Raw genomic sequence first — 461,373 nt, 5'->3', positions numbered from 1 at the left:
AGCGATTCGCCGCCGGGCATCAGCACCGTATCCGGCTCCTCGCGCCAGGCCTGCAGGCGCGACGGATCCTTCTCGTGGATCTCGCTGGCGAGCAACCCTTCCCATTCACCGTGGGCGATTTCCTGCAGCTCCGGCTCGGTCAGCAGCATGTCGGCGCGGGCGGCGCCAAGCGCCAGCTGCGCGGTGCGCTGCGCGCGCGACAGCGGCGAGGCGACGGCACGGGTGATGTCCACCGAGGCCAGGCGGGCACCCAGTGCCTGGGCCTGGGCTTCACCGATCGGCGAAAGCGGAATATCGATCTGGCCCTGGTAGCGGCCTTCGGCGTTCCACGGCGTTTCGCCGTGGCGGGCAAGCAGGATGCGCATGCGTGCAAGGGGTCCTGGGGGGAGGAGGTTTCCGCGTTTCGTTCACATCCTGTGAAGTACGCGGAACAGGGATGATACCTGTTCGGCGCACCGGGCCGGGCCGGGCATGAAAAAACCCCGCGACGTGAGTCGCGGGGTTTGGGAAACTCCGGCTATCTGGTCGAGGTTGCCGGCCAGCGGCCGGCACTACCTCACTTCGCCAGGTTCAGTTCCTTCAGCAGCTGCGGCGCCGGCGCCACTTCCTGCATGATCCACTGCATGTAGCGGCTGTCGACGGCGATCATGCGGGTCATCACCGGGTCGAACACCCAGTTGGAGCTGACCGATTCCCAGTTGCCATCGAAGGCCAGGCCGACCAGCTTGCCGTTGGCGTCCAGCACCGGCGAACCCGAGTTGCCACCGGTGATGTCCAGGTTGGACAGGAAGTTCACCGGCACCGAACCAATGCGCTTGTCTTCCAGGCCGCCGTAACGCTTGGCCTTGACTGCATCAAGCAGCGCCTTCGGCGAATCGAACGGATCCTCACCGGTTTCCTTCGCCGCCACGCCTTCCAGGGTGGTGAACGGGGTGTACTTCACGCCGTCCTTGCCATAGCCCATGACGTTGCCGAAGGTGATGCGCAGCGACAGGTTGGCGTCCGGGTAGACGAACTCACCCTGGCTCTTCTTGTAGTCGGCCACGGCCTGCAGGTACAGCGGGCGTGCGGTCAGCGATTCGCCTTCGCGGATCTTCTTCTGCTCTTCCTGCTTCAGCAGTGCCGGCATGACGGCCACGGCGTACTGGATGGCCGGATCGTTGCTGGCCTCAAACGCGGCGCGGTCGGCTTTGAACCATTTCAAGCGTGCGTCCAGGCTGCCCAGCTCGGTGCCCGACAGCTTGCCCACCAGCGACTTCACCGCAGCGGCATCGCTGCCGGCCAGCCACTTGTTCAGCACTTCGTTGTCGCGCTGTGCGGCCGGCAGGGCCACGTACTGGTCCAGCCAGTAGGCCTGCAGCTGCTGGTCCATCTTCGCCACGTAGCGGCGGTCCATCTGCTTCAGGCCGCCTTCGATGGTGGTCAGGTCGCGTTCCTGGTAACCGGCTTCGCGCTCGGCATCCGGCTTGCTGCGCTCGATCGACAGGCGGTACAGGGTGATCGCCGCGCCAACGGCCGAGGTGTTGTTGAACTGACCGACGAACAGGTCGCGTTCGCGGGTCGACTTGCTGGTATCCAGATGCTTGAGCAGCTGCGAGTGTGCCGCCAGGGCCGGCTTGCCGGCAGCGCCCTGCTTCTTCAGCCACGCCAGCACGGCGGCTTCTTCAGCCTGCTTCTGGCCAGCGGCGTCGATGCGCTTGAAGCCTTCCAGCTGGCCCAGGTAGTTCTTGGCCACGTTGTTCATGCTGGCGGCGGTGGCGGCGTACTTCACCTTGACGTCGGCGTCGGCCTTGCCGGCGTCGGCGATCATCTTCAGCACGGCGTTGTAGTGCTTGGCGATGGTCGGGTAGGTGAAGCTGGCGGTTTCGTTGAATTCACCGGCCAGTGCATAGCGGTTGGTGCGGCCCGGGTAGCCCGCCACCATCACGAAGTCGTCGGCACCCAGCGGCTGGTCGGCGAACTTCAGGAAGTGCTTGGGCTGGTACGGCACGTTGTCGGCGGCGAAGGCGGCCGGCTTGCCGTCCTTGCCGACGTAGGCGCGGTAGAACGAGAAATCGCCGGTGTGGCGCGGCCACATCCAGTTGTCGACGTCGCCGCCGAACTTGCCGACGCTGCCCGGGGGCGCGTAGACCAGGCGCACGTCCTTGATTTCCATGTTGCGGAACAGGCGGTAGGTGTTGCCGCCGGAGAAGCTGTACAGGCGGCAGCGGAAGCCGGCATCGGCTTCACAGGCGGCGACCTGGGCCTTGTCGAAGGCGTCCAGCGCGCGGCTGCGGGCCAGCGGGTCGTTGCCGGCGGCAGCGATGGCGGCCTTGGCCTGGGTGGTGACGTCGGTGATCTGGTCGAGCACGAACACGCGGGCGTTCGGGCCGGCGCTCAGTTCGTCCTTCAGGGTCGGCGCGTTGAAGCCGTCCTTGATCAGGTTCTTCTGCGCGGTCGAATTCAGCTGGATGGCGCCATAAGCGCAGTGGTGGTTGGTGACCACCAGGCCCTGCGGCGAGACGAAGCTGGCGGTGCAGCCGCCGAGGGCGACGACCGCGCCCATCGGGTCGCCGGTCAGGTTGGACAGCTGTTCCGGGGACAGCTTCAGGCCGGCCTTCTGCAGCGGGCCGGCGATTTCCGGCAGCTGCTGCGGCACCCACATGCCTTCAGCGGCATGGGCGACCTGGGCCAGCCCGAGGCTGGCGACGATGGAGAATGCAAGCAGGTTCGAGCGCATGGAGCGGCCCCTGGTAGTGGAACCCTCGATTGTAGCCCGCCGCCCTGCCCCGCCCCGAACCCCGGAAGTCATGGGCCTACTTCTCGCGCTGCCATGCGCACGTCGGCCGCGCACATGGAATCGTCCAGAGGGGGCGTGGTCACCATGGCCGGGACCGTTGGCGCCATGGGCCGGGCGCATGCGACTGGCGGGTTGGGCAGGACGCCCAACCCCGGTCTTGCCGTGTGCGCAGGACAGCGCGCACGAGCAAGGCGCCATCGAGCACCATGGATGGGCTTTTGCGTGTCCCGGCCAGGGTGACCACGCCCCCTCCCCCGGAATCAAGGAGGCGCTGCTGTTTGCGGCACGTTCGAAACGCCCGCCTGCGCACGCCTTTCGTTCCGCCACTGCACCCGCAGCGCAACATGGGAAATCCGCGCGGCACCCTATAATCCGCGCTTTCCCCCTGATGAGTTCCACCCCGATGGCGCAGCAAACGATGAAGGCCCTGGTCAAGCGCGAAGCGGCCAAGGGCGTCTGGCTGGAAGAGGTTCCGGTGCCGACCCCGGGCCCGAACGAGGTCCTGATCAAGCTGGAGAAGACCGCGATCTGCGGTACCGACCTGCACATCTACCTGTGGGACGAGTGGAGCCAGCGCACCATCAAGCCGGGCCTGACCATCGGCCACGAATTCGTCGGTCGCGTCGCCGCACTCGGCTCGGCCGTGACCGGCTATGAAATCGGCCAGCGCGTCTCGGCCGAAGGCCACATCGTCTGCGGCCACTGCCGCAACTGCCGTGGCGGCCGCCCGCACCTGTGCCCGAACACCGTCGGCATCGGCGTCAACGTCAACGGCGCCTTCGCCGAGTACATGGTGATGCCGGCCAGCAACCTGTGGCCGATCCCGGACCAGATCCCGTCGGAGCTGGCTGCGTTCTTCGACCCGTACGGCAATGCCGCGCACTGTGCGCTGGAGTTCAACGTGATCGGCGAGGACGTGCTGATCACCGGTGCCGGCCCGATCGGCATCATCGCCGCCGGCATCTGCAAGCACATCGGTGCGCGCAACGTGGTGGTGACCGACGTCAATGATTTCCGCCTGAAGCTGGCCGCCGACATGGGTGCCACCCGCGTGGTCAACGTGGCCAACCAGTCGCTGAAGGACGTGATGAAGGAACTGCACATGGAGGGCTTCGACGTGGGCCTGGAAATGAGCGGCAACCCGCGCGCGTTCAACGACATGCTCGACTGCATGTACCACGGCGGCAAGATCGCCATGCTCGGCATCATGCCCAAGGGCGCCGGCTGCGACTGGGACAAGATCATCTTCAAGGGCCTGACCGTGCAGGGCATCTACGGCCGCAAGATGTACGAGACCTGGTACAAGATGACCCAGCTGGTGCTGTCCGGCTTCCCGCTCGGCAAGGTGATGACCCACCAGCTGCCGATCGACGACTTCCAGAAGGGCTTCGACCTGATGGAAGAAGGCAAGGCCGGCAAGGTTGTTTTGAGCTGGAATTGACCCTTCGCCGTGCGCGATGGGTGGGTGCCGAGCCTGCTCGGCACACCTTGAAATTGAAAAAGGCGCCCGATGGGCGCCTTTTTCTTTGGTGTTGCCGGCCAGCGGCCGGCACTACCCGTAACGCCTGCCGCGTTACTTGCCTACGGCGACGCTCAGCATCACCCGGCTGTGGGCCAGCTTGCCGGAATTGTCACGGCCGTTGCCGTCGGTGCCGTAGTAGCCCAGGCCGACGTTGAACAGGCCGAACTGGCGCGCGACGCCGACGTTCCAGTCGGTGTAGTCCTTGGCGATGCCGTCCTCGAAGGTGCTGCGACCGACGTTGGCATTCAGGGTGAAGTCCTTCGGCAGGCCCCAGCTGCCGCCCAGGCCGAAGTACCAGCCATCGGTGCTGCTGTTCCAGACATCGTTGGTGTAGGCCACCGTCAGCTTGTAGGTGTCATCCAGCGTGGTGGTGGTGATCAGCTCGTTGTAGTTCTGGTGGCTGGACTTCAGGTAGGTGTAGCGGTTCAGCAGCACGTCGAAGTTGACGCGCTCGGTGACGTCCACGCCGTAGCCGATCAGGTAGTCGACCTCGGTCTTCGGGTCACCCGCACCAAAATCCACGCCCGAGCCCCACACGCCTGCGTACAGGCCAACCGGGCTGGTGTAGGTGAAACCGGCCTGCAGGGTCGGATCCTCGTCGGTCTGCGACACACCACGGAACAGGTAATCGGAAACAGCGGTGACGTTCCAGCTGTACGGCGATTCGTTTTCCTGGGCGCTGGCGGCGAACGGGGCGGCCAGGGTCAGGGCAGCGGCAATGGCGAGGCAGGCACGGGCGTGCTTCATGGGCGTCTCCGAGGGTGGCGGGGGCGGGAAGGGGGAGCGGGCAACCGGCGCCAGACAGGCGCGTTTCACGAATTTTTAACCCGTTTGCTATTGCGATGCAACATGTGCCACCCGTGGCGGTGCCCTGCCCGGCCCGGTCGAAGGCCGTCGTAGCCCGGTAGAATCAACGGTTTCCCCGTTCAGAGCCGTGCCCACGCCATGACCGACGCCTCCTCCGCCCTGACCCGCCACTACGCCGAGGAACTGGACGCCATCCGCGCCCAGGGCCTGTTCAAGTCCGAGCGGATCATCACCAGCCCGCAGTCGGCCGAGATCACCCTCGAGGATGGCCGCAAGGTGCTGAACTTCTGTGCCAACAACTACCTGGGCCTGGCCGACCATCCGGACCTGATCCAGGCCGCCAAGGATGCGCTGGATACCCACGGCTTCGGCATGGCCTCGGTGCGCTTCATCTGCGGTACCCAGGACCTGCACAAGCAGCTGGAGAAGCAGATCGCCGACTTCTTCGGCAAGCAGGACACCATTCTGTACGCCGCCTGTTTCGACGCCAACGGCGGCCTGTTCGAACCGCTGCTCGGTGAGAACGACGCGATCATTTCCGATGCACTGAACCACGCCTCGATCATCGACGGCGTGCGCCTGTGCAAGGCCAAGCGCTTCCGCTACGCCAACTGCGACATGGCCGACCTGGAAGCCCAGCTGCAGGCCGCCGATGCCGCCGGCTGCAAGACCAAGCTGATCACCACCGACGGCGTGTTCTCGATGGACGGCTTCATTGCCCCGCTGGACGAGATCACCGCGCTGGCGAAGAAGTACAACGCGCTGGTGCACATCGACGAATGCCACGCCACCGGCTTCCTCGGTGCCACCGGCCGCGGCTCGGCCGAAGTGAAGGGCGTGCTGGAGAAGATCGACATCATCACCGGCACCCTGGGCAAGGCCATGGGCGGCGCACTGGGCGGCTTCACCTGCGCCAGCGCCGAGGTGATCGAGCTGCTGCGCCAGCGTTCGCGGCCGTACCTGTTCTCCAACTCGCTGCCGCCGCATGTGGTGGCCGCCGGCATCAAGGCGTTCGAGATGCTGGCCGCCGCTGACGACCTGCGCGACACCCTGGTGGAGAACACCCGCTACTTCCGCGAAAAGATGGTCGCCGCCGGTTTCGACGTGAAGCCGGGCGTGCACCCGATCAGCCCGGTGATGCTGTACGACGCACCGCTGGCGCAGAAGTTCGCCGAGCGCCTGCTCGAAGAAGGCATCTACGCGATCGGCTTCTTCTTCCCGGTGGTGCCCAAGGGCCAGGCGCGCATCCGCACCCAGATCAGCGCTGCGCACAGCCGCGAGCACCTGGACCGCGCGATCGATGCGTTCACCCGCATCGGTGTCGAGCTGGGCGTGATCAAGGGTTGATCCCAGCGGTCAAAGCGTGCCGACCAAGGTCGGCACCTACCAGAGCTTGAGGGCGTGCCGACCGAGGTCGGCACCTTCCCGGCATCACTTCTTTTTCTTCTTGCCCTTCGGCTCGTCCTTGCTGGCCACCACCACCGGCTTGGCGGCAGCGTCCTGGCCGTTGCCCTTGGCAACGCGGATGCCGTTGGCCTTCATCCAGGCATCGAACTCGTCGGCGGTCATCTTCTTGTCGCCGTTGCTCATCAGGAAGCGGTAGCTGCCGCGGCCATCCAGCTCCGGGGTCTTCACTTCCACCACCGGGGTTTCGGCCGGCGTTTCTGCCTTGGCCACCTTCTTGTGGCCACCACAGGCGGTCAGCAGCACCATCGGCAGCAGCAGGCCTGCGCAGCGCAGGGTTTGGTTGAGGGTCGGGTGGTACATGGGCAGGCTCCGTTCGGGAAGTTCAGCAACCAGGCGCCCCCTACGCCTGGAACGGTGGCCGGCAACCGCCGGCCGCGGGCGATGATCAGCCCGGTGCAGCGGCCCCCAGCCGCTGCTGGTCATTGACCTCCAGCATCCGCCACTGGCCCTTGCCGAGATCGCCGAGCTGCAGCCCGCCGATCGCAACCCGGACCAGGCGCAGCACCTGCAGGTCGAAGGCCGCCAGCAGGCGGCGGATGTGGCGGTTGCGGCCCTCGTCGAGGACCACCTCCAGCCACGCGGTCTTGTCGCCGCTGCGCAGCACGCGCACGGCCTGGGCCACGAGGAACTCGCCCTCGTCATCCACGCCAGCCTGCAGGGCCGCCAGCGTGGCGTCATCTGGCAGGCGGTCGACCTGCACGTGGTACGTCTTCTGCGGACCGGTTTCCGGATCGGTCAGGCGCGCCGCCCACTGCGGATCGTTGCTGAACAGCAACAGCCCTTCACTGGCCTTGTCCAGGCGCCCGACCGGCGCTATCCACGGCAGCCCTGCACCATCGAAACAGCGGTAGACGGTGTCGCGGCCACGCTCGTCCTGCACGGTGGTCACCACCCCGCGTGGCTTGTTGAGCATCAGGTACAGGCGCTGCGGTGCGCCCATCGGCTGGCCATCGACCTCGATCGGCGGCGCCGGCTGGCCAATCGGGAACTCGGGATCCCGCACGATGCGGCCGGAGACGCGTACGCGGCCCTCGGCAATCCAGCGCGCGGCCTCGCTGCGCGAGCAGACGCCGGCCTTGGACAGCACGCGCGCCAGGCCATGACGGACACCGGCGGCTGTGGCAGCGGGAGTCGCACGCCCACGCGATGCGTGGGAGCGGGCGGCGGGGGCGGCAGGTGGGCGGCGCGTGCGCAAGCCTCTGCTCCCCGCGGTGCTTACTTCTTGTCGACCGGCTTGGTCTCAGCCGGTGCTTCGGCCGGGGCCGGAGTGGCGGCCGGAGCCGGACGCGCCTTGACCACACGCACGCCACGCGCCTTCATCCAGGCGTCGAACTCTTCGGCGGTCATGCGCTTGCCGTTCTGGCTCATGTCGAAGCGCCAGGGCGTGTTGTCGAATTCGGTCTGCGGCTTGTAGGCCGCCGGATCGTTCGGCTTCACCGCCGGTGCGCTCGGAATGGCCTTGGCGATGTTCTGGCAGCCATCGATGCGCAGGCGCTGCAGCACCTGGTCCAGCGACTGCGACGGATCGTAGTTGCTGCTCAGCACGCCGGCCGGCATGCCCAGCTGGTTGCCACGGATGTAGAGCTCGTCGGCCACCGGCGCGATGGTCGTGGCCGGCAACGGCAGCGGCGAGGCGCTGGTGTTGACCGAGCAATCGACCGCAGCGTGGGCGGCGGGAACCAGGGCCAGCGCCAGAACGGCGGCCGATGCAGAGCGCAGCATGAAGGGCATCCAGGAAAGGAAGTGACGCGGCGAGTTTAGCAATGCCGCGACAGCTTTCAAGCGCCACTTTCAATGAATACGGCAACCCATTGGTTTTACGGACAAAAACCCGACGAACGGTTACCCCCGGACCGGCAGGCACCGGATTCCGGGCCGCAGAAACAACAAGACCCGGCCGAAGCCGGGTCCTGCTGTGTCCTACTGGCAGAGCGTCAGAACTTAGTTCTGGACGTTCAGCTCGGTACGACGGTTCTTGGCGCGACCTTCCGGGTTGTCCGAACCATCCGGGTTGGTGTTCGGAGCAATCGGACGGCTCTCGCCGTAGCCGATCGGGCCGACCAGGCGACCGGCGTCAACGCCGTTCTTGGTCAGGTAGTTGTACACGGCGGTAGCACGACGCTCCGACAGCTTCTGGTTGTAAGCGTCGGTACCCTTCGAGTCGGTGTGACCGGCGACTTCAACGCGCAGATCCGGGTAACGCTTCAGGATCTCGGTGGCTTCGCTCAGGATCGCCACGGCGTCCGGACGCAGGTTCGACTTGTCGAAGTCGAAGTTGACGCCCTTCAGGTCGATGGAGACCGGCACCGGGCAACCGTCCGGACCGATGGTCTGACCCGGCTGCGAGTTCGGGCACTTGTCGTCGCAGTTGTTGACGCCGTCACCGTCGTCATCCAGGTCGGCGCAGCTCGGGGCAACCGGAGCCGGAGCCGGAGCAGCCGCGACCGGAGCCGGGCCCAGCGGGATCACGACGCCGACCGAAGCCAGCACGTCGCCGAACCAGCTTTCATCGTTGCCGGCACGCTTCGGGTTCACGCTCTGGTCGTCGAAATCAGCGCGGTAGGCGACTTCGGCACGGACAGCGACGCGCTTCTCGAAGGTGGTCTGCAGACCGACGCCGACCTTGGCGGCAAAGTTGCCGTCCTTGCGGTCAGCCAGGCCACCGCTGATCGGGTTGTACTCTTCTTCCGACTTCTGGTAGCCCAGGCCGGCCAGCAGGTACGGGTTCCAGCCGCGGCCTTCCTTGATGAAGTGGCGACGCAGGTCCAGCGAGACGCCGTACTGCGACCAGTTCATGTCCTTGTTGGCGTCGAAGTTCGGGTTCTGGTAGTTCAGCTCACCGTCCAGCGACCAGTTCGGGCTGATGAACTTGCCCAGGCCCAGGGTGACGAACGGAGCGTCATTGGTCAGGCGGTCGCTGTCCTGGAAGTTGAAGCCGGCCGAACCGGTCAGGTACCAGCGGTCATCGAACTCCTGCGCGGACGCAGCCTGGGCGAAAGCCAGACCACCCAGCAGCGCGGCAGTAAGGATCTTCTTGTTCATTGAGTACAGCTCCTATTTCGGGGGTATGAAACCGGTAGAGGCATGGGCCAGCACTAGTGCGTCGATGTTCGACAGCCGATTCAGCACGCCACCGCCGCGAACATTATGCTCAGGCGGGTGAAGGTCATGTTAACAGTCCCGTAACATGTGAAGTATCGCGCCCGACCCTCCACCGGTCCGACGTTGAAACCCTATACAGGATGATGAAAATCCGCAAGACCCTCACGCTGCAAGGGTTTGACGGGGTTTAAGTGCGGAATACGACATATTGCGCAACAGCTTGCTCCACCCGATTCAGCGTATCTGCTGAAACGTGAGGAACTCTATGATGGAGCCACGTACCCAGCCGGAGCCGAGATGAAAGCTGTCGCCCTGAGTCGTGAATCCGCCCCCGCCCTCTGCGATATCCACCTACCCCCGCCGCTGCCTCCGGGTGGCCGCGACCTGCTGATCCGGGTCGAGGCCGTCTCGGTAAACCCGGTCGACGGCAAGCAGCGGGCGGCCACCGATCCGGCCACGCTCGAAGCACCCCGCGTACTCGGCTGGGACGCCGCCGGGGTGGTCGAAGCGATCGGCGAGGACGCCAGCCTGTTCGCGTCCGGCGACGAGGTCTACTACGCCGGTGATGTCACCCGGCCGGGCTGCAATGCGCAGTTCCATCTTGTGGACGAACGGCTGGTAGCGCGCAAGCCGACCACGCTCGACTTCGCCGAAGCGGCCGCACTGCCACTGACCACGCTCACCGCATGGGAACTGCTGTTCCAGCGCATGCCATTGCAGCTGGATGATCGCCGCCATGCCGGCCAGCACCTGCTGGTGATCGGCGGAGCAGGCGGCGTTGGATCGATGGCGATCCAGCTGGGCCGGCATGCCGGATTCGAGGTGATCGCCACCGCCTCGCGTGAATCATCGATCGACTGGTGCCGGCAGATGGGTGCCCAGCATGTAATCGACCACCGGCAGCCGCTGCTGCCCCAGCTGCAGGCATTGGGCATCGACGCAGTACAGGTCGCGCTCAACCTGGCCGACACCGACCATTACTGGGATGCGTTGGGTCAGCTGCTGGCGCCGCAGGGCCATGTCGGCCTCATCGTCGAACCGCGCGGCGCGCTGCGCATCGGTGATCCCTACAAGGCCAAGTGCATCGGCATCCACTGGGAGTTCATGTTCGCGCGTTCGCGCTTCGCCACGGCGGACCGCATCGAACAGCACCGCATCCTCAGCCGCGCGGCCAGCATGATCGACGCTGGCCAGCTGCGCGGCACCCTCAGCGAGACGCTGGGCGCGATCAATGCGGCGAATCTGGACATCGCGCATCAGCGCTTGGCCAGCGGGCGCACGGTGGGCAAGCTGGCGCTGGCCGGCTGGGGCGACTGAGCCAGGCTGGAACGCCGGTGCAGTGCCGAGCCATGTTCGGCTGGCGGTGCCAGGCAAAGCAGCCGGAGCATGGCCCAGCTCCACAGAACGGCCCATGCGCAGGATCGACGACTCCTGTAGCGGTGGATCGGCCGGCATCTGTATCTATGGGAGTGACTGAATCGGGATTACGGTGGAAACAGCCCCCCCTCCCTCCGAGCGCCACCATGCCCACCGCCCCGCCCCTGCGTCTGCTGCAACTGATCATCGGCCTGTTCCTGTACGGCTTCGGCGCCTCGCTGATGATCCGTGCAGCAATCGGCGTGGCCCCCTGGGACGTGTTGTCGCAGGGCATCGCCGCACAGACGCCGCTATCGTTCGGCCTGGCCACCAATGTGATCGGTGCGCTGGTGCTGCTGCTGTGGTGGCCATTGCGACAGAAGCCGGGCGTCGGCACCGTGCTCAACGTGATGTTGATCGGTCCATCCGCGCAGTTCGGGCTGTGGTTGCTTCCCCCGGCGGTCGGCCTTGGCTGGCAGCTGGCGATGTTCTGCGCCGGCATGCTGCTGGTCGCCCTGGCCACCGGCCTGTACATCGGCGCCAAGCTCGGGCCCGGCCCGCGCGACGGCCTGATGACCGGCCTGCATGCCCGCACCGGCTGGCCGATCTGGAAGGTGCGCAGCCTGATCGAGGGCAGCGTGCTGCTGCTGGGTTGGTGGCTCGGCGGCAACGTCGGTGTCGGCACCCTCGCCTTCGCCCTGCTGATTGGCCCCCTGTGCGGAGTAACGCTGGGCTGGTTCGGGATTGGGCGTCCCCCGGTAGTGCCGGCCGCTGGCCGGCAACCGCAATCACCCTGAGCTGATCGAATGCCGGCCAGCGGCCGGCACTACCGCCCCCGGAGTTCGGGGGCAGCGCCGCAGGCGCGGGGTTGGAGGCAGATAAGTGGGGCCCGCGGTTCGCGCAGCGAAATGCGGGAGCGACAGCACGCATGTGCCGAGCGTACCCGGCCAGCGGCCGGCACTACCGCCCCCCGGAGTTCGGGGGCAGCGCCGCAGGCGCGGGGGTTGGAGGCAGGTAAGTGGGGCCCGCGGTTCGCGCAGCGAAATGCGGGAGCGACAGCACGCATGTGCCGAGCGTACCCGGCCAGCGGCCGGCACTACCGCCCGCGCCCCTTGCCCCGGCCGCCGTTTCCCGGCACGCTTCGCGCTTCCGTACGCAAGCGTATCGATCATGTCGCCAGCCAACGAAAGCGCCTATCCCCACCTGTTCGCCCCGCTGGACCTGGGCTTCACCCAGCTGCGCAACCGCGTGCTGATGGGTTCGATGCACACCGGCCTGGAAGATCGCGCCCGCGACTTTCCGCGCCTGGCCGCCTACTTCGCCGAACGCGCCGAAGGTGGCGTCGGCCTGATCGTCACCGGTGGCTTCGCGCCGAACGTGGTCGGCTGGCTGAAGCCCTTTGGCGGAAAGCTGTCCTGGCCCTGGGAAGTGCGCCCGCACCGGCAGCTCACCGCGGCCGCGCACCAGCACGGCGCGAAGATCTGCCTGCAGCTGCTGCATGCCGGCCGCTATGCCTACCATCCCCTGTCGGTGGCACCGTCGAAGCTGAAGGCGCCGATCAACCCGTTCACCCCCCGTGCGCTGTCGGCCAGCGGCGTCGAGCGGCATATCGCCGACTACGCACGCAGCGCGAAGCTGGCCCGCGAAGCCGGCTACGATGGCGTCGAAGTGATGGGCTCGGAGGGCTACCTCATCAACGAGTTCATCGCCCCGCGCACCAACAAGCGCTCCGACCGCTGGGGTGGCGACGCCAACCAACGCATGCGTTTTGCAGTGGAGATCGTGCGCCGCATCCGCGAGGCCTGCGGCCCGGACTTCATCATCATCTACCGCCTGTCGCTGGTGGATCTGGTTGACGACGGCAGCAACTGGGAAGAGATCGTGCAGCAGGCCCAGGCCATCGAGGCGGCTGGCGCGACGATCATCAATTCCGGCATCGGCTGGCACGAAGCGCGCATCCCGACCATTGCCACCTCGGTGCCGCGCGCCGCCTTCGCCGGTGTCACCGCCAAGCTCAAGCCGCATGTAACGGTGCCGCTGGTGGCGACCAACCGCATCAACATGCCCGACGTCGCCGAGCACATCCTCGCCAGCGGCGGCGCCGACATGGTGTCGCTGGCGCGCCCGCTGCTGGCCGACCCGCAATGGCCCAACAAGGCCCGCGCCGGCCGCGCCGAGGCGATCAACACCTGCATCGCCTGCAACCAGGCCTGCCTGGACCACGTGTTCGAGAACAAGCTGGCCAGCTGCCTGGTCAATCCGCGTGCCGCACACGAGACCGAGCTGGTCTACCGCCCGGCTGCCACGCCGAAAAAGGTCGCGGTGGTCGGCGCAGGTCCGGCCGGCCTGGCTTGCGCCACGGTGGCCGCCGAGCGCGGCCACCAGGTCACCCTGTTCGATGCCAACGACGAGATCGGTGGCCAGTTCAACGTGGCCAAGCGCATCCCCGGCAAGGAAGAGTTCCACGAGACCCTGCGCTATTTCCGCCACAAGCTGGCTGAAACCGGCGTGCAGCTACGCCTGGGCACGCGAGCAGACGCGGCCAGCCTGGCCGGCTTCGACGAGGTGGTGCTGGCCACCGGCATCACGCCGCGCAAGGTCGACTTCCCCGGCGCCAACCACGCCAAGGTGGTCAGCTACCTGGACGTGCTGCGGGGCCGGGTCGAAGTGGGCGCCAGTGCGGCGATCATCGGCGCCGGCGGCATCGGCTTCGATGTCGGCGAGTTCCTCAGCCACGCTGGTGAGTCCCCCTCGCTGGACCCACAGCGCTGGATGGCCGAATGGGGCGTGGACAGCACGTTCGAGGCCCGCGGCTCGCTGGCCAGGCCGCAGCCCGAGGCATCGCCGCGGCGGCTGTGGCTGCTGCAGCGCAGCCCCGGCAAGCCCGGCGCGCGGCTGGGCAAGACCACCGGCTGGATCCACCGCGCCAAGCTGAAGGCCAAGGGCGTGCGCATGCTCGGCGGCGTCGAGTACCTGGGCGTGGACGACGAAGGCCTGCGCATCCGCGTGGAAGGCAGCGAACAGCTGCTGCCGGTCGACCATGTGGTGGTCTGCGCCGGGCAGGAACCCAACCGTTCGCTGCAGGCCGAACTGCAGGCCGCCGGCATCAACGCGCAGCTGATCGGCGGTGCCGATGTAGCGGCCGAACTGGACGCCAAGCGGGCCATCGACCAGGGCAGCCGGGTGGCCGCCGCGCTCTGATGAGCGCATGAATGGGGGACGGAATGTGATTTCCGTCACCCCTCCCGAACCTGAATGTCAAGCCGGACGGTTCACGATGCGTTCGGCTACGCCCCCCTACCTTGCGCCATCTTTCCGCTCACCAGCCAGTTTCCGGTGAGCCGGCGCAGCCCCCACGATCGGTACTGGTCGTTTCTTTTGGGGCTGCCCACGGGGCGGCCCCGATGGCCGCCTCCCCATGACGCCAAGTCGTCCCCCGCATCCTGTCGCCCCCGCGACTGGAAGCGGAGAGTGCGGCCCATACGGAGCAAGGAGTTATATGAAACTGGCCTGGATTCTCTGGCTGTCGCAGTTGTTGCCGCAGCCGGCCGCTGATTCACTGTGTCTGAGCACCACCGTTTACCTGGAAGCCCGCGACCAGACCCTGCGCGGCCAGCAAGCCGTTGCCGAGGTCGCCCTGCGCCGCCTCGACAGTGGCCTGTGGGGCGACTCGATGTGCCAGGTGGTCACCGCGCGCAAGCAGTTCGCGCCGACCATCGTCTCCCCCGGCACCCAGCTGGGCAATGACGCGGCCTGGAGCGAGGCAATGAACGTGGCCTTCGACGCCGAGCGCAACTGGGCGCTGCCGGCCGGCGAGCGCCGCGAGATCGTGCCCGGAGCCAGCCACTTCGCCGCGTTGTCCATCGCCAGCCCGAACTGGCGCAACGCCTACCAGGTGGCCACCATCGGCGATCACACCTTCTATAAGGTGCAGAACCTCAAGCCGCGGCAGTCGTAACGATCCGTGCTGGCGGCAGCGTTGCCGCCCGCTGGCAGGCTCTGGGATAGTGGGCGTTTCCCGCCCGCATCACCTGGAGTTCCCATGAAGCTGTACAGCAAGCCCGGTGCCTGTTCCACCGCCGACCACATCGCCCTGCAGTGGACCGGCCAGCCGTTCGAGGTCGAACTGCTGAACAAGGACACCCTGAAGGGTCCGGAATTCCTCAAGATCAATCCGGCCGGCGCCGTTCCCGCGCTGGTCGATGGCGACTTCGTGCTGCTGCAGAACGCCGCGATCATGGGCTATATCGCCGACACCTACCCGCAGGCCGGCCTCGGCGGCGATGGCAGTGCGCGCCAGCGTGCCGAAGCCACCCGCTGGCTGGCCTTCGTCAATTCCGACGTGCATCCGGCCTTCTCGCCGCTGTTCGCACCGGGCAAGTTCATCGCCGACGAAAGCCAGTTCGATGCGATCCGCGCCGCCGCACACAAGCGCCTGCGTGGCCTGTTCGAGACCGCTGACAGGCAGCTGGCCGACAAGCCCTGGCTGGCCGGCTTCCGCAGTTTCGCCGATCCGTACTTCTACATCACCCTGCGTTGGGCCGCCGGCACCAAGGTCGACCTGTCGGGCCTGGACAACCTGGCCGCCTACAAGGCACGCATGGACGCCGATGCCGGCGTGCAGGCCGCCCTGAAGGCCGAAGGCCTGGCCTGAGCCTGACCCGGGGTCGGATCCGTCTGCACAGCAGGCGGCTCTGACCCCACCGGCGCCATCACCACACTCAGCCGATCTGGCGGATCACTTCACCGTTGGCATCGCGCAGGTAGGTCGGCACCACTTCGATGCGCAGCGCTCCCGCCACCGGGTAGATGCCACGTTCGGCACGCACGCCCGCCAGGGCCTGCAGCCCCGTCTCGTCCAGCACCCAGCGCGCGCTGTCGGCCGATACCTCGCCGGTTTCACCGCGCGCTGCCGGAATGAATTCCCACTGCCGCTCGCGGCTGGCCAGTTCCAGCGATTTGCCGTGGCGCAGGCGCAATGGCAGCAGCTCGCACACACTGGCCACCTGGCCGGCGCCGAGCACCAGGGTGGTGACGCCCGCCTCCTGCCGCCAATCCAGTGTCTCGATGAACAACATGCCGGTGCTGGAGCCCTCGCGCTCACTGCCGGCCCGCACCTGTGCGGCGAGTGTCGGATCCTCCAACAGGTTGCCGCGATGCAGGTCGCTGATCCACAGCGGCATCGCCGGTTGCAGCGCCTGCAGCACGCCGCGCGTCGACCAACGCTTGACCGCTTCCATCTCCTCATCGGTCAGCCCGACCAGCTGCAGGAACTGCAGGTGGCCATTGGCGGTGTCGCGCGCAGGCAACTGCGGATCGGCGATGAAGGCCAGGTGGCACAGGCGCGTGCCGGTCTCCAGCGCAATCGGGCCGTTGGCGTTCAGATGGTGACCATCCTCGAACACGTTGCCGCTGCCAAACACGTAGCGCGCCAGGTTCTGCAGCAGGTTCATCGGCCACACCGGCGGGGTACTGCCGGCGTGCTCACCGGCTCCAGCAGCCAGGCGGAAGGTCAGCTCGAAACCATAGCCGCTGGCGGCGGCATCGCTGCTCTCCTTGGTGTACAGCTCGGAGAAGCCGTAGGTGATGTAATGCCAATGCGGTACCGGTGCATCCACCCAGTACACGCTGATGCCATCCAGTGGATCCTGGCCACCCAGCGTGTACGGCAACGCCGTACCGTAGTGACGGGGTTCCTGGCCGGCATACAGCGGCGCCAGCGCCGCATTGATCGCGTCCCAGCCTGGGGTGTCGGTGTCGTCGTGGTCGTCCTGCACGCGGGACTCCTTGTGGGGAAGTGAACCGATCACTTTACGCGGTGGCTCAGGCCTGCACGACCTCGCCGCCACCATTGAGCACGGCGGCCTGGGTTTCCTGCCACCAGCGCTGCGCCAGCGCCGGGCTGCGCGCCTTGCCCACCGCCGCCAGCAGTTCCGGGCACAGGCGTTCCAGTGCAAGTGCATCGGTGCAGCGTTCAATCTTCAACTGCATGAAGTAGCCCTTCAGGCCCAGGTGGCGCCGCACCGCCTCGCTCATCGCGTCGTACAGCTGCTGGTACAACGCCGGATCCTGTTCGCGGCCGGTGCTGATGCCACGTACCGGTGCCACCTCGGCATTGCCACCGATCACTTCGATCAGGCCCTGCGCTTCCAGCTGCTCCAGTGCATCGGCCGGCGCGCGCAGGCCTTCGAACAGGCCACGCAATTCAGTGTCATCGCGATGCCCGTCGACCATCAGCAGGATCGAACGCAGTGCCGCCGGCAGGCGCCGGCCACGGTCTTCGATTTCCTGACGGCCAGCAGCCGTCTTGGCGTGCAGCAATGCCATTGCCTCCCCCTCCCTCGATGCGCAATGCCGGCGCGCCCTGACGGGCACGCCCCCCTGTGTGCCATCCCCGGACGGCACGCGCCTTCCCCGGCGCGCGCCGCGTATTGCAGGTCGATGACAGGCCGAGCTTAGCGCAAGTGCCGCGGGTAGTGCCGGCCGCTGGCCGGCAACCTCGGGATTGAGTGGGGGGGGGCCGGCCAGCGGCCGGCACTACCGGATCAGCGCCCCAGCGCGCGGCGGATCTCCTCCAGCGCGCTGGGATCATCCAGCGTCGACAGGTCGCCCGGATCACGCTGTTCGGCCAGCGCCTGCAGCGAGCGCCGCAGCAGCTTGCCGGAGCGGGTCTTGGGCAGTGCATTGACCACGTGTACGTGCGCCGGGCGTGCGACCGCGCCGAGCGAGGTGGTCACCGTCGCCATCATCTCGGCCACCACCCGCGCCGGATCCTCGCCATCGAGCCCTTGCTTGAGGGTGACGAACACCAGCGGCACCTGCCCCTTCAGTTCGTCCTTGACCCCGATCACCGCGGCCTCGGCCACCCGCGGATGGCTGGAAATGGCCTCCTCGATCTCGCGCGTGCCCAGACGGTGCCCGGCTACGTTGATGACATCATCGGTGCGACCGAGGATGAAGGTGTAGCCATCGTCGTCGCGGATCGCCCAGTCCAGCGAGCTGTACAGCAGTTCCTTGAAGTGGCTGAAGTAGCTCTGCAGGAAGCGGCTGTCATCATTCCACACGGTGCTCATGCAACCCGGCGGCAGCGGTGGCGACACCACCAGCACGCCCTTCTGCCCCGGTGCGACTTCCTCGCCAGTGTTCTCGTCGATCACCTTCATCCGGTAGCCGAGATTGGGGAAGCCCGGCGAACCGAAGCGCACCGGCTTCATCTCCAGGCCCGGCAACAGGGTCAGTGCCGGCCAGCCGGTTTCGGTCTGCCAGTAGTTGTCGATGATCGGCTTGCCGAGCGCTTCGCTGATCCAGTGCGCGGTCGGCTCGTCGAGCGGCTCGCCGGCCAGGAACAGATACTTCAGCGCACGCAGGTCGTGGCGATGGATGAAGTCCGCGTCGTGCTTCTTCAGCACGCGGATGGCAGTGGGCGAGGAGAACATCGTGCGCACGTTGTACTGCTCGCACAGCGCCCACCAGATGCCCGGGTCCGGGTTGGTCGGCAGCCCTTCGTACAGCAGCGACGTGCAGCCACCGATCAGCGGGCCGTACACATTGTAGGAGTGGCCCACCGCCCAGCCGACATCGGAGGTGGAGAACATCACCTGGCCCGGCTTGCAGTCGAACACGGTCTCCATCGACTGCGCCATCGCCACTGCATAGCCGCCCACATCGCGCTGCACGCCCTTCGGCTTGCCGGTGGTGCCGGAGGTGTACAGCAGGTAGCTCGGCTCGCTCGCTTCCAGCCACTGCACCGGCACGTCGACTTCACCGATCTGCGCACGCAGCGTGGCGTAGTCCACGTCACGGCCCGGCACGCGGGGTTCGGCGGCATCCAGCCCACGCGACACGATCAGCACATGCGGTGGCGGCGAAGCCGCTTCGGCGCAGGCGGCGTCGACCATCGGCTTGTACGGAATCAGCTTGCCACCGCGCATGCCGGCGTCCGCCGCGATCAGCAGCTTGGGCTTGGCATCGTCGATGCGCAGCGCCAGGTTGTGCGCCGCAAAGCCCCCGAACACCACCGAGTGCACCGCACCGATGCGCGCACAGGCCAGCATCGCAAACACCGCTTCGGCCATGTTCGGCATGTAGATCACCACGCGGCCACCGTGGCCGACGCCGAGGTGCTTGAGTACCGCGGCGAAGTCGTTCACTTCGCGGTACAGCTGGTGATAGGTGATCTCGCGTGTGCTGTTGGTTTCGGTGGAGATGGCGACCAGTGCGAGCTGGTCGGCGCGCTCGGCCAGGTGGCGGTCGACGGCGTTGTAGCAGAGATTGGTTTCGCCGCCGACGAACCAGCGCCGGAACGGCGGGTTGCTGTAGTCGAGCACCTGCTGCGGCGGTTTATGCCAATGGATGCGCTTGGCTTCCTCGCCCCAGAAGGCCTCCGGCTCGTCGATCGAGCGACGGTAGGTTTCCTCGTAGTTCATGACGCAGCCCTCCCAGACAAAGTCATGGGTTCGAGGATAGTCCGGCGCTGCCGCGCGGGCCGCCCTACCTTGGTAGGGGGTGGGGTCTGTTATGCAGGGCTTGCAGCCCTGCACCCGCGGTAGTGCCGGCCGCTGGCCGGCAACCTCAGAAGCAACAGCCGAAGCAACAGCGGGTTTCCCGTGGGATGGCGGGATGGGTTCGGTGGCGGGAGACGCCGTAAACCCGTCCATGGGGGCTTGGCCGCGGCATCCATGCCGCGGACACTCCCGCCACCGGACCCACCCCGCCTTCGACAGATTCCGCGATCTGTCGGAACGGCATATTGTTCTGATCGGTGTCGACCTTGGTCGACACGGTAGATCCACGCCATGCGTGGATGACTCATTCGATATCTGAAAGAAAAATCGTGTCGACCAAGGTCGACACCTACCAACAGCCGTGCGGAACAACGTCGCAGTTACCAACAGCCGAGTGAACCTGTCGAAGGCGGGGCGGTGTCGGAGTGCGGGGTGTCAGCCGCATGGATGCGGCTGCCAAGCCTACAGGGAAGTACTTGCGGCGCCCCCGCACTCCGACACCGTCCCGCCAACCCACGGATAGCCCGCCTTTGACGTTGACGTTGACGTTGCTCTGGCTCGTAGCAGGTGCAGGGCTGCAAGCCCTGCCGACCCCCTAGAACGGAGCCGCGGACTCGAACGCGAGCACCTCGCCCGTCAGCGGATGCGTGAACCGCAGGCTGCGTGCATGCAGATGCACGCGGTGCGCCGGTGCCGCGTCATACAGCACGTCGCCAACAATCGGATGGCCAATACTGGCCATGTGCAACCGCAGCTGATGGCTGCGGCCAGTGATCGGTTCCAACGCCACGCGCGTGCGCCGCGCTTCTACATCACGCGCCAGTACGCGCCAGCGGGTCAACGCCGGCTTGCCGCGTTCGTGATCGACCATCTGCTTCGGCCGGTTCGGCCAGTCCACGATCAACGGCAGGTCCACTTCACCGGAATCACCCTCGAGCAGCCCCTGCACCACCGCTTCATACCGCTTGCCAACCTGGCGCTGCTCGAACTGCATCGACAACGCCGCCTGCATGTCCTTGCCACGCGCATGCAGCAGCAGGCCGGAGGTCACCTGGTCCAGCCGGTGCACGGTCAACGCATCCGGATACAGCGCCTGCAGGCGCGCGACCACGCAGTCCTGGTTCTCGGCGCTGCGGCCGGGTACGGACAACAGGCCAGCCGGCTTCTCGGCCACCAGCAGTGCGTCATCGATGTAGTGCAGGTGGATCATGCGGTTCCAGGAATTCCAAATGAAAACGGGGAAGCCGAAGCCTCCCCGTTTTCTGCGTACCAACCAACGGTCGGTACCTACCTTGATGGAAGACGTACCGGCCGGAGCCGGTACCGCCTGCATCAGCCCAGCAGGTGGGCGACGCCGGCGCGCTCTTCTTCCAGCTCGGCCAGGGTCTTGTCGATGTACTTCTGGCTGAAGTCGTCGATCGGCAGGTCCTTGACCAGGGTGTACTTGCCGTTCTCGGTGGTCACCGCGAAGCCGAAGATCACGCCTTCCGGAATGCCGTAGGAACCGTCGGACGGCACGCCCATGGTGACCCACTTGCCGTTGCTGCCCAGCACCCAGTCACGCACGTGGTCGATCGCTGCGTTGGCGGCCGAAGCAGCCGAGGACGAGCCACGGGCTTCGATGATCGCCGCGCCGCGCTTGCCGACGGTCGGGATGAAGGTGTTGGCGTTCCACTCCTGGTCGTTGATCGCATCGGCGATCGACGCACCATCGGCGGTGGCGAAACGGTAGTCCGGGTACATGGTCGGGCTGTGGTTGCCCCACACCACCAGCTTCTCCATGCCACCGACCGGCTTGCCGAGCTTGGTCGACAGCTGGCTCAGCGCGCGGTTGTGGTCCAGGCGCAGCATGGCGGTGAAGTTTTCCGGCTTCAGGTCCGGGGCCGACTTCATCGCGATGTAGGCGTTGGTGTTGGCCGGGTTGCCGACCACCAGCACCTTCACGTCACGGCTGGCGACCTTGTTCAGCGCTGCACCCTGGGCGGTGAAGATCTTGGCGTTCTCCAGCAGCAGGTCCTTGCGCTCCATGCCCGGGCCGCGCGGACGTGCGCCGACCAGCAGGGCGATGTCGGCGTCCTTGAACGCGACTTCGGCGTCATCGGTGCCGACCATGCCGGCCAGCAGCGGGAAGGCACAGTCTTCCAGCTCCATCATCACGCCCTTCAGGGCGGCCTGGGCCTTGTCCACCGGCAGTTCCAGCAGCTGCAGGATGACCGGCTGGTCCTTGCCCAGCATTTCGCCGGAGGCGATGCGGAACAGCAGGGCATAACCGATCTGGCCGGCGGCGCCGGTCACGGCAACACGAACGGGTGCTTTCATGGGGGTTTCCTCTTGCTTGCAAGCGTTTGATGGGACGCCGCGGGCAGAGCCACGCAGGCCAGGCGGGCGGCGGGGAACAGGGAAACGGCCACCCATGGGTGGCCGTTTCGAAGGGGGATCAGGCGGCGAGGTGCTTGTTCCACTCCGCGACGCGGTCGGCCTGGGCGGCCAGCACGGCGTCGACGTCGCCTTCCAGGGTGATCGAATGGATCACGTCGCCCTGCTTGACCGAATCAACGATGGCCTGGCCTTCCAGGACCTTGCCGAAGACGGTGTGGCGGCCGTCCAGCCAGTCGGTCTTGATGTGGGTGATGAAGAACTGGCTGCCGTTGGTGTTCGGGCCGGCGTTGGCCATCGACAGCGAGCCGACCTCGTGCTTCACGCCGTTCTTCTCGTCTTCGAACTTGTAGCCCGGGCCGCCGGTGCCACGACCCTGCGGGCAGCCGCCCTGGATCATGAAGTCGGCGATCACGCGGTGGAAGATCAGGCCGTCATAGAAGCCGTGCTTGACCAGGTTCACGAAGTTGGCCACGGTCAGCGGCGCCTTGTCGGCGAACAGCTCGACCTTGATCGGGCCCTGGGTGGTGTCGAAAGTGGCGATGAGGGACATGAAGATCCTTGATGCAGAGGGGAACGCGTCTAGCCACCTAGTTTACACCTGCCTCGTGGCGGCGGCGGCTTCGACCATCGGTGAAGAACCCGGCTTCAGCCCATGGACGGGAAGCCGCGTCTCCGGGCGCTGGCGGCCCCGGCCGACGCGGCGGACAGCCAGCTGAATGGGCCCCGCGACGGATGTGAAATCCACCTTTTCGCGAATCGTCAAGTTCGACGTATAATGTTGGACTTCTTTTTCCAAATCCGGCGCCGACTGGCCCCCTTTCGTATGTCCATCGAAAATCTTCGCAACATCGCCATCGTCGCCCACGTCGACCATGGCAAGACCACCCTGGTCGACCAGCTGCTGAAGCAGTCCGGCACCCTGTCCGAGCGCACCGTCCTCGCCGAGCGCGTGATGGACAGCAACGACCAGGAAAAGGAACGCGGCATCACCATCCTGGCCAAGAACACCGCCATCACCTGGGAAGACAAGAGGACCGGCATCAAGAACCGGATCAACATCGTCGACACCCCCGGCCACGCCGACTTCGGTGGTGAGGTCGAGCGCGTGCTGTCGATGGTCGATACCGTGCTGATCCTGGTCGACGCGATGGACGGCCCGATGCCGCAGACCCGCTTCGTGACCCAGAAGGCCTTCGCGATGGGCTTCAAGCCGATCGTCGTGGTCAACAAGGTCGACCGTCCGGGCGCCCGTCCGGAATGGGTGATCGACCAGGTCTTCGACCTGTTCGACAAGCTCGGCGCCACCAACGAGCAGCTGGACTTCCCGATCGTCTACGCCTCGGGCCTGAACGGCTATGCCGGCCTGGAAGACACCGTGCGCGACGGCGACATGACCCCGCTGTACGAAGCGATCATGCAGCACGCGCCGAAGCCGGAAGTGGATCCGGAAGGCCCGTTCCAGATGCGCATCAGCCAGCTGGACTACAACAACTTCGTGGGCGTGATCGGCATCGGCCGCATCCAGCGCGGCACCCTGAAGAAGAACATGCAGGTCGCGGTCATCGACCGTGAAGGCAAGAAGCGCAACGGCAAGGTGCTGCAGGTGCTGGGCTTCATGGGCCTGGAGCGCATCGAGCAGGATTCGGCCGAGGCCGGCGACATCGTGGCCATCTCCGGCATCCAGGAGCTGACCATCTCCGACACCATCTGCGCACCGGACTTCCCGGAAGCGCTGCCGGCGCTGACCGTCGACGAGCCGACCATCTCGATGACCTTCCAGGTCAACAACTCGCCGTTCGCCGGCAACAAGGACCTGTCCGGTGGCAAGTTCCTGACCAGCCGCCAGATCAAGGACCGCCTGGACCGTGAAAAGGTCCACAACGTGGCCCTGAAGGTCGAGCAGCTGGAAGACGCCGACAAGTTCCTGGTCTCCGGCCGTGGCGAACTGCACCTGTCGGTGCTGATCGAGAACATGCGCCGCGAAGGCTACGAGCTGGCCGTGTCGCGCCCGGAAGTGATCATCAAGGAAATCGACGGCCAGCTGATGGAGCCGATCGAGCAGCTGGTGGTGGACATCGAAGAAATCCACCAGGGCGGCGTGATGGAAAAGCTGGGCACCCGCAAGGGCCAGCTGAAGAACATGGAATCGGACGGCAAGGGCCGCGTGCGCCTGGAGTACCAGATCCCGGCCCGTGGCCTGATCGGTTTCCAGAACGAGTTCAAGACCCTGACCCAGGGTTCGGGCCTGCTGTTCCACGTGTTCGACCACTACGGTCCGAAGGAACAGGGCGCGATTGCCAAGCGCATCAACGGCGTGATGATCGCCAATGCACCGGGCACCACGCCGGCCTACTCGCTGGGCCCGCTGCAGGAGCGCGGCAAGCTGTTCGCTGCTGAAGGCGACAACGTGTATGAAGGTCAGCTGGTCGGCATCCACTCCAAGGACAACGACCTGACCGTCAACGCGATCAAGACCAAGCCGCTGACCAACATGCGCGCTTCGGGCAAGGACGATGCGATCCAGCTGACCCCGGCGATCAAGTACTCGCTGGAACAGGCCCTGGACTTCATCGAAGACGACGAGCTGGTCGAGATCACCCCGAAGGAGATCCGCCTGCGCAAGAAGTTCCTGACCGAGAGCGATCGCAAGAAGGCTTCGCGCGGCGGCTGAGCCAGCACCCCGTGAACCAGAGCGGCTACAACCCGGATCCACACCGGCATCCGGGTCTGCACGTCATCGCCCTGCTCGAAGCGAGCAAGGCGATGCTGGCGCTGTTGGCCGCCACCGGGCTGGAAGTGCTCGGACCGCAGCCGCTGCGGCACGGCATCATGGCCCTGATCCGGCGTTTCAGCCTGGATCCGGACCATGGCACCCTGCCCTCGCTGCTGCACATGATCAGCCCCGACGCGGTCCACCTGGCCGCGGCGGGGATGATCGGCTACGGCCTTCTGCACCTGGTCGAAGCCTGGGGCCTGTGGCGGGCCAAGGCCTGGGCGTCCTGGCTGGGCTGCCTGACCGCCGCCCTGTACCTGCCTTTCGACATCTTCGCGATCATCCGCCATCCCGGCTGGCCGTCATGGACGATCCTGGCGATCAACCTGATCGTGGTCTACGTCCTCGCCCGCGACCTGCGCAAGCGCCACCGCTGAGCACCGGCTACACTGGGGATTGGAGCCGACCAAGCCGCCCCATGCGCCCGTCCTTGCCGCCTCTGCTGACCTGCCTGCTCGCCGCGCTTCCGGCGCTGCTTTCGGCTGGCTGCAGCCCGGCCACGCCCAGCGCGCATGCGGCCGAACCTGCGAGCCGCAACGTGCCGTTCCCGTACGCCGAAACCGATGTCGCCGACCTGCAGGCGCGGATGACTGCCGGAGATCTGGACAGCACCACCCTGACCCAGGCCTACCTGCAGCGTATTGCCGCCCTGGACCGCACCGGGCCCCGCCTGCGCGCGGTGATCGAGCTCAACCCCGACGCCCTGAAGGAAGCCGCCGCACGCGACCGCGAGCGCCGCGAAGGGCGCCTGCGTGGGCCGCTGCATGGCATCCCCCTGCTGCTGAAGGACAACATCAACGCCGCACCGATGGTCACCAGTGCCGGCTCGCTGGCCCTGCAGGGCTTCCGTCCGGACGATGCCTACCTGGTACGCCGGCTGCGCGAGGCTGGCGCCGTAGTGCTGGGCAAGACCAACCTCAGCGAGTGGGCCAACTTCCGCGGCAATGACTCCATCTCCGGCTGGAGCGCGCGCGGCGGCCAGACCCGCAACCCCTACCGCATCAGCCATTCACCGTGCGGCTCCAGCAGCGGCAGCGCGGTGGCCGTGGCCGCCAACCTGGCCAGCGTGGCGATCGGCACCGAAACCGACGGCAGCATCGTCTGCCCGGCCGCGATCAACGGCGTGGTCGGTCTGAAGCCGACGGTCGGGCTGGTCAGTCGTGATGGCATCGTGCCGATCTCCTTCAGCCAGGACACCGCCGGCCCGATGACCCGCAGCGTCGCCGATGCTGCCGCCGTGCTGACTGCGATCGCCGGCCGCGATGACGCCGATCCCGCCACCGCGACCATGCCCGGCCGTGCGGTCTACGACTACACCGCGCGCCTGGACCCGCAGGGCCTGCGCGGCAAACGCATCGGTCTGCTGCAGACGCCGCTGCTGAAGTACCGCGGCATGCCGCCGCTGATCGATCAGGCAGCGACCGAGCTGCGTCGCGCCGGCGCCGTGGTGGTGCCGGTGGAGCTGCCCAACCAGGGCGCGTGGGCCGAGGCTGAGCGCACGCTGCTGCTGTACGAGTTCAAGGCCGGGCTGGAGCGCTACTTCAGCGCCCACCGCGCGCCACTGCGCAGCCTGGCCGAACTGATCGCCTTCAACCAGGCGCACAGCAAGCAGGAACTGGGCCTGTTCGGCCAGGAGCTGCTGGTGGAGGCCGATGCCACCACCGGCCTGGCAGACCCTGCCTACATCCGCGCGCGCAGTGATGCGCGCCGGTTGGCCGGTCCGGAAGGCATCGATGCAGCCCTCGCCGCCCATCAGCTCGATGCGCTGGTGGCGCCGACCACCGGTGTGGCGTGGCCGATCCGCAGCGAAGGCGACGACTTCCCCGGCGAGAGCTACAGCGCCGCTGCCGTGGCCGGTTACCCGAGCCTGACCGTGCCGATGGGCCAGATCAACGGCCTTCCCGTCGGCCTGCTGTTCATGGGCACCGCCTGGAGCGAGCCGAAGCTGATCGAAATGGCCTACGCCTACGAGCAGCGCACCCGTGCGCGGCGGCCGCCACACTTTGATACCGATGCGCTGATCGACGCCGGCGAGCCCTGAGCTCCGGTGACGCCGCGACATCTTGCTTCCGGTAGTGCCGGCCGCTGGCCGGCAGCTCGATCGCTCCGGCGTTGCCGGCCAGCGGCCGGCACTACCGATCCTGTGGCTCCACCGGCACGATCGCCGCCTCACCATCTTCAGCACCTGGCGAACGCACATCCGCAGTGCGTGCACGTGGACCACGCGGCATATCCAGCTGGTCTTCGTGTTGCAGCCGCGCACGCACCTGCGGCAGCGACTGCGGATGCTCACGTGCGAGGAAATCGAGCATGCGTTCGCGCACCAGGCAGCGAAGATCAAAGGCATCACCGGAACTGCGCGCGCTGACCAGCAGGCGCACCTGGATCGCGCGCTCGTTGGTTTCGGTCACCTGGGTCACGCAGACGCGCCCATCCCATAGCGCCTGGCCATGGCAGATGCGCTCCAGCTCGGCACGGATCGCCGCGATCGGTGCCCGATAGTCCAGCCACAGAAACGCAGTGCCGAGCAGATCGGCACTGCGCCGCGTCCAGTTCTGGAACGGGTTCTCGATGAACCAGGTCAAGGGCACCACCATCCGCCGCTCATCCCAGATCCGCACGACCACGTAGCTGCTGCCGATCTCCTCGATGCGTCCCCACTCGCCTTCGACGATAACCACGTCGTCCAGGCGGATCGGCTGCGTCAGTGCGATCTGCAGGCCGGCGATGAGGTTGCCGAACACCGGCTTGGCGGCGATGCCCGCCACCAGCCCGATCAGGCCCGCCGACGCCAGCAGCGCCGTGCCGATCTTCTGCACCATCGGGAAGGTCAACAGCACCAGCGACGCACCGAGCACGATGATGCCACCCATCAGCACCCTGCTGAGCACGCGCGTCTGGGTCTGGATGCGGCGTGCCTCCAGGTTGTCGGAGACATCGATGGGATGGCTGCGCAGGATCGCGCGCTCGCCCGCCGCCACCGCGCGTACCAGCAGCCAGACGAAGCAGGCCATCAACGCAATGTGCAGTCCGTGCTGCAGATGGCCCAGCAACGGATCCTGCAGCGGCGTCGCCTGCAAGGCGGGAATCAGCAGCAGCAGCGGCCACGCGGTGGCCAGCGGCAACCCGAGTACTCGACCGATACGCGCACGTCGGCGATCACGCCCTTTCAGTCGGTGATAGATCCACAGGATCAGCCACGCGCCTATGCCGCCCACCACTACGGCCAATCCCAACGGCCATGCGTAGGCCTGTGCGCTCTGCCAGTGCACCGTTGCCACCTCCAGTCGAACAACCAGGTGGACAGCCTCGCGCATGGCGCATGAGCGTCACGTCAGTCGTTTGTAAGGAGGGTGTTGGTCGGCAGGGCTTGCAGCCCTGCACCTGCTACGTGCCGGAGCAACAGCCGAAGCAGAAGCAGAAGCAGAAGCGGATTTCCTGTGGGATGGCGGGGTGGGTCCGGTTGCGGGGGTCGCTGCAAGTCCCCCTCCGGGGCCCGGCCCAGCCGCCGGCGGCTGTGCGTTCGGGCGCTTGCAAAGCAGTGCTTCGCAAGCAAAGCGCCCTCACCCATGTAAGCTCGGTCGCCGCTTGCTCGTGTGCGCAGTCCTGGGCACACGGCAAGACCGGGGTTGGGCGTCCTGCCCAACCCGCCCGAGGCATGCCTCGGGCCCATGCGGCTCGCGCCCCCGCAACCGGACCCACCCCGCCTTCGACAGTTTTCTGCGATCTGTCGGAAGCTGCTGCTGATGGTGGGTGCCGACCGTTGGTCGGCACGGGGTCGGAGCCCATTTTGAATACTGCTATCTGACAGAAAAATCGGGTCGACCAACGGTCGACACCTACCAACAGCCGCGCATGCCAATCGCCGCAGTTACCAGTAGATCCACGCCATGCGTGGATGATTCATTCGACATCTGACAGATGTGCCGACCAACGGTCGGCACCCACCAATAGCGACCTGAACCTGTCTAAGGTGGGGCGGTGTCGGAGTGCGGGGTGTCAGCCGCATGGATGCGGCTGCCAAGCTTACAGGGACGTACTTGCAGCGTCCCCGCACTCCGACACCGCCCCGCCAGCCCACGGAATGCATGCTGTTGCCGCTGCTTCGGCTTTTGCCGTTGACGTTGATTGCACCAGGTGCAGGGCTGCAAGCCCTGCCGCAACACACTTACCGCACCTGCTCCTGCTTGCGCACGATCGCCATCGCGATCTCCAGCGACTGCTCGTAATTCAACCGCGGGTCCACCGTTGAGCGATACGCACGCTCCAGGTCACGCTCGGTCAGTTCGCGCGCACCACCGGTGCATTCGGTCACGTCCTCGCCGGTCAGCTCCAGGTGCACGCCACCCAGGCGCGTGCCCGCGGCCGCATGCAGATCAAACGACATCTCCACTTCGCCACGCACATTGTCGAAGCGACGCGTCTTGAAGCCATTGGCAGTGCTTTCGGTGTTGCCATGCATCGCATCGCACACCCACAGCACGCGGCGGCCATCACGCTTGACGGCATCCAGCAGCGGCGGCAGCTTCTCGGCGATCTGCGCCGCACCCATGCGGTGGATGAAGCTCAGTCGACCCGGTTCGTCGTGCGGGTTGAGCACATCGATCAGGCGCAGCAGCTGGTCCGGCGTCACCGACGGGCCGACCTTGATCGCAATCGGATTGCGCACGCCACGCAGGTATTCCACGTGCGCGCCATCGAGCGCAGCCGTGCGCATGCCGATCCACGGGTAATGCGTGCTCAGGTTCAACCAGCCCTGCTGGCGCGGCACCTGGCGGGTCAGCGCCTGCTCGTAGGGCAGCAGCAGTGCTTCATGCGAGGTGTAGAAGTCGATGCGATTGAGGTTGTGCACGCGGGCCCCGGCCAGGGTCTCCATGAAGTGCACCGCATCGCCGATCGAGGCCACCATCTTCTGGTACTCGGCCGCCAGCGGCGAGTGGCTTACCCACTCCAGGTTCCAGTATTCGGGGTGGTGCAGGTCGGCGAAACCACCGTCGATCAGCGCACGCACGAAGTTCATCGTCATCGCCGAATGCGCGTGGGCCTGCAGCATCCGCTTCGGGTCCGGCAGACGCGCTGCTTCAGTGAAAGCGGGGGCGTTGATCACATCGCCGCGGTAGCTCGGCAGGGTCACGCCGTCGCGGGTCTCGGTATCGGCCGAACGCGGCTTGGCGTACTGGCCGGCGAAGCGGCCGACGCGGATCACCGGCTGGCGCAGGCCGTGCACCAGCACCAGGCTCATCTGCAACAGTACCTTCAGCCGGTTGGAGATGGTGCCCGATTCGCAGTCGCTGAAGTTCTCGGCGCAGTCGCCGCCCTGCAGCAGGAAGCGCTTGCCTTCCTGGGCCTCGGCCAGCTGCTGCTTCAGCGCCAGGATCTCCCAGGAGGTGACCAGCGGTGGCAGCCGCTTAAGCTCGTGCAGGGCCGCCTCCAGGGCTACCGGGTCGGGATAGGTCGGCATCTGCAGCGCGGTCTTGCCCCGCCAGCTCTCCGGCGACCAGGCAGCGCCGGCGGCGGTCGCGGCGGGATCGGGCACGGGCGGAACGGCGGACAGGCTCATTGCAGACTTCCGGGATGGGGGGGCGGTCATGGTCGCAGAGCCGGCCGCTGACGCAAAGGGCCGGTCCGGCCTACCGGCTCGCCTGAACGGCAGAGAAAGGCCGACGCCAGCGGCCAGATCCTGCATGGTCAGCCGCCCGGGACAGGCGCATGATTTGTTACGAAGTAACACTTCAATGTCATGGACCGGCCCCTTCCACATCCAGCCGCCACCTCTCCCACCATGAAGCCCTCGCCCCTCGCTACCGGCATCACCTTCGCCCTGGCCCTGGCCAGCCTGCCCGCCTTCGCCTCGGCAGCCGACGCCCCCGCTTCGTCCGTCAAGGATCTGGATGCGGTCACCGTCCACGCCCAGCTCGACCAGGCCCGCAACACGCTGTCGCCGGACATCGGCAGCAGCCAGTACCAGATCACCGCCGAGGACATCCAGAAGCAGCCGCTGGGTGCCTCCGCGCCACTCAGCCAGGTACTGCTGCAGGCCCCTGGCGTGGTCCAGGACTCCTATGGCGGCGTGCATGTGCGTGGCGACCACGCCAACCTGCAGTACCGCATCAACGGCGTGCTGCTGCCCGAATCGATCTCCGGCTTCGGCCAGACCCTGGACGCGCGCACCATCAAGAGCATCCGCCTGATGGACGGCGCACTGCCGGCGCAGTTCGGCGAGCGCACCGCAGCGGTGGTCGACATCACCACCCGCAACGGTGCCGAGCTGGGCAATGGCGGCAGCGCGGGGCTGACCACCGGCTCGTTCGGCAAGATCAATCCGAACGCCTCCTGGTGGGGCAACCAGGGGCGCTGGAGCTGGTTCCTGACCGGCAACTACGACCAGCATGAGGTCGGCCTGGAGAACCCCACCAACTCACGCAAGCCGCCGCACGACGATACTCACCAGGGAAAGGCCTTCGCCGACCTCACCTACCTGGTCAACGACAACACCCGCCTGAGTGTGTTCGCCGGTTTCGCCAACAACCGCTTCCAGATCCCGGTCAACCCGGGCCAGACGCCAAAGTTCGGATATCTGGACACCACCACCTTCGACTCCAGCCAGCTGGATGAGACCCAGCGCGAGACCACCCGCTTCGGCATGCTGGTGCTGCAGGGCACGCTGGGCAGCACCGCGTACCAGCTATCGGCCGGACAGCGCTACAGCGACGTGGCGTTCAACCCGGACGTGGTGGGCGACCTGGTGTTCAGCGGCGTCGCCTCGCAGGTCCAGCGCAGCAACCGCGCCAACACCCTGCAGGCCGACTTCTCAACGCCGTTGGGCAACGACCACACGCTGCGCTATGGCCTGTACGGCAATTACGAGAACGCGCGGGCCAGCAGCAACAGCTGGGTGTTCCCGGTTGATGACGGCGGCCAGCAGTCCGGCACGACACCGCTGTTGATCCCCGACCGCAGCGCGTTCCACGCCAGTACGCTGGCACTGTACGCGCAGGACGAGTGGAAGATCGGCGACGACTGGACCGTGAACTACGGCCTGCGTGGCGACCGCTACAAGGCCTTCGGCCGCACCGAAGGCCAGCTCAGCCCGCGCGTGGGCGTGGTCTGGAATGCCAGCGACAGCACCACCATGCACGCCGGCTATTCGCGCTACTTCACGCCACCGGCCAGCGAGTTGATTGCCAGCAGCGACATCGCGCTGTACGACGGCACCACCAACCAGCAGCCCAGCGGCGGCAACAACACGCCGCTGGCCGAGCGCAGCGACTACTACGACATCGGCGTCTCGCAGCAACTGGGCGAGCACCTGACCCTGGGCCTGGACGCGTATGACCGACGCGTCGCACGCCTGCAGGACGAAGGCCAGTTCGGCGCTGCCTACATCTATTCGACCTTCAACTACCGCCGTGGCCACATCCGTGGCCTGGAGTTCAGTGCCGACTACAGCAACGGTCCGTTCAGTGCCTACTTCAACGCCGCGCTGAACAAGGCCATCGGTACCGACGTCATCACCGGCCAGTACAACCTCGATCCGGAAGCGCTGGCCTATGTGGCCAACCACTGGATCCACCTCGACCACGACCAGAAGCTGACATCATCGGGTGGTCTCAGCTACGCCTTCGCCGGACACAACCGGATCGGTGCCAACTACGTGTTCGGCAGCGGCCTGCGTTCGGACATCGAAGGCGTACCCAACGGCGGCGAGCTGCCGTCGTACCTGCAGGTGAACCTCAGCGCCGGGCACGACTTCAATGCCGACAGCGGCCATCCATTGCACGTCCAACTGGCCGTCATCAACGCACTGGATCGCAGCTACCAGCTGCGCGACGGTGGCGGTGTCGGCGTCTTCGCCCCGCAGTGGGGACCGCGCCGAGGTGCTTACCTGAGCCTGCAGCAGGACTTCTGAGGTAGTGCCGGCCGCTGGCCGGCATCCTCACGGTGTGCCGGCCAGCGGCCGGCACTACCCTGCGTCAACGATTGGGGTCAGAGCCCTTTGCGATGCCAAGGGACCCGACCCCGTTTCGCTTTCAGCGCTTGACCTTGCCCAGCGACACCACGAGCGCCCACAACGCCAGCAGCACGAACCACGCGCCCGACCACATCGGCATGGTCAGGCCCAGGAAGGTCCAGTCGATGTTGCCGCAGTTGCCGGTACCGGTCAGTACCGTGCGGAATACTTCCAGCGGCCCCATGGTCTCGCTCAGGAACGCCAGCGGCGGGCCACAGGTGGAACCCATTTCCGGGGGCAGCATCTGCACGTAGACGTGGCGCGCGGCGATGCCGGCCCCCACTGCGGCGGCAATGAACGCCAGCACGCCATAGGTCGCGCGTCCCGGGCGGTTGGAGGGCCCGTGCAGCGCACCGATCAGGAACAGCAGGCCGAGCGCGGCAAAGGCCAGACGCTGGAAGATGCACAGCGGACACGGCTCCAGGCCCATCTTCAACTGCAGGAAGATCGCGTAGCCAAGCAGGCCCGCGCAGATCAGGAAGCCCAGCAAGAACTGGGCGCGGAAGGGCCAGCGCAGTGGATTCATCGTCAACGCTCAAATGGATCAGGCGCCAAGCGTAACCGAGAGTGCGTGCCATTCGAACCGCCACAGGTGACGCCTGTCGGAACGGTGCGGGTCAGATCCCAGTGCGAATGCAAAGGGCTCTGGCCTGCGGTGCTGCCTGCCCGGGGTCAGGGCCCTTTCCTGCGGAAAGGGATCCGAGCCCTGGAAACGCAAAAGCCCGGCAGAGGCCGGGCTTTCGCTGTGTCGCGTTGGAGCGGTCCGATTACTCGGCCACTTCCTCGGCCACGACCGGACGGTCAACCAGCTCGACGTAGGCCATCGGCGCGTTGTCGCCGGCGCGGAAGCCGCACTTCAGCAGGCGCAGGTAGCCGCCCGGACGGTTCGCGTAGCGCGGGCCCAGGATGGTGAACAGGTTGCCCACGGCTTCGTTGTCGCGCAGGCGGGCGAAGGCCAGACGGCGGTTGGCGACGGAGTCGACCTTGGCCAGGGTGATCAGCGGCTCGGCAACGCGGCGCAGTTCCTTGGCCTTCGGCAGGGTGGTCTTGATCAGCTCGTGCTTGAACAGCGAGGCGGCCATGTTCTTGAACATCGCTTCGCGGTGGGCGCTGGTGCGGCTGAACTTACGGCCAGACTTCTGGTGACGCATGGTGATATTCCTTGGTTAATGATGTGGCTGTGTGGATCGTTGTCGCCATCCTGGCGTTGCTGCGCGGACTGCGGATGGTCCTGGCCGCCCGTCCTGGACGACCTGCCGCGCGAACCTGCGGTTCGTCATGGCATGGTGTGTTGCGTTGAAGGCCCCACCGCGAACGGTGGAGCCTTCAGGCATTACCGATCTCAGCCCAGCATGCCGTGGCTGGCGACACCGGCCGGCGGCCAGTTCTCCAGCTTCATGCCGAGCGACAGGCCGCGCTGAGCCAGCACTTCCTTGATCTCGGTGAGCGACTTCTTGCCCAGGTTCGGGGTCTTCAGCAGCTCCACTTCGGTCTTCTGGATCAGATCGCCGATGTAGTAGATGCTTTCAGCCTTCAGGCAGTTGGCCGAACGCACGGTCAGCTCCAGATCGTCGATCGGGCGCAGCAGCACCGGATCCACGCCGTTGTTTGCCGGCTTGGCCGCACCGCGGTCGCGGTGGGTGAAGTCACCGAACACCGACAGCTGGTCGCTGAGGATGTCGGCGGCGGTGCGCACGGCTTCCTCGGCGTCGATGGTGCCGTTGGTCTCGATATCGATGACCAGCTTGTCCAGGTCGGTACGCTGTTCGACGCGGGCCGCTTCCACGGCATAGGCGACGCGGCGGACCGGCGAGAACGAGGCATCCAGGACCAGGCGGCCGATGGCACGGGTTTCTTCGTCCGGACGACGACGCGCGGCAGCCGGCTGGTAGCCGAAACCACGTTCGATCTTCAGACGCATGTTGATTGCCGTGTCCTTGGTCAGGTGGCAGATCACATGGTCGCCGTTCAGGATCTCCACATTGTGGTCGACCTTGATGTCGGCAGCGGTGACAACGCCCGGGCCCTGCTTGGACAGGGACAGGGTGGCGCTGTCGCCGGAGTGCATACGGATGGCCACGTCCTTGAGGTTCAGCAGGACTTCGAGCACGTCCTCCTGCAGACCTTCGACCGTGGTGTACTCATGCAACACGCCGTCGATTTCGACTTCCGTGATGGCGAAGCCCGGGATGGACGACAGCAGCACGCGACGCAGGGCATTACCCAGCGTATGCCCGTAACCCCGCTCCAAAGGTTCGATAACGACCTTTGCACGGGTGTCGGTAAGGCGTTCGATCTGCGGACCGCGAGGACGCAGAACCTGGTTGGCGGTAACCGTCATGTTGCGGGTTCTCCTAGTGAACCCCCGGCCGTCGCCGGGGGCTCTCCAATGTGAATTACTTCGAATACAGCTCGACGATCAGCGCTTCGTTGATGTCCGCAGGCAGATCCGAACGATCCGGAACAGCCTTGAAGATGCCGGTGAACTTGCCGGAATCCACTTCAACCCACGACGGGCTCAGGTCATGCTGGGCGGCGACGGTCAGGGCTTCCTGGACGCGCAGCTGCTTGGCAGCCTTTTCAGACAGAGCGATGGCGTCGCCAGCCTTGACCTGGTACGAAGCCAGGTTGACCGACTTGCCATTCACGGTGACGCCGCGGTGCGACACCAGCTGACGGGCAGCCGGACGGGTCACGGCGAAGCCCATGCGGTAGACGACGTTGTCCAGGCGGGTTTCCAGCAGCTGCAGCAGGTTCTCGCCGGTGTTGCCCTTCTTGGTCGAGGCCTTCTTGTAGTAGTTGCGGAACTGACGCTCCAGCAGGCCGTAGATACGCTTGACCTTCTGCTTTTCACGCAGCTGGGTGGCGTAGTCGGACAGCTTGCCCTTGCGGGCAGTGGCGCCGTGCTGGCCGGGCTTCTGCTCCAGCTTGCACTTCGAGTCCAGCGCACGCGCCGGGCTCTTCAGGGACAGGTCGGCGCCTTCGCGACGGGCGAGCTTACAGGTAGGACCGATATAACGAGCCATTTCTTATCGCTCCCTTTAGACGCGACGCTTCTTCGGCGGACGGCACCCGTTGTGCGGGATAGGCGTCACGTCGATGATGTTGGTGATCTTGTAGCCGACGTTGTTCAACGAACGCACGGCCGACTCACGGCCCGGACCCGGGCCCTTGATGCGGACTTCCAGCGACTTCACGCCGTAGTCCAGCGCAGCACGACCGGCCTTTTCAGCGGCCACCTGGGCAGCGAACGGGGTCGACTTGCGCGAACCGCGGAAGCCAGCGCCACCGGAGGTCGCCCACGACAGAGCGTTGCCCTGGCGGTCGGTGATGGTGACGATGGTGTTGTTGAACGAAGCGTGGACGTGGGCAACGCCGTCGGTGACGACGCGCTTGATCTTCTTCTTGGTCTTAGCAGCGGGCTTAGCCATTTCTCAGTCCCTTACTTCTTGATCGCCTTGCGCGGACCCTTGCGGGTGCGGGCGTTGGTACGGGTGCGCTGGCCACGCAGCGGGAGGCCACGACGGTGACGCAGGCCGCGGTAGCAGCCCAGGTCCATCAGGCGCTTGATCGCGATGCCGATCTCACGGCGCAGATCGCCTTCCACGATGTACTTGCCGACTTCGGCGCGCAGGCGCTCGATTTCCGGCTCCGACAGATCGCGGATCTTGGTGGTCGAAGCAACGCCTGCGACTTCGCAGACCTTCTTCGAACGGGTACGGCCGATGCCGTAAATGCTTTGCAACCCGACCCAGACATGCTTCTGGGCTGGCAGGTTGACGCCTGCAATACGCGCCATGACGCGGTTCTCCAGCTGAGTGATGGCCGACAGCGCGCCTCGGGCACGCCAATCCGGCAGGATGGATCAAAAAAGTGAACTAGCGATACTAACAAGGTTCCGGTTTACATGGAAGCCCGTGAAACCATTGGTTTCATGAACCCGGCCTGGGGAGTGTGCCCAGGCTCCGGCGCCGGATGGGGTTGGACCTGGGGTTTCCCCCGGGGCCGCCCGCGCTACTCCAGCGCGGGACCACCTCATCACACCCCCACCCGGAACCGCTGCGGGGGCCGCCCTTCGTTTGTGTGGCCGGAGTCCGCGAAGCGGAGGGACCATCACGTCAGGAAGACGAAAGTATAACAGGCCAATCAGCCGCGGGCAAAACCGCCGCGGTTGCCGCCCTTCAGGTTGGCCTTCTTCAGCAGGCTCTCGTACTGGTGGGACATCAGGTGCGCCTGCACCTGGGCGATGAAGTCCATCACCACCACCACCACGATCAGCAGCGAAGTACCACCGAAGTAGAACGAGGCGTTCAGCTGCGTGCGCATCAGTTCCGGCAGCAGGCAGACGATCACCAGGTAGGCCGAGCCGGCTGCGGTCAGGCGGGTCAGCACGCCGTCGATGTAATCGGCGGTGGCCTTGCCCGGACGGATGCCCGGAATCAGCGCGCCCGACTTCTTCAGGTTGTCGGCGGTTTCCTGCGAGTTGAACACCAGCGCGGTATAGAAGAACGCGAAACCGGTGATCAGCGCAGCGAACACGATCATGTGCAGCGGCTCGCCCGGGCCGAGGGCATTGGCGACCTTCTGCAGGACCTGGCCGAAGCTGCTCTGGTTGGCAGCCTGGCCGGACCACATGGCCAGGGTGGCCGGGAAGGCCAGCAGGCTCGAGGCGAAGATCGCCGGGATGACGCCGGCCATGTTGAGCTTCAGCGGCAGGAACGAGGTCTGGTTCATGTACGCGTTGCGACCGCCCTGGCGGCGCGCGTAGTTGACCGTGATCCGGCGCTGGCCACGCTCGACGAACACCACGAAGAAGGTGAAGGCGAGCACGACGATGGCGATCAGCAGCAGCTGGATGAACTGGATGTTGCCGTCGCGGTAGGCGTCGAAGGTGTGGATGATCGCACCCGGCAGGCCTGCGACGATACCGGCGAAGATGATCAGCGACACGCCGTTGCCGATGCCGCGCTCGGTGACCTGCTCACCGACCCACATCAGGAACATGGTGCCGGCGGTCAGCGCGACCACGGCGGTGAGCACGAAGCCCATGCCCGGCGCGTACACGACCGGAGCGCCCGACGGCGAGACCTGGCCCTGCAGGGCCAGCGCGATCGAGCCGCCCTGCACCACTGCCAGCAGCACGGCGCCGATGCGCGAATACTGGGTGATCTTGCGGCGGCCGGACTCACCTTCCTTCTGCATCGCCTTCAGGGCGGGGAAGATGTGCACGGCCAGCTGCATCACGATCGATGCCGAGATGTACGGCATCACGTTCAGCGCGAAGATGCTGAAACGGTGCAGGGCGCCGCCCGAGAACATGTTGAACATGTCCACGATGCCGCCGCCCTGCTGTTGCATCATGGCAAGCATGGCATCGGGATTGACGCCCGGCACCGGCACGTAGCAGCCGATGCGATAGACGATCAAAGCCCCGACGACGAACAGCAAACGTTGGCGAAGTTCAGTGAACTTGCCCATTCCGCCCGCGAGGTTACCGATGCCAGCTTGCGCCATGATTTTCTTACTCCGTTACGCTGCCGCCGGCAGCTTCGATCGCGGCCTTGGCACCCGCCGTGGCAGCAATACCCTTCAGGGTGAACGCCTTGGTCACTTCGCCCTTGACGACGACCTTGGCCTTCTTGGCAGTGCTCGGGACCAGCTTGGCAGCACGCAGGGCGGCGAAGTCGATCTCACCGGCCGGCAGCTTGTCCAGCGCGTACAGCAGCACTTCAGCGGTGTCCTTGGCGATCGGCGAACGGAAGCCGATCTTCGGCAGACGACGCTGCATGGGGGTCTGGCCGCCTTCGAAGCCAGCCTTGATCTTGCCGCCACCCTTGCGGGCGAACGAACCCTTGTGGCCGCGGCCGGCAGTCTTGCCCAGGCCCGAGCCGATACCGCGACCGACGCGGGTACGCTCGGTGCGGGCGCCCGGTGCCGGGCTCAGTTCATTGAGACGCAGAGTCATGGTCGATTACTCCTCAACCTGGACGAGGTACTGAACCTTGTTGATCAGGCCGCGCACCTGCGGGCTGTCCTTCAGTTCACGCACATCGTTGAGCTTGTTCAGGCCCAGGGCACGCACCGACAGGCGGTGACGCGACTGGGTGCCACGCAGGCCACGCACCAGGCGGACCTTGACAGTCTTGTTGGACTCATTAGCCATGGTTGAGTTCCTCCACCTTCTTGCCGCGCTTGGCCGCGATGCGGGCCGGCGACTGCGCAGCAGACAGGCCCTTCACGGTGGCACGCACCAGGTTGATCGGGTTGCGCGAACCGGTGGCCTTGGCCAGCACGTTCTTCACGCCAACCGCTTCCAGCACGGCGCGCATGGCACCGCCGGCGATGACGCCGGTACCTTCCGAAGCCGGCTGCATGAACACGCGGGCTGCGCCGTGACCATCCTTGATGGTGTGCCACAGGGTGCCGTTGTTCAGGTCAACGCTGACCAGGTTCTTGCGGGCCTGTTCCATCGACTTCTGGATGGCGACCGGCACTTCGCGGGCCTTGCCATAACCGAAACCGACCTTGCCTTCGCCGTCGCCGACAACGGTCAGGGCGGTGAAGGTGAACTGGCGGCCACCCTTGACGGTCTTGCTGACGCGGTTGACCGCGACCAGCTTTTCGATCATGCCGTCGTCGATCTTCTCTTCGCGGTTACGGTCGCGATCGCGACCCCGCTGCTGACGCTCTTCTGCCATGTTGATTCCTTGGTTGTTTGGGTATGTACGGCTCGAAGCCGCTTATGGTTGTGGCGTGACGCGGCGTTCCGGTGGGCCGCTGCAGAAGAGCGGCGCCGTCCAGCCTCACTCAGGCTGGCGAGCAGGCAGGCAGGAGGCCAATGGCCCCCTGCCCTTGTCCCTTAGAACTGCAGGCCGGCTTCGCGGGCCGCTTCTGCCAGGGCCTTGATGCGGCCGTGGTAGCGGTAGCCCGAACGATCGAAGGCAACCTTCTCGACGCCGGCGGCCTTGGCGCGCTCGGCGACGATGCGGCCAACCTTGGCGGCGGCATCGGCGTTCTTGCCGTTCTTCAGGCCTTCCATGACGTCGGTCTGGGTGGTGTTGGCGGCAGCCAGCACCTTGGAACCGTCGGCGGTGAAGACCTGGGCGTACAGGTGCTGACCGGTGCGCAGCACCGACAGGCGGGCGACGCCGAGCTCACGGATGTGGGCGCGGGTCGACTTGGCGCGACGCAGGCGGGCGATGTTCTTGTTCATTTTGATTATTCCTTGAAAGCTGAAGGAAGAGCTTTTCCCTGAGAAGTCCGCACAGGGATGTGCGGGCTCTTGCGAGGGACTCGCGCTTATGCCTTCTTGGCTTCCTTACGGATGATGACTTCGTCGGAGTACTTCACGCCCTTGCCCTTGTACGGCTCCGGCTTGCGGAACGCACGGATCTTGGCGGCAACTTCACCGACGACCTGCTTGTCAGCGCCCTGGACCAGGATCTCGGTCTGGGTCGGGGTCGACAGGGTGATGCCTTCCGGCGCCACGAACACGACCGGATGCGAGAAGCCCAGCGACAGGCTCAGGTCCTTGCCCTGCATGGCAGCGCGGTAACCCACGCCGACCAGCTCCAGCTTGCGCTCGAAGCCTTCGGACACGCCCTTGACCATGTTGGACAGGATCGCACGCACGGTACCGGTCAGTGCGACCAGGTCGGCGTTCTCGGTGCTCAGGGTGGCAACGCCGTTGTCGACGTTGATGGCAATACCGGCCGGCTTGGCCAGCGACAGGGTGCCCTTCGGGCCCTTGGCGGTGACGCTGTCCGACTGGACGTTCAGTTCAACCTTACCCAGGTCGATCGGCTTCTTGGCTACGCGGGACATAGTTCTACTCCTTTCGCCTTAGGCCACGAAGCACAGGACTTCGCCGCCGACGCCCAGCTGGCGCGCCTGCGCATCAGTCATGATGCCCTTGGAGGTGGAAATGATGGAGATACCCAGGCCGTTCATGACCTTCGGCAGCTCGCTCTTGCCGCGGTACTGGCGCAGGCCCGAACGCGAGAAGCGCTTCAGGGTCGCGATGACCGGCTTGCCTTCGAAATACTTCAGCACGATTTCCAGCTCGGACTTGTTGTTTTCCAGCTGGGTCACGCGCAGGTCGGTGATGTAACCCTCGTCCTTCAGGACCTGGGCGATCGCAACCTTGATCTTGGACGACGGGGCTTTCACCGTCTGCTTGCCAACCGCGGCCGCATTCTTGATGCGGACCAGCAGGTCGGCGATGGGATCAGTCATGCTCATATGAGTACCTTTGAGTGCACCGATATCCGCTTTCGCGAAAATCTGTTGTCTCCTGGAAACGGGCCAGGTCCCTTGTTGCAGTGGGCCGGAAGCCCACTCCTACAACCCCGTCTGCACAGGGCAAGACGCGGGAGTATACGCCAAAAGAGCCCGGCTTGCGCCGGGCTCTTCGGTTTTTTTGCGTCGGGAAGGCTGAATGCCTCCCCTGCCCGGTTCAGGAACCCCCGAAGGGGCTCCTGATCGCAGGGCCGGCTGGGATCACCAGCTGGCCTTGCGCAGACCCGGGACGTCGCCACGCATGGTGGCTTCGCGCAGCTTGTTACGGCCCAGGCCGAACTTGCTGTAGACGCCACGCGGACGACCCGACAGCTCGCAACGGTTGCGCTGGCGGCTCGGCGACGAATCGCGCGGCAGCTTGGCCAGCTTGGTTGCGGCGTCGATCTTCTCTTCGTAGGTCGCGTCCACGGAGGACACGATCTTCTTCAGAGCTGCACGCTTTTCAGCGTACTTCTTTGCCAGCTTTTCCCGCTTGATGTCGCGGTTGACCATGGAGGTCTTTGCCATTTCGGTTTCCTCGACAGATCAGTTACGGAACGGGAACTTGAACGCTGCCAGCAGCGCCTTCGCTTCCGCGTCGGTCTTCGCAGTGGTGGTGATGGCGATATCCATACCGCGGATCGCGTCGACGGCGTCGAAGTCGATTTCCGGGAAGATGATCTGCTCCTTCACACCCATGTTGAAGTTGCCGCGGCCGTCGAAGGAACGACCGGAAACACCACGGAAGTCGCGCACGCGCGGCAGCGAGATGTTGATCAGGCGATCCAGGAACTCGTACATCTTGTGGCGACGCAGCGTGGTCTTGCAGCCGATCGGCCAACCATCGCGGATCTTGAACGACGCAACCGACACACGCGACTTGGTGACAACCGGCTTCTGGCCGGAAATCTTGGTCATGTCGCCGACGGCGTTTTCCAGGATCTTCTTGTTGGTGGCCGCTTCGCCGACACCCATGTTCAGGGTGACCTTGACCAGCTTCGGCACTTCCATCGGATTGGTGTAGCCGAACTGCTTCATCAGCGCCGGCACCACTTCGTCCTTGTAGAACTTTTCGAGACGGGAACTCATCTTCTCATTCCTCAGGCGTCGAGCGCCTCACCGCTGGAGCGGAACACACGCAGTTTGCGTCCATCCTCCAGCACCTTGAAGCCAACGCGTTCGCCCTTGCCCGAAGCCGGGTTCAGAACATTCACGTTGGAGATATGGATCGAAGCTTCGCGCTCGACCACGCCGCCGGCAACACCTGCCTGCGGGTTCGGCTTGGTGTGGCGCTTGACGATGTTCACGTTGGCGACGACCACACGGTCGCCGTCGACGCGGACGACTTCGCCCTGCTTGCCCTTGTCCTTGCCAGCGTTGACGACAACCTGGTCGCCCTTCTTGATACGGTTAGCCATGATTATCTCCTGTCGCTCACAGCACTTCGGGAGCGAGCGAGACGATCTTCATGAACTTCTCCGAACGAAGTTCACGGGTCACCGGCCCGAAGATACGGGTACCGATCGGCTCCTGCTTGCTGTTCAGCAGAACGGCAGCGTTGCCGTCGAAGCGGATCAGCGAGCCGTCGGCGCGACGCACACCCTTGCGGGTACGCACCACGACGGCGTCATACACTTCACCCTTCTTGACCTTGCCGCGCGGAATCGCATCCTTCACGGTGACCTTGATGATGTCGCCGATGCCGGCGTAACGGCGCTTGGAACCACCCAGCACCTTGAAGCACATCACCTGCTTGGCACCCGAATTGTCCGCGACGTCAAGGTAGCTCTGCATCTGGATCATGATTCAGCTCCTTATTCAGCCGCGCGCGTGATGACTTCCACCACGCGCCAGTTCTTGGTCTTGGACATCGGAGCAATCTCGGTCACGCGGACGACATCGCCTTCCTTGCAGGCGTTGTCGGCATCGTGGGCGTGCAGCTTCGTCGAGCGCTTGATGTACTTGCCGTACAGCGCGTGCTTGACCTGACGCTCAACCAGGACGGTAACCGTCTTGTCCATCTTGTTGCTGACGACACGGCCTTCGACCGTGCGCAGCGTCTTCTTTTCAGTATTGTCGCTCATAGCGGCCATCCTTACTTCGTGCTGCCGAGCAGGGTCTTGACGCGAGCAATCTCGCGACGGACCCGGCGAATGTCGTGGGTCTTCGGCAGCTGGCCGGTGACCTGCTGCATACGGACAGAGAACTGTTCCTTACGCAGGTCGATCAGGTGGGCCTTGAGTTCGTCAGCCGACTTTTCACGGAGAGTTTTGATATCCATCAGCGCACCGTACGGGTCACGAAAGTGGTGGTGACCGAGAGCTTGGCGGCGGCCAGGCGGAACGCCTCGCGAGCCACTTCCTCGGAAACACCCTCGATTTCATAGATCATGCGGCCGGGCTGGATCTGGGCCACCCAGTATTCCACGTTACCCTTACCAGAACCCATTCGGACTTCGATGGGCTTCTTGGTGATGGGCTTGTCGGGGAACACGCGGATCCACATCTTGCCGCCGCGCTTGACGTAGCGGCTGATCGAGCGGCGGGCCGCTTCGATCTGACGCGCGGTCAGCTGACCGTGTGCGGTTGCCTTCAGGCCGTATTCGCCGAAGCTGACAGCGTTGGCGCTCCAGCTCAGGCCATCGTTACGGCCCTTGTGTACCTTGCGGTACTTGGTTCGCTTGGGTTGCAACATTGTCGTTACCTCGCTTCACGGGCCGGGCGCTGACGGTCACCACGGTCGCCGCGATCGTGACGATCGTTGCGCGACGGGGTGTCGTCCTGCTTTTCCTGGCCAACCTGGGAGAAATCGAAGACCTCGCCCTTGTAGATCCAGACCTTGATGCCGATGATGCCGTAGGTCGTCTTGGCTTCAGCGAAGCCATAGTCGATGTCGGCACGCAGGGTGTGCAGCGGCACGCGGCCTTCGCGGTACCACTCCGAACGGGCGATTTCTGCACCGTTGAGGCGGCCACCCACGTTGACCTTGATGCCCAGGGCACCCAGGCGCATCGCGTTGCCGACCGAGCGCTTCATTGCGCGGCGGAACATGATGCGACGCTCCAGCTGCTGGGCGATCGACTCGGCAACGAGCTGCGCGTCCAGTTCCGGCTTGCGCACTTCGGTGACGTTGATGTGCGCCGGGACGCCCATCATCTCGCTCACTTCCTTGCGCAGCTTCTCGATGTCCTCACCGCGCTTGCCGATCACCACGCCCGGACGGGCGGTGTGGATCGTCACGCGAGCGGTCTTGGCCGGACGCTCGATCAGGATCTTGCTGATGCCGGCCTGAGCCAGCTTCTTGCGCAGCATTTCGCGCACTTTCAGGTCGGCTGCCAGGTAACCAGCGAACTCGGCCTTGTTGGCGTACCACTTGGAGTTCCAGTCCTTGGAAATGCCGAGGCGGATACCAATCGGATGAACTTTATGACCCATGGTCTTTTCCTTATCCGCTTACTTGGCGGCGCCCACAACCACAGTGATGTGGCTGGTGCGCTTGAGGATGCGGGTACCGCGGCCTTTCGCCCGCGCCATGAAACGCTTCAGGGTCGGACCTTCATCAACCATGATGGTCTGAACCTTCAGCTCGTCGACGTCGGCGCCCTGGTTGTTCTCGGCGTTGGCAATAGCCGACTCCACCACCTTCTTGATCAGGTGGGCAGCCTTCTTGTCCGAGAACTTCAGCAGGTTGACCGCACGCTCGGCCGGCAGACCGCGCACCTGGTCAGCGACCAGACGAGCCTTCTGCGGGGAGATGCGCGCAGTGCGCAGGATGGCTTTCGCTTCCATTGTCATCTCTCCTTACTTGCCCGACTTCTTGTCACCACCGTGACCCTTGAAGGTCCGGGTGATGGCAAATTCGCCGAGCTTGTGGCCGACCATGTTCTCGTTGACGAGAACCGGGATGTGGTTCTTGCCGTTATGCACGGCAATGGTGACGCCTACCATGTCAGGCAGGATCATCGAACGGCGCGACCAGGTCTTGATCGGCTTCTTGCTGCCCGCAGCGGCCTCCACCTTCTTGACGAGGTGGTGATCGACGAACGGGCCCTTCTTGAGTGAACGTGCCATGGTCGATTAGCCCCTACGATCGCGGACGATGAACTGCTGAGTGCGCTTGTTATGGCGCGTCTTGTAACCCTTGGTCGGGACACCCCACGGGGTGACCGGATGCGGGTTACCCTGGCCGGCCTTCGCCTCACCACCACCGTGCGGGTGATCAACCGGGTTCATGGCAGCACCACGAACGGTCGGGCGGACGCCGCGCCAACGCTTGGCACCGGCCTTGCCCAGCTTTTCCAGGCTGTGCTCGTCGTTGCCGACTTCACCGATGGTGGCGCAGCACTCGACCGGAACCTTACGCATTTCACCCGAGCGCAGGCGCAGGGTGGCGTAGATGCCTTCGCGAGCCACCAGCTGCACGGCCGCACCGGCGGCGCGAGCGATCTGAGCGCCCTTGCCCGGCTTCAGTTCGATGCAGTGGATGGTGGTGCCGACCGGGATGTTGCGCAGCGGCAGGGTGTTGCCAGCCTTGATCGGGGCATCCGAACCAGCGATCACCTGATCACCGGCCTTCAGGCCCTTCGGGGCGATGATGTAGCGACGCTCACCGTCGACGTAGCACAGCAGAGCGATGTGCGCGGTGCGGTTCGGATCGTATTCGATGCGTTCCACGCGCGCCGGGATGCCCAGCTTGTTGCGCTTGAAGTCGATGATGCGGTAGTGCTGCTTGGCACCACCACCGACGTGACGCACGGTGATGCGGCCATGGTGGTTACGACCACCCGAGCGGCTCTGCGACTCGACCAGCGCAGCGTGCGGAGCACCCTTGTGCAGGTCGGGAGTGACCACGCGCACGGCCGAACGGCGGCCGGGGGAAGTGGGCTTGAATTTCATCAATGGCATGGGATGTACCTCAGGCCTTGGCCGTTACATCGATCGACTGGCCATCGGCCAGGCGAACGTACGCCTTGCGCCAATCGCCGCGGCGGCCAGCACGGTTACGGAAGGACTTGTTCTTGCCCTTGACGTTGACCACGTTGACGGCTTCGACCTTGACGTCGAACAGCTGCTCAACCGCGGCCTTTACATCGGCCTTGGTGGCTTCGTTCGAAACTTCGAAGACATACTGGTTGGAGAGTTCCTGCAGGCGCGCGGTCTTTTCGGAGACACGCGGGGCACGCAGCACGCTGAAGATTTTTTCGTTGCTGTTCATGCCAGCCACTCCTCGACCTTCTTGACCGCGTCAGCGGTGATGACGACCGTGTCGGCACCCACCAGCGAGACCGGATCCAGACCCTGGACGTCACGCACCTGCACGTACGGCAGATTGCGGGCGGACAGGTACAGGTGCTCGGACGCTTCTTCGGTGACGATCAGCGGGCGCTTGCCCACTTCCAGGCCGGCCAGCTTGGCGATCAGACCCTTCGTGTTGGTCACTTCGACGTCGAAGGACTCCACGATGGTCAGACGGCCCTGACGGTTCAGCTCGGACAGGATCGCGCACATGGCGGCACGGTACTGCTTACGATTGACCTTCTGCTCGAAGCTGCGCGGCTTGGCCGCGAAGGTGACACCGCCGCCGACGAAGATCGGAGCCGTCAGTGCGCCATGACGCGCGCCGCCGCCCTTCTGCTTCTTCGACTTCTTGGTGGTACCAGCCACTTCGGAGCGAGTCTTCTGTGCCTTGGTGCCGGCGCGACCGGCGTTGCGGTAGGCAACGACGACCTGGTGGACCAGATCTTCGCTGAAATCGCGACCGAACACGGCGTCGGAGACCGAGACCTTGTTGTTGCTACCCGTGATAACGAGTTCCATCGTCATCTCTCCTTATGCCTTGCTCGCCGGACGGACGATCACGTCGCCACCCGCCGCGCCCGGAACGGCGCCGCGAACGGCGATCAGACCGCGCTCGACGTCGACCTTGACCACTTCCAGGTTCTGGGTGCTCTGCTGCACCGCGCCCATGTGGCCCGACATCTTCTTGCCCGGGAAAACGCGACCCGGGGTCTGGCGCTGACCCAGCGAACCCGGCGCGCGATGCGACAGCGAGTTACCGTGGGTTGCATCGCCCATACGGAAGTTGTGGCGCTTGATGGTGCCCTGGAAGCCCTTACCCTTGGTGACACCCTGGACGTCGACGATCTGGCCGACTTCGAAGATGTCCGCCTTGACTTCGCCGCCAACGGCGAAATCGCCGAGCTGCGCGTCTTCAACGCGGAATTCCCACAGGCCACGACCCGCTTCCACCTTCGCCTTGGCGAAGTGGCCGGCTTCCGGCTTGTTGACCAGGGCAGCGCGACGCGCGCCGACGGTCACCTGCACGGCGCTGTAGCCGTCGGTTTCGACGGTCTTGATCTGCGCGATGCGGTTCGGGGTTGCTTCGATCAGGGTCACCGGGATGGAGCGGCCATCTTCAGTGAACACGCGGCTCATGCCAGCCTTGCGGCCCACGAAGCCCAACGAATACTTCTTCGTCATGGTCGTAGTCCTCAGGTCAGCTTGATCTGAACGTCGACGCCGGCAGCCAGTTCGAGCTTCATCAGCGCGTCCACGGTCTTGTCATTCGGGTCAACGATATCGAGCACGCGCTTGTGCGTGCGGGTCTCGTACTGGTCACGCGCGTCCTTGTCGACGTGCGGGGAAACGAGAACGGTGTAACGCTCGATCTTGGTCGGCAGCGGGATCGGGCCACGCACTTGCGCGCCGGTCCGCTTTGCCGTTTCAACGATCTCGCTGGCCGAACGGTCGATCAGACGATGATCGAACGCTTTCAGCCGGATCCGGATCTTTTGGTCCGCCATGGCGGTAGGTTCCTTCGTTAAAAGAGCGACAGACAAAGCCTCTGGGTTGCTTTGCCCCATGAAATTCCTGAATACGGACGGCCCGCACTCCTGCAGGCCGCCAAGGTCAATCCATAGACCTCAAAAACGTAGGCAGACCAGTTTCCCGGCCTGCCCAGACGTAGAAGCATAATGGCACGCAAGGCAGCTGTCAACAGTCGCCTGTTGACGCCGCCTGAATGGCATTGACCCTTCCTGGTCCGGGGAACACAAGGCACATCCTGTGCCTGCTTTCCCATTTGATACGCCCCGATGCCCTACCCAGGCAACATCGGGGCGCAGATACTACCAGATTACTCGATGATCTTCGAGACCACGCCGGCGCCGACGGTACGGCCGCCTTCGCGGATGGCGAAGCGCAGGCCTTCGTCCATTGCCACCGGGTTGATCAGGGTGACGACCATCTTGACGTTGTCACCCGGCATCACCATTTCGACGCCTTCCGGCAGAGCAGCTGCGCCGGTGATGTCGGTGGTGCGGAAGTAGAACTGCGGACGGTAGCCGTTGAAGAACGGGGTGTGACGGCCGCCCTCGTCCTTCGACAGGACGTAGACTTCGCCTTCGAACTTGGTGTGCGGCTTGATCGAACCCGGCTTGGCCAGGACCTGGCCACGCTCGACGTCGTCACGCTTGGTGCCGCGCAGCAGCAGGCCAGCGTTGTCGCCTGCCTGACCCTGGTCCAGCAGCTTGCGGAACATTTCAACGCCGGTCACGGTGGTCTTCTGCACCGGACGGATGCCGACGATTTCGATTTCGTCGCCAACCTTGATCACGCCGCGCTCGATACGACCGGTCACCACGGTGCCGCGGCCCGAGATCGAGAACACGTCTTCCACCGGCATCAGGAACGGCTTGTCGATCGCGCGCTCCGGCTCCGGAATCCAGCTGTCCAGGGCGTCGACCAGCTTCAGGATGGCCGGCACGCCGATGTCGCTCTGGTCGCCTTCCAGCGCCAGACGGGCCGAACCAGCGATGATCGGGGTGTCGTCGCCCGGGAAGTCGTACTTGCTCAGCAGCTCGCGCACTTCCATCTCGACCAGCTCGAGCAGCTCGGCATCGTCCACCATGTCGGCCTTGTTCAGGAACACGACGATGTACGGCACGCCGACCTGACGCGACAGCAGGATGTGCTCGCGGGTCTGCGGCATCGGGCCGTCAGCGGCCGAGCACACCAGGATCGCGCCGTCCATCTGGGCGGCACCGGTGATCATGTTCTTGACGTAGTCAGCATGGCCCGGGCAATCGACGTGGGCGTAGTGACGGACCGGGGATTCGTATTCGACGTGCGCGGTCGAGATCGTGATGCCACGCGCCTTTTCTTCCGGAGCGGCGTCGATCGAGGAGTAATCCTTGAACTCGCCACCGAAGCGCTCGGCACCGATCTTGGTCAGTGCGGCGGTCAGCGTGGTCTTGCCGTGATCGACGTGACCGATGGTGCCGACGTTGACGTGCGGCTTGGTGCGCTCGAACTTACCCTTTGCCATTGTTCTATACCTTGATTGTTCGTAAGTGGTTTCAAGAGAGGCTGAGCGAGGCTCAGCCCTTCTTCATGACGGCTTCGGCGATGTTGGTCGGAGCCGGCTCGTAGTGATCGAATTCCATGGTGAAGGTGGCGCGGCCCTGGGTCTGCGAACGCAGCGCAGTGGCGTAGCCGAACATTTCACCCAGCGGGATCATCGCGTTGATGATGCTGGCCGAACCGTCACCGGTGGTGTCGGAACCCTGCAGCACGCCGCGACGACGGCTGACGTCGCCCATCACGTCACCCTGGTAATCCTCCGGGGTCACGATCTCGACCTTCATGATCGGCTCCAGCAGCACCGGCTTGGCCTTGGCGAAGCCCTGCTTGAAGGCCATCGACGAAGCCAGCTTGAACGCCATTTCCGAGGAGTCGACGTCGTGGTACGAACCGAACACCAGCTTCACCTTGACGTCCACGACCGGGAAGCCAGCCAGCGGACCGCTGGTGATGGTTTCGCGCAGGCCCTTTTCAACCGACGGAATGAATTCCTTCGGGATCACGCCGCCGGTGATGTCGTTGATGAACAGGAAGTCGTCCTTGATGGCCGGAGCCAGCTTCGGATCGGCACGGTCGGCAGCGGTGATCGGCGACAGTTCGATCACGACGTGACCGTACTGACCCTTACCACCGGACTGCTTGGCGTGCTTGTAGTCCGACTTGACGTCGGCCAGGGTGATGGTTTCGCGGTAGGCCACCTGCGGCGCGCCGACGTTGGCTTCAACGTTGAACTCGCGCTTCAGGCGGTCGACGATGATGTCCAGGTGCAGCTCGCCCATGCCCGAGATGATGGTCTGGCCGGATTCTTCGTCGGTCTTGACGCGGAACGACGGATCTTCCTGCGCCAGACGGCCCAGGGCCAGACCCATCTTTTCCTGGTCCGACTTGGTCTTCGGCTCGACGGCCATCGAGATCACCGGCTCCGGGAACGTCATGCGCTCCAGGATGATCGGGGCGTCCACGGCGCACAGGGTGTCACCGGTGGTGGTGTCCTTCAGGCCCACGGCAGCGGCGATGTCACCGGCCAGAACTTCCTTGATTTCCTCGCGGTTGTTCGAGTGCATCTGCAGGATGCGGCCGATGCGCTCCTTCTTGCCCTTCACCGAGTTCAGCACGGTGTCGCCACCGTTCAGGGTGCCCGAGTAGACACGGAAGAAGGTCAGCGCGCCGACGAACGGGTCGGTGATGATCTTGAAGGCCAGCGACGAGAACGGAGCCTTGTCGTCGGACTTGCGGGTCATTTCGACGGTGTCGTCGTCAACGTCCACGCCCTTCACGTCCGGCACGTCGACCGGCGACGGCAGCAGCTGGATCACGCCGTCCAGCATGGCCTGCACGCCCTTGTTCTTGAAGGCCGAGCCGCAGTACATCGGCACGATCTCGGTCGCCAGGGTACGGGTACGCAGGGCGTTGATGATTTCGGCCTCGGCCAGCTCTTCGCCGCCCAGGTACTTTTCCATCAGCTCTTCGCTGGCTTCGGCAGCGGTCTCGACCATGAACTGGCGAGCCTCTTCAGCCGGACCCTGCAGTTCGGCCGGGATTTCACCGTATTCGAACTTCATGCCCTGCGAAGCCTCATCCCAATGGATGGCCTTCATCTTCAGCAGGTCGACAACGCCCTTGAAGTTGTCTTCAGCGCCGATCGGCAGCTGCATCGGCACGGCAACCGCGCCCAGCTTGGCCTTCAGCTGGCCGACGACCTTCTGGAAGTTGGCACCGGTACGGTCCATCTTGTTGACGAACGCGATGCGCGGCACGTGGTACTTGTTGGCCTGGCGCCACACGGTTTCCGACTGCGGCTGCACGCCACCGACGGCGCACAGGACGAAGACGGCACCGTCGAGCACGCGCAGCGAGCGCTCCACTTCGATGGTGAAGTCGACGTGCCCGGGGGTATCGATGATGTTGAAGCGGTGCTCCGGCAGGGACTTGTCCATGCCCTTCCAGAACGCGGTGGTGGCAGCGGACTGGATCGTGATGCCACGCTCCTGCTCCTGCTCCATCCAGTCCATGGTGGCGGCGCCGTCATGCACTTCACCGATCTTGTGGCTCTTGCCGGTGTAGAACAGGATGCGCTCGGACGTGGTGGTCTTGCCGGCATCGATGTGAGCCATGATGCCGAAGTTACGGTAACGCTCGATGGGAGTGGAACGGGCCACGGGAGCCTCTCAGATTTCTTGGATTTCGGATGGCCGAACGCCGCCTTTCGGCGGCCTTCGGATTGGCGCAGCCCTTCTGGGACCGCGAGGCAGCACGCACCGAAGTGGTGCTGCCCTGCCTGTTTTACAAGGCCGTCAAACTCACCAGCGGTAGTGGGCGAATGCCTTGTTGGCTTCGGCCATGCGGTGGGTTTCTTCGCGCTTCTTGATGGCGCCGCCACGGTTTTCCGAGGCGTCGATCAGTTCAGCAGCCAGCTTCTTCGGCATGGTGTTCTCGCCACGCTTGCGCGCGGAGTCGATCAGCCAGCGCATGGCCAGGGCCATCTTGCGCGACGAACGCACTTCGACCGGCACCTGGTAGGTGGCACCACCGACGCGGCGCGACTTGACTTCGACCGCCGGAGCGACGTTGTCCAGAGCCTTCTGCACCAGTTCAATGGCGTTGGCGCTGCTGTTCTTCTCGGTGATCACGTCCATGGCGCCGTACACGATCTTTTCGGCGACGGACTTCTTGCCGCTCTGCATGACCATGTTGATGAAGCGGGCGATGGTTTCGCTTCCGTGCTTCGGATCGGGCAGGACGGAACGCTGCGGAGTATTACCCTTACGCGACATAGTGCTCTCTCCTTATGCCTTCGGACGCTTGGCGCCGTACTTGGAACGGGCCTGGCGACGCTTGGCAACGCCGGCGGCGTCGAGCGAGCCACGAACGGTGTGGTAACGCACACCCGGCAGGTCCTTGACGCGACCGCCGCGGATCAGGACCACGGAGTGCTCCTGCAGGTTGTGGCCTTCACCACCGATGTAGGAAATCACTTCTTCCTGGTTGGTCAGGCGGACCTTGGCAACCTTGCGCAGAGCCGAGTTCGGCTTCTTCGGGGTGGTGGTGTAGACACGGGTGCAGACGCCACGGCGCTGCGGGCACTTGTCGAGCGCCGGCGAGGCACTCTTGTAGGTGGTCGCTTGCCGCGGCTTGCGGACCAGCTGGTTGATCGTCGCCATCAGTAGGTTCTTCTGATTGGTGGCCGGAAAATCCGGCCAGAGATGCGGAAATGTTAAAGCAGGCCAAAATTCTGGCCTGCTGAGACAGACGATTGTAGCAACCTGCCAGGAAAGCAGTCAAACGCCTCCTGTCAAGCCCGTTCCTGATCCCGGAACGTTACTGGGGGGCCTCCATGTACCCCGTTCAGGTTGGCGGGGTGAACCGCAAGCGGTCCACCCTGCCCTGCACCGGTAGAGTCGACTGTCAGTCGACTCTCGATAGCAGTCGACTGACAGTCGACTCTACCCGCCCGGGTGGTCCGGCCCTGAGGCCGGACCCGTGTTTCAGTCTTCCGAGGCCTGTTCAGCTTCGGCTTCAACCACCGGTGCCTCGACCGCGGCCGGGGTGCCGGCAAGGGTCTGCATTTCCGACTCGGTGAGGCCGGAAGCGCCGCGACGGCGGTTGCTGTGGTACGCCAGGCCGGTACCGGCCGGAATCAGGCGACCCACGATGACGTTTTCCTTCAGGCCACGCAGGTTGTCCGAGGTGCCGCGGACGGCCGCTTCGGTCAGCACGCGGGTGGTTTCCTGGAACGACGCGGCCGAGATGAACGATTCGGTCGCCAGCGAGGCCTTGGTGATACCCAGCAGGACCGGATCGAAGTGCGCCGGCAGCTCATTGCGGGCTGCAAGGCGGGCATTCTCCTCGATAACGCGCTGGCGCTCCACCTGTTCGCCGTTCAGGAACTTGCTGCTGCCCTGGTCGGTGATCTCGACCTTGCGCAGCATCTGGCGGGTGATCACCTCGATGTGCTTGTCGTTGATCTTCACGCCCTGCAGGCGGTACACGTCCTGGATTTCCTTCACCAGGTAGGCGGCCAGCGGTTCGACACCCAGCAGGCGCAGGATGTCCTGCGGGCTCGGCTCGCCGTCCACGATGGTTTCACCCTTGGTGACATGCTCGCCTTCGAACACGATGACCTGGCGGTACTTCGGGATCAGCTCTTCGTGCTCCGAACCATCGGTGTCCTTGATGATCAGGCGCTGCTTGCCCTTGGTGTCCTTGCCGAAGCTGATGATGCCCGAACGCTCGGCCAGCACCGCCGGATCCTTCGGCTTGCGCGCTTCGAACAGATCGGCCACGCGCGGCAGACCACCGGTGATGTCGCGGGTCTTCGACGCTTCCTGCGGGATCTTGGCGACCACGTCACCCACGCCGACGGCAGCGCCGTCCTGCAGGTTGACGATCGAGCGCGGCGGCAGCAGGTACTGCGCCGGCAGGTCGGTGCCCGGAATCGACAGGTCGTTGCCCTTGGCGTCGACGATGCGCACGATCGGGCGCAGGTCCTTGGCCTGGGTACCACGACGCTTCGGATCGGTGATTTCGCGCGACGCCAGGCCGGTCAGCTCGTCGGTCTTCTCGATGACGGTGATGCCGTCGACGAAGTCGATGAAGCGGATGAAGCCGGCCACTTCCGACACGATCGGGTGGTTATGCGGATCCCAGTTGGCCACGGTCTGGCCAGCCTTGATCGCATCACCGTCCTTGGACGTGATGGTCGCACCGTACGGCAGCTTGTAACGCTCACGCTCACGGCCGTGGGCATCGAGCACCGAGATTTCGCCCGAGCGCGACACTGCCACCAGCGAGCCGTTGGCATGCTCGACCGACTTGAGGTTGCTGAACTTGACCGAGCCGGTGGTCTTGACGGTGATGTTGTCGACCGCAGCAGCTCGCGACGCCGCACCACCGATGTGGAACGTACGCATGGTCAGCTGGGTACCCGGCTCACCGATGGACTGGGCGGCGATGACGCCGACCGCTTCACCGATGTTGACCAGGTGCCCACGGGCCAGGTCGCGGCCGTAGCAGCGCGAGCAGACGCCGAAGGCCGATTCGCAGGAGATGGTCGAGCGGACCTTGATGGTCTGCACGCCGGCATCTTCCAGCTTGGCAACCCAGGCTTCGTCCAGCAGGGTATTGCGGGTGACGATCGGGTCTTCGTCGTTGCCCGGCAGGAACACGTCCTCGGCAACCACGCGACCCAGCACGCGGTCCTTCAGCGGCTCGACCACGTCGCCGCCTTCCACGATCGGGGTCATGATCAGGCCTTCGGTGGTACCGCAATCCACCTCGGTGATCACCACGTCCTGTGCCACGTCGACCAGACGACGGGTCAGGTAACCCGAGTTCGCGGTCTTCAGCGCGGTATCGGCCAGACCCTTACGGGCACCGTGGGTGGAGTTGAAGTACTCCTGCACGTTCAGGCCTTCGCGGAAGTTCGCCTTGATGGGCGTCTCGATGATCGAGCCGTCCGGGCGGGCCATCAGGCCACGCATGCCGGCCAGCTGACGGATCTGCGCCTGCGAACCACGCGCACCGGAGTCGGCCATGATGTACAGCGAGTTCATCGACTTCTGGTCGATGGTCTCACCCTTGGCATTGACCACCTTCTCGGTACCGATGGTGTCCATCATCGCCTTGGCGATGCGCTCGTTGGTGCGCGACCAGATGTCGACCACCTTGTTGTAGCGCTCGCCGGCGGTGACGAGGCCCGACTGGTACTGCTCCTGGATTTCCAGCACTTCGGCTTCGGCCTCGGTGAGGATGCCCTTCTTCTCGTCCGGGATCAGCATGTCGTCGATGCCGATCGAGACGCCGGCGCGGGTCGCGTACGCGAAGCCGGTGTACATCAGCTTGTCGGCGAACACGACCGTGTCCTTCAGGCCCAGCTGACGGTAGCTGGAGTTGATCAGGCGGCTGATGTTCTTCTTGGTCAGCTCGGTGTTGGCCAGCGCGAACGGCAGGCCTTCCGGCAGGATTTCAGCCAGCAGGGCGCGACCGATCGTGGTGTCCACGATCGAGGTCTTGTTCTGCTTGTTGCCGTCTTCGTCGGTCACCACCTCGGTGATGCGGACCTTGACGCGCGCGTGCAGTTCCACCACGCGGTTGTCGTAGGCACGCTTCACTTCGGCGATGTTGGCGAAGGCCATGCCCTCGCCCTTCTTGTTTTCCAGCGAGCGGGTCATGTAGTACAGACCCAGCACGACGTCCTGCGACGGCACGATGATCGGCTCGCCGTTGGCCGGCGACAGGATGTTGTTGGTCGACATCATCAGCGCACGCGCTTCCAGCTGGGCTTCCAGCGAGAGCGGCACGTGGACGGCCATCTGGTCACCGTCGAAGTCGGCGTTGAACGCGGTGCAGACCAGCGGGTGCAGCTGGATGGCCTTGCCTTCGATCAGCACCGGCTCGAACGCCTGGATGCCCAGACGGTGCAGGGTCGGCGCACGGTTCAGCATCACCGGATGCTCGCGGATGACCTCTTCCAGGATGTCCCAGACTTCGGCTTCTTCGCGCTCGACCAGCTTCTTGGCGGCCTTGATGGTGGTGGCCAGGCCACGACGCTGCAGCTTGGCGAAGACGAACGGCTTGAACAGCTCGAGCGCCATCTTCTTCGGCAGGCCGCACTGGTGCAGGCGCAGGTACGGACCGACCACGATGACCGAACGGCCCGAGTAGTCGACGCGCTTGCCGAGCAGGTTCTGGCGGAAGCGACCCTGCTTGCCCTTGATCATGTCGGCCAGCGACTTCAGCGGGCGCTTGTTGGTGCCGGTGATGGCACGGCCACGACGGCCGTTGTCCAGCAGCGCATCGACCGACTCCTGCAGCATGCGCTTTTCATTGCGCACGATGATGTCCGGCGCGCTCAGTTCGAGCAGGCGGCGCAGGCGGTTGTTGCGGTTGATGACGCGGCGGTACAGGTCGTTCAGGTCGGAGGTCGCGAAGCGGCCGCCATCCAGCGGGACCAGCGGACGCAGGTCCGGCGGCAGCACCGGCAGCACGGTCATGACCATCCATTCCGGACGGTTGCCCGATTCCAGGAAGGCTTCGATCAGCTTGATGCGCTTGGTGAGGCGCTTGAGCTTGGTTTCCGAACCGGTAGCGGCGATTTCCTCGCGCAGGCGGGTCATTTCCGACTGCAGGTCGATCGTGCGCAGCAGTTCGTACACGGCCTCGGCGCCCATGGCGGCGTCGAAGTCGTCACCGTGCTCCTGGCGGGCCTGCAGGTACTGTTCCTCGGTCAGCAGCTGGCGGCGCTCCAGGGCGGTCAGGCCCGGCTCGGTCACCACGTAGGCTTCGAAGTACAGCACGCGCTCGATGTCGCGCAGGGTCATGTCCAGCATCAGGCCGATGCGCGACGGCAGCGACTTGAGGAACCAGATGTGCGCGACCGGCGAGGCCAGGTCGATGTGGCCCATGCGCTCGCGGCGCACCTTGGCCAGGGTCACTTCGGTACCGCACTTTTCGCAGACCACGCCGCGGTGCTTCATGCGCTTGTACTTGCCGCACAGGCACTCGTAGTCCTTCACCGGGCCGAAGATGGCGGCGCAGAACAAGCCGTCGCGTTCCGGCTTGAAGGTACGGTAGTTGATGGTTTCCGGCTTCTTCACTTCGCCGAAGGACCACGAACGGATCAGGTCCGGCGAAGCCAGCGCGATCTTGATCGCGTCGAAGTCCAGCGTCTGGCGCTGCTGGTTGAAGAGGTTGAGCAGGTCTTTCATGGTGTTCTCCAGAAGGAGGAATGCTGTGTCGATGGGCTTTCAGTTCACTGCCAGCGGCGCGGCGGCGTTGACCGCCGCGCCGGCATGGATCAGTTGTCTTCCAGTTCCATGTTGATGGCCAGCGAGCGGATTTCCTTCACGAGCACGTTGAAGGATTCCGGCATGCCCGCGACCATCTCGTGCTCACCGTCGACGATGTTCTTGTACATCTGGTTGCGGCCCTGCACGTCATCGGACTTCACCGTCAGCATTTCCTGCAGGGTGTAGGCCGCGCCGTAGGCTTCCAGCGCCCAGACTTCCATTTCACCGAAGCGCTGGCCGCCGAACTGCGCCTTGCCGCCCAGCGGCTGCTGGGTGACGAGCGAGTACGGACCGGTCGAACGGGCGTGCATCTTGTCGTCGACCAGGTGGTTCAGCTTCAGGTAGTGCATGTAACCCACGGTGGTGTGGCGATCGAACGCTTCACCGGTGCGGCCGTCGTACAGCTGGGTCTGGCCACTGCTCGGCAGGTCGGCCAGTTCCAGCATGCGCTTGATTTCCGCTTCGGTGGCACCGTCGAACACCGGGGTGGCCATCGGCACGCCGTCGGTGAGGTTACGGGCCAGGCGCAGCAGTTCCTCGTCGCTGAACTGCGACAGGTCGACACGGTTGGCCACGTTGGTGTCGTCGTGGTTGTAGATGTCGTCCAGGAACTTGCGCAGGTCGGCAACCGCCGCCTGGGCCTCCATCATCGCCTGGATCTTGCGGCCCAGGCCCTTGGCCGCCCAGCCCAGGTGCACTTCCAGGATCTGGCCGATGTTCATACGCGACGGCACGCCCAGCGGGTTCAGCACGATGTCCACGGTTTCGCCCGAGGCCATGTACGGCATGTCCTCGACCGGCACCACGTTGGAGACCACACCCTTGTTGCCGTGGCGGCCTGCCATCTTGTCGCCCGGCTGGATGCGGCGCTTCACGGCCAGGAACACCTTGACCATCTTCAGCACGCCCGGGGCGAGGTCGTCACCGGCGGTGATCTTGCCGCGCTTGTCGGCGAAGCGACGCTCGAATTCCTTCTCGTGCGCCTGGATCTGCTTCTGCGCGCGCTCGATGGCTTCCGAAGCGTCCTCGTCCTTCATGCGCAGGGCGAACCAGTCAGCCTTCTTCAGGCCGTCCAGGAAGGCGTCGGTGATCACGTCACCCTTCTTCAGGCCAGCGCCACCGTTGACCACCTTGCCCACGATCTGCGAACGCAGACGCATGTAGATGGCGGCTTCCAGGATGCGGAACTGGTCGTCGAAGTCCTTCTTGACGCGCTTGATTTCAGACTCTTCGATCTGGCGGGCGCGCTTGTCCTTCTCGATGCCGTCGCGGGTGAAGACCTGCACGTCGATGACGGTGCCGTCCATGCCCGGCGGAACGCGCAGCGAGCTGTCCTTAACGTCCGAAGCCTTCTCGCCGAAGATCGCGCGCAGCAGCTTCTCTTCCGGGGTCAGCTGGCTTTCGCCCTTCGGGGTGACCTTGCCGACCATGATGTCGCCGGCGCGGACTTCCGCACCGATGTACACCACGCCGCTCTCGTCCAGGCGGTTCAGCGCCTGCTCGGAGACGTTCGGGATGTCGGCGGAGATTTCCTCCGGCCCCAGCTTGGTGTCACGCGCGACGCAGGTCAGCTCTTCGATGTGGATCGTGGTGTAACGATCCTCTTCCACCACGCGCTCGGAGAGCAGGATGGAGTCTTCGAAGTTGTAGCCGTTCCACGGCATGAACGCGATCAGCATGTTCTGGCCCAGGGCCAGTTCGCCGATGTCGGTGGACGGACCGTCGGCCAGCACGTCGCCGCGGGCGATGACGTCACCCACCTGGACCAGCGGACGCTGGTTGATGCAGGTGTTCTGGTTCGAACGGGTGTACTTGACCAGGTTGTAGATGTCCACGCCTGCATCGGTAGCGCCAACGATCTCTTCCTCGTTGACCTTGACCACGATGCGGGCCGCGTCGATCTGCACGATCTCGCCACCACGGCGGGCGTTCACGGTCACACCGGAGTCACGCGCCACGGCGCGCTCGATGCCGGTACCGACCAGCGGCTTCTGCGCACGCAGGGTCGGCACCGCCTGACGCTGCATGTTGGCGCCCATCAGTGCGCGGTTCGCGTCATCGTGCTCCAGGAACGGAACCAGCGCGGCCGCGATCGACACGGTCTGCATCGGCGAGACGTCCATGAAGTGGACTTCCGCCGGCGGCTTCAGCAGCGATTCGCCCTGGAAGCGGCACGGAACGAACTGCTCGGTCAGGGTGCCCTTGGCGTCGGTCAGCGCGTTGGCCTGCGCAATGACGTACTCGTTTTCTTCGATCGCCGACAGGAACTCGACTTCGTCATAGACCTTGCCGTCCACGACCTTGCGGTACGGAGTCTCGAGGAAACCGTACTGGTTGGTGCGGGCGTACACGGCCAGCGAGTTGATCAGGCCGATGTTCGGGCCTTCCGGGGTTTCGATGGTGCAGACGCGGCCGTAATGGGTCGGGTGCACGTCGCGCACTTCGAAGCCGGCGCGCTCACGGGTCAGGCCGCCCGGGCCCAGGGCCGAGACGCGACGCTTGTGGGTCACTTCCGACAGCGGGTTGTTCTGGTCCATGAACTGCGACAGCTGCGAGGAGCCGAAGAACTCCTTGATGGCAGCGGCAACCGGCTTGGCGTTGATCAGCTCCTGCGGGGTCAGGCCTTCGGACTCGGCCATCGACAGGCGCTCCTTGACCGCGCGCTCGACGCGGACCAGGCCCACGCGGAACACGTTCTCGGCCATTTCGCCGACCGAACGCACGCGACGGTTGCCCAGGTGGTCGATATCGTCGACCACGCCGCGACCGTTGCGGATCTCGGTCAGGACCTTGATCACGTCCAGGATGTCGGAGCTGTCGCCGTGGGCGGCGACCAGGCGCTTGGACTCTTCGTCGTTGCGCTCACCGAAGTACTTGCTGTCGTACAGCACGGCTTCGCCGGTGGTTTCCTTGCGGCCCACGCGACGGTTGAACTTCATGCGGCCGACCGCGGACAGGTCGTAGCGCTCGAAGGTGAAGAACAGGTTGTGGAACAGGTTCTGCGCAGCGTCCTTGGTCGGCGGCTCGCCCGGACGCATCATGCGGTAGATCTCGACCAGGGCTTCCAGCTGGGTCTTGGTCGGGTCGATGCGCAGGGTGTTGGACAGGTACGGGCCACGATCCAGATCGTTCACCCACAGGGTGCCCACGGCATCCACACCGGCCTTGCGGAAGGCCTGCAGCTGCTCGTCGGTGATCTCGTCATTGGCCTGGGCCAGCAGTTCGCCGGTCGAGGCGTCAACCACGTCGTGCGACAGGATGCGGCCGACGATGTAGTCGTCCGGGACGGCCAGGGCGGCGATGCCCGAGGCTTCCAGCTGCTTGATGTGGCGCGCGGTGATGCGCTTACCGGCTTCCACGATGACCTTGTCGCCGTCGGCGAGGTCGAAGCCCAGGGTTTCGCCACGCAGGCGCTCCGGCACCAGCTCCAGCTGGACGCCTTCATCCGGGTTGATGTGGAAGGTGTTGATCTCGAAGAACTCGGCCAGCATCTCTTCGTTGCTGTAGCCGAGCGCGCGCAGCAGGATCGACACCGGCAGCTTGCGGCGACGGTCGATACGGGTGAACAGCGCGTCCTTCGGGTCGAACTCGAAGTCCAGCCAGGAGCCGCGGTAAGGAATGATGCGGGCGCTGTACAGCAGCTTGCCCGAGCTGTGGGTCTTGCCACGGTCGTGGTCGAAGAACACGCCCGGCGAGCGGTGCAGCTGCGAGACGATGACGCGCTCGGTGCCGTTGACGATGAAGGTGCCGTTCTCGGTCATCAGCGGGATTTCGCCCAGATAGACCTCCTGCTCCTTCACGTACTTGATGGCCTTGGTCGACGACTCACGGTCGTAGATCACCAGGCGCACGGTCACGCGCAGCGGGGCGCCGTAGCTCATGCCACGCTGGCGGCACTCGCGCTCGTCGAAGACCGGTTCGCCCAGCTTGTAGCCGACGTATTCCAGGGCAGCGTTGCCGCTGTAGCTGGCGATCGGGAAGACCGACTTCAGCGCAGCGTGCAGGCCGTGGTCCGTGCGCTTGGCCGGATCGACGTTTTCCTGCAGGAATTCACGATAGGAATCCACCTGGATGGCGAGCAGGAACGGCACTTCGAGAATCGAGCGCTGCTTGCCGAAATCCTTGCGGATACGCTTTTTTTCGGTGAACGAATAGGACGTCATGAGGTCTTCCACCTTGTTGTGCGGATCGTGCGCCCACGATCCGAAGGGAACTTGAAATTGTCAGTTGGAAGTCGCTGGTATTGCCGGCACCAGCACGCCTTCTCCCGCTACTTCCAACTGCCAACTCGTCTGCTACCACGCCCCTGCTGCCGCGCACTGCGCTGGCCGGCGGGGTTTGACTGCAGCCCGTGTTGGGCTTTTTGCTGCATTTGAAACGGTAGAGTCGACTGTTAGTCGACTTCCTTCACAGCAGTCGACCAACAGTCGACCCTACCGACACCGCAACAACGACCAAAGGCCGGGGGCTTACGCCCCCAGCCTTGGCTGCATCGCCGTGAATCGGTGACGATGCAAGGTAACTGCTTACTTGACTTCGACAGTCGCGCCAGCAGCTTCCAGGTCCTTCTTCATCTTCTCGGCGTCTTCCTTCGAAGCGCCTTCCTTCAGGACGCCACCGGCTTCGGCCAGGTCCTTCGCTTCCTTCAGGCCCAGGCCGGTGATGGCGCGGACGGCCTTGATGACTTCGACCTTCTTGTCGCCGGCCGACTTCAGGGTGACGGTGAACTCGGTCTGCTCTTCAACAGCAGCGGCCGGGCCAGCGGCAGCAGCCACGGCAACCGGAGCAGCGGCGGAGACGCCGAACTTCTCTTCGATGGCCTTGACCAGCTCCATCACTTCCATCAGGGACTTCTCGGCGATGGCGTCGACGATCTGTTCGTTGGTAAGGGACATGATTAATACCTTTGGATGATTTTCTGGGTTGAGGTTCCGTCAGGAACCACGGTAAGTCGAAACTCAGGCGGTCTCGGCGGCCGGTTCGGCAGCGTCGGCGGCGACGTCGCCACCACCCTGCTTCTCGCCAACGGCCTTGATGGCGCGGGCAAACATCGTGACCGGCTCGGTCAGGACGCGGGCCAGCATGGCCAGGGCCTGGTCGCGGGTCGGCAGCGAGGCCAGCACGTCGACGTGGCTTGCCGGGAACACTTCGCCACCGATGGCGACGACCTTAGCCTTCAGCTTGTCGTTGCCCTTGGCGGCTTCCTTGATCAGGCGACCGGCAGCGCCGGGCTCCTCGAGCGAGAACGCGTACAGCAGCGGACCAACCATCTGGTCCTGGGCGACTGCGAACTCGGTGCCTTCAACGGCGCGCGAAGCCAGGGTGTTCTTGACAACCTTCAAGAAAACACCGGTTTCACGAGCCTGCTTGCGCATCGCGGTCATCTGGGCGACCGTGGTGCCAGCGTATTCGGCTGCGATCAAGGAGTGGGCCTTGGCGGCGACGTCTGCCAGCTCGGCGACTACTTCTTGCTTCTGGGACAGATTGAGAGCCATTGCACTCCTCCTATTGAACTCCGCTTACGGCTCCTGCCGTGTGCGGTCCTGTGCGGCATCCGTCCTGGACGCCGGGAACATCGGGATGATGTTCCGGGGGTGGGCCGTTCCAGACCTGGAGGCAATCAGGGAAATCCCAGACGTGCGTGAACCAGAAAAACTCCAGAAGGGCACCATCTACGCAGGGTGATTCCGGGGAATCGATTAAGCGCTCATGACTGCTCCGGCGGCGACTCCTTGCCAGATCGAGCTTCCGTGCCCGTCGCCGGTATTGCCACGACCGCGCCTGCGGTCTTTGACGGCTACCGCGGGCGATGCACTGCCAACGATGCCTTCAAATGTCACGGTCACGGCACCGAAGGTACCGTGACCGCTTGAAACAATTACTTCAGGGTCAGCGACGACTGGTCGACGGTGACGCCCGGGCCCATCGTCGAGCTGACCGAAACCTTCTGCAGGTAGGTGCCCTTCGAGGTGGCCGGCTTGGCCTTGATCAGGTCCAGCAGCAGCGCGGTCAGGTTCGACTTCAGCGCGTCTTCGGCGAAGTCGGCCTTGCCGATGGTGCAGTGGATGATGCCGGCCTTGTCGGTGCGGTAACGGACCTGACCCGACTTGGCGTTCTTCACGGCTTCACCCGGGTTCGGGGAAACGGTGCCGACCTTCGGGTTCGGCATCAGGCCGCGCGGGCCCAGCACGGTGCCCAGCTTACCGACGACGCGCATGGCGTCCGGGGTCGCGATGACGACGTCGTAGTTCAGATCGCCGGCCTGCATCTTCTCGGCCAGATCATCCATACCGACGGCTTCGGCGCCAGCGGCCAGGGCTTCATCAGCCTTGGCACCGGCCGGAGCGAACACGGCGACGCGGACCGACTTGCCGGTACCGGCCGGCAGCACGGTGGAGCCACGGACCTGCTGGTCGGACTTCTTCGCATCGACGCCCAGGCGCACAGCGACGTCGATCGACTCGACGAACTTGGCCTTGGTGGCGCTCTTCAGGATGTTGATCGCGTCCTCGAAGGCGTATGCCTTGCCCGGAACGACGGCGGCCTTGATGGCCTTCTCACGCTTGGTCTGTGCCATCTTATTAACCCTCCACCACGAGGCCCATGGAACGGGCAGAGCCAGCGATGGTACGCACGGCGGCGTCCAGATCGGCGGCAGTCAGATCCGGTTCCTTCGCCTTGGCGATCTCTTCCAGCTGCTTACGGGTGACCTTGCCGACCTTCTCGGTGTTCGGGCGCTTGGAGCCCGACGAGATGCCAGCGGCCTTCTTCAGCAGGGTGGTGGCCGGGGTGCTCTTGGTGATGAAGGTGAACGTACGGTCCGAGTAGGCCGTGATGATCACCGGAACCGGCAGACCCGGCTCGAGCTTCTGCGTGGCAGCGTTGAACGCCTTGCAGAATTCCATGATGTTCAGACCGCGCTGACCCAGCGCAGGACCGACCGGCGGCGAGGGGTTGGCCTGACCGGCCTTCACCTGCAGCTTGATGTAACCGACAACTTTCTTTGCCATGTGAGTACTCTCCGGGTGCTAGCGCCTTTCGACAACAGGCTCCCCATCGGACCGGGAATCACGCGTCCCGGCATCGCGTTTTGAAATCATGCTGAAGGCCACTTTGCGGCGGCCTCGTCCTGCTGGCTTCCCAGCGGGGAGCCGCGCACTATATCAGGTTTTTTCTTCACATGCCTGAAGCAGCATATAAACGGACGAAACCGGGCAAGGCCCGGTTCCTGGTTCCGTAGAGTCGAGCTTGCTCGACCGATCAGCAAAGTCGAGCAAGCTCGACTCTACAGCTGGATCAGACGGCCTTTTCGACCTGGCCGAACTCGAGCTCGACCGGAGTGGCACGACCGAAGATCAGCACCGAGACGCGCAGACGGCTCTTCTCGTAGTTGACCTCTTCGACGACGCCATTGAAATCGTTGAACGGGCCGTCGGTGACGCGGACCATCTGGCCCGGCTCGAACAGCACCTTCGGGCGCGGCTTCTCGACACCTTCCTGAACGCGGTTCAGGATGGCTTCGGCCTCGGAATCGGCAATCGGCAGCGGACGGTCGGCGGTGCCGCCGATGAAGCCCATCACGCGCGGGGTTTCCTTGACCAGGTGCCAGCTTTCGTTGTCGATGCGCGGAATACCGGCTTCTTCGTGGGTCTCGATCTGGACCAGCACGTAACCCGGGAAGAACTTGCGCTCGGAGCGGCGCTTCTGGCCAGCGCGCATCTCGACCACTTCTTCGGTCGGGACCAGGACATCGCCGAAGCGCTCTTCCATGCCGTCACGGACGATGCGATCGCGCAGAGCCTGCGCCACCGACTTCTCGAAGCCCGAATAGGCGTGAACGACGTACCAACGCTTCATGCAATTCTCCTTAGCGGCTCAGGAACAACTGAACCAGCCACTGAATGACGTAATCGAACCCACCCAGCAACAGACTGAGAATGGTCACCACCACCATCACGACCCAGGTCATGCGGATGGCTTCCTGGCGCGTCGGCCAGACCACCTTGCGCAGTTCGAAGCGCGACTCGGAGAGGAATTCGCGGGTGTCGCGCCCCTTGCCGGTCAGCATGAACACGCCGATACCGCCAACCAGACCGACCACGACCGCCAACGCACGCAGCTGACCCGCCCACGCACCCAGCTGGGTGGCGCGACCGGAGTCGGCGGAGAACCAGAACCAGACGAACAGACCGGCCAGCACCAGCAGCGATGCGGCGACGTACTTGACGATATCCCCGCCGTTGGCGGAGTTGTCCTTGGAGTGTTCGATCTTGCTATTCATCCGGCTGTGTCTGCTTTAGCGGCCCAGGCCGCTGGATAAGGTGGGCAGATGGCACGCCAGGAGGGACTCGAACCCCCAACCTGCGGTTTTGGAGACCGCTGCTCTGCCAATTGAGCTACTGGCGTACGTGTTGAAACTTGCCTTCCCTTAGACGGCGAAGGCGGACCGAGGTTCCCGGCCCGCCATTCGCGTAACCGGCGGCGCTATGCAACCACCGGTACTGCAGGCTTACTCGATGATCTTCGAGACCACGCCGGCGCCGACGGTACGGCCGCCTTCGCGGATGGCGAAGCGCAGGCCTTCGTCCATTGCCACCGGGTTGATCAGGGTGACGACCATCTTGACGTTGTCACCCGGCATCACCATTTCGACGCCTTCCGGCAGAGCAGCTGCGCCGGTGATGTCGGTGGTGCGGAAGTAGAACTGCGGACGGTAGCCGTTGAAGAACGGGGTGTGACGACCGCCCTCGTCCTTCGACAGGACGTAGACTTCGCCTTCGAACTTGGTGTGCGGCTTGATCGAACCCGGCTTGGCCAGGACCTGGCCACGCTCGACGTCGTCACGCTTGGTGCCGCGCAGCAGCAGGCCAGCGTTGTCGCCTGCCTGACCCTGGTCCAGCAGCTTGCGGAACATTTCAACGCCGGTCACGGTGGTCTTCTGCACCGGACGGATGCCGACGATTTCGATTTCGTCGCCAACCTTGATCACGCCGCGCTCGATACGACCGGTCACCACGGTGCCGCGGCCCGAGATCGAGAACACGTCTTCCACCGGCATCAGGAACGGCTTGTCGATCGCGCGCTCCGGCTCCGGAATCCAGCTGTCCAGGGCGTCGACCAGCTTCAGGATGGCCGGCACGCCGATGTCGCTCTGGTCGCCTTCCAGCGCCAGACGGGCCGAACCAGCGATGATCGGGGTGTCGTCGCCCGGGAAGTCGTACTTGCTCAGCAGCTCGCGCACTTCCATCTCGACCAGCTCGAGCAGCTCGGCGTCGTCCACCATGTCGGCCTTGTTCAGGAACACGACGATGTACGGCACGCCGACCTGACGCGACAGCAGGATGTGCTCGCGGGTCTGCGGCATCGGGCCGTCAGCGGCCGAGCACACCAGGATCGCGCCATCCATCTGGGCGGCACCGGTGATCATGTTCTTGACGTAGTCAGCATGGCCCGGGCAATCGACGTGGGCGTAGTGACGGACCGGGGATTCGTATTCGACGTGCGCGGTCGAGATCGTGATACCACGAGCCTTTTCTTCCGGAGCGGCGTCGATCGAGGAGTAGTCCTTGAACTCGCCACCGAAGCGCTCGGCACCGATCTTGGTCAGTGCGGCGGTCAGCGTGGTCTTGCCGTGGTCGACGTGACCGATGGTGCCGACGTTGACGTGCGGCTTGGTGCGCTCGAACTTACCCTTGGCCATGGCTGCTTATCTCGAATTCGTCTGAGAGGTGATGCTTAAGATGGTGCTCACGAAAGGAATCGAACCTTCGACCTCTTCCTTACCAAGGAAGTGCTCTACCGACTGAGCTACGTGAGCCGAGTTTTGCATTATGACATGAACTCGATAATATTCAAAGTTCATTCAATGGAGCGGGAGACGGGAATCGAACCCGCACCATCAGCTTGGAAGGCCGAGGTTCTACCATTGAACTACTCCCGCGCCGGGAATGTCACAACGTGAAACTGGTGGAGGGAGGTGGATTCGAACCACCGAAGGCGTAAGCCAGCAGATTTACAGTCTGCCCCCGTTGGCCGCTTGGGTATCCCTCCTTACCACCCCATTCCGTTGCCGCCGAAGCGTTGCGGTGTGTGGTGGTGAGCCGCTTATTCTGCTGATGGGACGGGGGGCTGTCAACGCTTTTTTCCATTTTTTTCACACGCTGTCGCAAACCCATTGATACGCAAGGTTATTGCCCGGGAACCGGCAGGGTCTCGTTGGCGAAAATTGCGACATGAGGGACGCCGTCGCCGCCGATCCAGCCCCGATACATGCCCTGGGTGTTGAACGGCGTGGCCATTTTTCCGTCTGCGCCGAGCACGATCGCACCGCCGTCGCCGCCCATCTGCGGAATCGTCTCGTTGATCACGCCCTTGCCGGCCTGCTCCGGGCTCTGCCCCTGGTAGCGCATGCGCGCGCAGATCTCGTGCGCGGCCGCAGTGCGGATGTAGTACTCGCCCCACCCGGTGCCGGACACCGCGCAGCGTGCGTCGGCCCAGGTGCCGGCACCGATGATCGGCGAGTCACCGACCCGGCCGTAACGCTTGTTGGTCATGCCCCCGGTGGAGGTGCCGGCGGCCAGATGTCCCTGCGCGTCCAATGCGACCGCACCAACGGTACCGAAGTGCTTTGCAGTCTCCAGGTCGGCATGCGCCTGGCCGCTGGCCTCTTCCTTCAGCGCGCGCTGCAGCTGCTGCCAGCGCTTCTCTGTACGGAAGTAGGAGGGATCGACCAGAGGAATGCCCTGCTCGGCCGCGAAGGCTTCGGCGCCCTGCCCGACCATCATCACGTGGCGGGATTTCTGCATCACGGTCTGCGCCAGCAGGATCGGGTTGCGCACCCGCTGCACGCCCGCCACCGCGCCCGCCGCCTGGTTCGCGCCATCCATGACCGCCGCATCCAGCTCGTTGTGGCCGTCGTGGGTGAACACTGCGCCCTTGCCGGCGTTGAAGGTGGGATCGTCCTCCAGCACGGTGATCGCGGCGGTGACTGCGGCCAGCGCGGGGCGCCCCGCCGCCAGTTCCGCATGACCCTTCAGCAGTGCCGCCCGCAGCGCGTCACGTGCGGCCTTTTCCTCGGCCGGCGACAGGTCCTTGCGCTCGACACCGGCGCCGCCGTGGATGACCAGCAGCGGTGAAGCGGCCGGTGCGGCCTGGGCAAGCATGGGCAGGGACAGCAGCGCAGACAGCGCCAGGCGCAGTTTCATCGGATACGTCTCCAGCAGTAACGGGGAATGGATTGCAGGGTAGTGCCGGCCGCTGGCCGGCGAGGGGCGCATCAGGGAATGTGGGTTGCCGGCAAGCGGCCGGCACTACCGAAGCGTGAACTCAAGCTCACCGTCGCTGACGTCGGCCACGGCCTGGTAGTCGGCCTCGGCCTGGACGTCATCCAGGCGCATGCGGCTGCCGCTGGCGACCACCGTTACCGGCACCGCGCGGAAGCGCAGCGGCTCGCCCTCGACCAGGCGGTCGGCATCGCGACCGGGGCTGACCACCCAGACCTTGCCCTCGCCATCAGCGCTGTAGACCTGCGCCTGGCCATCGGGCTCCACGCACAGGGCGGTGTCCTCGTCGACGCCGATGCCGACGATGTCGGGGTCGCCGCTGTCCTGTGCGGCGCGCGCCACGAACACGATCAGGCGACCGAGCCGGTCCCGCTTGTCGAAGTGGGTGTCGGTGACCACGCGCTGCAGGTAGGGCATCTGCAGGAAGCCGCTGTCCATGGTCACCGCGCTGCCCATCGGGTCCGCCAGGGCACCGGCAGAGGTGATGCTGCCGCCGTCCATCGCGCCGTAGGCATAGCCACCGAGGATGGCGAGCCCCGCACTGGTACCGGCAATCGGCTTGCCAGCGCGCACGTGGGCGTTCAGCGCGCGGTTGAGCGCAGTGCCCTTCCAGAAGCGGATGTAGCGCGACTGGTCACCACCGGCAATGAAGATGGCATCAGCTGCGGCAACCACGCGCAGCACGGCCGGATCGTCGGCGCCGCGGCGGCTGTCGAACACCAGCGTCTGCACTGCGGTGGTACCGCCGATCTCGCGGTACAGGCGGTCCTGCAGCTCATCACTGCCAGAAGCGCGCAGGATCAGCACGCGGCCATTGCCAGCCTGCTTCAGCCACCAGTGGAAGGCCTCCGGCACCCATTCGCCACCGCCCATCAGCATCATGGCCGGTGCGCGCGGACCGGGCCGGGGCGCGTCGAGATCGCCGGCTTCGTAGTAGGCGAAGCCCGGGCCCTGCAGGTCCTGCGCAAGGGCGACCAACGGCACGGCCAAGACCAGCAGCGCCAGCCAGGCGAAGGGGGCACGCAGGGTCCGATGGAGGCGTCGCATCTTGATCTCCCTGAACAAAATCGACTTGCAAGCGTTTCCACTCTTTGCCAGATAGGGACCCAGTAGTCAAGGACATGAAAAAGGCGTTAAATGCGCGCGCCCGTTCCGGAAATCTGAATGGGGGACAGGGCCCCTCCTCTGCGGGCCGGCTTCATTTCCGAGAATTCCTCATGCGTAGAAAGGCGATGGCGTGGTCGATCCAGCTGGCGTTGATGGGCGTGGCTGCTTCCGCGGCGGCCCAGGCACCGGCTTCCTCCTCGGTTCAACAACTGGATGCGGTGCAGGTCACCGGTTCGCGCATTCCGCGCGCCCAGGTGGAAGGCCCCGCCCCGATCACGGTGATCAACGCCGAACAGATCCGCTCCAGCGGCTTCACCAGCGTGCCGGACGTATTGCGTGCAATGACCCAGAACGGCGGTGAGACCCAGAGCCAGCAGTCTTCCAGCGGCGCCGACTTCTCGCCGGGCGCCCAGCAGGTGGACCTGCGCGGCCTGGGCCCGAACCACACGCTGGTGCTGGTCAATGGCCGCCGCATCGCCGACTTCCCGATGCCGTTCAAGGGCCGCAGCAACTTCACCGATGTCTCCAACATCCCGCTGGGGATGATCGAGCGCATCGAAGTGCTGACCGGCAGCGCCTCGGCCATCTACGGCTCGGACGCGATCGCCGGCGTGGTCAACTTCATCCTGAAGAAGAAGGCCGACAGCACCACGATCGACATGCGCATGGGCACCACCAGCGAAGGCGGTGGCGAGTCGTTCGACATGAGCCTGGCCAGCGGCTTCAGCCGCGGCAACTTCAACGCCGTGTACAGCGTCGAGCTGCAGTCGCAGACCCCGCTGTGGGCCTATGAGCGCGACATCCAGGATTCGACCCAGGACGGCCCCAGCGAGGGCTCGCGCATCGCCCGCCGCGCTTACCTGCGTACGGACTACAACGACGACTACCTGGATCCGGGCGCGGCCACCTGCGAAGCGCTGGCCGGGCAGAACCAGGGCAGCACCTACCGCGCCTACCGCCCGCGCTACGGCTACTACTGCGGCAGCGACAGCTCGATCGGCTACGGCACCATCCTCAGCAAGCGCCGCGGCGCCAATGGCTACGCCTCGCTGAGCTACGACTTCGACAACGGCCAGCAATGGTTCGCCGATGTGCAGCTGGGCTACCACACGATGTCGCTGATGCGCGACGTCACCAAGTGGGGCCGCATGGACGCCAATGGCGATGAGTCGGGCTATTTCAACAACCAGGCCACCGGCGAGATCGAGTTCTGGCAGCGCCAGTTCTCACCCGAGGAAATGGGGGGCCTGCGCAATGCGATGGTACGCAGCACGCAGAAGACCTTCAGCGTGACCACCGGCTTCAAAGGCAATCTGGCCGGCAACTGGGACTACGAAGCGGCGCTGAGCCATTCTCAGTACCAGTCGCGGATCAGCTGGGCGCAGATCATCGCCGCCAAGGCCAATGACCTGTTCCTGGGCCCGCAGCTGGGCGTGGACGACGACGGTTTCCCGATCTACAACGCGGACCCGTCGCGGCTGTACCGGCCGCTGACCCGCGCCGAGTACGATTCGATTGCCGCACGCACTACCTATTCGCCGAAGTCGCGCACCGAGACGGCTGCATTCACGCTGACCAATTCCGCGCTGTTCGGCCTGCCGGGCGGTGATGCCGGGTTCGCCGCGACCGTGGAAGTGGGCCAGCAGGCCTATGCGCTGAATCCCGATCCGCTGGCCACCCAGTACTACTACTACAGCTGGAAGGATTCGGACGGCCAGGGCTCGCGCAACCGCTGGGCGACCGCCGCCGAGCTGCGCATGCCGCTGCACGAGACGGTCAACCTGAGCGTGGCCGGCCGCTACGACCAGTACCGCTATTCCGGCAACACCATCGGTAAGGCGACCTGGAGCGGCGGTCTGGAATGGCGCCCGATCGACACGCTGCTGGTACGCGGTTCGTATGGCACCGCGTTCCGCGCGCCGGACCTGCACTACGTGTTCGCCGGACCGGGCAACGACGAGACCACCGCCGAAGACCTGTACAGCTGCCGCGCCGATGGCGCCAGCGACTGTTCCGACTACGAGCGCAACCTGATCCGCAGCCGCACCGGCAACCGCCAGCTCGACCCGGAAACCAGCACCTCGTGGAGTGCAGGCTTGGTCTGGTCGCCGGCGATCGGCCTGGACCTGTCGGTGGACTGGTTCGACATCGACATGCGCAAGCAGGTGCAGGACATGGATGTGCGCACCCTCCTGGCCAACGAAGCGAACTGCCGACTCGGCAGTGCCGACATCAATTCGCCGACCTGCGTGGACGCGCTCGACCGCATCACCCGTACCAGCGACGGCCGCCTGTACGGCGTGCGCGTGGCGCCGATCAACGTCGCCCGCGAGTCGACCTCCGGCATCGACGTCGGCCTGCGCTACCGCCTGCAGACCGGTATCGGCGACTTCATCCTCAATGGCACCCACACCTGGGTGAAGAAGCACGATTTCCAGCGCTACCCCGGCGATCCGACCCTGGACCAGTTCGCGGTCAACAGCGGATTCGACATCCCGCGCACCAAGACCAGCCTGAGCGTGACCTGGGAAAAGGACGCGTGGTCGGCCACGGTCTACGGTTCGCGCCTGGGCAAGCTGCCGACCTCGGACAACTACGACCAGTCGTTCGACTGGGAAAGCGGTGACAGCCCCTACGTGAAGGCGACCTACCGCTACAACGCCTCGGTGCAGTATCGCTTCGACGACCATTCGCGCCTGTCGCTGTCGCTGGTCAACGTGTTCAACAAGATGCCGCCGAAGGATGCCACCTACACCGCGTATCCCTACTACGACGTGTCCTGGTTCGACAGCGTCGGCCGTACCATCAACCTGCAGTACACCCGCAAGTTCGGTGGCAGCGCGCTGTAAGTGCCCGGCCAATGTCGGTACAGGAAACCCCCGCTTCGGCGGGGGTTCCTTTTTTTGCCACCTGAACGGTGCCCGCGTGCAGGCTCCGGGCCGGTCGGCCAGCCGGGGATTTTAGGAAACAGCTGATTCCGCGCCGTCCGCGCCGCTTCCTAGCATCGTTGCATGTTCCGCTTCCCCCGCCCTTCGCTGCAGAAGACAGTGCCATCGACCACCGCGTCGGTGCTGTTGCGCTGCCTGACCGTCTGTGTCTTCATCTGCCTGGCCGCCGCGGCCGGGTTCTACCTGCTCACGGCATTCACCGAGGACATCTCGACCCATCGCCGCGAGATGAATGCAGCGGCCTACAGGGCCCAGATCTATTTCGACCAGCGCGAAGCCCTGCTGCGCTACCTGGGCGATTCGGTGCTGGCCGGCCGCCCGGATGCGCCAGCTGCGGACAGCGAAGGGATGCGCCAGGTGCCGCTGGATGGTCCCGGTGGCCAGCCGGGACAACGGCTGCTGTTGTCAGCGCGTGCCGAGCGCACGCTGCAGGCGCTGCAGACGCACCTGCTGCTGGTCGATGCGCGGGGTGCGCATTGGCTGGCCGGCGACGCGGTCGACGTCGACCTGGCGCGCCTGCCGTCGCTGCGTGCACTGCAGGCGCGCAACGGCAGCCTCGAGGGCGCTGACCGGGTGTACTGGCTGCGCCCGGGTGACCGTGGCGTCGCACTGGCGCAGCCGGTGCAGTCCGGTCCCCATCCGGCGCAGTGGCTGGTACTGCTGCTTGATACAGATGCAGCGGCGGGCATGATCGATGGCCAGGGCATCGGCGGTTATGCGTTGCTCGACCGTTCTGGGCAGCCTGCATTGTCCAGCCAGGCGCCGCGGCTGGATCGCGCGGGCTGGACAATCCTGCGGGAACGCCAGGACGACAGCTTCGGTACGTTATGGAGCGGCGGCCTGCCGCGCGGCGTAGCGCTGGTGAAAAGTGTCGGCAATGACGGCTGGCGGTTGGTCTACCACCTGCCGCCGCAGCTGCTGCTGGGCGACCTGGCCGTGCCCCTGCTGGTCTGCGTGCTGTTGCTGCTGCTGGCCGGTGTTGCGCTGCGCCTGCTACGGCATCGCGTGGACCTGCAGCTGATCCAGCCGGCCCTGCAGCAGCACCGCCGCCTGCTGGAGAACCTGGACTTCAGTTCGACGGTGATCGACATGGCGCCGGTCGGCATCTGCGTCCTGCGCCGCAACGACCGCGCGCTGCTGCTGTCCAACCAGCTGCTGCGCGACTGGCTCGGCGAGGAAGGCGAACATAGCGACTGGCAGGCGCCATGGCGTGGACATGCCGGCGAGCGCGGGCGCGGACTGGAATTCACCACCCGCGACGGGCGCCAGCTGCAGGTGCTGCACGCGGCCTGCCGCTACCAGGGCGATGATGTGCTGCTATGCGTCTTCCATGATATTTCCCGACACCGCCAGGCACAGGCCGCACTGTCGTCGGCACGCCAGGCGGCCGATGCGGCCAACCAAGCCAAGAGCGCGTTCCTGGCCACCATGAGCCATGAAATCCGCACTCCGCTGTACGGCGTGCTGGGCACGCTGGAGCTGCTGGGGCACACCTCGCTGGACGCCCGGCAGTCGCAATACCTGCGCACCATCGAGAGTTCCTCGTCGGTCCTGCTGCAGTTGATCAGTGATGTGCTGGATGTGTCCAAGATCGAGTCAGGGCAGCTCAGCCTGGAGCCGGCTGCGTTCTCGCCGCGCGAGCTGACCGAGAGTGTGCTGCGCAGCTTCGCCGCGTCAGCCACCTGCAAGGGCCTGCAGATCCTGGTCTGCACCGATCCGCGCCTGCCGACGCGGGTGCTCGGTGATGCCGACCGCATCCGCCAGGTGCTGGGCAACCTGCTCAGCAACGCGATCAAGTTCACCGAGCATGGCCGGGTGGTGTTGCGCGTGCGCCAGGTACAGCGCGAAGGTGAATCGAGCGTGCTGGCCTGGCAGGTGACCGATACCGGCGTGGGTATTGCTGCGGAGGAACAGGCGCGGCTGTTCGAACCGTTCCGCCAGGTCCGCGGCGCGGCCAGCGCGCAGGGTACCGGCCTGGGCCTGTCCATCAGCGACCGTCTGGTGCGCTTGATGAGCGGCGAGCTGCAGGTGGTGAGCGAGCCGGGCCTGGGCAGCAGCTTCAGCGTCCGCCTGCCATTGCCGGTGCTGGCCGCTGCCGAGGATGGGCCCACATTGCTGCCGGAACCACCGATCCTGGTGCGCGGCCGCGACCGCGAGCTGGTCGACAGTGCCTGTGGCTGGCTGTGTCGCTGGGGTGCCAACGCGCAGCCCCTGCTTGGTGACCCGACGCTGCTGGACCATGACGGCGCGATCCTGATGGATGGCGAAGCAGCCACTCCGCTGGCATGGTCGGGCCCGCGCGTGGTGGCATCGATCGAGGGCGGTGACCAGCCGATCACTGCCGCCGATGGCAGCCTGGTCGTGACCCTGCATGGCATGACCGCGATCGGCAATGCGCTGGCCAACGTGCAGCAGCAACGTGCGGCGCAGCCGGAGACCACGCGCTTGGCACCGCCCGTGCCGCTGGGGCTGCGCGTGCTGGCGGTCGAGGACAACCCGATCAACCGGGTGATCCTGGCTGAGCAGCTGCGCACCCTCGGCTGCGACGTGGAGCTGGCACAGGATGGCATTGAAGCGCTGCAACGGTGCCGCGAGCAGTGCTTCGATCTGGTGGTGACCGACATCAACATGCCGCGCATGGACGGCCACGCGCTGGCCCGCGAGCTGCGCGATGACGGCAACCTGGTACCGGTGATCGGCGCCACCGCCAATGCCACCGCCGAAGAGCGCGAGCGCTGCCTGGCCAGTGGCATGCAGGGCTACCTCAGCAAACCTATCGACATCGCCCGCCTGCGCAAGGCACTCACCGCCCTGCGCCAAGGAGATCCCGCATGACCCAGCGTGTCCTGATCCTGGAAGACCAGCCCTTCCAGCGTGGTTTCCTGGCCAATCTTTTCGGCAGCCGCGTCGGCGTCCAGGTCGATGCCTGCGAAGACGTGGATGCCGCCATCGCACTGTGTGCCTGCCAGCCCTACGACCTGGTGGTCAGTGACCTGCTGATGCCCGGGCAGGACGGCATCCAGTTCATCCAGGCGCTGGCGGCGCAGCCACGCCCACCCCGCCTTGCCGTGGTCAGCGCGGCCCCGCGGCGGATGATGACCTCGGCACGGCTGATGGCCGAATCGCTGGGGCTGGAGGTGGTCGGCCTGCTGCCCAAGCCGGTGGCGGCCGCTGACGTGGACGCGCTGTTCGAGGCCCTGGCTCAGGCGCGTCCGGTCACCGGCAAGGCACCGTCAAGCGCGGCGGCGGCAGCCCCCGAACCGGATGCATCGCAGCTGCGCCAGGCCATGGCCGATGGCAGCCTGACGGCCTGGTTCCAACCGAAAAAGTCACTGCAGTCAGGGCGGGTCGTGGCGGCCGAGGCACTGGTGCGCTGGCGCCATCCGCAGCTGGGCACGCTGGCCGCTGGCAGCTTCCTCCCGGCGATCTGCCGATACGGGCTGGAGGGCGATCTGCTGCGGATGATGCTCAAGGCCAGCATCAGCGCGCAGGCACGATGGCGCATGCAAGGCTTCCGGGTACCGGTATCGATCAACCTGCCGCCTCATCTGCTGGAGCAGTCGGACCTGCCCGATGAGCTGCTGGCGCTGACCCTGGCCCACGGCGGTACCCCCGGTGAGTTGTGCTTCGAACTGATGGAAAACAGCACCACACGGCACGTCAGCGACTTCTATGCCGGTGCCTGCCGGCTGCGCATGAAGGGCTTCGGCCTGGCCCAGGATGATTTCGGGCAGGGCCTGAGTTCGGTCCACAACCTGGTCAATACCCCCTTCACGGAGGTCAAGATCGACCGCGCGCTGGTCAGTGGCTGCGCCCGTGACCCGGCCCTGCACCTGACCCTGTCGACGGTGATCGCGCTGGCCAACCAGCTGGGCCTGACCATTGTGGCCGAGGGCGTGGAAAGTGATGCCGACCTGGCCGCACTGCGGCAGCTGGGGTGCAGCCAGGTGCAGGGTTTCCTGATCTCGCAGGCGCTGCCCTCAGACGAGTTCACCCGCCTGCTGGACGAAGAAGCACCGCAACTGGATGAAAGATCGCGAGCCGCCCTGAGCTGACACGGATTCCACAGCGACTTCACAACATCATCAAGTCGCATTGACGATCCTGTCTGTGCAGTGGCGGCGGACTTTGCGCTGCCGCCACCGGTGCCTCTGTCCGCCCCCACCCTGAGACCCGCCATGCCGGCCGAGGCCGCCCCTGTTCGCCGACTCGCTCGCCGCTCACTGCGCGTCCACGCCCTGCTGATCGGCGTGGTGGTGCTGGCGACCCTGCAGGCCGGACTGCTGCTGTCGGCCGGCTCGCAGCTTTTGAACGAAGAGCGCAGCAAGATCGAGTACCACTTCCGCCGCCTGGACGGCACGCTTCGCGAGCAGGAGCGCTTCCTGCGCCAGTGGCGGCTGCACGATGTCGGCGCTCGAGGACAGCCGGTTGCCGATGCCAGCGTGGAACTGCAACGCGGCCCGTTGTTCGCCAACTTCGCGGCGATCGGGAGCGAGGGAGCCAGTCTTTCGCTACCGAACGAGCTGGGCGATCGTTTCCTGCGCTTCTACGGCACGTTCTGGTCGGCCTCGCACTACCCACCACCGCAATGCCTGCTGGTCGATGGCCAGGGCACGCGCGGGCTGCTGGCACCGGTGCAGATCGGCGTTACCGATGCGAGCCAGAACAGCCCGCATCACCTGCGCCCGGCGATCGCCGACATCCACCGGGTCATGGGCACGCGTCCGGCGCTGCAGCGCGGTGGCATCGTCTGGGTGAGCGTACCGTGGCGCGACCGGCAGACCCGTTTGCTGGCCATCGCGCATGCGCCGCAGGATGCACGCCTGTGGGGCGAGGACGACAAGGATTCACAGGCCGCGCTGGCCTGCCTGCTCGATCCGGGACGTGTCGATGACTACCGGCAGGTGCTGGGTGTTCCGGTGTTCCAGCGGCTGTCGCTGTTCGATACCGATGGCCAGCGCCTGCTGGGCGATGCAGCAGACGCCAGTGACGCTGGCACCTCCTGGAAGGCCGGCCTTGCAGGCCTGCAGTTCCGCATGCGCAGCGAGCGCGGCTGGCTGGCGGTGTACCACGTCAGCTGGCGGCAGGTGTTCCAGCACCCACAGGGGCCCTTGCTCGGCGCGACCGTGGTGGCGCTGCTGCTGGCGTTGGGTGGCACGCTGCTGCTGCGCGCGTATCGGCGTTCGGTCATCGAACCACTGCGCAGCAACCACGCGCGCCTGCTGGAAAGCGAGGCCTTCAGCCGCACCATCCTGGACAACGCGCCGATCGGGCTGTGCCTGCTGCGCCGTACCGATGGCAATGTGCTGCTGGACAACACCCTCGCCCGCCGCTGGCTGGGCGAAGACCACCACAGCGGAGGCTGGCATGGCCCTTGGCGGCGCAGCGTGCTGGCCGCTGGAGGCACCACGCTCGGCGATGGGCTGGCCTACACCACGCCCGAAGGCCGCCACCTGCTGGTGACCGCGACGCCGGCGCGCTATCGCGGCGAGCCGGCGGTGCTGTGTCTGTTCATCGATCTCAGCAGCCAGCATGAAGCCGAACAGGTGCTGCAGCAGGCGCGCCGTGCCGCCGACCAGGCCAACCGGGCCAAGAGCCAGTTCCTGGCCACCATGAGCCATGAAATCCGCACGCCGCTGTACGGCGTGCTCGGCACCCTCGAACTGCTCGGACTCACACCACTGGATGCGCGGCAGCAGGACTATCTGGCGACGATCCAGCGTTCGTCCTCGACCCTGATGCAGCTGATCAGCGACATCCTCGACGTCAGCAAGGCCGAGGCCGGGCAACTGAGCCTGGAGCCCAGCCCGTTCGATCCGGTGCGACTGACCGAGGATGCGCTCGACTCGTATGCTGCCGCGGCCGCCAACAAGGGGCTGCGGTTCTACGCCTGCATCGATGCCGACGTGCCACCCGTGGTGTGCGGTGATGCCGCGCGGATCCGCCAGGTCCTCAACAACCTGATCAGCAACGCACTGAAGTTCACCGACAGCGGGCGCGTGGTGGTGCGCGTTTCGGCACGCTGGCAGGAGCAACGCTGCTGGCTGCAGTGGCAGGTCGCCGATACCGGTATCGGCATTGCCAGCGAACACCAGGCGCACCTGTTCGAGCCGTTCTTCCAGGCCAACCCGGGCACCGATGCGATGCGCGGCACCGGCCTGGGGCTGGCCATCTGCGCGCATCTTGTGGCGTTGATGGAAGGCCAGCTGCGTGTGGTCAGCGAGAGCGGCCTGGGCAGCAGCTTCAGCGTCGAACTGCCGCTGCCACCGGCGCCGGCGGATCCGCAGCAATCCCCTGCGCCGCAGCTGCCTGCGGGCCTGCAGGTCCAGGTACGGGGCAGCGTGCGCGAGCTGGTGCAATCGCTGTGCGAACGCCTGCAGCAGCGTGGTGCACAGGCCAGCGTGTACCGGGAAGACAGCACGGCAGACTTGCCATCGCCCACCGTGCTGCTCGACCTGGTCCTTGACGACCCGCTGCCCCGGTGGGCCGGTGGACCGCGTGTGGTCGCCTGCCGCGAAGGCGGCGTGCGCCCCCGGCACATTGATGGCTTCTGGCAGGTTGGCCTGCACCGGTTCGATGCGATCGTGCTCGCGTTGGCCGCGGCCAGTGGCCAGCCACTGGCGGCGAGCGCCGAAGGGCGCCTGCCGGCGACGCGTCGTTTCGGCCTGCAGGTGCTGGTGGCCGAGGACAACCCGATCAACCAGGCGATCCTGCGCGACCAGCTGGAACAGCTCGGCTGCCGTGCCGTGGTCGCCAGCGATGGCAATGAAGCGCTGGGCTACTGGCAGCAGGGCGCGTTCGCGCTGGTGCTGACCGACCTGAACATGCCCGGGATGGATGGCTATGGCCTGGCGCGCGCCTTGCGGGCGCGCGGTGTCAGCGTGCCGATCCACGGAGCCACCGCCAACGCCGATCCGGCCGAACGCCAACGCTGCCAGGAATCGGGCATGCAGGGCGTGCTGGTCAAGCCGATCACGCTGGAAGCGCTGCAACGCCTGCTGATCCGGATCACCCAGGGCGATGTGGCGGTTTCCGCGCCGCCGCAAAGTCCTGTATCCACCGATACGCGCGATGATGATCCGCCGCTGCAGGTTCCCGCAAGAATGCAGGCATTGTTCGTGCAGACCATGCAGGCTGACCTGGACAGCCTGCGCCAGTCGATTGCCACCGCCGATCCCGCGCGCGTGGTGCAGGTACTGCATCGCATCCGCGGCGCACTGGTCATCGTCGGCGCACCTGCGCTGGTGGACAGCGGCCTGCAGATCGAACAGGGCCTCGCAGGCGGCGATGACCTGGTCACCCAGGAGGCTCCGCTTGCCGGCTTCCAGCGACGCCTCGAACAGCTGCTGCATCCGCTGCTCGGCGCGGTATCTCCTTCCTCATCTGACGACCCGAACCCGCCATGACCACACGGATCCTCATCGCCGACGACCACCCGATCGTGCTTGCCGGCATCCGCGACGTACTGGCCGGGGAGCTGGACCTCGAGGTCGTGGGCGAAGCGGCCGACCCGGCGACGCTGATCGAGCTGATGACCCGGACCCGGCCACAGGCGGTGATCACCGACTACAGCATGCCAGGGGGCGACCGCTTCGGGGACGGCATCAAGCTGATCTCGTTCCTGCGCCGCAGCTTCCCGGAGACGCGCCTGCTGGTGCTGACGATGGTGTCCAACCCGTCGTTGGTTGCGGCGATGTATGCCGCTGGTGCCGGCGGCGTGGTGCTCAAGAGCCATGGATTGGGCAGCCTGGTACAGGCCCTGCGCGTGGTGCTGGCCGACCGCGTCTACCGGCCCCCGGGCCTGCTGCCGGTAGCGGCGAGCGAGCCGGCCGATGCCGATGCGGTGCGTGCGCGGCTGTCGCCGCGCGAGCTGGAAGTGATCCGGCTGTTCACCGGCGGCATGAGCGTGGGCGACATTGCACGCCAGCTGCAGCGCAGCGCCAAGACGGTCAGCACGCAGAAGATCAGCGCGATGCGCAAGCTGGGCGTGGACAGTGATCAGGCGCTGATCGAGTACTGCCTGCAGGCCTCGTTGTTCGCCTGAGGTCCACTCCAGGCTGAACCCTGCAGCCCCTGTACAAGGGCCTGCACCGGCTTTAGGAAACGCCTGATTCCATAGGACAGCGCCGATTTCTAGGCTGGACGCATCCCGCCTTGGTGCGCCTGCCGGCAGTAGCTGCGCCGCCCTGGGGGACGGAAGTCCGATGGCGCCTGCAGCTGCCATCGCGTGTGGCTTCCGCAGCGACGCGGCACTGCCGCGCCAGTTCGCGCAGCCGTGCTGCGCCCTGCCACAGGAAGTCCAACAGAATGTACGCCTCCCCCACACGGTACCGCCGTGCGCCCGGGCGCGCGCGCCTCGCGCCTGCCCCCCTCCTTCCCAGCCTGCTGGCCACCGCCCTGTGGGCGGCGCTGCCGGTCCACGCTGCCGATCTGACCGGGCCGCTGAAGGTCATCAATGGCCAGACCCTGCAGCTGGGTGCGAGCGATACCCTGCTGCACTCCATGGGCGGCTTCGCCCTGGACGTGAACGGAGCCGGCAGCACGGCAACGCTCGATGGCACGCGCGTCGATGTCACCGGCGGCGGCAGCGCAATCCAGGCCTCCGCAGGCGGCAGTGTTCTTGTACAGGGAGGTCGCATACAGCTTGGCAATGGAAGTTCAGGCGTCGGTTATGCGCTCAACGCAACCGGCATCGGCAGTGTCATCCACGCCAGCAACCTGGTCATCAATGCCTATCGCAACAGTTCCGGCTACGGCACGGTCAACGCCACCAACGGCGGCAAGATATGGCTCGATGGCGGCAGTGTAAGCAGCGATGGTCATGCCCTGTATTCCAGCGGACGTGGAAGCGAGCTGCATGTATCGGGTACCACGATCAGCAACGGTGCCGGCCGCGCCATCTATGCCGACGGCGGCGCACTGCTTTCGTTGGAATCACTGGCGATGACGTTCGCGCAGGCGACCAACGGTTCCAGCGGCCGCCTGTCCGCAAGCGGCAGCGGAAGCGTGTTGTCGCTGCGCGACGTGGATGTCATCAATGGCTACTTCGACATTGACAACGGGGGGATCCTCCGCATCACCGGGGGCACCGCCACCGCCAACGGCAGCAGCATCCGACTGATGGGAAACCGGACCAGTCGAACGTTCGCCACAGCGGAAATCACCAATGCCCGCTTTGAAAGCACCGGCGGCTACGGCGTCAACGTCAACAGCTGGGGCAAGTTGACCGCCGAGGGCGCGCACTTCACCGTGCGCGATGGCAATTCCGGGATCTGGCTGTCCGGTGCCGATTCGCTGGCGGACCTGAGCAACACTGTGATCAGCACCTTTGGTGACAACGGGTATGGCCACGGTGTGGACGTATGGGGTGGCACCGTGACGATCGCCGGTGGCAGCATTGATACCCATGGCGATGGCGTCTACGGCCTGCGCGCTTCCGGCAGCAACCCTCCAACGCCCTACTCCCGGATCCGTGCCAGGAATCTCGACATTGCGACCTACGGTGCGGTGTCCGGTGGTGTGTTCCTGGGCGGCAGTACCGCGGACATACAGCTGGACGGCGGCTCGATCACCACCCATGGCGCAGCCTCGTTCGGCATCGTGCAGATGAACACTGCAAAGCTCACTGCGGACGCCCTGCACATCCAGGCGCTGGGAACGAACTCGGGCGCCTATCGTTCCTACATCACCGTATTTGGTCCCTACTGGGATCGGCTGGTGTTCAACGACAGCCAGATCGAGACCCTGGACGGCCCTGCGTTGTGGCTGCAGGGAAGCAACCACGAACTGACACTCAACAATACCGCCGTTGTCGCCCGTCAGGGAGGTGACCTGGTTGGCGGCCGACTGCTGAGGGTCAGCGATACCGTGTTCACTGATGGCAGCTCGGTGGCAACGTCCGAGATCCGCTTCACCGCGGACAACAGCCGCCTGAGCGGCGACGTGATCGTCGACAGCGCGACCGCGGATGTTCGCATGGTGCTGCGCGACGGCACTTCCTTCAGCGGTGCCCTGCGCAATGACTCCGGCTACCAGGTCGCACAACTGGCGCTGGATGACAGCAGCCAGTGGAACGTGCGTTCCAGTTCCAGCGTCGGTACGCTCGAACACGCCGGCACCATCGCTTTCGATGCGCCGGCGGCCGGCGATTTCAAGACCGTTACCGTCAGCGGCGACTACGTGGGCAACGGTGGCCAGTGGATCTTCAACCGCGCGCTGGGCGACGACACTTCGCTGGGCGATCAGCTGGTGATCAACGGCAACAGCAGCGGCACTGCCAACGTGAGCGTGCGCAACGCCGGCGGCGCCGGTGCATTGACCCAGGAGGGCATCCGCCTGATCACCGTGGCTGGCCAGTCGGATGCACAGTTCAGCCTGCAGGGGCGCGCGGTCGCCGGTACCTACGACTACTTCCTGTTCAAGGGCGGCGTGTCGACCCCGGATGATGGCAACTGGTACCTGCGTTCGGAATACGCGCCGCCGGTCGATCCACCGGAGCCACCGATTGATCCGCCGCAGCCACCAGATCCCCCGGTCGATCCGCCGTCGCCGCCGGAACCGCCGGTCGATCCACCATTGCCGCCGGAGCCGCCGATCGATCCGCCGCGCCCGCAGGTGGAACGCCCGGAACCGGCGGCCTACCTGGCCAACCGCAGCGCCGCGCTGGGCATGTTCCGGCACAGCCTGCACGACCGCGCCGGTGATCCCGCCGCCGAAGCGGGCGTCAGCGGCGACGCCGTGGCCTGGATGCATCTTCGCAGCGCGCAGCCCGACAGCCACGACCGCAACCGCCAGGTCCAGGTCGATGGGCAGATCAGCAGCGTGCTGGTCGGCGTCGGCCGCCGTTTCGAGGTGGGTGGCACGGGCGAACTGCAGGCAGGTGCGATGCTCGGCCACGGCCGTGCGCGCAATGACAGCCGATCGCAGGTGACCGGCTACACGGCGCGTGGCGTGGTCACCGGCACCAGCGTGGGCGCCTTTGCCACCTGGCTGCAGGATGCACGCATGCAGGGCGGCGCCTATGTGGATGGTTGGCTGCAGTACGGCCGCTTCCGCAACAGCGTGCAGGGCGAAGGCCTGCAGAAGGAGCGCTATGACGCCCGCAACTGGAGTGCGTCGGCCGAAGCCGGCTATGTGCTCCCCCTGCGGCGCACCGCGCAGCGCGGCATCTACCTGGAACCGCAGCTGCAGGTGGTTCATAGCCGCTATGACAGCGACCGCGTGGTCGAGGCCAACGGCACGGTGGTCGAGGACCGCGGCGGTAGCGAGACCAGCAGCCGCCTCGGCCTGCGCCTGTACAGCCGCGGGTTGAGCCCGGCGCAGGGCCAGGTGCACCCGTACGTGGCGGTGAACTGGTGGTCCGGCGGCAATGGCGCAGGCCTGGCGATGGACGGCGAGCGCCTGCAGCGGCAGCTGCCGCGCGACATCTACGAAGCCAAGGCCGGTGTGCAGGTGAATCTGTCCGGCGGTTGGCGAGGCTGGGGTGAATTGAGCCGGCAGAGCGGTGGCATGGGCTTCCGCGATATCAGTGCGCAGATGGGCGTGTCGTACACCTGGTGATGCGGGAAGTGCCCGGCAAGGGAGTGCCGGGCGCTTTTTCCACATGCCGCGTGGAAAGCGATGGGGGTTAGGTGTGGACAAGTGCCTGCGAACCGCATGGAGCAAGCGTTTCAGGACGTGGCTATTTTTTATCCATGCCTCTTCGCGGTTTTCCACACCCCTCGTGGAGAGTGGTTGGGATTTGATGTGGACAAGTAGGTGGGAGTGTTGCTGCGCAAGCGCTTCGAAGCGTGGTCAAAATTTGTCCACGCTGCACGATCGAGGCAGGTAGCGCCGAGCCCGCGCTCTGCTCACGTCCATCGCAGCCGTGCATCGGCTCGGCGCTGCATCAGGTTCGCCGGTTTTCCACACTCGACGTGGAAAGCGATGGGAGTTTGCTGTGGACAAGTACCGGCGAACATCACACCGCAAGCGTTTCGCAGCGTGGTGTTTTTTTGTCCATCGCCGGAAACGCGAACGCCCCGCACAGGGCGGGGCGTCCGGGGTCGATCCGATGCCGCTGGATCAGACGTTGAAGCGGAAGTGCAGGATGTCGCCTTCCTGCACGCGGTATTCCTTGCCTTCCAGACGCAGGCGACCGGCTTCCTTGGCGCCGGCTTCGCCCTTGTACTTGATGAAGTCGTCATACGCGATGGTTTCGGCGCGGATGAAACCCTTCTCGAAGTCGGTGTGGATGACTGCGGCAGCCTGCGGGGCGGTGGCGCCCTTGCGTACGGTCCACGCGCGGACTTCCTTCACGCCAGCGGTGAAGTAGGTCTGCAGGCCGAGCAGGCTGTAGGCCGCGTTGATCACGCGGTTCAGGCCCGGCTCGCTCAGGCCCAGGTCGGCCAGGAAGGTATCGCGGTCTTCGTCATCGAGCTGGGACAGCTCTTCTTCGATCGCGGCCGACACCGGCACCACCTGCGCGCCTTCGGCGGCAGCATGCGCACGCACGGCTTCCAGGTGCGGGTTGTTCTCGAAGCCGTCTTCCAGCACGTTGGCGATGTACATCACCGGCTTCAGGGTCAGCAGGAACAGGTCGCGCACCAGCGCCTTCTCTTCCTCGTCCAGGCCGACCGAGCGACCGGCCTTGCCGTCCGACAGCGCAGCCTGCAGCTTGGCCAGCACCGGCTTGCGCGCCGCTGCGTCCTTGTCGCCGCCCTTGGCCGCACGCTCGGCACGGTTCAGCGCCTTCTCGACACTGTCCAGGTCAGCCAGCGCCAGCTCGGTGTCGATGGTTTCGATGTCCGAGATCGGATCGACCTTGCCAGCCACGTGCACGATGTCGCCGTGCTCGAAGCAGCGCACCACGTGGGTGATCGCGTCGACTTCGCGGATGTGCGCCAGGAACTTGTTGCCCAGGCCTTCACCGCTGGCGGCACCGGCCACCAGGCCGGCGATGTCGACGAACTCGACCGCGGTCGGGATGACCTTCTGAGGGTTGATGATGCCCGCCAGCTCGTTCAGGCGCGGGTCCGGCACCGGCACGATGCCGACGTTCGGCTCGATGGTGCAGAACGGGAAGTTCGCCGCGGCGATACCCGCCTTGGTCAGCGCATTGAACAGGGTCGACTTGCCGACGTTGGGCAGGCCGACGATGCCGCATTTGATACCCATGGGTGACAGCTCTCTGGGGTGAAAGTGATTGGGGAAACAGCGGCCTGGGCGCTGCTTTTCCAATCATTCTCCGTACCGACCAACGGTCGGTACCTACCGGATTGGTTGGTTCCGTACCGACCAACGGCCGGTACCTAGCGGATTGGATGGTTCCACACCGACCAACGGTCGGTACCTACAGCTTACTTCGGGGTGTGCAGCCGCTTCATCGCTTCGCTGAAATCGCCCTGTACCGCCAGCGGCATCACGTCGATCGCATCATCGATGGCGCGCGCGATCAGCACGTCGTCCTCCTTGGACGGGCGCCCCAGCACCCAACCCACTACGCGGTCCTTGTGGCCGGGATGGCCGATGCCCACGCGCAGGCGATGGAACTTGCCGTGGCCGAGCAGGCGGATGGTGTCGCGCAGGCCGTTCTGGCCGCCGTGGCCACCGTCGAACTTCAGCCGCGCCACGCCGGGCGCCAGGTCCAGTTCGTCGTGTGCGAGCAGGGTTTCTTCCGGTTCGATCTTCCAGAACCGCTGTGCGGCGGTGACCGACTTGCCGCTGAGGTTCATGAAGGTGGCGGGCTTGAGCAGCCACACCGTCTGTCCGGCGATCTCGACCTTGGCGGTCTCACCGAACAGCTTGCTGTCCACATTCCATCGCGCACCGGCTTTCTCCGCCAGGGCCTCAACGAAATGAAACCCGGCATTGTGCCGGGTCCGGGCGTGTTCCGATCCGGGATTGCCCAGACCGACGATCAGTCGCAGTCCTGCCATGGTTCCTTCCAGTACGGTGCCTGCCCGGAGGCAGGCACCGTAACGGTATTACTCGGCGGCAGCCGCTTCTTCGTCAGCCTCGTCGGCCTTGCCGGCCTTGGCGGTGACGATGGCGTCGTCGTGGTCCTTGCCCAGCGCCAGGGCCGGGATTTCCACGCCCTTCGGCAGCTTGATGTCGGACAGGTACACCACGTCACCGGCCTTCAGCTCGCCCAGGTCGACTTCGATCGACTCCGGCAGGTCCTTCGGCAGGCAGGTGATGGTCACTTCCTTCAGTTCGTGGGTGACCACGACGTCGGCAGCCTTGCCGGCCGGCGAGGTGTCTTCGTTGACGAAGTGCAGCGGGACCGAAGCGGTCAGGGCTTCGTTCTCGTTCACGCGCTGGAAGTCCAGGTGCATGATCAGCTGCTTGTACGGGTGGCGCTGCATGTCACGCAGCAGGACCTTCTGCACCTGGCCATCCAGGTTCAGGTCCAGGATCGAGGCATAGAACCACTCGTTCTGCTGGGCCAGCCAGATTTCGTTGTGGTCCAGGCTGATGGCGACCGGCTCGGCGTTGCCGCCGTACACGATGGCCGGGATCACACCGGCGTGACGCAGGCGGCGGCTCGCACCCTTACGCTGCAGTTCACGCTTGGTGACCTTGATTTCATGGGTCTTCGACATTTTCGACTACTCAGGTTGTTGCCGCGCCCTGCGGCGTGGCGGTTGAAGATGCTTCCGCGACCAGAAGCATCCGGGTATGCCCCCGCCGTTGCCGGCAGGGGCGAAAAACTCAGTCGACGTACAGCGAGCTGACCGACTCGCCGAAGGCGATGCGACGCATCGTTTCGGCCAGCATTTCCGCCACGCTCAGCTGGCGGATCTTGCTGCACACCCGCGCCGCGTCCTTCAGCGGGATGGTGTCGGTCACCACCAGCTCGTCGAGCTGGGAATTGGTGATGTTGTCCACCGCCGGGCCCGACAGCACCGCGTGGGTGCAGTAGGCGGCGACCTTGAGCGCACCGCGCGCCTTCAGGGCAGCAGCAGCGGCGCACAGGGTGCCGGCGGTGTCGACGATGTCATCGACCATCACGCAGGTCTTGCCTTCGACGTCACCGATGATGTTCATCACGGTGGAGACGTTGGCGCGCGGGCGGCGCTTGTCGATGATCGCCAGGTCGGCGTCATCCAGGCGCTTGGCCACGGCACGGGCGCGGACCACGCCGCCCACGTCCGGCGACACGACGATCAGGTTCTCGGTGCCGTAGGCGCGCCAGATGTCGGCCAGCAGCAGCGGGGACGCATACACGTTGTCCACCGGAATATCGAAGAAGCCCTGGATCTGGTCGGCGTGCAGGTCGACGGTCAGCACGCGATCAGCGCCAGCGGTGCTGAACATCTTCGCCGCCAGCTTGGCGGTGATCGGCACGCGCGAGGAACGCATGCGGCGATCCTGGCGCGAGTAGCCGAAGTACGGCACCACGGCGGTCACGCTGGCCACCGATGCGCGCTTGAGCGCGTCGATCAGCACCAGCAGTTCCATCAGGTTTTCCGCGCTCGGCGCGCAGGTCGGCTGGATCACGAACACGTCCTGCTTGCGGACGTTCTCTTCGATCTCCACCTGCACTTCACCATCGGAGAAGTGCGAGACCAGCGCCTTGCCCGGGCGAACCCCCAGTTCCTTGCAGATGTTCTGCGCCAGACGTTTGTTGGCGTTGCCGGAAAAGACCAGCAGGTTCGGGGACTCTTGCATCATGATTGTCTCGGGCGGGGACGAGTGGCGGGGATCCGGAGTCGGCAAGGACCCCGATGGACCCTTGCTGCTGACAACACCGCGGTTGTTTCCACGTCCCGCGCGGGCGATGCGCTGGAAGGCGCGGACACAGCCGCTATTGGCAGGGGCGGTAGGATTCGAACCTACGAATGCCAGGATCAAAACCTGGTGCCTTGGGCCTCTTGGCGACGCCCCTGCATTGATAAATCAGTGTTGCTCGAGTGCATCCAGCAGTGGCGAACGCGCAACGCCCGCTGCCACCCTTGCCCGCAACTCCTTCGGCAACTTCGACCGTCCCTGCTCTGCGGCAGACTGCGATGCGAACTCGACGAAACAACCACTTCCCGAACCGGTCAGCCGCGCCGTGCCGATGTCGCTCAACGCGGCGAACGCTGCCTCGACGGCAGGCTCACGGCGGCGCAGCACCGGTTCGAACGCGTTCCCGACCAAGGTCCCGGAAGCGAAGTCCTCTATTTTCGCCACTGGGCTGCCGCGCGTCAAATCCGGGTCTGCGAACAGAGCCGGGGTGGGAACATGAACACCCGGTTCAACCACCACATACCAGGCCGGCTCCAGCACGATCGGCTGCAGGCGCTCACCCACCCCTTCGGCCCAGGCATTGCGCCCGCGCACGAACACCGGCACGTCGGCGCCCAGGCGCAGGCCCAGCGCAGCAAGCGCGTCCTCGTCCAGACCGGCACGCCAGAGCCGGTTCAGCACCACCAGTACGGTGGCCGCGTCGGACGAACCGCCGCCAAAGCCACCACCTGCAGGAACGTTTTTTTCGACGATGATGTCTGCGCCTTGCACGATATTGGCTGCATCTTTCAGAAGCCGCGCGGCGCGGACCGCCAGGTCATCCGCCTCGGCCACGCCAGCCAGCCCCTCGCCCTGCCGGCGCACCTGGCCGTCTTCACGCAGGCGCAGACCGATGCGGTCGCCCCAGTCCAGCAGGCGGAACACGGTCTGCAGCTCGTGGTAACCATCGGCACGGCGGCCGGTGATGTGCAGGAACAGGTTCAGCTTGGCCGGGGCCGGCCACCAGGACCAGCCCGTGTCATCGCGCCCGGCACTCATGGGGTGCCCTGCCCCCATTGGTCGACCAGCAGGCGCACCTTGGCGTCGCCATTGCCGGCCTCGATCCGGCGCGGCAGCGCCGGGCGCCCGGCCTCGGCCGGGTACCAGTCCAGGTACTGCACCTGCCAGCCCATCTGCTGCATGCGACGCGGCCGGCCTTCACCATCACGCTCGACCTTCTCCGGACCGGCCGCATCACCGGCCACCAGGCCACGGATCCACGCCGGCAGCTGGTTGACCGGAATGTCCCAGCCGGTCGCTTCCAGCAGCAGTTGCTGGGCGTCCTCGCCGGCACGCGGCCCACCGGCCAGTCCCTCCAGGCGACCGGCTTCGGAATGGGTATCGCCGGTCAGCTTCCAGCTCTGCCGGGTCACCGGCGCGCTCAGCTCGACCACATAGCGGCGTCCTTCCTGCTTCCAGTCGATGCGTCCGCTGCCGCCATCCTTGCCCTTGCTGACTGCGACCCGGCCCTGGAAAGCCCAGTCCGGCTGTGCCTGCAGCGCGGCCACGCGCGCCGCCTCGGCCTGCGCCGCTTCGGCCGAAACAACCTCGACCACCGCCGGCGCCGGGGTCTTCTGCGTGCCCACGCTGGTACAGGCGGTCAGCGCCAGGGCCGCGGTTGCCAACAGCAGCGGCCGGATCAGGGAAACACTCATGGATTGAATTTCTCGCGGGCGCGCAGCAGCGCGCGGTTTTCAGGGTCGAGCTTGGCCGCTTCGTCGAAGAAATGGCGGGCCTCGTCATGCTTGCCCAGCACCCACAACACTTCGCCGACATGGGCGGCGATCTCGGGGTCCTTGGCCAGGGTCCAGGCACGGCGCAGCTGCACCAGTGCTTCTTCCTTGCGGCCCAGGCGGTACAGCACCCAGCCATAGCTGTCGACGATGGCAGCGTTGTCCGGTTCGGCCACGCGGGCGCGGTCGATCAGCTCCAGCGCTTCCTGCAGGCGACCGGTGCGATCGGCCAGGGTGTAACCCAGCGCGTTCAATGCCGGCACGTTCTCCGGGTCGGTCACCAGGATCTTGCGCAGGTCGGCCTCGGCGCGCGGGATGTCGTCGCGGCGTTCCCAGGTGAGCGCACGGGCGTACAGCAGGCCGTTGTCATCCGGGTAGGCGGCCAGGCCGCGGGCCAGCGCATCCAGCTCCCCGGCACTGTCGTCAGCGCGCTGGCGCAGTTCGGCCTCCAGCAGGTAGGCATCGCGGCGCACATCGTCGTCGACCACCGCATCGGACTGGATCGCGTGCACTTCATCCAATGCCTGCGGCAGGCGCCCGGCCAGGGCCTGGGCATTGGCCGCGCGCAGGCGCGCCTCGCTGAGTTCATCGCCGCCGGGCACGCTGTGGTACCACTGCACCGCCTCGGGATAACGCTTCAGGTACTCGGCGATCTTGCCCAGCAGCAGGCGCTGCGCCGGGTCCGGCTTGGCCGCCTGCCGCGACAGTTCGTTGTAGAGGTTGGACAGCGCCGCCTTGTCGCCCTGCTTGGCCAGCAGCGAGGCGCGCATGCCCCAGGTCTGCACGTCCTGCGGGCCGAACGCCAGCACGCGCTCGGCGGCGGCGGGCTGGCCGAGGCTGTCATAGGCAATGGCGACTGCATTGCGCAATTCCGGGTCCTGGCGGGTCTTCGGCTCCACATCGTGCAGCAGCGACAACGCCTTGCCGGTCTCCCCGGCCTGCTGCAGCTGGCTGGCCCGCAGCAGCGCCACACGCGGTTCGTCGGGGAAGCGCTTGACCACTTCATCGATCATGCGCCGCGCCAGCTCGGGCTTGTCCATGCGCAGGGCAAGGCGTCCGAACTCCTGCCACGCCTCGATCTTCGGCGGAATGGCGTTGGCGTCGACCAGCTCGCCCAGCACCTGCGCCGGTACTGCCGGGTCGCGGCCGCCGCCGATCAGGGCGGCCAGGGCGAACTTCCAGCCACGTTCATCCGGGTCGGCCAGCAAGGCCTGCAGATCGCCACGCGCTGCCTTCACATCGCCCTGGCGCATGGCCAGCGCGGCAGCGGCACTGCGCATGGTCAACGAGCTGGGCGCGCGCTGCTGCCACAGGGCCAGGCCCTTGGCGGCGCTGGCGTCATCGTTGGCGAGCATGGAAATGCGGGTCGCGCGCTCGGCCAGGCCGGCGTCGCCGTCGGTCTGCTGGGCGGCCTGCAGGTACCAGCGGGCCGCCTCGGCCAGCTTGCCGGCCTGCAGCGCGAACTCACCGGCCATCACCGGTTCCAGCGCCAGTTCCTCAGTGGCCGGGGCCCGTACGGGGGCCTTGGCCGGCACCGCCGCCAGGGCCTGGCTGCAGGCCAGGGACAGCAGCAGAACACTGGGGATGCGAATCAATGCGGGCATCGTCGGCATCGGGGCCTTAAAATGTCGTCCAATGGCCAGCAGCTTATCGCAAGCAACTGAACAATGACCCTGTGGGTGCTCGGACTGAATCACCAGACCGCACCGGTGGAGCTGCGCGAGCGCGCGGCCTTCGCCGGTGAGGCGTTGCCGCGCGCGCTCGGTTCGCTGCGCGATACTCCGCAGATCGCCGAGGCGGTGCTGCTGTCCACCTGCAACCGCACCGAGCTGTATGCCGTGGCCGATTCGGCACAGGCACTGGACCAGTGGCTGCAGGCCCAGGCCGGCGACCTGCAGGGCTACCTGTACCAGCATGCCGATGCAGAAGCCGTACGCCACCTGTTCCGGGTCGCCACCGGCCTGGACTCGATGGTCCTGGGCGAACCGCAGATTCTCGGCCAGGTGAAGGACGCATGGTCGACCGCGCGTGACCACGGCCTGCTCGGCCAGCGCCTGGACCGCCTGTTCCAGCAGACCTTCTCGGTGGCCAAGCGTGCGCGCACCGATACCCAGGTCGGCGCCAACCCGGTATCGGTGGCGTCGGCGGCGGTGCGCCTGGCGCAGAACGCGTTCGCGCGGCTGGACGATTCCACCGTGCTGCTGGTCGGTGCCGGCGAGACCATCGAACTGGCTGCACGGCACCTGAGCGAAGGCAAGGTACGCCGGCTGCTGATCGCCAACCGCACCCTCGCCCACGCGCAGGAACTTGCCAGCCGCCATGGTGGCGTAGCCTTGCCACTGACCGAACTGGACCGCCACCTGGGCGAGGCGGACGTGGTGTTCTCGGCCACCGCTGCGCGCGAACCGGTGATCCACCGCGAGATGGTGGCCAAGGCCCTGCGCGCGCGCCGGCACAAGCCGATGCTGCTGTTCGACCTGGCCGTGCCGCGTGACATCGAGGCGGAGGTCGGCACGCTCAACGACGCCTTCCTCTACACCGTCGACGACCTGGAGCGCGCGGTGGAAGACAACCGCCGCGGACGCCGCGAGGCGGCCGCCGAGGCCGAGGCGATCATCGACCTTCAGGTATCGCGTTTTATCGAGACCCAGCAGGCCAGCGCCCACCAGGCGCCGCTACGACAGCTGCGTGCGTTCGGCGAGGCCACCCGCACTGAACTGCTGGAACGCGCGCGCCAGCAGCTGGCCAACGGCAAGCCGGCCGACGAAGTGCTGGAACTGCTGGCGCACGGCCTGACCAATCGATTGCTGCATCCTCCTACCGCTGCCCTGCGCGCTGCCGCACTGAGCGGCGATGCCGACCTGACCCGCGCCGCCGAGCGCCTGTTCCCGGCTACGCCGGGTTACCGCCACCCACCCGTGAGACCCGATGACGCCGACCCTGCGCCGTAAGCTGGAAGCGCTGGCCGAGCGCCGCGAAGAACTGGAACGCCTGCTCGCCGAACCCGACGTGGTCGCCGACAACACCCGTTTCCGCGACCTTTCGCGCGAATTCGCCCAACTTGAACCGGTTGCCACTGCACTGGCCGATGAAGCACGTGCCAAGGCCGATCTGGCCGCCGCCGAAGGCATGCGCGCCGACCCCGACCTGCGCGAGCTGGCCGACGAGGAAATCGCCGCCGCGCAGGCGCGCCTGCTGGAACTGGAGCAGGAACTGGCGCTGCTGCTGGTACCGCGCGACCCGCGCGACGAAGGCAACCTGTTCCTGGAAGTGCGCGCGGGTACCGGCGGCGATGAAGCGGCGATCTTCGCCGGCGACCTGTTCCGCATGTACGCCCGCTATGCCGAGCGCCAGGGCTGGAAGGTCGAGATCGAATCGGACAATCCCGGCGAGCACGGTGGCTACAAGGAAGTGGTGGCACGGGTGGTCGGCCGTGGTGCGTTCTCGCGCCTGAAGTTCGAATCGGGCACGCACCGTGTGCAGCGCGTGCCGGCCACCGAATCGCAGGGCCGCATCCATACCTCGGCGGCCACCGTGGCGATCATCCCGGAGGCCGACGAAGTCGATGACATCGTCATCAACCCGGCCGACCTGAAGGTGGATACGTTCCGCTCCTCCGGCGCCGGTGGCCAGCACGTCAACAAGACCGAGTCGGCGATCCGCATCACCCACGTACCGACCGGCGTGGTGGTGGAATGCCAGACCGAACGCAGCCAGCACGCCAACCGCGACAAGGCGATGAAGCGCCTGAAAGCGCAGCTGCTCGACGCCGAGCGCCAACGCCAGGACGCGGCGCAGGCCGAGTCGAGGCGCCTGCAGGTCGGCAGTGGTGATCGCAGCCAGCGCATCCGCACCTACAACTTCCCGCAGGGGCGCATCACCGATCACCGCGTGGAGGGCCTGACCCTGTACGACCTGCCCAACATCCTGGCCGGCGACCTCGATCCGCTGCTGCAGCGGCTCAGCCACGAACACCAGGTCGACGCCCTGGCCCAGCTGTCGGCAGGCTGAGCACGATGTCGGCCTGGCAGCAGCGACAGCAACTGCAGCAAGCGATCGCCCGCCAGCCCGACGACTTCGTCGCCTGGGTGATGCTGGCCGACGTGGAACTGGAAGCCGGCGACATCGCTGCCGGCGAACAGGCCGCGCGACGTGCGCTGCAGCTGCGCCCGAATCACCCCGAAGCGCTGGCACGGCTGGGCCGCGTGGCGTGGATGGCCGGTGCACATGGCGATGCGGCCAAGCTGCTCGGCCAGGCCTCGGCATTGGCACCGCAGCATCCCGGCATTGCGCTGTGGCTGGGCCATGCACTGGAAGATGCCGATGATGCCGAAGGCGCGTCGGCGGCCTATCGACGCGCGCATGGGCTGATGCCGGCCGAGCCGTACATCGCCGCCCAGCGCCTGGCCTGGCAGCGTCGCCTGTGCGATTGGCAGGACCTGGACACGCTGGCGGCACAGGTGCGCGCCGCCGTTGCCAGCAGCCAGGGCGTGGTCGAGCCGTTCGCCTTCCTCAGCGAGGACGCCAGCGCTGCCGAACAGTTGGCCTGCGCGCACACCCGTGCGCTGGCCGTGACTGCCTCGGTGCGGCCATTGCCGCCGGCAACGGTGCGCCCGCACGGCCCGCTGCGCGTCGGCTTCCTCTCCAATGGGTTCGGCGCACATCCGACCGGATTGCTGACCGTGGCGCTGTTCGAGCAGCTGCGTCGCGACCCCGCACTGCAACTGCATCTGTTCGCGCTGAACCGCGACGACGGCAGCCGCATCCGCCAGCGGCTGCAGGCAGCGGCGCAGCTGCATGATGTGGCTGGCCTGCGACACACCGATACCGCCGCACGCATCCGCGCACAGGGCATCGACCTGCTGTTCGACCTGCGCGGCTGGGGCGGTGGCGGCACGCCGGAAGTGTTGGCGATGCGCCCTGCCGCGCTGCAGCTGAACTGGCTGGCCTATCCGGGCACGTCGGGGGCGCCGTGGATGGACGCGGTGGTCGGCGATGCCTTCGCCCTGCCGCCGGCACTGGAGCCGTGCTACAGCGAACGCGTGCTGCGCCTGCCACGAGCCTTCCAGCCGTCAGACAATACGCGCGTGCTGGAGCCTGCGCCGACCCGTGCGGACTGCGGACTGCCCGCGCAGGGCGTGGTGTTCTGCTGTTTCAACAACAGCTACAAGCTCAACCCGCGCAGCATGGGCCGTGCCTTCGCAGTGCTGCAGGCAGTGCCCGGCAGCGTACTGTGGCTGCTGTCCGGACCGGGCCAGGCCGACGCCCGCCTGCGCACTGCCGCGCAGGCTGCCGGCCTGGACCCGGCACGCCTGGTGTTCATGGCCAAGCTGCCGCATCCGCAGTACCTGGCGCGCTATCAGCTGGCCGACCTGTTCCTCGACACGCATCCGTACAACGCGCACACCACCGCCTCCGATGCGCTGTGGGCCGGCTGCCCGGTGCTGACCTGCCCGGGTGACACCTTCGCCGCGCGCGTGGCCGGCAGCCTCAACCACCATCTGGGAATGGCACGGATGAATGTCGCCGACGATGCGGCGTTCATCACCACCGCCAGCGCGCTGGGCAACGCCCCTGCAGCACTGGCGGCGTTGCGCGCTGAACTGGCACAGGCGCGCGAGCGCAGCGGGCTGTTCGACATGGACGGGTTTGCCCGCGATCTGTCGGCGTTGGTGCAGCAGCTGGCGCGCGAACACGGCTGGCTGGGAACAACCGAACCGACGGGGTAATGTCGGCTGGGTAATGTCGGCTGGGTAATGTCGGCTGGGTAATGTCAGCTGGGTAATGTCGATTGGATGACGTCGACTGGGTAGAGTCGACGGTCAGTCGACTGCCCTCGGCAGGAAGCCGAAACCCCCGCGCTTCGCGCGATAGTCGACTGACCGTCGACTCTACCCGGCGTCGACATCGCCTGGGCAGCCCCTGCGCTACGCTCGGGCTTCCTCCCCGCGTGGTGTGACGATGGCCAAGCTCAAGCGCAAGGACTACGACGAACTGCTGCTGCCGCTGCAGCTGGAGCTGACCGCCATGGCGCGCTGGGTGCAGCACAGCGGACAGCGCCTGCTGGTGCTGTTCGAAGGCCGTGATACCGCAGGTAAAGGCGGCGCGATCCAGGCCATCAGCCAGCACCTCAACCCGCGCCAGTGCCGGGTGGTGGCGCTGCCCAAGCCCACCGACCGCGAAGCCACGCAGTGGTACTTCCAGCGCTACGCCTCGCACTTGCCCGCCGCCGGCGAGATCGTGCTGATGGACCGCAGCTGGTACAACCGCGCCGGTGTCGAACGGGTGATGGGCTATTGCAGCGAAACCGAGTACCAGCAGTTCCTGCATCAGGCGCCGGTATTCGAGCAACTGCTGGTGGACGACGGCATCCTGCTGTTCAAGTACTGGCTGTGCGTGGACCAGGAACAGCAGGAAAAGCGCTTCGCCGAACGCCACCTCGATCCACTGAAGGGCTGGAAGCTCTCTCCGGTCGACCTGAAGTCGCGCAGCAAGTACAGCGCCTACACCGAGGCCCGCGAGGCGATGCTGCGCGCGACGCATCGTGAGGCGGCGCCGTGGACACTTGTGGATTTCAACGACCAGCGGCTGGGCCGGCTGACACTGGTGCGCAACCTGCTGGACCGGTTGCCGGACACGCGGGTGGATGCACCGCTGCCGGAGCTGCCGAAGTTGAAGGGCAAGCTGCATCGCGAGCACTACGATGTGCTGAAGCCGATCGAGGACTTCCCGGTCGAGGATTAGGGTGGGTCGGCAGGGCCTGCGGCCCTGCACCTGCCGAAGCCAGAGCAACGGCAACAGCAACAGCGGGCTTCCTGAGGGATGGCGGGGCGGGTCCGGGTGCGGGGGGCGCTGCAAGTCCCCCTCCGGGGCCCGGCCCAGCCGCTGGCGGCTGTGCGTTCGGGCGCTTGCGAAGCAGTGCTTCGCAAGCAAAGCGCCCTCACCCATGTAAGCTCGGTCGCGGCTTGCTCGTGTGCGCTGTCCTGCGCACACGGCAAGACCGGGGTTGGGCGTCCTACCCAACCCGCCCGAGGCGTGCCTCGCGCCCATGCGGCTCACGCCCCCGCACCCGGACCCACCCCGCCTTCGACAGATTTCCGCGATCTGTCGTTGATCCACACCATGTGTGGATGCTCTTCGAATTCAATTCGAAATATTCGATTTGTCTGGAGAATCATCCACGCATGACGTGGATCTACCAGACATGAGGAATCTGTCAGAGGTGGGGCGGTGTCGGAGTGCGGGGTGTCAGCCGCATGGATGCGGCTGCCAAGCTTACAGGGACGTACTTGCAGCGTCCCCGCACTCCGACACCGCCCCGCCATCCCACGGATAGCCCGCTGTTGCTGTTGCTGTTGCTTTTGCTGTTGCTGGGGTTGCCGGCCAGCGGCCGGCACTACCGCGGGTGCAGGGCCGCAGGCCCTGCCGACCAACCCGCTACTTGGCAGCTGCGATCTGCTTTTCGATGTCGGCGGCCGTCACCGGACCGAGGAACGTGTGCGCCAGCTTGCCTTGCGGATCCAGCAGGTGCGTCAGCGGCAAACCGCGCGGTGTGGCGAAGTCCGTCGGCGGATCGAACGGATCCACGATCACGATCGGATAGGTCACCGGATGCTTGGTCAGGAACGACTGCATCTCCGGCACCTCGATGTCTTCATAGGCCAGGCCGACCACCTCGATGTTGCTGCGCATCGCGTGCAGCGCCGACAACTCCGGCATCTCCTTGCGGCAGGGGGCACACCAGGTCGCCCAGAAGTTCACCACCACCCACTTGCCGCGGTGCGCGGCCAGGTCGTAGTCGCTGCCATCCACCGCCTTCATCTTCAGCGTCGGGAACTCGGCGGTGGTGCGCTCGGCCGGGGTTTCCTCGACCGGCGCCGGTGCGGTCGGCGTCGGTGCCTGCGCCGGCGGTTGGCTGCTGGCCGGCGTCGGCTCCTGGGCCGGCTTGCAGGCCGACAGTGCCAGCAGCAGGGCCAGCGGGAGCAGCGACGGGGTCTTGCGGGTCATGGCATGTCTCCAGAGTCGGTATAGATATCGCTGACCTTGCGCTTCAGGCGTTCACGCAGGGGCAGTCGCAGATCATCCAGCGCCGCCAATGCGGCACGGCCCAGGCTGTCGTCGCGATACGGCAGATGCTGCTCGGCTACCGGAATGCGCAACTGGGTACATTCGTAAAGATCGGCCAGGCTCACCTGGTCCAGGTCGCGCGAGAGCAGCCATTCGCCACGTTCATCGCGGCGCAGCAGGCCGATCTCCTGCAGGTTGCAGGCCAGGTCCTGCAGCAGCGAATCGGTCAGCATCGGCTCCAGCCGCAGGATTTCATCATCGGCCAGGCCCTTGCCCTTGGCTCGGGCATGGTGGAAGCGGCCGAGCAGGCGCAGCAGGCCATAGAACTCGTAGCCCTGCGGCAGGCGCAGTTCCACCGGCTGGTAGCGGAAGGCCGCCATCGACGAGGACAACGACGCGCCCAGCAGCACCGCCACCCAGCACAGGTAGATCCACAGCAGCAGGATCGGCACGAAGGCGACCGTGCCATACAGCTTCTGGTAGGACTGGAAGCTGCCCAGGTAGGCGCCGATGCCCCACTTCACCAGCTCCAGGATCACCGCGGCCAGAATGGCGCCAGGCACTGCATGCCGCCACTTCACCGTGTGGTGCGGCACCACCCGGAACATCAGCGTGATGCAGACGAACTCGATCAGGATCGGCGCCAGCCGCAGTGCCAGTTCGGCCAGCCAGCGGCCCTCCTGGGTGCCGAACAGCGGCATCGCGAACACCCGCGCCGACACCGCCAGCGAAGCCGCCGCGAGCATCGCGCCCAGCGTCAGTACAGTCCAGTAGACCAGGAAGCGGGTCAGCTTGGGCCGGGTCGAGCCGACCCGCCAGATCTGGTTGAAGGTTTCTTCAACACTGTTGAGCGTGATCAGCAGCGACACCACCAGCGCGATGAAGCCGGCGGCGGTGAGCTGACCGGCACTGGCCGAGAACTGCCGCAGGTAGCCCTCGGCCGCGCGCGCGGCATTGGGCACGAAGTTGGAGAAGACGTAATCGCTGAGCTGGTCGCTCCAGCGGTCGAAGACGGGGAAGGCCGAGAGCACGCCGAACACCACGATCGCCAGCGGTACCAGCGCGAACACCGTGGTGTAGGCCAGCGCCGCCGCTGCCTGGAACAGGCGGTCGTCGAGGAAGCGATGCCACAGGAAGCGGCCGAAACTGATGGCCCGTGCGCGATCCCGCGCGCGCTCCATCCACAGGTTGAGCGTATCCAAAGGTTCCATCGGTGGAAGGGTACCCGATGCGGAATGCTGGCAGGATAGCCATACTGGCGACCACACGACGAGGAGAAGCGGGCACGATGGGCGAGATTCTGGTGCTGTACTACAGCCGGGGCGGTTCGGTGGCACGGCTGGCGCGCCAGATCGCGCGGGGCATCGGCGAAGTGCCGGGCATGAGCGCGCGCCTGCGCACGGTGCCGCCAGTGGCCGCCGTGACCCAGACCGCGCAGCCGCCGGTACCCGACGACGGCGCCCCCTATGTGAGCGTGCAGGACCTGGTGGAATGCCAGGGCCTGCTGCTCGGCAGCCCCACCCGCTTCGGCAACATGGCAGCCCCGGTCAAGCACTTCCTGGATGGACTGGGCGCCGAATGGGTCAATGGCACCCTGTCCGGCAAGCCGGCCGGCGTGTTCACCTCCACCGCCTCGATGCACGGCGGCCAGGAATCGACCCTGCTGTCGATGCAGGTGCCGCTGCTGCACCATGGCTGCGTGATCGTCGGCATCCCGTTCACCGAACCGGCGTTGAGCCACACCACCAGCGGCGGCACGCCCTATGGCGCCAGCCACGTGGCCGGTGCCGCCGATGACCCGCAGCCGACCGACGACGAGGCCGTGCTGGCCCGCGCGCTGGGCCGCCGGGTGGCCGACATCGCGCAGCGGTTGGCCCGATGAGCCGCCCGCCGCGCACGGTCCTGCTGCTGGCCCTGATGGGGCTGGCCGCGCTGTTCGCCGGCTGGTTCATCAATGACAAGCACTGGCTGGCCACCCAGCTGGTGTTCACCGCGCCGCCGCTGGCGCTGGCCTTTGCGCTGCGCCTGGGCTGGCGCAAGGCCGGGTTCTGGGCCTCGGTACTGGCGCTGGGCTGGTTCAGCCACGGCGTGATGAGCGCCTGGAGCCACCCGGAAACACGCTGGCTGGCGCTGATCGAAATCGCGCTGGCCCTGCTGGTGATCTTCAGCGCCAGCCTGCCGGGGCTGCGCGCCCGCTTCGGCAAGCGACGCTGACGCTGCACCCGCCGGGCCGTATCATCTGTGTCCCTGGCCCCGCGCCGCTGTACCTGTCCTGGTTTCGCGCATGCACATGATGGAAGAGCTCCTGGTCGTCACCACCGGTGGCACGATCGACAAGATCTACTTCGACGACAAGTCGGACTACCAGATCGGCGACCCCCAGATCGGCATGATCCTGCGCGAGCTGGGCGTGACGTTCCGCTTCAACGTGATTCCGATCCTGCGCAAGGATTCGCTGCACATCAACGATGAAGACCGCGAACTGATCCGCGCCACCATCGCCGCGCAGCCGACCCGCCACGTGCTGGTGACCCACGGCACCGACTCGATGGTGCAGACCGGCAAGGTGCTGGCGACGATCCCGGACAAGACCATCGTGATGACCGGCGCGCTCAGCCCGGCGCGGTTCCGTGGGTCGGATGCGGAGTTCAACATCGGCTGCGCGATCGGTGCGGTGCAGTCGCTGCCGAGCGGCGTATACATCGCCATGAACGGTCGTATCTTCGATCCGCAGCACGTGCGCAAGAACGTGGCCGCCAACCGCTTCGAGTCGGTCTGAGGAACAGCGTGCCGACCAAGGTCGGCACCCACCAAAGCGCTGCCCTTGCAAGGCCGGTACCTACCCAAAGAAAAACGCCCCGGCCTGAGCCGGGGCGTGCCCATGGAGAGGGGCTTGGGCTCAGTACTGGGCGTTGAGGGTCAGGCCCGAGAAGGTGCTGTAGGCCTTCACCCGCACATACCAGGTGCCGGCGGCAGGACTGTTGATGGTGCAGGTCTCGCTGTTGCCGCTCAGGTACGGACGGCAGGTGTAGGTGGTATCGGTCGGGGCACTGCCCTGGCGCACATACAGGTCGGCATCACCGCTGCCGCCACTGATCGCGACGCGCAGCTGGGTGCTGCCGGCCGGAACCGCGACGGTGTAGTTCAGCTCGGCACCGGTCGCAGCGCCCAGGCCGGTCACCGGCACGTTGTTCTGCAGCACGTTGCCACCCGGGTTCGGGTTGCCGCCACCGTTGATCGCCGCGGCCACGGCGGCATTGGCGTCGATGATGCCGGCGCCGCAACCACCCGAGCAGGCGCCCGGCAGCGGACGTGCCGTGCTCTTGATGATGCTCTCGACCTGCGCCGGGCTCAGCGGGCTCGGAGCGACCGACTGCATCAGCGCGACCACGCCGGCCACGTGCGGCGCCGCCATCGAGGTGCCGTTGTACGACGCGTAGGTCGCGCTGCCCGGCGTGGTGGTGCCGGTGTTGAGGGTGGACAGGATGCTCTGGCCCGGTGCCGAGATGTCGATGCCGGTACCGTAGTTGGAGAAGCTGGCACGTGCACCGGCCGAGGTGGTCGCCGCCACCGCGATCACGTTCGGGCAGTTGGCCGGCACCGACGAGGACACGTTGGTGTTGCTGTTGCCGGCGGCGACCACCACGGTGGTGCCACGGCCGACCGCGCCGTTGATCGCGTTCTGGTAGGTGGTCGAGCAGCTGCCACCGCCGCCCAGCGAGAGGTTGATGACTTCGGCCGGATTCGCGTTGGCCGGTACGCCGCTGACGGTGCCACCGGACGCCCACACGATCGCATCGGCGATGTCGGAGGTGTAGCCGCCGCACTTGCCGAGCACGCGCACCGGCACGACCTTGGCATTGAACGCGGTACCTGCCACGCCGGTACTGTTGTTGGTCACCGCGGCCACGGTGCCGGCAACGTGGGTGCCGTGCCAGCTGGAGTTGGAGGCCGGGATGCCCGAGCCACACTCGTTGGCGCCGTACCAGTCGCCTTCGTCGTTCGGATTGTTGTCGCGGCCGCCGCCATCGCGCGCCATCGCGGCGTCGCTGATGAAGTCATAGCCCGGCAGGATGTTGGCGTTGAGATCGGCATGGTTGGTGATGCCGGTATCGATCACGGCCACCACCACGCCGGTGCCGGTGGCCTTGTCCCAGGCCGGCCGGATGTTGATGCCGGCATTGGAGGTGCCGAAGCCCCATTGCTCGCTGAAGCGGGTGTCGTTCGGGGTCAGCGTCGCGCGCATGATCTGGTCGACTTCGACGTATTCCACGTTCGGGTCGGCGGCCAGCTTGCGCATCAGCAGCTCGGATTCGGCCTGGTCGAGCGGACGGTCGGTCTTGACCAGGGTCGGGCCGACGGCCAGCTTGCGGACCTCCTGCAGGCCCAGCGCGCGGCCCTGGCTGCTGGCCAGGCCAGCGGCGGCCGTCTTCAGCGACGAAGCCAGCGCAGTGGTGTTGGCCACGGCGGCGCTGCCGTCGCGGTACTTCACGATGAAACGCTGGTGCGTCGGCGCGGACTGCAGGCCGCTGAGCTGGACATCACCGGCCAGCGCAGGCGTGGCCAGCAGCAGCGATGACAGAACGGACGCACCAAGGACCACCCACACTCGACGCACACGCGGTTGCGTTACCTGGGACATCGTATTTCCCTTTCTTGTGGTGTGAATGCCGGAATCGGCAGAAGCACCGGCCCGAACCCTGGGCTGGCTTGCATTGGCGAGGTTCGAAGTCCGGTGAGTCAGCGGATCCCCCTAACGATCCGCCGTGCACATGACGCTAATGGCCGAAACCGGACACCACAAGATTTTCAGCGTCTTTTCAGCAAGATGAAATGTTCGTTCTGAGACTTTTCGGGTCGAGGGTTTGTGAAGGTGAAGGAACTTTCTCGTGTCCTGCACAGACCTGACTGGGCCGTCACGTGTCCTGGAATGACTATGCCGACATCGGCGTTCGCTGCTGCCCCCAACGACCGCGCAGCGTGCCCGCAGTGCGCCTGCCCGTCGCGTCGGACGCACTGACTACTTTGCCTGCGGAACGCTCGCTGGCCGGATGCGCTGCCCTTTGACCGGCTCGCCGCGTGCAACCGGCTGGCCATCGGCCACGTAGCCGGAGAACTGTGCCGGCAACGCTTCGCCGACACCGAACACGGGCCCGGCCTGCAGCTGGTAGTGCAGGTGCGGTTCGGAGGAGTTTCCGCTGTTGCCACAGTCACCGAGGTGCGCGCCGCTGCGGACAACCTGTCCCTGGGCGACCCGCACACTGCCCTGGCGCAAGTGCGCCAGCACCGAGTACTCCTCATTGCCGTGATCGAGGATGACGCGGTTGCCGGTGAGCTGAGCAGCGTTCATCTGCCCCGGCACGTTGTCGGCGATCCCTTCGACCACGTCCACCACCGTGCCGTCGGCCGGCGCGAGGATCGGGCGGCCGAAGCAGTAGTAGTCATCGTTGCGCAGCCCATCGCCACGGTGCGAGCGGCCATCGCGTACCACCAGCAGATCCAGCGCGAAGCGCTGGCCGGCATGGGCCGCATGGTAGTTCTGTTCGACAGTACGCCCGCCCCAGAACACGAAGTATTCATCGTCGAACGGGAGTTGCAGCCGTGTGCGGGTCTGGTAGTCGAGGAACCCGCTCGCCGCAGCCTGCGGCGGCGTGGTCTGTAGCGGGCGGATGTAGAAGCCGCCGATCCGCCCGTCGGCATCGATGGCCCACAGCACCTGGATGATGGCCGGGCTCCTGGCGAAGCGCGCCTGCCGCAGATAGGTGTCGAATCCATCAACCTTCTCGACCTTCTCACTGACCAGCTCGGTTTCTGCGCCCCAGCCAGCGAGCACCTGCTCGCGCAGCGCCACCAGGTTCTGCGGGGACTTCAGCCCCGCCTGCATCTGCGGCGTCATCCGTTCCCACAGGGCGTCGACGTGCCCTTCGTAGAACTGCGTGGTCAGCGTGGCTCCCTGTTGGCGCGGATCTGCGGCTGCGGCCACGCCGGTGAGAGCAGAGAAGGAAACAACCAGAACTGCAAACAGGCGCGGAAGCAATGTCATGTCAGGCGTCCTTTCGATCCGGATCGGGAATGCCGGCAACGATCGCTGCCAGCTGCGTGCGGTACTCGGCCAGGGCAGTACGGCCCATCGGCGTCAACTGCAGGGTGGTCAGTGGGCGCTTGCCACGGAACGACTTATTGATGGCGACCAACCCTGCCGCTTCAAGCTTGCTCAGATGGCTGGAGAGATTGCCCTTGCTCAACCCGCTGAGATGCTCGACAAATCCGAACTCGGCGGATTCAGCACCTGCCAGGATCGACAGGATCAGCAGGCGTGCCGGCTCGTGGATCAAGCGGTCGAGCTGAAGCAACGCTCTGGAATCAGGCAGCTGGGTCATTCGAGGTTCGTCCGTGCCGCCATGAACGCGCGCATCTCCACCTGCAGCCGCTGGAAGCGCTGGTGGTCACGCCAGCCGACCACGATCAGTACGACGGATGCCAGCGGAAACACGGCCGTGCTCAGGCCGAAGCCATACGCCTGCCCGGTGAAGGCCAGCGCGGCCTGGCACAACAGGAACACACCTACGATGAACTCCAGCGGCGTACGCAGCCAGCGCCACACCACCCAGGGCAGCAGCGCCACCACGGCCAGGTAGCCAATGGCGCGCAGGTCCCAGGGAAGTTGGCCGATCGGCGCCAGCCGGGCCAGCACGCTGCCGATCACCAGCACGCTTACCAGCGCCGTGAAGGTGATGAAAAAGCGCTGGAAATTGCGTTCGACCGGCGTGACCTGCTCCTCGACCTGGCCCAGCCGCTGGTAATAACGGCGTGCCAGCCATTGCTTGCCGACGATCCACAGCACCGGCACGGCAATCAGCACGATGCGCAGCGCCAGGGTGGTCGGCAACAGGGCGCCGGCAAGGAACGAGGCCAGGCAGGCGATGCCGCCAGCCATCGCCGACAGGCCCCCGGCACTTCGCGAGTACCGCGAGTATTCACGGGTCAGCGCCTGCAGGCGCGAGGAAGGATCAATGACGGACGACTGCTGCATGACACGCTCCATCGGGGTCGCTTGAATTTAGTTTGCATTGCAAACCTATTTGCGTCAAGCAATCGCCTACTGCGGTCTGGCGTCCGGCCCCACAACGCAGAAAGCCCGTCACGGGGACGGGCTTTCCGGAAGCGCCGCCGAGCGCGGGCTCGACGCTACAGTTCAGCGTGGGCGATCAGCCCAGCTTGACCAGCCAGTTGTGGCGGTCCGGCAAGCGGCCGTACTGGATGTCGGTCAGTTCCTTGCGCAACGACATGGTCACTTCGCCGGCCGGCGCGTTGATGTCGCCCACCGAGAAGCCCTCGCCCTTCAGCTGGCCGATCGGGGTGACCACCGCCGCGGTGCCGCAGGCGAACACTTCGCTGATCGCGCCGGAGGCCACGCCCTGCTTCCACTCGTCGATGCTGACCTTGCGCTCTTCGACCTTCATGCCACGGTCGCGGGCCAGCTGTAGGATGCTCTCGCGGGTGATGCCCTCGAGGATGCTGCCCGACAGTTCCGGGGTCACCAGCGTGCCGTCCTTGTAGACCAGGAACACGTTCATGCCACCCAGCTCTTCCAGGTACTTGCCTTCGACCGGGTCGAGGAACAGCACCTGCGAGCAGCCCTGTGCCTGCGCCTTCTGCTGCGGCAGCAGCGAAGCAGCATAGTTGCCACCGCACTTGGCGGCACCGGTGCCGCCCTTGGCCGCACGCGCGTATTCGGTGGACAGCCAGATCGACACCGGGGCAACGCCCTTGGCGAAGTACGGGCCGGCCGGGCTGGCGATGACGTAGTAGCCGGCCTTGTGCGCGCCACGCACGCCGAGGAAGGCTTCGTCGCCGATCATGAACGGACGGAAGTACAGGCTGGACTCATCGGCCGACGGCACCCAGTCACTGTCGACCGCGATCAGCTGCTTCAGCGATTCGACGAAGATCTCCACCGGCAGTTCCGGCAGCGCCAGGCGCTGCGCCGAACGCTGCAGGCGACGGCCATTGGCATCCGGGCGGAAGGTCCAGATCGAACCGTCGGCATGGCGGTAGGCCTTGATGCCTTCGAAGATTTCCTGGCCGTAATGCAGCACGGCCGCGGCCGGGTCCAGCTGCAGCGGGCCGTAGGCGCGCACGTTGGCGTTGTGCCAGCCGGTGTCCTTGTCCCAGCGCACTTCCACCATGTGGTCGGTGAAGTGCAGGCCGAAGCCCGGCTTCTCCAGGATCTGGGCGCGCTCTTCAGCGCTGCGCGGGTGGTCCGAACGGGTGACGGCGAAGCTGGGAATGGACTGGGACACCGGAGATTTCCTGTTCTGGTTGCGGGTAATGCCGGGCCCGCGTCACTGCGGGCCGTGGGTCAAAGCATGCCGGTCTCGAGCCGGGCCGCCTCGGACATCATGTGCTGGTTCCACGGCGGGTCGAACACCAGGTCGACGTCGGCCTCGGCCACCGTCGGGATCATTTCGAGCTTGCTGCGCACGTCGTCGACCAGAATGTCGCCCATGCCGCAGCCCGGTGCGGTCAGGGTCATCTTCACGTCGATCTCGCGCTTGCCTTCGTCCAGGTGCTTGATCTCGACTTCGTAGACCAGGCCCAGTTCGACGATGTTCACCGGAATTTCCGGATCGAAGCAGGTGCGCAGCTGCTGCCATACCAGCTGTTCCACCTGTTCATCGGTGGCGTCGGCCGGCAGCTCCAGCGGTGCCGGCGCCTCCTTGCCGATGGCGTCGCCGTCCTTGCCGGCGATGCGGAACAGGTTGCCCTCGACAAACACCGAATAACTGCCGCCCAGCGCCTGGGTGATGTACCCATAGCTGCCGGCGGGCAGGGTCACGGTATCGCCCTGCGGGACCATCACGGCCTCGCAATCGCGCTCGAAGTGGACAGGTTCGCTGCTACGGGAATACATGGGGACCGATATGGGGCCGTGGCCGGGGCCACGCAAGACGGCATTCTAGCCCAGCCGCTCCGGCACCGCCGGTGCACCGCCGCAAACCACAGTATCCTGTGGGTGATCTTCAGGGAGCTTCGATGTCCTCCAATGCCGCGCGTGCCAGGACCGTGACCTGGCTCTGGCCCATCATGCTGTTGCTGGGCCTGGTTGTTGCTCCCCTTGCCTGGATGGTGCTGGCGCTGATGACCGGCCGGCAGGTCGGCTGGATGGCGGTACTGACCGCCCTGGAACTGGTGTTCATGCTGCGCATGGGTACGCTCGGCCCGGGCCGGCTGCGCATCGTGCTGGTCGTGGTGGGCACCCTGCTGGTGGCCGCCGTGGCCAACTGGACCATCGCCAGCGCCTGGATGGGCGGCTCGATCGGGCTGGACCTGTGGGACGCCACGATGCGGATGGGCCCGCACCTGGCCTGGACCCTGATCACCCTGGCCAATGGCGCGGTGGAGTGGCTGTGGCTGGCGCTGGGCCTGGCCGTGGGCGCCTGGCTGGCGCGCTGAGCGCGCCGGTTGCCACGCCCGCCGGGGATATGCAGGTAGATCCACGCCATGCGTGGATGGGATGGTAGTGCCGGCCGCTGGCCGGCAAACGCGCGCGGACCAGGGCCCGCACCTACCCGATGCAGCGGCCACGCGTGGATGGGGTAGTGCCGGCCGCTGGCCGGCAAAGGGATCAGAGCCCATTCCTGCGGAAAGGGATCCGACCCCGGTCCTCAATGCCCGCCGTCGAGCGCCTTCAACTCGCTGACCAGCGAGGCTGCCGCTTCGGCACCGTCGCCATACAGCATGCGGGTGTTGTCGGCGTAGAACAGCGCATTCTCGATGCCCGCGAAGCCGGTGCCCTTGCCGCGCTTGATCACCACCACGTTGCGCGCATTGACCACGTCCAGCACCGGCATGCCGTAGATCGGGCTGGCCGGATCGGTTCGTGCGACCGGATTGACCACGTCGTTGGCGCCGATCACCAGCACCACGTCGGTGTTGGCGAACTCCGGGTTGATATCGTCCATGTCCGCGATCAGGTCGTAGGGCACGCCTGCTTCGGCCAGCAGCACGTTCATGTGCCCCGGCATGCGCCCCGCCACCGGGTGGATCGCGAACTTCACCTTCACTCCGCGCTGGCCCAGCCGCTGCGCCAGTTCCCATATCTTGTGCTGCGCCTGCGCCACGGCCATGCCGTAGCCAGGCACGATCACCACGCGCTCGGCGAAGGCCATCATCGCGGCGACGTCAGCCGCTTCGATCGGCTTCTGCGAGCCGCTGATCGCCTGCGCTTCGCCACCAGCACCACCGCCGAAGTTGGAGAACAGCACGTTGCGGATCGGCCGGTTCATCGCCTTGGCCATCAGCCGGGTCAGCAGGATGCCCGCCGCGCCGACCATCATGCCGGCGATGATCAATGCTTCGTTGCCCAGCACGTAACCTTCGAACGACACTGCCAACCCGGTGAACGCGTTGTACAGCGAGATCACCACCGGCATGTCGGCGCCACCGATCGGCAGCGTCATCAGCACGCCCAGCGCCAGCGCAAGTACGAAGAAGGCGACGATCGCCCAGGTGCTGAGCGTGCTGGCGGCGATGATCGCCAGTACCACCACCGCCAGCGCCACCAGCAGGTTCATCACCTGCTGGCCCGGCCAGGTCACGCGCTTGTCCAGGCGTCCATCCAGCTTGGCCCAGGCGATCACCGAGCCGGACAGCGACACCGCGCCGATCGCTGCGCCGACCATCGCCAGCAGCAGCACCGTGCCCGACGGCTGGCGCGCGGCCAGGTCGGCCAGCGCCTGCGCGCTCCAGTGGCTGGTATCGCGGTTGGCAAGAAAGGCGTAGCGCAGCAGCTCCACCGCGCCGATCGCCGCCGCCGAGCCACCGCCCATGCCGTTGTACAGCGCCACCATCTGCGGCATGTCGGTGATGGCAACCTTGCCGGCCGACCACCAGGCCAGGCCCGCGCCCAGCAGCAGCGCCACCAGGATCAGCGGAACGTTGTGCAGTTCGGGAAGGAAGAAGGTCGCCGCCGTGGCCAGCAGCATGCCCAGCCCAGCCCAGCGGATGCCGCTGCGCGCGGTCAGTGGCGAGGCCATGCGCTGCAGGCCCAGCAGGAACAGCGTGGCGGCGACGAGGTAGCTGGCCTTGACCAGCCAGTCGAGCAGTTCGACGGTGCTGATGTTCAAGCCTGCGGCTCCTTCGGCTCGTCCTTGCCGCCCTTGGGCGCACTCGGCTTGAACATTTCCAGCATGCGCGCGGTGACCACGTAGCCACCGGCGGCGTTGCCGGCGCCGAGCACCACGGCGAGGAAGCCCAAGGCTTTTTCCAGCGGTGTCTGCGCGTGCCCCAGCACCACCATCGCGCCGATCAGCACGATGCCGTGGATGAAGTTGGAACCCGACATGAGCGGGGTATGCAAGATCACCGGCACCCGCGAAATGATCACGTGGCCGGCAATGGCCGCCAGCATGAAGATGTACAGCGCTACGAACCCGTCACTCACTGGCAACGCTCCTGCTCTGTCTTCGTCGTCCCATCATAACCATGGGCTGAACCCGGCGTGCACCCGGCGTCAACCGAAGCGGCGCTCACGCGTTGTCGATGGTGACCCCGAGCGAGGAACCGTACCCTGTGCTGGTGAGCAGCCCCGTCCCCCCGAGCGCCGAGACCGATGCCCTGCCGGCATCGCTGGAAGCGTTCCTGGCCAGCGTCGGCCCGCGCGCGTTCCGCTTCGCCGAGGCCGGCCTGCGCCAGCGCGAAGACGCCATGGACGCGGTGCAGGACGCGCTGCTGCGCATGCTGGACTACGCCGACAAGCCGGCAGCCGAATGGGCGCCGCTGTTCTGGAGCATCCTGCGCCGGCGCGTGATCGACGTGCAGCGCCGGCGCCGCTTCCGCCTGCCGTTCTGGCGCGACAACCAGGACGCGCAAGGCGGCGAGATCGACTGGGCCGATCCCGGCCCGGACCCGGCACAGGCGCATGAACAGCGCCAGCAGTACCAGCAGCTGGTGGACGCGTTGCGCCGCCTGCCCGCCCGCCAGCGCGAGGCCTTCACCCTGCGCGTGCTGCAGGACCTGGACGGGGCTACCACCGCCCGCGCCATGGGCTGCAGCGAAGGCGCGGTAAAAACCCATCTGGCACGCGCCCGGCAGGCGCTGCAGGACTACCTGGAGATCCACCCGTGAACCGCTCCCTGCCTTCCGATGACACCCTGCGCAGCCTGCACGCGCAGTCGCTGCATGCGCTGTCGCCGGCCACACTGGCACGCCTGCGCCAGGCCCGACACGGCGCCAGCGCGACCCGGCACGGGCGCCTGCGCTGGTGGCTGGCCAGCGCCTGTTCACTGGTGGTGGCGCTGGGTCTCGGCCTGCAGTTCACTGGCCATGGCACGCTGACGGGCCCCGCGCCGGCACCTGTGCTGGCCTCGGTGGAAGACAACAGCGCGCTCTACGACGAAAATCCCGATCTGTACCTGTGGCTGGGCGATACCGACCTGGCGATGGAGTGAATCATGTCCCGACTGCACACCCTGCCCCTGCTGATGACCCTGTTGCTGCTGCCGGCCCTCCCGGCGCTGGCGCAGAGCGCCGCGCCCGCCCCTGCGGCACGCCCTGCGCCGGCCACGCCGCTGCCGGCCTGGGAACAGTTGAGCGAAGCGCAGCGGGAATCGCTGCTGGCGCCACTGCGCGACCGCTGGAACAGCGCCGATGCCGGCCAGCGCCAGCGCATGCTCTCGCATGGCCAGCGCTGGCAGACGATGAGCCCGGAGGAGCGCGACAAAGCCCGCCGTGGCCTGCGCCGCTTCGAGCACATGAGCCCGGAACAGCGTGAGCAGGCCAGGGCCCTGTTCGGCCAGATGCGGGAACTGCCGCCCGCGCAGCGCGACGCACTGCGCGAGCGCTGGTCGCAGATGACGCCGGAACAGCGCAAGGACTGGGTGCGCGACAACCCGCCGCCGGCGAAGCCGCGGTAACGCCGGCATCCGCAGGGTAGGTGCGGCCCCTGGTCCGCACACTGGGCTGTTCATCCACGCATGGCGTGGATCTAGCGGGAAGGCAACTGGCGCTACCGGCTCACGCCCGCCAACGCGTCTTCGCCAGCAACTCGTCTTCCCAGTCGAAACCGAGCTGGCCTTCGCGCACGAACAGCGCGACGAAGTTGAGCAGGTTGCGCGCATACATCTCGCTGGCCTGGGTCGCGCCGCGGCTGGCCAGGCCCAGCGGGCCATCGATGGTCACGCCCTGATGCTCGATGCACTGCCCCGGTTGGGTCAGTGCACAGTTGCCGCCGCTCTCCGCCGCGAGGTCCACGATCACGCTGCCGGTGGCCATGCCCTCCACCATTGCGGCAGTCACAATCGTCGGCGCCGGTCGCCCCGGTACTGCTGCGGTACAGATCACCACATCCACGCTGCGCAGGTGGTCGGCCAGCCGGCGCTGCTGCTCGGCACGCTCCTCATCGGTCAACGCACGCGCGTAGCCGCCTTCACCGGCCGCGCTCACGCCAAGATCGAGGAAGCGCGCGCCCAGCGACTGGATCTGCTCGCGGGTTTCCGGGCGCACGTCGAAACCTTCCACCTGTGCACCCAACCGGCGCGCGGTGGCAATGGCCTGCAGCCCGGCCACGCCAGCACCGATCACCAGAACCTTGGCTGGACGTACGGTACCGGCAGCGGTGGTCAGCATCGGGAAGAAGCGTGGCGCACGATCGGCCGCGATCAGCGCCGCCTTGTAGCCGGCCATGCCCGCCTGCGAACTGAGCACGTCCATCGCCTGCGCGCGGGTGGTGCGCGGCAGCTGCTGCAGCGGGAACAGCTGCAGGCGGTCGCCAGCAGCCAATGCCGCAAGCGCCGGATCACTGGCCGGGGCCAGCAGGCCGACCACGCTGGCAGCGGGCTTGAGCTGTTCCAGGACCGACGCCGGCGGCGCCTGCACGCACAGCAGGATATCGATCTCGCCCCAACGGTCCGCGTCGAACACACGTGCGCCGGCATCGTCATAGGCGGCATCGGTGAAGCCTGCCGCCACGCCGGCGCCGGCCTCGTACCAGACGGTAATGCCAAGGGCACCGAGCTTGCGCGCGGTTTCCGGCGTCAGCGCCACGCGCCGTTCGCCCGGCGCGGTCTCCTTGATCCCCAGCAACGCCACGGCCATGCAGGTCCCCGCTGATCGGTGAGTTTTCCCGATCCTAGCAGGCGGCTCCACTCAGTGCAGCGTGGCGCTGCCCGGGTCCAGCCGATCGATCACACCCTGCATCGCGCTGTCGAACGCACCGTCATCCACATGGGCGCGCAGGCGGCCCAGCCGCACCATCACCGCCAGTTCTTCCGGCGAGGCCACGCAGAAGCGCACGCCGCGGCGGTTGACGAACAGCAGGCGCGAGGAAATCGGGCTGACCCAGGACAGCTTGCCGGCCTGCACCTTGCCGTCCTTGTCGACAAAGTCCAGCCAGTTGCCGATTTCCATGCGGCGGAAGCGATCGGCATCGGCGTTGTCGAAATCGTCGGCGTCGATCTGCCCGCCCAGCTCGACCGCGGGCGATTCAGCCACCGGTGGCGCCGGCAAGGCAACCTGCGGCAGTTCCGGCAGCGCGCGCTGCAGTTCCGGCCGCGATTCGGCAATGCCCTGCAGGGTGTCATGCAAGGCGTCGATAGCACCGGTTGCGGCATCGCCGTGCACGCCGACACTGGCAAATACCTTGGCCAGCACCGGCTGCCAGGCCTGCAGCCACGGTTTGCCGACGATCTGGCGGCGGGCCTCGGCCACTTCCTCCAGCAGGCCGTCAGCCAGGCTGAGTGCCTCGGCCACCGAAGCGCCCTCCTCGCCCTCGCGCAGCAGTGCCAGGGTCAGGTGGTGCTGCCACGGCTGGCGCAGGAACTCGGCGATGGCCGGCGGCAAGGTGGCATCACCGATGCGGCGGTCCAGTTCGGCACCGGCCCGGCTGCGGGCCATTTCCAGCTTTTCCTGGCCACGCTGCGTTTCGGCGGCGCGACGCTCAGCGATTTCCACGCGGCGGCGGTGCTGCACGAGGAATTCGCGGAATTCTTCTTCCAGGGTCAGGAAGATCGCCAGGTTCTCGTTGAACTCGGCCACCAGGCGCTCGATGATCTCTTCCACCTTGGCCATCAGCATGCGCTCGGCCTGGCTTTCGCCGGTGTTGCCCTCGCAGGCTTCGGCCAGCGAGTTGAGCAGCTTGCGGGCCGGATGGGTCTTCTGCACGAACATGCGGCGGTCGAGCATCGCCACCTTGACGAAGGGCACCACCAGGCGGCCGATCAGCTCGCGCGAGCGACCTTCCAGCTCGCGTTCGTCCAGCATCACATCGAACAGCATGCCGACCAGATCAATCGCGTCCTCGTCCTGCGGGTCCAGCCGGGTCTGGCCAGGATCGACGCCGAGACGGGTGGCGCTGGACAGCACTTCACTCTTCAGCCGCTGCGCCAGCGATTCGCCATCCTCGCCGATGGCTGCACGCAGTGTCGCACTGGGCGTGGCCTGCAGCAGCGACAGCACCGACATCATCTCGCGCTGGCTCAACGGGCGGTGCTGGCCAACCGCGACCTGCGCGGCCGAGGTGGCGTCCTCGCGAACGTGGCGGGTCTGCTGCAGCAGCTCATGCAGGGCCTCCAGCAGCATGCCCTGCTGGCCGGCATACGCCTCGCCACTGCCGGCCTCCTCGCCCCCGAGGTGCTGCTGCATGTGGCCACGGCGCTCGGACCAGCGCGCGGCGAAACGCTGCGCCCAGGCCGGCGCGGCCTGTTCATCATCGCTGAAGTCGGATTCGAAGCCCGCCGCGTGGCGCGGCTCGACCAGATCGTCCGCGCCCGGCGCCATACGCGGGTCGGGCGCGGACGACAGCGGACGCCGCGGCGCCCCCATCTGAGACATCACGCCAGCGGCGGCCAGCTGCTCGTCCAGCTTCTCGTAGATACGGCCCACCGGCGCGCGCAGGTCGCGCTCGCACAGCTTGATCAGCACCAGGTGCACTTCCGGCGCCAGCTCGCAGCCGGCAAAGGCCTCATGGATGGCCACGCCCAGGTGTTCGGGGCTGACCGGGTTGTGGTCGGCATCCAGCTCGGCGCCGCCGATCAAGCGGCCCAGGCGCCGGTCCAGCCGCGCCAGCACCGGCTTGAAGTCGCGCAGCAGCACGGTGGCGAAATTGCGCACCGCCAGCCGCGACTCCAGTACATGTTCAGCCAGCAGGCTCAGGCCATCCTCGGCCGGCCCGGACAGGGTGGCTTCGGCCGACAGCGGCTCGCCACTGGCCAGTGCATCCCAGGCCCGCTGCAGGTGGCCGGCGAAGGCGGCGGCGATGTCCTCACGGCGGCGGCGCAGCTCGCGCATCGCATCCAGGAACAGCAGCTGCGACGAGCCTGCATTGCCGGCCCGGTCGAACAGTGCATCGTCGAAACGCGCCAGTGCGGCCCCGAAAGCCTGGCACAGCGCCGGCAGGACCATGTCCCGGGCACGCTGAAGCTGGGCCGGGTCACGGCCCGGCGATCCCATCGGTGTGGGCGCGCTCATCATTCGGGAAGGCTCCCCACCTTCTCTGGTACGACAGACAGCATGGACATCGCGACGGCCGGTACACCCCATGTACCGGTACGTCGATGGTAGGCCGGCCAGCCCGTCACGGACAGTGAAACAGTCCTCACTTCAAACCTCATGACCGGCGGCCCGGCAAGATAGATATCGTAAGCCGTGCGAGGCCCACGAGGCGAGAGGAAGCGGTCGTCCCTTTCCCGCCAGTGGCATGATGTTCATCACAGTTTGATATTCAGGGGCAGGACGCGACACAGACGGCGTCATTGACCACCCCGACTATAATCAAACACCCGTGATGACCGGTTCAGACTCCATGCCCGACCCCGCTGCCCTGCTTGCCCTGGATGCCCGCCGCTCGGTGCCCTCGCGGCAACTGGGCGAGCCCGGACCGGATCCGGCCACCCTGCAGCGCATGCTGGCCTCGGCCGTGCGCGTGCCCGACCACGGCAAGCGCGTACCGTTCCGCTTCCTGAAGATCGCCGGCGATGCACGTCACACTCTGGGCGACTTCCTGGCCGAGCGCAGCCGCCAGCGCGACCCGCATGCCGGCGAGGCGGTATTCGAGAAGGACCGCCAGCGTTTCAGCCATGCGCCGCTGGTGATCGTGGTGGTGGCCAGCCCGCGCCCGGACCCGAAGGTGCCCGAGCAGGAGCAGCTGATGACCGCCGGCTGCGTCTGCTTCGCCCTGCTGCAGGCCGCACAGGCGCTGGGCTTCGGCGCGCAGTGGCTGACCGCCTGGATGGCCTTCGACCCCGCCGTGCACGCCTACCTGGGCCTGGCCGAGGGCGAAGGCATCGCCGGTTTCATCCATATCGGCACGCCGAAGGCCGCCGTGCCCGAGCGCGAGCGTCCGGACCCTGCCACCCTGCTGCGCGACTGGACGCCTCCGGCATGACCCTGCCGGTACCACCGCCGTCGCTGTACCTGGTCGACGCCAGCATCTATGTGTTCCGCGCGTGGCACTCCCTGCCCGACCAGTTCCAGGACGCGCAGGGCTGGCCGACCAATGCCGTGCACGGCTTCGCCCGCTTCCTGCTGGACCTGCTCGAGCGCGAACGCCCGCGTCACATCGCCATCGCCTTCGACGAAGCGCTGGACAGTGGCTTCCGCCACCGCCTGTACCCCGCCTACAAGGCCAACCGCGACCCGGCGCCGGAGGCGCTCAAGCGCCAGTTCGTGCACTGCAAGGCGCTGTGCGCAGCGTTGGGCCTCGCCGTTCTGGCCCACCATGAATACGAGGCTGACGACCTGATCGGAAGCGCCCTGCATGTGCATCGTGGCAGCCACCGCGGCGTGATCATCTCCGCCGACAAGGACCTGTCGCAGCTGCTGCTGGATCACGACGAGCAGTGGGACTACGCACGCAACCAGCGCTGGAACGTGGCCGGAGTGAAGGCGCGGCACGGCGTGCACGCGCACCAGATTGCCGACTACCTGGCGCTGTGCGGCGATGCGGTGGACAACATTCCCGGTATCAGTGGCGTCGGCAGCAAGTCCGCCGCCGTGCTGCTGGCCCATTTCGGCAGCATGGATGCACTGTACGAACGCCTGGACGAAGTGCCTTTCCTGCGCCTGCGCGGCGCCGCCCAGATGGCGGTGCGCCTGCGCGAGCAGCGCGAGCACGCCCAGCTCTGGCGCCAGCTGACCACCATCGCGCTGGACGCGCCATTGGAAGGCAGCCAGCCCGGCCTGTTGCGCCAGACCGCCGATCCCGAGCTGCTCGGCGGCCTGTGCCAGACCCTGCGCTTCGGCCCGATGACCCGCCGCCGGCTGTTCGATGCCGCCGGCGTGCCCGATATTCTTCCCACCCACAGCGAGCCCGCATGAGCCAGCGCAACACCGAAGCCCCGCGTGTCGTCTATGAAGGCAAGTACCAGCGCATGCTGGTGCGCGGCACCTGGGAATACAGCGAACGTACCCATGCCGGTGGCCTGGCCGCGATCATCATCGCCGTCACCCCGGAGGACAAGGTGCTGTTCGTGGAACAGTTCCGCGTGCCGCTGCAGGCACCCACCATCGAGATGCCGGCCGGCCTGGTCGGGGACATCCACGCCGGCGAATCGATCGAAGTCTCGGCCGTGCGCGAGCTGGAAGAAGAAACCGGCTGGACCGCCGATCACGCCGAAGTGCTGATGATCGGCCCGACGTCCTCCGGCGCCAGCAGCGAGAAGATCGCCTTCGTACGCGCCACCGGCCTGCGCCGGATCGGCGAAGGTGGCGGCGATGACAGCGAAGACATCACCGTGCACGAGATTCCGCGCGCGCAGGCGGCGGCCTGGCTGGTGCAGAAGATGGGCGAAGGCTATGAGCTGGATGCCAAGCTGTGGGCGGGCCTGTGGATGATCGAGCACCACCTGGACGGGCGCCCGCGTGGCTGACGCCGATCTGCACGTACTGCCGGCGCTGCTGGGCGCCGACGACCCGGCGATCTATACCCTCCACCGGCCGCAGGGCGCCTCGCCGTACCTGCTGCTGGCCGATCACGCCGGCCAGCAGGTGCCACGCGCGCTGACCGGGCTCGGCCTGGCCCAGGCCGAGCTGGACCGCCATATCGGCTGGGACATCGGCATCGCCGGCACTACCCGCGCACTGGCCGAACGGCTGGATGCATGGGCGATCGAACAGACCTATTCGCGGCTGCTGATCGACTGCAACCGCCCACTGGCCTCGCCGACGCTGATTCCGGAAGTGAGCGACCACACCGTGGTCCCGGGCAATGCCGGGCTGTCGGCTGCACAGCGGCAGCAGCGCATCGATGCGATCCACGCGCCCTACCATGCGCGCATCGACGCAGAGCTGGATGCCCGCCGCGATGCCGGCCGCCCCACCCTGCTGGTGATGATGCACAGCTTCACGCCAGTGATGAACGGCACGCAGCGGCCGTGGCACGCCGGCGTGCTGTACCACCAGGACACGCGCTTTGCGCATGCCCTGCTGCAGGCACTGCGCGATGAAGGCGACCTGGTGGTGGGTGACAACGAACCGTATTCGGTCAGCAGTACCAGCGACTACGCGGTACCGGTGCATGGCGAAGGGCGAGGCCTGGTGCACGTGGAACTGGAGATCCGCCAGGACCTGATCGCCGATGCCGCCGGGCAGCAGGCGTGGGCGGAGCGGCTGGTGCGGATCTTCAGCGCGCTGCAACCGGAGCTGCTGGCGCTGGGTTGAACGCGCGTGGTTCCATCCCGTATCGGTAGTGCCGGCCGCTGGCCGGCAACCTCAGGGTAGTTGGATCAATGTGTTTGCCGGCCAGCGGCCAGCACCACCGCAGGCGTGGCACATCCACCCACGGCAGCGCCTTCAATCATGCCTCGTTGACCGGGCAGACGGCGGCGGCCGACTCGACCGGCGCCGGGCGCAGGCCCAGCGCGATCACCACGCCGAGCGCGGCGAACAACGCGGCGCCGTACTGTGCATTGACCATGCCCTGCAGGGCGTCGGCACTGGTTGCTGCCTGCGTGCCGCGCGCGGTGTTGGCTACCATCACCAGCACCGCCAGTCCCAACGCCCCGCCGATCTGCTGTGCGGTGGCCGCCATGCCGGACGCGACGCCTTGCTGCGGACCCGGCACGCCCTGCCCGGCCACGATCCACATCGCCGTCCAGCTCATGCCCTGGCCGATGCTGAGCACCACGATGCCCGGCAGCAGCGGCCAGTAGCTGGCACCGTGCGGCATCGCCAGCGCCACCGCGGCAATGCCGATGGCACCGGCGGCGAAGCCCCAGGCCAGTACCTGCCTTGGCGAACGGCGCCGCAGCATGCGTTCGGCAATACGGATGCCGAAGGTGCACACCAACGTCGGCAGCAGGAAGGCCATGCCGGCCTGCAGCGGGCTCCAGCCATAGCCATCCTGGAAGTAGAGCGCCAGGAAGTAGTACTGCACGCCATAGCTGCTCATGAAGGCGAAGGTCAGGCCGAGTGCCGCGCGCATGCCCGACAGGCGCAACAGCGAAAACTGCATCAGCGGGTCACGGCTGCGTTTTTCGATCTGTACGAACACCGTCAACAGCACGGCTGAAAGCAGCAGGCAGATCAGCGTGGCCGGTGCCGTCCAGCCCCACTCCGGCCCTTGAACCAGGGTAGTGACCAGCAGGCTGCCGCCGGCGGTGACGGTCAGGCAACCGGCCAGATCGAAGGAGCGGCCGCGCACCCTTGGACCATCGGACGGCAACCACGCACCGGCTGCGACCGCGCACGCCGTGGCCAGCGGCACGATCACCGCCAGCACCGCCGGCCAGCCGAACGCCTGGGTCAGCACCCCACCCAGCAGCGTGCCCAGCGCCAGGCCGACCGCACTGGCCATGCTCCAGATCGCCAGCGCGCGGTTGCGCACCGGGCCTTCGGCGTACAGCGTGTTGATCAGTGCCAGCGTGGCGGGGAACAGCAGGGCCGCACCGACGCCCTGCGCGGCGCGCGCGATGATCAACAAGGTGGCATTCGGCGCCAGCGCACCGAGCAGCGACGCCAGTGCGAACAGCAGCATGCCCAGCCGGTAGAAACGGCGACGGCCGATCAGGTCGGCGGCGCGGCCACCCAGCAGCAGGCTGCCGCCGAAGGCGACGGTGTAGGCACTGACCACCCACTGCAGCTGCTGCGCGTTGATCTGCAGCGCGCGGCCCATGTCATGGAGGGCGACGAAGATGATGGTGGCATCCAGGGCGATGATCAGCTGCGCGGTGGCCAGCAGGGTCAGCGCCCAGCGTGGGTACTTGAGAAGGGGCATCGGCGGCGGTGGATCGGTGGGGGAACGCAGTCTCATTGATGCAGGCCAATCAATAAACCCCCTTCCAGCCATATCTGTCATGATTTTCGGCATGAATGGAACCTCGATGGATCTCAACGCGGTGCGCATGCTGGTGCAGGTGGCCGAAGCGCGCAGCTTCACCGTGGCCGCCGGCCAACTCGGCCTGAGCCAGTCCGGCCTGTCGCGCGCGATCGGTCGGCTGGAAGCCACGCTGGGGGTAAAGCTGCTGCAGCGGAACACCCGCAACGTGGCGTTGACCCCGGATGGCCGCCAGTTCGTGGAACAGGTGGCACCGTTGTTGGCCGGCCTGGACGATGCCGAACGGCAACTGGCCGACCGCCCGTGCACGCCCTCGGGTACGTTGAAGATCAGTGCGCCGTCGATGTTCGGGCGCAAGGTGCTGGTGCCGATGCTGGCGCCATTACTGGAACAGCATCCGCAGCTGCAGGTGGAAGCCGTGCTCAGCGACCGCCTGGTCGATCTGGTCGAGGAAGGCTTCGATGCCGCGCTGCGCACCGGCGTCATCGCCGACCAGCGCATCGTCGCGCGGCCATTGCGGCCGCTGCGCTGGGTGACGGTGGCCAGCCCCGCTTATCTGGCCCGCTGTGGCGCACCGGACGATGTGGCCGCGCTGCAGGATCACGCCTGCCTGGCGGTACGCAACCTGCGCAGTGGCCGGCTGGTGGACTGGCAGTTCCTGCAGGACGGGCAGCTGCGTGAGTTCACGCCACCGACGCGGATGGTGTTCGACAGCGGCGATCCGCTGGTGGAAGCGGCCATCGCCGGCATCGGCATCGTGCAGGTGATGGATTTCGCGGTGGCCGATGCGTTGGCCGACGGCCGCCTGCAGCGCGTGCTGCAGCCGTTCGAGGGCCGCAGCCGCGAACTGTCGTTGATCTACCCGCCGTCGCGCCAGCATTCGCCAAAGCTGCAGGTGCTGGCCGACGCGTTGCTGGCCGGGGATTGGTAGCGCCGGCCGCTGGCCGGCGTCTGCAGGAATCCAACCGTCTCAGGTTTGCCGGCCAGCGGCCGGCACTACCGATCAGGCGAAGCTATCGGTGGCGCGCACCAGCGCGTCCACGTTCTCGGCTTCGAACGCCGAATGGCCTGAAGCCGGGGTGATTTCCAGCTTTGCCTTCGACCACACCTTGGTCAGGTCCCAGGCATTGGCCAGCGGGCAGACCACGTCGTAGCGGCCGTGCACGATCACGCCGGGAATATCGGCGATGCGGTGCGCGTCGCGCAGCAGCTGGTCTTCCACCTCGAAGAAGCCGCCGTTGACGAAGTAGTGGTTCTCGATGCGGGCAAACGCCAGCGCGAAGTGCGGGTCTTCGTGGCTGTTGATGAAGTCATCATCGACATGCAGGAAGCTGGTCGCGCCTTCCCACACCGCCCACGCCTTGGCCGCTTCCAGGCGGGTGGCTTCGTCGTCGCTGGTCAGGCGGCGGTGGAAGGCCGAGATCAGGTCATGGCGCTCCACCGACGGGATCGGCTTGAGGTAGTGCTCCCACGCATCCGGGAACAGGCGGTTGGCGCCTTCCTGGTAGAACCATTCCAGCTCCCAGCGGCGCAGCATGAAGATGCCGCGCAGGACCAGTTCGGTCACGCGCTGCGGATGGGTTTCGGCATAGGCCAGCGCCAGGGTCGAACCCCAGCTGCCACCGAACACCTGCCAGCGATCGACCTTGAGGTGTTCGCGCAGCTTCTCGATATCGGCAACAAGGTCCCAGGTGGTGTTGTCCACCAGGTCGGCGTGCGGGGTGGAACGGCCGGCACCGCGCTGGTCGAACAGGATGATGCGGTACTTGGACGGGTCGTGGAACTGGCGCATCTTGTCGCTGCAGCCACCGCCCGGGCCACCGTGCAGCATCACCACCGGCTTGCCGTCCGGGTTGCCGCACTGTTCGAAGTACAGCGTGTGGCGGTCGTCGACCTTCAGGGTGCCGACGTCGTAGGGGGTGATGGCGGGGTACAGCGTACGCATGCTTGCAGCTCCAGGGTGATGCCCTGCCGGGGCAGGAGAACCTCCATTCTAGGCCGGACGCCGGCCCAGGGTGATGCGGTCGCGCTGCTCCAGATCCGGCACGGTCTGCACCTCGGCAAACCCCGCCGCCTCGAACAGCGCGCGGATCGCCTCGCCCTGGTCCCAACCGTGCTCGATCAGCAGCCAGCCGCCGGGCAGCAGGTGGGCCTGGCCACCGTCGACGATGCGGCGGATGTCGTCCAGGCCATCCGGACCCGAGGCCAGTGCGGTGGCCGGCTCGAAGCGCAGGTCACCCTGCTCCAGATGCGGATCGTCGCTGGCGATGTACGGCGGGTTGCTGGCAATCAGATCAAAACGCGCGCACTGCAGCGGCGCATACCAGTCGTGCCCGCCTTCGGCGAAGCGGACGTTGCGCAGATCATGGCGGGCGGCATTGCGCGCGGCCACGGCCAGCGCGCCCGGGCTGGCGTCGGTGGCCAGCACCTGCGCCTGCGGCCGTTCGCTGGCCAGTGCCAGTGCAATCGCACCACTGCCGGTGCCCAGGTCGGCCAGCTGCAGCGACTGGTCTGGCGGCAGGCGCTCCAGCGCCAGCTCGACCAGCAGCTCGGTTTCCGGACGCGGGATCAGCGTGGCCGGGTCGACCTCCAGGTCCAGCGTCCAGAATCCGCGACGGCCGGTCAGGTAGGCCACCGGCTCACCGGCCACGCGGCGGGCCAGCAACGCCTCGAAGGCGGCCTGGTCATTGGCGGCCAGCGGATCGGTGGCGTGGGCGAACAGCCAGCTGCGCGGGCGGTCCAGTACATGCAGCAGCAGCAGTTCAGCCTCGTGGCGGGCTTCGATGCCGCCGAGACGGGCACTGGCCTCGGCCACGATCTGGCGCAGGGTGGGATCGGTTTGGAAAGACATGCCGCAATTGTAGAGCCGTGCCCATGCTCGGCTGCTTCTGGAACAGCGGAGCATGGGCTCGGTTCCAGAGATCCGCAGTCGAGCGTGGCTCGACACTACAAAAAGCTGCAATCCGTTCAGGTTCTGCCGGAGGGAATAAGGAGGGGCTATCGGCCCCTTTCCGCGCCTCCGGGAGATTTCCCTTGTCACACAGTCAGTTGCAGGATGGGAGCGGCAAGGTTCAGTGCCTGCTCATGACCAAATGATAGACTCCATCTATCAAATAGATGCAATCAATGGATTGTTCTTATCGCCAGCGAGTCGGTAACCTAGCTCCTGTCGATTCACCCACTCCCCTTCACCAGAGGAAAAACGATGTCCCTGATCAACACCCAGATCCAGCCGTTCGAAGCCAACGCTTACCACAATGGCGAGTTCATCAAGGTTTCCGACGCCAGCCTGAAGGGCCAGTGGTCCGTCCTGATCTTCATGCCGGCCGCCTTCACCTTCAACTGCCCGACCGAGATCGAAGACGCGGCTGACCATTACGCCGAGTTCAAGAAGGCTGGCGCCGAGGTCTACATCGTCACCACCGATACCCACTTCTCGCACAAGGTGTGGCACGAAACCTCGCCGGCCGTCGGCAAGGCCCAGTTCCCGCTGGTCGGCGACCCGACCCACCAGCTGACCAACGCCTTCGGCGTGCACATTCCGGAAGAAGGCCTGGCCCTGCGCGGCACCTTCATCATCAACCCGGAAGGCGTGATCAAGACCCTGGAGATCCACTCCAACGAGATCGCCCGTGACGTGTCCGAAACCCTGCGCAAGCTGAAGGCTGCCCAGTTCACCGCCGCCAACCCGAACCAGGTGTGCCCGGCCAAGTGGAAGGAAGGTGAGAAGACCCTGACCCCGTCGCTGGACCTGGTCGGCAAGATCTAACGCAGTACCGGCCTGCCGTGGCCCCACGCCACGGCGCGCCCTTCATCCCCATGCCGGTGCCCTACCGGCGTGGGGGTGAACCCAAGACAGCCAACGCTCGCCCGCCTTGGCCAGCCAGCCCCTTCCACGGTCGCTGTCTTGGGTTCACCCCTACCCCCAGCTGGTCCGCTACCTTGTACAGCGGTGCCACGCCCCCTGTTTGCCTGAAGCCAGGAGAAGACCGATGTTGGACGCCAACCTGCAGTCGCAGCTGAAGACCTATCTGGAGCGCGTGACCCGCCCGATCCAGATCACCGCGCACGCCGACGACGGCGCCAAGTCGCAGGAGATGCTGGAACTGCTGCAGACCCTGGAAAGCCTGTCGGACAAGATCTCGCTGCAGGTGCTGCGCGATGGCCAGGGCCGCGTGCCGTCCTTCGACCTGGGCACCCCGGGCCAGGACATCCACCTGACCTTCGCCGGCCTTCCGATGGGCCATGAGTTCACCTCGCTGGTGCTGGCGCTGCTGCAGGTGGGCGGTCATCCGTCCAAGGCCACCGCCGAGCTGATCGAGCAGGTGCAGAACCTGGAAGGCGAGTACAGGTTCGAAACCTACTTCTCGCTGTCCTGCCAGAACTGCCCGGACGTGGTGCAGGCGCTGAACCTGGCGGCGGTGCTCAACCCGCGCATCCAGCACGTGGCCATCGACGGTGCCCTGTTCCAGGACGAAGTCGAGAAGCGCGAGATCATGTCGGTGCCGACCGTGTACCTCAACGGCGAAGTGTTCGACCAGGGCCGCATGACCCTCGAGCAGATCGTGGCCAAGCTGGACACCAATGCCAGCAAGCGCGATGCCGAGAAGATCGCCGCCAAGGACGCCTTCGACGTGCTGGTGGTGGGCGCTGGCCCGGCCGGTGCTGCAGCGGCGATCTACGCCGCACGCAAGGGCATCCGCACCGGCATCGCCGCCGAGCGTTTCGGTGGCCAGGTGCTGGACACCATGGCCATCGAGAACTTCATTTCGGTGAAGGAGACCGAAGGCCCGAAGCTGGCCACGGCACTGGAACAGCACGTGCGCGAGTACGAGGTGGACATCATGAACCTGCAGCGCGCCAGCGCGCTGGTGCCGGCCGGTGAAGACGGCCTGGTGCAGGTGCAGCTGGAGAATGGCGCAGTGCTGAAGTCGCGTTCGGTGATCCTGTCCACCGGCGCACGCTGGCGGCAGATGAACGTGCCGGGCGAAGACCAGTACCGCAACAAGGGCGTGGCCTACTGCCCGCACTGCGACGGCCCGCTGTTCAAGGGCAAGCGCGTGGCGGTGATCGGCGGCGGCAACTCCGGCGTGGAAGCGGCCATCGACCTGGCCGGCATCGTGTCGCATGTAACCCTGCTGGAGTTCGATTCCAGCCTGCGCGCCGATGAAGTGCTGCAGAAGAAGCTGCGCAGCCTGGCCAATGTCACCGTGCTGACCAGCGCACAGACCACCGAAGTGCTGGGCGACGGCAGCCGTGTCACCGGCCTGGTCTACAAGGACCGCGTCGGCGGCGACGCCCACCGCGTCGAGCTGGAAGGCATCTTCGTGCAGATCGGCCTGCTGCCCAACACCGAGTGGCTGAAGGATGTGGTGGCGCTGTCGCCGCGTGGCGAGGTCGTCATCGACGACCGCGGCCAGACCAATCTGCCGGGTGTGTTCGCTGCTGGCGATTGCACGACGGTACCCTACAAGCAGATCATCATCGCCATGGGCGCCGGTTCGACCGCCGCACTGAGCGCGTTCGACCACCTGATCCGCTCGTCGGTGAGCAACAGCAGCGGTGCCGTTGCTGAAGCGGCCTGATCCACCGTTCCCAGATCACCGGGAACATTGTCTGCCTGTCGGGTAACCATGCCGTCAGCCGGTCCGTTACCCCTGGGGTGTAAGGATGAACCTACGTGATCTGAAGTACCTGGTAGCCCTGGCCGACCACAAGCATTTCGGCCGGGCTGCCGCCTCCTGCTTTGTCAGCCAGCCCACGCTGTCCACGCAGATCCGCAAGCTGGAAGAAGAACTGGGCCTGCCGCTGGTGGAACGCGCACCGCGCAAGGTGATGCTGACCCCGGCCGGCCAGGAAGCGGCGGCACGGGCACGGGTGATCGTGTCCGAAGTGGAGCAGCTGAAGGAAGCGGCGCGACGCAGCCGCGACCCGGAAGCCGGGACGGTGCGCCTGGGGATCTTCCCGACCCTCGGTCCGTACCTGCTGCCGCATGTGATCCCACGCATCCGTGAGCGCTTCCCGGAGCTGGAACTGCTGCTGGTCGAGGAAAAGAGCGACGTGCTGCTGGACCGCCTGCGCGAAGGCAAGCTGGATGCTGCGTTGCTGGCGCTGCCGGTGATCGACGACCAGCTGCATGCCGAGTTCCTGTTCGAGGAACCGTTCCTGCTGGCGGTGTCCGGGCGCCACCCGCTGGCCCGGCGCGAACACCTGGATGTGCAGGAACTGGCCACGCAGAAGCTGCTGCTGCTGGAAGATGGCCACTGCCTGCGCGACCAGGCGCTGGAAGTGTGCCGCCTGTTCGGCGCCAACGAGAAGTCCGAGTTCCGCGCCACCAGCCTGGAGACGCTGCGGCAGATGGTTGCCGCCGATGTCGGCATCACCCTGCTGCCCAGCCTGTCGGTGCAGCCGCCGGTGCCGCGCTCGAACAACATCCGCCTGCTCGACTTCACCGGCGAGGGCCGTCCCAGCCGTCGCATCGCCATGATCTGGCGCCGCAGCTCGGCCATGAACGACTTCCTGATGGAACTGGCCGACCAGTTCAAGCGCCTGCCGCAGGCGCTGTTCACCCTTGATGCGGTGAATGCCACCGGCGAAGCGACTGCTCTGCCCGGCCCCGCCCTGAACGGCTGAACCCCCGCAGCACCGGCCTGGAATCGGCAGGAGTCGATTCCGGCCGCATTTGTCCCCACAATACAGACAGGCGGCGCCAGCAGGTGCCGCCTTTTGCATGGCTTTCAACCAAGGAGCTTCACCATGAGTACCGCCAGCGGCCTGCCGCCGTCGATCACCGTTTCCACCTTCGACATGGACCGCCTGGACGCCATGCTCGAATCCCCTGCGCTGAGCCAGACGCCTGCCGCGCTCGCGCTTGCTGAAGAACTCAACCGGGCCACCGTGCTGGCACCGGACCAGATTCCCGAAGGCATCGTCATGATGCATTCGCGCGTGGAGTGCGAAGATGAAGTGTCGGGCGAGAAGCACGTCCTGACCCTGGTCTTCCCCCGCGAAGCCAACGTCGATGAAGGCAAGGTTTCCGTGCTGGCCCCGGTCGGCAGTGCCCTGCTCGGCCTTTCGATCGGCCAGAGCATCGACTGGAACGCGCCCGGCGGCCGCAAGCTGCGCCTGCGCGTGACTGCGGTCCACAACGACCGCCCCTGATGACCGCTGCGCACCGCGCGCGATTCGATCCCCCTGCACCAGGAGCCGTAATGAGTACCCCGTCCAAACTGTCCCAGCTGCGCGAACTGTCCGTGGTCGTTGCCGATACCGGTGACTACGAGGCGATCAAGCGCCTGCAGCCGGTGGACTGCACCACCAATCCGACCCTGGTGAAGAAGGCGCTGGACCTGCCGGTCTACGCCGAGCTGATCGAACGCGAACTGGCCTGGGGCCGCCAGCAGAGTGGCGACCGCGAAGCCGTGGTGCACGCCGTGGCCGACCGCCTGACCATCGGCGTCGGCGCGCTGCTGAGCACGCTGGTGCCGGGCCGCGTGTCCACCGAAGTGGACGCCGACCAGGCCCACGACACCGCCGCCACCGTGGCCAAGGCCCGCCAGTTCATCCAGATGTACGCCGATGCCGGCGTGCCGCGCGAGAAGATCCTGATCAAGATCGCCGCGACCTGGGAAGGCGTGGAAGCCGCGCGCATCCTGCAGGCCGAGGGCATCGACTGCAACCTGACCCTGATCTTCAACCCGACCCAGGCGCTGGCCTGCAGCGAAGCCGGCGCGTTCCTGATCTCGCCGTTCGTCGGTCGTATCCTCGATTGGTACGTGGCCAACGGCCAGACCCCGGCCACCATCGACGAAGACCCGGGCGTGAAGTTCGTGCGTGGCGTGTATGCCGAATTCAAGCGCCGCGGTTCGCCGACGGTGGTGATGGGTGCCTCGTTCCGTTCGACCGCGCAGATCGAAGCGCTGGCCGGCTGCGACCGCCTGACGATTTCGCCGGACCTGCTGGAGAAGCTGGACGCTGACCACGGCGAGCTGCCGCGCAAGCTGGTGGCCGGTGCAGCGGAAGGCGCGGCGGTGACCCCGATCGATGCGGCGAAGTTCGCGGCGGACCTCGCGGCCGATCCGATGGCCACCGAGAAGCTGGCGACCGGCATCGAGGCGTTTGCCAAGGATCTGGACGCACTGCGCGAGCGGATCCGCGCGGCACTGTGAGGATTACTGCCAACGGCTGAGCCCCTCGTGGCAGGTTGGTTGGTCGCGAAAGGCATGAAGCAACAGCCGTGCTGGGTCGGGCGGGTTGGGTCCGCGGGGGACGCCGTGAACCCGTCCATGGGGGCTTGGCCGCGGCATCCATGCCGCGGACACCCCCGCGAACCCAACCCGCCCGCCCTCTGACAATTTCCTGCGGCCGCCCGCCACGGAAGAAAGAAAGAAGAGCAACAGCGGGTCGCGCGCTTCGCTTGCTCGCAGCCGAGCATGGCTATGCCGGTCGTCCTGACCGGCACCCTCCGGGCCGTCGCAAGCAACGTTGACAGCGGCTCCTGCCGCTGCCTTCGGCTCTACAGAAGGCACTGCAGAACCAAACGAAAAGGACGCGGCGAACGCCGCGTCCTTTTTGTCTTTCTTCAGTTCGTCAGTAACCAATGCTCTCGCCCACCGTCACCGGAAAACTGTCGAAGGTGGGACGGGTGCAGATGGCGGGACCGTCCACGGCATGGATGCCGTGGACGAGCCCCCAAGGACGGGTTTACGGCGTGTCCCGCCATCTGCACCCGTCCCGCCAAACTCACAGCAAACCAGAGCCGCTTGGCTTTAGCTTTGGCTTTCAGCCGTTGACGTTGCCCGCCGCAGGCGGACCACCGCGCGTCAGCGCGGCGCCTCCACATCCAACCCGATCGGGCAGCTCACGCCGGTGCCGCCGATGCCGCAGTAGCCGTTCGGATTCTTCGCCAAGTACTGCTGGTGATAGTCCTCGGCGTAGTAGTACGCAGGTGCCGGGTACACGATCTCGGTGGTGATCGGGCCGTAGCCGGCCGCATCCAGCTGCGCCTGGTAGGCCTCGCGGCTGGCCAGCGCGACGGCGTACTGCGCCTCGTCGGTGGCGTGGATCGCCGAGCGGTACTGGGTGCCGGTGTCGTTGCCCTGGCGCATGCCCTGGGTCGGGTCGTGGCTCTCCCAGAACAGCTGCAGCAGGCGCTCCAGGCTCACCACCGCCGGGTCGAACACCACCTGCACCACTTCGGTGTGGCCGGTCAGGCCCGAACAGACCTCTTCATAGGTCGGGTTCGGGGTGATGCCCCCGGCATAGCCCACCGAGGTGCTGTACACGCCCGGTTCGGTCCAGAACTTGCGCTCGGCGCCCCAGAAGCAGCCCAGCGCGAAACGGATCTGCTGCAGGCCGGCAAAACGGTCCTTCAGCGGATGGCTGTTCACGAAGTGCTGGTTGCTGTGCAGCGGCAGCGGCTGGTCACGCCCCGGCAGCGCCTCTTCCGGGCGTGGCAGGCGCTGCTTGAAGGCGCCGATGCCGAGGATGCCCTGGCCAATTCCCAACATGATGCGCTCCTACGCCGGAAGTCCGGCTATGTCGTCTGCATCTGAAATGGGGGCGTCCGGCGCGTGGCCCAAGTCCAGCGCCGCCACGATGTCCTCGGCCTGCGGGCGTGCCGCATCGGGGATTCCCACCCGCAGCACACCGAACAGCGGCAGCTCGCCCATGCCGCCCAGCAGCTGCTCGCCAAACACGAAGGCCGGGATGCCGGCATCTTCCAGCGCGTGCTTGACCAGGTGGGCGTCGAACAGGTTGTCGGCCTTGTACACGATGTGCATGCGGCGGCTCCGTGGGACAGGGTTCCAGCATACGCCCGGGGGCTGAATGGTGGTGGTGACGGCGCATGACCGTTCTGCCGGCCAGCGGCCGGCACTACCCATCCACTTTCCGGTAGCGCCGGCAGCGGGCCGGCGGAATGTGGACCGCCGTGCAGTTGGGTAGTGCCGGCCGCTGGCCGGCATCCCCACACCCCACCGGGCAGCCCTGCCCCGTACGCGCTAGACTGTTGGTCTTTCTGCCCTTTTTCGCCCCAGACTCATGTCCGAGCACACCCCCGCCAGCCCCGAGACCCCCGCCGACAGCCACGAGAAGCGCGATTTCATCCGCCAGATCGTGCGCGAGGACCTGGCCAGCGGAAAGCACCAGGCGATCAAGACCCGCTTCCCGCCGGAGCCGAACGGCTACCTGCACATCGGCCATGCCAAGTCGATCTGCCTGAACTTCGGCATCGCCGGCGAATTCAGCGGCGTCTGCAACCTGCGCTTCGACGACACCAACCCGGCCAAGGAAGACCCGGAATACGTGGCTGCGATCCAGGACGACGTGCGCTGGCTGGGCTTCGAGTGGAACGAGCTGCGCCACGCCTCGGACTACTTCCAGGCCTATTACCTGGCCGCCGAAAAGCTGATCGAGCAGGGCAAGGCCTATGTCTGCGACCTGTCGGCCGAGGAAGTGCGCGCCTACCGCGGCACCCTCACCGAGCCGGGCCGCCCGTCGCCGTGGCGCGACCGCAGCGTCGAGGAAAACCTCGACCTGTTCCGCCGCATGCGCGCCGGTGAGTTCCCGGATGGCGCGCGCACCCTTCGCGCGAAGATCGACATGGCCAGCGGCAACATCAACCTGCGCGATCCGGCGCTGTACCGCATCAAGCACGTCGAGCACCAGAACACCGGCAACGCGTGGCCGATCTACCCGATGTACGACTTCGCCCACGCGCTGGGTGATTCGATCGAGGGCATCACCCACTCGCTGTGCACGCTGGAGTTCGAAGACCACCGCCCGCTGTACGACTGGTGCGTGGACAACGTCGATTTCGCCCATGACGATGCGCTGACCCAGCCGCTGGTCGATGCCGGCCTGCCGCGCGAAGCCGCCAAGCCGCGCCAGATCGAGTTCTCGCGCCTGAACATCAACTACACGGTGATGAGCAAGCGCAAGCTGATGGCGCTGGTCACCGAGCAGCTGGTGGACGGCTGGGAAGACCCGCGCATGCCGACCCTGCAGGGCCTGCGTCGCCGTGGCTACACCCCGGCCGCGATGCGCCTGTTCGCCGAGCGCGTGGGCATCAGCAAGCAGAATTCGCTGATCGACTTCAGCGTGCTGGAAGGCGCGCTGCGCGAAGACCTGGACAGCGCCGCGCCGCGCCGCATGGCAGTGATCGATCCGGTCAAGCTGGTGCTGACCAACCTGCCGGAAGGCCATGAAGAACAGCTGACCTTCAGCAACCACCCGAAGGACGAGAGCTTCGGCAGCCGCGAAGTGCCGTTCGCACGTGAAGTGTGGATCGACCGCGAGGACTTCGCCGAAGTGCCGCCGAAGGGCTGGAAGCGCCTGGTGCCGGGTGGCGAAGTGCGCCTGCGCGGCGCCGGCATCATCCGCTGCGACGAAGTGATCAAGGATGCCGGCGGCACCATCACCGAGCTGCGCGGCTGGCTGGATCCGGAATCGCGTCCGGGTATGGAAGGCGCCAACCGCAAGGTCAAGGGCACCATCCACTGGGTCAGCGCCGTGCATGGCGTGCCGGCCGAGATCCGCCTGTACGACCGCCTGTTCTCGGTGCCGAACCCGGATGATGAATCGGAAGGCAAGACCTACCGCGATTACCTCAATCCGGAATCGCGCCGCACCGTCACCGGCTATGTCGAGCCGGCCGCGGCCAGCGCCGCGCCGGAGCAGTCGTTCCAGTTCGAACGTACCGGCTACTTCGTCGCCGACCGCCGCGACCACACCGAAGCCAAGCCGGTGTTCAACCGCAGCGTGACCCTGCGCGATACCTGGTCGGCCTGAGGACCTGCGCGGGCGCCAGCACGGCGCCCGCACGCCATCGACAATGATCACCGCCCTCTCCGTCCTGTTCTGGTTCATCTCGCAGCATCCGCTGCTGACGTTCTTTGCAGCGATGGTGCTGGCCGGGCTGGTCTCGTGGTGGCGGCGCTTTCCGGGCTACGCCATCGTGGTGTTCCCGCTGGCGATGCTCAACATGTTCCTCGGCCACTTCCTCAACGCCACCTTCCTCAACGTGGTGGGCGAGCGTGGTGAAGCGGTGATCGTCAAGGCCGAGCGAACCAGCTCCACGCTCAACGAACAGTACATCTGGCGCTACGAAGGGGTGCTGCGTACCGCCGAGGGCCGCGACGTGGACGTGGTGTTCCACACCAACACCGCTTCGCTGTGGCCGCTGGAAAACGCCATCCGTATCCCGGCGCGCGACCAGCCGTTCGTGGTCAAGTACACGCCGGGCTTCCCACGCAACTTCGTCATCCTCACCAATGAATCCCCGCACGGCGTCGCCCAGGCCCGGGCCAGCGCGCGCGAGCGGGTGGAGGTGGCGGCACGCAAGCTGCATTTCAGCCCGGGTAATGCCGATTTCCGCGCGGACTATCGCCGCGAGCTGGAAACCTGGCTGCGCGACCACGGCAACGATCCGCAGCAGCAATCCGACGCGCAGCGATATCGCGCCGAACTCGACGCGCTCGACCGCTAGATGCCCAGGCCCTGCCTGGATGTTCCACCCCATCCACCCCACAGGCCTGACATGACCACGACCTCCGCCGCTCTCCTCCCGCTGCTGCAGCAGGTCCTTCAGGACGCGGGCATCGCCAGCCACGTCGACGGCAACGCGCTACTGCTGGACAGCGGCCTGCGCCTGACCCCGCATGCAATGGCCGCACACGCGCGAGACAACGGTGGTTGGCAGACCTCCACCGTCATCGAAAGCCAGCATCCGCGGTTGTTCGCCGATGGCCTGTTCGAGTACCAGCACGCAAATGGTGCCGATGAGCAGGCATCGCTGTTGTCCGGCTTCCAGGCCTGGGCCCGGGTGGACCTGGTGACCCTGCAGACCGCGATCGGCGCCCAAGACGCACAGGGCCTGCCGATGATGGGCCTGACCTATCCGGCCGGTGACAACGGCGAGGAACACGAACGCACTGTAGTGCTGGGGCCGTTGGCGCACTACCGTGCACAGGAAGTGGATGCCTCCACCTGCAGCGAAGACGATCATGGCTCCTGCCCCTGCTGCCTGTTCACCCGTAGCATGGATGCCTTCGACGAGCTGCTGAAAGCCCGCCAATTCCTCGCCATCCGCCTGTTCGCCTCGCGCGATGCCGACGGCCTGTGCGAGGCCGATTGCCGGGTCAACGGCCACGACTTCGCCGCCGCCCTGCCCCTGCTGCGCGCCTACGCGGCCAGCTGGCCGCAGGCCGGGCTGGAATTCCGCAAGCAGTACGTGGTGATCCGCACCGGCTCGCCAGGCTGACCCACGCCCACACCCGGTACAGGCCCGTGCGGCTACACTGCGCGCCGGTTCCCCAAGCAACCGCACTTTTTCCCATCCCACACGAGGCACCCCCGCGATGCTGTACGCGCAAGTCCACCTGACCCTTCCCGCCTGGATCCACGACCAGATCGACCTGGATCGTCGATATCCGGGCGATGAGGCCAAGGTCGCGCTGGCGATCGAGCTGTCGCGGCTGAACGTCGAGCACGCCAGTGGCGGTCCGTTCGGTGCGGTGGTGTTCGGACCGGACGACAAGGTCATCGCCGCTGGCGTGAACCGGGTGATGCCGCACGCGACTTCGCTGGCGCACGCCGAGAACATGGCCTACATGCTGGCCCAGCAGCGCCTGCAGACCCCGCGCCTGAACGCAGTGCTGTCGCCGGTCACCCTGGCCACCAGCTCGCAGCCGTGCTGCCAGTGCTACGGCGCCACCGTGTGGGCCGGCATCGACCGCTTGCTGATCGGTGCCAACTCGGCCGACGTCGAGGAACTGACCCCGTTCGACGAAGGCCCGCTGCCGGCCGACTGGGTGGGTGAACTCAACAAGCGCGGCATCGAAGTGGTGCAGGGCCTGAACCGCGACGCCGCACGCAGCGTGCTGCGCGCCTATGGGGAAAGCGATGGCGCCCGTTACTGAGGCCGGCATCGGCCTGCTGTGCCTGTGCCGGCAGGGCTTCGAGCCCGAGCTGGCCGGCGAGTTGCAGTTCCGCGCCGGCGAAGCCGGTTTCGCCGGCTACGCGCGCACCCAGCGCAATGACGGCTACGTGCTGTTCATGTGCGACGAGGCTGCGGCACTGGCGCCGCGCCTGCGCTGGCGCGAACTGATCTTCGCGCGGCAGAAGCTGGTGGTGCTGGCCGAGCTGCCGCAGCTGGACCCGGCCGACCGCATCACCCCGATGCTGGAGGTGCTGGCCGATGCGCCGCGCTTCGGCGACCTGTGGGTGGAGCACCCCGATTCGGACGCCGGCAAGCCGCTGTCCGGACTGGCCCGTGCCTTCGGCAATGCACTGCGCCCGGCGCTGCGCAAGGCCGGCAAGCTCAGCGACAAGCCGAACGACCGCCTGCCGCGCCTGCACGTGGTGTTCGTCGACGGCACCCACGCCTTCGTCTGCGTGGCCGACCCGGCCGACAGCGCGCCGTGGGCACTGGGCATCCCGCGCCTGAAGCTGCTGCCCGAAGCACCCTCGCGTTCGGCGCTGAAGCTGGACGAAGCACTGCTGACCCTGCTGACGCCGGAAGAACGCGAAGCACTGGCCAAGCCCGGCATGCGTGCGGCCGACCTGGGCGCCGCCCCCGGCGGCTGGACCTGGGTGCTGACCCGCCAGCACATGCACGTGTTGAGCATCGACAACGGCCCGCTGCGCCAGCACGTGCTGGACACCGGCCTGGTCGAGCACCTGCGCGCCGATGGCTTCCACTGGCATCCGGAACAGCCGCTGGACTGGATGGTCTGCGACATGGTCGAGCAGCCGCGCCGCGTAGCCGAACGCATGGCCACCTGGTTCCGCGAAGGCTGGTGCCGGCACGCGATCTTCAACCTGAAGCTGCCGATGAAGAAGCGCTGGGACGAGACCCGGCTGTGCCTGGACTTGTTCCAGGACCAGGCCGGCAAGCCGCTGGTGGTGCGTGCCAAGCAGCTCTATCACGACCGTGAGGAGATCACGGTACTGGCATCGCCGCTGCGCTGAGGCCATCACGTCCGCCGGGCATACCCCGGCGCTGCAGAGGGAGGAGCATCCATGCGACATCGAACGATTCCGCTGCTGATCACCCTGCTGGCCGCCGCACCAGCGGTGGCCCAGCAATTGCCGCACACTCCGGCACAAAGCCAGCCGCTGGGCCCCACCGGCGGCGCGATCCGCCAGCAACCGCTAGATGCGGGCCGGGTCAGCGGCAGCGTCGAGATTCCGTAGCCGGCCGGCGAGGCGCAGGTAACCGTGCGTTCGCTGGAACCGAGCAGCGTGGTTGGCCAGTACCGCATCCACTTCGCTGCGCTGGATGTGAACGGCGATGGTTTCATCAGCCGCGAGGAAGCGCAGGCGAATCCGGCGCTGGCCGATGAGTTCAATGCGTTGGACGTGAAGCGTCGCGGCAAGCTGGATCGTGCCGACCTGGCCGGCTGGCTGGTCGACTGAAAAAGGGACGGAGGGGATTAAGTCGTTCGTGGCACAAACGACTTAATCCCCTCCGTCCCCTTTTTGATCCAGCGCGATCTTCATCCACGCATGGCGTGGATCTACTGACGTCGGGCACCCACCAGAGCGGTTTGCATTCTGCTACACCCCGGCGGCGCGCTTCCAGAATGCCTGCACCAGCGGCGGCCATTTGCCGACGCAGCCCAGCGCCCGGCCGCGGGCCAGGGTCAGGTGCATTTCGTCGTTGGAGAACAGGCGGTTGATCGCATCGAAGCTGTAGGCGGCGATGTGGTTGTCGCTGCGCCGTTCGCGTGCCCAGCGCTGCAGGCGCTGCGGCGACAGCCGCGGCTGGCCACGGCGCTCGGCCGACGGCGCCAGCCACTGCTGCAGGGCGGCCACATCGCGCAGGCCCAGGTTCACGCCCTGCCCGGCCAGCGGATGCACCACGTGCGCGGCATCACCCAATGCCAGCACGCGGCCGGCCACGTAGTGACGTGCCAGCTGGCGGCGCAGCGGGAAGGCTGCGCGCGGTGATGCCAGCCGCAGATCACCCAGCCGCGCCGCGAAGGCGCGGGTCAGTTCGCGGTTGAAGCTGTCTTCGTCCAGCGCCAGCACGCGCGCCGCCTCGTCCTCGGGCAGGGTCCAAACGATCGAGCTGCGGCGCTCGGCCACCGGCAGCAGCGCCAGCGGCCCGCTCGGCAGGAAACGCTGCCAGGCGGTGGCCTGGTTGGGAAGATCGCTGTCCACGTAGGCCACCACGCCACGCTGGTGGTAGTCATGCTTTTCAACCTCGATCCCGGCCAGTTGGCGCAGGGTCGATTCGGCGCCGTCGGCGGCCACCGCCAACGCCGCCTCCAGGCGACGACAGTCATCCAGGCGCAGGCGCACGCCGTCGTCGTCCTGCTCCAGCGCTTCCACCCGCGCCGGGCAGTGCAGCTGCACGCCCGCCGCCGGCAACGCCGCCCACAGCCGATCCTGCAGCAGGCCGTTCTCGACGATGTAGCCCAGTTCACGACGGCCGAAGCGATCGGCATCGAACAGCAGATCTTCGCCACCGGCCGCGTCCCACACCTGCATGCGCCGGTAGGGCCAGGCGCGGGCCTGGGCGATCGCCGGCCACACGCCCAGGCGGTTCAACAGTTGTACGTTGTCAGCAGCGAAGGCGAACACGCGGAGGTCAGGCTGTGCGGCCTGCCACGGCGCGGGCTCACGACCTTCCACCAGCGCAACCGACAGGCCGGCATCGGCCAGCGCCAGCGCGCACGCGGCACCGACCACGCCGCCACCGACGATGGCCACATCAAGCCGCATGCGCCGGCTCATGCGGCTTCTCCGCGGCACAGGCGCGGCACTTCGCCGCGGAAGCCCATCGCGCCACCGACCAGCATCGACTGCACCGATGCGCGTTGCGCGGCCACCAGGCCGAGGCTGCGCAGCGGCCGCATCAGCGGCGCCGGGTTGCTGGTCAGGCGCGCCAGGCCGCCGGAGAACGCCACCGTCTGCCGGCGATCTTCCTCGCGGCGCGCGACATAGGCCTGCAGCAGTGCATCACTGCCGGCATCTTCATGCGCATCCTCCAGCAGCTCGGCCAAAGTCAGCGCATCGCGCAGGCCCAGGTTGAAGCCCTGTGCACCCAGCGGATGAATGGTCTGCGCGGCATTGCCCAGCAGCACCGTGCGCTCACCGCCCAGCGCACGCGCCAGCACCTGAATGAGCGGGTAGGCGCTGCGCGGGCCGGACTCGAGCAGGCGGCCGGCACGCCAGCCGATCGCGTTCTGCAGGCGTTGCAGCCAGGCGGCATCGTCCAGCGCCATCACCGCATCGGCCTGGTCGCGCGCAACACCATGCACGGTGCCGAAGTGACGATCGCCGCGCGGCAGCAGGGCCGTCGGGCCGGTATCGGTGAAACGCTCCCACGCGGTGCCATCCGGCGCGCGCTGGCTGCGTACACGGGCCACGAACAGGGTCTGCTGGAAATCATGGCGGTAGACCTCGATGCCCAGAGCACCACGCACGCCACTGGTCGTACCGTCGGCACCCACCACCAGCCGTGCCAGCAATACGCGCTCGCCGGCCTCATCGGCGACCCGCACGTGGCGGTAGCCGTCGACCACTTCACCCAGGCCCAGGAACCGCATCGGCCGGTAACGGCGCAGCCGCGGCAGCTCCTGAAGCCGCGCTTCCAGCGCCTGGCCGAAGTCGCGGGCGACCACCACCTGGCCGAACCAAGGCCGGTCGTAATCGGCCGCTTCCAGCTGCACGCGGCCGAAATCGCCGGCACGGCTGACGTGGATGCGCCGGATCGGGCCCGGTGCCATCGCCAGCTTCTGCATCACCCCCAGCGCGGTCAGCGCATTGACGGTGGCAGCGGCGAAACTGAGATTGCGCTGGTCGAACACCGCCGGCAGCTCGCCGGCCGGGCTGGCCTCGAGCAGGCCCACGTCGCGGCCGAGGCGGTCCAGGGCAATGGCCAGGCTGGCGCCGACCAGGCCACCACCGACAATCAGCACGTCATGTCGTTCACTCATGCGTTCATGATACGCGCTCGCCCCGTCTGTACGCCGAACGGCCGGTCCTGCGCCAACCCGCGCGGCGGGCTAGAATGAAACCTGAATCCGCTCCGGGCCCGCCACCATGTCCGACACTGCCAACCGCGCCTTCGTCCTGTCCGTGCTCGTTCTGGTGCTGGCAGCGACCCGTGTCAATCACTTCGCGGCGATCCCCGATGCCTCATGGGCGGTGTTCTTCATCGGTGGCTTCTACCTGGCCCGCTGGACGCGCTGGGCGTTCCCGCTGCTGATGGTGTTCGCGGTGCTGGTGGACTGGATCGTGATCCGCAGCAGCGGCCTGGACTTCTGGCAGCACTACTGCGTGTCGCCGGGCTACTGGCTGCTGCTGCCGGCCTATTTCTCGCTGTGGGCCGGCGGCATGCTGCTGGGCCGCAACTACCAGAGCGCGCGCTGGCCGGTACTGGCCAGGGGCGCGCTGCTGCTGGTCGCCTCAGTGGCGGTCTGCCACCTGCTGGCGCAGGGCGGCTTCTACTGGACCAGCAGCAACGTGGCCGAGCCGACCCTGGCCGGCTGGGCACAGAACTACGCGCAGTGGTTCGGCCCCTACCTGCGCACCACGGCGATCTACGTGGCGCTGGCCGCCGCCCTGCAGCTGGCCGTGGAGCAGGTGTTGAAGCTCCAGCAGGCCCGCCGCGACATCCGCCACTGAGCCGCGACATGGGTCATCGCCTCTCGCGCATCTACACCCGCACCGGCGACGACGGCAGTACCGGCCTCGGTGACGGCCAGCGCGTGCCCAAGGATGACGCCCGGGTGGCGTCCTACGGCACCGTCGACGAGGCCAATGCCGCGCTCGGCCTGCTGCTGGCCGTGCCCCTGCCCGAGGATGTGCGCGTGCTGGTGGTGCATCTGCAGCACCAGTTGTTCGACCTGGGCGCCGAACTGTGCATCCCCGGCCACGCCGCGATCCACGCCGCCGATGTCTCGGCCCTGGAACAGCAGCTGGACCATTACAACGCCGACCTGCCGATGCTGAAGGAATTCATCCTGCCGGCCGGCGGCGAAGCCGCCGCGCGCTGCCATCTGGCCCGCACCATCGTCCGCCGCGCCGAGCGCGAAACGGTCACCCTGGCCCGCCACGAGGCCGTGCGCAGCGAGGCGTTGCAGTACCTGAACAGGTTGTCGGACCTGTTGTTCGTGCTGGCCCGGGTGCTGGCACGTGCCGACGGCCAGGGCGAAGCGCTGTGGCAACCACAGCAGCGCCAGCGCTGAGCCTGCACGATGCTGGTCTACACCCATCCGTCCTGCCTGCTGCACGACCCCGGCCCCGGCCACCCGGAGTGCCCGCAACGCCTGCAGCATGTGCTGGACGCGCTGCACACCGCGTTCCCCGGCCAGCTGGAGTGGCGCGAAGCGCCACCGGCCAAGTTCGGTGAACTGACCCGGGTCCACGACAGCGCCCTGCTCGACTTCGTGCTGCAACCGCAGACCGCACCGCTGCGCCAGCTGGACATGGACACCTGGACCTCACCCGGCTCGGCCAGCGCTGCCGTGCACGCCGCCGGTGCCGGCGTGGCCGCGGTCGATGCGGTGATGCTGGGCGACGACCCGCTGGCCTTCTGCGCGGTACGCCCGCCGGGCCACCACGCCACCAGCAGCACGGCGATGGGCTTCTGCCTGCTCAACAACATCGCCATCGCCGCCGCCTATGCCCGCGACCGCCACGGCCTGGAACGGATCGCGGTGGTCGACTTCGACGTCCACCACGGCAACGGCACCCAGGACATCTTCCAGCACGACGCCCGGGTCTCGTACTACAGCACCCACCAGGCCGGGCTGTTCCCCAATTCCGGCCTGCGCCGTGACCGCGGTGCCGGCAACCTGATGAACATCCTGCTGCCGCCGGGCAGCGGTGGCTTCCGCTTCCGCAATGTCTGGGCCGACGAGATGCTGCCGGCCATCGACGACTTCCGCCCGCAGCTGCTGCTGATCTCGGCCGGCTTCGACGCCCACCTGCGTGATCCGCAGGCGGACCTGATGCTGGAGACCGACGATTTCGCCTGGATCACCGGTGAACTGCACGCGCTGGCACGCCGTCACGCGGCCGGCCGGGTGGTCTCGATGCTGGAGGGTGGCTACGACCTGCAGGCCCTGGCCGAGTGCAGCGTGGCCCATGTCCAGACCCTGCTCACGCCGTCCGTGGGCACCTCCGCCGGATGAACCCGAACCGGCAGGCTCCGGCGTCCTTCATTGCCCCTATGCAAGGGATGGGGCAAGCTACCGTCCGTTTTCGCCCGAATCCGAACCGCGTGCGCCGAGCCCTCCGCCTGCTTCCCCTGCCTCTGAGCATCGCCATCAGCCTGCCGGCGATGGCCGATGAAAAGCCGCTCAACTGGGGCCTGTGCCCGGCCACCGACGTCATTCCCGCGTTCACTGACGCCCCCACCCCGGTTCCGGCCCAGGACAAGGCTGCCGCCGCGGCCGCCCGCGAGCAGCAGCCGACCGACATCGAGGGTGACCAGCTGCTGGGCACCACCACCGTGCCGCAGTACGAGGGCAACGTGGCGCTGCGCCGGGGTGACCAGTTCGTCGGTACCGACAAGCTCAGCTTCGACACCGAGACCGGCAACTACATCGCCGACGGCAATGTCCGCTACCAGGACGGGTCGATCCGGATGGTCGCCAAGCGTGCCGAAGGCAACCAGGAAAGCGATACCCACAAGATCTCCGACATCAAGTACCAGCTGGTGTCGCGCCGGGGCAACGGTGATGCCGAGTCGGTCGACCTGCAGGGTGCGGTCGGCCAGATGCACCGCTCCACCTACACCACCTGCGACCCCTCGCAGCCGGTGTGGAAGCTGTCTGCGCCGCAGATCGAAGTGGACAACGACGAGGGCTTCGGCACCGCGCGCAACGCCGTGCTGCGCATCGGCAAGGTGCCGGTGCTGTGGGCGCCGTACTTCAAGTTCCCGATCGATGACCGCCGCAAGACCGGCCTGCTGTTCCCGCAGCTGGGCATGTCCGGGCGCAACGGCTTCGACTACGCCCAGCCGATCTACTTCAACCTGGCGCCGAACTACGACGACACGCTGACCCCGCGCTACATGAGCCGGCGCGGCCTGCTGCTCGACAACGAGTTCCGCTACCTCTACAACGGCGGCCGCGGCGAGGTGTTGACCTCGTTCATGCCCAACGACCGCCTGCGTGACCGTGACCGCGGCCGGGTGATGTTCACCGGCTACCACAACGTGGACAGCCACTGGCAGGCCCGCGCCAACCTGGCCTGGGTCAGCGACGAGCGCTATGTCGAGGATTTCGCCAACCGCCTGGTGGGGGTGACCGCCTCCAACCTGCAGAGCACGGTGGGCCTGTATGGCACCGGCACGAACTGGACGGCCGGCATCATGGCCGACCGCTGGCAGCTGACCGACTACACGCTCGACGAGCGCGCCCTGCCCTACAACCGCCAGCCACGCCTGTACTTCAACTGGGACAAGCCGGTCCGGCCCTGGCTGGAAGCCGGCATCTACGCCGAAGCGGTGCGCTTCACCCACGACGACATCAACTTCAAGAACGCCGTCGGCACCGGTAAGGATCTGCAGTACACCCGCAACGGAGTGCAGTGGACCGACGGCGTCGGTGTCAGCGGCGGTTCGCGATTGGACGTGAAGCCGTATGTGTCATTCCCGATCAGCGGCGCGGCCTGGTATGTGACCCCGACCCTGGCCTACCGTTACACCGCCTATCAGCTGGACCGAGGCCTGGTGGATGGTGTGAGAGGCATCCAGGCCCAGATCCTGAGTTCGCAGGGCATCGACCCGAACACGGCCACGCCCGAGCAGCTGCGCGGCAATACCTCGCCCAGCCGCAGCCTGCCGATCGGCAGCATCGACGCCGGCCTGTTCTTCGATCGCGAAACCAGCATCCGCGGCAAGTCGTTCCTGCAGACCCTGGAACCGCGCCTGTTCTACCTGCGCACGCCGTACCGCAACCAGGACGAGCTGCCGATCTTCGACACCCGTGACTTCACCTTCAGCTGGGGCCAGCTGTTCCGCGACTCGCGCTACACCGGCGCCGACCGCCAGAACGACGCCAACCAGCTGACCCTGGCGGTGAGCACCCGGTTCATCGACCAGACCACCGGCAAGGAACGTTTCTCGGCCTCGATCGGCCAGATCCAGTACTTCGATGAGTCGCGGGTGACCACCACCCCCGGCGGCGCCCCGGTGGAAAAGGGCAAGTCGGCCTGGATCGCCGACGGCAACTACATGATCAACGACCGCTGGACCCTGGGCGCCACCTACCAGTGGGACCCGAAGTACAAGCGCGAGGATCTGGCCAGCGTCCGTGCCCGTTACCTGATGCCCAACGACGGCGTGGTCAACCTGAGCTACCGCTACCGCATCAATGCCGGTGCTCTGCCCGGTGCCAACAAGCATGACCGCACCCCGCTGGAGCAGGCCGACCTGTCGTTCCTGTACCCGCTGAATGCGCGTTGGAGCCTGGTCGGCCGCTATTACTACTCGCTGCAGGACAAGGAGCCGCTGGAAATCATCGGCGGTGTCCAGTGGGACAGCTGCTGCTTGGCCGTGCGTGTGGTCGGCCGCCGCTATGTCCGCAATCGCGAAGGCGAGATGAACAACTCCATCCAGGTGGAGTTCGTCCTGAAGGGCCTGAGCTCCATCGGCCAGGACACGGACCGCACTCTGCGCCGTGCTATCCTCGGCTACAACCGCGACGACCTCTATCTCGTGCCGCCCAGCAACACCGGGGCGACCCGCGATGACTACGATCCGAACCTGATCCCATGACCAAGCGCTTCCCCGTTCTACTCGCCTCGCTGCTGGCGGTGTCCAGCGTGTCCGCCCCCCTGCAGGTGCTTGCCCAGGAGGCGCAGCCGCTCGACCGCATCGCCGCCGTCGTCGATGAGGACGTGATCCTGCAGAGCGAGCTCCAGCGTGCGATCGCCAACATCAAGGCGCAGTACGCCGGACGGGAGAACCAGCTGCCGCCGGAAGACGTGCTCAGCCGCCAGGTGCTCGAGCGCCTGGTGCTGGTCAAGCTGCAGGTGGCCCGCGCCCAGGGCAGCGGCATCCGTGTCAGCGACCAGGAGCTGAACCAGGCGATGAACTCCATCGCCCAGCAGAACGGTTCGAACCTGGACGCCCTGCGCCAGCGCCTGGCCCACGACGGCATCGATTTCAACGATTTCCGCGCATCGGTGCGTGATGAGATCACCGTGCAGCGCCTGCGCCAGAGCTTCGCGCAGAGCCGCATCAGCGTCAGCGAGGGTGAAGTCGATGCCGCGCTGAAGCAGCAGGCCACGGTAGGCAACCAGTATCACCTGGCGCACATCCTGGTCGCGTTGCCGGACGGCGCCAACGCCGACCAGATCGCCACCGGCCAGAAGAAGGCCGATGGCGTCAAGGCCCTGCTGGACAAGGGCGAGCTGGACTTCAACGCGGCGGCCGTGCGCTATTCCGACAGCCCCAATGCGCTGGAAGGCGGCGACCTGGGCTGGCGCAGCCTGGATGAAATCCCGCAGGCCTTCGCGCAGATGATGGAAAAGATGAAGCCCGGCGAAGTGGTCGGCCCGATCCGTGGCCCCAGCGGCTTCCAGCTGTTGAAGCTGGTGGAAGTGCGTGATGCCAGCGCCACCGCTGGCGCCAGCACCGTCACCGAGTACCACGGTCGCCACATCCTGGTGCGCGTGGACGATCATCAGACCGACGCGGCCGCCAAAGCCAAGATCGATACCCTGCGTGCCCGCATTGCCGGTGGCGCGGACTTCGAAACCGTGGCCAAGGAGTCCTCCGAGGACAACAACAGCAAGGGCCAGGGCGGCGATCTGGGCTGGTTCCCGGCCGATGCGTTCGGTCCGGCCTTTGGCCAGCAGGTGGCCGCCATCCAGGACGGCGGCGTCAGCCAGCCGTTCCGCACCGATGCCGGTTGGCACATCCTGCAGCGCGTGGCCACTCGCCAGACCGACGTGACCAACGACAACCAGCGTGCCCAGGTCCGCGAGACCATTGGCCGCCGCAAGCTGGAAGACGAGTACAACCGCTTCCTGCAGGAACTGCGCGGCGAAGCCTACGTCAGCTTCCGCAGTGGCGACCGCGCGGAAAACACCGCCACGCCGCCGCAGTCCTGATCGATGCGCCCCGAGCTCGCTCTGGTACCGGGCGAGCCCGCCGGGATCGGCCCGGAGCTGTGCGTCCGCCTCGTCCAGCAGCCGCGTGAAGATTGCCGGCTGCTGGCCTTCGCCGACCCGGACACCCTGCGCGCGGCCGCGGCCGCGCTGAACCTGCCGCTGCAACTGTTGCCCGAGGGTGCCGAAGCGCGCGTCCCCGGCGACCTGCGCCTGCGCGTGGTGGCCAATGCCACCCCGAGCCGTTTCGGCCAGGCCGATCCGGCCAATGCCGGCGCGGTCATCGGCGCCCTGCTCGGTGCCGGCCAGGCCTGCCTGTCAGGCGAACTGCACGGCGTGGTGACCGGCCCGGTGCACAAGGCCGTAATCAACGAAGGCGGCATCGCCTACAGCGGCACCACCGAACTGCTGGCCGACCAGGCTGGGGTGAAGGTGGTGATGATGCTGGCCAACCACATCGTGCGCGTGGCCCTGGCCACCACCCACCTGCCACTGCGCGAGGTGGCCGACGCGATCACCACGCCCAGCCTGGAACACACCCTTCGCACCGTGCACGCCGCGCTGCGCCGCGAGTTCGGCCTGCCCGCGCCACGCATCGCCGTGCTCGGCCTGAACCCGCACTCCGGCGAAGACGGCCATCTGGGCCGCGAGGAACTGGACCTGGTCATCCCGCTGCTGCAGCGCCTGCGCGCGGAGGGCATGGACCTGATCGGGCCGCTGCCAGCCGATACCGCCTTCCTGCCGGCCAAGCTGGCCGGCTTCGACACCGTGCTGGCGATGTACCACGACCAGGGCCTGCCGGTGCTGAAGTACTCGGGCTTCGAGCAGGCGGTGAACCTGACCCTGGGCCTGCCCTACCCACGCGTTGCAGTGGACCACGGCACCGCGCTGGACCTTGCCGGCCGTGGCGTTGCCGATCCTTCCAGCCTGCAGGCGGCAACGACGTTGTGTGCGCAGCTTGCGCGGCAACGTACACTGAGCGCATGAATTCCCCGCATTCCCTCTCCGGCCCGGTGTTCACCGCCCCGGCCAAGAAGCAGCTTGGCCAGCATTTCCTGGCCGACCGCCACTACATCGACAAGATCGTGATGGCGGTCAACCCGAAAGACGGTGACCGCCTGGTCGAGATCGGTCCCGGCCAGGGCGCGATCACGCTGCCGCTGCTGCGCGTGCATCCGAAACTGACGGTGATCGAGTTCGACCGTGACCTGATCGCGCCGCTGACCGCCGCCGCCGAGCCGCTGGGCGAGCTGACCATCGTCCACCGCGACGTGCTGCGCGTGGACTTCACCGAGCTGGCCGCCGGCCAGCCGATCCGCCTGGTCGGCAACCTGCCCTACAACATCTCCTCGCCGATCCTGTTCCATGCACTGGAACATGCCGCGGTGATCCGCGACATGCATTTCATGCTGCAGAAGGAAGTGGTCGACCGCATGGCCGCCGGCCCCGGCAGCAAGGTGTACGGCCGGCTCAGCGTGATGCTGCAGGCCTACTGCCAGGTGACCTCGCTGTTCGTGGTGCCGCCGGGCGCGTTCCGGCCGCCGCCGAAGGTCGATTCGGCCGTGGTGCGGCTGGTGCCGCGTGACCCGGCCACGATCAACATCAACGACCACAAGCGTTTCGCCGAGGTGGTCAAGGCCGCCTTCGGGCAGCGCCGCAAGACCCTGCGCAACGCTCTGAACAACGTGGTGTCCGCCGAACAGTTCGTTGCCGCCGGCGTGCGTCCCGATGCCCGCGCCGAACAGCTGGACGTGGCCGAATTCATCGCTTTGGCCAATGCCTCCTGATTACACTGCCGGTATGGAAGACGCTGACGTTTACGCCATCTCCGTCGAAGTCGCACCGCGCTTCCTCGACGATCAATCCGCGCCGGAAGACGGACGCTATGCGTTCGCCTACACGATCCGCATCCACAACCAGGGGCGTGTTGCCGCGCGCCTGGTCGCACGCCACTGGCGCATCACCGATGCCAACGGCCGCGTCGAGCATGTCGATGGCGACGGGGTGATCGGCGAGCAGCCACGCCTGCGTCCCGGTGAAGACTTCCATTACACGTCCGGTGTCATGCTGGGGACCGATCACGGGACCATGCAGGGCCACTACGACATGGTCGCCGACGACGGCACCGAATTTGCCGCGCCGGTCGCACCTTTCGTGCTGGCCATCCCGCGTACCCTGCACTGACACGGAGGCCGGACGATGAGTGTGTGGGCGATCGGCGACCTGCAGGGCTGCTATGACGTCACCCAGCGGCTGCTGGAGAAGATCCGCTTCGACCCGGCGCAGGACACCCTGTGGTTCTGCGGCGACCTGGTCAACCGCGGTGGCCAGTCGCTGGAAACGCTGCGGCTGGTGCATTCGCTGCGCGAGCACAGCGTGGTGGTGCTGGGCAACCATGACCTTTCGCTGCTGGCCGTCGGTGCACGCACCGAAGAGGAACAGCGCAAGGTCAACCCGGACCTGCTGCGCATCGTGCAGGCCGAGGACCGCGACGAACTACTGGACTGGCTGCGCCTGCAGAAGCTGGTGCACGTGGACCGCGAGCTGGGCTGGATGATGGTGCACGCCGGCCTGGCGCCGAAGTGGACCACGCAGATGGCCGAAAAGCATGCCGCCGAGGTCGAGGCGCAACTGCACGGTGCCGGCTACCGCAAGCTGTTCCGCAACATGTACGGCGACAAGCCGAGCTGGGCACCGAACCTGTCCGGCTACGACCGTTCACGCGCGATCATCAATGTGCTCACCCGCATGCGCTACTGCACTCCGCGCGGGCGCATCGGCATCGAGGACAAGGGCACGCCGGGCACGCAGGAACAGGGACTGTACCCCTGGTTCGAAGTGCCGGGCCGGGTCGAGCGCGACCTGAAGATCGTCTGCGGCCACTGGTCGGCGCTGGGCCTGACCATCACCCAGGGCGTGCATGCCATCGACACCGGCGCAGTCTGGGGCGGCAAGCTGACCGCGATCCAGCTCGATACCGACGAACTGCGCGTGGTGCAGGTGCCGGGCCGCGATGTCCCCGCACCCGTGCCCAACGCACGCCCGCCAGCGCGACCGGCGCACGAGCGCCCGGCGGCATCGGCGCAGGGCAAGGAACAGGGCGGCGGCAACACCCCGGCCGCCAACCCGGGCAACCGCGGCCCACGCCGTCGTCGTCGCCGTGGCGGCGGCGCGGGTGGTGGCTCTGCGGGCCCCGGCAGCAACAGTCCCCCGCCGCAGGCATGACGCGGCGCGGTGGGGCACCATGGACGGTGCTGCTGCTGACGGTGGCCCTGGCCAGCGGCTGCCAGCCCTCTTCGGCCCCGGCCCCCGCCGACGGCGGAAACGCCGGCCTCACGCCATCGCAACCGCAGGCGCCTTCGCCGCCGCTGGTGGCAGCGGCGCGCGCACAGGTCGGCGTCACCACCCGCTACGACCCTACGCATCAGGTGCTGGCCTATCCCGGCGGCGACGTTCCGGTTGATCGCGGCGTGTGCACCGACGTGGTGGTGCGTGCCCTGCGCAGCCAGGGCCTGGACCTGCAGGCGCGCGTGCATGAAGACATGCGCGGCAATTTCAGTGCCTATCCCGCGATCTGGGGCCTGTCACGGCCGGACCGCAACATCGATCATCGCCGTGTGCCGAACCTGATGCGCTGGTTCGAACGGCAGGGCTGGCAGCAACCGATCACGGCCGCCGCCACCGACTATGCGGCCGGCGACATCGTCGCCTGGAAGCTCAACGGCAACGGCCTGCTGCACGTGGGCATCGTCTCCGACCGGCGGCTGGCCAATGGCACGCCGCTGGTGCTGCACAACATCGCGCGCGGCACGCGCGAAGAGAACCTGTTGTTCCAGCACGCCATCATCGGGCATTACCGGATGCCGCAGCGACAGCCCAGGTAGAGTCGACTGTCAGTCGACTATCGCGCGCAGCGTGGGTTTTTCGGGTGACCGCCGAGAGCAGTCGACCAACAGTCGGCTCTACCCCGTCGACATCCCCGTCGGTGTTTTCGTTGGTACTTGCGCGATCAGCGGCGCACGTAGTGCGCGAAGCGGAACGCGTAGGCATGGCGTTCGTCGGCCGGGTGCGGCTCGCTGCTCACTTCCCGCCAGTCCTGCATGTCGACTTCGGGGAAATGGGTATCGGCGGGGATTTCGGCATCCACCCAGGTCAGGTACAGGTCACTGGCCTGGTCCAGTAACTGGTGGAAGATCTCGCCGCCGCCGATGATGCACAGCTCGCTGGCGCCCTCGCCTTCGGCAATCGCCTTCGCCTCGTCCAGCGACGCCACCGCACGCATGCCCTCGAACGGCACCTGGCCGCTGCGGGTCAGCACCAGGTTGGTCCGCCCCGGCAGCACGCGGCCGATCGACTCGGCCGTCTTGCGCCCCATCAGGATCGGCTTGCCCAGGGTGAGCGCCTTGAAGTGCTTGAAGTCATCCGGCAGGTGCCAGGGCATGGCATTGCCCTGGCCGATGCCACGGTTGCGGTCCAGCGCCACGATCATCGACAGCTTCAGGGCGCTCATACCGCCACCGGCGCCTTGATCGCCGGATGCGGGTCGTAACCGTCGATGCGGATGTCGTCGAACTGGAAGCCGAACAGGTCGGTCACCTCCGGGTTCAACCACAGCTGGGGCAGCGCGCGCGGTTCACGCGACAGCTGCTCGCGCGCCTGCTCGAAGTGGTTCGAATACAGGTGCGCGTCGCCCAGCGTATGCACGAAATCGCCCACGCCCAGGCCGGTGGCCTGCGCCACCATGTGGGTCAGCAGCGCGTAGCTGGCGATGTTGAACGGCACGCCGAGGAAGATGTCGCCGCTGCGCTGGTACAGCTGGCAGCTGAGCTTGCCGTCCACCACGTAGAACTGGAACAGGTTGTGGCACGGCATCAGCGCCATCTGCGAAAGCTCGCCCACGTTCCAGGCGCTGACCACCAGCCGCCGCGAATCGGGGTTGCGCTTGATCTCGTCGACCAGCCACTGCATCTGATCGATCTCACGGCCATCGGCGGTGGCCCAGCTGCGCCACTGCTTGCCGTACACCGGGCCGAGATCGCCGTTCTCGTCGGCCCACTCGTCCCAGATCCGCACCTGGTTGTCCTTCAGGTAGCCGATGTTGGTGTCGCCCTTCAGGAACCACAGCAGCTCGTGGATGATCGAGCGCAGGTGCAGCTTCTTGGTGGTGACCAGCGGGAAGCCGTCGGCCAGGTTGAAACGCATCTGCCAGCCGAACACGCTGCGGGTACCGGTGCCGGTGCGGTCGCTCTTCTCGGCGCCGTGCTCGAGCACATGCGAGAGCAGGTCCAGGTAAGCCTTCATGCCTTGCCCCCGGCAGTCACCGGCAGCTGCGGCTGCAGTACCGGCGCACGGCGCGACATCACCAGCAGCACCAGGCCGAAGGCAATCAGCGGCAGGCTGAGGATCTGGCCACGGGTCAGCCAGTCGAAGGCCACGTAGACGCCGTTGTCGGGCATGCGCACGAACTCCACCGCGAAGCGGAACAGTCCGTACATCAGCGCGAACAGACCGCCGACCAGGTAACGGTGGCGCGGCTTGGCCGACACGGCCCACAGCACCACGAACATCACCAGGCCTTCCAGGAAGGCTTCATACATCTGCGACGGATGGCGCGCGAACTGGTTCAGCGCGCCGGTGGCGAACTGCGCCTGCAGGGTCGCGTGGTCCAGCTGGTTCAGCGGTGCCGGCAGGCCGGACGGGAACACCACGCCCCAGGTACCGTCGGTGTACTTGCCCCACAGCTCGGCACCGATGAAGTTGCCGATGCGCCCGAAGCCCAGGCCCAGCGGCACCAGCGGCGCCATGAAATCCATGGTGTCGAAGAAATGCAGCTTGTGCTTGCGCGACCACCACCAGCAGGCGCCCAGCACGCCCAGCAGGCCGCCGTGGAAACTCATGCCGCCATCCCACACCTTGAACAGCAGCAGCGGGTTGTGCAGGAAATCGCCCAGCGCGTAGAACAGCATGTAGCCGATACGCCCGCCCAGCACCACGCCGAGCATGGCGTAGAACAGCAGGTCGGAGAAACCATTGGCGTCGACGCCCGGCAGGCGGCCGGCGGCGATGCGCTTGCGTCCCAGCAGCCAGGCGGCGGTGAAGCCCAGCAGGTACATGATGCCGTACCAATGCACCTTGATCGGCCCCAGCGAGAGGGCGATGGGGTCGATGTCGTGGAAATAGATCATGGAAGGTGCCTTGCGGTTGAACGCCTATTCTCGGGCCAGTGCCGCCCCGGCTCAACCAAGGAGCTGGGGCGAGTTCGGCAACGCGTCATCGTTCGACCGGGTCGAGGCCGGAAAGTGCCCTTCGATCAGGCTGGAGACCTCGTCGATGGCATCCTGCAGCGCTTCCACCGGATGGGAGCCACGCAGGCCCTCGCGCAGGTGGGTGCAGACCCGCTGCCATTGTGCCGGGCTGACCCGGCCCTGCAGGCCACGGTCGGCGACGATCTCGATGGCGTGGTCGGCCAGCAGCAGGTAGATCAGCACACCGTTGTTGTTGGCGGTATCCCAGGTGCGCAGGCGCGCGAAGGCATGTTCGGCGGCCTGGCGCGGGGTGACCTTGTGCCACAGCGCGGCCAGCGGCAGGTCCGCTTCCACCGCGAACATCACCTGGCCACCGTGGCGCTGCTCACCGGCTGCGATGGCCTCGGTGATCGCCTGCAGCGTGGCCGGCGGGAACGCGCGCCGTACCGACGGCGAAAATACATGACGACACAGTCGTTGGATCATCACCAGCCCCCCGAAGCACCGCCACCGCCGGAGCGGCCACCGCCGCCGCCCCAACCGCCGCCGCCGCCGAATCCACCGCCCCCGCCGAAGCCGCCTCCGCCGCCCCAGCTGCCACCGCCCCAGCCACCGCCACCGGCAAAGCGGCCCGGGTGACCGGAGAGCATGGCAACAATCAGGCCCACGACGCCAGCCAGGCCACTGGCGAGCAGCGTGGAGGTGAACAGGAATGCCGCCAGCGCCGCACCGGCACCGCCGAGCAGGCCACGCAGCGGACGCGGCACGCGCGAGAAGATCCCGCGCAGGATGCTGCCGGCGAACACACCGATGAACAGCGCCAGAAACCAGGTATCGCCATCACCGCTGGGCTCACGCCCGCGATGGCCGCTGACCGGTGCCGGCAGCGCTTCCCCGTCGATCAGCTTGACCAGCACCGCCGTGGCGTCGGTGATGCCACCGGCGTAGTCGCCGTTGCGGAAGCGCGGCACCAGGTACTCCTGGATGACCCGGTTGGCGATGGCATCGGGAATCGCTCCCTCCAGACCATAACCGGGTTCAATGCGCACGCGCCGGTCGTCCTTGGCCACCACCAGCAGCACCCCGTCGTCCACGCCCTTGCGGCCGATCTGCCATTGATCGAAGACCCGCGTGGTGTACTGCGCGATGTCCTCCGGCTGGGTGGTGGGCACCACCAGCACCTGCAGCTGGCTGCCCTTGCGCTGCTGAAGGTCCAGCGCCTGCTGTACCAGCGCCTGCTTCTGCGCGGCATCCAGCGTGCCGGTGGTGTCGACCACCGGCGAATCCAGCGCCGGAATCGGCGCCAGCTGCTGGGCGTGCGATGCCAGCGGCAGCCATAGCAGCAGGGCCAGGAGCGCAGTGGCCAGGCGCATGGGTCAGTGGCCCGGCTGCGGTGCCGGCTGCTGCTGCGGCGCGCTGCCGAAATCGACCGCCGGCGCGTTGGAGATCTGCGCTTCGTTTTCCACGGTGAAGTTCGGCTTGGTCTTGTAACCGAAGATCTTGGCGGTGATCACCTGCGGGAACGAGCGGATGTAGGTGTTGTAGTCCTGCACCTGCTGGATGTAGCGACCGCGGGCGACGGTGATGCGGTTTTCAGTGCCTTCCAGCTGGGCCTGCAGGTCGCGGAAGTTCTGGTCCGACTTCAGCACCGGGTAGTTCTCGGTGACCACCAGCAGCCGCGACAGTGCGCTGCCGAGTTCACCCTGGGCCTGCTGGAACTGCTTGAGCGAGGCTTCGTCGTCGGCGTTGACGTTGATCTGGCCAACACGCGAGCGGGCGTTGGTGACTTCGGTCAGCACGCGCTCTTCCTGGCTGGCAAAGCCCTTCACGGTCTGCACCAGATTGGGCACCAGATCGGCGCGGCGCTTGTACTGGTTGAGCACTTCGGACCAGCTGGCCTTGACCGCTTCATCCTTCTGCTGGATGGCGTTGTAGCCGCAGCCGGACAGCAGGGAGGCCAGCAGCATCAGGGGCAGGACACGGGTGAACAGGCGCATGGCGGAGGTTCCGGGTGGACTGGGCACCGAGCATGCCACGGTTCGGGTGAAAGACCGGCCATCGGGCGCCGCCCCCTCCGCGGTGGCCATGCTCATGGATCGCCTGAGTAGTCCGGGCGGGTGGGCATGGCGGGGGACGCCGTGAATCCGTCCCTGGAGGCTTAGCCGCGCCATCCATGGCGCGGATACCCCCGCCACGCCCACCCGCCCGGCCTCATACGGTTTCCTGGGCACCGCGGGGAGATCAAAAGAAAAATCAAAAGCAAAACGCGGTTCTTCAGGCATTCGTGTCGACCAAGGTCGACACCTACCAGAGCAGAACACCGTTCCGACAGACCGCGGGAATCTGTCGAAGGCGGGGTGGGTCCGGTTGAGGGGGCGTGAGCCGCATGGATGCGGCGACCGAGCTTACATGGACGTACTTGCAGCGTCCCCCTCAACCGGACCCACCCCGCCACCCCACGGATAACCAGCTTTTGACGTTGACGTTGATTGCAGCGGGTGCAGGGCTGCAAGCCCTGCCGGAAACCCTCTCCCCTCAGCAGGCTTCAGCCACCGCAGTGCGGGGACGCCCCAGCCACGCCAGCAGCAGCCCCGATGCCGCCAGCAGGCCACCGGCCACCGGAATCGCCGCGTAACCCAAACCCGAGCTGATCACCGCGCCACCCAGCGCGGCACCCACCGCATTGCCCAGGTTGAACGCACCCACGTTGATCGACGACGCCAGGCCCGGCGCCTCGCTCGCCGCCTGCATCACCCGGATCTGCAGCGGCGGCACGATAGCGAAGGTCGCCGCGCCGAACAGCAGCACGCCCAGCGCCGCAGTGGCGTGGTGCATGAAGGCCAGCGGCAGCACGAACATCAGCACGGCCAGGACCGCCAGCAGGATGCGGGTCGCGCCATCAAGCGACCAGTCGGCCATGCGCCCACCGATGCCATTGCCAAACGTGAAGCCGATACCGATCAGGGCCAGCGACATCGCGATGAAGGTGTTGGAGGCGCCGGTCAGTTCGGTCAGCACCGGCGCCACGTAGGTGTACAGAGTGAACATCGCACCCGCGCCGAGCACCGTGGTGCCCATCGCCAGCAGTACCTGCGGCTGCAGGATGGCCTTCAGTTCGCGGCGCACGTCCGGGCGCGGCCCCGGTGCAGATGCCGGCAGCGCGAAGCCGAGCGCGGTGATCGCAATCAGGCCCAGCACTGCAGTACCGGCGAAGGACAGGCGCCAGCCCAGTTGCTGGCCCACCCAGGTCGCCAGCGGCACGCCACCGATGTTGGCGATGGTCAGGCCCATGAACATGGTGGCCACGGCGGCGGCCTGCTTGTCCTTCGGCACCAGGCTGGCGGCAACCACCGCACCGATGCCGAAGAAGGCACCGTGGTTGAGGCTGGTGACCAGCCGCGACAGCAAGAGCAGGCCGTAGTTCGGGGCCAGTGCCGAGAGCAGGTTGCCAACGACGAAGATCGACATCAGCAGCATCAGCGCGGTGCGCTTGCCGAAGCGGCCCATCAGCAGGGTCATCACCGGTGCGCCCAGCATCACGCCCACGGCGTAAGCGGTGATCAGCATGCCGGCAGTGGGAATGCCCACGCCCACGCCGTCGGCGATGACCGGCAGCAGGCCCATCGGCGCAAACTCGGTGGTTCCGATGGCGAAGGCGCCGACGGCAAGCGCCAGCAAGGCGGCTCTGGAATTCATGGGGGGGGTCCTGGGGGAGGGATTCGGGAGTGCGTAGCCTGCGCGCTTTGCTGTGGCGGATTAAGCCTCGTCCCGGGAAAACACTGTTGATCCTGGTTCACAAGTGGGGCACGGAAACCCGCTACAAGTGCAAAAACCGCAGCGCCGTAGCAGAGCCGTGCCCCCACAAACGCAGAACCCCCGGTCGGGCCGGGGGTTCTGAGGGACTTACATGCCAGAGGCGCTTACCAGTTACCAGCGCCCGGCACGTTGTGCTCGCGGGCGCGACGGCGCATCAGCAGGTTCAGCCATTCCACCAGCACCGAGAAGCCCATCGCGGCGTAGATGTAGGGCTTGGGCACGTGCACGTCCAGGCCGTCCAGGATCAGCACCGCACCGATCATCAGGATGAAGGCCAGCGCCAGCATCTTCACTGTCGGGTTGGCGTCGATGAAGCGGCCCAGCGGGTTGGCGGCCAGCAGCATCACCAACACCGACAGCAGGATGGCGGCGACCATGACCGGGATGTGGTCGGCGATGCCAACCGCGGTGATCACCGAGTCCAGCGAGAACACGATGTCGATCACCGCGATCTGCGCGATCACGTAGCCGAACACGGCCGAGGCCTTGGTGGTGCTCGGATCTTCATCCTCGCCGCCGCTGATCAGTTCCTTGATCTCCATGCAGCCCTTGATGATCAGGAACAGGCCACCGACGATCAGCACCAGGTCACGGATGGAGATGCCCATGCCGGCCACCGTGAACAGGTTGGCCGCCATGTGCGCCAGATACGCCAGCGACACCAGCAGACCGATACGGGTGATGCAGGCCACGGCGATACCGAGCTTGCGTGCGAACGGACGACGCTCTTCCGGCAGCTTGCTGACCGCGATGGAAATGAACACCAGGTTGTCGATGCCGAGCACGATTTCCAGCGCGCTGAGCGTGAAAAGGGTTACCCAGGCATTGGGGTCGGCGAGGAACTCAAAGGACATGGAATCTCTTCAAGGCAGTGGGGGAATGGGGTTTCAGCCGTAGCTGCCGGCCAGCGCGTGTGGAACCACGACCAGGGCCCAGCACAACAGCACGTTCATCATCAGCACGAACACCGCCGCCGAGCCCATGTCCTTGGCGCGGCCGGCCAGCTCGTGGATCTCGCTGCCGTAACGTTCGATCACCGCTTCGATGGCCGAGTTGGCCAGTTCCATCGCCAGCACCAGCAGCATCGAGCCGATCAGCAGCGCGCGCTCTACCGGGGTCTGGCCCAGCCAGATCGCGACCGGGGCCAGCAGGATCAGCAGGTAGACCTCCAGCCGGAACGACGATTCGTGCAGCCAGGCGGCGCGCAGGCCCTGCCAGGACCAGCGGGCGGCCTGGAAGATGCGGCGCGGGCCGCGCGGCAGATGGCCAAACTGATCAGCCACGGGTGGAACATCCAGCAACAGGGGCGCGGCGCAGCGACCGCTCAGACGCACGGCAGGGAATCATGGGTGCACAGGAATAGGCAGATGGCCGCCATTTTGCCACAAGGCCGCCAGCCGCATCCCGGCGCCGGCCCGGTGAATGGACCGCCAGGGGCAAGCCCCGGCCCGCCCCAGCTTCTATGATGGCGTTCCCTTCCCTGCTGGAGCGCCTGATGTCCCGTCGCCGTACCTGCCTGCTGATGCTGGGCCTGCTGACCGCCGCACCGCTGGCCCAGGCCCTGGGCCCGACCACGTCGCCCCGGGTACCCGAACAGGTCTCCAACGTGGCCTGGGCCGGCGACATGGCCCGGTTCGCCAGCGCCGACCAGGCCAACCCGCCGCCCCGCGGTGGCATCGAATTCATCGGCAGCTCCTCCATCCGCTTCTGGGAGAGCCTGGCCACCGACTTCCCCGGCCAGCCTGTATTCAACCGCGGTTTCGGCGGCTCGGAAGTGCGTGACAGCACCTGGTATGCCGGCCAGATCGTGGTGCCGTATGCGCCGTGCAAGGTGTTCTTCTACGCCGGTGACAACGACCTCAACAGCGGCCGCACCCCGACCCAGGTGCGCGACGACGTGGTCGCCTTCGTGCAGCGCGTGCATCGCGACCTGCCGAAGACCAAGGTCGAGTACCTGTCGATCAAGCCGAGCCCGTCGCGGGCGCACCTGCTGCCGGCGATCAACGAGGCCAACACGCTGATCAAGGCCGCGCTGGCCAAGCTGCCCAACACCGGCTTCACCGATATCTACACGCCGATGCTGGGCGCGGATGGCCAGCCGGATGCGACGCTGTTCCGCGAAGACATGCTGCACATGACCCCGGCCGGGTATGCGATCTGGACCAGGGCGCTGGCGCCGAAGGTCAACTGCAACTGAGGCGGACGTGCGCCGGAGGGCGCCACACACGCGCTCGGGTAGATGCCAACCTTGGTTGGCATGGGACACCGGCGTGAATCCTGCTGAAAGCGCCGACCGAGGTCGGCAACTACCAAGGCAGCAGGCGCCGGGTCAGCGGAACACCACCGTCGCTTCGGTGCCCTGACCTGGCTCGCTGGCCAGGCTGACCTTCCAGCCGAAGCGATCACACAGCCTGCGTACGATCGACAGGCCCAGGCCGGTACCCTGCGGCCGGCTGGGTTCGGCGCGATAGAACGGTTCGAACGCCCGCGACAGCGCTTCGGGGGACATGCCGATGCCGGTATCGTGCACCACCACCCGATCGTTGTGCACATGCACGTCGATGCGCCCCTCGTCGGTGTAGCTGCATGCATTGCGCACCAGGTTGCTGACCACCACCTGCAGCACCCGCGGCGGCGCATGCAGCTGCACCGGGCCATCGCTGTGCAGGTGCACCGACACCGGGCGAGCCCCCAGCAGTTCGTTGGCGTTGTCCACTTCATAGCGGACGATGTCGTTGACGTCGAACAGCTCGATCTGCGGTTCGACGTCTGCCTCGCGGGCCAGGATCAGGAACGCATCGATCACCGCTTCCATGTCGCGGCCGGCCCGCTGGATGCGCTGCAGGCTGCGGCGCAGGCGAGGCTGCAGGCTTTCATCACCCAGTGCCATGTCGCTGGCAACGCGGATGACGGTCAGCGGCGTGCGCAGTTCATGGCTGGCATCGCGGGTGAAGTTGCGCTCGCGTGCCACGTGCGCGCTGACCCGGTTGGCCAGCGAGTGCAACGCGGCCGCCAGCTGCCGGGTCTCGCCCTGCATGTCCGCCGGCAGCTTGTTGGGCTCCAGGTCGGCCGCTTCCGGATGCCCCGGGTCCCAGCGCGAGACGCGCCGAGCCAGCCAGTTCACCGGCGACACCAGGCGCTTGGACGCGCGGTAGGTCACCCAGCTGGCGCCATACACCGCCAGCAGGGTCAGCAGCACCGGCACGATGCCGAACCAGAACGCCAGCATCTCTGCGCGCGAGCGCAGGAACACCAGGTACAGGCGGCCAGCCGGGCGCACATCAACCAGCACCAGCTGGTCGTCCTTGGGCAGTTCGTGGAAGCCGGGCTCCAGATTGCGCAGGTTGGCCGGCAACGACAGTGCCGACTGCCCGCTTTCCAGCAGGTAGCCGCGGATGTTCTGGGTATTGGGCGGTGGCTGCACCGGGGACGCTTCGTGCAGCGTCCAGTAGTACGCCGCCTCCTCGCGCAGGGCAGCGCCCACCAGGCTGTGCTTGATCACCAGCGAGACCAGCCACGCACCCAGCAGGATGCCCAGGCTGGCCAACACTGCCTGCAGGATGAAGGCGATACGGATCTTGCGCGGCAGGCCGTGCGGCATTGCGGAGTCCCGGTCAGAGCGCTGCGATTATAGGCAGCGCGCCACGCCGTGCGGGTGCATGGGCGATGACCGGCGGCAGTGCAGACCGGTCATGCCCTGCCCTCGTACGTGGCCACAACCCGGCCGGGCCTGCTGCTGCACCGGCGAGTATCCTGCTCAGGCCATCGGCTGGGCGATGTCGGCAATGCGGTAGCCGGCACTCTGCACGGTGTGCAGCAGCGGACGGTCGAACGGCTTGTCGATGATCTTGCGCAGGTTGTACAGGTGGCTGCGCAGGGTGTCCGAATCCGGCAGGCCATTGCCCCAGATCTCGCGCTCGATCTCCTGGCGGGTGACCACGCGCGGCGATTCGCGCATCAGGATGGTCAGCAGGCGCAGGCCGATCGGCGAAAGCTGCAGCTCGGTGCCGGCACGGGTCGCACGCATGCTGACCGGATCGAGCACCAGGTCGGCCACCTTCAGCACTTCCGAACCGACCTGGCGACGTTCGCGACGGATCAGCGCGCGCAGGCGGGCTTCCAGCTCCTGGATCGCGAACGGCTTGGCCAGGTAGTCATCGGCACCGAAACCCAGGCCGGTGAGCTTGTCGTCCAGCGTGTCGCGTGCCGTGAGCATCAGCACCGGGGTGGACTTGCGCGCATCGTTGCGCAGGCGACGGCACACTTCGATGCCATCCAGGCGCGGCAACATCAAGTCGAGCACCACGACGTCATAGCTGTTCTCCGCCGCAAGGCGGTAGCCATCCAGGCCGTCCTGTGCATAGTCGACTTCGAAGCCGCGACCTTCCAGGTATTCCCCGATCATCTCGGAGATGTTGCGGTTGTCTTCGACCACCAGCACCAAGCCGGAGGTCTCCTTCGTCTGACGCATGTGATTCCCTCTAACTTCAGCTTTGTGAAACATGCCGGATCGACGGTGGACGCGATGTGAAGTTCCGTCAAGAGGTAAACAAACGGTTCAGAGCAGCGGCCTGAGCAGCGGCCAGACGTTGTCGAGCACCTTTGGCTGCGCCTGTGCGGTCGGGTGCAGGCCGTCGGCCTGCATCATGCCCGGCTGCAGGGCGACGCCCTCCAGCAGGAAGGGCAGCAGCGGCACCTTGTACTGCGTGGCCAGCGCCTTGTAGGCCGCCGCCAGGCGCTGGCGATAGGCCGGCCCGTAGTTGGGCGGCACGTCAATGCCCAGCAGCAGCACCTTCGCGCCGGCCTTCTGGCTGGCCTGCACCATCTTTCCCAGGTTGCCCTGCACCTGCGCCGGGGTCAGCCCGCGCAGTGCATCGTTGCCGCCAAGGGCGATCACTACCACGGTCGGCTTTTCCTTCGCCAGCAGGGCCGGCAGGCGGGTCAGCGCGCCCGCGGTGGTCTCGCCGCTCATGCTGGCGTTGACGATGCGCGCCGGGGTTTTCGACTGCTGCCTGACCCGCTGCTGCAGCAGGCTGACCCAGCCGGCGTCGGCAGGGATATTGTGGGCAGCACTGAGGCTGTCGCCGAGCACCAGCACGGTGCCGGCCGGACCTTTGGCACAGGCCAGCCCGGGCAGCAGCAGGAACCCTAGCAGCAGCACCATCACCGCGCCGGCTCGCCGGCTCCATCCCGTCTTGCGCATTGGAGTCTCCTCATCGACAGCCTGTCCCCCCGCAGCGCGCCCGTCGCCATCGCCGTCGACCAGGTCGGCAAGTCCGTGCAGGGCCCGGAGGGTGAAGTCCACATACTGGACAACATCACCCTGACGGTCCATGAAGGCACCAGCGTGGCCATCGTCGGCGCCTCCGGTTCCGGCAAGACCACCCTGCTCGGCCTGCTGGCCGGGCTGGACCTGCCCAGTCGCGGCCGCATCGCGCTGGCTGGCCAGGACCTGTCGGCGCTGGACGAGGAGGCCCGCGCCCAGCTGCGCGCGCGTGAGGTCGGCTTCGTGTTCCAGAGTTTCCACCTGCTGCCGGCGCTGACCGCCGCCGAGAATGTCGCGCTGCCGCTGGAACTGGCCGGGCGCGAAGACCGGGCGCGGGTCGATGAAGTGCTGGCCCAGGTCGGGCTGGCCCATCGCGCCCGCCACTATCCGCGCCAGTTGTCGGGCGGCGAGCAGCAACGCGTGGCATTGGCACGTGCGTTCGTCACCCGCCCGCGCATCCTGTTCGCCGACGAACCGACCGGCTCGCTGGACCACGCCACCGGCCAGCACATCAGCGACCTGCTGTTCGAACTCAACGCCGGCAGCGGCACCACTCTGGTGCTGGTCACCCACGACCTGCGCCTGGCCCAGCGCTGCCAGTACATCCACCGCATCGACAACGGCCGCCTGCTGCCGGTCGAGCGTGGGGCGCAGGCATGAACCTGCTGCGGCATGCGTGGCGCGCGCTGCGCCGCGAGGCGCTGGCCGGTGACCTGCTGACCGTGTTCGCCGCACTGGTGCTGGGCGTGGCGGTGATGACCGCGGTCGGCACGCTGGTGAATCGGGTCAACCTGGCACTGACCGGCAGCGCAGCGGAAATGCTCGGTGGCGACCTCGGCATCGCCGGGCGCGATGACCCGCCGCAGGCGTTCGCCGACGAGGCGCAGCGGCGTGGACTGGCCTTCACCCGCATCGCCAGCTTCGGCAGCGTGCTGTTCAACGGTGATGCCAGCCAGATGGCCAGCATCAAGGCGGTGCAGGCGGGCTATCCGCTGCGTGGCACGCTGCGGGTGCGGGCCACACCCGGCGGCGCCCTGGTCGCCGAGGCCGGCATGCCGCCCAAGGGCCAGGCCTATGCCGACCCGCGCCTGCTGCAGGGGCTGGGACTGAAGGCCGGCGATGACCTCGAATTTGGCGCCGGCACGCTGCGCATCGCCGGCATCATCGAGACCGAGCCGGATGCCGGCGGCGACCTGCTGACGCTCTCCCCCACTCTGCTGGTCAACCGCGCCGATGTGGAAGGCACAGGCCTGCTTGGCCCCGGCAGCCGCATCAACTACCGGCTGATGTTCGCCGGCTCCGCCGACCAGGTTGCCGCGTTGCGCCAGTGGCTGCTGCCACAGGTGAAAGGCCTTCGCCTGCTGAGCGTGGACGACACCCAGCGCGGCGTGCGCCAGGCCTTTGATCTTGCCGGGCGCTTCCTCGGCCTGAGCGCGCTGCTGGCGGTATTGCTGGCCGGCGTGGCGACCGCGCTGGCGGCCAACCGTTTTGCCCTGCGCCGCATCGACCAGGTGGCGATCCTGCGCTGCCTGGGCGCGCGCCAGCGCGACATCCTGCTTGGCCTGGCGCTGCAGCTGCTGATGCTGGCGGTGCCGGCCTGTGCGCTCGGCATCGGCCTGGGCATGGCCGCGCAGGAAGGCCTGGTGCAGGTACTAGGCAGCCTGGTGCCGCAGCGCCTGCCGCTGCCGGAAGCGATGCCGGCGCTGACCGGCGCCGGCATCGGCCTGTTGCTGCTGTTCGGCTTCGGCCTGCCGCCGCTGCTGCGCCTGCGCGGGGTGCCGCCGATGCGCGTGCTCAACCGCTCCTTCGCCGCCCTGCCCCCGGCCTCGCTGCTGGCCTACGTAGCGGCGCTGGCGGCCAGCCTGCTGCTGGCGGTGCAGGTGACCGGTGATCTCAAGCTGGCGCTGTGGGTGCTGGGCGGCCTGGCCGCGTTGGCGGTGGCGGCCGGCGTGGTCGGTTTCGTGCTGCTGCAGCTGCTGCGCGGCCTGCAGCACCGTCTGCACGGCCACTGGCGGCTGGGCCTGGCGGCGCTGACCCGGCGCCGGATGCTGGCGGTGATGCAGCTGGTCGGGCTGTCGCTGTCGCTGTGCGCGCTGTTGCTGCTGGCGGTGACCGGCCCCGGCCTGCTGCAGCAATGGCGCGAACGCCTGCCCGCGGACACGCCGAACTACTTCCTGATCAACATCCAGCCCGAACAGCGCGACAGCGTGCTGGCCGCGCTGCGTGGACTGGGCGCCAACGACGCCAGCATCGAACCGATGGCCACCGGCCGCCTGATCGCGATCAACGGCAAGCCGCCGCTGCGCGTGGATCGCGAGCCCGGTCAGGACGGACAAGCGGCACAAGGCGAAGGTCAGCGCGATGATGACGACGAGAACCGGCCGTTGAACTTCAGCTGGCGCAGCAGCTTCCCGCCGGCCAACACGCTGATGAACGGCACCTTCTGGACGCCCGACAGCACGGCGGCGGAGGCGTCGGTTGAAATCGGCTGGGCCAAGCGCTACGGCGTGTATCCGGGCGACCGCATCACCATTGCAGTAGGCGAGCAGGAGCGCGAGTTCACCGTGACCAGTGTGCGCAAGGCCGACTGGAACACCTTCCGGCCGAACTTCTTCGTGCTGCTGAACCCGAACGCGGTGGGCGATACACCGCACAACCTGCTGTCGGCATTCCATCTGCCGGCCGGCAAGGCAGCCGGACTGGGCGAGCTGATACGCGCGCAGCCCAACCTGTCGCTGCTGGACGTGGACGCGGTGATCTCGCAGGTGCGCGATGTGATGGAACGGGTGGCACAGGCGGTGCAGCTGGTGATGGTGTTCAGCCTGCTGGCCGGCGTGCTGGTGCTGCTGGCCGCACTGCAGGCCACGGCGGGCGAGCGCCGCTACGACAGCGCGGTGCTGCGCACGCTGGGCGCGACCCGGCGCCAGCTGCGTGGCGCGGTACTGGTGGAATTCGGCGCGCTGGGCACGCTGGCCGCGTTGCTGGCGGTGGGCGCCGCGGCTGCGATCGGCGTGGCGGTCTCGCAGAAGGTGTTCGAGCTGCCGTTGCTGCCGCCGTGGCCGGGCCTGCTGGTCGGCGGCGTGGTCGGCATCGGGCTGAGCCTGCTGGCGGGCTGGTGGGGTACGCGGGCGATCCTGCATACGCCACCGGCATTGGCGCTGCGCGAGGCCTGAGGCGGCGCCGGACCGGGGCGCGTGCCGAGCAAGCTCGGCACCTACCAAGAGCCCAGGACGGCGCTGCCAGTGTTCAAGGAACAAGCACATCCACGCATGGCGTGGATCTACTGGGCCTTTTCCACGTACTTGGCGAACACGTCGTCAATCTGCTTGTCCTTCACCTTCTTGCCGGCCTGGATCTCTTCGGCCTGGGTGAACAGCGGAATGATCATCGCCATGCCGTCGATCCTGGTCTTCAGGTGCACGCCGGGGGCCTGGGTCAGGAAACCGTCCCAGCGCTGGCGCACCTTGGCCCAGTAACCGGCGGTGGCCTTCCAGTAGTTGCGCGCCGGGGTGAAGTCGACCTCGGTGGTCTTCACGTAGTCGTTGAAGCCGAACTCGCGTGCGATCTCCACCTGGCTGCCATCGGCGTTGCGCTGCACCTTGGTGTTGAACTGTTCGTGGGTCCAGCCGTTCGGGGTCAGCGTATGGCGGTTGACCACAGCCAGCGCGTTGTAGTCGCTGCGCTTGGTGTACTCACGGCGCGGCAGCGGGCGCCAGCTCAGATCGCTGGTCCAGCTCGGCACTTTGTTGGTGTAGGTCCAGGTGCCGGTGCCGCAGTAGCGCGGTGCGTCGCTCACTTCGTACACGCACTGGGTCCAGGCGCCCTGGTTCACCGCCGACGGAATACTGCGCACCTTCCAGGTCTGGTCGGCGCTGAACTCGAAACGGTTCGGTGCTTCGTACACCCAGTCCTGGCGCCAGTGCTTGGTGATGTGGCCGCTCTTTTCATCCAGCAGCAGGTGCTGCAGCACGATGCGCTTCGGGGTGTCCTCGACCACGATGACCACTTCACTGCCGCCGCTGCGCATCGCCGGTGCACGCTCGTAGCCCGGCTTCAGCAGCACGGTCTCGTCGAAGGCGAAGTCCACGGTGTACTCACCCTGCATGGCGAGGATGCTGTCGTGGTCGCGGGCGATATCGGAGGGCTGCGCGCTGGCCACGCCGCTGGCGGCGAGCAGCAGCATGGCGCTGGCTGTCTGGAGCTTCATCGGGGTCTTCCTTCGGGGTTGCAGATTCATTGAGGGGCCATCCGTGGCCAACGGGCGTTCCATCAGGAGAGGATCACAGGCGGATCAGCGGCAGGTCGCCGGGAATCTGGGGAGCCGGACGCCGGGCGGCGTCGGCACAGCAGCAGTCGTCGATCGCCAGCTCGCCTTCAGCACCTTCCAGGCGTGCGATGCGGCGCGCGGTGGCCGCGCCCAGCGAGGACAGGGTCGACAGACTGGCGGCCAGCGTGCGTCCGTCGTCGGCGGCATGCAGGCGCAGCGCGCACAGGCGCCAGCGCTGGCCGCCAAGATGGCCGGCCAGGCGCCGCCACAGGCGTTCGCCAACGCTCGCCTCGCTGTCGTGTTCCGGTCCCGGCGGCAGCGCGGCGACCAGACGGTCCCAGGCCAGGAAATCGCTGTCGGGCAGCAGGTACAGGCGCCACACGCAGCGGCCACGACCATCAAGGAAGCACAAACTTTCGCGCAGGCCCTCGCTGTCCACGCCCTGGCAGGCGTGTACGCGTACGGCCTGGCGCCAGCCGCCCAGCTCGTTGCCGTCGGCGTGGTACAGGCACAACACTGTGCCGAGCGTGGCCAGCTGTGCCGGGGTCGGCCAGGCCGCGCTGTTCGGCGCGGCGATGGAGTCATTCCTGCGTGCGGACAGTGCTCGGCTCATGAGGTCACCAGGAAACGGCAAGGCTGGCGGAGAAGGTGCGGCCCGGGCTGCTGAAACGATCGCTCAGTGCGCGATCGGTGATCAGGCTCGGGGTGATCGACGACCATTCGATGTAACGCTTGTCGGCCAGGTTGAACACGCCGACATTGAAGGTGGCACCCGGCGCGAAGTTCCAGTGCGCCATCAGGTCCAGCACGCCGTAGCCGGCCGGCTGGTAGACGAACGGCGCCGGTGCGTTCGGATTGGTCTGCGCCGCAGGCGGCGGCAGGCGCTTCTTGCGCTGCACGAAGGTACCGGCCAGTTCGACGCCCCAGGTATCGGTGTCGTACATCAGGCCCAGCGTGCCACGCAGCGGATCGACCGAGGCCAGCGGTTCGTCATCGGTCCGGTTGTCACCACGCGACCATGCCAACGCACTGCGCAGCGCCCAGCCCTTCAGCGCCGGGCTGAGTTCGCCGAACTCGATGCCGGCCTTCATTTCCGCGCCATAGATGCGCGCGTCGGCGATGTTCTGCGACTGGAACACGGTCAGACCCTGTGCGTTGCGACCGGTATCGACGTTGGACTGGATGAAATCCTTGTAGTCGTTGTAGTAGCCGCTGACGCTGACGTACGCCGCCGGCGCGATGAAGCGCAGGCCCAGTTCGTAACCGTCGCTGGTTTCCGGCTTCAGATCCGGGTTGGCGATGGCGGTATAGCGGAAGGCGACGTTGGTCAGGCCGATGTTGACGTCGTTGTACGGCGGCGAACGGAAGCCACGCGCATAACCGGCGAACAGCGACCATTCGTCGGTAAAGCGCCAGACCATGCCCAGCTTCGGCGACACGCTGGTCTTCTTCAGCTGCGCCACGGCCGTGGTCGGGTTGTCTTCGGCGAAGATGCTGTCCACTTCCGGCTTCAGCTCGTAGCGGTCCACGCGCACGCCCGGCACCAGCGACAGCCGGCCATCGGCAAAGCGCATCTCATCCTGTGCATACAGGCCCAGCTCGGTGGTCTTGCTGATCGGGAAGTCACGCACCGGGAAGGTGTCCGGCAGCACCGTGTTGCTGACCACGCCAGCCTTGCTGACCTGATAGCCGTCGCGCTTCTGGCGGATCTCGGTACGGGTGCCTTCGAAACCATAGGTCAGTGCGTGCTCGACGCTGCCGGTGGTGAACGCCTTGTTGAACTGCGCCTGCAGGCCATAGGCATGCTGGTCGAAGGAGAACACGCGGTGGCGGCGGGTGCCGTCGGTGCGGGTCTCGTCGGTCTGCTGCCGGGTTTCGCTGTTCTGCGCGTACACCTGCCAATGCAGGCTGTCGGCGAACGGCTGGTCCAGCGCATCCATCTCGTGGGCGAAGGACACGCGGTTGCGCTTCTGGGTGTCGTGGGACTTCATGCCAGTGGCCGCAGCCATCGCGCCGGGGCGCGGTGCAACGCTGGCGATCGCCGACAACACATTGGTATCGGTGGTGTCTTCGTTGCCTTCCACGGTCAAGCGGAAGCGCTGGTCTTCGCTGGGTGCATAGACCAGCTTGCTGAGCAGGCTGCGGCCGTCGCGATCCTGCGGATTGGACGCGGTGCGGGTGTCGTTGTCGCTGCGCACCGTGCCCTTGTTGTCCGTTTCCTGGCCCTGGTGGTGGTTGACGTTGACCAGGCCGCTCCAGTGGTCGCCACCAAAGGCGGCCGTGGCACCGCCGAGCAGGCCCTTCCACTCGCCGTCGTAGCCGAACTTCAGGCCGAAGTAGCTGTTCTTGCCGTCCTTGAGGTAGTCGGCCGGGTCCTTGGTCACGAACGCGACCACGCCACCGAGTGCATCGGAGCCGTACAGCGAGCTGGCCGGGCCACGCACGATCTCGACGCGCTTGAGCGTATCGAGGTCGGTGAAGTTGCGGTTGGAACTGGCGAACGAACCGATGTCGAACCGGGTCGGCATGACGATGCCGTCGGTCTGGATGCGCACGCGGTTGCCGTCCAGGCCACGGATGCGGAAACCATCCAGGCCGAAGCGGGTCGCGCTGCGGGTGACCGACAGGCCCGGCTCGTAGCGCACCAGATCCTTGATGTCCTGCACCAGGTGCCGGTCCATCTGCTCACGGTCGATGACATCCACCGTGGCCGCCACGTCGCTCACCGCCCGCTCGGTGCGGGTGGCGGTGACCTGCACCCGATCGAATTCGCGCGCATCGGGGGCAGCAGTGGCAGCAGCGTGGGCGGACAGCGGCAGCGCCATCCAGACAGCAAGGCAAAGGGCGGTATGGCGGGTCATCGGGTTCGTTCGGTCAGGCAGGGGAACCCCCGGTTACCGGCGCACCCGGAAGGTGCACGCGGTAGACCGAGGGGGAGAGAGCGGGAGCGGACGGGTCGCCCACCCTGTCGGCGCTGCCGGCAGGAGGGAGGGAGGCGGGCGACCAGACCGCGATTACTTGGTCAGGATCAGCTTGTCGTTGCTGGTGTGCCGCAGGCGATAGAAGCGGTCGCCGTGCTGGATCAGGATTTCACGACGGCCCTTGAGCAGGGCTTCGCTGTCGATGACCTCTTCCCGCGGAACGACGCGGACCGGTCGATCGCGGAGGGTCAGCGTTTCGGGGCGCAGCAGTACAGGTTGAGCATTCATGAGCATCTGGACTCGTGCGAGGGACGAGTTAAATGATAATGATTCTCAGTTGACAATCAACAACCATTCTCAATTTCATTGATGGGATTAATGATCGAATTCCGTAATTCGATAGATCACATCAATTAAATGGCGACGCAGGTGTGTAGAGTCGACTGTTGGTCGACTGCTGTTGCTCGAAGCAGTCGGTTATTCGAAGCAGTCGACTGACAGGCGACTCTACCGTTCCCGTTCGCGTTCCCGTCCCGTTCCCTCGGCCGAACCGGCCCGAGCGAGGCCCCCGAGGCCCGGTCGGCCCCGGGGTTCAGGCGAAGACGGCTTCGACCTGCGCCCAGCCGGCCGCGTCGACCTGCTCCAGCACGTCCAGGGCCTGCAGGTTCTGCAGCAGCTGGCTGACCCGGCTGGCGCCGAGGATCACGCTGGAAACGTTCGGGTTGCGCAGACACCAGGCGATGGCCAGCGTGGCCGGGGCGTGGCCTAGCGCGCGTGCCACCTCGCTGAAGCGCCGCACCTGGCCCAGGCGGGCCCCGGCGTCGGCCCCCAGCACCAGGTCCTGCAACCACTCCATGCCTTCCCGCCCCAGCCGTGCATCGGCCGGAATGCCCTGGTCGTACTTGCCGGTGAGCAGGCCCGACGCCAGCGGCGAGAAGATGGTGGTACCCAGGCCGGCACCGGCATACAGCGGCGCGTACTCGACCTCGACCCGCTCGCGGTGCAGCAGGTTGTACTGCGGCTGCTCCATCGACGGGCCCTGCAGGTTGCGCGCCTCGGCGATGTCCAGCGCCTGCTGGATCTGCACCGCCGACCACTCCGAGGTGCCCCAGTAGAGGATCTTGCCCTGCCGCACCAGGGTGTCCATCGCATGCACGGTCTCGGCGATCGGCGCGTCCGGATCCGGGCGGTGGCAGTAGTAAAGGTCCAGGTAGTCCACCCGCAGGCGCTTGAGTGCAGCGTGGCAGGCGTCGGTCACGTGCTTGCGCGACAGCCCGCGCTGGGTCGGCCGCGGGTCCTTGGCGCTGCCGAAAAACACCTTGCTGGACACGCAGAAACCGTCGCGCGGCAGGCGCAGGTCGGCGATCACGTCACCCATGACCTGTTCGGCCCGGCCGTTGGCATAGCCCTCGGCGTTGTCGAAGAAGTTGACACCATGATCCCAGGCGGCGGCCACCAGGTTGCGCGCCTCATCACGCGGGATCTGGTCACCGAAGGTCACCCAGGCGCCGAAGGAAAGGGCGGAAATCGGCAGGCCGGTGGAGCCCAGGCGACGGTATTGCATGCGAATCTCCTGCTGCGGGCCCGCATCCGGGCCGGGATCGACCCCCATTCTACCTGCCGCCGCCAGCCGCAAGCCCTTGCCGTTGCTGGCCTGATCGGTACCGTTGGCCGCGCGCACGCTGCTTTTTCTTGCCCCGGCCCCTGCCCTGCACTAGGCTTCCCGTTTTTCGCGACGCCCCAGGGGAGTCACTCACATGGTCGAAGGTTTGGGCAGGATCGGCTTCGGCCTGTTCGGGTTGGCGGTGCTGATCGGCATCACCTGGTTGTTTTCCAATAACAAGCGCGCGGTTGACTGGAAGCTGGTTGCCACCGGTATCACCCTGCAGATCGCCTTCGCGGCGCTGGTGATCCTGGTGCCGGGCGGGCGCGACGTGTTCGACGCGCTGGGCCACGGCTTCGTCAAGGTGCTGAGCTTCGTCAACGAGGGTTCCGGTTTCATCTTCGGCTCGTTGATGGACACCAAGAATTACGGCTTCATCTTCGCCTTCCAGGTGCTGCCGACCATCATCTTCTTCTCGGCGCTGATGGGGGTGATGTACCACCTGAACATCATGCAGGCGATCGTGCGCGTGATGGCGTGGGCGATCACCAAGGTCATGCGTGTGTCCGGTGCGGAAACCACCAGCGTCTGCGCCAGCGTCTTCATCGGCCAGACCGAGGCGCCGCTGACCGTGCGCCCGTACATCGCCAGGATGACCCAGTCCGAGCTGCTGACCATGATGATCGGCGGCATGGCACACATCGCCGGCGGCGTGCTGGCGGCCTACGTGGGCATGCTTGGCGGCGGCGACCCAGCGCAGCAGGCCTTCTACGCCAAGCATCTGCTGGCGGCCAGCATCATGGCCGCGCCGGCCACCTTGGTCGTGGCCAAGCTGCTGATCCCGGAAACCGGCACCCCGCTCACCCGCGGCACGGTGAAGATGGAAGTCGAAAAGACCTCCAGCAACATCATCGACGCGGCTGCGGCCGGCGCCGGCGACGGCCTGAAGCTGGCGCTGAACATCGGCGCGATGCTGCTGGCCTTCATCGCCCTGATCGCGCTGCTGAACGCCCCGCTGACCTGGATCGGTGAAGTGACCGGCCTGGCTGCGCAGATCGGCAAGCCGACCAACCTGTCGACCATCTTCGGCTACCTGCTGGCCCCGATCGCCTGGGTGATCGGTACGCCGTGGGCCGATGCCACCACCGTCGGTTCGCTGATCGGCCAGAAGGTCGTGATCAACGAGTTCGTGGCCTACACCGAGCTGTCGCAGATCGTGAACGGCCAGGTGGCTGGCGTCAGCCTGTCCAGCGAAGGTCGCCTGATCGCGACCTACGCGCTGTGCGGCTTCGCCAACTTCAGCTCGATCGCGATCCAGATCGGCGGCATCGGTGGCCTGGCCCCGGAACGTCGCCACGACCTGGCCAAGTTCGGCCTGCGCGCGGTGCTGGGCGGTACCATTGCCACCTTCATGACGGCGACCATCGCCGGCGTGCTGACGCACTTCAGTTGAACCCTTGGTTGAGAAAAGATTCCCTATGAGCAGCAGTGTCGTTGTCGTCGGTTCCTTCAATGTCGATCACGTGTGGCGGTGCGAGTCGCTGCCGGCACCGGGCGCGACCATTGCCGGCCGCTACAGCACCGGCCCCGGTGGCAAGGGCTTCAACCAGGCCGTGGCTGCCTGCCGCGCCGGTGCCGAGACGCACTTCGTGTGCGCGCTGGGCGACGACGCCGGTGGCGCCACCGCGCGCGAACTGGCGGCGCAGGATGGTTTCGGCCTGATTGCCGAAGCCAGCAGCGAGCCGACCGGCACTGCGGGCATCTATGTGGACGCGCGCGGCCGTAACACCATCGTGATCGGCCCGGGCGCCAACGCCGCGCTCAGCACCGACTTCCTGCAACAGCAGCAGGCATTGCTGACCGGCGCCAAGGTGGTGCTGGTACAGCTGGAATCGCCGGTGCAGACCATCGAAGCGGCGCTGGCCACGGCCCGCGAGGCCGGTGTCACCACCGTGCTCAACACCGCACCGGCCGACGCGCCCTCGACCATCGGCCTGCTCAAGCTGGCCGATGTGATCACCCCGAACGAGACCGAGTTCGCCGCGCTGCTCGGCCGCCATGTCGGTGAGCGCGTGGATGCCAACGATGTCGCCGCGCTGGATGGCGCCAGCCTGCATGCGCTGTGCCGCAAGCTGGTCGGCAACGGTACCGTGGTGGTGACCCTGGGTTCGGTGGGCGTGTTCGTGTCGCATGCCGACGAGAACCTGCGCGGCGATACCCAGCCGTACTACCGCGTCGGCGCCGAGCAGGTGCAGGCCATCGACACCACCGGTGCCGGTGATGCCTTCAACGGTGCGCTGGCCGCGTCGCTGGCGCAGGTGGCCGACGCCCCGTTCGCCCGCCACGTGCGCTTTGCCAACCAGTTCGCCGGTCGCTCGACCGAGAAGGAAGGCGCTGCAGCGGCGATGCCGCGCTTCACCCCGGCCGACGCCGAAGCCAAGTAATTCCACGCCACGCGTGGATGACAAGGCCCGGGTGCACAGGCACCCGGGCTTTTTTTGTTTGCCTTTCAATGAGGCAGATCCACGCCATGCGTGGATGAGCGAGACCGGGCAAGCCACCGCAGCAGCAGGCCGGCGACGATTGCCAGCAGCGCCACGGCAGCGGCCACCACGCCCAGCGAGGCAAGCCCGAAGCGTTCGATGGCGCCACCTCCCAGCAGCGCGCCGAGGCCGATGCCGGCGTTGGCCGCGGACACATTCAAGGTTCCCGCCAGCGCCTGCGCCTGCGGCGCCGCACGCATCACCCGCACCTGGCACAGCGGGAACAATGCGGTATGCGCCACACCCCACAGGGCCAGTGCGATCAGCACGAACGTGCCGTGGCCGGCCAGCCCGACACTGGCCAGCATGCCCAGCGCCAGCACCGCGCAGAACACCAGGGTCGCGCCCAGCGGCGCACGATCGACCCAGCGCCCACCCAGTGCATTGCCGATCAACCCGACAGCTCCGAAGCCCATCAGCCACCAGCCCACCTGTGCCGCCGGTACCTGCATCAGCCGCTCCAGCACATCGGCCAGGTAGGTATAGGCAGCAAACATCGCGGTAAACACCAGCACCGACAGCAGCACATCGCACAGCAACTGCGGCTGGCGCAGTACTCGTGCCTGTTCGCCCAGCGCGCGCCGCGGTCCGGCCACGGTGTCCGGCATCCACAACGCCAGCGCGCCGGCCATCAACAGCGACAGGGCCGCCAACAGCCAGAAGCTGCCGCGCCAATCGAGGGCGTCGGCAGCCAACGTACCCAGCGGGATACCGAACAGCATTGCGGCGGTGATACCCAGGTAGACCCGCGCGACCGCACGACCGCCCTGCCCTGCAGGGGCCAGCTGCGCAGCAGTCTCACTGGCGGTGCCCCAGAACACCGGCAGGGCCAGTGCCGGCAGCACCCGCGCCAGCGCCAGCAGCCACGGCTGCGTGGCCATCGCGGCCAGCGCGTTGGAACCCGCGAACAACAGCAGGATGGCCACGAACAGGCGGCGCCGGCCGACGTGTGACAGCAGCGCGGTCAACGGTGGCCCGGCCAGCATCACGGTGAACGCGAACAAGGTGACCAGCTGCCCGGCGCGGGCGATGCCCAGGCCAAGGTCGCGCGCCAGCGCCGGCAACAGGCCGACGATCAGGAACTCGGTGGTGACGATGACGAAGGCGGACACCGCCAGCAGGACAACCGAAAGGCGTGCGCGGCCGTTTGCGTGGACAGCGGCCGCGGCGGAATCGAGGGAGGACATGGGCGGGCATCAGAACAGGGGTCGCCAGCCTATTTCCTCCCCGGATTCCGATTACTGCTATGTTTTCCATCGATTCCGGACAGAAATTCCCCATGCTTCCCACCGAGCGCCTGCGCGGCATCGAGGCCTTCGTCGCCACCGCCGATGCCGGCAGCTTCACTGCCGCCGCCGAACGCCTGCACCTGACCAGTTCGGCGGTGGGCAAGACCATCGCACGGCTGGAGGCACGCCTGGGCGCGCGGTTGTTCGAGCGCAGCACGCGCCGCCTTCGCCTGACCGAGGCCGGTGAGGGCTTCTACCGCACCTGCGTGCGGGTGCTGGGCGAGCTGGCCGATGCCGAGTCGGTGCTGGTCTCGCACGCAGACGCGCCCGTGGGCCGCCTGCGGGTGGATGCGCCGGCCACCTTCGGGCGCCTCAAAGTCTGGCCGTTGCTGCTGCAGCTGGCCGCCGAGTTTCCACAGTTGCATCCGCAGGTGACCTTCAGCGACCGCTTCAGCGACCTCGCCGAGGACGGCGTCGACCTCGCCGTACGCATCGGCGGTCCCGAGCCGCTGCCCGCCACGCTGGGCAGCCGCCTGCTCGGTTACGAATGCCTGCGCTTCTGCGCCTCCCCGGCCTATCTGCTTCGGCATGGCCAACCCCGCTCGGCCGCCGAGCTGGCCGGGCATGACGGTGTGCTGTTCGGACGCGCGGACGGCAGCATCGGGCCGTGGCAGGTGGCCGATGGCAGGCAGCGCAGTACACCGCTGCAGGCCCGTGCGCGCCTGGTGGTTGGCAGCGCCGAGGCCCAGGTGGCGGCGGTCGAGGCCGGCTTCGGCATCGCGCAGCTGGCCACCTGGCTGGTCGATGACGCGCTGGCGCGCGGCAGCCTGGTCTCGATCCTGCCGTCACTGGACTGCCGCGGCCTGCCGCTGCGCCTGCTGTGGCCGCAGGGCCGGCAACGGCTGCCACGCGTGGACGTGGCCCTGGACCGTCTCGGCGCCGGGTTGCAGATCGATCCGCCGCGCTGAGCGAAGCGCCATCGGCGGCGGTCGCATCGAACAGCTGCGACTGCCGGTCGCATTGCCCGCATCCCGCCCCTCACCCACCATCCGCGCAGCGTTTCAGCGTGGGCAGGACATGGACGGATTCCCCTGGTTGCTGGTTGCCGCCGCCGGTAGTGCCATCGCAGCCTTGCTGCATATCGGCTGCATTGCCTTCGGCGCCGCGTGGTACAGGTACTTCGGTGCTGGCCAGCGCATGGTCCGGCTGGCACAGGCCGGGCATTGGTGGCCGCCGCTGATGACCGCCGGCATCACTGCCGTGCTGGTGGCCTGGACGCTGTACGCACTGGCAGCCGCGGGCTGGCATTCGCCGCTGCCGGCCAGTCGTCTGGTCCTGTCGGGCATCGCCCTGCTGTTGCTGCTGCGCGCGGCGATGGGCTTCGGGCTGGCCCTGCTCCGGCCCGGCTACAACGGCCGGCGCTTCTGGGTGGTCAGTTCACTGCTCTGCCTCAGCCTGGGGCTGGCCTTCGCGCTGGGTACCGGCCAGGCCTGGCAGAGCCTGGGCTAGCCGCTCACCATCGCCCGCCTGTGGGGGCGGCGGAAGCAACCGTCAAGCATCTGCTGATGCCTGTACGGCATGAGGTCGGTGCCGATCGGCCTGAACCGGACCGCGCCCGACGCGGTCGTACCGCCGCGCGCGCCCTACAATGGGCGCATGCAGATCGGCCCGTACACCATTGCCCCCAACGTCGTGCTGGCGCCCATGGCCGGCGTCACCGACAAGCCCTTCCGCCTGCTGTGCAAACGGCTGGGCGCGGGTCTGGCCGCCTCGGAAATGACCATCAGTGATCCGCGCTTCTGGAACACGCGCAAGTCGATCCACCGCATGGACCATGACGGCGAACCGGCCCCGATCAGCGTGCAGATCGCCGGCACCGAGCCGCAGCAGCTGGCCGAGGCCGCGCGCTACAACGTCGACCACGGCGCGCAGATCATCGACATCAACATGGGCTGCCCGGCCAAGAAGGTGTGCAACGCCTGGGCCGGTTCGGCGCTGATGCGCGACGAGCAACTGGTGGCGCGCATCCTCGAGGCCGTGGTCAACGCGGTGGACGTGCCGGTCACGCTGAAGATCCGCACCGGTTGGGACTGCGATCATCGCAATGGCCCGCTGATCGCACGCATCGCCGAGGACAGCGGTATCGCGGCACTGGCGGTGCACGGCCGTACCCGCGACCAGCACTACACCGGCCAGGCGGAGTACGCCACGATCGGCGAGATCAAGGCCGCGCTGCGCATTCCGGTGATCGCCAACGGCGATATCGATTCGCCGCAGAAGGCCGCCTACGTCCTGAAGGAAACCGGCGTGGATGCGGTGATGATCGGTCGCTCGGCGCAGGGCCGGCCGTGGATCTTCCGCGAAGTGGCGCACTACCTGGCCACCGGCGAGGAACTGCCACCGCCATCACTGGCGGAAGTGCGCGACATCCTGCTTGGCCACCTGCACGCGCTGCATGCGTTCTATGGCGAGCCGCAGGGCGTGCGCATCGCGCGCAAGCACCTGGGCTGGTATGCCAAGGACCGGCCGGAGAATGCCGCTTTCCGCGCGGTGGTCAACCGTGCCGAGGATCCGGCCAGCCAGATCGCATTGACCACCGAATACTTCGACCGCCTGATCGCCGGGGAACCGGCGCTGCCTTCGGCGGCCTGAGCCGCCAGCCCCGCGTTTGCGAACAGTCGAGCCAGCTCGACGCTACAAGAGCCCACCATGACCCCGCCGATTTCCTCCCCGACCTATCTGCACGGGTTTTCCGGCACCGAGCAGCAGCGCCTGATGACCCAGGCCCGGCTGCTGGAGTCAAGCATCTTCGGCCAGATCGACTACAGCGGCGCTCGGCGCCTGCTGGAAGTCGGTAGCGGCGTCGGCGCACAGACCGAGATCCTGCTGCGCCGCTTCCCCGAGCTGCACGTGACCGGCGTGGACCTGAGCGAAACGCAGCTGGTCACCGCGCGCGAGAACCTGGCGCGCACGCCGTGGTGCAGCGACCGCTATACCCTGCAGCAGGCCGATGCCGGTGAGCTGCCGTTCGAGGCACGCAGCTTCGACGCGGCGTTCCTGTGCTGGGTGCTGGAGCACGTGCCGTCACCCGCACGTGTGCTGAGCGAAGTGCGCCGGGTGCTGGCACCGGGTTCGCCGGTGTACATCACCGAAGTGATGAATGCCTCGTTCCTGCTCGATCCGTATTCGCCGCACATCTGGCGCTACTGGATGGCCTTCAACGATTTCCAGTACGACCACGGGGGCGACCCGTTCGTCGGCGCCAAGCTGGGCAACCTGCTGCTGGCCGGCGGCTTCCGCGACGTGCACACCGAGATCAAGACCATCCACCTGGACAACCGCGAGCCGGCGCGTCGCAAGACGATGATCGCGTTCTGGGAACAGCTGCTGCTGTCGGCCGCCGACCAGCTGCTGCAGGCCGGCTCGGTGGACGAGGAAACCGTGGAGGGTATGCGCCGCGAGTTCCGCCTGGTGCAGAACGACCCGAACGCGGTGTTCTTCTACTCGTTCGTGCAGGGCCGCGCGACGGTGTATTGAGGCCCATCCTCGCCACAGGATGGCCTGCGGCTCCGGCGGCAACCCGCTAGAATCCCGCAGTCCCGGCCTCGGAACGGCGCGTGCCGGGATCCCCCTCTATTGCCCTCAGGCATCGGTGTGCGGGTACGTCGCGCATGGATGGACCTTACCTGCGAGCGCATGATGAGTGACAGCGGACGAACGCCTTTCTCCACCCATGATGTGAACCTGCCGGGCGGGCTCCTGCCCAGCCAGACGCGCCTGCTCGCCGGGATCATCGCGCTGTTGTGCATTCTCTACGTCGCATTCGCGCTGACGCCATCCTCCTACTCGCTGGCCTACGAGTATCTCGGCCTGGCGCCACAGAACCCGGTGCTTGGCAGCGCCCGCATGATCCGCAGCGATGAGTGGATCGTGTTCACGCCCTACATCCAGATCGCGGTCAACAACGATTTCGGCCAGTTCAACGCACACTCGCCGTACCACGAGTCACTGCGCACCTTCCAGGCGCTGCCGCTGCTCGACTGGGGCCTGCTGTTCAAGCCCTACCACTGGGCGTTCTTCGTGTTGCCAGCAGCGAACGCCTATTCGTTCTTCTTCATGTTCATGGCCATGGCCTTCCTGAGCGGATGGGCCCTGTTCCTGCGCCAATTGCGGATGCCGGTACCAGCCGCAGTGCTGGTTTCGGCCACGCTGTTCTTCGCGCCATTCGTGCAGGTCTGGTGGACCAGCAATGCCGGTGCCTTCGCTCTGGCACCCTGGGCCGCCGCAGCCTGGCTGTGCATCGGCAATCGCTGGGTTCGCATCCTGGCCAGTGCGTACGCCCTCGCTGTCTGGGTGATCGCAGTGTCCTATCCGCCCTTCATCATTTCCTCGCTGCTGGCCATGGCGGTGCTGGTCCTGGCCTTCCGTCGCGATGCCCTCACGCTTCCACGACTGATCGATGCCGGCATCGCAGGCGCGCTCGCATTGGCCGTGTTCATCGGTTACTTCCACGACATCATCCCGATCGTTCGCAACACGGTTTATCCGGGCCAGCGCCAGAGCGCCGGAGGTGGGGTCGGGCTGACGTCCCTGTTCGCGCACGTCTTCCCGAACCTGATGACCTACCGGTTTGCACCGCTGCCAATGTTCAAAGGCTCCAACGAGTGCGAGATCGCCGTACTCGGCAGCCTGTTGCCGCTGTTCACTCTGGTCCTTGCTGATGGCGCACGACTGCGCGAATGGGTGCGGGGCCACCGCGGCAGCGTGCTGGCCCTCGCCGCTGGCGTACTGCTGATCGCCTGCTGGATCTTCCTGCCCGTGCCCGTTCTGGTCGGCAAGTTGACCGGACTCTCGATGGTGCCACCCGCACGCGCGCTGCTGGCGTTCGGCCTGCTGCTCAACATCGGCTGCGCGATGATCCTGGTGCGGTGCGGCGTACGCCTGGAGCGCAGGCGTCTGCTGCTGCTGGCTGCGCTGCTGATGGCTGGCAGCGTGGCCAAGTTCCTGTTCGGCGAAGGCCAGTTCAGCCGCCTGCACAGCGCCGCCGATGCCATTCCCTACCTCTGCTTGGCGGGGCTGGCCGTTGCCGCCCTCCGCCCAAAGCTCTCGGCGCATGCGGCCACCTTGGTCCTGGCCACCGCCGCTTTGGCCAATCTGCTGGGCAATGGCTTGTTCAACCCTGTGCAGCCTGCCGGGCCGATCTTTGCGATGGACCGCGCTGCCGTCCTGCACTCCCTGCAAGCCCGGGGCTCAGCCACCACGTCCGAAGGCGCGCTGGTGGCTCCCGGTGGGTTCGGGGCCCTCCTGCCGGGTGTTGGTATTCCCGCCGTGAACCATGTGCTGTACCTGCCACAGATGGAATACTTCCGCCGGTACTTCCCATTGATGCCCGACGAGGCGTTCAATTTCACCTTCAACCGCTACCACCACATCACCGTAGCGCCTGAGGGCGACGTACCGCAGGTGCTGCAGGGGGATCTGGTGGAACTGCCGGCAAAGGCCCTGCTGGCCCACCCAGCCCCATGAGTCCGATGACCACCATTACGCCCTCCGCATCCACGCCGGCTCGGATCGCCGTGATCATCCCCTGCTACAAAGTGACCCGCCACGTGCTGTCCGTCCTCGCGGCGATCGATGATGCGGTAACGGCGATCTACTGCGTGGATGATGCGTGCCCCGACGGCAGCGGCCGCCTGATCCAGGCCGAAGCCAACGACCCGCGTATCGCCGTGCTGTTCCATCAGCACAACCTGGGCGTCGGCGGCGCGATCAAGACCGGGTACCGCGCGGCCATCGCAGATGGCATGGACATTCTGGTGAAGGTCGATGGCGATGGGCAGATGGACCCGGCGCTGCTGATGGACTTTGTCGCGCCGATCGCCGACGGCCATGCCGACTACACCAAGGGCAACCGATTCTGGAACCTGACCCACATCCGCCGCATGCCCCCGGTGCGGCGCCTGGGCAACCTGCTGCTGTCCTTCATGACCAAGGCCTCATCCGGGTACTGGCAGGTGTTCGATCCGACCAACGGCTACACCGCCATCCATGCCAAGGTCGCCAGCCACCTGAAGCTCGAGGCGGTCAGCGACCGCTATTTCTTCGAGACCGACATGCTGTTCCGACTGAACACCGTGCGCGCGGTCGTGCAGGATGTGGCAATGGACGCCCACTACGGCGACGAAACCAGCAACCTGCGCATCGGTCGCATCCTGGGTGAGTTCAGCTTCAAGCACCTGCGCAACACGCTCAAGCGCATTGCCTACAACTATTTCCTGCGCGACCTCAGCATCGCGTCACTGGAGCTGATCGCCGGCAGCAGCCTGCTCGCCTTCGGGGGGCTGTTCGGGCTGTACCACTGGGTGCGGTCGGCCCAGGCCGATGTCGCCACGCCGGTGGGTACCATCATGATCGCCATGGTCGCGCTGATCTCCGGGCTGCAGTTCCTGCTGGCGTTCGTTGGCTTTGACATTGCCAACGTCCCACGCCAGGTGCTGAACCGTTCTATCAAGCTCAACCGCCAACCGCAGTAGAGCCACGCCATGCGTGGCTGCCACTGCCGATGTCACGCCATCCACGCATGGCGTGGATCTACGGGTGCGCCGCACCAGTCCCGGAGGCTGCCGGCTCGTGCCAGATCCGCTGCCACATCGCCGCCAGTCGGCGCCCGGCATCCGCGCGCGCGGCCGGGCTGCTGTAATCCGTCCGCACCTGCTCGGGCGTGATCGGTCGCCACCGCCCGTCGACCTGCTCGGCCACGGCGAAGTTGAAGGTGTAGTCCGGCTCCAGCCCCATGCGAAGGTCGCTCAGGACCAGCCGCCCGTCCACCACCTGTGCACGCATGAAGCCCCGGTTGAACCACGTCAGCTGCTGCACTGCCGGGATGCTCCCTGCTTCGCGCAACGCCTGTACATTGGACGCATGGCCTTCGAACTGCATCGGTCCATGGTCGGCCACCAGCGAGCGGTCGCCCACCACGTAGCCGTTCGGCGTCATCGCCACCACGCGCCACAGCAGGGTGTTGAACGGCATCGGCACCGAGAAGCGCGGTGCATCGCCCAGACCCATCGCCGCCAGGCTCTGCTGGGCAGCACGGTCGACCTGGGCCTTTGCGATCAGGCCCCAGCCCAGGTAGCCGCTGCTGACCAGCAATGCCACGCCCAGCACCTTGCCAGCCCAGGGGCGGGCGCGGCCAAACCAGGCCAGCACGCAACCCAGCAGCAGCCACACCGTGTAGCCAAGATCGATGATGAAGACACTGGAACCCATGGTCGGGTGTGGGCGCAGCGGCCACCACAACTGGGTGCCGTAGACGGTGAACGCATCCAGCACGGGATGGGTGACCAGCGCCAGCTGGATCGCCCAGAACCAGCGCACCGGTGACTGCGCGACGCGGCCGTTGCCGAAGCGCTTGAACAACCACCAGATCAGTGCCGCCACCCAGGGCAGCACCAGCAGCGAATGGCTGAAGCTGCGGTGCTCGATCATGTTCGCCACCGGGTCGGCGGCGGTGAAGCCCAACCACAGGGCATCGAGGTCCGGCAGGGTGCCGAGCGCGGCACCGGCCAGCAGGGCCGCGCGGCGATGGCCGGGCGGAGCGATGGCAGCAGCGACGGCGCCGCCGAGCACGATCTGGGTCAGGGAATCCATGGGCCGATGCTAGCGGCTTGCGGACGCGCCGTCTCACTCCCGGACACCGTTTCTGTAGAGTCGACTGTTAGTCGACTGCTCTTCCATCAGGCTGCGGACACCACGCGCTACGCGCGATAGTCGACTCTACGGAAACGGGTTACGCCGCCTGTGACAAGCGTGCGCCCGGTAGCTCCACCAAGGTCTGCCCGTTGTGGTCCAGCAGGCGCAGCGCGCCGTCGTGGTCTTCGACCAGCGCGGTCAGGCTTTCCACCCAGTCACCATCGTTCGCATAGACCAGGCCATCGCGTTCGACCAGCGCGGCGCGGTGGATATGGCCACAGACGATGCCATCCAGACCACGCCGGCGCACGTCGTCCAGCCCGGCCTGCACGAAGCGCTCGATGTAGCGCTCGGCGGCGCCGCTGCGCTTCTTCAGGAATTCCGACAGCGACCAATAGCGCATGCCCAGCCGGCGCCGCACCGCGTTCAGCGCCTGGTTGCCGGTCAGGATGCGGTAGTACAGCCAGTCGCCGAACTTTTCCTGCAGGCCGCCAAAGTGGGTCACGCCGTCGTACTCGTCCCCGTGCGCGACCAGCAGGCGACGGCCATCGGCGGTCACATGGATGGCGCGGCGGCGCACCTGCATCGCTGGCAGCATCAGCCCGCACACCTGGCGCAGCGAGGCATCGTGGTTGCCGGGAATGTAGATGATCTCGGTGCCTGCACGGCGCAGCGCGTGCAGGGCCTGGATGACCTCGCTGTGCGACTGCCGCCAGTTGGCACGGCGATGGGCCATCCACCACAGGTCGATGATGTCGCCGACCAGGTACAGACGCTCACAGCGCAGCTGCGAGAGAAAACGTGCCAGTTCGGTGGCATGGCAATGACGTGAACCCAGGTGCACGTCGGAGACGAACACTGCGCGCCGGTGCGGCGACAGGTTCGCCAGCACGCTCATGCCGGCGTCCCCGCATCGCGCAGGTAGCGTTTGCGCTTGTTCGGCCGGATCGCGCACAGGTCCACTTCGATCAGGCCGTCGATCGAATCGCTGAAGTCCGGGTCCACACCGAAGGCGAGGAAGCGCGCGCCACCGGGTTCGCACAGATCGGTGTACTGGCGATACAGCGTCGGCACGCCGGTGCCGAGTGCGGCCAGGTTGGCCTTGAGCACATCGAACGCGGCGCCTGCATCCAGCTCGCCAAAACTCGGCGGCGCGGCGAAGTACTGGAACGGGCGGTTCGATTCGGCCAGGCCGGCGGTACCGCCGTAATAGCGCTGGTAGTACGCCACCAGCTGCTCGCGCGCATCGCGTGGCAGCGCCGCGCTGATCGACACGGCGCCGAACAGGTAGCGGATACCCGGCCGGCACTGCAGGTAGGCACCGATGCCCTGCCACAGGTAGTCCAGGCTGCGGCTGCCCCAGTAGTCGGGCACCACGAAGCTGCGGCCCAGTTCCAGGCCTTCGGCGATGTGGGTGATGGCATCGTCGGAATAGCGGAATAGCGACGCGCTGTAGAGCCCGGACAGTCCGTGCCGGGCCAGCGCATGGGCGCCGCGCATGATCCGGTACGCGCCGGCGATGCGCTGCGCGGCCGCGTCCCAGATCACGATGTGCTCGTACTGCGGGTCGTAATCGTCCAGGTCCCGGCTGCGCCCAGTGCCCTCGCCCACCTGGCGGAAGGTCAGTTCGCGCAGGCGGCCCAGCTCCAGCAGCAGCGGCGAATCGGCAGTACAAGTGGCCAGCAGAATCTGCTTGCCGTCGGCGGTCTGGCCCAGCTGGGTGGCTGCGGCAATCCCAGCGGCGACCTGCGAGGGTGGCACCGGGGCCGCCAGCGGCTCGGGGCCTGCGAAGGCAGCGGCATTGCCGGCCGTGCCATTGCGGCCCAGCGCATACAGCGCGCGGCGTACGGCCAGCAGCTGCGCGCCCGGGTCACCGCCCTTGCCCAGCTGCATCGGCTCACCGATGCTCAGCCGCAACGGGCGGCCGCGGCGGGTGAACATCTCGCGCGCCAGCAGCGCGGTGCCGGCCGGCTTGAACAGGGTCGAGGCGCCGTAGAACAGCGCCGAGTTGCGCGCTTCCACCCGTACCGGCAGCACCGGCGCGCCGGCGGCACGGGCAAAGCGGACGAAACCGCGCTGCCAGCGACCATCGCGGATGCCTCGCAGCGAGAGGCGCGAGACCTCGCCGGCCGGGAACACGATCACGCACTGCTCGGCGGCCAGCGCCTCCTCCACAGCGTGCAGGCTGCCACGCTGGGCCTTGCCACCGAGGATGCGCACCGGCAACAGCAGGTCCTGCAATGGCGCGATCGCCCCCAGCAGGTCGTTGGCCACGATCCGCACATCGCGGCGGATGCGGCCGACCGCGTCCAGCAGGGCCAGCGCGTCCAGTGCGCCGGACGGGTGGTTGGCGACGATCAGCAGGCGACCGGTGGCCGGGATCTTCGCCAACGCGGCCGGATCCACCTGGTACTGACCATCGATGAACTCCAGCCCGGCGGCGACGAAGCCGAATCCGCGCAACCCTGCACTGCGCTGCAGGAACGCCTCGATCTGGTCCAACCGCGACCAGCGCCCGACGCTGCGAAGCAATGGCCGCGCCAGTTGGCCACGACGGCCATGGAACCAATCGGGAAAGCGTTGCTGGAGACGCTGTTCAAGTTCCTGCATGGCGGATCCACTCATGCCCGGCGGCCGGATTGGCCGACAGCCTGCGCCCGGCAGGCGGCAGCCAGATGGCGGTTTCGGGGCAGAACGATGACGGTCGGCCCGCCCGGGGCGGGGCCGCAACCGGCCCCCTGGCCACCCCGCCCGTTGTCACGCTGGTGGAACACTGGGCCTCGAGGCTGGGGCCCAATCCCGTCAGGACGGCCCTTGCCGGGCCTACGCGGGCTTAACCACCGGCAACCGGTACAGGTTCACAATGCACAGGCGACGCACCCCGTGTATCATGCGCGCCCATCTTTCCATCCGAATCAAGGGATATTACGCCTGATGTCCAGCTATCTCTTCACCTCCGAGTCGGTCTCCGAAGGCCATCCGGACAAGGTTGCCGACCAGATCTCCGATGCGGTGCTGGACGCGATCCTGACCCAGGACCAGCGCGCCCGCGTGGCCTGCGAGACCATGGTCAAGACCGGCGTTGCCATCGTGGCCGGTGAAATCACCACCAGCGCCTGGATCGACCTGGAAGCCCTGACCCGCAAGGTCATCACGGACATCGGCTATGACAGCTCCGACGTCGGCTTCGACGGCGCCACCTGCGGCGTGCTGAACCTGATCGGCAAGCAGTCGCCGCACATCGCCCAGGGCGTGGACCGCAAGAAGCCGGAAGAAATGGGCGCGGGCGACCAGGGCCTGATGTTCGGCTATGCCACCAACGAGACCGACAGCTACATGCCGGCCGCGATCCACCTGTCGCACCGCCTGGTCGAGCAGCAGGCCAAGATCCGCAAGAAGAAGAACTCGCCGCTGTCGTGGCTGCGTCCGGACGCCAAGAGCCAGGTCACCCTGCGCTATGAAAACGGCGTGGTCTCGGCCATCGACGCCGTGGTGCTGTCGACCCAGCATGCCCCGGGCATCAAGCAGAAGGACCTCATCGAGGCCGTCCGCGAAGAGATCATCAAGCCGGTGCTGCCGGCCAAGTGGCTGCACAAGGGCACCAAGTTCCACATCAACCCGACCGGCAAGTTCGAGATCGGCGGTCCGGTGGGCGACTGCGGCCTGACCGGCCGCAAGATCATCGTCGACACCTACGGCGGCTGGGCCCGTCACGGTGGTGGCGCCTTCTCCGGCAAGGACCCGTCCAAGGTCGACCGCTCGGCTGCCTACGCTGCCCGCTACGTCGCCAAGAACGTGGTTGCCGCCGGCCTGGCCGACCGTTGCGAAGTGCAGGTCTCCTACGCCATCGGCGTGGCTGAGCCGACCTCGATCTCGGTCACCACCTTCGGCACCGGCAAGATCAGCGACGACAAGATCGAGAAGCTGATCCGCAAGCACTTCGACCTGCGCCCGTACGGCATCATCAAGATGCTGGACCTGGTGCACCCGATGTACCAGCAGACCGCGGCCTACGGCCACTTCGGCCGCAAGCCGAAGGAGTTCAGCTACCTCAACGGCGAAGGCGAGACCGTCAACGCCACGGCCTTCTCCTGGGAGAAGACCGATCGCGCCGCCGCCCTGCGCGCCGATGCGAAGCTGAAGTAAGAAACACGAAGGGCCGCTCACGCGGCCCTTCTGCTTCTGGTAGAGCCGGCCGCTGGCCGGCTTTTTTCATGGCCTTCGGAATCAATCGCGTGGTTGCCGGCCAGCGGCCGGCGCTACCCGGTTGCCGATACAATCGCCCCATGTCGACCGAACTGAAAACCCACCAGCTGTCCATGACCGTGCTGATGTCGCCGGAGATGGCCAATTTCTCCGGCAAGGTCCACGGTGGCGCCATCCTGCGCCTGCTCGACCAGGTGGCCTACGCCTGTGCCAGCCGCTATGCCGGCAGCTACGTGGTCACTCTGTCGGTGGACCAGGTGATGTTCCGCCAGCCCATCGCGGTGGGCGAACTGGTCACCTTCCTGGCCTCGGTGAACTACACCGGCACCTCGTCGATGGAGATCGGCATCAAGGTGGTGGCCGAGGACATCCTCAAGCGCAGCGTGCGCCACGCCAACAGCTGCTTCTTCACGATGGTGGCGGTGGACGAGGAAGGCCGGCCGACGCCGGTGCCGCCCCTGCAGCCGGCCACATCCGACGAGAAGCGCCGCCAGGCCGCCGCACAGATCCGCGGCCAGCTGCGCCAGGAAATGGAACAGCGCCATCTGGAACTGCTGGCGTCGAACCCGCCTTCGCCGGAGGAATGAGGTAGTGCCGGCCGCTGGCCGGCAACCTCGTGCGCGCTGCCAGACATCATGAGGTTGCCGGCCAGCGGCCGGCACTACCGCTACACCTCACCCGGTGTTCTGCACACCCTGCGAAACACCGTTCACGCACGCCACCAGCGCGCGCAGCAGATCGTCATCCTCGCGTCCGCTGGCCCGCCAGCGCTGCAGCAGGTCCACCTGCAGCACGCTGATCGGATCGACATAGGGATTGCGCAGGCGGATCGACAGCGCCAGCCGCGCATCGTGGTCCAGCAGCGTCTGCTGGTCCATCAATGCCAGCAGCCAGTGCCGGGTGAGTTCCAGTTCGCGCTGCACCTGCGGGAAGAAGCGCCCGTGCAACTCGCCGGACAGCTGCGAGAACTGCTCGGCGATGGTGATATCGCCCTTGGACAGCACCATCGAGATATCGTCCAGGAACATACGGAAAAACGGCCAGTCTCGCGCCATATCGCGCAGGGTCTGTTCGTGGCCGGCATCCACCGCCGCCTGCAGGCCACTGCCCACGCCATACCAACCGGGAATCACCGCGCGTGCCTGGCTCCAGGCGAATACCCACGGAATCGCGCGCAGGTTGCCCAGCGCTGCGTCCTGGCCGAGCCGGCGCGACGGACGCGAGCCCAGCGTCATCCGCTCGATCACATCGATCGGCGTGGCGGTACGGAAGTAATCCATGAAGCCGGCCTGGCCAACGAACGCGCGATACACCTCACTGCTGGCCCCAGCCACCGCATCCATCACCGGCCGCCAGTCGTCCTCGCGGGGCTCGGCAGCACGCGGGCGCAGGCTGGCGCGCAGCACCGCGCCGGTGGCCTGTTCCAGCGAGCGCAAAGCCAGCGCGCGGATACCGTACTTGCGATGAATCACCTCGCCCTGCTCGGTCACCCGCAGGCGGCCATCGATGCTGCCGCGTGGTGAAGCATCCACCGCGTGCGTGGTCTTGCCACCGCCACGGCTGATCGAGCCGCCACGGCCATGGAAGAAGGTCAGGCGGATGCCCGCCTCGGCCGCCACCTCCAGCAGCTCCACCTGTGCACGCTGCAGGCCCCAGCGCGAGGCCGCGATACCGCCGTCCTTGCTGCTGTCCGAATAACCCAGCATCACCATCTGCACGTCGTCGCGTGCTTGCAGGTGCGCGCGATAGATCGGGTCGGCCAGCAGGTCACGCAGGGTCGCGGTGCCGCGCTTGAGATCATCCACCGTCTCGAACAGCGGTGCGATATCCAGCGGTACTGATCCGTTCTCTTCCACCAGGCCGCCACGGCGTGCCAGCGCCAGCACCGCCAGCACGTCGCTGCGGTCGTGCGCCATCGAGATGATGTAGCTGCCCAGCGCCTCGCTGCCATGCCGCGCACGCGCATCGGCCAGCGCGGCGAACACCGCATCCAGCCGCTGGTTGCCCTCGTCGTCACCGTTGGGCAATGCCGTTTCACCGCTGGCATGCGGGCTCAGCAGCCGCGCACGGCCCACCGCATCCAGCGCCTGCCAGGCCTCTTCGCCACCCAGCACGGCGGCCAGCGCGCGCGCATGCACGCTCGACTCCTGGCGCACATCCAGCCGCGCCAGATGGAAGCCGAAGGTCTTCACCCGCCACAGCAGGCGCTGCACGGCAAAACCACCAGCGTGCTCGCCACGGTTCGCAAGCAGGCTGTCGAGGATCAGCTGCAGGTCGTCGATCAATTCGGCGGGGCCGGCGTAGGCGCGCTCGCCATCGTCCAGCGTCGCCTGCAGGCGTGCGCGCATGCGGTCGTTGAGCAGGCGGTACGGCATATCGGCGTGGCGCGGGCGCGACTGCACCTGCGGCAGCAGCTGCTGGTACTGCGCCACGCGCGCCTGCAGCGCATCGCTCACGCCCACCCGCTCGGTGGACTGGCTGAGCAGGCTGGCCAGCTGCAGCAGTTCCTTCTGGTAGCGCCCGAGCACCGCCTGCCGCTGCGCATCCAGCGTATTGCGGATGGTGTGGGCATCCACGTTCGGGTTGCCGTCCATGTCGCCGCCCACCCACGTACCAAAGCGCAGCAGGCGCGGCAGCGGCAGTTCTTCGCCGTAGGTATCGCGCAGCGCCTGCTGCAGCGATTCGTACAGCACCGGAATCACCCGGTACAGCACCTGCACCAGATAGAAGCCGACGTGCTCGCGCTCGTCATCCACCGTGGGCCGCACCGGCGAGGAATCGGTGGTCTGCCACGACGCGGTCAGCGCCATGCGGAAGCGCGCAGCATCGGCGGCGGCCTCGCCCGGCGTGCGCTGGCCGTCCAGGTTGTCGACCAGGCTGGCCACCATCAGCTGCTCTTTTTCCAGCAGCGCGCGGCGTACCGCTTCGGTCGGGTGCGCGGTGAACACCGGTTCGATGTCGATACGCGGGAGCCACTGCGCCAGTTCGTCCAGGCCCACGCCCTGCGCCTTCAGGTGCTGCAGCGCATCCTGCAGGCCATCGGGCTGCGCACCTGCGGTACCGGCGCGCTGGTAGTCACGGCGGCGGCGGATGCGATGCACGCGCTCGGCGATGTTGACCACCTGGAAGTAGGTGCTGAAGGCCCGCACCATGGTCTCGGCCTGCTGCGGCGTGCGCCCGGCCAGGCCATCGGCCAGCTCCGACAGCGGCGCCTGGTTTTCGCGACGGGCGATGGCGCGGGTACGCACGTCCTCGACGTCATCAAGAAACGCGGCCGACACCTGTTCGACCAGCAGGTCGCCGACCAGTGCGCCAAGCCGGCGCACATCATCGCGAAGCGGAAGATCGGGAGAAGCAAACTCGATGCTGCTGCGGTACTCGTTCATCGGCGACGCACAGGCCTCGGTCAACGGATCCAGGCCCCAAGCCTATCCCAGATCGGGCGTCGTGCTGCGATGCAAAAATGGTTTCATCTGGTAGTGCCGGCCGCTGGCCGGCAACCTCAGGTTGCATGGCTCCATGAGGTTGCCGGCCAGCGGCCGGCACTACCGGGTCACGTCAGCGCTTCTTCTTCGCCTTGCCCTGCTCGGCCGGGCCGATGGTCTGCTCCAGCCAGCGCTCGCTTTCGGCCAGCATGGTCATGATCGATTCGCGTGCGCGGTAGGCGTGCGATTCGTTCGGCAGCATCACCAGCCGCGCGGTGCCACCCAGGCCCTTCACCGCAGCAAACATGCGCTCGCTCTGGATCGGGAAGGTGCCGGAGTTGTTGTCGTCCACGCCGTGGATGAAGAGGATCGGGTCCTTGATCCTGTCGGCGTAGTTGAACGGCGCCATCTTCTGGTAGACGTCCTGCGCCTGCCAGTAGTTGCGCTCCTCGGCCTGGAAGCCGAACGGCGTGAGCGTGCGGTTGTAGGCGCCGCTGCGCGCGATACCCGCCTTGAACAGGCGCGTATGCGCCAGCAGGTTGGCGGTCATGAACGCACCGTAGGAATGGCCGCCGATGGCGATGTGATCGCGATCGGTCACGCCACGGCGCACCACTTCATCCACCGCTGCCTGCGCGTTGGCCACCAGCTGCTCGATGTAGGTGTCGTTCGGCTCCTTGTCACCCTCGCCGATGATCGGCATCGACGGGCTGGCCAGCACCACGTAGCCCTTGGCCAGGAACGCCTGCGGGCCCCAGTAGCTGACCGCATTGAAGCGGTACGGCGAATCGGTCACCTGGCTGGCCGCGGCTGCGCTCTTGAACTCACCCGGATAGGCCCACATCAGCAGCGGGCGCGGGCCGTCGCGCTTCGGGTCGTAGCCCGGCGGCAGCAGCAGGGTCGCGGTCAGGTCGACGCCATCCTTGCGCTTGTAGCGGATCTGCTCCTTCTGCACGCCCTTCAGCTGCGGCAGCGGATGGGCGAAGTGGGTCAGCGCACGCGGCGCAGCACCCGCATCGGCCAGCGACTGCACGTAGAAGTTGGCCGGCTCGTCCGGGCTCTCGCGGCTCAGCAGCAGCGAACCGCCCTGGTTGTCCAGCAATGCCACCGGCAGCGAATAGCTCGGCGCCTGCGAGTGGAACAGGCGGGTGGCCTTGCCCGTGGCAATGTCGAAGCGGTCCACGAACGGACGATCGCCTTCCGGCGATGCACCGGCACCGGCCAGATACAGGCTGCTGCCATCGGCGCTGGTCTGCAGCAGCGAGCGCCCGCGGTCGTCGCTGGACAACAGCGGCCGGCCCGGATCGGAATAGCGGTCCTGCCCGTCTCGATCCCACAGCAGGCGCGGCTCGGCACCGGCGTTGTCCGGGGCGATCAACCAGGTCTTGGTCCTGCGGGTCTTCCACCACGATTCGGTCAGCAGGGCCAGGTCACCGCGGCCCCAGCTGATGCCGGCCAGGCGGCTGCCAAGCTGGGCCAGGGTGACCGGCGGTTTGTCGAACGGCGCGGCCTGCATCAGCACCGCATCGCGTACCTTGGCGTCCCTGTTCGGGTCGCCGCCGTCCTGCGCTTCGGCCCAGACCAGGGTGGCGTCGGCATCACCGCGCCAGCGGATGTCGCGCACGCCGGTCACTTCGGCGTCGTTGCCGGTCGGCAGCCCTTCCACCAGCGGGCGCACGGCCACGGTGTGCACCAGCTTGCCGCTGGCACGGTCGATCACTTCAATGCGGCGCGGGAAGCTGTCCACCGGCACCACGTACGAATACGGGCGCTGCACCGGCTGGCGCAGCACGAAGCGGCCATCCGGCGACACCGAGAAGCCCATGAAGATGCCGGCCGCGCCGATCGCGCGGGTACTGCCATCCAGGCTGACTTCCATCGGCTGGGTGGTCGCGTAGTAATCGAACTGGCGCGCATCAGCCTCGTTCTTCAGCAGGTCCTGGTAGGTACGGATCGACACCACGCCGCCGCCCTGGCTGGTCTGCTGCACGGCCGGGCCGGTCGGAATGCCGTCGGCGGCCGGGGCCGCACCGAGGTTGGCCGGGCGGGTGAACACCACCAGTCCGCGGCTGTCCGGCAGCCACTGGTAGCCGCTGCCGATCACCGTGTTCAGGCCGGCAACCAGGCGACGGGCACTGCCACCGGCCACGTCCACCAGCCACAGTTCGTTGGCACCGCTGGCGGCGTCGACCTGGTTGAAGGCCAGCCACTTCTGGTCCGGCGACCACATCACACTGGCGATCGACAGCTTGGCCGGCAGGCCACTGATCTGCCGCTCCTTGCCGTCGGCTACGTTCATCAGCCACAACTTCTCGCCGAAGCTGAAGCGGCTGTCGGAGAACGTGCGCGGGTTGATGCGCAGGCCGGCCAGCTTCAGTTCCGGCTGCGCCACCACCTGGATCGACGGCAGCGACGGCATCTGCATCATCGCGGCCACGTCGCGGCGTGGCGACAGGAACAACGTGGGCGCACGGGGCGCGTCCACCACCGCCTGCAGCGCGGCCGACGGCAGTTCGTAGCCGTTGACGCCCTGGGCCTGTGCGGCCACGGGCTGCGGCGCTGCCGCCCAGGCCAGCGGGGCCACCGCCAGCAGTCCCATCGACAGGACCAGGCCGGTCCAGCGCCGAGTACGGCGCGCGTGCATGCTCATCGTTCCACCTGTGTGATGCGTGAAAACACCGACCTTAACAGGCCGTGCACGCGGCCCCATCTGCCGATGGTTGGGGTCATCCGGATGTCACGTCGGGGCCGCGATATAATGGGGGTTCTCCCCTGCCGAGGGGCGCTGCGACCGGATCCCACGAGGCCCGGCCAGGCTCGGTAAGGTGGCTTTGTAACAACGGCGCCCGGCTAGATGCGAGCATCCGCTCGTCCACAACCGGAGCACACGAATGAACGCTGTTGCCAAGACCTTCTCCACCGAAGGTGACTACAAGATCCGCGATATCACGCTGGCCGACTGGGGCCGCAAGGAACTGGACATCGCCGAGCACGAAATGCCGGGCCTGATGTCGATCCGCCGCAAGTACCAGGCCGAGCTGCCGCTGAAGGGCGTGCGCGTGACCGGCTCGCTGCACATGACCATCCAGACCGCGGTGCTGATCGAGACCCTGAAGGACATCGGCGCCGACGTGCGCTGGGCCTCGTGCAACATCTTCTCGACCCAGGACCACGCCGCTGCCGCCATCGCCGCCACCGGCACCCCGGTGTTCGCCTGGAAGGGCGAGACCCTGGAAGAGTACTGGGACTGCACCCTGGACGCGCTGACCTTCACCCTGGCCGATGGCACCCTGACCGGCCCGGAGCTGGTGGTGGACGACGGCGGCGACGTGACCCTGCTGATCCACAAGGGCTACGAACTGGAAAACGGCAGCGACTGGGTCAACACCCCCTCTGCCTCGCACGAAGAACAGGTCATCAAGAACCTGCTCAAGCGCGTCGCCAAGGAGCGCCCGGGTTACTGGGGCCGCGTGGTCAAGGACTGGAAGGGCGTCTCCGAAGAGACCACCACCGGCGTGCACCGCCTGTACCAGCTGGCCCAGGCCGGCACCCTGCTGATCCCGGCGATCAACGTCAACGACTCGGTCACCAAGAGCAAGTTCGACAACCTGTACGGCTGCCGCGAGTCGCTGGCCGACGGCCTGAAGCGCGCGATGGACGTGATGCTGGCCGGCAAGGTGGCCGTGGTCTGCGGTTACGGCGACGTCGGCAAGGGCTGCGCGGCCTCGCTGCGTGCCTACGGCGCGCGCGTGATCGTCACCGAGATCGACCCGATCTGCGCCCTGCAGGCGGCGATGGAAGGCTATGAAGTCAACACCATCGAATCGACCCTGGGCCGTGCCGACCTGTACGTCACCACCACCGGCAACAAGGACATCATCCGCATCGAGCACCTGAGCGCGATGAAGGACCAGGCCATCGTCTGCAACATCGGCCACTTCGACAACGAGATCCAGGTCGATGCGCTGGTGTCGTTCGCCGGCATCAAGCACGTCAACATCAAGCCGCAGGTGGACAAGTACATCTTCCCGAACGGCAACGCGATCTTCCTGCTGGCCGAAGGCCGCCTGGTGAACCTGGGCTGCGCCACCGGCCACCCGAGCTTCGTGATGTCCAACAGCTTCGCCAACCAGACCCTGGCACAGATCGACCTGTGGGCGAACAAGGACAGCTACGAGAAGAAGGTCTACCTGCTGCCGAAGAAGCTGGACGAGGAAGTGGCCCGCCTGCACCTGGAAAAAATCGGCGTGAAGCTGACCACCCTGAGCCAGGAACAGGCCGACTACATCGGCGTGCCGGTGGAAGGCCCGTTCAAGCCGGACCACTACCGCTACTGATGCCTGCGGGGTGCCGGCCAGCGGCCGGCACCACCGGTGCATGCAACACACGGAACGGGCGCCTTCGGGCGTCCGTTCTGCGTTTGCGTGTGGCCGTACACCCCGCATCCAGTCCCCACGGTAGATCCACGCCATGCGTGGATGCTCTCCGGCAGTAGGCTCGGTCAAGGCAACGCGCCCAGCGCGCGCTACCATGCCTACATGACCCCGGCCATCAACCTGCTCAAGCGCGAGAAGATCGCCCACACCGTGCGCAGCTACGTGCATGACGCCCACGCCGAATCCTATGGCGGCGAAGCTGTCGACAAGCTCGGCCTCGATCCGGCCCAGGTGTTCAAGACCCTGCTGGCCAGCACCGAGGCACACGAACTGCTGGTGGCGATCGTGCCGGTGGCCGGCCAGCTGGACCTGAAGGCACTGGCCGAAGCGGCCGGCTGCAAGAAGTGCGAGATGGCTGCTGCTGATGCCGCGCAGCGCGCGACCGGTTACCTGGTCGGTGGCATCAGCCCGCTCGGACAGAAGAAGCGCCTGCGCACCTTCCTGGACGCCAGTGCCGAAGCGCTGCCCGCGCTGCATGTCAGCGCCGGTCGCCGTGGCCTGGAAGTGGAACTGGCACCCACCGACCTGCTGCGCCTCACCGCCGGCCACTACGCTGCCATCGGCAAGTCACGCTGATGCGCTGGCCGTGGTCTGCAGCGCCCATTCCCCGGCTCGACGATGCACAGGCCGATGTGCTGCTGCAGGACCTGTTGTCGCGCGACGCAACGCGCATCACCGATGCCGCCCGCGTCGTCGCACGACTGTTCAGTGCCTCATCGTTGGACGCGTTGAGCGCACATGTGGATCTGATCGAACAACGCTGCCAGGGTATCGCGCTTGGCGGCATGCTGATCAGCAACCAGGCGTATCTGAAGGCCGCCCTGCGTCGGCTGCGTTACTGGCGTGCACGCGAGGGTTGCCTGTGCGCGCTCAACCCCGGCTACCCGTTCTTCGATCCCCGTCGCCTGATTGAACAAGGACAGATGCAGCTGCTCTCGGTGGAAGAGGCTGAGGGCTGCTTGGGCGACTGCCACGCCGTTGCCTGCACGCAATGCGGCCAGCATTGGCAGGCCATCGACCGCGAGTACCATTACCCGTGGTGGGAATGGAAAGCTGCCTGAAGGCCAAGCGGCCACGCATGGCGTGGCTCTACTGCGGTCCGCACATTCACGCGATGCGTGGATGACAAATGTTGCTCACGGCCGCCAGTTGGCGTTGTTCTCCCAGAACTCCACCGAGCGCCGGTAGGCCTCCCGGTCCAGCGGCACACCGGAACCGCCTTCCTCCACGCCCAGCGCATTGCGCATCATCGTGATCGGCGCCATCGGCACCTCTTCCGGTTCGGCGGTGTAGATGCAGCCGACGATGCCCCAGTCGGCCTCGATCGGTGAACCTTCTTTCGCCAGCTGCCCGGCGCTGTACAGGATCACCACCAGGTAGTTCGCACGCGGTGATTCCACGCCCTCGAACCAGCGCACCAGCACCGGCAGTTCCTCGCGGTTGCGCGCCTCGTAGCCGCTACGCAGCTGGTGGCGGTTGGCCTCGGTGACCGGCACCGTCAGGCAGCGCGTGCTGGTCCAGTTCTCGTAGACGAACAACTTGCAGAACGGGGCGTAGCCGTCGAGCACCTTCAGCGGCGCGTGCGCATTGAGGTGTGCCTCGAACTGCTCGGCGGTGCAGTCCTGGATGGTGTTGCCACGCGGCACGCGCGGGAACAGGCGGGGACGGGCGAAATCGGTGAGGACGATGGACATGGCGCAGGTGTGATCAGGAGTTCTGCTGCACAGGGTAACCGTCCCGGAGGCAGACAGGGCCGGATGCCGATGGTCACTGGCGCCAGCGTCCCGCTTGCAGCACCCTGCGGGCGACCCACTACAAGGATCGCCGGCTCATGGATGCAGCATGCGCATTGCCCCGTTCCGCCCACCGTCGGCAGTGGCCGATCGTACTGGTCATCCTCCTGCTGGCGCCGCCATTGCTGTTCGCCGCCGCTCTGCTCTGGCCGCTGTCGGCTCCGCCGTTGCCCGAGCCGGGCAACAGCCGCGTGATCGTCAATGCGCGGGTGGTGGACGTGGCGCGCGGCCGGGTCAGCGAACCCACCACCGTGACAGTGCGCCACGGCACCATCACTGCCATTGGGGAAGATCCGCAGGACGCGCGGCTTCCCGTGCTCGACGCCGGCGGCCGCTGGCTGCTGCCCGGTTTCTGGGACATGCACACCCATGCACTGCAATTGTCGCCGCAGCTGCAGTTCCCGCTGATGCTGGCCAACGGCATCACCGGCACCCGTGACATGATGGACTGCCCGCAGACCACCGATCCGCTGATCGCCTGCGTGGCCGACAAGCGCCGCTGGACCGCACAGGCCATTGCCGGGCAGCAGGTTGCACCGCGCTTCGTACAGATCGCCAGTTTCTACTTCGAAGATCCGTCACTCACGCCAGAGGCCGCCGCTGCGCGTGCACGGACGTACAGCGCGCGCGGGGTCGACGCGTTGAAGGTCTACAACCGGCTGCGTGCGGACACCTATCAGCGGCTGGCCACCGAGGCGCAGCAGCTGCGCCGTCCGTTGGTCGGCCACCTGCCCAAGGCGGTGCCTCTGGACGACGCGGTGCAGGCGGGCCAGCGCAGCTTCGAGCACGCCCATCTGTTCGTGCGCCACTGCTTCGACAACGCGGCGGCATGGCGCGGTGGCACGCTCGACGGCGAAGACCCGATCGTACTGGCCGAACGCATGGTTGCCAGCTATCAGCCCACGCTCTGCAACAAGGCGTTCGCTTTGATGCAGGCCAGCGGTGCCGCGTTCGTACCGACCCATGTCACCCGCGAAGAAGATTCACGCGCAAGCGACCCCGCCTTCGTCGACGATCCGCGCCTGGCCTATCTGGACCCGCTTTCACGCTGGGCGTGGCGTGATGACCTGCAGGCCACCGCAGCGCGCTATCCCGGCCGACGCGGCCAAGACGCACTGAAGACCTACTTCGAGCATGGCCTGGCTCTCACCGGTGCGGCCCATCGTGCCGGCGTCACCGTGCTGGTCGGCACCGATACCGGATTGGGCGGCTTCCGCTACCACGATGAACTGCAGTGGCTGCGACAGGCCGGCCTGAGCCAGGCCGACGTGCTGCGCGCAGCTACGCTGCAGGCCGCACGTCATCTGCAACGGCAGGCATCGCATGGAAGCGTCGAGGTCGGCAAAGCCGCAGACCTGGTGCTGCTTGATGGCAACCCGCTGCACGACATCGCCAATACCCGCCGCGTGCATGCCGTGCTGCTGGCCGGCCACCTCTATGACCGCCCGCGGCTGGATGCGCTACAGACTTATGCGCGCAGGCAGGCACGCTCGCCCGCAGTGATGGCACGCCTGCTGTGGGGATTCATCACCAGCCCGGTCAGTGCCGAGCTGTAGCGGCAGCTACAACGCCATCCGCTCGCGCAGTTCACGTGCCTGCCGCCGCGATACCTCCACCTCGCTGCCGTCGTCCAGCGCCAGATCGTAGCCATCTGCAATGCTGGGCGTCACGCCACGAATGCGGCGCAGGTTGACCAGCGTGTTGCGGTTGGCGCGGAAGAACAACTCCGGCGGCAGGCGTGCTTCCAGCGCGCTCAGGCTGCGGGTCAGCAGGGCGTTCTGGTCGCGGAACCATAGCCGTGTGTAGTTGCCATCCACCACCAGCCGACGGATCTCCGAGACCGCGACGAACCAGCAGCGTTCGCCCTCGCGCACGAACACCTGGTCCTGCGCGCCCAGCGTGCTGCGCGGCTCCGGCGTTTCGCCCGCCACCACCTCGCGCTGGCGCGCCCGCTGCAACGCTTCCAGCAAGCGCGGCGCCTCGACCGGCTTCACCAGATAGTCCAGCGCGTTGGCCTGGAAGGCGCGCACCGCGTAGGTGTCGTAGGCAGTAACGAAGACCACCGCCGGCACCGTCTCCAGCCCATCCAGCACATCGAAGCCGCTGCCGGAGGGCATCTGCACATCCAGCAGCACCAGGTCTGGCGCCAGTGTGGCGATCGCCTCGCGTGCAGCGGGCACATCGTCGGCCTCGCCCACGCACTGCACCCATGGCAGCGCCGACAACAGCGTGCGCAGCTCCTGCCGCGCCAGCCGTGCATCATCAACGATCAACACACGCAGCACGCCACTCATTGCGGAATCTCCAGCAGGGCCTGCATGCGGTCGCCGACCGGCTGCAGGGTGAAACGACCCTGCGTGCCGAGCTGCGCACGCAGGTAGGCAAGGCCAACGCCATGGCCATGGGTGGGCTCGTTGGCGCTGCCCAGCGGATTGTCCACCTGCAGGCGCAGCACGTCATTGTCCAGCGTGGCACGGATCTGCACCTCACCGCCGCCCGGGCGGCTGGCGATGCCATGCTTGATCGCGTTTTCCACCAGCAGCTGCAGCGCCATCGCCGGCAGTTGTGCCTGCAGGGCGTCGGCATCGATCTGCCGGTTCACCTGCAGGCGCTGTTCGAAGTGGACTGCCTCGATGGCCAGGTAGTCGTCCACTACCGCCAGTTCCTCGGCCAGCGTGACCTGCTCGCTGCGGTTGTGTGCCAGCGCCTGGCGCAGCGTGCGCGACAGGTGGGTGACCATGTCGCGCGCACGCTCCGGGTCTTCCAGGATCAGCGCGCGCAGGTTGTTCAGCGCATTGAACATGAAATGCGGGTTGAGCCGTGCACGCAGTGCATCGCGCTCCAGCGCGCTGCGCTCGGCCTCGGCACGCAGGCGCGCCAGTTCCGCACTGCGTATCCGGCGCAGGCTGTGCAGGCCTGCCCAGAGCGCTGCCCACAGGGCCAGCATCACCGCAGTGGTGTACCAGTAGAGCAGCAGCGCCTTGGGGCTGAAGTCGGCCGTCTGCCGCCCCAGGCTCACCCAGTTCCAGGCCAGCGCCGAGTGCAGCGCGATGTTCACCAGCAGCTGCGCCACTGCCGCGCCCAATGCCACCGACAGCGCCAGCCGCAGCAACAGCCCGGCCGTGCCGCGCGCCCACCAGTCGGCACGCAGCGCCAGCGCGCGGATGGCACCGCTGCACCCGAACAGGGCCAACGCCAGGCCCAGCGTGATCAACACGCCTGCGCTTCCGGCATCGCTGAAATAGGCCTGGCGCAGGCCGATTCCGGCAACACCATAGAGCGCCCACACCAGCGCATTGAGCAGCCAGAAGCGTACCGTCGAGGAGGAATCCGGCATGTCCATTCCGAGGCGTGTTGAAACTCAGTGGTGGTGGTCGAGGAAGGCCTGCACCTGACCGCGCAGCCAGCGCGGATCATCCCACATCAGGAAGTGGAAACCCTGCGCGCTCATCGCGATCTGCACGCCCTGCAGTTTCGCGTACTGCGCCTGGAACACCGCGCGCGTGCTGTCCTCGGTGCCGCCCATCGGCTGGTAGCCGGCCCAGCTGCCCAGCACCAGCGTCGGTGCGGTGATCGAGGCGATGCTGTCACGCAGGTCGGTGGTCATTACCGCATGCATGGCATCAGCGGTGGTCTGGCGGTCGCTGGCTTCGCCCCAGCGCCCCAGCTCGGCCTGCCGCTGCGGATCGCGGGTCATGCCCGGCAGGCCGGCCTTCAGCTGCGCCTGCCACTGCGCGGCATCGGCGGCGAGCATGCCCTTGCGCAGCTGGTCAGCCATTGGCCGCACGCTGTCTGCGGTGGCGTTCGGGTCACGCGCGGCCGGCAGGAACGGCAATGCGTCGACCACCACCAGCGCACTGACTGCCTTCGGCTCGGCCTGCGCCATCTGCAGCCCCAGCAGGCCGCCAAGACTTTGGCCGATCACCACCACCGGGCCCAGCTGTTGGTCATGCAGGTAGGCCAGCAGCTGCCCGCGCATGGCCGGCAGGAATTCGGCCGGGCGCGGGTCGGCTGGCGCAGCGCCGGCAAAGCCCGGCAGCTGCACCAGATGGCACTGTACGTCCTTCAGCGCCAGGCAGGTCTCGCGCCAGACCTCGGCGCTGCTGTTCAGGCCGGGGATCATCAGCAGCGGACGGCCCTTGCCGACCACCTCGACCTGCACCTTGCCGGTGCCGGTGGCGGCCGCTGCATGCGCCGAGCCGGAACCGAGCACGGCCATCGCCATGCCGATCATCGCCAGCCGGGCCAGGGCCTTCATTGCGTACCAGAGTGCCAGGAAGATCTTCATCGTCTGCTCCTTCATTGGGTGGGTGGTGCCGGGATGGGAGCAGCGTGGGCCTGGCGGAGGCACCCCGGTTGCGATTTCGGAGCAGCGGCCGCACGGCGGGGCGAACGGTCGCGGGCCGGGGACGGCGGGCTCTCACGCAATCTTCAAGCATCCATCTTGATGAAGAGATATACTGCTTCGCACCGACCGCCGCCATCCGCGCCATGACCGCCATCAGCTTCGAGTTCTATCCGCCCAAGACCGACGAACAGCGCAGCCAGCTGGACCGCGCCGCGGCCAAGCTGAAGGACTACGGCCCCGAGTACGTGTCGTGTACCTTCGGCGCCGGTGGCTCGACCCTGAGCTACACCTCCGAGACCGTGCGCCATCTCAACCAGCACCATGGCTTCGATGCCGCGCCGCACCTGTCGTGCGTGGGCGGCACCCGCCAGGAGATCCGCGAACTGCTCAAGCTGTACCGCGCCATCGGCTGCCGTCGTCTGGTCGCGCTGCGCGGTGACCTTCCCTCGGGCATGGGCTTCCCCGGCGACATGCGCTACGCCGCCGAGCTGATCGACTTCATCCGCACCGAGCACGGCGATGCGTTCCACATCGAAGTGGGCGCGTATCCGGAAACGCATCCGCAGGCGACCGATGCGCTGGCTGACCTGAAGCACTTCAAGGCCAAGATCGATGCCGGTGCCGATGCGGCGATCACCCAGTACTTCTTCAACCCGGATGCCTACTTCCACTTCGTCGATGAAGTGCGCCGGCTCGGCGTGCAGGTGCCGATCACGCCCGGCATCATGCCGATCGCCAACTTCAGCCAGTTGCGCCGCTTCTCCGAGCAGTGTGGTGCGGAGATTCCGCGCTGGATCGGCCGCAAGATGCAGGCCTACGGCGATGACGCCGAGTCGGTACGTGCATTCGGCACGGAAGTGGTGGCCCGGCTGTGCCAGCGCCTGATCGAGGGCGGCGCGCCCGGCCTGCACTTCTACACCTTGAACCTGGCCAAGCCGACCACTTCAGTGCTGAAACTGCTGCGGGGCTGAAAGCACGCCATGCGGACCGGATCGGCGCTACCCTGCGAGGATGATCCGGCTTTCCTTCCTGCTGTTGCTGCTGCCGCTGTGCGTGCTGTCGAGCGTCGCCCACGCACATTCCACGCGCCTGAACCGCTGCACCAATGCGCAGGGCCAGAGCGTGTATACCGACCGGCCCTGCGACAGCGTGGGTGCACGGTCACGGCTGCCGCCGCCCTCCCCGACCGGCAATACCGCAGCGCGCGACACGCTGGGTGCACGCTGCCCGCGCCGGCTGAGCGAGCTCGTGGACGCACTGCGCAACGGCATCCTCAGCAACGACGTCAATCGGCTGTCCTCGCTGTACCTGTGGGGCGCGGTTTCTGATGCGGGCGCGCAGCGCATCCTCGGCCAGCTGGAATCGTTGGCGCGGCGGCCGCTGGTGGACGTGGTGCCGGTGTATCCGCGGCAGGACCAGGTCGCAGTGCCGGAGGAGGGTCAGAGCCCTGCTGCGCAGGGGTCCGACCCTGAGCCGCCGGCCGTGCGCCATCCGGTCGGCCTGCGCCTGGAGCAGACGTTGCCGGGCAGCGTGGCGCGCGCTTCGACGGTGCTGGGGTTGCGACGGCAATATGGTTGTTTCTGGATCACGCTGTGATCGGGAGGCGCCAGAGCCCTGCTGCGCAGGGATCTGACCCCGCATGCCGGCTCACTCTGGCCACAGCCCGCGAATGGCGGCGATGCCCTGCCCGCCATGGCGACGCGCTTCGGCGATGTGACCGCGGCCCACGCCGCCCAGCGCATAGATCGGCAGTGACACCTGCGCGCGCAGCTCGGCGAACGCGTCCCAGCCCAGCGGCACCGCGTCCGGATGGCTGGCCGTGGCCTGCACCGGGCCCAGCACGGCGAAGTCGCAGCCCAGCTGCTGTGCGGCCTGCAGCTGCTGCAGGTCGTGGCAGGACGCGGCTACCAGCTGGCCCTCGGGCAGCGGACGCTGCGACAGCTGCAGCAGCTGTTCGCTGCCCAGATGCACACCCACGCCCAATGCGCGTGCCAGTTCGATATCGCGATTGAGCAGCCACTGCACCCCACTGCGACGATGCGCGCGCACGGCCTGTTCGACCATCGCCTGCCGCTGCGGATGCGCCGTCGGCAACCGCAGCTGGATGCGCTGCTGGCCCGCGGCCACCACGCGCTGCAGCTGTTCATGCCAATGCTGCAAGCCGCCCTCATCATCGGCCGGTGCCGGGGTGATCAGGTAGCTGTCGGGCTGGCGCAGGGCAGCCACCACCGGCAGGTCGGCCGGTGGCATTGAATAGCGGCCCAGCTTGTCCGGCGCCACCCAGGTGATTGCCTGGCCCTCCCGCCCGCGCGGCGTCCCCTTCCAGCTGCGCACGTGGCGCACCTCCAGGGTCAGGTGCTTGTCCGGATAGCGCTGCGGCACATCCATCAGCCACTCGCCGACATCGGCCTCGATGCCCAGTTCCTCGCGCAGCTCGCGCACCAGCGCCTGTTCGGAGGTCTCGCCGGATTCGCGTTTGCCGCCGGGAAACTCCCACAGGCCGGCCATGTCGCGGTTCTCGGTACGGCGGTTGAGCAGCACGCGGCCACGGGCGTCGGTGATGACGGCGGCCACGACATGGATCGATCGGGTGGGGGAAGGCATGGGGGAAGCATGCCCAGAACAGGGCGGCCGGCGCAATCACGGATGCGCTGCGACTCCCCTGCCACAAACGAAAAGCCCCGCTTTCGCGGGGCTCTTCGGCATCAGCTCAGCTGGCCGTGGCAGTGCTTGTACTTCTTGCCACTGCCGCACGGGCACGGATCGTTGCGGCCGATCTTCGGCTCGTCGCGCTGCATCTGCGCCACGCCCTGCTGGGCAGCCTGCACCTGCGCGGCTTCCTCGTCGGCGCTGTAACCGCCCACGTCCTGGTGCTGGAACTGCGACTGGCTCAGGCGGGCTTCGGCCTGCTGGCGTTCGGCCGCTTCCAGCGCCTGCACTTCCTCGTCGCTGCGGATGCGCACGCGCGACAGCAGGGTCACCACTTCGCGCTTGACGTTTTCCAGCATGTCCGAGAACAGCTCGAAGGCTTCCTTCTTGTATTCCTGCTTGGGCTGCTTCTGTGCGTAACCACGCAGGTAGATGCCCTGGCGCAGGTAATCCATGCGCGCCAGGTGCTCCTTCCAGCTCTGGTCCAGCACGGTCAGCATCACGTGCTTCTCCAGCGCGCGCATGGTCTCTTCGCCCACGCCAGCTTCCTTCTCGGCGAAGTGCTGGTTGACGCGTTCCTGCACCTTGGCGGCAATCGCCTCGGCGTCCAGCTCCTCGTGTTCCTTGACCAGGTCGGTCAGAGACATCTGCAGGCCGAAGTCCGACTCGAGGGTCGCTTCCAGGCCACGCAGGTCCCACTGCTCGTCGATCGAGTTCGGCGGCACGAAGCGGGCCACCACGTCGAAGATCACGTCGTCGCGGATGCCGTCGACGTTGTCCTTCACCGACTCGGCGTCCAGCAGTTCGTCGCGCTGGGCGTAGATCACCTTGCGCTGGTCGTTGTTGACGTCGTCGAAGTCCAGCAGGTTCTTGCGGATGTCGAAGTTGTGGGCCTCGACCTTGCGCTGCGCCTTCTCGATCTGGCGGCTGACCAGGCGGTCTTCGATGACGTCGTCTTCCTTCATGCCCATCATGCGCATGGCCTTCTGCACCCAGTCGGAGGCGAAGATGCGCATCAGGTTGTCTTCCAGCGACAGGTAGAAGCGGGACGAACCCGGGTCACCCTGGCGGCCCGAACGGCCACGCAACTGGTTGTCGATACGGCGCGACTCATGGCGCTCGGTGCCGACGATGTGCAGGCCGCCCGCCGCCTTCACTGCCTCGTGGCGCTTCTGCCAGTCGGCCTTGACCGCGGCCTTCTGCTCGTCGGTCGCGTCCTCGCCCAGCGCGTGGAGCTCTGCTTCCAACGAACCGCCCAGCACGATATCGGTACCACGGCCGGCCATGTTGGTGGCGATGGTTACCGCGCCCGGACGGCCGGCGTTGGCGACGATGGTCGCTTCGCGGTCGTGCTGCTTGGCATTGAGCACTTCGTGCTTCACACCGGCCTTGCTCAGGTGCTCGGACAGCATTTCCGAAGTTTCAATCGAGGTGGTACCGACCAGCACCGGCTGGCCGCGCTTGGCGCATTCTTCGATGTCGGCCAGCACCGCGTTGAACTTGCCCTTGCGGTTGAGGAACACCTGGTCCGGGCTGTCCTTGCGGATGGTCGGGCGGTTGGTCGGGATCACCACCACTTCCAGCCCGTAGATGCTCTGGAATTCGAACGCTTCGGTATCGGCCGTGCCGGTCATGCCGGACAGCTTCTTGTACATGCGGAACAGGTTCTGGAAGGTGATGCTGGCCAGCGTCTGGTTCTCGCGCTGGACCGGCACGCCTTCCTTCGCTTCCACCGCCTGGTGCAGGCCATCGGACCAGCGGCGGCCGGCCAGGGTACGGCCGGTGAATTCGTCGACGATGACCACTTCGCCGTCGCGCACGATGTAGTCCACGTCACGCTGGTAGATGGCGTGCGCGCGCAGCGCGGCGTTGAGGTGGTGCACCACGGTCAGGTTCTGTGCCGCGTACAGGCCTTCGGTCTCGCCATCGAGGATGCCGGCTTCGACCAGCAGCTGCTCGGCGTGCTCCATGCCCGCTTCGGACAGGTGCACCTGCTTGCCCTTCTCGTCGACCCAGAAGTCGCCTTCGCCGTCTTCCGCTTCCTGCTTGACCAGGTGCGGCACGACGCGGTTGACACGGATGTACAGCTCCGGGGAATCATCGGCCGGGCCGGAGATGATCAGCGGGGTACGCGCTTCGTCGATCAGGATGGAGTCGACTTCGTCGACGATGGCGTAGTGCAGGCCGCGCTGGTAGCGGTCGGCCTTGGACAGCGCCATGTTGTCGCGCAGGTAGTCGAAACCGAATTCGTTGTTGGTGCCGTAGGTGATGTCGGCGGCGTAGGCTTCGCGCTTGTCGCTGTGCGGCATGCCCGGGTAGACCACGCCCACGCTCAGGCCCAGCCAGTTGTACAGCTTGCCCATCTGCGCGGCGTCGCGGCGGGCCAGGTAGTCGTTCACGGTGACCACGTGCACGCCCTTGCCTTCCAGCGCGTTGAGATACACCGGCAGGGTCGCCACCAGGGTCTTGCCTTCACCGGTGCGCATTTCTGCGATCTTGCCCAGGTGAAGCACCATGCCGCCGATCAGCTGCACGTCGTAGTGGCGCATGCCCAGCACGCGGCGGCCGGCTTCGCGGCAGACCGCGAAGGCTTCCGGCAGCACCTTGTCCAGGGCTTCACCGTCAGCGATGCGCTGCTTGAACTCCGGCGTCTTGGCCTGAAGCTGCTCGTCGGAAAGCTTCTCGATCTCCGGCTCCAGCGCATTGATCTTGGCGACGATGCGGTTGAGCTGGCGCAGCTGTCGTTCGTTACGACTGCCAAATACGCGGGTAAGCAGGCTGTTGATCATTGAAGGAACCGGGTTGGATGGACACGACGCCCGGCCTCCCCCTTGGGATCCGTCCGCCGCAAACGAAACAGGGCGCCTGGCGCCCTGTCGATGGCAACACCCATTGTAGCTTGGGACGGCCGCAAGGGGTTTCAACCCGTTGGCGGCAATGGCATCCGAACATTCCCGGTAGTGCCGGCCGCTGGCCGGCAACCTCGTTCGGGCCCCTCAAGGAATTGCCGGCCAGCGGCCGGCACTACCAGATCAACCGCATCGGGTCAGAGCCCTCCCGCGGCGCGGAAGGGATCCGACCCGGGCATCAGCCGCGGCTGACGCGGCCGACCGGCGTGTTGCCGCCGTCGCCGAGGAACTTGCGCGGGTTGACCACGTTGCCGTTCTCCCACACCTCGAAGTGCACGTGGGCGCCGGTCGAACGACCGGTGGAACCGGCCTTGGCCACTTCCTGCCCGGCACGGACCAGGTCGCCGACCTTCACCACCAGGCGCGAATTATGCGCGTAGCGGGTGACATAGCCGTTACCGTGGTCGACGTCGACCACGTTGCCGTAGCCGCCCTTCACGCCGGAGAAGCTGACCACGCCTTCGGCCACGGCCATCACCGGGTCACCGACCCTGGCGTGGAAGTCCATGCCCTTGTGGGTGGCGGCACCGCGGCCGAACGGGTCGGCACGGGTGCCGAAACCGGAGGTCACGTAGCTGTTGCGGATCGGCATGCGCGAGGGCACGGCGTTCTGCTGCAGCTGGTGGTCGAACATCAGCGATTCCATCACCGACAACTGGCGGCCTGAAGCAGCGAAACGCTGCTCCAGCACCTGTAAGTCGGCGTTGACGTCCTTGACCGGGATGTCGCTGGTCGGGCCGCCGGCATCGCCGTCACCGAGGCCAGGGGTCTCGTTGAAGTCGAACTCGCCGTCTTCCAGCTTGCCCATCTGGGTCAGCCGTTCGCCAAGGGCGTTCAGGCGGGTAGCCTGCGCCTGCAGCTCGCCGAGGCGTGCCGCCAGCGCGTTGACCTGGGTCTGCGCATCGCGCTTGACCTTGGCCAGTTCCGCATCCTGGCGCTCGACCTTGGCCTGCAGCCGGGAATCATTCAGCGCGCTGGCGCCAATGCCGCCAGCAAGGCCGATAATGCAGCCTACCCCGAGCACGCTGCCCAGCAGGGCGCGGGGGCGGTCCTCGAAATAGAACCGCAAACGCGCGATCGGCGACGACTTGGCCTGTCCTTCACGCGTTTTGATTACGATCTTTTTGAATGCCATCAGTGAGTTTTCATGTCTGAGCCGAAATCCAGCGTTCGCCCCGCGTCAGTGCCGAAGCCGGCGCTGGATGCGGTGATGGCGGACAAAAGCGGGAACCCGCTGCGGCGTGCCTTGTGGCTCGACGCGCTGGACCGTCAGTTGCGCCCCCAGTTGCCGCCACCTCTGCGCAGCCGTTGCCGGCTGGCCAATGTGGACGGGGAACACCTCGTTTTTCTCGTCGAGTCCCCGGTCTGGCATGCCAAGTTGCGGCTTGCCGAAGCCCAGTTGCTCGACGCGGCCCGTTCCATCGGGCTGAAGGCCACCAGGGTGACCATCAAGACTGCGTCTCCCACTCCCACGCGCTCCCCAGCGCTCGACAACCGGAATGGACCCCACGCAGTTTCAGCCGCCACGCACAAAGGGCTACGCGACGCCTTGGCTTGCCTGCAGGACGTTCCTTCGAAGCCGAAGAAGCGGTCCTGACGACAACGGAGCATCCGGCTCCGCTCCCCGTCGCGCGTGTCACCACGGCGTGAAACATTTCGGGGGCCGGGTCGCATCCTAGCTGCCATCCGGGGGCCTGTCGTTAGATTGTTGTTAAAACTGCGTTAAATTCAGGCTTCCGATCCAACAGGTTCACAAAACCGTGACCTCGAACCGGCCTTGACGCGTGTCAAGCATGCTGAATGCGCCGAACACGCCTGAAACGACAACGCCGCCCTGGAAGGCGGCGTTTTTGCCTTTTAATTCAACAACCTACATAAATCAGGCGTAGGCCGGAGTGGCATATTCGACCGGATCCGGCGTCGCCGGCGAGTCGAAACTGACCCATTCCCAGGCAGTGGCGTCGGCCATCAGCGCCCGCACCAGCTTGTTGTTGAGGGCGTGACCGGACTTGAAGCCTTCGTAGGCACCCAGCACCTGGCCACCGGCCAGGTAGAGGTCGCCGATCGCATCGAGGATCTTGTGGCGCACGAATTCGTCGGCGTAGCGCAGGCCGTCTTCGTTGAGCACGCGGAACTCGTCCAGCACGATGGCGTTGTCCATCGAACCGCCCAGGCCCAGGTTGCGCTCGCGCATGTATTCCAGGTCGCGCATGAAACCGAAGGTGCGCGCGCGGGAGATTTCCTTGGTGTAGGCCAGCGTCGAGAACTCGATTTCCTGGCGCGACTGCTTGGCCGGAATCATCGGGTGGTCGAACTGGATGGTGAAGCCCAGCTTGTAGCCCTCGTACGGGCTGAAGCGGGCCACCTTGTCGCCTTCGGTCACTTCCACGGTCTTCAGCACGCGGATGAAGCGCTTGGGCGCATCCTGTTCCACGATGCCCGCCGACTGCAGCAGGAACACGAACGGGCCGGCCGAACCGTCCATGATCGGCAGCTCGGCCGAGGACAGTTCGACAATGATGTTGTCCACGCCCAGGCCGGCCAGCGCCGACATCAGGTGTTCGACGGTCTGGATCTTGGCGTCGTTGCAGGTCAGGCCGGTGCACAGCGTCACTTCGGTGACCAGCTCGGCCTTGGCCGGCACTTCCACCACCGGGTCCAGGTCCACGCGGCGGAACACGATGCCATGGTTGACCGGTGCCGGGCGCAGGGTCATGTAGACCTTGTCACCGCTGTGCAGGCCAACGCCGGTGGCGCGGATCGTGTTCTTGAGGGTGCGTTGCTGGATCATGGGGGATGGACCGGAAGTGACACATTAGATTAACACGCACGGTCCCCTACCCCGGCTGAAAGGCAGGCAGGACACACCGGCGCGCCAATGGGACGCACATGAAGCAGGGCGGCCGGGCCCATCCTGGCCCGGCGCCCGCGATTTCAGGACATGGTGGCGCAACCCGGGGAGGACAACCCCGGGCCGGCCCGCTCAGTCCGCCTGGCGGCGCAGGAACGCCGGGATGTCCAGATAATCGTTCGGCAGTTCTGCCGCGGCCGGGGCCGAAGAGGACGGCGCCGACGGGGCCGAAGCCGCCGCGGTATCGCTGCTGGCGCGACGCAGGCCCAGGCCCATGCCGCCGACGGCCTTGGACACGGCGTCGCCGCCGTTGTCGAAGTCGCCGAACTCCGGCTGGCCGGTGGTGGCGTTGCGGACCAGCTTGATCGGCGCGCGCTCGCCCGGACGCTGGGCCTTGCTGGCCGACACGCGGTTCAGGCCGGTGGCAACCACGGTCACGCGCACTTCGTCCTGCATGTCCGGGTCGAGCACGGTGCCGACCACCACGGTGGCGTCTTCCGAAGCGAAGCCGTCGATGGTGCGGCCGATCTCGTCGAACTCGGCCATGGTGAAGTCCGCACCGGCGGTGATGTTGACCAGGATGCCGTTGGCACCGGCCAGGTTCACGTCGTCCAGCAGCGGGTTCTGGATGGCCGATTCGGCAGCGGCCTGGGCGCGGTCATCGCCACGGGCGGTGCCGGTACCCATCATCGCCAGGCCCATTTCGGACATGACGGTGCGCACGTCGGCGAAGTCGACGTTGATCAGGCCCGGACGCACGATCAGGTCGGCGATGCCCTGCACGGCGCCCTGCAGCACGTCGTTGGCGGCGCGGAATGCCTGGATCATGGTCGCGTTGCGGCCCAGCACGGTGATCAGCTTCTCGTTCGGGATGGTGATCAGCGAGTCGCAGTGCTGGCTCAGTTCCTCGATGCCCTTCAGCGCCACCTGCATGCGGCGACGGCCTTCGAACGGGAACGGCTTGGTGACCACGGCCACGGTCAGGATGCCCATCTCCTTGGCCAGCTGCGCCACCACCGGTGCAGCGCCGGTGCCGGTGCCGCCGCCCATGCCGGCGGTGATGAACACCATGTCCGCGCCCTGCAGGGCGTCCATGATGCGCTCACGGTCTTCCAGCGCGGCCTGGCGGCCGACTTCCGGGTTCGCGCCTGCGCCCAGGCCCTTGGTCACGTTGGTACCCAGCTGCAGCTGCAGCTTGGCACCGCAATTCTTGATGGCCTGCGAGTCGGTGTTGGCGGTGATGAATTCCACGCCGTCCACCGCCGAGTTGACCATGTGCGCCACGGCATTGCCGCCGCCGCCGCCCACGCCAACCACCTTGATCACCGCATTGGGTGCCATCTTTTCGATCAGTTCAAAATGCGCCATGTCCGTGTCCTCGTTGTATCCGCTTGTCGGTGGCATGGACGGTCGGGCCTCCTGCCTTCGCGTGTCATGTTGCCGTTGCGGCTGTGTGGGTTGTGTATTGCGTTGCTGCGTTGTGATGCGGGTACTGCAGGTGCTGCGCCGGGGTGACCCCGGTGTTACGGGTTCCGCGTCAGAACTCGCCGCGGAACCAGGTCTTGAGTTTCTTGAACATGCTTCCGGCGCGCCCGGTCGGCAGCGACGGCCGCCGCGGGTGCTCGATCTGGCTGCCCATCAGCAGCAGGCCCACGCCGGTGGCATGCACCGGGTTGCCCACCACTTCGCCCAGCCCGGTGACGTGCTGCGGGATGCCCACGCGCACCGGCATCTGCAGCATTTCCTCGGCCAGCTCGACCACGCCTTCCATCTTCGAGGCACCACCGGTCAGCACCATGCCGGCGCGCACCAGTTCCTCGAAGCCGGAGCGGCGCAGTTCGGCCTGCACCATCTCGAAGATTTCCTCGTAACGGCCCTGCACCGCCTGCGCCAGCGAATGGCGCGGCATGCGGCGCGGCGGACGGTCGCCCACCGACGGCACCTGGATGCTTTCCTCGGCGGTGGCCAGCTGGGCCAGGGCGCAGGCGTAGCGCACCTTGATCTGCTCGGCTTCCGGGGTGGGCGTGCGCAGCATGTGCGCGATGTCATTGGTGACGTGGTCGCCGGCGATCGGCAGCGAAGCCGTGTGGCAGATCGCGCCCTGCACGAACACCGCGATGTCGGTGGTGCCGGCGCCCATGTCGACCAGCACCACGCCCAGCTCGCGTTCGTCGGCGGTCAGCACCGCAACGCTGGAGGCCAGCGAGGACAGCACCAGGTCATCCACCTGCAGGCCGCAGCGCTGCACGCACTTGCTGATGTTGGCTGCAGCCGACTGTGCGCACACCACCAGGTGCGCATGCACCTCCAGGCGCACGCCGGTCATGCCGACCGGATTGCGGATGCCTTCCTGCGAATCGTCCAGCACGTACTCGCGCGGGATCGCGTGCAGGATCTTCTGGTCGGCCGGAATCGCCACCGCCTTGGCCGCATCGAGCACGCGATCCAGGTCGCCCCAGGTCACTTCCCCGTCGCGGATCGGCACGATGCCCGGTGAGTTCTTGCACTGCACGTGGTTGCCGGAGATCGAGGCGTACACCGAGCGGATCTCGCAGCCGGCCATCAGCTCGGCTTCTTCCACCGCGCGCTGGATCGACTGCACGGTCGATTCGATGTCCACCACCACGCCGCGCTTCAAACCGCGCGACTCGTGCGAGCCGATGCCGATCACTTCGATCGGGTTGCCCGGCGAATACTCGCCCACCAGCGCCACCACCTTGGAGGTGCCGATGTCCAGGCCAACGATCAGCGATTTGTCACCCTTGCGATTCATGTCCTTTCCTGCGTGCTTCTGGCCGGGGTCGCCGGCGCTTTCGCCGGCGTGGCCGGGGTACCCCAGCTCAGCGTGAAACCATTGGTGTAACGGAGGTCGGCGCGCTCGATCGGCGCGTCCTGACGGTTGAGCTGCGGCAGTACCTTGACGAAGCGCTGCATGCGCGAGCGCGCGTCGTCGCGGCCGACCACCACTTCGGTGCCGTTGCTCAGCACCAGCGACCAGCTGCCGCGTGCATCCATCGTCACCCGGCGCACATCGACGCCGGCCGGTGCGAACAATGCACGCGAGTCGCTGTACAGCTTCATCACTTCTTTGGTCTGGCTGTCCGGGCCATCCAGTTCGGGCAGCGCAAGGTCGGCCAGCTTCTTCGGCGTGGGGAACAGCTTGCCCTGCTCGGAAACCAGGCGGTCGTTGCCCCAGCGCGCGAACGGCTTGTGCTCGACCAGGGTTACTTCCAGCACATCCGGCCACTGCTTGCGTACCCGTGCGCTTTCCACCCACGGCAACTTTTCCAGTGCGTCCTGGGCATCCTGCAGCTTGACCGCGAAGAACCCGGCGCGCGCATACGGCAGCAGCACCTGCTGCAGCTGTTCGGCCGGTACCCGCTTGAACTCGCCATGCACGCGCAGTTTCGCCAGCGGCCAGCGCTCGGCGCCGACCCAGCCATTGACCACGGCCACCACCGGCAGTGCAACCACCGACAGCGCCAACAGCCAGACGAAGATGCGCAGCACCGCGTTCATGCGTGCGAGGCCTCCAGGGTCTGTTCCAGCACGCGCCACACCAGCTCTTCGAAGCTGATGCCGGCCTGGCCTGCGGCCTTGGGCACCAGCGAATGGCTGGTCATGCCCGGTGCGGTGTTCACTTCCAGCAGGAAGAATCGGCCGCTGCTGCGATCACGCATGACATCCACGCGGCCCCAGCCACGGCAACCGGCGGCACGGAACGCGGCCAGTGCGATGCGCCGGATTTCTTCTTCGGCGTCACCGTCCAGGCCCGGGCACAGGTACTGGGTGTCCTCGGCGATGTACTTGGCGTTGTAGTCGTACCACTGGCCCTTGGGCACGATGCGGATCGACGGCAGCGCGACGTCGCCAAGAATGGCCACGGTCAGTTCGTCGCCGACCACCATCTGCTCCATCAGCAGCTGGCCGTCGTAGCGCGCAGCCAGGGCCACGGCCTCATCCAGGCCGGCGTCGTCGGTGACCCGGCTGATGCCCACGCTGGAGCCTTCGTTGGCCGGCTTCACCACCACCGGCAGGCCCAGCTCGGCCGCCAGTGCATGCACGTTCGATGCGTCGACCTTGCGGTATTGCGGGGTCGGCAGGCCCAGCGACAACCACACCTGCTTGGTACGGATCTTGTCCATGCTCAGCGCAGAGCCCAGCACGTCCGAGCCGGTGTACGGCACGCCGAAGGCGTCCATCAGGCCCTGCACGATGCCGTCCTCACCACCACCGTTGTGGCCGTGCAGGATGTTGAACACACGGTCGATGCCGCCGGCAGCCAGCGCCTTGGCCAGCGCAGGAATGCCGTCCACCGTGAACGCATCGACACCGCGCGACTGCAGTGCTTCCAGTACGTTGCGGCCGGAATCCAGCGACACCTCGCGTTCGCTGGAAGTGCCGCCGAGCAGCACGGCGACGCGACCGAATACAGCCGGGTCGCTCACGCGCAGCGGCGGGAAGGTCAGCGCGCTCACGCCTCGCCCTCCCCCTTGAAGCCTTCCACCGCGATGTGGGTAGCCACGGCGCCGATGTCGCCCGCCCCCATCATCAGCAGCAGGTCACCGTCCTGCAGCACGTCCGGCAGCACGCTGGCCAGCTCGGCGGCCTTGCCCACCACCACCGGCTCACTGCGGCCGCGGGCACGGATGGCACGGGCCAGCGCATGCGAGTCGGCACCGGCAATCGGTTCCTCGCCAGCCGGGTAGACCTCGCTCAGCACCAGCGCATCGACGCTGGACAGCACCGCGGCGAACTTGTCGAACTGGTCGCGGGTTCGGCTGTAGCGGTGCGGCTGGAAGGCCACCACCAGGCGCTTGTCGGCCCAGCCACCACGGGCGGCGGCGAACACGGCTTCCAGCTCGCTCGGGTGATGACCGTAGTCATCGATGATGCGCACCTTGGCGCCACTGGCGGTGGTCACTTCGCCCAGATCGTTGAAGCGACGGCCGACACCGGCGAAGCCTTCCAGCGCCCGCGCGATGGCGTCCGGGGCCACGCCCAGCTGCCAGCCCACTGCGGCGGCGGCCAGTGCGTTGAGTACGTTGTGCCTGCCCGGCAGTGCCAGTACCACTTCCTGGCTGGTGCCCTGCGGCAGGCGCAGGGTGAAGCGCATGCGCGACCCTTCCTGCACCACGTTCTCGGCGCGCACGTCGGCCTGCGGGCTCATGCCGTAGCTCATCACGTGGCGCGGGGTCCTGGCGGCCAGCGCAGCCACTTCCGGGTCGTCGATGCACAGCACCGCCAGGCCATAGAACGGCAGGCGCTGCAGGAACTCGGCAAACGCCGCCTGCACGCGGGCAAAGTCGTTGCCGTAGTTCTCCAGATGATCGGCATCGATGTTGGTGATGATCGACATCAACGGATTCAGGCGCAGGAAGCTGCCATCGCTTTCGTCGGCCTCGGCCACCAGCCACTGGCCACCACCCAGCTTGGCGTTGGCGCCGGCGGCCAGCAGCTGGCCACCAATCACGAACGTCGGGTCCAGGCCGCCTTCGCTCAATACCGCAGCGGTCAGGCTGGTGGTGGTGGTCTTGCCATGCGTACCGGCCACGGCGATGCCGCGACGGAAGCGCATCAGCTCGGCCAGCATGGCCGCACGCGGCATGATCGGAATGCGCTGGCTGCGCGCTTCCATCAGTTCCGGGTTGTCTTCGCGGATGGCGCTGGAGACCACCACGCAGTCGGTGCCCAGCACGTTGGCCGCCGAGTGGCCGCGCATGATGCGCGCACCCAGGCTGGCCAGGCGGCGGGTCGCCACGTTGTCGGCGTTGTCCGAGCCGGACACTTCATAGCCCAGCGTCAGCATCACTTCGGCGATACCGCTCATGCCGGTGCCGCCGATGCCGACGAAATGCACGCGCGGGAACGCGCGCACCAGGTCGTTGGTGTCGTGCAGGCGGCGGATCATGCGCGGCCTCGCGCAGGGCAGGCGCGGTGGCATGCCTTCTTCATACAGCTTCCTCGAGAATGATATCGGCGATGCGCTCGGCGGCATCGACCTTGGCCAGGGCACGCGCGGCTTGCGCCATCTGCATGCGGCGGGCGGGATTTTCGGACAGATCGCGCAGCAGTGCGGCAATGCCGTCGGCCAGCGTTCCGTCCTGCTTCAGCAAAACCGCCGCGCCGCGCTCGACCAGGTACTCCGCATTGCGGGTCTGGTGATCGTCGACGGCAGCGGGGAATGGCACCAGCACACTGCCGACACCGACCGCGCACAGCTCGGCCAGCGTGGACGCGCCGGAGCGGCATACGACCAGATCGGCCCAGGCAAACGCCTCGGCCATGTCGGCGATGAACGGGGTGATCTCCGCCTGCACGCCAGCCTTGGCATACGCCTCGACCGCTTCGGCATGCATCTTCTCGCCGCTCTGGTGGCGCACCTGCACCGGCACTGTGGCGCCCAGCGCAGCGATAGCCTGCGGCACGCCGGTATTGAGCGCGCGTGCCCCCTGGCTGCCGCCCACCACCAGCACGCGCAGCGGACCCTGGCGGTCGGCGAAGCGCTGTTCCGGCGGTGCGATGGCGGCGATCTCCGCACGCACCGGGTTGCCGACAAACTCCTCGCCCTTGGCGAAGGTGCCCGGGAAGCCGGTCAGCAGACGGCGTGCATAGCGCGACAGGATGCGATTGGTCAGGCCCGGTGCGCGGTTCTGCTCATGCACGATCAGCGGCAGGCCATGCAGGCGCGTGGCCATGCCGCCGGGACCGGAGGCGAATCCACCGAAGGCCACCACCGCACGCGGCTGGCGCTTGCGGATGATCATGCCGGCCGCGCGCAGCGCGCGCATCAGCCGCCACGGCGCGCCCAGCAGGGCCAGCTTGCCCTTGCCGCGCAGGCCGGTGATGGCCAGCGTGTCGATCGGAATGTCGTGCTGCGGCACCAGACGGGTTTCCATCGCACCGTCGGCGCCCATCCAGGTGACCGGCACGCCGCGCGCGCGCAGCACGCGGGCCACGGCCAGGCCGGGGAAGATGTGACCGCCGGTACCACCGGCCAGGATCATCACCGGGCGCACGTTGTCGGTGGCTGTGCTCATGACAGCCTCCCGAAGGTCGGTTCGATGCGCGACTGCAGGCGGCTGGTGCCACGCGCAGCGTTCGCTGCAGCGGCAGCCACCGGCTCGGCGCTCATCGGTACGCTGGCGGCCACCGGCGCGGCCGGCTCGTCGCTCGGCTCGGCAGCGGCGTCTTCGGTGCCGCCGATGCGCACGGCCTGGCGGCGCTCGGCGCGCTTGAGTTCATAGGACACGCGCAGCAGCAGGCCCATCGCCACGCAGGTCATCAGCACCGACGAGCCGCCGGAAGAGATCAGCGGCAGGGTCAGGCCCTTGGTCGGCAGGATGCCCAGGTTCACGCCGATCGAAACGAAGGTCTGCATGCTGATCCACAGGCCGATGCCGAAGGCGATGTAGCCGGAGAAGTGCCGCTTCATCTCCACGCAGCGCATGCCCAGCCAGAAGGTCCGGCCGACCAGCAGCGCGTACAGGGCCACGATCACGCAGGTGCCCAGGAAGCCGAATTCCTCGGCGGTGACCGAGAAGATGAAGTCGGTATGCGCTTCGGGCAGGTAGTACAGCTTCTGCACCGAGTTGCCCAGGCCGACGCCGGTCCACTCGCCACGGCCCACCGCCATCAGCGCGTTGGACAGCTGGTAGCCGTCGCCCTGCTGGTCGGCCCATGGGTCCAGGAAGGACGTGATGCGGCGCATGCGGTACGGCTCGATGATCGCCAGTGCGCTCATGCCGACCAGGCCGATGATCACCGGCATCGACATGCGCGGCATGTTCACCCCGCCCAGCACCAGCATGCCGGCGGTGATCGCCAGCAGCAGGGTGGACGAGCCGAAGTCCGGCTGCAGCAGCAGCAGCACCACCAGCGCCCCGGCCACGCCCAGCGGCTTGAGCATCGCCGGCCAGGTCGCATTGACCTCGTCGCGGAAACGCACCAGGTAGCTGGACAGCCAGACGATGTAGAGCACTTTCACCGCTTCGACCGTCTGGAACTTGGAGATGCCCAGGTTGATCCAGCGGCGCGCACCGTTGACCGTGCTGCCCAGGCCCGGTGCGAACACCGCCAGCAGCAGCACGAAGCAGCCCAGCAGCAGCATCTGGTTGTACTGCTCGATGGACTTCAGTTCAGTGCGGGCGGCGATGACCGCCAGCACGATACCCACCGCCAGGAAGATCAGGTGGCGGTTGAGGTAGTAGAACGGACTGCTCATCAAGGCGATCGAGCTGGACGCCACCATCACCACGCCCACGCCGGTGAGCGCGATGATCGCGCCCAGCAGCCACTTGTCGTAGCTGCCTTCGATGGCTTCAAGGCGTGTTGCCTGGCGGGACAGGTCGTTCATCTCAGCGCACCTTCAACGTGGCCAGGCCGATCAGCACGAGCACGACGGAGATGATCCAGAAGCGCACAATCACACGCGGCTCGGGCCAGCCCTTCAGTTCGAAATGGTGGTGGATCGGCGCCATGCGGAACACGCGCTTGCCGGTCAGCTTGAACGAGGCCACCTGGATCATCACCGACAGTGTTTCGATGACGAATACGCCGCCCATGATCACCAGCACCAGTTCCTGGCGGGTGATCACCGCGATCGTGCCCAGCACCGCGCCCAGCGCCAGCGCGCCGATGTCGCCCATGAAGACCATGGCCGGATAGGTGTTGAACCACAGGAAGCCGAGGCCCGCACCGGCGATGGCCGCACAGATGATGACCAGCTCGCCGGCGCCCGGAATCTGCGGAATCTGCAGGTAGTTGGCGAATACCACGTTGCCCGAGGCATACGCGAACACGCCCAGCGCGCAGGCCACCAGCACGGTGGGCATGATGGCCAGGCCGTCCAGGCCGTCGGTCAGGTTCACCGCGTTGGAGAAGCCGACGATCCAGAAGTAGGCGATGGCCACGAAGCCGATGCCGGCCAGCGGCAACGCCACCGACTTGAACATCGGGATGTAGAAGGTCAGCGCCGCCGGCACGTCGGCCGTGTAGAACAGGAACAGGCCAGCAGCCAGGCCGAAGATCGACTGCAGCAGGTATTTCCAGCGCGACTTCAGGCCGTTCGGGTCGCGGCGGACGATCTTGATCCAGTCGTCATACCAGCCGATGGCGCCGAAGCACAGCATCACCGCCAGCACCAGCCACACGTAGCGGTTGCGCAGGTCGGCCCACATCAGCACCGACAGGGTGATGGTGAGCAGGATCAGCGAACCGCCCATGGTCGGCGTGCCGGCCTTGGAGAAATGGGTCTGCGGACCGTCCTTGCGGATCGGCTGGCCGCCCTTGAACTGGGCAAGCTTGCGGATCATCGCCGGGCCAAGCCACAGCGACAGGAACAGGGCCGTCAGCGCGGCAAGGATGGCGCGGAACGTCTGGTAGTTGAACAGCCCGAACAGGCTCTCCAACTGCTGCAACCATCGAGCCAGTTCATACAACATGCGGGGATTCCTCTCCTTGCGCCAGCAGCGCTTTGACGATCAGGTCCATGGCACTGCCACGGGAACCCTTGACCAGGCAGCGCACACCAGCGTGCAACTCGTCCTGCAGCGCCTGTGACAGCGCACCATGGGTATCGAAATGGCGTCCGCCTTCACCGAAGGCGGCCGCAGCGGCGGCACTGAGCGGACCCAGTGCATACAGCCGCTTCAGGCCGGCGGCGCGTGCACGGATGCCGGCCTGCGCATGCAGCGCCTCGCTGTCCGGACCCAGCTCGCGCATGTCGCCCAGCACCAGCCAGCCCTCTTCCGGCGCGGCGGCCAGGGCGTCGATGGCCGCAGCCAGCGAACCGGGGTTGGCGTTGTAGCTGTCGTCCACCAGCACCGTGCCATTGCGCAGCTGATGGGCAATCTGGCGGCCCGGCACCGGCTGCGCTTCGGCCAGGCCGGTCGCGATCAGCGCCAGGTCGACACCGGCGGCCAGCGCCAGGCTGGCGGCGGCCAGCGCATTGCTGACGTTGTGGCGACCGGGCAGGCCGAGCACCACGCGGGCTTCGCCGCTCGGTGCGACCAGGGTGAACTGGCTGCCCTGCGCGCCGGCGCGGATGTCGCGCGCGGTCACCTCGGCGGTATGTTCCAGGCCGTAGCGCAGCACGCGGCAACGCGGCGGGGTGCCGACGAAATGCTGTTCGAACCAGCGGCCGTAGGCATCGTCCACATTGATCACCGCCACGCCATCGGCCGGCAGCGCTGCATAGATCGCGCCCTTGGTCACCGCCACGCCGAGCAGGCTGCCCATGCGTTCCAGGTGCGCCGGGGCAATGTTGTTGACCAGCGCATAGCGCGGGCGGGCGATGTCGGTCAGGTAGGCGATATCGCCCGGCTTGCCGGCGCCCATCTCGTAGACGGCGTAGTCGGCATCTTCCGGCGCATCGATCACCGCCAGCGGCAGGCCGATCTCGTTGTTGCGGTTGCCCGGGTTGGCGTAGACCACCTTGTGGGCGTGCTGTGCCACCTGCTGCAGGATCGACAGCAGCAGGCTCTTCACGCTGGTCTTGCCGTTGCTGCCGGTGATCGCGAACACCTCGGTGCCGCGGTCGCGCTGCATGCCGGTGGCGATCTTCGCCAGTGCCAGTTCGCTGTCGGCCACCAGCACCTGTGGCAGTTCGATCGGCAGCAGGCGCTCGACCAGCAGCGCACTGGCACCGCGCGCCTGCGCGTCGGCGGCAAAGTCATGGCCGTCGAAACGCTCGCCGCGCAGCGCCACATACAGGCTGCCCGGGCCGAGGCTGCGGGTGTCATTGCTGACCGCATCGATGGCCACGTCGTCGCCGTGGATCTCACCGCCGGCCCAGTGTGCGATCAGCGAAAGCAGGGTGCGCTTCATGCGGTGCCCTCCCCGGCCTGCGCCTCTAGTACACCGGCCTTGGCCGCCAGTGCAGCGGCGGCCACTTCGGTGTCGTCGAAGTCATGGCGCACGCCATTCACTTCCTGGTACGGCTCGTGGCCCTTGCCAGCGATCAGGATGATGTCACCGGCACCGGCACGCTTCACCGCCAGGCCGATCGCACGCGCGCGGCTGCGCTGCACGGTCACGGCGGAGGCATCGGTGAAGCCGGCCAGGATGTCGGCCACGATCACGTCGCCATCCTCGCCACGCGGGTTGTCGTCGGTGACGATGACCTTGTTGGCCAGGCGCTCGGCAATGGCCGCCATCTGCGGGCGCTTGCCGGTATCACGCTCGCCGCCGCAGCCGAACACGCAGAACAGCGTGCCCTGCAGGTGGCCATGCAGGCTGTCCAGCGCCTGTTCCAGCGCGTCCGGGGTGTGTGCGTAGTCGACCACCACGGTCGGCAGGCCGTCTTCGCCGCCCAGGCGGTTCATGCGGCCACGGATCGGCTGCAGTGCCGACAGCACCTCGGCGATGCGCGGCAGCGGCTGGCCCTGCGCGTGCAGGGTGCCGGCCACCGCCAGCAGGTTGTCCACGTTGAAGCGGCCCAGCAGCGGCGACTGCACCGCCGCGCGCTGGCCGTCGATGACCAGTTCGAAGGCAATGCCACGGCCATCCAGCTGCAGCGCCTCGGCGCGCACGCTGGCGTCGGTGGCACCGCGCGAGCTCAGGCCGATCGGCTGCACGCCCGCCGGCAGGCCGGCGAACAGCTGGCCGCCGAACGCGTCGTCCAGATTGATCACCGCGGCCTTCAGGCCCGGACGGTGGAACAGCCGCGCCTTGGCCGCGCCGTAGCTGGCCATGTCGCCGTGGTAGTCCAGATGGTCGCGGGTGAGGTTGGTGAACACCGCCACGTCGTAGTGCACGGCATCCACGCGACCCTGGTCCAGCGCATGCGAGCTGACTTCCATCGCCACCGCGCGCGCACCGGCGTCGCGCAGCTGCGCCAGCAGCGCATGCATCTGCAGCACCAGCGGCGTGGTGAAGCCGGTCGGCTCGACCGCACCATAAAGTCCGGCGCCCAGCGTGCCGATACTGCCACTGGGCGTACCGAGCAGGTGCCAGGCCTGGGCCAGCAGCTGCACGGTGGAGGTCTTGCCGTTGGTGCCGGTGACACCGACCATCGCCATCGCCCGCGACGGCGCGCCATGGAACTGGTCGGCCATCGCACCCATGCGTGCGCGCAGGCCCGGCACGGCGATCGCATCGGCCGGTGCCGGCAGTTCGGCAGGCGCCGGCGGTTCAAACAGGATGACGCTGGCACCGGCGGCGCGGGCCTGCTCGACAAAGCCCAGGCCATGCGCGCCGAAACCGGCGATGGCGACGAAGGCATTGCCGGGACGCACGGCGCGGCTGTCCAGCACCAGGCCGGTCAGAACGGGGTCGTGCCCTGCAAGGGCAACGTCCGGAAGCAACTGCGAAAGCAACATCGAAGGACTCATTGCGTGCCTCCCGTAGTGGGCGGCGTCTGGGCGTGCGCGCTCGGCAGCGCAGCATCGAATTCAGCGGCGGCATCCACCGGCAGCGCGGTCTCGGCCGGCGGCGCAGGCAGGATCGAGGCCGAGTGGCCGACCTTGCCGGACTGCTGTGCGGCCAGCCATGACTGCAGGTCGTCCAATGGCACGTCCATCAGGCGCAGGGTGCCTTCCATCACGTTGTGGTAGACCGGCGCCGACACCAGGCCACCGTAGAACTTGCCGGCTTGCGGATCGTTGATGACGATGACGGTGGCGAAGCGCGGGTTGGTGGCGGGCACCACGCCGGCGAACAGCGCGTTGTAATGACCCCGCTCGTAACCACCCGGACCGGTCTTGCGCGCGGTACCGGTCTTGCCGGCCACGCGGTAGCCCAGCACCGCCGCCTGCTTGGCGCCGCCCTGGGTGACCACGGTTTCCATCATCGCCACCACCTGCCTGGCGACGCTCTCATCGATGATCTGATGCGCTTCGTTGCGCTGGCCTTTGACGAAAGTCGGCGCGATCAGCTTGCCGCCATTGGCCAGCGCCGAATAGGCGGTAGCGATCTGCAGCGGCGTCACGTTCAGGCCGTAGCCGTAGGACATCGTGGTCTTGGTGGCACCGTCCCAGTTGGCCGGGCGTCGCACGACGCCACCGGATTCACCCGGGAAGCCGCTGTGCGGCACCGAGCCATAGCCGAATCGGCGCACACCGTCATAGAACACCTGGTCCGGCATCTTCGCCGCGACCTTGGCCGCGCCGATGTTGGAACTGCGGGTGATGACACCGGTCACGTTCAACACGCCGTTGTTGCGCGGCACGTCGCGGATGGTGAAGCGGGCCACCTGCATGTAGCCCGGATTGGTGTCGATGATGGTGTCCTTGGTCACCGCACCGGCCTGCAGCGCGGTAGCGATGGTCAACGGCTTCATCGTCGAACCCGGCTCGACCAGGTCGGTCACCGCACGGTTGCGGCGCGCATCGGGCAGCGCGCCAGTCAGCGAATTCGGGTTGTAGGTCGGCAGGTTGACCATGGCCAGGATCTCGCCGGTGGTCACGTCCATGATCACCATCGAACCGCCCGCTGCCTTGTTGGCCACCAGCGCGTTGCGCAGTTCCTTGAACGCCAGGTACTGGATGCGGCGGTCGATGCTGAGGGTCAGGTCCTTGCCCGGCTCAGCGGCGCGCAGCAGATCGCTCTCGACGGTCTCGCCCTTGCGGTTGCGGATCACCCGCTTCGCACCGGCCTTGCCGCGCAGCCATTCGTCGAACGCCAGCTCCAGGCCTTCCTGGCCGCGGTCGTCGATGTTGGTGAAGCCCAGCACGTGCGCCATCGCTTCACCCTGCGGGTAGAAGCGGCGGAACTCGCGCTGCGCGGCCACGCCCGGAATCTTCAGCGCGACCACCTTCTCTGCCTCGTCCGGATTGATCCGGCGGCGCAGGTACATGAATTCCTTGTCCGACTTCTGCGACAGGCGGCTGCTCAGCTCATCCACCGACATGCCGACCGCCTGGGCCAGCTCCGGGATGCGCTCGGGCGAACGCAGCAGGTCCTGCGGATTGACCCAGATCGAGGCGACCGGCGTGGATACCGCCAGCGGCTCGCCGTTGCGGTCGGTGATCATGCCGCGCGAGGTCTTGATCGGCAGCTCGCGCAGGTAACGGGCCTCGCCCTGGCGCTGGTAGAAGTCGCTGTTGATGATCTGCACGTAGGCAGCACGACCGACCAGCGACACCGAGCACAGGCCGAGCGCGAGCGCGACCCAGCGCAGGCGCTGGCGCAGGTTGAAGGCATTGCGCGGGCGGTTGCGGCCGGCCTTGCTCATGGCCGCACCACCACGATGTCGGCGGCCTCGGGGAACTTCATGCCGAGCTTCTCGCGGGCGATGCGATCGACACGGTTGGCCTCGGCCAGGGTCGCCTGCTCCAGCTGCAGTCGGCCGAATTCCAGGTTGATGTCATCGCGCTTGCGCTCGGCGCGCGACAGTTCGATGAACGTCTGCCGATGACGGTGACGCACGAACACGACGCCGATCGCCGAGGCCACGGTGGACGCCAGCAGGATGATCAGCAGCAGCCGGCTCATGCGTCGGCCTCCCGCTTCTGCGCCACGCGCAGCACGGCGCTGCGCGCACGCGGGTTGGCGGCCAGTTCCTCGTCGGTCGCCTTGATGGCACCGCCGATCAGGTCCAGCGTCGGCACGAACGCCACCGCCTCAGGCAGGCGGCGGTTGGCCGGCGGCGCCTTGGCCAGGCGGTTCATGTACTGCTTGACGATGCGGTCTTCCAGCGAATGGAAGCTGATCACCGCCAGCCGGCCACCGGGCTTGAGCCGTTCCACGGCCGCATCGAGCCCGGCTTCCAGATCGGCCAGCTCGCGGTTGATGTGGATGCGGATGGCCTGGAAGCTGCGCGTGGCCGGGTGGATCTTGTCTTTCCCACGCGGCATCACCGAGGCGATCAGCTCGGCCAGTTCGGCGGTGCGGGAGAAGGGCTGCTTCTCACGGCGGGCCACGATGGCACGGGCGATGCGGCGGCTCTGGCGTTCTTCGCCATAGGTCCACAGCACGTCGGCAATTTCGCGCTCTTCCACGCGGTTGATCCACTGCGCGGCGCTTTCACCGCTGTCCGGGTCCATGCGCATGTCCAGCGGGCCGTCCTTGCCGAAGCTGAAGCCACGTTCGGCCACGTCGAGCTGCGGCGACGACACGCCCAGGTCGAACAGCACGCCGTCCAGGCCTTCGGCCGTCGCATCCCACTGCAGCAGCTGGGCGAAGCTGCCACGGAAGATGGACACGCGCGGGTCCGGCGCGAAATCGCGCTCGGCAACGGCGATGGCTTCCGGATCCTTGTCCATGACCAGCAGGCGCCCCTCGGGACCGAGCTGGGTGAGCACGCCACGTGCATGACCGCCACGACCGAACGTGCCATCCAGATAACGTCCGTTTTCGATCACCCTCAGGCCTTCAAGGACCTGGGTGTACAGGACCGGCAGGTGCACCGCCGGCGACTGCGACACCGGAAGGTGACCGGTCTGCGCTTCTGGGCGCATCCGGGCACCCCGGCTCACAACTTCAGGTCGAGCAACCCATCACCCAGATCCTCGTCAGACAACGTCTGCTGGATCAGGGCCCGATGCGCCTGCTCGCTCCACAATTCGAACTTGTCGCCCATACCGAGCAATACCGCCTTCTTCTCAATGCCCACCGCACCGCGGTGGCTGGCGGGGATGCTGATGCGACCGTTGCCGTCCAGTTCCAGATGGGCGGCCGAGCCGACCAGCTTCTGCTGCAACAGGCGCACGACGCGCTGGGTGTTGGGCTTGGACATGACGTCGTCGCGGACCCGCTCCCATTCCGACTCTGCATACAGCCACAGGCAGCCGGCTTCGAACGGGTTGTAGGTCAGCACGAGACGGTTGTTGCTGGCGCGCGCGACGAGGTCGCGGTAAGCGGTGGGAACCGCCATGCGCCCTTTATCGTCAACTGTGATGGCCGTCTCGCCCTGGAACACGACGCGTGCACCTATCCTTCGCCCGGTGAAACATTGAACCACGAAAACCCACAAAACACCCGGATTTCCCTCTGATGCCCACCTTAGCAGCGGCCGAAGGGTTGTCAACAACTTTTCAGCGGGGAAATCGCCAGCCGCATCAATGGCTTGCAACAACCTTTAGAGAATTGTTCAAGGCTTATCCACAAGTTGCTGATCCGTCTCAATTTTTGAGATTGAACGGAAGTTCAGGGCTGTGGACAAGGCGTGAAACATCGCCCGCGCATTCATCCGGAACCGGCCGGAAACGCCGCCGGACTGCGCAAACGATGCACAATGAGGCCATGTGCCTGCTCGCTCTTGGCTGGATGCACCACCCGCGCTGGCGGCTGGTGATGACCGGCAACCGTGATGAGTTCCACGCCCGCCCGACCGCGGCGCTGGCCACCTGGCAGGATGAGACCTCCGTCATCGGAGGGCGCGACCTGCGCTCCGGCGGTGGCTGGGCCGCCGTCGGCGCCGGCGGCCGCATGGCCGTGGTCACCAATGTCCGTGATCCGCTGGCCGCACAGACCGGCCCGTCCCGGGGAGCACTGGTGGCCGACTTCCTGCGCGGCCGCGACCCCGCCGCCGTGCATATCGACCGGCTGGCCACCGTGGCGGGCGCGTATGCGCCCTTCAACCTGCTGCTGGCCGATGGCGACAGCCTGGAGTACCTGGGCAACCACCCCGCCGAGCGCCAGAGCCTGGGCCCGGGTGTGCATGGCATGTCCAACGGCGCGCTGGACGCGCCCTGGCCGAAGACCCGACGGCTGATGGACGCGCTGTCGGCGTGGCTGCAGGCCGGCGATGAGGACCTGGCCCCGCTCTGGGCCGCGCTGGCCGACGAACATCGCCCCGCCGACAGCGACCTGCCCGACACCGGCATCGGCCTGGAACGCGAGCGCTGGCTGAGCCCGGCCTTCATCCGCGGCGACGATTACGGCACCCGCGCCAGCACCGTGCTGCTGATCGATGCCGATGGCCACGGCGAGATCCACGAGCGCCGCTTCGGCCCGCAGGGTGCAGCCAACGGACAGAGCCACGTCATTTTCTGACCGGGTAATGCCGGCCGTTGGTCGGCATTTCTTTCCAGCAGGGTAGTGCCGGCCGCTGGCCGACAACCTCCGGATCTTCGGGCAGGCCACGCAGCTGCCGGCCAGCGGCCGGCACTACCTGCTCCAGGACTGCCAACGGCGTCATTCAGCTTCCCGGCGCAGCGCCTTCTCGCCCGCGCCACAGGGCCTGCGCCGCTGCGGTCATCCCACTGTGCCCTTTTTGCGTCTCGCACTGTGTCTATAAATGCCGCCCGCAACCTCCCAAGGTGGTCATGCCCGGCGCCATGCCGCGCGATCCACATCCACATGGAGGCCCCATGCGCCGTACCCTCATCCTGCTCGCCACCCACCTGCTCACCCTCGGCCTGGGCTTCGGCCTGGGCATCTACCTGCTGCCCATCCTGATCGCTCCCGATGACCCGCCGGTCGCGAAGGTGCAGGCGGCAATGGGCGACGCCCGCTACCACACCACCTTCCGTCGCGACCTCAAGGGCAGCGACGCGGTGCACTGGGCCGAAGGCAAGGTCAGCGTCAGCGCCCGCCAGGTCGCGTTCGACGGCAAGATGGGCCCGGGGCCGGACTACAAGGTCTACCTGGTCCGCGACTTTGTCGACAACAAGGCCGATTTCCTGAAGATCAAGGCGCAGGCCCAGCGCATCGGCGAGGTGAAGACCTTCAACCGCTTCCTGGTGGAGGTGCCCGCGAACGTGAACGTGGACGACTACACCACCGTGGTGGTGTGGTGTGAACGGTTCGAGCAGTTCATCTCCGCCGGGCAGTACCGTACGCCGGGTTGAGGACCGCGCGACGTCGAGGTAGTGCCGGCCGCTGGCCGGTATTCTGTCCGCCGCTGCTGGCAGCGTGAAGCTGCCGGCCAGCGGCCGGCACTACCGATGCGCGGTTCACGCATATGGAAGCACGCATGTAGAAGAAAGAGGCGGAGCCGGCCGATAAGCCGGGTTCTGTCGTGGACAGTCATTCCTCTAGGCGTTACGTCACCGCAACGCTCAAGCAACCTACCCGGATCCAACGCGGGCCGCGCCAAAGGATCCCTATTTGGTCTTGCTCCAGGTGGGGTTTGCCGTGCCGGTCTGTTGCCAGACTCGCGGTGCGCTCTTACCGCACCATTTCACCCTTACCGGCCTTCCGAAGAAGACGTAGGCGGTATCTTTCTGTTGCACTTTCCGTCGGCTTGCGCCGCCCAGGCGTTACCTGGCACCTTGCCCTATGGAGCCCGGACTTTCCTCGGCACCCCCGAGGGGATGACGCGACTGTCTGGCCGGCTCCGCCAGCGCACATTCTAGCCTACGCACGCCCTTCCTGCCGTGCTGATCGCGGCATCCGGTTCATCCATCCACGCATGACGTGGATCTACCGACTCCGCTGCTCTGGTGGGTGCGGATTCCGCTTTGGTGGGTGCGGACCTTGGTCCGCACGATCCATCAACTGCCGTACAACGCCTTGCGCGGTGCACCGGTCAACTCTGCCGCCAGCTTCGCCGCGGTCGACGGCGGCAGATGCTCGCTCAGCTTGGCGTAGACGCGGCGGCCATGCGCCAGCTGCGCTTCTTCATCATCGCCAGCGCCCTGCACCATCACCACGAACTCGCCCTTGCGCTGGTTCTCGTCGGCTTCCACCTTGGCCAGCAGGCCGGCCAGATCGCCATCGAGCACGGTCTCGAACAGCTTGGTCAGCTCACGCGCCAGTACCGCAGGGCGTTCGCCGCCGAAGATCGCCGCCATGTCCGCCAGCGACTCGGCGATGCGATGCGAGGATTCGTAGAACACCATCGTGCGTACTTCACCGGCCAGCGCCTGCAGGCGGTCGCGGCGGCCGCTGGCCTTGGCCGGCAAGAAACCCTCGAAGCTGAAGCGGTCACTGGGCAGGCCCGCCACGCTCAAAGCGGCGATGGCAGCACAGGCACCGGGAATCGGGCTGACCTTGATGCCCGCCGCACGCGCGGCACGCACCAGGCGGAAGCCGGGATCGCTGACCAGCGGGGTACCGGCATCGCTCACCAGCGCCAGCGATTCGCCCGCCTGCAGGCGCGAGACCAGGCGCTGCGACAGCGCTTCCTCATTGTGCTCGTGCAGGGCCACCAGCGGTTGCTGGATGCCGAAATGGGACAGCAGCTGGCCGCTGCGGCGGGTGTCCTCGGCACAGATGGCCGCCACCGCGCGCAGCACCTCCTGCGCGCGCGGGCTCAGATCGGCCAGGTTGCCGATCGGGGTGGCGACGACGTACAGGGTTGGGACACTCATTTCAGCGGTACTCACGGGGCAAGGGTAGAATCGTAGCGTGTACCCGGCCAAGGCCGCTGCCCTCATCGCATGGACCCGATCATGAACAAGCCCGCCGCACGGATCTCCGCCCTGTCGTTGTCGCTGATGCTGCTGGCCGGCTGTGCCACCACCAGCTTGACCAGCGCGCCCGAATCGCCGGCCCAGAGCCAGGCGCTGGCGCTGATCGACCAGGGCAAGCCGCGCGACGCCGCACTGCAGCTGGAAGGCCTGGCTGCCACCCTGCGCGGCGGAGCCCGCGCCAATGCCCTGGCCGATGCGGCCTGGGCCTGGCACCTGGCCGGCGACAGCGCCCGCGCGCGCAGCCTGCTGGGCCAGCTCACCGCCCGCCAGCTGACCGGCGCCAGCCTGCAGCGCTACCAGTTGACCAGTGCCGAGCTGGCGCTGGCCGACAAGCAGCCGGGGCAGGCCCTGGCCCTGCTGAAGGACCACGGCGACAACGTGCTGCCGGCACTGCGGACGCGCTGGTATCTGGCCCGCGCCACTGCGCTGCAGGGCACCGGCGATGCCTTCGGCGCTGCCACCGAACGCGCCCGCGCCCATGCCAGCCTGACCGGCAGTGCGCGCAGCGAGAACCAGGCCGCCATCGCCGGCCTGCTCGGTACCCTCGACGACGCCACCCTGCGCAGTCGTGCCGCCGCCCTGCCGGCCAACGACCCGCTGTACAACTTCGCCGGCCGCGCACTGATCGCACGCGGCCTGCCGCTGCCGCGACCGTTCGACCGCGATGGCGCCGCCCAGTTCGACACCAGCAAGCGCCCGCCGGCGATGAGCGACGGTTATCGCCCGCCGGCCAAGCTGGCCGTGCTGCTGCCGCTCAGCGGCCGCCTGGCCACCGCCGCGCAGCCGGTGCGCGATGGCCTGCTGGCCGCGTACTACGGCGAGACCCGCCGCCGCCCGGACATCAACTTCATCGACACCGCCGGTACCCCGGCCGGTGCCCTCGCCGCCTATGACAAGGCCGTGGCCTCCGGTGCCGACTTCGTGGTCGGCCCGCTGGGCCGCGACGAAGTGGACGCGGTGTACGGCCGTAAGCAGCTGCAGGTGCCGGTGCTGGCGCTGAACCGTGGCAAGGATGCGCCGCCGGCCGGCAGCGCCGGTTTCTCGCTGGCACCGGAAGATGACGGCATCGTCGCCGCTGAATACCTGCGTGGTCGCGAGCGCGGCAAGGCGCTGGTGATCAACAGCGCCGACGATACCGGCCGCCGTGCCGCCGCCGCCTTCGCCCAGCGCTTCGCCCAGCGTGGCGGCCAGGTGGTGGCCACCATCGGTGTCAGCGATGCGGTCGGCGATGTCGGTGCGCAGGTGCGCAATGCCGGCCAGGTCGATGCCGTATTCCTCGCCGTGCGTGCGCCGCAGGCGCGCCTGCTGGCGCCGCAGCTGGCGCTGGCCGGTGCCGGCGGCGCCACCCGCGTCGGCACCTCGCAACTGACCATCGGCAGCGGCAAGGTGGAAGAAGACGTGGCGCTGGACGGCATCGTCTACCCGAATGAGGCCTGGAACGTGCGCAGCGTGTCGGGCCTGCCGTCGGCCAGCCAGGTCGCCAGCACCCTGCCCAGCGCACGCGGTGCAGCCGGCCGCCTGTTCGCGTTCGGCGCCGATGCCTGGAAGATCACCGCCTATCTGGACAAGCTGTCCAACGAAGGCGGCCTGGACGGTGCCACCGGCACCCTGTTCCTGGACAGCAACGGCAACATCCTGCGCCAGCCGGCATGGTCCACCTTCAATGGCGGCCGGCCGATGCCGATCGTCGGTGGTCGCTGAGCGCAGCCAACGTGGCTCGGCGGTGGAAGCCGCCGCCGAGCAGCATCTGCAACAGGCGGGACTGCAGCCGCGTGCGCGCAACGTGCGCTATCGCGGCGGTGAACTGGACCTTGTGATGGACGATGCCGGCACCGTGGTGTTCGTGGAAGTGCGCTATCGCGCGCGATCGGATTTCGGTGGCGGTGCCGCTTCGGTGGATGTGCGCAAGTGCCGACGCCTGGCGCACGCCGCGCAGCTGTACCTGCAGGACAACCCGGCGCTGGCCAATGCACCCTGCCGTTTTGATGTGGTCGACGCCACCGGCGAGCCGCCGCAGCTGCGGTGGCTGCGTGATGCGTTCCGGCTGGATGATTGCTGATGGGTACCGTCCGCTCTGGTAGAGGCCGACCTTGGTCGGCGCTTCTGTGCCAACCAAGGTTGGCACCTGCCAGAGCGCAGCCAGGCCGGCACGACCACGGTGTGTGACTGATGCCTTCGATCATCACCCATGCTGCTGTGCCGCTGGCGCTGTGGTGCGCCGCTGATCGCGGCCGCATCCCGCCGCGCCTGCTGGCGGCCGGCGTGATTGCAGCGATGCTGCCCGATGCCGATGTACTGGCCTTCGCGCTGCACATTCCCTACGCCGATGCGTTCGGCCATCGCGGCGCCAGCCATTCGCTGCTGTTTGCCGGCGTGCTGGCGGCATTGGCCGCGGTGCTGGCGTTCTTTGGTAATTGCCGACCTTGGTCGGCGCAGCACGCCTCCGGTAGTCGCCGACCTTGGTCGGCGGGTGTGTGCCAACCAAGCTTGGCATCTACCGTGCAGGCGGCGGTATTCGTCTTCATCTGCGCTGCCAGCCACCCGCTGCTGGATGCGATGACCTCTGGCGGCCTCGGCGTGGCCCTCGCCTGGCCCTGGAGCGAACAACGCTTCTTCGCACCGTGGCGACCGATCCGCGTTTCACCGTTCGCCCCACAGTTCTTCAGCGCGCGCGGCCTGGCCACCCTGCTGTCGGAACTGCGCTGGGTGTGGCTGCCACTGGCTGGCGCCGTTGTTGCCTGGAAACTGATCCAACCCGCTCCTGCTGCCCCACGAGATCCGTCATGAGTCCTGCCCTGCCTGCTGCCCTGGTTGCCGAACTGTCCGCCCTGCTGGGCGCGGAGGGCTGGCGCATGGATGACAGCGCGCTGGAGGCCAACGCGCAGGACAACTCGTGGCGTCATCAACGCCCCGCCGCCGTCGCGCAGCCTGCCAACATCGAACAGGTGCAGGCACTGGTGCGCGCATGCCGGGCCCATCACGTAGCGCTGGTCGCACGTGGCGCCGGCACTGGCACCACCGGCGCGGCCGTGCCGCTGCCCGGCAGCATCGTGCTGTCGTTCACCCGCATGGACCGCATCGTCGAGATCCGCGCCGGCGATCGCTGCGCGGTGGTGCAACCGGGCGTGCTCAATGGCGCCCTGCAGCAGGCACTGGCCCCGCATGGCCTGTTCTGGGCGCCGGATCCTTCCAGCGCCGAGATCTGCAGCGTCGGTGGCAACCTGGCCTGCAATGCGGGCGGCCCGCGCGCGGTGAAGTACGGCACCAGCCGCGACAACGTGCTGGGCCTGGTGGCAGTGACCGGCACCGGCGATGTGATCCGCTGCGGCGGCGCCTACACCAAGGATGCCACTGGCTACGATCTGACCCATCTGCTGGTGGGCAGCGAAGGCACGCTGGCATTGATCGTGGAAGCCACGCTGAAACTGACCCCGCTGCCGGTCAGCCAGGCCGGGCTGCGCGTGCTGTACCGCGATGCCGATGCCGCCGCCGCGGCGGTGTCACGGCTGATGTCGCAGCCGGTGGTACCCACCCGCCTGGAATTCATGGACGCGCGCAGCCTGGAGCTGCTGCGCCTCAATGGTGCCGAGGTACCGGAGGCCGGTGCGATGCTGCTGGTCGAGGCCGATGGCGACCACGACACCCTGCCCTACCTGCTGCAGGCACTGGCCAGCGCCGCCGAAGGCGACGGCATCATCGAACTGGATGTGGCGATGGAAGGACGCGCGCGCGACCAGCTGTGGGCCGCGCGCAAGGCGTTGTCGCCTGCGCTGCGCAGCGTTGCGCCGGGCAAGATCAATGAAGACGTGGTGGTCCCGGTGTCGCGCATTCCGGAGCTGGTGGCGGGCGTGCAGGCCTTGGCGCGCGACTACACGCTGACCATCGTCACCTTCGGCCATGCCGGCAACGGCAACCTGCACGTCAACATCCTGTATCACCCGGACGATGCCGACGAAAACGCACGCGCGCATGCCGCGCTGCCAAAGATCTTCGCGCTGACGCTGGCACTGGGTGGCACGCTGTCGGGCGAACACGGCATTGGCCTGGCCAAGCGCGATTTCATGGCGCAGGCCTTTACCCCGGAAACGCTGGCGACGATGCGCGCGATCAAGGCCGCGCTGGACCCGGACGGCATTCTCAACCCGGGCAAGGTGCTGCCGCCGGTGTGAACGCCGCCGGGCATGCCCGGCGCTACCGGGGCGCGCTGCCTACGCTGTCGATGAGGGTCTGGCGGAAGCTGGGCAGCAGCACGCGATTGCCGTGCCCGCTCAGATGGTCATTGTCGAAGAACAGGGGTTCACCGTCTTCCACCGCCGAACAGGTGTCTGGCCCGCACAGCAACGGCAGCGGATCCCACACGGTCAGTGACGGGTAACGTGCGGCCAGGTCCGCCAGCAGTGCCATCTGCGGCACGCGCAGCATTTCCAGATCCGCACGCGGCATGCTCAGACCGCCGGCACAAGCCGGATTGCGGCGATTGAACCAGTCCGAACAGCGGTATGCACCTGCCTTGAACAGCGGTAGCGGTGCGTCGATCACCACGTGTACGCCCAGCGTCTGCAAACGCCCGAGAACATGATCAGCCTCATCGCGCGCGGCCTGCGCATCGGTCGGGGTACGCTCGGCAAGCAATTGACGATAGACCTGCTGCGCATCCTGCTGTTGCCAGTCGAATCCGCGCAGCTCCGGCATGCGCAATGCCGCAAGCAGCACGATGTCACCAGGACGTGCTTCGCTCTCGATGGTCGACAGCGCGTCCTCAATGAAGTCCTGGCAGTCGGCCGGGCTGGCCCGCAGCAGGTTGACGAAGCTGCAACCACCGCGATCCTGCTGACGCACCTCCATGCCGGTCTGGCGCGCGACCATGCTGGTCATGGTGCGATACGCCGCTGCATGCGAGTCGCCCACCACGAACAGGCGCCGCCCTTCAAGCGCTGGCGCACTCACCGGCTCCAGCGGTCGCCACGCCGGGTAGCGGCGCGCCTGCCATGCATATCCGTCGCGGGTAACGCTCAGCGAGACCTGCTCGTGGTACTCCACCGTGGCCCAGGCGCCTGCGCCGCATAGCGCGACCACTGGCAGCGCCATCGCCAGCACCTTGGCCGGTGCCAGGCGCAGCAGCGGCGCCGCACTGCGCAGCGGGCGCTCGATGAAGTGGTAGGACGCGGCCGACACCGCCAGCAGCAGCACCGGATACAGCCACGGCGCGACGCCATGCAGGCCATACGTCCAGCGCAGCAGCACCAGCAGCGGCCAATGCCACAGGTACAGCGAGTAGGACAACCGGCCCAGGTAGGCCAGCGGTGCGCAGCCCAGCGCGCGCCCAATGCGCGATGTATCCGGTGCCGACACGCTCGCCAACAGCATCAACGTACCGGCCACGGTGGCCAGCACGCCCGGAACCGGCATCGCCAGCTGCGGTGCGATCACCACGCCTGCACCCAGCAGCACCAGACCGATCACTGCAACCGCATCACCGTTCCGGCCCAGCGTACGCGTGCGCATCCACTGGTACAGCAGCGCGCCCGCAGCCAGCTCCCAGAACCGCGCCGGCAGCAGGTAGAACGCTGCCGCCGGTGCCGATTGCGCCTGCCAGCCCGCCCACGCCAGCGACAGCAGGGTGAGCACCGGCAACAGCCAACGCGACCACGGCCAGCGCTCACGCCCGCGCAGCCACACGAAGAACAGCAGCGGGAAGACCAGATAGAACTGCTCCTCCACGCCCAGCGTCCACGTGTGCAGGAACGGATTGAGTTCCGCACCGGGCGAGAAATAGTCGTCCTGCTGGCCGGCCAGCACGATGTTGCTGAGGCCGACCAGCGCGGCCCAGCCGGTCTGGTCGAACTGCTCATTGCGCCACGCGCGGGGAATGAACAGTGCGGACAGCACGAAGGTGGCCATCAACATCGCCAGCAGCGCCGGCAACAGGCGCAGCACGCGGCGCCGGTAGAAGTCGAGCAGCATCGCGCCCAGCGACGCATGCGTGCGGGAGGCCAGCGACTGGCTGATCACGAAGCCGGACACCACGAAGAACAGGTCCACGCCGGTGAACCCCCCGGGCAGCCACATGGCGTTGGTGTGGAAGACGACGACGGCCAGCACGGCCAGTGCACGCAGGCCGTCGATGGCAGCGTTGTGCGAACGTTTGGAAGGGGACATGCAGGCAACGAGCGGAAAACGGTCCGACAGCATCACCACCGCTGCCGCAGTCATTCAATGGACGATCGCGACAGAGCAGGTAGGTGTTTAGGTTCGATCCAGCCTGTGAGCGACAGCGGAGCCAAGCCATGCTCGGCTGCTCTTCGTGCTGATCGCGATGAGCCGAGCGTGGGCCCGGCTCTACAGGAATGTCGCGATTGCCACGCTGAGGCGCGCGCCACGCGTCTGCAACACATTCTAGCTTTCCAACAATTCTCATTGGCAGCATTGGCGCTTCATGCTGATCATGTAGCGCCGCCGATAACGGGTGGCACGGGCTTCCAATCCCGTTAGGTTGATGTGTTGGTTACGCTTGCCTGCCGGCGTCGCTCTTTCCTTGCTGGGTGGCGTCGGCAGGCATTCCGTCCGCGCTTACATGGCGGGCGGTGCGTGGGGGCCTCGTGCCCGCCGGCGCTTCTACATCGACCTCCGGTATTGGAACCACGCACCGTCCGCCACCCTCGCTGTTAAGCAGGGTGGCTCCTTGCCTCTTGCACAAGGACGCCGCCATGACCGCTTCCCCCTACCCGCACCTGTTCGCTACCCTGGGCGACGCCGCCACGCGCCTGCCGGACGATCTGGCACGCACACTGGAAGACACCTTCGTTGCGCTGCAGAGCGGCAACAACGCCGGGGCCATCACCCTGCAGGCCTGCCTGCAGCACATCCGCCAGGGCGATGCGGCCGACGGCCAGCCGTGGCCCGGCAGCAACCGTACACCCGGGCAGCGCGTGGCGTTGGCGCGCATCGACCGCGCCAATGCCGGGCTCAGTTTCCTGCTGGAACTGCTGCACGCCACCGAACGCGCCCGCGTGGACGGGGATATCGACCAGCACATGGATGACGGCGCGCGCGAAGGGCTGTTGCTGGCCTGCCGTGGGCTGGCCGAGTATGTGGATCTGCAGTTGCACGCGACGAAGCACTGAGCGATGCCGATACACTCGACCTCGGTAGGTGTCGACCTTGGTCGACACGGCATTGGCATGGGCGCCCGACACATTCGTGCCAACCAAGGTTGGCACCCACCAGAGCAGGACCGCTGTGGCTACGCGAAGTGCTGGTATCCGCCGTCGGCGGCTTCGCCATCCACGTGCACGCCCTGCCCTTCGGCGATGCGGCCGATGCGAGTGAGCGGCACGTCCAGCGATTCGGCCAGATAGTGCAGCGCATCGCGCTGGTCGGCGGCGGCGGTGAAGCACAGCTCGTAGTCGTCGCCACCACGCAATGCGCAATCGCGTGCATCGTCGCGGCCGAGCAGCTCACGCAGCGCGTGCGAGATCGGCAGCGAATCGGCATCCACATGCGCGGCCACGTTGCTGCGTGTGGCGATGTGGCCCAGGTCGGCCAGCAGGCCGTCGGACACATCCACCGCCGCATGCGCGAAGGCACGCAGGCGCAGGCCCAGGGTCACACGCGGCGTCGGCCGCAGCAGGCGCAGGCGCAGGCTTTCGTAGTCGGCCAGCAGCGTGGCGGTGGCGATGCTCAGCGCACCCTGCTGCCACAGGCGCAGCGCACCGGCGGCATCGCCCAGCGTGCCGCTGACCCAGATGTCATCGCCCACCTGCGCGCGGTCGCGGCGCAGCGCCTGGCCACGCCCGACCTGGCCCATCGCGGTCACCGACAACGACAGCGGGCCGCGCGTGGTGTCGCCGCCGATCAGCGCGATGTCGTGCTGGTCGGCCAGGGCGAAGAAGCCATCGGCGAAGGCCTCGATCCAGTCTTCCGACGCTTCCGGCAGCGACAACGCCAGCGTGCACCACGCCGGGCGCGCGCCCATCGCGGCGAGATCCGACAGGTTGACCGCCAGGGTCTTCCAACCAATGTCGAAGGCCGGGGTTTCCGCCGGGAAGTGCACGCCGCTGTTGAGCGTGTCGGCGGTGACCACCAGTTGTTCGTTGGCGCGCGGCTGCAGCAGCGCGGCGTCATCGCCAATGCCGAGCAGGATGTCGTCGCGCTCGAGGGTGCGGGCGCGGATGCGGTCGATGAGGGCGAATTCGGCCAGGGACATGGGGCGTTCCGGCGGGTTGCATGGATGGGCGGCGGGCGCGGATGCCGACCAGGTGAACCGGCTGGGGGGTAGAGTCGACTGTCAGTCGACTGCTCTCCGGTCCGACACTACGACTGCTGATCGAAAGGCAGTCGACTGACAGTCGACTCTACCGAAGCAGATTCCCGCGCCGTTCAATGAACGATGCGGGACGCAGTGGGTCAGTGACCCGATTCGACCTTGCGCCATTCCACGGCGGCACGATCCAGCACGCCGTTGACGTAGGTGTGGCCGTGCTCGGAACCGAAGCGCTTGGCCGATTCGATGGCTTCGTTGATCACCACGCGGTATGGCACGTCCAGGCGGTAGCGCAGCTCGTAGGCGGCCAGGCGCAGCACCGCGCGTTCGATCGCGTCCACTTCCTCGATGCCACGGTCCAGGTACGGGCCGAGGGCTTCGTCGATGTCGCGGCGGTTGTCGAGCACACCGTGCAACAGCGCCTCGAAATACGCCAGATCGGCGATTTCGCGGGCCTGCTCGTGGGCGAACTGGGCGATCAGCGACTGTGCGTTGCCGCCGGAGATCTGCCAGGCGTAGATGGCCTGCACGGCACGACGGCGGGCGCGCGAGCGCAGCACCGGATCGACGCCATCGCGGCGGACGGGTTTACCGGAGGGCTTGCCCTGGGTGTTCTTGTTCATGGCAGCTGCTCCAGAAGATTGACCATTTCCAATGCGGCGAGTGCGACTTCCTCGCCCTTGTTGCCGTGGCTGCCGCCTGCGCGGGCCTCGGCGTCTTCAACGCGTTCCACCGCCAGCACGCCGTTCAGCACCGGCACGCCGAAATCCAGCTGCACGCGCATCAAGCCTTCGGCGCAGCGGTCGGCCACGTGCTCGTAATGACGGGTATCGCCACGGATCACGCAGCCCAGGGTGAGGATGGCGGCGTGTTCGTGGGCAGCGGCCAGGCGCGCGGCCACCAGCGGCAGCTCCCAGGCACCCGGCACGCGGATCACGTCGATGTTGGCTTCGGTGATGCCGTTGCCGGCCAGGCTCTGGCGAGCGCCAGCGACCAGCGTGTCGGTGATGCGGGCATTCCAGCGGCTGGCCAGGATGGCGAAGCGCGCCGATTCGGGAGTGCGAAGATCGCCTTCGAAGTGGCTCATATGCGGCTTGGGGGACTCGATAAGGAGGTAATTCTAGCGTGGATGGGCCCCGGCCGTGGCTGGCGGGGGCGCAAGGGCGTGCCGACCAACGGTCGGCACCCACCGGTGGCATGGGGTCGGCACCCACCGGTAGTGCTGGCCGCTGGCCGGCAATTCCCATTACAGGGTGACCGTCTCCACCACTTCCAGGCCGTACCCGGCCAGGCCGATCTGGCGGCGCGGGGTGCCCAGCACGCGGAGCTTGCCCAGGCCCAGGTCGGACAGGATCTGCGCGCCGGCACCGTTGCGGCGCCACTGGCTCACGTCCTTGTCCTTGCCCGGTACCACCGGCGCCGGCTGCTGGCGCAGGCGGGCCAGCAGGGCTTCACCGTCGCGCGGGGCCTGCAGCACCACCATCACGCCGGCGCCTTCGGCATCGATTGCGCGCAGGGCATCGGTGGCGGCCACGCCGAAGTCGTCACGGCGCCAGTGCAGCAGGTCAGCCAGTGGGTTTTCCACCTGCACGCGCACCAGGGTCGGGGTGTCCGCATCCGGCGTGCCACGCACCAGGGCGAAATGCAGGTCGTGGGCGCTGCGATCGCGGTAGGTGACCAGCTTGAACGGGCCGAATTCGGTGTCGATCTCGCGCTCATCCACGCGCTCGACGGTCTTTTCGGTGGCCAGGCGGTAGGCGATCAGGTCGGCGATGGAGCCCATCTTCAGGCCGTGCTCACGGGCGAACACTTCCAGCTCCGGGCGGCGCGCCATGCTGCCATCCGGGTTCAGGATCTCCACCAGCACGCCGGCCGGTTCCAGCCCGGCCAGCATGGCCATGTCTACGGCGGCTTCGGTGTGGCCGGCGCGGGTCAGCACGCCACCCGGCTGGGCGATCAGCGGGAAGATGTGGCCCGGCTGGTGCAGGTCCGACGGCTTGGCGTTGGGCTTCACCGCGGTGCGGATGGTGTGGGCGCGGTCATGCGCCGAAATGCCGGTGGTGACGCCCTCGGCGGCCTCGATGCTGACCGTGAAGTTGGTCTGGAACTGGGCGGTATTGGCCTGCACCATCGGCGCCAGGCCGAGATCGGCGGCGCGGGTACGGTTCAGCGGCAGGCACACCAGGCCACGGCCATGGGTGACCATGAAGTTGATGTCGCTGGCCTTGACCAGCTCGGCGGCCATGATCAGGTCGCCTTCGTTCTCGCGGTCTTCGTCATCGACGATGACCACCATGCGGCCCAGGCGGATGTCTTCCAGGATGTCCGGAATCGGGGCGAAATTCATGCGACATCTCCCTGTGGGTGCTGACCGTTGGTCGGCACACTGATCAGCCGCTCCACATAACGGGCGACCAGATCGATTTCAAGATTGACCGCGCTGCCCACGCCTGCGGCGGAGAAGGCGGTGTTGGCGACCGTGTGCGGGATCAGGGCGACGTCAAAACCTTCGTCGTCCACTTCGTTGACGGTGAGGCTGACGCCGTCCACGCAGATCGAGCCCTTCTTGGCGATGTAGCGGCGCAGCGAGGCCGGCGCGGCGAAACGCCAGCGCTGGGCACGCGCGTCTTCGTGGATGGACAGCACCTGGCCCAAGCCGTCGACGTGGCCGCTGACCAGATGGCCGCCCAGGCGGTCGGTCGGCCGCATGGCGCGTTCCAGGTTGATGACCGACCCTTCGCCCAGCTGACCCAGCGTGGTCAGGCCCAGGGTCTCGGTGGAGGCATCGGCCTGGAAGCTGCTGGCGTCGAATGCGATGACGGTGAGGCAGACGCCGTTGATGGCAATGCTCTCGCCCATCTGCACGTTGTCGAACGGCAGATTCCCGACATTGAAGGTGAAGCGGACATCGCCGCCGATGGATTCGCGTGCGGCCAGACGGCCGACGCCTTCGATGATTCCAGTAAACAAGTAACGTTCTCCGCGAAAAGTGAGCGAAAAACGCCGCAAGGCAAACAGGCGCACGCAGGGCATGAGCCCTGTGGCACCGTCTTCTTTCATCCGGACTATGACCGTCGGCTCCGGCATTGGACCGGATCTGCTGACCCCCGGCCGTGGGCCGGAGCGCTCGCGGGCTCGTGCTTGCGCACCTACCGCCGGTGGGGAATTGCACCCCGCCCTGAAGACGTTTGTGTACCGGCGAACCGGCGTGGCTAGTGTACCAGCCCGGGCTGAACGGGGCTGGATGCCACAGCTGTGACGGCCGTCGCTCGCAATCTGTAAAACTTTCATTAAAATCCTGCCCCGGACGACATGAGGTCGCCACGGGCAGCCCGTTGGGCAGGCCCGCCAAAGGACTGAAATTCACAGGAATTCCCATGCGCAAGATGCTGATCGTGGCCGCCCTGCTGGCCGCCGCCCCGTTCTCGGCTTCGGCCGACGCCCTGAGCTACACCTACGTTGAAGGCGGCTGGACGCAGGTCAAGGTTGACGACAACGCACTGGACGACCCGAAGGTCGACGGCGGCTACCTGCGTGGCTCGGTAGCCATCGCCGAACAGGTCTACGTGTTCGGTGGCTGGTCGCGTACCAGCAAGACCAATCACTACGGCAATGATTCGCTGAAGCTGGAACTGAACCAGCCGGAGCTCGGCATCGGCTACCACATGCCGTGGACCGACCGCCTGGACTTCACCGCCGATGCCGCTTGGGTGCGCCAGAACGCCGAAGCCACCGTCCGCTACGACGGCCTTCGTTTCAGCCAGAAGGATCACACCAACCTGGGCCGCGTCACCATGGGCATCCGTGGCAAGCCGTCGCGCATGACCGAAGGTTGGGTCAAGGCCGGTTACATGGACGGCGGCAACAACTTCAAGGGCACCTGGGTCGGCACCGTCGGCGGCCAGATCAACTTCACCAAGACCTGGGGTCTGGTGGGCGAGATCTCCGGCTACCGCGACGTCACCCAGTACTCGGCCGGCGTCCGCGCCAGCTTCTGATCCAACGATCGCTCCTCGTCGTGCGATCGAACGGGCCCCGCAAGGGGCCCGTTTTTTGTCCGCTGCACACCGTCACCTGGCTGCATCGCGCCATCGAAAGTGTGGGCAGATGCGCTAGGCTTGCGCGCTTCTGGAACAGGAAAACACCGTCATGAAGACCCCCACCCGTACCCTTCTGGCCAGCGTGCTGCTGTGCGCCCCGCTGATTGCCAGCGCGGCACCGGCCCAACTGACGCCCGAGCAGGCCTTCGACCTGTATGCACGCGTGCTGCTGGAAGACGACGCGGCCGCCACGCGCACGCTCAACGACGCACTGAAGCCGGCGTTCGAGGGCCAGGATGCCGTGACCCCGAACCCGGGTGCGCTGGCCAAGGCCTTGGCCGAACCCTGGCAGACGGTACTGGCCAGCACCGGCGCCAAGGTCGACGCTGCGGCCACCGAAGCGCTGTATGCCAAGGCGCTGCGCGATTCGAAGTGCCGCGCGACCAAGAGCGTGATCGAAGACAACGAATACGTTGAAGACCAGAAGCTGGCGCGGATCAGCTACAGCTGCCAGGTGCCCGACCTGGGCAAGGTGCGCCCGCTGTTCGCCGCCAGCCTGGCCGACGATGCCAGCCCGGCCGCGCGCAAGCAGTTCACCGATGCCTATACCCAGGCACTGCAGACCGGCGCGCGCGTTCCGGCCAGCGGCACCTTCACCCTGTACCCGGCCAAGGACAATGGCTACTGGTACAGCGGCAACTTCGATGATCTGGTAGGCACCGTGGCCGGTGCGCTGGCACCGTTCGAGGACTGGATGCAGGACGCGCAGGCGGCCAACGCGCCGAAGGTGACCGGCGTTCCGGGCTGCGACCTGTTGCTGCAGCAGCACCGCAGTTGCGTGGCGAAGATCGCACCGGACCAGATCGGCGGCGTGGACGCGATGGCCGAGGAACTGAAGGCCAAGGCCAAGGTGAAGTCGGCCGACGAGATGACGCAGGAGTGCAAGGCGCTGCGCCCGATCGCCGAGATGATGTGGACCGACGCGTGCGCGTGAGCCACGTATAGAGCCGAGTCCGCGCTCGGCTCATCGTCGCCGACGACAAGGGCCACTGCACTTTCAGAACCGTTGCATGGCCCTGCGCGGCCTGCATGGTCAATGCTGTTGCCCTCTTCCACCGGGGCAACCGCATGAAACACCGTATGACGTCGACCGCGCTCATGTTGCTGGCGCTGATGGTGTGCTGGCAGGCCGAAGCGTCCAGGTTCAAAGCCACCAGGATCTTCGTCGTCAAACCCTCGGTTGCCTTTGAGTCAACCCAGCTGAGCGACAGGCACCTGGATGCGTGGATGAGCAATGACGACCACTGCCGCGATTTCCTGATGTACCACGATCAGTGTGCCGTGCTGGTACTGCCGGATGAGTACGACGACGGTTTTACGCGTCGCCAGTTGCGGTTCAAGGCGAGGCAACTGCCGGGCGAGGCGCTCGGCGCGTACTGCCGCGACCTGCATGTGCTGTGGAAGCAGCAGTGGAAGGGCCAGTGCCCGGTCGGCGAAGAAGACGACGAAGCGGCGTGACGCCAAGGGCCCAGCCCCTGCTCTGCGTCATTCCTTCATGGGCGCAGCAGCAGCCTGATGTCCTCGCCGATCTGGCGCTGGTCAACCACACGCAGGCGGTGCTGCTGGTCCATGGCATCGATGCCGAGGCCGGCCAGCAATGGGCATCCATTGTCGCCCAGCAGCGTGGGGGCCTGGTAAAGCAGCAGTTCGTCCACCCAGCCACCGCGCAGCAGCGCACCGGCCAGGGTGGCGCCGGCTTCGGTATGCACTTCGTTGATGCCACGCTCGGCCAGCAGCGCCAGCACCGCGCCCAGATCCAACCGGCCCTCTGCGCTGGGCACGCTGGCGAATTCTGCGTCAGCCGCATCCGGCGCACTTACCGCCGCATCGTGCAGGTACAGCGTCGGTGCCCCGCCCTCGCGCACGCGGCCGCACTCGAGCGAACGCAGGCGCGAATCGAGTACCACGCGCAGCGGTGGCATCACTTCGGTATCGGCCAGGCGCACGGTCAGCATCGGGTCATCAGCCAGCACCGTGTCGGCGCCGGTCAGGATCGCACCAGCACGCGCACGCCAGTGCTGCACGTCTTCGCGTGCGGCTGGACCGGTGATCCACTTGGAGCTGCCGTCGGCCATCGCGGTACGGCCATCAAGGCTGGCGGCCAGCTTCACCCGCAGCCAAGGGCGGTTGCGCTCCACGCGTGACAGGAAGCCTTTGTTGAGCTCACGTGCCTGCGTCGCCATCAGTCCTTCGGCGACCTCGATGCCGGCATTGCGCAGCAGATCAAAGCCACCGCCATCGACCTTCGGGAACGGATCGCGCATTGCGGCAACCACGCGCGACACGCCCGCTTCGATCAGCGCCAGTGCACACGGCGGTGTGCGCCCGTAGTGGGCACAGGGCTCCAGAGTGACGTAGGCGGTGGCACCGCGCGCCTCGCTACCGGCCTCGCGCAGCGCGAACACCTCAGCGTGCGGTCCACCGGCGCGCTGGTGCCAGCCCTGCCCGACCACGCGTTCGCCATGGGCGATCACGCAGCCGACCATCGGGTTGGGGCGGGTGGTATAGGCAGCGCGCTCGGCCAGGCGCAGCGCGTTGGCCATGTGCAGGTGGTCGAGGACGGAGAACGAAGTGGTCATGCGGCCATGGTAACGCTGCCGGTGTGGATCCATGCCATCAGTGCCAACCAAGGTTGGCACCCACCAGAGCGAAGGAGATCCACGCCATCAGCGCCAACTGAGGTTGGCGCCCACCAGAGCAAAGGAGATCCACGTCCTCAGTGCCAACCAAGGTTGGCATCCACCAAGGCAGAGGCGGTCAGCCCTTCTTCTTCTTGGTCAGGGCAATCACGTCGCCCAGCAGCTGCAGCTGTTCGGTACTGGACGGCAGGTCGCGCTCCAGCTTCTCGATCTCCTCGCGGAAATCGGCCACGTCCTCGAAGCTGCGGTAGACCGAAGCGAAGCGCACATAGCCGACATGGTCGAGCTTGCGCAGTTCGTTCATGACGAACTCGCCGACCTTGATGGAGGGCACTTCGCGCTCGCCGCTGATGCGCAGCTGGTGGACCACGGCGCGCACCGCCGCTTCGATCTTGTCTTCGGCCACCGCACGCTTCTGCAGCGCGCGGTCAAAGCCAGCACGCACCTTTCGCTGGTCGAACGCCTCGCGGGTGCCATCGCTCTTGACGATGGCCGGCAGCTTCAGCTCGACTGTTTCCATGGTACTGAAGCGCTCGCCGCAGGCTTCGCATTCACGCCGACGGCGGATCGTCGCGCCGTCTTCAGAGACGCGCGAGTCGATGACCCGGGTATCGGCATGTTGGCAGAAGGGGCAATGCATGGAACGCCTGGCTCAGGGAAATACCTATTGCCACGGTCATGGCAGCGTCGCAAAGGTACCTGAGAAGGGGCCCGGCAGCAAATGCTGTCTGCGCGGAAGTGCCTGCATTTCGGTCGAACCGAGCCTTCAGCGCGGTCAGCGCTGCGCGTTCAAGCGAGTGCCGGCGGCGCCGAGGCCGCGCGCGCCCAACGCAACCACACCAGGTGCCCTGCCACCACCAGCAGCGGCGGGCCAAAGCCGAGGAAGGCCAATGTAGAGATTTCCCCGTGCTTGAAGGTGAAGTACAGCGTGGCGGCAACGACGCCCAACGCGGCCAGGGCACCCACCCCCAGCCCTACCCAGGCGACAACCGGGGAGTGGCGCAGGCCGGTGACACCTCGCCACAGGTACAGGCCGCTCAGCCACAACCACGACAGCAGGCCGATGATTCCGGCCGACGACCACAGCAGCAACAGCCAGTGCTCGTCGCCCGTCAGATACTTGCCGTCCCATACGACCATCAACCCCAGCACGGCACCCGTGCCGCCTGCCGCCACGGTCGGCAGGCCTACCAGCAGGCCGGCGATCGCCATCCAGCGTTTGTGCAGACGCTCATCCATGCGTTCGATCTCCATCCATGGGCCACGTCATCCGCGGCGTTTGATCCACAGCAGCATCGCAGCCGGCACCAGCATCGACGGGCCCAACAGCAACAAGCCGATGCCTTCGGCATGCACGGCGATGCCCCACCACAGCGCCAGCCCCAGCGGGGGCAAGGCGGCGAGACCGCCTGCCAGCAGCATCCACCACCAGAGGCGATGCACGTGCAGCCCGGCACGCCCCTGCATCAGAAAACCCGCGCTGAGCCACAACCAGGCCAGGCAGCCGGCAATGCCGGCCAGGCCCCACAGCGGCATCAGGGTCACCGAGGCCAGCGTGCCATGACCGAACTGGCCCAGCCCCGTCAGCAGCAGCATCGTCGCTACGGCACCGCCCACCACCAGGCTGGGCAGGCCAAACAGCACCGCCAGCGCGGTGTACAGGTACTTGAGGCGGCGCTCATCCATTCGGGCCTACTCCTCTGACCGCGCCGGGCCGGATGGCTCGCCCAGGGCTTCAGCACGCAGCCGCAGGAGGATCAACGTACCGGTGGGTACCAACAGGGACGGCCCGGCGAACAGCCCGCTGAGCACGGACGAACCCAGCTCGGCGAAGTAATACAGCGCCATCGCCAGCAAGGGCAGGCCTGCCAGCACGCCCAGGCCCAACAGCAGCCACCAGCGGCGTGATGCCATGTGCAGCCCGCGTGCACCATCGCGCAGCCAGACGATGCTGAGTGCGACCCAGGCCACGAGGCCGGCGATCGCGCACGATCCCCACGCGAGCATGCCGGCGGCAAACCACAGGTTGTCCGCGTCCAGCGAGACCAGCCCGATCACGCCCATGACCACGGCGATGCAGGCGCCGGCACCGCCGAAGAACAGGCTGGGCAGGCCGAACAGCACCGCCAGTGCGATGTACAGGTACTTGAGGCGGCGCTCATCCATGCGCGGGATTCCTGATGACGGGGTCAGAGCCCTTCCCTGCGGGAAGGGATCCGACCCCTGCGTCGATCCGGAAGGCGGGGTCGGATCCCTTTCCGCCAGGAAAGGGCTCTGACCCCGGCCCTGATCAGCCGTAGACCGGGTACTTGCGGCACTGCGCGCTGACGGCATCGCGCACGCGGGCGATGACGGCGTCATCGTTCGGCGCGTCGAGCACGTCGGCGATCCAGTTGGCCAGGTCCACGCAGTCCTGTTCGACGTAGCCACGGGTGGTCACCGCCGGGGTGCCCAGGCGCAGGCCCGAGGTCACGAACGGCGAACGCGGGTCGTTCGGCACCGAGTTCTTGTTGACGGTGATGTGGGCCTTGCCCAGCGCCGCTTCCGCGTCCTTGCCGGACACGTCCTTGCCGATCATGTCGACCAGCATCAGGTGGTTCTGGGTGCCGCCGGAGACGATCTTGTAGCCACGCTCGATCAGCGTATTGGCCATCGCCTGGGCGTTCTTCACCACCTGCTGCTGGTAGGCCTTGAAGCCCGGTTCCAGCGCTTCCTTGAAGGCCACGGCCTTGCCGGCGATGACGTGCATCAGCGGACCGCCCTGGATGCCCGGGAACACGATCGACTGCAGCTTCTTGACCAGGTCTTCGTCGGCGCCCTTGGCGACGATGATGCCGCCACGCGGGCCGCGCAGGGTCTTGTGGGTGGTGGAGGTGACCACGTGGGCGTGTTCCAGCGGGCTCGGGTAGACGCCTGCAGCCACCAGACCGGCAACGTGGGCCATGTCGACGAACAGGTAGGCACCGACCTTGTCGGCGATGGCGCGGAAGCGCGCCCAGTCGATCACCTGCGAGTAGGCCGAGAAGCCGGCCACGACCATCTTCGGCTTGTGCTCCAGGGCCAGGCGCTCGACTTCGTCGTAATCGATCAGGCCCTGATCGTTCACGCCGTACTGCACGGCGTTGAACAGCTTGCCCGAGGCGTTGACCTTGGCGCCGTGGGTGAGGTGGCCGCCGTGGGCCAGGCTCATGCCGAGGATGGTGTCACCCGGCTGCAGCAGGGCGAAGTACACGGCCTGGTTGGCCTGCGAACCGCTGTGCGGCTGCACGTTCGCGTAGTCGGCGCCGAACAGCTGCTTGAGGCGGTCGATCGCCAGCTGCTCGGCGATGTCCACGTATTCGCAGCCACCGTAGTAGCGCTTGCCCGGGTAGCCTTCGGCGTACTTGTTGGTCAGCTGGCTGCCCTGGGCTTCCATCACCGCCGGGCTGGTGTAGTTCTCGCTGGCGATCAGCTCGACGTGGTCTTCCTGGCGCTGGGTTTCAGCGGCGATGGCCTTGGCCAGTTCGGGATCGTAGGATTCGATGCGGACGTCACGCGGGAACATCGGGTACTCCAGCAGGCAGGGAAAAGGGGTACGGCTCAGCCCTCGATTGTAGCCCCGCACTGGCCCGCTGGGGCCGAAACGGACGGGGCCGGCATTCCCTAAGGAATCCGGCCCCGTATGGTTTCGAGGGATGTTGTGGGGTCAGAGCCCTTTCCGATGGAAAGGGGTCCGACCCCGGCCGCGATCCTCAGCGGCTGCTGAGCACGTACTGGGCGATCACACCGGTGGCGATGGCCACCAGCAGGATGTTGCCGCGGTCATCGCGGATCCACTGGTGCCCGTAGGGCGGGCGACGCAGGTTGTAGCGCGGGTAGTCGTTCACCACGTAGATCGGGCCGCGGTAGTAGTCGCGATAGCGGTGGCCGACCTTCCAGCCATAGCCCGGGCCGTAGGCCGGACGATAGACCACGCGCGGCGGTGCCGGGCGGTAGTAGCGGTCATGGTCGCGGTGCCAGTCGCGACGGTCGCGTTCCCAGTCGCGACGGGCCTCGCGGCGGTCGCGCTCCCAGTCGCGGCGGTCCTGGCGCCACTCACGGCGATCCTCGCGCCATTCACGGCGGTCGTGGTCGCGGCGATGGTCGTTGTCGGCGAATGCCGGGGCCACGGCGCCCAGTGCCAGCACAGAGGCCACGGCACTGGCCATTACTCGATTGATGCGCATGTCAGACCTCTGCTTGGTGGGTGGTGAGCCCATATTGCGCAACCGATCTGAACCGTTTCCGGCTGGAAACGCTTCCCGCTGCAGGACTGTGACCGAGTATTCAGGCGATAGCCAGCCCGGCGGCCCTTCCCGGGAGCGGCCCGGAACCGGTTCCGGCTATAATTGGCGGTATTCCATTTCAGTCTGTGCCCGCTGCCGCAACGGGATCTACCCGTGACGGGTCGGGCGCAGGGCCGCGCCTACGGAGACCGCATGTCCTCGCAATACATCTACACCATGAACCGCGTGTCCAAGGTGGTTCCGCCCAAGCGGCAGATCATCAAGGACATCTCGCTGTCCTTCTTCCCGGGCGCGAAGATCGGCCTGCTGGGCCTGAACGGCGCCGGCAAGTCCACCGTGCTGAAGATCATGGCCGGCGTGGACACCGATTTCGAGGGCGAGGCCCGCCCGCAGCCGGGCATCAAGGTCGGTTACCTGGCGCAGGAACCGGAACTGGACCCGACCAAGACCGTGCGTGAAGCGGTCGAGGAAGGCGTGGGCGAAGTGCTGCAGGCCCAGGCCGCGCTGGAAGCGGTGTACGCCGCCTACGCCGAGGAAGGCGCCGACTTCGACGCGCTGGCCAAGGAACAGGAGCGCCTGGAGGCGATCCTGGCCGCTGGCGACGCACACACGCTGGAAAACCAGCTGGACGTGGCCGCCGACGCGCTGCGCCTGCCGCCGTGGGATGCCATCGTCGGCAAGCTGTCAGGTGGTGAAAAGCGCCGCGTGGCCCTGTGCCGCCTGCTGCTGCAGAAGCCGGACATGCTGCTGCTCGACGAACCGACCAACCACCTCGACGCCGAGTCGGTGGAATGGCTGGAACAGTTCCTGGCGCGCTACACCGGCACCGTGGTGGCCGTCACCCACGATCGCTACTTCCTGGACAACGCCGCCGAGTGGATCCTGGAACTGGACCGCGGCCGCGGCATTCCGTGGAAGGGCAACTACACCGACTGGCTGACCCAGAAGGACGAGCGCCTGAAGCAGGAAGACAATCAGGAAAAGGCCCGCCAGAAGGCGATCCAGAAGGAACTGGAGTGGTCGCGCCAGAACGCCAAGGGCGGCCGCACCAAGGGCAAGGCCCGTCTGGCCCGCCTGGAAGAGCTGCAGTCGGTCGATTACCAGAAGCGCAACGAGACCAACGAAATCTTCATCCCGCCGGGCGAGCGCCTGGGCAATGCGGTGATGGAGTTCAAGAACGTCTCCAAGAAGTTCGGCGACCGCCTGCTGTTCGACAACCTGAGCTTCCTGGTGCCGGCCGGTGCCATCGTCGGCATCATCGGCCCGAACGGTGCCGGTAAGTCGACCCTGTTCAAGATGATCACCGGCCAGGAAAAGCCGGATACGGGCGAGATCGTGGTCGGCCCGACCGTGAAGCTGTCCTACGTGGACCAGAGCCGCGACGCGCTGGAAGGCAACCACAACGTCTTCCAGGAAATCGCTGGCGGCCTGGACATCCTCAACATCAACGGCATCGAGATCCAGTCGCGCGCCTACATCGGCCGCTTCAACTTCAAGGGCCAGGACCAGCAGAAGATGGTCGGTTCGCTGTCCGGTGGTGAGCGTGGCCGCCTGCACATGGCCAAGACCCTGCTGCAGGGTGGCAACGTGCTGCTGCTCGACGAACCGTCCAACGACCTGGACATCGAAACCCTGCGTGCGCTGGAAGATGCGCTGCTGGAGTTCCCGGGCAACACCTTCGTCATTTCGCACGACCGCTGGTTCCTGGATCGCATCGCGACCCACATCCTGGCGTTCGAAGGCGACTCGCACGTGGAGTTCTTCCAGGGCAACTACCGCGAGTACGAAGAAGACAAGCGCCGCCGCATGGGCGACGACGCCGCGCCGAAGCGCCTGCGCTTCAAGGCGCTGAAGTAAGGCAACCGGAAAGGCCGCGCTCGCGCGGCCTTTCTCATTTCGGTAGGTCACCACCGTTGGTGGTGACGCTTTGAAGCGTACCGACCAACGGTCGGTACCCACGTTCTGCATTCGGGTAGGTCACGACCGTTGGTCGTGACACCTTACTGTCGCGAGAAGCCCCATGTCCCTGTTCGAGCGCCTGTTCCAGCTGCAGCAGCACGGCACCACCGTGCGCACCGAGCTGCTGGCCGGTGTCACCACCTTCCTGACGATGTCCTACATCGTCTTCGTGAACCCCGAGATCCTCGGCACCACCGGCATGGATGCGGGTGCGGTGTTCGTGGCCACCTGCCTGGCCGCCGCACTGGGTTCGGCAGTGATGGCGCTGGCCGCCAACTTCCCGGTCGGCATGGCGCCCGGCATGGGCCTGAACGCGTTCTTCGCCTTCACCGTGGTCGGCGCCGCCGGCCTGCCGTGGCAGCAGGCACTGGGTGCGGTGTTCATCTCAGGCCTGGTGTTCCTGGTGCTGTCGCTGACCGGTGTACGCGCGTGGCTGGTATCGGGTATTCCGTCATCGCTGCGCTCGGCGATCGTGGCCGGCATCGGCCTGTTCCTGGCGATCATCGCGCTGCAGAAGTCGGGCGTGATCGTCGGCAATGAAGACACGCTGGTGGCGCTGGGCCCGTTGAACACGGCGCCGCCGCTGCTGGCACTGGCCGGCTTCCTGCTGATCGCGGTGCTGGAAGCGCGCCGCATCCGCGGCGCGATCCTGATTGGCATCCTGGCCGTGACCGGCGCTGGCTGGGCATTGGGCGACGTGCAGTACCAGGGCCTGGTCTCGCTGCCGCCGAGCCTTGCACCCACCTTCCTGCAGCTGGACCTGCCGGGCCTGCTGCACCATGACGGCGGCGCACCCATCGCAGTACTTCTGCAGGTGGTGCTGGTGTTCGTGCTGGTGGAGGTGTTCGATGCCACCGGCACGCTGTACGGCGTGGTCGGCCGTGCCGGCCTGCTGAAGCTGCCGGGCGCGCAGAAGCGTTTCGGCCGCGCGCTGCTGGCCGACAGCACCGCCATCGTGGCGGGTTCGATGCTGGGCACCAGCAGCACCACCGCCTTCGCTGAAAGCGCCTCGGGCGTGCAGGTAGGCGGCCGTACCGGCCTGACCGCACTGGTGGTGTCGGCACTGTTTCTGGCAGCGCTGCTGTTCTCGCCGCTGGCGTCGATGGTGCCCAGCTATGCCACCGCGCCGGCCCTGTTGTTCGTGGCCGGCCTGATGCTGCGCGAACTGGTGGAAGTGGACTGGAGCGACCTGACCGAATCGGTGCCGGCGGCGCTGTGTGCGCTGGCGATGCCTTTCACCTACTCGATTGCCAACGGCCTGGCGTTCGGCTTCATCGCCTATGCCGCGCTGAAGGCGGGTACCGGGCGCTGGCGCGAAGTGCATCCGGCGGTGTGGCTGGTGGCGGTGCTGTTCACCCTGCGCTACGCATTGGAATAAGCGGTAGGCGATGCCGGCCAGCGGCCGGCACTACCGGATGGTGATTCACCTGCCATCCGGGCGCGATGCCGGCCAGCGGCCGGCACTACCGGGTGGTGATTCACCTGCCACCTTGGGCGCGATGCCGGCCAGCGGCCGGCACTACCAGGCGCGGGGTTCACCCGCCACGCACGGCGCTCTGGGATGATGCAGGCATGGTTCGGCCCGACCTTCCCGCGGATCCGTCTTCGCCGTTGCGCCGCCGGCTGCTGCGCGCGGCGGTGCTGGCGCCGTTGGCCGCTACTTTCGCCACCCTGCCCGGCTGCTCGCTGCCGGTGCAGGTGGATGGCACCTTCCTGCAGCCGTGGCGCAGCCACCTGCAGTGGCGCCTGGCCGACTGGCAGCGATCCTTGAAGCTTGCGCATACGCTGGGCTGCCGTCAGCTGGTGCTGCAGTGGACCGGCATCGTCGGTGGCAGCGACGGCGACTGGTCGCTGCCCGACGGCAGCCTGCAGCAGCTGTTCACCGCGGCCAGCGAGAACGACATCCGCATCCGCGTCGGCCTGCCCTTCCAGCAACGCTGGTGGCAGGCGATCGGGGCCGACGATGCCACGCTGCAGGCGTTCCTGGCCGACAGCCTCGCGCATGCACGCAACTGGTTGGCACAGGCCCCCTGGGCGCAGCAGCCGGCCTTCGAGGGCTGGTACCTGCCCTACGAACTGGAGCAGTACCACTGGGCTGACCCGGCCCGCCAGCAGTGGCTGGCGCAATGGCTGCACGGGCTGGTGGAGGCCGCCAGCGCGCGCGGCGGCGACTGTGCGATTTCCTGCTACTTCAGCCGCCTGCAGACCGACGGCAACCTGGTCACGCTGTGGCAGGCGGTGCTGGCACAGGCCACGCTGCGGCCGATGGTGCAGGATGGCGTGGGGGTGGCCGGTGCCGGCAACGTGCAGCAGCTGCAACCGCTGCTCGATCATTTCCACGCACACGACATCAGCTTCGATGCGATCGTCGAACTGTTCCGCGAACTGCCTGGCAGCGCCGCTGATGGCAGCGGGTTCAAGGGCGAAACCGCAGATGCCGCACGCATCCAGCGGCAGCTGGCATGGGCACGCGGCAGTGGCGCACAGCACGTGCTGGTCTATGCGCTGGAGCCATGGCTGACCCAGGACACGCCGCAGGCCGCCGCGCTGCGGCGGCGCTGGGGGCTGGCTCAGTAGTAAAAGATCGCGGTGGCGAACAGGCCCTTGGCGCGCTGCGTATCGCCGCCACCGATGGCGAAGCGGTACTGCACGGTCAGGTCCAGGTAGGAACGTGGCGTGTTGTAGTGGTCCTCGCGGAACCAGTAACGCACGCCCACGCCTGGCCCTGCGCCGAGTGACCAGCTGCGCTGCGTATCGTTGAGCGCGAACGACTGCGCCGGGAACAGCGGGTAACGGATGTCGTGCACCCGCGAGCGCTGGTCCAGCCAGCCCGCCCCCACCACCACATACGGCGTGACCACCCAATGAGTCTGCCCGGCACCAAAGCGGAAGCTGCGCCCGGCGCGTAGTTCACCGGCAGCGAACCACTGTTCGCGATGCAGGCGGCCGTTGGCATCGCCGATTCGACGCACCGGCGTGCCATTGGCATCGAGTGCATCGAGGGTGAAGTGCGCGCTGTTGTCATCCCAGGTATAGCCGCCCTGCGCGTAGCCGCTGACCATCCACCACTGGTTGACGTCGGTGCGCAGATCGGTGCCGTGGTAATAGCCATAGGTCAGGTAGGACATCCAGCCACCGGAATCGCTGGCCAAGCGGTAGCGGGCCAGCGTGCTGGCTTCCAGTGGCGGGTTCCGGGCCAGCTGCAGGCGGCACTGCACGGCCGCCGATGCGGGGTAGACCTCGCCCTGGCGGGTTGCGCTGCCGAGGAACTGGCGGCGCTCGATGCCGGCGCTCAGGCCGGTCTGGCCGAAGGCGTAGCGCATGCCGAACGAAGCGATGGTGGACGGCCAGCCGGTGGTGGAACGCGAATGGCTGAGGCGTTCGGCGCGTGCACGCGCATCCGGCGTTGATTCGCCGGTGCACGGGTCCACCGCGCGGATCGATTCGTAAGTGCCACCCTCGTCGTACAGCGTGTTGAGCAGGCGTGCGTAGAGTTCCAGCGTGCCATGCTGGTCGTTGAAGGCCGGGGGCCGCCAGAACGCCTCCAGCGTGCTGAACACCGAATCGCCCGGCGTGCTGATCGCTGCACCGCCGACATTGGTCGCCGCCTGGCGCGCACCACGGAAACCCGCCGAGGCGATCACGCCCCACTCGCGCGAGTAATTGGCGATGGCATTGCGCACGTTGTAGCGTTGGCGCTCATCCAGTGGCAGCTCACCGGCATCGGCGCGATCAATGGCGCTACGCAGCAGCGTCACCGCCTGTGGATGGTCACCGTTGGCTGCGCTGGCGTAGGCCTGGTCGAGCACTACGCTTTTCGGTGCCCTGCCGGTGGCCTCGGCGGCCCGGAAGTCGGCCAGTGCGCGCGCCGGCTCATGGGCCTTCTGGTTGAGGTAGCCGCGCTGCATCAGCGCCCCCGCGTCATCAGGGCGCTGTGCCAGTGCCGCATCCAGGCGCTGCCGCGCTTCGTCCTGCTGGGCACGGTTGCCCGCCGCCAGCGTGGTGGTCAGCAGGCCTTGCAGGTTCGCGTCGTCCGGCGCGAGTTGCACGGCCTGCCGTGCCTCACCGATGGCATCGGCGTAATCCTGGCGCGCATAGGCAGCGTAGGCACGCTGTGCGGCACCACCATCGCCCTGCAGGTCGGCCGGCATCAGCTCGCAGACGCTGCCGCTGTCAACGGACTGGCAGTGCTGGACTGGTGCCAGGTACGCTTCGGCACCGATGCGGGGAAGCTCGCGACTGGAGCGGATCGCCCGTCTGCGTTGCTCGATGCCCTGCTGCAAAAGCTGCTGTGACCGTGCATCGCCTTCACCTGCCGGTACCGCCGCCTGCAACGGTGCCAGCAGTGCAGCTGCGCGCAACCGATCGCCTGCGGCCAGCGCCGCATCCACCGCCAGCAGGCGCACGTTGCGCTGCTGCATTGCTGACCCCGGCGCAGCGAGTGCGGTGTCGAAGTCCTCATTGGCGAGCACGGTATTGCCCTGGCGCTGGCGCAGGTAGCCGCGCATCACCCGTGCATTGAGATCCTGGCCGTCGGCCTGCAACGCCTGGTCGGCACTGCGCTCAGCGTCGGCCAGTTGATCGCCCTGCAGCTGCGCGGTGATCAGCAGCAACCGGTATGAAGCAACGTCGGGGGCCAGCTCCACGGCAGCGTGCGCCTGCTCAATGGCGGCGGCATTCTCGCCTGCAGACAGCGATTGATAGGACTGCTGGGCCAGCCGCAGCGCGCGTTGGCGGCCCAGTGCCACCCGCCGCGTGCGCAACTCCTCGACATTCGGTGCGCCCAGCTGCAGCGCGGTACCGATGGCGGCGTCGGCCTGTCCGGGCTGTTGCTGTGCCTCCAGCGCCGCCACCCACAGCAGCGCCCATGCGCCCTGTTGCGGCTGCTGCCGGAACGCCTGCTCGGCCTTGCTGGCGGCGACGCCCATCTGGCCGGCGTCGTAGGCCGCATAGGCTTCGGTTGCCAGCATATAGGCCTGCCGGCTATTGCGGTCGGTCACCGTTGCGGGTGCACGCGGTACCGCTCCGGTACGCGCCGCACCTGTGCTCGTCCTGGGCGCAGCGGCCAGCGCCGGCAAGGCCGGATCCTTCAACCCCGCATCCAGTGCACGACGTGCCTGCTGCTGCGCCTCGGCACCCCGCCCCAGTTTCTGCAGCGCATAGATCTGCAGCAGGCGCAGCCGCACCACGTCCGGGCGCAACCGGATCGCTTCGCTGGACTGCCGGTAGGCCGCGGGGTAATCGCCACGTTCATAGGCGGCAAACGCCTGCTCGGCGATGCGGTAGGCGGCACCGGACAATGGCAGTGGTGCATCGGTCTGTGCCAGCACCGGCGCGGCGGCCGTGGCCAATGCCACGGTGATGACAGTGGACAGCAGCGTGGTCTTCATGCCGGCAAGGCTCCGGGCGGCGGTGACTGCAGCGTGGCCGCACGCCGGCGCTGCTCCTGCATGGCCTGGGCCACGGCCTCTTCAGTGGTGATGCCCTGCTTGACCAGGTAGTCGCCGATGCGGCCGTCGCGCTGCGGCATGTAGTCGTCCAGTGCGATCTCGAAGCGTGCGTGATCGATCAGGCGCATTTCCACCAGCAGATCGCCCAGCAGGGGCACGTTGTCCAGCTGCCATTGCCGGTCGCCACCGATCAGCCGCAGGCCGGCGTTGATCTCGCTTTCGCGGGCGATACTCTGTTCAATGTGGTTGCTGCGCGTCTCCTGCTTCAGCAGGGCCAACGCGTCTTCGGGCAACGGGCTGGCCACGGCCAGCCGCAGGGTGCCTTCCTGGCGCGGCGGCAGCGGCAGCATGCGCCATTGCACGCAGGCATCGGCACTGATCGGGAACTGGCAGGCGCGCAGGTAGTCCACGTCGATCACCGCGCGTGGCAGGTCACCCTGGAAGGCGATGGCCTCGGCCAGCGTTTCATCATCCAACCAGCCCTGGGTGAGCAGGATGCGGCCCAGCGGTTGCTGGCGGCCTGCCTGCTGCTGCTCCAGCGCCTGCTGCAGGCGTTCGGGTTCCACCGCCTGCCAGGTGGTCAACAGCTCACCGAGCTGCTTGCGGGTCTGCACCAGCTGCGCCGCATCGGGGAAGTCGTGCATGGTCTTGTCCCAGACCATGCGCTTGCCGAACAGCAGGTAGGCCAGGAACACCTTCCAGGCACGGGCGGTGGCCATGAAATTGATCATGTTGCCGACCACCATGCGCGGGATCGACATCAGCGCGTGCTCCCAGCCGTACAACCGGTTGACGAAGTAGAAGCGCTGCACGACCCGGGTCGCCAGCGCTGCGGTGGTCAGCAGCGCGACATTCATCTGCCAGGTACCGGCCTGGAACACGCTGGGAAACTGCATCGTCCACAGCCCGGTCATCTTCAACAGCCAGAACAGCAGCAGTTGCAGGAAGATGATGTAGGCGACGATGCTGACGAACGAGGTGATGATGCCTTTTCGGTCACGCGCCAGCAGGTACTTGGTGGCCAGCGAGCCACGCCAGCCCAGCGACTCCCAGCTCTGCAGGCCGATGCCCAGCACCCAGCGCGCCTTCTGCCGGTACGACGCGCGGAAGTTGTCGGGGAAGTACTCGCGCACGCACAGCGCCATCTGCTGGGTGCGCTCGCGCACCGGCCCCCAGCCGAACCAGGATGGGCGGCGCACGCGGAACTGCACGGGGAAGCGGGCGAAGATCGACTGCATGCCCATGGCTGCCAGCCTCGCACCGACGTCGTAATCCTCGGTGAGGCTGTCGGTGTTGAAAGGCTGGTTGTCGGTCTGCGCGCTCAACGCCAGCAGCGCTCGCCGCGAGAAACAGGTACCAACACCGGCCGACGGCACCATGCCGGACACGCTCTCGCGCACCACCAGATCCTTGGCGTGCCATTCGGCGAACTCGTCCATGTAGACGCCGGCCACCAGTTCGTACCACGCGCGGTCCAGTGAGGTGACCGGCAGCTGGATCATGTCCTTGCGCGGCAGCAGGTAGTTGTAGAAGCGCAGTTCCATCGGGTGCAGCACGTCCTCGCTGTCGTGCAGGATCACGCCGGCGAATTCGATGTCGTGGCGCTTTTCGTAATCGAAGATCGCCAGGATCAGCCAGTTCAGGCAGTCGGCCTTGCTGGTCGGCCCGTCGTGCGGCACTTCAACGCGGCGCAGGCGCTTGTAGCGGCGGCGCATGCGCTCGACTTCATCGATGGTCTGCTGGTCGTTGGGATAGGTGCCGACGAACACGACGTACTCGCGGTAGTCGAGCACGTTGATCATGTTCTCCACCATCTGCGCGATGACGTCGTACTCCATCCACGCCGGCACCATGATTGCCAGCGGCTGTTGCGGCCGCTGCATCAGGTCTTCCTGGGTCAGCGGCCGGTACGCTTCGCGGCGCTTGATGGTGAGCGCGCGCCAACTCTCGCGCACCCAGTACCAGACGTCGATGAACAGATCATCGAGGCTGGAGATCAGGATCAGCACGGCCACCGCCGCCGCCGTGGTTTCCAGGACGGCGTAGTAGTTGGCCAGCTGGATGTTCCAGAACAGACCGTCCACGGTGGATCAGTGCCCTGTGTTGGCGGACTTGCGGCGGCGCACCTGGGTGACGCGGGCGGCCAGCAGCGCGAACACGATCACGCCGACCAGCAGCAGCAACCAGACCATGTGCCGTTCCCACTTCGATTGTGGATTGCCATCCTGGGCAACTCGGCTCCCGTAAGGATCCTGGCGATCGAACTCGCGCACGGCATCATTGCCGTCGAGCACCGCCAGATCACCGCGCAGCAGCCGGAACGGTGCGCCGAACGACGGTGCCTGTGCACCCAGATCACTGTACAGCACGCCAAGCTGGCCGCCGGAGGTGCCGACCTGCACCACCGCGGCGCGATCCAGGCCGCTGACATCCAGCAGCGGCTGAGGCTTCCCGCCGATCAGCAGGTGGCCGTCCTCCAGGCCGGCCACATCGACACCCGACGGCGCCACACCGAAAGCCAGCCACGGCGCACCCGGGCTGATCGCCGCACCGGCATCGACCACCTTCAGCTCCGACGCCTCTGGCGAGGCCCCCACTGCACTGGCCACCGCGATCACCTTGCGCAGCGATGCCGGCGCGTCCTGCAGCCACGTAGCGGGCACGAACATCTGGTTGCCGCGTGACAGCTGGCTGCTGGCACCGACGAAGTCACTGCCCAGCGAACGTTTGGCCAGGGTCAGGTGGCTGCTGGGCAGGATCGAGACCGGATACGCGGTGGCCGGATCGTGGCAATAGGGGCGTGCCGGCTGGCGCAGGAAGCTGACGCGGATCTCGTTGCGTGCCGACAGCGCGTAGGCCGGCACCCTGGCCACCAGCCGCTGCGGCTGGCCGTTGGCCGACAGCACCTTGCCGCCCAGCAGGTAATCGTTGAAATGGATCGTGGCCACCGCGCCCTGCCCGGCCGCATTGGGGGCCGCCGAGACGTCGATCACCACCTCCTCGGGCAGGCGCCCATCGGCCGACAACGCGCCGAGGTCGAAGCTGGCGCTGCGGTCCGCGCGGGTCACGACATCCACCGTGCCGGCGATGTTGCCGAGTCGACTCAGCAGCACCTGGTCACCGTCCAGCTTCGGCGTGCCCGCTGCGCTGACCTGCAGGCTTCGGCCCAGTGCATAGCTGCGCCACTGTTCGGCGAACAATCCGGCGACCTTGCCCGCCGCCGGCGGATCGACCACCAGCGTCGGACGGCCGGCAACGGCCACCACGCGGACCGAGGCGGTGGCCGCGGGCTTTTCCAGGCCACCCATGTCGGTACCGCGCCACGCGGCGAACGCCGTGCCCGCGTCGGCGCCAGCGGTGGCAACCTGTGCGGCCAGCGCATCCAGTGCCGTGCGCACGCCAGCGCGCAATGCGTCGCTGCCGATCATCACATCGGCGGCCAGCGGTCCACTGTCACGCAGCGACAGCAGTGCCCCCACTTCGGCCAGATCCTTGATCGCATGCGCGCGCTCGCCAGTGGCCAGCGCGGCATAGGCCGGCACGACCTGCAGGCTGGCCGGGATGCTGATGCCGGTCAGGTCGACGCTGTCACCGACCTTGGGCAGCGCCAGCACCTGCACCTGCTTGCCACCGGCCTGCAGGGCCGTGCCAATGCGCCAGGCCGCGTCGTAGATGGGGGCCTGCAGCGCCTTGCCGTCCACCAGCAGGCGCACCTGCGGGGGCAGCGCGCCCCAGGCCTTGGCCACGGTGTCCACGGCGCGGCCGTCGAAGCGGTAGCTGAAGCGCGAGTCCGGCGACAGCCGCAGCACGTTGGCCGGCGCGCTCTGGTCGGCACATTGGTAGTCGGACACGATCGACCACCAGCCGACGCCGACCCGCACGAAGCCGTTCTGGCGGGGTTCGCCATCGATGGCCAGCAGCTGGCTGGCGTCACCCTGTGCATCGGTGATCGAGCGTGCGGCGATCGGATCGCCATCGACCGACCACAGGCCGGACGTGCGCCCGGCGTGGCCGCGCACGTAGCGCCCGTCCAGCTGCAGCTGCGCATCGCGGGTGGCGACACCGGCCGGCACCGGCAGGTAGATCTCGCGCTGGCTCTCCTGCCCGCTGAGCACCAGCGGTTGGCGGAAACCGAGTTCGCGCAGGGTCATCTGCCGGCTGACCGTGCTGTCGCCGCTCCACTCGGCGAACTGGCCGGCGACGCTGTCGGCGGCATGGGCACTGCCAACCACGCCCGACAGGACGAACGCGGCGGCGGATGCAAACAGGGGAGAGCGGCCGGTCTGGGTCATGGCGTCACTTCGCGTGGGTGGGGGTGGACGGCGCCGCTGCTGCGGAGGCCGGGCGAGAATTCGGGAAGCGGCGTGCCACGCAGGGCGGCGACGATGCGCGCGCTGGCACGGCCATCGCCGTAGGGGCTGGCGTCGGGATCGAAGCGGGTCGGGTGCGGTGGTTGTGCCAGTGCCGCGTTGACTGCCTCGACAATGCGCGAGGGCGCGGTGCCGACCAGCGTCACCACACCGGCCTCGACCGCCTCCGGGCGTTCGGTGACGTCGCGCATGACCAGCACCGGCTTGGCCAGCGCCGGTGCCTCTTCCTGGACGCCACCGGAGTCGGTGAGGATGACGTCGGCGCGCTGCATCAGCCGCACGAAGCGCAGGTAGTCCTGCGGCGGCACCAGGTGCACGTTGTCGAGATGGCCGAGGTGGGCGTTCACCGGGCCCTGCACGTTCGGGTTCAGATGCACCGGGTACAGCACCTGCAGATCCGGCCGCCGTGCCAGTTCAGCGAGCGCACGGCAGATGTCCTCGAAGCCCTGCCCGAAGCTCTCGCGGCGGTGGCCGGTGACCAGCAGCAGGCGACGATCGGGGTCAAGCATGTGGAAGGGTTCGTCAGCCCGCGCACGCAGCGCCGGGTCGGCATCCAGGCGCTCTACGGTCTGCTGCAGGGCATCGATGACGGTGTTGCCGGTGACCAGGATCTGCCCGCCCAGGTGTTCACCGGCCAGGTTGGCGCGCGAGCTGGGCGTGGGCGCGTACAACTGGTCGCCGACCACATCGATCACCCGCCGGTTCTTTTCCTCCGGCCACGGCCGGTTGATGTCACCGGTGCGCAGTCCGGCCTCGACATGACCGATCGGAATCCGGTGGTGGAACGCGGCCAGCGCGGCGGTCATCGCCGTGGTGGTATCGCCGTGCACCAGCACCCGGTCCGGACGGACCTGCGTGTACAGCGCGTCAAGCCGTTCGAACAGCCTGGAACACAGGCCATTGAGGGTCTGGTTGGGCACCATGACATCCAGGTCATGGTCGGCGGTGATCTCGAACAGCGACATCACCTGGTCCAGCATCGCCCGGTGCTAGCCGGTGATGCAGACCACCGATTCGATGTCCGCAGCCTCGGCCAGAGCCCGCACCAGCGGCCCCATCTTGATCGCTTCCGGTCGCGTGCCGAACACCGACAGGACCTTCACCGCAGCGCTCCGGCGGACCGACGCGGGGGAATGCCAGGAGCTGTAGCCACGTCTGGATCCTTTCGGCGTTCCCGTCCAATACCCGCAGGCAGGAGACGGTCACCTCATGAGGAAACTCCAAAATCGCGACGTACATCACATTCGAATAATGGTACGCGCGTCGTGGCATTGATCTTCATCGTTGGAAGATCAAGACGCAGTCAACGCCGCCCGTGTCACGGGCGACGTTGCGGTGGAACGCAACAGTGGCTGCGGCCTGGGGCCGCCTTACTCGTACTGGATGGTGAAGGTGGCCTGGCCGTTCGCGACACCGGCACCGACCGTGCCGGCCTGGGTCTGCACATAGCGGGCGCGCAGCGGCAAGGTCATCGTGCTGGTGCCGGGGGTGGTGGTACCTACATTGACGGTCTGGCCGAAGCGCACTTCGCGCTCGGTGGTGCCATCGCGCTGGACCATCTGGATGCCGATGCGGGTGGCGCTGTTGGTGGCCGCACTGAGCTTCAGCACGCCCGGCATGTTCGAGCTGTCCTGATCGGCATCGAGGCGGATGCCGATCTTGCTCTGGTACTGCGCGACATTGCTGCCCTGGCAGTTCAGGCGGATCTCGAAATCGCGGTCAACGGCCTTGGAACCGACACCGGTGAAGGTAGTGTTGGGCACGCTGCCGAAATCGACGGCGATGTTGCGGCTGCCGGCCTGCACTTCACAGGTCGGGCTGACCACGGTGGTGCCCGAGCCCTTGAAGGTTGAAGTCAGCACTGGGCGGCTGGCACTGTCACCGTCGAAGTAGTATGTGGTGAAGCGCCCATTGGGCGCGATCACGCCCGAGCCAGTCTGTGCGGCGGTCTTGATCAGCTGGATGCGGAAGCGACCGCCAATCAGCGTAACGGTGCTACCACCGCCAAAGCTGAGCTGATGCGGGTAGTAGACCTGGATCGCCCCGGAATCACGGAACAGCTTGATGCCAACACCGGGGACGTCGGTTTCATAGGTATTCGCAAAACCAGGAACCGGACGCTTCTGCGCCGCGTTGACGTACTCGCCGATCGAACGACCACCGTTCCAGTCGCAGCTGGCCACACGGTCGCGCTGGGTGATCGACTCGCTGATTTCCTTGATCACGCCGCCAACCGGTGTGCTGGGCAGGATCACGATCTGGCCCATGTCCATGGTGACGTCCTGGGCCGTGAACCAGCTGGAGCTGATCCGGCACGCAGCACTGGCCTGCTGCGCCAGCAACACACCACCGAGCACGGCCACGGCAGCCAGCGCCTTGCGGCCTCGGGAAGAAATCATCGGCATGCTGCCTCCAGCGGGATGAAGCCGGTCTTGGACGCATCGGCGCCCGCCGGAACCTGGTAATCGACGGTGCAGCGCTGGTCGGCGCCTGCGCCCCACTCCACCAGCAGGCGGCCCTGGTTCTTTTCACTGCGCACGTACAGGCGGCCGCCCTGGCTGACCATGCCCACCGGCTGGCCCTGCTCATCCTTGACCTGCGCACCGAACGGCATGGTGCGGCCATCCGGGTTGCGCACCTGGATCAGCAGCGCGTTGCCCTTGCGGGTATCGAAGCGCAGGTAGCTGATGGCACCGGCGAACGGCGCGATCGACTGGCTGGTGCTTTCCAGCTCGACGTCGTGGGCCATGCCCTGCGGGTCGAGGGTGACGGTATTGAGGCGGTACGGCGACACGTACGGGACCACCGCGTAGCCGCGGCCATCGACGCGCAGGCCCGGGGCGTTGCTGACGATCGCATCGCGTGCGCCCGGCGCTTCCACCAGCACCATGGTGTCGCCACGCTGCGGGGTGAAGGTGAAGCCGCCCGGATGCACGACCACGCTGCCGTTGGCACCGACCGAAGCCTGGCGGAAATCGCGCGAGTGGCTGTAGGTCGCGTTCAACGCGGAGTAGCGGCTGCGGTACTCGGCGTTGCCGACCGCGGTGGTGCCACCTTCGCGGGAATCGGACAGCGCCACGCCGTAGCTGAAGTTGTTGTCGACACCGGCCGAACCGGTGATGCCGACGCGGCTGTTGTCGTAGCCACCGCGGTCGCGCACGCCGAGATCGGCGCTGAACGACACCGGGTGGGAACCACGACCCAGCGGCACGCTCATCGACAACAGGTACTGGGTGTCGGAACGGCCCAGCACGCCCTCTTCGGTGCGCAGCGCCGAGAAGCCGTAGTTCACCGAACGCCAGGCATTGTTGTAGCCCACCTGGTACTGCTTGGAGGTGCCGGAACGGTCGTAGAAGTCACGCACCGAACCGGTCACGTACAGCGCGCCGCCGCGACGGCCCAGCGGCTGGTTCAGCGTTACCTGGAACTGGCTGCGCTGGCGGCCACGGGTGGTCGGATCGATGCCGCGCTTGTCCGAATCACGGCCGTACAGCGCGTCCTGCAGGCTGTAGAAGCCTTCGGTCGAATAGCGGTAGGCGGCCAGCGTCAGGTTGGTCCCGGTCTCGCCGATCATGTTGCTGTAGCTCAAGCGCACGCTGGCACCGGTGTGGTTGCCGTAGTGATCGAACGAGGTACGCGCATGGGTGACGTCGGCAGCGAATGCGCCGACCGGCGTGGACAGGCCGACGCCGTACAGCAGCGACAGGTAGCCATCGCTCAGTGCACTGCCACCGTACAGGGTCAGCTGGTTGCCGATACCGCGCTGGTAGGTGCCCTGCACCAGCCACGGCTCATCGGCCAGCAGCTTGTTGCGCACCTGGCCGGCCGTCAGCGAGTAACGCGACACGCCTTCGCGCAGCATCTGCGGCACCGAACCGAACGGCACCTTGAATTCGCGGCGGCGGCCATCGGCCTCGATCACGCTCACTTCCAGATCACCGCCGTAACCGGTCGGGTACAGGTCGTCGATGACGAAGCTGCCCGGCGACACGGTGGAGGAGTAGATCAGCTGCTCGTTCTGGCGCACTTCGATGCGCGCGTTGGTCTCGGCGATGCCGCGCACGACCGGCGCGTAACCGCGCAGCGAATCGGGCAGCATGCGGTCGTCGCTGGCCAGGCTGGCACCGCGGTAACCGATCGAATCGAACAGTTCACCGGTGGTGTAGGCCTCACCGATGGTGAGCATGCCGCGCACCTGCGGAATGCCGCGCTGCGCATAGGTGGCGATGCTCTGCCAATGGCGGCCGTCGCCCTCGGACCAGGTCAGGTTCGAATCGTGGCGGAACTGCCAGCCACCCAGGTTCATGCCAGCGTTGAGGCCGAGGTAGGCACTGCGGTTGCGCTGGCCACCTTCGACGCGACTGTCGCTGTCGATGGCATTGAAGCTGTAGCCGACGAAACCGGCATTGATGCCACGGTCCCACAGCGCCGGGTTGACGTAGCCACGCGCCTCGCGGCGCAGGAACACCTGCGGGATGCTCAGGTCGTAGCGCAGGTTGCCGCTGTCATAGACACCATAGGCGTTGGCCATGCGCTGCTGGACCGGCACGCAGCTGGTCTTGTCGGTGGGCACGGACGGATCCTGCTGCAGCAGCACGGCCTCGCTGTCCACGCCCATTTCTTCCAGCATCGGCAGCGGCAGGCAGGCGTCGACACGGCCCTGCGCATCGGCCTTGAACTGCAGATCGCGACGGCCCTGCCAGGCACCGTTGACGTACACGTCGACACGATAGTTGCCGGCCACCATCGGGTTGCCGTTGCTGAAGGCCGCCAGGTCCACCTGCTTGGCCTGGCCAGACAGGAAGCTGGAGTTGAACTGCGCCGATTCGGGTGCACGCGCATTGGCCGCACCACTCTGCGCCATGAGCGCCTGTTCGCCGAGATTGGCCGGGGCAGCCAGCGCCCATCCTGGGCAGGCCACGCCAGCAACCAACAGGCAAAGCGCCTGATGGATCGACAATGTCAATCTGTTTCCGATCACACTGACATTCCTTCAATTCGCCGCACAGCGGCGGTGGCGGGATGCGCAGGCCAGGGGCCGGCGCGGCGCGTTCAGCCCCCGGTGCTGCCGAGGCGGATGGTGTGTTCCACCCGGCCGCCGTAGTCGTTGATGGTGATGAAGCGGACCTGGTCGGTGCCCGCCGGTGCGGCGAACTCCAGGCTCTGCTTCGGCGCGACCATCGCGCCCTTGTCCTCGACGGCCTTTTCACTGCTGCCGGTCACGGCATGTACTTCGGCCAGAGTGACGTGGAAGGGGCTCGGGTTTTCCACCCGCAGGCGGTCGCCATTGCGGGTCCAGCGCAGCGCTGCGGGTGCATCGTTGGCGACGCCCTTCAGGCCCTGCGGCCGGTAGAAAAGCTTCAGGCGCGAACGAAACGCGACCTGCAGGTAATTCTGTTCGCCGCTGTCAGCGTTGTCCGGGGACGGCGGCACATCCAGCACGTTGAGCCAGAACACCGACTCGCGGTCGGTCGGCAACTGCGCGCCGGAGAAGATCAGTCGCAGCGCCTGGCTGCGGCCCGGCTCGACACGCGCGATCGGCGGCGTCAGTACGAACGGGGCATCGCTGGTATCGGCGGTCTGGTTGGCGTCGCCGCTGTCGATCCAGGCCTGCACCAGCGCCGGCGAATCGCCCACGTTGTCGACCTGCACGGTGACTTCGCGCGCCTGCGCCGGATAGATCACTCGCGTGCCATTGACCACCACGCCGGCCAGAGCGTTCTGGCAGAAGGGCAGCGTGAACGCTGCCAGCAGCAGCGCCCGGGGAAAGAATGCTTTCATCGGAAGTACTACGCTCGAGGTATGTGGCCAGGGGCCGCGATGCACTGGCCGGCGCGTGCGCCGGCCAGTGCTGGTACGGCTACGATCAGTTGTAGATGATCGTGTACTTGACGCTGCTGGTGACGTCGCCCGGGGTGGCGGCGGCAGTGGCGTAGTACTCAGCGTAGTAGTTCAGGTCGGCCGAGCCGTCGATGCCGACGGTGACCCACTGCGAGTTGGTCTGGGCCAGGCCAGCGCCGGCAGCCTTGATCGGCAGGACCTGGTTGTTCGAGCCCAGCAGCTGCAGCTGCACGTTGGTGGCAGCGTTGGCCGAGGCCTGGTTCAGCAGGCGGCCGGTGTTGAAATCAACGGTCGAACCCGGCTCGAAGTAGGTCGCGACGTTGCCGGCGCTGCACTTGGTCAGGTTGATGGCGAACGGGGTACGACCGGCAACGGCACCGGCGGTGGCCAGGGTGTTCTTGGACACGGTCGGCAGGTTGACGGCGAAGTCCTTGCCGCCCGGGGTCGAGATGGTGCAGGTCTTGTCGGTCACCTTGCCGTTGAAGGTGATGGTGCCGTCGGCGGCGTTGGCGGCCAGCGGAGCGGCGGCCAGCATCAGAGCGGCAATGAGGTTGATCTTGTGCATTCGCTTTTACCTAACCCTACTGAAGAGATGAGAAGTAGAGGAGGAAGCAAGGAGCACTGCCGGGCTACCAAGACCCATCCTTGCGTCTCACCTGTGGCCGGACTCGGACATACCTTCCCCTGAATCCGTGACGCAAGTATATGCACAACTGTGATGAAAGTCTCATTATTTTTCTGAACGCCAATTCATTGACGCCTCAAATGTGACGTGTTAGGCGAAATCATGGTTGGGGGAGCGCAAGGAATTTGACGGTGGCCGGATCAGGCCACAAACGACCCTGCATGACGCACCTGGCGGCGCATTCGGCATGCGCGGAAACAGGCCTTTTTAAGGTGGAAATCACCTTATTTGATGCGCATCACTCTTTGTTGGTGATGGCCCTAGCAGATTCGGAATCGTCCTATTAAAGACGGATCGAACCTGTCGCTAACTAGGACACACCGAACCAGAGAACGTGTCATGAGAACCTCCCTTCTGCTGTGCGTGGCCCTGATGTCCGTCAGTGCGCTGGCCCAGGCCAGCAGCGGCAGCATTCGTTTCAGCGGCCGTATCGCCGAGCCGGGCTGCATGACCAACCTGTCCCAGGGCGAGCTGAGCCTGGCGGCCTGCCCGCCGTCGGCCAAGGGCTCGACGGTGGCTGTGACGGCGCTGGCCGATGGCCAAGCCGCGACGCTGCGCGACGGCAAGCGCCAGGGGCAGAAGCTGTCGGTGTCGGCCAGCGCGATGCGCGCCGGCGATATCGCCTTCTCCGAGCGCTACAGCGTGCAGGCTTCGAAGCAGCAGCCGCTGCAGGGTGCCTACCTGGTGGTGGTCGACTACCTGTAAGCCGACGTGTTTACGCCGGCGGCAGCTCGAAGACCTGGCGCAGGTAGGCCAGGTAGCCGGGGTCGTCGCACATGCTCTTGCCCGGCGAATCGCTGAGCTTGGCCACCGGCTGGCCGTTGCAGCGGACCATCTTGATCACGATGTTCAGCGGCGTCGGACCCAGATCATTGGTCAGGTGGGTGCCGACGCCGAACGCGACCTGGCAGCGACCACGGAAGTAGTCGTACAGGCGCATGACCTTGGCGATGTCGAGCCCATCGCTGAACACCAGCACCTTGCTGCGCGGATCGACGCGGCGCTGCTGGAAGTGCGCCAGCATGCGGTCGCCCCAGTCGAACGGATCGCCCGAATCGTGGCGGACACCGTCGAACAGCTTGCAGAAGTACATATCGAAGTCGCGCAGGAACGCATCCAGGCCGACCACGTCGGACAGCGCGATGCCGAGGTCGCCGCGATACTCGCGTGCCCACGATTCCAGCGCCGCCACCTGCGAGTCACGCAGGCGTGGGCCCAGCGCCTGGAAGGCCTGCAGATACTCATGGGCCATGGTGCCGTGCGGGGTCATGCCGTACAGGCGGGCGAAGTGCACGTTGCTGGTGCCGACCAGCTGCGGGCCGAGCGCATCGCGCAGCAGCGGCAGCAGGCGCGCGTGCCAGTCGCGCGAGTAGCGGCGGCGGCTGCCATAGTCGGCGATGCGGCACTGCTCGAACCCCGGGGTATCACGCAGCAGCGCGGCCTTGGCCTGCAGGCGGCGCTCGCCTTCGGCGAAGTCAGGCGTGGTGGTGTTGCGGAACCAGACTTCGTTGATGATCGCCAGCAGCGGCACTTCGAACAGGATGGTGTGCAGCCACGGGCCGGTGATGTCCAGTTCGATCTCGCCGGGCACGGTCTTCGACGCGCGCAGCTGGATGTACTTGCGGTCGAGGTGGAACAGGCCGAGGAAATCGGCGAAGTCGGGCTTCACGAAGCGCAGGCCACGCATGTAATCCAGCTCCGCGTCGCTGAAACGCAGGCTGCACAGGTGGTCGATCTCTTCGTCGATCTGGTCGATGTAATGGGCCAGGTCGATGCCGGGCGTGCGGCACTTGAACCGGTACTGCACCTGGGCACCGGGGTGCTGGTGGAGCACCGCCTGCATCATGGTGAACTTGTACAGGTCGGTGTCGAGCAGGGACTGGATGATAGGCATGGGGCGGATTATGCGCCCAGCAGGGTGAACCGGGGGCGCGGCCAGTGGATCCACACCATGCGTGGATGACCCTATCCATGCAGCCGAGCGTGGGCTCGGCTCTACAACGACCTGCGCACCAGGCGCGGCACCAGCATCAGGGCGTGCGCCCAGATCGCGCCCCACACCGCCACGCGCACCGGCAGCGAACGCTGACTGGCCTCGAACTTCTGGAAATAGCGCCACAGGCCCCGGTGCTTGTGCCATTCCACGAAGAACGGCCGTGAGCGGCTGGAGACACCGCGCACATGGGTGACCTGCAGGTCGTTGGCGATCGCCACCACCGCGCCAGCCTCACGTGCGCGCCGGCACAAGTCCAGGTCTTCGGCGTGCAGGCGATAGCCGGCGTCCCAGCCACCGATGCGGTCGAACAGCGCACGCGGCATCAGCAGCAGCGCTCCAGACAACGCCGGCACCCGCTGCAGCGCCTGCTGCGGATCGCGCGGGACCGACAGCTTCGAGCCTTTGCCGGGCGAACGCAGCATCAACAGGAAATCCGGATCACGACGGCGCACGGCCTCGTCGGCATGGCCATGCTCGTCCAGCTGTTCGACACCCAGCAGGCAATCCCCCAACCGTTCGGCACGGCTGCGCAGCTCGGCCAGAGTATCGGGCTCGACCATCAGGTCCGGGTTGATGAAGGCCAGCCACGGGCTGTGCGAATCGGCCACCCCCTGATTGTTTGCGGCGGCAAAGCCGGGATTGTCCGGATTGCCGACAAAACGCACGCGCGGGTCGTGGCTGGCATGGCGCTGCACGATATCCAGCGTGCCATCCATCGAGCCGTTGTCGATCACCCGGATTTCGGCCACGTCCCGCGCCTGGCGCAGACGGGAGAGACAGGCATCGATGGTGCTGCCGCTCTGGTAGGTGACGACGATGGCGGCGATGGCAACAGTCAAACGGGTGGCTCCGGCGCGGAAGGAACGAACAGGTCGCCCTGTTCCTTCGGCATTATCGCCTGCCGCATGCGCTGCTGCAGGTCGGCACGCAGCCCGTGCAGCGGGTCGTGCATCAGGAAGTCCGCCAACCGAGGCACCCAGCCCGGCCAGCGCGCAGCCAGCGCTTCAAGATCGCCGTCACGGCTGACCGCCTCCCCCGCCCGGCTGACGAAGGCGGTCTCGCACAGCACGTTGCGCCATCCCAGGCCGGCCATGCGTAGGCTCAGGTCCACCAGCGCCGCGTTCCAGCCGGCGTAGCTGTCCACGTCCAGGCCCCCGGCACGTCGACGCGCGTTGCCCCGCACCAGCACCGCATGGGTGACTGCGGACGGCAGCTCGGGGTGCAGGGTTGGCAATGTGGCACAGGTATGCGCCAGCAGGGCCGGATCATGGGGTTCGGGATTGATCTCGCCCAGCCTGGGCCACGCAGCGGTTTCGCCGGCATTGCACCACGGGGTTGCGGTGGCGATGGCGGCATCGCGGGCGAAGGTGTCCTGCAGCTGCTGCAGCCAGCCCGGCGCAGGCACGCTGTCCGGTGCCAGCACCGCCACGTCCATGCCATCGCAGGCGCGCAGCATCTCGTCCAGGTGGGCCACCTCGCCCAGCGGCCGCGCGCGGCGGGTGTACTCGGCCTGCAGTGGCGTATGCGCCAACCAGTGTTCCACCACCGCCTGCGCGCGCGGCCCGGTCTGCGCGTCGTCGGCCAGCCAGACCGCGGTGCCCGGCGCGGTGCCGGCATCCAGTGCGGCCAGGCAGCGGTCGAGCGCGGCATCGTCCACGCACAGCGGCAACAACACGATCGCCCCCATCCCGCCTCCGTGGTTGTCGGTAGCCACAGCCTAGCACCGGGAGGGTATCGGCCGGGTTGCACCCGGCACCCGCTTCAGGCCAGGGCAACAGCAACGGCCGAAGCAAAAGCTGGGTTCCTGCGGGATGGCGGGGTGGGTCCGGTTGCGGGGGACGCCGTAAACCCATCCTTGAAGTGACCCCCGAGACTTGGACGGGGTCAGGCGGCCGATTGGGCCCGCTCCCGGTACTCTACCGGGCTCAGACCTTTCAGTTTCAGTTTGATGCGCTCCTGGTTGTAGTACTGGATGTATTCCACCAGCCCAGCCTCCAGACTCTCGATGCTGTCAAAGCTGTTCAGGTAGAAGAACTCCGACTTCAGCGTCCCGAAGAAGCTCTCCATCGCCGCATTGTCCAGGCAGTTGCCACGCCGGGACATGCTTTGTTTCAACGAATGTTTTTCCAGCATGTGCCGGTAGTTTTCATGCTGGTACTGCCAGCCCTGGTCGGAGTGGATCATGGGGCGCTCATCCGGCGAAAGCTTCTTGATGGCCTCCTCCAGCATCTGACCTACCAGATCGAACACGGGCTGGCGCTTGATCTGATAAGCCACGATTTCGCCGTTGTAGAGGTCCATGATCGGCGACAGGTACAGCTTCATGCCTTGTACCTTGAACTCGGTCACGTCGGTCACCCACTTCTGGTTGGGGCGCTCGGCGTGGAATTGACGATTGAGGTCATTGCCAACCACAACATTGGCGGCCCCCTTGAAGGACCGGTAGCGCTTCACCCGTACCCGTGATTTCAGGCCCATCTCCCCCATCAGGCGCTGTACCCGCTTGTGATTGGTCCGATGACCCTGATTGGCCAATTCCAGCGTCACCGTGCGATAGCCATAGCGCCCTTGGCTTTGATCGTAGATTGCACGGATGCGCTCGCACAGGGCTGCCTCGTCCTGATCCGGATGGGCCAGGACATGGTTCTGGTAATAGAACGTACTGCGTGACAGCTCTGCCGCTTCGAGCAGAAGCGACAGCGTATGAACCTGCCTCAATCCTTGGATGGCTTGCGCTTTGCGTCTTGCGCCGCCTGCTCTTCCCGGATCAAGGCATCGAGTTTTTTTAGGTAGTCGGTCTCCGCACGCAGATAGGCGACTTCCTTGAGCAGCTCATCGCGACTCATTTCCTCAGGTGGCTTGGACGACCGGGTCTTTTTCATCGGCTTTCGGGGCAGCGGCGGAGGCGGTGCCAACGCTTGGGCACCGCCTTGAGCATACAGGCGCTGCCATCGCCCCACCGCGCCGGCATCACCAATCTGGAAGTAGGTGGTGGCCTCCCGCCCGGACATGCCGTCCTGGCTCATCTTTTCCAGGACAGCCAGCTTGAACGGGAGGTCATAGAACCGGGCCTGGCGATGAAATCCGCGCCAACCATGCAGCCGATAGGTCGCCACCCAGCGCCTGACCGTGGAGAACTCAAGGCCGTGGCGACGGGCAATGGCTTTGACCGATGTGGAGGTCTTGCAGGCCTCTTTGGCGACCTGCAGTTTGAAACGTGCGTCGTATCTGTTCATGTATCCCTCGGGGTTGGATCTGACGTCCAACTCCCGGGGGGCACTTCACCTTGGGGGCTTGGCCGCGGCATCCATGCCGCGGACACCCCCGCAACCGGACCCACCCCGCCTTCGACAGTTTCTCTCGACCTGCAGTAGATCCACGCCATGCGTGGATGAATCTCCATCGGAATCGAATATTTCGAATTGGAATCGAAAAGCATCCACGCATGGCGTGGATCTACCGTGTCGACCAAGGTCGACACCTACCAACAGCAGCAGGAAATTGTCGAAGGCGGGGCACTGTGGGTTTGCGGGGTGTGAGCCGCATGGATGCGGCGACCAAGCCCCCAGGGACGGGTTCACGGCGTCCCCACAAACCCACAGTGCCCCGCCCTCCCTCAGTAAACCGGCTGTTGCTGTTGCTGTTGCTGTTGCTGTTGCCCCAGCTTCGGCCTCTGCGGGTGCCGGGCGCAGCCCGGCCGTAAACCCCTTACTTCTTTGCGCGCGGCTGGTTCAGCGGTTCCATCGCTCGGAAGCGCTGGCTGTACTCGTCGGTCAGATTGCGCGCTTCCTGGCTGTTGCGCACGATGCTCGGGGTCAGCAGCACGATCACTTCGGAACGACGGCTGGTACGGCTCTTCTGCCCGAACAGCGCGCCCACCACCGGAATCCGGCTCAGCCCGGGAATGCCGCTGCTGCCATCGGTGGCCGTATCGGTGATCAGGCCGGCCAGCATGATGGTGTCGCCGCTCTGCACCGCCGCTTCGGTCGACAGCTTCTTGGTGGAAATCCGCGGGTTGCAGTTGCGCTCGGTCGGATTGCAGTTGTCGGGCACGTTCGAGGCGCTGCTCACTTCCTGCACGATATCGAGGAACACCGTGCCATCGCGGGTTACGCGCGGGCGCACCTTCAGGATCACGCCGGTGTCGATGTACTGCACAGAGCTGTAGGTGCCGGTGCCGATACCGGTGTTGACCGTGGTGGTGTTGATCGGCACCTTGTCGCCCACGTTGAGCGTGGCCTCGGCGTTGTTGCGCACGAACACCGAGGGGGTCTGCAGCAGGCGTACATCGGTGACCTTGTCCAGCGCGCTCACCACCGCCGCACCATTGTGGCCGGTGAATGCCCAGCCCAGGCCTTCGCCACCGGTCGCGGCACCGGCGAAGCTGCTCCAGGAGCCACCCGCTGCTGCCGGCAGGGTCACGCCGCCCAATGCTCCCGTCAGTGCACGCCCGGCCACGGCATTGTCGAAGAACCAGTTCACGCCGTACTTCAGGTCACCATCCAGCGACACCTCGGCCACCTGGGCTTCGATGTGCACCTGCAGCGGCATCACGTCCAGCTTCTCGATCACTTCGCGGATCGAGCGCCAGGCCTGCGGGGTCGAACGCACCAGCAGGGTATTGGTCTCCTCCACCGCCGACACGCCCACGCGATCGCCTTCCACTTCCAGGCTGACGCTGACGTTGCCGGACTGGCGCTGCGGCAGGTTCATGCTGCCGTTGCCGGCACCGCTGGAACCACTGCCCGGGGTCGAACCGAAACTGCTGCTGTTGTTGCTGTCCATGCCGCGCTCGCCATCGCTGCCCAGCTGCGATGGAATCGCGCCGGGTGCCAGCGATGCCGGGCTGGAGCCGCCACGATTGCCGCTGCTGGCGAAGGCTTCACTGAGGCGCTCGGCCAGGTCGCGCGCCTTGATGTAGCGCAGCTCGTAGGAGAACAGGCGGGCGCTGCCACCGGCGGTATCGATACGGTCCAGCCACTGCTGGATCTGGTCCAGGTAACGCACCTGCGGGGTGATCACCAGCACGGCGTTGGCGTTTTCCAGCGGCAGGAAGCGGAACATGCCGGCGCTGGGGGTCTTGCTCTCCTCGCCGAACACCTTCTCCAGGTCGGCAGCGACCTGCTCGGCCTTGCCCGACTGGATCGGGAACACGCCCACCGACATGCCCGACAGCCAGTCGACGTCGAAGATCTCGACGGTGCGCATGTAGTTTTCCAGCTCGGCGCGGGTACCGCCCAGGGTGATCACGTTGCGGCCGCTGTCGACGTTGACGATCGCATTGGGCCGCGCATAAGGCTCCAGCACCTTCTTCATCTCGGTGGCGGAGATGAACTGCAGCGGGATCACCCGTACCTCGAAGCCACGCGCACTGGCTGCAGGCGCCGTGCTCGGCGCAACCGTACCGGCCAGCGCCTGGTCGGCAGCGACGATGTTGTAGCGGCCACCGCTGTAGACCATGCGGGCGTTGTTCCAGCCCAGCACCATCTCCAGCAGGTTCAACGCCTGCGCCGGCGACACCGGCTTGGGCGTGGCCAGGGTGACCGTGCCCTGCACGCCCGGTGCGATCACGTAGTTCTGGCCCAGCATGTCACCGAGGATGGCCTTGACCACCGCGTGCACCGACTCGCCTTCGAAATTGAAGGTTGCTTCACCGGTGCTGGCGCCATGCAGCGCCGGTGCCGGTGCACGTGCTGCTTCGCGGTTGATCATGGTGCCGGTGCCACGGCGGATCACCGCCTGCGGAGCGCCCTGGGCGTCACGGGCAGCATCTGCTGCGACATCAGCTGCCTGGCCGGCCTCGGCAGTCGGCGACAGATTGCCCTTGCGCTGCACATGCGGCGCGGACACGGTGCTGCAGCCGACCAGCAGCGCGAGGGCAAAGGACCAGGGAAGAAAACGCAGGCTCATGCATTCACTCTATCGGTTGGTGCCATCGCCCGGGGGCGGCGACGGTTGTTGCTGCTGTTGTTGCTGCAGCTGGCGGCGACGGGCCTGGATGCGTTCGCGGATGGCCTGCATCTGCGCTTCGCTGGGGCCATTGGTGTTGGCAGGAGGTGCCGCGGCGGCGGCTGATGGCACGCTGCTGGCGGGCTGCGGCTGCGCGGTTGCGGTTGCAGCAGCCGGAGGTGGGGATGGCATCGGCGGTGCGCCCGCCGGCGGTGGCACAACGACCGCACCCGCCGGCGGCGCGCCATTGGCACCCCGCAGTACGGTGGGCGGCTCGCCGCCCTGGCCATTGAACACGGCCAGTTCCAGCACCTGGCTGCCGCTTGGGCCGATCACCGTGGCCTGGCGCGGCGCAAGCCCCACAAGTTGCCAGCCGTCCACCGCTTCGCCGTTGAGGCGCAGCCGCAGCGAACGGTTCTGTTCGGTGGTGAAGGTGGCCATGCCGAAGTCACTGGTCAGCAGCACGCCGGTCAGGCGCAGCGCGGCGCTGGCGGCCGGCTCGCTGCCACCGAGCAGGTAGGGCTTCGGCCTGCGGTCCTCGGCGAACAGCGGTCGCTCACCGATCGCGCTGTAGCTGTCGGCGCTGGGCATGCGTTCTGCGGCCAACGGCGGCAGCACCGGCAGCGAAGGCACCGCATCGGCATCGCCATCCGCACCTGGCAACTGGCTGCCCAGACCGAAGCCGGTGGCCAGCCAGACCGCCGCAGCCCAACCGGCCAGGGCCAGCAGGAAACCGGTGCGCAGGCTGATCTGCTCAAGTTTCATCAGCGACCTCCTGTCCCTCGACCGGCGCCGCCGGTGCGGGGGCGGGTGGCGCTGAAGGCGGCTGCGGCGCGGACACCGGTTCGGCGGCAGGCGCCGGCGCACTGCCATCGGCAGCAGCCCCCGGCAGCAGGTAACCAGCCAGTTCGAATGACACATCCAGGCCGAGCCCGGATTCATTCGGCGACTGCTGGAAGCGCTGCGCGATCAGGTTGAGGTTGTCGACGAACAGGCGCGGGCTGCCGGTCTCCAGGCTGTGCAGCACCGTGGCCAGTTCGGCCACGCCACAGCGCAGGCGCACCTGCATGGCGACGCGCACGAACTCGGCGTCGCGGCGGTTGTCGGTGAGCGGCGTGCGGTTGCTGATGGTGCAGCTGCGGTTGCCCGGGCTGGCCATCGCCACCGCATCCTGCAGCTTCGCGCCGAGCGCAGCGGCTGCAGCCTCGGCGGTGGCCTCGCGCAGGAAGCCCGGCCGCTGCTGCAGTGCCTCGCGGGTGGCACGCAGGCGCTGTTCGATCTGCGGCTGCTGCTGCAGCTGCGCCTGCACGCGCTGCTCGCGCTCGCGCAGGGCGGCGACATCAGCATCGATTTCGCGCAGCGGCTGGGTGAACCAGGGGTGCACCAGCAGCAGGTAGGCCAGGCCCAGCACTGCCAGCAACAGTGCCAGTGCCAGCCAGCGGTCACGGCGTGCGCTTGGCATCGGCATCGGCCGCCTCCCGGTTCGGGGCTGCCGCCGGCAACGGCTGCAGTTCAGCGGTCATGGTGAAGCGGTCGCGGCCACTGGCGGCGCCGTCAGCCTGCAGTACGCCGGTCAGGTTGACCTTGCGCCACTGCGGCGCATCCTGCAGCAGCTGCACCAGCTGCGAGGCCTCGCGGCTCAGGCCGATCAGCTGCAGGTTGTTGTTCTCGATGGCCAGTTTTTCCAGGTACGTTCCCTCCGGCAGGCGCCGGGTCAGTTCGTTCCAGATCTCCACCGTACCCGCGCGCTGGCCGCGCTGCTTTTCGAGGAACGCGGCACCGTCGATCAGCGCCTGCAGCTGGGCACGTTCGCTGGCCACGCCACGCGCACTGCGCGCGCTGCGCTCCACCTGGGCACGCAGTTCGTCGGCCGCCGCGCGGCGATTGTCCAGCACCTGCAGGCCAGACAGCACCAGCATCACCACCGCGGCCACGGCCAGCAGAAGGTTCCAGCGCCGCATCGGGTCGGCCTGCAGCTGACGCTGCGCGGGCGGCAGCAGGTTCACCTGCAGGATGTTGCCCTGCGCATCAATGGCATCGACACCGGACAGTGCATCGGCCCATTGGCCCACGTTGCTGCGCCAGGCCTCGAGCTGCCGCAACGGCCAGGCCACCAGTTCGACCTGCAGCTGGCCCTCGCCCGCCGCGCCACGTTCACGCACGTCATAGCTGACCTGGCTGGATTCGAAAGGCGTCTGCCGGTCGATCTCGAAACCGACCACCGCACGCAGGCGGTCAGCCGCCGCCGCCGGCAGGCGCAGCTGCCGGCGCAGCACATCGCCTGCCGGCAGCAGCCACACCCGCGGCAAGCTGCGCAGGCGGGCTTCCAGCACGCGATCCAGTTCGGCCGGGGACAGCGGCCACGGCAGCCGTACGACCGGTTCGCGGCGCTCCCCCGCCTCACGCCAGACCTGAAGGTGGTCGCCTTCGCGCTGCAGCAGCAGGCGTGCCTGTGCCCAGCCCAGTGCCCACTGCCAACGTGCCGGCACCCAGGCCAGCAGCGATTGCCGCCACCAGCGCAGGAAACGGCCGGCGCCAGGGCCGATCCGGCCCTGTACCTGCCGCACACTGTCCTGCCATGCCGTCATCTTGCTGTCATTCCCTGCTCCCAGCGAAGCACTGTGTAGGACCGCCCGGGAACCCCGCCCGAGCCATTGCGTACCACTGCCTGCAACACCGACCGGCGTCCACTGCCGTCGGTTGCACGAGACTCGATACTATAGGTGCCGCTGCTGCTGGCAAGCGTTGTCGCACCGCCAGCGGTATCTGCGTCACGCTCCTGCTGTGCGCGCTGCGCCAGCACGGTATCCGCATCCAGGCCCAGTGCGGTCAGCACCGGCGCGCTGGCAAACTGGGGATCCGGGCGCGCCTGGCGGCTGTACAGGGTCAGGTGCGGCAGCATGGCCTGGTACAGCGGGCCGCGCATGCCGAGTACCCGCTGCAGCTCGCCCAGCGTCTCGAAACGCTTGTTGCGGGGGCCATAGGGCAGGCCTGCTGCGGCATAGTCGGGCGCTTCGGCACCGCCGCCGGGCTGCAGCAGGCTGTCTTCGTCGCGCCAGTCGACGATCGCGCCGGCCAGCTGGCGGGCCTGCGCTTCGTCTTCACCCAGCGCCTTGAGGAAGGCGCTCAGCAGAGCCACGTCGGCCAGGTTCAGGTTGATCTTGCCGTTCTCGTCCAGCACCTTGATCTCGATGCTGGCGTCATCGAACTGCCAACGATAGACACGGCCATCGGCGCGCCAGGGCGCCCGCTGCGGATCGGCGGACAGGCGCGTCAGCGCGTACTCAAGTCCCGCCCGTGCACGCTCCTGGCCTCGCGCATCATCATCCAGCACCCGCTGCTGCAGGTGCTCGACCCGCGCGCTCAACGCGAACGCGCCCACCAGCGCCGTCATCAGGGCGATCAGCCACAGGACCAGTACCAGCGCCGCGCCGTGCGCCCGGCTCATCGCGCTCCTCCACTGCCGCCCGCGCGCGGAGCGACCACCAGTGCAGGCCAGGGAGCGCCCTTGGCGGGCACGATCTGGATCTCCACCAGCATCGGCAGGCGCCGGGTATCATCCCAGCGCGGCATCCAATCAGTCACCTGCCCGGTGCTGGCATCGATGCCGCGATAGCGCAGTTGCACCGACTTGAGGTTCTCCACCAGCACCTCCGGTGGGCGCGGCGGAGTTTCGGCGATGCGCTCGCCCTCCTGCAGCAGCACCAGGTCGAGCAGGAGGCGTTGCTGGCCGCTGCGGCCATCCACCTGCAGTGCGTGCAGGTAGGCACCGCCACGGCCCAGATAGCCCGCTAGATCGGCCGCGAACAGCATGCGTTGCTCTTCGCCCTGGAAGAAGATCGGTTCGCGGGTGGGATCGGGCACCTCCAGCGGCGTGCGCAGCGCACCGGCCAGCTGCCGCCGCAGCAGAGCCTCGACCGCACGCATGCGTTCGCTCTCGGCGGCAATCTGCTCGCCACGCTGGCTCACCGCCATCGCCGAGCGCACGCTGGCAAAGGCCAACACCAGGCCACCGGCCAACAGCACCGTGGCCAACATCACTTCCACCAGGGTAAAGCCTGCGGCGCGTCGCTTCATCGCGCGCTCTCCAGGTCCGGCGGCAGCAGGCGCAGGCTGCGCCAGCGCAGTTGTTCGCGTTCGCCTTCGCCCCAGCGCACCTGAAGCTGCAGCTCGGCCAGCCAGGGAGCCCCCGGCGATTGCGCCTGTGCCTGTACCGCGTTGGCGGCACGCGGCTCGACCCATGGCTGTACCTGCAGCTCCCAATGGTATCGGCCCTGTTCCCAGTCGCCCTGCTGGCTGCCCACCTGCAATGGCGCGGCGACACCGGCTTCGGCCAGCAGCGACTGCGCATGCAGCACCGCACGCGTGCGCAGCTCGGCCTCTCGGACCTGTTTCGCGCCACCTGACAGGCTGCCCAGAAGCAGCGTCAGCGCCAGGCCCAGCAAGGCGAAGGCGATGATCACTTCCAGCAACGTAAAACCACGCGCCTGCCGCTTCATGGCGCCTGCCACGGGCCGGAGCGGACCTCGCCGGTCAGCCAGCCGACATCGATGCGCCATTCGGCGCCCTCACGTTGCAGGCGGATGCGGCCACCACTGGAACCACCGTCGGGATGGAACTCGATCACGCCCTGCCCCGGCGCGGTGGCCAGCTGCGCGGCGCCTTCGAACTGCACCTGCAGCTGCGTCGGCACATCGCCCTGCCGCTGGTTGGCCCCCTGCCAACGGCGACGCGCCGGCTCGATCACGAAGCGCTGCGGCTCACCGCGCGCGATGGCCTGGGCGCGCACCATGCGCAGCTGGTTGGCGATGTCCTTGCCGGCGCTGCGCAGCTGCATGCCGGCAAAGCCGCGCGACAGACCCGCGGCGGTGATCAGGCCGATCGCGGCGATCAGCGCGATCACCAGCAGCATTTCCAGCAGCGACAGGCCCGCTGCGCGCCTGCCGTGCAGGCGCGGGCGAGGCAGCCGGCGCGGCAGGAAATGCATCATGCCTGGTTACGGCTGGTAGCGGATGTCAGCGTCGACGCTGCTGCCGCCGGCCTTGCCGTCCTTGCCCAGGCTGATCAGTTCATACGGCTGGCCTTCGCCCGGCGCGCGGTACTCCAACGCGTGGCCCCACGGGTCATTCAGGTCGGCCGGCTTGGCGTACGGGCCCAGCCAGCCACCGACACCTGCCGGTGCGGTCACCAGATCGTTGAGCGAGCCAGGCAGCTTGCCGGTATCGATCTGGTAGTTGTCGACCTTGGAGGCAACGGTCTGCACCTGGGCCTTGGCGATGTTCGCCTTGCCACGATCGGCACCGCCCAGCACGCGGCTGGCGACCAGGGTCAGCACCGCGCCGATCAGCACGATGACGATGATGATTTCCAGCAGGCTCATGCCCGACTGGTTGCGCGCGGCAGTGAAGGAAAGGCGGATCGGTCGACGGGAAGCAATCATGGTCGGTCCTTTCAGTTGCGGAGTGTCGGGGTTGCGTAGGGAGCCATCATCAGCCGATGGCATTGGTCAGGTCGTACAACGGCACCAGCACGGCCACGATCACCGCACCGACCACCGAGGCCAGCACCAGGGTGATCGCCGGCACCATCGCGGCCAACAGGCGGTCGATGCGACGGGCGCTGTCCTGTTCAAACGTGTCGGCAGCTTTCAGCAGCATGGTATCGAGGGCACCGGATTCCTCGCCGACCTGGATCATCTGCAGGGCCAGGCGTGGGAAACGCTTGCCGCGTGACAGTGCCAGCGACAGGCCGGCACCGTTCTTCACTTCGTCGGCGGCCGCTTCCACATCAGCGGCCAGCGCGCGGTTGCCCAGCACGTTGCGTGCGATGCCCAGCGCCCCGAGCAGCGGCACGCCATTGCGCAGCAGGGTGCCCAGCGTGCGCGCCAGCCGCGCGGTTTCCAGTTCGCCCAGCAGGCGGCCGATGCCGCGACGCTGCAGCAGCCATCCATCCAGCGCCAGCCGGAACGCCGGTTGCCGTACCTTGCGTTCGAAGAACAATGCCAGCAGTGCGGGCACCACCAGCAGCAGCACCCACCAGTCGCGCACGAACAGGCCCAGCTGCAGTACCGCATTGGTGAACCACGGCAGCGCCACGTCCAGGCTTTCGTACATCTGCGCGAACTGTGGCACCACGTAACCGAGCAGGAACAGCAGCGCACCGCCCACCACCACCAGCAGGATGGCCGGATAGACCAGTGCGTTGATCACCTTGCCCTGCAGCGCGCGGCTGCGTTCGAGGTAGTCGGCCAGCCGCTGCAGGGTCTCGTGCAGGCTGCCACCCGCCTCGCCGGCACGCACCATGTTCACGTACAGGCGCGAGAACAGGCCGTGCTGGCGCTCCAGCGCGGTCGACAGCGGCGCACCGCCGCGCACCACGTCGCGAATGTCGGTGATCGCACGCCGCGAGCGTTCGTCTTCCGGAAGCCCGAGCAGGATCGACAGTGCACGGTCCAGCGGCTGGCCGGCACCAAGCAGGGTCGCCAGCTGCTGGGTGAACTGCAGCAGCGCCGCGCCCTGCAACGGGCGCTGGCGCAGCAGCGTGCGCCAGCTGCTGCCGCCGACCACGCCGCCATCGGCCAGCTGGGTCTCCATCGGCAGATGGCCCTGATCCTGCAGGCGCGCGACCAGTTCGGCCTCGCTGGCGGCTTCCATCTGCCCGTCGAATATCTCGCCGTGCGAATTGAGCGCTTTGTAGCGGTAGTTCGGCATGTCAGCCCCGGCGTCCTGCGCGCATCAGCTTTCCTCGGTCACGCGCAGCACTTCCTCGATGGTGGTCTGGCCGCTGAGTGCTTTGGCCAGGCCATCCTCGTACATGGTGCGCATGCCGGCTTCACGGGCGATGCGTTCGATCTCGCCCATGCCATCGCGGCGCATCACCGCACGCCGCAGCGCGTCGTTCATCACCAGGAATTCCATGATGGTGGTGCGGCCCAGGTAACCAGTCGGCGCCAGTGCCGAAGGCTTCGGGCGGTATAGATGGATCGGCCCTTCCGGCTGCAGGCGGCGCAGCTCGAAACGCTCGATCTCCTCCGGCGAGGCTTCATAGCGGTCGGCGTGGGTCGGCTCCAGCCGACGCACCAGGCGCTGGGCCAGGATGCCGTTGATGGTGGACGTGAGGAGATAATCCTCCACGCCCATGTCGAGCAGGCGGGTGATGCCGCCGGCCGCATTGTTGGTGTGCAGGGTGGACAGCACCAGGTGGCCGGTCAGCGCCGACTGGATCGCGATGCGCGCGGTTTCCAGGTCGCGCATTTCGCCGATCATGATGATGTCCGGGTCCTGGCGCACGATGCTGCGCAGTGCGTTGGCGAAGTCCAGGCCGATCTGCGGCTTGGCCTGGATCTGGTTGATGCCCTCGATCTGGTACTCGACCGGATCTTCCACCGTGATGATCTTGACGTCGGCGGTGTTGAGCTGGCTCAGCGCGGTGTACAGCGTGGTGGTCTTGCCCGAACCGGTCGGGCCTGTGACCAGCAGGATGCCGTGCGGTTGTTCCAGCACTTTGCGGAACTGCGGCAGGAACGCATCGGTAAAGCCGAGACGATGGAAATCGAACACCACCGTTTCGCGGTCGAGCAGGCGCATCACCACGCTCTCGCCGTGCGCGGTCGGCACCGTGCTCACGCGCAGGTCCAGCTCCTTGCCCTGCACGCGCAGCATGATGCGGCCATCCTGCGGCAGGCGGCGCTCGGCGATGTTGAGGCGGGCCATGATCTTGATGCGGCTGATCACCGCTGCGGTGAGGTTGGCCGGCGGGCTTTCGCCCTCCACCAGTACGCCATCGACACGGTAACGCACCTTCAGCCGGCTTTCGAACGGCTCGACGTGGATGTCCGAAGCGCGCAGTTCCACCGCACGCTGGATCACCAGGTTGACCAGGCGGATCACCGGCGCTTCCGAGGCCAGGTCGCGCAGGTGCTCGATATCGTCGACCGCGCCGCCCTCGCCGTCTGCGGTTTCGACAATCGCGCCCATCGCGCTGCGGCCCTGGCCGAACCAGCGCTCGACCAGATCATCGATCTCCGCACGCATGCCCAGCACCGGCGTCACCGGTACGCCAAGTGCCAGCTGCACAGCCTGCTGCGGATAGGGATCGTGGGCATCGGCCAGCCACAGCCGTACACCCTGTTCATCCAGCGCCAGCGGGCATACATGGAACTGTTTGAGGAAACGCAGGGACAGCGGCAGGCCCTCGGCCAGACCCTGGGGCGGTGAATCCGGCAGCTGCTTGCCATCCAGCAGCGGCAGGCCCAGCACCTCGGCGCTGGCCTGCGCCTGGTCACGTTCGGACACCAGCCCCAGCCGCACCAGCAGGCCAAGCAGGCTGCCGCCGGCCTCCGCGTGCAGCGGCCGTGCCCGTGCAAGATCGCTCTCCTTGAGGCGGCCACGCGCCAACAACGCATCCAGGATGCGGCCTTCGGCGTCGTCGGCAGCGGTTGCAGCAAGGGCGTTCACGTGACTCTCCTGTCAATCGGCTCGACTTTAGCAGTTACGTCGTGATTTCCGTCGCCCCGCCGCCCGCTTTCGTAAAAAGACGAAGCCCGTCACATGCGGGTGACGGGCTTCGGCCATTGAACTACCGCACTGCGCGCTTACTGCGTGGCGAGAATGCTCACACCGCTGTAAGCCGCCTCGCCCACCACCTTGATGTAGTAGGTGCCGGCAGTCGGTGCCGTCACCCGCACCGTTTCCGAGGTGCCCGGACGGGTCGAGCGCGCATCGTTGTCGGTGGCACTCGGCTCGCGGCCCTTGGCCAGGTAGACCGACACGTTGCCGGTGCCACCATAGGTGATGACGCTGAGCTGCTTGCCTGCCGCGGCTTCGAAGCTGTAAAGCACGCTGCTGCCGGCGGCACCACTCAACCCGCCGATGGCCACCTTGTTGGTCAGCGGCTTGGCCACCGGCCCGCAGTTCTCGGTGCATGGCTCTTCCAGGGCCTTGTCCAGCGCGGCCTTGGCATCGACGATGCCGGTACCGATCGGCGTGGCGGACGGAATGCTGACCGGGAACGGACGTGCCGTTTCCTTCAGCAGGGTACGCATGCCCGCCGGCGCGAGCGGGTCGCGGTTGGCGGCGATCAGCGCGCTCTGCACCAGCGCGGCGACGGCAGCCACATGCGGTGCCGCCATCGACGTGCCGGCCTTGCCGCCAAGGGTGTAACCCTCGGTGGAACCGGCTGCCGGCGGCGACGTCTTGCTGCTGGACACCGCCTGCCAGACATAGCCGTTCGGATTGCCGTCGGTGACGCCACCGCCCGGGCCGGACAGATCGATGCGGGTACCGAAGTTGGAGTAGTAGGCCATGGCGCCGGTGATGCCGGTCGCGCCGACCGAGACCACGCCATCGCAGTTGGCCGGGCGGGCGTTGGCGACATTCATCGAGTCGTTGCCGGCTGCCACCACCACCAGGGTACCGCGGTTGGTGGCACCGGTGATGGCCGCCTGGTAGGCCGGATCGCAGCTGCCGGAGCCGCCCAGGCTCATGTTGATGATCTCGGCCGGATTCTGGTTGGCAGGGATGCCGGCCACGGTACCGCCCGAGGCCCAGGTGATGGCGTCGGTGATGTCCGACAGGGTGCCACCGCAGTAGCCGAGCACGCGCACCGGCAACACCTTGGCCTTGTAGGCCAGGCCGGCGGTATGCAGGCCGTTGTTGGTGGCCTCGGCGATGGTGCCGGTCACATGGGTACCGTGCCAGCTGCTGTCGCGTACCGGCGAGCCGTCGTAGCAGGCATTGGCGGTGGGCATCCAGTCACCGTAGTCGAGTGCACCCGGCACGCGGCCATCGGCGGCACGACGCGAGCGGCTGGCCTGGCTGATGAAGTCGTAGCCCTCCAGCAGGGTGCCGGCGGCGAAATCCGGGTGCTCGGGCAGGATGCCGGTATCGAGCACGGCCACCACGACGCCCTCGCCCTGCGAGACGTCCCATGCGGCCGGTGCGTTCACGCCACCGACCGGGTTGTGGAAGTGCCAGTTGTGGCTCTGGTAGTACGGATCGTTGGGCACGAAGCTGGGCGACGCATCGGACTTCGCGACGGCATCCGCACGCGGCGACGACGCGGCATCGATCGGATACATGATGGCGTCGGCCACCGCATATTCGACGGTCGGGTCAGCCTTCAGTTCGCCCAGCACCTTGTCCAGTTCGGCGCGCGCGATTCCTCCCTGCAGGCGGATCAGATCGGCACCGATGCCCAGCTTGCGGGCCACCTGCGGTCGCAGCGCGGCACTGCGCGCAGCCGCGTTGGTACCTGCCGGCACGGCGCGGGCGATGGCCGAGTTGACCACGGCCAGCTTGGCGTTCGCATCGGCAGCTGCGGCGCTGCCAGCGCGGTACTTCACGATGATGCCATCAACCTGCTGCGTCTTCGGGCCGGACAACGGCGCATTTGCTTTCAGGTCGGCGGCCTGTGCCAGGCCAACACCGGTCAGCGACAGCACGGCGGCTGCCAACACATTGATGCGAAGGTTCTGCTTCTTGATCACGTCGAATTCCTCTTCTGGGTCATGGATCGAACCAACACTGCGGCCATCATTCCTTGACGACTCCCGGCCGGCCCAGCCGGGATTGCCGTGACCTCCCCCCAGGCCCTCGTTGCAGGTGCTGCGCCGGCGTGGGTGGCCGCCGGCGCGATGGAGTGGCTTACCAGCCGAAGCCGGCACCGACGCCGACCGAGCTGTCGTCGCTGCTGAAGGCGCCACCGAACGTCACCGTGGCGCGATCGCTGATCGCACGCTGGTAACCCAGCGACAGTGCCGATTCACCGCCCTGGAAGCCGATGCCGACGCCGACCCGGTTCTGGGTACGGATGCCGGCAGCACTGGTGGCCATGTTGAGCATCGCCGCGCTCATCGCGCCCTGGCGGTCGATGCGGCGATCCATGTGGCGCAGGCGTCCGTCGATCTCGCCCTTGAACACATCGAAGCTGTCGGCGACGGCCTGGACGCGGCTGTCGGTGTAGCTGTTGGCGGTAGCCATGCCACGATCGAGCTGGCCCTTGTTGACCGCATCGGTGGCGGTGGTTCCGGCTGCCACGTTGGTGACCTGGCGTTCGTTGCCTTCGCTGCCCACCGAGACCGTGTTGGCACGATCAGCGACCGAGCCCTGGCCCAGCGCCACCGCGTTCGCAGCGGTGGCATTGGCACCCTGGCCGATGGCGGTGGACGAGGCGCCGCTGGCCACTGCGCCGTCGCCCATGGCGACCGCGTTGAGGCCCGATGCCGGGGTGCCCACCGGGATGCCCGCGCCCGCCGCCGCAGCGGTCGGCGTGCCCTGCACGCGTGCGCTGCTGGCCGGTGCCGCATCGGCCGCCGCCGATGCATCGGCAACGCTGGCCAGTGCGCTTTCATCCAGCGAGGCACTCATTGCGCGCAGGCTGGCAGCACCTGCACGCGTGCCACCCGCAGTACGGCGGTCAATCTCACTGACCTTGCGGTCCAGCGCACCCAATGCATCGCCGACGTTGCTGTAGGTGGCGCCCTGGATCACATAGTTCGGTGCCACGAATACGCCCTGCATGCCGACGCTGGCACCGCCGCCGAGGAAGCTGGCGGCATCGCTGAGCGACTGGAACAGCTGGCCGCCATTGATCGCCTGGCGGCTGCCGGCTGCGATGCTGCCGGCACCGACATTGTCGATGGTGGTGCCCTGGAAGCCGGACAGGGTCAGGCGGTCACGACTGGCGTCGTCGTAGCCGACCGCACTGGCCGCCGTGGTCTCCACCGTGGCGATGCGCGAATCGAAATCACCGACGCGGGTTTCCACCGCGCCCACGCGCTGGTTGGTGACGTTGAGCTGGGAACCGGTCACCGCGTCACTGCTGCCGGCAGCGATGCGGCCATCAGCCACGTTGACGATGCGGCGGGTGGCCGGGCCATCGGTGGGGTTGCCACTGCCCACCGACACAACATTGGCATCCAGCGCACGCGCTCCAGCACCGATTGCAACCGAGTTGACGCCGACCGCACCCGCACCGGCGCCAACGGCCAGTGCGCCGGAGGCAGACACCGTGGCATTGGCACCCAGCGCGATGCTGCGTGCGCCCGCCGCATTGGCCACCGAGCCCATCGCTACCGAATCGGTACCGATGGCGTTCGCGGTTCCCGTGCCATTGGCGCGGAAATATCGGTTGGTGGTGTTGGCGGTGAACGCAACGGCGTCCAGCTGCCCGCGATTCACTGCGTCATTGATTTCGGTACCGTTGGCGACATTGGTGACCTGCCGGTTGTTGACGGCACTGCCGACGGACACGGTATTGGCACGATCGGCCACCGAGCCTCCACCCAGTGCGACACTGCCGGCAGCCGAAGCGTTGGCACTGACACCCACCGCCGTGGCATTCAAACCGGTGGCCTTGCTGCCGTAACCGACCGCGGTACCCAGGCGGCCGCTGGCTTCGGCATAGCTGCCCAGCGCCGAAGCGCCATCGGCCGAGGCACTGGCGCGGAAACCACTGGCCTGCGACTGCGTGCCGGTAGCCGTGGCCTGCGCACCGTTGGCCGTGCTGTAGGGGCCCTTGGCCTGGGCCCCGGCGCCAGTGGCGCTGGCGCCGGTTTCACTGGCGCTGGCGCCGCTGCCCAGCGCAACGCTGTCGACACCACTGGCCTGCGCAGCATTGCCCAGTGCGGCAGCGTTGTTGCCGGTGGCCAGTGCATCGAAGCCAACCGCCGTGGCGTTGGTGGCCATGGCGTTGGCGCCGCTGCCCAGCGCGGTGGCGCCGTTGCCGATCGCATTGGCCGCATTGCCGGCCGCCAGCGCATTTTCGCCATCGACCAGTGCACCGGCCTCGCCATCGGCATTGCCGCTGGCCTGGAACTGCCGGCTGGTCTTGTCGGCGACACTGGCAACGGCGTCGAGCTGGCCCTTGTTCACCGCATCGGTGGCTTCGGTACCGGCTGCAACGTGGGTGACCTGGCGTTCGCTGCCGGCCTTGCCAACGGCCACCGTGTTGTCGCGGTCAGCCTTGGAACCGGCACCGAGCGCAACGCTGTTGCTGCCATTGGCGGTGGCATTGGCACCGAGCGCCGTGGCGTTGCTGCCTGCCGACCAGGCATTCCAGCCGATGGCGGTAGCGTAATCCTCGGTGGCCCATGCACCGGCACCGAATGCTGCCGCACCGGTGCCACTGGCGCGCGACGGAATCAGGCCGAAGAAGGTGCTGCCGCCGATCGCCACGCTTTCCGCACCGCTGGCTTCACTCGACTGACCCACCGCAACCGCGCCGGTGCCCGCCGCCGCGGCGCCGAAGCCCACCGCCGTGGTGTTGGCACCGCTGGCAGCCGAGCCGTAGCCGAGTGCGGTGCCAAGGCGACCGGTTGCTTCGGCATAGCCGCCCACCGCTGTGGTGCCATCGGCGGAGGCCGCGCTGCGGAAGCCGCTGGCAAGGGACTGTGCGCCACTGGCGTTGGATTCGGTACCGTTGGCGGTGCTGTAGACACCGCTTGCCTGTGCACGCGCGCCCGCCGCGCTTGTCCCCACTTCGCTGGCGCTGGCACCGCTGCCCAGGGCCAGGCTGTCCTCGCCGGTGGCCTGAGCGGTGCTGCCCAGTGCCGCCGCGTTGGTGCCGGTCGCCAGCGCATCGATGCCGACGGCGGTGGCGTTGGCGGCCAGCGCATTGGCACCACTGCCGAGCGCAGTGGCACCGTTGCCGATCGCGTTGGCCGCATCACCTGCTGCCAGCGCATTGTCACCCTCCACCAGCGCGCCGGTTTCACCATCGGCATTGCCACTGGCCTGGAACTGCCTGCTGGTCTTCTCCGCAGCGGCGGCTACGGCATCGAGCTGGTTCTTGTTGACCGCATCGTTGCCCTGCGTGCCATCGGCCACGTTGGTGACCTGGCGGGTGTTGCCGCCGCCGCCCACCGATACGGTGTTGTCGCGGTCCGCAATCGAATCCGCACCGAGCGCCACGCTGTTGGCCGCGCGCGATTCCGCCGCATTGCCCAGCGCGGTGCTGTTGATGCCCCCCGACCAGGCGCCACCGCCCACCGCCGTGGAGTAGTTGCCCGAGGCTTCGGTCGCCAGCACGCCGAACAGCGAGCCGCCGACGGCGACGCTGTTGGTGCCGGTGGCCAGGCTGCCCTGGCCGGTGGCGGTGCTGTAGGCGCCGGACGCTTGCGAATCACCGCCCAGGGCCACGCTGTTGGAACCCGAGGCGTTGGCGAAGTTGCCGAAGGCGGTGGCATTGAAGGCCGAGGCCTGTGCGTAGCCGCCGATGGCGGTGCTGTAACCACCGGTGGCTTCGGCACCGATACCGAACGCTGCCGCAGCCGTGCCGCTGGCCACGCTCTCGCTGCCGACCGCGGTGGCACCACTGCCACTGGCGTTGCTGAAGTAGCCCACGGCTACGGCTTCTTCGCCGGAGGCTTCGGACAAGGCACCGCTGGCGGTGCTGCCTGCGCCGCTGGCGATGCTGGCCGCGCCGAACGCTGCACTCTGCTCACCGCTGGCTTCGCTTTCCGCACCCTGCGCGGTGGCGTATTCGGCGATGGCCTGTGCATTGGCGCCTACGGCACTGGCATTGGCGGCGGTCGCCAGCGCGTTGAAGCCGATCGCCTGCGCGTTGCCGGCCAGCGCATTGGCACCGCTGCCAAGCGCGGTGGCGCCATTGCCGATGGCGTTGGCTGCATCACCTGCGGCCAGTGCGTTGTCGCCCTCCACCAGCGCACCCGCCACATCGTCGCCGTTGCCGCTGGCCTGGAAGAAGCGGCTGGTGGTTGCTGCGGTACTTGCCACCGCATCCAGCTGTGCCTTGTTCACCGCATCGGTGGCCTGGGTACCGGCGGCGACGTTGGTGACCTGGCGCTCGTTGCCGCTGCTGCCCACCGACACCGTGCGTGCGCGGTTGGCGACCGAGCCCGCGCCGAGTGCGACGGCGTTGCTGGCACTGGCATTGCTGCCCGCACCCAGCGCGATCGCACTTTCTCCGCCGGCCACCGTGTTGGTGCCGATGGCGATGCTGTTGATGCTGTTGCCCAGTGCCTGGAAGCCCAGCGCCACGCTGTTGTCGCCATAGCCGAAGGCACCACGGCCGACTGCGGTGGCGCTGGTTCCGTTGGCCCAGCTGTTGTAACCGATCGACGTGGCGCCAGCGCCGCTGGCCCACGCCGCGTTGCCGAACGCCGAGGCATTGGTGGCGGTCGCCCACGCACCGGAACCAAAGGCGCTGGCGCCGCTGGCGGTGGCCCAGCTGTAGCCGCCCACCGCGGTACTGTCATCGCTGCTGGCAAACGCACTGTCACCCACCGCCACCGCATACGCGCCGGTGGCGCGCGACTTGCCGCCGGCGGCGAAGCTGTTGTCACCACTGGCCTTGGCCGCATTGCCGAAGGCGCTGCTGGCTGCACCGCTGGCCTGCGCAGCGCTACCGACCGCCGTGGCATCGGCCACGGCCGTGGTACCCACCTGCTGCGCCTTGCCATCTGCACCGATGATGGGTTGGTTGAACTCGTCGTAGGCCTGGCCCAGGCCACCGATGGCGACACCGCCATTGCCGGTGGCCGTGCTGTTGCGGCCCACCGCCACGCTGTCATCGCCGATGGCCGACGCGGCCGCGCCATGTGCAACCGCGCCGGCACCGATCGCATTGCTCGACGAACCGGCCGCGATGGCACCCTCGCCTTCCGCCAGCGCACCGGCATCACTGCCAGCTTCAGGCTGGGCCTGGAAGAAGCGCGCGGTGCTGTCGGCGGTGCTGGCCACCGCATCCAGCTGCGCCTTGTTCACCGCATCGGTGGCTTCACTGCCGGCTGCAACGCTGGTGATCTGCCGCTCGTTGCCGGCACTGCCGACGGCCACGCTGTTGGCACGCACCGCTTCGGAGTTCGCGCCCAGCGCGACGCTGTTGGCGCCGCGTGCCGTAGCGTAGTAGCCCACTGCGGTGCTCTGCGCACCACTGGCCCAGGTCTGCGCGCCAAGCGCGCTGGCGTTCTCGCCCGGCGCATAGGCGAAATAGCCCACCGCGGTGGCTTCGGCGCCGGAGGCTTCGCTGAGGCTGCCGTTGGCCACGGCACGGTCGCCGCTGGCGATGGCGCCGGCACCCACCGCGGTCGCGGCTTCACCACTGGCCTGTGTCTGTACGAAGAAGCCCAGGCCGGGAATCAGGTCGGCCGGGCCACCAATGGCGACGCTGCTGGTGCCCGTGGCATTGCTCTGCGTACCCAATGCCGTGGAGTAATCACCGATGGCATTGGAGACCGCACCGAACGCCGACGCCTGCGCGCCGGACGCATAGGCCCCCACGCCATAGGACGACGCGGCAAAACCGCTGGCATCGGCGCTGGCGCCGACGGCCGTGCCACCCACGCCGGCACTGGTGGCGCCGGTGACCACCGGCACGCCACCACTGGTGATCAGCGGGTTGCCGTTGGCATCCACCGCAGCGCCACCGACGGCCACGCTGCCCGGTCCGTTGGCCTGCGCGTTGTTGCCGAATGCCGCGCTGTTCTGGCCCGAGGCCAGCGCGTTGTTGCCCACCGCAGTCGCGTTCTGCGCAACGGCAGTGGCACCGGCACCGACCGCCGTGGTGCCAGTGCCGATGGCATTGGCGGCCTCGCCTGCGGCCAGCGCGTCGTCACCTTCAGCCAGCGCACCGGCATCGCTGTTGCTGCTGCCGGTGGCCTGGAAGCGCTTGGCGGTGGCATCGGCCACTGCGGCAACATCCTTCAACTGGCCAACGTTGACCGCATCGGTATCTTCGGTGCCGGCGGCAACGCTGGTGATCTGGCGGGTCAGGCCATATCCGGCGGCACCGACGGACACGGTATCGACACGGTCAGCCAGCGAACCGGCGCCCAACGCCACGCTGCCGGTAGCGACTGCGGCCGAATTGGAGCCCAGCGCGGTGCTGTATTCACCGACGGCCGTGCTGAACGCACCGACTGCAATCGAGGCTTCGTTGGCAGCCGTGGCGCCGCGGCCCAATGCGGTACTGCCGGGGCCCATCGCTACGGCACCGCCACCGACGGCGGTCGCGCCATCGGCGGTGGCTTCGGACAGTGCACCCAGTGCCGTTGCTGCACCGTTTTCGCTGGCGGCGTAGGCGCTGGCACCGACGGCGGTATCGCCAAGGCCGAAGGCTGCTGCGCTTTGCCCGACCACCACGCTGGCATCGCCGATCGCCAGCGCGCCCTGGCCGAATGCGCTGGCGCCGATGCCTGCGGCAATGGCCTGGGTACCGATGGCAGTGGTGGCGTTGGCCAGCGACTGCGCACCGGCACCGGCGGCCAGTGCGCCTTCACCCTCGATCTTCGCCGCGTCGCTGTCATCGCCTGCGCCGTCGGCCTTGAAGTACCGGTTGCCGTCGGCGGCAACGTCGGCCAGCGCGGCCTGCGTGGCGCGCGCCTGCGCGTCCAGCTGCGCCTTGTTCACTGCGTCGGTCGCCTGCGTGCCTGCGGCGACATTGGTGACCTGCCGTTCCTTGCCGGCATCGCCGACGGAGACGGTGTTGGCACGCGTGGCTTTGGAGCCGGCGCCCAGCGCCACGCTGTTGGCCGCACTGGCACTGCTGTTGCTGCCGATCGCCACCGCATTGCTGCCCTTGGCCGTGGCCGAGCCTTCGATCAGGCACTTTTCGAGCAGCTTGCCGCTGAATGCCACGCAGGTGGCGCTACCGCCGATCTGCACCGACTGCGCGGTGGCGGAGCCACTCATGCCCAATCCCAATACCAGGCCCAGTGCCACCGCCAGCAGTGCGGGCGTGGCCTGTGTCGCATCGCGGCGCTGGTCGACGACCCCGCCGCTGCTGCTGTCGGAGGAAGCCAGTTCCGAGGCCACCACCAACTGACCCAATGCTTTGTTCCAGACCTTGCGATAAATCCGATTCATCGGTACGGCTCCTGATTGGACTGGTTTTGGGCAAAGCAACGCCACCGCTGGGCTTTCCGGCCCAACGTCCCCTGGGGGCGTTTATTCGCGTGATTTACTGCGGGGTATTGCCGAACGGCGCGCAGCGACAGAAAACCGAGCGCGTGCGCCAACCGGTTACTGCGAAATGAATGATTCTGAAACGGGGTTCAAGTGTTAACGGCAACTTTGCAGATCGTCAAGACTTTGACACGACAAATCCTATTGCCGTGAAGTAGTTCACTCTTTTCCCTGTTTATGAAAGGATTTTGTTAGCGACGCGTGACGTAACCCTGTCGCCTGAAAATCCATGTAACTCGCGGGTACATCAGGATTTTCACACGCGCAAAGAAAAAACCCGCCGATCAACGGCGGGTTTTTCCATACGCAACGGCATTGAAGCCTGCGCGGTGTGGTGCGATCAGCCGCACCACACCCGCGCGTTGCGGAACATGCGCATCCACGGCGAATCACCCTGCCACTCGGCCGGGGCCCAGCTCATGTTGAGCGCGCGCGGGGTGCGTTCCGGGTGCGGCATCATGATGGTCACGCGGCCGTCGCTGCTGGTCAGGCCGGTGATGCCGTCCGGCGAACCGTTCGGATTCAGCGGGTACTGGCTGGCGACGTTGCCGTGGCCATCGATGTAGCGCAGCGAAACACGGGCCGCGGCCTGGTCGACCGCGTTGTCGAACACCGCCTGGCCTTCGCCATGCGCCACTGCCACCTGCAGGCGCGAACCGGCCATGCCACGCAGCAGGATCGACGGAGATTCCACCACTTCCAGCAGCGCGGTACGGGCTTCGAACTGCTCGCTGGCATTGCGGCGGAACTGCGGCCAGTGTTCGGCACCGGGAATGATGTCCTTCAGCTGGCTCATCATCTGGCAGCCGTTGCACACGCCCAGGGCGAAGCTGTCCTCGCGCGCGAAGAACGCGGCGAAGGCATCACGCAGCGCGCTGCGCTCCAGGATCGAGGTGGCCCAGCCACGACCAGCGCCAAGCACGTCGCCGTAACTGAAGCCGCCGCAGGCGACCAGGCCGGTGAAGTCCTGCAGGGCGACGCGGCCTTCGATCAGGTCGCTCATGTGCACATCGAAGGGCCGGAAGCCGGCACGTTCGAAGATGTTCGCCATTTCGATCTGGCCGTTGACGCCCTGCTCGCGCAGCACGGCCACGCGCGGACGCGCACCGGTGCTGATGAACGGGGCGGCCACGTCTTCATTGATGTCGAAGCTGAGCTTGGGCTTCAGGCCCGGTGCGATGAAGGCACGGGCGATCTCACGCTCGGCGTCGGCGTTGGCCGGGTTGTCGCGGCGCTTCTGCATCGCGTGGGTGACCGACCACCATGCGTCGAACAGCGACTCCCAGCGCCATTCAGCCAGGTTCTCGCCAGCCAGCGACACGCGCACCACCGGTGCGGTGGTCGGCTTGGCGATGCGCTGCGCGCACTCGGTCAGTGCATGGCGCTCGACCAGGTCGGCGAACGCTGCGCGGTCTTCGCGTGCGATCTGCACCACCGCGCCCAGCTCTTCGTTGAACAGGCTGCGGAATGGATCGTCGCCCCAGGCATCGAGGGTGATGTCCAGCCCCAGGCGCGACGTGAAGGCCATTTCGCACAGCGCGGCAAAGGCACCGCCGTCGCTGCGGTCGTGGTAGGCCAGCAGCAGGCCGGCCTGGCGCGCATCGCGGATCAGCTCGAAGAAGCCACGCAGGCGCTGCGGGTCGTCCAGATCCGGGGCAGCGCCGGCGAACGCCGGCAGGTCACCGTGGTCGGCATGCACCTGGGCCAGGATGGAACCGCCCAGCCGCTGCTTGCCGGCGCCAAGGCCGATCAGCCACAGCTCGCTTTCCACGTCGCGGTCGAGCAGCGGGGTCAGCTGCTGGCGCACATCGGCGACCGGTGCGAACGCAGAGATCACCAGTGACACCGGCGACACGCTCTTGTGCGCTTGGCCCTGGTCGTGCCACTGCGCCTGCATCGACAGCGAGTCCTTGCCCACCGGAATGCTGATGTCCAGCTGCGGGCACAGTTCCATGCCCACGGCCTTCACCGCGTCGTACAGCAGCGCGTCTTCGCCGGGGTGGCCGGCCGCGGCCATCCAGTTCGCCGACAGTTTGATCTCATCCAGCGCATCGACCGGGGCCGCGCACAGGTTGGTCAACGCTTCGCCCACGGCCATGCGTGCCGAAGCCGCCGCATCGAGCAGGGCCAGCGGGGTGCGCTCGCCGATCGACATCGCCTCGCCGGCCACGCCGTCGAAGTCGGCCACGGTGATGGCCACATCGGCCACCGGCAGCTGCCACGGGCCAACCATCTGTTCGCGTGCGGTCAGGCCACCGACGCTGCGGTCACCGATGGTGACCAGGAAGTTCTTCGAGGCCACCGTCGGGTGCGCAAGCACGCGCAGACCCGCTTCCTGCAGGTCCAGGCCTGCGGTCTTCAGCGCCGGCCAGCGCGGTGCCGGCGGGTGTGCGGTATCGCGGTGCATCTTCGGCGGCTTGCCGAACAGCACGTCCATCGGCAGGTCGATCGGCGCATCGGCCGGGGTGTGGCCCGGCACGGCGCCATAGGCCACCACCAGGTGTTCCTCGGCGGTGGCCACGCCGACCGCAGCGAACGGGCAGCGCTCGCGGGCGCACAGCGCGGCGAACTCGGCCAGGCGCTCCTGGGCGACGCCAAGCACGTAGCGTTCCTGCGATTCGTTGCACCACAGCTGCATCGGCGACAGCGACGGATCATCGGTGGGCACCTTGCCCAGATCGATCACGCCACCGACCTTGGAGTCGTGCAGCAGCTCGGGGATGGCATTGGACAGGCCACCGGCACCGACGTCGTGGAAGAACTTGATCGGGTTGTTGCTGCCCATCGCCACGCAGCGGTCGATGACCTCCTGGCAGCGGCGTTCCATTTCCGGGTTGTCGCGCTGCACGCTGGCGAAGTCCAGGTCCTCGGCGCTTTCGCCGGAGGCCACCGAGCTGGCGGCACCGCCACCCAGGCCGATCAGCATCGCCGGGCCACCGAGCACGATGACCGCATCACCGGGCTGCAGCTGGATCTTGTCGACCTGGGTACGGTCGATGGCGCCGAGGCCGCCGGCCAGCATGATCGGCTTGTCGTAGGCACGCACCAGGTCGGCGCCTTCCGGCAGCTCGAAGCTGCGGAAGTAGCCAAGCAGGTTCGGGCGGCCGAACTCGTTGTTGAACGCGGCGCCGCCGAGCGGACCATCGGTCATGATTTCCAGCGCGGGCGCCATGCGCGGGTTCAGCGCGCGCGGCGCTTCCCACGGCTGCGGCAGCTCGGGAATGCGCAGGTGCGAGACCGAGAAACCGGTCAGGCCGGCCTTCGGCTTGCCGCCGCGGCCGGTCGCGCCTTCGTCGCGGATTTCACCACCGGCGCCGGTCGAGGCGCCCGGGAACGGTGCGATGGCGGTCGGGTGGTTGTGGGTCTCCACCTTGATCTGGAACGCGCTGGGCACCTGCGGTTCACGACGGTACTCGCCGCTGGCCGGATCCGGGCGGTAGCGCGACGCCGGATGGCCTTCGATCACCGCGGCGTTGTCGCTGTACGCACTGAGCGTGTGCTGCGGGGTCTGCTGGTGGGTGTTCTTGATCATCCGGAACAGCGAGCGGTCCTGCTCCTGGCCGTCGATGGTCCAGCTGGCGTTGAAGATCTTGTGGCGGCAGTGCTCGGAATTGGCCTGCGCGAACATCATCAGTTCGACGTCCGACGGCGAGCGGCCCAGCGCGGTGAAGCGTTCGCGCAGGTAATCGATCTCGTCCTGGGCCATGGCCAGGCCGAGGCGCTCGTTGGCGGCCTCCAGCTGGTCCACCGGCACGCGTTCCAGTTCGCCGCGGGCGGGCGCCGAGAACAGCGCCTGGCCCTGCTGCACGGTCTCCAGCACTGACTGCGTCATCGGGTCGTGCAGTGCCTTGACCAGCGCCTGCTGCACGTCGGCATCGGCCGGCCAGCCCTGCACGTCGATGCGCAGGCCCCGCTCGACCCGGCTTACCGGCTGGCCGGCACCGCGCACCAGTTCGGTGGCCTTGCTCGACCACGGCGACAGCGTACCCAGGCGCGGCACCACGATGCGGCTGACCGCGCCGTCGGCCACGGCTTCTGCCTGCGGCGCAGCTTCGAGGATGCGGCACAGGGTGGCGAGGTCGGGAGCGGCGCTGCCTTCGGGCTGCACGAAGTAGACGTGCCAGGCACCGCTGATGCGCAGAGAGGGAGCGATGGACTGCAGGCGGGATTCAAGACGTTCGCGGCGGAACGGCGACAGGGCGGGCGCGCCCTCGAGGACCATCATGTCCGGGGAACCGTAGTTGGGAAACGGGCCCGACATTGTACCGGAAGCGGGGGAAGGGCTCTGGCCGGGCGGCGCCCGGCACCCGCCGAGGCCAGGGCAACAGCAACAGCAACGGCCAAAGCAAAAGCGGGGTTCCCGTGGGATGGCGGGGTGGGTCCGGTGGCGGGGGACGCCGTAAACCCGTCCCTGAAGTGACCCCCGAGACTTGGACGGGGTCAGGCGGCCGATTGGGCCCGCTCCCGGTACTCTACCGGGCTCAGACCTTTCAGTTTCAGTTTGATGCGCTCCTGGTTGTAGTACTGGATGTATTCCACCAGGCCAGCCTCCAGACTCTCGATGCTGTCAAAGCTGTTCAGGTAGAAGAACTCCGACTTCAGCGTCCCGAAGAAGCTCTCCATCGCCGCATTGTCCAGGCAGTTGCCACGCCGGGACATGCTTTGTTTCAACGAATGTTTTTCCAGCATGTGCCGGTAGTTTTCATGCTGGTACTGCCAGCCCTGGTCGGAGTGGATCATGGGGCGTTCATCCGGCGAAAGCTTCTTGATGGCCTCCTCCAGCATCTGACCTACCAGATCGAACACGGGCTGGCGCTTGATCTGATAAGCCACGATTTCGCCGTTGTAGAGATCCATGATCGGCGACAGGTACAGCTTCATGCCTTGTACCTTGAACTCGGTCACGTCGGTCACCCACTTCTGGTTGGGGCGCTCGGCGTGGAATTGGCGATTGAGGTCATTGCCAACCACAACATTGGCGGCCCCCTTGAAGGACCGGTAGCGCTTCACCCGTACCCGTGATTTCAGGCCCATCTCCCCCATCAGGCGCTGTACCCGCTTGTGATTGGTCCGATGACCCTGATTGGCCAATTCCAGCGTCACCGTGCGATAGCCATAGCGCCCTTGGCTTTGATCGTAGATTGCACGGATGCGCTCGCACAGGGCTGCCTCGTCCTGATCCGGATGGGCCAGGACATGGTTCTGGTAATAGAACGTACTGCGTGACAGCTCTGCCGCTTCGAGCAGAAGCGACAGCGTATGAACCTGCCTCAATCCTTGGATGGCTTGCGCTTTGCGTCTTGCGCCGCCTGCTCTTCCCGGATCAAGGCATCGAGTTTTTTTAGGTAGTCGGTCTCCGCACGCAGATAGGCGACTTCCTTGAGCAGCTCATCGCGGCTCATTTCTTCAGGCGGCTTGGACGAACGGGTCTTTTTCATCGGCTTTCGGGGCAGCGGCGGAGGCGGTGCCAACGCTTGGGCACCGCCTTGAGCATACAGGCGCTGCCATCGCCCCACCGCGCCGGCATCACCAATCTGGAAGTAGGTGGTGGCCTCCCGCGCAGACATGCCGTCCTGGCTCATCTTTTCCAGGACAGCCAGCTTGAACGGGAGGTCATAGAACCGGGCCTGGCGATGAAATCCGCGCCAACCATGCAGCCGATAGGTCGCCACCCAGCGCCTGACCGTGGAGAACTCAAGGCCGTGGCGACGGGCAATGGCTTTGACCGATGTGGAGGTCTTGCAGGCCTCTTTGGCGACCTGCAGTTTGAAACGTGCGTCGTATCTGTTCATGTATCCCTCGGGGTTGGATCTGACGTCCAACTCCCGGGGGGTCACTTCACCCTGGGGGCTTGGCCGCGGCATCCATGCCGCGGACACCCCCGCCACCGGACCCACCCCGCCTCCGACAGATTTCCGCGATCTGCGGTAGATCCACGCCATGCGTGGATGCTCCCCGGTAGTGCCGGCCGCTGGCCGGCAGCAAGGGAACGTCAGAAGTCAGGCATTTAAGAGCGAAGCGACCGGCTTCTGCTTTTGATTTTTTGTTCTGTCTTTCGTGGCTGACCGCGCAGGAACCTGTCCGTGGCCGGGCGGGTGGGCTGCGCAGGGGCGTGAGCCGCATGGATGCGGCGACCGAGCTTACATGGACGTACTTGCAGCGTCCCCTGCGCAGCCCACCCGCCCGGCCAACCCCCAGAAATCCGCTGTCAGCGACCCACCCCAGCCACGAGGGGGCTCCGCCGATGGCCGCCGACCGCGCGCAGCGCCGCTCTCCATCCGAATCCCGGAACCATGCGCTTGCTCACGGATTGACCACGCGATTGATGACAACGTTGTCCCCACCTGGCGCCGGACTCTCTCCCCGGCCTCCCAGGTACCTCCGTCCGGCCCCACCCGTCGCCTCCCCGGGCGACGCCCGGACCTGCGTCACGCGCGGCGCCATCGGGGCCCGCGCGCCCTTTGATCGGAGACTTACCCATGTACGACCCGATTGTGCGCAGTGCCGAACGTGCGACCCGAAGCTGTCGTCCCCGCCGCCTGGCCTGGCTGCTCGCCGTGGCCGCCGGTGCCGCTGCCCTGCCCGGCCTGGCGCAGGCCGCCAGCTGTGCCGGCGTGGCCCAGTGGGACCAGGCCAAGATCTACCGGGCCGGCGATACCCTGCAGAAAGGAGGCGTCCTCTATCGGGCGAACCAGGACATCTGGAACGCGCCGCCGGACCATCCGGCCGGTGCGCCCTATTACACCAACCTCGGTGCCTGCGATGGCAGCGGCGCCAACCAGCCGCCGGTGGTCAGCCTGACCTCGCCGGCCAACGGCGCCACCTTCAGCGCCGGCAGCACGGTCAACGTGACCGCTACCGCCAGTGATCCGGACGGCAGCGTCGCCAAGGTCGAGTTCTTCCGCGATGGCAGCACGCTGGGCGTGGCCACCAGTGCGCCGTATGCGGCCAGCTGGACCAATGCCAGCGCCGGCAGCCACACCCTGCGCGCCGTAGCCACCGACAACAACAACGCCACCAGCAGCACCGCGACCATCACCATCACCGTCAACGCCGCCGGTGGCGATACCACCGCACCGAGCGTGCCGGGCGGACTGGCGGTCGGCACACGTACCGCCAACAGCATCGCGCTCAGCTGGAGCCCGTCCACCGACAACACCGGTGGCAGCGGCGTGGCCGGCTATGACGTGTACCGCAATGGCAGCCTGGTCGGTTCACCATCCAGTGCCAGCTACGTCGATGGCGGCCTGACTGCATCGACCACCTACCGCTACCGTGTGCGTGCCCGCGACAACGCCGGCAACGCGTCCGCGCAGGGCACCGAGATCAGCGCCACCACGCTGGCCGGCGACGGCGGCACTACCGGCAAGCGGGTCATCGGCTACTTCACCCAGTGGGGCATCTACGGCCGCAACTACCGGGTCAAGAACATCGACAGCAGCGGTTCGGCCGCGCGCCTGACCCACATCAACTACGCCTTCGGCAACGTGCGCAACAACCGCTGCGAAGTGGGCGTCACCCAGCCGTCGGATCCGAACAGCGGTGCCGGTGGTGATGCCTTCGCCGACTACACCAAGGCCTTCAGTGCCGCCGAGAGTGTCAGCGGCAGCGCCGATACCTGGGACCAGCCGCTGCGCGGCAACTGGAACCAGCTCAAGCAGCTCAAGGCCAAGTACCCGAGCATGAAGGTGCTGATCTCGCTGGGTGGCTGGACCTGGTCGCGTGGCTTCTCCAGCGCGGCGCGCCCGGAAAACCGCCAGGCCTTCGTCGCCTCGTGCATCGATGCCTACATCAAGGGCAACCTGCCGGTAACCGACGGTGCCGGTGGTGCCGGTGCCGCGCTGGGCGTGTTCGACGGCATCGACATCGACTGGGAGTACCCGGTGGCGTGCGGCATCGAATGCGGCAAGCCGGAAGACAACGCCAACTTCACCGCGCTGATGGCCGAGTTCCGCCGCCAGCTCGATGCAGTGCGTCCGGGCCTGCTGCTGACGGTGGCGGTGGGTGCCGGCATCGACAAGATCCGCGTCACCGACCCGGCCGCGTACCACCCGTACCTGGACTACATCAACGTGATGACCTACGACTTCCACGGCGCGTGGGATGCGAAGACCAATCACCAGTCGGCGCTGTTTGATTCGCCGAATGATCCGTCCACCGGCGACCAGAAGCTGTACAACAGCAACGACGCCATCGAGGCCTTCATCAGCCGTGGCGTGCCTGCCGCCAAGCTCAACCTGGGCATCGGCTACTACGGGCGTGGCTGGACCGGTGTGGCCAACGCCAACAACGGCCTGTACCAGACCGCGACCGGCGCTGCCCCGGGCACGTATGAAGCCGGCATCGAGGACTGGAAGGTGCTGAAGAACCTGGCGTGGCCGGGCTACACCGACAACACCGCCGGTGCCACCTGGATCTACAACGGCAGCACGCTGTGGAGCTTCGACACCCCGGCCAACATCACCCGCAAGATGGGTTACGTGAAGACCCAGGGCCTGGGCGGCGCGTTCGTCTGGGAGTTCAGTGGTGACGATGCACAGGGCACGCTGACCAAGGCGGTCAGTGATGGCCTGAAGTAAGAAAAAAGCCGGGGATGCGGCACGCATCCCCGGCCTCCCACCTGTAGAGGTCGGCGGCGATCAGCGCTTGGCCGACAGCTTTTCCAGCGCCGCGCGCAGCTGCGCCGGCGGCAGGTAGCCCCCGAGCTGGGTGCCGTCCGGCGCGAAGATCGCCGGCGTGCCGTTCACGCCCAGCTGCTGGCCCAGTGCGTACTGCATCGCCACCGGGTTCGTGCAGTTCTTTGCCGGCACGCTGCCACCGCGCTTGGCGTTGGTCAGTGCCTGGCGGCGATCGGCCGCACACCAGACCGAGATCATGTCGGTGTAGTCCTTGCTGCCGAGGCCCATGCGCGGGAATGCCAGATACTCCACCGAAATACCGTTGCGGTTGAGCTCGGCGATGTCCTGGTGCAGCTTGCGGCAATAGCCGCACTCGATGTCGGTGAACACGCTGATGGTGTACTTGGCATTCGGCGCGGCGAACACGATGCGGTCGCCATGGTTGGCCTTGGCCAGCAGATCGCGGCGGTAGCCGAGCAGGCCTTCGCTGTTGGCCGGGCCCTTGGCACGGGTGTCGTAAGGCTGCGACTGGAACAGGTAGCGACCGTCGTCGGACACGTACAGCAGCTGGCCGGAAACGACCACCTCGCGGAAGCCGGGGAACGGCGCGGCACCGATGTAGTCCACCTTGAAACCGGGGTTCAGGGCAGTCAACGCGGCGCGCACGGCCTGGTCGGCAGGCGCGTTGGCGGCCGGGCCGGGCTTGGCAGCAGCGGCAGGCGCCTTGGCGGCTGGCGGGGCCGGCTGGGCGCAGGCAGTCAGGCTGAGCGCACCGAACACGGCGGCGATGGCAAATCGGAGCATGGAGCAGTCCGCGACAGAAGAAGACTCCGGATTCTGACACAGCCACCGGCACCGGGCCGCGACGCCGCGCACCGCCCGGGGCCGGGGTTCAGGACACGGCTCAGCCGCGCGGATGATGCCGGGCGTGCAGTTTCTGCAGGTGCTCGCGCGCCACCAGGGTGTAGATCTGGGTGGTCGACAACGAGCTGTGGCCAAGCAGCATCTGCAGCGCGCGCAGGTCGGCACCGCGGTTGAGCAGATGGGTGGCGAAGCTGTGGCGCAGGCCGTGCGGGCTGATCCGCGCCGGGTCGATGCCGGCCACCTGCGCGTGGCGCTTGACCAGGTGCCAGAACGCCTGCCGGGTCAGCGCATGCAGCGTCGGCTCGACAAACAATGGGGTCTGCCCATCGGCCAGCGCCTGCACCTTGCCCTTGCCGACCAGCAGCGGGCGCGATGCCTGTAGATAGCGCTCCAGCCAGTGCTGCGATTCCTCACCCAGCGGCACCAGCCGTTCCTTGCTGCCCTTGCCGGTGACCCGCAGCACGCCCTGGCGCAGGTTGACCGCGGTGGCCGGCAGCAGCACCAGCTCGCTCACGCGCAGGCCGGCGGCGTACATCAACTCCAGCATGGCGCGGTCGCGCAGGCCCAGCGGGCTGTCGATATCCGGCGCTGCCAACAGCGCGTCGATCTGGCTTTCGGCCAGCGCCTTGGGCAGCAATCGTGGCAGCTTGGGCGGATCCAGCAGCGCGCTGGGGTCCTCGCCGCGCTCGCCACGGCGCACGCCATCGGCGAAGAACGCCCGCAGCGCCGACAGCAACCGCGCATTGCTGCGCGGCGACCAGCCATGACGGGTGCGCCAGGCCAGGTAGTCGAACAACCCCGGGCGCTCGATGCCGGCCAGGCCACCATCGCGCCCATCCATCCAGCGCGCCAGCCCTTCCAGGTCGCGCCGGTAGCTGTCGAGGGTGGCGCGGGCCAGACCGTTCTCGGCCCAGATCGCATCGAGGAAGCGCTGGATGCGCATGCTGTCGTCGGCGCGCAGTTCGGGCAGTTGCTGGACCAGCTGGCGGCGTTCGGCGGGGGTGGAAACAAGGGCCATGCGTGCAGGATACGAGGGCCACTGCGGATGCGGCCAGCATTGCGTATGCTCGGCGCATGTCCCGCCCCGCCATTGATACGGCCCCTGCGGCCACTACCGAGCTGCCCCGCCCGCGTGCATTGCTGCTGTGGCGCGTGCTGGCGATGGTCTACGACGCGCTTCCGGTGCTGGCGCTGTGGATGTTGGCCGGCACCCTGTTCACCCTTGCCTACACCTTCAGCGGCCACGCCCAGCGCGAGAACATCGCACCGTTCAGCGCCTGGCAGTGGCTGCTGTGGGCGGTGTGCTGGCTGGTCACGGGGTGGTATGCCACGGCCAGCTGGCGCCGCGGCGGGCAGACGCTGGGCATGCGGCCGTGGCGGCTGAAACTGCGCGCCAGCGATGGCGCGCCGCTGCGGCGCAGCCAGCTGTGGATGCGTTTCACCGTGGGCACGCTGTCCCTGCTGCTGGGTGGACTGGGATTCTGGTGGGCCTGGGTCGACCGCGACCGCCTGACCTGGCACGACCGCGCCAGCGGCACCCGCGTGGTGCGCATGCCCAAGCGCTGATGCGCATCCAGTAGCGTCGAGCCATCCTCGGCAGTTTCGCGATGCACTCGAGAGCCGAGCATGGGCTCGGATCTACACGATCAACGCAGCGATCAGCTGGCTGGCGCCGGGTCCTGCAGGATCACCGCCGGCTGCGTCCAGAGGTCGAAGAAGGCGGACGCAAACGCATTGGCCTGCACATCATCGGCCACCGGCGACTGTCCGCTCAACTGCGCACGGGTCTTCACGAAGTCCTGCCACAGCTTCAGGCTGGCCTTCTTCAGGCGCCTCTGCTCCCCCGCGTCGGTGGCCGCCAGATAGCGCGCATAGAGGTCGCGCATCGGTTTGCCCTGAGCCTCATAGGCCGCCGGGAGCGCCGGCAGTTGGGCCGGGGTGAATGCCACCGTTGCCGCCGGCACCTGGTAGCCGCCCGGCCCGAAGGCCGCCTTCAGGTCTTCCCCGGCGTCCAGGTACTTGAAGAAGCCGGGCACGTTGTAGAGCTTGGTCCGGTAGTCGGACGAGGTTTCCGGGCTGTTGGACACCACCGTATCGGGCAGCTCCCCCATCAGCCCAACGTCCCAACGGCGCGGAATGAACAAACCGGTCGCCTTCACGTAGGGGCCCTCGATCTCCACGTCGTTCAGTTCGATCTTAGACGCCAGGCCACCGGAGTTGGTCTTGCTGGTGACGTACTGCTCGGTGACGATCACGTACTCGGCCATGGCCGGGTTGATCAGCCCACCGATCCCATCGGCGTAGACAACCATGCGTACGCTGCCGATCTTCTCGCTCTGCAGCCGGTACTGGCCCGGCTCCAGGACCAGGGGCATGGAGGTGTGCGGCGGCAGGGTATGCACCTGCTGGTCGACCGACAAGGTCAGCGGTGCATCCGTCGGGTTGTCGATCTCGAAGTCGACGGTGGAACGGCTGCAGCCGGCAGAAAGCAGCACGGCCGCGATGTACGGCAGAAAGCGTTGGAAGCTCATGTTCGTCCTTGAAGTGAAACGGAAACAGCCGGGCCTTGCCCGGCTCCCTGGGAATCAACCCGACTTGCGCCGGAACAGCAGTCCCGATATCGCCAGCATTACGATCGGCGGCAACGCATAGGCAATGCGGTAATCGAACTTCAACGCGCCGGCCATGCGGCCGAAGAACAGCTGCAGCAGCCAGAAGCCCAGCGCGAACAGGATGCCGAGGAACAGGCGCTTGCCCATGCCACCACTGCGCAGCGAGCCGAACGCGAACGGCACCGCCGCCAGGCACAGCGCCAGCACGTTCACCGGGTAGAACCAGCGGCTCCAGTACACATCCTCGTAGTCGCGCGCGTCCAGACCGTTGCGCTCGCGGTATTCGATGCTGGTACGCAGCTCGCCCACACTGAGGTTGCGCGGCTTGGCGATGCCGGTGGCCAGCGCGCCGGCGTCCAGCTTGGAGTTCCACGGCTCGCGCGCCACTTCCTCGCGCGTGGCCGAACGTTCACCGAAGGTATCGCGGCGCACGCCGGTCAGCACCCAGCCGTCACGGTCATGCTCGGCCGTGTCCGCATGGGTCAGCGAGGCGATCCGACCATCCTCGGCAATGCGATACAGGCGCACGTCACGCAGGATCAGCCGCGTGCCCTTGTCGCCCACCAGCTGCTCTTCGCCACCGGCGGCGCTGAGGAAGGTATCGCCCTCGCGCGCCCACAAACCGGAATAGCGGGTGGTGGAGATGTCCCGCCCCCATTTGGCACTGGACTTCAGCGCATCGGCACGGTCCTGGCCCCAGGGGCCCAGCGTCTCGGCGCTGAGCACCATCACTGCGGTAAGCAACGACAGGGCGATGGCCACCGATACGCTCAGGCGCTTGCGCGACAGGCCCAGCGCACGCAGCGCGGTCAGCTCGGAGGTCGCGGCCAGCTGGCCCAGGCCCATCAGTGCACCGATCACCGCAGCCGTGGGGAACATGGTGTAGGCACGGCGTGGCACCGTATACAGCACCCAGGCGGCCGCATGCCCCAGGGTGTAGCCGTTCTTGCCGATGTCCTTGAACTCGCCGGAAAACGCCATCACCACGTCCAGGCCCACCAGTACGGCCCAGGTCAGCAGCACCGTGGTGAACACCGACTGGCCGAGATACAGGTCGAAACGCATCGGGCGCAGTCTCATGCGCGGGCTCCCTTCGGGCGGCCCAGGCGGCCATCACGTGCATACATCCAGATCGCCAGCGCCAGCAGCGGCAGGGTCAGCCACCACAGGCCAAGCGCAGGCGGAATCTTGCCGTTGGCGATCCAGCCACTGCCGATGAACATCAGGTTGGTGCCGACCATGTAGGCCATCAGCGCCAGCATCATCCGCCCGTAGCGCTGCTGGCGCGGCGAGCTGCGGCCCAGCGGCACTGTCAGCAGCGCAAACGCCAGTGCGATCAACGGCGGGGCAAGGCGGCGATGCAGCTGTGCCTGCGCCTCGGGCCGGTCATCGCCGAACAGCTGCGTGGTCGGCATCAGTTCCGGATCATCACCGGTACGGGTCTGTGCACCGTCGGGCAGGGCTACATCGTTGCGGGCGAAGGTGGCCAGACGGTAATCCAGCCCCCCGGCCACCGGTCCTTCCACCTGGTGGCCATCATCCAGCTCCAGGAAGCGCTGGCGGGCGCCTTCGAAGAACATGCGCCCCCCTGCGGCGGACACCACTTCCAGGCGATCGTCCTTCTGCCGCTGCAGGAAGACCCGGCCCAGCTGGGTACCATCGGGCGAGATCGAGGACAGGTAGACCACGCCACCATTGGGCAGCTGGGTGAAGCGGCCCGGCTCCAGGCCCGCCATCAGCACGCTTCGATTGGCCTCGATGATCATCTGCTCGGCCACCCGGCCGGCCCACGGGCCCAGCCACAAGGAGCAGGCGCCGACCAGCGCCACCACCGGCACCACCAGCATCAGCAGCGGCCGCAGCAGGCGTTTGGGGCCCACGCCAATGGCAGTGATGACGGCCATTTCCGAGTCGCGGTAGAGACGGGCCACCGCCAGCAGCAGGCCCAGCATCAACGCCAGCGGCAGGATCAGTGGCAGGTAGGCGATGAACTGCAGGCCCAGCTGGGAGAACAGCAGCTTCGCCGGCAGGCGCCCGTCGGCGATGTTGCCGAGGATGTCCACCAGCACGCCGCCCACGCTGACCACCAGCAGGACGATCAGGGTAGCCAGGAAACTCTGGACGAAATCGCCCAGCAGGTATCGGTCGAGCTTCAGCATGGGGCGGTGGTTTAAACTCTGGGGTTCGTTCGCGGTGCCGCCCAGTCTACTGTCTGGGCGTAAACGGCCTGCGATTGTACGGACTCGCCAATGGAATCTGCTCAATGGCCCTCGAATTCACCCTGAACCACGTTGCTCCGGCCGCCGCCGCCGTTGATTGCCTGGTGGTCGGCGCGTATGCCGACCATACCCTGACCCCCGCCGCACAGGCCCTGGACGCCGCCAGCGGCGGCCGCCTGGCCTCGCTGGCCCAGCGCGGCGACCTGTCTGGCAAGACCGGCGCCACCACCCTGCTGCACGACCTGCCGGGCGTGTCCGCCCCGCGCGTGCTGGTGGTCGGTCTCGGTGACGCCGCCCGCTTCGGTGTGCCGCAGTACCTGAAGGCCGTTGGCGACGCCGTGCGCGCGCTGAAAGCGGGCGCTACCCGCAGCGCACTGTTCACCCTGTCCGAAGTGGCCATCAAGGACCGCGACGCGGCCTGGGCGATCCGCCAGGCAGTGATCGCCGCCGATCACGCTGCCTACCGCTACACCGCCACTCTGGGCAAGAAGAAGGCCGACGACGCCGGCCTGGCCCAGCTGGCCATCGCCGGTGACGACGCCCAGGCCCTGGCCCAGGGCCAGGCCATCGCTGCCGGTGTCGAGTTCGCCCGCGAGCTGGGCAACCTGCCGCCGAACTACTGCACCCCGGCCTACCTGGCCGAGGTGGGCGTGAAGTTTGCCGGTGAGCATGACGGTGCCGAGGCCGAGATTCTCGATGAGCACCAGATGGAAGCGCTGGGCATGGGCTCGCTGCTGGCCGTGGCCCGTGGTTCGGCCAACCGCCCGCGTCTGGTGGTGCTGAAGTGGACCGGCGGCGGCGACGCCAAGCCGTACGTGCTGGTCGGCAAGGGCATCACCTTCGATACCGGTGGCGTCAACCTGAAGACCCAGGGCGGCATCGAAGAGATGAAGTACGACATGTGCGGTGGCGCCAACGTCATCGGCACCTTCGTCGCCGCGGTCAAGGCCAAGCTGCCGCTGAACCTGGTGGTGGTGGTGCCGGCGGTGGAAAACGCCATCGACGGCAACGCCTACCGCCCGTCCGACGTGATCACCTCGATGTCGGGCAAGACCATCGAAGTGGGCAACACCGACGCCGAAGGCCGCCTGATCCTGTGCGATGCGCTGACCTATGCGCAGCGCTTCGAGCCGGCCGCGCTGGTCGACGTCGCGACCCTGACCGGTGCCTGCATGGTCGCCTTGGGCCACCAGACCGCCGGCCTGATGAGCAAGCACGACGACCTGGCCAATGAACTGCTGGCCGCCGGCGAGCATGTGTTCGACCGCGCCTGGCGCCTGCCGTTGTGGGACGAGTACCAGCCGATGCTGGATTCGACCTTCGCCGACGTCTACAACATCGGCGGCCGCTGGGCCGGCGCGATCACCGCGGGCTGCTTCCTGTCGCGCTTCACCGAAGGCCAGCGCTGGGCCCATCTGGACATCGCCGGCGTGGCCAGCGATGAAGGCAAGCGTGGCATGGCCACCGGCCGCCCGGTCGGCCTGCTGAGCCAGTGGCTGCTGGACCAGGCCGCCCGCGCCTGATGCCGTACCCGACCCTGGCCGGCCCCCGCTGGCCAGGGCCTCGCCCGGCACCGCCGGGCCCCTGCCTGACCCGGATCCTGCCATGCCCCGCGCCGACTTCTACCTGATCGCCAAGCCCCGCTTCCTGACCGAGCCGCTGCGCCTGGTCTGCGAACTGGCGCGCAAGGCCAACGACGCCGGGTTGTTCACCCTGGTGCTGGCCCGCGACCAGGCCCAGGCCGAGGAGCTGGACGAGCTGCTGTGGGCGTTCGACAACGATGCCTACATCCCGCACCAGATCGCCGGCGAAGACATGGACGAGGAAGAGGCCCTGGTGCTGATCGCCGTACCCGGCACCGACGCGCCGGCACGCCCGCTGGTGATCAACCTGCGCGATGAACCCTGGCTGGGCCAGTGCGAACGCGTGCTGGAAGTGGTCCCGGCCGATCCGGAAGCGCGCGAACCGCTGCGCGAACGCTGGCGCCAGTACAAGGCCGCCGGTTACGAGCTGAACAAGCACGACATGTAAGCGCGCCCCGGCCCCCTTGATGGGCCGCCGCCGCGCCCTGATCCTTCAACGATTACCTCCTGGTTCCCCCGCATGACCCAACTCGCCTCCAGCTACGACCCGAAGTCCTTCGAGACCGACCTCTACGAGGCCTGGGAGAAGGCCGGCCACTTCAAGCCGTCCGGCACGGGCGAGCCGTACACCATCCTGCTGCCGCCGCCGAACGTGACCGGCACGCTGCACATGGGCCATGCGTTCCAGCAGACCCTGATGGACGCGCTGGTGCGCTACCACCGCATGCGCGGCTACGACACGCTGTGGCAGGTCGGCACCGACCACGCCGGCATCGCCACCGAAATGGTGGTCAGCCGCAACCTGGCGCTGGAAGGCAAGGGCGAGACCCGTGATTCGCTGGGCCGCGAAGGCTTCATCGGCAAGGTCTGGGAGTGGAAGCAGCAGTCCGGCGATACCATCGAGCGCCAGATGCGGCGCCTCGGCACCTCCGCCGACTGGTCGCGCAGCACCTTCACCATGGACCCGCAGCCGTCGGCGGCAGTGAACGAAGCCTTCGTGCGCTGGTACGAGCAGGGCCTGATCTACCGCGGCCAGCGCCTGGTCAACTGGGACCCGGTGCTGAAGACCGCCATTTCCGACCTGGAAGTGGAGAGCGCCGAGGAAGACGGCTTCCTGTGGTCGATCGCCTACACGCTGGATGAGGGCCTGAGCTACGAGCACGTCGAGCGCGATGCCGACGGCGTGGAAACCCTGCGCGAAACCCGCGACTACCTGGTGGTCGCCACCACCCGCCCGGAAACCCTGCTGGGCGATACCGCGGTGATGGTGCACCCGGAAGACGAGCGCTACGCGCACCTGATCGGCAAGAGCGTGGTGCTGCCGCTGACCGGCCGCCGCGTGCCGGTGATCGCCGACGACTACGTGGACCGCGCGTTCGGCACCGGCGTGGTCAAGGTCACCCCAGCGCATGATTTCAACGACTACGAAGTGGGCGTGCGCCACAGCCTGCCGATGATCAACCTGTTCACCCCGGTGGCAGCGCTGAACGAAAACGCGCCGGAGCGTTTCCAGGGTCTGGACCGCTACGCCGCGCGCAAGGCCGTGCTGGCCGAACTGGAAGACCTGGGCATCCTGGTCGAGACCAAGGCGCACAAGCTGCAGGTGCCGCGCGGTGACCGCACCGGCCAGGTGATCGAGCCGTACCTGACCGACCAGTGGTTCGTGAAGATGGACGACCTGGCCAAGCGCGGCCTGGAACTGGTCGAGGACGGAAGCATTTCCTTCGTGCCGCCGAACTGGATCAACACCTACCGCCACTGGATGAACAACATCCAGGACTGGTGCATCAGCCGCCAGCTGTGGTGGGGCCACCGCATTCCGGCGTGGTTCGACGAAGCCACCGGCAGCTGCTACGTCGGTCGCAGCGAAGAGGAAGTGCGGGCGAAGCACAACCTGGGCAGCGAGGTGGTGCTGAACCAGGAAAGCGACGTGCTGGAGACCTGGTTCTCCTCGCAGCTGTGGCCGTTCTCCACCCTGGGCTGGCCCAACGAGCAGGTCATGGCCGAGCGCGGCTTCGACCGCTACCTGCCGTCGTCGGTGCTGATCACCGGCTTCGACATCATCTTCTTCTGGGTGGCGCGCATGATCATGGCCACCGACAACCTGGTCGGGAAGATCCCGTTCAAGGACGTCTACTTCACCGGCCTGATCCGTGACGGGCAGGGCCAGAAGATGTCCAAGAGCAAGGGCAACGTGCTCGACCCGCTGGACATCATCGACGGCATCACCATCGACGACCTGGTCGCCAAGCGCACCGGCGGCCTGATGCAGCCGAAGATGGTGGAGAAGATCGAGAAGGCCACCCGCAAGGAATTCCCGGACGGCATCGCCGCCCACGGTGCCGATGCGCTGCGCTTCACCATCGCCGCGCTGGCCACCCACGGCCGCGACATCAAGTTCGACATGAACCGCGCCGAGGGCTACAAGAACTTCTGCAACAAGCTGTGGAACGCCAGCCGCTTCGCGCTGATGAACACCGAGGGCGCGGCGTTCACCGGCGTGCCCAAGCCGCGTACCGATGCCGAGCGCTGGATCCTCGCGCGCCTGGCCGCCACCACCGCCGAAGCGCAGGGCCATTTCGCCGCCTACCGCTTCGACCTGCTGGCGCAGTGCCTGTACGAGTTCGCCTGGAACGCGTTCTGCGACTGGTTCCTGGAACTGAGCAAGCCGGCACTGAACGGTGCAGACGCTGCCGACGCCGAAAGCACCCGCCACACCCTGCTGTACGTGCTGGAAGCGCTGCTGCGCCTGCTGCACCCGCTCACGCCGTTCATCACCGAACAGCTGTGGCAGCAGCTGGCCCCGCGCCTGGGCCTGGCCGAAACCACGCTGTCGCTGCGCCCGTACCCGACCGCCGCCGAGTTCGAAGGCGATTTCGCCCAGGCCGAGGCCGACGTGGAATGGCTGAAGGCGGTGATCAGTGCCGTGCGCCGCGTGCGAAGTGAGCTGAACGTCGCGCCGTCCAAGCTGGTGCCGCTGCGCCTGCAGGCCGGGCTGGAGCAGGACCGCGTGCGCATCGAACGCTTCAGCGCCTCGCTGTCGTTCCTGCTGAAGCTGGACAGCATCCAGTGGCTGGCCGAAGGCGAAAGCGCACCGCCGGCCGCCGCCGCGATCGTGGGCGAGCTCAAGCTGCTGGTGCCGCTGGAAGGCCTGGTCGATCTCGATGCCGAGCGCGTGCGCCTGGACAAGGAAATCGCCCGCGTCGAAGCGGAGAAGGAAAAGAGCGAGACCAAGCTGGCCAAGTTCACCGACAAGGTGCCGCCGGCCGTGGTCGAGCAGGAGCGCGTGCGACTGGCCGACTGGAACACCCAGCTGGCCGGCCTGCGCGAGCAGCGCGCGAAGCTGTAAGCGCCGCGCTCTGGTGCGTGCCAACCAGGGTTGGCACCTGCCCTGCCCCGCTCTGGTGGGTGCGGACCTTGGTCCGCACTGAGCGATGTGCCAACCAAGGTTGGCACCCACCAAACCCGGAACATTTGCCCCGCATGGCATCATCGCTGGATGCCTCTTTCCATTTTCCTGCTGGTCCTCGCAGCTGCGGCCCTGCATGCCAGCTGGAATGCGATCGTCAAACGCGGGCCGGACAAGTTCCTCGGCACCGTGCTGGTCACCGGCAGCGCCGCGCTGCTGTCGGCGGCCGCCCTGCCCTTCCTGCCGTTCCCGGCCGCGCACAGCTGGCCCTGGCTGGCTGCATCCGTGCTGCTGCAGGTGACCTACTACGGACTGGTGGCACGCTGCTACCAGCAGGTCGACATGAGCCTGGCCTATCCGCTGATGCGTGGCAGCGCGCCGATCCTGGTCGCGCTGGCCGGCACCCTGCTGGGCGAGCAACTGCCCCCGGCGGCGTGGCTGGGCGTGGTCCTGGTGAGCAGCGGCATCCTGTGCATGGCACTGGGCACACGTGGCGGCCAGCTGCGGCTGCCGCTGCTGACCGCGGCGATGATCGCTACCTACACCCTGGTCGATGCGCAGGGCGCGCGCCAGTCCGGTAGTGCGCTCAGCTATACGCTATGGCTGTTCCTGCTGTCAGGTATCCCACTACCGCTGTGGGCGTTGTACACCCGCGGCGGCGCAGTGCTGGACTATACGCGCCAGCACTGGCCGCTGGGACTGGCCGGTGGCGTCGGCACGACGGCGTCCTACGCGATGGCATTGTGGGCCATGACCCAGGCGCCGGTGGCGATGGTCTCGGCGCTGCGCGAATCGTCGATCCTGTTCGCGTTGCTGATCTCGGTATTCCTGCTGCGCGAGCGGATTCCGCGTGCGCGCTGGCTGGCGGCGGCGCTGATCGTCGGCGGTGTGTTGGCACTGCGGCTGGCGTGAGAAAAGCGTGCCAACCAAGGTTGGCACCTACCACGGCAGGTGACGTGTCGATGACAGCGGAGATCCACCGGTAGTGCCGGCCGCTGGCCGGCAATCCTTCTCCGTTACAACGGCGGCATCGTCTGCAGGTCGCCGTCGACCAGTTCGATCGCCATCACCACCGCGTCTTCGCGGCCCTGTGCGGCCGGATAGTAGCGCGGGCGGCGGCCGATCTCGTTGAAGCCTTCGCTGTGGTACAGCGCCAGCGCCGGCGTGTTGGACGGACGCACTTCCAGGAATACACGCTGCGCACCCCGGTTGCCTGCCAGCTGCACCAGTGCGCGCAGCAGTTGACGACCCAGCCCACGCGACTGCGCCAGCGGATCGATGCAGATGTTCAATACATGTGCCTCATCGGCGGCAATGCTGAGCACGCCGTAGCCGATCAGCTGGCCATCGCGCTCCATCGCCAGGCCGGGATAACCGGCACGCAGGCAATCAACGAAGATGCCGCGGGTCCATGGGAACGGATACCCACGCACTTCAATCGCCATCACCGCATTGAGGTCGCTCTCGCGCAATGCGCGCAGGCTGACCGGGCCGGGCTGGCTGACCGCACTCATGGTGCGCCCCGCTTGCGCAGGGCGCGCAGTTGCGGCCACAACGCGCGCTTGGCGGCCGGGTCCTGACGCAGCTGGTCCAGCGGCCAGCTGTCCATCAGCGCCTGCGTGGCAGGGTCGTTGGGATTACAGCCGGAGGCACGCAGCAGTGCGATCTGCAGGCGATCCGGGAGCCGCACCACCGGTTGCCGGGCATTGCCACCCGGCAGCGGGCGGGCAGCGGCGGGCGCGGTGTCCGGTGCGCTGACCGGGGTCTCGCGACGCGGCGGCACCGGGCGTTCTTGGCGGGAACCCGGTGTGGCTTCAGCCGGAGGCTCGCGCGCGGGGGCGATTGGTGCCCGCACCTGCTCCACCGCTGGCGCGGCAGCCGCATCGGCTTCGGCCACGCTCAACTGCAGCGCGGCATCCAGCTCCGCAGCCAACTGGCCGTCGTGATAGACGGTATAGCCCATGGCCTGCAGCCAGGCCTGCTGGGCCGGTGACCACAGCACGGGCAGTTCCTGGCTCACGCGGCCTCGGGCTTCTTGCGCAGGCGCTGCACGGCCCACATCACCGGGCCGGACAAGGCGTACAGGATGCCGACCGCGAACAGCACGCGCGGCAGGTCGATCACCGCGATGGCGATGGCGACCGGCACCAGCGCCAGCACCAGGAACGGCACGCGGTCGGAGCGGGTGCCCTTGGCGCCGCCACCCTTGAAGCTCCAGAAGCGGATACGGCTGACCATCAACAGCGCCGCGACGATCGTCACCGCCAGCGCCACGTAGCGCAGCTGGTTGCCGTCCCAGCCCAGGTTGCCATCGGCGAAGGCCCAGACGAAGGACATCATCAGCCCGGCCGCGGCCGGGCTGGCCAGGCCGACGAACCAGCGCTTGTCGACCACCGCGACCTGGGTGTTGAAGCGGGCCAGGCGCAGCGCCGCGCAGGCGGCATACAGGAAGGCCACGGCCCAGCCGACGCGGCCGAGCAGCGGGTCATCGAACTTCAGCCACGACAGCGACCAGTGGTACATCACCAGCGCCGGGGCCATGCCGAAGCTGACCAGGTCGGCCAGCGAGTCGTACTGGACGCCGAACTCGCTGCTGGTACCGGTCAGGCGCGCCACGCGCCCGTCCAGGCCATCCATCACCGCCGCCACGAACACGGCGATGCTGGCATTGACGAAATCCCCGTTGGCCGCGGCGATGATCGCGTAGAAGCCGGCGAACAGGCCGGCGGTGGTGAACAGGTTGGGCAGCAGGTAAATCGTGCGCGAACGCGGCGGCGGTGTGATCGGGTCCATGGAATCCAGTTTAATCGACTTGCCAGTGCTCGGCGCCAATGCTGCAATCGGCGTTCTACGCCCATTCCGCGGAGTTTGCCATGCGTGCCCTGTCCTGCCTTGGATGCCTGCTGCTGTTGGCCAGTGCCAACGCCGTGGCCGGCCCGGTCTATAAATGGAAGGACGCCCATGGCGTGACCCAGTATTCGGAGACCCCGCCGGCGGGCAAGAAGTTCGAGACCCGCGAACAGGCTCGCACCCCGCAGGCCGCGGCCAGCGCCGAGACCCCGGCCGCGCCGGTGCCGGAGCAGTGCAGCACCGCCCGTGCCAACCTGGCCCTGCTGGAAGGCTCCGGCCAGGTGATGCAGGACACCAATGGCGACGGGAAGGCCGATACCGCGTTGACCGCGGAACAGCGCAGCGCGCAGAAGGGATTGGCTGAAGCGGCCATCAAGGCGTACTGCCCGGCGGAGTGAGGTTATCGGCAGGGCTTGCAGCCCTGCACCCGCAGAGGCAACAGCACGGGCAACAGCCGGCTCTGGGCTTTCTGTAGGTTTGGCGGGGCGGTGTCGGATTGCGGGGACGCCGTAAACCCGTCCATGGGGGCTTGGCCGCGGCATCCATGCCGCGGACACCCCGCAATCCGACACCGCCCCGCCTTCGACAGTTTCCCGGTGACGGTGGTAGATCCACGCCATGCGTGGATGAAATCTGTCAGATCTCGAATTTAATCCGGGGTCAGATCCGTTTTCCTCCGGAAAACGGATCTGACCCCCATCGGCATGTCCAACAGATCGCGGGGTCTGTCAAAGGCGGGGTGGGTCCGGTTGCGGGGGCGTGAGCCGCATGGATGCGGCGACCGAGCCTACATGGACGTATTCACGGCGCCCCCCCGCAACCGGACCCACCCTGCCTTACCACGGGAAACCCGCTGTTGCCGTTGCTTGAGGCGGGTGCAGGGCGCAGCCCTGCCGATACCCCTCCCCCCGGCCGGGCTGGCAGAATAGGCGTCTCTGCCGTTATCCGAAGCCGACGATGCGCCTCTCCCAGTTCCACCTGCACACCACCAAGGAAACCCCCAGCGACGCCGAGCTCACCAGCCACCGGCTGATGCTGCGCGCGGGCATGATCCGCAAGCTGGCATCGGGCCTGTACACCTGGTCGCCGCTGGGCCTGCGCGTGCTGCGCAAGGTCGAGCGCATCGTGCGCGAGGAAATGGACCGTGCCGGTGCCGTGGAATTCCAGATCCCGACCATCCAGCCGAAGGAACTGTGGGAGCAGACCGGTCGCTGGCAGAAGTTCGGCCCGCAGCTGCTGAAGATCAAGGACCGCAAGGACCAGGTGTTCTGCTACAGCCCGACCGCCGAAGAAGCCGCCTGCGACTTCGCGCGCAGCGAGCTGTCCAGCTACAAGCAGCTGCCGGTGAATTTCTACCAGGTACAGACCAAGTTCCGCGACGAGATCCGCCCGCGCTTCGGCGTGATGCGTTCGCGCGAATTCCTGATGAAGGATGCCTATTCGTTCCACCTGCACGATGAGTGCCTGGTGCGCGAATACGAGAACATGAAGTCGGCCTACAGCCGCATCTTCACCCGCCTTGGCCTGGACTTCCGCATGGTGCAGGCCGACTCCGGTGCGATCGGTGGCGATGCCTCGCAGGAATTCCACGTGATCGCGGATTCCGGCGAAGACGCGCTGGTGTTCTCCACCGGTTCGGACTACGCCGCGAACATGGAAGCGGCGATCGCCGCCGATCCGGCACCGCGCGCGGCTGCCAGTGAAGCCATGCGCAAGGTCGACACCCCTACCCAGAAAACCTGCGAGGACGTCGCGGCGCTGCTCGGCATCGAGCTGCAGCGCACGGTGAAGTCGGTGGCGCTGATCGCCGGTGAAGGCGAAGCACAGCAGTTCGTGCTGGTGCTGGTGCGCGGCGACCATGAGGTCAACGAAATCAAGCTGGCCAAGGTTGCCGGCCTGGACGAACAGCGCTTTGCCAGCGAGGCGGAAATCGCCGAGTACCTGGGCAGCGTGCCGGGCTTCCTCGGCCCGGTCGCCCCGGCCAAGGCCATCCGCGTGGTCGCCGACCGCGAAGTGGCCGCGATGTCCGACTTCGTCGTCGGCGCCAACGAAGTCGGTTTCCACCTGGCCGGGGTCAACTGGGGCCGCGACCTTCCGGAACCGGAAGTGGCCGACATCCGCAACGTGCGTGCCGGTGACCGCGCGCTGGACGGTGGCGAACTGAAGATCGCCCGTGGCATCGAAGTCGGCCACGTGTTCCAGCTCGGCCGCAAATATGCCGAAGCGCTGGATGCCACCGTGCTGGACGAGAACGGCAAGGCGGCGGTGATGGCGATGGGCTGCTACGGCATCGGTATCTCGCGCGTGGTGGCTGCCGCGATCGAACAGAACCATGACGATGCCGGCATCATCTGGCCGGACGCGATGGCGCCGTGGCAGGTGGTGGTGTGCGTGATCAACCCGAAGGGCGACGCCGCCGTGGCCGATGCTGCTGCCAGCCTGCTGCAGGAACTCCGCGACGCCGGCCTCGATGCCGCGCTGGACGACCGTGGCCTGCGCCCGGGTGCGATGTTCGCCGACATGGAACTGATCGGCATCCCGCACCGCGTGGTGGTGAGCGAGCGCGGCCTGGCCGCCGGTACCTACGAGTACCGCTCGCGCCGCGCCAGCGAAGCGGAAAGCCTGGACAAGGCCACCCTGCTGCAGCGACTGCAGGGCTGATCAGGAGAAGACCGGGGCACGCCCCGGTCTTTTTTTTTGCCTGTCGCCCAGTTGAGCAATACTGCAGCGGACATAATCCGGTCAAAATCGACGCAATGCAGCCGGGATGCTGCCAGGCCATGACCCGCCTGCATTTGTGCTGTGATTAATTCATCTTTATTCTGTCCCGCGACGCCATGGACTGGCTCGTCCCGTCCACATTTTAGTTTCCGGAGTAACCGTAAATGAGCATTGACCTGACCGGCCTGTCGGCACGCGAGCTGGGCGCCCTGATCCGTACCGCCAAGAAGCAGCAGACCATCGTCGCCAAGCGCCGGCCAATCACCAAGGTCCGGGCCCAGCTGACCAAGCTGGCCAAGACCGAGGGCTACACCATCGAAGAACTGTTCGGCGGCGCCCCGGCCCCGCGCGCGCGCAAAGCCGCCCCGGCAGCCAAGGCACCGTCCAAGACCGCCGGCCGCAAGCTGGGCAAGGTTGCCCCGAAGTACCGCAACCCGGCCAACCCCAAGGAAACCTGGACCGGTCGTGGCAAGCAGCCGCGCTGGATGGCCGAGCTGACCGCCAAGGGCAACAAGAAGCCGGAAGATTTCCTGATCAAGAAGGCCTGAGGCCGGATCGGGATGCAATGAAAAACGCCGGCGGAAGCCGGCGTTTTTCATTCTTCGGTGTGCGGGCCAACGGTCCACACCTACAGGGTTTTGCGCGCCGGCATCAGCAGGTTGCCGAACAGCAGGCCGGCCACCAGCGCCATCACCACGTTGAGCACGGTGAGGAACACGCTTTGGCCCGCGCCAACGTCCTGCTGCTGGACCAGGGTCAGCACGCCGCGCAGGCTGGTGCTGCCGGGCACCATCATGATGATGCCCGGCAGGCGGATGATCGCTCCTGGGCGGCCAACGAGGCGGCCGAATAGATTGCCACCGGCGGTCAGCAGCATCGCTGACAGGAAGATGCCGGCCGGCGCGCCCCAGGCGTGCCCGCCGAACTTGGAGATCGCGTAACCCGCCACCGAGGCCGCGATCACCCACGGGTAATCGCGCCGGTTGGCCTTGAACAGCATCGCGAAGGCGAATGCCGCGGTCAGCAGCGAACCCCACTCCACCCACGGCCCCTGCGGCCGCGTGGCGCGGATCACCGGGTCCAGGCCGAGTACATCGGCCAAGGTCACCGCGATCATCGCGCCCACGCTGAGCTTCATGATGGTGGTCAACGCGCCGGCAAAGCGCGCGGTACCCGAGACCCAATGCTGGCTGGCGAGTTCATTGACCGCATTGGTCAGCGACATGCCGGGCAGCAGCACCACCAGCGAGGCGATGATCACCGTGTTGAGGTTGAGTGCGCCAACAAAGGACGCGACCAGGGTTGCGACCATGCCGGCCAGCAGCGCCGCCAGCGCCTCGGCCGCTTCACGGGTGGCCGGGCGACGGTCGGTGACCATGCCGAGCAGGCCGATCATCAGGCCGATGACACCGGCGGTCGCGATGTCCAGCCACGGCAGCTTCCACATGCCGGCCACGCCAGCCGCGCCGAGGGTGAACGAGAGAATGGTGCGCAGCTTGCCGCGCCGGCCCGGATCCTTGTCCAGCTGGCGCAGTGCGGTGTGGCCCTGGGCGATGCTCATCCGCCCGTTGGCCACTTCCTCGGCGATATGGTCGGCCACACTGAGCTTGTGCAGGTCGTTCTCGCCGGGCGCCAGGCGGATCACCCGGGTGATGTCGCTGGAGCCGATGGCCTGCGCCGGGTCGCTGAAGCTGAGGATGATACCGGTGGGATTCGACCACGGTTCACAATCCAGATCGAGCTGGCGGGCCAGTGCCACCACTGCCGTTTCCAGGCGCTGGGCCGTGGTGCCGTAGCTGTGCAGGCGTCCGGCGATCTCGGAAACAAAGGCCACGCGCTGCGCGTAGGTGGCCTGGGGCGTGGGGATCGTGTGAGCGTCTGCGGACATGCGCCGTAGTATTACCTACTGCCGGGCCGCACTGGATAAATTCATCCGGGTTCGACGCGATGCCCCAGACAGAACGGTTATGCTGCGACCCGAATGGCCCAAGTGACCCCGAACCACGCCCCCCAGCTCGAACAGGATGCCCATGACCCGGGCCTGATCCGCCTGTCCGGCACCTGGACCCTGAAGACCGCGCTGGCCGCGGCCGAAGTCCTGCGCGGCGTTCCCGACACGCTGACCGGCATCGACGCCACCGGCATCGAGAAGATGGATTCGGCCGGCGTGCTGCAGGTACTGCGCGTAGCGCATCGCGCCGACCTTGGCGAGGACGCGTTGCAGTTCCGGCCGGACCACCAGGCGCTGGTCTGCACCATCGAGGAAGTGGCCGACGACCGGCCCCGGCCCAAGCGCGATTTCGGCGTGCTGGCGGCGCTGGAACGGCTCGGTGTCAGCGTCCATGCCACTGGCCACAACATCAAGGCGCTGTGCAGTTTCCTCGGCGAGAACCTGGTCAAGGCAGCACGCCTGGTCAAGGAGCCCCGCCGTTTCCGCCTGACCGCCACCGTCCACCAGATGGAGCAGGTCGGGCTGGACGCAGTACCGCTGGTGGCGCTGCTGTCGTACCTGGTCGGCGCGGTGATCGCCTTCCTCGGCTCGACCATCCTGCGCGACTTCGGCGCCGAGATCTACGTGGTCGAGCTGGTCAACATCGCCTTCCTGCGCGAGTTCGCGGTACTGCTGACCGCGATCGTGCTGGCCGGCCGCACCGCCAGTGCGTTCACCGCGCAGATCGGCGCGATGAAGGCGCGCGAGGAAATCGACGCGATGCGCACGCTGGGTCTGGATCCGATCGACCTGCTGGTGCTGCCACGCCTGCTGGCGCTGCTGGTCACCCTGCCCCTGCTGACCTTCATCGCGATGATCGCGGGCCTGGCCGGCGGCATCACTGTCGGCGCGTTCGACCTCGACATCCCGCCGCAGATGTACATCGCGCGCATGCACGAGACGATGGAAGTGCGGCACATGCTGGTCGGCCTGTCGAAGGCGCCGGTGTTTGCGCTGGTGATCGGCCTGATCGGCTGCCTGGAAGGGCTGAAGGTGGAAGGCACGGCGCAGTCGGTCGGCGAACGCACCACCTCCAGCGTGGTGCAGACGATCTCGCTGGTGATCATCATCGACGCCTTCGCGGCGTTGTGGTTCATGCACATGGACTGGTGACATGAGCACGCATCCGACTCCCGAAGAAATACCCATGCAGGACGGCGACGGCCACGACCTGGCCATCCGCGTGCGCGGGCTGGTCAACCGCTTCGGCAGCCAGACCGTGCATGAAGACCTGGACCTGGACGTGCGCCGTGGCGAGATCCTCGGCGTGGTGGGTGGCTCGGGCACCGGCAAGTCGGTGCTGATGCGCTCGATCCTGGGCCTGCGCACGCCCGACGCCGGCCAGATCGAAGTGCTGGGCCGCGACGCGCGTGCCGACGACGCCGAGAGCCGCCTGCACATCGAACGCAATACCGGCGTGCTGTTCCAGGACGGCGCCCTGTTCTCATCGCTGACCGTGGGCGAGAACGTGCAGGTGCCCTTGAAGGAACACCACCGCGAATTGCCCGAGCGCTGGCACTACGAGCTGGCGCTGCTGAAGGTGAAGCTGGCCGGCCTTCCCGCCGATGCGATCAACAAGCTGCCATCGCAGTTGTCCGGTGGCATGCGCAAGCGCGCTGGCCTGGCCCGCGCGCTGGCGCTGGACCCGCCGCTGCTGTTCCTGGATGAACCGACCGCAGGCCTCGACCCGATCGGTGCGGCCGCGTTCGACCGCCTGATCAAGACCCTGCAGGAGGCGCTGGGGCTGACCGTGTTCCTGATCACCCACGACCTGGACACGCTGTACGCCATCTGCGACCGGGTGGCGGTGATCGCCGACCGCAAAGTGGTGGCCAACGCGCCACTGCCGGACATCGAGAAACTGGATCATCCGTGGATCCAGGAATACTTCCACGGACCGCGTGCGCGTGCCGCGCGCGGCGAACAGATCGAGAGTGCCTGAGCCATGGAAACCAAAGCCAACTACGTGCTGATCGGCGCGTTCACCCTGATCACCGGCTTGGCCCTGCTGGCCTTCGGCCTGTGGGCGGCCAAGTACTCCTCCGACCGCACCTGGCAGGAATACCGCGTGGTGTTCCGCGAGGCGGTGACCGGCCTGTCGGTGGGCAGCCCGGTGCAGTACAACGGCATCGCGGTCGGTTCGATCATCGAACTGAACCTGGTGCCGGACGACCCGCGCCAGGTGGTCGCACGCATCCGCCTGAACTCGACCACCCCGGTCAAGACCGATACCCGCGCCAAGCTGGCGATCACCAGCCTGACCGGCCCATCGATCATCCAGCTCAGCGGCGGCACGCCGCAGTCGCCGGCGCTGACCACGGTCAACAAGGACCCGGCCCCGATCATCCCGACCACGCCGTCGGCGCTGCAGAACATCACCGACGTCGCCAACCGCATCGTCGAGCGCATGGATCAGATCCTCAGCGATCGCAACGTAGCTTCAATCAACGCGACGCTGGCCAACCTGGAGACGATCAGCGGCGGCTTGGCCGACCGTGACCAGGGTACCCAGGCGCTGCTGCTCAGCGCGCGCGACGCCGCCCGCAGCCTGGACACCACGTTGAAGACCACCAACGGCACCATCGAGCGCCTGGACAGGAACCTGGTGCAGCAGCTGCCGGGCATCATCGACAAGCTGGACGGCACCCTGGCCAAGCTCGACTCGGCCGCCGGCAACGCCGATTCGATCCTTGGCGAGAACCGCGCCGCGATCAACAGCTTCGCCAATGATGGCCTCGGCCAGCTGGGCCCGACGCTGACCGAACTGCGCGGCCTGATCCGCGACCTGCGCCGGGTCAGCGACCGCCTCGAGAACAATCCCGCGCGCTACCTGCTGGGCCGCGACGCACCGAAGGAGTTCGAACCCAAATGAGCCCGATGCCCCTTCCGCGCCTGCTGCTGGCCGCTTCGCTGGTCACCCTGCTGGGCGGCTGCTCCATCCTTGGCAGCAGCGAGAAAACCGCAGTGACGCTGTACTCGCCCGCCGTGCAGGTGAAGGCCGATCCGGCGTGGCCGCAGGCCAGCTGGCAGCTGGTACTGGCCAAGCCCAGCGCCGCACGCATGGTCGACAGCCCGCGCATCAACGTGCGGCCGACCCCGTCGCAGCTGGAGATCTACAAGGGCGCCAGCTGGGCCCAGCCGGCCACCGACATGATCGAGGACACCTTGCTGCGCGGCTTTGAAGATTCCGGACGCATCCACGGCGTCGCCCGCAGCACCGCCGGCATCCGCGCCGACTACAAGCTGTCCACCGACGTGCGCCGCTTCGAGTCGGACTACCAGGGCCAGGCCACGCCGACCGTGGTGATCGAGGTCAACGCCAAGCTGATCCACGTCGCCGATCAGCGCGTGGTCGCCGACCGTACCTTCCGTCAGGCACAGCCGGTCGGCAGTACCGACGTGCCGGCCGTCACCGCCGCCTTCGAACGTGGCCTGCAGCAGCTGGCGCAGGACGTGGTGGGCTGGACGCTGGTGAGCGGGCAGGCCGACCAGCCGACCGTCACGCGCTGATCGATCAGCGTGGCGCAATCCAGCGGAACGTCAGGTTGATCCGCTCGCCCTGCACGCGCGCCATCTTCGGCAGCGCGTGCTGGTAGAAGCGCTGGGTCTGCCCGGCCATCACCAGCAGGTCGCCATGGCCGAGCAGATACTCCGCCTTGCGCGCCGTATCGTCTCGCCGGCGCAGCAGGAAGCGCCGTGCCGCGCCCAGGCTCAGCGAGGCGATCACCGGCGCCGGGCCCAGTTCGGGCTCGTCGTCGCTGTGCCAGCCCATGTAATCGTCACCGCCGCGATAGCGGTTCAGCAGTACGCTGTTGAAGCGGCCGAAGCCATCGTCCTGCAGGCGCTCGCGCATGCCCTGCAGGGACGGCGGCCACGGGTGCGGCACGAATTCTGCCCCCGAGTAGCGATAGCGCGCCTGCGGATCACCTATCCAGCAGCTCAACCGTGGCGAATCCACCCAGCTGCCGAACATGCGGATGCGATGCACCTCCCACGGCACGCCGGCTTGCAGATCGCGCTGCAAGGCATCGGCCTCGGCGGGAGACAGCCAGGCCGGGAGGTGGCGGACGTCCGCATCGGGAAGGTCGTGGGGGAACAGCATGGCGGCACAGTAGCACCTGATGGATTTGATGGATTTGCCGTTGCAGCGACGATTACCGGAAAATGGCTGCAGTCCCACCGTTGGTCCCGAATCATGCGCCGCCCCTCTTTTCCCAAGTTCCATCCATGAGCCACGCGGCGCCCGGCATCCGCCAGCTCACCTTCTCGGTCCTGCGCGCACTGTTCCGTGCCCTGCCGATGCCTGCGTCGCTGCGTGATCGGCTGCGCAACCGGGGCCTGGATCGCATTGGCAGCTGGAGTCCCCCTCCGCCGCGTGGTCGCATCGGCGCCGCTGCCGACGGTACCCGTCCACTGCAGCGCGCCGATGAACGGGCGATCGGCTACGCCGCCGAAGATGACGCGCCATTGCCTGCCACGCTGCCAGCTACGCTGGTGGCCTTCTATCTGCCCCAGTTCCATCCGTTCGAAGAGAACGATGCCTGGTGGGGCAAGGGCTTCACTGAATGGCGAAATGTCAGCCGCGCCCTGCCCCAGTTCGAGGGCCATGTACAGCCACGCCTGCCCGGCGACCTGGGCTTCTATGACCTTCGTGTTGGCGAGACGCTGCGGGCGCAGGCCAAACTCGCTGCAGACCATGGCATCGGCGCTTTCTGCTTCTACTTCTACTGGTTCAGCGGCCACACGCTGATGGAGCGGCCGCTGCGGCAGTGGTTGGGCGACAGCACGATCGAGCTGCCGTTCTGCCTGTGTTGGGCCAACGAGAACTGGACCCGGCGCTGGGATGGGCGCAACCAGGACGTACTGATCGGCCAACAGCACAGTGCCGAGGATGATCTGGCGTTCATCGCCCACGTTGCCGATTACCTGCGCGACCGGCGTGCGTTGAAGATCGAGGGACGACCGGTGTTGCTGCTGTACCGGCCACAGTTGCTGCCCGACCCCAAGGCTACGGCGGCGCGCTGGCGTGGCTGGTGCCGTGACAATGGCATCGGCGAGATCCATCTGGCCTACGTGCAGAGTTTCGAACGCCCGGACCCCCGCGACATCGGCTTCGATGCCGCAGTGGAGTTCCCACCGAATATTGCCGCCCCGCGCCAGCTGAACACCACGCAGTTCCTGCTCAATCCCGATTACGAAGGCGACGTGCGCGACTGGCGCGAGCTGGCGACACAGATGCGCCGTGCACCACTGGCGGACTATCCGTTGTATCCAGGTGTCAACCCTGGCTGGGACAACGAAGCGCGCCGCCCGGGACGCGGCCGCGTGCTGCTTCACGCGTCGCCGCGTGGCTACAGCGACTGGTTGCACGACACGGTGCACCAGCGCCTGCGTGATGTGGCGCCTGCTCGGCGCCTGGTATTCATCAATGCCTGGAACGAATGGGCCGAAAGCGCTGTTCTTGAACCCGATGCCCGTCTCGGCCATGCCTGGCTGCAGGCCACCCGGCGCGCGCTGTTCCCCTCGCAGGCCGCTCCGTCGCGTCCCTGCATCGTCATCCACGCGTGGTACCTGGATGCACTGCCGGAGCTGTTGCAGGCGGTTAAGGACAGCGGGCTACAGGCACGCCTGGTCATCACCACGACAGGCGAGCGTCAGCCACAGGTGCAGTCGATCGTCGATGCGCAGGGCCTGACCGCTGAAATCTGGGTCTACGACAACCACGGCCGGGACGTCCTGCCGTTCCTGCACGCCGCCGACCGGTTGCTGCAGCAGAACGAATCGCTGGTGCTGAAGCTGCACACCAAGCGCTCCACCCACCGCGACAATGGTGACCAGTGGCGGCGCGAGATGGTCGATGCGCTGCTGGGCACTGCGCAGGCTGCGGCGAACCTGGCCCATCTGCTGGCAAATCCCAGCATCGGCCTGATGGCTCCGGCGGGCCACCTGCTGAAGGTAGCCGACTACATCGGCGGCAATGCGCAGCGCATGGAGCGGCTGTGGGCATTGCTGGGCCTGGACAGCGCGCCCGGTGACGGGCAGTTCGCGTCCGGCAGCATGTTCTGGGTACGCCTGCCGGCGCTGCGCCCGCTGCTCGATGCCCATCTGCTGCCGAGCATGTTCGACACTGAAGCGGGGCAGATCGATGGCACGCTGGCGCATGCCATCGAGCGTGCGACTGGAGCCGTAGTGTCCGCTGCCGGGTTCACCGTGGCCGACACCTCCGAGGTGGAAGGCGCTCCCCCGCGCGCTTCCTCCTCGGAATATGCTTACGCCCGAAAGCGCTGAGGCTCCGGCCTCAGCTGCGGGCGAACGCCACGCCGGTTTTTTCCTTCAGTTCGTCATCGCTGACTCCCGGTGCGGCTTCCACCAGCTGCAGGCCCGCGTCGGTGACATCGAACACGGCCAGGTCGGTGATGATGCGGTCGACCACGCCGACGCCGGTCAGCGGCAGCGTGCATTCGGCCAGGATCTTGTGCTCGCCGTTCTTGGCGGTGTGCTCCATCAGCACCACCACGCGCTGCACCCCGGCCACCAGGTCCATCGCGCCGCCCATGCCTTTGACCATCTTGCCGGGCACCATCCAGTTGGCCAGGTCGCCCTTGTCGGTGACCTGCATGGCACCGAGGATGGCCAGGTTGACGTGGCCACCGCGGATCATCGCGAAGCTGTCGTGGCTGCCGAAATAGCTGGCACCGTCGCGTGCGGTCACGGTCTGCTTGCCGGCATTGATCAGGTCGGCGTCCACTTCCGCGTCGGTCGGGAACGGGCCGATACCGAGCAGGCCGTTCTCCGACTGCAGCCACACGTCCACGCCTTCAGGGATGTGGTTGGCGACCAGTGTCGGCAGGCCGATGCCCAGGTTCACGTACGCACCATCGGTCAGTTCGCGGGCGGCGCGTGCCGCCATCTCGTCACGGGTCCACGCCATGTCAGTTGCCCTCCGCGCGGATGGTGCGCTGTTCGATGCGTTTTTCAGGATGCGCGTTGTGCACGATGCGGTGCACGTAGATGCCCGGCAGGTGCACCTGATCCGGATCGATGGCACCGACCGGTACCACCTCCTCTACCTCCACGATGCAGATCTTGCCGGCCATCGCACAGGCAGGGTTGAAGTTGCGCGCGGTCTTGCGGAACACCAGGTTGCCGGCCTCGTCGGCCTTCCACGCCTTGACCAGCGCCACGTCGGCGCGCAGCGCGGTTTCCATCACGTAGTGCTTGCCGTCGAACTCGCGGGTTTCCTTGCCCTCGGCCACCACGGTGCCGTAGCCGGTGGCAGTGAAGAACGCCGGAATGCCCGCACCGCCGGCACGCAGGCGCTCGGCCAGGGTGCCCTGCGGGTTGAATTCCAGCTCGAGCTCGCCGGCCAGGAACTGCCGCTCGAACTCCTTGTTCTCGCCCACGTAGGACGAAATCATCTTCTTGATCTGCCGGGTTTCCAGCAGTTGGCCGAGGCCGAAACCATCAACGCCGGCATTGTTGGAGATCACGGTCAGGCCCTTGGCACCACTGTCGCGCAGCGCGGCGATCAGGGCCTCGGGAATGCCACACAGGCCGAAGCCGCCCACGGCCAGCGTCTGGCCATCGGCGACCACCCCTTGCAGGGCCTCCGCCGCACTGGCGAAGCGCTTGCTGCGCTTGCCGGTGGAAGTCGATTGCTGCATTGCTGTACTACCCTGCACGTTGAGGATGACCGCATTCTAGCTGGAGGGCGGCGAAGGGCCTGGATGCGCCGCAGCATTGCACGGGCATCGCACGGGGTTCCGTAGAATGCCCGGTTCCCCTGCCATGGCCGGCCCCATGCCCGGCCCACCCTCGTTGATGGCCCAGACCTACACCGAAGAAGACCTGCTCCGCTGGATGGACGCGTGGACACTGGAAAAGAGCGAACGTTGCCTGTCCGGTGTCCGCAACATGCATCTGACCAGTGGAATGCTCATCGCCGAAGTGAAAGGCTCAGCCAGATATCCCTACCGGGTGGAGATCGATCTGGAAGCCAGCCTGCGCCATCCTCGCAGCCGCCTGCAAAGTGAATGCTCGTGCCCTGTCGGCCGTCACTGCAAGCACGTGGCAGCCGTGCTTGTCGCCCACATGCTGGACGCAGCAGACCTGGGCGATGACGATCCAGCGTCGGAGCACGAACCGGTCCAGTCGCCACGCCGCGAACTGCTGGAACAGCTGTCACGCTGGCAGTCCGTCAGAACCCAGCCTCCCCGGTCACGTAGAAGCGGCATCATCTTCGAGCTGTCCACGTTCAATCACCGGCCTTCCATCCTGCTCCGCCGCGTCAAATACGCCCTCGACGATACGATCGAGTTCGACAAGTGGCAGGAAATCACCCCTCAGCTGTTGCTGGAACCGCCCGCCTACCTGACGCAGGCCGACCTGGCCGCGGTGGCGCAGCTGTGGGCCCTGCATCAGTCGGTAAAACCGCCGGAGTGGTTCGACGTCGGCACGATCCTGCAGTCGATCGTGTCCAGCGGGCATGGCTGGGTGTCATGTGGCATGCATGATCGCGTGCCGGCCAGGCCCGGCGCACCACGTCGCGGTACGTTGGGGTGGAGCGCAGAGACGACTCACGGCAGGTTGCTGCTGGCGCCGACACTGAGCGTGGAAGGCGATGCGGACGGCCTCGTACTGGGATCTAGTGCCGGTTACCTGGATCCGGTCTCCGGTGAAGTCGGCCTTCTCTTGCTGGACGTCAAGCCGGAGGACGCGGACGCGTTTCTCGCCCTTCCCCACCTGCTCCCCGATGAGGAACCGATAGTGGCGCAACTGCTGCAACAGATCGACCCCGCGCTGCCGCGCCCCGGTGCAGGCGACACACTGCCTACGCTGCAGATCAGCGCCATGACCCCCGTGCTGCGCCTGCATACGATCAAATTCCGGCCGCCGTGGCTCGGCCCCCGCGACCCTTCGCAATGGGCCGATATCGCAACCGTGGCCTTCGAGTACGACGAGCACGTGCGGTTCCTGGATGATCCGAGCCTGTTCGCCCACGATCCGGAGGGCCAGCTCGCACTGCTGCCCCGCGACCTGGGTGAGGAATCTCGGCGCGAGGCCGAGCTGCGCACGGTGGGCTTGCATCGCGACACGGCTCCGCGGGCGCCACTGGAAGGCGCCGGCCCGCAGTTCCAGCTGCGTACCCATGACTGGACACGGTTCCTCCTGGACGACGTGCCGCGCCTGGAAGCCTTGGGCTGGAAGGTGGAGGCGGACGAGGATTTCCGCCATCGCATCACCCGGGTGGAGGAGATCGACCTGGACATCCAGGCGGACCCGGAAGACGCGGGCTGGTTCAACCTGGGCCTGGACGTCCAGGTGGAAGGCCGCGATGTGTCGATGGTTCCGCTGCTGCAGCAGGTGCTGCAGGCCGACCCTCGCTGGATGCGTGGCCAGCTGGATGACATCGGCGACGACGAGAACATCCTGTTGACGACGGGCGACAACTCGCGCCTGGCACTGCGGGCCGCACGACTCAAGCCGATCATGGCCCTGTTGGCGGACCTGTTTGCCCAGCGTGGCGCGCCGCTGCGCCTGTCTGCGCTTGACCGTGGCCGCCTGCAGGCGCTGCAGGACACTGCGCGCCTGCAGTTCCGTGGCCGCAATGATACCCAGGCGCTCGTGCAGCGGCTGATGCAGGCACCCGCACTGAGCGAAGTACCGCCGCCGGCAGGGCTGGAGGCAACGCTTCGCCCCTATCAGCTCGAGGGCCTGTCGTGGCTGCAGTACCTGCGCCAGCAGGGCTTGGGCGGCGTGCTGGCCGATGACATGGGGCTGGGCAAGACTCTGCAGACCCTGGCGCATCTGCTGGTCGAGAAGGAAAGTGGCCGCCTGGACCAGCCGGCGCTGCTGGTGGTGCCGACCTCGCTGCTGCACAACTGGCAGAGCGAAGCGGCACGCTTCACCCCTGCCCTGCGTGTGCTGACCCTGCATGGACCGGCACGTGAAGCGCTGTTCGAGGCCATCCCCGAACACGATCTTGTACTGACCACGTACCCCCTGCTGTGGCGCGACGAGCAGGCGCTGCAGGCATATGCCTACCATCTGCTGATTCTGGATGAAGCCCAGCAGGTGAAGAATCCGAAATCACGCGCTGCCGTCACCCTGCGCACGTTGCAGGCCCGCCATCGCCTGTGCCTGACCGGCACGCCGCTGGAAAACCACCTGGGCGAACTGTGGACGCAGTTCGATTTCCTGCTGCCCGGCCTGCTCGGCACCGAGAAGCAGTTCAACCAGTATTGGCGCCACCCCATCGAACGCGGCAGCGACCATCGCCGTGCCCAGCTGCTGGCGCAGCGGTTGCGCCCGTTCATCCTGCGCCGACGCAAGGACCAGGTCGCGTCGGAGCTTCCGCCCAAGACCCTCATTACCCGTGCGGTCGAAATGGAGGGCGGCCAGCGTGATCTCTATGAAACCGTGCGTGCAGCGATGGAAAAGCAGGTGCGCGAGGCCATCAGCGGCAGCGGGCTGGCGCGCAGCCATATCGTGGTGCTGGATGCATTGCTGAAACTGCGCCAGGTCTGCTGCGATCCGCGCCTGCTGCCGGGCAACGCACCGGCACGGGCTGCAGGCTCGGCCAAACTGGATCTGTTGCGCGAGATGCTGCCGCCGATGGTCGAGGAAGGTCGTCGCATCCTGGTGTTCTCGCAGTTCACCGGCATGCTGTCGCTGATCGCGCAGGCGCTGGACGATCTGGGACTGGCCTATGTGACCCTGACCGGTGATACCCAGGACCGGGCCACGCCGGTGCAGCGTTTCATGCAGGGTGAAATCCCGGTGTTCCTGATCAGCCTCAAGGCAGGTGGCGTGGGGTTGAACCTGACCGCGGCCGACACCGTCATCCATTTCGATCCCTGGTGGAATCCCGCCGCCGAGAACCAGGCCAGTGACCGCGCTCACCGGATCGGCCAGCAGCAGCCGGTGTTCGTCTACCGGTTGATCGCTGCAGGCAGCATCGAAGAGCGGATTGCCGAGCTGCAGAAGCGCAAGGCCCTGCTGGCCGAATCGATTCTCGAAGGCGGTGGCAGCGCCGGGCCGCGCTTCAGCGAAGAAGACGTGCAGGCACTGCTGGCGCCACTGCCGGGCCTGCCGGCCAGACTCACCCGCAGGCCGGGCCGGCGGCCGCCGCAGCACTGACCGGAACACCCAGTCAGGTGGCGTTTCCCGATGGAAACGATTCCCATACGGGACTGGGACTACAATCGAGGGCTGAGCTCACAAAGGATCTGATCGATGCCCCTGCCCGCTTTCAAGGCCTACGATATCCGCGGCCGTGTGCCGGAAGAACTGAACGAGGACCTGGCCCGTCGCATCGGCGTCGCCCTGGCCGCACAGCTCGCTCCAGGCCCGGTGGTCCTCGGCCATGATGTGCGCCTTACCAGTCCGGCACTGCAGGATGCGCTGGCCGCAGGCCTGCGTGGGACCGGCCGTGAGGTGATCGACATCGGCCTGTGCGGCACCGAAGAGGTCTACTTCCAGACCGATCACCTCGGCGCGGCCGGCGGCGTGATGGTGACCGCCAGCCACAACCCGATGGACTACAACGGCATGAAGCTGGTGAAGGAGAACGCGCGGCCGATCAGTTCGGATACCGGCCTGTTCGCGATTTCCGACGCGGTCGCCGCCGATTCCTCCGAGGCCCAGCCGCCGCGTGCCGGGCAGACCGCCCAGCATGACAAGCACGCCTACATCCAGCATCTGCTGAGCTACGTCGATGCCAGCAAACTGAAGCCGCTGAAGCTGGTGGTCAATGCGGGCAATGGCGGCGCCGGCGCCATCGTCGACCTGCTGGCACCGCACCTGCCGTTCGAGTTCATCCGCATGTGCCACGAGCCGGACGGCAGCTTCCCTAACGGCATTCCCAACCCGCTGCTGCCGGAGAACCGCGCCGCCACCGCCGACGCGGTGCGCGAACACGGTGCCGACTTCGGCATCGCCTGGGACGGTGACTTCGACCGTTGCTTCTTCTTCGACCACAGCGGCCGCTTCATCGAGGGCTACTACCTGGTCGGCCTGCTGGCCAAGGCGATCCTGGCGCGCCATCCCGGCGGCAAGATCGTGCATGACCCGCGCCTGGTCTGGAACACGGTGGACATGGTCGAGCAGGCCGGCGGTGTCTCGGTGCAGTGCAAGAGCGGCCATGCCTTCATCAAGGAAAAGATGCGTGCCGAAGACGCGGTGTACGGCGGCGAGATGAGCGCACACCACTATTTCCGCGAGTTCGCCTATGCCGACTCGGGCATGATTCCGTGGCTGCTGATCGCCCAGCTGGTTTCCGAGAGCGGCCGTTCGCTGGCCGACTGGGTTGAAGACCGCATGGCAGCCTACCCGTGCAGCGGCGAGATCAACTTCAAGGTGGCCGATGCCAAGGCCGCCGTTGCGCGCGTGATGGAACACTTCGCCGCGCAGTCGCCCGCGCTGGACCGCACCGATGGCATCAGTGCCGACTTCGGCAACTGGCGCTTCAACCTGCGCAGTTCCAACACCGAGCCGCTGCTGCGCCTGAACGTCGAAGCGCGTGGTGACGCCGCACTGATGCAGGCGCGTACCGACGAAATCTCCCGTCTGATCCAGCAGTAACCGAGGCCCGCATGAGCAGCATCCAGCCCGTCATCCTGTCCGGTGGGTCCGGTACACGCCTATGGCCGCTTTCGCGCGAGGCCTACCCGAAGCAGTTCTTGCCACTGGCCGGCGAGCTGACGATGCTGCAGGCCACCTGGCAACGCGTCGCCCCACTGGCGGCGCGTGGCCCGCTGGTGATTGCCAACGAGGAACACCGCTTCGTTGCCGCCGAACAGCTGCAGCAGGTCGGCGCCGAGCCGGCCGCGATCATCCTGGAACCGGTGGGCCGCAACACTGCACCGGCGATTGCCGTGGCCGCGCTGGAGGCCACCCGGGACGGTGCCGACGCGCTGCTGCTGGTGCTGCCCTCCGATCATGTAATCACTGATGAAGCAGCCTTCCGCAGTGCAGTGCAGGCCGCCGCCAGTGCCGCTGAAGCCGGCAAGCTGGTCACGTTCGGCATCGTACCGACCGGCCCGGAAACCGGTTATGGCTATATCAAGGCCGCTGATGGACAGGGCGTGCGCGCGGTCGAGCGTTTCGTCGAGAAGCCCGACCTGGAGACCGCTACCGGTTACGTCAGCAGCGGCCAGTACTACTGGAACAGTGGCATGTTCCTGTTCAAGGCGTCGCGCTACCTGCAGGAGCTGGAGCGCTTCCAGCCGGAAATGCTGGCTCGCAGCCGCCAGGCTTGGCAGCAGGCGCGCCGCGATGCCGACTTCACCCGCCTGGACAAGGATGCCTTCACCGCCGTGCCCTCGGACTCGATCGACTACGCGGTGATGGAAAAGACCGCCGACGCGGTGGTGATCCCGCTGGATGCCGGCTGGAACGACGTCGGTTCGTGGACCGCACTGCGCGATGTCTCGCAGCAGGACGGCGACGGCAACGCCCACCAGGGCGATGTGATCGCCATCGACTGCCGCAACACCTATGCCTATGCCCAGCGCCTGGTGGCCATGGTCGGCCTCGATGACGTGATCGTGGTCGAGACCGACGATGCGGTGCTGGTGGGCAAGGCCGACCGCATGCAGGAGGTCAAGACCGTGGTGGCACAGCTGAAGGCCGAAGGCCGCAGCGAGGCGACCTGGCACCGCAAGGTGTATCGCCCCTGGGGCGCCTACGATTCGATCGACAACGGCGAGCGCTTCCAGGTCAAGCGGATCACGGTCAAGCCCGGCGGCACGCTCAGCCTGCAGATGCATCACCACCGCGCCGAACACTGGATCGTGGTCAGCGGTACCGCCGAGGTGACCCGCGGCAACGAGGTGATCCTGCTCAGCGAGAACCAGAGCACCTACATCCCGCTGGGCGTGACGCATCGCCTGCGCAATCCCGGCAAGCTGCCGCTGGAACTGATCGAAGTGCAGTCAGGCAGTTATCTGGGCGAGGATGACATCGTGCGTTTCGAGGATACGTACGGGCGCAACTGACGCGGCGGCGCCTTCGACGGGCAGTCGGACATCGACCGCCCACCGGGCCCGCTCATCGGTCGCCGGGCGCCGGCCTGGCGGGATTCACCGGCAGGATCGCGCGCAGCTTCGGGTCGTCCAGCTGCGCCTTCAGCTTCCCCGCATCCGGGTACGGCAACTCGAACTCGCCCACCTGCAGCGCAGCCGGATCGCCGGTGACCAGATAGCGGATGACGTTTTCCTGCTGTAGCCGACAGGCCGCAGCGAACTCGCGGATCCTCTGGAAATCCTTGCCTACCTGGCTCAGCGGCGCCACCACCACCAGCAGCGCGAAAAGGACCACGGCGGTACGCGCGGCGCCACGCATCCGCGACGCCGGCAGCAGGTTCCAGAGCCGCAGTGCGAACCAGGCGTTGGCGAACAGCCCAGGTACGAACAGTTCGGTATAGCGCGACGCAGGAACACGCATCTCATGGCCGCGTCCGTAAGCGATCGCCACGCCCTGCAGCGCCGTCCAGATGCACAGGCCCGCCATCACCAGATCGGTTCTGCTCGCCTGTCGACGCAGCAGCATGCGCGCAATCATCACCGCGCCGGGCAACCAGACGATGATGACCGCCCAGTTCGAGCGCGCCGGCCATGCCAGCGCATGCGTCGCCGCCAGCAGCAGCTCGGCCAGCGACTGTGCGCGCAGCATGCCGTGGCCATCGATGACCGGAATCACGCGATAGGCAACGACAGCCAGAACGGCCAGTACCGCCGTCGCGCAGAGTGCCGGGGCACGCCTGCCCGGCAGGCACAGGCAGGCGATCAGGCAGGTGATGCCGACCGCGACGGCGGTCAGCATGCCCGAGGCCATGGTGGTGGCGGCCAGCACGCTCAGCGCGGTGGATGCCAGCAGCGCCGGAATGCGCTGGTGGTGCCGCGCGGCCAGCCCAATGGCAACGATGCTGGACAGGATCAGAAAGTAGAACTGGCTCTGGAACCCGACCAGGAAGTTCTGCCAGGCAAACGGCAGGACCGACATGAGCAGTGCGAAGGCGACGAGCAGTCGGCGTCCGTTGGCCGCTGCGGCGTCACGCAGCGCGTACCAGACCAGCAGCGCTGGAATGAAGCAGAACACGAGCGCGCTGATGCGCGCTTCGTAGACGTTGTTCCACTGCCCGGTGACCAGATAGGACACCAGCGCAACCAGGCGCGTCGGCAGGATGCGATGCTCGTTGTGCGGCGTCAGCAGCGTGCTCCACTGCAGCGTCCCGTTCAACCAGGGCTGCAGCGCGGTGGCACCCTCGCCGTCCCACTGGTCCCAGAAAGGCATCGGCGTGCTGAAGAACTGCACGTAGAGCAGGCGCGCCAGCAGTGCGGTCACGGCCACACCTGCGGCCACAGCCAGTGGGGACCCTCCCTTCCTTGCGACCGGCGCGGTGGACACTCTGCTCATGAAATCCTTCTCGTCGACGATGAATGCGCCGCGCGATGGTGGAGCCATTTGCAGGAGCTGTCAAAGAAGAGGGCGCGCCGCGAAACCTGCTCGCAGACGCGCCCCGTTACCTGCGCTGTCTCATCCGCGGATCGCAGCAACCTCACCAATCACACGCTTCAGCCCATCCTGCCACACCGGCAGCACGATGCCAAAATCCTGCTGCAGCTTGCGGTTGTCCAGCACCGACCAGGCCGGGCGCTTGGCCGGCGTCGGATACTCGGAGCTGGGAATCGCCTCGACCGAGGGTGCCTTCACCAGCACGCCCGCAGCCAGCGATTCGGCGAAAATCGCCTCGGCAAAACCATGCCAGCTGGTCTGGCCGCTGGCAGTCAGGTGCCAGGTGCCGGACAACTGGCCCGGGTGCTGCAACGCCTGCGCGGTGACATCGGCGATCAATGCCGCCGGGGTTGGCGTGCCCACCTGGTCGGCGACGACGCGCAGCTGATCGCGCTCGGCGCCGACGCGCAGCATCGTGCGCAGGAAATTCGCACCATGCGAGGCATACACCCATGCCGTGCGGAAGATCAGGTGGCGACCACCGGCCGCACGCACCGCATCCTCGCCATCACGCTTGCTGGTGCCATACACGCCCAGCGGTGCGGTCGGTTCGTCCTCATGGTATGGCACCGTGCCCTGGCCATCGAACACATAATCGGTGGAGTAGTGCACGAATGGCACGCCATGCGCCGCACACCAGCGCGCGATCACCCCCGGAGCCTGCGCATTGGCCGCAAAGGCCGCGTCGACCTCCTGTTCGGCACGATCGACAGCCGTGTAGGCTGCGGCGTTGACCACGATCGACGGCTGCAGCCGATCCAGCAGGGCCGGCAGGCTTTCAGGTTGGCCGAAATCGGCGGTTTCGCAGGCGCTGCCATCCGGCAGAGTGCCGCTGCGGGTGGTCGCGACCACCTTGCCCAGCGGCGCCAGCGCGCGCAGCAGCTCCTGGCCGACCTGGCCGTTGCCACCGAAGACCAGAACGGTCATGGCACGTAGACCGGCAGGCGGTCTTCGGCGATGTCCTTCAGGAAGGGGGCATTCTCGTCCTTGGCCGACAACATCGGCGCACTGATCGGCCAGTCCACGGCGATATCGGCATCGTTCCAGCGCACGCCGGCATCGAAGTCCTTCAGGTAGACCTCGGTGCACAGATAGCTGAACACCGCGCGCTCGGACAGTACGGCAAAGCCGTGGGCGAAGCCTTCCGGAATCCAGAACTGCTTCTTGTTCTCCGCGCTCAGCACCACCGCTTCCCACTGGCCGAAGGTCGGCGAGCCGCGACGGATGTCGACGGCCACGTCATAGACCTCGCCTTCCAGCACGCTGACCAGCTTGCCCTGCGGCCGCGGCCACTGGTAATGCAGCCCGCGTAGGACACCCTTGGCCGACGTCGAGACGTTGCTCTGCACGAAGCGATCCGGCAGGCCCAGCGCAGCGAAGCGCTCGGCATTCCAGGTTTCGAAGAAGTAGCCACGGGCATCGCCGAACACCGCCGGCTCGATCACCACGCAGCCAGGCAACTTGGTTTCAATCACTTTCACGGAACAACTCCACGCAGGGCGAGCTTGTGCAGGTACTGGCCGTAGCCATTCTTGATCAGCGGCGCGGCGAGTGCCTCCAGCTGTTCGGCGGTGATCCAGCCCTGGCCAAACGCGATTTCTTCCGGGCAGCAGACCTGCAGGCCCTGCCGGGTCTGGATGGTCTCGATGAAGTTGGAGGCTTCCAGCAGCGACTGGTGGGTGCCGGTATCGAGCCAGGCATAGCCACGGCCGAGCGCTTCCAGGTGCAGGTTGCTCTCGCCCAAATAGCGCTTGTTGAGATCGGTGATCTCCAGTTCGCCACGCGGCGACGGCTTCAGTTCGGCGGCATGCGCGCTGGCGTTGCCGTCGTAGAAGTACAGGCCGGTCACTGCATAGTTCGAACGCGGATTCTCCGGCTTCTCCACCAGGTCGATGACCTTGCCGCTCTTGTCGAACTCGGCCACGCCATAGCGTTCCGGATCATTCACCCAATAGCCAAACACGGTGGCACCGTCCACGCGCTCATCGGCACGCTTGAGGACTTCACGCAGGCCATGGCCATGGAAGATGTTGTCACCCAGCACCAGGCAGCTCGGCTTGCCGGCGACGAACTCCTTGCCGATCAGATACGCCTGGGCCAGCCCATCGGGGCTGGGCTGCACCGCATACTGGATATCCATGCCCCACTGCGAGCCATCGCCCAGCAACTGCTGGAACAACGCCTGTTCGTGCGGGGTATTGATGATGAGCACTTCACGGATGCCCGCCAGCATCAGCACGCTGAGCGGATAGTAGATCATTGGCTTGTCATACACCGGCAACAGCTGCTTGCTGACGCCCTTGGTGATCGGATACAGCCGGGTGCCGGAGCCACCGGCGAGGATGATGCCCTTGCGCTGGGTCATGGTGTCTCCTGGGTTCAGGCCGCGGTGCCGATGCGCTGCAGACGGTAGCTGCCGTCGAGCACGCCGTTGACCCATTCCTGGTTGTCCAGGTACCAGTCAACGGTAAAGGTGATGCCCTGCTCGAAGGTGTAGGCCGGTTCCCAGCCCAGGTCGTTCTTCAGCTTGGAGGCATCGATCGCGTAACGGCGGTCATGGCCGGGGCGGTCGGTGACGTAGGTGATCTGGCTGCTGCGCGGCTGGCCATCCGCGCGCGGGCGGCGCTGGTCCAGCAGTGCGCAGATGGCCTGCACCACTTCGATGTTCTGCTTTTCCGAATTGCCGCCGACGTTGTAGGTCTCGCCCACCTGGCCCTTGGCCAGCACGGTGCGGATCGCTTCGCAGTGGTCGGACACGAACAGCCAGTCGCGCACCTGCTTGCCATCGCCGTACACCGGCAGCGGCTCGCCGGCCAGCGCCTTGGCGATCACCAGCGGGATCAGCTTCTCCGGGAAATGGTACGGGCCATAGTTGTTGGAGCAGTTGGTGGTCAGTACCGGCAACCCGTAGGTGTGGTGGAAGGCGCGCACCAGGTGGTCCGAGGCGGCCTTCGACGCCGAGTACGGCGAATTCGGGGCATACGGCGTGGTTTCGCTGAACTTGCCGGTCTCGCCCAGGGTGCCGTACACCTCGTCGGTGGACACATGCAGGAAGCGGAACGCCGCGCCCTGTTCGGTCGGCAGCGCCTTCCAGTAGTCGCGCACGGCTTCCAGCAGGCCCAGGGTGCCCACCACGTTAGTCTGGATGAAGGCGCCCGGGCCATCGATGGAGCGGTCGACGTGGCTCTCGGCCGCGAAGTTCAGCACCGCATCGGGCTGGTGCTCGGCCAGCAGGCGGGTGACCAGGGCGCTGTCGCCGATGTCACCCTGCACGAACACGTGATTCGGGTTGCCGTCCAGGCTGGACAGGGTCTTCAGGTTGCCGGCGTAGGTCAGCGCATCGAGGTTGATGACCTTGACGCCGCGCGCAACGGCCTCGAGAACGAAGTTACCGCCAATGAATCCGGCGCCGCCGGTGACAAGCCATGTGGGCACTACTTGTTCTCCTGATCGAAATTCATCCACGGAGCGCCTGTGGGCGCCCCGGCACAGCGGCACAGGATACATGTCGTTCGTCTTCACGACTGCCTGCATGGCGTGAACGGAGCGCTGGATCGGGCATTTTTTTGCCGCGCCGCAGCAAAACCATACGCATTCGCATGGTCGACCCAAGCCAGCTAGAATCGGGATCCCACCCCCGAACCGGTTGCTGTTGCAGGACCGGACGTTCTCCCCGTTATTGAAGGACCCCGTACCAGATGAAAATCCTCGTCGCGTACAAGCGCGTGGTGGACTACAACGTCCGCATTCAGGTCAAGCCGGACGGTTCCGGCGTGGTCACCGACGGCGTCAAGCTGTCCCCCAACCCCTTCGATGAAATCGCGCTGGAAGAAGCCCTGCGCCTGCGCGACAAAGGCATCGCCACGGAAGTGGTGGTCGCCACCATCGCCCCGGCCGACGCCCAGGCGCACCTGCGCAACGGCCTGGCCATGGGTGCCAACCGCGCCATCCACGTGGTGACCGACCAGGCCATCCAGCCGCTGACCGCCTCGCGCACCCTGCTGAAGCTGATCGAGAAGGAGCAGCCGGACCTGGTGATCCTGGGCAAGCAGGCCATCGACGACGACGCCAACCAGACCGGCCAGATGCTGGCCACGCTGTGGGGCCGTCCGCAGGCGACCTTCGCCAGCAAGCTCGAGATCGCGGACGGCAAGGCTACGGTGACCCGTGAAGTCGACGCCGGCCTGGAAACGCTGGAAGTGGACCTGCCCGCCGTGGTCACCACCGACCTGCGCCTGAACGAGCCGCGCTTCATCAAGCTGCCGGACATCATGAAGGCCAAGGCCAAGCCGCTGGAGACCCTGCAACTGGCCGATCTCGGCGTTGAAGCCGCCGACACCTTCAGGACCACCCAGTACGCCGCGCCGTCCAAGCGCAGCAAGGGCGTAATGGTCAAGGACGCGGCCGAACTGGTGGCCGCACTCAAGCAGAAGGGGCTGCTGTAATGAGCAAGATTCTCGTCATCGCCGAACACCACGACGGCAAGCTCAACGCCGCCACCGCCAAGACCGTCAGTGCCGCCGCCGCCATCAGCGGTGCCAGCATCGACGTGGTGGTGCTGGCCGCCGATCCGGCTGCCGTCGCCGCTGAAGCCGCGAAGATCAGTGGCGTCTCCAAGGTCCTGACCGTGGCCAACGCCGCCAACGCGCAGGCCATCGCCCAGGTGCTGGCACCGCAGATCGCGCAGCTGGCCAAGGGCTACACCCACGTGTTCGGCCCGTCGACCACCTTCGGCAAGGACCTGATGCCGTGCGTGGCCGCCCTGCTCGGCGTCAACCAGGTCTCCGACCTGATGACCGTCGAAGGCAGCCACACCTTCAAGCGCCCGATCTACGCCGGCAACGCGATCATCACCGTGGAAGCCCCGGCCGACCAGACCGTGGTCGCCACCGTGCGCGCCGCGTCGTGGCCGGAAGCCGCCCAGGGCGGTAGTGCCGCCGTTGAAGCGGCCAGCGTCGATGCTGTCCTGCCGACCCATACCCGCTTCATCGGCCTGGCCGCCGGTGCCAGCGACCGCCCGGACCTGCAGAGCGCCAAGCGCGTGGTCTCTGGCGGCCGTGGCGTCGGCTCGGAAGAGAACTTCAAGGTCATCTTCCAGCTGGCCGACAAGCTCGGTGCCGCCGTCGGTGCTTCGCGCGCCGCGGTCGACGCCGGTTACGTGCCCAGCGACCTGCAGGTCGGCCAGACCGGCAAGATCATTGCGCCGGAACTGTATGTGGCCGTCGGCATCAGCGGTGCCATCCAGCACCTGACCGGCATCAAGGACGCCGGTACGATCGTGGCCATCAACAAGGACGGCGACGCGCCGATCTTCGAGATCGCCGATATCGGCCTGGTGGGGGATCTGTTTGCGACCCTGCCGGAGCTGGAAAAGGCGCTCTAAGCCGGAATACAGCGTTTCATTGGAGAGGGTCGGAATCAGTCGATTCCGGCCCTTTTTTGCGCCCGAAAATCGACTCAATCACATTTTCCAACCAATTCCACCAGATTCGGCAAGCAGCATGCGCAACTTTGAATCCGTTTGTATCAGCGCGGTGCTGGTACAGCATCTAGCCACTGAGTCATAAATGTGTAAATAACGTGAAGAAAGGCCTATGATCCGGCCCGCCATGGGTACCTGACCAGCACTGAGGGCATCAGCGCTGAAGCGCATCCTGGCCTCCGTTTCCTTTCCAAGAGAGGCCCCGCGGAAGAATTCACGGAAATTCTTCCTTACAGCTGATGAGCGTTACCTTTCCTTCTTTCCAACCACGTTCACCCACATGGGGAACCTGCGTTGCAGCGGTGCTTTCCTGCGTCCTCCTGAATCGGATGCACCCCTTTCTCGGTCTGCCGGACCTGTTCTACGTCGCGGCCACGTTCGCAGTGGAACTGGCACTGATCGAGCTCATCACGCAGCTTGCACTGGATATTCGAAATCGTGTGGCGAAAGCCACTGCGCTGTTGATTCCGGCCGCGATGGGTTCGATCTACATCGCCCAGATGTATTCGATCTGGATTTCCGGCGGCCTGATTCCCCCCATCGCGCTTGCCAATCGAGAGGTTGCGGGCCTGATCGCGTTCAACGGCATCTACGTCTTGTTGGGCAGCTATCTTGCGGCATTCGCGGCGCATGCCTATCGATACCGCGGTGTAGCACCACGCTACTCCAGGCGCGGCATCTTCGCCTGCGTAGGCATCCTGGCCATCGCCTACGCCGGCATGATCCACAAGCAGCCGCTGGCTCGCGGCATTACCGTCGCACGCGGCGAATCACCCGTGTCCTCACTGGTTCACTCCATGATCATGTACGCGGGAATGAGCTCGCAGACACGACTCAGCAGCAGCGAGCTCACTGCCGTCCGGACGCAGTTTTCACGGCGCACCGTCTACGAGCAGGGCTTTCCCGAGGACATGATCGCCGGTCTGCCGCCGCGCCCCAACGTCATTGTCCTTTTTACCGAAGGCATGTCGGCACGCTGGATGGGCAGCTACGGCGGAGCCTATGCCGACCTGATGCCGAACCTGGATCGATTTGCCGGTGGATCGCTGATGGTGCGCAACTACTACAACCATACAGCAGCCACGTTCCGCGGCCTGCGCGGGCAGTTGACGTCTGGCCACCAGGAAATCGATGGATTCTACGAGGATGGCACCGGCATCGGCCAACGCGATGTTTCCCGCGAGATTACCGCGATATCGCGCGCCAGCCTTCCCGACGTGCTGCGCTCGCATCAGTACCACAGCCTGTTCTTCCTGTCGCAGCAGGCATTCCTCAACAACATGATCGAAACGTTGGGCTTCGACGCGACACTGGGCAGGGACTACCTGTTCGACAAACACCTGCGCACCACGCCGGACGAGGAACGGCCGAAGTATCTTTCCGATCCGCAATTGTTCAGCGCGATGCTCGATGATCTGGAGGCACAGCCCCGGGACAGGCCGTTCTTCGCCGCGGCCTACAACTTCCAGACGCATGCGTTCCTTGATGGCGAGCAGAAGTACGGTGACGGGGGGAATCAGGTACTGAACCGATTCCACCCCTACGACCACAACATCGGCGACTTCCTGCAGCGATTCATGGCCAGCCGCCTGCACGAGAACACGGTGCTGGTGATCACTGCCGACCACTCGACCTTCCCCGATCCGCCGGCACAGCAGGCCGACCCGGATGTCGGCGGCTACTTCATCGATCCGATTCCACTGGTGATCTACTGGAAGGGTGTCGAGCACCGCAAGATCAATGCCGACTACAAGAATTCACTGGATTTTGCCCCGACCTTGTTGAGCCTGCTTGGCATACGGAACGCCAACACCCTGTTCCTGGGCTGCACCTTCTTCGAAGAGTGCGCGCTGGATCGGATCTCCAGCATGGGCAAGGACGAGTATTACCTCACGCGCAATGGTCTGGTCTACGCCCGGCCCAATGTACCCGAGGCGGACGTTGCCGCCTTCGAAGCGGGTACCGAACTGATCGACCGCTACAAGGCCATGGATCTGGTAATCGGCGCCGCCGAATAGATGGGCGCAGCTACCGGCGTGCACGGCGCCGGTAGCTACGGTGATAGGATCGCGCCCCGTCCGGCCGTGACCTTCCCGCCGGTGCTGAAGAAGGTGCCGCTCCCGTGTCCGAAATGCTTTCCGCCACAACCAGGCCGATCCGCCGCGGACGGGCCCTGGCCTGGCTGACCTTGGTAGCCGGCATCTATCTGCTGGGGCTGTGGTATGTCGACCGGGACAAGCAGATCCTGACCCGCCTGCAGGCGCTGGCACTCCCCTTGTGTGGCTGCGTGGCCCTGGTGCTGGCCAGTTACGGGTTCCGCCACCTGCGGTGGCACATGCTGCTGCGGGCACAGGGCCAGCCCACGGGCTGGCGTGCCGGCCTGCTCGCCTATCTCGCCGGCTTTGCGTTCACCGCCTCCCCCGGCAAGGCCGGGGAGCTTCTGCGCATCCGCTATTTTTCCCGCTTGGGGGTTCCCGCGCAGGTCACGCTGACCACTTTCATCTACGAGCGAGCGCTGGATCTACTGGTGATCACTGCACTGAGCCTGGGCGCAGCGCATCTGATCCCCCTCTTTGGCCTGCTCGCTTCCGCCGTGCTGTGCCTGGTGCTGGCCCTGTGTCTGGTTGCCTGCCTTTCCCCGCTACAGCGCGCGGCCATCGCGGTGATCGACCGGCTCCCCGGCCAGCCGGTGCGCAGGCTGGCGCGCTTTCTGGTGGCGGGTACCACCTCACTGCGCCCGCTGTTGCGTCCCGGGCTGACCGCAGCCAGCACCGCCTGTGGCCTGGCGGCCTGGCTACTGACCTCGGCGGCTTTCGCCTGGCTGTGCTACGCGCTGGGGATCGTTCTGCCTTGGCAGTACGCGCTGGCCATCTACCCGCTGGCGATGCTGATCGGCGCGCTTTCCTTCGTTCCCGGCGGGGTGGGCACCACCGAGGCAGCGATCGTGCTCATGCTGGCCGCATCCGGTGCGGACCTGGATACGGCGCTGGCTGCGGCTATCGGTATACGCCTGGCCAGCCTGTGGTTGGCGGTGGCGGTCGGGATGGCCGCGACGGTTGCGCTGGAGGCGCGCACGCCTGCCACCGCTTGAAGGAAATCGGGCTCTGAGACCTGTGCTGATCGGGCTATAATCGTCAAACCACGACGCAATTGGCCACATTCTGCGCACCTAAGGAGATGGCGTGACTGCATCCGTTTCAGCCTTCATCTCCGTCGTGTACGTGATACGGAATCACGACGCGCACTTGGCGTCGCTGCTCTCGGAGACCGTGACCCGCCTCGGGGCACTGGCCACCGACTATGAACTCGTCGTGGTGGACAATGGATCCACCGATGGGAGCATCGCTCGCCTGCGGGAGCTCACCCGCGAAGGCGGCCTGCCCAACCTGCAGGTCTATGCACTGACCCAGAGCGTTGCCTGGGAAACAGCGGCCTGGGCAGGCATCGAAAGCGCGCTCGGCGATTTCATCGCCGTTCTTGACCCCCTGACCGATGATGTTTCGATCCTCCCACAGTTGCTGGAGGCTGCAGTCACGGGAACGGATGTGGTCTTTGCCAACAATCAGGCCCGCCCTCGTCTGGGCCTCGCATACCGGCTGGCCAATGCCGTATTCAATCAGGCCTTCCGCTGGCTCAACGGCGTTGACCCCGGAGCGGAGGCCCCGCAGTACAGAGTGATGAGCAAGAAGGTCGTCAACTACATCCTGCAACATCCTCGACCAGCCGCCATCTATCGCCTGTTGCCCGTCACTGCAGGCTTCACCCGGACCAACGTGACGTACCGGCACGAGCCCAGAACGGCCCCGGAAAAGAAGCTTGGGCAGAGCATCGATAGAGGCATGCGCCTGCTGGTGTCGAGCACCCGGCTCCCCATGCGACTGGTGACCATGCTGTCGACCTTCGGCGCACTGGCCAACCTGCTCTATTCCGTCTATGTCCTGGCCATCGCAATCTTCAAGGCCGACGTTGCACCGGGATGGGTCAGCCTTTCGTTGCAACAATCCGGGATGTTCCTGTTGATCTCTCTTGTACTGCTGGTGCTGGGCGAGTACATCCTGCACATGGCCGCACTCAGCAACGAGGGGCCGTCCTTCCATGTCGCCCAGGAATTCACCAGCGCACGCCTTGAACGCCTTGAGCGCGTCAACGTAGAGCGCGCTGCGGGCATGCCTGGACCGCCCGGGCGTGCCTGAGACCCTGCCACTGGACGCCGATGCGATCATCATCGGTGGAGGCTTCTATGGCGCCGTGGTTGCCAGCTATCTCGCCACCGAGAGGGGCGTGGGCCGGGTCATTCTGATAGAACGTGAACCCCGATTGATGCAACGCGCCTCGTTTTCCAACCAGGCACGCGTCCATAATGGCTACCACTATCCCCGCAGCTTCACCACGGCCTATCGCAGCAGGGTGAACCTGCCCCGATTCATGCGGGAATGGGAGTCAGCGGTGCATTCCGACTTCCTGAAGGTCTATGCCATCGCCCGCCGCAACTCGAAGGTCACGGCCTCCCAGTTCGTGCGCTTCTGCCGCACGATCGACGCCCCTCTGGAACCGGCACCGGCGTCACTGGCGACGTTGTTCAACCCGCACCTGATCGAACGGGCGTTCATCGCGCAGGAGTACAGCTTCGATTCCGAGCGCATCCGCCAGTTGCTTGAAGCCAAGCTGGCAGGCGCCGGCGTGCACCTGGGCATGGGATACGAAGCGACTGCCGTACAGAAGGAAAACGATGCGATACGCGTGTGCCTGCGTAGCACTGAAGGCAGCGTCACCACATCCATGGCGGCCAAGCAGGTCTTCAACTGCACCTACGCAGGGCTCAACCTGATCAGTGGCCCACAGGGTCACAGCCACGCCTCGCTCAAGCATGAAATCACCGAAATGGCGTTGATCCAGCTTCCTCCCGCGCTGGAGGGGCTGGGCATCACGGTCATGGACGGGCCCTTTTTCTCCATCATGCCCTTCCCCGCGCGCCAGTCCAGCACGCTGTCCCACGTGCGCTACACGCCCCATACGGCCTGGATCGACACGCCGGCGCGCAATCCCTACGTCGAACTTGAATCCCATGCCCGTTCAAGCCGGTTCGATTACATGCTCCGGGATGCCGCCCGCTATCTCCCGAGTGTTTCGAAGGCCGTGCATCAGCAATCGTTGTTCGAAATAAAAACGGTCTTGGTGAAGAACGAAGGCGACGATGGCCGCCCGATTCTGTTCGAGTCGTATCCCCAGCTGCCAGGGTACTCAACAATACTGGGTGGGAAGATCGACAATATCTACGACGTGATCGGCCATCTGGATACGATCTCCTTCCCCCCCCCTCCCCGGGGAGGATGAACACAACCGGCCCGCGCCGTTGCCGGCTCACCGCCCCACATCCGAACCGCACAGCCGCCCGGGCATCCGGGCACCAGGAGCACTCGATGTCTCACGCGCTCATCGGCCATACCGGCTTCGTGGGTTCCACCCTGAAGCGTCAGACACGGTTCGAGCATCTGTTCAATAGAAGCAATATCAAGGAGGTCGCGGCCCAGGCCTACCACACGGTGGTCTGCTCGGCCGCGCCCGCGCAGAAGTGGATCGCCAACCGCGAACCGGAAGCCGACTGGAGGAACATCCAGGCACTCATCAAGGCGCTGGATGCGATCACCTGCGACCATCTCACGTTGATCAGCACGGTTGACGTATTCGCCAACCCGATCGGCGTTGACGAATCGACGCAGGTCATGACGGCCGGGTTGCATCCCTATGGCCTGCATCGGCGCCGGCTGGAAGAGTTCGTGGAATCACGATTCAGGTCCAGGATGATCGTTCGCCTCCCAGGCCTGGTCGGCCCAGGCCTGCGCAAGAACATCATCTTCGACCTGCACAACGACAACAATGTGCACGCCATCGACAGCCGTGCCCAGTTCCAGTTCTATCCCATGGTGAATCTCAGCGCGGATCTTCTGGCTGCGCGACAGCAGGACCTTGAACTGATCCATCTGACCAGCGCCCCGATAAGCGTCGGCGAGATCGCCCGCGAGGTGTTCGGCCTGCAGTTCGATGGCACGTCCGACTGCCCGCCTGCCCGCTACGACATGCTCAGCCGACATGCCCGGGACGCGCAGGGAAACCCTGGCTACCACTATGATCGGAGCGCCACGCTCACGGCCATCCGCGCCTACCATCAGACCGAACCTGCGACTGCGGTGCTGGCACCATGAGCATCTCGATCTCCAACATCGCGTGGAATCCAGATGAGGATGACGCTGTCGGGCGGCTGCTTGCCGACCTTGGCGTTCGCCATATCGACGTTGCTCCCAGCAAGTACTTCCCGGTGTTTGCAGAAGCCAGCGACGCGGCTGTCGCCAAGGTCAGGCGCTTCTGGGAAGCGCTCGGCATCGACATCATCGGAATGCAATCGCTGCTGTTCGGCACAGAAGGCCTGAACGTTTTTGCTTCAGTCGATGTCCAGCTGCGCTTGCTTGAGCATCTTCGCCATGTGTTCCGGATCGGATCGGGCCTGGGTGCGACACGCGCGGTCTTTGGCTCGCCGCGCAATCGCGACCGCGGCTCCCTGCCACTGCAGCGGGCCAACGAAGCTGGCGCGGCTTTCTTCCATCGCGTGGGTGAAGCCGCCCGACTGGAGGGCATCACCCTGTGCCTTGAGCCCAATCCCGAATGCTATGGCGCGAACTTCATGACGCATACCGAAGCGACTGCCGAAGTCGTGCGCCTGACAGGGCACTCGCACGTCAGGATGCAGTTCGACACCGGTTCAATCTTCATCAACGGAGAAGAGCCGGCACAGCTGCTGCAGCGGCACGCCGACATAATCGGCCATGTCCATCTGAGCGAGCCAGGACTTGCACCTTTGGGTACGCGGGACACCAATCATGCAGAGATGGCAATTCTATTGCGCCGACACATGGGCGACATACCGCTGACGATCGAGATGCTGCGCCCAGCCGAGGGCGAGCATGCGATCAGGGCGTCCTTGCAATTCGTGCTCGATCACTATCGACCCCAGTCTATTGGAGCATCGCCATGAACAAGTGGCTGATCCTGGTCGTCGGCATCCTATGCAATGCGGGCGCAAGCGCCCTCATCAAGGTTGCGGTAAGCGCGCCGAGGCAGTTCCCCTCACTCACCGATCCGATGGGGGCCCTGCGCAATTGGCCCTTCTGGACGGGCCTGTCCCTGTACGGCGGCGCCTTCCTGCTCTACTCCATGTCACTGGCACGCCTTCCGCTCAATGTTGCCCACCCGATCTCAACGGCAGGTGCCATTGCCCTGGTGGCTTGCGTTTCAGTGATCGCGTTCCGGGAGCCGATGCCATGGACAACCGTGGCAGGCATTGCATTGATACTCTCCGGCGTTGTCCTGATTACCGTTCACGCCCCCTGATAGGCCGACAGTGACTTCTGCAATGACCACTCCCATCACGCCCCCAAGCCCGGCCGGACACAGCGCGGATTGGCAGGTACCTGCCTTCACAAAGACACTTCTGCAAAGCAAGTGCCACGATCATGCCGTTGTCATTCCCGTGATCAACGAGGGCGAGCGGATCCGCGCACTGCTGTCCCGGATGCATGAGATCGGCACTGCCTCCATCGCCGACATCATCATCGTTGACGGTGGAAGCAGCGACGGCTCCCTGGATGAGACCTTTCTGCGGAGCTGCGGTGTCACCGGACTGCTCGTGAAGACCGGCCCCGGTCGGCTCAGCGCGCAATTGCGCTGCGCCTATGCTTTCTGTCTCGCTGCGGGCTACCGCGGAGTGGTCACCATCGATGGCAACAACAAGGACGAGCCCTCCCCCATCCACCGCTTCATCGAAGCACTTGAACAGGGCGTGGACTTCGTGCAGGCCTCGCGCTTCATAGCGGGGGGTGTGGCCGAGAATACCCCCTTGTTGCGCCATGCCGCGATCCGGCTTGTCCATGCGCCGCTGCTGAGCCTGTTTTCCGGCTTCCACTGGACCGATACCACCCAGGGCTTCCGCGCCTACAGCCGGGCACTGCTGGAACACCCGGACGTGGGCACCTTCCGCGATGTATTCAACGGATACGAACTGTTGGCCTACCTTTCCTATCGCGCGCCCCGCCTTGGCTTCCGTTGCCAGGAACTACCCACGGCACGCCGCTATCCGGAGGGAGAGGTCCCGACCAAGATCAGCAGCGTAAGGGGCAACCTGCAGATTCTGCGTGTATTGCTTGCGGCGATCTCCGGCCGCTACAACCCGCCGATCGGGCACAAACCATGATGATTCGTGCAATCCGGAACCATTTCACCGACCCCGCGGCCACTGCGGCATGGGTTGTCTTTACCATATCGATGGCAGCGCTGGTGGCCTACCAGCTCAGGCTGCTCAACTTCAGCGAATTTGCCGATGAGACCGAAACCATCGTTGCCGCAAAGATGATGGTTGCAGGCAGCAGTCTCTATCGGGAAATTTTCAACCATCATGGCCCGCTTACGTTCCTGCCGGGCATGTTGGTCGAGTTGGCGGGCGGCCACTCCATAGCCGCACATCGCGCGCTGATTGCCATATTGCAGCTGGTCTCCCTTGCCGCATTGCTGTTTTCTCCACTGATCCGGAACCAGCATGCAATCGTGCGTGTGACCTACACGCTGCTTATTGCCACCATCTATGCGGGGATATTGCCGGCTGGGCTCGGGCACACTTATTCCTACCAGGTGCTCTGTGGAATCATGCTCAGCGTAGCGTTCTCGACCTGGTTGCTCCCTCAGATAGCAGGAGAGCTTCGCGTCGGGACGGCCAGGACCATTGTCGGAGGTGCGCTGGTCGCTTCGATCCCGTTTCTTGCGATCACATACATTCCGGCAGCGATGGCGTTTCTTGTCGCATCCGTGCACAAGGACAACTGGCGCAAGGTGCTCTGCGGGTCCGTTGCAGCCATCGCGTTCAACCTCGTGTTCCTCGTGTGGACTGGTTCCGTCAGGGGATACCTCGCCTTCCATGTCTACCTGAATGCCGTACTCCTTCCACAGTACAACCAGGGGCATGGCCTGCTGATGCTGATTGGAAACGCCTTCCACGCAGCAACATCGGACCTGGGAGGATTGCTTCTGCTGGGCGTCATCGTGACCGCCCTTGCGGCTGTCGCGTGCAAACGTCCAGCGCTTCCCTGGCGTGAGATCCTGGTCGCACTGGGGCTGGGGTCGATGCTCATTCGTGGCCTTGATATTCATGGCCTCAGTTATATCTACGTCGCGCTCACCATGCCTCTGCTGCTCCTGCATCTGATCCCAGCGGGGTTCCCCCGTCAGCACAGTCTGCTGCTGGTGTTGTGCTGCATCCTGACGGCTCGACTGATTGTTGGCGGCGCCAAGGAAGACCAGTTGCTGGTCGATCGCAGAATTCCGGAAACAACCGAGTTTGCGCAGCTCGCGCAGAAACTCACCGACCCGGGCGACAGAATCCTGGCCTATTCCTTCCAGAACTACCAGTACCTGGCCGCAGGACGGCTCCCTGCCTCCGGCTACTATTTCTATCTTCCGTGGCAGCGGCAGTACCTGGACCATCCGGTGCTCGGGGTACGCATTGATCCGTGCATGGACATCGAAAAGACCCGGCCCAAGCTTGTCATGCTGGATGAGTGGAAGGTGTGGGAAAAGTACGACTGGGCAAGCTACGGCGGGTGCGTCATAGACGCGATGGCACGCGACTACATCCGCCTGCCCCACACGCAGTACTACGTCCGCAAGGACGTAGCGGCAGGCATCGGAGTTCTTGCTCAGGCGGACGACAACCTCTCTGTGAGCCCTCCCGTTTCCAAGGGGGATCGCTTTGCCATCGCCCATACCCCGGACAACACCCACGAGACGCCCCGACGGATTGGCCTGCGACTGGCAACCTACGCGCGCAGCAACCCGGGCGTGGCCGTACTGACAACCCCGCTGGCGGACGGGACCCCATCGGTCCTGGCTACGCTGGACCTGCCGGGCATCGAGGACAACGCCTATGCCTACATGGAGGTGCCCCCGGGTACAACGGGGCCCCTGTCCTTCGAGATAAGGGAGGGTGGGGGTATCAGCTTCTGGGAATCGCGAAAGCCGGATGGGACGACCCAACCCTGCATTATCATCGAGTACCCATCGACGCCCCCCGGGCGAACCCCGGGCTGCCCCCTTGATCTCAAGCGTCTTCTGACGGATGTGACTCCATAAGCGACAAGCGGGGCCAGGGGAAACGGCTACTCCACGTCCGAGGGGCGCCCCTCGGACGGAGCTGCGGTCGGACCCAGCAGGACTGCTGGGACTACCCGCTATAATCGCCGATCTGACGAGAACTGAAGCTTGCCGCCATGCATACCCCTGGATTCGCTGAAGCGGAAACATGCAGAACGTGACCACATCCCGCGCCCTCTGCGTCGACCTCGACGGCACCCTGCTCCGCTCGGACATCCTGTACGAATCGTTGTTGGCGCTGCTCGCCGACAACCCGCTTTACCTGTTTCTGATCCCGTTCTGGCTGCTGCGCGGCAAGGCCTACGTGAAGCGCCAGCTGGCCTCGCGGGTGCAGCTGCCGGCGGAGACGCTGCCCTACGACGAGCGCGTGCTGGAGATCCTGCGCACCACCACGCAGCGTCCCCGCGTGCTGTGCACCGCCTCGGACCGGCTGCTGGTGCAACCCATCGCCGATCACCTGGGGCTGTTCGAGGAGGTCATGGCCAGTGACGGCCATACCAACCTGTCCGGCAGCAACAAGGGCCACGCGCTGGCCGAACGCTTCGGCGAGCGCGGCTTCGACTACATGGGCAACGGCCAGGTCGACCTGAAGGTGTGGGCGCATGCCAGTGGCGCGATCGTGGTCAACAACGGTGCGGGGCTCGTCCGCGCGGCGTCCAGGCAGAGCGAGGTGCTGGCCCATCTGCCCGCGCAGAATGGCAACCTGCTGACCTGGATCAAGGCCCTGCGTGTCTACCAGTGGCTGAAGAACCTGCTGGTGCTGGTGCCGCTGCTGACCGCACACCGCTTCCTGGATCCGGCCGCCATCGCCGATGCCGGCGTTGCCTTCCTGGCCTTTGGTCTGTGCGCATCCGGCGTCTACCTGCTCAACGACCTGCTGGACCTCACCCCGGATCGCATGCATCCGCGCAAGCGCAGGCGTCCGTTCGCGGCAGGCACGCTGCCGTTGCTGCATGGCCTGCTGGTCGCGCCGTTGATCACCCTGGCCGGCTTTGCGCTGGCCTTCGTGTGCAGTGCCGAGTTCGCGCTGGTACTGCTCTGCTACTACGTGATGACCCTGAGCTATTCACTGAAGCTCAAGCGCATCGTGATGATTGACGTGGTGATGCTGGCCGCGCTGTACACCGTGCGCATCATCGGTGGCGCAGTTGCGATCGGCTCGGAGCTCTCGTTCTGGCTGCTGGCCTTCTCGATGTTCGTGTTCCTCAGCCTGGCCATGCTCAAGCGCTACACGGAACTGGCATCGGCCCTGGCCAATGGCAAGGAGATGGCCATCGGCCGTGGCTACTCGGTGGCCGACCTGCCGCTGGTGCAGTCGCTCGGCGCGGCTGCGGGTTACATCGGCGTTCTGGTGTTCGCGCTTTACATCAACAGCCCGGAGAGCCTGGAGCTGTACAGCAATCCCAAGCTGCTGTGGCTGCTGTGCCCGATCCTGCTGTACTGGATCAGCCGCATGTGGATCGTCTCCCACCGCGGCGACATGCATGACGACCCGATCGTGTTCGCTGCCCTGGACCGCGGCAGCCAGATCGTCATCGCGCTGTGCGTACTGATCGTCCTGATCGCGATATGACCCTGGTCAGCGGCTCATCCTGGGGGCGTTACCCGCGCGTACAACAACGCGTCGTCCCTGTGCTCGATCGTGAGGATGGCCTGCCGCTGCCCGACCATGGCAGCGTGCTGCCGCACGGCAATGGCCGCAGCTACGGCGACAGTTGCCTGAACCCGGATGGGACCCTGCTGGCCAGCCGGGCGCTGGACCGCTTCATCGCCTTCGACCCGGCAACCGGCATCGTCCGCTGCGAAGCCGGGGCAACCTTGGCCAACATCATCGACATCGCCCTGCCCAGCGGCTGGTTCCTGCCGGTTACCCCCGGCACGCGCTATGCCACAGTGGGCGGGGCCATTGGCAACGATGTGCATGGCAAGAACCATCATCGTGCGGGCACGTTCGGCCATCATATCCGTCGGCTGCAGCTACTGCGCAGTGACGGCACGCGACTGGAACTGGCACCTGGCGATGCCAGCGGACTGTTCGAAGCGACCGTAGGCGGTCTCGGTCTGACAGGCTTCATCACCTGGGCCGAACTGCAGCTGCGACGCGTCCCCGGCCCCTGGATCGAGACCGAATCGATCCGCTTCGACAACCTCGATGAGTTCTTCAGCCTGTCGCGGGAGTCCGCCAGCGGCTTCGAGTACACCGTGGCCTGGATCGACTGCCTTGCCAGTGGCAAGCATCTGGGCCGCGGGCATTTCCTGCGCGGCGACCATGCGCCGGGCAATGCACAGGCCGCTGCCCCCAGCTCGGCGCCACGCCGCAGCATGCCGGTGGTACCGCCCGTATCACTGGTCAACCGCCTGACTCTGCGCCCGTTCAATACGCTGTATTACTGGCGCCAGCCGGCACGCCGCGCGCGCCACGTCTCGCACTACCAGAGCTATTTCTATCCGCTGGACGGCATCAACCACTGGAACCGCATGTACGGCCCGCGCGGCTTCCTGCAGCACCAGTGCGTGCTGCCGCCGGCCATCGCGCACGATGCCACCGCGGCGCTGCTGGGCGAAATCGCCCGCAGCGGTCGCGGCTCGTTCCTGGCGGTGCTGAAGGAGTTCGGCGACCGGCCCTCACCGGGCATGCTCTCCTTCCCGCGCCCGGGTACCACCCTGGCGCTGGATTTCCCCAACGACGGCGCCGACCTGTTGAAGATGCTCGACCGCCTGGACCGCATCGTCAGCGAGGCCGGCGGCGCTGTCTATCCGGCCAAGGATGCGCGCATGTCCGGCGCGCTGTTCCGGCAGGCCTACCCGGCCTGGGAGGCCTTCTCCCGCCACATCGACCCCCGATTCTCGTCCGGCTTCTGGCGCCGGGTGATGGAGTAAGCATGCAGAAGATCCTGATCATCGGCGCCACCTCGGCGATTGCAGAAGCCGTCGCCCGCCTGTATGCCGCCCGCGCGGCTGCAATCTATCTGGTCGGTCGCAATGCCGGTCGATTGGACACCATTGCCGCAGACCTGCAGGTGCGCGGTGCGCAGCGCGCTGAGTACGGCGTGCTCGACATCAACGATGTAGGCGCGCACAGTGCGCTGCTCGATGCGGCCTGGAACGCGCTGGGCGGTGTCGACACCGTGCTCATCGCGCATGGCACCCTGCCCGACCAGTCTGCCTGCGATGCCTCGGTGAACCTGTCGCTGCGCGAGTTCGCCACCAACGGCACCTCCACCATCGCCCTGTCCGCTGCACTGGCGCAGCGCCTTCAGCCGAGTGCCACCCTGGCGGTCATTTCCTCGGTGGCCGGCGATCGTGGACGCGCCAGCAACTACCTGTACGGTAGTGCCAAGGCAGCGGTGACCGCCTACCTCAGCGGCCTTGGCCAGCGCCTGCGCCCTGCCGGCGTCAACGTGCTGGTGATCAAGCCGGGCTTCGTCGATACACCGATGACCGCAGCCTTCAAGAAGGGCGCCCTGTGGGCGACCCCGGAGAAGGTCGCTGTGGGCATTATGAAGGCCATCGGCAAGCGCAAGGCCGTGGCCTACCTGCCGGGGTTCTGGTGGGCGATCATGATGATCATCAAGAACATTCCTGAATTCGTTTTCCGCAGAATCAAGCTCTGACTCAAACGTCGACCCAGCAAGAGAGAGGATCTCACGCATGCCCGATATCGATCGCGACCTAGACGTTCTCTATCAGCACCGCTTCCCAAAGGAAGAGCTCGCCAACAAGAATCGGATCTGGCAGGTACTGTGTGGCCAGTACTTCAGTCGTTTCGTGGATCCATCCGATACAGTGGTCGACATCGGCGCAGGCTACTGCGAATTCATCAACAACATTCCGGCGGCGGGCAAGATCGCGGTCGACCTCAATCCCGATGTCCGCCAGTTCGCCGCTGATGGCGTGCGCATCATCAACGAGAGCTGCACGGCGGTGGCTTCGATACCCGATGCCAGCGTCGATGCCGTGTTCATGAGCAACTTCCTGGAACACCTTCCGACCAAGGATCTCGTCCTGCAGACCTTGCGCGAGAGCGCGCGCATGCTCAAACCCGGTGGCCGTGCGATCATTCTGCAGCCGAACATCCGCTTCCTGTACGACGAATACTGGGACTATTTCGATCATCACACCGCGCTGAGCGACCGGAGCCTGGTCGAGGGTGTGCTGATGGCCGGTCTCGAGCCCCGGGTTGTGATCCCGAAGTTCCTGCCCTACACCACCAAAAGCCGCCTGCCACAGGCGCCCTGGCTGGTCTCGCTGTACCTGAAGATTCCGCTCGCCTGGCACATCCTGGGCAAGCAAGCTCTGGTCGTGGCCTACAAGCCACGCTGAATCCCTTTCCAAACATTCGAATTCGTCCATGGTAGACAAGAACGACAAGATCGTCCTGACCGGCGCCGCGGGCCTGGTGGGGCAGAACCTCATCGTCGAGATGAAGCAGCAGGGCTATACCCGTTTGGTGGCGATCGACAAGCACGCCCATAACCTGGAGATCCTGCGCAGCCTGCATCCCGACGTAGAGACGATCCTGGCCGACCTTGCGGAGCCCGGCGACTGGGCGCGCGCCTTCGAAGGCGCGCGACTTGTGGTGCAGCTGCATGCACAGATCACCGGCAAGACCACCGAACTGTTCGTACGCAACAACCTGACAGCAACCGGGCACGTATTGGCCGCCTGCAAGGCTGCCGGCGTGCCCTACATGGTGCACATCAGCTCTTCGGTGGTGAATTCCGTCGCCAAGGACGACTACACCAATACCAAGCGTGAGCAGGAAGAGATGGTAGTGGCCAGCGGCCAGCGCCACTGCGTGCTTCGCCCCACCCTGATGTTCGGCTGGTTCGACCCCAAGCACCTGGGCTGGCTGTCGCGCTTCATGGCGCGTACGCCGGTCTTCCCGATTCCCGGCGACGGCAGGTTCATGCGCCAGCCACTGTACGAACGCGATTTCTGCCGCTGCATCGCCAAGTGCATCGAGACCGAACCGGACGGCCAAGTATTCGATATTGTCGGAGATACCCGCGTGGACTACGTGGACATCATCCGCACCATCAAGCGGGTCAAGAAGCTGCACACGGTGATCGTGCACATCCCGATCGGATTCTTCGGTTTCCTGCTGAAGGTATACAGCCTGTTCAGCAGCAAGCCGCCCTTTACCGCCGATCAGCTCAAGGCGCTCAGTGCCGGTGACGACTTCAAGGGTGTCGATACCGAGGCGGTGTTCGGGGTGAAGCAGACCCCGTTCGAAGCCGCCATCCGCGAAAGCTACACCGACCCGCGCTACAGCCATATCGTGCTGCAGCGCTGATCCGACAGAACAGACGAAGAGTTCCTCACATGCCCAATTTCGCCATCATCGGTAGCGGCCCCATGGGTCTCATGGCAGCACTGGAGCTGCTCAAGCAGGGCCACCAGGTCGACATCTACGAACGCGACGACCGCATCGGCGGCATGTCCGCGGATTTCGACTTCGACGGCTTGCGCATCGAGCGCTACTACCACTTCATCTGCAAGACCGACTACCCGCTGTTCAAGCTGCTCGACGAGATGCAGCTGTCCGACCGCCTGCACTGGACGGACACGAAGATGGGCTACTACTACCAGGGCAAGCTGCACAAGTGGGGCACTCCGTTCGCGCTGCTCGGCTTCCCGCATCTGGGCCTGGTTGACAAGGTCCGCTACGCCCTGCATGTGATGCACACCAAGGGAATCCAGGACTGGACCGCGCTGGACAAGGAAAACGCCCGCGACTGGATCACCCGCTGGATCGGCCCCAAGGCCTACAAGGTGATGTGGGAGAAGGCGTTCGCCCTGAAGTTCTTCGAATACCAGAACGACCTGTCGGCATCGTGGATCGGCACCCGCATCAAGCGCGTGGCGCTGTCGCGCCGCAACCTGTTCAATGAAAGCATGGGCTACCTGGAGGGTGGCTCGGCGGTACTGCTGGAAAAGATGGCCGTAGAGGTACAGCGCCGGGGAGGCCGCATCCTGCTGTCGCAGCCAATCGAGGAAGTGACGGCGGTCGATGGCAAGGTCACCGGCATCCGCACCGCCAGCGCGCAACAAGCGTACGACGCGGTTGTCTCGACCGCCCCCATCCAGTACGTGCCGAAGATGGTGCCGGCACTGCCGAAGGTCTTCGCCGAGCAGGTCGATGCCATCGAGAACATCCCGGTGGCCTGCGTGATCCTGAAGCTGTCGCAGCCGGTCAGCGAGAACTTCTGGATGAACATCAGTGATGACCGCATCACCATCCCGGGCCTGATCGAGTACAGCAACCTCAATCCGGGCAAGGGTCCGGGCGAGCACATCGTGTACGCGCCGTACTACATGCCCAAGACCCAGCCGAAGTGGCAGTGGAGCAACCAGCAGCTGATCGACGAGGTGATCAGCTACCTGCCGATGATCAATCCGGCGTTCAAGCCAGAATGGATCAAGGCGACGCACTGCCACCGCTACGAGTACGCGCAGACGATCTGCCCGCCGGGCTTCCAGGACATGCTGCCGCCGATGAAGACGCCGCTGCAGGGCTTCTTCATGGCGGACACCGCCTACTACTACCCGGAAGATCGCTCGATCAACGAGAGCATTGCGGTGGGGCAGACGCTGGCGGCACTGGCCTTGCAGGGGACAGTCGCAACGTGAGCACAGTTCCCGTAGCACGGCAGTTCGTGCTGTTCCTCATTGCCGGTGGCCTCGCGGCGGGGGTGAACATCGGTTCACGCCTGCTGCTGGGTCACTGGCTCGCGTACATACCTTCCATCCTGGTTGCCTATTGCCTCGGCATGGCAACCGCATTCGTACTGGGCAAGCAGTTCGTGTTTGAAAAGGCGCAGAACCCATTGCACCAGCAGGCCCTGTGGTTCATGGCCGTCAACGCCGCCGCTGTTGTCCAGACGCTCCTCATCAGCGTGTCACTGTCCCACTGGCTGCTGCCCGCCATGGGCATGCACTTCCACAACGACACACTGGCACACGTAGTCGGCGTACTGGCCCCCGTCGTGACCAGCTACTTCGGCCACAAGCACCTATCCTTCCGGGCCGCGTGAAGCGTGCATCCTGTCACCGGACGCCGTTCGTGACGAACGCTCACCTGCGCGGTCCTCAAGAACTCGTGCGCATCAAGGATAAAGGTACATGATGGGCAACAATGAAGTGACCCAATGAACGTACCACTGCCCTCAAGCCAGTTCATCAGGTTCCTGCTGGTAGGCGGGCTGGCAGCCGCCGTCAACGTCGGCTCCCGGATCCTGCTCAGCCACTGGCTGCCGTATGTAACCGCCATCCTGCTCGCTTTCTGCTTGGGCCTGGTCACCGCCTTCGCGCTGAACAAGGTGTTCGTGTTCAACCAGGCCAGCAACCGCCTGCACCATCAGGTGCTCTGGTTCATTGCCGTCAACATCGCTGCTGTCGGGCAGACCCTCCTCATCAGCCTGCTGGTGGCACGCTGGCTGCTGCCGTTTCTGAACGTGGATTTTCATAACGAAACCATCGCCCACGCATTGGGCGTCGTCGTACCGGTGATCACCAGCTACATCGGCCACAAGCGACTATCGTTCCGAGCCTGAGTGATTCCGACCATCACGGCAACGGAAGGCCCGCCCAGATCAGTGGGCGGGCTCCTGCGCAGCAGCCAGTACACGGTCTGTCCCGGCGGCCTCAGGAATAGGCAAACGTGCAAAGGTCACCGGGAAGCTTGAATTCCAGAACCGCCGGGTACCGCTGTCGCCATAGACGGTAAAGGCAACAACCCGATGCCCACGCAGCAGTTCCTCGCGGCTACCGGAAGAGAGCGCAACGAAATCCCTGGCGTCGGCCACCGTGGGTGACAGAAGGAAGCCCGTCCGGGTCGACCCAGCGATCAGCCGATAGTCGGCGGTGAGGCCATTCTCGAAGCGGACCTTGATCGACAACTTGGGGAGCTTGTAGAGCGTCGATGCGATGCGACCAGCCGGGGTCGGTCGAATATCCATCGAGACCCAGACCGGCTCACTCCAGTCCGGTACGGCGACTTCCTGGTCCACCCGCGCAACGGTGAGCTGAGCGTCCTGAGGCTGCAACGCCATCGGCGGCCAACCGGACCGCTGAAGCACCGCATATCCCCCTTCCAGAGCCACCGGGGTATAGCTGCCCAGCAACGGGAGCCAGCTCGCGCCGTCGTCCATGGCTGGATAGCGATGATCGATTGGATCCACCTTGAAGTAGATGCGCGAAGGCGGATCCTTGAGCAGATGATCGGCATTGGCCGTCGCAAGGGCCGGCGTGTAAACGGAGTAGCTCTGCAGGATCGGACGTGGCACCCAGGTCGATCCAGCCGCGATCAGCGGAGCGAGTTCGGTGGGATAGACATCGGCCGTCCCCGTGTACCCTGCGAACGGGGCGCGCGAGCCGATCGCCGCGGAAATCGCCTTGAACTGGTTGCCGAGTGCCTCCGGCTCGATCATCCGCGTCACCAGTCCGGCTGCGGGCCGCTGGATTGACTGGGCGAACTGCGCTGACAGTGACTTCGGCGTTACGGGAGCATAGGGATCGGTAATCGCCCACCACCCGGCCAGGCCAATGACCAGGGCCAGCATGCCGGCGCGGCCGGCATTGTGGATGCACAGGAATGCGCCAACCATCGTCAGCGCCACCGCCGCGGTGAGCGCATGCAGGTCATGCCGTACGAAGCCGGATTTGAAGGTAACGAACAGATAGGCCGCAACCAGCAACGTTACATGCCAATAGCGACGCCCGCCGCTGCACAGTGACAGGCCAACGAGCACAACGGCCGCCAACAGGAAGTAAAGGATGTCCTTGCCCCTGCCAACCACCGACATACCATCGGTGTAGCCGGAAATGATCGGGGCCTGAGCGATGAAGTAGCGCGGGAGATCCGGCAGCGCCTGGCCAGAGGCCGTCCATGCCATCGGCATCACGATCAGTTGGACGGCGAGGGCCAGCATTACCGTCCGGCGATCCAATCGCCAGCCCAGCAGGATCGTCGCCGCGCTCGCCAGCGCGACCATCACGCCGAAGTTGCCTTTCACCAGCGGCAATATTGCCATCGCCGCCGCAATCAGGCAGACGACAGCGGAATACGCACGCCCGCGCTCGATACCGCGCATGACAACGCATGGAAGCAGAACAGGAAGGAACAGGAAGGCAACGTCGCGGCTTACGCCCAGCCCGAGTACCAGCGGCAACAGCAGCAACCATGCGCGCCAGCGAGGGGGCGCAACGGCGAACATGCCTGCAAACAGGGCTGCCGCGATGAGTAGGGAGCCGCCCAGCATCAGCAGGTCCGTGGCCGGGTGATAGAGCGTGGTATAGACAGATGCCAACGGTCCAAAGGTGAAGACGATCTGCGTGCCAAAACGCAGTTGCTCGGCAACGGCGTGGTTCATCGCATACATCCACGATCCATCGAGACTCTCGAATGGCATCGCCGGTGCGAACGGCGTAACCATCAGGATCACCAGAAAGGAGCTCAACAAAGCGACGCAGGCCGCCCACACAGGCGTCATGGCCGCCCCCGCACCGTCCGCACCGTTGACTGATCTGATCGCCTGTTTCATCGCTTGCCTTGAGATTCTTGCGCTGAAAGGCCGTGCCGCTATCTCGCTGGTGCGACAAGCCGCAGCGGCCCCATTTATCCCTACAGATTGTATCCGCAAACCCCTCGCGTCCCGTCGCCTTCGGGTCGCGGACGGATTCCGCGCTGGGCCATCGGCGAGCGCTGGCTACCTTTCGTCCGCGGCGCGCTATATTGGGCGAAAACGACCCCCACTGCGCGCATGAAACAACATACCGCCCTACTTCTCCTGGCCCTGGCGGCCCCCGGCTGCCAACCCACGCCAGTCCCTTCGGAGCCCTCGCCGCAGACCGTGGCAAACGCACCTGCACCTGCACCTGCCCCCACTGGGCAAGCCTGCCTGGCTGCAGTGGTACGGGATCTGCAGGTCGCATGGCCCAATAACCATACTGTGGACATCGTTGCCTTTGGCCACAGCGTTCCTGCCGGATTCGGCGTGACGCCCGCCGTGCACAAACGCGATGCCTACCCGCGGCAACTGGAAGATGCACTCGCTGATGCCTATCCGCATGCGGTATTGAATGTGATCACTTCCGCTGTCGGAGGCGAGAACTCCCAGCAGGGCCGCGACCGTTTCCAGCGCGGGGTGCTGGACCTGCACCCCCGCGTCGTTTTGATTGACTATGGCCTGAATGACCGTGCTCTTCCCTTGCAGCAGTCGGCACGCAATCTCGCCTGGTTTGTTATGTCATCGCGCGCGGCGGGAGCGTGTCCGGTCCTGCTGACGCCAACCTGGGACCAACAGGCCGAGAACGGCCCGGCTCGTGCCGCTCTCCGGGCCCAGGCCAGCATGATCCGGAAGCTGGGAGAGTTGACCGACACCCCTGTCGCCGACAGCCTTGCCGCGTTCGAAGCCTATCCTGGTGACCGCAAACGGCTGATGGCGCAGTTCAATCACCCCAACCGCGAAGGCCACGCGGTCGTTCTCACGCAACTGCTGCCGCTGTTCCAAACCGCACAGTAAGCGCTGTCAGCTGCGATGGAACTGCCCGCTCAGGGCAGTTCCGCAACCCTCGCCCGGCGGATGGCCAGCACTGCGGCGCAGACCTTCAGTTGCTCACCATCCTTCTGCAGCACGCGGATCTGCACGTCCTCAGGCAGCTGGCGGGTGTCCACGAACGCTTCAAAACCGGTGTAATGGAGTGCCGGTTGCTTGAAGTAGGCAGCCACATCGGGGCGGGGCACCCGGTTCGCCGGCAACATCCAGGTGCGGCCATCGGTGGCCGACGCGAGCAGGAAAGCGCCGTCGTTGGGCCTTCCCCGCGCGCCATCGAGCGCCGACCAACCGCGCACTTTCACCAGGCCTGCCGGCAGATCCAGCGTGTCGCCCTCCGCCTGCAGCTGGTTCACGGTATCGATGTGGCAATCACCAGCAGCCACGTAGGACTCCACCGCATCGCCGTGCTTCCAGGTACCCGCCAAGGCCGCGTCGGCCTCCGGGGCGGTGGGAACATCCAGACGGGCAAAGCTCACCCTGACCGCCGACTTCCACATCAGGCGTGTGCCGCTGGCCCCGCGAATGCCCATGGCGACGACCTTGCGGTTGCCGAGCAGGTCATCGCGGTGGCTGGACGTCAGCGCGACAAAATCATTCACATCCGTGATCGTAGGCGAAAGCAGGAAGCCGCTCTTGGCCAGACCGGCAATGAAACGATATGACGCGGTTTCGCCGTTGTCGTAGCGCACCTGCAGCGTCAACTCCGGAGCCTTGTAGAGAATCGAGAACAGCCTGCCCAGGAGCGTCGGCTGGACGTCGATCGATGCCCACACCGGCCCCTGGTTCTCAGGCACCGCAACGTCCTCGCCCATGCGGACCTCGGTCGAGGTCACCGGCCGTGGTTGCAGGGTTTCCGCCACGGCATCGCGGCGCGAGAGCAACGCGTAGCCCGCATCGATGCGCTGCGCCCGGAACCCTCCAAGCAGGGTGAGCCAACTGGCGCCATCCTCCATGCTGGGGTAGCGCTGATCGATGGGATTGATGTTGAAGAAGATCCTGGTCGGCGGGCTGCTGCGCAGATGCTCAGCATTGGCATCGAGTAGCGGGGGCGAGAATGCCGCATAGCTCTGCGGAACCGGGCGTGGCTTCCAGCTTGCGCCAGAAGCGAGCAGCGGTGACAGGTCCCATGGATAGAGATCAGCATCGCCCGACAGGCCCTTGAATGGCGGCCTGTCCCCGAGGAGCACCAAGCGACGCGGATACTCCTTCGCCAGTGCTGCCGGCTCTGTAGCGCGCCTCCATGCGGCTTCGACCGAAAGCTCGAACTTCGAACCAACCCGTGCCAGTGACGCCACAGGATCCAACGGAAGGAAGGCGAAGGCGAGGAGCCCATAGCCCAGCGCGCCCACTGCCATGGCGGCGATGCCCGGCCACCTGCCAGAGCCCGGCACCAGATACAGCAGTGCGCCCATCAGGAGCAGCGCCGACGAAGCAATCAGGGCGTGTGGCGGGTCATGTCTGACGAAGCTGGCCTTGAAGATCACAAAGAGATACAGCGCGACCAGGACCGGCAGATACCAACGACGACGGACGCCTCCGAACGTCGAAAGGGCAACCAGCATCACACTGGCTAACAGGTAGATCACGATGTTCAGGGGGCGCCCATCTACCGACACCGACATGCCATCGGTATAACCCGAGATGAGCGGCATCTGCGCCAGGAAGTAGACCGGCAGGTCGAGCAATGACTGACCTGCGGTGAGCCAGGCTGCAATCAGCACGCCAACTTCGACGACAAACAGTGTGATCGCCAGCCTCGGCGACTCCCGCCAGCACAACAGCACCGCCACCAGACTGGCCAGCGCCGCCGGAACGCTCAGGCTGCCCTTGATCAACGGCAGAATCGCAATCGCGATGGCCAGTAGAATGATTGCAGCCCAGTTGGGCTTGCCGGTCTCCTGCCCGCGCGCCACCGTGATCGGAAGCAGTAGCGGCAGCAGCATGAACACGGCGTCGCGCCAACCATCCCAATCAGGCAGCCAGGTCAATGCCACCAGGAATGGAAACAATGGGAGCAGCACGCGCCTGTGCGGCGACGTGACCGCAAACAGCCCTGCGAACACGGCAACAGACAGCAACATCGCGCCACCGATCATCAAGTGATCGGTCGCCGGGTGGTACACCTCGGTGTAGATCGAAGCCAATGGACCAAAGGTAAAGATGATGTCCTTGCCGAAGCGCAGGTGCTCGGCTGTGGCGACGTTCATCGCGTAGGCCCAGGAACCGTCGACACCGGCGATGGGCATCTCCACTGCGAAGGGCGTCAGCACCAGGATCGTCAGGATGCACGCCAGACCTGACGCCAGCCAGCCCAGCCGGGTCATCGCTACTTCACCGTTGTTCATGAGTCACATCTGGGAGCCATCAGTCTGGACGCTGCATAGTACAGGCACGATGGTTCGGAGTGATGATCAGAGCCGGGGCCGCACGTGCAGCCCGTGCACAGCACGCCGGGACCGATGCGCTCAAGCCGCCGCAGGCCGTCCATCTCCCAGACCGGAAGCAAGCTCAGGCCGGAAGGACAGAAATGCCCTGATTGGCGTAGTTCTCATGGCGCAACGCAGCGTCTGGAGTCCGCGTGGTCGCCGCGAAGTAGCCCGCCTGCTCCACCCACAGTACGAAAAGCCGCTCGATCACGTGGGCCAGGGTGGCATCGAGCTGCCCTGCTTCCGGGTCGAACTCACTCAAGGCCAGCGCCCGCTCCCGCAGCGCATACAGCGCCGCCGGGCGGAACCAGAACATCGTTCCGGCAAAGAACCCCAGCCGGATGCGGGCATCGTCGATCCCGGTTTCCGCAGCAAGGCGGCGCAGCCGTTCCTCATTGCCTCCCCAGAAACGGGCATTGCTGACATAGGCATGCTCCGGCCCCACGATGCCGCAGCTGGAATCGTGCCTGAAGGCGCGCAGGATCTTCAGCACGGTGTGTGAAGAGCCCAGCAGGGACTTCATCAGCTCGTCCCTCCACTGGCCACCGCCATCGTGGTACACGCTCTTCTTGGAGTGGATCTTGCAGACCGCGTCGTAGCGGTCGAGCAGGCCGGTATTGAGCAGGCTGACGAAGGGACCGACGTCGCGCCCGATGTTCGGATGCACGAAGACGAAGGCACGCACCTTCCGCTCTTCGAAAAAGCGCACAGCCACCCGACGATCAGCAACCGATTTCACCGACACGAACAGATCATGATCAACGATCATGTTCTTCATGTAGCCTTGGATCGATTCGATCAGGTCCAGATGATAGAGATGAAGCACGATGGCGAACCGCGACTTCAGCTTGTCAGCAGGAATGGCGCCGACACCATAGCGCTGCAGTTCTTCCTGTGAAATTCCGTCACTGGACTGGGCGAGCAGCGGCATCGCGTTGACACGCGTGGCCCGCATCCTGGCGACTTCCTCCTCGACCTGGCCCAGGCGCACCGGGTCGGCGATCAGGCTGGACAGGCCAACGTCCTGTACGCCATTGGGATCATCGCGCAGCACTTCGGTCTTGATGAAACCAAACTGGCGGTAGATGTCATCCCACAGGTAGTGGACCAGATTGGCCTGCTGGATCTCGAATGCCCCCGGTGCAGCAATGCTGTCCGGAGCCGCATCGCGCTCGCGCTTGCGCTTCAGGCGCGCAGCCAGCTTCTGCATCCCATCCGCGCCAGGCTGGAACGCCGACGCAATGCGTACCCCGTGATGCAACAGCCACTGCGTCAAGCCGATCTCATAGGAAAGAATGATTTCCCACTTGTCATCCAGCACCCGCACATCGCGCCAGAACTGGTGGAAGTACTGGCTGAAGAAAACGTCCTTGCGGAACACCATGAAATACGACTGCAGGTGGCGGCTGACCTGCTGCGACTCGGTCATCGACCAGGCACCGCATTCCACACCCTGCATCTTCGTGAAGGCACGGTCCAGGCCCTCCGGATCAATCACCAGCACGCTGTCATTGGCGATGATCAGCTCGTCGTAGGCATACAACGCCTCCACGGCCAGCACACCGGTCCGGAACGAGTAGAAGTCGTATCCAACGTTCTCTCGGACGATGACCGTGATGCGCTCATCCAGGCCCACCGCCTGGTCAGACGCCAGGCGGGTGGACACCAGCACGATGCGCTCTGCGTGCCGCAACAGGCCTTCGAGCAGCCGACGCGTGAAGTCAGTCAACCGGCCTTCGGCGTCGAAGTGGGCAACAACCGCAACGCGACGGACGGAACTCATGCGTGCCACGCGTGATAGACGCGCACCGCAAAGGAACGCAGGCGGGGGAAGGGCCTCAGGCAACGGCCAATGAACGCACGCAGGCCCGGCCTGGGCACCGAAGAGATTCCCTGGGGATTGGTCCTGCGTACTTCGGCGGACAGCAGGACCACATCGTTGACCAGACGCTCGCGATCATCCAGGAGCGCTTTCATGCGCTCGCCGCCGAGTGCGCGCAGCAACGCCTCATCCTTCATCAGCATCTCATCACTGCCAGCACCGTTCAGCGCGGCATGGGTCGCTTCCAAGTAAGCCAGGCCGTGCTTCAGGTCCGGCTCCAGGTGGCAGCCCTCGCCCCATTCATTCCAGGCGTTGATGAACAGGATCTGGTCTTCCGGTGCATTGTTGACCCGGGTGTACTCGACCAGGCGGCGCAGCCAGTACTGGTAGATCGACGGCGAGGCGTCAACCAGCGTGTGCGAGGTGTGCTGGCGCCGCGCGGTGTTGTCCCAGGACGGCACGATGCCGCGGTACCAGCGGAAGTCGGGCTTGGGCCGGCTGATGGACTGGGCGACCACCTTGCGATAATCGACGAGGCCACCACGGAACTCGGGATTGGTGATGTCGATCGGTCGCGTCAGACGATTCTCCGCGCCGATGAAGGTATGCGGCGGGAACTCTGCGGCAGCGTCATAACCCCAATCGCGCGGATCCACAATGCCGTAGAACTGCACCGCCACGAGATGGATCTCGCCCACACCATTCTCGCGGGCCACCTGGCGCCAGCGCGCGACGGTTTCCTTCGCGTCCGGGAACAGGTCGGCACGGTAGACCAGCAGCATGGGCTTGCCATCGACCTTGATCGCACGGCGATCCTTCAACAGCGGCAGGATGTCCTCAAGGAACCGGCGATCCTCATCGGCGCCGTGCTTCTGCTCGAGCAGCACATCCTTCTCGAGCCCGTCCCAGGTGCGGGTCCAGTTTTCATTGGCCCAGCACACGCAGAACGGGAACTCGATGTCGCTCTTCAGGTAGTTGTCCAGCGGCAACTCGAGGATGCGACGTCCATCGAACCAATAGTAGTAGAAGCAGAACCCGTGAATTCCATAGAGCGAGGCCAGCTCGGCCTGCGCCCGCATGTTGTCGATCAGGCGCAGGTCATAGAAACCGAGCTCGCGCGGGATGTGGGGCTGGTAGTGGCCGGCGAAGTTCGGCTTTCCCTTGGCAACGTTGGTCCACTCGGTGAAGCCAGGCCCCCACCACTCCGAATTCTCCGCGACGGGGTGGTATTGCGGCAGATAGAAGCAGATTGGCTTGACGGTAGACATGTTCATCCCTAGGAGGTGGTTCAACCCAATCTGCTGATGGGTCTTGAAGAAATCGGTTGCTTGGAATGCCGGCCCTCTGCTGTTCCCTGTGGGACCAGGCACCCCGTATTTTTCAACCTAACATCCCGCTCGTTGGCAGGGCGTGGATTAGCGACGCCACCAGGGCTGCAGCAGCCTGTCGAGCGATCGTGCCTGCGAATCCAGCTGCGGTCCCAGTGCCGCCTGTACCTCTTCGACCATCCTGGCACGCTCCTCGGCGACGATGCGACGCAGGTCTTCTGCGGTCACAGCGCTCTGTTCGGCGCGTTCCCGCTGCTGCTGCACCTGCTGCTCCGCCTGCCGAACCAGCTCCCGGCCATCACGCACGTCCTGCTCCAGTTGCAGGCAACGCTGCTGCAGCTCGTGGCCCAGCGTTCCGAGGCGGTTGACCTCGTTGCGTGCATCCATCAATCCTGCATTGACACGCTCCACCTCTTCGGCACGCTTGATGTTGCTGCCCAGTGTGTCGAACAGGCGATTGATCGGAGCAAAGTCGCCTGCGGCCGCGCGCGCTGCCAAGTCCGCCAACGCGGGAACACGCTGCTTGCCGACCAGCAGTACCCCCAGACCATGGGTATGGGTGAACTCGAATGCCGGGTACTGCTGGCTGATCTCGCTCCAATACTGCCAGACGCCAAAACCACGCTCGCGAACGCAGGTATCGTGGAAGATCACCACCGCCCGATCGGAGAGCTTGGGCAGCCACGTTTCAAAGTCCTCACGGACCGCTTCGTAGGTGTGCAGGCCATCGATGTGCAGCAGATCGATCGAGCCGTCGGCAAAATACGGCAGGGCTTCATTGAACCGCATCCGCAGCATCTCGGAGATGCCGGCATAGTTGCGCTGCTGGTACTCGCGCAACGCATTGTAGATCTCGTCGCCATAGTAACCGGCGTGCTCCTCCCCTTCCCAGGTATCGACCGCGAAGACCCGTGCAGTCAGCCCCTGCTCCTGCACCGCCTGGCAGAGCGCGAGGAAGGAGGAACCGCGATGGGTGCCCAGCTCGACGATCGACTGCGGCTGCAGCTGCTCGACCAGCCACGAGGCAAAGGGAATGTGACCCAGCCACGCGCTCAGCGACAGTTCGCGCGGGGAGATCAGCATGCTGTTCGACAGCGGAAAATCGTTCATGGGACAGCCGGTTTCTTGAGAGATGTTCAGAGAGTCAGGGCGCACTGGCGGCGGCGATGAAGGCTTCAACGTCACCGCTGCAGAGCAGCGATTCGAAGGCGCGGATACGGTCGATCGGCCAGCTCCACCAGGCAATCGCACGCAGGCGGGCGATCGTCGGCTCGTCGTATCGGGTACGCACCACCTTCGCTGGATTGCCAGCAACGACGGCATAGGCCGGCACATCGCGCGAAACCACGGCGCCAGCACCGATGCAGGCACCATCGCCCACGGTCACGCCGGAAACAATCATCGCGCCATGCCCGATCCAGACATCGTTGCCGATGCGCGTGGGGCCCTTGGTGTGCGGGTGCCCATCGTGGCCAGCACCGGGGGAGTTCAGCGCGATGCGCAACGGATAGGTCGTTACCCAATCCAGACGGTGCTCGCCGCCCCCAAAGATCACTACGTCATCGGCGATCGAACAGAACGCCCCGATCTCGATGCGTTCACCTTCCGACCATACCTTCAGTTGCGGAGAACCATAGGTGTATCGACCGACGCTGATGCGCGGGTCGGTACTGGCCAGTGGTGGAATGAAGCCGTGCGCTTCGGTCACCGTCGGTCCCTGCGATGCGCTCACTGCGGCTCTCCTGTCGGCTGCGGCTGACGGGTGCGGACCATGGTCACTTCCTCGAACGGGATACCGACCAGGCCATAACGCAGCTTGGGCGAGGCCACCCGGATCAGCACCGCATCATGCAGCCAGGCGTGCTGGGTGTTGGTGTACGGGTCGCCTTCGGCGATCGAGACGGTCATCGAGTACTCGCCGTTGGGCAGCAGCGGCAGAGTGAACCGGAACGACGCTTCCAACCCGGTGCCACCCTCCACTTCCATCGGCGGCTGGATATAGGTGTAGGTGTGTTCACCGAACAGCGATTGCCCAAGGCGATCCTTGACGAAGAATCCGATCAAGGGACTCGTCAGGGGATCATGCGCGGTCGCGCGGATTTTCAGCACGACATGCTCGCCACCGGCAAACGTCGTGAAGGGCTCACCGTCCTCGTTGCACAGGGTGACCGAGTCGATGCTTGCCACGCCGGACTGCCAACCGGCTGAATTGGCAACGTTGTCGAACAGCTCGACCTTCAGGTCCTTCTCGATCCGGGCTGGCGACGGAGTGCCAGGCGATGCCTCCGCGGCACGGGCAGCGGCCTGCCGTGACTGCAGCTTGACCGTATCGCCATACACTTCCTGCGAGCAGTATTCGATGTAGGCGTTGCAGGTTTCCTGCGCAGTGCCATGCATGCGCATGTCGCCACGATCCAGCCAGACGGCGCTCTGGCAGAAGTTCAGCACGGAAGAGGTGTCGTGACTGACGAACAGCAGCGTGCCGTTCTCACGGAACTTGCGCAGGTAGCGCATGCACTTCTGCACGAAGATCGCGTCACCGACCGCCAGCGCTTCATCGATCACCAGGATATCGGCATCGACATGCGCGATCACCGCGAACGCCAGGCGCACGTACATGCCGCTGGAGTAAGTCTTGACCGGCTGTTCGAGGAAGTCGCCGATGTCGGCGAATGCCACGATATCGTCATACTTGCGATCGATCTCCTCGCGCGACAGGCCCAGGATCGACGCGCTCATGTAGACGTTCTCGCGACCGGTGAACTCCGGATTGAAGCCTGCACCCAGCTCAAGCAGTGCGGCCACGCGACCTCGAACGGTCACTTCGCCGTGCGTCGGCTGCAGCGTGCCGCAGATGATCTGAAGCAGGGTCGACTTGCCGGAACCATTGCGGCCAATGATGCCCACCGTGTCGCCACGCCGCACCTCGAAATCGACGCCTTTCAGCGCCCAGAACTCACGGTAGTACATGCCACCAGGACGCCCCAGCAACCGCGACAGTCGCGGCAGCACGGCCTGCTTCAGACGGTCCTGTGGCTGCGAGTACACCTGGAAGCACTTGGTGACACCGGAGACCCGGATCGCCAGATCATCAGGCTCACGCACAGGTTCATTAGATGACATCGGCGAACCCCCGGCGCATTTTGTGGAAGCAGACATAGCCCAGCCACGCGACCACGGCGGCGAAAATGGCGTACTTGCCCAAGCCAATGAAATCGGGCGCCTTGCCCCAGATCAGCACTTCCCGCGACTGCTCGATGATGAACGTGAGTGGATTCAAGTAGATCCACTTGCGCATGTTCTCCGGCAACGCGTGCACTGGATAGAACACCGGCGCGAGGAACAACAGCACGGTAGTGAAGATGCCGGTCATCTGGCCGATGTCGCGCACGAACACACCCAGCGCCGACAACAGCCAGGCAAGGCCCATCGTGAACAACACCAACGGGAACACGACCAGTGGGAAGTACAACGCGGTGACGGGCAGAACGCCACGGATCAGCAGTTGCGCCAGCAGCAGCACCACCAACGTCACCAACGCATGGAACAACGCGGCTCCCATCGCCACCCAGGGCAGCGTGTCGAGCGGAAACACCACGCGTTTGACGTAGCTGGCATTGCCGACAATCAGGCTGGGGGCACGATTGACGCACTCGGCGAAGATGCCGTGCACCAGGATGCCCACGAACAGGATGATCGCGAAGTCGCCCTTGTGCGCCACGTCGCCGCCCCATCGGGCATTGAAGACCACCGAGAACACGAAGGTATATACGGCGAGCATCAACAGCGGGTTGAAGAACGACCACGCCAAACCCATCAACGAGCCACGGTAGCGGCTGATGACTTCGCGTTTGGCCAGCTGGTAGATGAGTACGCGGTTGCCGAGAAAACTGCGCACCATCGCCAGCGGCGAAACTGATGTGTTGGCGGACGACACGGTCATCGGATTCACGCAGCAGTACCCGCCAGCGCCCTCTCCAGATCCACCTGCAGATCCCCCAGATCCTCCACACCCACGCTCAGCCGCACCAGCGCATCACTGATCCCCAACTGTTCCCGCCGCGCGACCGGAATCGAGGCATGCGTCATCACCGCCGGATGGTTCACCAGGCTCTCCACACCGCCCAGCGACTCGGCCAGGGTGAACAGCTCGGTCTTCTCGCAGAAGCGCTTGGCCGCCTCGAAACCGCCCTTCAGCACGATCGAGACGATGCCGCCGTAGCCGGCCATCTGCCTGCCCGCCAGCTCGTGCTGCGGGTGCGACGGCAGGCCCGGGTAGATCACCTTCTCCACCGCCGGGTGCTTGTCCAGCCACTGGGCCAGGGCCAGCGCGTTGGCGCAGTGCGCCTTCATGCGCAGCGGCAGGGTCTTCAGGCCGCGCAGGGCCAGGAAGCTGTCGAACGGGCCCTGCACGCCACCCACCGAGTTCTGCAGGAAGGCCATCTGCTCGGCCAGTTCGGCGTTGTCGCCCACCACCACCATGCCACCGACCATGTCCGAGTGGCCATTGAGGTACTTGGTGGCCGAATGCAGCACCAGGTCCGCGCCCAGTTCCAGCGGACGCTGCAGCATCGGCGAGGCGAAGGTGTTGTCGACCACCACGATCAGGCCATGGCGCTTGGCGATGGCGGCAACCGCGGCGATGTCGACGATCTTCAGCATCGGGTTGGTCGGGGTCTCGATCCACACCATCTTCGTCTTCGACGTGATGGAGGCTTCAAATGCCGCCAGATCGGTCAGGTCGACGAAGCTGAAATCCAGCCCGGCGGTGCGGCGGCGCACGCGCTCGAACAGGCGGAAGCTGCCACCGTAGATGTCGTCCATCGCCACCACGTGGCTGCCGGCGTCCAGCAGCTCGATCACGGTCGAGCTGGCCGCCATGCCCGAGGCGAAGGCGAAGCCGCGGGTGCCACCTTCCAGCGACGCCACGCAGCGCTCGTAGGCGAAGCGGGTCGGGTTGTGGGTACGCGAGTACTCGAAGCCCTGGTGCTCGCCGGGGCTGGACTGCGCATAGGTCGAGGTGGCGTAGATCGGCGGCATCACCGCGCCGGTGCTGGGGTCGGGCGACTGGCCGCCGTGGATGGCCAGCGTGGCCAGAGCCAGGGCGCGATCCTGGGAAGTAGCGTTGGACATGTTCTTTCCTGAGGGGCGCCGACACGCGGCGCCATCGAAGGTGCGGAAGTCTACCAGCGCGGCCTTAACGACCTTTGACGCGGATAAACCGGAATTCAGCAGCGAACGTCTGCGATCAACGGCTTACTGCACGCGACGGCGCAGATAGTTCAGCAGGTCGATACGGGTGATCAGGCCCAGGAAGGCATTGCCGTCCATCACGATCGCCACCTGGCCGCGGTCGAACACCGGCAGCAGCGCCTCGATCGGCGACTTCACGTCCAGCCGGTCCAGCTTGCTGACCATCGCCGTGGCGACGGTGTCGCGGAAACGCGCTTCGTCACCATAGACGTGCAGCAGCACGTCGCTTTCATCGACGATGCCGACCAGCTGGTCACCGTCCATCACCGGCAGCTGCGACACGTCGTACAGCTTCATGCGCTGGTAGGCGGTGGTCAGCAGGTCGTTCGGGCCGATCACCACGGTGTCGCGCTGGCCGTACGGGCGCAGGATCAGGTCGCGCAGGTCACCGTGCTGCGGGCGCTCCAGGAAGCCGTTGTCCAGCATCCAGTAGTCGTTGTACATCTTCGACAGGTACTTGTTGCCGGTATCGCAGACCAGCACCAGCACCTTCTTCGGCGTGGTCTGCTCCTTGCAGTACTTCAGGCCGGCGGCCAGCAGGGTGCCGGTGGACGAGCCACCGAGGATGCCTTCCTTGCCCAGCAGTTCACGCGCAGTGTGGAAGCTCTCGGCGTCGCTGATGGCATAGGCCTTCTTGACGCGGCTGAAGTCGGAGATCGACGGCAGGAAGTCCTCGCCGATGCCCTCCACCAGCCAGCTGCCCGACTTGTCGTTGAGCACGCCGTCATTGATGTATTCGGCCAGGATCGAGCCGACCGGATCGGCCAGCACCAGCTCGGTCTTGGGCGACAGCTTGGCGAACGCGCGCGACAGGCCGGTCATGGTGCCGGAGCTGCCGCAGCCGAACACGATGGCGTCGAGGTCGCCACCCATCTGCTCCAGGATCTCCGGGCCGGTACCGAATTCATGCGCGGCCGGGTTGTCCGGGTTGCCGAACTGGTTGATGAAGTAGGCGCCCGGGGTCTGCTCGGCGATGGTCTTGGCCAGGTCCTGGTAGTACTCCGGATGGCCCTTGGCCACGTCCGAGCGGGTCAGGCGGACTTCGGCGCCCATCGCCTTCAGGTTGAAGATCTTCTCGCGGCTCATCTTGTCGGGAACGACCAGGATCAGCTTGTAGCCCTTCTGCTGCGCGACCAGGGCGAGGCCCAGGCCGGTGTTGCCGGCGGTACCTTCCACCAGGGTCGCACCCGGCTTCAGGTCGCCACGCTGCTCCGCCGCCTCGATCATCGACAGGCCGATGCGATCCTTGATCGATCCGCCCGGGTTGGCGCTTTCGAGCTTCAGGTAGAGCTCGCAGACGCCGGTGTCCAGGCGCTGGGCCTTGACGATCGGGGTCTGGCCGATGAGTTCGAGGACGGAAGAATGAATGGGCATTCGGAGGACTTTCGGTTCGCGCCACAGAGGGCCGGACCGGTGATTATCCGTCGGATGGCGATGAATGTCAGGTCGGCGCGGAGATGGACCGCGAGCCCGCAAAAAGAGATGCGGACGGCCCCGGATCGACGAGGAGACCGGTACCGCCCGCATCGGTGAGTTGTGCCTGCAGACCAAGGCACCACCGCCTGTGGTGCCTTGGCGCGGCCGCCTCATCGGCGGTGCCGCGATGCCGGGGCAGGAGCGCCCGGCGGGGCCATCGATGGCCGGGTCACGCCGTTCCGGGCGTGACGGGGTGCGTCAAAGCGTGGGGGACGTCGTTGGGAGCGGTGTTTCGTACATTCGCAGAAGTCGTTGCTTGGCCAGCAGCTTCTCGCGCTTCATGCGACCCAGGGTGACATCATCGATCGGGAGTACACCCAACTCCGCGTCCATGCACTTCTTGTTCAACTTGCGGTGCTGGTCATGGAGTGCCCTGAACTCCGGATCACGCGCGCGACGTGCGTCGATCTCGCTCTGGGGCTGATCTTCAAACATGATGGACCTCCTTCGACAGATACACGAACGCCCCGGCCGCAAGGCACGGGGCGTTGTTCATGGAGGAGCGCCGGTCGATGGCCACCTGGACGCCTGCAACGACCTGCGGCACTGGCCTGCGCACGTCGATCTGCTGCGGTTCGCGCCCTGCTTGCATCGGCCCGGCCCTCCCATCGTCCGGTCCGCGGCATTGCGTCCCGGACGATTGACCCTACGCCTGCTCAAGGCCGGGTACAAGACCCCTGCGTCAAAAAGACCGAACCCCGCCGGGGCGGGGTTCAGGCTGAATGCTCATCACAACGAAAAACAAACGATATCAAGCAATTACGGGGCGATGATGACCTCGGCCGAACGTGCCTGGGTGGAGGCCGCCTTCTTGCCGGCAAGCTGGATCCGGTTGCTCGCGACACCCGCCGCAACCAGGGCGTCACGCAGGGCCTCTGCACGCTTCTGGCCTACGCCGTTGGCACTGTCGTAAGCCTCGATGCGCAGGCGGCCCTTCTTGCCGATGTTCAGGTATTCGGCCAACGCCTTGGCCTGGTTGCGGGCGCCGCCGGACAGGCTGGAGGCGCCGGCGGCAAACGCATCGCCACGGAAGGTGAAGACCTCGCCGCGGCCATCGAACTTCGACCCCGGCAGCTTCTGACCGGACACCAGCTCGGCTTCCTCGCGGGCCAGCTTGGCGGCGTTCTGCTGGGCGGCGCTGAGGCGCTGCTGCTGCTTGCCGGCGACGCTGGTCAGGGCGTTCTCGGCGTCCTGGCGGGCCAGGGTCTCGGCCTCGGCGGCCTGGCGCAGGCGTTCAGCCTCCTCGGCCTGCATCTGTGCCTGCATGCGCAGCTGTTCGGCTTCCTGGCGGGCACGCGCGGCATCGCGGCGGCTGGCCTCGATCAGCAGATCGCTGCGGGTCCGCTCCAGGCGGTCGACCTCGCGGGCGGCCAGCGCGGTACGCACGGCCGTCTCGGCGATCTCCACCCGGCGCTCGGCCAGGTAGGTGGCCAGCTCCTGGTCGCGGCGCTTGGCCTTGTCCAAGGTGGCGATGGCCTGCTGGGCCTGCATGCGCTCGAAGGCGCCCAGCTCAGCGGTATCCGGGTTGGCCTGGATGGCCATCAGGCGCTGGCTCAGCTGCGCCACCATCGGGTTGTCGGCGGCCACGGCCAGGGTCGGCAGCGCCAGCAGCGCGGCCAGGGTTGCGGCAGTCATCGGCTTCACCGGCGATCCTCCCCGGTCGACAGCTGGCGTTGCAGCTGGTTGACCTCGTTGCGGCGCAGCTGCAGCTGCGCGGTCACGGTGGCTTCCTCGCTGCGCACGCGGGCCAGGTCGGCATCGGCGGCGGCACGCAGGGCCAGGGCCGGGGCATTCTTGCGCTCGCGGCGGTCGCCGGCGGCGCGCTGGGCCTGCTCCAGCCCCTGCCGGGCCAGCCCGATCAGGTCCGGGGCGTACTGGTCGGCATCGGCCTGGGTGGCCTTGTCGACCGCCTGCCGGGCCTGGGCCAGTTCCATCGCGCCATCCTGCGCCCAGACGGGGGCAGACAGTGCGAATGCAAACGCCATCACATACAGGCTGTGGCGCATTCGTGCGAAGCTAAGTCGTTTCATTGGGGAGGCCGTACCGGTTGTCGGTTCACGGCCATTGTCGTCAAGCCGACACCGTGCTGGCAACGGGCGTCGGCCGTTTCGTTGGGGAAAATTCGCAATGGATATCGGCTACTTCCTGAAGCTGATGACCGAAAAGAACGCTTCGGACATGTTTCTGACCACCGGGGCACCGGTCTACATCAAGATCGAGGGGAAGCTCTATCCGCTGGGCAACACCGGCCTGCCGCCGGGCATGGTCAAGAAGATCGCCTACTCGCTGATGGACGAAGGCCAGGTGCCGCAGTTCGAGCGCGAGCTGGAGCTCAACATGGCCATCGCCCTGCCCGATGCCGGTCGCTTCCGCGTCAATGTGTTCAAGCAGCGCGGCGAAGTGGGCATGGTCATCCGTGCCATCCGCAGCCGGATTCCGAGCATCGAGGAGCTGAACCTGCCGCAGGTGCTGAAGGACGTCATCATGACCCCGCGCGGGCTGGTACTGGTGGTGGGGTCCACCGGTTCCGGCAAGTCCACCTCGCTGGCGTCGATGATCGACCACCGCAACAGCACCACCACCGGTCACATCCTCACCATCGAAGACCCGATCGAATACCTGCACAAGCACAAGATGTCGATCGTCAACCAGCGCGAGGTCGGGCTGGATACCCATGCCTTCCACAACGCGCTGAAGAACGCCATGCGTGAGGCGCCGGACGTGATCCTGATCGGCGAGATCCTGGACGCAGAGACGATGGAAGCGGCGATCGCCTTCGCCGAAACCGGCCACCTGTGCTTGGCCACCCTGCACTCCAACAACGCCGACCAGACCATCGAGCGCATCCTCAACTTCTTCCCGGAAAGCGCGCACAAGAACGTGCTGATGAACCTGGCGCTGAACCTGCGTGCGGTGATCAGCCAGCGCCTGGTGAAGAACAAGGAAGGCCGTCGCCTGCCGGCCACCGAAGTGCTGCTCAACACGCCGATGATCCGCGACCTGCTGCGTCGCGGCCAGGTGCACGAGATCAAGGCGGCGATGGAAGCATCGTTGGAAGAGGGCATGGAGAGTTTCGACCAGTGCCTGTTCCGGCTGGCCAAGGCCGGCACCATCGAGCAGGAGGAGGCGCTGCGCGCGGCCGACTCGCGCGATGGCCTGGCGCTGAAGTTCCGCCTGTCCGAAGGCAGCAGCGGCGAGCATGACCCGTACGCGGATTTCTCGGCCGGCGCACCCAGCATCACCCACGGCTTCTGACCGCACGAAAAAGGGGACGGAGGGGATCAAGTCGTATATGCACTTACGACTTGATCCCCTCCGTCCCCTTTTCCTGAAGAATTCAGGGGCCGTCTCATCCAATGAGACCCCTCATCCGTAGGTTTCCTCAATGGAAACCATCCGCAAGCTGGCCATTCTGGCCGATGCCGCCAAATACGACGCCTCCTGCGCCTCCAGCGGCTCGGGCAAGCGCGATTCGCGCGCCAGCGGCGGTATCGGCAGCACCGAGGGCATGGGCATCTGCCACAGCTATACGCCCGATGGCCGCTGCGTATCGCTGCTGAAGATCCTGCTGACCAACTTCTGCGTCTACGACTGCGCCTATTGCGTCAATCGCGTGTCCAGCAATGTGCCACGCGCGCGCTTCAGCGTGGACGAGGTGGTCACGCTCACCCTGGACTTCTACAAGCGCAACTACATCGAGGGCCTGTTCCTCTCCAGCGGCATCATCCGCAATGCGGACTACACCATGGAGCAGATGGTGGAGGTGGCCCGGCAACTGCGCGAAGAACACCGCTACGCCGGCTACATCCACCTCAAGACCATTCCCGAGGCCTCGCCGGAACTGCTGGCCAGCGCCGGGCGTTACGCCGACCGCCTGTCGATCAACGTCGAACTGCCCACCGAAGCCGGGCTGAGTGCCTTGGCGCCGGAGAAGACGGTGCAATCGATACGCGGCGCGATGGGCGAACTGCGTTGGCGCATCGAGGAAGCCAAGGAGGCGCGCAAGGCCCCCGCAGCGGTGGCGCCGACGGCCAGCCGCAGCGCACGCCCGCGCCCTCCCCGTTTCGCCCCGGCCGGGCAGAGCACGCAGATGATCGTCGGCGCGGACGGGGCCAACGACCAGCAGATCCTGGCCAGCGCCGACAGCCTGTACGGCAGTTACCGGATGCGCCGGGTCTACTACTCCGCATTCAGCCCGATTCCCGATGCCAGCCGGCAGCTACCGCTGCAGCCCCCACCCCTGCAACGCGAGCACCGGCTGTACCAGGCCGACTGGCTGTTGCGCTTCTATGGCTACGGCGTGGACGAGATCACCGACACCACCCAGGGCGGAATGCTCGATCTGGACATCGATCCGAAGATGGCCTGGGCGATCCGCCATCCCGAACGCTTCCCGGTCGATCTGAACCGTGCACCAAAGGAAATGCTGCTGCGGGTGCCCGGCCTGGGCGTGCGCAATGCAGAGCGCGTGCTGATGGCGCGCCGGCACGGGCGCCTGCGCGTGGCGGACATCGCCCGCCTGAAGGCGCCGATGAGCAAACTGCTACCGTTCGTGCTGTTGGCCGACCATCACCCGCGCAAGGCACTGGATGACCCGGCCGCACTGCGAGCACAACTGGCCCCGCCGCCGCGCCAGGGATCACTGTTCGATGCACCGCCGGCAGCCTGACGCGCCGCGCTGGTCGCAGCGGGTGGATCCGCCGTGGTCGCTGCAGGCCTGGCGCGACGGCGCGCGTGATGCGCTGCTGCGGGGCGTGCGGCCCGAGCAATTGGACTGGCTCGAAGGCGGCGAGGCATCGCTGCTGGATGCGCCGCCGGTGCAGCAGGCACCGGTGGCGGCACAGGCAAGCGTTCCCGGCGTCCCGCGCGAATTCCTGGAGCTGGCCGCCACCTGCCTGTGCCATGGCGAACCGCAGCGCCTGTCACTGCTGTACCGGCTGCTGTGGCGGATCACCCATGGCGAACGCACGGTGCTGACCAATCCCGCCGATGCCGATGTGCTGCGTGCGATGACATTGGCCCAGGCCGTCCGCCGTGACACGCACAAGATGAAGGCATTCGTGCGCTTCCGCGAGGTGCCTGGCCAACCTGATGCGTTCATCGCCTGGTTCGAGCCACAGCACCACATCGTCGACCGGGTCGCGCCGTTCTTCGCACGCCGCTTCACCGGCATGCGCTGGGCCATCCTCACTCCTTCGCGCAGCGTGGCGTGGGATGGACAGGCGCTGACCTTCGGCCCCGGCGCACGCCGCGAGGACGCCCCGGCCGAAGATGCGCGCGAGGCCCTGTGGCAGACTTATTACGCCAGCATCTTCAATCCGGCCCGGCTCAACACCCGGATGATGATGCAGGAGATGCCGGCCAGGTACTGGCGCCACCTGCCCGAGGCGCAGCTGCTGCCGCGCCTGGTGCGCGATGCGGGCGATCGCGTGCAGGAAATGCATGACCGGCCCGCGCAGGCACCCCAGCGCAGGATTCCCATGCGTGGGGACGCTGCGGCAGCGCGCCCAGATACCGCCAGCCTGCAGACGCTGCGACAGCAGGCCAGCGCCTGCCGCCAGTGCCCGCTGTGGGAGACCGCCACACAGACGGTGTTCGGCCAGGGGCCGGCCGATGCGCAGGTAATGGTGATCGGCGAGCAGCCTGGCGATACCGAGGATCTGCGCGGCCAGCCGTTCGCCGGCCCTGCCGGCCAGTTGCTGGACCGCGCATTGGCCGAGCTGGGAATCGATCGCGCCACGCTGTACCTGACCAACGCGGTGAAGCACTTCCACCATGAGCGGCGTGGCAAGGTGCGGCTGCACAAGCGGCCGGAAAGCCGCCACATCCAGGCGTGCCGGCCGTGGCTGATGGGCGAGATTGCGCGCGTGCGGCCGCAGCTCATCGTCTGCCTGGGCGCAACCGCGGCAGCCTCGGTATTTGGCCGTGATTTCAATCTGTCGCGCGACCGTGGACGCTGGCACACGCTGGAGGAAGGCACCCGCGGCTACGCCACCGTGCACCCGGCGTGGGTGCTGCGGCAAGGCGATGGCGCGCGCCGCGAACGGGCCTATGCACTGTTCCGCGATGATCTCGCGCAACTGCTGCAAAAAGGGGACGGAGGGGATTAAGTCGTGAATGCACTTACGACTTGATCCCCTCCGTCCCCTCTACTTTCAGGCTGCGTCGGGCTGGTTTTCCGGGCGCGCGCGGTCGAAGGCGTCCAGCGCCTGGCAGGCGGCCTCGATGCGGCGAAGGGTCGGGTACGGCGCAAGGTCCAGGCCGAAACGATGGGCGTTGTACAGCTGCGGCAGCAGGCAGAGGTCGGCCAGCCCGGGGCGGTCACCGTGGCAGAAGGTGCCGGTGTCACGGCTGTTGGCCAACAGCGCTTCCATCGCCGCAAAGCCCTCGGCAATCCAGTGCAGCGTCCACTGCGTGCGTGCATCGGCCGGCAGCTGCAGACTGCGCTCCAGGTACTGCATCACCCGCAGGTTGTTGATCGGGTGGATGTCGCAGGCCACCAGCTGGGCCAGTGCCCGCACCCGCGCACGGCCGGCGGCATCGGCCGGCAGCAGCGGCACCTGCGGGAAGCGCTCGTCCAGGTATTCGAGGATCGCCAGCGACTGGGTCAGCACATGCCCCTCGTGCAGCAGGGTCGGCACCAGCTGCTGCGGATTGAGCCTGCGATAGGCGTCCAGGTGTTGTTCGCCGCCGTCGCGCACCAAATGCACCGGCCGCGCCTCCCAGGCCAAGCCCTTCAGCTCCAGACCGATGCGCACGCGGTAGGCGGCGCTGGATCGCCAGTAGGTGTACAGCACGATGCCGTCGTCGACCGGAATCTCCATGGCCGCCTCCATGCTCAGGGCCTGGCGGCCTGTTCGATGCGCTGCTCGATCGCACCGAAAATGCTGTTACCGGCGGCATCGAGCATCTCGATGCGGACCACGTCGCCGAACGACATGAACGGCGTGCTCGGCTTGCCGTCGCGCAGGGTTTCGACCACGCGCTGCTCGGCGAAGCACGACGCACCCTTGCTGGTGTCTTCATTGGCGATGGTGCCCGAGCCGATGATGGTGCCGGCGCCCAACGGACGGGTCTTGGCCGCATGCGCGACCAACTGGGCGAAATTGAACTGCATGTCCACGCCCGCTTCCGGCGCACCGAACCACTTGCCGTTGATGTGGGTCAGCAGCGGCAGGTGCACCTTGCTGTCCTGCCACGCAGCGCCCAGTTCGTCGGGGGTGACGAACACCGGCGACAGCGCCGAGCGCGGCTTGGACTGCAGGAAGCCGAAGCCCTTGGCCAGCTCGCCCGGAATCAGGTTGCGCAGCGACACATCGTTGACCAGGCCGACCAGCTGGATGTGGCCCGCCGCCTGTTCGGGGGTGGCCGCCATCGGCACGTCGTCGGTGATCACCACGATCTCCGCTTCCAGGTCGATACCGTAGTCCTCGCTGACCACCTTGACCGCATCGCGCGGGCCGTAGAAGCCGGCGCTGGTAGCCTGGTACATCAGCGGATCGGTGTAGAAGCTCTCCGGCACCTCGGCGCCACGGGCACGGCGCACACGCTCGACGTGCGGCAGGTAGGCACTGCCGTCGACGAATTCATAGGCGCGCGGCATCGGCGCGGCCAGGGCCTGCGGGTCGAGGTCGAACACGCCGTCGGCATCGCCGGCATTGAGCGATTCGTACAGGGCGTTCAGGCGCGGCGCGATGTGGCTCCAGTCTTCCAGAGCCTGCTGCAGGGTGGCGGCAATGCCGGTGGCGCGCACGCCGTGGCGCAGGTCACGCGAGACGACGATCAGGGTGCCGTCGCGGCCGCCTTCCTTCAAAGAACCAAGCTTCATGGGTGGGTGTCCGGAGTCGTGGGCAAACAAGTTTCAAGTGTAATCAAATCTGCGGCGACGCCAAGCTGCAGCGCGGCATCGGCCCACCCTACCGTAGTGGGGGGTTCGGCAGGGCTTGCAGCCCTGCACATGCTCAATGCAACAGCAACGGCAACGTCAAAAGCGGCTCTGGCTTTCTGCTGGTTGGGCGGGCCGGTGTGGGCCGGCAGGGCACGCCGTAAACCCGTCCATGGGGGCTCGATGGCGCCATCCATGGCGCCAACGGTCCTGCCCACCCACACCGCCCCACCCCCGACAGGTTCCCAATGACTGATCGAACATCCACATCATTCATCGTCGAGATCCGTCGGACACCGAAATTGATCGAATGAGATTCGACAGATCGCGGAAAACTGTCGAAGGCGGGGTGGTCCGGTGACAGGGGCGTGAGCCGCATGGGCCCGAGGCATGCCTCGTGCGGGTTGGGCAGGACGCCCAACCCCGGTCTTGCCGTGTGCGCAGGACTGCGCACACGAGCAAGCGGCGACCGAGCTTACATGGACGTACTTGCAGCGCCCCCTGCCACCGGACCCACCCCGCCTCCCAAAGGAACCCGGCCTTTGACGTTGCTTCAGCCTCTGCGGGTGCAGGGCGCAGCCCTGCAGAGAGAACCCCTACCTGAACAGGTCTTTTTGCGTGAAGTCTCAAACATCGTTTAGACTTGCGCGGTCTGCAGCGGCCGTCCGTTTCCCTCCGGGATCGCCGGCGACCTGGGTCCGCCCTCTTCGCCCGCCCCCACTCCGACGCCGTTCGTCACGCATTCCAGCCTGCGCTTCGTGCCGGCTGCACCCAATTCTCGCAGCGCGGTTCACGGGAACGCTCCGAGTCAGCCGATCAGTTTGATCTGCCCCCGTCTGTCCGTTCGGACAGGCGTTTCTTGTACTTGGAGCAAACTCAATGTCTTTTGAATCGCTGGGCCTGGCGCCCTTCCTGCTGCGTGCGCTTGCCGAGCAGGGCTACGAAAACCCGACCCCGATCCAGCAGCAGGCGATCCCGCTGGCACTGGCCGGTCGTGACCTGCTGGCCGGCGCACAGACCGGCACCGGCAAGACCGCCGCCTTCGGCCTGCCGCTGCTGCAGCACCTGGGCACCGCCTCGCAGGAAGTGCGCAGCGGCCCGCGCAAGCCGCGCGCGCTGATCCTGGCCCCGACCCGCGAACTGGCCACCCAGGTGCACGACAGCCTGCGCGGCTACAGCAAGTACCTGCGCATTCCCAGCGCCTGTATCTACGGCGGCGTCGGCATGGGCAACCAGCTGGACATCCTGCGCCGTGGCGTGGACCTGCTGGTGGCCTGCCCGGGCCGCCTGATCGACCACCTGGAGCGTCGCAGCATCGACCTGTCCGGCATTGAACTGCTGGTGCTGGACGAAGCCGACCGCATGCTCGACATGGGCTTCCTGCCGTCGATCAAGCGCATCCTGGCCAAGCTGCCGAAGCAGAACCGGCAGACCCTGCTGTTCTCGGCCACCTTCGAGGACAACATCCGCCAGCTGGCGCTGGAGTTCATGCGCAACCCGGAACAGATCCAGGTGACGCCGAAGAACACCGTGGCCGAAACCATCACCCACCGCGTGCACCCGGTCGATGCCGGTCGCAAGCGCGACCTGCTGCTGCACCTGCTGGCGCAGGACAGCCGCGAGCAGACCCTGGTGTTCGCCCGCACCAAGCACGGCAGCGACAAGCTGGCCTCGTTCCTGGAAAAGTCGGGCATCAAGACCGCGGCGATCCACGGCAACAAGAGCCAGGGGCAGCGCCTGCGTGCACTGGGTGACTTCAAGGCCGGCCGCGTGACCGTGCTGGTGGCGACCGATATCGCTGCGCGCGGCATCGACATCAACGAGCTGCCGAAGGTGATCAACTTCGACCTGCCGATGGTGGCCGAGGACTACGTGCACCGCATCGGCCGTACCGGCCGCAACGGCGCGACCGGCCAGGCGATTTCGCTGGTGGCACAGGATGAAGTGAAGCTGCTGCGTGCGATCGTGCGCCTGCTGGGCCGCGACATGGACATCCGCGATGTACCGGGCTTCGAGCTGCAGGTGCCGATCCGCTGGGGCAACAGTGCGCCGGGCAAGGCCGAGCACGATACGGGCGAGCGCGCACCGCGCAAGAGCCATGCGCGCCGTCCTCACGGTGATGCACCGCGCCATGCGCATGCGGGCCCGAAGAAGGCCGGCGGTGGCCGCCGCGAAGGCGGTGGCAATGGCCAGCAGCGTGCAGGTGCCGGCCAGGGCCAGCGCCGTGGTGGTGGCGGCAATGGTGGCGGCCGCGGTCGTGGCCAGGGTGGCGGCGGTGGTCGCGCTGGCTGATCCCAGCTGACATCGAGGGTGCTTCCCGCTGCGCGGAGGCTATCGAGGCACGGCGCTGACGCGCCGTCCTTTTTTGTTGCGGGCTACCGGGTGATAAAGCACGCGGTGGCAGTACCGAGGGCGAATGGGCATGGGGGCAGCGCAGAACACGCTGTAAATACGTCCATGTAAGCTCGATGGCGCCATCCATGGCGCCAACGGTTCTGCGCTGCCCCCATGCCCATCCGCTTCAAGCATTGCCTGCGCCTTCTTCTCCCGCCGGGTAGCCGGGAGAAGAAAGATCAAATTCAAATTCAAATTCAAAGGCAAAAGCCGAAGTCGCAATTCCTGGCTTTGCTTTTGCTTTTGCTTTTGCTTTTGCCCTTGCTCCCGCCTTGGGGTCTGATGCGTCCGCGCCCGCAGGAAACTGTCGAGGGGAGGCCGGGCGGGCTGCGCAGGACCGTGAGGCGCATGGATGCGCCGATCGAGCTTACATGGACGTATTTACAGCGTGTCCTGCGCAGCCCGCCCGGCCTCCCCCACACGCGTCAACAAAGGCGCGCAAACCCTCAACCCCGCGCTTTACTCGGATTCACCAGATTCCCGAAGAAGATCGCGTTGATCAGCAGTCGGTCCGTTCCGTGCCAGTACTTGCGGTGTGCCGGGTCATCGGCAAACAGCACCACGTTGCCCTGCCCCTGCGCCGACACCAGCAGCCATGCACTGCCCGCCACCCGCGTGCGGTTGCGCTCGGACAGATAGCCATTCACCCGCGGCGGCGTGTCGATGCGCACCACCGTGGAGAACGGGTTCGCGCTCGGCTGCAGCGTCACCGAGTTCTCCTTGTTGATCGCCAGCTGCCGGCGCGGCACGCCGAACGCCAACGGATGGCTGGTATCCACGTCGGCACTGAGGATGTTGCCGCTGACCCGCTCGATCGCAGCGATGTCGCGCTGATCGCCGAACGCACGGCGGCTTTCGTCAGCAGCGTCTTCTTCCTTGCCGAGCTCTTCGCCGTCGGCCAGCTTCTGCTCGATCGCCCACTTCGAGGCACTGCCGTAGGTCACCAGTGAACCTCCGGCCTGCACCCAGCGCTTCAGTGCAGCCACCGCCGTGGCATCGACGCCCGTGTAGGTGCCACCGGACAGCACGATCGTGGTGTAGCGGTCCAGCGGCACCTTGCCCAGCTGCTGCGGATCCAGCTTGCTGGCTGGCAACTGCAGCTGCTGGTCGAGCAGGAACCACGCCGATCCGATTTCGGTGGCGGCCACGCCCTCGCCCATCACCAGTGCCACCGCAGGCTTGCGCAGCGCCTTGACGCCGTCACTGCCGAGGTCGATGCCTTCGCGGCTGCGGCCGCTGGACAGCGCGTGGACCTGTACGCCCGCCTCGCGCGCGGCCGATGTCACTGTCTCGAGCAGCGCCGCGCCCTGCAGCGATTGCCCGGCAACCGGAATGACCAGGCTGCCGGCGGCGAAGCTGATGTCGCCCTGCGCGGTCGCGGTGGTGAACGGCTGGAATGCCGCGCGTGCATTCACGCCCTTGCCCTGCAGCGCGGCCAGCGCGCGCCCGGCGTTGTAGTCGCGCCAGTCGATGGCGTAGGCGAATCCGGCCTCGCCGCCCAGCACCGCGCCCTGTTCCGCCGGCAGCGCGGTTACGCGCGCACCGCCTTCGATGCGGCTGCGGCTGCCCGCGAAGGCCACACCGTAGGCCGGTGCGATCGCATAGCTAGTGCTGCCGTAGAACACATCACCCTTGATCGGCGGCGTCTCGGCAAAGATCGAATGCACCAGGCGGAACTGCGCCTGCTGCACCGGCACCACGTAGGCGCTGCCGGCATCGAAGCGCTGCCCATCGACAGTGACTGCACGGTCCAGTGCGCGCACCTCGATCCGGTGCAGCAGCAGCAGTTCCAGCAGGCGACGGGTCAGGGCCGGATCATGCGCATCGCCGAACACGAAGCTTTTCACAGGCTGCTGCGCAGCCTGCTTCAGCGCGCTCTGGAAGAACTGCTTCTGCAGGTCGAACAGGCCGCTGCGCTCGGTCACCGCGCCACGCACCGTGCCCAGCCCGGTGGCGACCTGGTTGCGGATGGTGAAGGGGAAGGTCAGCAGGCCATTCACCGATTCCTGCACGCGGCCGCGCGAGCTGGCCTGCTCGACGGTAACGCCGACAGCGCCATGGAAATCCGGATAGGTGGAACCGTACACCGGCGAGAAGTTGTCGAAATTCTCGCCGGTGTAGTACAGCGACCCCAGCGCATCCAGCGCCTGCGCGTGGTACTTGGCGAGGGTCTTGTTGAATTCATACGACGCCGCCGGAATCAGCGGACTGTGCATGCTCTTCGGCGAGGGCTCGAAGTAGTAGGTGCTGTCCTTGCCCATTTCGTGGAAGTCGATCTGCACGTTCGGGTACCACTGGTGGAACACCTCCACCTTCGGCCGTGAGTCCTGCTGGGTCAGGGCCAGCCAGTCGCGGTTGAGATCGGTGAAGTAGTGGTTGGTACGACCCTGCGGGAACGGCTCGACGTGTTCCTTGTCGGCGGGGTCGGCAGAAGCTGGGTCGGAGGCCCAGGCGTTGTGCCAGTTGGCAGCACGGTCACGACCATCCGGATTCTGCGCCGGATCGAACAGCACCACCGCCTGCTGCAGCCATTGCTGGGTTTCTGCGCTGCGGTTGGCCACCAGGTAGTACGCCGTCAGCATCGCTGCCTCGGCACTGGAGGTCTCGTTGCCGTGGACGCTGTAGCCCAGCCACACCACCACCGGGCTGTCACCGGCGGCGCTGCGCGGCTGCGCCGGATCGGCCAGGGTCGCGTGCTGCTGGCGGATCTGTTCCAGCCGCGCATGATTGCCTGCAGCGGTGACGGTGGCGATCAACAGCGGGCGGCCTTCATAGCTGCGGCCGATCTCGCGCACGCTGATCTTGTCCGAGCGTTTCGCCAGTTCCTGGAAGTACGCCACCAGCTGGTCGTGCCGGGTGTAACGGCTGCCGATCGGGTAGCCGAGGAACTGCTCCGGCGTCGGCACCGCTGCATCGAACGCCGCCGCGTTGGTGACCTGCGGAAAGAAGTACGCGCTCTGTGCCCGCGCCGGCTGCGGCGAGGACAGGGCGGTGGCGGCGGCAAGCAGCAACGGAAGAACGGCACGGCGATGCAAGGACACGGTGACTCCCCTGGAACACAACGGCAGACGATCGCGCGGCCGGTCCCCTCAGGTGACCGGCCGCGGCGGATGGATCAGAAGCGGTAATCGAAGCCCAGCGTGAAGTAGCGGCCACGCAGGTCGTACTGGCTGAAGTCGTACGGCGCGCGGATGCCCGGGAACGAGGCGTCGTACGGCGGCGTCTTGTCGGCCAGGTTCTGCACCTTGGCATACACGGTCAGCTTGTCGATGCCGGTGTAGGCCAGGTACAGGTCGTACTGACTGTAGCTGCCGACGCGCTGCTGCACGGCTTTGGCGGCGGTGCTGGCCTCCTGGCGGTAGCTGCTGGTGTAGTACCAGGTCACGGCTGCGTTGAAATCACCGTACTTCCAGTCCAGCGTGGTGGTGGCCTTGTCCTTGGGCAGGGTCGCGCCCAGGTTGCTGCCGGCGTAGTCGACCAGCGGCCCACCGACCACGGTGGGGCGACGGTAGTCGCGCACGTGGGTGTAGGCCGAGGACACGGTGAAGTCACCCAGCGCCGCGGTCGGGATGCGCTGGCGCAGCTCGACATCGATGCCCGAGGTCTTCAGCTCGCTCAGGTTCTGGTAGCGGTTGTAGACCGCCTGCAGCTTGCCACGCTCATCGCGCTGCACGGCGCCGGCCACGTTGTCGTTGACCAGGGTCTGGGTGTTGTTGGTGCCGACCAGGTTGTCCAGCTGGATGCGGTAGTAGTCCACGCTCAGGTTGGTGTTGGCCCACGGCGACAGCACCACACCGAAGTTGACGCTCCTGGTGCGCTCCGGCTTCAGTTCGTTGTTGCCGACGGTGAAGAAGGTGGGGTTCTGGCGCGAGCCCGGCACGTCCGGATCACGCGGGTCGACCACGCTGCCGTAGGCGATGCTGGTGCTGTTGGAGTTTTCCGACAGCGACGGTGCACGGAAGCCCTTCGACGCCGACGCACGCACCAGCAGGACATCCAGCGGCTGCCAGCGCAGGCCGATCTTCGGCGAGAACGCATCGCCGAAATCATCGTAGTGATCAGCGCGCGCGGCGGCGGACAGCTCCAGCGTCGAGGCCAGCGGCACGTTCACTTCGGCGTAGGCCGCACTGACCTGGCGCTTGCCGTGTACTTCGGCAATGGCCGGGCGCACCTGCAGGCCGGCATCGATCTGCCACGGGTTGTTGGAGTCGAGCTTTTCGCGGCGCCACTCGGCACCCGCAGCGAAGCCGATCTCGCCGGCCCAGGTATGGCCCAGGCTGCCGGAAATCTTCGCATCGATACCCTGCAGCTTGGATTCGGCCGGACGCAGCGTGGCGATGTTGATCGAATCGCGCACCGACTGCGGCGTGGCCGCCGGGTTGAGCAGGTTGTAGCTGCCCGTGGCCAGCGCGTCGGCCAGCGCCCAGCGGTTGGCGAAGCCACCGGACACGCTCTCGCGCTCGCTGCTGCGTGCACCGAACGCGGCCACTTCCCAGTCCCACGACGCGGTGGTGCCACGCAGGCCGAACACGCCGCGGTAGGCAGTGGAACGGTTGGTCTTGATCGTGCCGCCCAGGTCGAAGAAGGTGTACTCGATCGGGATCGCGCGGCCGTACGGGTTGTACGGATTGTTGGCCGGCAGCAGCGACGACACCGGCTCTGCCAGGCCGCTATTCGCGTTCAGTGCGAAGCGGCCGCTCTCCAGGGTGAAGAACGGGCTGCTGCCGAACCACGCGGCACTCTTGATCTGGCTGTACAGCACTTCGCCGAACGCTTCGACGTTGTCGTTCAGGCGGAACGTACCGTTGGCGTAGGCCTGGTAGCGCTTGGTCGAGGGGATCAGCGTGGTGAACGGTGCCTGGTTGAAGCCGCAGGTGTCGCCGGCCAGGCCGTCGATCGGTGCGCTGGCGACGCGGGTGGTGCCGGTCGGGCAGTTACCGTTGGCATCGAGCATCGGCACCGAGACGCCGTTGACCAGGTAGCGCGCGCCCTTGGCCGACCAGCCGTTCCAGCGGCCACCCGGCTTGTCGGTGTAGATGCCACTCCTGGTCAGGTTGCGCTCGTCCTGGTCCAGGCGCTCACGGTTGTACCCCTGCAGGCTGAAGAGGATGTTGTAGCCATCGGTGTCGAGATCACCGAGGCCGCCGACGAACTTCAGGTTCTGCTCGTGCAGGCCGCCCTGGTCGGCACCGCCGAAGCTGCCGCCGATCTCGGCGCCTTCGAAGTTCTGCCGGGTGATGATGTTGACCACGCCGGCCACGGCGTCGGAGCCGTACACCGCCGAGGCGCCGTCCTTGAGCACCTCAATGCGCTCGACCGCGACCAGCGGCAGCGCATTGAGATCGACGAAGGTGTCGGACAGGCCACCGGCCGGGAAGCCGTAGTTGGCCAGGCGACGGCCGTTGAGCAGCACCAGCGTGTTTTTCTGCGACAGGCCACGCAGGCCGATGCCGGCCGAGCCGGACGCCCAACCATTGTTGGTGGTTTCGTTGCTGGCGTTGCCGGTGTTGGCCGAGATCGAACGCAGCACATCGGCCACGGTGGCCTTGCCGGTCTGTTCCAACTGTTGGCGGCCGATCACCTGCACCGGGTTGGAGGCCTCGGTATCGGTGCGCTTGATGTTGGAACCGGTGACGCGCACGGCGGCCAGGGTACTGGCTTCGCCACTGGCATCGGCGGAGGTTTCGGCGGCGGCGGACAAAGGCGCGGCCAGAGCGACGGCCAGGGCCGCCACGAGCAGGGTGTGCTTGGGCATGACGATGTGGGGGAGGTGGAAAGGGCGACGTAGTTCCGCAGTAGTCCATGCCTGGCCGGGGTCCGGCCAATAACATCTCTTCATACGGATATAAGAGAAATTATCATCTCTTCATCCGGATGGAAAGAGTTACTTCACGAAAGCCCAACATCCGCTCAGGATGGCCGGCCACCTGCGGCGTACAATCGCGCCATGGAAATCTTCAAAGTCTTCATGCTCGAGGCGGCGCACCGCCTCCCCAACGTGCCGCCGGGGCACAAGTGCGCGCGCCTGCATGGCCACTCGTTCCGGGTGGAACTGAAGGTCGAGGGCGAGCCGGGGGCGCAGACCGGCTGGATCATGGACTTCGGCGACGTGAAGGCGGCCTTCCAGCCGATCTACGACCGCCTGGACCATCACTACCTCAATGACATCCCCGGCCTGGAGAACCCGACCAGCGAGAACCTGGCGGTGTGGATCTGGAACGAACTCAAGCCCAGCCTGCCGGCGCTGAGCGAGATCATCGTGCACGAAACCTGCACCTCCGGCTGTCGCTACCGCGGCCCGACGGCCTGATCAACCCATTGATCTGAAAGGTGTTTCAAAGGCGCCTTGGGCGCCTTTGTTATTTTTGTTGCATTGCCGCATCAACGGCGTATGCTGCAATGCATCAAGCCACTCCCTGATGCCCCATGGCCGCCGCCTTCAGCGATCGCTTCAGTGATGCCACCCGCCAGCTCGCCGCCGCGGCAACGCGCGCGAACCGGTTGGCGTTGGAGAACGCGGAAAGCATGTTCGGCGTGCAGCTGAAGGCGATGGAGCGCAACCTGACCGCGACCGGCGGCTGGCTGGGCGAACTGGCCCGCAGCGACGACGCGGCCGGGATGCTCAACAAGGGCGCACAGCTGTGGCAGGACAACCTGCAGCGGCTGGGTCAGGCCCAGCAGGACGTGGTCGGTCTCGGCCTGCAGGCCGGCAAGGCCTGGTCCGAACTGGTGCAGCGCTACAACGAATCAACGGCGGACGCGAGCAACCACTGACGCGACGCAACGCTCATTGCGTGGGTCCCTCCCCCCACGCAATCCGGACCCGGCAGATCCCTCCCTCTGCCGGGTCTTTTTTTGCCTGGCGTCTGCATTGAAGAGCGCTTCCTCGTCTGGATTCGCCGCGAACTGAAGGGCCCCGCCGGGGCAGGCAGGGGCCTGGGCAAATGTCCCCCGGCGCCGGCCGTTGGCCGTCACCTCCTCCTTTACTTTGCCCAAACCCCTGCCCGCCCCGACGAGGCTCGGCGTGCGGTGAGGAAAGCGCAGCACGCGCGGCCGCTTTCAAGGAAGCGCCGACAAACTCCGAACGCCGTGCGGATGCCCTTGCGTACGAAGTAAAGGGGGAGGTGACGGCCAACGGCCGGCGCCGGAGGACATTCGTACGCAAGGGCATCCGCACGGCGCCACGCAGAATGAATCCGCCACACGCGTGTCTTCGTCCCGATTCCCCGCGAACTGACGGGCCCCGCCGAGACAAGCAGGGGCCTGGGCAAATGTCCCCCGGCGCCGGCCGTTGGCCGTCACCTCCTCCTTTACTTTGCCCAAACCCCTGCCCGCCCCGACGAGGCTCGGCTTGCGGCAGGAAAGGAAAAGCGCAGCGCTCGCGGCGCCTTTCAACGAGGCGTCGACGAAGTCCGAACGCAGGGCGTAGGCCCTTGCGTACGAAGTAAAGGGGGAGGTGACGGCCAACGGCCGGCGCCGGAGGACATTCGTACGCAAGGGCCTACGCCCTGCGCCACGCAGAACAAACCGCGAAGGAATCTCAACGCCCGCGATTGACGTGCCAGTGCTGGTGCCACGCCTGGAACATCAACACGTTCCACAGGTGCGTGTGCCACTTGCGTTCGCCACGCAGGAACGCTTCCCGGATGCCGCGCACGCGTGCCGCATCGAAGCAGCCCTGGTTGCGCAGCAGCTGCGGGTCCAGCAGTGCCTCCGCCCAGTCGCGCAGCGGGCCCGCCAACCAGCGCGCCATCGGCGGTCCGAAGCCGCGCTTGGGGCGATACACCAGCGGCTCGGGCAGGTAGCGCGCGAGCAGGTGCTTGAGGATCCGCTTGTGCTCCCCATCGTGGTACTTCAGGTGCTGCGGCAGGCGCCAGGCCAACCGCACCACCTCCATGTCCAGCAGCGGCGCGCGCGTCTCCACGCCCGCCGCCATGCCCGCGCGATCGACCTTGGCGAGGATGCCCTCCGCCAGATCCATGCGGAAATCCAGCAGCTGGATGCGGGCCTCGGCCGGCAGCGCCGTGTCCTGCTGCTGGAAGATCGTCATCGGCTCGCGTGCACCCAGCACCACCTGCGCCGGCTGCCGCCAGCGCGTCACGCGCTGCAGGTAGTGACCTTCCACGTCGTTGGCGGCGACTTCCGCCACCAGTGCGCGCCAGCCGCCCAGGCGGCCGCGCTCGACATTCATGCGGTTGCCACTGCGCCGCGCCAGATCACGCACCCAGTCTGGCAGGCCACCGCACAGGCGCGCATTGCGCAGCGCGCGGCCATAGCTGGGGTGGCCGAAGAACAGTTCATCGCCACCGTCGCCGGTGAGGGCCACCGGCTTGCGCGCGCCCAGCAGTTCACTGGCCAGCAGGGTCGGCAGCTGCGAGGCATCGGCGAACGGTTCGCACCAGACCTGCGGCAGCCGCTGCAGCAGATCCAGGCCTTGTCGCGCATCCATGCGGTGCAGGTGGTGCTGCACGCCCAGATGCCGCGCGACCTGCGAGGCCCAATCGCTCTCGTCATGGCCGGGATCGTCGAAGCCAACCGTCCACGCTTCGATCGGTAGCGTCGACTGTGCCTGCATCATCGCCGTCACCAGCGAGGAATCGGTGCCGCCGGACAGGAACGCACCGCAGGCCAGCGGCGAATGCATGCGTGCGGCGATGGCCTTCTGCAACGCAGTTTCCAGCTGGTCGGTCGCCTGCTCCAGGCTCGGCGCCGGCAGCAGCGGTTCCTGCAGTGCGCTCTGCATCGCATCGCGTGCGCACCAGTAGCGTGAACCACCCTGTGCGGCCTGGCTGGAGCCGCCAGCCGCATGGTCATTCAGATCGATGCGCAGCATCGCGCCTGCCACCAGCTTGTGGATGCCGCGGTAGATGGTGTGCGGTGCCGGCACGTAGTCATGGCGCAGCAGCAGGCTCAGCGCATCCTGATCGATGCTCGGGGCGAAACCGGCAAAGGCCTGGAGTGCCTTCATTTCCGAGGCGAACAGGAACCGGCCCTGGTACCAGCCGTAGTACAGCGGCCGCTCGCCAACCGGGTCGCGGGCCAGCCACAGTTCGCGCGACTCGCGGTCCCATACGCTGAAACCGAACGCGCCCTCGATGCGGGAAAGCGCCCGTTCCACGCCCCATTCGATGATCGCCTGCAGCAGCAGCCGCGCATCGCTGCAGCTGCGTGGCAGATCGCGCAGCTGCGACTGCAGGTCGGCCCGGTTGTACAACCGGCCATCCAGGCACAGCACGTAACGGCCACAGTCCGAACTCAGGGGCTGCAACGGCGTATCGGTTGGCGCCCGGCAGTGGCCCAGCGCCAGGCCGGCCTCGGCGTCGGTCCAGTAGCCGATGCGCCCCCGGCCGCGCTGCTGAAGGGCGCGCAGCATTGGCGCCAGCTGCTGCAGCAGGTGTTCGTCCTCGGCGGGCGGCAGCCAGGCCCCGACCACGCCGCTCATCGGGCACCTCCGCAGCGGCAGCGGCGGGACGGGTTCAGCAGGCAGGCGGCGGCGGCGGGCGACATGGGAGCGACACGCGGAGCGGAGGAGACTCCATGCTCGGCCCGCCCCCGGCCCTGCGTCAGTCGCTTTGCTGTCAGCGATGGTCACCGTGCGTATCACGAAGGTAACGTTTTGTAACAGCATCAGGCTATGCTGGACGCCAAGTTGTTGCCAGGCCTGAGGCCCGGCCCGTGCGCCAGCAACCCCGGCTGAATGGCGCCCGCCCCCGGGACCCGGGCGGCCCGAAGGCTGGGATAGCATCGCCGCGCTCGTGCCGTGGCGGTACGTGTGCGTCCACGGAGGCCTTGAAAATGCTGGATATCGTACTGGTCGAAGACGATGCCCGCCTGGGTACGATGGTCAGCGACTATCTGCAGCGGCATGGCTACCAGGTAGCCCACGAGCGCAGCGGTGAGCGTGCGGTGGCCCGGATCCTGGCCGACAAGCCCGCCCTGGTCCTGCTCGATGTCGGCCTGCCCGACCAGGATGGTTTCGAAGTGTGTCGGCAGATCCGCCCCCACTATGACGGCATCATCTGCGTGCTGACCGCCCGCACCGACAACATCGACCAGGTGCTGGGACTGGAACTGGGCGCCGATGATTACATCGGCAAGCCGATCGAACCACGGGTGCTGCTGGCCCGCCTGCGCGCCCACCTGCGCCGTCACCGCCGGGTCGAACCACGCGACGGCAGCCTCCGCTTCGGCGAGCTGAGCATCGATCCGTCCACCCGCAACGTGCAACTGCAGGGCGCGCTGCTGGAGCTCACCACTGCCGAGTTCGACCTGCTGTTCCTGCTGGCCAGCAATGCTGGCCAGATCCTGGACCGCGATGCGCTGCTGCGCGGCCTGCGCGGGATCGCCTTCGACGGTCTGGACCGTTCAATCGATGCCCGCATCTCGCGCCTGCGCCGCAAGCTGGGCGACAACCCGGAGCAGCCGGAACGGATCAAGACCGTGCGCGGCCGCGGCTACCTGTTCAGCCGCTCGGCATGGGGATGAAGCGTACGCCCTCGGCGATGCGCGGCCACGCCTTCCACTTCCTCCGCTACGGCATCGGCTTCCTGGTTGCCCATCTGTTGCTGATCGTGCTGGGACTGTGGGCCTGGGATGCGCTGCTGGAAGACCGCACCGAAGCCGGACTGCAGGCCGAAATGCGTGGCACCCATGCCCTGCTGCAGCACCGCTTCGCCGAAACCCCCCGCGAGCAGTGGCCGACGCTGGCGCGCGAACTGGACGCCGACTTCGCCTATGCCCTGCGCATGGTGCCGTTGGCAGAGGCGATGAAGGCGCTGCCGGCCAGCCAGCGCCCCCCCTTCAGCAACGGCCGGGTGCAGATCGACCTGGAGCACATGCGCAGCCTGCAGCGGATCGGCGACAGCGACTACGCGGTGATGCTTGGGCCGTTGGACGAAGCGCTGCCTGACGAGGGCTGGCAGGACAGCGAAGTGTCAGGCGTGGCGATCCTGCTGCTGATCCTGATGGTGGCCGTGGCGCTGCCGATGTACGTGATGGTCTACCGCCTGTGGCGCGACGTCTCGCAGCTGGCACAGGCCGCCCGGCAGATGCGCGACGGACAGCTGGACACGCGCGCCCCGCGCGCCGGCACAGCGCTGGTACGGCCGCTGGCCAATGCCTTCAATCACATGGCCGAGCAGCTGCAGCAGTTGCTGGAAAGCCAGCGCGTGCTGGCCCAGGCAGTGGCGCACGAAGTCCGCACGCCGCTGGCGCGGATGCGTTTCGGCCTGGCCGACCTGGAGGACACCGCGCTGGACGAGATCCAGCGTGATGCCTTGGGCGGCCTGCGCACTGATGTCGATCGGCTGCAGCACCTCACCGATGCCGGCGTCGAGTACGCCGCGCTCGGCCGCTGCCATCAGCTGACCCGCCAGCGCCTGCAGCTGGCGGCACTGGTACGTGGCGTGGTGGCCCAGTTCGCACCGCTGCCGATGCCGGTACAGCAGATGCTGTCGCCGGCGGGCCTGGTCAACGTCAACCGGCACATGCTGGAACTGGCATTGCGCAATCTGCTCGGCAATGCCCTGCGCTATGCGCGGCGGCAGATCCGTATCGCCAGCACGGTCAACGACGGCTGGCTGTGCCTGCAGGTGGAGGACGATGGCCCCGGCATCGCACCCGAACTGCGCGGCCAGGTGCTGCAACCCTATGTGCGGCTGGATCCGGGTAGCCCCGGTTTCGGCCTCGGACTGGCGCTGGTGCAGGTGGTGGCCGACAAGCATGGCGGCCAGGTCGAAGTAACCGATTCGGAGCTGGGTGGTGCCTGCATCCGACTGCACCTGCCGTTGGAAAGCGGCGCTGCCGTGGAGTGCGATGCGGCCTGCTAGACCGCTGGTTCCGCACGCGGCAACGCAAACGCGAACAACGCGCCGCGCTCGCTGTCACGCAGTTCGATGCGACGGCCGTGCAACTGCACGATGCGCTGCACGATCAGCAGGCCCAACCCGCCGTTCTCTCCACGTCGCGCGCCCAGCGCGGCCGGTGCCTGGAACAGCTGCGTGCGCAGTGCAGGGGCAACACCAGGTCCATCATCGGCCACGCTCACCTCCACGCTGTCCGGCGTCGCGCGCAGGCACACCTCGATCCGCCCACCGTCGGGCGCATGCCGCAGCGCGTTGTCGAGCAGGTTGGTCAGCACCCGCTCGACCAGGCCCAGATCGGCGCGCACCAGCGGCAGGCCGGGCGGGAAGTCCGCGTGCAGGTACTGGTTGCGAGCCTGCGCCGCCAGCTCGAATTTCTGCAGCACGTCCTGCAGCAGCTCCGGCAATGCGAACACCTCCCACTCCAGGCGCACTTCGCCATGTTCCAGCCGCGCCAGCTCGAACAGCGCACGCGCAAGCCGGCCAACCTTGGCGCTCTGCGCCAGCGCGATACCGAGGTAGCGGCGGCGCTCGTCCGGCGACAGCGTGGCGTCCTTCAGCGCCAGCGTTTCCAGATAGCCGTGCAGCGACGACAACGGCGTGCGCAGGTCGTGCGAGATGTTGGCGACCAGCTCGCGGCGCTGCAGGTCCTGCTGGCGCAGCTGCTGCCACTGCTCGCCGAGCCGCTGCGCCATCTGCGCGTGTGCGTGTTCGAGGATCACCAGCTCGTCGCGCTCACCGGGACGCAGCGGCTCCGGCGGCGGCAATGGCGTGGGTGCGTCGATGTCAAAGGCCTGGATGCGCCGGGTCAGCCGCCGCAGCGGGCGCGTCACCCAGTAGAAGGCCACCAGCCCGGCCAGCAGGCCCAGGCTGCCGACAAGCATCACCGACCACAGCGTGGTGTTCCACTGGCTGCCGGCGGCAAGGTCGTCGGACAGCATCTGACGGTGTTCGCCGACCAGCACCACGTACACATAACCGGCCTGGCGACCCTGCACGATCAGCGGCGCGGCACTGAACACCTTGCGGCCATCCGCGCTGCGCGGGTCATCGCCCAGGATCGGCAACGGTGCACCGGCCAGCAGCCGGCGCAGCGGTGCCACGTCCACCCGGTTGCGCACCAGATGGCCTGTTGGCGCATCGTGGCCGAGGATGCGGCCCTGGTCGTCCAGCAGGTAGACCTCGACGCTGGGGTTGACCGCCATCAGCTGGCCGAACAGCGCGCGCACGGCGGCGTCACGCATGCCGCTGGTGTCCATCAGTTCGCTGCGCTGGGCAATGTGCTCGGCCAGGCCCAGCGACAACCGCTGCACCACTTCCTGCTCGTGGCGGGTGTTGGCGCGCATCTGCAGCGCCAGCAACGCCATGCAGCACATCAGCATCAGCGCAGCGATCACCGCCGCCAGCTTCTGCCACAGGTTCGGCTTGATCATGCCGCCGCCCCGGCAGGATCGACCAGCTTGTAGCCACGGCCCCACACCGTCAGCAGCCGCCGTGGATTGGCCGGGTCCGGCTCGATCTTGCTGCGCAGGCGATTGATGTGGGTGTTGACCGTGTGCTCGTAGCCATCGTGCTGGTAGCCCCAGACCTGGTTGAGCAGCTCCATGCGCGCGAACACCTGGTCCGGATGACGGGCGAAGAACAGCAGCAGGTCGAACTCGCGCGGGGTCAGCTCCAGCGCATTGCCATCCACCGACGCGGTGCGCGCGACCGGGTCCAGCTGCAGACCACCCAGCTCGATCGCGCCGGCATCGATGCGCGCGCTCTGCGCCATCGCCTCGGCCCGGCGCAGCAGCGCACGCACGCGGGCCACCAGTTCCGGCATTGAGAAGGGCTTCGCCAGGTAATCATCCGCACCCAGTTCCAGGCCGACGATGCGCTGCGTTTCGCTGCCACGCGCACTGATGATGATGATCGGCACATAGCGCGCCATCGCGCGTGCACGCTGGCACACCTGCAGGCCGTCCACGCCGGGCAGCATCACGTCCAGCACCAGCGCATCCCATGGCCCTTCCTGCTCGAGCAGGCGCAGGCCGGCATCGCCGCTGGCGGCATGGGCGACGTCGTAGCCCTCATCGCCCAGATGCATCCGCAGCAGGTCGGCGATGTGGGCATCGTCTTCAACGATCAGCACGCGTTTGGTGGACATCGGCAGCTCGGGGCCAGTGGGGAGGCTGGCTGCATTGTGGCGCGGGATGGACGCCGATACCTCACGAAAAATTGAATCCTGCGTGAGGATTCGTTGACCCGGGCGGGCGCAGCATGGCCCCGTCGCCCCTTCCCGGAGTCCGCCATGTCCCTTACCCGACGCCATCTGCTGGGCCTGGGCGGTGTTGCCACCGCCGCCGGCCTGCTCGGCCTGGGGGCCTGCAGCCGTGCCGCCCCGGCCGCCGCTGAAGCGCGCCCGTCGCGACAGTTCGAGGTCATGCGCAGCGATGCCGACTGGCGCCAGCGCCTGACCCCGGCGCAGTACGCAGTGCTGCGCCAGCAGGCGACCGAGCGCCCGTACAGCAGCCCGCTCAACAAGGAACACCGGCAGGGCACGTTTGCCTGCGCCGGCTGTGCGCTGCCGCTGTTCTCCTCCTCCACCAAGTTCGAGAGCGGCACCGGCTGGCCCAGCTTCTGGGCGCCACTGCACAACGCCATCGGCGAAGACCGCGACGTCACCTTCGGCATGCTGCGGGTGGAGGTGCACTGCCGTCGCTGCGGTGGCCACCTCGGCCATGTGTTCAACGACGGGCCCCGCCCAACCGGACTTCGCTACTGCATGAACGGCGCGGCGATGGTGTTCGTTCCCGGTGCCGCTGAGGGCGGTACCGCCGATGGCTGGCGGGTGCCGGTCGGTTCTTCCCCTGCTTCCGGAGCCTGACGATGCTGCTGTTGCTGCTTGCCTACCTGGGGGGCGCGCTGACCCTGCTCAGTCCCTGCATCCTGCCGGTGCTGCCGTTCGTGTTCGCCCGTGCCGACCGCCCCTTCCTGCGCAGCACGCTGCCGCTGCTGCTGGGCATGGCACTCACCTTCACCGTGGTCGCCAGCCTGGCTGCGGTGGGCAGCCAATGGGTGGCACAGGCCAACCAGGTCGGACGCTGGATCGCCCTGCTGCTGATGGCGCTGTTCGCACTGGCATTGCTCTGGCCACGACTGGCCGACCATCTGCTGGCGCCGTTCCAGCGCGTGGGTGCCCGCTTGAGCGCGCGTGCCGATGCGGCCGACGCAGCGGGGCGTGGCGGTGCGTGGACCTCGCTGCTGATCGGCATCGCCACCGGCCTGCTGTGGGCACCCTGCGCCGGTCCGATCCTCGGTCTGGTGCTGACCGGTGCCGCACTGCACGGGGCCAGCGCCGGCACCAGCACGCTGCTGCTGGCCTACGCGCTGGGCGCGATTACCGCACTGGCGCTGGCGGTATGGGTAGGTGGCCGCGTGTTCCGCGCGTTGCAGGCGCGGCTCGGCCTCGGCGATGTGCTGCGCAAGGTACTGGGCGTGGCCGCACTGCTGGCGGTGGTGGCGATCGGGCTGGGCTGGGATACCGGCCTGCTGACCCGCCTGTCTACGGTCAGCACCGCGCGCATCGAGCAGGGCCTGCTGGATGCCGTTCCCGGTGCGCAGCCGGCAGCACCGTCGATGATGATGGCGGGCCCCGATGCGAATGCCAGTGCACCGCTGCCAGTGGAAGGCACCCTGCCCGCGCTGGATGGTGCCACCGGCTGGCTCAACAGCCCACCGCTGACGGCCCAGCAGTTGCGCGGCAAGGTGGTACTGGTCGATTTCTGGACGTACTCCTGCATCAACTGCCTGCGCGCGATGCCGTTCGTGCACGAATGGGAACGCCGCTACCGCGACCACGGCTTGGTGGTGGTCGGCGTGCACACGCCGGAGTTCGCCTTCGAACGTGACCCACGCAATGTGATGAAGGCGGTGCAGCAGCTGAAGGTCGAGTACCCGGTGGCGCTGGACAACCAGTACACGATCTGGCGCGCGTTCAACAACCGCTACTGGCCGGCGCAGTACTTCGTCGATGCGCAGGGCAACATCCGCGGCCACCAGTTCGGCGAGGGCAACTATGCGCGCTCGGAACAGGTGATCCGTCGCTTGCTGACCGAGGCCGGCCAGACGAACCTGCCGCCGCCGGCCGATCCGGCCGCCGCCGATCTGAAGGGCGTGGCTGCGCAGGCCGACATAGGCAATCTGCGCTCGCCGGAAACCTATCTGGGCCACGCCCGTGCCGAGCAGTTCGCCTCGCCCGGTGGGCAGCGCAGCGACACCGCGTTCGACTACACGTTGCCGGCCAGCCTGGCGTTGAACCAGTGGGGCCTGTCCGGACGCTGGACCGTTACCGACGAGGCTGCGCAGCTGCAGCAGTCCGGTGGCCGCATCGCCTTCCAGTTCCATGCGCGCGACCTGCACCTGGTGCTGGCACCGGGCCAGGAAGGAAAGCCGGTGCGCTTCCGCGTCCTGCTGGATGGCAAGCCATTGCCCGCCACCGATGCCGGCACTGATGTCGGCGCCGATGGCAGCGGCGTGGTCGACGAGCACCGCCTCTACCAGCTGGTGCGCCAACGCGGCACGGTCAGCCCGCACCGCTTCGAGATCGAATTCCTCGATGCGGGCGTGCAGGCCTATGCCTTCACCTTCGGTTGAACCGGGAGGACACGATGAAATTCTCCTTTGAACAGGGCATTGCCGCTGGCGTTGCCGGACTGGTGGCCACGGCACTCATCGCCGGCGTGCTGCTCGTTGACCATGGCGCCATCGCGGCACCGGTCGAAGCCAGCGCGCAGACCCAGGCACTCCCTGTACCCACGGGCGACGCTGCGTTCCGCGATGACGCCACCCACGCCAGCGTGGTGTTTGCCGGCGGTTGCTTCTGGGGCGTGCAGGGCGTGTTCCAGCATGTCAAAGGCGTGAGCAATGCGGTGTCCGGCTACATCGGTGGCAGCGCTGCCAATGCCCGCTATGAGCGGGTCAGCAGCGGTCAGACCGGTCATGCCGAAGCGGTGAAGGTCGACTACGACCCACGCCAGGTCAGCTATGGGCAGTTGATGCAGGTGTTCTTCTCGGTGGTGCACGACCCGACCCAGCTCAACCGTCAGGGGCCCGACCACGGCAGCCAGTACCGGTCGGCGATCTTCACTGACGACGCCCGCCAGCAGGCGGCCAGCCGCGCCTACATCGCCCAGCTCGGCCAGGCCGGCAGCTTCCGCGCGCCGATCGTCACCCAGCTGGTCAGCGGCCAGCGCTTCTACCCGGCCGAGAGCTACCACCAGAATTACATGACCAACTACCCGCAGGCCGCCTACATCCGCTACTACGACGCGCCAAAGCTGGCCGCGCTGGGCAGGCAGTTCCCGGGGCTGTACCGGCGCGATGCGGTGCTGGTGCCGATGCGCTGACGGCATTTCCATGGGGCCGGCTGGCGCTCGGTGACGCTCCTGCCAATGCGGTAACGCCCCGGGTAGTGCCGGCCGCTGGCCGGCTCCTGCGGTCCAAGGGGATTGCCGGCCAGCGGCCGGCACTACCAAAAAAAGACGCACGGCCATCCAGCCGTGCGCTTGGAAAGTACCGGCCGTGCCCCGATCAGGCCCGGCCGACAACGACATGCTAGGCTCGCCGTCATCATGGGTACAGCACCAGATGGCGGGAAACTCGATGGATACAGATGATCAGAGCGCAATGATCCCCCCCCGCTACCAACGGCTGTCCGACGAACTGGCCGAGGCCATCCATGGCGGCCGGCTTCCGGTAGGCAGCCGCCTGCCTTCGCTGCGGCAGATGGCGTCGCAGCGCCGGCTCAGCCTGAACACGGTGATCGCCGCCTACCGCCAGCTGGAAGACGCTGGTCTGGTCATTCCGCGGCCCAAGGCCGGCTTCGAGGTCGCGCCGCGGCTGTCGGTGCCGGAACGTTCGCTGCGCGACACACCGTCTGCGCCCACCGCGCCGCTGCAGCAGGTACTGATGGCCCGCGTGCTGGAAGCACAGCGCCGCCCCGGCGTGATCGACCTGGCCTTTGCCGGCCCGCGCGGTCGCCAGTTCTACCCCGGCGCGCAGCTGGCCAAGCACACGGCGCAGGTACTGCGCCATGGCCAGCAGACCGTGGAGACCTATGCACGCCCCAACGGCTCGCCACGGCTGCGGGCGCAGATCGTGCGCCGCGGCCCGCGCATGGGCCTGCATACCCACAGCGAACGCCTGCTGCTGACCCACGGTGCGATGGAAGGGCTGCAGCTGGCGCTACGCGCGGTCACCCAGCCCGGTGATGCGGTCGGCATCGAGGCGCCGTCCTACTTCAACCTCTACCCGTTGCTGGCCAACCTCGGCCTGCAGGCCATCGAACTGCCCACCCATCCGCAGCTCGGCCTGGATGTGGATGCGCTGGACGCGCTGCTGGAGCACACGCCGCTGGCCGCACTGGTGGTGATGCCGACCGTGCATAACCCGCTCGGCTGCACCATGCCGACCGCGGCCAAGCAACGCCTGGCCGAACTGGTCAACGCACGCCAGCTGCCGCTGATCGAAGATGCGGTGTATGCCGAACTGCAGTTCTGCGAACCGCCGGCGCCGTTGCTGAAAGCCTTCGATCGCGATGGCTGGGTGATGGTGGTCGGCGGCTTTTCCAAGACGCTGGCGCCGGATTACCGCATCGGCTGGCTCGATGGCGGCCGCTTCGCCGAGCGCATCGCGCTGCTGAAATTCCAGTCCACCGGCGGCGAGCCGCAGCTGCTGGGCGACGCGGTGGCGGCCTATCTGGAAGCGGGCAGCTACGAGCACCACCTGCATCGCATGCGCCGGCTGTACCGCGAACAGGTCGGACGGCTGCGCCAGCTGGTGGCCGAACACTTCCCGGCCGGCACCCGCGCCACCGAACCGCAGGGTGGCTTCCTGCTGTGGCTGGAACTGCCCGGCGTGGACACGCGCGAGCTGTTCGAGCGTGCACTGCAGGAGGACATCGTGTTCATGCCCGGCCAGGTGTATTCACGCGGCGCGCGGTATCGCCATTGCCTGCGGCTGTCGTGCTGCCAGACGCTGGATGCACGCTTCATCGGCGCGGTGGAGCGGTTGGGTGCGATCGCGCGGGAGCTGGCGGCCGCAGCACGGTAGTGCCGGCCGCTGGCCGGCAACTGCACGCAGGTGGATACATCGAGGTTGCCGGCCAGCGGCCGGCACTACCCCAGGTCAATCGAGCAGATGCGTGCTCAGGATCTGGCCATCCGCTCCCGGCAGATGTGGCAGCCGCCCCCAGCACGGCATCGGCAGGCGCTGCTGCAGCGTTGCGATGTTCTCATCCTGGCGCTGCATCGCCGGGTCGATGTGGTTGCCGATCCAGCCCAGGCACTCCACGCCGCTGGCCTGCAACGACTGCGCGGTCAGACGCGCGTGGTTGACACAGCCCAGCCGCATGCCCACCACCAGCAACACCGGCAACCGCAATGTGCGCACCAGGTCGAGCTGGTCGAGCGTGGCCGAGACTGGTGCCAGCCAACCGCCAACCCCCTCCACCACCACGACATCGGCCTGCGCGCGCAGCCGCTCGAACGCTGCCACGATCGGCGCCAGCTCCACCTGCACGCCATCCTCGGCAGCGGCCAGCTCCGGCGCCAGTGGCAGGCGCAGCGCATACGGGTTCAGATCGGCATAGTCCGGTACCGGGCAACTGGCCGCCTGCAGCGCCAATGCATCCTCGTTGCGCAGGCCCTGGCCCAGGTCTTCGCTGCCGCTGGCCACCGGCTTCATGCCCACCGCACGCAGGCCGCGCCGGCGAAGCGTGTGCAGCAGCGCGGTGCTGGCCGCGGTCTTGCCGATCTCGGTATCGGTGCCGGTGACGAACAGGGCGGGCGGCAGCGTGGCGGGCAACGGCATCGACGGGCTCCAACAGGGCAACAGTGTGTGCATTATCGCTGGCCCGGCACGCTTGCTAGACTGCTGGCATGTTCGCCAATGCCTCGCTCACCGGCAGCAAGCCGGAACAATACGCCCAGCTGCTGGAACAGGCCCGTGGCCTGGTCTACGCCGAGTCCGACCGCATCGCCAACGCGGCCAACCTCTCGGCCCTGGTCTACCACGCCCTGCCCGACCTGAACTGGGTGGGCTTCTACCTGTACGACGGCAAGGAACTGGTGGTCGGCCCGTTCCAGGGCCTGCCGGCCTGCGTGCGCATCCCGCTGGACAAGGGCGTGTGCGGTGCCGCCGCCAGCCAGCGCGTGACCCAGCGCGTAGAGGACGTCGACGCCTTCCCCGGCCACATCGCCTGCGATTCGGCCTCGCGCTCGGAACTGGTAGTGCCGCTGCTGCGCGGCGATGAACTGATCGGCGTGTTCGACATCGACAGCCCGAAGGTCGGCCGCTTCGATGCCGACGACCAGGCTGGCCTGGAAGCCATCGCCCGCGTGTTCGTTGAGGCGCTGGGATGAGCGCACCGAAGCTGCGCAACATCGGCCCGAAAAGTGCGGCGTGGCTGCGCCAGGTCGGCCTGCGCAGCCGCGACGACCTGGTCGCGATCGGAGCCGTCGGCGCCTTCGTCAAGGTCAAGCGCGCCGGCTTCAAGCCCAGCCTGAACCTGCTGTACTCGCTGGAAGGCGCGTTGCTGGACTGCCATTGGCAGGAGCTGAGCGAGCCACAGCGTGAAGCACTGGTGCAGGATTACGAAGCACGCATCGCTGCGCATCCGCTGAAGGCAGCCGGCCCGGCATCGGGCCCGGTGCATGAGCAGCGCTTCGATGCCGACGATGACGCTGAAGACAGCGTGGCCGAGGGCGCGGACGAGGATTGAGGCCTCCGCGTTCTTGGGGATGCCGGCCAGCGGCCGGCACTACCAGTGTGATGCGGGATCGGTAGCGCCGGGCCATGCCCGGCGAGTGCGCTCAGGGCTGCTGCAGCTCCAGCAACTCACCCACCAGCCCGATCTCGCCGCGCTCCAGCCACACCCGCAGGCGCGTGCCGTGGTCGATGCGCAGCGCCCAGCACAGCGACATCGGCAGGCCGCAGACCTGCGACAGCACCATGCGCAACGGGCCGCCATGGCTGACCACCAGCGTCGGCACCGGATCGTCATCATCGAGCAGGCGATCCAGCGCGCGCGCGATGCGCCGCTCGAAGTGGCCCCAGCTCTCGCCATTGGGCGGCGGGAACGCGTGCGGGTCGGCATGGAAGGCCGCCAGTGCATCCTCCGGCAGGTCGAACAGCGACCGCCCGTCCCAATCGCCGAAGTCCAGTTCTTCCCATTCCTCGTCCGCTTCCACGTCCAGCCCACGCGGCGTGGCCAGGGCCATCGCCGTATGCAGCGCGCGCAACCGCGGTGAACTGATCACCCGCTCCCAGCGTTGCCCGGCGTAGGCCTCGACCAGCTCCTGTGGCAGGCCGGCCAGCTGCGGTGGGTCGCTGCGGCCATCAAGGAACTCATCACGGCCATTGCCGGCATGGCGGACCAGGTCGAGGATCATGCGCGCGTCCCGGACGGGCGACGCAGGTACAGCGGAAAACGGGCGGACATCGGCAACGGCACCACGGGATCGAGCAACCATTCTAAAGGCACAGCAAAGGCAGTCGCGCAGGCGCGACGCAACGGGACGGCCTGCGATGCCGTAGACTGCGCGCACTTCCAGGTGACCTGCGGCCATGGCCGGCAGGTTGAAACGGGAAGCCGGTGACGCGTGATTCCACGCCAGGCCGGCGCTGCCCCCGCAACGGTAAGCACGTCAGTTCCAGGCAACACCGCCACTGTGCCGCAGGCATGGGAAGGCGCCTGGACGGTGGCCTCGCGCCACCCGGCGGCAAGCCCGGAGACCGGCCCGGAAGCCTCAGGTCGCGATGCGGTGGGCATGGCGCTGGATGACCGTGGCGTGCGCTGCGGCATCGGCGCACGCCTGCCTTCGCGGCTCCTCCCCTTCGCCACGCGGGCGTGCGTGGCACCCGGAGTCCCCCATGAAGCTGCAGTCCCGAATGCTGTCCCTGGCCGTGCTGGCCGCCCTGCCCGCGCTGGCCCAGGCCGCCAATGACACCACCGCGCTCGACCAGATCCTGGTCACTGCCACCCGCACCCCGATCGCCCTGCAGGACAGCATCGCGCCGGCGCAGGTGATCGACCGCGCCCAGATCGAATCCAGCCAGGCCACTTCGCTGCAGGAACTGCTGCGCGGTCGCGCCGGCATCAACCTGGCCAATGCCGGCGGCCTCGGCAAGCAGAGCTCGCTGTTCCTGCGCGGTACCAATTCCGGCCACACCGTAGTGCTGGTGGACGGCGTGCGCATCAACAGCGCCGACCTCGGCCTGGCCATGTACCAGGACCTGCCGCTGGCGCAGATCGAGCGCGTGGAAATCGTGCGCGGCCCGCAGTCGAGCCTGTACGGCGCCGACGCCATCGGTGGCGTGATCCAGATCTTCACCCGCCGCAACCAGGGCGATTTCGCCCCGCACTTCCAGCTTGGCGGTGGCAGCAACGGCCTGCGTGAAGCCAGCGGTGGCATTGGCGGCGGTACCGAACGCGGCTGGTTCGGTGCGGATATCGCCTACCAGCATTCCGATGGCATCGATGCCTGCCGCGGCTCGGCCACGCTGTTCACCGGCTGTTTCGCCGACGAGCCCGATCGCGACGGCTACCGCAACCTGTCCAAGAGCCTGCGCGGTGGCTACACCTTCAACGACCAGTGGAACGTGGAAGGCAGCGCATTGCGCGCCGACGGCAGGAACCACTACGACGGCTACTACAACTATTCGGAAACCCGCCAGCAGGTGCTGGCCGGCAAGGTGCGCTACACCCCGTCCGAGCGCCTGGCATTCACCGCCAACGTCGGCCGCAGTGACAACGAGTCGGACAACTTCGGCGACTTCGGTGCACGTGGCAGCGCACAGACCCACCGCGACAGCGCCTCCCTGCAGGGCGATTTCGGCGTGGCCGAGGGCCAGCTGCTGAGCGCAGGCGTGGACTGGAGCGAAGACAACCTGGATGGCAGCAGCGCGGGTTACCTGGTCGACAGCCGCCGCAACACCGGCGTATTCGTGCAGTACCAGGGCCGCTTCGGCCGCCACCAGCTGCAGGCCAGCGCACGCAACGACGACAACCAGCAGTTCGGCAACCACGCCACCGGCAGCGTTGGCTGGGCGATGGAGCTGGGCCACGGCCTGCGCCTCAACGCCAGCTATGGCACGGCGTTCAAGGCACCGACCTTCAGCGATCTGTACGACCCATGGAGCGGCGTGCCGACGTTGAAGCCGGAGAAGTCCAAGAGCGCCAACCTCGGCGTTTCGCAGCAGGGCCAGGGCTGGCACTGGGGCCTGGACGTGTATGAAACCCGCATCGATGACCTGATCACCTACGATGCGGCAACCTTCAAGATGCAGCAGGTGGAGAAGGCCCGCATCCGCGGTGCCGAGCTGACCGGTGGCGTGCTGCTGGCCGGCTTCGACATCAACGCGCAGCTGAGCTACACCGACCCGCGCAACCGCACCGGCGGCAGCACCCAGTTCGACAACTGGCTGCCACGCCGCGCGCAGCAGACCGCGCGCCTGGACATCGACCGTCGCTTCGGCGATTTCCGCGCAGGCCTGACCGTGCAGGGTGCCGGCAAGCGCTACGACGATGCCGCCAACGCGGTGAAGGTGGGAGGCTACGGCACGCTGGACCTGCGCGCTGAGTACGCACTGACGCCATCGTGGTCGCTGCTGGCACGCGCTGCCAACGTCTTCGACCGTCGCTACGAAACGGTGGCATGGTTCAACCAGCCCGGCCGCGAGTACCAGTTGAGCGTGCGTTACCAGCCGAAGTGAGCGCAACGTTCATGGTAGTGCCGGCCACTGGCCGGCAACATCATGACCTTCGGCAACGCATTCCGGGTTGCCGGCCAGCGGCCGGCACTACCCCTCTGCTTCAGCCCCGCAACCCCGGCAGTTCACGCAGGTCGTCGATCACCGCCACCGCATGCGCGGTGGCCAGGTCCAAGCCGCGCGGATAGCCGTAGCGCACCAGCGCGATCGGCATGCCGGCCTCTTCGGCGGCGCGGTAGTCGGTCAACGAATCACCCACCATCAGGCAGGACTCCACCGGCAGGCCGAAGTGCGCGGCGATGTGCCGCAGTGGCTCGCCACTGGGCTTGCGCTGCGGCAGCGAATCCCCCCCCAGTACCAGCGCGAATGCATCACCGATACCCAGGTGCTGCAGCAGCGGCGGCACCAGTGCTTCGGGCTTGTTGGTGCAGATCGCCAGCGGCACGTTGCGCGCACGCAGTTGCGCCAGCGCTTCGCCCACGCCGTCGAACAGTCGCGGGCTGCGCAGCAGGCACTCACGGTAGTGCACCATGAACACCGGCATCACCTCGGCCAGGTCCACCTCGCGGCCGGCGGCCTGCACCGCCTGCTCGACCAGACGACGCACACCGTCACCGATCCAGCCCAGAACCGTGGCTTCCGGCACGCGCGCCAGGCCGATGTCTTCCAGCGTGCGGTTCAGTGCTTCGGCAATATCGGCAGCGCTGTCCACCAGCGTGCCATCGAGGTCGAACACGACCAGCGGATAGGGATACGACAAGGGAACGGCACCTGTGCGACGTGGGACCGTCCATTGTACGCCGCTGGTTTTTGCACCGATCCGCCTCAACCGATCCGGCGCGCGCGGGTAGCCAGGAAGGTGGGCAGATAGCGGTCGATCAGGAAGCGCGGCTGCGGCTGCCAGTCTTCCATGAAGCGATCGATCACGAAGCCGGCATCGAGCTGGCCACCGATCAGTTCGGTCAGGCTGTGGCCGAAGGTCAGCGCATCGCCCCGCGCCAGTTTCGCCTCGCGCTCGGCCGGTGGCAGGTCTTCCAGATCCGAATAGGGAATGGCGTACTGCGGCCGGATCAGGCCCTGTGCATCCAGCTGCGGATCGCGTGCACCGACGAACAGCACCGGGTTGTAGAAGCTGGCCATCAGCATGCCATCACGCGCCAGCACGCGGCGGCATTCGGTCCACACCGGCCGGACGTCGGGCACGTACAGGTTGGAGATCGGGTGGAACACCACATCGAAGCTGTCGTTGGCGAAGGCGTGCAGATCGCGCATATCGCCCTGCACCGTGCGCAGCCGCAGGCCGTCGCGCGCCGCCACGCTGCGGTCCTGTTCCAGCTGCCCATCGGACAGATCGAACACAGTGACGTCGGCCCCGGCCGCCGCCAGCACCGGTGCCTGCTGGCCACCGCCCGAGGCCAGGCACAGGACCCGGCGGCCGCGCACATCACCCAGCCAGTCCAGCGGCAGGGCGCGGGGCGTCAGGTGCACCTGCCAACGTCCTTCGCGCGCGGCGGCAACGGTTGAACTTTCCACCGGGCGCGACCATTCGCGCACTTCACTGGCCTGGCGGTCCCAGGCAGCACGGTTGTGGTCGATCAAGGCCTGTCCGTGGTTCATGTGTTCTCCTTGCCCGGTGGGCGCCAATCCAGATCCTGGAAGGCCGGGCTGGCGAAACACTCGGCCAGGAAGTCCAGGAATCGCCGCATGATAGCGGGCTGCTGGCGCCGTGATGCGTACACGGCATGAATGCCGAGTTCGTCCAGACTGAACTCGGGCAACAACTCGATCAGCTCGCCACTGCGCAGCAGTGGCGCCACCTGGTAGGTCGGCAGCATCGCGATGCCGGCGCCCGCACGCACCGCCTCCAGCAACAGCGACGCTTCGTTGGCGCTGATGTTGCCGCCCACCGCCACCGACAGCGAACGGCCATCGCGGTGCAGCTGCCACAGGCTCTTGCCCACGTAGTGATGGGTCAGGCAGTTGTGCCCGGCCAGGTGTTCCGGGGCGGTAGGCGTACCGCGCGCCTGCAGGTACGACGGCGTCGCGCACAGCACCGAGCGGCAGGTGGCCAGCCGTCGTGCGATCAGGCTGGGATCGATCTGGCGGGCGATGCGCACCGCAAGGTCCACCCGCTCTTCCACCAGGTTCACCATGCGGTCGACCAGCAGCAGTTCGATGCGCGCCGCCGGATGGCGTGCGACGAAACCGGCCACCGCTCGCGCCAGATGGCTCTGCCCGAACGACACGCTGGCGGTCACCCGCAGCGTGCCATGCGGTTCGGGATCGTCGCTGACCAGCTCGCCCTGCAGTTCCTCGCCGATGGCCAGCATCTGCCGGAAGCGCGCCAGCGCCGCCTCGCCGGGGCCGGTCAGGCTGACCCGGCGCGTGGTCCGGTGCAGCAGGCGCGCGCCCAGCCAAGCCTCGACCTCGGCCAGGTAGCGGCTGACCATCGCCCGCGACATGTCCAGCACCTCGGCGGCGGCGGTGAGGCTGCCGCGCTCGGCCACCTCGACGAATACGGTCATGGCGGTCAATCGGTCCATATGCTCGATCCATGCAACAAACAAGCGCGTTATACGCTGTTTTTCGAGCGACTGCAGCGGCCTAGAGTGGCCCCATTCCCACCCCACACCGCCCCACGGAGTCCTGCCATGAAGATCGCCCTCGTTGGTTCCACCGGCAACATCGGCCGCCAGATCGCCCGCCACGCGCTGGCCAACGGCCACGAACTCACCGTCATCGTGCGCAGCGCGCAGGATCTTCCGGCCGAACTGGCCGGTGCCCATCCGGTGATCGCCTCGCTGGATGACCAGGATGCCCTGGTCGCCGCCATCGCCGGCCACGACGTGCTGGCCAGCGCCTATGGCCCGCGTCCGGGCGATGACATCGGCCGCGTCGGCGAAGTGGCCGTGCAGCTGGCCGCCGCCGCGCGCAAGGCCGGTGTACCGCGCCTGGTGGTGGTCGGTGGCGCCGGCAGCCTGGAAGTCGCGCCGGGCGTGCAGCTGGTCGATACCCCCAACTTCCCGGAGGCCTACAAGCCCTACGCGCTGGCCCATCGTGAAGCCTTCAATCGCCTGCAGGCGGTGGACGACCTGGACTGGACCTTCTTCTCGCCGGCCGCCGAAATCGGCCCGGGCGAAGAGCGCGGCCAGTACCGCGTGCAGCCCAAGGCCTTCCTCGCTGATGCCAGCGGCCACAGCCGCATCAGCTACGCCGACTACGGCGCCGCGTTCGTCGCCGAGCTGGAAGCGCACCAGTACCCGAAGCAGATCATCACCGCGGCGTACTGATCGACGCGCGTGCCCTGTAGAGCCGAAGGCAACGGCAGGAGCCGTTGCCAACGTCACTTGCGACGGCCCGCAGGGGCCCGGGCAAGGACGCCCGGCATAGCCCACGTTCGGCTCCCCATTCGACACAAGGAATTTCCCATGCGCACCGCTGCCCTGCTGCTTCCCCTCGCCCTGGCCGCCAGCTTCACCAGTGCGCCGCTGCTGGCCGCACCGGCCACCGCGGCGCCCGCGGCAGCGACAAAATCCCAGCTGCACCTGCAGACCTTCCATCCCGGTCCGCAGGCGATGTTCTCGGTGTCCTCGGTGCTGATCGAAGGCCGCCGCGATGCGATCCTGGTCAATGCGCAGTTCGGCGCCAGCGATGCGCGCAAGCTGGTCGAGCTGATCCGCGCCAGCGGCAAGCAGCTGACAACGATCTACATCAGCCACGGTGATCCGGACTACTACTTCGGCCTGGCTACCCTGCAGGACGCGTTCCCGCAGGCACGCATCGTCGCCACTGCGCAGACCGTTGCCCACATCCAGCAGACCCAGGCCGGCAAGCTGGCCTACTGGGGGCCGAAGATGGGTGCCGACGTGCCGTCGCGCATCGTGGTGCCGCAGGTGCTGGATGGCGATGCCCTGCAGCTGGAAGGCCAGCGCCTGCCGCTGATCGGCCTGGATGGCCCGACCCCGGACCGCACGGTGCTGTGGGTGCCGTCGCTGCGCGCGATCGTCGGCGGCATTCCGGTGGTGGCCGGTGAACACGTGTGGATGGCCGACACGCAGACGCCGAAGTCGCATGCCGACTGGCTGCAGACCCTGCAGCGGTTGCAGGCGCTGAAGCCGAAGGTGGTGGTGCCGGGGCATTACGCGCCGGGTGCCGCACTGGATGCCAGTGCGCTGGTGTTCACGGCGGACTACATCCGCGCGTTCGATGCCGAGACGGCAAAGGCCAAGGACAGTGCGGCGCTGGTGAAGGCGATGCAGGCGCGCTATCCGAAGCTGGCGGGCGTGGCGTCGCTGGAACTGAGTGCGAAGGTGGCCAAGGTCGAGATGCAGTGGCCTTAAGGTAAAGGGTTGTTTTGCAGGGCTGCGCCCTGCACCTGCTCAATGCAACGGCAACGGCAACAGCTGGATATCTGTGGGTTGGCGGGGTGGGTCCGATGGCAGGGGACGCCGTGAACCCGTCCATGGGGGCTTGGTCGCGGCATCCATGCCGCTCACACCCCTGCCATCGGACCCACCCCGCCTTCGACAGTTTCCTGCTGCTGATGGAACCTGCTGCTGTTGGTGGGTGCCGACCGTTGGTCGGCACGGGGTCGGATCCCGTTGCTGCGCAACGGGCTCTGACCCCCCTGTTTGATGATTAGGTTTCTGTGGGATTGATCATGTCGTGCTCGAACAGTTCCCCCTGCACCACCGGCTCCTTTTCGCGGAAGCCACCCAGCCCGACGCCGACCAGGCGGTAGCGCGTCTCGGCCGGCAGATCGACCCTCGCGCGCAGCGATAGGGCGATGTCACGCAGCTCTTCCATCGATTCCGGCGGGCGCTCCGGGGTGAAGCTGCGGGTGAGGATGCGGAACTGCGCGGTCTTCAGTTTCAGCACCACGGTGTGGCCGATGCGCTCGGTCTTGCGCGTGGCGTTCCAGGTCTTCCCTGCCAGCTGCACGATCGCCTCGGTCAGGTCTTCCAGTAGCAGGTCTTCGGCGAAGGTGTCCTCCGAGGAGATCGACTGCACCTGCTGGTCCGGTTCCACCGGCCGCTCGTCGATGCCACGTGCGCGGTTGTACAGGCTGCGGCCGAAACTGCCGAATGCCTCTTCCAGATCGATCAAGGCCCACTGCCGCAGGTCGCCGCAGGTGACGATGCCGCGCGCGGCCAGCTTGCCTTCCATGACCTTGCCGACGCCGGGCACGCGGTTCACCGGCAGCGGCGCCAGGAACGCATCCACGCGCTGCGGCGGAATCACGAACTGGCCGTCGGGCTTGCGCCAGTCCGAGGCGATCTTGGCCAGGAACTTGTTCGGCGCGATCCCGGCTGAAGCAGTCAGGTTCGTTTCCTCGCGGATCTGCGCGCGGATGGTGCGGGCGATGTCGGTGGCCAGTTCGATGCCACTCTTCGGCTCGGTCACGTCCAGGTAGGCCTCGTCCAGCGACAGCGGCTCGACCAGGTCGGTATGGCGCAGGAAGATCGCGCGTACCTGCTGTGACACCGCCTTGTAACGCGCGAAGTCCGGCGGCACGAAGATCGCGTCCGGGCACAGGCGCTCGGCACGCACGGCGGGCATCGCCGAACGCACGCCGAACACGCGCGCCTCGTAGGACGCCGCACACGCCACCGAGCGGGCGCCACGCCATGCCACGACGACCGGCTTGCCACGCAGTGACGGATCGTCGCGCTGCTCCACCGACGCGTAGAACGCGTCCATGTCAACGTGGATGATCTTGCGCAGTCGGGTCATGTCAGGTGGGAAAGGCGGGGCCGGGCCGGGTGGGCCACACGCCGAAGTATGGTCGTTGCACATCAACAGGATGCGCGTATTCCCTTGAAAACACTACGGTTGCGTACGGTTGAAATGTTTGATCGGCGCAGTTTCCACGGGCATTCTCGGGCGCTTGTTTCCCTGTTCTTCGCTTCCAGGATTGTGCTTCATGACCCGTCTCCACGCGTTCAACCGCGAACAGCTGCTGGCCAGCGCACGCGGTGAACTGTTCGGCACCGCTGCCGGCCGTCTGCCCAACGACCCGATGCTGATGTTCGACCGCATCACCGACATCCGCGAGGACGGCGGACCGCATGGCAAAGGCATGGTACGCGCCGAACTGGATATCCGCCCGGACCTGTGGTTCTTCGGCTGCCATTTCATCGGCGACCCGGTGATGCCCGGCTGCCTGGGCCTGGACGCCATGTGGCAGCTGACCGGCTTCTTCCTGACCTGGCTGGGCGCCCCCGGCAAGGGCCGCGCGCTGGGCTGTGGCGAAGTGAAGTTCACCGGCCAGGTGCTGCCGGAAGCCAAGCTCGTGCGTTACGAGATCGACATCAGCCGCGTCATCAACCGCAAGCTGGTGATGGCCCAGTCGGACGCCCGCATGTACGTGGATGACCGCGAAATCTACAGCGCGCGCGACCTGCGCGTCGGCCTGTTCACCGAAACCGGGAGCTTCTGATGCGTCGCGTCGTCATCACCGGCATGGGCATCACGTCCTGCCTCGGCAATGATCTGGATACCGTTTCGGCCGCGCTGCGCGAAGGGCGCTCGGGCATCACTGCCCTGGCCGACCACGCCGAAGCGGGCCTGCGCAGCCAGGTCGGCGGTCGTGTCCACCTCGATCTGGAGGCACTGATCGACCGCAAGCAGAAGCGCTTCATGAGCGATGCGGCAGCCTTCGCCTATCTGGCCATGCGCGATGCCATCGCCGATGCCGGGCTCAGCGCCGAGCAGGTCAGCAGCCTGCGCACCGGCCTGATCGCCGGTTCCGGTGGCGGCTCCAGCGAATGGCAGATCGGCGCGGTCGACCTGCTGCGCGAACGTGGTGTGCGCAAGGTCGGCCCGTACATGGTGCCGCGCACGATGTGCTCGACGGTCTCGGCCTGCCTGGCCACGGCCTACCAGATCAAGGGCGTCAGCTATTCGCTGTCGGCCGCCTGCGCGACCTCGGCGCACTGCATCGGCGCGGCCGCGGACATGATCCGCCATGGCGCGCAGGACATCATGTTCGCCGGTGGCGGTGAAGACCTGCACTGGTCGATGAGCGTGATGTTCGATGCGATGGGCGCGCTGTCGACCAGCTTCAACGAAACCCCGGCCAGCGCCTCGCGTCCGTACGACAAGGACCGCGACGGCTTCGTCATCGCCGGTGGTGGCGGCATGCTGGTGCTGGAAGACTACGACCACGCCGTTGCGCGCGGCGCGCACATCCACGCCGAACTGATCGGCTATGGCGTGACCTCCGACGGCGCCGACATGGTCGCTCCGTCCGGCGAAGGCGCGGTGCGCTGCATGAAGATGGCGCTGCAGGGCGTCGATCGCCCGCTGGACTACCTCAACACCCACGGCACCTCCACGCCGCTGGGCGACGTCACCGAGCTCAATGCGATCCGCGAAGTATTCGGCGATGCGGTGCCGCCGCTGTCCTCGACCAAGGCGCTGTCCGGCCATTCGCTCGGTGCGGCCAGCGTGCACGAGGCGATCTACTGCCTGCTGATGATGCGCGATGGCTTCGTTGCCGGTTCGGCCAACATCGGCGAGCTGGACCCGAAGGTGGAGAGCTTCCCGATCCTGCGCGAAAGCCGCGAGCAGAAGCTGGATACGGTGATGTCCAACAGCTTCGGCTTCGGTGGCACCAACGCCGCGCTGGTGTTCGGGCGAGTGTGAGGGGCAGGTGTGCCGACCAACGGTCGGCACCCACCAGGGCAGTAAAGAGTGCCGACCAACGGTCGGCACCTACCGGTTACCTCGGCAACAACGGCAGCAGGAGCGCGTGCGCGTCCACCAGCGATCCAACGATGCGGTGGCCCAGTGCGCGCAGTTCTTCGTCAGGATGGACCAGGTCAGGCACCTGGATCACGGTCATGCCGGCCGCCAGCGCCGCACGCGTACCGGCCGGTGAGTCTTCCAGCGCCAGGCAGCGTTCCGGCGCCTGGCCCAGCCGCTGCGCGGCCAGCAGGTAGATATCCGGCGCCGGCTTCGGCCGCGCGACGTCGCCACTGGTGATCACCGCATCGAAATACGGCAGCAGGCCGGCAGCGGCCAGCTTGCGGTTGGCGCGCGGCTGCCGCGTGGTGGTTGCCACCGCACGCGGTACCGCGTGCGCCTTCAACAACTCCAGCAGCTCCAGGATGCCCGGCCGCAACGGCAGGCCGGTCTGCGTGCGTGCTTCATACAGGTCGTGGCAGCGCGCGGCCACCGCCTCGATCACGCTGTCCTCGATGCCCTGCGCACGCAGCAGCGCGTGCGTGTCACGGTCACCGAGGCCGACCATGCGCAGGAACACCGCCTCGTCCAGGCCCAGTCCGAACTCGTCGGCGGCCTGGCTCCAGCAGGCCAGCGAAACCCGCTCGCTGTCGATCATCAGGCCGTCCATGTCGAAGATGACGGCGTCGGGGAGGAACGGCAGCGCAGCGATGGTGGTCATGGAGCGAACAGCGTATCCAGGTCGGTGGAGGTGAGCTGCCGCCATTGCCCTTCGTCCAGCCCCTGCAGATCCAGCCCGCCGACGCGGCTGCGGTGCAGGGCCTGCACGTGGTTGCCGGTGGCGGCGAACATGCGGCGTACCTGATGGTAGCGGCCTTCGTGCAGCACCAGGCGCGCGCGGCGCGCATCCAGCACTTCCAGTTCAGCCGGCAGCAGGGGCGTCTTCTCGGACTCCAGCATCAGCGTCCCGCTGGCGAACAGCGCTACCTCGTCGCCGCGCAGGTCGTCGCTCAACTCGACCTCATAGACTTTCGGCAGCTTCGACTTCGGCGAGATGATCCGGTGCAGCAGGCCGCCATCGTCGGTCAGCAGCAGCAGGCCACTGGTCTCGCGGTCGAGGCGGCCCACCGTGGACAGCACCGGATCGCGATCGCGGAAGCGCGGCGGCAGCAGATCGTAGATCAGGCGGCCGGTGTCCTTGGTCGAGCAGGTGTAGCCGGCCGGCTTGTGCAGCGCGATCGACAGGCCCACCGGCGGGTCCAGCGGCTCGCCGTCGACACGGATCGCCTCGTGCGGCACCTGGTCGTCGGCATACAGCACCTCGCCGTCGGCGTCGGTGACGCGGCCTTCGCGGAACATCCACTGCACCTGCTTGCGGCTGCCATAGCCCAGGTTGGCGATGAGCTTGACCAGCTTCACTTGCCCTTCCCCTTCACCGCTTCCACCAGCTTGAAGCCATCACGCTCGGCGATCACGCGCACCGCGCCAAAGCTCTCGTTGAGCGTGTACTCGTACGGCAGGTGGCGGTTGGCCACTACGTACAGGCGTCCGCCCGGGCGCAACGCCTGCGCGGCCACGGCGATGAAGCGCTGGCCGATGTCCGGGCGATCGGCGCGCGACGGCGTGTGGAACGGCGGGTTGCTGATGATGACGTCGTAGCCCGGTTCGATACCCGCGGTGACGTCCTGCCACCGGAAGCGCAGCGGCAGCGGGCGCGGCGGCGGCGCCAGATTGAGTTCGGCCAGTGCCAGCGCACGCTGCTCGGCTTCGTACAGGTCCAGCGCGGTGATCTTCGGGCAGCGTTCCAGCAGCTCGCGCGACAGGTAGCCGTAGCCCGCGCCGAGGTCGGCGGCACGCCCGGCCAGGTCGGCCGGCAGGTGTTCGGCCAACAGCGCCGACGCCGGGTCGATGCGATCCCAGGCGAACACGCCCGGGCGGCTGAGGAAACGGCCGCCGACGATTGGCCGCACCGCATCCAGTGCCAACCAGCGCTTGGCCAGGTCGGCGTCGTGCTGGCCCTGCATCGGCGCGGTCCAGTACACGCGGCAGTGATTCTTGGTCAGGCTGCCGCCGAGGCCGGTCAGCTGCTTGAGGTCACCCTCGCCCGAGCGTGCGCCTTCGTTGTTGGACTGGCAGGCAACGATGCGGCCACCGTCGGCGACCAGCGCCAGCGCGCGGGCGAACAGCGCGCGGGCTTCTTCACGCTGGCGCGGCGGCAGCACCAGCACCAGCGGGTAGCGGCCCTTGCCGGCCACATCATCCAGCTGGCCGCTGACGGTCCAGCCGGCGGCCTGCTGCAGCGGCTGCGCGAACGGGGCGAAGCTCTGCTCGCAATGCACCTCGCGGTTGCCGGCCACTTCGCGCAGCGGCCAGCCGTCGCGGGCCCGCAGGAAAGCCACGGGGCCTTCCGGCCAGCGCAGGGCGCCTTGGGAGAACGGCAGGAACAGGGTCTGCAGGGGGGCGTCGTCGCTGGAGGCCATCGGCGCGGGTACTTCAAGCGTGAGGGCCGTCCATTGTACCGGCTTGACCGGGTCGGCCCCGGCAGCCGCTTTGCGAAACCCGAACGGGGCCTTGATCTGCCAGCAACATTGGAACGTTCAGGGTAGAGGCTCCCCCGGAAACCCAGGAGAACCTGCATGCGAGCCTTGTTCGTCGGTGGCGTGGTCGACAACAGTGAAATGGACCTGGAAGGCAGCCATCCGCCCGTGCATTACCCCGAGGACACCGGCGGCGGCCACTCGCGCTACCGGCTGCACCAGGTCGGTCATGGTGCCGACGGCAGCGTGGCCTATGCGGTGTATGGCGCGCCGGACCTGGCCGATGACGAGGTGGCGAGGGTTGCGGAGGAGCGGGCGTATGCACGCCGGTTCGAGGCGACGCCGACCCTGTTCGAGCACTGAGCGCAGCAGCCACGCATGGCGTGGCTCTACTGCAACCTCTGGTAGATCCACGCCAAGCGGGGATGGGCCCGGCAGGTTGCCGTCAAACCCTCGGCGGCAACCTGCGGATGCTGGCGATTTCATCCAGCCACACATGGTGCTGCTGCACCGGCGTGTCGTAGTCATCCAGGCGCAGCTGGCCGTTGCTGCCTTCATCACCAGCGACGTTGCGGTATTGCTGCACGGTTGGCCTCACGGCCACCGTGCCGAGCAGGCGGCGGCCATCGTGCAGAATCAGTTCCACCTGCGTTTCGCCATCCAGCTGCGGCAGCAGGGCTTCCAGGCGCGCGATCTGCGCCGGATCGGTGTGGATACGTGGAGCTATACGGGACATCGGCGACCTCCTGATTGCAGGGTCGCCGATCGGCCGTGAATGTTCAGTGCAGCGCGCTGTCCGCGCGCGGCACCTGCACCTTGCGTACGGCAGCCACCAGCTGCGCCACCGAGTACGGCTTGGCGACATGCTCCTGGAAGCCCGACGCCAGCGCGCGGCGGCGGTCATCGGCACGCGCCAGTGCAGTCACCGCCACCGCAGGCAAGGTTGCCGCGTCCACGCCCATGTCCTCGCGCAAGGTTCGCACCAGCCCATAGCCATCCATGCCCGGCATGCCGATGTCGGTCAGCATCACGTGGTACTGCAGATGGCCGGTGTCGGCCAGCAGTGCCAGTGCCTCGCCGGCCGAGCTGGCCGCCGACACGCTGGCGCCCTGCTCTTCCAGCATGCGCCGCAGGTACTCCAGCACCTCCGGCTGGTCTTCCACCGCCAGCACATGCATGCCCCGCAGCGGATACGGTTCGACGATCACCGGCTCCAGGATCGGCCCGCTGATGACTTCGCGCAGCGGCCGGCGCTCGGCATCCGGCAGGTGCTGGGGCAGGCGCACGGTGAACGTGGCGCCGTGGCCATGGCCTTCGCTGGCGGCGGCGACGGTGCCGCCGTGCAGTTCGACCAGCTGCTGCACGATCGCCAGGCCCAGGCCGAGGCCGCCATGGCGGCGCGTGGTGGTGCCATCGGCCTGGCGGAAGCGGCTGAACAGGTGGTTGAGGAACTCCGGTGCGATGCCATCGCCGGTATCGCGCACCGTAATCACCCAGTGGGTGCCGTCGGCCTGCAGCTGAACGTCGATGCGGCCCTCGGCCGGGGTGAACTTGATCGCATTCGAGAGCAGGTTCCAGAACACCTGCTGCAGGCGCGTGGCATCGCCCAATACCAGGCTGGGCTGCTCGGGCAGCTGCAGGTGCACGTCCAGCGCCTTGCCTTCGGCCACCAGTTCCTGCGCGCCGATGGCTTCGCCAAGCAGCGTGCGCAGGTCCAGCACTTCCACCTCCAGCTGTACCTTGCCCAGCAGCATGCTGCTGAGGTCGAGCATGTCCGAGATCAGCCGCTTCTGCGCACCGGCGCTGTTGGCGATCACGTTCAGGCCCTTGTACAGCGGGCTGGTGTTGTCCACGCGCTGCAGCAGCAGCTCGCTCCAACCGAGGATGGTGGTCAGCGGCGTGCGCAGCTCGTGCGACAGCGTGGCCAGGAACTCGTCCTTCAGCCGCGCCATGTTCTCGGCGGCGCTGCGCGCGGCGCGTTCGGACTGCAGCAGTTCCTCGCGTGCCAGTTCGATCTCGCGGCGCTCGGTCACGTCCGGGCTGCTGCCAGCCAGGCCGATGAAGCGGCCCATGCGCGAGAAGCGCGGGCGCGCGTTCATCTCCAGCCAGCGCCACTGGCCGTCGGCGCGCCGCGCACGTACCAGCGCATGCATCGAACGCTGCGCCTTCAGTGCTTCCTGCAGCTCGTACTCGAATACGGACGCATCGTCTGGATGTACCAGGCCGCGCCAGACATCTTCCGGAACGCGCGTTTCGTCGCCACCGAAAAACTCGCTGAAGGCGCTGTTGACGAAGCGGGCGTGGCCGCGCTCGTCGAGCACCCATACCGGCATCGGCAGGCCATCGGCCAGTGCGCTGAAGCGGGCTTCGCTTTCGCCCAGCTCCACTTCCATCTGCTTGCGCGCGGTGATGTCGAAGAACAGGATGCCGACCTTGTCTTCGCCCGGACGACCAACGCGCACCGCATCAACCGCGAACGAGCGGCCCAAGGCGCGCGCTTCCATCTCGAACTGGGCGGGGCGACCACTGCGGGCCACTTCACCGTAGATGCGGAACCAGTCTTCCTCGTGGTTCGGTTCCAACGCACTCATGCGCTGACCGCGTGCGTCCTTCAGGCCGGTATGGCGCTCGAAGGCGTCGTTGACCTCGATGAAACGATAGTCCACCGCGCGGTCGCCTTCGAACAGCACCTGGATCACGCAGAAACCGGCGTTGATGCGCTCAAGCACGCCATGATGCAGGTCGGGTTCGGGCGCCGGCACCATCATCGGTGGGCGCTCCACTAGGGGCGGCAGTGTGGACAAGGGCGTCTGGACGGGCCGGATTGGAGACACAGCATGTTCCAGAGAGCGTATTCACAGCGTCAAGCGCCGTCAGTCAGGGTTGACGACGATGAATTGGCGGTAACCCCCCTTGCATACGCCGCAGCCGGCCATTGCAGTGACCCGGCCACAGGATCACACTCGATCCGTGATCAACATCGTCCCCAGCGCGGGGACGCAGGAGACCGTCATGAAACGCGCACTCGTGATTGCCCTGCTGGCAGGCGCCCTGGTGGTGAGCGGCGCCAACGCTGCAGCGCGCAACGTAACCGGTACGGACGCGCCGCGTGCGTTGCAGGCCAATGGCCCGGTCAGCGTGAAATGGGAGGATCCGGCCACGTTCACCGAGATCCGCCAGAGCACCAACCGCTTCGAGGCCGAACGCGGTGACTGGGTACAGCAGCTGGCCCGCTACCTGCAGACCACCGCTGCCAAGCCGCTGCAGCCTGGGCAGACCCTCGATGTCACCCTGGTGGACATCAAGCGTGCCGGTGACTACGAGCCGTGGCACGGCCCGCGTGCGCGCGACATCCGCGTGATGCGCGATATCTACCCGCCCCGCATCACCCTGCACTACACGTTGAAGGACGCCGACGGCCGTATTGTGAGCGAAGGCGACGCCCGCCTGAGCGACTCCGGCTACCTGCAGGGCAGTGGGTTGCTGACCAACAGCGATCCGCTGCGCTACGAGAAGCGCCTGATTGATGACTGGGTGAAGCGCCAGCTCGCCAGCCAAGCCACCGCTGCGCGCTAGGCCCCCCGGCAGGTGTCGACCTTGGTCGACACGCATTCATGGCGCCGACCAAGGTCGGCCGCCACCGAAGCCGCGCATGGCAACCGCTGCGCGCCAGGCCCCCCGGTAGGTGTCGACCTTGGTCGACACGCATTACAGAGCGCCGACCGAGGTCGGCCGCCACCGAAGCCGAGCGTGGGCTCGGCGCTACACGTATACCTTCGCCACGCGCTTGACCGCGCACGGCAGCTGGTACGCGCTCACGCCGCAGCGCGGCGCCAGTTCCGCCAACGTCGGCGCACTGCCCCACAGTTCCACCACGCTGCCCACCGCGGCCTGCGGATGCGCCGTCAGGTCCACCGTCAGCATGTCCATCGACACGCGCCCGATCAGTGCGCCGGGCTGGCCATCGATCAATACCGGCGTGCCATTCGGGGCGAACTGCGGATAACCGTCGGCATAGCCCAGTGCAACCACACCCACGCGGGTGCGCGCCTTGGCCACGAAGCGCGCGCCATAACCCACCGGCTCACCCGCTTCGATCCAGCGTTCGGCGATCACCTTCGACTGCATCGTCATCACCGGGCGCAGGCGCTCGGTCAGCGTGGTGTCGTCCGGCAGCGGGTTCGCGCCATACAGCATCAGGCCCGGGCGCACCCAGTCGCTGCGCACGTCCGGCCAGCCCAGCAGCGCCGGCGAATTGCACACGCTGGTCTCGCCATGCAGGCCGTCGATGGCGCGCGCGAAGGTCGCCGCCTGTTCGTGGGTGCGTTCGCTGTCCAACTCGTCGGCGCGCGCCAGGTGGGTCATCAGCACGATGCGCTCGACCTGCGGCAGCGCTGACAGGCGCGCGTGCGCCGCGCGGAAGCTGTCCACGTCCAGGCCGAGGCGATGCATGCCGCTGTCCAGCTTCAGCCACACCGTCAACGGGCGCGGGCTGTCGAAGGCGGCGACGGCCTCCAGCTGCCACGGTGAACCCACGGCGAACCAGAAATCATGCTCGGCCACCAGCGCCATGTCGCTGGGTTCGAAGATGCCTTCCAGCAGCAGGATCGGCGCACGGATGCCGGCCTGGCGCAGTTCCAGCGCCTCTTCGATGGTGGCCACGCCGAAGCCATCGGCCTCGCCTTCCAGCGCCTGCGCACAGCGCACCGCGCCATGCCCATAGGCATCGGCCTTGATGATCGCCAGGGCCTTGCCACCGCCCAGTTCACGGGCGAGCCGGTAGTTGCTGCGCAGGGCGCCCAGATCGATCAGCGCGCGGGCAGGACGCATGTGCGGTTCTCTTGTTGCGGCGCGTGACCGTACTGGCCGTAGCGGAAAATATCCAGGCCTTCGGTGCTGATCTGCGGCTGGCGCGCGCTCATCAGGTCAGCCAGGTAGCGGCCCGAGCCGCAGGCCATGGTCCAGCCCAGGGTGCCGTGGCCGGTGTTGAGGTACAGGTTGCGGAACGGCGTGGCGCCGATCACCGGCGTACCGTCCGGCGTGGCCGGGCGCAGGCCGGTCCAGAACTGCGCGCGCGACAGGTCGCCGCCCTTCGGGTAGAGGTCGCTGACCACCAGCTCCAGGGTCTCGCGGCGTCGCTGCGACAGCGACAGGTCGAAGCCGGCCACTTCGGCCATGCCACCGACGCGGATGCGGTCGTCGAAGCGGGTGACCGCCACCTTGTAGCTCTCGTCGAGGATGGTCGAGGTCGGCGCCATCGCCGGGTCGGTGATCGGCAGGGTCAGCGAATAGCCCTTCAGCGGGTACACCGGCAGGCGCATGCCCAGCGGTGCGACCAGCGCCGGCGAATAGCTGCCGAGCGCGACCACGAAGCGGTCGGCGGTTTCCAGCTTGCCGTCGATGCGCACGCCGGTGATGCGGTCGCCATCGAACTCCAGGCCGGTGATGTCCTGGTCGAAGCGGAACTCGACACCAGCATCCACGCACATCTGCGCCAGGCGACGGGTGAACAGCTGGCAGTCGCCGGTCTGGTCACGCGGCAGGCGCAGCGCACCGACCAGGCCATCGACATGCGCCAGGGCCGGTTCGGCCTGGATGATGCCGGCGCGGTCCAGCACCTCGTACGGCACGCCGTACTGGGCCAGGATCTCGATGTCCTGCGCCGAGGCATCCAGCTGCTGCTGGGTGCGGAACAGCTGGGTGGTGCCCAGGTCGCGGCCTTCGAATTCGATGCCGATCTGCGCGCGCAGCTCGTTCAGGCAGTCGCGGCTGTACTCGGACATGCGCACCATGCGCGCCTTGTTGATCGCATAACGCTCGTGGGTGCAGTTGCGCAGCATCTGCCACAGCCAGCGGTACTGGGCCAGGTCCATGCCCGGTTTGATCGCCAGCGGCGCGTGCTTCTCGAACAGCCAGCCGATGGCCTTCTTCGGCACGCCCGGGGCCGCCCACGGCGAGGTGTAGCCGAATGACAGCTGGCCGGCATTGGCGAAGCTGGTTTCCAGCGCCGGGCCGGGTTGGCGGTCGATGACCGTGACTTCAAACCCGGCCTGTCGCAGGTACCAGGCACTGGTGGTACCAATCACGCCGCTGCCGAGAACTAGGACTCGCATGGGACTTCTCCAACCCGATCATTCCCTGCACTGGAGCGCACAGGGACCATAATTGGGGAAGTATAGACAGCCATTCCCAGTTGATTTGCCTGTTTTGAAATCAACCGGCAGGATGTTCTCCTGCAATTCATTCCCCAAGGTTGACGACCATGGCCACCCGTACCCGCGAACTGGACAAGATCGACCGCAAGATCCTGCGCATCCTGCAGGCCGAGGGCCGTATTTCCTTCACCGAACTGGGCGAGCGGGTCGGCCTGTCGACCACGCCGTGCACGGAGCGCGTGCGCCGGTTGGAGCGCGAAGGGGTGATCACCGGCTACCACGCTCACCTCGACCCGGCCGCAGTGAAGGCCAGCCTGCTGGTGTTCGTGGAAATCAGCCTGGCCTACAAGTCCGGCGACATTTTCGAGGAGTTCCGGCGCGCGGCGCTGAAGCTGCCCAACGTGCTGGAGTGCCATCTGGTGTCGGGCGACTTCGATTACCTGCTGAAAGCGCGGATCAGCGAAATGGCCTCCTACCGCAAGCTGCTCGGCAGCACGTTGCTGACACTGCCGCACGTGCGCGAGTCGAAAAGCTACATCGTGATGGAAGAAGTGAAGGAAACGCTGAGCTTGCCGATTCCCGATTGAGGCAGTTGCGATCGGGGTCAGAGCCCGCGTTGCGGGATCCGACCCCGGTCAGGATTCGGCAAGGGGTCGGATCCCGCGCAGCGGGCTCTGACCCCCGACCATGGTGACAGTCAACGCTGCTGTGGATGTTTCTGCGAGCGCTGTTCCTGCTGCTTGCCGCCCTTGTGCGGCTGCTGCGAGTCCATCTGCTGTTGCTGTTGCTGCTGCGGGTTGCGGCCCTGCGGTTCCTTGCCGGGATGACGGTTCTGCTGGTTTTTCATGATCGCGATCCAGTGGACAAAGGACATGCGGCGGCGAAATGCCGGCGCACGGCCACGTTGGTCCCGGAACGGTTAATCGCAGGCGAAAAAGCAGTGATCTGCGGCAGGTTGTTTTCGTGCGTTCAGCGCGCACAGCCCGCAGCCGCTGCCCACCTGGATTGGCATTGGAGGTCAGCGCTTGATCTGCTGGCCATCGCCGGCCGGCACGCTGTCGTAATAGCGGCCGGTGCGCGAGTCGAACACGCGGTTCGGGCCGGCCGGGCGCACCCCGGGAACGATGCGGCCATTGCGGTCATAGACCTTGTCGGCAGGCTTCGGGACCGGCGCCGGCGCGACCTGGGCCGGACCGGTGGACTTGATCGGCTGCGTCGGCTGTGGCGAGGGCAGTACCTGCGGCTGCGGGCGCGCGGCCTGTGGTGGCGGCACCGCCGGCTGCGGTGCCACGGTGGTCGCACTACGGGTGGCGGTCGGGCTCGACGATGTCGGTACCTGGGCCTGCGCGACCAAGGGCAGCAGGGCCATCAACAGCAGGGAAAGGGTCGATTTCATGGCACGCTCCGGCGTGGTTCGCATTCACCATGCGCCAGCGCCTGTGTGCCGCCCATGAACGGCCATCACACTTGCAAGCGGGCGCCAGCACCCCCACGTTTTCCGGCACCCCCAGGCCATCGACCCCACGGAGCGCCGCCATGACCGCCTTCGATCTGACGCCCCCCACTGCCACCCAGACCGAGGCGCTGGTTGCCGGTCTCAGCAGCGAGGAACGCCGCGTGCTGCTGCAGCACGGCACCGAGGCGCCGTTCTGCGGGGTATTCCTCGACAACAAGCGCGAGGGCGTCTATTGCTGCCGCCTGTGCGCGCTGCCGCTGTTCCGCTCCAGCACCAAGTTCGATTCCGGTACTGGCTGGCCCAGCTTCTTCGCTCCGTTCGACCCAGCGCACGTGCGCGAGATCCGCGATACCAGCCACGGCATGGTCCGCACCGAGATCACCTGTGCGCGCTGCGGCAGCCACCTCGGCCACGTATTCCCGGACGGTCCGCCGCCCACCTACGAGCGTCACTGCCTGAATTCCGTCTCACTTTCATTCACTGGCAATGGTGAGCCGTGGCCCGATCCACTGCAGCGTGGCGGTGCCGAGGCCGGCATGGCGGGCTGAAATACCCGCTGACCGATTTCACAGAATTCCCTCTTCAGAAAACCGGGCGACGGGCCGACAAGGAGATATCCCCTCTCCTTGCGTCGCCCCATGCTCATCATCGTTGGATTCCTGGTCGTCATCATCAGCGTGATCGGGGGCTACCTCGGTGCCCACGGCCGCCTGGGTGCCCTCTGGCAACCCTACGAGCTGGTCATCATCGGCGGCGCCGCGCTCGGCGCCTTCCTGGTCGGTACCCCGGCCAAGACCGTCAAGCAGACCCTGCAGGCCATGGTGGGCGTGTTCAAGGGCCCGCGCTACAAGCAGCAGGACTACATCGATGTGCTCAGCCTGCTCTATGAACTGCTCAACAAGGCGCGCCGCGAAGGCTTCATGGCACTGGAAGACCATGTCGAGCGCCCAGCCGAGAGCGCCTTGTTCGGCAACTACCCCAAGGTGCAGGCCGACCATCACCTGATCGACTTCATCACCGACTGCCTGCGCCTGATGATCGGCAGCAACATCGAGCCGCACGAGCTGGAACCGCTGCTGGAACTGGAGCTGGAAAAGCACCATGCCGAAGCCATGGCGCCGTCGCAGGTGTTGACCAAGGTCGCCGACGGATTGCCCGGTTTCGGCATCGTGGCGGCGGTGCTGGGCATCGTCATCACCATGGGTTCGATCGGCGGCGACATCGTCGAAGTGGGCGGCCATGTGGCCGGTGCGCTGGTCGGTACCTTCCTCGGCATCCTGCTGGGCTACGGCTTCGTCGGCCCGATGGCGGCGGCGATGGAAGCCCGCGCCGAACAGGACAGCCGCATCTACGAATCGGTCAAGACCGCCCTGCTGGCCTGCCTGCGCGGCTACAACCCGAAGATCGCGCTGGAGTTTGCCCGCAAGACGCTGCCGTCGAACGTGCGCCCGGCCTTCTCCGATTTCGAGCAGCACCTGAAGACGGTCAAGTAAGCCATGGCCGAGAACAAGCCCACCGTCATCGTCCGCCGGGTCAAGAAGGCCGGCCACGCCGCCCACCACGGCGGCTCGTGGAAGGTGGCCTACGCCGACTTCGTGACCGCGATGATGGCGTTCTTCCTGGTGCTGTGGCTGATGGCCACCACCAACAAGAACGACCGTGCGGCCATTTCCGAGTACTTCCGCAACCCCAGCCCGCTGAGTGGGCAGAACGCCACGCCGGCGCCCGGCATGGCCGGCCCGGGCGGCGCCAGCACCTCGATGATCAAGCTGGGCGGTGCCACCGACATCTCGCGCGGCAACAGCAACGATCCCTTCCAGAACCAGAAGGAGGCCGTGCCGCAGCCGGTGGACCAGCAGCAGCGCGACAAGCAGCAGCTGGAAGCGCTGATGAAGGAACTGCAGGAGGCGATCAGCAGGAGCCAGGCGCTGGAGCCATTCAAGGACCAGCTGCTGCTGGACCTGACCCCGGAAGGCCTGCGCATCCAGATCGTGGACAAGCAGAACCGGCCCATGTTCGACCTTGGCAGCGCCACGCTGAAGCCGTACACGCAGCAGATCCTGCACGAACTGGCCGAGTACCTGAACCATGTGCCGAACCGGATCAGCCTGACCGGCCACACCGACATCACCGCCTATTCGGCCGCACGCGGCTATGGCAACTGGGAACTGAGCGCCGATCGTGCCAACGCCGCACGGCGCGCACTGGTGGACGGCGGCCTGGAGGACAGCAAGATCACCCGTGTGGTCGGCCTGTCCTCGTCGGTGCTGTTCGACAAGACCGACCCGCAGAACCCGATCAACCGCCGCATCAGCATCGTGGTGATGACCAAGGCCGCCGAGGAGGCCGCCCTGGCCGGTGCCGGCCCGCAGGTGGGGCTGTCGGCGCCCACCGCCGACCCGGACGTGCAGGCCGCGCAAGGTGAGGCCGCGCCCGTGGCACGTTGAGCCGGGGTCAGATCCCTTTTCCATGGAAAGGGATCTGACCCCGCCTGCGTGCGGCCGGTACAATGGCGGTCTTTCCGTTTCCAGGTGATTTCACCCCCATGTCCCAGAACTCCAAGGCCAAGCGCGACAAGCGCAAGAAGCAGCAGGCCAAGCGCCCGTTCCTCCGCCTGAATGCCCAGCAGCAGGTGCAGAACCATGCCGTGCTGACCAACGAAGACGGCCAGGTGGTAGCGGCCATCGGCCTGCAGGGCCGTGAGTGGCTGCTGGCCATCGGCGGCCAGACCATGGGCAATGCCGAGAACCCGGTGCCGATGCTGGCCATGCTCAAGCACCTGGCCAACGTGCAGGAAAAGGAAGGCCGCAAGGTCAACCTGGAGTACTCCGAACTGCTGCAGAAGCTGCTGGACACCCTGGCGGCCGAATCCGAGCAGACCGCCGACGAGTACCTGGACAAGCTGGTTGCCGAGTTCGAAGGCGTCGACGCTGCTGAAGGCGAGGAAGGCGAAGCCGCCGAGGGCGACGTGGCCGAAGAAGCCGCTGCCGAGGCCGCTCCGGCCGCTGACAGCGACAGCAAGCCGCAGGCCTGAACCGGCCGCGGCGGTGACGGTCTACGTCGATGACGCGGTGCATCCCTGGCGCGGACAGCGCTGGGCGCACCTGATGGCCGACACCCTGGCCGAGCTGCACGCGATGGCGGCGCAGCTCGGCATTCCCCCGCGGGCCTTCCAGAACAAGGCCAGCGGTGCCCACTACGATGTCACTTCCGAGCTGCGCGCACAGGCGATCGCGCTCGGTGCGCGGGCGATCTCACGGCACACCGACCGTGAACTGGTCAAAACGGTGATTGCCAACGCCAGGGCGCAGTACCGGCCGTAGGCCACGTCGCGGGTTCGCCGGACACCAACCGGCACCGACCGGGTAGAGTCGACTGTCAGTCGACTATCGCGCGCAGCGCGGGGTTCTCGCGGCCGGATGGGAGAGCAGTCGACTAACAGTCGACGCTACCCCGTCGGGTCGTCTCCAGCGGATCAACCCGTCAGGCCGCGCCCAGCAGATCGTCCCCGCCGGGTCGTGCCGGGCGGATCGGCCCATCGCTCAGAACGGGTCGCTGCCCAGGCGGATTTCCACGTTCAGCAGCGAGCACAGCGCCAGCATTGCGTCGTCGTCGCGGGTCAGCGCCATCACGCCGGTGAAGCCGTCGCTGCCGGCATCCACGCTCCACAGCGTGTAGTTGTGCTCGCGCAGGCGGTCGAAGGCGGTGGACATCAGCTGCACGCCGTCCAGGCCTTCGGCGAAGTCCTCGTCATCCAGGTCGCCGCCCCAGTCCAGCTGCAGGTTGAAGCGCGCCGACAGCTCGTTCACTGCCGACTGCAGCGATTCCAGATCATCACGCTCGACCTCGAAACCGGACTGCCAGGCGATGGCCGTGAACAGGGCCGGCAGCCAGTCGCTGTCCGCTTCCAGCGGCTGCCCGTCCTCGGCCAGGTGTTCGCGCCAGCGGTTGAACTGCTGCAGGGCCAGTTCCTCGTCGCCCGGGTTGATCAGCACCAGCAGGTTCCAGACCCGTGCCTCGAAGCCATCTTCGTCGAAGTCGTGGATGTCTTCCTCGAAGTCGAAATAGTCGCTGTTGTCGGGCATGGCGGAACCTCCTCTGGGGCAGGCCGGCATTCTACGGTTTATCCTGTGCCGCTGAAGCCGGCCTTGGTGGCCGTCACTGTGAATGAAGCGATGAGCGATACCCCTCCCGACCACCTGGCGATCAACCCGGCCAGCCCCTTCCATGATGCGCAGGCGCTGGAGCGCGGCGTCGGCGTGCGTTTCAACGACGTCGAGCGTGACAACGTCGAGGAATACTCGGTCAGCGAAGGCTGGATCCGCGTGCAGGCCGGCAAGGCCCGCGACCGCCGCGGCAACCCGATGACCATCAAGGTCAAGGGCAAGGTCGAGGTGTATTTCCTGGACCAGAAGCCGGAATAAGCACGGCTCCCGGATCCTGGGGTCAGATCCCTTTCCTGCGGAAAGGGATCTGACCCCGATCAACGCGGACCAAGGTCCGCACCCACCCGGGGTACAGGGTCATTCGCGCTTGCGCGATTCCAGCAGGTCCAGGTTGCGGATCAGGCGCCGCGAGATCTCATCGGAGATCACCCCGCGCCGGGTCAACCGGAACAGCTCCTCGCGCTCGGCATTGAGGCCGGCGCTGCGCAGCTGGCGGTAGCCCATTTCCATGCGCCGTACCTTCTCCGGGTCCACGTCGGGCCCATCACTGTCGCGCTCCAGGTGCCGCTGGTAGAGCAGGCTCACCCGCGAGGCGGCGTCGTTGTACAGCTGCACGTTCTCGGTGTTCTGGTTCATCACCAGCTGCTGGCGCATGCGCTCGACCCCGGCCAGCGCGGCCTTCGACGACAGCCGGCGTGCCAGGTCCTCTTCCTTGCGCTCGCCCGAGTCAGCCGGAAGCTGCAGGCCCTTCAGCAGCTGTGGCAGCGCGATGCTGGCGCCCAGCAGCGAGAACAGGATCACCGATGCGGCCAGGAAGATCACCAGGTCACGCGCCGGGAACGCACTGCCGTCGGGCAGGAACAGCGGCAGGGTCAACACACCGGCCAGGGTGATCGCACCGCGCACGCCGGCCACCGAGGTCGCCACCACGATGCGCCAGTTCGGTGCCTCGCCCCGCTCCAGGCCGCGACGGCGCGCGCGCAGCAGGTTCCAGCGCAGCGACAACCACACCCACAACAGGCGCAGCACGACCAGTGCCAGATTGATCACCACCACATACACCAGCAGCCACCACGCACTCTGGTGGCCGGTCTCGTTCATGGTGGTGGTGGCGCGTTCGACGATGCCCGGCAGCTGCTCGCCCAGCAGCACGAACATGATGCCGTTGAAGCTGAACTGCAGCATGTTCCAGACCCCGGCGCGCTGCACGCGCATGCTGCCGGAGACGCGACCGGTCAGCTCGACATAGCTCATCGCGATACCGGCGGCGACCGCGGCGAGGATACCCGAGGCATGGATCTCTTCGGCCAGCAGGTAGGCCGCGAACGGAATGAGCAGGTTGACCAGCATCGCCGCGCCGGGCTCCTCGCCAAAGCGGCGCCACAGCCAGCGCTGGAAGGTGGACACACCCAGCGTCACCGCCACGCCCACCGCCAATCCCGCCACCGCCACCCACACGAAGGTCAGCGAGGCCGTGGCCAGCGAGAAGGTGCCGGTCATCACCGCCGCCACCGCGAAGCGGAAGCAGACCAGGCCCGAGGCATCGTTCAGCAGCGACTCGCCTTCCAGGATGTGCATCAGGCGCTTGGGAATCGGCGCCTTCGAAGCGATCGCGCCCACCGCCACCGGGTCGGTCGGCGAGACGATGGCCGCCAGCGCGAAGCACACCGCCAGCGGCATCACCGGAATCAACCAGTGGATCAGGAAGCCGGCGCCGATGACGGTGAACACCACCAGGCCGAACGCCAGTTCGAGGATCGCGCCCTTGTCGCGGAACAGGCCCTGCTTGGGAATGCGCCAGCCATCGAGGAACAGCAGTGGCGGCAGGAACAGCAGGAAGAACACTTCCGGCTCCAGCGCGTGGCCACGGTTGAACACCCCGGCGATGACCGCACCCAGGCCGATCTGCACCAGCGGCAGCGGCAACGAGAACGGCAGGACGCGAACCAGGTAGCCGCTGGCGACAACGGCCACCAGCATCGCCAGGACGACTTCAATGGTATGCATGCTTCTTCCAGGAAGCGGCGCGTGGGGAGGCTTGGAGGCCAGCGCCGGAAACCCGGAAAAAACTACCACATGCGCCCATGGCCGCGACGGCCGGGGCCGCCGCGCGTCAGCCCCGGCTCATGCCCCGTCGAAGCGGTACAGATCCATGGCAAGGAAGCCGGCATCGATGCCGGCATCGATGCGACGCGCACCGAAACCGCCCTCGCCGGCCGCGCCCATTGCAAAGAACAGCGGCAGCAGGTGCTCGTCGGTCGGGTGCGCGCGTTCGGCGAACGGCGCCTGCCGGCGGTAATCCAGCAGGGCCTGGCGGTCATCGGCGGCCAGGCGCTGCTCCACCCATTCGATGAAGGGCCGCACGTACGGCGCTTCCTTGCCGTCCTGGTAGTCGCCCCAGTCGTGCAGGTTGTGGGTGATGCTTCCGGAGCCGACCAGCAGCACGCCCTGTTCGCGCAGCGGCGCCAGCGCACGGCCCAGCGCGAACTGATGCTCGGGGCCGAGCAGCGGCTGGATCGACACCGGCACCACCGGGATGTCCGCCTGAGGGCGCAACAGCCGCAGCGGTACCCACGCGCCGTGGTCGAGGCCACGCTGCGGGTCGATGGCCACTGGCAGGCCTGCGGCGGCGATGCGGCCGGCCACTTCTTCGGCCAGTGCCGGATCACCCGGTGCCGGGTACTGCAGTTCGAACAACGCGCGCGGGAAGCCACCAAAGTCGTGGATGGTCGGCGGCTGCGGATGCGCACCGACCAGCGGCTGCCGGCCCAGCCAGTGCGCCGAGGCCATCACGATGGCGCGTGGCGTCGGCAGATCGCGCGCCAGCTCGGCCAGGCGCACGCCAACCTGGCCCGGCTGCAGGGCAGTCATCGGCGAACCATGGGAGATGTACAGCGAAGGCAGGCGGGACATGGAATTCTCCAGTTGCAGGATCAGGCGGCGATCAGCGCGAACGCAGGGTCCACTTGCCATCGCCGAGCAGGAACAGCACCACCAGCGCCAGCGCCCAGAACGCCGGGTATTCCCAGCCGCCGCCAGCATTGGCGAAACCGAAGCCGTTGGCGCCGTGCACGGTGACGATGGTGCCCAGCAGCAGCGGCACGCCGACCAGGCCCACCCAGCGTGCGTAGATGCCCAGCAGCAGCGCGACGGTGATCACCAGTTCGACGCCGATGGTGAGGTAGCCGAGCACACCGGGCAGGCCCAGAGACTCGAAGAACGCCGCCGTACCGGCCGGGGTGAAAACCAGCAGCTTGGTCAGTGCGTGGACCAGGAACAGCACGCCCAGAGCCAGGCGCAGCAGGGTGGCGCCATACGGCGCCAGCGGCGAAACAGGAGCGGTCGTGGTGTGCATGGCAAAGCACCTTGAAGGGAGTGGGCACAGGTTATTGCGCCTTCACTGGCCGATAAATACGATCGTTTGACCGTATTTATTTCACAAGGCGCAACAATGGACGCCCTCGAGGCGATGCGCGTGTTCGTGGCGGTGGTCGAGCGCAACGGCTTCAGTGCCGCCGCCCAGGCCCTGGACATGTCCACCGCCGGCGTCACGCGCCAGGTCGCGGCGCTGGAAAAGCGCCTGTCCACCCGCCTGCTCCACCGCACCACGCGCCGGGTCAGCCCAACCAGTGCCGGCGCGGCCTACTACGCCCAGTGCGTGCGCCTGCTGGCCGAATTCGACGCGCTGGAAGCCAGTATCGGCGCGCAGGCGCTGGAGCCCTCGGGCACGCTGCGCATCAACGCGCCGGTCAGCTGGGGCATTGCCCGCCTCGGCCCGTTGCTGGCCAGCTACCGCGAACGCTTCCCGCAGGTGGAACTGGACCTGGCCCTGTCCGACCGCCTGGTGGACATGGTCGAGGAAGGCTACGACGTGGCCATCCGCATCACCCGCGAGCCCAGCCCCACGCTGATCGCACGCCGCCTGGGCGAATCGCGGGTAAGCCTGTGCGCCGCGCCCTCGTACCTGGCCGCACGCGGCACCCCGCAGACCCCGCAGGACCTGCAGGCACACGCGTGCCTGAGCTACAGCTACTGGGCCGCCGGCAACAACTGGCCGCTGCAGGGGCCCGGCGGTGAAGTGAAGGTGGCGGTAAGCAGCCTGCTGCATGCCAACAACGGCGACGTGCTGCGCGAGGCCGCGATTGCTGGCATGGGCGTGATCCTGCAGCCGGATTTCCTGCTGGAAGACGCGCTGGCCGATGGCCGCTTGGTACGCATCCTGCCGGAGTGGGAGGCCTCGCCGATCGGCATCTTCGCGGTCTATACCAGTCGCAGCCACCTGGCGCCGAAGGTACGCAGTTTCATCGACCACCTGGTGGAGGCCGGGGTGTAGCCGAGCCTGGCGTTTGCCGGTAGTGCCGGCCGCTGGCCGGCAATCAGACACATCCCGGTCCTGGGCGAATGCCGGCCAGCGGCCGGCACTACCACTTAGGCGGCCACCTCATCCAACGCGTCGATGATCCGTTCCAGCGGTGCCGGCCGCCCCAGCAGGTAACCCTGCACCTGGTCGCACCCGTGCGCAGCCAGCCAGTCCAGCTGCCCCGGCGTTTCCACGCCCTCGGCGATGATGGTCAGGCCCATGCTGTGGCCCAGCGACAGCAGCGCGCGGCAGATCGAAGCATTACGCGGGTTGGTTTCCACATCGGCAACGAAACTGCGGTCGATCTTCAGGATGTCCAGCGGCAGATGCTGCAGGTAGGACATGCTGGAATAGCCGGTGCCGAAATCATCCAGCGACACGCTGATGCCCTGCTCGTGCAGGCGCTGCATGGTCTGCATCGCCTGCGCCGGCTTGCGCATCAGGCTGCTCTCGGTCAGCTCCACGTGCAGCGCACCACGGGCCAGGCCGAAGTCCTGCTGCGCACGCGTGAACTCGGCCACCAGGTCACTGTTGAAGAACTGCACCGCCGACACGTTGACCGCGATCGGCAGCTCGCCCCAACCGGCATCGACCAGCCGCCGCTGCGCTTTGGCCGCAGCACGGATCACCCAGCGCCCCAACGCCAGGATCAACCCGGTGTCTTCGCACAACGGAATGAACTCGTTGGGCGGAATGAAGCTGCCATCGGCCTGCGGCCAGCGCAGCAATGCCTCCAATGCCGCCGGGCTGCCATCGCTGGCATGCCGGATCGGCTGGAAGTACAGCTGGAACTCGTTGTCGATGGCCGCATGGATGCGCCCGGCCAGGCGCAACCGGTCGGCCAGCCGCGTGGTCACCGCTGCGTCGAACCAGACCACCACGTTGCCCTCGGCACGCGCCGCGTGCGCCGCCTGCGCGGCCATGCCGATCACCTGTTCGGCGCTGTGGCCGTCACCGGCCACATGCACCGCCACGCCGATGCGCGGCTCGAACTGGTGCAGTGAATCCTTGCCACGCATCGGCGCCGACACGATCTGCAGCAGGTCGTCCAGCACGCGCTGGGTATCGTGCTCCGAACCGATGGCGAACACGAAGTCCTCCGCCGGCTGGAACGCCAGCGTGCCGCAGCGTGCGCCCAACCCGCCCAGGCGGGTCGCCATCGACTGCAGCACGGCATCACCGATCTCACGGCCCAGCGTATCGGCCACCAGCTGCAGTCCGCGCAGTTGCACGAAGGCGATGGTATAGCCCTCGCCCTGCTCATCCAGCTGGTCGGTCAATGCACGCACGTTGAGCAGGCCGGTGGCCGGGTTGTGCCGTGCCTGGTAGGCCAGGTCGCGCTCGTAGGCCAGCCGTTCGCTCACATCCTCGGCCAGCACCAGGCACGCGGGCTGTCCGTCGAAATCGAGTTTGGACAGGTGTGCGCGCACCTCGAACACACTGCCGTCCTTGCGCCGGTGCAGGCGCACGGTTGCGTCGGGGGGATCGCCCACCTGCGCGCGCTGGATGGCACCACGCACCTCGTCCCAGCCTTCGCGCGGGCGGATGTCGAGGATGCTCATCGCCAGGAACTCCTCGCGGCTGTAGCCGTACTGGCGCACCGCCGCGTCATTGACCTCGATGAAGCGCAGCGTGTCCGGGTCGAACACCCAGAATGGCGCCGGGTTGCGGTCGAACAGCAGGCGGAAGCGGCGTTCCACTTCGCTCATCTGCTCGCGCGCCTGGTAGCGTTCGCTCAGGTCGGTCAACGCGCCGATCATGCGTCGTTCGCTGTCGGCCACCTCCACCCGCTGTCCGCGCGCGCCCACCCAGCGCACTTCACCACCGGGCAGCACCAGGCGGAACACCTGGTCGAGCACTGCGCCGCCGGCAAAGGCCTGGTCGAAAGCCTGCTGCAGGCGCGCGGCATCATCGCGATGCACGCGAGCGAAGAAGTCGGCCACCGGCAGCGCATCGGTCTGCACGCCGAAGATCTCGCGCGCCAGGGGGGACCAGCGCAGCAGCGCGGCGTCCTCATCCACGTACCACGTGCAGACACGCCCGACCTGATGGGCCAGACGCAGCTCGGCATGACCCGCCTTCAGTTCCTCGGCCATCGCCTGCTGGCTGCGGGTACTGCGGCGCACCGCATACAGCAGCACCAGCAGCACCACGATGTAGGCCAGCACGATCGCCACCGATGCCTACAGGTACGGCCACCAGGGTGCCAGCACGTCCTCATCGGCCAGGCCGATCTGCACCGCCAGCGGGCTGCGGTCGAGCGTACTGATGGTCGTGATGCGCGGCACACCATCGACCACGCCGGGCAGGCTGCCGAGCTCGACCACCGCCTGCTTGCCGAGCAGGTCACGCCGCGGCAGGTCGTAGCGGCGACCGACCGTGCCATGCGGATCGGGCACGCGCGCCAGCATGTAACCCTCGGCGTCGGTGATCGAGACCAGCCCGTTGGGACCAACATCCAGGCCGTCGGCGATGCGCTGCAGTTCACCACAGCGCAGCCGCGCCAACAGCCAGCGTTCACCGGCCATCGGCAGTGCCAGCGGCACCACCCAGTCGCCATCGCTGGCCCGCTGCGGCGGGCCGATGTACAGGGCACTGCCCTGCCCCCGGCGCAGCGGGTCGGTCCACAGCGGCAGCTGCAGGTCGCCGCGCCCGGCGGTCAGCGCGCGCCCGTGGCGGTCCAGCACCACGATGCTGTGCAGTTCAGCGTGGCGGCGCAGCACGCCACCGATGGCCGCATCCAGCAGTACCGGGGCCTGTGACGGCACGCTGCGGAACAACTCACCGGCATCGCCGGCGATGCCGGTCATCGCCCGCTCCAGATTGCGCAGTTCCAGCGCCAGCAGGCGCTCGCTCCCCACCGCCAGCGCCCGGCTCTGCCGCTGCGCGGCTTCCAGGCGGCGGTGATGGTCGTTGGCCAGCATGGTGGCCAATCCGGCCACCAGCAACAGGCCCAGCAGCACGCCGCCCCAGGTGATGGCGCGCAACGGACGGGCCAACGCCCGCTTCAACGCGGGCATCGGTCGATCTTCCTTGTGCAGTCGGCTGGCTTCATGCGCGAACGAATCCTCCACATCCCCGACCTCAACGGCCGGCGGACGCCATTCTTGACGCCTGACCCCGTCCTGCATGGCCACCTCCCCGTGTCCGCGCAGGGCTCCAGGGCCCAGCATGCACCACCCCGGTGACGGCGTGAAGATCGCTTCGGCGCGTTCAGCCAGATCCTGCACAGGACCGGCCAGCCACAGGGACGGCCAGCCGGGCTGCGGCGGATTAGACTTGGGGTTTTCCGCTGCAAGAGAAGTCCATGTCCAAGCTGCGCCGTCCCACCCTGGCACTGGCCATCGTTGCCAGCCTGTCCCTGGCTGCCTGCGACCGTCCGGCCGATCCGGCCGCTGGCACCGCCAAGCCCGCCGAGGCTGCACCCGCTGCCGCCAAGCCGATGCTGGGCAGCTTCGGCTTCGATGCCAGCGGCATGGACCGCAGCATCGCGGCCGGCGATGACTTCTTCGGCTTCGCCAACGGCACCTGGGTGAAGAACACCGAGATTCCGGCCGATCGTTCGCGCTTCGGCAGCTTCAACGTCATCGCTGAAAAGACCCTGGCCGACACCCGCGCCATCCTCGAGGGTGCGGCCGGCAATGCGCAGGCCAGCGGTGACGACAAGCTGATCGGCGACTACTACGCCGCCTACATGGACGAAGCCGGCATCGAGCAGCACGGCATCGCCCCGGTGCAGCCGCAGCTGAAGGCCATCGAGACCATCGCCGACAAGGCCGGCCTGGCACGTGCCCTCGGCGGCGACATGCGCGCCGACGTCGACCTGCTCAATGCCACCAACTTCTACACCGACCGCCTGTTCGGCCTGTGGGTCTCGGTCGACATGCTGCAGCCGGACCGCACCGCGCCGTACCTCGTGCAGGGCGGCCTGGGCATGCCCGACCGCGACTTCTACCTGGGCGGCGGCCGCATGGCCGAACTGCGCAAGCAGTACCAGGGCTACATCGCGCAGATGCTGCAGCTGGCCGGCGTGGCCGACCCGGCCGGCAAGGCACAGCGCATCCTTGCGCTGGAGACGAAGATCGCGCAGGCGCATGCCACCCAGGAAGAAACCAACGACGTGACCAAGGGTGCCAATCCGTGGACCCAGGCCGATTTCAACGCCAAGGCACCGGGCATGGACTGGAACGCCTTCCTTGATGCGGCCGCGCTGGGCGAGCAGCAGGACTTCATCGTGTGGCAGCCCAAGGCCGTGGCCGGCCTGTCCAGGCTGGTCGCCACCGAGCCGCTGGAGGTGTGGAAGGACTACCTGGCCTTCCACGCGCTGGACCGAGCCGCCGCCTACCTGCCGAAGAAGTTCGCCGACGCCCGCTTCGCCTTCCATGGCACCGCGCTGAGCGGCACGCCGCAACAGAGCGACCGCTGGAAGCGCGCCGTGGATGATGCCAACCACGCTGTCGGCGAGGCCATCGGCAAGCGCTATGTCGAGAAGCACTTCGACGCCAGGACCAAGGAGCGTGCGGACGAAATGGCGAAGAACATCATCGCCGCCTTCGCCAAGCGCATTGACGCACTGTCGTGGATGTCGCCGCAGACCAAGGCGCATGCCAAGGCCAAGGTCGCCGGCCTGACCGTGGGGATGGGCTACCCGGAGAAGTGGCGTGATTACACCGGCCTGGAGATCCGCCGCGATGACGCGCTCGGCAACGCACAGCGCGCCGAGCTGTTCGAATACCAGCGCAACATCGCCAAGCTGGGCAAGCCGGTCGACCACAGTGAGTGGGCGATGCTGCCGCAGACCATCAATGCGATGAACGTGCCGCTGGAAAACCGCCTGGTGTTCCCGGCCGCGATCCTGCAGCCGCCGTTCTTCGACGGTGCCGCCGACGACGCGGTGAACTATGGTGCGATCGGCGCGGTGATCGGCCATGAGATCAGCCACGGCTTCGACAACGCCGGCGCGCTGTTCGACGAGTCCGGCAAGCTGCACAACTGGTGGACCGCCGAGGACCTGAAGCAGTTCAACGCTGCCGGTGATGCGCTGGCCGCGCAGTTCAGCAGCTACGAGCCGTTCCCGGGCGTGCATGTGAACGGCAAGCTGACCTTGGGCGAGAACATCGCCGACGTGGCCGGCCTGGGCACTGCCTACGATGCCTACCAGCTGTCGCTGCAGGGCAAGCCGGGCCAGACCCTGGAAAGCTTCACCCCGGACCAGCGCTTCTTCCTCGGCTTCGCCCAGGCGTGGCGCAGCAAGAGCCGCGAGCAGGCGCTGCGCAACTCGCTGCTGACCGATGTGCATGCGCCAGGCCAGTTCCGCGCACTCACCGTGCGCAACATCGACGCCTGGTATCCGGCGTTCGAAGTAAAGGAAGGCCAGAAGCTGTACCTGGCCCCGGACAAGCGGGTCAAGGTGTGGTGATGTAACCGGAACGGGCGCCGCGAGGCGCCCGTTTCATTTCCCGGTAGCTGCCAACCTTGGTTGGCAAATGCCCCGCTCGGGTGGATGCCGACGTTGGTCGGCATATCTACAGGTCTACAGGACTACAAGCCATCCACGCATGGCGTGGATCTACCGGCGCGTTGTGGCAATCACCAGCGTGGCGACCATGGCAAGCCCGGCCGCGACCCACAGATTCGCATGCAGGCCCACGCCATCCAGCAGCCGTCCACCGCCCCACGCGCCCATTGCGATGCCGATGTTGAACACACCGACATACAGCGCGGTGGCGATCTCCACCGCGTGCGGCACTGCCTTCATCATCCAGCTCATCAGGCCGATCGACACGCCGCCATAGGCCAGGCCCCACAGCAACAGCACCACAATGCCGCCGGAGGGTGTGCCGCCCAGCCACAGGAACAACAACGGCGTCAGCAGCAGGCCGCAAGAGATCGCCAGCAGCATGCCGCGCGGATGACGAGCGGCCAGTGGTCCGGCGATGAAGTTGCCCGCGATGCCCGCCATGCCATAGGCGAACAGCAGCGCGCCGATCCAAGCGGCATCCACGCCCGATCGCAGGGTCAGCAACGGGCGCACATAGGTGAACGCAATGAAGTGACCCGCTACCAGCAGCAGCGTCAGGCATAGGCCGCGCTGCAGGCCACGGTGGCCGAGCAGCTGCACGAACTGCGCCGGGCGCACCGACGCCACCACCGGCAACGCGGGAACCACCCACAGATGCAGCAGCATCACCGCCGCACTGAACAGCGCCATCGCTGCGAACGCGAAGCGCCAGCCCAGGGCGTCGCCGATCAGTGCACCCAGCGGCACCCCCAGAACCGATGCTGCGGCCACGCCCCCGAAGATGATCGAGGTGGCCAAGCCGATGCGATGCGCCGGGACCAGGCGTGCTGCCAGCCCACCAGCGATGGCCCAGATCCCGCCCATGCAGAACCCCACCAGTACGCGCGCGGCCAGCAGCCAGCCGATGCCCGGTGCCAGCGCCGAAGCAACGTTGGCGACCAGCAGCAGCCCCAGCAGCACGCACAGGATGCGACGACGATCGATGCCGCCGGCTGCGATCACCACCAGCGGTGCGAACACTGCCGCCAGCAGGGCCGGCAGCGAGATCATCAGGCCGGCGGAGCCGGTGGACGCGCCGAGATCTTCGGCGACAGGGGTCAGCAGGCCCACCGGCAGCATTTCGGTGGTGACCACCGAGAAGATGGCGAGGCCAACCGCGGAAACCGCCCACCACGGATGGCGATGCACAGGCGCGGCATGCGCAGGCGATGAAGCGCTCACGGGATGATGCCTTCAGGGGTGGATGCGGCAACCGGGCGCAAGGCACGTCGCGCGAGAACGGCCAACAGCAGCACGCCCCCGCCTGCCACCAGTGCAACGACAAAGCCGCTACGCACGCCCCCCGCATCGACGCTCTGCCCGGACAGCGCCGCGCCCAGCGCCACGCCGATGTTCAATCCGGCCAGCAGCCAAGTCATGCCCTCGGTCAGGCGCGATTCGGGTACGCGTTGTTCGACCAGCGACATCGCCACGATCATCGTCGGCGCGAAGAACACCCCGGCCAGCAGCACCGCCACGGCCAGCCCGGGCAGGCTGCCGACCCACGGCAGCGGCAGGGTGGTCAGTGCGGTGGCCACTGCGCCGGCCAGCAACAGGCGCCGCAACGGTGCCTGCAGCTTCAGTGCACCGAACAGCAGGCCCGCCGCGCAGCTGCCCAGCGCATAGGCCGACAGCACCAGGCTGGCGGCAAGCGGCTGCCCCCGCTGTTCGGCGAAGGCCACGCTGGTGATGTCGACCGTACCGACAATCACGCCCATCGCCAGCATCAGCAACGCCAGCAGGCGGATCTCCGTGTGCCGCAGCAGCGAGCCCGAGGGAGTTGCACCTTCGTGCTGCTGCAGCGGCGGCTCGGTGCCCCGCTGCAGCACCAATGCGGCGACGCCGACCACCAGCAACAGGGCGGCCGCCAGTACGCCGGCCTGTGGCCATACCGCCACCGACAGCCCCACTGACAACGGTGGACCGACGACGAAGGTCACCTCATCGAACACGGTCTCCAGCGAATACGCGGTCTGCAGCTGCGGGCGACCGCGATGGATCGCAGTCCAGCGTGCGCGCACCATTGCGGACACGCTGGGCATGCATCCAGCCAGCATGGCGGCGACGAAAAGCGCCCAGTCTGGCGCAGCCAGCAGCGTGCACGCGAGCAGCAGCAACAATCCTGCCGCACTGGCCGCAGTAGCCCATGGCAGCACCCTGCCCTGCCCGCGCCGGTCGACCCAGCGCGATACCTGCGGTGACAGCAGCGCATAGGTCAGCACGAAGGTGGCAGACACCGCACCGGCCAAGGCATAGCTGCCGCGCAGCTGCGACAGCAGGGTGATGATGCCGATGCCGGTCATCGGCAGCGGGAGGCGGGCCAGCAGGCCGGCCAGGGCGAGGCCGGCGGTGCCAGGGGCAGCGAACAGGTCGCGGTAGGGGGTGGCCATCAGGATCTCCAGGGCAGCGGCTTGCCTGGCGCTCCCGGCGCCACGACAATACATACAGAGCGTATGAATAAGAGCCTACATTCATACGCGTCGTATGTAAATAATCATGCACTGCGTATGTAAGGAGCTCCGGATGGTCCGTCGCACCCGCGCCGAAATGGAAGAAACCCGTGCCAGCCTGCTGGCCACCGCCCGCCGCGTGTTCAGCGAGCATGGCTATGCCGCCACCTCGATGGATGACCTGACCGCCCAAGCCGGCCTGACCCGGGGTGCGCTCTACCACCACTTTGGCGACAAGAAGGGCCTGCTGGCCGCGGTGGTCGCCCAGCTCGACGCCGAGACCGACCTGCGCCTGCAGGCGATCAGCGATGGCGCGGATGATGCCTGGGACGGTTTCGTGCAGCGCTGCCGTGCCTATCTGGAGATGGCGCTGGAACCGGAGATCCAGCGCATCGTGCTGCGTGACGCGCGCGCGGTGCTGGGTGGCGCCTCACCGGAATCGCAGCGCCACTGCGTGCACTCGATGCAGCGCCTGATCGAACAGTTGATCGCGCAGGGCGTAGCGATGCCGGTGGATGCGCACGCGCTGGCATCGCTGATCTACGGCAGCCTGGCCGAGGCCGCGTTCTGGATTGCAGAGGGCGAGGATGGCGACGCGCGCCTGCGGCAGGCGACGACGGCGCTGGAAATGCTGTTGCGTGGCTTGAAGTCGGCCGGGTGAGGCCCATCCACGCATGGCGTGGATATGCTGCCGCATCCGCTCTGGTAGAGGCCAACCTTGGTTGGCCCTTCTGCGGCACCGCGCGCAACGCGTTCCAACCAAAACAATGGCATCAGTAGATCCACACCATGCGTGGATGAAGCTTTGTCGCGCAGCGCGTGCCAACCAAGGTTGGCACCTACCGGGGAACGGTGGGCCACTCGCGCAGCACCGACACTGGCACGTCCATGCGCGCGCAGGCGCGGCTGGCGAGGCCATCGGGCAGCGCACGGCGGAACAGCGGCGCCATGCCCTGCATCAGCTTCGCTGAAGCGGCCGCCTGCGCACGCTGGCGGCCGCTGCGTTCAAGCATGCCTTCGGCCCAGTCCGGCAGCAGTGCCGCACCGGCGCCAAGGAACACTTCGCGCGACAGCCCCGGCACCGGTACCGGCAGGCGCACGCCGGACAACACCTCCAGCACTTCACGCGAGCGCTCGTCCACACGCAGCTCCGGTTGCCGCGCGCAGAAGTACGCTGCAACCTCGGCTTCACTGCGCGGCACATCCACCGCACCCAGTGCTTCGGCCACGCGGCGGTACTCGTCGTAGTAGCGGTCGGCGATGTGCGCCGGCACCTCGCGCCCGTAGCGACGAAAGCCCTGCAGGAAACCAAACGCCTCAGTCACGTGCACCCATGTCAGCAGTTGTGGATCGTCCGCCGCGTAGGGCTCGCCCTGCGCGGTCTGGCCACGGATCTGTGCATGGATGCGGCGCACCTTGGCCACCAGCGCCTCTACCTCCCCGCTGGGTGCATAGCTGGTACCGGCGACAAACGCAGTGGTGCGACGCAGGCGACCCACCAGGTCATGACGGAAATTGGAGCGGTCGTAGACCCCGGCCAGCGCGCGCGGATGCAGGGTCTGCAGCATCAGCGCACACAGGCCCCCGGCCAGCATCGAGGGGAACTCCGCGTGCAGGCGCCAGGTCACGCTGTCAGGTCCAAACCAGCCCGGGTCACCCAGCGGCTGGTCGTAATCGATGCCGCTCTGGCCACGCGGGAAGGCCTCCAGTACCCAGCGCCGGATCGGCGCGGTGACGGGGCGGGAGAGTCGCTGCAGCAGAGCCGGCATCACAGGTCCAGGAAAAGCGAAAGGGTGGCCGCGAGTTGCGCGGTCGGCCCCGATTCTGGGCGATCACGACGCCGGCGGCGAGTCTTCGCACTCAGCCACGGTTTCATGTGCGGCCGCAGCACATTTCACCCTGCGACATCCTGTCGCAGGCTCCGGCCTCGATGCTGCGATGCAGCAACATTCACCGATTCAGAGAAGGCCCTTACGCGGCTTGGCATTGCGCCCATTGCACGGCTCGCTGGAAGTGCTAGAACTGGACCCGCCACACCGTCCAATGCTGATCGACGCACGTTCCACAAGGAGCCAGCCATGATTGCTTTGTTCAAGGGTTTGGGAATTCTGCTTCGCGACAACGAGCTCTACAGCAGCCCGTTCGATAAACAGGTTGCGCATTGGCGCAATCTCAGCGAGCAGCAGATCCGCGATGAAGTAGCAGTGCTGGCCCAGGCCAAGTGCCAATGGCTGATCGCCTCGATCGTCGGCTGGCAGGCAGCCTCGCTGCTGATTCTTGGCCTGATCGCCAACTACCTGTGGCGTGACGACTTCCATATCACGTTCACCCGCGTGGTAGTCGTGTTCGGCTCGTGGGTCTCGATCCTGTTCGTGATCTGGTTCATGGCCAACATGTTCGATCAGCAGGCCGGTTTCGAGCGCTGGATGAAGGCGTTCAACAGTCGCGCACGCATCAGCTCCAAGGCCGACAGCGTCGAGCACGTGGCCGAGGCCCTGGAACTGGCCGAGCATTACCCGGAAGTGCTCGATTACAAGCAGGCGGTCACCGCCAAGCGCGAGCTGCGCCACGAGGACATCCGCATCATGACCGAGATCGGGCGCATGAAGCAGCACTCCGAACTGGTCGGCCGCCTCAACCACGTGGGCGAGAACGAGCACCACCACGACCTGACACTGCAGCCTGCCTACTGACCCTTCAGGGAAGCGGGGGGACCCACAATGCCACCGTGATCACTCACGGTGGCATTGTTCTTTCCGATCCTCGCTGACGCACTGGGCGAAGCCCTTCGGCAGGTCCCTGAACTCCTGGGTGGTGCCGACCGCCAACGCGAACGACCGTATCGGCGCTTTCGCACACGCGGCGTCAGGACGACAGGCCGGGTCCAGCAGCAGGTAATGGCACTGACCGCTGCGGCTGGCCATGCACTCAAAACGCGCCACGCCGTCCACTACCGTGCGCTTGCTGTACAGCGTGTCCACGCCATTGGCAGTGGTGCGGGTGATCGCGGTTTCGGTGGACTTCTGGCAACCGGCAAGCGCCAGTGCAGCGAGGCCTGCAAGCAGGAAAGGACGCATGCAATGCTCCTGGTAGCGGAAAGGTGCGGTGCGGCTACATGCCGCGGAACAGGCTCATGAATGGTTGGCTGACCACCAGTGTTTCCGTCCGGCCCCGCAGCCGCAGCACGCCGCGCCCGGTATCGTCGCGGCTGACCGCCGCCACAGCCTTCATGTTGACGATGGTGGAGCGGTGGATCTGGCGGAAGTGCTGCGGGTCGAGCACTTCCAGCAGTTCGCGCAACGGTGTGCGCAACAGGCTCTCGCCGGCAGCGGTGACCACGGTGGTGTACTTGTTGTCGGCACGGAAGTAGGCGACATCTTCCAGCATGATCAGCTGCGTCTCGCGGCCGTTGCTGGCGGTGATCCAGGCCAGCGGCGGGCGCTCGGCAGCACCCTGCGATGGCCCCAGCCGCTGCAGCAGGCGTTCAAGCACGGCGTCATCCTGGCGCGTCGATGGCAGCCGCGACAGGATGCGCTCACGCGTCGCCAGCAGGCGTTCGTCACTGACCGGCTTCAGAAGGTAATCCATCGCGCCCTGCTCGAACGCGTCGATGGCGTACTGGTCATAGGCGGTGACGAACACCACCTGGGTGCGCGGGCTCAGCTCGGACAGCGAGCGCGCAACTTCGATGCCACTGATGCCGGGCATGCGGATGTCGAGGAACGCGATGTCCGGCTGCGTCTCGGCCAGTTGCTCCAGCGCACTGGCGCCGTCCTCGCACTCGGCCACCAGCTTCAGCTCCGGCCACAACCGGCGCAGCTGTTCCACCAGTGACTGCCGCAGCAGTTCCTCGTCTTCGGCAATGAGGGCTTCAAGCGGCATGGCTGCGCTCCTTGTGTGTCTGCGGCAAGGTCATGGTCGCGGCCACACCGCTGGGGAAGTTGGCAACGATCGCCACGCCAGCCTGCTCGCCACAGGTCAGGCGCAGGCGTTCGCGCAGGTTCTTCAGGCCGATGCCGGTGCCGCTGGTGCCCGGGCCGAAGCCGAGCCCGTCGTCGGCGACGGTCACGGTCACATGGTCATCGAAGCCACGCGCCAGGATCCAGATCGTGCCACCGCCGGGCTTGGGTTCCAGGCCGTGCTTGATCGCGTTCTCCACCAGCGTCTGCAGTGCCATCGCCGGCAGGTGCACGCCATGCAGCTCATTCGGTACCTGCACTTCCACCGCCAACCGTGCGCCCATGCGGATGCGCAGGATCTCCAGGTAGGCGCGCGTGCGTTCCAGCTCCACGCCCAGCGTCGACACCGACTCGTCCACCTGCGGCAACGAGCTGCGCAGGTACTGGATAAGGTGGCCCAGCATCTGCTCGGCACGTGCCGGGTCGGTGCGGGTCAGCACCTGCGCGTTGGCCAGCGTGTTGTACAGGAAGTGCGGCTCCACCTGCGCATGCAGCAGGTTCAAGCGCGCGACCGACAGTTCCTTTTCCACCTGGGTCTGTTCGGCGGCGGCCTGCTCATCGCGGCGCTGGTCGGCAACACGGCGGCTGATCGCGCGGGTGACCGCTTCGGCATTCTCGAAGTTGCTGCCCTCATCCAGCGCCAGCAGATCGGCCCACCAGCCAGCATCCGGTTCGAACAGCAGAGTGACGGTACTGGTGCCCTGCCCCGGCGTGACCGTCGCCAGCACGCTGTTGCGCTTGATCGCCAGCCGCGCCGGCAGGTTCCAGCGCGAGGGCTGGCGGCCATTCCAGAGGTCCACCCGGCGCACGTAGGCGCGCACCTGCAGGCTGCCGGCCGAGCTTTCCACATCTTCCACGCGCGGAAGTTCGGCAATCGCCGCTTCCACCACGGCATAGGCCTGGCCGGCATCCATCGGCAGTTCCACCTGGCGGCGCTGGCGCCCGGACAACGTGGTCGAATCCAATCGGCCGGCCACCAGCCAGACCCGGCGCACGTGGGTAATCGCGCTGCCCAGCGCGGAGATCATCAGGAACATCGCCAGCAGGCCGAACACCCAGCCCGGGCCATCGTTCATGCCGCTGAAGATGCCGCTCCAGACCATGCCGGCGACAACCAGCGCGGCGGCCCAGGCCAGCAGGTGGCGGATCAGGAGAGAGAGGCTGGCGAACACGGCGGCGCCTTGGAGGAAGGGGGTGAGCCGAGCATAGAGCGGCCCGCCGGGCAAACAAGCGGGCTGCGACGAAGGCCGGAAAAGCGGGGATGGAAGGCCATCTGGTAGTGCCGGCCGCTGGCCGGCTCCCCACTTTCTCCGCATGCATCACAGGGATGCCGGCCAGCGCCCGGCACTGCCCGGGAGGCGCCGGGCGAACCCGGCGCATGCCCTTACTTGCGCTGGTCGGCGCTGGCGTCACGCACGGCACGGAACGATTCGTCCTTGCTCCAGTTCGGCCAGCTGCGCGTGTTGGCCAGCTGGTTGCCCAGCGTGTACAGCACTTCCAGGTCGCGGGCGGCACCGGCAAACACCCAGTCCGGCTGCCATTCGTCGCCCTGCTGGTGGTAGCGCTTGGCGGTGTAGTCCTCGGAGGCCTTCTTGCCTGCGGCCACCCCGCCGTCCACCCAGTCCTGGCCGGCCGACCACGACAGCGCCGGCACGCCACGCTTGGCGAACGGGAAGTGATCGGAGCGGAAGAACAGGCCGGCTTCCGGCTTCGGGTCCGGCGTGTAGCGGATATCCCAGCCCTTGGCCACGTCCTTCAGCTGGTCCAGCAGCTCGAAACGCGCGGCACCGTAGATGCCGAAGTCACGCGACGGCCCGAACGGCGCCATGCCGTCCATGTTGATCACCGCCACGGTCTTTTCCAGCGGATACAGCGGATGGGTGGCGTAGTACTCCGAACCCAGCAGGCCCTTTTCCTCGGCGGTGACCGCCAGGAACAGCACTGACCTCTCCGGACGCTTGGCCTTGGCGAAGCCGCGCGCCAGTTCGATCAGCGAGGCGGTGCCGCTGGCGTTGTCCAGTGCGCCATTGAAGATGCGGTCGCCACGTGCGTCGGGCTCGCCCACGCCGATGTGGTCCCAATGCGCGCTGTAGACGATGGTCTCGTCCGGGTGGCGGCTGCCTTCCAGGCGCGCGGCCACGTTGTGCGAGGTGATCACTTCGGTCTTCACCGCGTACTTCGCGTCCAGGCTGGCGCCGGTCAGCGGCACCGGGGTGAAGTCGCGCTGCTGCGCCTTCTTCTTCAGCGCCTCGAAATCCTGCCCGGCCGAGCGGAACAGCTCAACGGCCAGGTCGCGCTGGATCCAGCCTTCCAGCAGCGGGTGGCTGTCGGCCGGGTTGTCGCGCACCACGTCGAACATGGTGTTGGTGTTGGAGCCGGCCACGGTGGCCCAGCCGTACGACGCCGGTGCGGTCTCGTGCACGATCAGCACGCCCAGCGCACCCTGGCGGGCGCCTTCTTCGTACTTGTAGGTCCAACGGCCGTAGTAGGTCATGCCCTTGCCGTCGAAGTCACCCTGGCCGGTCTCGAAGTCCGGGTCGTTGATCAGTACGACGGCGATCTTGCCCTTCAGGTCCACGCCCTTGAAGTCGTCCCAGTTGCGCTCCGGGGCCTTCACGCCGTAACCGAGGAACACCAGCGGGGCCTTGCTGATGTCGACGTTGCTGGCCCCGTTCATGGCGGCGCGCACGGCAATCTGCTTGCCCTGTTCCAGCGGCAGGGTCTTGCCGCCCTGGTGCAATGCCAACTGCGGCGCGCCGACGATGTCGCCCTTGCGCAGCGGCACGGCCTGGGTCCACAGGCGCTTGCCGTCCTTGAGGTCACCGCCCGGCTGCAGGCCGGCGTCGGCGAACTGCTTGCTGAGGAAGGCGATGGTCTTTTCTTCGCCGGCGGTGGCCGGGGAGCGGCCTTCGTAGGCGTCGGAGGCCAGTTCCTTGACGTCGGCGGAGATCCGCGCGCCATCGAATTTCGGGGTGGCCGCCATCAGTGCGCTCGACACCGACAGGGCCAGCAGGCCCAGTACTACTCGTTTCATTGCTCTCTCCAGCAGGAAATCCTTCTGGAGTGTAATGGGATTCGGCAGGGCTGCGCCCTGCACCTGCCGAAACAACGGCAACAGCCGAAGCAACAGCAAAAGCTGGTTTCCTGAGGGTAGGCGGGGTGGGTCCGGTTGCGGGGGACGCTGCAAGTACATCCATGTAAGCTCGGTCGCCGCATCCATGCGGCTCACGCCCCCGCAACCGGACCCACCCCGCCTTCGACAGGTTCCCGCTGCTGTTGGTAGGTGTCGACCTTGGTCGACACATCGCTGTTGGTAGGTGTCGACCTTGGTCGACACGCATGGAAAACACGAAGGGGTCAGATCCCTTTCCCGGCGGGAAAGGGCTCTGACTCCATCGGTGTGTTGCTTGAGCCTGTTACCAGTTCGGGTCTTCGGCCGGCGCGGCAGCGGGCTTGGGCTTCGGCTTGGCGGCCGGGCGTGCGGCAGCTGCGGGAGCGGCCGAGGCAGTCGCGCCTGCGGCGGCGGCGGCCGGCTTGTTGCCCAGCTTCTGGCGCAGTTCGATCTGGCCCGGACGGAAACCGCCGCGCATCGCGTCGACGCCGTCTTCGATGGTGCCGTACGAGGTCTGTGCAGCGACGCGGTCGATGCGGATGGTGCAGCACGGGTGTTCGCTGCGGCCCAGCGAGCGGCCGGTCTGCGGGTCCTTCAGTTCTTCGCCCAGGCGCACGGCCTGCCAGCGCTGGCCGGCCTGCACGGTGTCACCGCCCTGGCTCAGCACCACCTGGTCACCGTCCACCGAGACCACCGACACCGGAAACAGCGTGGTGACGATGCTGGTGCCGATCTGGCCCGACAGCGATTCCATCATCGCCGCGGCCATGTTGCGGCCGTTGACCACGCGTGGCAGGGTGCTGGGGCCGGTCGAGGCCAGCTGGTGGTCGAAGCTGTCGGACATCACCACCTGGCCGGTAGTGGCGTTGATCAGGCGCAGGGTGATGCGGCCGCCACCGGAGTACGAGGTCACCTGGCGGTCGGACATGCGCAGGTTGCGCACGCTGCGCGGGTACTCGAAGCGTTCGATGGTCGGTATCAGGATCAGATCGGTCGCCAGTTGCTGGCCCACGCGCGCGGTGTCCTGCAGGCGCACGTTGCCGCTGTTGATGTGGTCGATCTCGGCCTGCAGTTCGTCGCCGAATTCGCGGTCCAGCACGATGAAGCGCTGGGTCTGGGTCAGCGTGTCGGACAGGCGCGCACGGATCGCGTCGGCCACTTCATCGGCATCCACGCGGCCATCGCCTACGGCGTAGCTGCTGGCCTTGGTGCGCGGCAGTGCAACCACGATCTTCGGCTTGCCCTGCTCGTCCGGCGCGCGGTACTGGGCGATCTGCGCGCGCACGCGCACCTTCCAGTAGCTGCGCATGCTGCGGTGGGTCACGTCGGAATCGAACGAGCTTGCACCACGCTTGGCATCGACGCTGACCTTCTCGTCGTAGCTTTCCCTGACGCTGGCCGAGGCCGAACCGCTCTTGGCCGAGGCTTCGCCGGACGCATTGGCCGACGCCGAGCCCTTGAAGCTCCAGCCTTCATCGCTGGCGCGCACGCGGGCGATGGTTTCCTCGTCCAGCTGCCGCACTTCATCCTGCGACAGGATTTCATAGCCCAGCACCGCGCCCTGCGAGCCGGCGATCATCTGCTGGGTGAACGCGTCGGCGCGGATATCGCCGACGTGTTCGCCATCCACATCCACATGCAGGCCTGCGCGCAGGCCCTGCATCTGGCTGGCCACGCGTACGCCGTTGACCTGCGCCACGGCCGACTGCAGCGCCGCCAGCACCGCCAGTTCCGGGGTGCTGCCGATGCCGTCGGCTTCGCGCGCGACCTGGGTGGTGCCGCCGAAATCCGGCGTGCCACGCAGGGGCGCTGCTTCCACTGGCGCATTGCTGGCCAGTGCACTGGTTGCCTTGTCCTTGGCGGGCGCGGCGGCCGGGGTGTCCTGCTTGCCGCAGGCTGCAAGCAGCGCGGCGGCCAGGCCCAGGCCGATCAAACGGGTTGTCATACGCATGGAGATTCGCCTCGGATCAGATCGAGTCGAGCATCGAGTCGGCGTTGGACGGCACCTTCACCTTGCTCTTCCTGGCGAAGGTCACGGCCGACTTGGTCGAACCGTACAGGCCCTGGATGAAGCCCGGCGATTCCTTGGCCACCCATGCGCCCGCTGCCAGCTTGCGGCCAACGGTGGCCAGCTGGGTCGCGCCCAGGTTCTTCATGCCGGCGGTGAAGCTGCTGGCTTCGCCGCCCAGCTTCTGTGCTTCGGCTGCCGACGCCAGCAGCGAGACCAGGCCTTCGGCGTAGTGCTGCTTGGATTCAGCGTTCAGTTCCGGCTGAGCGGCCTGGCGCTCGTTGATCGCGGCCTGCGCAGCTTCGCTGACCGACACCGACTTCTTCATCGCATCGACGCTGACCGAACCCGACGACAGCGCCTGGCGCTCGGCTTCCAGCAGCTGCACCTGCTCGGCCAGGCCGAAGGCGCGGGCGAACGAAGTCTGGGCCTGCAGCGAGTGCGACTGCGAGCTGACGAAACGACGCACCAGCGCTTCCTGCGCGGCTTCATCCGGAGCGGCGGCGCTGGAGGCGCTGCTGCTGGAGGTGCCGGTGGCGGCACCGGCCAGGTCCTTCAGCTTGCCCAGGCCCGCGTGGGCCGGCATCGACAGGGTGGCGGCAGCGATGGCCACGACAAGAGCGGTATTGCGGATCATATGAGTGTCCTTTGGGAGATACGGCCGCGAAGCGGCACGTGGGAATCGGTAACCCCAGCGCGATGCCGAGCGAGCTCGGCACCCACCGGGTGGCGGATCAGCGGACTGCCTTGACGTTCAGTTCGTTGATCATCTGCTGGGCGGCCTTCTCGGCAGCCAGCTGCAGGGCATTGGTACGGGCCACGGTTTCATTCGGGCCGGTGCCGGAGAACTGCACCGGGCCCACCGACGACACGGTGCGCGGGAAACGACCGGTCACGTCCAGCACCTTGCCGGTGACCGTGACGAACACGCGGGTGTTGCCGCTGGCCGGATCGCGGTCGCGCATGCCGACGTCGAGGGTACCGACGGCGATGTAGGGGATGTTGGCCGCACGGATGCCGTTGGCGGTATCGCGCAGGGTGGCGGCAGACAGGTCGTTGCCGGTGCTGAAGTCCTTGCGGATGCGCTCGATGCTCAGCAGGCCGCGCGATTCGCCTTCCACGTACTCGGCTTCAACCACTTCGTAGCCGGCGGCGCTGAAGGCACCGGTCATCGCGGTGTTCACTTCAGCGGCGTTGGCCACCTTCCAGCTGATGTTGTCGCTGCGCTGGGTGGTGCTGCCACCGCTGGTGACCGACACCGAGCCGTTCTGGTTGATGCTGCCGTTGGTGCTGACCGAGTTGCCACGGAAGCTGTCGCCTTCACGGGTGTTCTCGCTGTAGCTGCTGCTGGCGTCGACGCGGCGGTATTCCTTGTCCTGGAACGACTGCACGGTGTCCTGCGAGCGTGCCATGAACAGGAAGGTCAGCAGCGAACGCTGCGCGGCGGTGGCACCGGCCACGGCCGAACCTGCGTCCAGCTTGGTCTGCAGCAGCGTGGTGTTGATCTCGGCGCGGACAGTGACGGTGTAGGTCTTGGCCTTCTTGTCTTCGGTGTCCGACAGCGGCACGGCACTGAGCACATAACGGTCGATCTCGCCGATGAACTCGGCGCGGCGGGCTTCGAACAGGCGCAGCTTGGCCGCACCGGTTTCAGCGATGTACGCCTCCAGTGCATTAACCTTGGCCTTGTTCAGGGCCTGCGCGCGGGTGTCGGCGCTCAGGCGCAGGCCGTAGCTGGCCGAACCGGTACCGCGCGAACTCGCGGTCTGCGCGGCGACCGGCGAGGCCACCACCAGCGCGATGAGGATGAGCAGGATGGTACGCATCAACGACATGACTTGATCAACTCCTGGAGGGCTTGGGTCTGCTGCTGCAACGGGCGGCCGCCCGGCTTCTGTTCGTCCAGCCATGCGCGCGAATCGGCACGCTTGGCGGCGGCGCCGGCGAAGGCATCGAAGCCGGCCAGCAGGGTTTCGTAGCTGGCCGACCACTGGTCGACCTGCCACTGCGTGACCGGCACCACCTTGGTGGCGCCCTTGCGCAGCGGCTGTTCGAAATAGACCTTGCCGGAGAACGGTTCGGTCACTTTGGCGGTGAAGAATGCGCCGAACAGCATCGTCTTCATCGCCGGGGTTTCATTGATGACGCCGTTCTTCAGCGCATCGACCTGCACAGTGATGACGTAGTCCGGCTCGGGAATCTTCAGCTGGTAGACCTTGCCGTCGGCAAAGCGGGCGGCCATCGCACCACCGATCGCCTGGCCCGAGGCCGGCGGCAGCAGGCCGACGCCGGTATTGGACGACAGCGTCTTGGACAGTTCATGGGCCAGCGTGGCGCGCAGCGGGGTTTCCCACTTCGGGTCGGGCAGCTTGGCGCGGACCGCGTCGGACAGGGTTACGCCACCGACCTGCAGGCGACGCACGGCGGCATCGGGCAGCTTGGCCTGGGCGAGACTGGCGGCCAGCACCTGCGACAGGCTGGTATCGGCGCTGCCGTACAGCAGATCGGCGACGATCGCGTCGATATCGTCGTTGTCCGGCCGATAGTCCTGCACGTCGATGCGCTGCAGGGTCAGCGGATAGGACGCGATCACCTGGCGCTCGCGGAAATCGAAGAACAGTGCCTGCAGGGCCACTTCCACCAGCACTTTGTACTGGTTGCCGATCGGCTCGACCGAGACCAGTTCGCGGTCCAGTGCGGCGGCCAGCACAGTCGCGCTGGTGGTGCCGTCGAGCATCGCCACCGGCTGGTCGATCAGCTCCAGGTTCGCCGGCGGCCGGCGCTTGAGCGCCTGCGCCAGGGTCTGGTTCAGCGGGATCAGGCCGCGGTTTTCCAGCACGGCATGCGCATGCGGCGTGGTCGCCTGCACGGCAGCGGCATCCGCGGTATAGGCAAAACCGGCCCAGTAGGCCTGCTGCGATTTGTCAGCCGCCTGCGCGGCCATCGGCCACACGGCCAGGCACAGGGCACAGGCAAGCAGGCGCGCAAAAGCGCGCGATGCGCTCTTCGTCCTTGAATACATCCAACCGCTCCTCGGTCAATACGCACGGAATGCGGACGCTGATGCGTCCGCTGGGCGCGAAACATAGCCGCTCAGGCGCCTGCCGACAAGTGCTGCGTTCGTCGCAGTCACTCCTGGGGCGGCAGTCCGGCCCGTTGGCGCAGCAGGCCCCGCTCCGCCTGGTTCTGGCTGAGTCTGGCGGCTTCGGCAAAAGCATGACGTGCGTCGAGGTCGCGCCCCAGCGCCTGTAGTATCTCCGCGCGGACGACCTCCAGCGGGGCATAGTCGCGCAGACGTGCATCCACCAGCAGTGGCTGCAGTTGTGCCCACGCAGCGAACGCGCCCTCGCTGCGCAGCACCGCCACGACCCGATTCAAAGCGACAACCGGCGAAGGCATCACCCGCAGCAACTGGGTATAGAGCGAAGCGATACGTGGCCAGTCGGTGGCTTCAGCCCGACGTGCCGCCGCATGGCAGGCGGCGATGCGCGCCTGCAGTACATAGGGATCATCAGCACCACCGGCGGCCAGCGCGCGGGCCAGCACCTGCTGCCCGCGTTCGATCTGCAGCCAGTCCCAGCGCGCGCGGTTCTGCTGGTCCAGCAGCACCGGCGCGCCCTGCGCGTCGGTCCGTGCCGCAGCACGCGATGCCTGCAGTTCCATCAGTGCCAGCAGGCCCAGCACCGGCGGCACCGGCAGCCGGTGCGCCAGGATGCGTGCGAGCCGCAGTGCCTCCTCGCACAGCGCCGGACGCATCCAGTCATCGCCGGCGCTGGCCGCGTAACCTTCATTGAAGACCAGGTAGATCGCCTCCAGCACCGAAGCCAGTCGCTCGGGCATCGCGTCCGCGCGCGGCACCTCATAGGGCACCTGCTTCTGCGCCAAGGTGCGCTTGGCGCGCACGATGCGCTGGGCGATGGTCGGCTCGGGCTGCAGGAACGCACGTGCGATCTCGACGGTGGTCAGGCCACCGAGCAGGCGCAGGGTCAGTGCCACCCGCGCATCGGCCGGCAGCACCGGATGGCAGGCCACGAACATCAACCGCAGCAGATCGTCACCCAGGTCATCCTCCAGCGCCTGGCTGTCATCCGGTGCCGGCAGCGCCGCTGGGTGCAGTTCCTCGCCCCACTGCGCATGCTGCTGCGCCACCCGCTGGTGTTGGCGCAGCACATCGATGGCACGGTTGCGCGCAGTGGTCATCAGCCAGGCTCCGAGGTTGTCCGGGATGCCCTGTTCCGGCCAGCGCTCCAGCGCGGCCAGCCAGGTGTCCTGGGCCAGCTCCTCGGCACGGCCGACATCGCCCCCGAGCAGCCGCGCCAGGCGCGCGATCAACACCGGCGACTCCATCCGCCAGAGGGTTTCCAGACGCTGCGTCAGTGCGGGATCGGGCATGCGCCGATCACAGCACGCACGCCCGGCCCGCACAAGCGCCGCAGCTCACGCTTCAACAATCGGCTTGAAGCCGCCCCAGAACATGCGCCTGGTATCGAACGGCATGTCCTTCGGGCCCAGCGACGCCAGCCGCGGGTCGGCCATTACCCTGGCGTTGATGCGGTCGCGCGCCGCGCGCGAACGGAACACCACGAAGGCGACGATCACCGTTTCGCCGGGCTTTGCCTTGACCGCACGCGGGAACGAGGTGCTCTTGCCCGGTTCCACATCGTCAGCCACGCATTCCATGTACTGCAGCGCGCCATGGTCCTTCCACACCGCACCGGCCTTGCGGGCGAGGCGGCGGTAGGCCGCCACCTTGTCCTGTGGGCACGGCAGCACGTAAGCATCCACGTAAGCCATGAGGGTTCTCCCTTGCGGCGGCCGTCAGCCCGGCTCGCCGTCCATGTGTGCGATTTCCCAGAGATGGCCATCCAGGTCCTGGAAGCCGCGCTGGTACATGAAGCCGTAGTCGCGCGCCGGCTGCGGTTCGCTGGCACCCGCCGCAAGCGCCTTGTCCACCATCACGTCCACCGCCTTGCGGCTGTCGGCCGACAGGCAGGTGATCACCTCGGTGTGGCTGTGCGCATCGGCAATCGCCTTGTTGGTGAACTGCTTGAAGAACGGCTGGGTCAGCAGCATCACGAAGATGCTCTCGCTGATGACCATGCAGGCCGCATCGTCGTTGGTGAAGGTCGGGTTGAAGCCGTAGCCCAGCGCGGCGAAGAAGGCCTTGGATGCGTTGAGATCCTGCACAGGCAGGTTGACGAAGATCATCTGCGGTTGCGGTGCACTCATCGGTGAAGCTCCTTGTGGATGAAAGAAAGAGAGGAATCAGGGTTGCTTCATGCAGTTGACCATCCACGGCTTGCCGTAGCGGTCGATCAGCATGCCCCAGCGGTGCGCCCAGAACGTTTCAGCGATCGGCATCTGCACCTGGCCACCTTCGGCCAGCGCCGCGAACACGCGCTCGGCTTCCTCGATGCTGTCGACGTCGACATTGATGGTGGTCGAACCACCCTCGCCACCGCCGGGACCGTCGGCTGCCATCACGATGGCGCTGCCGATTTCCAGCTGGCTGTGCGCGACGTGGTCCAGGGTTTCCGGCGGCATTTCGTTGCAGCCCGGCGAGCCGTCGGAGGGCGGCATGTCGCGGTACTTCATTTCCGAGGTGACCTGGCCACCCAGCGCCTTGGCGTAGAACGCCATCGCCTCATGGGCCTGGCCGCTGAAGCCGAGGAAGGGAATCAGTTTCATGGCAATACTCCGTTGTGCGGTTCAGGGCAGTAGTGCCGGGTCGTGCCCGGCAGGGAGATGAATCGGGTCAATCTTCCAGCTGTGCACGCAGACGCTGTTCCTGCTGCTGTAAGTCGGGAGTGAAGGCTTCACCGAAGTCTTCGGCGGAAATCAGCGGGCGCAGCTCCAGCGTGCCGCCACTGTTGAACGGCGCGCGGCTGGCCCATTCAACGGCCTCGTCCAGCGACCGCACCTCCCACAGCCAGAAGCCGGCGATCTGTTCGCTGGCAGGACCGAACGGACCGGCCTCGACCCTGGGTGCGCCGCTGCCGAAATGAATGCGACGGCCGCGCTGGGTGGCGTGCAGGCCTTCACCGGCCAGCATGATGCCGGCGGCCACCAGTTGTTCGTTGAAGGCGCCCATTTCGGACAGTTCCTGTTCGCTGGGCATGCGGCCGGCTTCGGAGTCGGCGTTGGCCTTCACGATCACCATCACTTTCATTGCGGTCTCCCGTGGGGACGCGTGGTGCGTGCCCTTCATTGGGTACAACGAACCAGGGGGCTGGGAATCGACACGTCTGTTGGAAATTTTTTTCTTGCGCGGAAAGCGCGCCTTCGGCGGGAGTCGGCGAACGGCGGAGCCCCTCCGTGGTGGGGTTGGGTTGGTCGCTGAAAGCTGGGTTCCTGTGGGTGGGCCGGGCGGGTGGGATTGGCGGGGACGCCGTGAACCCGTCCATGGGGGCTTAGCCGCGGCATCCATGCCGCAGATACCCTGCCAATCCCACCCGCCCGGCCCCAGACATATCTCTGCGGCTGCCCCACCACGGGAAAATCAAGAGAAAAGGCAGAGCAAAGGCACCAGCAACAGCGATTGGCTGGCGGCCTCGGCTTTGCGAGCGAAGCGACCCGCTTTTGCTCTTGTTTGTGATTTTCCGTGGTGGATCAGCTGCAGAGATCTGTCCAAGGCCGGGTGGGTAGGCGGGGCGGGGGTGTCCGCGGCATGGATGCCGCGGCCAAGCCCCCATGGACGGGTTTACGGCGTCCCCCGACCCGCCTACCCACCCGGCCAAGCCCAAGAATCACGCTGTAGCGCCACCACGGAGGGGCTCCGCCGTTCGCCGATCCCCGCCGAAGGCGCCGCCTCCCGCGCTGCAACATGCTCACGCGCAAACCTGCGCGATCATGGACACTCCGCCCCCCGCCAGGACCGTGCCATGCAGCAGTACCTGCTTCTGATCTACATCGAGCCTGCCCTGCTGCAGGCCCTGCCCACCGAAGAATTCAACGCGCTGATGCGCGACTGCCTGGCCCACGCCGACAAGCTGCAGGCCGAGGGCACGCTGCTGGCCGCGCAGAAGCTGCAACCGGTCGACACCGCGCAGACCCTGCGCGTGCGCGATGGCCACAGCCGTGTACTGGATGGCCCGTTCGCCGAAACCCGCGAACTGCTGGCCGGCTTCAACCTGATCGTCGCCCGCGACCGCGACGAAGCCATGCGCATCGCCCGCGACTTCCCATGGGCGCGCTTCGGCAGCATCGAGGTGCGGCCGCTGGAAGACATGGACGCCGAGCGCGAGCGCTGCGGCGCCCCGGCTGCGGCTATGGCAGCAGCCGTACCCTGATCTCGCGCGGGCCCACGCCTTCGTTGCCGCTGTAGTCGCGCACGCTGGAGCGCACGATGTACTCGCCCGGTGGCAGCGCCGCCGGCTGCCAGCGCCCGGTTTCCATCAGGCCATCACGCACGGTGTTGGTGGCCAGGTAACGGAACCGGGTCACCGCACTGCCATGCACGGTGATACCGCTGTCCGGTGCGTAGGCCACGCGCACCGCTTCCTTCTGCGGCGGCATGCGGTTGAACACGATGTTCCAGCGCGGCTGCTCGTAACCCTGCAGGGGCTGTCCGCCGGCATCGAGGATCTGGTAGCCCACCTGGTACATGCCCAGGCGACGACGCGGCAGGTTGTTGTCGACCTGGTCCCAGGCCTCGATCACGATCTGCACGCCGCGGCCCTGGCGCGCCACCATCACCACGCCATCACTGCCGGCGGCCATCGGCTGGTCGTTGTCGTCCAGCAGCGCCACATCGGTGATGCGCGGTGCGAAGTGGTCGGCGTAGTTGTGGAAGCCCAGCGCCACGGCATTGGTCTCGAAACCACCGGTACCCACGGCCAGGTGCACGTGCGCCTGGTTGTTGATGCTGCCCAGGCGGTCGCCGACGTGGATGCGCATGCCGCGGCGCACGCGCATCCGCTCCAGCTTGCCCTGCTCGTCATACAACGCCTGCCAGCGCGCATCGTAGGGCTCATCGCGCGGGGTGCGGCCGACCCGCATGTGGATGTACTTGAGGCGGTCCACCGCCAGGCCCTCGGCCTGCTCACCCAGGTTCCAGGCGGCCACCGGGCTGCTGATCTTGCCCTCGGCAATCGCCAGCACGGTCTGGCCCACATCACCGCGCACGTCGAAACCGCCATGCAGGTGGTGGCGGCTCTCGCCGGTGAAGTTGCCGCGTACCTCACCCAACGTACCGACCACTTCATGCCAACCGCCCTGCGGTGCCAGCGGCCAGCGACCGCCCGTCTCAGGCAACGCCGCATCGGCAGCCGGGCCGACCAGTGCCGGTGCCGGTAGTTCGCCCACCGGCAGCGGGCGCAGGCGATGCAGACGGTAGCTGGCGGCGTCGGCCACCAGCACGCTGCCATCGGCATCCATCGCCAGCCCGCTCGGGCGGGCCAGGCGCGGCAGGCGACCATTGCCAACCAGCGCGATCTGGTGGCCCTGCGGCGTCACCTGCACGATGCGGCCATCAAGATCGCCCACGTACAGCACACCGTCGTGGGTGGTGGCCAGCGACAGCGGCCCATTGATCACGCCACCGGCGGCGACCACGGTGCTCACCGTGCCGTCGGCGCCTACGCGGCGCACCGCGTTGTTGAACAGGTCGGCCACCAGCAGCGCGCCCTGCGCGTCGAAGGCCAGCGCCACCGGCGTATCGAAGCGCGCAGCGGCACCGGTGCCATCGGCCAGGCCCGGCCGATCGCCGCCGGCCAGGGTGCGCACGTTGCCATCGGTACCGATCACCCGGATGCGGTCATTGAAGGTATCGGCCACGTAGACCTGGCCCTGCGCATCCACTGCGATGCCCATCGGCGCATCAAAGCGTGCCTGCATGGCAGGGCCATCGGCGTGGCCCTGTTCGCCACCGGCCAGCGTGGTCACCTGGCCATCGATGCCGATACGGCGGATGGCATGGTTGCCGGTGTCGGCCACATACAGGTTGCCCTGCGCGTCGGCGGCAATGCCCGAAGGCGTATTGAAACTGGCCTGCAGTGCCGGGCCATCAACGCGCCCCTCGCCCTGCCCGGCCACCGTTTCAACGCGACCATCGGGAAGGCGGCGACGGATCCGGTTGTTGTCACCGGCATCGGTGAAATAGACGCTGCCATCGGCACTGCGCAGCAACGCGTACGGATCGGCGAAACGTGCCTGCGCGGACGCGCCATCGCGGTCACCCGGGTGGCCATCGCCGGCCAGCGGTTCGATCTGCGCGGTCCACGCCAGCGGCGTTGGAACCGGACCCGCCGGTTCAGCCAGCGTATGCAGCGGTGTCTCCCACCAGGTTGCGGCCAACGCCACTACCGTCGCCAATGCTACGCCTGCCGCCATCCATTGCCACCGTGCCATCGTGCTGCGCTGCCTGCCTGCTGTCTGAAGAGGCACCGACAATAGTCGCTGAACGCACGATCCGCCATGGCCAATCGTGCGGTCAAACGCCAGAGTTCCATCCATCGCGCTTGTTCTCGCTGGCTGCAGCGGGTTCAATGCGGTTCCCACGGATGGAAATCCTCCATGCCCCGCATCCTCCCCGTCGCCGCCCTGCTGATTGCCGCATTGGCCAGCACATCCGCCACTGCTTCGATCACGGTGGTACCGCAGAAGCCGTCCGTCACCGCCGATGCGATGCACCAGGCCTATGCTACGCGATGGGATGAAGCCATCCAGCAGTCGCGCAGTGGCAACACGCTGGGCGCGCTGATCGCGATGGAACGGTTGATGGAAGATCCGATGCTGGATGACTTCGATGCCGAACACCGCGGCCGCGCCGCGCAGGTAGCCGGCTGGACCGCAATGGTGCAGAAGAAGCCGGACCAGGCCCGCCGCTACCTGCAGCGCGCACAGGAAGCATTGCCGGACGACGCGCAGATCCTGCTGACCCTGGTCTCGGTGGAACTGTCCGAGAACCAACCGGCACCTGCCACGAAGCACCTGGTGCAGGCGCTGAAGCATGCCGACGCGCCGTTGCCGGTGGACCACCACGCGATCAACTACCTGCAGTTCCGCCTGCGGGACCAGCCCCAGCAGCGCATGGAACTGCTGCAGGCGCTGTTCGACAACGGCTGGAAGAGCGGCGGCCTGGAACCCACCGGGCTGTGGCTGGCGCTGGCCACGCTGCAGGCCGACAACGGCCGTGGCGACAGGATTCCCGCCACGCTGGCGCGCATCACCGGCCCCGCCGAGATCATCCGCCTGCGCAGTGACAAGCGGTTTGATCGCTATGTCGACCGCGCCGATGCCCGCTTCGATCCGGTGCAGGCTGCACAGAAACACCTCGACGAACTGCGGGTCTCCGGCCTGCTCGACCGGGCGCTGGACGCACGCATGGCCGAGTTCAGCAGTACGCTGCTGATGCTGGACCGCAACGAGGAAGTGCTGGCACTGACCGATGGCATGGCCGGTGCGGCGGCCGAAGGTGAGTCGCCCTCGGCGGCGGAAGCCGAATGGGTGGCATGGCTGCTCAACAGCCGGCTTACGGCGCTGCGCCGGTTGGGCCGTACCGACGATGCGCTGGCCACAGCCAGGCTGGCCGCACGCATCGGTGCGCTGGGCCCGGATGGTGCCGAGCACCAGTTCAACGTCGGCTTCGTGCTCAGTTCGCTGGGCCGCATGCAGGACGCTGCTGCCGCAGTGAATGACATGCCAGGCCTGGCCGGTTACGGCAAGGCGGCCCAGGCACTGCTGCAGTTCGCTGCCGCCCGCGAACGCGGCGATGCCCAGGCAGTGGAAGCCGCCCGCTCGGTGATCCTTGCCCAGCGCGACGACGCACGCCTGTTCCATCGCGAGATGCTGCTGGACGAAGGCAACCTGGACGGCGCAGCCGCAGTGCTGATCGAACAGCTGCGCTCCCCCACCGACCGTGGCGAGACGCTGGCCTCCCTGCAGGACATGCGCACCTACCCCTCGCTGCCCGGTGACGTGAAGATCGATGCGGCCTGGCGTGCGCTGAAGCAGCGCGCCGACGTGCAGGCCGAGGTGGCACGCGTCGGCCGCATTGAGCGCTACGACCTGGTCAGCGCTTCCACTTCGCGCTGAGCCGATTTTCTGTGGCGCCGAGCGTGGGCTCGGCACTACACCTTCCGCCTAGCGGGCTGGCACCTCGGTACGGATGCCCATCGCTTCGCGGTAGCGTGCATACAGGGCCATCACCTTGTCCACATAGGCCAGGGTTTCGGCGTAGGGCGGCACGCCCTTGTAGCGGGTGACTGCACCGATGCCCGCGTTGTAGGCGGCCGCCGCCAACGGGCGATCGCCGTTGTAGCGGCGCAGCAGCGCGCGCATGTAGCGCGCGCCGCCCTCGATCGACTGCTGCGGCGAAAACGGATCGCGCACGCCATATTCCTGTGCGGTCTCCGGCATCAACTGCATCACGCCCTGTGCGCCCTTGGTCGAGACCGCCAGCGCATCGAAGTTGCTTTCGGCATGGGCAATCGCGCGCAGCCATGCGTCATCGACACCCGTGGCCTTGGCCGCGGCCTTGAACTGCTTGGAGTGCTGCGCCAACTGCGGCTTGCCGACCTTGCCCAGGCCTTCGTGGGCAGGTTCGCCCGGCGGCGTGGCCACTGTGAACTTCAGGAACACCCGCGAGCCGGGCAGGTTGCGGGTGGAGTAGACCAGCGCGCCATCCTGCTCGCGCTCGTACAGCACGCCGCTGAACACGCCCATGTTGCCCCACAGGTTCGGGGTCTGGATGGCGTTGTCGTCGATTTCCTTCGCGGTGCAGCGTGAACCGGGTTCCGGCGCGGTGGCCAGGCTGACGGTGTTGCCCTGCACGCAGCGGTAGACGGTGCGCGCGGCGGCCAGCCCGGGCCACAGGCTGGGCAGCAGCAACAGCGCAAGCAGGAGAGGGTGACGGGACATGGCGGCCGGATCATCCGGCCGCGCCCGCTAATGTTGGGTGAATGGGGGCCGGCAGGGCTGCGCCCTGCACCCGCGCCGGCGCCCGCGGCGGTAGAGTCGACTGTCAGTCGACTATCGCGCGCAGCGCGGGGTTTTCCGGTGACTCACGGGAGAGCAGTCGACTAACAGTCGACTCTACCGACGTTCCCGATTTCGGCCTTGCCGCCCCCCGCATCCCCGGTCATTTCGCGGTCCTCCGACGCACCCAATACCCCACGCCCAGCAGCACGAACCACACCGGGCTGGCGATCAACGCCTGGCGGGTGTCGGCCTGCAGGCTCAGCAGCACCAGCACGGCGGCGAAGAACACCAGGCAGGCCCAGCACATGGCAACACCGCCGGGCATCTTGAAGATCGATGCGGCATGGCGCTCCGGATAGCGGCGGCGATAGGCCATGTAGGCCACCAGGATCAGCGACCAGACGAAGATGAACAGCACCGTCGCCAGCGTCGTCACCAGGGTGAAGGCGGTCACCAGGTTCGGGATCAGGTAGATCAGCAGCGTGCCACCGAGCAGGCACAGGCACGAGAACAGCAGGCCGCGGGCGGGCACGGCGGCGCGTGACAACTTCGACAACCCGCGCGGGGCGTGGCCCTCTTCGGCCAGGCCGTACAGCATGCGGCTGGTGGAGAAGATGCCGCTGTTGGCCGAGGACGTGGCCGAGGTCAGCACCACGAAATTGATCAGGCTGGCGGCGGCAGGGATGCCGGCGAGCACGAACAGCTGCACGAACGGGCTCTTGTCCGGCACCACCTGGCGCCACGGGGTGACGGCCATGATCGCGATCAGCGCCAGCACGTAGAAGATGATGATGCGCACCGGGATCGAGTTGATCGCCTTGGGCAGGTTGCGCTCGGGGTCGGCGGTTTCGGCGGCGGTGGTGCCGACCAGCTCGATGCCGACAAAGGCGAACACCGCAATCTGGAAGCCGGCGAAGAAACCGACCAGGCCCATCGGGAACATGCCGCCGTCGTTCCACAGGTTCGACAGCGACGCCGTGTGGCCGCTGGGCGAGGTGAAGCCCCACGCCACCAGGCCGGCGCCGGTGATGATCAGCGCGCAGATCGCCACGATCTTGATCAGCGCGAACCAGAATTCCATTTCGCCGAACAGCTTCACCGTCACCAGGTTCAGCGACAGCAGCAGCATCACGCACGCCAGCGCCGGCTTCCAGGCGTCAAGCCCGGGGAACCAGAACTGCGCGTAGGCGGCAATGGCGATCACATCGGCGATGGCGGTGACGATCCAGCAGAACCAGTACGTCCATCCACAGAAGAAGCCGGCCCAGGGGCCGAGCAGATCGGTGGAGAAATCGATGAAGGATTTGTACTGCAGGTTGGACAGCAGCAGCTCGCCCATCGCGCGCATCACGAAGAACAGCATCGCGCCGATGATCAGGTAAACGAAGACGATGGACGGGCCGGCCAGGCTGATGGTCTTGCCTGAGCCCATGAACAGGCCGGTGCCGATGGCACCACCGATGGCGATCAGTTGCAGGTGGCGGTTGGACAGGCTGCGGCGCAGGTGCTCGGGGGGCGTTGCGGGCTCGGTCATGGGCGCGGGCAAAAGGGCGGGCGAAGCGTTCGACGGTAGTCCTCCACAGGCCGGAGCGCCAGCGTCGGATGGGCCAATCCCGTCAAACTTGGCCGCTTTCATCACAATGTGACCGAATACCGGATTCATCCCATTCCGCCCGGCCCGGCGCCATGCTCAGATAGCCGCACCTGCCCAAGGATCGGCCCGACCATGCGCCCTGCCCCGCCCGCCCCGCTGGAGCCCCGGCCATGAGCCGGCTGCGCGTGATCATCGGCGGCACCGCACTGGCGCTGCTGGCCGCAGCCGTGCCGATCGCGGTGATGGCCTATGCCACCTGGGACCGTGCGGTCAGTGTCGAGCAGCAGCGCCTGCGCGACATCGCCGGCCGCACCCTGCGCCGCGCCGACCAGTCTTACCTGGAAGCGTTGGCCGCGTTGAAGTCCGCCGAGGCCGGCGCCTACGATCCGTGCGGGCCGGACCACATCCGGCGCATGCAGACGCTGGTGATGACCTCGCCGTCGGTCGACCAGATGGGCTACTTCGAGGGTGGCAAGCTGCGCTGCACGTCGTGGGGCCCGTTCCTGTCCGACGTCAACCAGCCCAGGTCCGACCACGTCACCAGTGATGGCGCCGGCATCGCCGTGGATGTGCGCCCCGAGGCCAGCGGACGGCGCCAGGTCCTGTCGATCCTGTATGGCAACTACGACGTGCTGGTCGATCCGCGCCGCTTCGTCGATGTCATCGCCGACCCGAACGTGCGCCTTGCCCTGGCCAGCCCGGACGGCCGCCTCCTGGCCAGGCAGGACGGCATGGATCCGGCATTGCTGGAAACCCTGCTGCGCGCGCCCGGTGAGGGCCTGGACCACAACACCCTGTACGCCACCGCGCGCAACGAAGAGTGGCTGGCGATCGCAACCACGCCGCGTACCGCGCTTGCCGCGACCTTCCGCCAGCAGGCCTGGCTGTTCGTGCCGATCGGCGTTCTGCTGGCCGCCATCGGTGCCGGCCTGGTGATCTGGCTGTCGCGTCGCCGCCTGTCCCTGCGCGGCGAGTTGGCCACGGCGATCCGCCGCCGCGAGCTGTACCTGCACTATCAACCCATCATCGAACTGGATACCGGCATCTGCGTCGGCGCCGAGGCGCTGGTACGCTGGCAGCGCCCGGATGGCACCCAGGTGCGGCCGGACCTGTTCATTCCGCTGGCCGAAGAGGCCGGCATGATCGCCGCAGTCACCGATCTGGTGATCGAGAACGTGGTGCGCGACATGCGCGAACTGCTGGTGGCCGACCGCAGCGCGCACATTGCGATCAACCTGGCCGCCGAAGACATCAGCAGCGGCCGTGCGCTGAAGATGATCTCCAAGCACATGGCCGGCAG

Annotated in this window: 402 protein-coding genes, 5 tRNA genes, 1 other RNA gene, 4 pseudogenes and 3 riboswitches (2 of these 415 cut by a window edge); of the genes and pseudogenes, 160 read left to right on the top strand and 252 right to left on the bottom strand. The window is 66.7% G+C overall.

Features of this window, described 5'->3' with window-relative positions:
• A protein-coding gene (locus tag CKW06_RS04490; RefSeq protein WP_005408242.1) for a histidine phosphatase family protein crosses the window boundary here: on the bottom strand, positions 1-365 show its 5' portion. The gene continues 280 nt to the left of window position 1, outside the view; the window shows 365 of its 645 coding nt (coding positions 1-365); the start codon lies at positions 363-365; its stop codon lies off the left edge, out of view.
• A gap of 191 nt (positions 366-556) precedes the next feature.
• Positions 557-2,719 carry a S46 family peptidase gene (locus tag CKW06_RS04485; RefSeq protein ID WP_024956071.1) on the bottom strand — a complete coding sequence of 721 codons (2,163 nt, stop codon included), beginning with the start codon at positions 2,717-2,719 and terminating at the stop codon, positions 557-559.
• A gap of 478 nt (positions 2,720-3,197) precedes the next feature.
• Between CKW06_RS04485 and tdh the strand changes: the two genes are divergently transcribed.
• Positions 3,198-4,220, top strand: coding sequence for an L-threonine 3-dehydrogenase (gene tdh, locus CKW06_RS04480; RefSeq protein ID WP_032963071.1), 1,023 nt, complete (start codon positions 3,198-3,200; stop codon positions 4,218-4,220).
• Between the two features lie 132 nt (positions 4,221-4,352).
• Here tdh and CKW06_RS04475 read toward each other — a convergent pair whose 3' ends face one another.
• Complete coding sequence (locus CKW06_RS04475; protein WP_005412357.1) at positions 4,353-5,048, bottom strand: TorF family putative porin; 696 nt, start codon at positions 5,046-5,048, stop codon at positions 4,353-4,355.
• A gap of 198 nt (positions 5,049-5,246) precedes the next feature.
• On the opposite strand from CKW06_RS04475, the gene kbl reads away from it, so the two are divergent.
• On the top strand, positions 5,247-6,455 hold the full coding sequence (kbl, locus tag CKW06_RS04470) for a glycine C-acetyltransferase (RefSeq protein ID WP_005408238.1): 1,209 nt from the start codon (positions 5,247-5,249) through the stop codon (positions 6,453-6,455).
• Between the two features lie 84 nt (positions 6,456-6,539).
• On the opposite strand, the gene CKW06_RS04465 is transcribed toward kbl, so the two are convergent.
• From CKW06_RS04465 to CKW06_RS04450, 4 genes are all read right to left on the bottom strand, one after another.
• Complete coding sequence (locus CKW06_RS04465; RefSeq protein WP_005412356.1) at positions 6,540-6,875, bottom strand: hypothetical protein; 336 nt, start codon at positions 6,873-6,875, stop codon at positions 6,540-6,542.
• 85 nt (positions 6,876-6,960) lie between these two features.
• Positions 6,961-7,770, bottom strand: a complete 810-nt coding sequence (locus tag CKW06_RS04460) for a pseudouridine synthase (RefSeq protein ID WP_038645547.1) — start codon at positions 7,768-7,770, stop codon at positions 6,961-6,963.
• A 20-nt stretch (positions 7,771-7,790) separates the two neighbouring features.
• Entirely contained in the window at positions 7,791-8,297 is a 507-nt protein-coding gene (locus CKW06_RS04455) for a hypothetical protein (RefSeq protein ID WP_005408235.1), read from the bottom strand.
• A 219-nt stretch (positions 8,298-8,516) separates the two neighbouring features.
• On the bottom strand, positions 8,517-9,617 hold the full coding sequence (locus tag CKW06_RS04450) for an OmpA family protein (RefSeq protein WP_005408234.1): 1,101 nt from the start codon (positions 9,615-9,617) through the stop codon (positions 8,517-8,519).
• Between the two features lie 357 nt (positions 9,618-9,974).
• Between CKW06_RS04450 and CKW06_RS04445 the strand changes: the two genes are divergently transcribed.
• From CKW06_RS04445 to CKW06_RS04425, 5 genes are all read left to right on the top strand, one after another.
• Positions 9,975-10,994 carry a zinc-binding alcohol dehydrogenase family protein gene (locus CKW06_RS04445; RefSeq protein WP_038645543.1) on the top strand — a complete coding sequence of 340 codons (1,020 nt, stop codon included), beginning with the start codon at positions 9,975-9,977 and terminating at the stop codon, positions 10,992-10,994.
• Between the two features lie 206 nt (positions 10,995-11,200).
• Positions 11,201-11,830, top strand: a complete 630-nt coding sequence (gene yczE / locus CKW06_RS04440; protein ID WP_038645540.1) for a membrane protein YczE — start codon at positions 11,201-11,203, stop codon at positions 11,828-11,830.
• 373 nt (positions 11,831-12,203) lie between these two features.
• A complete protein-coding gene (locus CKW06_RS04435) occupies positions 12,204-14,234 on the top strand; it encodes an NADPH-dependent 2,4-dienoyl-CoA reductase (RefSeq protein WP_024958789.1) in 2,031 nt (676 codons plus the stop codon).
• Between the two features lie 298 nt (positions 14,235-14,532).
• Positions 14,533-14,991, top strand: coding sequence for a cell wall hydrolase (locus tag CKW06_RS04430; RefSeq protein WP_004154513.1), 459 nt, complete (start codon positions 14,533-14,535; stop codon positions 14,989-14,991).
• An 84-nt stretch (positions 14,992-15,075) separates the two neighbouring features.
• On the top strand, positions 15,076-15,687 hold the full coding sequence (locus tag CKW06_RS04425) for a glutathione S-transferase N-terminal domain-containing protein (protein ID WP_005408230.1): 612 nt from the start codon (positions 15,076-15,078) through the stop codon (positions 15,685-15,687).
• A gap of 67 nt (positions 15,688-15,754) precedes the next feature.
• Here the strand turns inward: CKW06_RS04425 and CKW06_RS04420 are convergent, their stop codons facing one another.
• From CKW06_RS04420 to CKW06_RS04395, 6 genes are all read right to left on the bottom strand, one after another.
• Positions 15,755-16,810: a suppressor of fused domain protein gene (locus tag CKW06_RS04420; protein WP_024958788.1), complete on the bottom strand. Its 1,056-nt coding sequence runs from the start codon at positions 16,808-16,810 to the stop codon at positions 15,755-15,757.
• Between the two features lie 46 nt (positions 16,811-16,856).
• Positions 16,857-17,360 (bottom strand): hypothetical protein, encoded by a 504-nt coding sequence (locus CKW06_RS04415; RefSeq protein ID WP_024958787.1) that lies wholly within the window; start codon positions 17,358-17,360, stop codon positions 16,857-16,859.
• 218 nt (positions 17,361-17,578) lie between these two features.
• Complete coding sequence (gene prpE / locus CKW06_RS04410) at positions 17,579-19,459, bottom strand: propionate--CoA ligase (RefSeq protein WP_024958786.1); 1,881 nt, start codon at positions 19,457-19,459, stop codon at positions 17,579-17,581.
• Between the two features lie 673 nt (positions 19,460-20,132).
• Entirely contained in the window at positions 20,133-20,747 is a 615-nt protein-coding gene (locus tag CKW06_RS04405) for an RluA family pseudouridine synthase (protein ID WP_024958803.1), read from the bottom strand.
• 122 nt (positions 20,748-20,869) lie between these two features.
• Positions 20,870-21,856: a malate dehydrogenase gene (locus tag CKW06_RS04400; protein ID WP_004153634.1), complete on the bottom strand. Its 987-nt coding sequence runs from the start codon at positions 21,854-21,856 to the stop codon at positions 20,870-20,872.
• Between the two features lie 118 nt (positions 21,857-21,974).
• Positions 21,975-22,466 (bottom strand): peptidylprolyl isomerase, encoded by a 492-nt coding sequence (locus CKW06_RS04395; protein ID WP_005408225.1) that lies wholly within the window; start codon positions 22,464-22,466, stop codon positions 21,975-21,977.
• Positions 22,467-22,739: 273 nt separating this feature from the next.
• On the opposite strand from CKW06_RS04395, the gene typA reads away from it, so the two are divergent.
• Genes typA through CKW06_RS04380 form a run of 3 tightly spaced genes read left to right on the top strand, consistent with a single transcriptional unit; the run spans position 22,740 to position 26,730 of the window.
• A complete protein-coding gene (typA, locus tag CKW06_RS04390) occupies positions 22,740-24,587 on the top strand; it encodes a translational GTPase TypA (protein WP_024958804.1) in 1,848 nt (615 codons plus the stop codon).
• 11 nt (positions 24,588-24,598) lie between these two features.
• Positions 24,599-25,066, top strand: a complete 468-nt coding sequence (locus CKW06_RS04385; RefSeq protein WP_005408223.1) for a DUF2127 domain-containing protein — start codon at positions 24,599-24,601, stop codon at positions 25,064-25,066.
• Positions 25,067-25,107: 41 nt separating this feature from the next.
• A complete protein-coding gene (locus CKW06_RS04380) occupies positions 25,108-26,730 on the top strand; it encodes an amidase (RefSeq protein WP_012479241.1) in 1,623 nt (540 codons plus the stop codon).
• Positions 26,731-26,821: 91 nt separating this feature from the next.
• Here the strand turns inward: CKW06_RS04380 and CKW06_RS04375 are convergent, their stop codons facing one another.
• Both CKW06_RS04375 and CKW06_RS04370 read right to left on the bottom strand, forming a co-directional pair.
• A complete protein-coding gene (locus CKW06_RS04375) occupies positions 26,822-28,006 on the bottom strand; it encodes a mechanosensitive ion channel family protein (protein ID WP_032964881.1) in 1,185 nt (394 codons plus the stop codon).
• 851 nt (positions 28,007-28,857) lie between these two features.
• Positions 28,858-30,249 carry a class II 3-deoxy-7-phosphoheptulonate synthase gene (locus CKW06_RS04370; protein WP_012479239.1) on the bottom strand — a complete coding sequence of 464 codons (1,392 nt, stop codon included), beginning with the start codon at positions 30,247-30,249 and terminating at the stop codon, positions 28,858-28,860.
• 222 nt (positions 30,250-30,471) lie between these two features.
• Here CKW06_RS04370 and CKW06_RS04365 point away from each other — a divergent pair, with 222 nt between their 5' ends.
• Positions 30,472-32,598: a TonB-dependent receptor gene (locus tag CKW06_RS04365; protein WP_024957316.1), complete on the top strand. Its 2,127-nt coding sequence runs from the start codon at positions 30,472-30,474 to the stop codon at positions 32,596-32,598.
• A gap of 121 nt (positions 32,599-32,719) precedes the next feature.
• Here the strand turns inward: CKW06_RS04365 and CKW06_RS04360 are convergent, their stop codons facing one another.
• The 47 genes from CKW06_RS04360 to CKW06_RS04125 form a co-directional block, all read right to left on the bottom strand.
• Positions 32,720-33,226, bottom strand: a complete 507-nt coding sequence (locus CKW06_RS04360; protein ID WP_024957317.1) for a disulfide bond formation protein B — start codon at positions 33,224-33,226, stop codon at positions 32,720-32,722.
• A gap of 241 nt (positions 33,227-33,467) precedes the next feature.
• Positions 33,468-33,851, bottom strand: coding sequence for a 50S ribosomal protein L17 (rplQ, locus tag CKW06_RS04355; protein ID WP_005408217.1), 384 nt, complete (start codon positions 33,849-33,851; stop codon positions 33,468-33,470).
• A 191-nt stretch (positions 33,852-34,042) separates the two neighbouring features.
• The gene (locus CKW06_RS04350; protein ID WP_005408216.1) at positions 34,043-35,041 is read right to left on the bottom strand and encodes a DNA-directed RNA polymerase subunit alpha; all 999 of its coding nucleotides are present in this window, start codon (positions 35,039-35,041) and stop codon (positions 34,043-34,045) included.
• Between the two features lie 55 nt (positions 35,042-35,096).
• Positions 35,097-35,726 (bottom strand): 30S ribosomal protein S4, encoded by a 630-nt coding sequence (gene rpsD, locus CKW06_RS04345; RefSeq protein WP_004145446.1) that lies wholly within the window; start codon positions 35,724-35,726, stop codon positions 35,097-35,099.
• A 15-nt stretch (positions 35,727-35,741) separates the two neighbouring features.
• The gene (gene rpsK, locus CKW06_RS04340) at positions 35,742-36,131 is read right to left on the bottom strand and encodes a 30S ribosomal protein S11 (RefSeq protein WP_004145443.1); all 390 of its coding nucleotides are present in this window, start codon (positions 36,129-36,131) and stop codon (positions 35,742-35,744) included.
• Between the two features lie 11 nt (positions 36,132-36,142).
• Positions 36,143-36,499 carry a 30S ribosomal protein S13 gene (rpsM, locus tag CKW06_RS04335; protein WP_004154500.1) on the bottom strand — a complete coding sequence of 119 codons (357 nt, stop codon included), beginning with the start codon at positions 36,497-36,499 and terminating at the stop codon, positions 36,143-36,145.
• Positions 36,500-36,846: 347 nt separating this feature from the next.
• The gene (gene secY / locus CKW06_RS04330) at positions 36,847-38,214 is read right to left on the bottom strand and encodes a preprotein translocase subunit SecY (protein ID WP_005408215.1); all 1,368 of its coding nucleotides are present in this window, start codon (positions 38,212-38,214) and stop codon (positions 36,847-36,849) included.
• 7 nt (positions 38,215-38,221) lie between these two features.
• Positions 38,222-38,665 carry a 50S ribosomal protein L15 gene (rplO, locus tag CKW06_RS04325; RefSeq protein WP_004154498.1) on the bottom strand — a complete coding sequence of 148 codons (444 nt, stop codon included), beginning with the start codon at positions 38,663-38,665 and terminating at the stop codon, positions 38,222-38,224.
• Positions 38,666-38,671: 6 nt separating this feature from the next.
• A complete protein-coding gene (gene rpmD, locus CKW06_RS04320; RefSeq protein WP_005408214.1) occupies positions 38,672-38,863 on the bottom strand; it encodes a 50S ribosomal protein L30 in 192 nt (63 codons plus the stop codon).
• Entirely contained in the window at positions 38,856-39,398 is a 543-nt protein-coding gene (gene rpsE, locus CKW06_RS04315) for a 30S ribosomal protein S5 (RefSeq protein WP_005408213.1), read from the bottom strand. The genes rpmD and rpsE overlap by 8 nt, the downstream gene beginning before the upstream one ends.
• A gap of 161 nt (positions 39,399-39,559) precedes the next feature.
• Positions 39,560-39,919 (bottom strand): 50S ribosomal protein L18, encoded by a 360-nt coding sequence (gene rplR, locus CKW06_RS04310; RefSeq protein ID WP_024957318.1) that lies wholly within the window; start codon positions 39,917-39,919, stop codon positions 39,560-39,562.
• 80 nt (positions 39,920-39,999) lie between these two features.
• Positions 40,000-40,524, bottom strand: a complete 525-nt coding sequence (rplF, locus tag CKW06_RS04305) for a 50S ribosomal protein L6 (RefSeq protein ID WP_005408211.1) — start codon at positions 40,522-40,524, stop codon at positions 40,000-40,002.
• Between the two features lie 18 nt (positions 40,525-40,542).
• Positions 40,543-40,941: a 30S ribosomal protein S8 gene (gene rpsH / locus CKW06_RS04300; protein WP_005408210.1), complete on the bottom strand. Its 399-nt coding sequence runs from the start codon at positions 40,939-40,941 to the stop codon at positions 40,543-40,545.
• 258 nt (positions 40,942-41,199) lie between these two features.
• Entirely contained in the window at positions 41,200-41,505 is a 306-nt protein-coding gene (gene rpsN / locus CKW06_RS04295) for a 30S ribosomal protein S14 (RefSeq protein ID WP_005408209.1), read from the bottom strand.
• A gap of 18 nt (positions 41,506-41,523) precedes the next feature.
• A complete protein-coding gene (gene rplE, locus CKW06_RS04290; protein WP_004154491.1) occupies positions 41,524-42,066 on the bottom strand; it encodes a 50S ribosomal protein L5 in 543 nt (180 codons plus the stop codon).
• Between the two features lie 11 nt (positions 42,067-42,077).
• The gene (gene rplX / locus CKW06_RS04285) at positions 42,078-42,395 is read right to left on the bottom strand and encodes a 50S ribosomal protein L24 (protein ID WP_004154490.1); all 318 of its coding nucleotides are present in this window, start codon (positions 42,393-42,395) and stop codon (positions 42,078-42,080) included.
• A gap of 16 nt (positions 42,396-42,411) precedes the next feature.
• Positions 42,412-42,780, bottom strand: coding sequence for a 50S ribosomal protein L14 (rplN, locus tag CKW06_RS04280; RefSeq protein WP_004145357.1), 369 nt, complete (start codon positions 42,778-42,780; stop codon positions 42,412-42,414).
• A gap of 11 nt (positions 42,781-42,791) precedes the next feature.
• Positions 42,792-43,061, bottom strand: coding sequence for a 30S ribosomal protein S17 (rpsQ, locus tag CKW06_RS04275; protein ID WP_004154489.1), 270 nt, complete (start codon positions 43,059-43,061; stop codon positions 42,792-42,794).
• An 11-nt stretch (positions 43,062-43,072) separates the two neighbouring features.
• Positions 43,073-43,258: a 50S ribosomal protein L29 gene (gene rpmC / locus CKW06_RS04270; protein WP_004154487.1), complete on the bottom strand. Its 186-nt coding sequence runs from the start codon at positions 43,256-43,258 to the stop codon at positions 43,073-43,075.
• Positions 43,258-43,671, bottom strand: coding sequence for a 50S ribosomal protein L16 (gene rplP / locus CKW06_RS04265; protein WP_004154486.1), 414 nt, complete (start codon positions 43,669-43,671; stop codon positions 43,258-43,260). The genes rpmC and rplP overlap by 1 nt, the downstream gene beginning before the upstream one ends.
• 5 nt (positions 43,672-43,676) lie before the next feature.
• Positions 43,677-44,411, bottom strand: coding sequence for a 30S ribosomal protein S3 (gene rpsC, locus CKW06_RS04260; protein ID WP_004145350.1), 735 nt, complete (start codon positions 44,409-44,411; stop codon positions 43,677-43,679).
• An 18-nt stretch (positions 44,412-44,429) separates the two neighbouring features.
• Entirely contained in the window at positions 44,430-44,765 is a 336-nt protein-coding gene (gene rplV, locus CKW06_RS04255; protein ID WP_004145348.1) for a 50S ribosomal protein L22, read from the bottom strand.
• A 12-nt stretch (positions 44,766-44,777) separates the two neighbouring features.
• The gene (gene rpsS, locus CKW06_RS04250; RefSeq protein ID WP_004154485.1) at positions 44,778-45,047 is read right to left on the bottom strand and encodes a 30S ribosomal protein S19; all 270 of its coding nucleotides are present in this window, start codon (positions 45,045-45,047) and stop codon (positions 44,778-44,780) included.
• Between the two features lie 6 nt (positions 45,048-45,053).
• On the bottom strand, positions 45,054-45,881 hold the full coding sequence (gene rplB, locus CKW06_RS04245) for a 50S ribosomal protein L2 (protein ID WP_004145339.1): 828 nt from the start codon (positions 45,879-45,881) through the stop codon (positions 45,054-45,056).
• Positions 45,882-45,891: 10 nt separating this feature from the next.
• A complete protein-coding gene (gene rplW, locus CKW06_RS04240) occupies positions 45,892-46,191 on the bottom strand; it encodes a 50S ribosomal protein L23 (RefSeq protein ID WP_004145338.1) in 300 nt (99 codons plus the stop codon).
• Positions 46,188-46,793, bottom strand: coding sequence for a 50S ribosomal protein L4 (gene rplD, locus CKW06_RS04235; protein ID WP_004145337.1), 606 nt, complete (start codon positions 46,791-46,793; stop codon positions 46,188-46,190). The genes rplW and rplD overlap by 4 nt, the downstream gene beginning before the upstream one ends.
• A gap of 12 nt (positions 46,794-46,805) precedes the next feature.
• On the bottom strand, positions 46,806-47,456 hold the full coding sequence (rplC, locus tag CKW06_RS04230) for a 50S ribosomal protein L3 (RefSeq protein WP_004145336.1): 651 nt from the start codon (positions 47,454-47,456) through the stop codon (positions 46,806-46,808).
• 11 nt (positions 47,457-47,467) lie between these two features.
• The gene (rpsJ, locus tag CKW06_RS04225) at positions 47,468-47,779 is read right to left on the bottom strand and encodes a 30S ribosomal protein S10 (protein ID WP_005408208.1); all 312 of its coding nucleotides are present in this window, start codon (positions 47,777-47,779) and stop codon (positions 47,468-47,470) included.
• Positions 47,780-48,111: 332 nt separating this feature from the next.
• The gene (gene tuf / locus CKW06_RS04220) at positions 48,112-49,302 is read right to left on the bottom strand and encodes an elongation factor Tu (protein WP_004154360.1); all 1,191 of its coding nucleotides are present in this window, start codon (positions 49,300-49,302) and stop codon (positions 48,112-48,114) included.
• A gap of 52 nt (positions 49,303-49,354) precedes the next feature.
• Positions 49,355-51,496, bottom strand: coding sequence for an elongation factor G (gene fusA / locus CKW06_RS04215; protein WP_005408207.1), 2,142 nt, complete (start codon positions 51,494-51,496; stop codon positions 49,355-49,357).
• Positions 51,497-51,637: 141 nt separating this feature from the next.
• Entirely contained in the window at positions 51,638-52,111 is a 474-nt protein-coding gene (rpsG, locus tag CKW06_RS04210; protein ID WP_004145321.1) for a 30S ribosomal protein S7, read from the bottom strand.
• 12 nt (positions 52,112-52,123) lie between these two features.
• Positions 52,124-52,498, bottom strand: a complete 375-nt coding sequence (rpsL, locus tag CKW06_RS04205) for a 30S ribosomal protein S12 (RefSeq protein WP_004145320.1) — start codon at positions 52,496-52,498, stop codon at positions 52,124-52,126.
• 324 nt (positions 52,499-52,822) lie between these two features.
• On the bottom strand, positions 52,823-57,043 hold the full coding sequence (gene rpoC, locus CKW06_RS04200) for a DNA-directed RNA polymerase subunit beta' (protein ID WP_005412340.1): 4,221 nt from the start codon (positions 57,041-57,043) through the stop codon (positions 52,823-52,825).
• A gap of 89 nt (positions 57,044-57,132) precedes the next feature.
• Positions 57,133-61,287 (bottom strand): DNA-directed RNA polymerase subunit beta, encoded by a 4,155-nt coding sequence (gene rpoB, locus CKW06_RS04195; RefSeq protein ID WP_005408205.1) that lies wholly within the window; start codon positions 61,285-61,287, stop codon positions 57,133-57,135.
• Positions 61,288-61,650: 363 nt separating this feature from the next.
• Positions 61,651-62,019, bottom strand: coding sequence for a 50S ribosomal protein L7/L12 (gene rplL, locus CKW06_RS04190; protein ID WP_005408204.1), 369 nt, complete (start codon positions 62,017-62,019; stop codon positions 61,651-61,653).
• 63 nt (positions 62,020-62,082) lie between these two features.
• On the bottom strand, positions 62,083-62,619 hold the full coding sequence (gene rplJ / locus CKW06_RS04185; RefSeq protein ID WP_005408203.1) for a 50S ribosomal protein L10: 537 nt from the start codon (positions 62,617-62,619) through the stop codon (positions 62,083-62,085).
• Positions 62,620-63,002: 383 nt separating this feature from the next.
• Entirely contained in the window at positions 63,003-63,701 is a 699-nt protein-coding gene (rplA, locus tag CKW06_RS04175) for a 50S ribosomal protein L1 (RefSeq protein ID WP_004154350.1), read from the bottom strand.
• A gap of 4 nt (positions 63,702-63,705) precedes the next feature.
• On the bottom strand, positions 63,706-64,134 hold the full coding sequence (rplK, locus tag CKW06_RS04170) for a 50S ribosomal protein L11 (RefSeq protein ID WP_004145248.1): 429 nt from the start codon (positions 64,132-64,134) through the stop codon (positions 63,706-63,708).
• Between the two features lie 286 nt (positions 64,135-64,420).
• Positions 64,421-64,981, bottom strand: a complete 561-nt coding sequence (gene nusG, locus CKW06_RS04165) for a transcription termination/antitermination protein NusG (protein ID WP_004154362.1) — start codon at positions 64,979-64,981, stop codon at positions 64,421-64,423.
• Positions 64,982-64,991: 10 nt separating this feature from the next.
• The gene (gene secE, locus CKW06_RS04160; protein ID WP_005408202.1) at positions 64,992-65,405 is read right to left on the bottom strand and encodes a preprotein translocase subunit SecE; all 414 of its coding nucleotides are present in this window, start codon (positions 65,403-65,405) and stop codon (positions 64,992-64,994) included.
• A 49-nt stretch (positions 65,406-65,454) separates the two neighbouring features.
• A tRNA-Trp gene (locus CKW06_RS04155) sits at positions 65,455-65,530 on the bottom strand.
• Positions 65,531-65,633: 103 nt separating this feature from the next.
• A complete protein-coding gene (gene tuf / locus CKW06_RS04150; protein WP_004154360.1) occupies positions 65,634-66,824 on the bottom strand; it encodes an elongation factor Tu in 1,191 nt (396 codons plus the stop codon).
• A gap of 41 nt (positions 66,825-66,865) precedes the next feature.
• Positions 66,866-66,941, bottom strand: a tRNA-Thr gene (locus tag CKW06_RS04145).
• 49 nt (positions 66,942-66,990) lie between these two features.
• A tRNA-Gly gene (locus tag CKW06_RS04140) sits at positions 66,991-67,064 on the bottom strand.
• Positions 67,065-67,088: 24 nt separating this feature from the next.
• Positions 67,089-67,174 (bottom strand) — tRNA-Tyr (locus CKW06_RS04135).
• 137 nt (positions 67,175-67,311) lie between these two features.
• Entirely contained in the window at positions 67,312-68,328 is a 1,017-nt protein-coding gene (locus tag CKW06_RS04130) for an isoaspartyl peptidase/L-asparaginase family protein (RefSeq protein WP_024957319.1), read from the bottom strand.
• A 105-nt stretch (positions 68,329-68,433) separates the two neighbouring features.
• Positions 68,434-69,453, bottom strand: a complete 1,020-nt coding sequence (locus CKW06_RS04125) for a cyanophycinase (RefSeq protein WP_005408200.1) — start codon at positions 69,451-69,453, stop codon at positions 68,434-68,436.
• 170 nt (positions 69,454-69,623) lie between these two features.
• Here CKW06_RS04125 and CKW06_RS04120 point away from each other — a divergent pair, with 170 nt between their 5' ends.
• The 6 genes from CKW06_RS04120 to CKW06_RS04095 all read left to right on the top strand — a co-directional run bounded on the left by CKW06_RS04120 (position 69,624) and on the right by CKW06_RS04095 (position 84,020).
• Positions 69,624-72,362, top strand: a complete 2,739-nt coding sequence (locus CKW06_RS04120; RefSeq protein ID WP_024957320.1) for a TonB-dependent receptor plug domain-containing protein — start codon at positions 69,624-69,626, stop codon at positions 72,360-72,362.
• Positions 72,363-72,524: 162 nt separating this feature from the next.
• Positions 72,525-75,296, top strand: coding sequence for a response regulator (locus CKW06_RS04115; RefSeq protein ID WP_024957321.1), 2,772 nt, complete (start codon positions 72,525-72,527; stop codon positions 75,294-75,296).
• Complete coding sequence (locus CKW06_RS04110; RefSeq protein WP_024957322.1) at positions 75,293-76,516, top strand: EAL domain-containing response regulator; 1,224 nt, start codon at positions 75,293-75,295, stop codon at positions 76,514-76,516. Before CKW06_RS04115 ends, CKW06_RS04110 begins: the two co-directional genes overlap by 4 nt.
• Positions 76,517-76,639: 123 nt before the next feature.
• Positions 76,640-79,867 (top strand): hybrid sensor histidine kinase/response regulator, encoded by a 3,228-nt coding sequence (locus tag CKW06_RS04105; RefSeq protein ID WP_024957323.1) that lies wholly within the window; start codon positions 76,640-76,642, stop codon positions 79,865-79,867.
• The gene (locus tag CKW06_RS04100) at positions 79,864-80,505 is read left to right on the top strand and encodes a response regulator (RefSeq protein WP_005408195.1); all 642 of its coding nucleotides are present in this window, start codon (positions 79,864-79,866) and stop codon (positions 80,503-80,505) included. The genes CKW06_RS04105 and CKW06_RS04100 overlap by 4 nt, the downstream gene beginning before the upstream one ends.
• Before the next feature lie 263 nt (positions 80,506-80,768).
• Complete coding sequence (locus tag CKW06_RS04095; protein ID WP_024957324.1) at positions 80,769-84,020, top strand: autotransporter outer membrane beta-barrel domain-containing protein; 3,252 nt, start codon at positions 80,769-80,771, stop codon at positions 84,018-84,020.
• A 504-nt stretch (positions 84,021-84,524) separates the two neighbouring features.
• Here CKW06_RS04095 and ychF read toward each other — a convergent pair.
• The 8 genes from ychF to CKW06_RS04055 form a co-directional block, all read right to left on the bottom strand.
• A complete protein-coding gene (gene ychF / locus CKW06_RS04090; RefSeq protein ID WP_005408193.1) occupies positions 84,525-85,616 on the bottom strand; it encodes a redox-regulated ATPase YchF in 1,092 nt (363 codons plus the stop codon).
• A 182-nt stretch (positions 85,617-85,798) separates the two neighbouring features.
• On the bottom strand, positions 85,799-86,377 hold the full coding sequence (pth, locus tag CKW06_RS04085) for an aminoacyl-tRNA hydrolase (protein ID WP_005408192.1): 579 nt from the start codon (positions 86,375-86,377) through the stop codon (positions 85,799-85,801).
• A 48-nt stretch (positions 86,378-86,425) separates the two neighbouring features.
• Positions 86,426-87,043, bottom strand: coding sequence for a 50S ribosomal protein L25/general stress protein Ctc (locus CKW06_RS04080; RefSeq protein WP_005408191.1), 618 nt, complete (start codon positions 87,041-87,043; stop codon positions 86,426-86,428).
• Positions 87,044-87,152: 109 nt separating this feature from the next.
• A complete protein-coding gene (locus CKW06_RS04075; RefSeq protein WP_005415400.1) occupies positions 87,153-88,112 on the bottom strand; it encodes a ribose-phosphate diphosphokinase in 960 nt (319 codons plus the stop codon).
• 140 nt (positions 88,113-88,252) lie between these two features.
• Positions 88,253-88,329, bottom strand: a tRNA-Gln gene (locus CKW06_RS04070).
• Between the two features lie 11 nt (positions 88,330-88,340).
• Positions 88,341-89,210: a 4-(cytidine 5'-diphospho)-2-C-methyl-D-erythritol kinase gene (gene ispE / locus CKW06_RS04065; RefSeq protein WP_024957325.1), complete on the bottom strand. Its 870-nt coding sequence runs from the start codon at positions 89,208-89,210 to the stop codon at positions 88,341-88,343.
• On the bottom strand, positions 89,207-89,866 hold the full coding sequence (lolB, locus tag CKW06_RS04060) for a lipoprotein insertase outer membrane protein LolB (RefSeq protein ID WP_024957326.1): 660 nt from the start codon (positions 89,864-89,866) through the stop codon (positions 89,207-89,209). The genes ispE and lolB overlap by 4 nt, the downstream gene beginning before the upstream one ends.
• Positions 89,863-91,548 (bottom strand): tetratricopeptide repeat protein, encoded by a 1,686-nt coding sequence (locus CKW06_RS04055; RefSeq protein ID WP_024957327.1) that lies wholly within the window; start codon positions 91,546-91,548, stop codon positions 89,863-89,865. The genes lolB and CKW06_RS04055 overlap by 4 nt, the downstream gene beginning before the upstream one ends.
• A 63-nt stretch (positions 91,549-91,611) precedes the next feature.
• Between CKW06_RS04055 and hemA the strand changes: the two genes are divergently transcribed.
• The 4 genes from hemA (at position 91,612) to ppk2 (ending at position 96,688) form a co-directional block, all read left to right on the top strand.
• A complete protein-coding gene (gene hemA / locus CKW06_RS04050) occupies positions 91,612-92,895 on the top strand; it encodes a glutamyl-tRNA reductase (RefSeq protein WP_005408187.1) in 1,284 nt (427 codons plus the stop codon).
• Positions 92,873-93,955, top strand: coding sequence for a peptide chain release factor 1 (prfA, locus tag CKW06_RS04045; RefSeq protein WP_024957328.1), 1,083 nt, complete (start codon positions 92,873-92,875; stop codon positions 93,953-93,955). Before hemA ends, prfA begins: the two co-directional genes overlap by 23 nt.
• Positions 93,956-93,960: 5 nt before the next feature.
• Positions 93,961-95,673, top strand: a complete 1,713-nt coding sequence (locus CKW06_RS04040; RefSeq protein ID WP_024957329.1) for an O-linked N-acetylglucosamine transferase, SPINDLY family protein — start codon at positions 93,961-93,963, stop codon at positions 95,671-95,673.
• 232 nt (positions 95,674-95,905) lie between these two features.
• Positions 95,906-96,688 carry a polyphosphate kinase 2 gene (gene ppk2 / locus CKW06_RS04035; protein ID WP_024957330.1) on the top strand — a complete coding sequence of 261 codons (783 nt, stop codon included), beginning with the start codon at positions 95,906-95,908 and terminating at the stop codon, positions 96,686-96,688.
• A gap of 693 nt (positions 96,689-97,381) precedes the next feature.
• On the opposite strand, the gene CKW06_RS04030 is transcribed toward ppk2, so the two are convergent.
• Complete coding sequence (locus CKW06_RS04030; RefSeq protein WP_024957750.1) at positions 97,382-97,951, bottom strand: TlpA family protein disulfide reductase; 570 nt, start codon at positions 97,949-97,951, stop codon at positions 97,382-97,384.
• Positions 97,948-99,222 (bottom strand): YihY family inner membrane protein, encoded by a 1,275-nt coding sequence (locus CKW06_RS04025; RefSeq protein WP_005408182.1) that lies wholly within the window; start codon positions 99,220-99,222, stop codon positions 97,948-97,950. The genes CKW06_RS04030 and CKW06_RS04025 overlap by 4 nt, the downstream gene beginning before the upstream one ends.
• Before the next feature lie 77 nt (positions 99,223-99,299).
• Between CKW06_RS04025 and wrbA the strand changes: the two genes are divergently transcribed.
• The 3 genes from wrbA to CKW06_RS04010 all read left to right on the top strand — a co-directional run bounded on the left by wrbA (position 99,300) and on the right by CKW06_RS04010 (position 100,790).
• Positions 99,300-99,893, top strand: coding sequence for an NAD(P)H:quinone oxidoreductase (gene wrbA, locus CKW06_RS04020; RefSeq protein WP_005408181.1), 594 nt, complete (start codon positions 99,300-99,302; stop codon positions 99,891-99,893).
• A complete protein-coding gene (locus CKW06_RS04015; RefSeq protein ID WP_005408180.1) occupies positions 99,890-100,225 on the top strand; it encodes a DUF2069 domain-containing protein in 336 nt (111 codons plus the stop codon). Before wrbA ends, CKW06_RS04015 begins: the two co-directional genes overlap by 4 nt.
• A 79-nt stretch (positions 100,226-100,304) precedes the next feature.
• Positions 100,305-100,790, top strand: a complete 486-nt coding sequence (locus CKW06_RS04010) for an asparaginase domain-containing protein (protein WP_010481766.1) — start codon at positions 100,305-100,307, stop codon at positions 100,788-100,790.
• A gap of 120 nt (positions 100,791-100,910) precedes the next feature.
• Here CKW06_RS04010 and CKW06_RS04005 read toward each other — a convergent pair whose 3' ends face one another.
• The 6 genes from CKW06_RS04005 to sufT all read right to left on the bottom strand — a co-directional run bounded on the left by CKW06_RS04005 (position 100,911) and on the right by sufT (position 106,925).
• On the bottom strand, positions 100,911-102,653 hold the full coding sequence (locus tag CKW06_RS04005; protein ID WP_024957748.1) for a S8 family peptidase: 1,743 nt from the start codon (positions 102,651-102,653) through the stop codon (positions 100,911-100,913).
• Positions 102,654-103,031: 378 nt separating this feature from the next.
• Positions 103,032-104,054, bottom strand: coding sequence for a M23 family metallopeptidase (locus CKW06_RS04000; RefSeq protein ID WP_024957747.1), 1,023 nt, complete (start codon positions 104,052-104,054; stop codon positions 103,032-103,034).
• A 1-nt stretch (position 104,055) separates the two neighbouring features.
• The gene (locus CKW06_RS03995; RefSeq protein WP_024957746.1) at positions 104,056-104,391 is read right to left on the bottom strand and encodes a transcriptional regulator; all 336 of its coding nucleotides are present in this window, start codon (positions 104,389-104,391) and stop codon (positions 104,056-104,058) included.
• Positions 104,388-105,044, bottom strand: coding sequence for a hypothetical protein (locus tag CKW06_RS03990; RefSeq protein WP_024957745.1), 657 nt, complete (start codon positions 105,042-105,044; stop codon positions 104,388-104,390). The genes CKW06_RS03995 and CKW06_RS03990 overlap by 4 nt, the downstream gene beginning before the upstream one ends.
• Before the next feature lie 175 nt (positions 105,045-105,219).
• On the bottom strand, positions 105,220-106,314 hold the full coding sequence (locus tag CKW06_RS03985) for a branched-chain amino acid aminotransferase (RefSeq protein ID WP_024957744.1): 1,095 nt from the start codon (positions 106,312-106,314) through the stop codon (positions 105,220-105,222).
• Positions 106,315-106,373: 59 nt separating this feature from the next.
• Positions 106,374-106,925 (bottom strand): putative Fe-S cluster assembly protein SufT, encoded by a 552-nt coding sequence (gene sufT, locus CKW06_RS03980; RefSeq protein WP_024957743.1) that lies wholly within the window; start codon positions 106,923-106,925, stop codon positions 106,374-106,376.
• Between the two features lie 122 nt (positions 106,926-107,047).
• Between sufT and CKW06_RS03975 the strand changes: the two genes are divergently transcribed.
• Positions 107,048-107,467, top strand: a complete 420-nt coding sequence (locus tag CKW06_RS03975; protein ID WP_024957742.1) for a hypothetical protein — start codon at positions 107,048-107,050, stop codon at positions 107,465-107,467.
• Positions 107,468-107,679: 212 nt separating this feature from the next.
• On the opposite strand, the gene CKW06_RS03970 is transcribed toward CKW06_RS03975, so the two are convergent.
• The gene (locus CKW06_RS03970; RefSeq protein ID WP_024957741.1) at positions 107,680-109,140 is read right to left on the bottom strand and encodes an NAD(P)(+) transhydrogenase (Re/Si-specific) subunit beta; all 1,461 of its coding nucleotides are present in this window, start codon (positions 109,138-109,140) and stop codon (positions 107,680-107,682) included.
• Positions 109,137-109,457, bottom strand: a complete 321-nt coding sequence (locus CKW06_RS03965; RefSeq protein WP_005408173.1) for an NAD(P) transhydrogenase subunit alpha part 2 — start codon at positions 109,455-109,457, stop codon at positions 109,137-109,139. The genes CKW06_RS03970 and CKW06_RS03965 overlap by 4 nt, the downstream gene beginning before the upstream one ends.
• 98 nt (positions 109,458-109,555) lie before the next feature.
• Between CKW06_RS03965 and CKW06_RS03960 the strand changes: the two genes are divergently transcribed.
• The 3 genes from CKW06_RS03960 to CKW06_RS03950 are packed head-to-tail and all read left to right on the top strand — an operon-like array spanning position 109,556 to position 110,928.
• Positions 109,556-110,140, top strand: a complete 585-nt coding sequence (locus tag CKW06_RS03960) for an RNA polymerase sigma factor (protein WP_077684483.1) — start codon at positions 109,556-109,558, stop codon at positions 110,138-110,140.
• Positions 110,137-110,463: a hypothetical protein gene (locus CKW06_RS03955; protein WP_005408171.1), complete on the top strand. Its 327-nt coding sequence runs from the start codon at positions 110,137-110,139 to the stop codon at positions 110,461-110,463. The genes CKW06_RS03960 and CKW06_RS03955 overlap by 4 nt, the downstream gene beginning before the upstream one ends.
• Positions 110,464-110,466: 3 nt before the next feature.
• Entirely contained in the window at positions 110,467-110,928 is a 462-nt protein-coding gene (locus CKW06_RS03950) for a DUF3106 domain-containing protein (RefSeq protein WP_012479217.1), read from the top strand.
• A gap of 100 nt (positions 110,929-111,028) precedes the next feature.
• Here CKW06_RS03950 and CKW06_RS03945 read toward each other — a convergent pair whose 3' ends face one another.
• Positions 111,029-112,108, bottom strand: coding sequence for an NAD(P) transhydrogenase subunit alpha (locus CKW06_RS03945; protein WP_024957739.1), 1,080 nt, complete (start codon positions 112,106-112,108; stop codon positions 111,029-111,031).
• Positions 112,109-112,159: 51 nt separating this feature from the next.
• On the bottom strand, positions 112,160-114,481 hold the full coding sequence (locus CKW06_RS03940; protein WP_024957738.1) for a DUF1631 domain-containing protein: 2,322 nt from the start codon (positions 114,479-114,481) through the stop codon (positions 112,160-112,162).
• A 331-nt stretch (positions 114,482-114,812) separates the two neighbouring features.
• Between CKW06_RS03940 and CKW06_RS03935 the strand changes: the two genes are divergently transcribed.
• Genes CKW06_RS03935 through CKW06_RS03920 form a run of 4 tightly spaced genes read left to right on the top strand, consistent with a single transcriptional unit; the run spans position 114,813 to position 117,667 of the window.
• On the top strand, positions 114,813-115,394 hold the full coding sequence (locus CKW06_RS03935; protein ID WP_024957737.1) for a nitroreductase family protein: 582 nt from the start codon (positions 114,813-114,815) through the stop codon (positions 115,392-115,394).
• Positions 115,391-116,326, top strand: a complete 936-nt coding sequence (locus tag CKW06_RS03930; RefSeq protein ID WP_012479214.1) for a 5'-3' exonuclease — start codon at positions 115,391-115,393, stop codon at positions 116,324-116,326. The genes CKW06_RS03935 and CKW06_RS03930 overlap by 4 nt, the downstream gene beginning before the upstream one ends.
• Positions 116,323-116,877: an NUDIX hydrolase gene (locus CKW06_RS03925; RefSeq protein ID WP_024957736.1), complete on the top strand. Its 555-nt coding sequence runs from the start codon at positions 116,323-116,325 to the stop codon at positions 116,875-116,877. The genes CKW06_RS03930 and CKW06_RS03925 overlap by 4 nt, the downstream gene beginning before the upstream one ends.
• The gene (locus tag CKW06_RS03920; RefSeq protein ID WP_024957735.1) at positions 116,870-117,667 is read left to right on the top strand and encodes an N-formylglutamate amidohydrolase; all 798 of its coding nucleotides are present in this window, start codon (positions 116,870-116,872) and stop codon (positions 117,665-117,667) included. The genes CKW06_RS03925 and CKW06_RS03920 overlap by 8 nt, the downstream gene beginning before the upstream one ends.
• Positions 117,668-117,803: 136 nt before the next feature.
• Here CKW06_RS03920 and CKW06_RS03915 read toward each other — a convergent pair whose 3' ends face one another.
• Positions 117,804-119,222 (bottom strand): MFS transporter, encoded by a 1,419-nt coding sequence (locus tag CKW06_RS03915; RefSeq protein WP_024957734.1) that lies wholly within the window; start codon positions 119,220-119,222, stop codon positions 117,804-117,806.
• A 106-nt stretch (positions 119,223-119,328) separates the two neighbouring features.
• Here CKW06_RS03915 and CKW06_RS03910 point away from each other — a divergent pair, with 106 nt between their 5' ends.
• On the top strand, positions 119,329-120,213 hold the full coding sequence (locus CKW06_RS03910) for a LysR family transcriptional regulator (RefSeq protein ID WP_024957733.1): 885 nt from the start codon (positions 119,329-119,331) through the stop codon (positions 120,211-120,213).
• A 72-nt stretch (positions 120,214-120,285) separates the two neighbouring features.
• Here the strand turns inward: CKW06_RS03910 and pip are convergent, their stop codons facing one another.
• Positions 120,286-121,227 carry a prolyl aminopeptidase gene (pip, locus tag CKW06_RS03905; protein WP_024957732.1) on the bottom strand — a complete coding sequence of 314 codons (942 nt, stop codon included), beginning with the start codon at positions 121,225-121,227 and terminating at the stop codon, positions 120,286-120,288.
• A 48-nt stretch (positions 121,228-121,275) separates the two neighbouring features.
• Positions 121,276-122,133 (bottom strand): peptide chain release factor N(5)-glutamine methyltransferase, encoded by an 858-nt coding sequence (gene prmC / locus CKW06_RS03900; RefSeq protein WP_024957731.1) that lies wholly within the window; start codon positions 122,131-122,133, stop codon positions 121,276-121,278.
• A 354-nt stretch (positions 122,134-122,487) separates the two neighbouring features.
• Between prmC and ahpC the strand changes: the two genes are divergently transcribed.
• The 5 genes from ahpC (at position 122,488) to CKW06_RS03875 (ending at position 127,450) form a co-directional block, all read left to right on the top strand.
• The gene (gene ahpC, locus CKW06_RS03895; RefSeq protein WP_005408159.1) at positions 122,488-123,051 is read left to right on the top strand and encodes an alkyl hydroperoxide reductase subunit C; all 564 of its coding nucleotides are present in this window, start codon (positions 122,488-122,490) and stop codon (positions 123,049-123,051) included.
• Positions 123,052-123,274: 223 nt separating this feature from the next.
• Complete coding sequence (gene ahpF / locus CKW06_RS03890; protein WP_024957730.1) at positions 123,275-124,867, top strand: alkyl hydroperoxide reductase subunit F; 1,593 nt, start codon at positions 123,275-123,277, stop codon at positions 124,865-124,867.
• Positions 124,868-124,952: 85 nt separating this feature from the next.
• Positions 124,953-125,915 carry a LysR substrate-binding domain-containing protein gene (locus CKW06_RS03885; RefSeq protein WP_005412310.1) on the top strand — a complete coding sequence of 321 codons (963 nt, stop codon included), beginning with the start codon at positions 124,953-124,955 and terminating at the stop codon, positions 125,913-125,915.
• Between the two features lie 123 nt (positions 125,916-126,038).
• Complete coding sequence (gene rnk, locus CKW06_RS03880; protein WP_005408156.1) at positions 126,039-126,443, top strand: nucleoside diphosphate kinase regulator; 405 nt, start codon at positions 126,039-126,041, stop codon at positions 126,441-126,443.
• Positions 126,444-126,493: 50 nt separating this feature from the next.
• Positions 126,494-127,450, top strand: a complete 957-nt coding sequence (locus CKW06_RS03875; protein WP_024957729.1) for a transaldolase — start codon at positions 126,494-126,496, stop codon at positions 127,448-127,450.
• 654 nt (positions 127,451-128,104) lie between these two features.
• Here the strand turns inward: CKW06_RS03875 and msrA (CKW06_RS03870) are convergent.
• Entirely contained in the window at positions 128,105-128,770 is a 666-nt protein-coding gene (gene msrA, locus CKW06_RS03870) for a peptide-methionine (S)-S-oxide reductase MsrA (protein ID WP_024956784.1), read from the bottom strand.
• Between the two features lie 30 nt (positions 128,771-128,800).
• Positions 128,801-129,064 carry a putative signal transducing protein gene (locus CKW06_RS03865; RefSeq protein ID WP_005408153.1) on the bottom strand — a complete coding sequence of 88 codons (264 nt, stop codon included), beginning with the start codon at positions 129,062-129,064 and terminating at the stop codon, positions 128,801-128,803.
• Between the two features lie 259 nt (positions 129,065-129,323).
• Between CKW06_RS03865 and CKW06_RS03860 the strand changes: the two genes are divergently transcribed.
• From CKW06_RS03860 to CKW06_RS03835, 6 genes and pseudogenes are all read left to right on the top strand, one after another.
• Complete coding sequence (locus CKW06_RS03860; RefSeq protein ID WP_005412307.1) at positions 129,324-131,072, top strand: glutamine--tRNA ligase/YqeY domain fusion protein; 1,749 nt, start codon at positions 129,324-129,326, stop codon at positions 131,070-131,072.
• A gap of 43 nt (positions 131,073-131,115) precedes the next feature.
• Positions 131,116-131,769, top strand: a complete 654-nt coding sequence (locus tag CKW06_RS03855) for a membrane protein (protein WP_024958872.1) — start codon at positions 131,116-131,118, stop codon at positions 131,767-131,769.
• Positions 131,770-131,820: 51 nt separating this feature from the next.
• On the top strand, positions 131,821-132,543 hold the full coding sequence (locus tag CKW06_RS03850) for a DUF6348 family protein (protein ID WP_038645509.1): 723 nt from the start codon (positions 131,821-131,823) through the stop codon (positions 132,541-132,543).
• Positions 132,544-132,640: 97 nt separating this feature from the next.
• Positions 132,641-133,201: a nucleoside deaminase gene (locus CKW06_RS03845; protein ID WP_004154307.1), complete on the top strand. Its 561-nt coding sequence runs from the start codon at positions 132,641-132,643 to the stop codon at positions 133,199-133,201.
• On the top strand, positions 133,185-134,252 hold the full coding sequence (gene rlmM, locus CKW06_RS03840; protein ID WP_024958649.1) for a 23S rRNA (cytidine(2498)-2'-O)-methyltransferase RlmM: 1,068 nt from the start codon (positions 133,185-133,187) through the stop codon (positions 134,250-134,252). The genes CKW06_RS03845 and rlmM overlap by 17 nt, the downstream gene beginning before the upstream one ends.
• A 51-nt stretch (positions 134,253-134,303) precedes the next feature.
• Positions 134,304-134,699 (top strand): annotated as a pseudogene (locus CKW06_RS03835) (EF-hand domain-containing protein).
• A 141-nt stretch (positions 134,700-134,840) separates the two neighbouring features.
• On the opposite strand, the gene CKW06_RS03830 reads toward CKW06_RS03835, so the two are convergent.
• Complete coding sequence (locus tag CKW06_RS03830) at positions 134,841-136,022, bottom strand: UbiH/UbiF family hydroxylase (protein WP_024958648.1); 1,182 nt, start codon at positions 136,020-136,022, stop codon at positions 134,841-134,843.
• Entirely contained in the window at positions 136,019-137,227 is a 1,209-nt protein-coding gene (gene ubiH, locus CKW06_RS03825) for a 2-octaprenyl-6-methoxyphenyl hydroxylase (protein ID WP_024958647.1), read from the bottom strand. Before ubiH ends, CKW06_RS03830 begins: the two co-directional genes overlap by 4 nt.
• A 106-nt stretch (positions 137,228-137,333) precedes the next feature.
• Here ubiH and CKW06_RS03820 point away from each other — a divergent pair, with 106 nt between their 5' ends.
• The 10 genes from CKW06_RS03820 (at position 137,334) to CKW06_RS03775 (ending at position 147,241) form a co-directional block, all read left to right on the top strand.
• A complete protein-coding gene (locus tag CKW06_RS03820) occupies positions 137,334-137,918 on the top strand; it encodes a hypothetical protein (protein ID WP_024958646.1) in 585 nt (194 codons plus the stop codon).
• A gap of 8 nt (positions 137,919-137,926) precedes the next feature.
• Positions 137,927-138,481, top strand: a complete 555-nt coding sequence (locus tag CKW06_RS03815; RefSeq protein WP_024958645.1) for a cob(I)yrinic acid a,c-diamide adenosyltransferase — start codon at positions 137,927-137,929, stop codon at positions 138,479-138,481.
• Between the two features lie 9 nt (positions 138,482-138,490).
• Positions 138,491-139,429 (top strand): histone deacetylase family protein, encoded by a 939-nt coding sequence (locus tag CKW06_RS03810; RefSeq protein ID WP_005408143.1) that lies wholly within the window; start codon positions 138,491-138,493, stop codon positions 139,427-139,429.
• Positions 139,430-139,518: 89 nt separating this feature from the next.
• On the top strand, positions 139,519-142,020 hold the full coding sequence (gene lptD, locus CKW06_RS03805; protein WP_077684474.1) for an LPS-assembly protein LptD: 2,502 nt from the start codon (positions 139,519-139,521) through the stop codon (positions 142,018-142,020).
• Positions 142,017-143,360, top strand: coding sequence for a peptidylprolyl isomerase (locus tag CKW06_RS03800; protein WP_005408141.1), 1,344 nt, complete (start codon positions 142,017-142,019; stop codon positions 143,358-143,360). Before lptD ends, CKW06_RS03800 begins: the two co-directional genes overlap by 4 nt.
• Positions 143,361-143,363: 3 nt before the next feature.
• On the top strand, positions 143,364-144,344 hold the full coding sequence (gene pdxA, locus CKW06_RS03795) for a 4-hydroxythreonine-4-phosphate dehydrogenase PdxA (RefSeq protein WP_024958643.1): 981 nt from the start codon (positions 143,364-143,366) through the stop codon (positions 144,342-144,344).
• Positions 144,341-145,144 (top strand): 16S rRNA (adenine(1518)-N(6)/adenine(1519)-N(6))-dimethyltransferase RsmA, encoded by an 804-nt coding sequence (gene rsmA, locus CKW06_RS03790; protein WP_005412298.1) that lies wholly within the window; start codon positions 144,341-144,343, stop codon positions 145,142-145,144. The genes pdxA and rsmA overlap by 4 nt, the downstream gene beginning before the upstream one ends.
• Before the next feature lie 13 nt (positions 145,145-145,157).
• Positions 145,158-145,541 (top strand): Co2+/Mg2+ efflux protein ApaG, encoded by a 384-nt coding sequence (gene apaG / locus CKW06_RS03785; protein WP_005412297.1) that lies wholly within the window; start codon positions 145,158-145,160, stop codon positions 145,539-145,541.
• Between the two features lie 15 nt (positions 145,542-145,556).
• Positions 145,557-146,582 (top strand): symmetrical bis(5'-nucleosyl)-tetraphosphatase, encoded by a 1,026-nt coding sequence (locus CKW06_RS03780; RefSeq protein WP_024958642.1) that lies wholly within the window; start codon positions 145,557-145,559, stop codon positions 146,580-146,582.
• Positions 146,579-147,241: a DUF1287 domain-containing protein gene (locus CKW06_RS03775; protein ID WP_024958641.1), complete on the top strand. Its 663-nt coding sequence runs from the start codon at positions 146,579-146,581 to the stop codon at positions 147,239-147,241. The genes CKW06_RS03780 and CKW06_RS03775 overlap by 4 nt, the downstream gene beginning before the upstream one ends.
• A 125-nt stretch (positions 147,242-147,366) precedes the next feature.
• On the opposite strand, the gene CKW06_RS03770 is transcribed toward CKW06_RS03775, so the two are convergent.
• The 9 genes from CKW06_RS03770 to CKW06_RS03730 form a co-directional block, all read right to left on the bottom strand.
• Positions 147,367-147,858: a dihydrofolate reductase gene (locus tag CKW06_RS03770; RefSeq protein ID WP_024958640.1), complete on the bottom strand. Its 492-nt coding sequence runs from the start codon at positions 147,856-147,858 to the stop codon at positions 147,367-147,369.
• Positions 147,859-147,863: 5 nt separating this feature from the next.
• Positions 147,864-148,658: a thymidylate synthase gene (locus CKW06_RS03765; protein WP_024958639.1), complete on the bottom strand. Its 795-nt coding sequence runs from the start codon at positions 148,656-148,658 to the stop codon at positions 147,864-147,866.
• Positions 148,655-149,542: a prolipoprotein diacylglyceryl transferase gene (gene lgt, locus CKW06_RS03760; protein WP_024958638.1), complete on the bottom strand. Its 888-nt coding sequence runs from the start codon at positions 149,540-149,542 to the stop codon at positions 148,655-148,657. The genes CKW06_RS03765 and lgt overlap by 4 nt, the downstream gene beginning before the upstream one ends.
• Before the next feature lie 51 nt (positions 149,543-149,593).
• Positions 149,594-150,088, bottom strand: a complete 495-nt coding sequence (locus CKW06_RS03755; RefSeq protein ID WP_005408131.1) for a TPM domain-containing protein — start codon at positions 150,086-150,088, stop codon at positions 149,594-149,596.
• The gene (locus tag CKW06_RS03750; protein ID WP_038645500.1) at positions 150,088-150,975 is read right to left on the bottom strand and encodes a TPM domain-containing protein; all 888 of its coding nucleotides are present in this window, start codon (positions 150,973-150,975) and stop codon (positions 150,088-150,090) included. The genes CKW06_RS03755 and CKW06_RS03750 overlap by 1 nt, the downstream gene beginning before the upstream one ends.
• Before the next feature lie 3 nt (positions 150,976-150,978).
• Positions 150,979-151,599, bottom strand: coding sequence for a LemA family protein (locus CKW06_RS03745; RefSeq protein WP_012479189.1), 621 nt, complete (start codon positions 151,597-151,599; stop codon positions 150,979-150,981).
• Between the two features lie 538 nt (positions 151,600-152,137).
• Positions 152,138-153,298, bottom strand: a complete 1,161-nt coding sequence (locus CKW06_RS03740; RefSeq protein ID WP_012479186.1) for an MFS transporter — start codon at positions 153,296-153,298, stop codon at positions 152,138-152,140.
• A gap of 224 nt (positions 153,299-153,522) precedes the next feature.
• The gene (locus tag CKW06_RS03735) at positions 153,523-154,272 is read right to left on the bottom strand and encodes a TerC family protein (protein WP_005408127.1); all 750 of its coding nucleotides are present in this window, start codon (positions 154,270-154,272) and stop codon (positions 153,523-153,525) included.
• Between the two features lie 33 nt (positions 154,273-154,305).
• Positions 154,306-154,701, bottom strand: coding sequence for a diacylglycerol kinase (locus CKW06_RS03730; protein ID WP_024957313.1), 396 nt, complete (start codon positions 154,699-154,701; stop codon positions 154,306-154,308).
• A 212-nt stretch (positions 154,702-154,913) separates the two neighbouring features.
• Here CKW06_RS03730 and CKW06_RS03725 point away from each other — a divergent pair, with 212 nt between their 5' ends.
• A complete protein-coding gene (locus CKW06_RS03725) occupies positions 154,914-155,615 on the top strand; it encodes an SGNH/GDSL hydrolase family protein (RefSeq protein ID WP_024957312.1) in 702 nt (233 codons plus the stop codon).
• Between the two features lie 132 nt (positions 155,616-155,747).
• On the opposite strand, the gene CKW06_RS03720 is transcribed toward CKW06_RS03725, so the two are convergent.
• The 3 genes from CKW06_RS03720 to CKW06_RS03710 all read right to left on the bottom strand — a co-directional run bounded on the left by CKW06_RS03720 (position 155,748) and on the right by CKW06_RS03710 (position 158,621).
• On the bottom strand, positions 155,748-157,019 hold the full coding sequence (locus CKW06_RS03720; RefSeq protein WP_005408124.1) for a sensor histidine kinase: 1,272 nt from the start codon (positions 157,017-157,019) through the stop codon (positions 155,748-155,750).
• Between the two features lie 156 nt (positions 157,020-157,175).
• Positions 157,176-157,889 carry a response regulator transcription factor gene (locus CKW06_RS03715; RefSeq protein WP_024957311.1) on the bottom strand — a complete coding sequence of 238 codons (714 nt, stop codon included), beginning with the start codon at positions 157,887-157,889 and terminating at the stop codon, positions 157,176-157,178.
• Between the two features lie 87 nt (positions 157,890-157,976).
• On the bottom strand, positions 157,977-158,621 hold the full coding sequence (locus CKW06_RS03710) for an arylesterase (RefSeq protein WP_024957310.1): 645 nt from the start codon (positions 158,619-158,621) through the stop codon (positions 157,977-157,979).
• Positions 158,622-158,696: 75 nt separating this feature from the next.
• On the opposite strand from CKW06_RS03710, the gene CKW06_RS03705 reads away from it, so the two are divergent.
• Both CKW06_RS03705 and CKW06_RS03700 read left to right on the top strand, forming a co-directional pair.
• Positions 158,697-159,344, top strand: a complete 648-nt coding sequence (locus tag CKW06_RS03705) for an ABC transporter ATP-binding protein (RefSeq protein ID WP_024957309.1) — start codon at positions 158,697-158,699, stop codon at positions 159,342-159,344.
• A complete protein-coding gene (locus CKW06_RS03700) occupies positions 159,341-161,857 on the top strand; it encodes an ABC transporter permease (RefSeq protein WP_024957308.1) in 2,517 nt (838 codons plus the stop codon). Before CKW06_RS03705 ends, CKW06_RS03700 begins: the two co-directional genes overlap by 4 nt.
• 107 nt (positions 161,858-161,964) lie before the next feature.
• On the opposite strand, the gene CKW06_RS03695 is transcribed toward CKW06_RS03700, so the two are convergent.
• From CKW06_RS03695 to CKW06_RS03675, 5 genes are all read right to left on the bottom strand, one after another.
• On the bottom strand, positions 161,965-162,891 hold the full coding sequence (locus CKW06_RS03695) for a DUF6607 family protein (RefSeq protein ID WP_024957307.1): 927 nt from the start codon (positions 162,889-162,891) through the stop codon (positions 161,965-161,967).
• 73 nt (positions 162,892-162,964) lie between these two features.
• Positions 162,965-163,564, bottom strand: a complete 600-nt coding sequence (locus CKW06_RS03690; protein WP_005408118.1) for a ChuX/HutX family heme-like substrate-binding protein — start codon at positions 163,562-163,564, stop codon at positions 162,965-162,967.
• Positions 163,565-163,568: 4 nt separating this feature from the next.
• On the bottom strand, positions 163,569-165,812 hold the full coding sequence (locus tag CKW06_RS03685; RefSeq protein ID WP_349675283.1) for a TonB-dependent hemoglobin/transferrin/lactoferrin family receptor: 2,244 nt from the start codon (positions 165,810-165,812) through the stop codon (positions 163,569-163,571).
• Positions 165,813-165,965: 153 nt separating this feature from the next.
• Entirely contained in the window at positions 165,966-166,160 is a 195-nt protein-coding gene (gene hemP, locus CKW06_RS03680) for a hemin uptake protein HemP (protein WP_024957305.1), read from the bottom strand.
• Between the two features lie 304 nt (positions 166,161-166,464).
• Complete coding sequence (locus tag CKW06_RS03675; protein ID WP_024957304.1) at positions 166,465-167,436, bottom strand: aldo/keto reductase; 972 nt, start codon at positions 167,434-167,436, stop codon at positions 166,465-166,467.
• A gap of 193 nt (positions 167,437-167,629) precedes the next feature.
• Between CKW06_RS03675 and CKW06_RS03670 the strand changes: the two genes are divergently transcribed.
• Positions 167,630-168,928: a NupC/NupG family nucleoside CNT transporter gene (locus CKW06_RS03670; protein ID WP_005408115.1), complete on the top strand. Its 1,299-nt coding sequence runs from the start codon at positions 167,630-167,632 to the stop codon at positions 168,926-168,928.
• A 25-nt stretch (positions 168,929-168,953) separates the two neighbouring features.
• Positions 168,954-169,919 carry a ribokinase gene (locus tag CKW06_RS03665; protein WP_024957303.1) on the top strand — a complete coding sequence of 322 codons (966 nt, stop codon included), beginning with the start codon at positions 168,954-168,956 and terminating at the stop codon, positions 169,917-169,919.
• Positions 169,920-169,984: 65 nt separating this feature from the next.
• Here CKW06_RS03665 and CKW06_RS03660 read toward each other — a convergent pair whose 3' ends face one another.
• The gene (locus tag CKW06_RS03660; protein WP_024957302.1) at positions 169,985-171,205 is read right to left on the bottom strand and encodes an MFS transporter; all 1,221 of its coding nucleotides are present in this window, start codon (positions 171,203-171,205) and stop codon (positions 169,985-169,987) included.
• Positions 171,206-171,297: 92 nt separating this feature from the next.
• Between CKW06_RS03660 and CKW06_RS03655 the strand changes: the two genes are divergently transcribed.
• The 6 genes from CKW06_RS03655 (at position 171,298) to CKW06_RS03630 (ending at position 177,780) form a co-directional block, all read left to right on the top strand.
• Positions 171,298-172,215, top strand: coding sequence for a LysR family transcriptional regulator (locus CKW06_RS03655; protein ID WP_005408112.1), 918 nt, complete (start codon positions 171,298-171,300; stop codon positions 172,213-172,215).
• A 109-nt stretch (positions 172,216-172,324) separates the two neighbouring features.
• The gene (locus tag CKW06_RS03650) at positions 172,325-172,756 is read left to right on the top strand and encodes a hypothetical protein (protein ID WP_024957301.1); all 432 of its coding nucleotides are present in this window, start codon (positions 172,325-172,327) and stop codon (positions 172,754-172,756) included.
• A gap of 147 nt (positions 172,757-172,903) precedes the next feature.
• Positions 172,904-173,899 (top strand): tRNA dihydrouridine synthase DusB, encoded by a 996-nt coding sequence (gene dusB / locus CKW06_RS03645; RefSeq protein WP_012479176.1) that lies wholly within the window; start codon positions 172,904-172,906, stop codon positions 173,897-173,899.
• Positions 173,900-173,956: 57 nt separating this feature from the next.
• Complete coding sequence (locus tag CKW06_RS03640; protein WP_024957300.1) at positions 173,957-174,784, top strand: class I SAM-dependent methyltransferase; 828 nt, start codon at positions 173,957-173,959, stop codon at positions 174,782-174,784.
• A gap of 162 nt (positions 174,785-174,946) precedes the next feature.
• Positions 174,947-176,773 carry a DUF7657 domain-containing protein gene (locus tag CKW06_RS03635; RefSeq protein ID WP_231910887.1) on the top strand — a complete coding sequence of 609 codons (1,827 nt, stop codon included), beginning with the start codon at positions 174,947-174,949 and terminating at the stop codon, positions 176,771-176,773.
• Positions 176,770-177,780: a glycosyltransferase family 2 protein gene (locus tag CKW06_RS03630; protein ID WP_024957298.1), complete on the top strand. Its 1,011-nt coding sequence runs from the start codon at positions 176,770-176,772 to the stop codon at positions 177,778-177,780. The genes CKW06_RS03635 and CKW06_RS03630 overlap by 4 nt, the downstream gene beginning before the upstream one ends.
• A 58-nt stretch (positions 177,781-177,838) precedes the next feature.
• Here CKW06_RS03630 and CKW06_RS03625 read toward each other — a convergent pair whose 3' ends face one another.
• The 3 genes from CKW06_RS03625 to olsF all read right to left on the bottom strand — a co-directional run bounded on the left by CKW06_RS03625 (position 177,839) and on the right by olsF (position 181,549).
• On the bottom strand, positions 177,839-178,897 hold the full coding sequence (locus tag CKW06_RS03625; protein WP_024957297.1) for a metal-dependent hydrolase: 1,059 nt from the start codon (positions 178,895-178,897) through the stop codon (positions 177,839-177,841).
• 139 nt (positions 178,898-179,036) lie between these two features.
• Positions 179,037-179,837 carry a UDP-2,3-diacylglucosamine diphosphatase gene (locus tag CKW06_RS03620; RefSeq protein WP_024957296.1) on the bottom strand — a complete coding sequence of 267 codons (801 nt, stop codon included), beginning with the start codon at positions 179,835-179,837 and terminating at the stop codon, positions 179,037-179,039.
• A complete protein-coding gene (gene olsF, locus CKW06_RS03615) occupies positions 179,834-181,549 on the bottom strand; it encodes a bifunctional ornithine lipid synthase OlsF (RefSeq protein ID WP_024957295.1) in 1,716 nt (571 codons plus the stop codon). The genes CKW06_RS03620 and olsF overlap by 4 nt, the downstream gene beginning before the upstream one ends.
• A gap of 324 nt (positions 181,550-181,873) precedes the next feature.
• Here olsF and metK point away from each other — a divergent pair, with 324 nt between their 5' ends.
• Entirely contained in the window at positions 181,874-183,085 is a 1,212-nt protein-coding gene (metK, locus tag CKW06_RS03610) for a methionine adenosyltransferase (RefSeq protein WP_010481882.1), read from the top strand.
• 140 nt (positions 183,086-183,225) lie between these two features.
• Positions 183,226-183,732, top strand: coding sequence for an acyl-CoA thioesterase (locus CKW06_RS03605; RefSeq protein WP_024957294.1), 507 nt, complete (start codon positions 183,226-183,228; stop codon positions 183,730-183,732).
• A gap of 87 nt (positions 183,733-183,819) precedes the next feature.
• Here CKW06_RS03605 and ppc read toward each other — a convergent pair whose 3' ends face one another.
• Positions 183,820-186,531, bottom strand: coding sequence for a phosphoenolpyruvate carboxylase (gene ppc / locus CKW06_RS03600; protein WP_024957293.1), 2,712 nt, complete (start codon positions 186,529-186,531; stop codon positions 183,820-183,822).
• 172 nt (positions 186,532-186,703) lie between these two features.
• Complete coding sequence (locus CKW06_RS03595) at positions 186,704-189,220, bottom strand: S9 family peptidase (RefSeq protein WP_024957292.1); 2,517 nt, start codon at positions 189,218-189,220, stop codon at positions 186,704-186,706.
• 121 nt (positions 189,221-189,341) lie between these two features.
• Positions 189,342-189,425: riboswitch (S-adenosyl-L-homocysteine riboswitch) on the top strand.
• Between the two features lie 36 nt (positions 189,426-189,461).
• Between CKW06_RS03595 and ahcY the strand changes: the two genes are divergently transcribed.
• The 3 genes from ahcY to CKW06_RS03580 all read left to right on the top strand — a co-directional run bounded on the left by ahcY (position 189,462) and on the right by CKW06_RS03580 (position 192,067).
• Positions 189,462-190,907 (top strand): adenosylhomocysteinase, encoded by a 1,446-nt coding sequence (ahcY, locus tag CKW06_RS03590; RefSeq protein WP_024957291.1) that lies wholly within the window; start codon positions 189,462-189,464, stop codon positions 190,905-190,907.
• A gap of 201 nt (positions 190,908-191,108) precedes the next feature.
• Positions 191,109-191,582, top strand: coding sequence for a Cys-tRNA(Pro) deacylase (ybaK, locus tag CKW06_RS03585; RefSeq protein ID WP_024957290.1), 474 nt, complete (start codon positions 191,109-191,111; stop codon positions 191,580-191,582).
• Positions 191,582-192,067: a hypothetical protein gene (locus tag CKW06_RS03580; RefSeq protein ID WP_024957289.1), complete on the top strand. Its 486-nt coding sequence runs from the start codon at positions 191,582-191,584 to the stop codon at positions 192,065-192,067. The genes ybaK and CKW06_RS03580 overlap by 1 nt, the downstream gene beginning before the upstream one ends.
• A gap of 75 nt (positions 192,068-192,142) precedes the next feature.
• On the opposite strand, the gene CKW06_RS03575 is transcribed toward CKW06_RS03580, so the two are convergent.
• Positions 192,143-192,700: a DUF3228 family protein gene (locus CKW06_RS03575; protein WP_024957288.1), complete on the bottom strand. Its 558-nt coding sequence runs from the start codon at positions 192,698-192,700 to the stop codon at positions 192,143-192,145.
• Positions 192,701-192,837: 137 nt separating this feature from the next.
• Between CKW06_RS03575 and CKW06_RS03570 the strand changes: the two genes are divergently transcribed.
• Positions 192,838-194,355, top strand: coding sequence for an amidohydrolase family protein (locus CKW06_RS03570; protein WP_024957287.1), 1,518 nt, complete (start codon positions 192,838-192,840; stop codon positions 194,353-194,355).
• Positions 194,356-194,361: 6 nt separating this feature from the next.
• On the opposite strand, the gene CKW06_RS03565 is transcribed toward CKW06_RS03570, so the two are convergent.
• The 3 genes from CKW06_RS03565 to CKW06_RS03555 are packed head-to-tail and all read right to left on the bottom strand — an operon-like array spanning position 194,362 to position 197,087.
• On the bottom strand, positions 194,362-195,093 hold the full coding sequence (locus CKW06_RS03565) for a LytR/AlgR family response regulator transcription factor (RefSeq protein WP_005408094.1): 732 nt from the start codon (positions 195,091-195,093) through the stop codon (positions 194,362-194,364).
• Positions 195,090-196,136, bottom strand: a complete 1,047-nt coding sequence (locus CKW06_RS03560; RefSeq protein ID WP_024957286.1) for a sensor histidine kinase — start codon at positions 196,134-196,136, stop codon at positions 195,090-195,092. Before CKW06_RS03560 ends, CKW06_RS03565 begins: the two co-directional genes overlap by 4 nt.
• Before the next feature lie 24 nt (positions 196,137-196,160).
• On the bottom strand, positions 196,161-197,087 hold the full coding sequence (locus CKW06_RS03555; RefSeq protein WP_024957285.1) for an alpha/beta fold hydrolase: 927 nt from the start codon (positions 197,085-197,087) through the stop codon (positions 196,161-196,163).
• Between the two features lie 203 nt (positions 197,088-197,290).
• Between CKW06_RS03555 and metF the strand changes: the two genes are divergently transcribed.
• Together metF and CKW06_RS03545 are read left to right on the top strand one after the other, a co-directional pair.
• Positions 197,291-198,118, top strand: a complete 828-nt coding sequence (gene metF / locus CKW06_RS03550) for a methylenetetrahydrofolate reductase [NAD(P)H] (RefSeq protein ID WP_024957284.1) — start codon at positions 197,291-197,293, stop codon at positions 198,116-198,118.
• A gap of 40 nt (positions 198,119-198,158) precedes the next feature.
• Complete coding sequence (locus CKW06_RS03545) at positions 198,159-198,743, top strand: DUF4124 domain-containing protein (protein WP_024957283.1); 585 nt, start codon at positions 198,159-198,161, stop codon at positions 198,741-198,743.
• A 51-nt stretch (positions 198,744-198,794) separates the two neighbouring features.
• Here the strand turns inward: CKW06_RS03545 and CKW06_RS03540 are convergent, their stop codons facing one another.
• From CKW06_RS03540 to CKW06_RS03530, 3 genes are all read right to left on the bottom strand, one after another.
• Positions 198,795-199,751, bottom strand: a complete 957-nt coding sequence (locus tag CKW06_RS03540) for a Nudix family hydrolase (protein WP_024957282.1) — start codon at positions 199,749-199,751, stop codon at positions 198,795-198,797.
• A gap of 101 nt (positions 199,752-199,852) precedes the next feature.
• The gene (secA, locus tag CKW06_RS03535; protein WP_024957281.1) at positions 199,853-202,585 is read right to left on the bottom strand and encodes a preprotein translocase subunit SecA; all 2,733 of its coding nucleotides are present in this window, start codon (positions 202,583-202,585) and stop codon (positions 199,853-199,855) included.
• 298 nt (positions 202,586-202,883) lie between these two features.
• Positions 202,884-203,840 carry a M23 family metallopeptidase gene (locus CKW06_RS03530; protein ID WP_024957280.1) on the bottom strand — a complete coding sequence of 319 codons (957 nt, stop codon included), beginning with the start codon at positions 203,838-203,840 and terminating at the stop codon, positions 202,884-202,886.
• 12 nt (positions 203,841-203,852) lie between these two features.
• On the opposite strand from CKW06_RS03530, the gene CKW06_RS03525 reads away from it, so the two are divergent.
• Complete coding sequence (locus CKW06_RS03525) at positions 203,853-204,302, top strand: DciA family protein (RefSeq protein WP_005408086.1); 450 nt, start codon at positions 203,853-203,855, stop codon at positions 204,300-204,302.
• A gap of 282 nt (positions 204,303-204,584) precedes the next feature.
• Here the strand turns inward: CKW06_RS03525 and lpxC are convergent, their stop codons facing one another.
• The 15 genes and pseudogenes from lpxC to mraZ all read right to left on the bottom strand — a co-directional run bounded on the left by lpxC (position 204,585) and on the right by mraZ (position 221,415).
• Complete coding sequence (gene lpxC / locus CKW06_RS03520) at positions 204,585-205,496, bottom strand: UDP-3-O-acyl-N-acetylglucosamine deacetylase (RefSeq protein ID WP_005408085.1); 912 nt, start codon at positions 205,494-205,496, stop codon at positions 204,585-204,587.
• 192 nt (positions 205,497-205,688) lie between these two features.
• Positions 205,689-206,924 carry a cell division protein FtsZ gene (gene ftsZ / locus CKW06_RS03515; RefSeq protein ID WP_005408084.1) on the bottom strand — a complete coding sequence of 412 codons (1,236 nt, stop codon included), beginning with the start codon at positions 206,922-206,924 and terminating at the stop codon, positions 205,689-205,691.
• 169 nt (positions 206,925-207,093) lie between these two features.
• A complete protein-coding gene (gene ftsA / locus CKW06_RS03510) occupies positions 207,094-208,329 on the bottom strand; it encodes a cell division protein FtsA (RefSeq protein WP_005408083.1) in 1,236 nt (411 codons plus the stop codon).
• 68 nt (positions 208,330-208,397) lie between these two features.
• A pseudogene (locus CKW06_RS03505) lies at positions 208,398-209,075 on the bottom strand (cell division protein FtsQ/DivIB); the annotation flags it as partial.
• Positions 209,072-210,034 carry a D-alanine--D-alanine ligase gene (locus tag CKW06_RS03500; RefSeq protein ID WP_024957278.1) on the bottom strand — a complete coding sequence of 321 codons (963 nt, stop codon included), beginning with the start codon at positions 210,032-210,034 and terminating at the stop codon, positions 209,072-209,074. The pseudogene CKW06_RS03505 and the gene CKW06_RS03500, both read right to left, overlap by 4 nt.
• Positions 210,031-211,467, bottom strand: coding sequence for a UDP-N-acetylmuramate--L-alanine ligase (gene murC / locus CKW06_RS03495; RefSeq protein WP_005408080.1), 1,437 nt, complete (start codon positions 211,465-211,467; stop codon positions 210,031-210,033). The genes CKW06_RS03500 and murC overlap by 4 nt, the downstream gene beginning before the upstream one ends.
• A gap of 40 nt (positions 211,468-211,507) precedes the next feature.
• On the bottom strand, positions 211,508-212,596 hold the full coding sequence (murG, locus tag CKW06_RS03490) for an undecaprenyldiphospho-muramoylpentapeptide beta-N-acetylglucosaminyltransferase (RefSeq protein ID WP_005412247.1): 1,089 nt from the start codon (positions 212,594-212,596) through the stop codon (positions 211,508-211,510).
• Positions 212,593-213,912 carry a putative lipid II flippase FtsW gene (ftsW, locus tag CKW06_RS03485; RefSeq protein ID WP_005408078.1) on the bottom strand — a complete coding sequence of 440 codons (1,320 nt, stop codon included), beginning with the start codon at positions 213,910-213,912 and terminating at the stop codon, positions 212,593-212,595. Before ftsW ends, murG begins: the two co-directional genes overlap by 4 nt.
• Position 213,913: 1 nt before the next feature.
• Complete coding sequence (mraY, locus tag CKW06_RS03480; RefSeq protein ID WP_004154219.1) at positions 213,914-214,999, bottom strand: phospho-N-acetylmuramoyl-pentapeptide-transferase; 1,086 nt, start codon at positions 214,997-214,999, stop codon at positions 213,914-213,916.
• Positions 214,989-216,383, bottom strand: coding sequence for a UDP-N-acetylmuramoyl-tripeptide--D-alanyl-D-alanine ligase (locus CKW06_RS03475; protein WP_024957277.1), 1,395 nt, complete (start codon positions 216,381-216,383; stop codon positions 214,989-214,991). The genes mraY and CKW06_RS03475 overlap by 11 nt, the downstream gene beginning before the upstream one ends.
• Entirely contained in the window at positions 216,380-217,888 is a 1,509-nt protein-coding gene (locus CKW06_RS03470; RefSeq protein ID WP_024957276.1) for a UDP-N-acetylmuramoyl-L-alanyl-D-glutamate--2,6-diaminopimelate ligase, read from the bottom strand. Before CKW06_RS03470 ends, CKW06_RS03475 begins: the two co-directional genes overlap by 4 nt.
• Positions 217,885-219,729, bottom strand: coding sequence for a peptidoglycan D,D-transpeptidase FtsI family protein (locus CKW06_RS03465; RefSeq protein ID WP_024957275.1), 1,845 nt, complete (start codon positions 219,727-219,729; stop codon positions 217,885-217,887). The genes CKW06_RS03470 and CKW06_RS03465 overlap by 4 nt, the downstream gene beginning before the upstream one ends.
• The gene (gene ftsL, locus CKW06_RS03460) at positions 219,726-219,989 is read right to left on the bottom strand and encodes a cell division protein FtsL (protein WP_005412242.1); all 264 of its coding nucleotides are present in this window, start codon (positions 219,987-219,989) and stop codon (positions 219,726-219,728) included. The genes CKW06_RS03465 and ftsL overlap by 4 nt, the downstream gene beginning before the upstream one ends.
• Positions 219,986-220,954: a 16S rRNA (cytosine(1402)-N(4))-methyltransferase RsmH gene (gene rsmH, locus CKW06_RS03455; protein WP_012479154.1), complete on the bottom strand. Its 969-nt coding sequence runs from the start codon at positions 220,952-220,954 to the stop codon at positions 219,986-219,988. Before rsmH ends, ftsL begins: the two co-directional genes overlap by 4 nt.
• Positions 220,955-220,968: 14 nt before the next feature.
• Positions 220,969-221,415 carry a division/cell wall cluster transcriptional repressor MraZ gene (mraZ, locus tag CKW06_RS03450; protein WP_004143635.1) on the bottom strand — a complete coding sequence of 149 codons (447 nt, stop codon included), beginning with the start codon at positions 221,413-221,415 and terminating at the stop codon, positions 220,969-220,971.
• Positions 221,416-221,738: 323 nt separating this feature from the next.
• Here mraZ and CKW06_RS03445 point away from each other — a divergent pair, with 323 nt between their 5' ends.
• Together CKW06_RS03445 and CKW06_RS03440 are read left to right on the top strand one after the other, a co-directional pair.
• The gene (locus CKW06_RS03445; protein ID WP_024957274.1) at positions 221,739-222,491 is read left to right on the top strand and encodes an NRDE family protein; all 753 of its coding nucleotides are present in this window, start codon (positions 221,739-221,741) and stop codon (positions 222,489-222,491) included.
• A 317-nt stretch (positions 222,492-222,808) separates the two neighbouring features.
• Positions 222,809-223,288: a DM13 domain-containing protein gene (locus tag CKW06_RS03440; protein ID WP_024957273.1), complete on the top strand. Its 480-nt coding sequence runs from the start codon at positions 222,809-222,811 to the stop codon at positions 223,286-223,288.
• Between the two features lie 138 nt (positions 223,289-223,426).
• On the opposite strand, the gene rnpB is transcribed toward CKW06_RS03440, so the two are convergent.
• Both rnpB and rsmI read right to left on the bottom strand, forming a co-directional pair.
• Positions 223,427-223,778, bottom strand: an RNA gene (gene rnpB, locus CKW06_RS03435) — RNase P RNA component class A.
• Positions 223,779-223,933: 155 nt separating this feature from the next.
• Positions 223,934-224,752 carry a 16S rRNA (cytidine(1402)-2'-O)-methyltransferase gene (gene rsmI / locus CKW06_RS03430; protein WP_024957272.1) on the bottom strand — a complete coding sequence of 273 codons (819 nt, stop codon included), beginning with the start codon at positions 224,750-224,752 and terminating at the stop codon, positions 223,934-223,936.
• Positions 224,753-224,833: 81 nt separating this feature from the next.
• Here rsmI and CKW06_RS03425 point away from each other — a divergent pair, with 81 nt between their 5' ends.
• The 4 genes from CKW06_RS03425 (at position 224,834) to CKW06_RS03410 (ending at position 229,023) form a co-directional block, all read left to right on the top strand.
• On the top strand, positions 224,834-226,555 hold the full coding sequence (locus tag CKW06_RS03425) for a penicillin-binding protein activator (RefSeq protein WP_024957271.1): 1,722 nt from the start codon (positions 224,834-224,836) through the stop codon (positions 226,553-226,555).
• The gene (locus CKW06_RS03420) at positions 226,545-226,913 is read left to right on the top strand and encodes a YraN family protein (RefSeq protein WP_024957270.1); all 369 of its coding nucleotides are present in this window, start codon (positions 226,545-226,547) and stop codon (positions 226,911-226,913) included. The genes CKW06_RS03425 and CKW06_RS03420 overlap by 11 nt, the downstream gene beginning before the upstream one ends.
• A gap of 110 nt (positions 226,914-227,023) precedes the next feature.
• Positions 227,024-227,641: a metal-dependent hydrolase gene (locus tag CKW06_RS03415; RefSeq protein WP_024957269.1), complete on the top strand. Its 618-nt coding sequence runs from the start codon at positions 227,024-227,026 to the stop codon at positions 227,639-227,641.
• On the top strand, positions 227,638-229,023 hold the full coding sequence (locus CKW06_RS03410) for an FAD-binding oxidoreductase (protein ID WP_024957268.1): 1,386 nt from the start codon (positions 227,638-227,640) through the stop codon (positions 229,021-229,023). The genes CKW06_RS03415 and CKW06_RS03410 overlap by 4 nt, the downstream gene beginning before the upstream one ends.
• Before the next feature lie 22 nt (positions 229,024-229,045).
• On the opposite strand, the gene CKW06_RS03405 is transcribed toward CKW06_RS03410, so the two are convergent.
• The gene (locus tag CKW06_RS03405; RefSeq protein ID WP_024957267.1) at positions 229,046-231,067 is read right to left on the bottom strand and encodes an acyltransferase family protein; all 2,022 of its coding nucleotides are present in this window, start codon (positions 231,065-231,067) and stop codon (positions 229,046-229,048) included.
• A 494-nt stretch (positions 231,068-231,561) separates the two neighbouring features.
• On the opposite strand from CKW06_RS03405, the gene CKW06_RS03400 reads away from it, so the two are divergent.
• Complete coding sequence (locus CKW06_RS03400) at positions 231,562-231,978, top strand: hypothetical protein (protein ID WP_024957266.1); 417 nt, start codon at positions 231,562-231,564, stop codon at positions 231,976-231,978.
• A gap of 119 nt (positions 231,979-232,097) precedes the next feature.
• On the opposite strand, the gene thiL is transcribed toward CKW06_RS03400, so the two are convergent.
• The 5 genes from thiL to CKW06_RS03375 all read right to left on the bottom strand — a co-directional run bounded on the left by thiL (position 232,098) and on the right by CKW06_RS03375 (position 236,087).
• Positions 232,098-233,060, bottom strand: coding sequence for a thiamine-phosphate kinase (thiL, locus tag CKW06_RS03395; protein ID WP_032963719.1), 963 nt, complete (start codon positions 233,058-233,060; stop codon positions 232,098-232,100).
• Between the two features lie 200 nt (positions 233,061-233,260).
• The gene (nusB, locus tag CKW06_RS03390; RefSeq protein ID WP_005408062.1) at positions 233,261-233,740 is read right to left on the bottom strand and encodes a transcription antitermination factor NusB; all 480 of its coding nucleotides are present in this window, start codon (positions 233,738-233,740) and stop codon (positions 233,261-233,263) included.
• Positions 233,737-234,204, bottom strand: a complete 468-nt coding sequence (gene ribH / locus CKW06_RS03385; RefSeq protein WP_005408061.1) for a 6,7-dimethyl-8-ribityllumazine synthase — start codon at positions 234,202-234,204, stop codon at positions 233,737-233,739. The genes nusB and ribH overlap by 4 nt, the downstream gene beginning before the upstream one ends.
• Positions 234,205-234,363: 159 nt before the next feature.
• Complete coding sequence (gene ribB, locus CKW06_RS03380; protein ID WP_024957264.1) at positions 234,364-235,464, bottom strand: 3,4-dihydroxy-2-butanone-4-phosphate synthase; 1,101 nt, start codon at positions 235,462-235,464, stop codon at positions 234,364-234,366.
• Positions 235,461-236,087, bottom strand: a complete 627-nt coding sequence (locus CKW06_RS03375) for a riboflavin synthase (RefSeq protein WP_024957263.1) — start codon at positions 236,085-236,087, stop codon at positions 235,461-235,463. The genes ribB and CKW06_RS03375 overlap by 4 nt, the downstream gene beginning before the upstream one ends.
• A gap of 74 nt (positions 236,088-236,161) precedes the next feature.
• Positions 236,162-236,307, bottom strand: a riboswitch (FMN riboswitch).
• 187 nt (positions 236,308-236,494) lie between these two features.
• On the opposite strand from CKW06_RS03375, the gene CKW06_RS03370 reads away from it, so the two are divergent.
• From CKW06_RS03370 to CKW06_RS03360, 3 genes are all read left to right on the top strand, one after another.
• The gene (locus CKW06_RS03370) at positions 236,495-237,115 is read left to right on the top strand and encodes a hypothetical protein (RefSeq protein ID WP_024957262.1); all 621 of its coding nucleotides are present in this window, start codon (positions 236,495-236,497) and stop codon (positions 237,113-237,115) included.
• Between the two features lie 151 nt (positions 237,116-237,266).
• Positions 237,267-238,151, top strand: coding sequence for a hypothetical protein (locus CKW06_RS03365; RefSeq protein WP_024957261.1), 885 nt, complete (start codon positions 237,267-237,269; stop codon positions 238,149-238,151).
• A 95-nt stretch (positions 238,152-238,246) separates the two neighbouring features.
• Complete coding sequence (locus tag CKW06_RS03360) at positions 238,247-238,675, top strand: hypothetical protein (protein ID WP_077684417.1); 429 nt, start codon at positions 238,247-238,249, stop codon at positions 238,673-238,675.
• Positions 238,676-238,710: 35 nt separating this feature from the next.
• Here the strand turns inward: CKW06_RS03360 and ribD are convergent, their stop codons facing one another.
• The 7 genes from ribD to CKW06_RS03325 form a co-directional block, all read right to left on the bottom strand.
• Complete coding sequence (gene ribD / locus CKW06_RS03355; protein ID WP_024957259.1) at positions 238,711-239,796, bottom strand: bifunctional diaminohydroxyphosphoribosylaminopyrimidine deaminase/5-amino-6-(5-phosphoribosylamino)uracil reductase RibD; 1,086 nt, start codon at positions 239,794-239,796, stop codon at positions 238,711-238,713.
• A gap of 178 nt (positions 239,797-239,974) precedes the next feature.
• On the bottom strand, positions 239,975-240,496 hold the full coding sequence (gene nrdR, locus CKW06_RS03350; RefSeq protein ID WP_004143350.1) for a transcriptional regulator NrdR: 522 nt from the start codon (positions 240,494-240,496) through the stop codon (positions 239,975-239,977).
• Positions 240,497-240,645: 149 nt separating this feature from the next.
• On the bottom strand, positions 240,646-241,095 hold the full coding sequence (locus tag CKW06_RS03345) for a hypothetical protein (protein WP_024957258.1): 450 nt from the start codon (positions 241,093-241,095) through the stop codon (positions 240,646-240,648).
• 27 nt (positions 241,096-241,122) lie between these two features.
• Positions 241,123-241,542: a hypothetical protein gene (locus CKW06_RS03340; RefSeq protein WP_005408053.1), complete on the bottom strand. Its 420-nt coding sequence runs from the start codon at positions 241,540-241,542 to the stop codon at positions 241,123-241,125.
• A 6-nt stretch (positions 241,543-241,548) separates the two neighbouring features.
• Complete coding sequence (locus CKW06_RS03335; protein WP_024957257.1) at positions 241,549-242,022, bottom strand: hypothetical protein; 474 nt, start codon at positions 242,020-242,022, stop codon at positions 241,549-241,551.
• Positions 242,023-242,146: 124 nt separating this feature from the next.
• Positions 242,147-243,400 carry a serine hydroxymethyltransferase gene (gene glyA / locus CKW06_RS03330; protein ID WP_005408051.1) on the bottom strand — a complete coding sequence of 418 codons (1,254 nt, stop codon included), beginning with the start codon at positions 243,398-243,400 and terminating at the stop codon, positions 242,147-242,149.
• A gap of 187 nt (positions 243,401-243,587) precedes the next feature.
• Entirely contained in the window at positions 243,588-244,061 is a 474-nt protein-coding gene (locus tag CKW06_RS03325; RefSeq protein ID WP_024957256.1) for an RcnB family protein, read from the bottom strand.
• Positions 244,062-244,313: 252 nt separating this feature from the next.
• Here CKW06_RS03325 and ettA point away from each other — a divergent pair, with 252 nt between their 5' ends.
• From ettA to CKW06_RS03310, 3 genes are all read left to right on the top strand, one after another.
• Positions 244,314-245,978, top strand: a complete 1,665-nt coding sequence (gene ettA / locus CKW06_RS03320) for an energy-dependent translational throttle protein EttA (protein ID WP_005408049.1) — start codon at positions 244,314-244,316, stop codon at positions 245,976-245,978.
• A gap of 163 nt (positions 245,979-246,141) precedes the next feature.
• Positions 246,142-247,458 carry an NCS2 family permease gene (locus CKW06_RS03315; RefSeq protein WP_024957255.1) on the top strand — a complete coding sequence of 439 codons (1,317 nt, stop codon included), beginning with the start codon at positions 246,142-246,144 and terminating at the stop codon, positions 247,456-247,458.
• 194 nt (positions 247,459-247,652) lie between these two features.
• A complete protein-coding gene (locus CKW06_RS03310; RefSeq protein ID WP_174522848.1) occupies positions 247,653-248,657 on the top strand; it encodes a DUF4434 domain-containing protein in 1,005 nt (334 codons plus the stop codon).
• Here the strand turns inward: CKW06_RS03310 and CKW06_RS03305 are convergent.
• The 8 genes and pseudogenes from CKW06_RS03305 to CKW06_RS03270 form a co-directional block, all read right to left on the bottom strand.
• Positions 248,651-251,470 (bottom strand): NfrA family protein, encoded by a 2,820-nt coding sequence (locus tag CKW06_RS03305; RefSeq protein WP_024957253.1) that lies wholly within the window; start codon positions 251,468-251,470, stop codon positions 248,651-248,653. The genes CKW06_RS03310 and CKW06_RS03305 overlap by 7 nt on opposite strands.
• Complete coding sequence (locus CKW06_RS03300) at positions 251,467-253,614, bottom strand: glycosyl transferase family protein (protein ID WP_024957252.1); 2,148 nt, start codon at positions 253,612-253,614, stop codon at positions 251,467-251,469. Before CKW06_RS03300 ends, CKW06_RS03305 begins: the two co-directional genes overlap by 4 nt.
• Before the next feature lie 6 nt (positions 253,615-253,620).
• Complete coding sequence (locus CKW06_RS03295) at positions 253,621-255,822, bottom strand: cellulose biosynthesis cyclic di-GMP-binding regulatory protein BcsB (RefSeq protein ID WP_024957251.1); 2,202 nt, start codon at positions 255,820-255,822, stop codon at positions 253,621-253,623.
• Positions 255,819-257,003: pseudogene (gene wecB / locus CKW06_RS03290) on the bottom strand (non-hydrolyzing UDP-N-acetylglucosamine 2-epimerase). Before wecB ends, CKW06_RS03295 begins: the two are co-directional and overlap by 4 nt.
• A 267-nt stretch (positions 257,004-257,270) precedes the next feature.
• Positions 257,271-258,305, bottom strand: a complete 1,035-nt coding sequence (locus tag CKW06_RS03285) for a fimbrial protein (protein WP_024957250.1) — start codon at positions 258,303-258,305, stop codon at positions 257,271-257,273.
• Positions 258,296-260,860, bottom strand: a complete 2,565-nt coding sequence (locus tag CKW06_RS03280) for a fimbria/pilus outer membrane usher protein (RefSeq protein WP_005412212.1) — start codon at positions 260,858-260,860, stop codon at positions 258,296-258,298. The genes CKW06_RS03285 and CKW06_RS03280 overlap by 10 nt, the downstream gene beginning before the upstream one ends.
• A gap of 92 nt (positions 260,861-260,952) precedes the next feature.
• The gene (locus tag CKW06_RS03275; protein WP_005408039.1) at positions 260,953-261,681 is read right to left on the bottom strand and encodes a fimbrial biogenesis chaperone; all 729 of its coding nucleotides are present in this window, start codon (positions 261,679-261,681) and stop codon (positions 260,953-260,955) included.
• A gap of 85 nt (positions 261,682-261,766) precedes the next feature.
• Positions 261,767-262,306 (bottom strand): fimbrial protein, encoded by a 540-nt coding sequence (locus CKW06_RS03270; protein ID WP_024957249.1) that lies wholly within the window; start codon positions 262,304-262,306, stop codon positions 261,767-261,769.
• A gap of 459 nt (positions 262,307-262,765) precedes the next feature.
• Here CKW06_RS03270 and CKW06_RS03265 point away from each other — a divergent pair, with 459 nt between their 5' ends.
• Entirely contained in the window at positions 262,766-263,131 is a 366-nt protein-coding gene (locus CKW06_RS03265) for a hypothetical protein (RefSeq protein WP_005408037.1), read from the top strand.
• A 10-nt stretch (positions 263,132-263,141) separates the two neighbouring features.
• On the opposite strand, the gene pncB is transcribed toward CKW06_RS03265, so the two are convergent.
• The 19 genes from pncB to CKW06_RS03165 all read right to left on the bottom strand — a co-directional run bounded on the left by pncB (position 263,142) and on the right by CKW06_RS03165 (position 294,087).
• The gene (gene pncB, locus CKW06_RS03260; RefSeq protein ID WP_005412211.1) at positions 263,142-264,320 is read right to left on the bottom strand and encodes a nicotinate phosphoribosyltransferase; all 1,179 of its coding nucleotides are present in this window, start codon (positions 264,318-264,320) and stop codon (positions 263,142-263,144) included.
• 101 nt (positions 264,321-264,421) lie between these two features.
• A complete protein-coding gene (locus CKW06_RS03255) occupies positions 264,422-265,261 on the bottom strand; it encodes a glycosyltransferase family 2 protein (RefSeq protein ID WP_024957248.1) in 840 nt (279 codons plus the stop codon).
• Positions 265,258-266,109, bottom strand: coding sequence for a glycosyltransferase family 2 protein (locus CKW06_RS03250; RefSeq protein ID WP_005412209.1), 852 nt, complete (start codon positions 266,107-266,109; stop codon positions 265,258-265,260). Before CKW06_RS03250 ends, CKW06_RS03255 begins: the two co-directional genes overlap by 4 nt.
• 197 nt (positions 266,110-266,306) lie before the next feature.
• Positions 266,307-267,658, bottom strand: a protein-coding gene (locus CKW06_RS03245) for an IS3 family transposase (protein ID WP_095052030.1) whose coding sequence is annotated in 2 segments (ribosomal slippage) — positions 266,307-267,211 and positions 267,211-267,658 — 1,353 coding nt in all. Because the reading frame shifts where the segments join, the coding sequence is not laid out codon by codon here.
• Between the two features lie 472 nt (positions 267,659-268,130).
• Positions 268,131-270,332, bottom strand: coding sequence for a type II secretion system secretin GspD (gene gspD, locus CKW06_RS03235; protein ID WP_024958177.1), 2,202 nt, complete (start codon positions 270,330-270,332; stop codon positions 268,131-268,133).
• Between the two features lie 9 nt (positions 270,333-270,341).
• A complete protein-coding gene (locus tag CKW06_RS03230) occupies positions 270,342-271,136 on the bottom strand; it encodes a hypothetical protein (RefSeq protein ID WP_038646153.1) in 795 nt (264 codons plus the stop codon).
• Positions 271,126-271,839, bottom strand: a complete 714-nt coding sequence (gspM, locus tag CKW06_RS03225; protein WP_024958718.1) for a type II secretion system protein GspM — start codon at positions 271,837-271,839, stop codon at positions 271,126-271,128. Before gspM ends, CKW06_RS03230 begins: the two co-directional genes overlap by 11 nt.
• Positions 271,814-272,959 (bottom strand): PilN domain-containing protein, encoded by a 1,146-nt coding sequence (locus tag CKW06_RS03220; protein ID WP_005412206.1) that lies wholly within the window; start codon positions 272,957-272,959, stop codon positions 271,814-271,816. The genes gspM and CKW06_RS03220 overlap by 26 nt, the downstream gene beginning before the upstream one ends.
• Positions 272,956-273,819 (bottom strand): type II secretion system minor pseudopilin, encoded by an 864-nt coding sequence (locus tag CKW06_RS03215; RefSeq protein ID WP_005408029.1) that lies wholly within the window; start codon positions 273,817-273,819, stop codon positions 272,956-272,958. The genes CKW06_RS03220 and CKW06_RS03215 overlap by 4 nt, the downstream gene beginning before the upstream one ends.
• Positions 273,816-274,448 carry a type II secretion system protein J gene (locus CKW06_RS03210; protein WP_024958717.1) on the bottom strand — a complete coding sequence of 211 codons (633 nt, stop codon included), beginning with the start codon at positions 274,446-274,448 and terminating at the stop codon, positions 273,816-273,818. Before CKW06_RS03210 ends, CKW06_RS03215 begins: the two co-directional genes overlap by 4 nt.
• Positions 274,445-274,870, bottom strand: a complete 426-nt coding sequence (xpsI, locus tag CKW06_RS03205) for a type II secretion system protein XpsI (protein ID WP_005408027.1) — start codon at positions 274,868-274,870, stop codon at positions 274,445-274,447. The genes CKW06_RS03210 and xpsI overlap by 4 nt, the downstream gene beginning before the upstream one ends.
• A complete protein-coding gene (gene xpsH / locus CKW06_RS03200; protein ID WP_024958716.1) occupies positions 274,867-275,361 on the bottom strand; it encodes a type II secretion system protein XpsH in 495 nt (164 codons plus the stop codon). The genes xpsI and xpsH overlap by 4 nt, the downstream gene beginning before the upstream one ends.
• Positions 275,362-275,367: 6 nt before the next feature.
• On the bottom strand, positions 275,368-275,811 hold the full coding sequence (gspG, locus tag CKW06_RS03195) for a type II secretion system major pseudopilin GspG (protein WP_004142831.1): 444 nt from the start codon (positions 275,809-275,811) through the stop codon (positions 275,368-275,370).
• A gap of 49 nt (positions 275,812-275,860) precedes the next feature.
• Positions 275,861-277,081: a type II secretion system protein XpsF gene (gene xpsF / locus CKW06_RS03190; RefSeq protein ID WP_005408025.1), complete on the bottom strand. Its 1,221-nt coding sequence runs from the start codon at positions 277,079-277,081 to the stop codon at positions 275,861-275,863.
• Between the two features lie 24 nt (positions 277,082-277,105).
• Positions 277,106-278,827, bottom strand: a complete 1,722-nt coding sequence (gene gspE, locus CKW06_RS03185) for a type II secretion system ATPase GspE (RefSeq protein ID WP_024958714.1) — start codon at positions 278,825-278,827, stop codon at positions 277,106-277,108.
• Between the two features lie 137 nt (positions 278,828-278,964).
• Positions 278,965-280,857 (bottom strand): S8 family serine peptidase, encoded by a 1,893-nt coding sequence (locus tag CKW06_RS03180; protein WP_012479111.1) that lies wholly within the window; start codon positions 280,855-280,857, stop codon positions 278,965-278,967.
• A gap of 157 nt (positions 280,858-281,014) precedes the next feature.
• On the bottom strand, positions 281,015-288,196 hold the full coding sequence (locus CKW06_RS03175; protein ID WP_024958713.1) for an ESPR-type extended signal peptide-containing protein: 7,182 nt from the start codon (positions 288,194-288,196) through the stop codon (positions 281,015-281,017).
• A 439-nt stretch (positions 288,197-288,635) separates the two neighbouring features.
• The gene (gene purL / locus CKW06_RS03170) at positions 288,636-292,520 is read right to left on the bottom strand and encodes a phosphoribosylformylglycinamidine synthase (RefSeq protein WP_174522850.1); all 3,885 of its coding nucleotides are present in this window, start codon (positions 292,518-292,520) and stop codon (positions 288,636-288,638) included.
• Positions 292,521-292,735: 215 nt separating this feature from the next.
• Positions 292,736-294,087 (bottom strand): IS3 family transposase gene (locus CKW06_RS03165; RefSeq protein ID WP_095052083.1). Its coding sequence is split into 2 segments (ribosomal slippage): positions 292,736-293,640 and positions 293,640-294,087, totalling 1,353 coding nucleotides; the frame shifts between segments, so codons are not numbered across the junction.
• A gap of 687 nt (positions 294,088-294,774) precedes the next feature.
• Here CKW06_RS03165 and CKW06_RS03160 point away from each other — a divergent pair.
• On the top strand, positions 294,775-296,874 hold the full coding sequence (locus CKW06_RS03160) for a glycosyl hydrolase family 18 protein (RefSeq protein ID WP_012479108.1): 2,100 nt from the start codon (positions 294,775-294,777) through the stop codon (positions 296,872-296,874).
• 60 nt (positions 296,875-296,934) lie between these two features.
• Here CKW06_RS03160 and CKW06_RS03155 read toward each other — a convergent pair whose 3' ends face one another.
• Together CKW06_RS03155 and xerD are read right to left on the bottom strand one after the other, a co-directional pair.
• Complete coding sequence (locus tag CKW06_RS03155) at positions 296,935-297,717, bottom strand: DsbC family protein (protein ID WP_024958538.1); 783 nt, start codon at positions 297,715-297,717, stop codon at positions 296,935-296,937.
• Between the two features lie 100 nt (positions 297,718-297,817).
• A complete protein-coding gene (xerD, locus tag CKW06_RS03150) occupies positions 297,818-298,795 on the bottom strand; it encodes a site-specific tyrosine recombinase XerD (protein WP_024958537.1) in 978 nt (325 codons plus the stop codon).
• 56 nt (positions 298,796-298,851) lie between these two features.
• Between xerD and CKW06_RS03145 the strand changes: the two genes are divergently transcribed.
• Positions 298,852-299,343, top strand: coding sequence for an RDD family protein (locus CKW06_RS03145; RefSeq protein ID WP_005408017.1), 492 nt, complete (start codon positions 298,852-298,854; stop codon positions 299,341-299,343).
• 92 nt (positions 299,344-299,435) lie between these two features.
• On the opposite strand, the gene CKW06_RS03140 is transcribed toward CKW06_RS03145, so the two are convergent.
• The 3 genes from CKW06_RS03140 to lptF are packed head-to-tail and all read right to left on the bottom strand — an operon-like array spanning position 299,436 to position 302,548.
• The gene (locus tag CKW06_RS03140; protein ID WP_024958536.1) at positions 299,436-300,308 is read right to left on the bottom strand and encodes a hypothetical protein; all 873 of its coding nucleotides are present in this window, start codon (positions 300,306-300,308) and stop codon (positions 299,436-299,438) included.
• Between the two features lie 54 nt (positions 300,309-300,362).
• Entirely contained in the window at positions 300,363-301,469 is a 1,107-nt protein-coding gene (lptG, locus tag CKW06_RS03135; RefSeq protein ID WP_024958535.1) for an LPS export ABC transporter permease LptG, read from the bottom strand.
• On the bottom strand, positions 301,466-302,548 hold the full coding sequence (lptF, locus tag CKW06_RS03130) for an LPS export ABC transporter permease LptF (protein WP_005408014.1): 1,083 nt from the start codon (positions 302,546-302,548) through the stop codon (positions 301,466-301,468). The genes lptG and lptF overlap by 4 nt, the downstream gene beginning before the upstream one ends.
• Positions 302,549-302,652: 104 nt before the next feature.
• Between lptF and CKW06_RS03125 the strand changes: the two genes are divergently transcribed.
• From CKW06_RS03125 to CKW06_RS03110, 4 genes are all read left to right on the top strand, one after another.
• A complete protein-coding gene (locus CKW06_RS03125) occupies positions 302,653-304,131 on the top strand; it encodes a leucyl aminopeptidase (protein ID WP_005412193.1) in 1,479 nt (492 codons plus the stop codon).
• A gap of 82 nt (positions 304,132-304,213) precedes the next feature.
• The gene (locus CKW06_RS03120; protein WP_005408012.1) at positions 304,214-304,639 is read left to right on the top strand and encodes a DNA polymerase III subunit chi; all 426 of its coding nucleotides are present in this window, start codon (positions 304,214-304,216) and stop codon (positions 304,637-304,639) included.
• A gap of 72 nt (positions 304,640-304,711) precedes the next feature.
• Positions 304,712-307,540, top strand: coding sequence for a valine--tRNA ligase (locus CKW06_RS03115; RefSeq protein ID WP_024958534.1), 2,829 nt, complete (start codon positions 304,712-304,714; stop codon positions 307,538-307,540).
• Positions 307,541-307,690: 150 nt separating this feature from the next.
• Entirely contained in the window at positions 307,691-308,512 is an 822-nt protein-coding gene (locus CKW06_RS03110) for an EamA family transporter (protein ID WP_024958533.1), read from the top strand.
• 104 nt (positions 308,513-308,616) lie between these two features.
• Here the strand turns inward: CKW06_RS03110 and rimI are convergent, their stop codons facing one another.
• Genes rimI through pssA form a run of 3 tightly spaced genes read right to left on the bottom strand, consistent with a single transcriptional unit; the run spans position 308,617 to position 310,393 of the window.
• The gene (gene rimI, locus CKW06_RS03105; protein ID WP_032964690.1) at positions 308,617-309,114 is read right to left on the bottom strand and encodes a ribosomal protein S18-alanine N-acetyltransferase; all 498 of its coding nucleotides are present in this window, start codon (positions 309,112-309,114) and stop codon (positions 308,617-308,619) included.
• Complete coding sequence (locus CKW06_RS03100) at positions 309,111-309,620, bottom strand: hypothetical protein (protein ID WP_024958531.1); 510 nt, start codon at positions 309,618-309,620, stop codon at positions 309,111-309,113. Before CKW06_RS03100 ends, rimI begins: the two co-directional genes overlap by 4 nt.
• Positions 309,617-310,393, bottom strand: a complete 777-nt coding sequence (pssA, locus tag CKW06_RS03095) for a CDP-diacylglycerol--serine O-phosphatidyltransferase (protein WP_005408007.1) — start codon at positions 310,391-310,393, stop codon at positions 309,617-309,619. Before pssA ends, CKW06_RS03100 begins: the two co-directional genes overlap by 4 nt.
• Before the next feature lie 80 nt (positions 310,394-310,473).
• Here pssA and CKW06_RS03090 point away from each other — a divergent pair, with 80 nt between their 5' ends.
• The 3 genes from CKW06_RS03090 (at position 310,474) to CKW06_RS03080 (ending at position 313,719) form a co-directional block, all read left to right on the top strand.
• The gene (locus tag CKW06_RS03090; protein ID WP_005408006.1) at positions 310,474-310,848 is read left to right on the top strand and encodes a DUF4124 domain-containing protein; all 375 of its coding nucleotides are present in this window, start codon (positions 310,474-310,476) and stop codon (positions 310,846-310,848) included.
• 559 nt (positions 310,849-311,407) lie between these two features.
• Positions 311,408-313,111, top strand: coding sequence for a proline--tRNA ligase (locus CKW06_RS03085; protein WP_024957331.1), 1,704 nt, complete (start codon positions 311,408-311,410; stop codon positions 313,109-313,111).
• 224 nt (positions 313,112-313,335) lie between these two features.
• Complete coding sequence (locus tag CKW06_RS03080; RefSeq protein WP_005408004.1) at positions 313,336-313,719, top strand: H-NS histone family protein; 384 nt, start codon at positions 313,336-313,338, stop codon at positions 313,717-313,719.
• Positions 313,720-313,799: 80 nt separating this feature from the next.
• Here CKW06_RS03080 and CKW06_RS03075 read toward each other — a convergent pair whose 3' ends face one another.
• Positions 313,800-315,059, bottom strand: a complete 1,260-nt coding sequence (locus CKW06_RS03075; protein WP_005408003.1) for a threonine/serine exporter family protein — start codon at positions 315,057-315,059, stop codon at positions 313,800-313,802.
• Between the two features lie 93 nt (positions 315,060-315,152).
• On the opposite strand from CKW06_RS03075, the gene CKW06_RS03070 reads away from it, so the two are divergent.
• The 4 genes from CKW06_RS03070 to CKW06_RS03055 are packed head-to-tail and all read left to right on the top strand — an operon-like array spanning position 315,153 to position 318,671.
• Positions 315,153-316,274, top strand: a complete 1,122-nt coding sequence (locus CKW06_RS03070; RefSeq protein ID WP_005408002.1) for an ABC transporter permease — start codon at positions 315,153-315,155, stop codon at positions 316,272-316,274.
• Position 316,275: 1 nt separating this feature from the next.
• A complete protein-coding gene (locus CKW06_RS03065) occupies positions 316,276-317,103 on the top strand; it encodes an ABC transporter ATP-binding protein (RefSeq protein ID WP_005408001.1) in 828 nt (275 codons plus the stop codon).
• Positions 317,104-317,106: 3 nt separating this feature from the next.
• Complete coding sequence (locus tag CKW06_RS03060) at positions 317,107-318,033, top strand: MlaD family protein (RefSeq protein WP_005408000.1); 927 nt, start codon at positions 317,107-317,109, stop codon at positions 318,031-318,033.
• Positions 318,030-318,671 (top strand): ABC-type transport auxiliary lipoprotein family protein, encoded by a 642-nt coding sequence (locus CKW06_RS03055; protein ID WP_005407999.1) that lies wholly within the window; start codon positions 318,030-318,032, stop codon positions 318,669-318,671. The genes CKW06_RS03060 and CKW06_RS03055 overlap by 4 nt, the downstream gene beginning before the upstream one ends.
• A gap of 4 nt (positions 318,672-318,675) precedes the next feature.
• Here CKW06_RS03055 and CKW06_RS03050 read toward each other — a convergent pair whose 3' ends face one another.
• Positions 318,676-319,263 (bottom strand): alpha-ketoglutarate-dependent dioxygenase AlkB family protein, encoded by a 588-nt coding sequence (locus CKW06_RS03050; protein WP_024957332.1) that lies wholly within the window; start codon positions 319,261-319,263, stop codon positions 318,676-318,678.
• 125 nt (positions 319,264-319,388) lie between these two features.
• Here CKW06_RS03050 and CKW06_RS03045 point away from each other — a divergent pair, with 125 nt between their 5' ends.
• On the top strand, positions 319,389-321,449 hold the full coding sequence (locus CKW06_RS03045) for a glycoside hydrolase family 99-like domain-containing protein (protein WP_024957333.1): 2,061 nt from the start codon (positions 319,389-319,391) through the stop codon (positions 321,447-321,449).
• A 10-nt stretch (positions 321,450-321,459) separates the two neighbouring features.
• Here the strand turns inward: CKW06_RS03045 and CKW06_RS03040 are convergent, their stop codons facing one another.
• Both CKW06_RS03040 and CKW06_RS03035 read right to left on the bottom strand, forming a co-directional pair.
• Complete coding sequence (locus CKW06_RS03040) at positions 321,460-322,092, bottom strand: CoA transferase subunit B (protein WP_024957334.1); 633 nt, start codon at positions 322,090-322,092, stop codon at positions 321,460-321,462.
• A gap of 1 nt (position 322,093) precedes the next feature.
• Positions 322,094-322,825: a CoA transferase subunit A gene (locus CKW06_RS03035; RefSeq protein WP_024957335.1), complete on the bottom strand. Its 732-nt coding sequence runs from the start codon at positions 322,823-322,825 to the stop codon at positions 322,094-322,096.
• Between the two features lie 157 nt (positions 322,826-322,982).
• On the opposite strand from CKW06_RS03035, the gene CKW06_RS03030 reads away from it, so the two are divergent.
• The 3 genes from CKW06_RS03030 (at position 322,983) to CKW06_RS03020 (ending at position 329,158) form a co-directional block, all read left to right on the top strand.
• Positions 322,983-326,300 carry a DEAD/DEAH box helicase gene (locus tag CKW06_RS03030; protein ID WP_024957336.1) on the top strand — a complete coding sequence of 1,106 codons (3,318 nt, stop codon included), beginning with the start codon at positions 322,983-322,985 and terminating at the stop codon, positions 326,298-326,300.
• Between the two features lie 96 nt (positions 326,301-326,396).
• Complete coding sequence (locus CKW06_RS03025) at positions 326,397-327,743, top strand: phosphohexomutase domain-containing protein (protein ID WP_024957337.1); 1,347 nt, start codon at positions 326,397-326,399, stop codon at positions 327,741-327,743.
• Positions 327,744-327,754: 11 nt separating this feature from the next.
• The gene (locus tag CKW06_RS03020) at positions 327,755-329,158 is read left to right on the top strand and encodes a mannose-1-phosphate guanylyltransferase/mannose-6-phosphate isomerase (protein WP_024957338.1); all 1,404 of its coding nucleotides are present in this window, start codon (positions 327,755-327,757) and stop codon (positions 329,156-329,158) included.
• 52 nt (positions 329,159-329,210) lie between these two features.
• Here the strand turns inward: CKW06_RS03020 and CKW06_RS03015 are convergent, their stop codons facing one another.
• The 5 genes from CKW06_RS03015 to rfbB all read right to left on the bottom strand — a co-directional run bounded on the left by CKW06_RS03015 (position 329,211) and on the right by rfbB (position 334,112).
• Positions 329,211-330,578: a hypothetical protein gene (locus tag CKW06_RS03015; protein WP_044571172.1), complete on the bottom strand. Its 1,368-nt coding sequence runs from the start codon at positions 330,576-330,578 to the stop codon at positions 329,211-329,213.
• Between the two features lie 120 nt (positions 330,579-330,698).
• Positions 330,699-331,604: a dTDP-4-dehydrorhamnose reductase gene (gene rfbD / locus CKW06_RS03010; protein ID WP_024957340.1), complete on the bottom strand. Its 906-nt coding sequence runs from the start codon at positions 331,602-331,604 to the stop codon at positions 330,699-330,701.
• The gene (gene rfbC, locus CKW06_RS03005; RefSeq protein ID WP_024957341.1) at positions 331,601-332,158 is read right to left on the bottom strand and encodes a dTDP-4-dehydrorhamnose 3,5-epimerase; all 558 of its coding nucleotides are present in this window, start codon (positions 332,156-332,158) and stop codon (positions 331,601-331,603) included. Before rfbC ends, rfbD begins: the two co-directional genes overlap by 4 nt.
• On the bottom strand, positions 332,155-333,042 hold the full coding sequence (gene rfbA, locus CKW06_RS03000) for a glucose-1-phosphate thymidylyltransferase RfbA (RefSeq protein ID WP_012479084.1): 888 nt from the start codon (positions 333,040-333,042) through the stop codon (positions 332,155-332,157). Before rfbA ends, rfbC begins: the two co-directional genes overlap by 4 nt.
• A 14-nt stretch (positions 333,043-333,056) precedes the next feature.
• Entirely contained in the window at positions 333,057-334,112 is a 1,056-nt protein-coding gene (gene rfbB / locus CKW06_RS02995; RefSeq protein WP_012479083.1) for a dTDP-glucose 4,6-dehydratase, read from the bottom strand.
• Positions 334,113-334,375: 263 nt separating this feature from the next.
• Here rfbB and CKW06_RS02990 point away from each other — a divergent pair, with 263 nt between their 5' ends.
• From CKW06_RS02990 to CKW06_RS02900, 19 genes are all read left to right on the top strand, one after another.
• Complete coding sequence (locus tag CKW06_RS02990) at positions 334,376-335,122, top strand: electron transfer flavoprotein subunit beta/FixA family protein (protein WP_024957342.1); 747 nt, start codon at positions 334,376-334,378, stop codon at positions 335,120-335,122.
• A complete protein-coding gene (locus CKW06_RS02985) occupies positions 335,122-336,060 on the top strand; it encodes an electron transfer flavoprotein subunit alpha/FixB family protein (protein ID WP_024957343.1) in 939 nt (312 codons plus the stop codon). Before CKW06_RS02990 ends, CKW06_RS02985 begins: the two co-directional genes overlap by 1 nt.
• 338 nt (positions 336,061-336,398) lie before the next feature.
• Complete coding sequence (locus CKW06_RS02980) at positions 336,399-338,177, top strand: LTA synthase family protein (RefSeq protein ID WP_231910881.1); 1,779 nt, start codon at positions 336,399-336,401, stop codon at positions 338,175-338,177.
• A 113-nt stretch (positions 338,178-338,290) separates the two neighbouring features.
• The gene (locus CKW06_RS02975) at positions 338,291-339,250 is read left to right on the top strand and encodes a lysylphosphatidylglycerol synthase transmembrane domain-containing protein (RefSeq protein WP_076738516.1); all 960 of its coding nucleotides are present in this window, start codon (positions 338,291-338,293) and stop codon (positions 339,248-339,250) included.
• Between the two features lie 91 nt (positions 339,251-339,341).
• Entirely contained in the window at positions 339,342-340,352 is a 1,011-nt protein-coding gene (locus CKW06_RS02970) for a glycosyltransferase (protein WP_012479078.1), read from the top strand.
• Positions 340,345-341,493, top strand: a complete 1,149-nt coding sequence (locus CKW06_RS02965; protein WP_012479077.1) for an FAD-dependent oxidoreductase — start codon at positions 340,345-340,347, stop codon at positions 341,491-341,493. Before CKW06_RS02970 ends, CKW06_RS02965 begins: the two co-directional genes overlap by 8 nt.
• 86 nt (positions 341,494-341,579) lie before the next feature.
• A complete protein-coding gene (locus CKW06_RS02960; protein ID WP_012479076.1) occupies positions 341,580-342,362 on the top strand; it encodes an NAD-dependent epimerase/dehydratase family protein in 783 nt (260 codons plus the stop codon).
• Complete coding sequence (locus tag CKW06_RS02955) at positions 342,359-343,189, top strand: sugar phosphate isomerase/epimerase family protein (protein ID WP_012479075.1); 831 nt, start codon at positions 342,359-342,361, stop codon at positions 343,187-343,189. The genes CKW06_RS02960 and CKW06_RS02955 overlap by 4 nt, the downstream gene beginning before the upstream one ends.
• Complete coding sequence (locus tag CKW06_RS02950) at positions 343,186-343,545, top strand: DMT family transporter (protein ID WP_012479074.1); 360 nt, start codon at positions 343,186-343,188, stop codon at positions 343,543-343,545. Before CKW06_RS02955 ends, CKW06_RS02950 begins: the two co-directional genes overlap by 4 nt.
• A gap of 22 nt (positions 343,546-343,567) precedes the next feature.
• Entirely contained in the window at positions 343,568-344,404 is an 837-nt protein-coding gene (locus CKW06_RS02945) for a glycosyltransferase family 2 protein (protein WP_024957346.1), read from the top strand.
• A complete protein-coding gene (locus CKW06_RS02940) occupies positions 344,404-346,332 on the top strand; it encodes a hypothetical protein (RefSeq protein ID WP_143569532.1) in 1,929 nt (642 codons plus the stop codon). Before CKW06_RS02945 ends, CKW06_RS02940 begins: the two co-directional genes overlap by 1 nt.
• Before the next feature lie 169 nt (positions 346,333-346,501).
• Positions 346,502-347,926 (top strand): UbiA family prenyltransferase, encoded by a 1,425-nt coding sequence (locus tag CKW06_RS02935; RefSeq protein ID WP_024957347.1) that lies wholly within the window; start codon positions 346,502-346,504, stop codon positions 347,924-347,926.
• A gap of 2 nt (positions 347,927-347,928) precedes the next feature.
• Entirely contained in the window at positions 347,929-349,233 is a 1,305-nt protein-coding gene (locus tag CKW06_RS02930; protein ID WP_024957348.1) for an FAD-binding oxidoreductase, read from the top strand.
• Between the two features lie 2 nt (positions 349,234-349,235).
• Positions 349,236-349,967: an SDR family oxidoreductase gene (locus CKW06_RS02925; RefSeq protein ID WP_012479069.1), complete on the top strand. Its 732-nt coding sequence runs from the start codon at positions 349,236-349,238 to the stop codon at positions 349,965-349,967.
• 37 nt (positions 349,968-350,004) lie between these two features.
• On the top strand, positions 350,005-350,676 hold the full coding sequence (locus tag CKW06_RS02920; RefSeq protein ID WP_012479068.1) for a class I SAM-dependent methyltransferase: 672 nt from the start codon (positions 350,005-350,007) through the stop codon (positions 350,674-350,676).
• Between the two features lie 28 nt (positions 350,677-350,704).
• Positions 350,705-351,649 (top strand): NAD-dependent epimerase/dehydratase family protein, encoded by a 945-nt coding sequence (locus CKW06_RS02915; RefSeq protein ID WP_012479067.1) that lies wholly within the window; start codon positions 350,705-350,707, stop codon positions 351,647-351,649.
• 29 nt (positions 351,650-351,678) lie between these two features.
• Entirely contained in the window at positions 351,679-352,986 is a 1,308-nt protein-coding gene (locus CKW06_RS02910; RefSeq protein ID WP_024957349.1) for an NAD(P)/FAD-dependent oxidoreductase, read from the top strand.
• Between the two features lie 26 nt (positions 352,987-353,012).
• The gene (locus tag CKW06_RS02905) at positions 353,013-353,390 is read left to right on the top strand and encodes a GtrA family protein (RefSeq protein WP_231910876.1); all 378 of its coding nucleotides are present in this window, start codon (positions 353,013-353,015) and stop codon (positions 353,388-353,390) included.
• Between the two features lie 114 nt (positions 353,391-353,504).
• Positions 353,505-353,909, top strand: a complete 405-nt coding sequence (locus CKW06_RS02900; protein WP_077684458.1) for a GtrA family protein — start codon at positions 353,505-353,507, stop codon at positions 353,907-353,909.
• 39 nt (positions 353,910-353,948) lie between these two features.
• Here the strand turns inward: CKW06_RS02900 and CKW06_RS02895 are convergent, their stop codons facing one another.
• Entirely contained in the window at positions 353,949-355,898 is a 1,950-nt protein-coding gene (locus tag CKW06_RS02895) for a hypothetical protein (RefSeq protein WP_024957351.1), read from the bottom strand.
• Positions 355,899-356,306: 408 nt separating this feature from the next.
• On the opposite strand from CKW06_RS02895, the gene CKW06_RS02890 reads away from it, so the two are divergent.
• Positions 356,307-356,879, top strand: a complete 573-nt coding sequence (locus CKW06_RS02890; RefSeq protein ID WP_157740188.1) for an SGNH/GDSL hydrolase family protein — start codon at positions 356,307-356,309, stop codon at positions 356,877-356,879.
• Between the two features lie 29 nt (positions 356,880-356,908).
• Here the strand turns inward: CKW06_RS02890 and CKW06_RS02885 are convergent, their stop codons facing one another.
• The 12 genes from CKW06_RS02885 to CKW06_RS02830 form a co-directional block, all read right to left on the bottom strand.
• Complete coding sequence (locus tag CKW06_RS02885; RefSeq protein ID WP_024957353.1) at positions 356,909-359,257, bottom strand: hypothetical protein; 2,349 nt, start codon at positions 359,255-359,257, stop codon at positions 356,909-356,911.
• 163 nt (positions 359,258-359,420) lie between these two features.
• Positions 359,421-361,184, bottom strand: a complete 1,764-nt coding sequence (locus tag CKW06_RS02880; RefSeq protein WP_231910874.1) for a rhamnan synthesis F family protein — start codon at positions 361,182-361,184, stop codon at positions 359,421-359,423.
• A complete protein-coding gene (locus tag CKW06_RS02875) occupies positions 361,118-362,428 on the bottom strand; it encodes a glycosyltransferase WbsX family protein (RefSeq protein WP_012479059.1) in 1,311 nt (436 codons plus the stop codon). Before CKW06_RS02875 ends, CKW06_RS02880 begins: the two co-directional genes overlap by 67 nt.
• A 147-nt stretch (positions 362,429-362,575) precedes the next feature.
• Positions 362,576-363,598: a class I SAM-dependent methyltransferase gene (locus CKW06_RS02870; protein WP_024957354.1), complete on the bottom strand. Its 1,023-nt coding sequence runs from the start codon at positions 363,596-363,598 to the stop codon at positions 362,576-362,578.
• A 34-nt stretch (positions 363,599-363,632) separates the two neighbouring features.
• Positions 363,633-364,220 carry a CatB-related O-acetyltransferase gene (locus tag CKW06_RS24070; RefSeq protein ID WP_012479057.1) on the bottom strand — a complete coding sequence of 196 codons (588 nt, stop codon included), beginning with the start codon at positions 364,218-364,220 and terminating at the stop codon, positions 363,633-363,635.
• A complete protein-coding gene (locus CKW06_RS02860; protein WP_012479056.1) occupies positions 364,217-365,611 on the bottom strand; it encodes an ABC transporter ATP-binding protein in 1,395 nt (464 codons plus the stop codon). Before CKW06_RS02860 ends, CKW06_RS24070 begins: the two co-directional genes overlap by 4 nt.
• A complete protein-coding gene (locus CKW06_RS02855) occupies positions 365,601-366,431 on the bottom strand; it encodes an ABC transporter permease (protein ID WP_012479055.1) in 831 nt (276 codons plus the stop codon). The genes CKW06_RS02860 and CKW06_RS02855 overlap by 11 nt, the downstream gene beginning before the upstream one ends.
• Before the next feature lie 5 nt (positions 366,432-366,436).
• Positions 366,437-367,621: a cystathionine gamma-synthase gene (locus CKW06_RS02850; RefSeq protein WP_024957355.1), complete on the bottom strand. Its 1,185-nt coding sequence runs from the start codon at positions 367,619-367,621 to the stop codon at positions 366,437-366,439.
• A gap of 123 nt (positions 367,622-367,744) precedes the next feature.
• Positions 367,745-369,115: a pyridoxal-phosphate dependent enzyme gene (locus tag CKW06_RS02845; protein WP_024957356.1), complete on the bottom strand. Its 1,371-nt coding sequence runs from the start codon at positions 369,113-369,115 to the stop codon at positions 367,745-367,747.
• 300 nt (positions 369,116-369,415) lie between these two features.
• Entirely contained in the window at positions 369,416-369,652 is a 237-nt protein-coding gene (locus CKW06_RS02840) for an HP1242/YdcH family protein (protein ID WP_005407964.1), read from the bottom strand.
• 324 nt (positions 369,653-369,976) lie between these two features.
• The gene (locus CKW06_RS02835) at positions 369,977-370,861 is read right to left on the bottom strand and encodes an OmpA family protein (RefSeq protein WP_005407962.1); all 885 of its coding nucleotides are present in this window, start codon (positions 370,859-370,861) and stop codon (positions 369,977-369,979) included.
• The gene (locus tag CKW06_RS02830) at positions 370,858-371,223 is read right to left on the bottom strand and encodes a DUF4398 domain-containing protein (RefSeq protein ID WP_024957357.1); all 366 of its coding nucleotides are present in this window, start codon (positions 371,221-371,223) and stop codon (positions 370,858-370,860) included. The genes CKW06_RS02835 and CKW06_RS02830 overlap by 4 nt, the downstream gene beginning before the upstream one ends.
• Before the next feature lie 121 nt (positions 371,224-371,344).
• Between CKW06_RS02830 and CKW06_RS02825 the strand changes: the two genes are divergently transcribed.
• From CKW06_RS02825 to CKW06_RS02815, 3 genes are all read left to right on the top strand, one after another.
• Positions 371,345-372,472, top strand: coding sequence for a PilT/PilU family type 4a pilus ATPase (locus tag CKW06_RS02825; protein ID WP_004141526.1), 1,128 nt, complete (start codon positions 371,345-371,347; stop codon positions 372,470-372,472).
• Between the two features lie 130 nt (positions 372,473-372,602).
• Complete coding sequence (locus tag CKW06_RS02820; protein WP_024957358.1) at positions 372,603-373,886, top strand: putative DNA modification/repair radical SAM protein; 1,284 nt, start codon at positions 372,603-372,605, stop codon at positions 373,884-373,886.
• A complete protein-coding gene (locus CKW06_RS02815; protein ID WP_024957359.1) occupies positions 373,867-375,327 on the top strand; it encodes a UdgX family uracil-DNA binding protein in 1,461 nt (486 codons plus the stop codon). Before CKW06_RS02820 ends, CKW06_RS02815 begins: the two co-directional genes overlap by 20 nt.
• 45 nt (positions 375,328-375,372) lie before the next feature.
• Here the strand turns inward: CKW06_RS02815 and maiA are convergent, their stop codons facing one another.
• A complete protein-coding gene (gene maiA / locus CKW06_RS02810) occupies positions 375,373-376,041 on the bottom strand; it encodes a maleylacetoacetate isomerase (RefSeq protein WP_024957360.1) in 669 nt (222 codons plus the stop codon).
• A 14-nt stretch (positions 376,042-376,055) separates the two neighbouring features.
• Positions 376,056-377,045: a fumarylacetoacetate hydrolase family protein gene (locus CKW06_RS02805; RefSeq protein ID WP_024957361.1), complete on the bottom strand. Its 990-nt coding sequence runs from the start codon at positions 377,043-377,045 to the stop codon at positions 376,056-376,058.
• 936 nt (positions 377,046-377,981) lie between these two features.
• Here CKW06_RS02805 and CKW06_RS02800 point away from each other — a divergent pair.
• Complete coding sequence (locus CKW06_RS02800; RefSeq protein WP_005412154.1) at positions 377,982-379,394, top strand: DEAD/DEAH box helicase; 1,413 nt, start codon at positions 377,982-377,984, stop codon at positions 379,392-379,394.
• A 548-nt stretch (positions 379,395-379,942) separates the two neighbouring features.
• Here CKW06_RS02800 and CKW06_RS02795 read toward each other — a convergent pair.
• Positions 379,943-382,537: a M14 family zinc carboxypeptidase gene (locus CKW06_RS02795; protein ID WP_024957080.1), complete on the bottom strand. Its 2,595-nt coding sequence runs from the start codon at positions 382,535-382,537 to the stop codon at positions 379,943-379,945.
• Positions 382,538-382,611: 74 nt separating this feature from the next.
• Positions 382,612-385,251: a TonB-dependent receptor plug domain-containing protein gene (locus tag CKW06_RS02790; RefSeq protein ID WP_024957081.1), complete on the bottom strand. Its 2,640-nt coding sequence runs from the start codon at positions 385,249-385,251 to the stop codon at positions 382,612-382,614.
• 192 nt (positions 385,252-385,443) lie between these two features.
• On the opposite strand from CKW06_RS02790, the gene queD reads away from it, so the two are divergent.
• The gene (queD, locus tag CKW06_RS02785) at positions 385,444-385,806 is read left to right on the top strand and encodes a 6-carboxytetrahydropterin synthase QueD (RefSeq protein WP_024957082.1); all 363 of its coding nucleotides are present in this window, start codon (positions 385,444-385,446) and stop codon (positions 385,804-385,806) included.
• A 116-nt stretch (positions 385,807-385,922) separates the two neighbouring features.
• Positions 385,923-386,270, top strand: coding sequence for a phasin family protein (locus CKW06_RS02780; RefSeq protein WP_024957083.1), 348 nt, complete (start codon positions 385,923-385,925; stop codon positions 386,268-386,270).
• Between the two features lie 766 nt (positions 386,271-387,036).
• Here the strand turns inward: CKW06_RS02780 and asnB are convergent.
• A complete protein-coding gene (asnB, locus tag CKW06_RS02775) occupies positions 387,037-388,938 on the bottom strand; it encodes an asparagine synthase (glutamine-hydrolyzing) (protein WP_024957084.1) in 1,902 nt (633 codons plus the stop codon).
• Between the two features lie 353 nt (positions 388,939-389,291).
• Here asnB and CKW06_RS02770 point away from each other — a divergent pair, with 353 nt between their 5' ends.
• Both CKW06_RS02770 and CKW06_RS02765 read left to right on the top strand, forming a co-directional pair.
• Positions 389,292-389,981 carry a winged helix-turn-helix domain-containing protein gene (locus CKW06_RS02770; protein ID WP_024957085.1) on the top strand — a complete coding sequence of 230 codons (690 nt, stop codon included), beginning with the start codon at positions 389,292-389,294 and terminating at the stop codon, positions 389,979-389,981.
• Entirely contained in the window at positions 389,978-391,324 is a 1,347-nt protein-coding gene (locus CKW06_RS02765; RefSeq protein ID WP_005412150.1) for an ATP-binding protein, read from the top strand. The genes CKW06_RS02770 and CKW06_RS02765 overlap by 4 nt, the downstream gene beginning before the upstream one ends.
• Here the strand turns inward: CKW06_RS02765 and CKW06_RS02760 are convergent.
• Complete coding sequence (locus CKW06_RS02760) at positions 391,321-392,790, bottom strand: sensor histidine kinase (protein WP_024957086.1); 1,470 nt, start codon at positions 392,788-392,790, stop codon at positions 391,321-391,323. The two genes, CKW06_RS02765 and CKW06_RS02760, sit on opposite strands and share 4 nt — an antisense overlap.
• Positions 392,787-393,506: a response regulator transcription factor gene (locus tag CKW06_RS02755; RefSeq protein ID WP_005407947.1), complete on the bottom strand. Its 720-nt coding sequence runs from the start codon at positions 393,504-393,506 to the stop codon at positions 392,787-392,789. The genes CKW06_RS02760 and CKW06_RS02755 overlap by 4 nt, the downstream gene beginning before the upstream one ends.
• Positions 393,507-393,650: 144 nt before the next feature.
• Here CKW06_RS02755 and msrB (CKW06_RS02750) point away from each other — a divergent pair, with 144 nt between their 5' ends.
• From msrB (CKW06_RS02750) to CKW06_RS02735, 4 genes are all read left to right on the top strand, one after another.
• Complete coding sequence (gene msrB / locus CKW06_RS02750) at positions 393,651-394,226, top strand: peptide-methionine (R)-S-oxide reductase MsrB (RefSeq protein ID WP_005407946.1); 576 nt, start codon at positions 393,651-393,653, stop codon at positions 394,224-394,226.
• Between the two features lie 2 nt (positions 394,227-394,228).
• A complete protein-coding gene (locus CKW06_RS02745) occupies positions 394,229-395,995 on the top strand; it encodes a cytochrome c biogenesis protein DipZ (RefSeq protein ID WP_024957087.1) in 1,767 nt (588 codons plus the stop codon).
• 14 nt (positions 395,996-396,009) lie between these two features.
• Complete coding sequence (msrA, locus tag CKW06_RS02740) at positions 396,010-396,747, top strand: peptide-methionine (S)-S-oxide reductase MsrA (RefSeq protein ID WP_024957088.1); 738 nt, start codon at positions 396,010-396,012, stop codon at positions 396,745-396,747.
• Between the two features lie 256 nt (positions 396,748-397,003).
• Positions 397,004-398,452, top strand: a complete 1,449-nt coding sequence (locus tag CKW06_RS02735) for an aminotransferase-like domain-containing protein (RefSeq protein WP_024957089.1) — start codon at positions 397,004-397,006, stop codon at positions 398,450-398,452.
• A 75-nt stretch (positions 398,453-398,527) separates the two neighbouring features.
• On the opposite strand, the gene bioD is transcribed toward CKW06_RS02735, so the two are convergent.
• The gene (gene bioD, locus CKW06_RS02730; RefSeq protein WP_024957090.1) at positions 398,528-399,211 is read right to left on the bottom strand and encodes a dethiobiotin synthase; all 684 of its coding nucleotides are present in this window, start codon (positions 399,209-399,211) and stop codon (positions 398,528-398,530) included.
• Positions 399,212-399,279: 68 nt separating this feature from the next.
• On the opposite strand from bioD, the gene CKW06_RS02725 reads away from it, so the two are divergent.
• Together CKW06_RS02725 and CKW06_RS02720 are read left to right on the top strand one after the other, a co-directional pair.
• The gene (locus CKW06_RS02725; protein WP_005407940.1) at positions 399,280-399,762 is read left to right on the top strand and encodes a GAF domain-containing protein; all 483 of its coding nucleotides are present in this window, start codon (positions 399,280-399,282) and stop codon (positions 399,760-399,762) included.
• Complete coding sequence (locus tag CKW06_RS02720; protein ID WP_005407939.1) at positions 399,759-400,121, top strand: TfoX/Sxy family protein; 363 nt, start codon at positions 399,759-399,761, stop codon at positions 400,119-400,121. The genes CKW06_RS02725 and CKW06_RS02720 overlap by 4 nt, the downstream gene beginning before the upstream one ends.
• Positions 400,122-400,212: 91 nt before the next feature.
• On the opposite strand, the gene CKW06_RS02715 is transcribed toward CKW06_RS02720, so the two are convergent.
• Positions 400,213-400,791 carry a histidine phosphatase family protein gene (locus CKW06_RS02715; RefSeq protein WP_005407938.1) on the bottom strand — a complete coding sequence of 193 codons (579 nt, stop codon included), beginning with the start codon at positions 400,789-400,791 and terminating at the stop codon, positions 400,213-400,215.
• Between the two features lie 143 nt (positions 400,792-400,934).
• A riboswitch (cobalamin riboswitch) is annotated at positions 400,935-401,157 on the top strand.
• A gap of 115 nt (positions 401,158-401,272) precedes the next feature.
• Between CKW06_RS02715 and btuB the strand changes: the two genes are divergently transcribed.
• The gene (gene btuB, locus CKW06_RS02710; RefSeq protein ID WP_024957091.1) at positions 401,273-403,114 is read left to right on the top strand and encodes a TonB-dependent vitamin B12 receptor; all 1,842 of its coding nucleotides are present in this window, start codon (positions 401,273-401,275) and stop codon (positions 403,112-403,114) included.
• Positions 403,115-403,214: 100 nt separating this feature from the next.
• Here btuB and gph read toward each other — a convergent pair whose 3' ends face one another.
• The 3 genes from gph to CKW06_RS02695 all read right to left on the bottom strand — a co-directional run bounded on the left by gph (position 403,215) and on the right by CKW06_RS02695 (position 405,654).
• Positions 403,215-403,871, bottom strand: coding sequence for a phosphoglycolate phosphatase (gph, locus tag CKW06_RS02705; protein ID WP_024957092.1), 657 nt, complete (start codon positions 403,869-403,871; stop codon positions 403,215-403,217).
• A gap of 65 nt (positions 403,872-403,936) precedes the next feature.
• A complete protein-coding gene (locus CKW06_RS02700; protein ID WP_024957093.1) occupies positions 403,937-404,728 on the bottom strand; it encodes a class I SAM-dependent methyltransferase in 792 nt (263 codons plus the stop codon).
• Complete coding sequence (locus CKW06_RS02695) at positions 404,725-405,654, bottom strand: LysR family transcriptional regulator (RefSeq protein WP_024957094.1); 930 nt, start codon at positions 405,652-405,654, stop codon at positions 404,725-404,727. Before CKW06_RS02695 ends, CKW06_RS02700 begins: the two co-directional genes overlap by 4 nt.
• Before the next feature lie 108 nt (positions 405,655-405,762).
• On the opposite strand from CKW06_RS02695, the gene CKW06_RS02690 reads away from it, so the two are divergent.
• Entirely contained in the window at positions 405,763-406,401 is a 639-nt protein-coding gene (locus CKW06_RS02690; RefSeq protein ID WP_024957095.1) for an NAD(P)-dependent oxidoreductase, read from the top strand.
• Positions 406,402-406,539: 138 nt separating this feature from the next.
• Entirely contained in the window at positions 406,540-407,451 is a 912-nt protein-coding gene (locus CKW06_RS02685; protein WP_024957096.1) for an MBL fold metallo-hydrolase, read from the top strand.
• A 298-nt stretch (positions 407,452-407,749) separates the two neighbouring features.
• On the opposite strand, the gene dinB is transcribed toward CKW06_RS02685, so the two are convergent.
• Positions 407,750-408,844 carry a DNA polymerase IV gene (gene dinB / locus CKW06_RS02680; RefSeq protein WP_024957097.1) on the bottom strand — a complete coding sequence of 365 codons (1,095 nt, stop codon included), beginning with the start codon at positions 408,842-408,844 and terminating at the stop codon, positions 407,750-407,752.
• A 190-nt stretch (positions 408,845-409,034) separates the two neighbouring features.
• Between dinB and fabA the strand changes: the two genes are divergently transcribed.
• Positions 409,035-409,550, top strand: a complete 516-nt coding sequence (gene fabA / locus CKW06_RS02675; protein WP_005407930.1) for a 3-hydroxyacyl-[acyl-carrier-protein] dehydratase FabA — start codon at positions 409,035-409,037, stop codon at positions 409,548-409,550.
• The gene (fabB, locus tag CKW06_RS02670) at positions 409,550-410,758 is read left to right on the top strand and encodes a beta-ketoacyl-ACP synthase I (protein ID WP_024957098.1); all 1,209 of its coding nucleotides are present in this window, start codon (positions 409,550-409,552) and stop codon (positions 410,756-410,758) included. Before fabA ends, fabB begins: the two co-directional genes overlap by 1 nt.
• A 76-nt stretch (positions 410,759-410,834) precedes the next feature.
• Here fabB and CKW06_RS02665 read toward each other — a convergent pair whose 3' ends face one another.
• The 3 genes from CKW06_RS02665 to CKW06_RS02655 are packed head-to-tail and all read right to left on the bottom strand — an operon-like array spanning position 410,835 to position 413,277.
• On the bottom strand, positions 410,835-411,518 hold the full coding sequence (locus tag CKW06_RS02665) for an HAD family hydrolase (RefSeq protein WP_012479030.1): 684 nt from the start codon (positions 411,516-411,518) through the stop codon (positions 410,835-410,837).
• Complete coding sequence (locus tag CKW06_RS02660; protein ID WP_005407927.1) at positions 411,515-412,216, bottom strand: pseudouridine synthase; 702 nt, start codon at positions 412,214-412,216, stop codon at positions 411,515-411,517. The genes CKW06_RS02665 and CKW06_RS02660 overlap by 4 nt, the downstream gene beginning before the upstream one ends.
• Positions 412,213-413,277: a class I SAM-dependent methyltransferase gene (locus CKW06_RS02655; protein WP_024957099.1), complete on the bottom strand. Its 1,065-nt coding sequence runs from the start codon at positions 413,275-413,277 to the stop codon at positions 412,213-412,215. The genes CKW06_RS02660 and CKW06_RS02655 overlap by 4 nt, the downstream gene beginning before the upstream one ends.
• A 156-nt stretch (positions 413,278-413,433) precedes the next feature.
• On the opposite strand from CKW06_RS02655, the gene CKW06_RS02650 reads away from it, so the two are divergent.
• The gene (locus tag CKW06_RS02650; RefSeq protein WP_005407925.1) at positions 413,434-413,697 is read left to right on the top strand and encodes a hypothetical protein; all 264 of its coding nucleotides are present in this window, start codon (positions 413,434-413,436) and stop codon (positions 413,695-413,697) included.
• 82 nt (positions 413,698-413,779) lie between these two features.
• Here the strand turns inward: CKW06_RS02650 and CKW06_RS02645 are convergent, their stop codons facing one another.
• A complete protein-coding gene (locus tag CKW06_RS02645) occupies positions 413,780-414,070 on the bottom strand; it encodes a DUF3247 family protein (RefSeq protein WP_024957100.1) in 291 nt (96 codons plus the stop codon).
• A gap of 43 nt (positions 414,071-414,113) precedes the next feature.
• Positions 414,114-416,102: a hybrid sensor histidine kinase/response regulator gene (locus tag CKW06_RS02640; RefSeq protein ID WP_005407923.1), complete on the bottom strand. Its 1,989-nt coding sequence runs from the start codon at positions 416,100-416,102 to the stop codon at positions 414,114-414,116.
• Between the two features lie 244 nt (positions 416,103-416,346).
• On the opposite strand from CKW06_RS02640, the gene CKW06_RS02635 reads away from it, so the two are divergent.
• A complete protein-coding gene (locus CKW06_RS02635; protein WP_024957101.1) occupies positions 416,347-416,910 on the top strand; it encodes a DUF3016 domain-containing protein in 564 nt (187 codons plus the stop codon).
• Positions 416,911-417,096: 186 nt separating this feature from the next.
• Here the strand turns inward: CKW06_RS02635 and alr are convergent, their stop codons facing one another.
• Both alr and CKW06_RS02625 read right to left on the bottom strand, forming a co-directional pair.
• Positions 417,097-418,164, bottom strand: coding sequence for an alanine racemase (gene alr, locus CKW06_RS02630; protein WP_005412128.1), 1,068 nt, complete (start codon positions 418,162-418,164; stop codon positions 417,097-417,099).
• Positions 418,143-419,447 carry a D-amino acid dehydrogenase gene (locus CKW06_RS02625; protein WP_005412127.1) on the bottom strand — a complete coding sequence of 435 codons (1,305 nt, stop codon included), beginning with the start codon at positions 419,445-419,447 and terminating at the stop codon, positions 418,143-418,145. Before CKW06_RS02625 ends, alr begins: the two co-directional genes overlap by 22 nt.
• Before the next feature lie 149 nt (positions 419,448-419,596).
• Here CKW06_RS02625 and CKW06_RS02620 point away from each other — a divergent pair, with 149 nt between their 5' ends.
• Positions 419,597-420,076, top strand: a complete 480-nt coding sequence (locus CKW06_RS02620) for a winged helix-turn-helix transcriptional regulator (RefSeq protein WP_005407919.1) — start codon at positions 419,597-419,599, stop codon at positions 420,074-420,076.
• A 110-nt stretch (positions 420,077-420,186) separates the two neighbouring features.
• On the opposite strand, the gene CKW06_RS02615 is transcribed toward CKW06_RS02620, so the two are convergent.
• Together CKW06_RS02615 and CKW06_RS02610 are read right to left on the bottom strand one after the other, a co-directional pair.
• The gene (locus CKW06_RS02615) at positions 420,187-420,363 is read right to left on the bottom strand and encodes a hypothetical protein (protein WP_024957102.1); all 177 of its coding nucleotides are present in this window, start codon (positions 420,361-420,363) and stop codon (positions 420,187-420,189) included.
• A gap of 144 nt (positions 420,364-420,507) precedes the next feature.
• On the bottom strand, positions 420,508-420,885 hold the full coding sequence (locus CKW06_RS02610) for a hypothetical protein (RefSeq protein WP_024957103.1): 378 nt from the start codon (positions 420,883-420,885) through the stop codon (positions 420,508-420,510).
• 140 nt (positions 420,886-421,025) lie between these two features.
• Between CKW06_RS02610 and msrB (CKW06_RS02605) the strand changes: the two genes are divergently transcribed.
• The 5 genes from msrB (CKW06_RS02605) to CKW06_RS02585 all read left to right on the top strand — a co-directional run bounded on the left by msrB (CKW06_RS02605) (position 421,026) and on the right by CKW06_RS02585 (position 424,268).
• Positions 421,026-421,493 (top strand): peptide-methionine (R)-S-oxide reductase MsrB, encoded by a 468-nt coding sequence (gene msrB / locus CKW06_RS02605; RefSeq protein ID WP_005407916.1) that lies wholly within the window; start codon positions 421,026-421,028, stop codon positions 421,491-421,493.
• Between the two features lie 90 nt (positions 421,494-421,583).
• A complete protein-coding gene (gene motA / locus CKW06_RS02600; protein ID WP_005407915.1) occupies positions 421,584-422,438 on the top strand; it encodes a flagellar motor stator protein MotA in 855 nt (284 codons plus the stop codon).
• A 3-nt stretch (positions 422,439-422,441) separates the two neighbouring features.
• Positions 422,442-423,392: a flagellar motor protein MotB gene (motB, locus tag CKW06_RS02595; protein ID WP_024957104.1), complete on the top strand. Its 951-nt coding sequence runs from the start codon at positions 422,442-422,444 to the stop codon at positions 423,390-423,392.
• A 98-nt stretch (positions 423,393-423,490) separates the two neighbouring features.
• A complete protein-coding gene (locus CKW06_RS02590; RefSeq protein WP_005407913.1) occupies positions 423,491-423,979 on the top strand; it encodes a hypothetical protein in 489 nt (162 codons plus the stop codon).
• Between the two features lie 13 nt (positions 423,980-423,992).
• Entirely contained in the window at positions 423,993-424,268 is a 276-nt protein-coding gene (locus CKW06_RS02585) for a DUF4031 domain-containing protein (RefSeq protein WP_005412122.1), read from the top strand.
• Positions 424,269-424,487: 219 nt separating this feature from the next.
• On the opposite strand, the gene CKW06_RS02580 is transcribed toward CKW06_RS02585, so the two are convergent.
• The gene (locus tag CKW06_RS02580) at positions 424,488-425,030 is read right to left on the bottom strand and encodes a DUF6630 family protein (protein WP_012479021.1); all 543 of its coding nucleotides are present in this window, start codon (positions 425,028-425,030) and stop codon (positions 424,488-424,490) included.
• A 90-nt stretch (positions 425,031-425,120) separates the two neighbouring features.
• Here CKW06_RS02580 and CKW06_RS02575 point away from each other — a divergent pair, with 90 nt between their 5' ends.
• Positions 425,121-425,369 carry a DUF3297 family protein gene (locus CKW06_RS02575; RefSeq protein WP_005415112.1) on the top strand — a complete coding sequence of 83 codons (249 nt, stop codon included), beginning with the start codon at positions 425,121-425,123 and terminating at the stop codon, positions 425,367-425,369.
• 99 nt (positions 425,370-425,468) lie between these two features.
• On the opposite strand, the gene CKW06_RS02570 is transcribed toward CKW06_RS02575, so the two are convergent.
• The 3 genes from CKW06_RS02570 to CKW06_RS02560 form a co-directional block, all read right to left on the bottom strand.
• Positions 425,469-427,118 (bottom strand): Na+/H+ antiporter, encoded by a 1,650-nt coding sequence (locus CKW06_RS02570; RefSeq protein ID WP_005407909.1) that lies wholly within the window; start codon positions 427,116-427,118, stop codon positions 425,469-425,471.
• A gap of 117 nt (positions 427,119-427,235) precedes the next feature.
• Entirely contained in the window at positions 427,236-428,024 is a 789-nt protein-coding gene (locus CKW06_RS02565; RefSeq protein WP_005407908.1) for a dioxygenase family protein, read from the bottom strand.
• Between the two features lie 31 nt (positions 428,025-428,055).
• A complete protein-coding gene (locus tag CKW06_RS02560) occupies positions 428,056-428,466 on the bottom strand; it encodes a DoxX family protein (protein ID WP_005407907.1) in 411 nt (136 codons plus the stop codon).
• Positions 428,467-428,562: 96 nt separating this feature from the next.
• On the opposite strand from CKW06_RS02560, the gene CKW06_RS02555 reads away from it, so the two are divergent.
• Positions 428,563-429,444 (top strand): LysR family transcriptional regulator, encoded by an 882-nt coding sequence (locus CKW06_RS02555; RefSeq protein ID WP_024957105.1) that lies wholly within the window; start codon positions 428,563-428,565, stop codon positions 429,442-429,444.
• Positions 429,445-429,539: 95 nt separating this feature from the next.
• On the opposite strand, the pseudogene CKW06_RS02550 reads toward CKW06_RS02555, so the two are convergent.
• Positions 429,540-432,602, bottom strand: a pseudogene (locus tag CKW06_RS02550) (bifunctional diguanylate cyclase/phosphodiesterase).
• Positions 432,603-432,778: 176 nt separating this feature from the next.
• On the opposite strand from CKW06_RS02550, the gene CKW06_RS02545 reads away from it, so the two are divergent.
• Positions 432,779-434,890: a M13 family metallopeptidase gene (locus CKW06_RS02545; RefSeq protein WP_024957106.1), complete on the top strand. Its 2,112-nt coding sequence runs from the start codon at positions 432,779-432,781 to the stop codon at positions 434,888-434,890.
• A 150-nt stretch (positions 434,891-435,040) separates the two neighbouring features.
• Here CKW06_RS02545 and CKW06_RS02540 read toward each other — a convergent pair whose 3' ends face one another.
• Positions 435,041-436,213: an MFS transporter gene (locus CKW06_RS02540; protein WP_024957107.1), complete on the bottom strand. Its 1,173-nt coding sequence runs from the start codon at positions 436,211-436,213 to the stop codon at positions 435,041-435,043.
• Positions 436,210-437,421 (bottom strand): MFS transporter, encoded by a 1,212-nt coding sequence (locus tag CKW06_RS02535; RefSeq protein ID WP_024957108.1) that lies wholly within the window; start codon positions 437,419-437,421, stop codon positions 436,210-436,212. Before CKW06_RS02535 ends, CKW06_RS02540 begins: the two co-directional genes overlap by 4 nt.
• Positions 437,422-437,554: 133 nt before the next feature.
• Here CKW06_RS02535 and CKW06_RS02530 point away from each other — a divergent pair, with 133 nt between their 5' ends.
• Positions 437,555-438,142 carry a TetR/AcrR family transcriptional regulator gene (locus tag CKW06_RS02530; protein WP_024957109.1) on the top strand — a complete coding sequence of 196 codons (588 nt, stop codon included), beginning with the start codon at positions 437,555-437,557 and terminating at the stop codon, positions 438,140-438,142.
• A 178-nt stretch (positions 438,143-438,320) separates the two neighbouring features.
• Here the strand turns inward: CKW06_RS02530 and CKW06_RS02525 are convergent, their stop codons facing one another.
• Positions 438,321-439,250 (bottom strand): oxygenase MpaB family protein, encoded by a 930-nt coding sequence (locus tag CKW06_RS02525; RefSeq protein WP_024957110.1) that lies wholly within the window; start codon positions 439,248-439,250, stop codon positions 438,321-438,323.
• 309 nt (positions 439,251-439,559) lie between these two features.
• Here CKW06_RS02525 and CKW06_RS02520 point away from each other — a divergent pair, with 309 nt between their 5' ends.
• A complete protein-coding gene (locus tag CKW06_RS02520; protein WP_005407899.1) occupies positions 439,560-440,174 on the top strand; it encodes a hypothetical protein in 615 nt (204 codons plus the stop codon).
• A gap of 39 nt (positions 440,175-440,213) precedes the next feature.
• On the opposite strand, the gene CKW06_RS02515 is transcribed toward CKW06_RS02520, so the two are convergent.
• The 13 genes from CKW06_RS02515 to CKW06_RS02455 form a co-directional block, all read right to left on the bottom strand.
• Entirely contained in the window at positions 440,214-440,558 is a 345-nt protein-coding gene (locus CKW06_RS02515) for a hypothetical protein (protein ID WP_024957111.1), read from the bottom strand.
• A 34-nt stretch (positions 440,559-440,592) separates the two neighbouring features.
• Entirely contained in the window at positions 440,593-441,363 is a 771-nt protein-coding gene (locus tag CKW06_RS02510) for a LytR/AlgR family response regulator transcription factor (protein WP_005407897.1), read from the bottom strand.
• Entirely contained in the window at positions 441,353-442,612 is a 1,260-nt protein-coding gene (locus tag CKW06_RS02505; RefSeq protein WP_024957112.1) for a sensor histidine kinase, read from the bottom strand. The genes CKW06_RS02510 and CKW06_RS02505 overlap by 11 nt, the downstream gene beginning before the upstream one ends.
• Before the next feature lie 212 nt (positions 442,613-442,824).
• On the bottom strand, positions 442,825-444,474 hold the full coding sequence (locus CKW06_RS02500) for a M28 family metallopeptidase (RefSeq protein WP_024957113.1): 1,650 nt from the start codon (positions 444,472-444,474) through the stop codon (positions 442,825-442,827).
• A gap of 382 nt (positions 444,475-444,856) precedes the next feature.
• Positions 444,857-446,503 (bottom strand): CsgG/HfaB family protein, encoded by a 1,647-nt coding sequence (locus tag CKW06_RS02495; protein WP_024958762.1) that lies wholly within the window; start codon positions 446,501-446,503, stop codon positions 444,857-444,859.
• Between the two features lie 16 nt (positions 446,504-446,519).
• On the bottom strand, positions 446,520-447,197 hold the full coding sequence (locus CKW06_RS02490; protein ID WP_012479008.1) for a hypothetical protein: 678 nt from the start codon (positions 447,195-447,197) through the stop codon (positions 446,520-446,522).
• Positions 447,198-447,294: 97 nt separating this feature from the next.
• On the bottom strand, positions 447,295-448,395 hold the full coding sequence (locus CKW06_RS02485; RefSeq protein WP_005407892.1) for a hypothetical protein: 1,101 nt from the start codon (positions 448,393-448,395) through the stop codon (positions 447,295-447,297).
• Positions 448,386-449,582 (bottom strand): hypothetical protein, encoded by a 1,197-nt coding sequence (locus tag CKW06_RS02480; protein WP_005407891.1) that lies wholly within the window; start codon positions 449,580-449,582, stop codon positions 448,386-448,388. Before CKW06_RS02480 ends, CKW06_RS02485 begins: the two co-directional genes overlap by 10 nt.
• A gap of 107 nt (positions 449,583-449,689) precedes the next feature.
• Entirely contained in the window at positions 449,690-450,952 is a 1,263-nt protein-coding gene (locus CKW06_RS02475; RefSeq protein WP_024958761.1) for an RNA polymerase sigma factor, read from the bottom strand.
• Between the two features lie 45 nt (positions 450,953-450,997).
• Entirely contained in the window at positions 450,998-451,354 is a 357-nt protein-coding gene (locus CKW06_RS02470) for a DUF1428 domain-containing protein (RefSeq protein ID WP_005407889.1), read from the bottom strand.
• A gap of 24 nt (positions 451,355-451,378) precedes the next feature.
• On the bottom strand, positions 451,379-451,789 hold the full coding sequence (locus tag CKW06_RS02465) for a VOC family protein (RefSeq protein ID WP_024958760.1): 411 nt from the start codon (positions 451,787-451,789) through the stop codon (positions 451,379-451,381).
• A gap of 36 nt (positions 451,790-451,825) precedes the next feature.
• A complete protein-coding gene (locus tag CKW06_RS02460) occupies positions 451,826-452,248 on the bottom strand; it encodes a VOC family protein (protein ID WP_005407887.1) in 423 nt (140 codons plus the stop codon).
• Positions 452,249-452,315: 67 nt separating this feature from the next.
• Positions 452,316-452,729 (bottom strand): YciI family protein, encoded by a 414-nt coding sequence (locus CKW06_RS02455; RefSeq protein ID WP_024958759.1) that lies wholly within the window; start codon positions 452,727-452,729, stop codon positions 452,316-452,318.
• Positions 452,730-453,441: 712 nt separating this feature from the next.
• Between CKW06_RS02455 and CKW06_RS02450 the strand changes: the two genes are divergently transcribed.
• Positions 453,442-453,849, top strand: a complete 408-nt coding sequence (locus CKW06_RS02450) for a YciI family protein (RefSeq protein ID WP_004153945.1) — start codon at positions 453,442-453,444, stop codon at positions 453,847-453,849.
• Here the strand turns inward: CKW06_RS02450 and CKW06_RS02445 are convergent.
• The gene (locus CKW06_RS02445; protein WP_024958635.1) at positions 453,827-455,908 is read right to left on the bottom strand and encodes an NHL repeat-containing protein; all 2,082 of its coding nucleotides are present in this window, start codon (positions 455,906-455,908) and stop codon (positions 453,827-453,829) included. The two genes, CKW06_RS02450 and CKW06_RS02445, sit on opposite strands and share 23 nt — an antisense overlap.
• A 165-nt stretch (positions 455,909-456,073) precedes the next feature.
• On the opposite strand from CKW06_RS02445, the gene CKW06_RS02440 reads away from it, so the two are divergent.
• Positions 456,074-457,594 carry a tetratricopeptide repeat protein gene (locus CKW06_RS02440; protein WP_024958636.1) on the top strand — a complete coding sequence of 507 codons (1,521 nt, stop codon included), beginning with the start codon at positions 456,074-456,076 and terminating at the stop codon, positions 457,592-457,594.
• Positions 457,595-457,642: 48 nt separating this feature from the next.
• Here the strand turns inward: CKW06_RS02440 and CKW06_RS02435 are convergent, their stop codons facing one another.
• Both CKW06_RS02435 and cycA read right to left on the bottom strand, forming a co-directional pair.
• Complete coding sequence (locus tag CKW06_RS02435) at positions 457,643-458,419, bottom strand: lytic transglycosylase domain-containing protein (protein WP_024958637.1); 777 nt, start codon at positions 458,417-458,419, stop codon at positions 457,643-457,645.
• A 220-nt stretch (positions 458,420-458,639) separates the two neighbouring features.
• A complete protein-coding gene (gene cycA / locus CKW06_RS02430; RefSeq protein WP_005412098.1) occupies positions 458,640-460,013 on the bottom strand; it encodes a D-serine/D-alanine/glycine transporter in 1,374 nt (457 codons plus the stop codon).
• A gap of 230 nt (positions 460,014-460,243) precedes the next feature.
• On the opposite strand from cycA, the gene CKW06_RS02425 reads away from it, so the two are divergent.
• Positions 460,244-461,373, top strand: the 5' portion of a protein-coding gene (locus CKW06_RS02425; protein WP_005412097.1) for an EAL domain-containing protein. Its footprint extends 487 nt past the window's final position; 1,130 of the gene's 1,617 nt are visible here — the first part of the coding sequence; the start codon lies at positions 460,244-460,246; its stop codon lies beyond the right edge, outside the window.

This window comes from Stenotrophomonas maltophilia, assembly GCF_900186865.1.
GTDB classification, from domain to species: domain Bacteria; phylum Pseudomonadota; class Gammaproteobacteria; order Xanthomonadales; family Xanthomonadaceae; genus Stenotrophomonas; species Stenotrophomonas maltophilia.
This window is presented reverse-complemented; position numbering and strand designations above follow the sequence as displayed.

Coding starts and splice junctions, on each gene's coding strand:
- CKW06_RS03690 (WP_005408118.1), bottom strand. CDS start 163,564: ATGAGCCGAGCACTGTCCGCACGCAGGAATGACTCCATCGCCGCGCCG.
- CKW06_RS02485 (WP_005407892.1), bottom strand. CDS start 448,395: ATGTCGTTGATGCGTACCATCCTGCTCATCCTCATCGCGCTGGTGGTG.
- CKW06_RS03120 (WP_005408012.1), top strand. CDS start 304,214: ATGCCCCGCGCCGACTTCTACCTGATCGCCAAGCCCCGCTTCCTGACC.
- bioD (WP_024957090.1), bottom strand. CDS start 399,211: ATGCCGTTGCCCGCCACGCTGCCGCCCGCCCTGTTCGTCACCGGCACC.
- CKW06_RS03400 (WP_024957266.1), top strand. CDS start 231,562: ATGACCGCTTCCCCCTACCCGCACCTGTTCGCTACCCTGGGCGACGCC.
- fabB (WP_024957098.1), top strand. CDS start 409,550: ATGCGTCGCGTCGTCATCACCGGCATGGGCATCACGTCCTGCCTCGGC.
- CKW06_RS03620 (WP_024957296.1), bottom strand. CDS start 179,837: ATGAGCGTGCTGGCGAACCTGTCGCCGCACCGGCGCGCAGTGTTCGTC.
- CKW06_RS03800 (WP_005408141.1), top strand. CDS start 142,017: ATGACCAAGCGCTTCCCCGTTCTACTCGCCTCGCTGCTGGCGGTGTCC.
- CKW06_RS04380 (WP_012479241.1), top strand. CDS start 25,108: ATGCGCCCGTCCTTGCCGCCTCTGCTGACCTGCCTGCTCGCCGCGCTT.
- CKW06_RS04080 (WP_005408191.1), bottom strand. CDS start 87,043: ATGTCGAAGACCCATGAAATCAAGGTCACCAAGCGTGAACTGCAGCGT.
- CKW06_RS03040 (WP_024957334.1), bottom strand. CDS start 322,092: ATGGCGTGGACCCGTGACGAGATGGCGGCACGCGCCGCCCGCGAACTG.
- CKW06_RS03845 (WP_004154307.1), top strand. CDS start 132,641: ATGCTGTACGCGCAAGTCCACCTGACCCTTCCCGCCTGGATCCACGAC.
- CKW06_RS03780 (WP_024958642.1), top strand. CDS start 145,557: ATGAGTGTGTGGGCGATCGGCGACCTGCAGGGCTGCTATGACGTCACC.
- xpsF (WP_005408025.1), bottom strand. CDS start 277,081: ATGCCGAACTACCGCTACAAAGCGCTCAATTCGCACGGCGAGATATTC.
- nusG (WP_004154362.1), bottom strand. CDS start 64,981: ATGAAGCGTTGGTACGTCGTTCACGCCTATTCGGGCTTCGAGAAGTCG.
- CKW06_RS04405 (WP_024958803.1), bottom strand. CDS start 20,747: ATGATCCACCTGCACTACATCGATGACGCACTGCTGGTGGCCGAGAAG.
- CKW06_RS02625 (WP_005412127.1), bottom strand. CDS start 419,447: ATGCGAGTCCTAGTTCTCGGCAGCGGCGTGATTGGTACCACCAGTGCC.
- rimI (WP_032964690.1), bottom strand. CDS start 309,114: ATGAGTGCGGTCAGCCAGCCCGGCCCGGTCAGCCTGCGCGCATTGCGC.
- CKW06_RS03115 (WP_024958534.1), top strand. CDS start 304,712: ATGACCCAACTCGCCTCCAGCTACGACCCGAAGTCCTTCGAGACCGAC.
- ettA (WP_005408049.1), top strand. CDS start 244,314: ATGTCCTCGCAATACATCTACACCATGAACCGCGTGTCCAAGGTGGTT.
- CKW06_RS04465 (WP_005412356.1), bottom strand. CDS start 6,875: ATGTACCACCCGACCCTCAACCAAACCCTGCGCTGCGCAGGCCTGCTG.
- cycA (WP_005412098.1), bottom strand. CDS start 460,013: ATGACCGAGCCCGCAACGCCCCCCGAGCACCTGCGCCGCAGCCTGTCC.
- CKW06_RS03045 (WP_024957333.1), top strand. CDS start 319,389: ATGAGCCACGCGGCGCCCGGCATCCGCCAGCTCACCTTCTCGGTCCTG.
- CKW06_RS03415 (WP_024957269.1), top strand. CDS start 227,024: ATGCCTTCGATCATCACCCATGCTGCTGTGCCGCTGGCGCTGTGGTGC.
- ribH (WP_005408061.1), bottom strand. CDS start 234,204: ATGAGCCACTTCGAAGGCGATCTTCGCACTCCCGAATCGGCGCGCTTC.
- CKW06_RS03745 (WP_012479189.1), bottom strand. CDS start 151,599: ATGCGCCTGTTCACCCGTGTCCTGCCCCTGATGCTGCTGGCCTCCCTG.
- msrB (WP_005407946.1), top strand. CDS start 393,651: ATGTCCCTTACCCGACGCCATCTGCTGGGCCTGGGCGGTGTTGCCACC.
- pip (WP_024957732.1), bottom strand. CDS start 121,227: ATGCGTACGCTGTACCCCGCCATCACCCCCTACGACGTCGGCACCCTG.
- CKW06_RS02455 (WP_024958759.1), bottom strand. CDS start 452,729: ATGAAAGTGATGGTGATCGTGAAGGCCAACGCCGACTCCGAAGCCGGC.
- rplN (WP_004145357.1), bottom strand. CDS start 42,780: ATGATCCAGATGCAGAGCTACCTTGACGTCGCGGACAATTCGGGTGCC.
- rpsD (WP_004145446.1), bottom strand. CDS start 35,726: ATGGCTCGTTATATCGGTCCTACCTGTAAGCTCGCCCGTCGCGAAGGC.
- CKW06_RS04075 (WP_005415400.1), bottom strand. CDS start 88,112: ATGCAAGAGTCCCCGAACCTGCTGGTCTTTTCCGGCAACGCCAACAAA.
- CKW06_RS02565 (WP_005407908.1), bottom strand. CDS start 428,024: ATGTCCCGCCTGCCTTCGCTGTACATCTCCCATGGTTCGCCGATGACT.
- CKW06_RS03675 (WP_024957304.1), bottom strand. CDS start 167,436: ATGCAATACCGTCGCCTGGGCTCCACCGGCCTGCCGATTTCCGCCCTT.
- CKW06_RS03875 (WP_024957729.1), top strand. CDS start 126,494: ATGAGTACCCCGTCCAAACTGTCCCAGCTGCGCGAACTGTCCGTGGTC.
- rplV (WP_004145348.1), bottom strand. CDS start 44,765: ATGGAAGCGAAAGCCATCCTGCGCACTGCGCGCATCTCCCCGCAGAAG.
- CKW06_RS03465 (WP_024957275.1), bottom strand. CDS start 219,729: ATGAGCAAGGCCGGCCGCAACCGCCCGCGCAATGCCTTCAACCTGCGC.
- rpmD (WP_005408214.1), bottom strand. CDS start 38,863: ATGGCTAATGAGTCCAACAAGACTGTCAAGGTCCGCCTGGTGCGTGGC.
- CKW06_RS03910 (WP_024957733.1), top strand. CDS start 119,329: ATGGATCTCAACGCGGTGCGCATGCTGGTGCAGGTGGCCGAAGCGCGC.
- lptF (WP_005408014.1), bottom strand. CDS start 302,548: ATGCTGAAGCTCGACCGATACCTGCTGGGCGATTTCGTCCAGAGTTTC.
- CKW06_RS03340 (WP_005408053.1), bottom strand. CDS start 241,542: ATGGATGAGCGCCGCCTCAAGTACCTGTACACCGCGCTGGCGGTGCTG.
- CKW06_RS04360 (WP_024957317.1), bottom strand. CDS start 33,226: ATGAATCCACTGCGCTGGCCCTTCCGCGCCCAGTTCTTGCTGGGCTTC.
- CKW06_RS03655 (WP_005408112.1), top strand. CDS start 171,298: ATGCTTCCCACCGAGCGCCTGCGCGGCATCGAGGCCTTCGTCGCCACC.
- CKW06_RS02975 (WP_076738516.1), top strand. CDS start 338,291: ATGCTTTCCGCCACAACCAGGCCGATCCGCCGCGGACGGGCCCTGGCC.
- CKW06_RS03855 (WP_024958872.1), top strand. CDS start 131,116: ATGATCACCGCCCTCTCCGTCCTGTTCTGGTTCATCTCGCAGCATCCG.
- CKW06_RS04030 (WP_024957750.1), bottom strand. CDS start 97,951: ATGACCCGCAAGACCCCGTCGCTGCTCCCGCTGGCCCTGCTGCTGGCA.
- CKW06_RS03765 (WP_024958639.1), bottom strand. CDS start 148,658: ATGAAGGCTTACCTGGACCTGCTCTCGCATGTGCTCGAGCACGGCGCC.
- CKW06_RS02495 (WP_024958762.1), bottom strand. CDS start 446,503: ATGCGTATGACAACCCGTTTGATCGGCCTGGGCCTGGCCGCCGCGCTG.
- CKW06_RS03075 (WP_005408003.1), bottom strand. CDS start 315,059: ATGTCCGCAGACGCTCACACGATCCCCACGCCCCAGGCCACCTACGCG.
- CKW06_RS03775 (WP_024958641.1), top strand. CDS start 146,579: ATGACGCGGCGCGGTGGGGCACCATGGACGGTGCTGCTGCTGACGGTG.
- CKW06_RS02535 (WP_024957108.1), bottom strand. CDS start 437,421: ATGGCCACCCCCTACCGCGACCTGTTCGCTGCCCCTGGCACCGCCGGC.
- CKW06_RS02580 (WP_012479021.1), bottom strand. CDS start 425,030: ATGCCCGACAACAGCGACTATTTCGACTTCGAGGAAGACATCCACGAC.
- CKW06_RS02870 (WP_024957354.1), bottom strand. CDS start 363,598: ATGAACGATTTTCCGCTGTCGAACAGCATGCTGATCTCCCCGCGCGAA.
- CKW06_RS04130 (WP_024957319.1), bottom strand. CDS start 68,328: ATGAAACTGCGCCTGGCGCTGTCTGCGCTGCTGTCCCTGCCCATGCTT.
- rplJ (WP_005408203.1), bottom strand. CDS start 62,619: ATGGCTCTCAATCTGTCCCAGAAGCAAGAAGTAGTCGCCGAGCTGGCA.
- CKW06_RS03575 (WP_024957288.1), bottom strand. CDS start 192,700: ATGTCCATCGTCCTCACCGATTTCGCCCGTCCCCGCCTGTTCCCGCGC.
- rplQ (WP_005408217.1), bottom strand. CDS start 33,851: ATGCGTCACCAGAAGTCTGGCCGTAAGTTCAGCCGCACCAGCGCCCAC.
- CKW06_RS03665 (WP_024957303.1), top strand. CDS start 168,954: ATGAGCAGCAGTGTCGTTGTCGTCGGTTCCTTCAATGTCGATCACGTG.
- CKW06_RS03220 (WP_005412206.1), bottom strand. CDS start 272,959: ATGACGGCATGGCAGGACAGTGTGCGGCAGGTACAGGGCCGGATCGGC.
- CKW06_RS04425 (WP_005408230.1), top strand. CDS start 15,076: ATGAAGCTGTACAGCAAGCCCGGTGCCTGTTCCACCGCCGACCACATC.
- CKW06_RS02470 (WP_005407889.1), bottom strand. CDS start 451,354: ATGGCTTACGTGGATGCTTACGTGCTGCCGTGCCCACAGGACAAGGTG.
- rplK (WP_004145248.1), bottom strand. CDS start 64,134: ATGGCAAAGAAAGTTGTCGGTTACATCAAGCTGCAGGTGAAGGCCGGT.
- wrbA (WP_005408181.1), top strand. CDS start 99,300: ATGGGCGAGATTCTGGTGCTGTACTACAGCCGGGGCGGTTCGGTGGCA.
- CKW06_RS03315 (WP_024957255.1), top strand. CDS start 246,142: ATGTCCCTGTTCGAGCGCCTGTTCCAGCTGCAGCAGCACGGCACCACC.
- rnk (WP_005408156.1), top strand. CDS start 126,039: ATGAGTACCGCCAGCGGCCTGCCGCCGTCGATCACCGTTTCCACCTTC.
- CKW06_RS04370 (WP_012479239.1), bottom strand. CDS start 30,249: ATGAGCCTGTCCGCCGTTCCGCCCGTGCCCGATCCCGCCGCGACCGCC.
- CKW06_RS03530 (WP_024957280.1), bottom strand. CDS start 203,840: ATGGCATTCAAAAAGATCGTAATCAAAACGCGTGAAGGACAGGCCAAG.
- CKW06_RS03950 (WP_012479217.1), top strand. CDS start 110,467: ATGTCCCGACTGCACACCCTGCCCCTGCTGATGACCCTGTTGCTGCTG.
- CKW06_RS04095 (WP_024957324.1), top strand. CDS start 80,769: ATGTACGCCTCCCCCACACGGTACCGCCGTGCGCCCGGGCGCGCGCGC.
- kbl (WP_005408238.1), top strand. CDS start 5,247: ATGACCGACGCCTCCTCCGCCCTGACCCGCCACTACGCCGAGGAACTG.
- CKW06_RS02990 (WP_024957342.1), top strand. CDS start 334,376: ATGAAAATCCTCGTCGCGTACAAGCGCGTGGTGGACTACAACGTCCGC.
- rpsK (WP_004145443.1), bottom strand. CDS start 36,131: ATGGCTAAGCCCGCTGCTAAGACCAAGAAGAAGATCAAGCGCGTCGTC.
- CKW06_RS03155 (WP_024958538.1), bottom strand. CDS start 297,717: ATGCTCCGATTTGCCATCGCCGCCGTGTTCGGTGCGCTCAGCCTGACT.
- CKW06_RS03365 (WP_024957261.1), top strand. CDS start 237,267: ATGAAGACCCCCACCCGTACCCTTCTGGCCAGCGTGCTGCTGTGCGCC.
- CKW06_RS02885 (WP_024957353.1), bottom strand. CDS start 359,257: ATGAACAACGGTGAAGTAGCGATGACCCGGCTGGGCTGGCTGGCGTCA.
- CKW06_RS04015 (WP_005408180.1), top strand. CDS start 99,890: ATGAGCCGCCCGCCGCGCACGGTCCTGCTGCTGGCCCTGATGGGGCTG.
- xpsI (WP_005408027.1), bottom strand. CDS start 274,870: ATGAAGCGGCAGGCGCGTGGTTTTACGTTGCTGGAAGTGATCATCGCC.
- rfbD (WP_024957340.1), bottom strand. CDS start 331,604: ATGACCGTTCTGGTCTTCGGTGGCAACGGCCAGGTCGGCCAGGAGCTG.
- murC (WP_005408080.1), bottom strand. CDS start 211,467: ATGATCCGCCGCCTGCACGACACCAACGACCTGGTGCGCGCGTTCCCG.
- CKW06_RS03110 (WP_024958533.1), top strand. CDS start 307,691: ATGCCTCTTTCCATTTTCCTGCTGGTCCTCGCAGCTGCGGCCCTGCAT.
- CKW06_RS03265 (WP_005408037.1), top strand. CDS start 262,766: ATGAGAACCTCCCTTCTGCTGTGCGTGGCCCTGATGTCCGTCAGTGCG.
- rpmC (WP_004154487.1), bottom strand. CDS start 43,258: ATGGATATCAAAACTCTCCGTGAAAAGTCGGCTGACGAACTCAAGGCC.
- CKW06_RS03295 (WP_024957251.1), bottom strand. CDS start 255,822: ATGACCCAGACCGGCCGCTCTCCCCTGTTTGCATCCGCCGCCGCGTTC.
- CKW06_RS02700 (WP_024957093.1), bottom strand. CDS start 404,728: ATGAACCACGGACAGGCCTTGATCGACCACAACCGTGCTGCCTGGGAC.
- CKW06_RS02860 (WP_012479056.1), bottom strand. CDS start 365,611: ATGTCATCTAATGAACCTGTGCGTGAGCCTGATGATCTGGCGATCCGG.
- CKW06_RS02610 (WP_024957103.1), bottom strand. CDS start 420,885: ATGAAATCGACCCTTTCCCTGCTGTTGATGGCCCTGCTGCCCTTGGTC.
- ubiH (WP_024958647.1), bottom strand. CDS start 137,227: ATGAGTGAACGACATGACGTGCTGATTGTCGGTGGTGGCCTGGTCGGC.
- rpsE (WP_005408213.1), bottom strand. CDS start 39,398: ATGGCAGAAGAGCGTCAGCAGCGGGGTCGCGATCGCGACCGTAACCGC.
- glyA (WP_005408051.1), bottom strand. CDS start 243,400: ATGTTCCCGCGTGACGTCCGCATCGAATCCTACGATCCCGAACTGGCC.
- CKW06_RS03570 (WP_024957287.1), top strand. CDS start 192,838: ATGGATGCAGCATGCGCATTGCCCCGTTCCGCCCACCGTCGGCAGTGG.
- ybaK (WP_024957290.1), top strand. CDS start 191,109: ATGACCCCGGCCATCAACCTGCTCAAGCGCGAGAAGATCGCCCACACC.
- CKW06_RS04010 (WP_010481766.1), top strand. CDS start 100,305: ATGGAAGAGCTCCTGGTCGTCACCACCGGTGGCACGATCGACAAGATC.
- CKW06_RS02755 (WP_005407947.1), bottom strand. CDS start 393,506: ATGTCCACCAAACGCGTGCTGATCGTTGAAGACGATGCCCACATCGCC.
- CKW06_RS02615 (WP_024957102.1), bottom strand. CDS start 420,363: ATGTCCTTTGTCCACTGGATCGCGATCATGAAAAACCAGCAGAACCGT.
- secY (WP_005408215.1), bottom strand. CDS start 38,214: ATGGCGCAAGCTGGCATCGGTAACCTCGCGGGCGGAATGGGCAAGTTC.
- ftsZ (WP_005408084.1), bottom strand. CDS start 206,924: ATGGCGCATTTTGAACTGATCGAAAAGATGGCACCCAATGCGGTGATC.
- CKW06_RS02855 (WP_012479055.1), bottom strand. CDS start 366,431: ATGACCGTGTCGTCCGCCAACACATCAGTTTCGCCGCTGGCGATGGTG.
- CKW06_RS03230 (WP_038646153.1), bottom strand. CDS start 271,136: ATGAAACTTGAGCAGATCAGCCTGCGCACCGGTTTCCTGCTGGCCCTG.
- ppk2 (WP_024957330.1), top strand. CDS start 95,906: ATGGCCAAGCTCAAGCGCAAGGACTACGACGAACTGCTGCTGCCGCTG.
- CKW06_RS02475 (WP_024958761.1), bottom strand. CDS start 450,952: ATGCCCGATCCCGCACTGACGCAGCGTCTGGAAACCCTCTGGCGGATG.
- CKW06_RS03250 (WP_005412209.1), bottom strand. CDS start 266,109: ATGGGGGCGATCGTGTTGTTGCCGCTGTGCGTGGACGATGCCGCGCTC.
- gspD (WP_024958177.1), bottom strand. CDS start 270,332: ATGAGCCTGCGTTTTCTTCCCTGGTCCTTTGCCCTCGCGCTGCTGGTC.
- ribB (WP_024957264.1), bottom strand. CDS start 235,464: ATGAATTTCGCCCCGATTCCGGACATCCTGGAAGACATCCGCCTGGGC.
- CKW06_RS03440 (WP_024957273.1), top strand. CDS start 222,809: ATGCGCCGTACCCTCATCCTGCTCGCCACCCACCTGCTCACCCTCGGC.
- CKW06_RS03140 (WP_024958536.1), bottom strand. CDS start 300,308: ATGAGCTTCCAACGCTTTCTGCCGTACATCGCGGCCGTGCTGCTTTCT.
- CKW06_RS02760 (WP_024957086.1), bottom strand. CDS start 392,790: ATGATCAAGCCGAACCTGTGGCAGAAGCTGGCGGCGGTGATCGCTGCG.
- CKW06_RS03640 (WP_024957300.1), top strand. CDS start 173,957: ATGACCCCGCCGATTTCCTCCCCGACCTATCTGCACGGGTTTTCCGGC.
- CKW06_RS02840 (WP_005407964.1), bottom strand. CDS start 369,652: ATGTTTGAAGATCAGCCCCAGAGCGAGATCGACGCACGTCGCGCGCGT.
- CKW06_RS03405 (WP_024957267.1), bottom strand. CDS start 231,067: ATGACTGCGGCAGCGGTGGTGATGCTGTCGGACCGTTTTCCGCTCGTT.
- rpsC (WP_004145350.1), bottom strand. CDS start 44,411: ATGGGTCATAAAGTTCATCCGATTGGTATCCGCCTCGGCATTTCCAAG.
- thiL (WP_032963719.1), bottom strand. CDS start 233,060: ATGTCCCTGGCCGAATTCGCCCTCATCGACCGCATCCGCGCCCGCACC.
- sufT (WP_024957743.1), bottom strand. CDS start 106,925: ATGTATTCCCGTAGCAGCGAACCTGTCCACTTCGAGCGCGATTGCGAG.
- CKW06_RS03660 (WP_024957302.1), bottom strand. CDS start 171,205: ATGTCCTCCCTCGATTCCGCCGCGGCCGCTGTCCACGCAAACGGCCGC.
- CKW06_RS03360 (WP_077684417.1), top strand. CDS start 238,247: ATGGTCAATGCTGTTGCCCTCTTCCACCGGGGCAACCGCATGAAACAC.
- rpsJ (WP_005408208.1), bottom strand. CDS start 47,779: ATGGCGGACCAAAAGATCCGGATCCGGCTGAAAGCGTTCGATCATCGT.
- CKW06_RS03755 (WP_005408131.1), bottom strand. CDS start 150,088: ATGATCCAACGACTGTGTCGTCATGTATTTTCGCCGTCGGTACGGCGC.
- purL (WP_174522850.1), bottom strand. CDS start 292,520: ATGATGGTCCTCGAGGGCGCGCCCGCCCTGTCGCCGTTCCGCCGCGAA.
- CKW06_RS02715 (WP_005407938.1), bottom strand. CDS start 400,791: ATGATCCTCGACCTGGTCCGCCATGCCGGCAATGGCCGTGATGAGTTC.
- CKW06_RS03215 (WP_005408029.1), bottom strand. CDS start 273,819: ATGAGCCGGGCGCACGGCGCGGCGCTGGTACTGGTCCTGTGGCTGATC.
- CKW06_RS02945 (WP_024957346.1), top strand. CDS start 343,568: ATGACCACTCCCATCACGCCCCCAAGCCCGGCCGGACACAGCGCGGAT.
- prfA (WP_024957328.1), top strand. CDS start 92,873: ATGACGCCGACCCTGCGCCGTAAGCTGGAAGCGCTGGCCGAGCGCCGC.
- CKW06_RS04435 (WP_024958789.1), top strand. CDS start 12,204: ATGTCGCCAGCCAACGAAAGCGCCTATCCCCACCTGTTCGCCCCGCTG.
- rplL (WP_005408204.1), bottom strand. CDS start 62,019: ATGTCCCTTACCAACGAACAGATCGTCGACGCCATCGCCGAGAAGTCC.
- secA (WP_024957281.1), bottom strand. CDS start 202,585: ATGATCAACAGCCTGCTTACCCGCGTATTTGGCAGTCGTAACGAACGA.
- ftsA (WP_005408083.1), bottom strand. CDS start 208,329: ATGAATCGCAAGGGTGACAAATCGCTGATCGTTGGCCTGGACATCGGC.
- CKW06_RS03410 (WP_024957268.1), top strand. CDS start 227,638: ATGAGTCCTGCCCTGCCTGCTGCCCTGGTTGCCGAACTGTCCGCCCTG.
- CKW06_RS03335 (WP_024957257.1), bottom strand. CDS start 242,022: ATGGATGAGCGCCGCCTCAAGTACCTGTACATCGCACTGGCGGTGCTG.
- rplE (WP_004154491.1), bottom strand. CDS start 42,066: ATGAGTTCCCGTCTCGAAAAGTTCTACAAGGACGAAGTGGTGCCGGCG.
- CKW06_RS03670 (WP_005408115.1), top strand. CDS start 167,630: ATGGTCGAAGGTTTGGGCAGGATCGGCTTCGGCCTGTTCGGGTTGGCG.
- CKW06_RS02900 (WP_077684458.1), top strand. CDS start 353,505: ATGAACGTACCACTGCCCTCAAGCCAGTTCATCAGGTTCCTGCTGGTA.
- CKW06_RS02590 (WP_005407913.1), top strand. CDS start 423,491: ATGTCCCAGAACTCCAAGGCCAAGCGCGACAAGCGCAAGAAGCAGCAG.
- CKW06_RS04110 (WP_024957322.1), top strand. CDS start 75,293: ATGACCCAGCGTGTCCTGATCCTGGAAGACCAGCCCTTCCAGCGTGGT.
- CKW06_RS03060 (WP_005408000.1), top strand. CDS start 317,107: ATGGAAACCAAAGCCAACTACGTGCTGATCGGCGCGTTCACCCTGATC.
- CKW06_RS02640 (WP_005407923.1), bottom strand. CDS start 416,102: ATGATGGTGCCGGCGCCCGAACCCGACCTGCATCATGGCGTGCTTGAG.
- CKW06_RS03470 (WP_024957276.1), bottom strand. CDS start 217,888: ATGAGTCCTTCGATGTTGCTTTCGCAGTTGCTTCCGGACGTTGCCCTT.
- rplP (WP_004154486.1), bottom strand. CDS start 43,671: ATGTTGCAACCCAAGCGAACCAAGTACCGCAAGGTACACAAGGGCCGT.
- prmC (WP_024957731.1), bottom strand. CDS start 122,133: ATGTCTTTCCAAACCGATCCCACCCTGCGCCAGATCGTGGCCGAGGCC.
- gspG (WP_004142831.1), bottom strand. CDS start 275,811: ATGATTGCTTCCCGTCGACCGATCCGCCTTTCCTTCACTGCCGCGCGC.
- CKW06_RS02450 (WP_004153945.1), top strand. CDS start 453,442: ATGCAGCAGTACCTGCTTCTGATCTACATCGAGCCTGCCCTGCTGCAG.
- mraY (WP_004154219.1), bottom strand. CDS start 214,999: ATGTTGTATGAACTGGCTCGATGGTTGCAGCAGTTGGAGAGCCTGTTC.
- CKW06_RS04125 (WP_005408200.1), bottom strand. CDS start 69,453: ATGCGACGCCTCCATCGGACCCTGCGTGCCCCCTTCGCCTGGCTGGCG.
- CKW06_RS04450 (WP_005408234.1), bottom strand. CDS start 9,617: ATGAACAAGAAGATCCTTACTGCCGCGCTGCTGGGTGGTCTGGCTTTC.
- CKW06_RS03725 (WP_024957312.1), top strand. CDS start 154,914: ATGTCCCGTCGCCGTACCTGCCTGCTGATGCTGGGCCTGCTGACCGCC.
- CKW06_RS03830 (WP_024958648.1), bottom strand. CDS start 136,022: ATGAGCCGGCGCATGCGGCTTGATGTGGCCATCGTCGGTGGCGGCGTG.
- CKW06_RS03445 (WP_024957274.1), top strand. CDS start 221,739: ATGTGCCTGCTCGCTCTTGGCTGGATGCACCACCCGCGCTGGCGGCTG.
- CKW06_RS02985 (WP_024957343.1), top strand. CDS start 335,122: ATGAGCAAGATTCTCGTCATCGCCGAACACCACGACGGCAAGCTCAAC.
- CKW06_RS03595 (WP_024957292.1), bottom strand. CDS start 189,220: ATGAGCATGCACGCGCGCCGTACTCGGCGCTGGACCGGCCTGGTCCTG.
- rpsQ (WP_004154489.1), bottom strand. CDS start 43,061: ATGAGCGACAATACTGAAAAGAAGACGCTGCGCACGGTCGAAGGCCGT.
- CKW06_RS03710 (WP_024957310.1), bottom strand. CDS start 158,621: ATGCGCAAGACGGGATGGAGCCGGCGAGCCGGCGCGGTGATGGTGCTG.
- olsF (WP_024957295.1), bottom strand. CDS start 181,549: ATGCAGGAACTTGAACAGCGTCTCCAGCAACGCTTTCCCGATTGGTTC.
- CKW06_RS02725 (WP_005407940.1), top strand. CDS start 399,280: ATGTTCGCCAATGCCTCGCTCACCGGCAGCAAGCCGGAACAATACGCC.
- CKW06_RS03175 (WP_024958713.1), bottom strand. CDS start 288,196: ATGAATCGGATTTATCGCAAGGTCTGGAACAAAGCATTGGGTCAGTTG.
- CKW06_RS02910 (WP_024957349.1), top strand. CDS start 351,679: ATGCCCAATTTCGCCATCATCGGTAGCGGCCCCATGGGTCTCATGGCA.
- CKW06_RS04365 (WP_024957316.1), top strand. CDS start 30,472: ATGAAGCCCTCGCCCCTCGCTACCGGCATCACCTTCGCCCTGGCCCTG.
- ribD (WP_024957259.1), bottom strand. CDS start 239,796: ATGACCACTTCGTTCTCCGTCCTCGACCACCTGCACATGGCCAACGCG.
- CKW06_RS02825 (WP_004141526.1), top strand. CDS start 371,345: ATGGATATCGGCTACTTCCTGAAGCTGATGACCGAAAAGAACGCTTCG.
- pncB (WP_005412211.1), bottom strand. CDS start 264,320: ATGCCTATCATCCAGTCCCTGCTCGACACCGACCTGTACAAGTTCACC.
- CKW06_RS02780 (WP_024957083.1), top strand. CDS start 385,923: ATGGCCGCCGCCTTCAGCGATCGCTTCAGTGATGCCACCCGCCAGCTC.
- CKW06_RS02460 (WP_005407887.1), bottom strand. CDS start 452,248: ATGAAACTGATTCCCTTCCTCGGCTTCAGCGGCCAGGCCCATGAGGCG.
- CKW06_RS03865 (WP_005408153.1), bottom strand. CDS start 129,064: ATGCACATCGTGTACAAGGCCGACAACCTGTTCGACGCCCACCTGGTC.
- lpxC (WP_005408085.1), bottom strand. CDS start 205,496: ATGATCCAGCAACGCACCCTCAAGAACACGATCCGCGCCACCGGCGTT.
- CKW06_RS02545 (WP_024957106.1), top strand. CDS start 432,779: ATGTCCAAGCTGCGCCGTCCCACCCTGGCACTGGCCATCGTTGCCAGC.
- CKW06_RS03325 (WP_024957256.1), bottom strand. CDS start 244,061: ATGCGCATCAATCGAGTAATGGCCAGTGCCGTGGCCTCTGTGCTGGCA.
- asnB (WP_024957084.1), bottom strand. CDS start 388,938: ATGAGCGGCGTGGTCGGGGCCTGGCTGCCGCCCGCCGAGGACGAACAC.
- CKW06_RS02960 (WP_012479076.1), top strand. CDS start 341,580: ATGTCTCACGCGCTCATCGGCCATACCGGCTTCGTGGGTTCCACCCTG.
- rplD (WP_004145337.1), bottom strand. CDS start 46,793: ATGGAACTCGTTATCACGGGTAGCAACAACAAGGTCTCGGTCTCCGAC.
- rsmH (WP_012479154.1), bottom strand. CDS start 220,954: ATGCGCCCAGAAGCGCAGACCGGTCACCTTCCGGTGTCGCAGTCGCCG.
- CKW06_RS03930 (WP_012479214.1), top strand. CDS start 115,391: ATGACCCTGCCGGTACCACCGCCGTCGCTGTACCTGGTCGACGCCAGC.
- CKW06_RS03025 (WP_024957337.1), top strand. CDS start 326,397: ATGCCCCTGCCCGCTTTCAAGGCCTACGATATCCGCGGCCGTGTGCCG.
- rplA (WP_004154350.1), bottom strand. CDS start 63,701: ATGGCACAGACCAAGCGTGAGAAGGCCATCAAGGCCGCCGTCGTTCCG.
- prpE (WP_024958786.1), bottom strand. CDS start 19,459: ATGAACTACGAGGAAACCTACCGTCGCTCGATCGACGAGCCGGAGGCC.
- CKW06_RS04005 (WP_024957748.1), bottom strand. CDS start 102,653: ATGTCCCAGGTAACGCAACCGCGTGTGCGTCGAGTGTGGGTGGTCCTT.
- xerD (WP_024958537.1), bottom strand. CDS start 298,795: ATGGCCCTTGTTTCCACCCCCGCCGAACGCCGCCAGCTGGTCCAGCAA.
- rpsN (WP_005408209.1), bottom strand. CDS start 41,505: ATGGCAAAGACCTCCATGGTCAACCGCGACATCAAGCGGGAAAAGCTG.
- fabA (WP_005407930.1), top strand. CDS start 409,035: ATGACCCGTCTCCACGCGTTCAACCGCGAACAGCTGCTGGCCAGCGCA.
- CKW06_RS04055 (WP_024957327.1), bottom strand. CDS start 91,548: ATGCCCGCATTGATTCGCATCCCCAGTGTTCTGCTGCTGTCCCTGGCC.
- tdh (WP_032963071.1), top strand. CDS start 3,198: ATGAAGGCCCTGGTCAAGCGCGAAGCGGCCAAGGGCGTCTGGCTGGAA.
- rplF (WP_005408211.1), bottom strand. CDS start 40,524: ATGTCCCGCGTAGCCAAGAAGCCGATCGACCTGGGTAAGGTTGAACTG.
- CKW06_RS03650 (WP_024957301.1), top strand. CDS start 172,325: ATGGACGGATTCCCCTGGTTGCTGGTTGCCGCCGCCGGTAGTGCCATC.
- CKW06_RS03750 (WP_038645500.1), bottom strand. CDS start 150,975: ATGCGCCTGGCCACTGCGCTCCTGGCCCTGCTGCTATGGCTGCCGCTG.
- ftsW (WP_005408078.1), bottom strand. CDS start 213,912: ATGAACGACCTGTCCCGCCAGGCAACACGCCTTGAAGCCATCGAAGGC.
- CKW06_RS04375 (WP_032964881.1), bottom strand. CDS start 28,006: ATGCGCGAGGCTGTCCACCTGGTTGTTCGACTGGAGGTGGCAACGGTG.
- CKW06_RS02665 (WP_012479030.1), bottom strand. CDS start 411,518: ATGACCACCATCGCTGCGCTGCCGTTCCTCCCCGACGCCGTCATCTTC.
- CKW06_RS03685 (WP_349675283.1), bottom strand. CDS start 165,812: ATGACCCGCCATACCGCCCTTTGCCTTGCTGTCTGGATGGCGCTGCCG.
- CKW06_RS03065 (WP_005408001.1), top strand. CDS start 316,276: ATGAGCACGCATCCGACTCCCGAAGAAATACCCATGCAGGACGGCGAC.
- CKW06_RS03715 (WP_024957311.1), bottom strand. CDS start 157,889: ATGCGTCAGACGAAGGAGACCTCCGGCTTGGTGCTGGTGGTCGAAGAC.
- murG (WP_005412247.1), bottom strand. CDS start 212,596: ATGAGCACAGCCACCGACAACGTGCGCCCGGTGATGATCCTGGCCGGT.
- CKW06_RS03630 (WP_024957298.1), top strand. CDS start 176,770: ATGAGTCCGATGACCACCATTACGCCCTCCGCATCCACGCCGGCTCGG.
- rplB (WP_004145339.1), bottom strand. CDS start 45,881: ATGCCATTGATGAAATTCAAGCCCACTTCCCCCGGCCGCCGTTCGGCC.
- lgt (WP_024958638.1), bottom strand. CDS start 149,542: ATGATCTATTTCCACGACATCGACCCCATCGCCCTCTCGCTGGGGCCG.
- CKW06_RS03915 (WP_024957734.1), bottom strand. CDS start 119,222: ATGCCCCTTCTCAAGTACCCACGCTGGGCGCTGACCCTGCTGGCCACC.
- CKW06_RS04115 (WP_024957321.1), top strand. CDS start 72,525: ATGTTCCGCTTCCCCCGCCCTTCGCTGCAGAAGACAGTGCCATCGACC.
- CKW06_RS02805 (WP_024957361.1), bottom strand. CDS start 377,045: ATGAAGCTTGGTTCTTTGAAGGAAGGCGGCCGCGACGGCACCCTGATC.
- CKW06_RS03035 (WP_024957335.1), bottom strand. CDS start 322,825: ATGCAGCAATCGACTTCCACCGGCAAGCGCAGCAAGCGCTTCGCCAGT.
- rsmI (WP_024957272.1), bottom strand. CDS start 224,752: ATGAGTGTCCCAACCCTGTACGTCGTCGCCACCCCGATCGGCAACCTG.
- lolB (WP_024957326.1), bottom strand. CDS start 89,866: ATGAGTGTTTCCCTGATCCGGCCGCTGCTGTTGGCAACCGCGGCCCTG.
- CKW06_RS02980 (WP_231910881.1), top strand. CDS start 336,399: ATGAGCGTTACCTTTCCTTCTTTCCAACCACGTTCACCCACATGGGGA.
- CKW06_RS03850 (WP_038645509.1), top strand. CDS start 131,821: ATGACCACGACCTCCGCCGCTCTCCTCCCGCTGCTGCAGCAGGTCCTT.
- CKW06_RS02850 (WP_024957355.1), bottom strand. CDS start 367,621: ATGTCCAACGCTACTTCCCAGGATCGCGCCCTGGCTCTGGCCACGCTG.
- CKW06_RS02790 (WP_024957081.1), bottom strand. CDS start 385,251: ATGCCCAAGCACACCCTGCTCGTGGCGGCCCTGGCCGTCGCTCTGGCC.
- secE (WP_005408202.1), bottom strand. CDS start 65,405: ATGAATAGCAAGATCGAACACTCCAAGGACAACTCCGCCAACGGCGGG.
- CKW06_RS02570 (WP_005407909.1), bottom strand. CDS start 427,118: ATGCATACCATTGAAGTCGTCCTGGCGATGCTGGTGGCCGTTGTCGCC.
- CKW06_RS02555 (WP_024957105.1), top strand. CDS start 428,563: ATGGACGCCCTCGAGGCGATGCGCGTGTTCGTGGCGGTGGTCGAGCGC.
- CKW06_RS04415 (WP_024958787.1), bottom strand. CDS start 17,360: ATGGCATTGCTGCACGCCAAGACGGCTGCTGGCCGTCAGGAAATCGAA.
- CKW06_RS03545 (WP_024957283.1), top strand. CDS start 198,159: ATGATCCGGCTTTCCTTCCTGCTGTTGCTGCTGCCGCTGTGCGTGCTG.
- CKW06_RS03050 (WP_024957332.1), bottom strand. CDS start 319,263: ATGCTGTTCCCCCACGACCTTCCCGATGCGGACGTCCGCCACCTCCCG.
- CKW06_RS03565 (WP_005408094.1), bottom strand. CDS start 195,093: ATGAGTGGCGTGCTGCGTGTGTTGATCGTTGATGATGCACGGCTGGCG.
- CKW06_RS03160 (WP_012479108.1), top strand. CDS start 294,775: ATGTACGACCCGATTGTGCGCAGTGCCGAACGTGCGACCCGAAGCTGT.
- CKW06_RS03940 (WP_024957738.1), bottom strand. CDS start 114,481: ATGATGAGCGCGCCCACACCGATGGGATCGCCGGGCCGTGACCCGGCC.
- CKW06_RS03735 (WP_005408127.1), bottom strand. CDS start 154,272: ATGTCCTTTGAGTTCCTCGCCGACCCCAATGCCTGGGTAACCCTTTTC.
- alr (WP_005412128.1), bottom strand. CDS start 418,164: ATGCGTCCTGCCCGCGCGCTGATCGATCTGGGCGCCCTGCGCAGCAAC.
- CKW06_RS03540 (WP_024957282.1), bottom strand. CDS start 199,751: ATGCCTTCCCCCACCCGATCGATCCATGTCGTGGCCGCCGTCATCACC.
- CKW06_RS02830 (WP_024957357.1), bottom strand. CDS start 371,223: ATGCGCCACAGCCTGTATGTGATGGCGTTTGCATTCGCACTGTCTGCC.
- CKW06_RS02465 (WP_024958760.1), bottom strand. CDS start 451,789: ATGAGTGCACCGCAACCGCAGATGATCTTCGTCAACCTGCCTGTGCAG.
- msrB (WP_005407916.1), top strand. CDS start 421,026: ATGACCGCCTTCGATCTGACGCCCCCCACTGCCACCCAGACCGAGGCG.
- CKW06_RS03945 (WP_024957739.1), bottom strand. CDS start 112,108: ATGGCCGTGGCGTTGCTGGGGATCAAGGAGACCGCGCCGGGCGAACGG.
- xpsH (WP_024958716.1), bottom strand. CDS start 275,361: ATGATGCATTTCCTGCCGCGCCGGCTGCCTCGCCCGCGCCTGCACGGC.
- CKW06_RS03270 (WP_024957249.1), bottom strand. CDS start 262,306: ATGCACAAGATCAACCTCATTGCCGCTCTGATGCTGGCCGCCGCTCCG.
- CKW06_RS02635 (WP_024957101.1), top strand. CDS start 416,347: ATGAAACGCGCACTCGTGATTGCCCTGCTGGCAGGCGCCCTGGTGGTG.
- CKW06_RS02530 (WP_024957109.1), top strand. CDS start 437,555: ATGGTCCGTCGCACCCGCGCCGAAATGGAAGAAACCCGTGCCAGCCTG.
- CKW06_RS03860 (WP_005412307.1), top strand. CDS start 129,324: ATGTCCGAGCACACCCCCGCCAGCCCCGAGACCCCCGCCGACAGCCAC.
- CKW06_RS02440 (WP_024958636.1), top strand. CDS start 456,074: ATGCCCCGCATCCTCCCCGTCGCCGCCCTGCTGATTGCCGCATTGGCC.
- CKW06_RS02895 (WP_024957351.1), bottom strand. CDS start 355,898: ATGAAACAGGCGATCAGATCAGTCAACGGTGCGGACGGTGCGGGGGCG.
- metF (WP_024957284.1), top strand. CDS start 197,291: ATGACCGCCATCAGCTTCGAGTTCTATCCGCCCAAGACCGACGAACAG.
- ychF (WP_005408193.1), bottom strand. CDS start 85,616: ATGGGTATCAAATGCGGCATCGTCGGCCTGCCCAACGTCGGCAAGTCG.
- pdxA (WP_024958643.1), top strand. CDS start 143,364: ATGCGCCCCGAGCTCGCTCTGGTACCGGGCGAGCCCGCCGGGATCGGC.
- dinB (WP_024957097.1), bottom strand. CDS start 408,844: ATGACCCGACTGCGCAAGATCATCCACGTTGACATGGACGCGTTCTAC.
- CKW06_RS02720 (WP_005407939.1), top strand. CDS start 399,759: ATGAGCGCACCGAAGCTGCGCAACATCGGCCCGAAAAGTGCGGCGTGG.
- CKW06_RS02510 (WP_005407897.1), bottom strand. CDS start 441,363: ATGCCGCTTGAAGCCCTCATTGCCGAAGACGAGGAACTGCTGCGGCAG.
- CKW06_RS02525 (WP_024957110.1), bottom strand. CDS start 439,250: ATGCCGGCTCTGCTGCAGCGACTCTCCCGCCCCGTCACCGCGCCGATC.
- CKW06_RS03090 (WP_005408006.1), top strand. CDS start 310,474: ATGCGTGCCCTGTCCTGCCTTGGATGCCTGCTGCTGTTGGCCAGTGCC.
- gspM (WP_024958718.1), bottom strand. CDS start 271,839: ATGCCGATGCCAAGCGCACGCCGTGACCGCTGGCTGGCACTGGCACTG.
- rfbA (WP_012479084.1), bottom strand. CDS start 333,042: ATGACCCAGCGCAAGGGCATCATCCTCGCCGGTGGCTCCGGCACCCGG.
- ispE (WP_024957325.1), bottom strand. CDS start 89,210: ATGAGTGCCGGGCGCGATGACACGGGCTGGTCCTGGTGGCCGGCCCCG.
- motB (WP_024957104.1), top strand. CDS start 422,442: ATGGCCGAGAACAAGCCCACCGTCATCGTCCGCCGGGTCAAGAAGGCC.
- CKW06_RS03070 (WP_005408002.1), top strand. CDS start 315,153: ATGGCCCAAGTGACCCCGAACCACGCCCCCCAGCTCGAACAGGATGCC.
- CKW06_RS02875 (WP_012479059.1), bottom strand. CDS start 362,428: ATGTCTACCGTCAAGCCAATCTGCTTCTATCTGCCGCAATACCACCCC.
- CKW06_RS03635 (WP_231910887.1), top strand. CDS start 174,947: ATGAGTGACAGCGGACGAACGCCTTTCTCCACCCATGATGTGAACCTG.
- CKW06_RS03030 (WP_024957336.1), top strand. CDS start 322,983: ATGGCCCAGACCTACACCGAAGAAGACCTGCTCCGCTGGATGGACGCG.
- CKW06_RS04040 (WP_024957329.1), top strand. CDS start 93,961: ATGTCGGCCTGGCAGCAGCGACAGCAACTGCAGCAAGCGATCGCCCGC.
- CKW06_RS03555 (WP_024957285.1), bottom strand. CDS start 197,087: ATGAAGATCTTCCTGGCACTCTGGTACGCAATGAAGGCCCTGGCCCGG.
- CKW06_RS02920 (WP_012479068.1), top strand. CDS start 350,005: ATGCCCGATATCGATCGCGACCTAGACGTTCTCTATCAGCACCGCTTC.
- metK (WP_010481882.1), top strand. CDS start 181,874: ATGTCCAGCTATCTCTTCACCTCCGAGTCGGTCTCCGAAGGCCATCCG.
- maiA (WP_024957360.1), bottom strand. CDS start 376,041: ATGGAGATTCCGGTCGACGACGGCATCGTGCTGTACACCTACTGGCGA.
- CKW06_RS03080 (WP_005408004.1), top strand. CDS start 313,336: ATGAGCATTGACCTGACCGGCCTGTCGGCACGCGAGCTGGGCGCCCTG.
- CKW06_RS03475 (WP_024957277.1), bottom strand. CDS start 216,383: ATGAAGCGCACCCTGCTTTCGCTGATCGCACACTGGGCCGGCGGTGAG.
- CKW06_RS02690 (WP_024957095.1), top strand. CDS start 405,763: ATGAAGATCGCCCTCGTTGGTTCCACCGGCAACATCGGCCGCCAGATC.
- CKW06_RS03935 (WP_024957737.1), top strand. CDS start 114,813: ATGCCCGACCCCGCTGCCCTGCTTGCCCTGGATGCCCGCCGCTCGGTG.
- CKW06_RS02655 (WP_024957099.1), bottom strand. CDS start 413,277: ATGGCCTCCAGCGACGACGCCCCCCTGCAGACCCTGTTCCTGCCGTTC.
- CKW06_RS03695 (WP_024957307.1), bottom strand. CDS start 162,891: ATGAAGCTCCAGACAGCCAGCGCCATGCTGCTGCTCGCCGCCAGCGGC.
- CKW06_RS02745 (WP_024957087.1), top strand. CDS start 394,229: ATGCTGCTGTTGCTGCTTGCCTACCTGGGGGGCGCGCTGACCCTGCTC.
- CKW06_RS02515 (WP_024957111.1), bottom strand. CDS start 440,558: ATGCGTCCTTTCCTGCTTGCAGGCCTCGCTGCACTGGCGCTTGCCGGT.
- CKW06_RS03975 (WP_024957742.1), top strand. CDS start 107,048: ATGTCCTCCAATGCCGCGCGTGCCAGGACCGTGACCTGGCTCTGGCCC.
- CKW06_RS03990 (WP_024957745.1), bottom strand. CDS start 105,044: ATGCAGCAGTCGTCCGTCATTGATCCTTCCTCGCGCCTGCAGGCGCTG.
- ahpF (WP_024957730.1), top strand. CDS start 123,275: ATGTTGGACGCCAACCTGCAGTCGCAGCTGAAGACCTATCTGGAGCGC.
- CKW06_RS03210 (WP_024958717.1), bottom strand. CDS start 274,448: ATGAAGCGACGCGCCGCAGGCTTTACCCTGGTGGAAGTGATGTTGGCC.
- typA (WP_024958804.1), top strand. CDS start 22,740: ATGTCCATCGAAAATCTTCGCAACATCGCCATCGTCGCCCACGTCGAC.
- CKW06_RS02915 (WP_012479067.1), top strand. CDS start 350,705: ATGGTAGACAAGAACGACAAGATCGTCCTGACCGGCGCCGCGGGCCTG.
- CKW06_RS03310 (WP_174522848.1), top strand. CDS start 247,653: ATGGTTCGGCCCGACCTTCCCGCGGATCCGTCTTCGCCGTTGCGCCGC.
- CKW06_RS03525 (WP_005408086.1), top strand. CDS start 203,853: ATGTCTGAGCCGAAATCCAGCGTTCGCCCCGCGTCAGTGCCGAAGCCG.
- CKW06_RS02575 (WP_005415112.1), top strand. CDS start 425,121: ATGAGCGATACCCCTCCCGACCACCTGGCGATCAACCCGGCCAGCCCC.
- CKW06_RS04350 (WP_005408216.1), bottom strand. CDS start 35,041: ATGACGGTTACCGCCAACCAGGTTCTGCGTCCTCGCGGTCCGCAGATC.
- tuf (WP_004154360.1), bottom strand. CDS start 66,824: ATGGCCAAGGGTAAGTTCGAGCGCACCAAGCCGCACGTCAACGTCGGC.
- rpsH (WP_005408210.1), bottom strand. CDS start 40,941: ATGAGCATGACTGATCCCATCGCCGACCTGCTGGTCCGCATCAAGAAT.
- CKW06_RS02500 (WP_024957113.1), bottom strand. CDS start 444,474: ATGAAACGAGTAGTACTGGGCCTGCTGGCCCTGTCGGTGTCGAGCGCA.
- CKW06_RS03815 (WP_024958645.1), top strand. CDS start 137,927: ATGGGTCATCGCCTCTCGCGCATCTACACCCGCACCGGCGACGACGGC.
- CKW06_RS02490 (WP_012479008.1), bottom strand. CDS start 447,197: ATGATCCGCAATACCGCTCTTGTCGTGGCCATCGCTGCCGCCACCCTG.
- CKW06_RS02520 (WP_005407899.1), top strand. CDS start 439,560: ATGATTGCTTTGTTCAAGGGTTTGGGAATTCTGCTTCGCGACAACGAG.
- CKW06_RS02770 (WP_024957085.1), top strand. CDS start 389,292: ATGCTGGATATCGTACTGGTCGAAGACGATGCCCGCCTGGGTACGATG.
- hemP (WP_024957305.1), bottom strand. CDS start 166,160: ATGAATGCTCAACCTGTACTGCTGCGCCCCGAAACGCTGACCCTCCGC.
- CKW06_RS03285 (WP_024957250.1), bottom strand. CDS start 258,305: ATGCCGATGATTTCTTCCCGAGGCCGCAAGGCGCTGGCTGCCGTGGCC.
- CKW06_RS04120 (WP_024957320.1), top strand. CDS start 69,624: ATGCGTAGAAAGGCGATGGCGTGGTCGATCCAGCTGGCGTTGATGGGC.
- rpsS (WP_004154485.1), bottom strand. CDS start 45,047: ATGGCACGTTCACTCAAGAAGGGCCCGTTCGTCGATCACCACCTCGTC.
- CKW06_RS03370 (WP_024957262.1), top strand. CDS start 236,495: ATGCGCAAGATGCTGATCGTGGCCGCCCTGCTGGCCGCCGCCCCGTTC.
- nrdR (WP_004143350.1), bottom strand. CDS start 240,496: ATGCATTGCCCCTTCTGCCAACATGCCGATACCCGGGTCATCGACTCG.
- ftsL (WP_005412242.1), bottom strand. CDS start 219,989: ATGAGCCGGCTGCTGCTGATCATCCTGCTGGCGTCCACCGTGGCCTCG.
- CKW06_RS02940 (WP_143569532.1), top strand. CDS start 344,404: ATGATTCGTGCAATCCGGAACCATTTCACCGACCCCGCGGCCACTGCG.
- ppc (WP_024957293.1), bottom strand. CDS start 186,531: ATGAACGAGTACCGCAGCAGCATCGAGTTTGCTTCTCCCGATCTTCCG.
- dusB (WP_012479176.1), top strand. CDS start 172,904: ATGCAGATCGGCCCGTACACCATTGCCCCCAACGTCGTGCTGGCGCCC.
- CKW06_RS04400 (WP_004153634.1), bottom strand. CDS start 21,856: ATGAAAGCACCCGTTCGTGTTGCCGTGACCGGCGCCGCCGGCCAGATC.
- CKW06_RS02445 (WP_024958635.1), bottom strand. CDS start 455,908: ATGGCACGGTGGCAATGGATGGCGGCAGGCGTAGCATTGGCGACGGTA.
- apaG (WP_005412297.1), top strand. CDS start 145,158: ATGGAAGACGCTGACGTTTACGCCATCTCCGTCGAAGTCGCACCGCGC.
- CKW06_RS03885 (WP_005412310.1), top strand. CDS start 124,953: ATGAACCTACGTGATCTGAAGTACCTGGTAGCCCTGGCCGACCACAAG.
- CKW06_RS03810 (WP_005408143.1), top strand. CDS start 138,491: ATGCTGGTCTACACCCATCCGTCCTGCCTGCTGCACGACCCCGGCCCC.
- CKW06_RS03305 (WP_024957253.1), bottom strand. CDS start 251,470: ATGAAGACCACGCTGCTGTCCACTGTCATCACCGTGGCATTGGCCACG.
- btuB (WP_024957091.1), top strand. CDS start 401,273: ATGAAGCTGCAGTCCCGAATGCTGTCCCTGGCCGTGCTGGCCGCCCTG.
- rpsG (WP_004145321.1), bottom strand. CDS start 52,111: ATGTCGCGTAAGGGTAATACTCCGCAGCGTTCCGTCCTGCCCGATCCG.
- CKW06_RS03740 (WP_012479186.1), bottom strand. CDS start 153,298: ATGAATTCCAGAGCCGCCTTGCTGGCGCTTGCCGTCGGCGCCTTCGCC.
- CKW06_RS02695 (WP_024957094.1), bottom strand. CDS start 405,654: ATGGACCGATTGACCGCCATGACCGTATTCGTCGAGGTGGCCGAGCGC.
- CKW06_RS04430 (WP_004154513.1), top strand. CDS start 14,533: ATGAAACTGGCCTGGATTCTCTGGCTGTCGCAGTTGTTGCCGCAGCCG.
- CKW06_RS02620 (WP_005407919.1), top strand. CDS start 419,597: ATGGCCACCCGTACCCGCGAACTGGACAAGATCGACCGCAAGATCCTG.
- queD (WP_024957082.1), top strand. CDS start 385,444: ATGGAAATCTTCAAAGTCTTCATGCTCGAGGCGGCGCACCGCCTCCCC.
- CKW06_RS04485 (WP_024956071.1), bottom strand. CDS start 2,719: ATGCGCTCGAACCTGCTTGCATTCTCCATCGTCGCCAGCCTCGGGCTG.
- CKW06_RS03275 (WP_005408039.1), bottom strand. CDS start 261,681: ATGAAAGCATTCTTTCCCCGGGCGCTGCTGCTGGCAGCGTTCACGCTG.
- CKW06_RS02560 (WP_005407907.1), bottom strand. CDS start 428,466: ATGCACACCACGACCGCTCCTGTTTCGCCGCTGGCGCCGTATGGCGCC.
- CKW06_RS04445 (WP_038645543.1), top strand. CDS start 9,975: ATGAAAGCTGTCGCCCTGAGTCGTGAATCCGCCCCCGCCCTCTGCGAT.
- CKW06_RS02650 (WP_005407925.1), top strand. CDS start 413,434: ATGCGAGCCTTGTTCGTCGGTGGCGTGGTCGACAACAGTGAAATGGAC.
- rpoB (WP_005408205.1), bottom strand. CDS start 61,287: ATGACGTCCTATTCGTTCACCGAAAAAAAGCGTATCCGCAAGGATTTC.
- CKW06_RS02480 (WP_005407891.1), bottom strand. CDS start 449,582: ATGTATTCAAGGACGAAGAGCGCATCGCGCGCTTTTGCGCGCCTGCTT.
- CKW06_RS04100 (WP_005408195.1), top strand. CDS start 79,864: ATGACCACACGGATCCTCATCGCCGACGACCACCCGATCGTGCTTGCC.
- rplW (WP_004145338.1), bottom strand. CDS start 46,191: ATGAACAGCAACGAAAAAATCTTCAGCGTGCTGCGTGCCCCGCGTGTC.
- CKW06_RS02435 (WP_024958637.1), bottom strand. CDS start 458,419: ATGTCCCGTCACCCTCTCCTGCTTGCGCTGTTGCTGCTGCCCAGCCTG.
- CKW06_RS04455 (WP_005408235.1), bottom strand. CDS start 8,297: ATGCTGCGCTCTGCATCGGCCGCCGTTCTGGCGCTGGCCCTGGTTCCC.
- CKW06_RS03055 (WP_005407999.1), top strand. CDS start 318,030: ATGAGCCCGATGCCCCTTCCGCGCCTGCTGCTGGCCGCTTCGCTGGTC.
- CKW06_RS02815 (WP_024957359.1), top strand. CDS start 373,867: ATGCACCGCCGGCAGCCTGACGCGCCGCGCTGGTCGCAGCGGGTGGAT.
- CKW06_RS03995 (WP_024957746.1), bottom strand. CDS start 104,391: ATGACCCAGCTGCCTGATTCCAGAGCGTTGCTTCAGCTCGACCGCTTG.
- msrA (WP_024957088.1), top strand. CDS start 396,010: ATGAAATTCTCCTTTGAACAGGGCATTGCCGCTGGCGTTGCCGGACTG.
- pth (WP_005408192.1), bottom strand. CDS start 86,377: ATGGCAGGACTGCGACTGATCGTCGGTCTGGGCAATCCCGGATCGGAA.
- CKW06_RS04105 (WP_024957323.1), top strand. CDS start 76,640: ATGCCGGCCGAGGCCGCCCCTGTTCGCCGACTCGCTCGCCGCTCACTG.
- rplC (WP_004145336.1), bottom strand. CDS start 47,456: ATGACGAAGAAGTATTCGTTGGGCTTCGTGGGCCGCAAGGCTGGCATG.
- rplX (WP_004154490.1), bottom strand. CDS start 42,395: ATGGCTAACCGTATCAAGAAGGGCGACCAGGTTGTCGTCAACGCTGGC.
- rpsM (WP_004154500.1), bottom strand. CDS start 36,499: ATGGCGCGTATTGCAGGCGTCAACCTGCCAGCCCAGAAGCATGTCTGG.
- CKW06_RS02820 (WP_024957358.1), top strand. CDS start 372,603: ATGGAAACCATCCGCAAGCTGGCCATTCTGGCCGATGCCGCCAAATAC.
- lptG (WP_024958535.1), bottom strand. CDS start 301,469: ATGAGACTGCGCCCGATGCGTTTCGACCTGTATCTCGGCCAGTCGGTG.
- hemA (WP_005408187.1), top strand. CDS start 91,612: ATGACCCTGTGGGTGCTCGGACTGAATCACCAGACCGCACCGGTGGAG.
- CKW06_RS02845 (WP_024957356.1), bottom strand. CDS start 369,115: ATGCCCATTCATTCTTCCGTCCTCGAACTCATCGGCCAGACCCCGATC.
- CKW06_RS02685 (WP_024957096.1), top strand. CDS start 406,540: ATGCGCACCGCTGCCCTGCTGCTTCCCCTCGCCCTGGCCGCCAGCTTC.
- CKW06_RS04025 (WP_005408182.1), bottom strand. CDS start 99,222: ATGGAACCTTTGGATACGCTCAACCTGTGGATGGAGCGCGCGCGGGAT.
- CKW06_RS02935 (WP_024957347.1), top strand. CDS start 346,502: ATGCAGAACGTGACCACATCCCGCGCCCTCTGCGTCGACCTCGACGGC.
- CKW06_RS03605 (WP_024957294.1), top strand. CDS start 183,226: ATGTCGACCGAACTGAAAACCCACCAGCTGTCCATGACCGTGCTGATG.
- rpoC (WP_005412340.1), bottom strand. CDS start 57,043: ATGAAAGACCTGCTCAACCTCTTCAACCAGCAGCGCCAGACGCTGGAC.
- nusB (WP_005408062.1), bottom strand. CDS start 233,740: ATGAACAAGAACACCCAGGGCAAGCCCTCCGGTAAACCCGTCCGCCGC.
- CKW06_RS03580 (WP_024957289.1), top strand. CDS start 191,582: ATGCGCTGGCCGTGGTCTGCAGCGCCCATTCCCCGGCTCGACGATGCA.
- CKW06_RS03560 (WP_024957286.1), bottom strand. CDS start 196,136: ATGCCGGATTCCTCCTCGACGGTACGCTTCTGGCTGCTCAATGCGCTG.
- CKW06_RS04475 (WP_005412357.1), bottom strand. CDS start 5,048: ATGAAGCACGCCCGTGCCTGCCTCGCCATTGCCGCTGCCCTGACCCTG.
- CKW06_RS02735 (WP_024957089.1), top strand. CDS start 397,004: ATGGATACAGATGATCAGAGCGCAATGATCCCCCCCCGCTACCAACGG.
- CKW06_RS03925 (WP_024957736.1), top strand. CDS start 116,323: ATGAGCCAGCGCAACACCGAAGCCCCGCGTGTCGTCTATGAAGGCAAG.
- yczE (WP_038645540.1), top strand. CDS start 11,201: ATGCCCACCGCCCCGCCCCTGCGTCTGCTGCAACTGATCATCGGCCTG.
- CKW06_RS03145 (WP_005408017.1), top strand. CDS start 298,852: ATGTCCCGCCCCGCCATTGATACGGCCCCTGCGGCCACTACCGAGCTG.
- CKW06_RS03085 (WP_024957331.1), top strand. CDS start 311,408: ATGCGCCTCTCCCAGTTCCACCTGCACACCACCAAGGAAACCCCCAGC.
- CKW06_RS02925 (WP_012479069.1), top strand. CDS start 349,236: ATGCAGAAGATCCTGATCATCGGCGCCACCTCGGCGATTGCAGAAGCC.
- CKW06_RS02950 (WP_012479074.1), top strand. CDS start 343,186: ATGAACAAGTGGCTGATCCTGGTCGTCGGCATCCTATGCAATGCGGGC.
- CKW06_RS03820 (WP_024958646.1), top strand. CDS start 137,334: ATGTCCGACACTGCCAACCGCGCCTTCGTCCTGTCCGTGCTCGTTCTG.
- CKW06_RS03425 (WP_024957271.1), top strand. CDS start 224,834: ATGAACAAGCCCGCCGCACGGATCTCCGCCCTGTCGTTGTCGCTGATG.
- ahcY (WP_024957291.1), top strand. CDS start 189,462: ATGAACGCTGTTGCCAAGACCTTCTCCACCGAAGGTGACTACAAGATC.
- CKW06_RS04000 (WP_024957747.1), bottom strand. CDS start 104,054: ATGACATTGCTTCCGCGCCTGTTTGCAGTTCTGGTTGTTTCCTTCTCT.
- CKW06_RS02955 (WP_012479075.1), top strand. CDS start 342,359: ATGAGCATCTCGATCTCCAACATCGCGTGGAATCCAGATGAGGATGAC.
- ahpC (WP_005408159.1), top strand. CDS start 122,488: ATGTCCCTGATCAACACCCAGATCCAGCCGTTCGAAGCCAACGCTTAC.
- CKW06_RS03720 (WP_005408124.1), bottom strand. CDS start 157,019: ATGCCGCACGGCCTGCCGCGCAAGATCCGTATCGCCTTCATCCTGCAG.
- motA (WP_005407915.1), top strand. CDS start 421,584: ATGCTCATCATCGTTGGATTCCTGGTCGTCATCATCAGCGTGATCGGG.
- CKW06_RS02645 (WP_024957100.1), bottom strand. CDS start 414,070: ATGTCCCGTATAGCTCCACGTATCCACACCGATCCGGCGCAGATCGCG.
- rsmA (WP_005412298.1), top strand. CDS start 144,341: ATGAATTCCCCGCATTCCCTCTCCGGCCCGGTGTTCACCGCCCCGGCC.
- CKW06_RS03345 (WP_024957258.1), bottom strand. CDS start 241,095: ATGGATGAGCGTCTGCACAAACGCTGGATGGCGATCGCCGGCCTGCTG.
- rpsL (WP_004145320.1), bottom strand. CDS start 52,498: ATGGCGACGATCAACCAGCTGGTCCGCAAGCCGCGGCAAGCGACCACC.
- CKW06_RS03625 (WP_024957297.1), bottom strand. CDS start 178,897: ATGGATTCCCTGACCCAGATCGTGCTCGGCGGCGCCGTCGCTGCTGCC.
- CKW06_RS03700 (WP_024957308.1), top strand. CDS start 159,341: ATGAACCTGCTGCGGCATGCGTGGCGCGCGCTGCGCCGCGAGGCGCTG.
- rlmM (WP_024958649.1), top strand. CDS start 133,185: ATGGCGCCCGTTACTGAGGCCGGCATCGGCCTGCTGTGCCTGTGCCGG.
- CKW06_RS02800 (WP_005412154.1), top strand. CDS start 377,982: ATGTCTTTTGAATCGCTGGGCCTGGCGCCCTTCCTGCTGCGTGCGCTT.
- CKW06_RS03015 (WP_044571172.1), bottom strand. CDS start 330,578: ATGAGCAGAGTGTCCACCGCGCCGGTCGCAAGGAAGGGAGGGTCCCCA.
- rplO (WP_004154498.1), bottom strand. CDS start 38,665: ATGACTCTGCGTCTCAATGAACTGAGCCCGGCACCGGGCGCCCGCACC.
- pssA (WP_005408007.1), bottom strand. CDS start 310,393: ATGGACCCGATCACACCGCCGCCGCGTTCGCGCACGATTTACCTGCTG.
- CKW06_RS03020 (WP_024957338.1), top strand. CDS start 327,755: ATGAGCAGCATCCAGCCCGTCATCCTGTCCGGTGGGTCCGGTACACGC.
- CKW06_RS03960 (WP_077684483.1), top strand. CDS start 109,556: ATGGTGACCCCGAGCGAGGAACCGTACCCTGTGCTGGTGAGCAGCCCC.
- CKW06_RS02765 (WP_005412150.1), top strand. CDS start 389,978: ATGAAGCGTACGCCCTCGGCGATGCGCGGCCACGCCTTCCACTTCCTC.
- tuf (WP_004154360.1), bottom strand. CDS start 49,302: ATGGCAAAGGGTAAGTTCGAGCGCACCAAGCCGCACGTCAACGTCGGC.
- CKW06_RS04395 (WP_005408225.1), bottom strand. CDS start 22,466: ATGTCCCTCATCGCCACTTTCGACACCACCCAGGGCCCGATCAAGGTC.
- CKW06_RS03125 (WP_005412193.1), top strand. CDS start 302,653: ATGGCCCTCGAATTCACCCTGAACCACGTTGCTCCGGCCGCCGCCGCC.